Below are 429,263 nucleotides of genomic sequence, written 5' to 3'. Positions count from 1 at the left end.
GTCTCCGACGTGAAACGATCCCCGGTGAGCTGCATACCGTCACCGGAATCCCCGGCAAACCTGATGATCACCCGGTCCAGCCGGCGGACGTCCTTCGCCCCGACCGGTTTGCGCTGCGCTCCCACGACGGTCTCGTCGGTTCCGTCGGCCTGCTCCGCTGGGCTGCTGACCTGGCTGGTCACTGAACTGGACCTCCCTCGAGGCGGCTGTCCGGGGACTGGTCTCCCATGACCGTCCCGGGATCAACCCTACGTCCGCGGGTGTTGACTTCCGGTAGACATTCGCATGATGGACACGACCTCAAGAGGGCCCGGCACCCTGGCGGACCACGCTCCCCCGCCCCCCTGCACTGCTGAGGACGCCCCCGTCCGTGCCGTGGTTTCTCCCTCGTCCGGACGAGTCCCGGCTCAGGAATTCAGGTACGTGAGCACGGCGAGCACGCGCCGGTGGTCGCCGTCGCTGGGGGACAGGCCGAGCTTCAGGAAGATGTTGCTGACATGCTTCTCGACCGCCCCGTCGCTGACCACGAGCTGCCGGGCGATCGCGGAGTTCGTCCTGCCCTCGGCCATGAGCCCGAGGACCTCCCGCTCCCGCGGGGTGAGCCCGGCGAGGACGTCCTGTTTGCGGCTGCGGCCGAGCAGCTGCGCGACCACCTCGGGATCGAGCGCCGTACCGCCCTGGGCGACGCGCACCACCGCGTCCACGAACTCCCGCACCTCGGCCACCCGGTCCTTGAGCAGATAGCCCACGCCCCGGCTGGAACCGGCCAGCAGCTCGGTGGCGTACCGCTCCTCCACGTACTGGGACAGCACCAGCACGCCGAGCCCGGGGTGCGCCTTGCGCAGCTGAACCGACGCCCGTACGCCCTCGTCGGTGTGCGTCGGCGGCATCCGTACGTCCGCCACGACGACGTCCGGCAGCTCCCCCTGCGCGTCCAGCTCCGTGATGGTCTTGATCAACGCCTGCGCGTCCCCGACCCCGGCCACCACGTCGTGCCCGCGGTCGGTCAGCAACCGGGTCAGGCCCTCCCTGAGAAGCACCGAATCCTCGGCGATGACCACCCGCACCCTGTCCTCCACGATCTTCGGCCCCCCACAGCCAGACTCCGTGCACCCCGCGGCCCGCGCGGCCCACGCCGCGTCCACGAACCGTCCGTGCGACAGGTCCAGCATTCCAGCATCGGGGGCCGGATGCGTTCGTACGCCGGGAACGAAGGGGGAGAGCGGGTGGAAGAGGGGGAAGTCGGGGCGGCATTCGGACGTTCGGTGGCCGGATATCGATCATGCCGGCCGGCGCCCGGGGGGTAGGGGGCTCCGGCCGGCGGTGTGTCCGCGGTGTGTCCGCGGTCTGTTCGCGGCGCCGTCCTCGCGGCGGCGGCCGGTCAGCGGCGCACCGGATCCGTCCGCCACGGCAGTTCCGCCGTCACCCGGGTGGGGCCGCCGGCCGGGGAGTCCACGACGAGGATCCCGTCCACCGCGTCGAGCCGCCCGGCCAGTCCCGCCAGCCCGGAACCGGCGGACGCGTCCGCGCCGCCCACCCCGTTGTCGACGACCTGGAGCATCAGCCGGTCCTCGACGCGCCACACCTCCACGCTCGCCGCCGTGGCCCGCGCGTGCTTGCTGATGTTCTGCAGCAGCTCCGAGACGGTGAAGTAGGCGATGCCCTCGATCGCCGACGCCGGCCGCTCCGCCAGGTCCACCTCCACCCGCACGGGCACCGCGCACCGCGAGGCGACCGCCGACAGGGCCGCGTCCAGGCCGCGGTCGGTCAGCACGGCCGGGTGGATGCCGCGCGCCAGGTCCCGCAGCTCCTGCAGAGCCGTCTTCACCTCGCCGTGCGCCTCGCCCACCATGCGCGCCGCCTCCTGCGGGTCCTCCCGCAGCTTCTCCTTGGCCAGGCCGAGGTCCATGGCCAGGTTGACCAGGCGGGCCTGCGCCCCGTCGTGCAGGTCGCGCTCGATGCGGCGCAGGTCGGCGGCGGCCGTGTCGACCACGACGCCCCGGTCCGACTCCAGCTCCACCACCCGCGTCGCCAGCCGCGACGGCCCGAGCAGCCCGTGCACCAGCAGCCGGTCCACCGTGGTCAGGGCCCGGACGATCCACGGCGTCGCCAGGGTGACCAGCAGCCCGAGCAGCGCGGTCACGGTGACCTCGAAGGCGTTGTCCACATAGACGTGGTGCGTCTCGTCGCCGTAGAGCTGGATCCCGTCCTGGCTGGCGTACGCCGGGAAGACCCAGAACCACAGCGGATACGTGAGCATGGTCCAGCCGACCGCCCAGAAGGTGACGGCGACGCAGAAGGAGAACACCGCCCACGGGAACTGGAGCAGCGCGTACAGCAGGCTCCGCCAGGACGCGCCGCTCTTGAGGACGGCCCCCATCCAGGCCATCGCGCCCGGCTTGCGCATCCGCAGCGGCTCCGGCGCGGCCACGTCCAGGTCCAGCAGACCGCGCGCCCGGGCCCGCTCCAGCGCGCCGATCCCCCGGCAGCCGACGAGCCCGGCGGCCAGCACCGGGACGCCCAGGAAGGTCACCAGCAGCCCGGCGCCGAGCGCCATCATGGTGACGGCGTACGTGAAGAACGTGACCCCGATCGGCAGGCTCAGCAGCACGAAGCCGAACTCCCGCCAGCTGCGGCCCTCGAACGGTGCCCGCAGCCCCGCCGGCAGCCGGTGCCGCCGCGGACCGGCGTCCGAGGAAAGACCGGACCCGCTCCCGAGCCCGTAACCCTGTCCGTACTCCGTGGCCATCGGTGCCGTCCTTCTCCTCGACCTGTGGGTGTGCTTGTTCCGACTCCACCCTCCTCGACCGCACGCCCCCGGGCCATGCAGCCCGTCGGCGTCCTGGAAGGGGGGTTTTCCCCACCCCCGGCCGGTCGTCACGAGGGCGGGCACGCGAAACGCCCCGGCGCGGGAACGCCGGGGCGTGGGACCGGGGGCCGGCGCGCTACCGCGCGCGGGAGGCACCGTCCGAGCCGTCGGCGTCCGAACGGTCGCGCCACGGCAGCTCGGCCGTGATCGTCGTCGGGCCGCCCTCCGGCGAGTCGATCGCGAACAGGCCGTCGACCGCGCTCAACCGCTCGGCGAGCCCCTTCATCCCCGTGCCGCCGTCCAGCCGCGCGCCCCCGCGCCCGTCGTCGCCGACCTGCATGAGCAGCCGGTCGGCCGTCCGCCAGACCTCCACGGAGGCGGACCTCGCCCCGCTGTGCTTGCTCACGTTCTGCAGCAGCTCCGAGACGGTGAAGTAGGCGATGCCCTCGATCGCCGCCGCCGGCCGCTCCGTCAGGTCGACGGTCACCTTCACCGGCACCGTGCAGCGCGAGGCCACCGAGGACAGGGCCGCGTCCAGGCCGCGGTCGGTCAGGACGGCCGGGTGGATGCCGCGCGCCAGGTCCCGCAGCTCCTGGAGCGCCAGCTTCACCTCGCCGTGCGCCTCGTCGACCATCGCCGCCGCCGCGTCGGGATCCTCCAGCAGCTTCTCCTTGGCCAGGCCCAGCCCCATGGCCAGGTTGACCAGGCGGGCCTGCGCCCCGTCGTGCAGGTCGCGCTCGATGCGGCGCAGGTCCGCCGCCGCCGTGTCGACCACGACGCCCCGGTCCGACTCCAGCTCGGCGATCCGCCGCTCCAGCTCGTCGGAGGGCGACAGCAGCCCGCGCACCATCGCACGGTCCACGTTGGACATGCCGCGCGCGATGAACGGCAGCACCGGCCACAGCACGAACAGCGACGTCAGCGTGACGGTGAAGGTGACGACGCCCCACGGCAGCCGTATCAGCTCGTACAGGACCGTCCGCCAGCCCACCGGGTCCTTCAGCGCCAGCCACAGCCGGGCGAAGAACCCGCCCCGGCCCCGCCACGGCATCGGGCTCGGCTCCTCCACCCGCACCCCGAGCAGCGCCCGGGCCCGCGCCCGCTCCATCCTGCCCAGCACCCGCGCGCCCGACAGCCCGGCCGCGAGCAACGGCAGCCCGATCACCGTGACCGTCAGCCCGAAACCGGTGAACAGCATCGTCACGGTGTAGGTGAAACCGAGCAGTGCCACCGGAAGGTTCGCCAGCAGATGCGCGATCTCCTTCCAGGTGTGCCGGTCGAAGGCGAAACGGGCCGGTGGCAGGCGGTCGCCGTCCACTGCGCCGGAGTATCCGGCGTGCGTCGGGGACGAGAGGCGTTCGGTCATACGGGCCAGCGTGCCGTGCGGCGGGGCCCCACGCCATGAGGCGGACCGCCGGGCGTCCCCTGAGGAAAACCCCACCCCGGCGTCTCAAGGGGCGACGGGCTGCTTACCGTGTCTTTATCAGGCCCTAGACTCCCGTGCGTACAGATCGTCGGACAGCAGCGTTCAGGGTGCTCAGGGTTCGGACAGGGAGTGAGGGACGGACGTGCCGGAACCGACTGTCGGCATCGCGGCAGACTACTTCCAGTCCTACTCGGTCGTCGGACTGCTCGCCGTCGTCGGCGTACTCTTCGTGGCAGTGGCCTTCGGCGCGGGGCGCCTGCTGCGGCCCGTGGTCCCGACGCCCGAGAAGCTCCTGACCTACGAGTGCGGAGTCGACCCCGTCGGCGAGGGCTGGGCCCACACCCAGGTCCGCTACTACGTCTACGCCTTCCTGTACGTGATCTTCGCGGTGGACTCGATCTTCCTCTTCCCGTGGGCGACGGTCTTCGCCGCCCCCGGGTACGGCGCCACGACGCTCGTGGAGATGTTCGTCTTCCTCGGCTTCCTCGCCGTGGGCCTGCTCTACGCATACAAGAAGGGCGTCCTGTCATGGACGTGAACCCCTCCGCTCCCGGTCCCGCCGCCGAGCCGGTGCCGCTTCCGGAACCCAAGCGGCTCGGCGCGCTCGCGCGGCTCGCCCCCGAACCCATGAAGGTCGTCCTCAACTGGGGCCGCCGCTACTCGCTCTGGGTCTTCAACTTCGGCCTCGCCTGCTGCGCCATCGAGTTCATCGCCGCGTCGATGGCCCGCCACGACTTCATCCGCCTCGGCGTCATCCCGTTCGCGCCGGGCCCCCGCCAAGCCGACCTGATGGTCGTGTCGGGCACGGTCACCGACAAGATGGCGCCCGCCGTCAAGCGCCTCTACGAGCAGATGCCCGAGCCGAAGTACGTCATCTCCTTCGGCGCCTGCTCCAACTGCGGCGGCCCGTACTGGGACTCCTACTCCGTGACGAAGGGCGTCGACCAGATCATCCCGGTCGACGTCTACGTCCCCGGCTGCCCGCCGCGCCCCGAGGCGCTGCTCCAGGGGATCCTCAAGCTCCAGGAGAAGATCGCCCGGGAGTCGCTGGGGGAGCGCTACGGCACCTCGCCGCGCCCGTCGGCGGCAGCGCTGCAGAGCGACCTGGTGCAGCCGCCCGTCCCCGGCCCGGGGGAGGAGGCACGATGAGCGCGGTCGGCTGGCTGCCCGCCGGCGCCGAGGAACTCTTCGGTACGGACGCCACGGCCGAGGAGTCGTACGACGTCCTGACCGTGGACGTGCCGCCGGCGGCCTGGATCTCCGCCCTGGAGACGGCCCGCGACCGGCTGGGCTGCACGTACTTCGACTGGCTGAGCGCGGTCGACGAACCGGGCACGGGTTTCCGCGTCGCGGCGCACGTGGCCGCCCTCGCACCGGTCCGCCGGCTGCTGGTGCGCACGACCGTGCCACACGAGTCCCCGGCCCTGCCCACCGCCGTCGCGGTCTACGCGGGCGCGGCCTGGCACGAACGCGAGACGCACGAGATGTTCGGCGTCGTCTTCGAGGACCATCCCGCGCTGGACCACCTGCTGCTGCCCGAGGGCTTCGAGGGCCACCCCCTGCGCAAGGACTTCGTCCTCGCCGCCCGCGTCGCCAAGGCCTGGCCCGGCGCGAAGGAACCCGGCGAGTCCGACCACGGCGGCCCCCGACGCCGTCAGATGCTGCCCCCCGGCGTCCCCGATCCCAACGAATGGGGCCCGCTGAAGGGCCAGCTCCCCCCTGCCCCGGCCCGCCCGGCCCGCGGTGCCGCCCGAGCAGCGGGCGACCGCCCGGCCCGCGCGGCAGGCGAACGCCCGGCCCGCCGCATGCGCACGGCAGCCCAGGGCTCCGCCGGCCAGACAACCCCGGCCGCGGAAGCGCCGGGCCCGGGGACCTCGGGCACGCAAACGCCGGGCACCGGGACGCCGGCCGCGGAGGCGCCGGGCACCGGGACGCCGGCGACCGGAGCCCAGCCGACCGGAACGCCGGGCACCGGAGCCCCCGGTACCGGAACCCCTGACACCGGAGCCCCGGGTACCGCAACCTCTGTGCCTGAGACCCCGTCGGCAGCGCCGGCCCGCCCCGCGCGCCGCGCCCGGAGCGCGAGCGAGGGGTCCGCGTCGCAGCGGCCGGAACCGGCACCGGCACCGGAGAGCCCGGCGGGCGCGCCCGCCGGACAGGGCGAGGAGGCCGTCGGGCCGAGTACACCGTCCGCCCGCCCCGCCCGCCCCCCACGCCGCGCCCGGAGCGCGAGCCAGGGCTCGGCCTCCCAGCGGACCGGCTCCACCGAGGGCCGTCCCGCCGAGCCCGGCCCGGCCGACGAGGCCGACCAGCCCGGCGCCGCCGGGGAGCCCGCCGCGCCGAAGTCCGCCGCGCCGAAGTCCGCCGCGCCACCGCGCAGCCCCGACGCACCCTGGCACCACGCCCGCCCCGCCTTCGACGAGCCCGCGAAGCCCGAGACGCCCGCGGAAGCCGCGACGCCCGCGAAACCGGAGACGCCCGCAGACCCGGAGACGCCCTCGAAGCCGGAGACGCCCGCAGACCCGGGGACGTCCGAGGGGCTCGAAACGCCCGCAGACCCGGGGACGTCCGCGAAGCCCGAGACGCCCGCGGAAGCCGCGACGCCCGCGAAACCGGAGACGCCCGCAGACTCGGAGACGCCCGCGGAGCCCACGGACGGGCCCGACGGCAGGCGGAGCGCGGACGACGGCGCGAGCCCGGACACCGACGAACAGCCGCCCCCCGCCCGCCCCGAAACCCCCGACGACCGCCCAGGAGGCCCGCAGTGAACGACGCGCTCGACGTCACCCTGCGCCTCCTGGTCGTCTTCGTCGTCTTCCTCACCTTCCCCCTGATCGTCGGTCAGACCGAGCACAAGGTGATGGCCCACATGCAGGGCCGCCTCGGCCCGATGTACGCCGGTGGCTTCCACGGCTGGGCGCAGCTCGTCGCGGACGGCGTGAAGTTCGCGCAGAAGGAGGACGTCGTACCGGCGGACGCCGACCGCCGTGTCTTCCAGCTCGCCCCCGCCGTGGCCCTGCTGCCCTATCTCCTCGTCCTCCTGGCCATCCCCATCGGCCCCGGCGAGGGCGCGGTGGGTCAGGTCCTCGACGCGGGGATCTTCTTCGTGCTCGCCGTCATGGGTGTCGGCGTCCTCGGCTCCCTCATGGCCGGCTGGGCCTCCGCCAACAAGTTCTCCCTCCTCGGCGGCCTGCGTACCGCCGCCCAGCTCCTCGCCTACGAACTCCCGATGCTGCTCACCGCCGCATCCGTCGCGATGGCGGCCGGCACCGTCTCGCTCGTCGGGATCCTCGACGCCTTCGCGTGGTGGTGGCTGCCCTGGCAGATCGTCGGCGCGATCGTCTTCTTCGTCGCAGGCCTGGCCGAACTGCAGCGTCCCCCCTTCGACATGCCGGTCGCCGACTCCGAGATCATCTTCGGCGCCTACACCGAGTACACCGGCCTGCGCTTCGCCCTGTTCCTCCTCGCCGAGTACGCCGGGATCGTGGTGCTGTGCGGCCTGACCACCGTCCTCTTCCTGGGCGGCTGGCACGGCCCCTGGGGCGCCGACGGCCTCGGCTGGGTCTGGACCCTGCTGAAGACCGCCGTCCTCGCCTTCGTCGTGATCTGGCTGCGCGTCACCTACCCCCGTCTGCGCGAGGACCAGCTCCAGAAACTCTCCTGGACCCTCCTCGTCCCCCTCTCCCTCGCCCAGATCGCCCTCACCGGCATCGTCAAGGTGGTGATCCAGTAACCATGTCCCCCGTCCCCGGCTCCGGCCTGGCCAAGGGCCTGGCCGTCACCCTCCGCACGATGACGAGGAAGACCGTCACCGAGCAGTACCCGGACACCCAGCCCGACCTCCCGCCCCGCACCCGCGGCGTGATCGGCCTGTTCGAGGAGAACTGCACGGTCTGCATGCTGTGCGCCCGCGAGTGCCCCGACTGGTGCATCTACATCGACTCCCACAAGGAGACGGTGCCGGCCGCGACGCCGGGCGGCCGCGAGCGCAGCCGCAACGTCCTCGACCGCTTCGCCATCGACTTCTCCCTGTGCATGTACTGCGGTATCTGCATCGAGGTCTGTCCTTTCGACGCGCTGTTCTGGTCCCCCGAGTTCGAGTACTCCGAGACGGACATCCGCGACCTCACCCACGAGCGCGACAAGCTCCGCGAGTGGATGTGGACGGTCCCGGCCCCGCCCGCCCTCGACCCCGGCGCGGAGGAGCCGAAGGAACTCGCCGCCGCCCGCAAGACCGCCGACAAACTGGCCGCCCAGCAGGAGGCCGAACAGGCGGCACAGGCCGAGCAGTCCGGGCAGTCCGCGCAGGCCGAGCAGTCCGGTCCCGTCGAGCCGAAGGAAGGAGAGTCGTGACCCTCGCCGCCGCGCACCCCGGCTTCCTGTCGCCGACCGGCGTCGAGATCGCCTTCCTCCTCGTCGGCCTCGTCACCTTCGGCGCCGCCGTCGTCACCGTCACGACCCGGCAGCTCGTCCACGCCGCCCTGTGGCTGGTGGTGGCCCTCGGCGGCCTCGCCGTCGAGTACCTCCTGCTCACCGCGGAGTTCATCGCCTGGGTGCAGGTCCTCATCTACGTCGGTTCCGTCGTCGTCCTCCTCCTGTTCGGTCTGATGCTCACCAGAGCCCCGATCGGCCGTTCCCCGGACGCCGACTCCGGCAACCGCTGGGCCGCCCTCACCGTGGCCGTCGCCGCCGGGGCGGCCCTCGTGTGGGTCGTCGCCGACGCCTTCCGGACCACCTGGATAGACCTGGACGGCCCGGCCGCCGGCTCCACCGCCGTGACGGGCGCGAGCCTCTTCCAGAACTGGGTCCTCCCCTTCGAGGCCCTCTCCGTCCTCCTCCTCGCCGCCCTGGTCGGCGCGATCGTCCTGTCCCGCAGGACCAAGGCGGAGCGAGCGGCCGGCCCCGGCGCCCCGGCAGCCACCGGGAACGGTGCCGCCGACAAGGACGGTGTCCGCTGATGCACCTCGCCTATCCCGCCGTTCTCTCCGCCCTCCTGTTCTGCACGGGTCTGTACGGAGTCCTCGCCCGCCGCAACGCGATCCTGGTCCTGATGTCGGTCGAGCTGATGCTCAACGCCGTCAACCTCAACCTGGTCGCCTTCGACGTCTGGCTCAGCAGGACCGCCGAGGAGACCCTGCACTCCGGGCAGGCCCTGACCCTGTTCACCATCGCCATCGCCGCCGCCGAGATCGGCATCGGCCTGGCGATCGTGCTCGCCGTCCACCGCAACCGCGGCACCGCGGACATCGACCGGCTCCGCGGCACCGCCGAGGGCCACGACCCGGGCGAACCCGACGGCTCCGACACCGACGCCCCGGCGACCGGGACGGAGAAGGCTGAGGCCACCGCGTGACCACGACCACCCTCGCCGTACTCGTCCCCCTCCTGCCCTTCCTGGGCGCGGTCGCCGGCCTGCTCCTCGGCCGCACCGCACCCGGATTCGTCCGCCCGCTCGCCGTCCTGCCCACGCTGGCGGCCGTCGTCCTCGCCGTCCTGGTCGCCGCGCGCCAGGGCGGTGGCCGGGCCGTCGACGCCGTCACGGAACTGACGCCCACCGGCTCCGTTCCCGTCGAGCTCGCCCTGCACATCGACGGCTTCGCCGCCCTCGTTGCCGTCCTGGTCGGCTGCGTCGCCACCTGCGTCCAGCTCTACTCGACGGCCTACCTGCGCGACGACCCGCGCTACCCCTCGTACGCCGCCCTGGTGTCCCTGTTCACCTCCGCCATGTTCCTCGTCGTCTACTCCGGCGACCTGATGGTGCTGCTGGTCGGCTGGGAGATCATGGGCATCTGCTCGTACTTCCTGGTCGGCCACTACTGGGAGACCCCCGAGGCGCGCGCCGCCTCCCTCAAGGCCTTCCTGGTGACCAAGCTCGGTGACGTCCCCTTCCTCATCGGTCTGCTCGCACTGGCCACCGAGGCCGGCTCCTTCCGCATCACCAAGATCCTCGGCGCGGTGGCGAGCGGCTCGATCGACCACCCGACCCTGATCGCCCTGCTGCTCCTGGCCGGCGTGGCGGGCAAGTCGGCGCAGTTCCCGCTGCACACCTGGCTCCCCGACGCGATGGCGGGCCCGACCCCCGTGTCCGCGCTCATCCACGCCGCGACGATGGTCGCCGCCGGTGTCTATTTCATCGCCCGGCTCCTTCCGCTCTTCGAGGCCTCACGGGCCGCGATGGTCGTCCTCGCCGTCATGGCCGCCGTCACGATGGTCGGCTCGGCGCTCGCCGCGCTCGCCCAGGACGACATCAAGCGTGTCCTCGCCTACTCGACCATCGGCCAGCTCGGCTACATGACCGGCGCGCTCGCCGCCGGCGACCGCGGTGCCGCCGTCTTCCACCTCCTCACGCACGGAGCCTTCAAGGCCCTGCTGTTCCTCGCCGCCGGCGTGATCATCCACGCCGCCGGCACCAACTCGCTGGCCGCCATGTCCCGCATGCGCGACCTGCGCAGCCGCGTCCCCGACGCCTACTGGACGATGACCGTGGCGCTGCTCGCACTCGCGGCGATCCCCCCGTTCAGCGGCTTCTTCTCCAAGGAGTCCGTCCTCGTCGCCGCCGAACACGTCGCCACCGGCCACACCGAGCACGCGCCCGGCGCCGCCGGCTGGACCGTCCTGATCGCCGGTCTGATCACGGCGGTGCTCACCGCCGCCTACGCGACCCGCCTGTGGCTGCTGGCCTTCCGCGGCCGCGGCGCCGAGGCCCCCGACCACGGCAGGCAGCCGCTGGTCATGAACGCCGTGCTCTGGATCCTCGCCCTCCCCTCCCTCGCCCTCGGCGGACTGGCCTTCCGGCTACTGCCCGACTGGTTCGACGGCACCGACCTGACCCCGACCCTCACCACGTCCGTGCTCGGCACCGGCGTGGCCCTGGTCGGCGGCATCGTCACCTACGCGGCCTGGCGGCACACCACCGCCCTCGCCCCCGGCGTCCCGCTGGGCGCGGTCGCGGCCCACCCCGACGCCGACGCCGGCCAGGTCGAGGCCGAGGCCATCGCCAGCCACACGCCCGCCTACGGCGACGTGGCCTCCGCGCCGGACCCGGCCGACCCCGGGCGGCTGCTGCTCGGTCCGCTGCACCGCCACGCGGCCGCCGGCTTCCACCTGGACGCCGTGTACTCGGCCCTCTTCGTCCGCCCGGTCCAGGCCGGAGCGAGCCTCGTCCGGTTCCTCGACCGCGAGGTCGTCGACACCTACGTCCGCGGGGCGGGCGCCCTGCCCCGCTGGCTCGGGGCCGCCGTACGCCGTGCCCAGACCGGCAATGTGCAGACCTATGTGAGCGCGCTGCTCGCCGGCACCGTCGTCCTCGCGGTCGCCGCCGTCCTCGTCGCCACGGGAGCGTGAGCAGGCGTGATCGATATCAACGAGTCCGTGATGCAGTTCCTTCTGGCGTTCGTCGTCGTCGGCCCGCTCCTCGGCGCCGCCGCGGCACTCCTGCCGGCCCCGCCCGGGCTGAAGGGGAAGTCACCCGAGCAAGCGGTGCTCCGGCACGGTGTGACCGTGACCGGCGCCGTCCTGCTCGCCGCGATCGTCCTCGTGCTCGGCTTCGACCACGACCATCCGTCGAAGATGCAGGCCGGCACGGACATCAGCTGGATCCCCGCACTCGACGTGCGCCTCCACCTCGGCATCGACGGCATCTCCCTCCCCCTGCTGGTCCTCACCGCGCTGCTGACCTTCCTGTGCGCGCTCTACTCGTACTTCAAGCTGCCCGCGGGCCCCAGCCCGAAGGCCTTCGTCGCGCTGGTGCTCGTCCTCGAGTCCGGCACCCTCGCGACCTTCGCCGTCCTCGACCTGATCCTGTTCTTCCTCGCCTTCGAGACGGTCCTCGTCCCGATGTACTTCCTCATCGCCCGCTGGGGCGGCGAGGGACGGGCCCAGGCCGCCTGGAAATTCATCCTCTACACGCTGCTCGGCTCCGTCGTCATGCTGCTCGGCCTGCTCCTGATCGGAATCAGGGCGGGCACATTCGACATGGTGGCACTCGCCACTGACAACGGCCGGTCGCTGACCACGTCCGTGCAGGTCATCGCCGTTCTGGCGATCGGGATCGGGCTCGCGGTGAAGACCCCGATGTGGCCGCTGCACAGCTGGCTGCCCGACGCCCACACCGCCGCCCCGACCGTCGGCTCGGTACTGCTGGCCGGCGTCCTGCTGAAGATGGGCACGTACGGGTTCGTCCGCATCCTCCTCCCGGTAGCCCCGGACGGCTTCCGCACCTTCGCGCCCTACCTCGCCGCCTTCGCCGTCGTCGGGATCATCTACGGCTCCCTGGCCTGCCTGGCCCTCGCCAGACGGGGCGCGAAGGGCGACCTCAAGCGCCTCATCGCCTACTCCTCCGTCGGCCACATGGGCTTCGTGCTGCTCGGCATCGCGAGCATGACCCCGACGGGCGTCAACGGCGCCCTGTTCGCCAACATCGCCCACGGCCTCATCACCGGCCTGCTCTTCTTCGTGGTCGGCGCCCTGAAGGACCGCACCGGCACCACCGACCTCGACACCCTCGCCGAGGAGACGGGCGCCGCCCTGTACGGCAAGGCGCCCCGCCTGGGCGGCCTGCTCGCCTTCGCCGCGGTCGCCTCGCTCGGCCTGCCGGGCCTGGCCGGCTTCTGGGGCGAGATGCTGGCCCTGTTCGGCGCCTTCGACCCCGCCGCCGGCCTCAGCCGCCCGGCCTTCCTCACATTCATGTCACTCGCCGCCTTCGGCACCCTGCTGACCGCCGCGTACATGCTGATCGTGGTCCGCCGCGTCTGCATGGGCGCCGCCCCGCAGGAATCCCCGAAGCTCACCGATGTACGCACCTACGAGTTCGCCGCCTGGACCCCGCTCGTCGTCCTCACCGTCGTCGCCGGACTGTGGCCCAAGACCCTGCTCGGGCTGACCGACCCGGCCGTGCAGCAGCTCCTCTCAGGAGGCACCCGATGAGCTCCCTGGCCCAGCCACTGGCCGAGCCCCTGGCCCAGAACCTCGTCCAGTCCGTGGACTGGCTCGCCATCGCACCGCCCACCCTCACGGCGGTCGTCGGACTCGTCGTCCTGGTCGCCGACCTGTTCGTCCCGGACGCCCGCAAGCCGCTGCTCGGCTGGATCTCGGTCGCCGGACTCGCCGCCGCCGCGCTCCTGCTGCTGCCCCTGGTGAACGACGACCGCTCGACGTTCTGCCTCACCGGCGACGCGGGCACGTGCAGCTACACCGCCGACACCTTCACCCTCGCCATCCAGTTCCTGGTCCTCGGCGGCGCACTCCTGGCCGCCCTGCTCTCGGTCACCGCCGTGAAGGACGCCGACCGGGGACTGCCCGAGGGCGAGTTCTGGTTCCTGCTGCTCTCCTCCGCGGCCGGCGCCGCCCTCCTGCCCGCCTCCCGCGACCTCGCGACCCTCGTCGTCGCCCTGGAGGTCGCCTCCCTGCCCGCCTTCGCCCTGGTCGGCCTCCGCCACGGAGACCGGCGCTCCTCCGAGGCCGCGCTGAAGTTCTTCCTGTCCTCGGTCACCGCGACCGCGGTCAGCCTCATGGGCATCAGCTTCGTGTACGCCTCCACCGGCACCCTGTACCTCACCCGGGTGGCCGACCGCGTCCAGCACGTCGACGGGCAGCTCACCACGCTCACGCAGACCGGCGTCGTCCTCACCCTCGTCGGCTTCGCCTTCAAGACGGCCGCCGTGCCCTTCCACTTCTGGGTGCCCGACACCTACGTCGGCGCCCCGCTGCCCATCGCGGCCTACCTCTCCGTCGTCGGCAAGGCCGTCGGCTTCTCCGGCCTGATCCTCGTCACGGTCGTCGCCCTCCCGTCCTACGCCGACGCGTGGGGGCCCGCCCTCGCGGCACTGGCGGCGCTCACCATGACCGTCGGCAACGTCGGGGCCCTGCGGCAGCAGGCCACGCGCGCGTACAGCGCGGTACGCCTGCTCGCCTGGTCGTCCGTAGGCCAGGCCGGCTACCTCCTGGTGCCGATCGCCGCCGCCGGATACTCCGACGACCCCGAACGGTCGATCGGCTCCACCGTCGCCTACGCCCTCATGTACGCCGCCGTGAACCTCGGCGCCTTCGCCGTGGCCGCACTGGTCGGCCGTACCAGGGCCCTCAACCGCGTCGCCGACTACCGCGGCCTGTACGCGACCAACCCGCTGACCGCCCTGCTCCTCGCGTTCTTCCTGCTCTGCCTCGCCGGCCTGCCGCCAGGCGTCATCGGCCTCTTCGCCAAGGTCACCGTCTTCTCGGCGGCCGTCGACGCGGGCCTCGGCTGGCTGGCCGTCGTCATGGCCGCCAACGTCGTCATCGCCCTGTTCTACTACCTCCAGTGGACGGCCCTGCTGTTCCGCGCACCCGAGGGCGAGGCCGCCCGGCACCGCCTGCCCGCCCCGCTCACGGCCGCGATCACCGCGACCGCGGTCCTCGCCGTCGCCCTGTCCGGAGCGCCCCAGCTCGTCCTGCGCTTCGCCGACACCGGGCTCTTCTGAGCGACAGCCGCGCATCGGCACGCGCGCGTGGGGCACCCGGCCCCACGCGCGCGTGCCGTAGACCAGGGCATCACCCGGGCGGCCCACGCGCCCGGCCGTGCCCGCCGGGGAACTGGCGGCCGTCGCCTGGCGTTGACCAGTACGGAAGGGTCCACTGGACGTGACATCACGACCAGTGGCAGCGGAGACCAGGAAGCAACCACAGCGAGCGAGACAGCAAGCAAAGGGTTCCCCTGCTGCACGACTTGGAGGGCGTACCGTGCACCGCCGGCACAACGGGCTCAGAACCGCAGTACTCCTCGGGGGACTGTCCGCGCTCATCATCCTCATCGGCAGCTTCTTCGGCCGAGCGGGCCTCGTCGTCGCCGTCCTCGTAGCCCTGGGAACCAACGCGTACGCCTACTGGAACAGCGACAAACTCGCCCTGCGTGCCATGCGCGCCCGCCCGGTGAGCGAGTTCGAGGCCCCTGCGCTGTACCGCATGGTCCGGGACCTCTCCACCCAGGCCCGCCAGCCCATGCCCCGCCTCTACATCTCCCCGACGGAGGCCCCCAACGCCTTCGCGACCGGCCGCAACCCGCGCAACGCCGCGGTGTGCTGCACGGAGGGCATCCTGCGCCTGCTCGACGAGCGCGAGCTGCGCGGTGTCATCGGGCACGAGCTGAGCCACGTCTACAACCGCGACATCCTGATCTCGTCGGTCGCCGGCGCCCTGGCCTCCGTGATCATGTTCCTGGTCAACTTCGCCTGGCTGATTCCGATCGGCCGGTCGAACGACGACGACGGGCCCGGCCTCCTGGGCATGCTGCTCATCATGCTCCTCGGTCCCATCGCCGCCAGCCTCATCCAACTGGCGATCAGCCGTTCCCGGGAGTACGAGGCCGACGCGTCAGGGGCCCAGCTCACCGGCGACCCGCTGGCCCTCGCGGGTGCGCTGCGCAAGCTCGACGCGGGCACCAAGCAGCTCCCGCTGCCGCCGGAGCCCCGGATCGAGACGGCCAGCCACATGATGATCGCCAACCCGTTCCGACCGGGACAGGGGCTGTCGAAGATGTTCTCCACCCACCCGCCGATGGCGGAGAGAATCGCCCGGCTCGAAAAGATGGCAGGTCGTCAGCGATGAAGACCATCCTCAACATCATCTGGCTCGTCCTCAGCGGATTCTGGCTGTTCCTCGGCTACCTGGCCGCGGGTCTGCTGCTCTGCATCACCATCATCGGCATCCCGTTCGGCATCGCGGCCTTCCGCATCGGCGTCTACGCCCTGTGGCCCTTCGGGTACGCGGCGGTCGAGCGACGCGACGCGGGAGCGGCCTCCTGCATCGGCAATGTGCTGTGGCTGCTCCTCGCCGGCTGGTGGCTGGCCATCGGCCACATCGTCACCGGCATCGCCCTGTGCGTCACGATCATCGGCATCCCGCTCGGCATCGCCAACTTCAAGCTGATCCCCGTCTCGTTGCTCCCGCTGGGCCGCGAGATCGTGCGCACGGACCAGCCGTTCACCGCCACCGCCGGGGCCCGCCGGACCGACTGGTAGACCGGGGGAGGGGCGGGACGGACCGCCGTTTCTCCACAGCCGCGAGGTTGTCCACAGGCTCCGGCGGCATCCGGCCGCGGGCCGCATCATGAAGCCATGACCGCGAGCGAGCAGTTGACGGCGCGAACGACGCCGAAGGCCCCCGACACCCACCCACGGCACCGGACTCCCCTCCTCGGCCCCCTCGCCGGGGCGAAGCCCCGCCCCGCCCTCTGCGTCCGCCCGCCCGGCACGACGTCAGGCACCGGCGCCAAGAGGCAAGGCAGGGACGGGAGACGACCCCGTGGACCCACAGCCGCGGAGTCCTACCGCGGAGCGCCCGGCCACCCCCGCACGACATACGCCACCACCCCCACGGCCAGCACCCCCACACCCACGATCACCGAAACCACCGGCAGGGAGAACGCCAGCAGGGCACACCCGGCCAGCCCCAGCACCGGTACGACCCGCGCCATCGGCACCGGCTCCAGCGTCCAGGCCGACGCGTTGGCCACCGCGTAGTACGCCAGTACACCGAAGGAGGAGAACCCGATCGCGCCCCGCACGTCCACCGTGGCGGCCAGGACGGCGACCACCGCGCCCACGGCCAGCTCCGCCCGGTGCGGCACCTGGTACCGCGGGTGCACAGCGGCCAGCGCGCCGGGCAGGTGATGGTCCCTGGCCATGGCCAGAGCCGTCCGCGAGACGCCCAGGATCAGCGCGAGCAGCGAGCCGAGCGCCGCGACGGCGGCACCCGCCCGCACGACCGGCACCAGTCCCGGCACGCCGGCCACCCGGACCGCGTCGGCCAGCGGCGCGGTCGCCTGCCCAAGACCCGTCGGCCCCAGCACGGAAAGGACGGCCAGCGCGACACACCCGTACACGGCCAGCGTGATGCCCAGAGCCAGCGGAATCGCCCGGGGGACGGTGCGCGCCGGATCCCGTACCTCCTCGCCGAGGGTGGCGATCCGGGCGTACCCCGCGAAGGCGAAGAACAGCAGCCCGGCCGCCTGGAGCACCCCGCCGACGCCGCCCGACAGACCGATGCCGAGCCGTCCGGCGTCGGACCGCCCCGAACCCAGGCACGCCACCACCACGGAAGCGAGGACAGCCAGCACCACCGCCACGATCACCCGCGTCAGCCAGGCGGACTTCCGGATCCCGCCGTAGTTCACCGCGGTCAGCGCCACCACGGCCGCGACCGCCACCGCGTGCGCCTGCCCGGGCCAGACGTACGCACCCACGGTGAGCGCCATGGCGGCACAGGACGCCGTCTTGCCGACGACGAACGACCAGCCGGCCAGGTACCCCCAGAAGTCCCCCAGCCGCTCGCGTCCGTAGACGTACGTGCCGCCGGAGGCCGGATACCGGGCCGCCAGCCGCGCCGACGAGGTGGCGTTGCAGTAGGCCACCACCGCGGCCACGGCGAGGGCGGGCAGCAGCCCCGACCCGGCCGCGTGCGCCGCGGGCGCCAGAGCGGCGAAGATCCCGGCACCGAGCATGGAACCAAGCCCCACGATCACCGCGTCGCGCACGCCCAGCGTGCGCCGCAGTTCCGGTCCCGCAGCTGTCATGGGCCGCACCCTACTGATCGACGCAACCACCGGGAGCGGCCGTGACGTCCTCCTCACCAAGAAGACATGAACACACGCGGAGGTACGAGCCCACGGCGCTCGGACAGCGCGGGCACAGCGAGAAGGGGCAGGGTCACGGCATGACCGTCATCAGCTGGATCATCCTGGGACTGTTGGCCGGAGCCATAGCCAAGTTCCTGTTGCCGGGCCGCGACCCGGGCGGCTTCATCGGCACGACCGTCATCGGTATCGCGGGCGCGTTCATCGGCGGCTGGATATCGGCCCGCTGGCTGGACCACCCGATCAGCAAGGACTTCTACGACGGCGCCACCTGGGCGGCGGCCATCGGCGGCTCGCTGGTCCTGCTGATCGCCTACCGCATCCTGTTCGGCAACTCGCGCGACTGACCCGCCCCGACGGCACCGGACGACGACGAAGGGCGGGCACCCCCACAGGGGCGCCCACCCTTCGTCTACCGGACGGGTCCGTCACCTCACCGGTAGTTGACGAACTGCAGGGCGAAGTCGAAGTCCTTGCCCTTGAGCAGCGCGATCACGGTCTGCAGGTCGTCCCGGCTCTTCGAGGAGACCCGCAGCTCGTCGCCCTGCACCTGGGCCTTCACGCCCTTGGGGCCCTCGTCGCGGATGATCTTCGCCACCTTCTTCGCGTTGTCCTGGGAGATGCCCTCCTCGATCGACGCGAAGATCTTGTACTCCTTGCCGGAGAGCTGGGGCTCACCCGCGTCCAGAGCCTTCAGCGAGATGCCGCGCTTGATCAGCTTGGACTGGAAGACGTCGAGGATGGCCTTGACCCGGTCCTCGGAGTTGGCCTCCATGAGGATCTTGTCCCCGGACCACGAGATCGAGGCACCCACGCCCTTGAAGTCGTAGCGCTGGGAGATTTCCTTGGCGGCCTGGTTGAGGGCGTTGTCGACCTCCTGCCGCTCGACCTTCGAGACGATGTCGAAACTGGAGTCGGCCATGTCCTGTGGCTCCTTGTATCTGGGTGCGTGTCGGGCCGCGTATCGGGTCCGTACCGGCATACGTGGGCGGCCGCCGAGCCCGGCGGGGGTCCTCGGCCGCATCCGGACAAGCCTAGCCACCCCCCGCGCCCGGGGCGGAGATCAATCGGGTGGCGAAGCACCCCTCCCTATCGGGTATTGTTTACGTCGTTGCCACGGAGCACCGCCGCAAGACGGTGCGAAGGGCGGCAAACCTTGGCGGTGTGCCCGAGCGGCCAAAGGGAGCAGACTGTAAATCTGCCGGCTCAGCCTTCCCAGGTTCGAATCCTGGCGCCGCCACAAGACCGAAAGGGTCTGTGATCAGCAGCAATGCTGATCACAGACCCTTTCGGCGTTGACGAGCATGATCTGATCGCTATGGGTGCTTTTTCCCGGTGTGTCTCACCCTGTTTCGGGTGCTGACCAGTCCGTGTGGGGCAGACGTGGGGCAGCTTCCGGGCGTCCTAGCTGTCATTCTTCAATGCCCGCTCGATGCGAGCGTTCGCCGTGGCGGCCCCGCCGTCCAGGCACTTCGCGTACACCCGGAACAGCACAGCCACGCTGTGGCCGGCGCGAGCGGCCACTTCCTGCGGCTCCACGCCTGAACTGAGCCACGTGGACACGGCCGCGTGGCGAAGATCATATGGACGCTTCGCCAGCAGCGACGCGCACTGAGCGGGCGTGAGTGCACGTGCGCGCGCTTCCGCCCACACCTCGCCGTATCCGGTGTCCTGGATGAGCCCGCCGCGTTGGGTACGGAACAGTCGCCCATCGGGGGCGACTCCGTAGGCCGTGACGTGCCACCGCAACAGGTTCACGAGATCAGGCGGGATCGGCACGGTGCGGACCGCCTTCCGAGGCCGGTGTTTGAGGCCCCGCCGGTCGTGTGCTTCGCCGCTGTCCGTCCAGGCCGACCCCGACCGCGGACGGGTCTCCCGGAGCCGCAGGGTCCCCCACCCTCGGCGGGGCAGGTCGCAGTCTTGCAGGCGCAGGCCGATGACTTCCGCCGGCCGTGCCGCCGCGTAGTACATGCACCCGAAGAATGCGACCAGGCGGCGCCCACGGGCGCTCTGTGTCCGCACGGCGTCGAGCAGTGCGAGCGCCTGCCGGGGATCGGGCACTGAAGCGGGATCCAGTTCCTCGGCCACCTGCTCCGGAGCCTTCCACTGAACCTGTGGCAAGGGGTTGTCCGTCAGACGGCCGGCGTCGACGGCGTAGCCGAGCGCGTTGTGGAAGATGGCCCGCTTCCGACGGATGGTCGACGCGGACGCCGTGGTGCCGTCCAGTTTCATGGTCAGGGCGTCCAGAGCGGCGCGCACGCGCATCCGGTCGGCCAACGAGGACGTGGGCAAGGACTTCCGCTCGAACCAGGCCAGCACGGCGGTCACCTCGTCCGGCGGTTCCAGGTCGCGGCGGCTCACGTTGAATGCCCAGCTGTAGAGAGCCGTCCGTACCGTCTTGGCGTCGGCCATGCCCTTGGTGTCCTTGACGAGAGCGGGCGTGACGGTGGCCATTGCTTCTGCGAGCGTCCGGCGTGTCGAGCCGGGGGAGTGCTGCCACTTCATCTCGATGTACTCGCGGGCGTGCTGGTACCAACTCACGTCGTTGCGCTGCCGAAGCTCGGAGAGCGGCACCCCGGTGGCCTCGTCGAACGGCTCGCCGTCGTGCGCCGCCCGCAGCAACTGAGCACGCCGGCCCTCCGCCAGTGTCTTGGTGCGGAACGTCTGGGAGTGCGGGGTGTCGCCCGTCTTCCAGCGCAATTCCGCAGAGGACTGTCCACGGTCCTTCCGCTGCCGGACGGACCAGATTCGAACGTCGTACGTCTTCCCCATCGGGGGACCTTCCTGCGAAAGGGGCCCGGCATGAGCCGGGCCCCTTGGGTCGTGTCGGTGAATTGATGCGGTCAGTAGGCGGGGGAGTCCAGACGGCTGAGCCAGTCGTCCAGGTCGTTGCGGCGCACCCGCAGGTGACCGTTGGGCAGCTTCACGAGTCGCGGTGCCTGCCCACGGGCGCGCATGCGGTAGAAGGCGGCGCGGCTCATGCCGATCTCGTTGAGGACTTCGGGGAGCTTGAGCATCTTGGTGCCGGCCAAGGTGGTGACTCCTTCGCGGGGTGAAGACTCTCGGGGGCCGTCTCAGAAGTCCGCTACAGCCGCTACACCGCTACATCGCAGGTCAGTGGGTGGTTTCCTGTAGCGGAGGGGTGGCGTGTAGCGGCTACGCACGCGCTACGGCGGTGTCTGCGTAGCCGCTACACGCTGCGGTGCCGCTACAGATTCGGGGGCTCTGAGCTGGGCTGTAGCGGCGTAGCGGCTGTAGCGGTGTTCTGGGGGGCGGGGCAGTAGCGGGCCCACGCGTCTTCCAGGTCCGAGGCGTGGAAGCCCTTGAGGACTCCGCCAGCGGTGCGGATGTTGCGGGAGCGGATCGGCTCGTTGTCGGCCGTCATGTACTCCCCGAGCATCCGCGAGAGGCGCCGGTTGTCGAGCGGTTTGCCGTCCAGGTCGGCCCAGGGGGCGTCGTCCAGGGCGTTGAGCCGGTCGAGGATGGCGATGGTGGGCAGGCGGTCGATGCCGATGAGGACGTGGTCGCGCAGGTCGGTGAGCAGCCGGATTCCGAGACTGTGCTTGTCGGTGTACTGCGAGGCGGTCACCAGCGTCACGCACGATTCCCGGGCCCGTCGGGGCCAGTCGCCGCCGACGGCGTCCGCGACGGCGAGCAGCGGCTCCCACACGTCGGCGGGCCGATCAGTGACGCCGTCGGGCATCTCGGGCCAGGCCCCGACGACGGAAGCGCGAGCTTGCTCCGCCCACTGCGCGAGCCGGTCACGCAGCTTGTGCCCCTCTGCCTCGTGGACGCGGGCCCGGAACGGTTCCACTCGTTCGTTGCGGGCCCGGCGGCGCATCCGGATGACGACCGAGCGGGTCATGATCGTGTCGGGGAGGTTGCCTAGTCCGGCGACCGCGACCGCGCAGTACGACGGGAAGGCTTGCACGGTCTGGTTACCGCCGTCGCCGATGCACCGGTAGGTCACCCCGGAGCGACGATGTCCGGCGTTGAGGAAACCGCGCAATTCCTCGTTGTCCCCGGCCTTGGGGCCAAAGATCGTGTCGATCTCATCGAACAGGATCGTCGGCCGACCATCGGCCCCCGAAACCGCCCGGAACAGGGCGGCGGCGGACGCGTTGACGGCGACCATGGGGTGTGGCACGAGGGTTTCCACAATCTCCAGCGCCCGCGACTTGCCCGATCCCGGCTCGGGGGAGAGGAAGGCGAGCCGGGGGGTGGAGTCGAAGCAGTCGAGCAGGTGGGCGTGTGCGTCCCACAACGCGACGGCGACGTAGGCGGCCTCGTGCGGGAAGACGTTGAACCGGCGATGGAAGGCTTCCACCTCGTTGAGCAGTGCGGCCCCGTCGATGCTGGGGGTCATGCGGCGGCCCTCCCTTCATGGGGTGCGGCGGGTGTGCCGGTGCAGAAGTGCTTGTGGGCGGCGTACTCGGTGATCAGCGCGGCCACGGCGTCCTGTCCGCGGGCGGTGCGGGTTTGGCCGCAGGAGCAGGCGTATGCGGCGGTGGGGGTGGCGCTGTACCGCTTGGACCAGCGGGCGCCGTCCCAGTGGTCGCGGTAGACCGGCGGAGCGTAGACGCGGATGCCGGGCCGCTCCGGCGTCGGATCTGCGTCGGGGCGCACGTCGTGGGCCGGGAACCGGTCAGAGCGAAAGGCAGTGACGACGCCCTGACGGGCGGCGCCTTTCGGCTCGCCCACGGCCGCCGGCGCCGGGCCCGGTCGGGCGGCGTGCGGGTCGGTGGGTGCGGCCGGTTGGCCTTCCAAGTGGGGGCGGCCGGGGGTGCTCATGCCGCCTCCCGGGGTCGGGCGGTGCGCAGGGAGCTGTCCAGGGCGCTGCGGATGGTGGTGCGGCACTCGGCCGGGGTGAGTCCCACGGTCTCTCCTGCCGCTTGGAAGGCCTCCTCTGCCACGTTCCGGGGGAGGTCGCCCCACGCGACGAATCGGCCCACCTTGAACGCGCTGCGGTTCAGCGTGACGTTCCGCAGCCCCTCCGGCGCTGCGGTCACGTTCGCGCATTCGGCTTCCAGCGCGGCGACGGCCGCCCGGCTTCCATCCACCGCAGGAAGCCGCAACGGGCCCATCGGGCGGGCGGGGGCGGGTTGCAGGCTGCTCAGTAGCCATCCGGGCAGTGCGGCCGTCTCCGGGGCGTTCAGAGCCTCGTAGGTTCCAGTGGGCAGGGTGCTGCCGGCGGCGACGACGTAGCCACCCCACGCGCGGGTGTCGACCGAAGCGGCCACGGTGCCCGCGGTGTTGGCCAGCCGCACCCCGGACGGGGCGGTGAAGTACAGGTGCTGTCCGCCGCTCGCGGTCCGGGTGCGGAAGGTGATGGGGACGGTGTGCCCGGCGCGCTCGCAGAGCGCTCGAAAGGTTGTCGCGCCGTCAGGCGCGTCCGGACTGCCTTTGTGCTCTGGCGTGTCCAGGTCGATGACGATCAGCCCGGACGGGCCGGTGGCAATCCCGACGTTGAACGGCGCCCGCTCCCACGCAGCACGGATGCGGTCCGGGTCGGTGGTGGCCCGGTCCTCCCACTTGCGATGCCCGTCGGCGCATGGCCCGGTACGGGGGCAGGCGGTCTCTCCGTGCAGGGCCGGGCGCTTGGTGCCGGGACGGAGCGGGAAGACGTGCCAGCCGCGTTCGGCGGCGTCCAGCGCTGCGGACAGCAGCACGGACGGGGGGTTATGGGTCATGCTGGTTGTCTCCAGTCCTGTCGAAGGGTGCTGGGTGACAAGGGCGGCCCCGCGGCTTTGGCGAGACGAGGGGGCCGCCCTTGGCGTAGCTAGGGGTGCGCCCGGTGTGAGGGCGTGTCGGGGGTGAAGGTGAGGGAGGTGGCGCCGTCGGTGGGGTGCCAGCCGTGGACGTGGATGCGCTGTTCGTGGTGGGACTGGTCGGTGCGGTCGCAGATCAGGCGGCCGTCGGCGGTGAGGGTCCAAGCGGGGGCGTCGCCGTAAGCGATGGTCAGGTCCGCGAGGGCGCCGTCCTCGGTGTCGGTGTTACGCCGTCCGCACAGGTCGCAGATGGCGACGATGCACGTGATCGTGGTGAGCGCCATGGGGGTCCTCTCCGGTCAGCCGTGGAAGTGGTTGCGCTTGAAGACGGCCCGCCGGATGTTCACCGTGGTCCCGCCCTTGTGGCCGCTCACGCTGAGCACCTGTACGGCGACCCAGCCGCCGAAGATGACGGCGGCGAGGGTGATGAGCTGGGTGATGAACGCGGTGAGCGCGGCGATGAACGAGGTGAGCAGGATGAGTCCGCCGCACACCGCGAGGACCCCGGCGCCCCCGAGGGCGACGTTCACCGCCGTCCGCGAGACGGCCGGCTTGACGGCGACCGGCTCGGGCTGGGTGGGGTTGATGGCGTAGCCGGTGACGACGCGACCGTCCGGCAAGACGATGCTCGCCACAGCCGGGACGGCCCCGGGCTGCACGGCCACGACCTGCGCCGGCACGACGGCGGCGGGCTGCAGCGGGGCCGGGTGGTGCACCTCGATCGCCCGCTGTGCGGGCACGTGCGGAGTGTTCTCGGGGTACATGCGGAATCCCTTCCGAACGTTGGTCAGGGAGGCGGAGACACCCCCTGCCGGGGGGTGCTGTGGAGGGGTGTTTCGGGGGTCTGACCTGCGGGCCTCCCTGACTCCCTGAACGATCATTCGTGCAGGTCAGAGCCAGGGAGGCAGGGCAGGGAGGCGGTCAGGGAGTTCTCCCTGCCTCCCTGCCCCACCGAGGGTCAACTCCCTGCCGTCATTCGACGGAAGCGGAACCGTCTCCGTCGCGGTTGGCGAGGGCGCGGGTGACCCGGTCGCGGGCGACGCACATGACGCCGTCGGACTTGTACGGGCTGGCACCGGCGGCGTCGAGGACGCGCTTGAGATCGAGGAACGACCAGTCGCCGTAGGCGTCCGTGTTCCGCGCGGCGAGCCGGGCGAGCACGTCCTTGGTGCGGACGCGGGGCGCGTCGCCGATGACGGCGGCGATGTCGGCGAGCGGGTCGTGCTTCGGGCCGCGGTCGATGGCGTGCAGGGTGGTGACGCCGTCGCGTAGGGCCTTGGCCCGGTCGGTGATCGCCACGGCCGCTTCGTCATCGATGTAGTGCGTGCGCACCGTGATGGACGACTGTCCGGCCGGGATGGTGATGCCGTCCGAGGCGACGACCAGAGTTCCCCGGTCCAGGCCCGGACGCAGCAGGTTCGGGGCCGCGCCGCCGTCGACGGCCTTGTCCCCGAGTGCCATGCGGGCCTGCGACTCGGTGCCGAGGGCGAGGGAGGCGCGGGTGTGGGCGCCCTCGCGAACGAGCTTGGGCAGGTTCTCGTTGGTCGGGTCCTGCGTGCCCTGCCACATCAGCACGTTGACCGCGCGACCCTGGTTGTGGATCTTCCGGACGGCCATGAAGTACCGGGAGTTGGCCTTGGACCCGCCATACGGGCGCTTGTCCTCGTCCTTGGCCGGGCACATGAACGCGACCTGCGCCTCATCGACCAGCACGATCAGGGGCGGGAACGTCGTGCCGGGCGGGGCCTGGATACGGCGGTTCATCTCGTCCACTGCACCCTCGACCATCTCGGTCACCTGGATGACGTGCTCATCGGTCGGCCCCTGGATCAGGGTGGTGGCGAGGCCGTCGAACATGGCCCAGTCGCCGACGCCCTTGAGGTCGCCCATGAGGAACTGCACCGACTTGTCCAGGGCGAGCCACAGGGCCAGGGAGCGCAGGGCCACGGTCTTGCCCTGGTTGGACAGACCCGTGATCAGCAAGTGGCGCTGGTACAGGGACAGGGCGGCGGCATCCCCGCGCAGGTCCTGTCCCCAGGGAGCCCGGCCCTTGGCGTAGTCGGCGGTCATCGTCTCGTCGGTGACGAGCGGGGACGGGCCGATCGGCTCGTCCAGTGCACCCGAGTCGGCGATCCACAGCCGCACCGTCCGCGCCGCCTGCGGGATGGTGATGAACACCTCGTGTTCGTGCCGGGTCAGGTTTTCGGCGAGCTTGCGCCGCCGGTTCTGCACCTCGATCGTGGACACCCCGGAGGGGAGGGTCACGTCGACTTCCACGCCGCATCCGGCGATCCGGATCGGGCCCAGCATGGAGGCGCCGGCGTCGCCCATCTCCTTGATGGCGTTGCGCAGGGCCGGGACTCCGAGGTCGCGCAGGGCCTTGACCACGATGGACGGCGTGATTGGCTCACCTTCGCCCGACCGGACGTTCGCGGGAAGTGCCCACTGGGGGGCGGCCTGCTGGTGCCGGCCGACGCCCCACAGGGCGAGCAGTGCGAGGAACGGGCCGATCGTGATCGCCGGGCCCCAGACGATCTGCACGATCCGGATGAGCAGGGCGATGAAGTCGATCGTCGCCGACAGCGGGGTGATGACGTCACCGACCTGGCCCGTGTTGATGGCCAGCACGACCCCGAGGGCGATCAGCACGCCGACGCTCATACCGGCCCCGACGGCGACGCCCTTGGCAGCGTCCAGCGGGGAGTGGAGCAGATCCATGCGACGCCGGTGGCGGGCCTCCCGGAAGCGCTGCCCGCGCTCCTCCCATTCGGCTGCGGCCTCGTAGTTCCCGGCGGCCTCGGCGGCACGGAGCAGACGCTCGTAGCGGGCGGCGGTGCGGCCGTCCCACGTGCGACGGGCCACGATCCGGGCGCCACCGGCCACGTAGAGGCTGTGCCGGGCCACCGCACGCGCGGCCGTCGTGGTCCGCTCGTCGGTGGCCAGACGCTTGACGGCCCGTCCGGAGCGCACCCACAACGGCACCGGCGAGGGGGCCGGCGGGTCGGGGACCACGGTCAGCGTGGTCACGTTGTCGGCGGGCGGGTCGGTGTGCTTGTGCAGGTGAACGACGTTCTCAGACATGCTGGAAGTTCTCCTGACTGCCCCTGCGGGGCGGGAGGTAGGGAGAGCCGGGGTGGCCGGGTCCGTCGCAGGGGACGGCCACCCCGGGCGTGAGACATGCGGGCGGTCACACGGCGGGGCTGGTCACCACCAGCGGGACGGCTTCTTGGGCACGAGGTAGGGGTGGCCGTTGACCATGTGGTCAACGCACTGCGGGCAGTCCTCGCGCGGCTTCAGCGTGCGGTGGATGCGCCGGTCGTGGGCGTGCTGCCAGCACTGCGGGCACTCACCCGGCGGCGTTTCCCGGGCGGGCACGGTCACCACCACCCCGACGACTTCTTGGCCGCCTTCGCCTTCGCGGCCTCGGTCACGATCCGCTGTCGCTCCGTCGTGAGCGCGGCGATCTCCGCGATGAGCCGGGTCTCCGCCGAACCCCACGCGGTCTCCAGCTTGCGTTCCGCACGGGCGGGGCTCTTCCCTCGCACGACCTTGTAGCCGCCGCTGGCCAGACCGGCGAGCACGGCACGGCGCTCGCGTCCGTCCAGCGGCCACATCTCGCGGTTCTGCACGGCCGCCAGCTTCCGGTTCGCGAGCTGAATGGCGCGGTCCAGGCGGCGGGTGTCGGGCTTACCCATCAAGCACTCCTCAGGGAGTCGGAAGGTTCGGCAAAAGCGCAGGTCACGCATGCGCCGAGTGCGGCGGGGATGATGTAGCCGGCGTCCGTGCGGCATTCGGGGCAGGTGCGGCGGGCCCGGTTCGCGGCGTCCAGTGCCGCCCACCGGGCCGGAGTCATCGGCCGGACAGGCTTGGCCAGGTCGACGCGGTAGAGGTAGGCGACCAGCGGCCCGCGCCGACGGCGCGGCCGTTCGAGTTGCGCGGCCACGTCCTGACCGCCGGGCCGCAGCCCGCGGGCACGGAGTTGGCGGCGGGTGGCGTAGCCGTCCGGGGCCAGGCGCCACCGGAACACCGGCAGCGCCCCCATCACGCCACCGCCTCAGCCGTGGCGCGTTCGGCGAGGATCGTGTCCCGCAACGTCCGGGCGTTCGCCGGCGAGGTGCGCACCTCCCGGCGGATGCCCTCCGCGGTCACCTTCGCGTCCGGCCAATCGGCCGTCACCGCGCGCGCCTCGGCGAGCAGCTCGTCACGGGTGCGCTTGGGCCGGGTCGGCTTCGCCGCCTCGGGCACGCGGCCGGTGGCGCGGCGCGGTCGGGTCGACTCCGCGGCCACCGTCGCACGTCGCTCGATCCGCTTCACCGGTGCGACAGGGGCCGAGACGAGCGAGGGGAGCGGCTTGGCGGGGAGAGTCGACTTCAGGAAGCCCACGGCCACCGGACGGGGCAGCGCGGTGACGTTCGGGGAGATCGGCGCCTGGGTCGATACCGCGAGGTCAGCCGTAGACCGTTTCATATCGGTCTCGGTCGATTCCTCCGCATTCGTGATCGGTGTCGGGATCGGCGTGGGCCGGTGATGCAGCACCTTCGCCACGAGATCGGAACCGAAGTAGATCGACCCGACCGGGAGCGACGTGGCGAGCAGTACCAGCGCCCAGTTCGCCGGGTCCCACTCCGCGAGCCGTGACCAGTCGACCGATCGGCCGTGCAGTTCCGGGACCAGACCGTGCACGTAGTTCAGGACGAGCGAGGCGACCGTGTAGGCGCCCAGCACCCGCAGCGCGAAGCGGCGGGCGTCGTCGGTGAGGACGAGGGTGGCGACCAGGGCGAGCGCCATCAGACCGTCGACCACGAACGGATACAGCGTCGCCGCCGTGGCGTCCGCACCGACCGCACCGGCGATGTCCCGCAGCGCGTTCCACGACACCCGGAACGCCATGGCGACCACGGCGACCAGCGCGAGCACCAGGGCAGCACGGCCCCTGCGGTGAAGGCTCATGCCGCACCCCCGACAGTGAGCAGGGCGGCGACGATGAGCAGCGCGCCGCCGGCCATGGTCAGGTCGACCGCGCGGCGCAGGCACGTGAACTTGGCGACCGCGAGCCGGGACAGTCCGGCAATGTCAGCGGCCAGATCGGAGGTGACAGCGTCGCTGATCTGTTCGGCGGTGAGGGTGGCCCACAGGGGGAAGCCATGCCGGCCGCTCAAGTTCGGGCGCACCGACCGCAGCAGCATGCCAGCCGCGCCAACGAGCAGGGCCAGCCCGACGCCGCCCGCCACGATCACGGGGACAGTCAGGGGAAGGTCGCGGGCGACGGTCCAGGTTCCAGCGAGCACCGCGCCGACGAACGCCAGCAGCAGCGCCGTCTTCGTGTCCGTCCGCGCGATCTCCGCCTTCACCTCGGCGTGGGCGGCGGTCAGGTTCCGATCGGTGGCACTCACGCGGCACCCCCGGGAAGGCTCGCACCGGCCGCGGAGTTGACCAGCGCGACGCGGGCGGCGAGCGCACGGCGGCGGGCCCGACGGATACGGCGGGCGTCCAGCTCGGTCGGCGTGCGATACAGGGTGACGATGTGCGCGTCCAGCAGGTCGACGTCCGCCAGGATGACGGGCATTTCCCGCTCGATCGCGTCCAGCTCCGCGTCCGTCGGCTCCATGAAGTCGGCGAACGCGGTAACAGCGTCCTGAACAGTGACGATGTGGTCCATGGGTCGTGGTCTCCCTAGCAGGTGAAACGGCCCGAACAGCGCCCCCGGTGTTCCAGCACCGGGGGCGCGCGCCGTTGAGAGTGGAGCCCGCGAGGCGCGGGCCGGGGGTTAGCGGCGGCGGTTGACGTCGCTGATCTTGACGTTCTCGCCGTAGCCGTCACGGAGACGGACGAGCTTGAAGTAGCTCCCGCCGACGTCCGTGATCCGGTGCGTCTCACCCCTGTGCTGCACGTCCGTGCCGACCTGGTCGACGTGCGGATGCTTGGGGTTGGTGATCCTGCGCATAGCCCTGTCTCCTCGGATCGTGGGAGTGAGTGGGCGGCGCCCGTACGCACGGCGGCGAACGGGCTTCCGGCTCCCCGCACTCCCGCCCGTACGTCCCCACGCGGTGCGCGCGCCGGACGGGCGGGAGAGGCAGCCGGCCGCAGCGTCAGCGCTGCGAACCAGAACGGACCGAACTACCGAAGGCACCGCCGGCCGGTCCGAACGGGCGGCGCCTGGATATGTCGTCGGTACACACCGACCTCCCGCGTTCGCAGGGACATCAAGGGGCGCGACTACCTGCCGCGCGGTCCGTCTTTTCGACTCGGGGAGACGGGGCCCACCTATGCAGTTCTCAAAGAGCCGGCACTTCCTTCGAGCCCGTTTCACGGAGCCCTCCGGGCGTTGCCATGCGCCTGATTTCAGGAGCACCCCTGGCAATCTGGTGCGCACCAGTAGAGTGCATCTGGTGCGCACCAGTGTCAAGGTGGTTCGCTGAATCGGGTGGCGTCTGACCGCTGTGTTGCATCTCCAGAAGACCTCTGGAGGCAGGGGTGTCGGTAGCCAACAAGGCTTAACTGGCGTCCTGTTAACCCCTGTTGACCTGCGGCGACATGCGTCATGCTGGCAAGGTGGCGCGAGGAACCAACGCCGGGAGGTGGCCCGTGAGTACGGGACTTCGTAGCGCGCGGACGGCGCGCGGGTGGTCTCAAGAACGCCTGGTTCGCGAGATCGAGCAGTTCGCCCGACGGAACCTCGGAGATGTTGCGTCGACCGCCAGTTTGCGGGTCTACGTGTCCGAGTGGGAGAACGGCAAGCGCACCATCTCCGACCGGTACGCGCGTATCCTGCGACAGCTCCTTGGCGTCACGGACGGGGAGCTGCGGGATAACGCCCCGGCGCCTGCGGCACCGATCGCAGACGGCTACGACGATCTTCTGAGCCGGATCGACTCGGCTAGCAGCGTCGGCGAGTCCATGGTGAAGGCATTCAGCGACCAGACTGAGCTACTGCGCACCATGGACCGCCAGAGGGGGGCTGCGGCACTGGTCGATCAAATGACCGGCCACCTTTCCGCCCTTGAGGACGCGCTTAACTTCGCCGTACTGCCTGCCGCGCGTCGGCCGGTGGCACTCGCGCTCGCCGGCGCAGCGACCCTGGCAGCCTGGCAGGCGATTGACTCGGGGGCGATTGAAAGGGCGTGGCGGCACTATGAACTCGCGAAGCGCGCGGCGCGCGACGCTGAGGCGCCCATGTACCTGGCTCACGCCATGGGTGAGCAGTCCTACGTCCTCTGTGAGGCAGGTCGGCCAGCGCTCGCAGTGGACCTCGTGCGGGACGCGCAGCGCATCGCCGGGCAAGCCGGTTCCGTTCGGCTACGTGCGTGGCTGTATGCCGCGGAAGCAGAGATCTGCGCGCACGCCGGAATGCCAGACGACTGCCGACGGGCATTGGAAGCAGCCTTTGCCGCCATTCCACCGGGCCCTGAGGACCGGGACCCAGACATGCTGAGCATCTTCCTGAACGATGCCCACCTCGCCCGGTGGCAGGGCAACGTGCTCGCCTTACTCGGGGAGGAGTCGGCGGTAACCAGCCTTTACGGTGCGCTTGAGGTCATGGACCCGACCTTCGTGCGCGCCCGGGCCGGTCTGCACGCCGACCTGGCCCAGGCGCATCTCATCCGAGCCGAGTACGACGACGCCGGCACGCACCTGCGGCAAGCTCGCCTGTTGGCGGGCCGGACCGGTTCGGTCCGGCAGCGCCGCCGCGTCGACATGCTCAGCGCGCGACTGTGACCCCTTGCGCGCGCCGACTGGCCAGGATGTGCAGTAGGGCAACGAGGGTGCCAGACCCCATCAGCTCACCGCGGGCCATGAGCCCGGGGATGTCTGCGAGGGGGACCCACTCGATGTGGCTGGCTTCCTCCAGGTCGGTCGGTTCACCAACCCTCTCCGCTCCGTGACCGACGAAGATTTCGTGGGGTGAGTCGACCATGCCGACCATGGGCTGATAGCTCACGATGTGTTCGAGAGCCTTTGGGCGCCAGCCGGTCTCTTCGACTACTTCCCGCAGCGCCGTGTCCGCAGGTTCCTCACCGGGGTCAACGATGCCACCGGGAAGTTCCCAGCCGAATTGTTGAGGCACGAAGCGGTACCGCCACATCATGAGTACGCGGTCCTGGTCGTCCAGAACGGCGGTCACCGCTACATGATGCAGTTTCACCACGTGATGCTCGAACGACTTCATGCCGGGGGGCTCCACGTCCCAGAGCTGAAGCTTCACCCACCGGTTGTCGTACAGGTCGCGCTCGCCATGGATACGCCATGGCTCCACACCCTCCGGTCGCTCGACACTCACGGCGCCTGGTACTCGGTACGAACTGCGCCCCCGCACCTCCAGGGCCCCCTCGGCAACCAGGCGGGCGAGGACCTGCCGTAGTGCCGTCCGGCCGATTCCGAGTTCTGCGACCAACGTACGTTCGGAAGGGAGTTTGTCCCCCGGGGCATACTCGCGGGCCGTGAGACGCTCCCGCAACGTCTCGTAGACCTGAGTTGTTTTCGGTCCCATCCGCGAAACACCCTCCGTTCTGAAGTGGTGCGTACCAGCGTACCCGAAGCGATTACGTGGTCAGCAAGAGAGACGCGAGGCACGCTGGTATCGTCACTGAACCGCGATTCTGAAGATGCATGTAATCCGCTACCGCTCACGGCTTCTCTCTGCGAGGGATAGGACCAACCCGGCGCAGCTTACAAACAGCCCCAGCAAGCTCGACACGACGGAAGATGTGATGACGCTTGTTAGCGTAAAAGATCCGTCCTTTTGATCGTCGATCCCGATTGCGACCGTAGCCGTGACCAGAATTGTCATAAGGAAAAGGCTGGTCGCAAGAAGAATCTTACTGATTCCAACTCGTGCATCAGCGAGTTGATTCTCTCGCTGCCTCTCATCTTGCGTGCTTGCGCTTCGCCTGCCGAACGCTGCCATGATGGCGACTGCGGCCAGAGCGAAACCTAGAAGTCCACTGGAAGAGCCAGTGAGTGAGGAGTATATTTCTTTGCGATTCTCTGCTTTTATTTTCGCCAGCAGTAAAGGGTCACCCTCGGTGTAATGGAGGATGGTGAGGACGAGTTCTGTGAGTAGGAATGAGAGAAACGGAAGGATCCAAAGATTTCGGTCAATCCACTGCCCGACTCGTCGCAACACGCAGGCCCCCCACTGCTAGCTATCCGTTACCTCGCATCTGCTGTCCTTGTACGGCAGAGGCAATCTTTCCGTCGCGCTGGAATGTCTGGTAGGTCTGTTCGAGAGCTCGAAAGACCTCATTTGGGTTTGGCATCGACGGCACGGTGGAGCTCCTGGCAAACTCAGTCTCAGTCTGCAGTCGCTCCTGCAAGAGATTAACGGTCTCGACTCTCCCCGTCGCACTGCTTCGTCCACGGATTACCATGTTGCTTACAAAATCGTCGGCCTGCTCAGCTAGAGCAAAAATCTGCTCTTCGGTCTCGCCATCTAGATACCGATCGCGTGGGCCGTAGCGCCCCATGCCAAGAGTGAAGCGAATGGAAGGCGCTCGATGTCCAAAAGTTTCTGGGATCAGAGTTCCAAATACACCTCCTGAGTTGTCGGGGTGTCGCTTGGTCATGGCGACCTCTACTGACCTGATTTGTCCTTGAAGTGCTTTTAGCTTGGTGAGCATGTCCTCCCGGTAGAGCGCATCGAACTTGACGTGCGCGTTCATCTTTCGGCGCAAGAAGAGTGAGAGTCGGGAGAGCCGGGGAACCTCCTTCGCGTAGTCTTGTGCGCACGTTCCGTCAGGCCAAAGGGAAACGTGGCTAACGTCGGCCGGATATTCGTGAGCTCGAAGGGATATCGGGCTCACGCTTCCCGCGCTATCCCACTTGAAAGGCCTATTGTCTGCGTTGCGCAGCGCAAAAAGCCTGAAATTAGTCGGCTCTCCGTCCGAGCCAACCTGTACCACTTCCACAGCCGTTACAGCGTCACCGCTGTCGAAGATGGCGAAGTCTCCGTTGTCGGCGATCTTGGAGTGCAGTCGAGCTGCGACGTCGCGCGGATCAAAGTCAGGCTTCCCGCCCACCGAGCCCCAACTGTGGAATACCAGCTTGCGCTTCAACATGACGCCATGTTAGCTCCCTCAACTCCGATCAAGCTACGGACAGTTACCTGCCGTAACCGATTGTACGTTCGATTTACTATAGGTTCAAGGCCTCCTAGCTGCAGAGATGAGGGCTTTCGATCTTCGTCCGGGCGGTACAGCGCGAGGGCTGCCTGCGTGCTGAGGAAGGTCGGCGGCCTAGGCCCACTTGCTGAAGGCTATGGGGGGCCACTGACAACGAGGCCTGCCCTGGTGGGAGTGGGGAGGTCGTTGAGTCGTGGGGCATGAGGGGGTGCTGCGTGACGGCGCGGCTTGAACGCGCAGGTGAGGTGGCTCTGGCCGCGCAGACTGTAAATCTGCCGGCTCAGCCTTCCCAGGTTCGAATCCTGGCGCCGCCACAAGACCGAAAGGGTCTGTGACCAGCAGTAATGCTGTTCACAGACCCTTTCGGCGTTCACGCGTCCTACGCTGGGGCCATGTCGTCGCGTCGCAGGACCTGCCCCGAGTGCCGCCGGGAGATCGCCGTCGTCGCCGGGCGTTTCGCGCGGCACGACCCGCCCGGAGCGCGGGCCGCCGGGGAGCTCGTGTCCTGCCCCGGCTCCCGGCGGTACGCGGCGTCGGACGCCGCGCAGCCCGCGCTGGACGGTTACGCCGTCCCGGAGTTCCCCGGACAACTGCCCCTGTTCTGAGGGGCGTTCCGCAGGGAGTTCAGTTCCCCGCCACCGACTTCACCGCGACCGACACCGGCGCCGGGCCGCTGATCAGCTCAAGGGTCAGACCGGCCGTCGCCGGGGTGTCGACAAGTTCCGCCAGCACGGCGGCCACGTCGTCCCGCGGGACCGGGCCGCGGCCGGTGTGGGCCTCCAGACGCACCAGGCCGGTGCCGGCGTCGTCCGTGAGCCGGCCGGGCCGCAGGATCGTCCAGTCCAGCGCCTCCTGCGCGCGCACGTACGCGTCCGCCTCGCCCTTGGCCCGCAGATACGCGTCGAAGATCTCGTCCCCCGTGTGCGCCGGGTCGGCGCCCATGGACGACACGATCACATAGCGCCGTACGCCCGCCCGGACGGCCGCGTCCGCGAAGAGCACCGCCGCCGCCTTGTCCACCGTGTCCTTGCGGGCCGCCCCGCTGCCCGGGCCCGCGCCCGCGGCGAAGACCGCCGCGTCCGCGCCCCGCAGCCGCTCCGCGACCTCCTCGACCGAGGCCGACTCGAGGTCGAGCACGACCGGTTCGGCACCGGCCGCGCGCAGATCATCGGCCTGCTCGGCCTTGCGGATGATGCCCGCCACCTCGTCTCCGCGCGCGGCGAGCAAGCGCTCCAGCCGCAGCGCGATCTGACCATGACCACCAGCGATGACAATGCGCATGTCTTCGACCGTACGCCCCGACGGCCGCCCACGCCGCACGACTTCGGCCGCTTCCGGCGCGCCCCACGGCCACCTCTCGTCGCCCTCAGTCCGCGCTCCGCCCCTCAGTCCGCGCTCCGCCCCTCAGTCCGGCCCCCGCCCCTCACTCCGGCCCCCTCACTCCGGCCGCTCCCCGCGCCCCTGCCGCGGCAGCCCCAGCTCCGCGGAGGCCGTCGAGTCGCCGTACTCCCGTACCGCGCTGGTCCGTGCCACCACCCGGCCCCGGTGCACCACGATCCGGCCGTACGCCAGCGACAGCGCACCCGAGAGCCGGTCCCCGCGCACCGCGAGGAGTTCGGCCGGGAAGCCCGCCTCCACCCGCACCTCGGGCAGGCCCAGCGTCGCCCGTGCCGCGCCGCTCACCGCGTCGTAGGCCTCCTCGGGCCGCAGCCCGTGGCGCGAGGCCAGCAGATACGCCGCCTCCAGCGGGTCGCCCCGCCCGACCGGGTTGGACACGTCCCGCAGCGCCCCGCTCCCGGCGGCGACCCGCACCCCCGCAGCCCGCAGCAGCCGTACCGGAGCGATGCCTTCGCGCCGGTCGGCACCCCCGCCATCGCCCTGGGCGCAGGACCCCTGCGGCAGACACAGCACGGCGACCCCGGCCGCCGCCAGCTGGTCCGCTGCCCGGCCGGCCACGTCGGCGGGCAGCCGCCCCAGGCCGTCGCAGGGACCGAGGGTCACCCCGGGACGCAGTCCGCCCGCCATCGCCGCCAGCCGGGCCAGCCGCGCCGGGTCGGCGGCGTCGGTGTGCAGGTCGACGGGGCAGCCGTGCTCGGCGGCGACCTCCAGGACCGCCTCCACGTACCCCGCCGGATCAGGATCCAGGTCCGGACACCCGCCCACCACGTCCGCGCCCATCTTGACCGCGTCCCGCAGCATCGCCAGCCCGTCCGCCCCGGCCACCCCGGTCAGCACCCTCGGCATGGCCACCGCCGTCAGCTCGGCCAGCCCGCGCAGCGTGCGCCGCGCCCGCAGCACGGCGATCAGGGCGCCCAGCCCCGAGACGTCACCCACCCGCACATGGGCCCGCAGCGCGGTCGCCCCGTGCCCCAGCTGGAGCAGGACGGCCTCGGTGACCCGGCGCTGGACGTCCTCGGGCTGGTGAGACACCGGGCCGGGCGCGTCGGCCGTGAGCGCCGTGTCGCCGTGGGCGTGGGGTTCCGCGGGGGCGGGCAGCAGGAGGTACCCGGTGAGGTCGACCCGGGTGCCGGGCCCGGAGGGGCGGGCCGCCGTCAGGCTGCCGGCCGTGCCGACCGCCTCGATGCGCCCGCCGCACAGCCGTACGTCCACGACGCGGCCGTCGGCGAGCCGTGCCCCCGACAGCAGCAGGGAGCCGTGTCCGGCCGGGCCCGAGGGGAAGGGCGAGTGGGGCGGCTGCGGCTGGCTGTCGGGCATCGCACTCCTCTGGGCTCGGGACTGCGCAGTGGCGAACGCAAGATCACGCAGAGTGCGGTCGAGCCTAGGGCGGTGACCTGCCCGCGGCGCGGAGGAGCGCAATAGTCGTACCGGTCCGGGCCGCGCCGCACAGGGCAGCCCCCACCGGGCCCGTCAGGGCTGCGGGGACGGGACGGGGCAGGGTCCGCGAAACGGATTTGGGCGAACGGCGGGCGACCGTGTAATGTCTTCATCGCTCGCCCCAATAGCTCAGTCGGCAGAGCGTCTCCATGGTAAGGAGAAGGTCAACGGTTCGATTCCGTTTTGGGGCTCTGGTGTGAGAGGTTCCCGCCGCAAGGCGGGACCCGATCGCATCACAGCGGTGTAGCTCAGTCGGTAGAGCAAGCGGCTCATAATCGCTGTGTCACCGGTTCAAGTCCGGTCACCGCTACTTCTGGTAGCCGATTGCGGGGTCGGTCCTTCAATCGGCTACTCTTTCCTGCGTTAATACCATCAATCCGTTCGTCAAGGAGCACTCACGTGGCTGCCACCGACGTCCGCCCGAAGATCACGCTGGCCTGCGTGGAGTGCAAGGAGCGGAACTACATCACCAAGAAGAACCGGCGTAACAACCCGGACCGTCTTGAGATGAAGAAGCACTGCCCGCGTTGCAACGCGCACACCGCGCACCGCGAAACGCGATAAATCAGGCTCGTACGCGAGGCCGTCCCCGTAGTTTGGGGACGGCCTCGCGTCGTTGTGTCCGGCGGCGGCAAGCCGTAGAACGGCAGCAGTAGTCGCAGCAGCAGTAGTCGCAGACAGCAGGAGGTTGCGAGCCCATGGCGCTCGACCAGTCGTTCGTGGGGCGGACCTATCCGCCCACCGCGCCCTACGAGGTGGGACGGGAGAAGATCCGCGAGTTCGCGGAGGCGGTGGGGGACGCCAATCCGGCGTACACGGACGCGGAGGCGGCGAAGGCGCTCGGCCACCCGGATGTGATCGCTCCGCCGACCTTCGTGTTCTCGATCACGTTCAAGGCGGCCGGCCAGGTCATAGAGGACCCGCAGCTCGGCCTGGACTACAGCCGGGTGGTGCACGGGGACCAGAAGTTCACCTACGTCCGCCCCGTCCGCGCCGGTGACCGGCTGACGGTCACCTCCACCATCGAGGCGATCAAGTCGATGGCCGGCAACGACATACTGGACATCCGCGGCGAGGTCCACGACGAGGCCGGTGAGCACGTCGTGACCGCCTGGACCAAGCTCGTGGCCCGCGCGGCCGAGGAGGCGTGAGCATGATCGCGTACAGCGACGTCGAGGTCGGCACCGAGCTGCCCGCGCAGAGCTTCCCCGTGACCCGCGCCACGCTCGTGCGCTACGCGGGTGCCTCCGGCGACTTCAACCCGATCCACTGGAACGAGAAGTTCGCCAAGGAGGTCGGTCTGCCGGACGTCATCGCGCACGGCATGTTCACCATGGCCGAAGCCGTCCGCGTCGTGACCGACTGGACCGGAGACCCGGGCTCGGTTGTTGAGTACGGCGTCCGCTTCACCCGGCCCGTCGTCGTCCCGAACGACGACGAGGGCGCCGTGATCGAGGTCAGCGGCAAGGTTGCGGCCAAGCTCGACGACAACACCGTCCGCGTCGACCTCACGGCCACCAGCGCCGGTCAGAAGGTCCTCGGCATGTCCCGCGCGGTCGTCCGGCTGACCTGAGCCGGAGCCGGTACGCACGAGGGGCGTCCCTGACCGGGGGCGCCCCTCGCATGTGCCGGGCCCCGACACGACCGCTTGACGGAGTTAGTGATTGAGTACTAACTTAATTCTCATGGCCCGGATGAGTGCAGAGGAGAGGCGCGAGAGCGTCGTCCGCGCGGCGATGGCCGAGTTCGCGCGAGGTGGCTACTACGGCACCTCCACCGAGGCGATCGCCAAGCGCGTCGGTGTCTCCCAGCCGTATCTCTTCCGGCTCTTCCCGGGCAAGAAGGCGATCTTCCTCGCGGCGGCGGACCGCTGTGTGGACGAGACCGTCCGGATGTTCGAGAAGGCCTCCGAAGGGCTGCACGGCGAGGACGCGCTGCATGCCATGGCCGAGGCGTACCGGGTGGCCATCACCGAACACCCCGAGCGCCTGATGATGCAGATGCAGATGTATCTCGCCGTGGCGGCCGCCGAGCAGGAGGGCGACCGCGAGTTCGGCGAGTCGGTGCGCACCGGCTGGATGCGGCTGTGGGACACGGTCCACCTGCCGCTGGGGGCCGACGTGGACGAGACGACGCACTTCCTGGCCTACGGCATGCTCATCAACTGCCTGTCGGCCATGGGCTTCCCGCCCGAGCACCGGGTGTGGGAGGGGCTCTACCTGTCCGCACGACCGGCGGGTGGACCGAAGGAGTAGGGGAATCGGGGCGCAGGCTCGCCCCGTGCTCGCATGGGCACAGAAGTTAGTGATCAATAACTACTCAAGTATCCGACGTTCGAGCATCGAGCATCACTCTGGGGGAGAGATGTCACAGCAGAACGCACGCCGCGGGGGCGCCGCCTGGACCCTCGTCATCACCAGCGTCGCCGGTTTCATGGCGGCCCTGGACAACCTCGTCGTCACCACCGCCCTGCCCTCCATCCGCAAGGACCTGGGCGGTGCGCTGCACGACCTGGAATGGACCGTGAGCGCCTACACGCTCACCTTCGCCGTCCTGCTGATGTTCGGCGCGGCCCTCGGTGACCGCTTCGGCCGCCGCAGGCTCTTCCTCGTCGGCCTCACCGTTTTCACCGGGGCGTCCGCGGCGGCGGCCATGGCACCCGGCATCGACTCGCTCATCGCCGCCCGGGCGGTCCAGGGCGCCGGCGCGGCGATCATGATGCCGCTGACGCTGACCCTGCTGACGGCCGCCGTGCCCGCCGAACGGCGCGGGATGGCGTACGGCGTCTGGGGTGCCGGCAACGGCCTGGCCGTAGCCTCCGGACCGCTGGTCGGCGGCAGCCTCACCGAGCACATCTCATGGCAGTGGATCTTCTGGCTCAACGTTCCTCTCGGCCTGGGCCTGCTGCCGCTCGCCCGCCTCCGCCTCGCCGAGTCGCGCGGCACAGGTGCACCGCTGGACATCCCCGGCACGCTGCTCGCCAGCGGCGGACTGTTCGGCATCGTCTACGGCCTGGTCCGCGGCCCGCTCGACGGCTGGACCGGCGCCGTCGTGCTCACCGCCCTGTTCGCCGGTGCGGCGCTGCTGACCGGCTTCGTGCTCTACAGCACCCGCGCCAAGAACCCCATGCTGCCCATGCGGCTGTTCCGCTCCCGGGCCTTCTCCGGCATCAACGCGGCGAGCCTGCTGATGTTCCTGGGGATGTTCGGCTCGATCTTCCTGCTCAGCCAGTACATGCAGGGCGTGCTCGGCTACTCGCCCACCGAGGCCGGCCTGCGCATGCTGCCCTGGACCGGCATGCCCATGCTGGTCGCGCCGATCGCCGGCATCCTCTCGGACCGGATCGGCGGACGCCCGGTCGTCGCCACCGGGCTCTTCCTCCAGGCGGCCGGCCTCGGCTACCTCGCCTCCGTGGTCACGGCCGACGCCGGCTACGCCGCCCAGCTGCCCGGCCTGATCACCAGCGGCATCGGCATGGCCCTGTTCTTCGCCCCCGCCTCCGCCCTGGTGATGTCCAGCGTCCTGCCGAAGGAGCAGGGCATCGCCTCCGGCGCCAACAACGCCCTGCGCGAGGTGGGCGGCGCGCTCGGCATCGCGGTCATGTCATCGATCTTCGCGGCGCAGGGCGGCTACGAGTCCGCGCAGACCTTCGTCGACGGGCTGCGGCCCGCGGTCGCGGTGGGCGCCGGCGTCGTCGCCCTCGGCGGCGTCACGGCCCTGCTGATCCCGGCCCGCCGCACGGACCGTACGGCGGGACCGCTCGCGGCGGCGTCCGAGCCGGTCAAGGCCACGGCATCCCACTGAGACAGCGGAACCCGGAAGGAGCCCGTCGTGCCGACCCTCCCCTGGATCACCCCGAACCGCCCGCCCCACTCCACCGAGGTGCACGTCTTCGCCTCCCGCTTCGAGACCCGCACCCTGTGGGGAGCGCTGAAGTTCCTCGTCCGCACGCCGGCCGTGTGGCGGCAGGTGCGCGGCGCGCCCGGCGTGTACGGCGCCTCCCTGAAGGCCGAGCCCCTGAAGCGGACCTTCTGGACCCTGTCCGCATGGGAGTCGCCCGAGGCCCTCAAGACCTTCGCCCGCTCCGGTACCCACGCCCCGACGTCCCGGGGACTCGCCCCGCAGATGCGGGACGCGAAGTTCGCCGCCTGGTCCGCGTCGAGCGACGACCTGCCGGTGAGCTGGACCGACGTCAGGCGCCGCCTGAGGTGAGACACCCGGACGACGACGCCCCGGCCCGACGGCCGGGGCGTTCTCGTAGGCTGGGGCCCGTGCAGGAACTCCACGACGCCCCCCTCGCCCCGCTGACCACCTTCCGGCTGGGCGGCCCCGCGACCCGCCTGATCACGGCCACCACCGACGACGAGGTGATCGCCGCCGTCCGCGAGGCCGACGACACCGGTACCCCCCTGCTGCTCATCGGCGGCGGATCCAACCTGGTCATCGGCGACAAGGGCTTCGACGGCACGGCCCTGCACATCGCCACGCGCGGCCTCTCGCTCGACGGCACGACGCTCGAGCTCGCGGCCGGCGAGGTGTGGACCGACGCCGTCGCCCGCACCGTGGAGGCCGGGCTCGCCGGCGTCGAGTGCCTGGCCGGCATCCCCGGCTCGGCGGGCGCCACCCCCATCCAGAACGTGGGTGCGTACGGCCAGGAGGTCTCCTCCACCATCACCGAAGTGATCGCCTACGACCGCAGGAACCGCGAGACGGTCACCCTCGCCAACGCCGACTGCGCCTTCGCGTACCGCCACAGCCGCTTCAAGGCCGAGCCCGACCGCTACGTCGTCCTGCGCGTCCGCTTCGCACTGGAGGACGCCGGCGGGCTCTCGGCCCCCCTGCGCTACGCGGAGACGGCCCGCGCCCTCGGTGTCGAGACCGGCGGCCGGGTGCCGCTCGGCACCGCCCGCGAGACCGTGCTGAAGCTGCGCGCCGGGAAGGGCATGGTGCTGGACCCCGAGGACCACGACACGTGGTCGGCCGGGTCGTTCTTCACCAATCCGATCCTCACGGAGGAGGAGTTCGCGGCGTTCCGCGCCCGGGTGGCGGAACGGCTCGGGGGCGAGGTGGAGCCGCCTGCGTTCCCTGCGGGGGAGGGGCGTATCAAGACATCCGCCGCCTGGCTGATCGACAAGGCGGGCTTCACCAAGGGATACGGCGCGGGGCCGGCGCGTATCTCCACCAAGCACACGCTCGCCCTCACCAACCGGGGTGAGGCGACGACGGAGGATCTGCTGGCCCTGGCGCGGGAGGTCGTGGCCGGCGTGCGTGCGGCGTTCGGCGTCACGCTGGTCAACGAGCCGGTGACGGTGGGCGTCAGCCTGTAGCGGAGGGCGTCGGGCCGGCATGGTGGTCTGGTCGTGCCCCTGGGGGTTCAGGCACTGGGGGAGGCACGACTGCCCGCAGCTAGGGCGGCGGCGCGGCTGCCCGCAGCCGGGTGCGGTGGGGGACGACGGAAAGCCGCGTACGGCGAGAAGGGGTCGTGTCGGGGGGTGTCCGCCCGCAGCGGTTGGCGCGTCAACGCCCCGCCTGCTGCCAGGAGACCGATTTCGCGCCGTTCCGAGGACGGACACCCCCCGGCGCGGCCCCGACCCACCACCGGACCGAACGCGCTACACGCACCCCCACCGAACCCGCACAGGCCGCCGCAGGCATGGCACGGCACGGAACCCCGAACCACCACCACCACCATCAAGCCGCCAGCCAGTCGTCCACCCCCGCCAGCAGCTTCGTCTTCACGTCCTCCGGTGCCGCCGACCCCCGTACGGACTGCCGGGCCAGTTCCGCCAGCTCCGCGTCCGTGAACCCGTGGTGCTCGCGCGCGATCTCGTACTGCGCCGCCAGCCGCGACCCGAACAACAACGGGTCGTCCGCGCCGAGCGCCATCGGCACCCCCGCGTCGAACAGGGTCCGCAGCGGCACGTCCTTCGGCTTCTCGTACACCCCCAGGGCCACATTCGACGCCGGGCACACCTCGCACGTCACCTGCCGGTCCGCGAGCCGCTTCAGCAGCCGCGGGTCCTCCGCCGCCCGCACCCCGTGCCCGATCCGGTCCGCCTCCAGATCGTCCAGGCAGTCCCGCACCGACGCCGGCCCCGTCAGCTCACCACCGTGCGGCGCCGACAGCAGCCCGCCCTCCCGGGCGATCGCGAACGCCCGGTCGAAGTCCCGGGCCATACCCCGCCGTTCGTCATTGGACAGCCCGAACCCCACCACCCCCCGGTCCGCGTACCGCACCGCCAGCCGCGCCAGCGTCCGCGCGTCCAGCGGATGCTTCATCCGGTTCGCCGCGACCAGCAGCCGCATCCCGATCCCGGTGTCCCGAACGGTCGTCTCCACCGCGTCCAGGATGATCTCCAGCGCCGGGATCAGCCCGCCCAGCCGCGGGGCGTACGACGTCGGGTCCACCTGGAGCTCCAGCCACCCCGAGCCGTCCCGCAGATCCTCCTCCGCGGCCTCCCGCACCAGCCGCTGGATGTCCTCCGGCGTCTGCAGGCACGACCGCGCCGCGTCGTACAGCCGCTGGAAGCGGAACCAGCCCCGCTCGTCCGTGGCCCGCAGTCTCGGCGACTCCCCGTGGCTCAGCGCCTCGGTCAGCGTCTCGGGCAGCCGCACGCCGTGCTTGTCGGCCAGTTCCAGCAGGGTGGTGGGCCGCATGGACCCGGTGAAGTGCAGATGCAGATGGGCCTTCGGCAGTTCAGAGACATCACGTACACGCTCCATCCGCTGATCCTGCCGCACGACACGCCCGGCCCGACAGCACTTTCCCCGTACGGGCTCTTGCCCGCACAAACGAACGGAGCACCCCGCGACGTCACCGACGTCACGAGGTGCTCCGTACGAAGCGGAGGGACAGGTCAGTCCCGTGCCTCCGCCAGCAGCTTCTGGATCCGGCTGACGCCCTCGACCAGGTCCTCGTCGCCGAGCGCGTACGACAGCCGCAGATAGCCGGGCGTGCCGAAGGCCTCGCCGGGCACCACCGCGACCTCGGCCTCCTCCAGGATCAGCGCCGCCAGCTCCACGGAGTCCTGCGGGCGCTTGCCGCGGATCTCCTTGCCGAGCAGCGCCTTCACCGACGGGTAGGCGTAGAACGCGCCCTCTGGCTCCGGGCAGACGACGCCGTCGATCTCGTTGAGCATCCGCACGATGGTCTTGCGACGCCGGTCGAAGGCCTCGCGCATCTTCGCCACCGCATCCAGGTCACCGGAGACCGCGGCCAGCGCCGCCGCCTGCGCGACGTTGGACACGTTGGACGTGGCGTGCGACTGGAGGTTCGTGGCGGCCTTGACGACGTCCTTCGGGCCGATGACCCACCCGACCCGCCAGCCGGTCATCGCGTACGTCTTGGCGACACCGTTGACCACGATGCACTTGTCGCGCAGCTCGGGCAGCAGCGCCGGCAGGGACACGGAGACGGCGTCGCCGTACACCAGGTGCTCGTAGATCTCGTCGGTCAGCACCCACAGCCCGTGCTCGACGGCCCAGCGGCCGATCGCCTCGGTCTCGGCCTCGCTGTACACCGCGCCCGTCGGGTTCGACGGCGAGACGAAGAGGACGACCTTGGTCTTCTCGGTGCGCGCGGCCTCCAGCTGCTCCACGCTCACCCGGTATCCGGTCGTCTCGTCGGCGACGACCTCGACCGGCACACCGCCGGCCAGCCGGATCGACTCCGGGTACGTCGTCCAGTACGGCGCCGGGACGATGACCTCGTCGCCCGGGTCGAGGATCGCGGCGAACGCCTCGTAGATGGCCTGCTTGCCGCCGTTGGTGACCAGGATCTGCGACGGGTCGACCTCGTAGCCCGAGTCGCGCAGCGTCTTCGCGGCGATCGCGGCCTTCAGCTCGGGCAGTCCGCCGGCCGGCGTGTAGCGGTGGAACTTCGGGTTCTTGCAGGCCTCGATCGCGGCCTCGACGATGTAGTCGGGCGTCGGGAAGTCGGGCTCACCGGCGCCGAAGCCGATCACCGGTCGCCCGGCGGCCTTGAGGGCCTTGGCCTTGGCGTCCACGGCGAGGGTGGCGGACTCGGAGATCGCGCCGACTCGGGCGGAGACCCGGCGCTCGGTGGGAGGGGTTGCAGCGCTCATGGCCCCATCGTTCCAGACCGGAAACTTCCCCGGCACACGGGTTTCACGGACTGAACAGCACCGGACCAAGGCCTGAACACCAGTCCGGATGTGCTTTCTGTTCGACGCCCGGCCCGTGAGCACGTACACTCTCACCTCGTTGGCCTTCAGCGGCCCGTGATCACTCGGTGCACACCAAGCATCCGGGCGGATGCGGTACGTTGGGGGACGAACAAAGGGTCGTAGCTCAATTGGTAGAGCACTGGTCTCCAAAACCAGCGGTTGGGGGTTCAAGTCCCTCCGGCCCTGCTACACACACCTTCGCCAGGATGTGTGCGCATGTACGTACAGCATTGCAACGCCGTGCGGCTCAGACCGGGCGCGGCACGGCCACGACCCGGAATCAGGTGAGGACGAGTGACGGACGCCGTGGGCTCCATCGACATGCCTGATGCCCAGGACGAGGCGCCGGACTCCAAGAAGAAGCCGCGCAAGGGCGGCAAGCGCGCCAAGAAGGGCCCGCTGAAGCGCCTCGCGCTCTTCTACCGCCAGATCGTCGCGGAGCTCCGCAAGGTCGTCTGGCCCAGCCGAAACCAGCTGACGACGTACACCACGGTCGTGATCATCTTCGTGGTCATCATGATCGGCCTGGTGACTCTGATTGACTATGGCTTCAGCCACGCCGCCAAGTACGTCTTCGGCTGAGCCGAGAGCGAAGGGCGCCGAGGTACCCGGCGCCCCTTTCGCGTGTTCCACCCCTATGTATCCAGGAAGAAGCAGCCACCGTGTCTGACCCGAACGTGAACGACGCCGTTGAGCCTCGCGGGGAGGCTGTCGAGTCCGTCGAGGACGAGCTCGGCCTTGTCGAGGGCGCGGACAACGAGGACACCGAGACCTCCACCGAGGTCGAGGCTGCCGACGCCGTCGTCGAGGACGAGGACGAGACCGCAGAGGCCGAGGCGGAGGTCGTGGAGGCCGAGGACGCCGACGCGGAGGTCGCCGAGGCCGAGGACGCGGAGACCGCGGAGCCCGAGCCCGAGCTCGACCCGATCGAGAAGCTCCGCCAGGAGCTGCGCGTCCTGCCCGGCGAGTGGTACGTGATCCACACCTACGCCGGTTACGAGAACCGCGTGAAGACCAACCTCGAGCAGCGCGCCGTCTCGCTCAACGTCGAGGACTACATCTTCCAGGCCGAGGTGCCGCAGGAAGAGGTCGTCCAGATCAAGAACGGCGACCGCAAGACGATCCGCCAGAACAAGCTGCCGGGTTACGTCCTGGTCCGCATGGACCTGACCAACGAGTCCTGGGGCGTCGTCCGCAACACCCCCGGCGTCACCGGCTTCGTCGGCAACGCCTACGACCCGTACCCGCTGACGCTGGACGAGATCGTCAAGATGCTCGCCCCGGAGGCCGAGGAGAAGGCCGCCCGCGAGGCCGCCGAGGCCGAGGGCAAGCCGGCCCCGCAGCGCAAGGTCGAGGTCCAGGTCCTGGACTTCGAGGTCGGCGACTCGGTCACCGTCACCGACGGCCCGTTCGCCACGCTCCAGGCCACGATCAACGAGATCAACGCCGACTCGAAGAAGGTCAAGGGCCTCGTCGAGATCTTCGGCCGCGAGACCCCGGTCGAGCTGAGCTTCGACCAGATCCAGAAGAACTAGTTCTTCTCGGACGTACGCTTCCGCGCAGGTCAGGTGGGACCCTCGGGGACCGCCTGACCTGCTCGGTTTTTGGCCGCGCATCCATACCCGTTATCGTTGTGCGGTATGCCTGTGTCCGGGTGGTTCCCCGGATGGGGGCAGGACCCGAATCGAAAGGACCCGGAGAGCTATGCCTCCCAAGAAGAAGAAGGTCACGGGGCTCATCAAGCTCCAGATCCAGGCCGGTGCCGCCAACCCGGCTCCGCCGGTCGGCCCCGCGCTGGGTCAGCACGGCGTCAACATCATGGAGTTCTGCAAGGCCTACAACGCCGCGACCGAGTCGCAGCGTGGCTGGGTCATCCCGGTGGAGATCACGGTCTACGAGGACCGCTCCTTCACCTTCATCACCAAGACCCCGCCGGCCGCGAAGATGATCCTCAAGGCCGCGGGCGTGGAGAAGGGCTCCGGCGAGCCGCACAAGACCAAGGTCGCGAAGATCACGCGTGACCAGGTCCGTGAGATCGCCACCACGAAGATGCCCGACCTCAACGCCAACGACCTGGACGCCGCCGAGAAGATCATCGCCGGCACCGCGCGTTCCATGGGCGTCACGGTCGAGGGCTGACCTCCACCCCCGTAAGCAAGCAGAAGTGGCAGGGCCTGCTCGGCCCGGACCACGACTCCTAAGAAGCCAACAGGAGCAGTAGTGAGCAAGCGCAGCAAGTCTCTCCGCGCTGCGGACGCCAAGGTCGACCGGGACAAGCTCTACGCCCCGCTCGAGGCCGTCCGTCTCGCCAAGGAGACCTCCACGACCAAGTTCGACGGCACCGTCGAGGTCGCCTTCCGCCTGGGTGTCGACCCGCGCAAGGCCGACCAGATGGTCCGTGGCACCGTGAACCTCCCGCACGGCACCGGTAAGACCGCCCGGGTCCTGGTCTTCGCGACCGGCGACCGTGCCGAGGCCGCGCGTGCCGCGGGCGCCGACATCGTCGGCGCCGACGAACTGATCGACGAGGTGTCGAAGGGCCGTCTGGACTTCGACGCCGTCGTCGCCACCCCGGACCTCATGGGCAAGGTCGGCCGCCTCGGCCGCGTGCTCGGTCCCCGTGGTCTCATGCCGAACCCCAAGACCGGCACCGTGACCCCGGACGTCGCCAAGGCTGTCAACGACATCAAGGGCGGCAAGATCGAGTTCCGCGTCGACAAGCACTCGAACCTGCACTTCATCATCGGCAAGACGTCGTTCGACGACACCAAGCTGGTGGAGAACTACGGCGCGGCGCTGGAGGAGATCCTCCGTCTGAAGCCGTCCGCCGCCAAGGGTCGCTACATCAAGAAGGCCGCCATCAGCACCACGATGGGCCCCGGCATTCCGGTCGACTCCAACCGCACCCGCAACCTCCTCGTCGAGGAGGACCCGGCCGCGGTCTGAGCCGACGGCTCGCCCCACCGGTTCACGGGCCCCGCACCTTCCGAGGTGCGGGGCCCGTCCCTTTTCCGGTGGCCCCGCCCCGCAAGCCTCCCCTCCCCGCAGGCTCCCCCCTCCCGGAGGTCTTCCCGGGCGCCGGTTTCCCGGTACGGAGCCCCGGGCCTGGGCTAGCGTGCGGGCAGGTGACGCGCACAGGGGTGGGGACGACATGACGAGCATGACGGGACGCCGTACGGCCTTCGCGGTCGCGGTGACGGCGGTGCTGGCCTGTCTCACCGCCTGCATGTCCGCCGGCCCCACCGAGGACGACCCCGTCCCGTGGGCGGAGCCGCTGCGTGCCGTGGAGCGCGCCACCGGCCGGGCCGGTTCGGCCTGGGTCACCTCCACGACCGTCATCGGCGACGAGCTGTCCCTCAAGGCCGACGGCGCCCTGAGCTGGGGTGACGGCGTCACCGGCTCCCTCACGCTCACCTACACCGGCGGGACGACGGCCGACGCGATGCGCGCACTCGGCGTCACCTCCATGGAGGCCCGCTATCTGCCCGACGCCTACTACGCGAAGATGGGCGACGCCTTCGCCGCCCGCGCGGACGGCAGGCACTGGATCAAGTACGCGTACGACGACCTGGAGGACCCCGGCGACGGCGCGGGCGCCGGCTTCGCGGACCGCATGCGCGACACCGCCCCGGACGAGGCGGTGAAACTGCTCCTCGCCTCCGACGACGTCCACGAGGTCGGCCGGGAGACGGCGCGCGGCCGGTACACCACGCACTGGTCCGGCACGGTGGACGGCTACCCCGGGCGGACCGTCGACATCTGGGTGGACGGTCAGGACCTGCTGGTGAAGAAGACCGAGCGGGGCCGGACGGAGCAGGGGGAGCTGTCCCAGACCGCCTACTACAGCGACTACGGCGTCCCCGTCCCCGTCGACCGCCCCCCGGCCGCCGACACGGCGGACTTCACGGAGCTGATGGGCGGGACGACGGATTAATCGGGGAGGCCGATGGGAGCGTTGGGCTAAGCTCACGGGACTCTCATCTTTGAACTTCCTTTGACCTTTCCTGTGGCCGGCGTGCGCGCGCGGGCCACGTTCCTTGGGGGGAACGATGCGGAACTTCCTGCGTGCTCGGGGCGGGGCGGCACTGGCCGGGGCGACGGTGCTCGTCCTGGCCGGCGGGGCCGTCGGGTGCAGCGGCGGCAAGGACAGCAAGGGCGACGACGCGGCGGCCGGCGGCAAGCGGACCGTCCAGCAGGTGCTGACGGCGGCGTACGAGAAGACGTCCGACGCGAAGTCGGCCAAGGTCGAGATGACCATGTCGATGCCGGCCGCCCTCGACGGCGGCGGCGACATGCGGATGAGCGGCGTGATGGGCTGGGACCCGACGGTCATGGACGTGACCATGACGGGCTCCATGCTGACCGCCGAGCCCGACGCCCCGGAGCAGGTCCGGATGGTCTGGCGGGACAACGTGATGTACATGGACATGGGCGAGGCCGCCGCCAAGGACATGGACGGCAAGCACTGGGTGAAGCTGGACCTCAAGGCCGCCGCCGACTCCGCGGGCGAGGACGCCGGCGAGGCGCTGCCCGGCCTGGACAGCATGAACCAGAGCCCGGTCGAACAGCTCGCCCTGCTCCTGGAATCGCCCAACCTCAAGCACGTGGGCGAGGAGAAGGTCGGCGGCGTCACGGCACAGCACTACAAGGGCACGCTCACCGTCAAGGAGATGATGGAGAGCAACGACAGCCTGGACATGCTGAAGCCCGCGGAGCGCAAGGAACTGCTGGCCAACATCGAGAAGTCCGGCATCAAGGGCTACGACACCGAGGTCTGGGTCGACGAGGACGACCTGCCCGTCCGCATGGACGTCGGGATGGACACCCCGCAGGGCAACGTCGACATGAGCATGAAGCTCTCGGAGTACGGTGCCAAGGCCGAGGTCCAGGTGCCGCCGGCCGCCGACACCTTCGACATGATGGAGATGCTCAAGGGCCTCGAGGACCTCACCGGCGAGGAGGGCCTGTCCGGCGAGGAGGGCCTCGACGGGGAGCTGACCGGGGCCTGAGCCCGGGCCCCGGAAGCGGATTTGCCCGCCGGTGGCCCGGTCGGGTACTTTTCTCCAGAAGCCAAAGACCGCTGGTCGTTGCCGTGTGCTCGCAAGAGTCACGGTGGCCGAAGGATCCGCTGAACTGCGGACGACCCGCGCAGGTGACAGTGGATGAGCTCCCGGAGTCCGCGCCCCGAGCGCGTATGACCGGTCGAGTCACGCCCCGTGCGCCTGCGCCGGGGCGTTTCGTTTTCCCCAGACCTCCTTCGGGTCCGCGCGGTCCGAATCACCCGGAAGGAGGCCGAGGCTCTATGGCGACGCCCGAAAAGGCTGCCGCGGTTGCCGAGCTGACGGACAAGTTCCGCAGCTCCAACGCCGCCGTGCTGACCGAGTACCGCGGTCTCACCGTGGCGCAGCTCAAGACGCTGCGCCGGTCGCTCGGTGAGAACGCCCAGTACGCCGTGGTGAAGAACACGCTGACCAAGATTGCGGCCAACGAGGCCGGGATCACGCTCGACGACCAGCTCTTCGCTGGTCCGACGGCCGTCGCCTTCGTCACCGGTGACCCGGTGGAGTCGGCGAAGGGTCTGCGCGACTTCGCCAAGGACAACCCGAATCTCGTCATCAAGGGCGGTGTCCTTGATGGCAAGGCGATGTCCGCCGACGAGATCAAGAAGCTTGCGGACCTCGAGTCCCGCGAGGTTCTGCTCTCCAAGCTGGCGGGTGCCTTCAAGGGCAAGCAGTCCCAGACTGCTCAGCTCTTCCAGGCGCTTCCCTCGAAGCTCGTCCGCACCGTGGACGCGCTCCGTGCCAAGCAGGACGAGCAGGGCGGTGCCGAGTAATTCGGCTCGCTTTCTGACCCACGCCGCCTAGCGGCACGGGTCGCAGCGGGCCCGACGTACGCCCGCCTCACCCCGTACATCCGGCACCTGCCGAATTAGTGGAAGGACCGCCATCATGGCGAAGCTCAGCCAGGAAGACCTGCTCGCCCAGTTCGAGGAGATGACCCTCATCGAGCTCTCCGAATTCGTGAAGGCCTTCGAGGAGAAGTTCGACGTCACCGCCGCCGCCGCGGTCGCCGTGGCCGGCCCCGCCGCCCCGGGCGCCCCGACCGAGGCCGCTGAGGAGAAGGACGAGTTCGACGTCATCCTCACCGGCGCCGGCGACAAGAAGATCCAGGTCATCAAGGTCGTGCGTGAGCTGACCTCCCTGGGTCTGAAGGAGGCCAAGGACCTCGTCGACGGCACCCCGAAGCCGGTCCTCGAGAAGGTCAACAAGGAGCAGGCCGAGAAGGCCGCCGAGTCCCTCAAGGGCGCCGGCGCCTCGGTCGAGGTCAAGTAAGACCTCACAGGTCCTCCAGGGCCTGTAACGCTCAAGCGCTGAAGAGCGATCATCCATCCGGGTGGTCGCTCTTCGGCGTTCCGGGGGCCGGGCGGCAGCCGCCTTGCACGGGTGGCGGCGAAGAGTATGGTGATCTTCGTCGTGCCGTCTCCGGGACCCTGAGATGCCTGGACGGCAGCCGGTTTGGACAAGGGGGGCCTTGACGAACCGCACGCAGCGCGCAATTCTCAGGACGCGTCGTCACAAGGATCCGAATCCGAGGCATGGATCCACGACGAAGAGGGCAGTATCACGGTGCGTTGAGGGCGAGGCCTTGCCGCAGGTGGTGAGGACTATGAGGAGCGGACACGGTTCAGGAAAAGGGCATTGGACATCAGTGTGCCAAGTGGCTACACTGTCCCTTTGCGCTGCCTGTTAGCTGCCCCCTGCCCGTCACCAGGGGTCTGCCCTCGCCCGAGCACTGACGACCAGAGCATGTCTGACCTGGCTCTTCGGCCACATCAGACACCCCCTGTCTCCGTGTGAGGAAGAGGGGCCGGTACGCGCGTAGTGAGTCCGAGCCCTCGGAAGGACCCCCTCTTGGCCGCCTCGCGCAATGCCTCGACCGCGAATACGAACAACGCTGCCAGCACCGCCCCGCTGCGCATCTCCTTTGCAAAGATCAAGGAGCCCCTCGAGGTTCCGAACCTTCTCGCGCTGCAAACCGAGAGCTTCGACTGGCTGCTCGGCAACGACGCGTGGAAGGCTCGCGTCGAGTCGGCTCTGGAGTCCGGTCACGACGTCCCCACCAAGTCCGGTCTGGAAGAGATCTTCGAGGAGATCTCGCCGATCGAGGACTTCTCCGGGTCGATGTCGCTGACGTTCCGCGACCACCGTTTCGAGCCTCCGAAGAACAGCATCGACGAGTGCAAGGAGCGCGACTTCACGTACGCGGCCCCGCTCTTCGTCACCGCCGAGTTCACCAACAACGAGACCGGCGAGATCAAGTCCCAGACGGTCTTCATGGGCGACTTCCCGCTCATGACCAACAAGGGCACCTTCGTCATCAACGGCACCGAGCGTGTCGTGGTGTCCCAGCTCGTCCGCTCGCCGGGCGTCTACTTCGACTCCTCCATCGACAAGACGTCCGACAAGGACATCTTCTCCGCCAAGATCATCCCGTCCCGGGGTGCCTGGCTGGAGATGGAGATCGACAAGCGCGACATGGTCGGTGTGCGCATCGACCGCAAGCGCAAGCAGTCCGTGACCGTCCTCCTCAAGGCCCTCGGCTGGACCACCGAGCAGATCCTCGAGGAGTTCGGCGAGTACGAGTCCATGCGCGCCACCCTGGAGAAGGACCACACCCAGGGCCAGGACGACGCGCTGCTCGACATCTACCGCAAGCTGCGTCCGGGCGAGCCGCCCACCCGTGAGGCCGCGCAGACGCTGCTCGAGAACCTCTACTTCAACCCCAAGCGCTACGACCTCGCGAAGGTCGGCCGCTACAAGGTGAACAAGAAGCTCGGCGCGGACGAGCCGCTGGACGCCGGCGTGCTCACCACCGACGACATCATCGCCACCATCAAGTACCTGGTGAAGCTGCACGCCGGTGAGACCGAGACGGTCGGCGAGTCGGGCCGGTCGATCATCGTCGAGACCGACGACATCGACCACTTCGGCAACCGCCGCATCCGCAACGTCGGCGAGCTGATCCAGAACCAGGTCCGTACGGGTCTCGCCCGTATGGAGCGCGTCGTGCGCGAGCGCATGACCACCCAGGACGTCGAGGCGATCACGCCGCAGACCCTGATCAACATCCGGCCGGTCGTCGCCTCCATCAAGGAGTTCTTCGGCACCAGCCAGCTGTCCCAGTTCATGGACCAGAACAACCCGCTGTCGGGTCTGACGCACAAGCGTCGTCTCAACGCGCTCGGCCCGGGTGGTCTCTCCCGTGAGCGGGCCGGCTTCGAGGTCCGCGACGTGCACCCGTCGCACTACGGCCGCATGTGCCCGATCGAGACGCCGGAAGGCCCGAACATCGGTCTGATCGGCTCGCTCGCCTCGTACGGCCGGATCAACCCCTTCGGCTTCATCGAGACGCCGTACCGCAAGGTCGTCGACGGCCAGGTCACCGACGAGGTGGACTACCTGACCGCCGACGAGGAGGACCGCTTCGTCATCGCGCAGGCCAACGCGCCGCTGACCGACGACTTCCGCTTCGCCGAGAACCGCGTGCTGGTCCGCCGCCGTGGCGGCGAGGTCGACTACGTCCCCGGTGACGACGTCGACTACATGGACGTCTCGCCGCGCCAGATGGTGTCGGTCGCGACCGCCATGATCCCGTTCCTCGAGCACGACGACGCCAACCGTGCCCTCATGGGCGCGAACATGATGCGTCAGGCCGTCCCGCTCATCAAGAGCGAGTCACCGCTCGTCGGCACCGGCATGGAGTACCGCTCCGCGGTCGACGCCGGCGACGTGGTCAAGGCCGAGAAGGCGGGCGTGGTCCAGGAGGTCTCCGCGGACTACATCACCACCACCAACGACGACGGCACGTACATCACGTACCGCCTGGCCAAGTTCTCCCGGTCCAACCAGGGAACCTCGGTCAACCAGAAGGTCATCGTCTCCGAGGGCGACCGGGTCATCGAGGGCCAGGTCCTGGCCGACGGCCCGGCCACCGAGAACGGCGAGATGGCGCTCGGCAAGAACCTGCTGGTCGCCTTCATGCCGTGGGAGGGTCACAACTACGAGGACGCGATCATCCTGTCGCAGCGCCTCGTGCAGGACGACGTCCTCTCCTCGATCCACATCGAGGAGCACGAGGTCGACGCCCGTGACACCAAGCTCGGCCCCGAGGAGATCACCCGGGACATCCCGAACGTCTCCGAGGAGGTCCTCGCCGACCTCGACGAGCGCGGCATCATCCGCATCGGTGCCGACGTCGTCGCCGGCGACATCCTCGTCGGCAAGGTCACGCCCAAGGGCGAGACCGAGCTGACGCCCGAGGAGCGCCTGCTGCGCGCGATCTTCGGTGAGAAGGCCCGTGAGGTCCGTGACACCTCGCTGAAGGTCCCGCACGGCGAGATCGGCAAGGTCATCGGCGTCCGCGTCTTCGACCGCGAGGAGGGCGACGAGCTTCCCCCCGGTGTCAACCAGCTGGTGCGCGTCTACGTCGCGCAGAAGCGCAAGATCACCGACGGTGACAAGCTCGCCGGCCGTCACGGCAACAAGGGCGTCATCTCGAAGATCCTGCCGATCGAGGACATGCCGTTCCTGGAGGACGGCACCCCGGTCGACATCATCCTCAACCCGCTCGGTGTCCCGTCCCGAATGAACCCGGGACAGGTCCTGGAGATCCACCTCGGCTGGCTCGCCAGCCGCGGCTGGGACGTCTCCGGCCTCGCGGAGGAGTGGGCCCAGCGCCTGCAGGCCATCGGCGCCGACCAGGTCGAGCCCGGCACCAACGTCGCCACCCCGGTGTTCGACGGTGCGCGCGAGGACGAGCTGGCGGGTCTGCTGCAGCACACCATCCCGAACCGCGACGGCGAGCGCATGGTGCTCCCGTCCGGCAAGGCGCGGCTGTTCGACGGCCGCAGCGGTGAGCCGTTCCCGGACCCGATCTCGGTCGGCTACATGTACATCCTCAAGCTGCACCACCTGGTCGACGACAAGCTGCACGCCCGCTCGACCGGTCCGTACTCGATGATCACCCAGCAGCCGCTGGGTGGTAAGGCCCAGTTCGGTGGCCAGCGCTTCGGTGAGATGGAGGTGTGGGCGCTGGAGGCTTACGGCGCCGCGTACGCCCTCCAGGAGCTGCTGACCATCAAGTCCGACGACGTGACCGGCCGCGTGAAGGTCTACGAGGCCATCGTCAAGGGCGAGAACATTCCTGAGCCCGGCATCCCCGAGTCCTTCAAGGTGCTCATCAAGGAGATGCAGTCCCTGTGCCTCAACGTGGAGGTGCTGTCCTCGGACGGCATGTCCATCGAGATGCGCGACACCGACGAGGACGTCTTCCGCGCTGCGGAGGAGCTCGGCATCGACCTGTCCCGGCGCGAGCCGAGCAGCGTCGAAGAGGTCTGACGGGAGTTTCGGCGGGCCTTGAGCGATCAAGGCCCGCCGGCCCCAGGACCCCCGATTCAGACCCCAAGACTTACAACCCTGAGAGGGATTGACGCATAGTGCTCGACGTCAACTTCTTCGACGAGCTCCGGATCGGTCTGGCCACCGCTGACGACATCCGTCAGTGGAGCCACGGCGAGGTCAAGAAGCCCGAGACCATCAACTACCGCACCCTCAAGCCCGAGAAGGACGGACTCTTCTGCGAGAAGATCTTCGGTCCGACCCGGGACTGGGAGTGCTACTGCGGCAAGTACAAGCGCGTCCGCTTCAAGGGCATCATCTGTGAGCGCTGTGGCGTCGAGGTCACGCGCGCCAAGGTGCGCCGTGAGCGGATGGGCCACATCGAGCTGGCCGCTCCCGTCACCCACATCTGGTACTTCAAGGGTGTCCCGTCGCGCCTGGGCTACCTGCTGGACCTGGCGCCGAAGGACCTCGAGAAGGTCATCTACTTCGCCGCGTACATGATCACGTACGTGGACGAGGAGCGCCGTACGCGCGACCTGCCGTCGCTGGAGGCCCACGTCTCCGTCGAGCGTCAGCAGATCGAGAACCGCCGCGACGCCGACCTCGAGGCCCGCGCCAAGAAGCTCGAGACCGACCTGGCCGAGCTGGAGGCCGAGGGCGCCAAGGCCGACGTGCGCCGCAAGGTGCGCGAGGGTGCCGAGCGCGAGATGAAGCAGCTGCGCGACCGTGCGCAGCGCGAGATCGACCGCCTCGACGAGGTGTGGAACCGGTTCAAGAACCTCAAGGTCCAGGACCTCGAGGGCGACGAGCTGCTCTACCGCGAGCTGCGCGACCGCTTCGGCACCTACTTCGACGGCTCGATGGGCGCCGCCGCGCTGCAGAAGCGCCTGGAGTCCTTCGACCTCGACGAGGAGGCCGAGCGCCTCCGCGAGATCATCCGCACCGGCAAGGGCCAGAAGAAGACCCGTGCGCTCAAGCGCCTCAAGGTCGTCTCCGCGTTCCTGCAGACCAGCAACAGCCCCAAGGGCATGGTGCTGGACTGCGTGCCGGTCATCCCGCCGGACCTGCGTCCGATGGTGCAGCTGGACGGTGGCCGCTTCGCGACCTCCGACCTGAACGACCTGTACCGCCGTGTCATCAACCGCAACAACCGCCTGAAGCGGCTTCTCGACCTCGGTGCGCCCGAGATCATCGTGAACAACGAGAAGCGCATGCTCCAGGAGGCCGTCGACGCGCTCTTCGACAACGGCCGTCGTGGCCGCCCGGTCACGGGCCCCGGCAACCGTCCGCTGAAGTCGCTGTCCGACATGCTCAAGGGCAAGCAGGGCCGCTTCCGTCAGAACCTGCTCGGCAAGCGAGTCGACTACTCGGCGCGTTCCGTCATCGTCGTCGGCCCGCAGCTGAAGCTGCACCAGTGCGGCCTGCCCAAGGCCATGGCGCTGGAGCTCTTCAAGCCGTTCGTGATGAAGCGCCTGGTCGACCTGAACCACGCGCAGAACATCAAGAGCGCCAAGCGCATGGTCGAGCGCGGCCGCACGGTCGTGTACGACGTGCTGGAAGAGGTCATCGCGGAGCACCCGGTTCTGCTGAACCGTGCGCCCACCCTGCACCGCCTCGGCATCCAGGCCTTCGAGCCGCAGCTGGTCGAGGGCAAGGCCATCCAGATCCACCCGCTCGTCTGCACCGCGTTCAACGCGGACTTCGACGGTGACCAGATGGCCGTCCACCTGCCGCTCTCCGCGGAGGCGCAGGCCGAGGCCCGCATCCTGATGCTGTCCTCGAACAACATCCTCAAGCCGGCCGACGGCCGTCCGGTGACGATGCCGACCCAGGACATGGTCCTCGGTCTGTTCTTCCTCACCACCGACGGCGAGGGCCGCGACCTCAAGGGCGAGGGCCGGGCCTTCGGTTCCGCCGCCGAGGCGATCATGGCGTTCGACGCGGGCGACCTGTCGCTCCAGTCGAAGGTCGACATCCGCTTCCCGGTGGGCACCATCCCGCCCCGCGGCTGGGAGCCCCCGGCGCGCGAGGAGGGTGAGCCGGAGTGGCAGCAGGGTGACACCTTCACCCTGCGGACCACGCTGGGCCGCGCGCTCTTCAACGAGCTGCTGCCCGAGGACTACCCCTTCGTCGACTACGAGGTCGGCAAGAAGCAGCTCTCCGAGATCGTCAACGACCTCGCCGAGCGCTACCCCAAGGTCATCGTGGCGGCGACGCTCGACAACCTGAAGGCGGCCGGCTTCTACTGGGCGACCCGTTCCGGTGTCACCGTGGCCATCTCCGACGTCGTCGTTCCCGAGGCGAAGAAGGAGATCGTCAAGGGCTACGAGGCGCAGGACGAGAAGGTCCAGAAGCAGTACGAGCGCGGTCTGATCACCAAGGACGAGCGCACGCAGGAGCTCATCGCGATCTGGACCAAGGCGACCAACGAGGTCGCCGAGGCGATGAACGACAACTTCCCGAAGACCAACCCGATCTTCATGATGGTGAACTCGGGTGCACGAGGCAACATGATGCAGATGCGTCAGATCGCCGGTATGCGTGGTCTGGTGTCGAACGCGAAGAACGAGACGATCCCGCGTCCGATCAAGGCGTCGTTCCGTGAGGGCCTGTCCGTGCTGGAGTACTTCATCTCCACACACGGTGCCCGTAAGGGTCTGGCGGACACCGCTCTGCGTACCGCCGACTCCGGTTACCTCACGCGTCGTCTGGTCGACGTCTCCCAGGACGTCATCATCCGCGAGGAGGACTGCGGCACCGAGCGCGGTCTGAAGCTGCGGATCGCCGAGCGCGGCGAGGACGGCGTGCTGCGCAAGGCCGACGACGTCGAGACCAGCGTCTACGCCCGCATGCTCGCCGAGGACGTCGTCATCGACGGCAAGGTGATCGCGCCGGCCAACGTCGACCTCGGTGACGTGCTCATCGACCAGCTGGTGCACCACGGTGTCGAGGAGGTCAAGACCCGCTCGATCCTGACCTGCGAATCCCAGGTCGGCACCTGCGCCATGTGCTACGGCCGCTCCCTGGCCACCGGCAAGCTGGTCGACATCGGTGAGGCGGTCGGCATCATCGCCGCCCAGTCCATCGGTGAGCCCGGTACCCAGCTGACGATGCGTACCTTCCACACCGGTGGTGTGGCCGGTGACGACATCACCCAGGGTCTGCCCCGTGTCGTCGAGCTCTTCGAGGCCCGTACCCCGAAGGGTGTCGCCCCGATCTCCGAGGCCTCCGGCCGCGTGCGGATCGAGGAGACCGAGAAGACCAAGAAGATCGTCGTCACCCCGGACGACGGCAGCGACGAGACGGCCTACCCGATCTCGAAGCGTGCCCGTCTGCTCGTGGGCGAGGGCGACCACGTCGAGGTGGGCCAGAAGCTCACCGTGGGTGCCACCAACCCGCACGACGTGCTGCGCATCCTGGGTCAGCGTGCCGTCCAGGTCCACCTGGTCGGCGAGGTCCAGAAGGTCTACAACTCGCAGGGCGTGTCGATCCACGACAAGCACATCGAGATCATCATCCGGCAGATGCTGCGCCGCGTGACGATCATCGAGTCCGGCGACGCCGAGCTGCTGCCCGGCGAGCTGGTCGAGCGGTCGAAGTTCGAGACCGAGAACCGTCGTGTGGTCCAGGAGGGCGGTCACCCGGCCTCCGGTCGTCCGCAGCTGATGGGTATCACCAAGGCCTCGCTGGCGACGGAATCCTGGCTGTCGGCCGCCTCCTTCCAGGAGACGACCCGAGTCCTGACGGACGCGGCGATCAACGCCAAGTCCGACAGCCTCATCGGCCTCAAGGAGAACGTCATCATCGGTAAGCTCATCCCGGCCGGTACGGGCCTGTCCCGCTACCGCAACATCCGGGTCGAGCCGACCGAGGAGGCCAAGGCCGCGATGTACTCGGCCGTCGGCTACGACGACATCGACTACTCGCCGTTCGGCACGGGCTCCGGCCAGGCCGTTCCGCTGGAGGACTACGACTACGGTCCGTACAACCAGTAAGCGGGCAGCTTGATACGCCCGAAGGGCGGTCACCCCTCGCAGGGTGGCCGCCCTTCGGCGTGCCGCGCTGGCCCTGGAAGGGTGCTGACGCGGGGCCTGGCGGCCTCACGGGCAGGGTTCTGGTGCGGATTCCGTCCGCCGGGCGGCCGGGCCCGTACACGGTCGCCAGGACGCGCGGGTGCGGCTGCGTGAGGATCGGGTGAAAACGGGGCGAGGCGGGCGCCGGTGTCGGTGTCGCCCATTTGTTTTGACCGCAGCGAATGCGATAGGTACGCTCAGACCTTGTGCCTGGGGTGTGCCCTGGCCTTCGTGCGTGCCTTCAACCGCACCGGGGGCCGTGAGCGGCCACCGCAAATCGCGCCTCTTTCCGTCCTCGCGGCGAGGGTCCGCGGCTTCGACACACCCGACCGCGTGGGTCGGTGACGTTCCAGGTTAGCTTCACCATTCGGCACACAGAAACCGGAGAAGTAGTGCCTACGATCCAGCAGCTGGTCCGTAAGGGCCGGCAGGACAAGGTCGAGAAGAACAAGACGCCCGCACTCGAGGGATCCCCTCAGCGTCGTGGCGTCTGCACGCGTGTGTTCACGACCACCCCGAAGAAGCCGAACTCGGCCCTGCGTAAGGTCGCGCGTGTGCGTCTGACCAGCGGTATCGAGGTCACTGCTTACATTCCGGGTGAGGGACACAACCTGCAGGAGCACTCCATCGTGCTCGTGCGCGGCGGCCGTGTGAAGGACCTGCCGGGTGTTCGCTACAAGATCATCCGCGGCTCGCTCGACACCCAGGGTGTCAAGAACCGCAAGCAGGCCCGCAGCCGCTACGGCGCCAAGAAGGAGAAGTAAGAATGCCTCGTAAGGGCCCCGCCCCGAAGCGCCCGGTCATCATCGACCCGGTCTACGGTTCTCCTCTGGTGACCTCCCTGATCAACAAGGTGCTGCTGAACGGCAAGCGCTCCACCGCCGAGCGCATCGTCTACGGCGCCATGGAGGGTCTGCGTGAGAAGACGGGCAACGACCCGATCATCACGCTGAAGCGCGCGCTCGAGAACATCAAGCCGACCCTCGAGGTCAAGTCCCGCCGTGTCGGTGGCGCCACCTACCAGGTGCCGATCGAGGTCAAGCCCGGTCGCGCCAACACCCTCGCGCTGCGCTGGCTCGTCGGTTACTCCCGCGCCCGTCGCGAGAAGACCATGACCGAGCGTCTGCTCAACGAGCTCCTCGACGCCTCCAACGGCCTGGGTGCCGCTGTGAAGAAGCGCGAGGACACGCACAAGATGGCCGAGTCCAACAAGGCCTTCGCGCACTACCGCTGGTAGTCGCTACCCACATCGAGACCGAGAGAAGACTGAAGCCTTATGGCTACCACTTCACTTGACCTGGCCAAGGTCCGCAACATCGGGATCATGGCCCACATCGACGCGGGCAAGACGACCACCACCGAGCGGATTCTGTTCTACACCGGTGTGTCGTACAAGATCGGTGAGGTCCACGACGGCGCTGCCACCATGGACTGGATGGAGCAGGAGCAGGAGCGTGGCATCACGATCACGTCTGCTGCGACCACCTGCCACTGGCCGCTCGAGGACAACGACTACACGATCAACATCATCGACACCCCGGGGCACGTCGACTTCACCGTCGAGGTGGAGCGTTCCCTGCGTGTGCTCGACGGTGCCGTGACCGTGTTCGACGGTGTCGCCGGTGTCGAGCCGCAGTCCGAGACGGTGTGGCGTCAGGCCGACCGTTACGGCGTCCCGCGCATCTGCTTCGTCAACAAGCTGGACCGTACCGGCGCCGAGTTCCACCGCTGCGTGGACATGATCTCGGACCGCCTGGGCGCCCAGCCGCTCGTCATGCAGCTCCCGATCGGCGCCGAGGCCGACTTCAAGGGCGTCGTGGACCTGGTCCGCATGAAGGCGCTCGTGTGGTCCGCCGAGGCCGCCAAGGGCGAGATGTACGACGTCGTCGACATCCCCGACACGCACACCGAGGCCGCCGAGGAGTGGCGCGGCAAGCTGGTCGAGGCCGTCGCCGAGAACGACGAAGAGATCATGGAGCTGTTCCTGGAGGGCCAGGAGCCCACCGAGGAGCAGCTGTACGCCGCGATCCGTCGCATCACGATCGCCTCCGGCAAGTCCAGCGACACCACGGTCACCCCGGTGTTCTGCGGCACCGCGTTCAAGAACAAGGGCGTCCAGCCCCTGCTCGACGCGGTCGTGCGCTACCTGCCGACCCCGCTCGACGTCGAGGCCATCGAGGGTCACGACGTCAAGGACCCCGAGGTCGTCGTCAAGCGGAAGCCGTCCGAGGACGAGCCGCTGGCCGCGCTCGCGTTCAAGATCATGAGCGACCCGCACCTCGGCAAGCTCACCTTCGTCCGGGTCTACTCGGGCCGCCTGGAGTCCGGCACCGCGGTGCTGAACTCCGTCAAGGGCAAGAAGGAGCGCATCGGCAAGATCTACCGCATGCACGCGAACAAGCGTGAGGAGATCGACTCGGTGGGCGCCGGCGACATCGTCGCCGTCATGGGCCTGAAGCAGACCACCACCGGTGAGACGCTGTCCGACGACAAGAGCCCGGTCATCCTGGAGTCCATGGACTTCCCGGCGCCGGTCATCCAGGTCGCCATCGAGCCCAAGTCGAAGGGCGACCAGGAGAAGCTCGGCGTCGCGATCCAGCGCCTGGCCGAGGAGGACCCGTCCTTCCAGGTCCACACCAACGAGGAGACCGGCCAGACCATCATCGGTGGTATGGGCGAGCTGCACCTCGAGGTGCTGGTCGACCGTATGCGCCGTGAGTTCAAGGTCGAGGCCAACGTCGGCAAGCCTCAGGTCGCGTACCGTGAGACGATCCGCAAGGCCGTCGAGCGCGTGGACTACACCCACAAGAAGCAGACCGGTGGTACCGGTCAGTTCGCCAAGGTGCAGATCGCGATCGAGCCGATCGAGGGCGGCGACGCCTCGTACGAGTTCGTGAACAAGGTCACCGGTGGCCGCATCCCGAAGGAGTACATCCCTTCGGTGGACGCCGGTGCGCAGGAGGCCATGCAGTTCGGCATCCTGGCCGGCTACGAGATGACGGGCGTCCGCGTCACGCTCATCGACGGTGGCTACCACGAGGTCGACTCCTCCGAGCTCGCCTTCAAGATCGCCGGTTCGCAGGCCTTCAAGGAGGCCGCGCGCAAGGCTTCGCCCGTGCTCCTCGAGCCGATGATGGCCGTCGAGGTCACCACGCCCGAGGACTACATGGGTGAGGTCATCGGCGACATCAACTCCCGCCGTGGCCAGATCCAGGCCATGGAGGAGCGTGCGGGCGCCCGCGTCGTCAAGGGCCTCGTGCCCCTGTCGGAGATGTTCGGCTACGTCGGCGACCTCCGCAGCAAGACGTCGGGTCGCGCAAGCTACTCGATGCAGTTCGACTCCTACGCCGAGGTTCCCCGGAACGTCGCCGAGGAGATCATCGCGAAGGCCAAGGGCGAGTAACCCAGTCCGCGTTTAACGGACCGCGTTCACACGCTTTAGGCTTGACCCCGGAGCCTGCAAGGGGCATTCCACCGCCAACCCGGCGGAATGCCCCCTGGCCCGGGTTTCCCAGCAAAGATCACCTGGCGCCGATGAGTAAGGCGTACAGAACCACTCCACAGGAGGACCCCAGTGGCGAAGGCGAAGTTCGAGCGGACTAAGCCGCACGTCAACATCGGCACCATCGGTCACATCGACCACGGTAAGACGACCCTCACGGCCGCCATTACCAAGGTGCTGCACGACGCGTACCCGGACCTGAACGAGGCCTCGGCCTTCGACCAGATCGACAAGGCTCCCGAAGAGCGCCAGCGCGGTATCACCATCTCCATCGCGCACGTCGAGTACCAGACCGAGACGCGTCACTACGCCCACGTCGACTGCCCCGGTCACGCGGACTACATCAAGAACATGATCACGGGTGCGGCGCAGATGGACGGCGCCATCCTCGTGGTCGCCGCCACCGACGGCCCGATGCCGCAGACCAAGGAGCACGTGCTCCTGGCCCGCCAGGTCGGCGTTCCGTACATCGTCGTCGCGCTGAACAAGGCCGACATGGTGGACGACGAGGAGATCCTGGAGCTCGTCGAGCTCGAGGTGCGTGAGCTCCTCTCCGAGTACGAGTTCCCGGGCGACGACGTTCCCGTCGTCAAGGTCTCCGCTCTGAAGGCCCTCGAGGGCGACAAGGAGTGGGGCAACTCGGTCCTCGAGCTCATGAAGGCCGTGGACGAGGCCATCCCGGAGCCCGAGCGTGACGTCGACAAGCCGTTCCTGATGCCGATCGAGGACGTCTTCACCATCACCGGTCGCGGTACGGTCGTCACCGGCCGCATCGAGCGTGGTGTCCTCAAGGTCAACGAGACCGTCGACATCATCGGCATCAAGCCGGAGAAGACCACCACCACGGTCACCGGCATCGAGATGTTCCGCAAGCTGCTCGACGAGGGCCAGGCCGGTGAGAACGTCGGTCTGCTGCTCCGCGGCATCAAGCGCGAGGACGTCGAGCGCGGCCAGGTCATCATCAAGCCGGGCTCGGTCACCCCGCACACCGAGTTCGAGGCGCAGGCCTACATCCTGTCCAAGGACGAGGGTGGCCGCCACACGCCGTTCTTCAACAACTACCGTCCGCAGTTCTACTTCCGTACGACGGACGTGACCGGCGTCGTGACCCTCCCCGAGGGCACCGAGATGGTCATGCCGGGTGACAACACCGAGATGAAGGTGGAGCTCATCCAGCCCGTCGCCATGGAAGAGGGCCTGAAGTTCGCCATCCGTGAGGGTGGCCGGACCGTGGGCGCCGGCCAGGTCACCAAGATCAACAAGTAAGTTCCGCTTGCTTGTCGGTCACTGACCTGACCTGGGCTTGATGCCTGAGAGGACCCGTACGACTTCGGTCGTGCGGGTCCTTTCGCATGGTGTGGTGCCGACTGCGTCAACCGCCCGGCGCGGATCACTCGTTCGTAGGGAGTCCGGGCATATGCCGCCTGGCGTTGCCTGGAGGTTCCTACCTTGGGCGCATGGTCAGTTCATCCCATGAGGCACTGCACAGGATCTTCCAAGAAGATCCGGGCCTTTTCGCGCGAGCTGTCAGAGGCCTCGGTGTCACCTTCGCCGATCCCGTCTCGGCCGCCCCTTTCCCCACCGATCTCACGGAGAACCGTCCGGTGGAGCGGCGCGTGGACACACTGCTGCGCATGGACACGGAGGGCGGCGAGAGGTTCCTGCTCGCCGTGGAGTCGCAGGGGAAGCCGGACTCCGACAAGCCTGCGAGCTGGGCGTACTACCTGTCGCACCTGCACGCCAAGTACCGTCTGCCGCCGGTACTCCTGGTCGTCTGCGCCGACCGTCGCACGGCCGCTTGGGCTGCCCGGCAGATCGACATCGGCCCCCCGCAGTGGCCGTCGCTCACCGTGCGCCCCCTGGTTCTGGGGCCGGACAACCTGCCCGTCATCGACAGTCCGGACGAGGCGGCCCGTGACATCCCGCTGACCGTCCTCTCCGCGTCTCTGCACCGTCAGGATCCGGACTCCGATGCCATACTGAAAGCTCTGGCCACGGCGCTGAAGGGCTTGTCGGCCGACGACGAGTCCACCGCAAGCATCTTCATCGAGCTCACGGAACAAGGCCTCGGCAAGACGCCGGCCGCAGACCTCTGGAGGCAGATCATGGCCGCCGACCTCTCCTTCTTCCAGTCGGAGACCGCTCAGAACCTCAGGGCTGAGGGCCGGGCTGAGGGCCGGGCCGAGGGCCGCGCCGAGGGCCGCGCCGAGGACATTCTGTTGTTGCTGGAGCGGCGTGGTGTCGACGTGTCCGAACAGGACAGGGAGCGTATCCGCGGGTGTGGCGACCTGGATGTGCTGGGTGTCTGGTTCTCGCGGGCGATCACAGCACAGTCGGTCGCGGAGGTGTTCGCGTCGGGTGGGGGCGAGTCGCTGGGCTGAGCCGGGGACATCGGGCGGGCCCTGCCCTCGTGTCCCTGGTGGGGCGTTCAGGGGGTCACATGCGCTGCTACAGGGCTGGCATGTTCGACGGTTCTCAGCCCGGCTGGCAAGACGCCGGCCGCAGACCTCTGGAGGCAGATCATGGCCGCCGACCTCTCCTTCTTCCAGTCGGAGACCGCTCAGAACCTCAGGGCTGAGGGCCGGGCTGAGGGCCGGGCCGAGGACATCCTGCTGTTGCTGGAGCGGCGTGGTGTCGACGTGTCCGAACAGGACAGGGAGCGTATTCGCGGGTGTGGCGACCTGGATGTGCTGGGTGTCTGGTTCTCGCGGGCGATCACAGCACAGTCGGTCGCGGAGGTGTTCGCGTCGGGTGGGGGCGAGTCGCTGGGCTGAGCTGGGACACCGGGCGGGCGCACGGACGGGCCCGGGCGCTCTCCCGCTGCGCGCCCGGGCCCTGCCCCGTGTCCCCCGTGGGGCGTTCAGGGGGTCACACGCGCTGCCACAGGGCCGGCACGTTCGAGGGCTCCCAGCCCGGCTGGGCCTGGTGGCCCTGGAGGCAGCGGTACGTGGCGCCGCCGTACGTCACCGTGTCGCCCGCCTGGTAGACGGTGCCGGCCGCCCAGGTGCCGCCCGGCGGGGGCTCCTCGGGGCCGCCGCCGTCACCGGTCGTCTTCAGGGTGAGGCCGTAGTTCGTCAGCAGCGCGTTGATCGGCTGGAAGAAGGTCTCGCCGCCGCTGCGGCAGTCGCCGGAGCCGCCCGAGGTGACGCCCTGCGCCTGGCTGCCGGAGATGTACGAGCCGCCGGAGTCGCCGGGCTCGGCGCACACCGTGGTCTTGGTGACCGGGGAGATGGTGCCTTCCTGGTAGGTCACGCTGGTGTTGAGCTGTGTGATGGTGCCGCAGTGCCAGCCGGTGGTCGAACCGGAACGGCAGACGGACGCGCCGACCGGGGCCTCCGTGGAGCCGGTGACCTGGACGTTCTGCCCGCCCGCGCCGAGGACGTACGGGGTCGCCGTCCAGTTGGAGTTGGTGGCCACCCACGCCATGTCGCGGCCGGGGAAGATCGAGCCCTGGAAGGTGCCCTGGGCAACCTGGTTGGAGCCGGTCGTGCTCGCCCCGGCCCGGCCGCAGTGGCCCGCGGTGGCGAAGCCCTGCTGGCTGCCCTTGGTGACGGGGAAGCCGATCGAGCAGCGGCTGCTGTTGTTGATGTAGTACGCCTCGCCGCCGCGCAGGTCGTAGAAGGTGCGGGGCCGCTCGGTGCGGGTCTCGACACGGGCCAGGGACTTGTCGACGCCGGCCGCCGCGAGCAGCGAACGGGCGGCGGCGGGACGGATCGCCTCGACGACGACGGTGTTGGTGCGCGTGTCGACGTACCAGACGGGTGCGTCGGCGGTGTCCCGGCCGGCCGCCGCGCGGTCCAGGCGGGCCTTGGCCGCGTCCAGGCCGGCCAGCGAGTGGCGTACGACCTTCGCCTCGGCGCCCTGTGCCTCGATCGTGCGGACGTCGCGCGCGTCCGTCGTCGCCACGGTCAGGGTGCCGGACTCCGCGCCCCGCACCCAGGCGCCCGCGTAGTCGGTGCCGAGCGCCGCCCGCAGCCGGCCCGCGACGGCGCCCGCCTCGGCCTCGTTCGCCAGGCGCCGTTCGGCCTGGCCGCGGTCGAGGCCGAGGTCGCGCTGGAGGGCGTTCAGCAGGGCGGGCGGGGCCGCGTCGGTGCGGAGGGTCTGCGCGGCGGAGGGCGCCGCCGGCTCCGCGGCCTCGGCCGCCCGGGCGCTCGCGGAGCCGCTGAGCCCGGCCACGAGCAGGGCGGCCGCCGCCGCTAGGGCGGCGCCCGCGGCTCTGGCTCTGGTGTGCCGCTGGGACGACACGGAGGGCAGGGAGGACATGGGGAACTCCTCGGTCTCGGTGGGGAGGTGCCGAAACCGTAGGGAGGGCCGGCCGGTGCCGAGTAGACACCGGCCGGCCCTCTCCCCGGCGTTATGGAAGGCGTGTGGCGTGGAAGCGCGAGGCATGGAACGCGCCACGGCGTGGAGGCGCAGCGCGGCCACCGCCGTCGCTCCGGCGCTCAGCCCACGGCCGCCGCGTCCCCGTGCGCCGCGAGCCACGCGGTGTAGCTGTCGCTGCCCGCGGCCACGCCCGCGTGGGCGATGCGGGCCTGCGCGAGGACGGTGGCGGCGGTGTCCTGCCGCTGGGTCCCCGCGTGCCAGCCGAGCAGGTGCCGCCAGGCCAGCGGCGTGCCGGTGAGCGGCCGGGTGACGACGCCGGGCGTGGTCGGGAACGTGGCGCGGCACAGGCCGACCGCCCGGCCCACCTGCACGAGGTGCACCACGGAGGCGGTGTCCGTCTCGTACATGCGGTGCGGGGTGAACCCGGCGCGGGCGCAGGACGCGGTGAAACAGTCCCCGAAACAGCCGTCGCCGGGCACGCAGGCCCACTCCTCGCCCGCCAGGTCGGTCAGGTCCACCTCGGGACGGCGGGCGAGCGGGTGGCCCTCGGGCACCATGACGAACACCGGGTCGACGGCGACCTCCCGCCAGACCAGGCCCTCCCCGCCGGGCGGGGACGCCGACCCGCAGGTTCCGGCGAGGGCGAAGTCCAGCCGGCCTTCGACGAGCTGCTCGGCCAGCTCACGCTCCGACCAGGTCGTGCACGTCGACATCCGGGCGTCCGGCGCCTCGTCGGCCAGCCGGTCGACCAGGGCACCCAGTAACGGCCCGTGGGTGCCGCCCAGCCGGAGCCGCTCCACGCTGCGCGGGGCGCAGCGGGCGAACCTGGCCGCTTCCCGCTGGAGTTCGGTGACCGCGGGCAGCACGATACGGCTGCGCTCCAGCACCAGCTCCCCCAGCGCGGTGGCCCGCACACCGTGCCGGCCGCGCTCGAACAGGGCACCGCCCAGGGCGCGTTCGATCCGCTTGAGCTGTGCGCTCAACGCGGGCTGCGCGAGCCCGAGCGCCGTCGCCGCCCTGGTGAGGCTCCCGGCTTCGGCGATGGCCCGGACCGTCTTGAGATGCCGCAACTCCAGCTCCATGAGGGGAGCTTGCGACGCGGGCGGGGCGGGGGCAAGGGGTTGGTTCGGACCATTGTTGAGAGCTGTCCTTCCGGCGGGGCGGCCGGGCACCGCCCCGGCTGTCCGGGCACCCCGCCCGTCCGGGCGTGGTCAGGGCTCCGCGTCCGCGTTGTCCTCGAAGAGCTGCCGGGCGCGCCGTGCCAGCGCCTCGCGTACGGAGTCCGGTGCGAGGACGCGCAGGGGGGTGCCGAGGCCGAGCAGGTACCCGGCCAGCCGCTCGGCGTCGGGGCCGCCGAGCTCGACGACCGTGGCGTCGGGCCCGTCGGCGCGGTGGGTGCCGACGCCGGCCGGGACGATCCGCAGTGCCCGGTCGAGCGGCACCGGGAGGCGAACCGTCGCCCGCAGCGGGTAGGGACCGGTGGCGGTGTTGCGGGAGACGAGCAGCGCAGGGTCGGGCGGGTCGGCGATCTCCACCGGCCGCCCGGTGAGCTGGAGCCGCTGGACGCGGTCGGCCCGGAAGGTGCGCCAGCGGTCCCGTTCCACGTCGCGGGCCACGAAGTACCAGCGACGCCCGGTGTGGACCAGGCGGTACGGGTCGACGTCCCGGACGGTGGTCCGCCCCTCCCAGTCGCCGTACGAGAGCCTGGCCCGCTCGGCCCGGCGGCAGGCGACGGCCAGCTCGAGCAGCATGCCGGGCGGCACCTGCGGCTCGGTGGTCCTCGGGGTGTGGACGAAGGCGGCGTCCATGTCGCCCAGCCGGTCCGCGACCCGCCGGGGCAGCACCTGGCGCAGCTTCAGCAGCGCCGACAGGGCCGCCTGGTCACCGCCGAGCGCCCCGCTCAGCGCGGCCTCCCGCAGCCCGACGGCGACGGCGAGCGCCTCCTCGTCGTCCAGGATCAGCGGCGGCGTACGCGTCCCGGGACGCAGCCGGTAACCGCCCCAGGGGCCCGGGTCGGAGTCGACGGTGTACCCGAGCTCGCGCAGCCGGGCGATGTCCCGGCGCACCGTCCGCTCGGTGACCTCGATACGCGCGGCCAGCTCGCCGCATGTCCAGGCGGGACGGACGGCCAGCAGGGAGACCAGCCGCAGCAGGCGGGCGGAGGTGCTCAGCATGTCGCAGAAGTTTTCCACATGCCGGCGCACGACCAGGACCGAACCTGTCCTGGTCACGTCCTACGGTCTCTCCCATGACGACAACGCAGAACACCTCGGCACCGGCCTTCCGCTACTCGGCCGTCACCTTCGACTGCGCCGACCCCGCGGCGATGGCGCGCTTCTGGGGCGAGGTCCTCGGCCTCCCCGTCGCCTTCAGCACCGACGACTTCTGTCTCCTCGGCGGCAAGGACGGCGCGGCCGGCCTCGGCTTCAACCGCCTCCCCGACTACCGCCCGCCGACCTGGCCGGGCACCGGCCAGGAGAAGCAGGCCCACATCGACGTCGGCGTCGACGACCTGGACACGGGGGAGGCCCGCCTGCTCGCCCTGGGCGCCACGAAGCCGGAGTTCCAGCCGTCGCCGGACCGCTGGCGGGTGCTGCTGGACCCGGCGGGGCACCCGTTCTGCGTGTCCACGGTGGCGTGAGCCGGGCCGCCGCTGCCGGGCGGGGGGCTTACCGCGTCACCCGCTCTCGAAGATCGCCTCGGCGGTCGGCGCGGTGACGGCGCGGACGAGTCATGCCGCCGCCGTGACGACGTGGGCGGCGGGCAGGATCGGCGGCGGGAGCTGACTGGGCGCGCGGGGGCGCGCTAGGGTTTTGCGTATCCATCGGGAAGATGCTCTCTCTTCCTTGGTGGTCAGGCCCTCGCCATGGGATGGCAGTCCCCGCGGGGGCCGACCTTTTGGTGCTCAGGTGCGCTGAGCGCAAGGGAGTTGAGGGCCCGGAAATCCAGCTCAGCCGGTGATGTTCACCCGCCTGAGTGATGGCCCGCCTCGGGAGGAAGGGTGGGGCTTGGTCGGGTGCTTTCTCCCCGAGTTCTTTCCTTGGTAGGGCACCGGCGCCACCGGAGCCTCAGAACCCGGGTTCCGGTGGTGTGCAGCGCAGTTCGGCCCACACGGTCTTGCGCGGGAAGCGGCCCTCCGTCACGCCCCAGCGGTGCGCGAGCGCCTCGACGAGCAGCAGGCCACGGCCCGACTCCGCGTCGGGGTCCGGTGTCTGCGGGTGGGGCAGCCGCTCGGCGCGCGTGTCCGTCACCTCGATGCGCAGGGTGTCGCCGACGACGTACAGCGTGAGCCGGAAATCGCGGCCCGGGACGCGTCCGTGCCCCGCCGCGTTGCTCGCCAGCTCGGCGACGAGTTGGCGAGCCGGGTCGAGGGGGAGGCCCCAGCTCCGCAGCTGCTCCGTCGCGAGCAGCCGGGCGAGGCGGGCGCCGCGTGGCGTGGGGGAGAGCTGCACGCTGAAGTTGCGGACGGTCGTCGGGAGTTCGGCGGATTTCTGATTCACGTCACTCAGCGTGGCGATGCCTGCGTACCGTGAGAAGTGACTCGGCGGGTACGTACGGTGACTGTCCGGAGCTTGTCCGGTGTGTCCGGGGCTGTCGGGGCGGTCCGTGGGGGTAGGCCGCTGGTGCAATCGAGCGGGTACTACCGAGGGGCGCGGAATGACGGTCGAGGCGGAGGCGGGCCGGCTCAAGGGCGAGGCGGACGAACCGGGTTGGGAGGTCGACCCGGACGACGAGTGGGGCATCGCGGTCATCGCCACGGTGGGGCGGCAACTGAAGCTGCGCCGGGAGTCCGTAGGGATGCGGGCCGCCGAGTTCGGGGCGGCGATCGGGTACGGGGAGGACCTCGTCTACAAGGTCGAGGGCGGCAAGCGGATTCCCCGGCAGGAGTATCTGGACAGGGCCGACGAGGTGCTGGACGCGGGCGGACTCATCGCGGCCGCTTGGGAGGACGTGAAGAAGGTCCGGTATCCGAAGAAGGTGCGTGAGCTGGGCAAGCTGGAGGGCAAGGCGGTGGAGATCGGGGTGTACGAGTGCAACATCATCCCGGGCTTGTTGCAGACGCCGGATCACGTGGAGATCCTGATCCGTGCGGCACAACCCCCGTACTCACCGGACGACGTGCAGCGCATGGTGGCCGCTCGGCTGGCCCGGCAGTCGGTCTTCGAGCGCGACCCGGCGCCGTCCATCCACTTCGTGGTGGAAGAGGCCCCGCTCCGGCGGCAGGTTGGGGGCACAATGGTGTGGCAGCAGCAGCTCGAACACCTGCTGGAGGTGGGACGATTGAACTGCGTCACCCTCCAGGTCATGCCGACCAACACGGAAGCTCATCCGGGCCTGGACGGCCGGATCGAGCTGCTGAAGTTCCCGGACGGGACGGCGGTGGGCCGCGCCGACGGCCTCTTCAGCGGGAGGCCTGTTTCGGACCCGAAACAACTGCGCATCCTAGAGCTGCAATATGGCACGATCCGGGCGCAGGCCCTCCCGCCGAGGGAGTCACTGGCCTTCATCGAGAGACTGCTGGGAGAGACATGATGCGCAAGGCCCTCGCCGGGGACGCCTCCGAACTGGCGTGGTTCAAGAGCAGCTACAGCGGTGGTACTAACGGCGAGTCCTGCGTTGAGATCGCCACGACCCCCGGCACCATCCACGTCCGTGACTCCAAGCACCAGCCGAGTGCAGGCCCGCGTCTCGCTCTCGCGCCGACGGCCTGGGCATCGTTCGTCTCGTACGTCCGATAGGAGAGCCATGAACCGCAAGGCCCCCGCCGAGCTGGCGTGGTTCAAGAGCAGCTACAGCAGCGGCAACAACGGTGAGTCCTGCGTCGAGGTCGCGAAGACCCCCGGCACCATCCACATCCGCGACTCCAAGTACACCGACGACGGCCCCCGCCTCGCCCTCACCCCTGACGCCTGGGCGAGCTTCCTGCCGTACGCGTCGCGGCGTCGCTGACGACCTCCTGCGTGCCGACGACCGCCAGCAGGTCCAGTAGCCCCGCGCTCTCCGTACCCACCGCCGGGGTGAACCAGAGCAGCCGCTGGCGGCCGTCCTCGCTGAACAGGTTGAGGCAGTTGACCTCGATCACGCCCAGCGTGGCGTGGACGATGCGTTTGCGGTCGTCGCGTCGGAAGGCCACGTCGTGGTCGGCCCACAGCGCGGCGAACTCGGGGGAGACGTCGAGCAGCGTGCGGATCATCGTGCCGGCCTCCGCGTCCTTCGCGTCCCGGCGTGCCGCCGCGGCCCGCAGGTCGGCGACGAAGGCCCGGGACTGGCTCGCGTGGTCGCCCTCGGGATGCAGGCGCCGGGCCTCGGGCTCGGTGAACCACCGGTACACGAAGCTGGCCCTGGGGCCCCGGAAACCGCTCTGGTCCCCGACCAGCGCCACGGCCAGCGGATTCTGTACGAGGGTGACGTGCAGGTCGGTGATCACCTGTGCCGGGGTCGAGGCCAGGCGGCCGAGCAGGTCGAGCATGCCGGGGTGGACGTGCGAGGCGGCCCCGCCCTGCACGGGCACCGGCCGGTCGGCGAGGCGGTACAGATAGTCCCGCTCGTCGGCGGACAGCCGCAGCGCCCGGGCCAGCGCGGCGATCATCTGCTCGGACGGCTGCGAACCGGCCCCCCGCTCCAGCTCGTTGTAGTAGTCCACCGACGCCCCGGCGAGCTGTGCGACCTCCTCGCGGCGCAGCCCCGGCACCCGGCGCCGCGGACCCGCCGGGAGGCCCACGTCGGCCGGGCGGATGCGCTCCCGCCGCGACCGCAGGAACGCTCCCAGCTCGGCGTACTTCACGGCGCTCATGCCGTCCATTCTGCGCCGGGCCGGGCCGGTGACCCAGGGGATGGCGTCCCCTGGTTGCGCGAGCCGCCACCCCGCATCGTGGAGTCATGACCACGAACACGAGCACGAACACGAACGAGAACCCCGCAGGCCCTGCCGCCGTACGGGTCGCCGTCGTCACCGGCGGATCCCGCGGCATCGGCCGCGCGGTGTCCGAGAAGCTCGCGCGGGACGGCCTGGCCGTCGTCGTGAACTACGCCCGCGACGCGGCCTCCGCGGAGGAGACCGTCGCGGCGATCACCGCGGCCGGGGGTCGGGCGATCGCCGTACCGGCCGACGTGGCGGAGGAGAAGGAGGTCGCCGCGCTGTTCGACCGGGCGGAGGAGGAGTTCGGCGGCGTCGACGTGGTGGTGAACTCGGCCGGCCGGATGACCCTGTCGACCATCGCCGACCTGGACCTGGCGGCGCTGGACGCCATGCACCGCACCAACATCCGCGGCACCTTCGTCGTCGCCCGGCAGGCGGCGCGGCGACTGCGGGCGGGGGGCTCCTTCGTGGGGTTCTCGACGTCCGTGGTCGGCACACAGTTCCCGACCTACGGGGCGTACGCGGCGAGCAAGGGCGCCGTGGAGGCGATGACCCTGATCATGGCGCGTGAGCTGCGCGGCCGGGACATCACGGTGAACGCCGTGGCACCCGGGCCCACGGCCACGGACATGTTCCTGGAGGGCAAGACCACCGAGCAGATCGACCAGCTCGCCAAGACCCCGCCGCTGGAGCGCCTCGGCACCCCGCAGGACATCGCCGCCGTGGTCGCCTTCCTCAGCAGCCCCGCAGGCCACTGGGTCAACGGCCAGGTCCTGCGCGCCAACGGAGGGATGATCTGATGCCGTTCGCCCACTTCAAGGTCCCCGCGGGCACCCTCACCGCCGAGGACAAGCGGAAGCTCGTCGCACGCACCACCGACCTGTACGCGGAGATCTACGGCGAGCGGGCCCGCCCCACGACCGTCGTCCTGGTGGACGAGGTCGCCGACGGGGGCTGGGGCGTCGCTGGGAACGTCCTCACGGCGGCCATGCTCAACGGGGAGACGTGACGCGTGCGGCCGTGGGCCGCCTCGGTCCCGTACATCCACCGCGAACCGGTATGCGGCGTTTCGGTCTCACATAGTGGTCGGGGCACAGACCGGACACTGGTCGGGGTGTTTACATGCGCGTAACACTTAGGTGTCCCCGCGCGCGGCAACGGCGCCGAGCGCCCTTCACCGGACCGGGCCGGAGTAACGTCGGCCGCCCCTCCCGGCGCCTCCCGGGTCCCGGTGTCAGCCGTGCCAGAAAGGGCTTCCGTGACGACGCGATCCGAATCGAAGACTACGCTCGACCACCTGCTCGCCGAGATCGAGCACCGCAACCCGGCCCAGCCGGAGTTCCACCAGGCCGTCCACGAGGTGCTGGAGACACTGGCGCCCGTCGTCGCGGCCCGGCCGGAGTACGCGGAGCCCGGTCTCATCGAGCGGCTGTGCGAGCCGGAGCGGCAGGTCATCTTCCGTGTGCCGTGGCAGGACGACCAGGGGCGCGTCCAGGTCAACCGCGGCTTCCGGGTGGAGTTCAACAGCGCGCTCGGCCCGTACAAGGGCGGTCTGCGCTTCCACCCCTCCGTGAACCTGGGCGTCATCAAGTTCCTGGGCTTCGAGCAGATCTTCAAGAACGCCCTGACCGGCCTCGGTATCGGCGGCGGCAAGGGCGGCAGCGACTTCGACCCGCACGGGCGCAGCGACGCCGAGGTCATGCGGTTCTGCCAGTCCTTCATGACGGAGCTGTACCGGCACATCGGCGAGCACACGGACGTCCCCGCGGGCGACATCGGCGTCGGCGGCCGGGAGATCGGCTACCTCTTCGGCCAGTACCGCCGGATCACCAACCGCTGGGAGGCCGGCGTCCTCACCGGCAAGGGCGCGAACTGGGGCGGCTCGCTGATCCGCCCGGAGGCGACGGGCTACGGCAACGTGCTCTTCGCGGCGGCGATGCTGCGCGAGCGCGGTGAGGACCTGGAGGGCCAGACGGCGGTCGTGTCGGGCTCGGGCAACGTGGCGATCTACACGATCGAGAAGCTGGCCGCGCTGGGCGCCAACGCGGTGACCTGCTCGGACTCCTCCGGCTACGTGGTCGACGAGAAGGGCATCGACCTCGACCTGCTCAAGCAGGTCAAGGAGGTCGAGCGCGGCCGCGTCGACACGTACGCCGAGCGGCGGGGCTCCTCGGCGCGCTTCGTGCCCGGCGGGCGGGTCTGGGAGGTCCCGGCCGACATCGCGCTGCCGTCGGCCACGCAGAACGAGCTGGACGAGAACGACGCCGCCGCGCTGATCCGCAACGGCGTCAAGGCGGTCTCCGAGGGCGCCAACATGCCGACCACGCCCGAGGCCGTCCACCTCCTCCAGCGCGCCGGCGTCGCCTTCGGCCCCGGCAAGGCGGCCAACGCGGGCGGCGTCGCGGTCAGCGCGCTGGAGATGGCCCAGAACCACGCCCGTACGTCGTGGTCGGCGAAGCGCGTCGAGGACGAGCTGACGCACATCATGAACGACATCCACACCACCTGCCACGAGACCGCCGAGCGCTACGGCGCCCCGGGTGACTACGTGACCGGTGCCAACATCGCCGGCTTCGAGCGCGTCGCCGACGCGATGCTCGCCCAGGGCGTCATCTGACGTACGGGTGAACACGCCGCCAACGCCGGACGGGGCGTTGGCGGCGAGTCGTCGAAAGCACTTCCGCACGTGGGACGGCTGTTCTTTTCTGGGCGGATGGTGCATGCGGCGGACAAGGGAACACCGATGGTCGAGCGGGCGGCGAGACGCGTCGCGGGGCGGACGAGGCAACCGCTCCCGCCGCTCACCGTGACGGTGCCGGGCCCTGCCGCCGCGCAGCCGACACCGGCCGCTCGCCCCGGCGGCCGCCTGTACGTCGTCGACGGCATCCGGCTGCTCGCCGCGCTGATGGTGGCCGCGCACCACTACGCCGGGACCTGGCGGGCCGACCGCCCCGGCAACCCGATCTGGGGGCGGCCGGTCTCCGAGATCATGCCGACGGTGTTCCGCTTCGCCTCGTACGGGTGGATCGGCGTCGAGATCTTCTTCGTGATCAGCGGCTTCGTGATCTGCATGTCGTGCTGGGGGCGCACGCCGCGCCAGTTCTTCGTCTCCCGCGTGATCCGGCTCTACCCGGCGTACTGGTTCGCGGTCCTCTTCACCACGGCCGTCCTGATCGCCGTACCGGGGGTGTGGGAACGCCTGCGCCTGCGCGAGATCCTCCTGAACCTGACGATGCTCCAGTCCGGCTCGGGCGTGCCCAACGTCGACGGCGTCTACTGGACCCTCTGGTCCGAACTGCGCTTCTACCTCCTCTTCCTCGTCGTGGTCGCGATGGGGCTGACGTACCGCAGGGTGGTCCTGTTCTGCTGCCTGTGGGGCGCGGCGGCGATGCTCGCGCCCATCGCCCGCCTGCCGCTGCTGGAGCTGATCGCCAACCCGGACGGTGCCTGGTACTTCATCGCGGGCCTCGCCCTCTACCTCATGCACCGCTTCGGCCAGGACCTCCTGCTGTGGGGCATCCTCGCGATGGCGTGGCTCATGGGACAGCTGGAGCTCGGCAACCGCATCGCGGAGATCGAGCACGTGTCGGGCTGGCGGGGGAGCGTGCTGATCTTCACGGCCTTCCTGCTCTTCATGGTCGCCGTGGCGCTCGGGTACACGGACCGCGTCCGCTGGAAGTGGCTGGTCACGGCGGGCGCGATGACATACCCCCTGTACCTGGTCCACTACGCCGCCGGCACGGCCCTCATCAACCGCCTCCACGACACCATGGACCCCCGCCTCCTCGTGGCCACGGTCATCACGGCCTTCCTCCTCCTGAGCTACGCCGTCCACCGCTGCGTGGAACGCCCGCTGTCCCGCCTCCTGAAGCAGGGCCTGAACACGTCCTTCGCCCGCATGCGCAACGCGGGGGCCGGGGCGCACTAGTGCTCCTCGCCAGTGCCTCGGGGTGATCCCGACGGGACGTGGCCCGGTCGGCCCTGCCGTCGCACGGCGTCGGCGGCCAGACTGGCGGGCATGCGGAAACTCTCCCTCGACGCGCTTGCCCGTGAGCACCTCGAACGTGCCGCCACCGCGACCAGTGGCCGCAGCGCCACCACGATCCACGGCGGCCACGAACACGTCCTGCGCCAGACCCTGCTCGCCCTCACCGCCGGCACCTCCCTCGCCGAGCACGAGAACCCCGGCGAGGCGACCCTCCAGGTACTGCACGGCCGGGTGCGCCTCACCAGCGGCGACACGTCCTGGGAGGGCAGGGACGGCGACCTCATCCTCATCCCACCGGCCCGCCACAGCCTGGAGGCCCTGGAGAACGCGGCGGTGCTGCTGACGGTGGCAAGGGCGGAGTGACCGGGTTGTCACCCTCGGTGATCGTGAGCTATCGTCACCCTCTGTGACGACAGGTGTGCGAGCGCCTGTCCTCTGGGGGAGGTGGATCGTCGTGAGTGGTGGGCCCGGTGGTGCGGGGCCGGTGGGCGGAGGACGGCCGGACCTGGCCTCCACGCCCGCCGAGAAGGCGGCTGCCGTGAAGGCGATCGAGGAGCACATCCAGCCCGACACCGCCAAGGCCGGCGCGTGGGCGGACGAGGACACCGGGAGCGCGGTCAAGGCGTTCGCCGCCAAGGACGGGGACGGCTGGGCCACCTCCGGGGCGCTGAAGAAGGCCCACGAGACCTGGGGCGGGCAGGTGAAGAACCTGATGGACCGGCTCGACGCGGAGAAGGGCGCGCTGCGTGGCGTCGGCACGATCCTGCAGAGCACGGACTACGGGGTAGGAGCGCAGACCGCGAAGATCCGGCCGCCGTCCGCGCTGGACCGGCTCTGAGGCGCGAGGCAGGGGAACGGACGGATGCCGACGTACCACGAGATCATGACCACCGACCTGGGCACGCTCACCACGGCCGCCGACCGGTGGGACGGCATGGCGGGCGAGTTCGCCAAGCAGGAGAAGGCCTACAGCCGGGATGTGCACGGCATCTCCATGGGCACCAGCTGGGTGGGACTGAGCGCCGACGCGGCCAACCGGCGATTCGACGTCACCCTCAAGGAGTTCCAGTACGCGCAGACGGAGGCCAAAGCGGTGGCCGGACTGCTGCGCGACGCGCACACACAGTTGGTCGAACTGCGCGGTCGGCTCAAGACGGCCCGGCAGGAAGCCGTCGACGCAGGCATGACGGTTTCCGAGCAGGGGCACGTGAGCCTGGACATCGAGCGGCTGACGGACGCCGAACGCAGAACGCTGCGCCACGATCCGGGGTGGCAGGAGGCCGTCCAGTCGTGGCAGGACCGCGTCGACAAGGCGGTGCGGGATGTCACGGACGCGGACACCGGCGTGCAGATCGCTCTTCAGGCCGTCGTGATCGACTCCAGCGTCATCGCCGGGGGCAAGGGTTTCAACGGCGAGGCGAAGAGCGACATCGAGACGTACGAGGGCGAAGCGGCGGAGAAGGCGCTGGAGAGGCTCCGAGCGGGCGGCCGCCTTTCCGACAAGGAGATCGCTGAACTGGAGCGGACCTTCCGCGACAACAGCGACGACCCGGCGTTCTCGCGGACCCTCCTGGACGGCCTGGGCGCCGAGGGCACCCTCAAGCTGACGAACGAGCTGAACGACCTCATCCACGCACGGGACGGCGACCGCGCGGCCCGCTACGCGACGATCGAGACGGGCTTGGCCAACGCACTGGCCTCGGCGACGAAGGACACGTCGTCTGCGTGGTACCAGGGCTGGCGCGACGACATGCGCGAGGCGGGCGTGGAGCGGTACGGCACGGACGCGCAGGGAGCCCGCCTGGACAAGGCCATCGGCTACCAGTCATTGGTCACGCTGATGCAGAAAGGGCACGGATACTCGGCGGACATGCTCGGTGACCTCACCGACGACATGATCGCGGCGGAGATGAGGGAGCCGGGTATCTGGCGGCTGAAGGGGGAGTACGCCGGTGCGCACGACGGCTGGTTCGCCAACGACCCGGTGGACGGCATGCTCGGGATCATGAGCCGTGACCCCGACGCGGCAGCGGCGTATCTCGGTTCCGACGAGAAGATGCAGTACCTGGTGAAGGACCGGGACTGGAACGTCACACTGCACGAGCGCGAGGGCGCGAAGGTCGGCACGTACACGCCCGGCGTGGACGGCGACAACAGGGCCGGCTTCGGCGCGGCGCTCCAGGCAGCGGCGACGGGAATCGACCCGTCGGACGAGAACGCACGGTACGTGGAGCACACGAAGCAGAACGACAAGGTCTTCAGGTCGGCCCTTACGTCCCTGGCCGCCCAGGGAGACGACTTCCCTCCGTCCTTGCGGGAGCCGATGGCGAACGTCCTGGTCAATCATGGGGCAACGGTGCACAGGGCGATGAGTGAAATCGAGGTCGCGGGGTCACCCTTGGATCAGGCCGACCTTTTCCAGGTCACCAAGCAGATCTCCAAAGATCAGGACGCCTACAACACGCTGAACGGCGGACTGAACCAGGCCATGGTGGCCAACATCCACGAAACCGGCCAGCCAAGCTCTACGGAGTCACTCACCCGGGCCGGACGAACGGTGGGCTTCTTGGAGGAGGCCCGCTCCCAGGCGCAAGGCGAGCCCGAGGTCGCGGAATTCACGGCGAAACCGCTTATCGACGAAGCGATCAGCTACATTCCGGTTGTCAGTGACAAGGTGCAGCAAGGGGTGGACTATGTCACGGACAGGTGGCTGGAGGACGAGCAAAAGAGACTCGACGACCACAGAATCGAGAGCAACATCGAGACCGCTGAAGTGCGAAACAGGCAGCTCATGGCACTTGCGGACGAATGGCAGGCGGTGCACGGAGGCGAAGTCGAGACCACATACGACGCGCAGGACGCCATCGACACCGCAGCGGGTCGTGGTGGCGCGAAGGGCATGGACGTGTCAGGTGGTGGTCCGAGATGACGGGAAGAATGCCGTCGAGAAGACGCAAGGCGGCTCTGGTTCTGGGGCTTGCCCTTCTGGCGGTGTCCTGTGGGAGCAGGGAGAAGCCCGAGCGGCCTGAGCAGATCTGTGGCACTCCGGTTGACTGGAAGCTCGTTGATCCTCTGGCCGATTTCCCTGAAGGCGTTCACGAGTACAGTCGGGTGGATCGCTCCGAACTCGTCTCCGCCCCCTGCGTACTTTCCTCCGGAGATGAGCGAATGATGGAATTCCATTTCTACTGGACATCGGACACGCCCGGATTCGCTCAACGGTCCAAATTTGATCCGGTCTTCACGGATGTAGTGGAGTGGCGTAAAGCGAATATCGGAGATGAAGCCATCGTGGGCAGGAACGGCGCTATCGCCAGCACCTCATGCAAAACTGCCCGCGGTAATCACTTCACGCTCAAGTTGCACTTGCCGCAGGCGAGTATCCTCGACGAGGGAAATCGTGCGGAAGTAGATGCTTTCATGCGCGCCTACTTCCCAGCCACGGTCAAGACTCTGAAGTGCGGGTGACCTGCGCACGTCATCGACTGGGGAGCGATTCTCGTCTCCCTGTGTGTGGGTGTTCTCGCCCGCATGGGCTGGAGGGCGTGGAGAGCGAAGACGGCCAAAGAGCGGCAGGGCCATCATGAGCGAGCTCGCCGGTGACGTGACTTCGCGGTGACACCCAGTGATGGATGAGGCTCTGTCGGCGCCGAGAGTGTCCGATCAGGTGGTGTCCTCCCCTGTTCCGGCGATCGGCTTCGGGGGACCGGACATCCTCTCCAGGCGCGACAGGAGCTTTGCGTAGACCGTGGTGGCCGCCGCCACGACTGTGGTGATCGGCGACAGGGCGAGGACGCCGAGCAGGGTCGGCTACTCGCGGAGTTCACTCGCGCAGGTGCCGTCCCGGTTCTCGTACGGGGTGATCACGGGGCCCTCGCAGGGGCGGGATGCCGTCGTAGGTCTCCGGGCCGTAGGAGGAGAGCAGCAGGATCCACGCGATGGACCACTTGTCCGCGCGGCCCGCGGCCCGCGCCGTCTACGTCGTGGTCCCCGTCGCCGTCGCTGCCGTCTTGCCCCTGTGCCCGAATGTCCGGTCATGTCCCGCACCGCGCCCTCGCCCGGCGGGCCGTAGTTTGACCGAAGTCGCCTTCGGGGTATTCTCTCCGGCTCGATTGGCCAGGCCCCTGCCCCGTATGGCAGACTAGCCGAGTTGCTCGGTCGAGTGCCGATGCTGCGCGCCTCCCGCCGGGAGGACCGGAAGCGAGTCCCACAGTACTCGTCGTCCCTGATCAGGGGCGGACGTACGGGAATCTTCCGGGAAGTGTCAGCGGGGTGCAGACCAGGCACCCGGTGGGCCTCTCGCCCCCGCCCGCGGTTCCGGAAGGGCCCGCACTCCCCCAGCAGGGAAGTCTCCGAAAAGGGACATCTGTGTCAGCGGGAGCGCGACACGCCCGACCGCGTGGGTCGGAGGTGAGGGTAGGAACACCGGGTTCCAGAGCGTTTTCGAGAGACAGGACTACGAAGTAGCCATGGCGGGACAGAAGATCCGCATCCGGCTCAAGGCCTACGACCACGAGGTCATCGACTCCTCGGCGAAGAAGATCGTCGAGACGGTGACGCGTACTGGTGCGTCGGTCGCGGGCCCGGTGCCGCTGCCCACTGAGAAGAACGTGTACTGCGTCATCAAGTCGCCGCACAAGTACAAGGACTCGCGCGAGCACTTCGAGATGCGCACGCACAAGCGCCTGATCGACATCCTCGACCCGACCCCCAAGACCGTTGACTCTCTGATGCGACTCGACCTCCCGGCCGGTGTCGACATCGAGATCAAGCTCTGAGGCCGGTGATCTGAAGAGATGGCAAAGCAGATCAAGGGCATCCTGGGCGAGAAGCTCGGCATGACGCAGGTGTGGGACGAGAACAACCGTGTTGTTCCCGTCACCGTCGTCAAGGCCGGGCCCAACGTCGTCACCCAGGTCCGTACGAACGACGTCGACGGCTACGAGTCCGTCCAGATCGCCTTCGGCGAGATCGACCCGCGCAAGGTGAACAAGCCCCTCAAGGGCCACTTCGCCAAGGCCGACGTCACCCCCCGCCGCCACCTTGTCGAGATCCGCACCGCGGACGCCGCCGAGTACACCCTGGGCCAGGAGATCACCGCTGAGGTGTTCGAGTCCGGTGTCAAGGTCGACGTGACCGGCAAGAGCAAGGGCAAGGGCTTCGCCGGTGTCATGAAGCGTCACAACTTCAAGGGCCTCGGCGCCGGTCACGGCACCCAGCGCAAGCACCGCTCTCCCGGTTCCATCGGTGGCTGCGCCACCCCGGGCCGCGTGTTCAAGGGCCTCCGCATGGCCGGCCGCATGGGCAACGAGCGGGTCACCACCCAGAACCTGACCGTCCACGCCGTTGACGCGGAGAAGGGTCTGCTGCTCATCAAGGGCGCGGTTCCCGGTCCGAACGGCGGCCTCGTCCTGGTCCGCACCGCGGCCAAGGGGGCCTGAGGTAACCGATGAGCACTGTTGACATCCTTTCGCCGGCGGGCGACAAGGCCGGTACCGTCGAGCTCCCCGCGGAGATCTTCGGCGTTGAGAAGGTCAGCGTCCCGCTGATCCACCAGGTCGTCGTCGCGCAGCTGGCCGCTGCCCGCCAGGGCACGCACAAGACCAAGACGCGTGGCGAGGTCCGCGGTGGCGGCAAGAAGCCGTACCGCCAGAAGGGCACCGGCCGCGCCCGTCAGGGTTCGACCCGCGCCCCGCAGTTCGCCGGTGGTGGCGTCGTGCACGGTCCCGTGCCGCGCGACTACTCGCAGCGGACCCCGAAGAAGATGAAGGCCGCGGCCCTGCGCCACGCCCTCACCGACCGGGCCCGCCACAACCGCATCCACGTCGTCACCGGCGTGATCGAGGGCGAGAACCCGTCCACGAAGGCCGCCCGCACGCTGTTCGGCAAGATCTCGGAGCGCAAGAACCTGCTCCTGGTCGCCGACCGCTCCGACGAGGCCGCGTGGCTGTCCGCCCGCAACCTGCCCCAGATCCACATTCTGGAGCCGGGCCAGCTGAACACGTACGACGTTCTCGTCTCGGACGACGTGGTCTTCACCCAGGCCGCTTTCGAGTCCTTCGTGTCTGGCCCCAAGGCCGCTGACACCGAAGGGAGCGAGGCCTGATGGCTACGCGTCACCCGAGCATCGCCTCGAAGGCCGCCAAGGCGGCCAAGGCCGCGCGCGTCGCCAAGGCGCGTCGCCACGAGGCCGAGGGCAAGAACACCGTCGTCACCCCGGCGAGCAAGGCGTTCACGGACCCCCGTGACGTGCTGCTCAAGCCGGTCGTGTCCGAGAAGAGCTACGCGCTCCTCGACGAGAACAAGTACACGTTCATCGTCGCGCCGGGCTCCAACAAGACCCAGATCAAGGAGGCCGTCCAGGCGGTCTTCTCGGTCAAGGTCACCGGGGTCAACACGATCAACCGCCAGGGCAAGCGGAAGCGGACCCGCACGGGCTTCGGCAAGCGTGCCGACAGCAAGCGCGCGATCGTGACCCTCGCCGAGGGCGACCGTATCGACATCTTCGGCGGTCCGACCGCGTAAGCGGGTCGGATCGTCCGATATCGGACGAGGACTGAGAAATGGGAATCCGCAAGTACAAGCCGACTACGCCGGGCCGCCGTGGCTCCAGCGTCGCCGACTTCGTCGAGGTCACGCGGTCCACGCCGGAGAAGTCGCTGGTCCGCCCGCTGCACAGCAAGGGCGGCCGTAACAACGCCGGTCGTGTGACCGTTCGCCACCAGGGTGGCGGACACAAGCGCGCCTACCGCGTGATCGACTTCCGTCGTCACGACAAGGACGGCGTGCCGGCGAAGGTCGCGCACATCGAGTACGACCCCAACCGCACCGCGCGCATCGCGCTGCTGCACTACGCCGACGGCGAGAAGCGCTACATCCTCGCCCCGCGCAACCTGCAGCAGGGTGACCGCGTCGAGAACGGTCCCGGGGCCGACATCAAGCCGGGCAACAACCTGGCCCTCCGCAACATCCCGGTCGGTACCACGATCCACGCGATCGAGCTCCGTCCCGGTGGCGGTGCCAAGTTCGCCCGCTCCGCCGGTGCCTCCGTGCAGCTGCTCGCGAAGGAGGGCACGATGGCCCACCTCCGCATGCCCTCCGGTGAGATCCGCCTGGTCGACCAGCGCTGCCGCGCCACGGTCGGCGAGGTCGGCAACGCCGAGCAGAGCAACATCAACTGGGGCAAGGCCGGCCGTAAGCGGTGGCTGGGCGTTCGCCCGACCGTCCGTGGTGTGGTCATGAACCCGGTGGACCACCCGCACGGTGGTGGTGAGGGCCGGACCTCCGGTGGTCGTCACCCCGTGTCCCCCTGGGGCAAGAAGGAAGGCCGTACTCGTTCGCCCAAGAAGGCGTCGAACAAGTACATCGTCCGCCGCCGCAAGACGAACAAGAAGCGCTAAGGACGGGTTGAGATGCCTCGTAGCTTGAAGAAGGGACCCTTCGTCGACGACCACCTCATCAAGAAGGTGGACGCCCAGAACGAAGCCGGTACCAAGAACGTCATCAAGACCTGGTCCCGTCGCTCGATGATCGTCCCGGCGATGCTCGGCCACACGATCGCGGTGCACAACGGCAAGACCCACATCCCGGTGTTTGTCACCGAGTCCATGGTCGGCCACAAGCTCGGCGAGTTCTCGCCGACGCGCACCTTCCGGGGTCACGTCAAGGACGACCGGAAGTCGAAGCGCCGCTAGTCAGCGGGGTGTGAAAGACCATGACAAACACTGAAGGGACAACCATGGAAGCCAGGGCCCAGGCGCGGTACATCCGCGTCACGCCCATGAAGGCCCGCCGCGTGGTGGACCTCATCCGTGGCATGGACGCCACGGAGGCTCAGGCGGTCCTGCGTTTCGCCCCGCAGGCCGCGAGCGTGCCGGTGGGCAAGGTGCTGGACAGCGCCATTGCCAACGCCGCGCACAACTACGACCACACCGACGCCGACAGCCTCTACATCTCCGAGGCCTACGTCGACGAGGGCCCGACCCTGAAGCGGTTCCGTCCGCGCGCCCAGGGCCGCGCCTACCGGATCCGCAAGCGGACCAGCCACATCACCGTGGTCGTCAGCAGCAAGGAAGGAACCCGGTAATGGGCCAGAAGGTTAACCCGCATGGGTTCCGGCTCGGTGTCACGACCGACTTCAAGTCGCGTTGGTACGCCGACAAGCTGTACAAGGACTACGTCAAGGAAGACGTCGCCATCCGTCGGATGATGACGTCCGGCATGGAGCGCGCCGGCATCTCGAAGGTGGAGATCGAGCGCACCCGTGACCGCGTGCGTGTGGACATCCACACCGCTCGTCCGGGCATCGTCATCGGCCGCCGCGGCGCCGAGGCCGACCGCATCCGCGGTGACCTCGAGAAGCTGACGGGCAAGCAGGTCCAGCTGAACATCCTCGAGGTCAAGAACCCCGAGACGGACGCTCAGCTCGTGGCCCAGGCCGTCGCCGAGCAGCTCTCCTCCCGCGTCTCCTTCCGCCGTGCCATGCGCAAGAGCATGCAGTCGGCGATGAAGGCCGGCGCCAAGGGCATCAAGATCCAGTGCGGTGGCCGCCTCGGTGGCGCCGAGATGTCCCGCTCGGAGTTCTACCGCGAGGGCCGCGTGCCCCTGCACACGCTCCGCGCGAACGTGGACTACGGCTTCTTCGAGGCCAAGACGACCTTCGGCCGCATCGGTGTGAAGGTCTGGATCTACAAGGGCGACGTCAAGAACATCGCCGAGGTCCGCGCCGAGAACGCTGCCGCCCGTGCGGGTAACCGCCCGGCCCGCGGTGGCGCCGACCGCCCGGCCCGTGGTGGCCGCGGTGGCGAGCGGCGCGGTCGCAAGCCGCAGCAGCAGTCGGCTCCGGCCGCCGAGGCCCCCAAGGCCGACGCGCCCGCCGCTGCCGCTCCGGCTGAGAGCACCGGAACGGAGGCCTGACCGAAATGCTGATCCCCCGTAGGGTCAAGCACCGCAAGCAGCACCACCCGAAGCGCAACGGTATGTCCAAGGGTGGAACGCAGGTTGCGTTCGGCGAGTACGGCATCCAGGCGCTGACCCCGGCCTACGTCACGAACCGCCAGATCGAGGCGGCTCGTATCGCGATGACCCGTCACATCAAGCGTGGCGGCAAGGTCTGGATCAACATCTACCCGGACCGTCCGCTCACCAAGAAGCCGGCCGAGACCCGCATGGGTTCCGGTAAGGGTTCTCCGGAGTGGTGGATCGCCAACGTCAAGCCCGGACGTGTGATGTTCGAGCTGTCGTACCCCAACGAGAAGATCGCCCGTGAGGCGCTGACCCGTGCGGCCCACAAGCTGCCGATGAAGTGCCGGATCGTCAAGCGCGAGGCAGGTGAAGCGTGATGTCGGCCGGTACCAAGGCGTCCGAGCTGCGCGAACTGGGTGACGAGGAGCTGCTGAACAAGCTCCGCGAAGCCAAGGAAGAGCTGTTCAACCTCCGCTTCCAGGCGGCGACGGGTCAGCTCGAGAACCACGGCCGGCTCAAGGCCGTCCGTAAGGACATCGCGCGGATCTACACCCTGATGCGTGAGCGCGAGCTGGGCATCGAGACGGTGGAGAGCGCCTGATGAGCGAGAGCAACGTGACTGAGAACACCGAGGCACGCGGATTCCGCAAGACCCGTGAGGGTCTGGTCGTCAGCGACAAGATGGACAAGACCGTCGTCGTCGCCGTCGAGGACCGCGTCAAGCACGCGCTGTACGGCAAGGTCATCCGCCGTACCAACAAGCTCAAGGCTCACGACGAGCAGAACGCCGCGGGTGTCGGCGACCGCGTCCTCCTCATGGAGACCCGGCCGCTGTCCGCGACGAAGCGCTGGCGCGTCGTCGAGGTCCTCGAGAAGGCCAAGTAATTCCCTGCGGGGTCACCCCCGCAGGCCGGCGCCGCCCCCGGCGTGGGGTCCGTGGAACGACTCACGGACCCCCGCCGGGACCACTCGGCCGAGGAGCGCAGGACATGCACGCTGCCGCGTGCGCGACGTGCGCGGGTCTCGGCCGGGGGCGGCCACGTAATTCCTGCGGGGACCATCCGCAGGGGAGTTCCGCCAGGCTCTCCGGGCTCACCCCCGGAGGGAACCGGCAGACAAACAGGAGATAGACGTGATCCAGCAGGAGTCGCGACTGCGTGTCGCCGACAACACGGGTGCGAAGGAGATCCTCTGCATCCGTGTGCTCGGTGGCTCCGGTCGCCGCTACGCGGGTATCGGTGACGTCATCGTCGCCACCGTCAAGGACGCGATCCCCGGTGGCAACGTGAAGAAGGGTGACGTCGTCAAGGCGGTCATCGTTCGCACCGTCAAGGAGCGCCGCCGTCCGGACGGCTCGTACATCCGCTTCGACGAGAACGCCGCCGTCATTCTGAAGAACGACGGCGACCCTCGTGGCACCCGTATCTTCGGCCCGGTGGGCCGTGAGCTGCGCGAGAAGAAGTTCATGAAGATCATCTCCCTCGCGCCGGAGGTGCTGTGAGCATGAAGATCAAGAAGGGCGACCTGGTCCAGGTCATCACCGGTAAGGACAAGGGCAAGCAGGGCAAGGTCATCGCGGCCTTCCCCCGCGAGGACCGTGTCCTGGTCGAGGGTGTCAACCGGGTCAAGAAGCACACCAAGGCCGGGCCGACCGCTCGCGGTTCGCAGGCCGGCGGCATCGTGACCACCGAGGCCCCGATCCACGTCTCCAACGTCCAGCTGGTCGTGGAGAAGGACGGCAACAAGGTCGTCACGCGCGTCGGTTACCGCTTCGACGACGAGGGCAACAAGATCCGCGTTGCCAAGCGGACGGGTGAGGACATCTGATGGCTACCACCACGACTCCGCGTCTGAAGACGAAGTACCGCGAGGAGATCGCGGGCAAGCTGCGTGAGGAGTTCTCCTACGAGAACGTCATGCAGGTTCCCGGCCTCGTCAAGATCGTGGTCAACATGGGTGTGGGCGACGCCGCCCGCGACTCCAAGCTGATCGAGGGCGCCATCCGCGACCTCACCACGATCACCGGTCAGAAGCCGGCCGTCACCAAGGCCCGCAAGTCCATCGCGCAGTTCAAGCTGCGTGAGGGCCAGCCGATCGGTGCCCACGTCACGCTCCGTGGCGACCGCATGTGGGAGTTCCTGGACCGCACCCTGTCGCTCGCGCTGCCGCGCATCCGCGACTTCCGCGGCCTGTCCCCCAAGCAGTTCGACGGCCGTGGCAACTACACCTTCGGTCTCACGGAGCAGGTCATGTTCCACGAGATCGACCAGGACAAGATCGACCGTGTCCGGGGTATGGACATCACCGTGGTCACCACGGCGACCAACGACGCTGAGGGCCGCGCGCTCCTTCGTCACCTCGGCTTCCCGTTCAAGGAGGCGTGAGCGAGATGGCGAAGAAGGCTCTGATCGCTAAGGCTGCTCGCAAGCCCAAGTTCGGTGTGCGTGGCTACACCCGCTGCCAGCGCTGTGGCCGCCCGCACTCCGTCTACCGCAAGTTCGGCCTGTGCCGCGTGTGCCTTCGTGAGATGGCTCACCGTGGCGAGCTGCCGGGCGTGACCAAGAGCTCCTGGTAATCCGGTAATTCCGGGTTATTCAGACTCTCGGTAAGCATCTGGGTCGGCAGGGGCCCACCTCCGCATGCCTTAGGCTTGTGGGGTTGGGCGTCTGCCGCCCGTACGACTTACTACGCCGTAGGTCCACCGCGCCGCACCCGTCCCGTCTCGGATCGGGGAGAGGGATGGCGCACCAGGAAACCCCGGCGAGAGAGGCCGAAGGCCAATTCATGACCATGACTGATCCGATCGCAGACATGCTTACGCGTCTGCGGAACGCGAACTCGGCGTACCACGACTCCGTGACGATGCCGGCGTCCAAGATCAAGTCTCACATCGCGGAGATCCTCCAGCAGGAGGGCTTCATCACGGGCTGGAAGGTCGAGGACGCCGAGGTCGGCAAGAACCTCGTCCTCGAGCTGAAGTTCGGCCCGAACCGTGAGCGCTCCATCGCGGGCATCAAGCGGATCTCCAAGCCCGGTCTCCGGGTGTACGCGAAGTCCACCAACCTGCCCAAGGTGCTGGGCGGCCTCGGCGTGGCGATCATCTCCACGTCGCACGGGCTCCTCACCGACAAGCAGGCCGGCAAGAAGGGCGTGGGTGGGGAAGTCCTCGCCTACGTCTGGTAGCGGAAGGGAACGGAGGAAACAGCTATGTCGCGCATCGGCAAGCTCCCCATCGCGGTTCCCGCCGGCGTGGACGTCACCATCGACGGCCGTACGGTCGCGGTCAAGGGCCCCAAGGGCACGCTGACCCACACCATCGTCGCGCCGATCGACATCGCCAAGGGTGAGGACGGCGTTCTGAACGTCACCCGCCCCAACGACGAGCGTCAGAGCAAGGCCCTGCACGGCCTGTCCCGCACGCTGGTGGCGAACATGATCACCGGCGTGACCCAGGGTTACGTGAAGAAGCTCGAGATCAGCGGTGTCGGTTACCGCGTGGTCGCCAAGGGTTCGAACCTGGAGTTCTCCCTCGGTTACAGCCACCCGATCACGGTCGAGGCCCCCGAGGGCATCACCTTCAAGGTGGAGTCCCCGACCCGTTTCTCGGTCGAGGGCATCGACAAGCAGAAGGTCGGCGAGGTTGCGGCCAACATCCGCAAGCTGCGCAAGCCCGACCCGTACAAGGCCAAGGGCGTCAAGTACGAGGGCGAAGTCATCCGCCGCAAGGTCGGAAAGGCGGGTAAGTAAGCCATGGCATACGGGCAGAAGATCCTCAAGGGCGACGCCTACAAGCGCGCCGCGATCAAGCGCCGCCACATCCGGATTCGCAAGAATCTCTCGGGTACGGCGGAGCGTCCCCGTCTGGTCGTTACTCGCTCGAACCGCCACATCGTGGCCCAGGTGATCGACGACATCAAGGGTCACACCCTTGCGTCGGCGTCCACCCTGGACACCTCGATCCGCGGCGGCGAGGCCGACAAGTCGGCGCAGGCCAAGCAGGTCGGCGCCCTGGTCGCCGAGCGCGCCAAGGCCGCCGGTGTCGAGGCCGTCGTGTTCGACCGTGGTGGCAACCAGTACGCCGGGCGCATCGCCGCTCTGGCGGACGCCGCCCGCGAAGCCGGACTGAAGTTCTGAGCCGGTTCCGTAGCTAGCGGAAAAAGAGAGAGGTAATTCCAATGGCTGGACCCCAGCGCCGCGGAAGCGGTGCCGGTGGCGGCGAGCGGCGGGACCGGAAGGGCCGTGACGGCGGCGCAGCTGCCGCCGAGAAGACCGCTTACGTTGAGCGCGTCGTCGCGATCAACCGCGTCGCCAAGGTTGTGAAGGGTGGTCGTCGCTTCAGCTTCACCGCGCTGGTCGTGGTGGGCGACGGTGACGGCACCGTGGGCGTCGGATACGGCAAGGCCAAGGAGGTGCCGGCCGCCATCGCCAAGGGCGTTGAGGAGGCCAAGAAGCACTTCTTCAAGGTCCCCCGCATCCAGGGCACCATCCCGCACCCCATCCAGGGTGAGAAGGCTGCCGGCGTCGTGCTGCTCAAGCCCGCGTCCCCGGGTACCGGTGTTATCGCCGGTGGTCCGGTGCGTGCCGTGCTCGAGTGCGCCGGTATCCACGACGTGCTGTCGAAGTCGCTCGGCTCCGACAACGCCATCAACATCGTGCACGCGACCGTGGAGGCCCTCAAGGGCCTGCAGCGTCCCGAGGAGATCGCGGCTCGCCGTGGTCTGCCCCTCGAGGACGTCGCTCCCGCGGCTCTTCTCCGTGCGCGTGCCGGGGCGGGTGCGTAATCATGGCGCAGCTCAAGATTACGCAGGTCAAGTCCTACATCGGCAGCAAGCAGAACCACCGTGACACCCTGCGCTCCCTTGGTCTCAAGGGCATCAACACGCAGGTCGTCAAGGAGGACCGCCCCGAGTTCCGCGGCATGGTGCACACCGTCCGCCACCTCGTGACGGTCGAGGAGGTCGACTGATCATGGCGGAGCAGAACCCGCTCAAGATCCACAACCTCCGTCCCGCCCCGGGCGCCAAGACCGCGAAGACCCGTGTCGGTCGTGGTGAGGCGTCGAAGGGTAAGACGGCCGGTCGTGGTACCAAGGGTACGAAGGCCCGTTACCAGGTTCCGGAGCGCTTCGAGGGTGGCCAGATGCCCCTCCACATGCGTCTTCCGAAGCTGAAGGGCTTCAAGAACCCGTTCAAGACCGAGTTCCAGGTCGTGAACCTCGACAAGCTGGCCGCGCTGTACCCCGAGGGTGGCGAGGTCACCGTCGAGGGCCTCGTGGCCAAGGGTGCCGTTCGCAAGAACAGCCTCGTCAAGGTCCTCGGCCAGGGCGAGATCTCCGTGGCGCTGCAGGTGACGGTCGACGCCGTCTCCGGCTCCGCCAAGGAGAAGATCACCGCCGCCGGCGGTACCGTCACCGAGCTCGTCTGAGTCATTCAGGCGTCCCGATGACCTGAACGATCCCGACCGGGGATACTCCACAAAAGGGGTATCCCCGGTTGGTCGTTCCAAGGGCAGTGGTCCCGCCGGTAAGGTGGCCTGCGCTGCCCTCTTTCACGGGTGCCACACATGGGGCACCCTGAGCGGCAGTTGACCGTTATCCCCTAAGTCGTCAGTCGAACCTCAAGACCGTCACCCTTGACGCAGTAGCGCGGGGGTCGCAGGAGGCACCGTGCTCACCGCGTTCGCCCGGGCGTTCAAGACGCCCGACCTGCGCAAGAAGCTGCTCTTCACGCTCGGCATCATCGTGGTGTACCGGCTCGGTACCCACATCCCGATTCCCGGCGTCGACTACAAGAGCGTCCAGGAGTGTGTGGACCAGGCGTCCGGCAACCAGGGCCTCTTCGGTCTCGTCAACATGTTCAGCGGTGGCGCCCTGCTGCAGATCACGGTCTTCGCGCTCGGCATCATGCCGTACATCACGGCGAGCATCATCCTTCAGCTGCTGACCGTGGTGATCCCGCGCCTGGAAGCCCTCAAGAAGGAGGGCCAGGCGGGTACGGCGAAGATCACGCAGTACACGCGTTACCTGACCATCGCGCTCGCCATCCTGCAGGGCACCGGCCTGGTGGCCACCGCCCGCAGCGGCGCCCTGTTCTCGGGCTGCACCGTGGCCGGCCAGATCGTTCCGGACCGCTCGATCTTCACCACCGTCGTCATGGTCATCTGCATGACCGCCGGTACGGCCGTCGTGATGTGGCTCGGTGAGCTCGTCACCGACCGCGGCATCGGCAACGGCATGTCGATCCTGATGTTCATCTCGATCGCCGCGACCTTCCCGTCCGCGCTGTGGGCCATCAAGACGTCGGGCGACCTGGCGGGCGGCTGGATCGAGTTCGGCACCGTCATCCTGGTCGGCCTGGTCATGGTCGGCCTCGTGGTCTTCGTCGAGCAGGCCCAGCGCCGCATTCCGGTCCAGTACGCGAAGCGCATGATCGGTCGCCGTTCCTACGGCGGCACGTCGACGTACATCCCGCTCAAGGTGAACCAGGCGGGTGTGATTCCCGTCATCTTCGCCTCGTCGCTGCTCTACATCCCGGCGCTGATCGTCCAGTTCTCCAACTCGACGGCGGGCTGGGCCACCTGGATCACGAAGAACCTCGCGGACACGGCGGCCACGCCGCACATCGTCCTGTACTTCTTCCTGATCGTGTTCTTCGCCTTCTTCTACGTGGCTATCTCGTTCAACCCCGAGGAAGTCGCCGACAACATGAAGAAGTATGGTGGCTTCATCCCGGGCATCCGGGCTGGCCGACCGACCGCTGAGTATCTGAGCTACGTACTCAACCGGATCACCTGGCCGGGTTCGCTGTACCTGGGTCTGATCGCTCTCGTCCCGACAATGGCGTTGGCTGGTTTCGGGGCAAACCAGAACTTCCCGTTCGGCGGTACCAGCATCCTCATCATCGTGGGTGTCGGTCTCGAGACGGTGAAGCAGATCGAGAGCCAGCTCCAGCAGCGCAATTACGAAGGGTTCCTCCGCTGATGCGAATCGTCCTCGTCGGGCCGCCGGGTGCCGGAAAGGGAACGCAGGCCACCCGCCTTGCCGAGACGCTGCACATTCCGCACATCTCCACGGGCGACCTGTTCCGCGCGAACATCAGCCGGCAGACCGAGCTGGGCAAGCTCGCCAAGTCCTACATGGACGCCGGCAACCTCGTACCGGACGAGGTCACCATCGCCATGGCGAAGGACCGGATGGAGCAGCCCGACGCCGAGGGCGGCTTCCTGCTCGACGGTTTCCCGCGCAACGTCTCGCAGGCCGAGGCGCTGGACGAGCTCCTCGAGACCGAGAACATGAAGCTCGACGCGGTGCTGGACCTCGAGGCCCCCGAGGACGAGGTCGTGAAGCGGATCGCCGGCCGGCGCGTCTGCCGCAACGACTCGGCGCACGTCTTCCACGTGACGTACACGCCGCCGAAGAAGGAAGGCGTCTGCGACGTCTGCGGCGGCGAGCTGTACCAGCGGGACGACGACTCCGAGGAGACGGTCCGCAAGCGGCTCGAGGTCTACCACACGCAGACCGAGCCGATCATCGACTACTACAAGTCGCAGGGCCTGGTCGTGACGATCTCCGCGATGGGTCCGGTGAGTGAGGTCACCGGGCGTGCGCTGGAGGCGTTGAAGCGCGACAAGTAGTTCTTCGCATGGCTGCAGCCGCGGTTCCCCTTGAGGAGCCGCGGCTGTGGTGTGGGTGGGGTGGGTCGCGCAGCCCGGCGCGAGCGGCGTGCCTCCCCCCGGAGGGGGGACCCCCGTCGCCCCGGCGGCACGACCGCCCGCGACGGAGCGGGGTCGTATCGTTGAGTCCGTCCGTCTTCCTCAGGTCCAGAAAGGCCGCAGCCCCCATGGTGCAGATCAAGAGCCCCGAGCAGATCGCCAAGATGCGTGAGGCGGGGCTGGTCGTCGCCGCCATTCACGCGGCCACGCGCGAGGCCGCCGTGCCCGGCGCCACGACCAAGGACCTGGACCAGGTCGCCCGCAAGGTGCTCGCCGAGCACGACGCCAAGCCGAACTTCCTCGGGTACGGCGGCTTCCCCGCGACGATCTGCACGTCCGTGAACGAGGTCGTCGTCCACGGCATCCCGTCCGACGACGTGGTCCTCAAGGACGGGGACGTCATCTCCATCGACTGCGGCGCGATCATCGACGGCTGGCACGGTGACGCCGCCTACACGGCCTTCGTGGGCTCCGGTCACGCCCCGGAGCTGGTCGAGCTCTCCCGCGTGACCGAGGAGTCGATGTGGGCCGGCATCGCGGCGATGAAGCAGGGCAACCGGCTCGTCGACATCTCGCGGGCCGTCGAGACGTACATCCGCCGCCAGCCCAAGCCCGGCGGCGGCAAGTACGGGATCATCGAGGACTACGGCGGCCACGGCATCGGCACCGAGATGCACATGGACCCGCACCTGCTGAACTACGTCGACCGGCGCCGCGGCAAGGGCCCGAAGCTGGTGCCCGGCTTCTGCCTGGCCATCGAGCCGATGGTGTCCCTCGGCACCCCGAAGACCGAGGTCCTCGAGGACGAGTGGACCGTCATCACGACGGACGGCACCTGGTCCTCCCACTGGGAGCACTCCGTCGCCCTGACGGAACAGGGCCCCCTGGTCCTGACGGCCCCCGACGGCGGCAAGGCGAAGCTGGCCGAGCTCGGGGTCACGGCGGCTCCGGACCCGCTGGCCTGACGCGGGCCCCCTTGCATGACGATCTCCCTCTTGGGGCAGACTTCCTCGTTTCGCCTTTTCGGGGGCGCTGACGTAGACTGACTCGTCGGCTCCAGTGCACCCGTATGCCTGCATCTGCTCGCAGGGTGTAGCGGAGTCGATCAAGGTAGTCGATTCGAAGGGCGAAGCGTGGCCAAGAAGCAAGGTGCCATCGAGATCGAGGGCACTGTCGTCGAGTCTCTTCCGAACGCCATGTTCAAGGTCGAGCTCCAGAACGGCCACCAGGTCCTGGCACACATCAGCGGCAAGATGCGCATGCACTACATCCGCATCCTCCCTGACGACCGGGTCGTGGTGGAGCTGTCTCCGTACGACCTGACGCGTGGCCGGATCGTCTACCGGTACAAGTAGATCTTGCCCACGTCCCGCGGCACTGTGCCGCGGGACCGCCGGCAACTGACCCGGAGAACCTCACCCCATGAAGGTCAAGCCGAGCGTCAAGAAGATCTGCGACAAGTGCAGGGTGATCCGCCGTCACGGTCGGGTCATGGTCATCTGCGACAACCCGCGCCACAAGCAGCGCCAGGGCTGACGCACGACCGTTCCCTCCGCGATTCGCATGACTTCGCGCGACGCGAGCTGAACATGTTCATACGCAGGACCCGGGCACCCAGGTGCCCGACACCCCCGGTTCGGAGGCCGGGGACCCGGTTCGTACCTGATACGGCGGCCGGGGACCGGTTCTGTGGAAGACCTCCGACAATCAACTGGAGCCATTGAATGGCACGCGTTTCCGGTGTTGACATCCCGCGCGAAAAGCGCGTGGAGATCGCCCTCACCTACGTGTTCGGCATCGGCCGGACCCTCTCGCAGCAGACGCTCGCTGCCACCGGCGTGGACCCGAACACCCGTGTTCGCGACCTCTCCGAGGAGCAGCTCGTCGCGATCCGCGAGTACGTCGACAACAACATCAAGACCGAGGGTGACCTCCGTCGCGAGATCCAGGCCGACATCCGCCGCAAGGTCGAGATCGGTACCTACCAGGGTCTCCGTCACCGTCGCGGTCTGCCCGTCCGCGGTCAGCGCACCAGCACCAACGCCCGCACCCGCAAGGGCCCGCGTCGCGCCATCGCCGGTAAGAAGAAGCCGGGCAAGAAGTAGTCCGCAGCGGACTCGCCGTCCAGCGGTCTTCGCTGTAGGACCGACCACCTCCCGTAGGAGAACGACATGCCCCCCAAGGGACGTCAGGGCGCTGCCAAGAAGGTGCGCCGCAAGGAAAAGAAGAACGTCGCTCACGGCCACGCGCACATCAAGAGCACGTTCAACAACACCATCGTGTCGATCACGGACCCGTCCGGCAACGTGATCTCCTGGGCCTCCGCCGGCCACGTCGGCTTCAAGGGCTCCCGGAAGTCCACGCCGTTCGCCGCGCAGATGGCCGCCGAGTCGGCTGCCCGCCGCGCTCAGGAGCACGGCATGCGCAAGGTCGACGTGTTCGTCAAGGGCCCGGGTTCCGGTCGTGAGACCGCCATCCGCTCCCTGCAGGCGACCGGCCTCGAGGTCGGCTCCATCCAGGACGTCACGCCCACCCCGCACAACGGCTGCCGTCCGCCGAAGCGTCGTCGCGTCTGACGCTCGGCTCGGCGGACCGGCCTCCGGCTGGGGGTGTGGGGGTCGCCCCCCCACATGTCGCAGTACGGCTGCCGTCCGCCGAAGCGTCGTCGCGTCTGACCTCGCTTCACAGGGATTTCCGGGCGGTACGGCTCTTTCGGGTCGTGCCGCCCGTACCCTTGCAGTACTAGTCGGGCGTCAAATAGCGGGCGCCCCTGACTGAAGGATCACCACATGCTGATCGCTCAGCGTCCCTCGTTGACCGAAGAGGTCGTCGACGAGTTCCGCTCCCGGTTCGTCATCGAGCCGCTGGAGCCGGGCTTCGGCTACACCCTCGGCAACTCCCTCCGCCGCACCCTCCTCTCGTCGATCCCCGGCGCTGCTGTCACCAGCATCCGCATCGACGGTGTCCTGCACGAGTTCACCACCGTGCCGGGCGTCAAGGAGGACGTCACCGACCTCATCCTCAACATCAAGCAGCTGGTCGTCTCCTCGGAGCACGACGAGCCGGTCGTGATGTACCTGCGCAAGCAGGGCCCGGGTCTGGTCACCGCCGCCGACATCGCGCCGCCGGCCGGTGTCGAGGTGCACAACCCCGACCTCGTCCTCGCCACGCTCAACGGCAAGGGCAAGCTGGAGATGGAGCTGACCGTCGAGCGCGGTCGCGGCTACGTCTCCGCCGTGCAGAACAAGCAGGTGGGCCAGGAGATCGGCCGTATCCCGGTCGACTCGATCTACTCGCCGGTGCTCAAGGTCACGTACAAGGTCGAGGCCACGCGTGTCGAGCAGCGCACCGACTTCGACAAGCTGATCGTCGACGTCGAGACGAAGCAGGCCATGCGGCCGCGTGACGCCATGGCGTCCGCCGGCAAGACCCTCGTCGAGCTGTTCGGTCTCGCCCGCGAGCTGAACATCGACGCCGAGGGCATCGACATGGGTCCGTCCCCGACGGACGCCGCGCTCGCCGCCGACCTGGCGCTGCCGATCGAGGAGCTGGAGCTCACCGTTCGGTCGTACAACTGCCTCAAGCGTGAGGGCATCCACTCCGTGGGTGAGCTGGTCGCTCGCTCCGAGGCCGACCTGCTCGACATTCGTAACTTCGGTGCGAAGTCGATCGACGAGGTCAAGGCGAAGCTCGCGGGTATGGGGCTTGCGCTGAAGGACTCGCCTCCCGGGTTCGACCCGACCGCTGCCGCCGACGCCTTCGGTGCCGACGACGACGCGGACGCGGGCTTCGTCGAGACCGAGCAGTACTGAGAGCTCGGGCCATTCGGTCCGTACTCGGGTGCGGGTGTGCTGTGGCTGGTCGCGCCCACGCGGCGGAGCCGCACATGAGTACAGTCCCGCGCCCCTTCCGGGGCGCCCCTTCGGGGCTGCCCCGGATCTCCGACGGGCGACCGCCCGCTCGGATACTGACCCCGGTACCTGATACGGCCGGGGCAGACACCTAGGAGAAACACCATGCCGAAGCCCACCAAGGGTGCCCGTCTGGGCGGCAGCGCCGCGCACGAGAAGCTGCTCCTCGCGAACCTCGCGAAGAGCCTCTTCGAGCACGGCCGCATCACCACGACCGAGGCGAAGGCGCGCAAGCTGCGTCCGTACGCCGAGCGTCTGGTCACCAAGGCGAAGAAGGGCGACCTTCACAACCGCCGTCAGGTGCTCCAGGTCATCACGGACAAGAGCGTCGTCCACACGCTCTTCACCGAGATCGGCCCCCGGTACGAGAACCGTCCCGGTGGCTACACCCGGATCACCAAGATCGGCAACCGCCGTGGCGACAACGCGCCCATGGCCGTCATCGAGCTGGTCGAGGCGCTGACCGTGGCGCAGCAGGCCACCGGTGAGGCCGAGGCCGCGACGAAGCGTGCCGCCAAGGACGCCGAGGCGACCGAGGCTGTCGCTGAGGAGTCGAAGGACGCGTAAGCGTTCTGGGCGTCGGGCGGGTCCGCTCCCTTCGGGGGGCGGGCCCGCTTTCGTGTGGGTGAGAGGATTTCTGGGTGAGTGACGAAGTGGAGCCCGGGTTCGTGCGGGTGCGGCTGGATCTGTCGTACGACGGGTCCGAGTTCTCCGGCTGGGCCAAGCAGGCCGGTGGGCGGCGGACCGTGCAGGGGGAGATCGAGGACGCGCTGCGGACCGTCACGCGGTCGCCGCGGACGTACGAGCTGACCGTGGCGGGGCGGACCGACGCGGGCGTGCACGCCCGGGGGCAGGTCGCCCATGTGGATCTGCCGCGTGAGGTGTGGGCCGAGCACCACGGGAAGCTGCTCAAGCGGCTCGCCGGGCGGCTGTCGCGGGATGTGCGGGTGTGGGCCCTCAGGGAGGCGCCCAGCGGCTTCAACGCGCGCTTCTCCGCGGTCTGGCGGCGCTATGCCTACCGGGTCACCGACAACCCCGGCGGCGTCGATCCGCTGCTGCGCGGACACGTGCTGTGGCACGACTGGCCCCTCGACGTCGACGCCATGAACGAGGCCGCCCGCGGGCTGCTCGGGGAGCACGACTTCGCCGCCTACTGCAAGAAGCGGGAGGGGGCCACCACCATCCGCACGCTCCAGGAGCTGAGCCTGGTGCGCGGGGACGACGGAATCATCACCGCCACCGTGCGGGCGGACGCCTTCTGCCACAACATGGTGCGCTCGCTCATCGGCGCGCTGCTGTTCGTCGGCGACGGGCACCGCACGCCCGACTGGCCGGCGAACGTGCTGGCCGCGGGCGTACGGGACTCGGCCGTGCACGTCGTACGGCCGCACGGGCTGACCCTGGAAGAGGTCGGCTATCCGGCGGACGAGCTGCTCGCGGCGCGGAACAAGGAGGCGCGCAACCGGCGGACCCTGCCGGGGGCCGGCTGCTGCTGAGCCGCTACCCGGCCGTCGCCGCCGCCGACGCCTGGGCCTCGCCGCGCCGGCGGATCTGCCGGACGGCGAACTCGGCGAGGTCGTCACCGGTGCGGAAGACGGCCGTGTCCTTCTCCGTCACGTTCTTGCCGTTCGTGAAACCGGCGATCGTGAAGTAGGCGTAGCGGCCGAAGGAGTTGGTGGTGGAGCGGCAGACCGCGCCCGTGCAGAACGACTTGACGCCGCCGCCCGACAGCGAGCGCACGATGCTCTTCTTGTCGGTCTGGCCCTTTGCCTTCAGCGCCTGCGCCTCGTTGTCGAAGACGGCCACGCCGACCGTCACCGCGATGCCGTCCTTGGTGTAGGTGACGCGGATCAGCCGTGTGCAGCCGTTGGCGGTGAGGGCCTTCGGCAGGGTGCCCTGGGCGGCGGAGGCACAGGTGCGGGTGTCCGCCGTCGGACCCTTCTTGTACACGATGTCGCCCATGGTCAGCTGCGTGCCCGGGAAGAGGATGTCCGGGCTCAGCGGGGCCGTGTCCTTCTTGCTGCTGGACACGAAGTCCTTGGGGTCCAGCGGCGGCGGGGCGCTGGTCGGCGCGAACGAGGGGGGCGCGGCCGACTGGCCGGGGATGTCCGCGGTCGACGGGAGCTGGGAGGAGGGCGGGTCCGACGCCTGGTCCGAGCCGTTCGCCGAGACCACGGCCACGGCGACGGCACTGGCGACCGCCACGGTGGCCAGCGCGCCGCCGCCGATGAACAGCAGCCGGCGCCGCTTGTTACGGGCCTCCGAGGCCTCCGCGAGCGCGGCCCAGTCCGGGGAGTCGCCGCCGCCGCTGTTCCAGGGCTGCTGCTGCGATTGCGGTTTCCAGGGATCCCACTGTGACTGAGGTCCCCCCTGCCCAAAGCTCATGGGCGGCATCTTAGACGGGTGGAGAGGCGTGCTGGTGCGGCTGTGGAGGGGCCGCAGCGCCTAGCGTTCCCCTCATGCGGACGGGCAAAGACGACATCTCCGGGTGGTTGGTGCGTCCCGCGGGCGGGCATGCGTGGGCGGCCCTCGTGGCGGTGCTGGGGGCGGCGGCGCTGAGTGCGGCCCGGGCGGCTCCGGACGGGGGGATGGACAACGCGATCGTCGTGCGGGCCGCCCGGACCTGGCTGGCCGGCGGCTCCCCGTACGACGATCCGCACTTCCTCTATCTGCCGAGCGCCGTCCTGGCCGCCGTCCCGCAGGCGCTGCTGCCCGGGGCCGTGCTGCGGGTGCTGGTGCCGCTGGCGGTGACGGGGCTGCTGGCGCTGGCCTGGGGCTGTGCGCTGCGGCTGCACCGGGTGCCGTACGGCAGCCGCCTCGGCGTCCTCGGGCTGACCGGGCTCGCGGCGGGCTTCGCGCCGTTCGGGCACCTGGTGCGGCTCGGCAACTGGACGGTGACGGCGGCGGTGGGCCTGCCGCTGTGCCTGCTGCTGGCGAGCCGGGGCCGGTGGACGGCGGCGGGCGCCGTCATCGGGGTGGCCGTGGCGCTCAAGCCGCTGCTCGCACCCGTGGTCCTGCTCTTCGTGTTCGCCGGACGGTGGCGGGCCCTCGCGGTGGCCGTCCTGGTGCCAGCGCTGGCCTCCGGCGCGGCGGCGCTGGTGATGCCGGACCCGGCCGGCTTCGTCACCCGCACCCTGCCGTTCCTGTTCCACGGCGACGACGGGTTCCTGCGGCTCTACGAGGCCTCCCCGGCGGCCGTCCTGCCCCGGCTCGGGGTGGCGGAACCGCTCGCACAGGGGGTCGCGACGGCGGCGGCGGGGGCCGGGGTGCTGTGCGCGTGTCTGCGCTGGCGCCGCGCGGACGCCGGACCCCTGCGGTACGCGGAGACCGGCGCGGGACTGATGCTGTCGGCCTTCCTGGTCTCCCGGCCGTCCTACGACCACTACCTCCTGGTCGCGGTGCCGCTGCTGCTCGCCGGGCTGCCGTACGCCGGGGCGGTGGCCCGGGGGCCCTGGTTCTGGCTCGCCCTGGTGCCCCAGGCGCCGGGGCTGACGTGGCCCTGGCTGGAGACGGCGCGGGAGCGGGCCTTCAAGGACGCGTTCACGCTGTGCCTGCTGGTGTGGGCGGTGGCGCGGCGGGCCCGGGGCGGTGCGGATCCCGCCGGTGATCAGGGCGGTGCCGGGCGCGGGGGTCAGCCCGTACGGGTGCCGGCTGCTCCGTTTTGACCCGGCTATGGCACCCCGGGTACTCTGCACAGTCGTATGTGTATTGGCTTGCTCATTCTCACGTGAGGGGCCCTTACACCGGTCCACCGGGACCGATGACCAGCGACCAGCACGCGGTTTGCGTCACCGCTGTGCGGTCAAGGCTGTCGTGATCGTCTTCGGTGACCTTGTCAGGACCATTCACTGAAGAAGCGAAGGCTACGAACCGTGCGTACGTACAGCCCCAAGCCCGGCGATGTGACGCGCCAGTGGCACGTCATCGACGCTCAGGACGTCGTCCTGGGTCGTCTGGCCTCCACCGCCGCCTCCATCCTGCGTGGCAAGCACAAGCCGATCTACGCGCCCCACGTCGACACCGGTGACTTCGTCATCATCATCAACGCCGACAAGGTGCACCTCTCCGGCAACAAGCGGACCCAGAAGATGGCGTACCGCCACTCCGGCTACCCGGGCGGTCTGCGCTCCGTGCGCTACGACGAGCTGCTGGAGAAGAACCCGGAGAAGGCCATCGAGAAGGCCGTCAAGGGCATGCTCCCGAAGAACTCCCTGGGCCGTCAGATGCTCTCGAAGCTGAAGGTCTACAAGGGTGACCAGCACCCGCACGGCGCGCAGCAGCCGCAGCCGTTCGAGATCACCCAGGTCGCGCAGTAAGTCCGGCCACCCCCTAAGACGAAGAGAATCTGAGGAGCATCGTGGCCGAGACCACTGCCGAGCAGCCGATCGAAGAGATCGACATCGAGAGCTACACCACCGAGTCCGAGGTCCCCGTCGAGGGTGAGTACACCTCGGAGTCCATGGCGTCCCGCTTCGGCGAGCCCCAGCCGGCCGCCGGCCTGGGCCGTCGCAAGAACGCCATCGCCCGTGTCCGGATCGTCCCGGGCACCGGCAAGTGGAAGATCAACGGTCGCACCCTCGAGGACTACTTCCCGAACAAGGTGCACCAGCAGGAAGTCAACGAGCCCTTCAAGGTGCTCGAGCTCGAGGGCCGTTACGACGTCATCGCCCGCATCGCGGGTGGCGGTGTCTCCGGTCAGGCCGGTGCGCTCCGTCTCGGTGTCGCCCGTGCGCTGAACGAGGCGGACGTCGACAACAACCGCGGCCCGCTGAAGAAGGCCGGCTTCCTCAAGCGCGACGACCGTGCGGTCGAGCGCAAGAAGGCCGGTCTCAAGAAGGCCCGCAAGGCTCCGCAGTACAGCAAGCGCTAAGCCTCGCTGCCTGTACTCCGAACGCCCCGGCGGCACGCCACTGTGCTGCCGGGGCGTTCGTTTATCTCCGTCGTTGGGCGTATAACGGCACAAGACGTTGAAACGTTCGGACGTTGAGACGCTCTGAGGCTGAGACGCTCAGACGTTCAAAGGCTTGTGTGATCGGATGGCCGGGCCGCGCGGTGTGACGCGTGACCGGCACCCCGGGAGCCGACTGCGTGGGCCGCACCAGCAGCCGCTCCCGGAATTGACGTTTCCTCAGGAGGACAAGTGGGACGACTCTTCGGCACGGACGGCGTGCGCGGTGTCGCCAACGCGGATCTGACGGCCGAGCTGGCGCTCGGTCTCTCCGTCGCCGCGGCGCACGTACTGGCCGAGGCGGGCACCTTCGCCGGGCACCGCCCGACCGCGGTGGTCGGACGGGACCCGCGCGCCTCCGGGGAGTTCCTGGAGGCCGCCGTGGTCGCGGGCCTGGCCAGTGCCGGCGTGGACGTGCTGCGGGTCGGCGTGCTGCCGACGCCCGCGGTGGCCCACCTCACCGGCGCGCTCGGCGCCGACCTCGGCGTGATGCTCTCCGCGAGCCACAACGCCATGCCCGACAACGGCATCAAGTTCTTCGCCCGCGGCGGCCACAAGCTCGCCGACGAGCTGGAGGACCGCATCGAGTCCGTCTACGCCGAGCACCGCACCGGCGCCCCCTGGGACCGCCCGACCGGCGCCGGCGTCGGCCGCGTCCGCGACTACGACGAAGGGCTCGACCAGTACGTCGCCCACCTCGTCGGGGTCCTCCCGAACCGTCTCGACGGGCTGAAGATCGTCCTGGACGAGGCGCACGGCGCGGCCTCCCGGGTCTCTCCGGAGGCGTTCGCGCGGGCCGGTGCCGAGCTCGTCACCATCGGCGCGGTGCCGGACGGCCTCAACATCAACGACGGCTGCGGCTCCACCCACCTCGACCTGCTCAAGGCGGCCGTCGTCGAGCACGGCGCCGACCTGGGCATCGCCCACGACGGTGACGCCGACCGCTGCCTGGCCGTGGACCACACCGGCGCGGAGGTCGACGGCGACCAGATCCTCGCCGTGCTCGCGCTCGCGATGCGGGAGCGGGACGCGCTGCGCTCCGACACCGTCGTCGCCACCGTGATGTCCAACCTGGGCTTCAAGCTGGCCATGGAGCGCGAGGGCATCCAGTTCGTGCAGACCGGCGTCGGCGACCGGTACGTGCTGGAGGAGATGAAGCAGCACGGCTACGCCCTCGGCGGTGAGCAGTCCGGCCACGTCATCATCCTCGACCACGCCACGACCGGCGACGGCACGCTGACCGGGCTGATGCTGGCCGCGCGGGTCGCGCAGACCGGCCGTACGCTGCGGGACCTCGCGTCCGTGATGGAGCGGCTGCCGCAGGTGCTGATCAACGTGCCGGACGTGGACAAGGCGCGGGTCAAGACGTCCGCCGAGCTCGCGACCGCCGTCGCGGAGGCGGAGCGGGAGCTGGGCAGCACCGGGCGGGTGCTGCTGCGGCCGTCGGGGACCGAGCCGTTGGTGCGGGTGATGGTCGAGGCGGCGGACATCGAGCAGGCGCAGTCCGTGGCGGGGCGGCTGGCCGATGCGGTGAAGTCGGCGCTCGGGTGAGTCGGCGGCGCCGGGTGGACATCACGTCACCCGGCGTCGTCCGTTCTCGTCAGCCGGTGGCGCTGGGTTGCCCACAGGGCTTTCTGGGTCAGCAGGGTCAGGGTGCCGGCCAGGACGATGCCCGCAAGGTTGAGCAGGAGCTGCTCGCTGGATCCCACCGTCTGTTTCGTGTCGCCGAAGCTCAGCGCCACCGCCGCGTTCGCCGCTGCCGGGACCGTGGTGACCGAGATGGCCACGCCCACCAGGGCGCCGGACTTGGCGCTGGTCAGGGAGAGGGTGCCCGCGATGCCCGCCAGGACCGCCACCACGAAGGAGAAGGCGTCCGGGGCGTAGACGAAGCCCGTGTTGGGGCGGTCGCCCTCCAGCTTGGCCTCGCTGAACAGGCCTAGGCCGGACATGATCCAGCTGAAGCCCACCGTCACCGCCATCGCCACCGCGAAGCCCGCCAGCAGGGCGACCAGCGAGCGCAGCGCCAGGCGTGGGGCGCGCTGGACGATCGCGGTGCAGATGCCGGCGAGGGGGCCGAACTCCGGGCCGACCGCCATCGCGCCCACGATCAGGACGGCGTTGTCGAGCACCACACCACAGGCCGCGATCATCGTGGCGATGGTGATGAAGGCGACGTAGGTGACGGAGAGGGTCGACTCCTCGCTCGTCGCCTCCTCCAACTGCTCCCACAGCACCGCGTCCGCGGGCTCGCCGGGCGCGTCCCGCTCCGCCTCGTCGGCGCGCCGGGACAGCGACAGGTCGATGCCCTCGGCGGTGATGGCGCCGTGGTCGTCGATGCCCAGACCGCGGAGCCGGCTGATCATCTCGTCGGCGGCCTCGCGGGCCACGTCGCACATGACGACGTCGCCCTCCGGGTCGCGGGCGGCGCCGGGCAGGACGACGAGGTGGGTGGTGCCGACCGTCCGGCCGATCAGACGGACCACCTCGTCGGTCCGGTCGGCCGGGGTGATCAGGCGAAGATGCAGCATCCGGTATTTCTACCGGCAGCGGACGCCTTCGTCACAGCTTGCGCAGCCGCAGGCGCTGCACCTTGTGGTCAGGACCCTTGCGCAGGATGAGGGTGGCCCGGCCCCGGGTGGGGGCCACGTTCTCCACCAGGTTCGGCTTGTTGATGGTGCGCCAGGTCGTGCGGGCGTAGCCGAGGGCCTCCTCCTCCGAGACCTGGGTGTACTTGCGGAAGTACGAGGAGGGGTTCTGGAAGGCGGTCGCGCGCAGCTTCTTGAAGCGGTTGAGGTACCAGCGCTCGATGTCCTCGGTGCGGGCGTCGACGTACACGCTGAAGTCGAAGTAGTCGGCGAGGCCGACCCTGGTGCGGCCGTCCTTGCCGGGCAGCGCGGGCTGGAGCACGTTCAGGCCCTCGACGATCAGGATGTCGGGGCGGCGCACGACGAGCTTCTCGTCCGGGACGATGTCGTAGATGAGGTGGGAGTAGACGGGGGCGGTCACCTCGGCCTTGCCCGCCTTGATGTCGGCGACGAAGCGGGTCAGCGCCCGGCGGTCGTACGACTCGGGGAAACCTTTCCGCGACATCAGGCCGCGGGCCTCCAGCTCCTTCGTGGGCAGCAGGAAGCCGTCGGTCGTGACCAGTTCGACGCGCGGATGCTCGGGCCAGCGGGACAGCAGCGCCTGGAGGAGGCGGGCGACGGTGGACTTGCCGACCGCGACCGAGCCGGCGACCCCTATGACGAAGGGCGTGCCCGACTGGGAGCCCTGCTCGCCGAGGAAGGTGTTCAGCGCGCCGCGCAGTCCGTCGGTGGCGCCGACGTAGAGATTGAGCAGCCGGGACAGCGGGAGGTAGATGTCCCGCACCTCGTCGAGGTCGATGACGTCGCCGAGGCCGCGCAGCTTCTCCACCTCCTCGGCGGTCAGCGGCAGCGGCGTCTTGTCGCGCAGCGCGCTCCACTCGGGACGGGTGAGGTCGACGTAGGGAGTCGCCTCCGGCCGGGACCGGTGGGCGCTCCGGGGCATCGCGGGGACCGGAGAGATCACAGTCCATTGTTAACGGAGTTTGAACGGGGCTGCGGGTGGGGTGCGTCACGCCGGGGCGTACCCCGCCCGGCGAGATCACGCCGGCGTCACGGTCGCGTACCGGGTGATCATGCAGTGGCCTTCGCGTGATCACCTGTGACCGTGCTGTGAGTACAGTGCGCGCGAAGCATGCGGAGCTCCTCCGCTGTCCTGGCAGAAAGAGTCATCCCACGTGAGATCGACCGCTGTGCGCCGTACCGCCCTGGCGACCTCGGCCGCCGCCCTGGCCCTTCTCGTCACCGCCTGCGGCGGGTCCTCCGACGAGGGCGCCAAGACCGGTGCCGGCAAGGCCGACGGTGACAAGAACGCCTCGTCGGCCCCGGCCGCCGCCAAGGCGCTGACCGCCGCCGAGCTGGAGAAGGCCGCCCTGGCCCAGGCCGACGTCAAGAACGGCAAGGTCACCGAGGCCGCCGCGACGGACGACATCCCGCAGGACCAGGTGAAGGCGGACAAGGCCGAGTGCCAGCCGCTCGTCTTCGCGCAGACCGGCGTGGCCGCGGGCAAGCCGGCGGCCACGGTGAAGCGGTCCTGGACGGAGGAGGGCAAGAAGCCGTCCGGGGACGACCTGTCCGAGGAGGCCCTCACCGACGCCTTCGACCTGGACAAGCTCCTGGTCACCCTGGCCTCCTACGAGGACGGCGGCGCCGAGACGGTCCTCAAGGACGTGAACTCCGCCGTGAGCGCCTGCGCGGGCGGCTTCAGCTACACCGTGGCCGGCGTCAAGACGCAGGTCGTCAAGGTGGTCGCCGACAAGGCGCCCGCCGGTGCCGACGAGGCCGTCGGGGTGACGCTGACGGTGGCCGGCGACGAGGGCGACAAGTTCCCGCTCAAGGTCGCCGTCACCCGCAAGGGCTCCACCGTGGCGTCCTTCACCGTGATGAACCTGGCCTCAGCCGCCTCCGGCAAGGACTTCCCCTTCCCGACCGAGATCAGCGACGCACAGCTCGCCAAGCTGGGCTGACCGGACGGACCGGACCGGCCGTAGATTCCCACCGGGGGGTTCGTACCCCGGTGGGAATTTCCGATTTCGGGCACGTGACGACAGGTTGGTGACCGAACCTGACCGTAGGCTGCCGGTCATGTGCGGAATCGTGGGATATGTGGGGTCGCAGTCGGCGCTCGATGTCGTGGTCGCCGGACTGAAGCGGCTGGAGTACCGGGGCTACGACTCGGCGGGCGTCGCCGTGCTCGCCGACGGCGGGCTCGCCACCGCCAAGCGGGCCGGCAAGCTCGTCAACCTGGACAAGGAACTGGCCGAACACCCACTGCCGTCCGCCACGGCCGGCATCGGCCACACCCGCTGGGCCACGCACGGCGGACCCACCGACGCCAACGCGCACCCGCACCTCGACAACGCCGGGCGGGTCGCCGTGGTCCACAACGGCATCATCGAGAACTTCGCCGATCTCCGGGCCGAGCTGGAGGAGCGCGGCCACGAACTGGCCTCCGAGACCGACACGGAGGTCGTCGCCCACCTGCTCGCCGAGGAGTACTCGGCCTGCGCCGACCTGGCCGAGTCGATGCGGCTGGTGTGCCGCCGCCTCCAGGGCGCGTTCACGCTGGTGGCGGTGCACGCGGACGAACCGGACGTGGTCGTCGGCGCGCGGCGCAACTCACCGCTCGTGGTCGGCGTGGGGGAGGGCGAGCACTTCCTCGCCTCCGACGTCGCCGCGTTCATCGCCCACACCCGGGAGGCCCTCGAACTGGGCCAGGACCAGGTGGTGGAGCTGCGCCGGGACGGCGTGACCGTCACCGGCTTCGACGGCGACCCCGCCGAGGTGCGCGCCTACCACGTCGACTGGGACGCCTCCGCCGCCGAGAAGGGCGGCCACGACTACTTCATGCTCAAGGAGATCGCCGAGCAGCCCAAGGCCGTCGCCGACACCCTCCTCGGCCGCATCGACGGCTCCGGCTCCCTCACCCTGGACGAGCTGCGCATCCCCGCCGGCGTGCTCCGCGAGGTCGACAAGGTCGTCATCGTCGCCTGCGGCACCGCCTTCCACGCCGGGCTGATCGCCAAGTACGCCATCGAGCACTGGACGCGCATCCCCTGCGAGGTGGAGCTCGCCAGCGAGTTCCGCTACCGCGATCCCATCCTGGACCAGCAGACCCTGGTCATCGCCATCTCCCAGTCCGGCGAGACCATGGACACCCTCATGGCGCTGCGCCACGCCCGCGAGCAGGGCTCGAAGGTGCTCGCCATCTGCAACACCAACGGATCCACCATCCCGCGCGAGTCCGACGCCGTGCTCTACACGCACGCCGGGCCCGAGGTCGCCGTCGCCTCGACGAAGGCCTTCCTGACCCAGCTGGTGGCCTGCTACCTCGTCGCCCTCTACCTCGGCCAGGTCCGCGGCACCAAGTACGCCGACGAGATCCGTGACGTCGTCCGCGACCTCTCCCGCATCTCCGGCGCCGTCGAACGGGTCCTGGAGACCATGCAGCCCGTGCGGGAACTGGCGCGCTCGCTCGCCCACAAGGACACGGTGCTGTTCCTGGGCCGGCACGTGGGGTACCCGGTCGCCCTGGAAGGCGCCCTGAAACTCAAGGAGTTGGCGTACATGCACGCCGAGGGCTTCGCGGCGGGCGAGCTGAAGCACGGGCCGATCGCGCTGATCGAGGAGGACCTGCCGGTCGTCGTGGTCGTGCCGTCCCCGCGCGGCCGTTCCGTGCTCCACGACAAGATCGTGTCCAACATCCAGGAGATCCGGGCCCGGGGTGCGCGGACCGTCGTCATCGCCGAGGAGGGCGACGAGGCGGTCGTCCCCTACGCCGACCATCTCGTCCGGATCCCCGCCACCCCGACGCTGCTCCAGCCGCTGGTGGCGACGGTGCCCTTGCAGGTCTTCGCCTGCGAGCTGGCCACGGCCCGGGGCAACGAGGTGGACCAGCCGAGGAACCTGGCCAAGTCGGTGACGGTGGAGTAGGGGTGCGGGCTCGCCGCGGTTCCCGCACCGGATGGGACGTAGGTCACGGACACCCCCTCTGTGCGGGCGCGGCGCTGATCGCTAAGGTACGGGGGTTTGCGGTTGGTGCTGCAGTGACTACCCATGCCCACCGACCGGGACCGCACGCGGATACGACTGGTGGACCGTCATGACCACAGCCCCCCCGGCGCCCACGACTCCGGCCACGGAGCGGCCAGGGCTCGCTGATCGGGCCGGCACCCTGCCCACGCGACTGGCGTCGCTGACCAGCCTGCGCTTCTTCGCGGCCTTCGCGGTCTTCGTGCATCACTTCAACGGAGTGAGCGCGGGCGGCGGAGTGTGGCGGGTGCCCGACCTCTTCCCGTACTCGAAGATCGGCGCGCACGGCGTGACGTTCTTCTTCGTCCTCTCCGGCTTCCTGCTCACCTGGAGCCACAAGCCGACCAACGGCAAGGGGACCTTCTACTGGCGGCGCTTCGGCCGCATCTACCCCGCGCACCTGGTCGCCGCCGTCGCCGCGATCGCCGTCTTCTACGGCATGGGCGACGACCACACCGACGCGATCAGCCTGATCTCGTCCCTGCTGCTGGTGCAGGCCTGGCTGCCGAACGCGATGCCCACCCTGCCGGGCAACCCCGTCACCTGGACGCTCAGCGTCGAGCTGCTCTTCTACGCGCTCTTCCCGCTGCTCATCGGCCGCCTGCGCGCCTGGCGGACCAGGACCCTCGCGGTGGTCACCGTGGCCGGCCTGGTCGCGATGTGGGCCGTGCACGTGGCGGCCGACCACTACCTGAACGCGCACGACGCCTCCTGGGTGATGCGGCACCCGGTCGTCTACCTGCCGCAGTTCCTCGTCGGCGTCACCTTCGCCATCGCCCTGCGCCGCGGCCACCGCGTCCCCCTGCGCCCCACCGCCGTGGTCGTGCTGCTCTTCGTGTACGCCGTCGTCTTCACCCGCGCGGACGACTGGGGCAACCGCTTCACCGCCCACCAGATGGAGTGCACCGTGCGCCCCGTCATCGCGGTGCTGTCCGTGCTGCTGATCGCCGCCTGTGTGCAGAACGAGGCCGCCGGCCGCGCCCGGCTGCTGACCAACCGCTCGCTGATCATGCTCGGGGCCAGCTCGTACGCCTTCTACCTGGTCCACCAGACCGTCAACCAGTTCATCCGCGAGTACTGGCCCCACCGGATGGCGCCCAGCAACGAGGCGATCGTCTTCCTCCTGGGCACCTTCCTGGTCTCCCAGGCCCTCGCCTGGCTGCTGTACCGCTGGGTCGAGGAGCCGGCCCAGCTGTGGTGGTCCAAGCGGGCGCCGGGGTCCCGCGCCTCCCGCCGCGCCGCCGGCGCCGAGAAGGCGTCGGCACCGGTCGCCCCCTAGGGCGCGCGGGGCGGCCTCGTAAGGTGCTCGGCATGAGCATCATCGGGGTCGGGATCGACGTGGCCGAGATCGACCGTTTCGGGGCGTCGCTGGAGCGCACGCCGGCCTTGGCGGAGCGGCTCTTCCTGAAGCGCGAACTGCTGCTGCCCAGCGGGGAGCGCCGCGGCGTCGCCTCGCTCGCCGCCCGGTTCGCGGCGAAGGAGGCGCTGGCCAAGGCGCTCGGCGCGCCGGCGGGGCTGCACTGGACGGACGCCGAGGTGTACGTCGAGGACAGCGGACGCCCACGGCTGCGGGTCACCGGGACGGTGGCGGCGCGGGCGGCGGAGCTGGGGGTGACCTCGTGGCACGTGTCGCTCAGCCACGACGCGGGGGTGGCGTCGGCGGTGGTGGTCGCGGAGGGGTAGGTCCCCCGGGAGGCGGGGCTCCGGAGGCGTTCGGCCGGGGTGAACCGGGCCGGCGGGGTCCGTGAGCCTCGCGGTGGACCGGGAAGACTCCACGGCATGCGGACTGCGTACAGCGTGGAGACGGTCAGGACGGCCGAACGGGAACTGATGGCGAGGCTGCCGGACGGCGCCCTGATGCAACGGGCGGCTGCCGGGCTCGCGGCCGCCTGCGCGGAGGTGCTCGGCCGGGTCGCCGGGCGGGTCTACGGCAGCCGGGTCGTGCTGCTGGCCGGCAGCGGGGACAACGGCGGCGACGCCCTGTACGCCGGGGCCCGGCTCGCCCGGCGCGGAGCCGGGGTGACGGCCGTCCTGCTCACACCCGAGCGCGCGCACGCCGGAGGGCTGGCGGCCTTGCGGCGGGCCGGCGGACGCGTGGCCGCCGACGGTGCCGGGGAGCGGCTGGTCGAGCGGGCCGACCTGGTCGTGGACGGCATCGTCGGGATCGGCGGCCGGGGCGGGCTGCGGGCGGACGCGGTGCCGCTGGCCGCCGCGGCCGGGCGGTCCCGGGCCGCCGTCGTCGCGGTGGACCTGCCGAGCGGGGTCGACCCCGACACGGGGGAGGTGCACGGGGAGGCGGTACGGGCCGACCTGACGGTGACCTTCGGGACCCACAAGCCGGGGCTGCTGGTCGACCCGGCGCGGGAGTACGCCGGGTCGGTGCGGCTCGTCGACATCGGGCTGCTGCTGCCGCACGACGCGGCCGAGCTGGAGGCGTTGCAGCACGCGGACGTGGCGCGGCTGCTGCCGGTGCCGGGGGCGGAGAGCGACAAGTACCGGCGCGGGGTGGTCGGCATCGCCGCCGGGTCGGCGCGCTATCCGGGGGCCGCCGTGCTCGCCGTCTCCGGGGCGCTGCGGGGCGGGGCCGGGGCGGTGCGGTACGTGGGGCCGGCGGGGGACGCGGTGATCGCGCGGTTCCCGGAGACGCTCGTGTCGGACCAGGGGCCGAAGCGGGCGGGGCGGGTGCAGGCTTGGGTCGTCGGACCCGGGGCGGGGGACGACGCCGGGACGGTGGCGGAGGTGCTGGACACGGAGGTGCCGGTGCTGATCGACGCGGACGGGCTGCGGCTGGCCGACGCGGGGGCGGTGCGGGGGCGTACGGCGCCGACGCTGATGACGCCGCATGCCGGGGAGGCGGCGGCACTGCTCGGGGTGAGCCGCGAGGAGGTCGAGGGGGCGCGGCTGGCGTCGGTACGGGAGCTGGCGGCGCGGTACGGGGCGGCGGTGCTGCTGAAGGGGTCGACGACGGTCGTGGCCGCGGCGGGCGGGAAGGGGCCGGTGCGGGTGAACGCGACGGGGACGTCCTGGCTGGCCACGGCGGGGAGCGGGGACGTGCTGTCGGGGCTGGCGGGGTCGTTGCTGGCGGCGGGGTTGTCGGCGGTGGATGCGGGGAGTGCGGGGGCGTATCTGCACGGGCTCGCGGGGCGGCTGGCTTCCGTGGGTGCGCCGGTGGGGGCGCATGACGTGGCGGAGGCGGTGCCGGTTGCCTGGCGGGACGTACGGGGGGTTGTCGGCGGACGGGGGTGACGCGTCGGCTTCGGCTTGGCGTCCGGCGTCGGTGCGGGGCGCGTTGTCGTGGCGTCGGGCGTCGGTGCGGGTGCGTTGTCGCGGCGTCCGGCGTCGATGCGGGTGCGGCGTCCGGCGTCCGGCGTCGGTGCGGAGCAGCAGTGGGTGTGCAGCCCGGCGTTGCGGGGTGCCTCCCAGGCCGTTCAGGCACTGGGGGAGGCACGATTGCCCGCAGCTGCGCCTGCCTGTGAGCGGCGGCTGCGGTGGGGCTGAGCGGGGGCTCTGAGAGACTGTGGGGACGATGAGTGAGACTTCTGTCCGGTGGGACGCGGCTCTGCGGGGGCGGGCCGAGATCGATCTGGCCGCGCTGCGGGCCAATGTGCGCGCGCTGCGTGAGCGGGCGCCCGGCGCGGCGCTCATGGCTGTGGTCAAGGCCGATGCCTACGGCCACGGCGCGATCCCCTGCGCTCGCGCTGCCGTCGCCGCCGGGGCGACCTGGCTCGGTACCGCCACGCCCCAGGAGGCGCTCGCGCTGCGCGAGCAGGCCGGACTGCCGGACGACCTGCGGATCATGTGCTGGCTGTGGACGCCGGGCGGCCCCTGGCGCGAGGCCGTCGAGGCCCGCCTCGACGTGTCCGTCAGCGGCATGTGGGCCCTGAAGGAGGTCACCGCCGCGGCCCGCCGGGCCGGTCGCCCCGCACGCGTGCAGCTCAAGGCCGACACCGGGCTCGGCCGGGCCGGCTGCCAGCCCGGCGGCGACTGGGAGGAACTCGTCCGCGAGGCCCTGCGCGCCGAGGCCGAGGGGCTGATCCGCGTCACCGGGCTCTGGTCGCACTTCGCCTGCGCCGACGAGCCCGGCCACCCCTCCATCGCCGCCCAGCTCACCCGCTTCCGGGAGATGACGGCCTACGCCGAGCGGCAGGGCGTGACCCCCGAGGTGCGGCACATCGCCAACTCGCCGGCCACCCTCACCCTCCCCGAGGCCCACTTCGACCTCGTGCGCCCCGGCATCGCGATGTACGGCATCTCGCCCAGCCCCGAGATCGGCACCCCCGCCGACTTCGGACTGCGCCCCGTGATGACGCTGTCCGCCGCCCTGGCCCTGGTCAAGCAGGTCCCCGGCGGCCACGGCGTCAGCTACGGCCACCACTACACCACCGCCGGCGAGACCACCCTCGGCCTCGTCCCCCTCGGCTACGCCGACGGCGTCCCGCGCCACGCCTCCTCCACCGGACCCGTCCTGGTCGACGGCAAGTGGCGCACGATCGCGGGACGGGTCGCGATGGACCAGTTCGTCGTCGACCTGGGCGGGGACCGGCCCGAGTCCGGCGCCGAGGCGGTGCTGTTCGGACCCGGCGACCGCGGCGAGCCCACCGCCGAGGACTGGGCGCAGGCCGCCGGCACCATCGCGTACGAGATCGTCACCCGGATCGGCGCGCGCGTCCCCCGCGTCCATGTGAACGAACACGAGTGACGGCCGCGGGCCCCGTGTGACCAGTGACACGTGACGCGGGCCCGGCCCGGCGTGTATGACGTGCATGCCGCACGCGTTCGGGTGAACGAGGAACAAGAGGGGGATCCGCCCCGCGGCCAGGTGAAGAGGAGCGGTACGTGAGCGAGAGCAGCGCGGAGGGTGTCGCGGACGTCGCCGCGGCGGCCGTCGCCTCCGCCGCGGAGGCCGCCACCGGCGTGGCCTCGGGGGGCTGGCGCCGGGCGACCGGGATCGCCGGGGTCGCGATAGGCGTCGTCGCCGCGGGCGCGGCGGCCGGCGTGGCGATGGAGCGGCTGACCGTCGGCCGCGGCATACGCCAGAAGGCGCGGCTCGCCCTCGACTCGGCCGGCCCCTACGGCGCGCTGCGCGGCACCCCCGGCAAGGCGTACGCCGACGACGGCACCGAGCTGTACTACGAGGTCGACGACGTCGAACCGGACCCCGAGTCCGCGCTCACCCGGCGCCGCCGGCGGCTCTTCGGCCGCAAGGCGCCCGCCCCCGTCACCGTCGTCTTCTGCCACGGCTACTGCCTCAACCAGGACTCCTGGCACTTCCAGCGGTCGGCGCTGCGGGGCGTCGTGCGCACCGTGCACTGGGACCAGCGCAGCCACGGACGGTCCGGGCGGGGCGTGGCCCAGGTGCGCGACGGCGAGCCGGTCACCATCGACGAGCTGGGCCGGGACCTCAAGGCCGTCATCGACGCGGCCGCGCCCGAGGGCCCCCTCGTGCTGGTCGGGCACTCCATGGGCGGCATGACGGTGATGGCCCTGGCCGACGGCTTCCCCGCCCTGATACGCGAGCGCGTCGCCGGCGTCGCCCTCGTCGGCACGTCGTCCGGGCGGCTCGGCGAGGTCAACTTCGGACTGCCCGTGGCCGGCGTCAACGCGGTGCGGCGGGTGCTGCCCGGGGTGCTGAAGGCGCTGGGCCGGCGGGCCGAGCTGGTGGAGAAGGGGCGGCGGGCGACGGCGGACCTGTTCGCCGGGATCATCAAGCGGTACTCGTTCGCCTCCCGGGACGTCGACCCGGGCGTTGCCCGGTTCGCCGAGCGGATGATCGAGTCGACGCCCATCGACGTGGTCGCCGAGTACTACCCGGCCTTCAACGAGCACGACAAGACCGAGGCCCTCGCCCACTTCCGCGAACTCCCGGTGCTGGTGCTGGCCGGGGTGCGGGACCTGGTGACGCCCAGCGAGCACAGCGAGGCGATCGCCGGCCTGCTGCCCGACGCCGAGCTGGTGCTGGTCCCCGACGCGGGGCACCTGGTGATGCTGGAGCACCCGGAGCTGGTCACCGACCGCCTCGCCGACCTGCTGGCCCGCGCCCACGAGAAGGCGCGCGGCGCGGCCGTGTGAGCGCGGCGGGGGAGCCGGGCCGGTGCGCCGTCGGCGGCTGCCGCTGAGGGCCGTCGCCAGCGGCTACCGTTGAGGGCTATGGAAGCACCCGCCACGCCGCAGGGCCCGGCCGAGCCCGCCCCCACCGTCGAGATCACCGTCACCTCCCCGGAACAGATGCGGGAACTGGGCCGCAGGCTCGCCAAGCTCCTGCGCGCCGGTGACCTCGTCATGCTGAGCGGTGAGCTGGGCGCGGGCAAGACGACGCTGACCCGGGGGCTCGGCGAGGGTCTCGGCGTGCGCGGCGCCGTCACCTCCCCGACCTTCGTGATCGCCCGTGTACACCCCTCGCTGGGCGACGGCCCGCCGCTCGTCCACGTCGACGCCTACCGGCTGTCCGGCGGCCTCGACGAGATGGAGGACCTCGACCTCGACGTCTCCCTGTCCGACTCGGTGATCGTGGTCGAGTGGGGCGAGGGCAAGGTGGAGGAGCTCACCGAGGACCGGCTCCAGCTCCTGATCCACCGGGCCGTGGGCGACACCACCGACGAGGTGCGGCACGTGACACTGACGGGCGTCGGTGCGCGCTGGTCGGCGGTCGACCTGAGCGTCCTCGCCGCCTGAGCCCGCTCGGGCGCGGCCGGGTTCCGACAACACGTCGGCAAGATGTTGCCAACGGGGTGCCGCCCGTGGTCACATGGTATCCAGCTCGTAGTTAGGCATGCCTAACTACGCCCGCCCCCGAACCTCAGGAGGCGTCCGTGCCGAAGCCCGTGACCCAGCCGCCCGCGCTCGCCGGGGTGTCCGTGCAGGACCTGCTCGCGGCCTGTGCCGCGGCGGCCGCCGTCTCCACGCCGCCGCGCGCCCCGGAACCGGCGGCGGAGGAGCACCGCCGCCCCGTCCGGGAGCACCGCGAGGCCGCCTGACCCCGCGCCCCGGGGAACGGCACCTCAGGGAATGACGACGACCGGCTGGCCGATCGTCGCGAAGCGCCACATCTTGTCACCGTCCGCCCGGGACTCACGGATGCCGCCGGTCCGCAGTCCCGGATCGGGCTTCGGCGCCGCTTCGTCCACGGCCGCGCTGAAGCCGACGACCACGCCCTCGACGCTGGTGAAGCGCACGACGTGCTCGACGGGGATGCCGTCCGAGCCGGTGATCAGTTTCGAGCGCGACGTGACCGCGTAGGTGCCCGGCACCGGATCGACCTTGCTCGGGCTGACCCTGAAGGTGGCCTGCACCCGGTTGTCCGGGCCCACCAGCCACACCCGGTCGCCGTCCAGCGAGTACACGACCCGTTCGGCCCGGCCGGAGCCGAGCGGCAGCGCCTCCGGATGGCGGGCGTCGCGGGTCGCCCGGGCGCCCGGGGCGGGGGAACTGGTCGCGTGCACCCGGCTCAGCTCGGCCGGCAGGCGGGACGACGCCTGGTGGGCGAGGAAACCGACCGTACCGAGGGCCGCCGCGGTGAGCGCGGCCACCCAACCGGCGCTGCTGCTTGCCACTGGGACCACCTAGGCGTCGTGCGTCGTACTCCTGGGCGCGGCGTCACGGAACGTGCGTGTCTCGTCACGCGGCGCGCTCCCGGCGACGGTAGCAGCAGCCGGCCGTCCGACCCGGTCGTCCGACACGGGCCCGCGGGCGCCGTAGGCTGTTTGCGTGCTCTTGCTCGCTCTGGATACCGCCACGCCCGCCGTGACCGTCGCGCTGCACGACGGTACGGACGTCATCGCCTCGTCCAGCCAGGTGGACGCACGCCGGCACGGTGAGCTGCTGCTCCCCGCCGTCGACCGGGTGCTCGCCGAGGCCGGACTGCGGCTCGACGCCGTCACGGGCGTCGTCGCCGGGATCGGCCCCGGCCCGTACACGGGACTGCGGGTCGGCCTGATGACCGCGGACACCTTCGGGCTGGCGCTCGGGGTGCCGGTGCACGGCGTGTGCACGCTGGACGGACTGGCGTACGCCGCCGACCTGGAGGGCTCCTTCGTGGTGGCGACCGACGCCCGCCGCAAGGAGGTCTACTGGGCGCGGTACGCCGACTCCCGCACCCGCCTCACCGACCCGGCGGTCGACCGGCCCGCCGACATCGCGGACCAGGTGGCCGGGTTGCCGGCCGTCGGCGCGGGCGCGCTGCTGTACCCGGACACCTTCCCCAAGGCGCACGAACCCGAGCACGTGTCCGCCGCAGCCCTGGCGTGCCTGGCCGCCGAGAAGCTCGCGGCGGGCGAGGAACTGCCCGCGCCCCGGCCGCTGTACCTGCGCCGGCCCGACGCGCAGGTCCCCAAGAACTACAAGGTGGTCACCCCCAAGTGACCGAAGCGACCGAGCCCGTGACCTCGCCCGCGCCCGCCGTGCTGCGCGAGATGCGCTGGTGGGACATCGACGCCGTGCTCCGCATGGAGCGGGAGCTGTTCCCTGAGGACGCCTGGTCGCGGGGGATGTTCTGGTCCGAGCTGGCGCATGCCCGCGGCCCCGGCGCCACCCGGCGGTATCTGGTCGCCGAGCAGGACGGACAGGTCGTCGGCTACGCGGGCCTGGTCACCTCCGGGGAGCAGGCCGACGTGCAGACCATCGCCGTCGCCCGCGACCACTGGGGCACCGGCCTCGGCGCCCGGCTGCTGACCGAACTGCTGCGGGCGGCGACCGCCTTCGAGTGCACCGAGGTGCTCCTGGAGTGCCGGGTCGACAACACCCGCGCCCAGCGGCTGTACGAGCGCTTCGGCTTCGAGCCCATCGGCTTCAGACGCGGCTACTACCAGCCGGGCAACGTGGACGCCCTGGTGATGCGCCTGACCGACCCCGCCAACTCCGTACAAGGAACCGAGACCCATGGCTGACGAACCCCTGGTGCTGGGGATCGAGACCTCCTGCGACGAGACCGGCGTCGGAATCGTGCGCGGTACCACCCTGCTCGCCGACGCCGTCGCCTCCAGCGTCGACGAGCACGCCCGCTTCGGCGGCGTCGTCCCGGAGGTGGCGAGCCGTGCCCACCTGGAGGCGATGGTCCCCACCATCGACCGCGCGCTGAAGGAGGCGGGCGTCAGCGCCCGCGACCTCGACGGCATCGCCGTGACCGCGGGACCCGGCCTGGCCGGTGCCCTGCTGGTCGGCGTCTCGGCGGCCAAGGCGTACGCCTACGCGCTCGGCAAGCCCCTGTACGGCGTCAACCACCTCGCCTCGCACATCTGCGTCGACCAGCTCGAGCACGGCCCGCTGCCCGAGCCGACCATGGCGCTGCTGGTCTCCGGCGGGCACTCCTCGCTGCTGCTGTCGTCGGACATCACCTCCGACGTCCGCCCGATGGGCGCCACCATCGACGACGCGGCCGGCGAGGCCTTCGACAAGATCGCCCGCGTGCTGAACCTGGGCTTTCCCGGCGGCCCCGTCATCGACCGGTACGCGCGCGAGGGCGACCCGAACGCCATCGCGTTCCCGCGCGGACTGACCGGGCCTCGCGACCCGGAGTACGACTTCTCCTTCTCCGGACTGAAGACGGCCGTGGCCCGCTGGATCGAGGCCAAGCGGGCGGCGGGCGAGGAGGTGCCGGTGCGGGACGTGGCGGCCTCCTTCCAGGAGGCGGTCGTGGACGTGCTGACCCGCAAGGCCGTACGCGCCTGCAAGGACCAGGGCGTCGACCACCTGATGATCGGCGGCGGCGTGGCCGCCAACTCCCGGCTGCGGGTCCTGGCCCAGGAACGCTGCGAGGCGGCCGGCATCCGGCTGCGCGTGCCGCGGCCCAAGCTGTGCACGGACAACGGCGCGATGGTCGCCGCGCTCGGCGCCGAGATGGTCGCCCGCAACCGGGCCGCCTCCGACTGGGACCTGTCGGCGGACTCCTCGCTGCCGGTCACGGACCCGCACGTCCCCGGGCAGGGCCACACGCACGACCACGTCCACGAGGCCGGCGGGGAGAACCTCTACCCGTGACCGTCGCGCTGATGTGGGAGGCCAGGGCCGTGCCCGGGCGGGGCGAGGAGCTGCTGGCCTGGGCACGGGCGCAGCCGCTCGGCCGCGAGCCGCTGCGCCGGGAGACGCTGCGCGCCCCGCAGGACCGGGTCCTCGTCATCACCTGGTGGGACGCCGCCTACGACGCCGACCTCCCCGAACTGCCGGAGCCGGACGGGGAACTGGTCACGCGGGCGGTGCACCGGTGGCGGTTCGAGTCGGTCGCCGCGGAGTGAGCGGACCGACTGGGGAGGCTCCGGGAGTCACGCCGGCGACACCTCCGTCCCGCAGCGCAGCAGCCGGTCCCCGCCGAGCACCCGCGCCGGTCCCGTGAGGGTCAGCCGCGCCGTGTGGCGGACGTCCGCGCTGGACGCCGCCAGCCGCAGCTCCAGGACGCCCGGCTCGACCGTCCGGCGGCCCGAGCGGTCGGTGAACGCCGAGAGGTCGGCGTGGAACCGGAACGTCACCCGGCGGGCCTCGCCGGGCGCCAGCTCGAGCCGCCGGTAGCCGATCAGGCGGACGTCCGGCCGGGTCACCGACGCCACCGGGTCGTGCAGGTACAGCTGCACCACCTCCGCACCGGCCCGGTCCCCGGTGTTGCGGACGGTCACCGCCACGTCGTATGAGCCGTCCGTGCCGATCTCCACGCCCTCCTCGGGGCCGCCGGTGCCGTCCTCCCAGGCGAACGTCGTGTACGAGAGGCCGTGGCCGAAGGCGTAGAGCGGGGTCGGGTCGAGGTTGCTGACCTCGCCGGCCAGGCCCAGCGGCGGCTGGAGATAGGTCCACGGCTGGCCGCCGGGCAGGTGCGGGACGCTCACCGGGAGACGGCCGGAGGGCGAGACGCGGCCCGAGAGCACGCCGGCCACCGCGGGGCCGCCCTCCTCGCCGGGGAAGAAGGCCTGCACGGCCGCGCCGAGCCGCCCGTGCCAGCGGCCGAGCGCGTACGGGCGGCCCGTCAGCAGCACCAGGACCACCGGCACGCCCGTCGCGACCAGCGCGTCCAGCAGCTCCCCCTGGACGCCGGGCAGCGTCAGGTCGCTCACGTCGCAGCCCTCGCCGGACGTGCCCCGCCCGAACAGCCCGGCCCGGTCGCCCAGGACCGCGACGCACACGTCGGCCTCGGCGGCCCGCGCCACCGCCTCCGCGAAGCCCGAGGCGTCCGGGCCGGAGGTGTCGCAGCCCTCGGCGAACGTCACCTTGGCGTCGGGCAGTTCGGCGCGCAGCGCGTCCAGCACCGTCGGGATCTCGATGCCCGCCGGCACCCCGGGGTGGTGGGGCAGGACGTGGGACGGGAAGGAGTAGCAGCCCAGCATCGCCAGGGCGTCGGCCGCCCGGGGGCCGACCACCGCGACGCGGGTGCCGGGGGCGAGCGGCAGGACGCCGTCGGGATTGTCCAGGAGCACCACGGACTCCTCGGCCAGCCGACGGGCCAGGGCGCGGTTGGCGGGCGAGTCCAGGTCGACGGCGGCCCGGTCGCCGGGCGGCTCCGGGGTCCAGTCCTCGTCCAGCAGGCCCAGCTCGCACTTCTGGAGCAGCACGCGGCGGGCCGCCCGCTCGATCAGCTCCTCGGGCACCTCGCCCGCGCGCACCGCATCCAGCAGGGGCCTGCCGTAGCAGCGCACCGTCGGCAGCTCCACGTCGATGCCGGCGCCGAGGGCCAGGTGCGCCGCCTCGGCGGGGGTGCCGGCGACCCGGTGCAGGGTCTCCAGGAAACCGACGCCGAAGTAGTCGGCGACCACGGTGCCGGTGAAGCCCCACTCGTCGCGCAGCAGCGCGGTCAGCAGCGCCGGGTCGGCCGAGGCGGGGACGCCGTCCGTCTCCGTGTACGCCGCCATCACCGACCGGGCGCCGCCCTCGCGCAGCGCCAGCTCGAACGGCGGGAGCGTCACGTCGGCGAACTCGCGCACGCCGGCCCGCACGGGCGCGAGGTTGCGGGCACCGGCCGAGGAGGCGTACCCGGCGAAGTGCTTGAGCGTGGCGATCACCCCGGCCGACTCCAGGCCCCGCACATACGCGGCGCCGATCGTGCCGACCAGGTACGGGTCCTCGCCGATCGTCTCCTCCACCCGTCCCCAACGCGGGTCCCGGACGACGTCCAGGACGGGGGCGAGGCCCTGGTGGACGCCGACCGAGCGCAGGTCGTGGCCGATGCGCCGGGCCATCTCCTCGACCAGGTCCGGGTCGAAGGCGGCGCCCCAGGCCAGCGGCACCGGGTAGGCGGTGGCCCGCCAGGCGGTGAAGCCGGCCAGGCACTCCTCATGGGCGAGCGCCGGGATGCCGAAGCGGCCGGCCTCGCGGATGCGGCGCTGGGCGCGGGCCAGGGACTGCGCGCCGAGGGCCGGATCGACGGGGGCGGTGCCGAAGGGGCGGGTGAGCTGGCCGAGGCCGTGGGTGATCAGCTCGTCCCAGTCGTGGTCGGCGGTCATCTGGTTCTGGAGCGGGGCGACACCGTCGCCGTCCGTGGCGGCGCCCACCCACACGCCGTACAGCTGTGCGGTCTTCTCCTCCAGCGTCATCCTGGCCAGGAGGTCCTCGACGCGGGCGGCGGCGGGCAGGGCGGGGTCACGCCAGGGGGCGGTGGTCATGGAACTCCTGTCGGGGTGGACGGGACGGCTGCCCTCTCACGAACGCTTCTTCACGCTCTTTCGCGCTCTCGCGCTTGCTCTCGAGCTTCTTTCACGGACGGTTCCGGTGATGCGGCGTCGCGAATGTTTCGAAGTATCAAGCGAATGTTCCGGAAACCTATGGCCAGCCGGAGTCTTCGTCAAGAGGGGCAGCGGGGATACGATCGCCGCCATGACATCCCCGCAGCCCGCTGAAACCCGGTCGCGAAGGCGGTCCGCGCAGACCGCGACCCTCGCCGAGATCGCCCGCGAGGCCGGTGTGTCGGCACCGACTGTTTCGAAGGTCCTCAACGGCCGCGCCGACGTCGCCCCCGCCACCCGGGCCCGGGTGGAGGAGCTGCTGCGCGCCCACGGCTACCGGCGCCGGCGGGCCGAGGCGACCCGATCGCCCCTGATCGACCTGGTCTTCCACGAGTTGGAGAGCGCCTGGGCGATGGAGGTCATCCGGGGTGTGGAGAACGTGGCGCGGGACGCGGGGCTCAGCGTCGTCCTCTCCGAGAGCGCGGGCCGCCTCACGCCCGGCAGGACCTGGGCCGACCAGGTCGCCGCCCGCCGCCCGCACGGGGTGATCCTCGTGCTGTCCGGCCTCGACGACTCCCAGCGGGCCCTGCTGACCAGCCGTTCCATCCCGTTCGTCGTCATGGACCCGGCCGGCGACCCGGGCGCAGACGTGCCGTCCATCGGCGCCACCAACTGGCAGGGCGGACTCGCCGCCACCCGTCACCTGATCGACCTGGGGCACATCCGGATCGGCGCGATCAGCGGACCCACCCGGATGATGTGCAGCCGCGCCCGCGTCGACGGCTACCGGGCCGCCCTGGAGACGGCCGGGCTGCCGGTCGACCCCGAGCTGATCGTGACCGGCGACTTCCACCACGAGGCCGGCTACCGGCAGGGGCTGGAGCTGCTGCGCCGGCCCGACCGGCCGACCGCGGTGTTCGCCGGCAACGACCTCCAGGCGCTCGGGCTGTACGAGGCCGCGCGCGAACTGGGGCTGCGGATCCCGCAGGACCTCAGCGTGGTCGGGTTCGACGACCTGCCGGTGGCGCGCTGGGTGGGGCCGCCGCTGACGACCGTACGGCAGCCGCTGACGGAGATGGCCGAGGCCGCGGCCCGCCTGGTGCTGGACCTCGGCCGCGACGACGGCCCGGCCGCGGCCACCCGGGTGGAGCTTGCCACCAGCCTGGAGGTGCGCAGCAGCACGGCGGCGCCGCCGGTGTCCGACTGAGAGCGTGGGGCGGGCTCGCCGACGGCGGTGCGAAAGTTTCGAGGGCGCTTTCGACATGGCGTTCCCACCCCATGGCGAGAAGTCTGAGAATTTCCGCAGAATGCCGCCCGCGCCTACCCGCTCCCCGTAATTCGGACTTATGTTCCTCCCGGTGGGGCACTCGGGTGGGGACGCGAGCGGGACGGGCGGGGGCGGGCGCATGGCTGCGCGGGCGGAGCGGAACGGGCGTACGGCGGTGCTGAGGACCGCCGGTCTGGTCCTGGCGGCGGCGCTGCTGCTGGGCCTCGGTGCGGCCGGCTGGGCGTACTGGCATCTGAGCGGCAACATCGACAGCGTCGACATCGACGGCGCGCTCGGCGACGACCGCCCCGCCCGGCCCCTCACCGCACCCTCCGCCTCCCCCTCCGGAGCGCCCTTGCCCAGCGGCGCGCTGAACCTCCTGGTCCTCGGTTCGGACTCGCGCGGCGGCGAGGAGAACCAGGGGCTGGGCGGCGGCGACAGCGAGGGCGCCCGCTCCGACACGGCGATGGTCGTCCATCTCGACGCCGGCCGGACCTCCGCCACCGTCGTCAGCATCCCGCGCGACACGCTCGTCACCCGCCCGTCCTGCCCGCTGCCGTCCGGCGGCACGACCCGGGAGGCCGAGGGCGCGATGTTCAACACCGCGTACGCCCTGGGCGGGCCGGTCTGCGCGGTCAAGACCGTCGAGTCGATGACCGGCGTCCGCATGGACCACTACCTCGAGATCGACTTCTCGGGCTTCGCCGGGCTGGTCGACGCGCTCGGCGGCGTCACCGTCACCACCGACGTGGACATCGACGACGACAAGAGCCACCTCCACCTGGACGCCGGCACCCACCACCTCGACGGCACCCAGGCCCTCGGGCTGGCCCGCACCCGCTACGGACTGGCCGGCGGCAGCGACCTCGCCCGGATAGGACTCCAGCAGAAGCTGGTGAAGGCTCTCCTGACGCAGATCTCCGACGCCGGTCTGCTCACCGACCCGGCCCGGCTGTACCGGGTCGCCGACGCGGTCACCGGCAGCCTCACCACCGACACCGGGCTGGACTCGCTGGGGGAGCTGACGAACCTGGGCCGCAGCCTCCAGGGCCTGTCGGCGGACGCCGTACGGACGGTGACGATGCCCGTCGTACCGGCCCCGTGGGACACCAACCGGGTGGTGGCCCGGGAACCGGACGCCCGGAACCTGTGGGAATCACTGCGCTGACCGGCCCTGACGGGAATCCTGGAAAAAAAGTCCGGTGACGTGTCGATCCGCCGCCGGCCCGTTCGACGTACGGGTGAGAGGCCGGGAGCGACCCCGGTCCCCGTCACCGATCCGAGGAGTCACCATGCCCCGCTACCTGTCGCTCGTCCGCATCGACGAGAACAACGCCCCCGCCGAGGGCCCCAGCCCCGAACTGATGCAGCGCATGGGGGAGCTGATGGAGGAGATGACGAAGGCCGGCGTCCTGCTGGACACCGCGGGGCTGACCCCCACCGCCCAGGGCACCCGCGTCCACTACGAGGGCGGACAGCTCTCCGTCACCGACGGCCCCTTCACCGAGACCAAGGAGGTCATCGGCGGCTACGCGCTGATGCAGGCCAAGGACATGGCCGAGGCGATCGAGTGGACCAAGCGCTTCCTGAAGGTCCACGAGGAGCACTGGACGGTCACCTGCGAGGTGCGGGAGATCATGGAGGGCTGACTTCCGCTTTGTCCCGCGTACGCGAGGGTGTTGCATGGGGGCTGTGACGTCACAGCCCCCCGCCGCCCCGTACGACGCCGCCGCCCGTGACCGGGCCACGGAGGCGATCGAGACCGTCTTCCGGCTGGAGTACCCCCGCGTGATCGCCGGCGTCACCCGTGTCGTCCGGGACGTCGGCATCGCCGAGGAGATCGCACAGGACGCGCTGGTCGCGGCCCTGGAGCAGTGGCCCCGCGACGGGGTGCCCGACAAGCCGGGCGCCTGGCTGACGACCACCGCCCGGCGCCGCGCCGTCGACCTGGTCCGGCGCCGGGAGACCTACGCCCGCAAGCTGGCCGAGATCGGCCGGGACCTGCCCGTCACCGCACCGCCCGAGGAGCCCGCCGACCCGGACGGCATCGACGACGACCTGCTGCGGCTCGTCTTCACGGCCTGCCACCCGGTGCTGTCCGCCGAGGCCCGCATCGCCCTGACCCTGCGCCTGCTGGGCGGCCTGACCACCGCCGAGATCGCCCGCGCCGTCCTGGCGCCGGAGCCGACGGTCGCACAGCGCATCGTGCGCGCCAAACGGACGCTGGCGACCCGGAACATCGCCTTCGAGGTGCCGTACGGGCCTGACCGGGCGGCCCGGCTCGGCTCGGTCCTGGAGGTCATCTACCTGATCTTCAACGAGGGCTACGCGGCCACCGCCGGCGACGACTGGCTGCGGCCCGGCCTGTGCGAGGACGCGCTGCGCCTGGCCCGCGTGCTGTCCGCCCTGATGCCGAAGGAGCCCGAGGTGCACGGGCTGACCGCGCTGCTCGAGTTCCAGGCGTCCCGCACGGCCGCCCGCACGGGTCCCGACGGTGCCCCCGTCCTGCTCAAGGACCAGGACCGGCGCCGCTGGAACCGCATGCTCATCGCCCGCGGCATCACCGCCCTCGACCGGGCGAACGCCCACACCGCCGGTGCCCCGGGCCCGTACGCGCTCCAGGCCGCCATCGCCGCGTGCCACGCCCTCGCCTACACCTACGAGGAGACGGACTGGCCGCGCATCGCCACGCTGTACGGCCTGCTCGCGGCCCGCGCCCCGTCGCCGGTGGTCGAACTCAACCGCGCGGTCGCCGTGTCGATGGCCGAGGGCCCGGCCCCGGCGCTCGCCCTCGTCGACGCCCTCGCCGCCGAACCGGCCCTGCGCGGCTACCACCTGCTGCCCAGCGTCCGCGGCGACCTCCTGCTGCGCCTGGGCCGCACGGCCGAGGCCCGCGCGGAGTTCGAACGGGCCGCGTCCCTGGCCCGCAACGAACGGGAACGCGAACTGCTCGCGCGCCGCGCGGAGGAGTGCGGCTGAGACCGCCGTGGCCCGGCGGCCCCGCCCAGGACGCGGGGCGCACGAGGTCCCGACGACGCCGCACGGGGACACCCCGCCCCCGCACACCCGCGCCGGTCAGACGCCGTTCACGTCGCGCGGCCCGATCCGCCGGAGGCCGCACGCACCGGATGCCCGATCAGCATCGTCGGCGCCCCCGCGACCCGGGTCATGAACACCGTGGCGGCGTTCGGACCCTCGGGCTTGACCTTCTTGCGCAGCTCCTCCGGCTCGACCGCCGAGCCGCGCTTCTTCACCGTCAGATTGCCGACCCGGCGCTCCCGCAGCAGCGCCTTGAGCTTCTTGACGTTGAAGGGCATCCGGTCGGTGATCTCGTACGCCGTGGCGTACGGCGTCGGCAGCAGCTCGTCCGCGGTGACGTAGGCGATGGTCGCGTCGAGCAGCCCGCCGCCGACCTGTTCGGCGACCTCGGCGACCAGATGGGCCCGGATGACGGCACCGTCCGGCTCGTACAGGTACCGGCCGGGCGTGCGGACCTCCGGGTCGGGCAGGCCGGTCCCGAGCAGCGTGCGGGGGCCCGGCAGCAGCGTCGCCCGGACCGCCCCCGGCGCGGTGCCGAACCACAGCACCGCCTCCTTCACGTCCCCGCCGTCGGAGATCCACTCGGCCTCGGCGTCCTGTGGCACCGCCTCGTGCGGGATGCCGGGCGCCACCTTCAGTGCGGCGGCACGGGACGCCGTACGGGCGGCCTGAACCGCCCAGGACAGTGGCGGCGAGTACGCCTCGGGATCGAAGATCCGGCCCCGTCCGCCACGCCGCGCCGGGTCCACGAACACGGCGTCGTACCCGGCCGTGTCCACCTCCGTGACGTCGGCCTCGCGGACCTCGATCAGCTCGCCGAGCCCCAGCGCCTCGGCGTTCGCCCGGGCCGCGGCCGCCGTGGCCGGGTCGCGGTCGACGGCCAGGACCCGGATGCCCGCGCGGGCCAGCGCGACCGCGTCGCCGCCGATCCCGCAGCACAGGTCGGCGACGCAGGTGACGCCCAGCTCCTGGAAGCGTCCTGCCCGGTACGCCGCCACGCTCGCCCGGGTCGACTGCTCGACCCCGTTCGGCGTGAAGAACATCCGCCCGGCGTCCCCGGCCCCGAACTTCGCCACCGCCCGCTGCCGCAGCCGCGCCTGCCCGAGCGCCGCCGACACCAGCCCGGCCGGGTGGTCGCGGCGCAGCCGGGTCGCCACGGCCAACTCCCGCGCGGGGTCGGTGTCGCGGACCTCGTCGAGCAGGGCGCGGCCTTCGGGGGTGAGCAGGGACTGGAGGGCGTCGAGGTCGTTCACCGGCCCATTGTGGGCCAGTCGGTGGATGGTGTGCCTCCGGCGCGGTGTCGGAGCCGGGCGGGAGGCCCGGGGCTGCGAGGATCCGGCACCATGCGAGTAGTCGTACAAAATGATAAAAGCCGGGCATGCGGGGTGTCCCGGGTGGCTTCCGGTGCCTCTCCGGGGACCCGGGTGCGCGGCGGCCTCGCCGTGCTCCTCGTCGCCGCCCTCGCCTCCGCCTGCGCACAGGGCCCGTCCGGCGTGCGGGGCGCCCCCGGCCAGCAGCCCGCGAAGGCGCCCCCGGCCCACGCGCTCGACAGCCACGCGTCCAAGCTGCGCGCGGCACAGGCCGCCCGGGTCGCCGCCGCCCGGCGCTGGAACCTCGAGGAGGTCCCGCTGGCCGCCCCGCCGCCCCCGGAGAAGAAGCCGGAGATCACGGCGCGGGAGGGCTTCGAGGTGGACGGACAGGAGGACCTCCCGCCGGTCTTCACCACGGTCCCCACCGAGGAGAAGATCGTCTTCCTCACCATCGACGACGGCGCCGAGAAGGACCCGGCGTTCCTGCGGATGATGAGCGAGCTGAGCATCCCGTACACGGTGTTCCTCACCGACGACGAGATCAAGGACGACTACGGGTACTTCGAGAAGATGCAGGCCCGCGGCGTCACCCTCAACAACCACACCCTGACCCACCCCTACCTCCCGGGCCTGACCTACGAGCAGCAGAAGCACGAGATCTGCGGCATGCAGGACGTCATGGAGAAGCGCTACGGAAAGCGCCCCACCCTCTTCCGCCCGCCCTTCGGCAACTACAACCAGGACACCCTGCGCGCCGCCAAGTCCTGCGGCATCGAGTACGCGCCGATCTGGAACGAGGAGGTCTACGTCGACCACTGGGAGTACCGCGAGTGGGACCGGGACATCCACCCGGGCGACATCGTCCTCACCCACTTCCGGGGCCGGAACGACTGGGACGGCACGATGACGGACATGGTCCGCCGCTTCCTGAACCGGATCACCGCCCAGGGGTACGCGGTGGCCCGGCTGGAGGACTACCTGTGACGCGGGGGCGGTTCCGGCCGGCCGGGGCCGCCCTGGCCGCCGTACTGCTCACCGGCTGCGCCCAGTTCGCCGGCCCGTCCGGCCACCCCACGACGGGGAAACCGGCCCGCGCGGGCGGACAGGAGCACGCACCGCCACCCGTCCTGGACCACGTCCGTACCACGGACCGGGTCGTCTTCCTCACCTACGACGACGGCGCCGGCCGGGACCCCCGCCTCACCGCCCTGCTCGGCGAACGACGGCTCCCGGTCACCCTGTTCCTCACCGACACCGTGGCCGGACCGGCGTACGGCCACTTCGCCCGGCTGCGCTCGGTCGGCGCGAGCCTGCAGAACCACACCCTCGACCACCGCTCCCTGCGCGGCCTGCCCTACGCCGGCCAGCGCGCCGAGATCTGCGGCCAGCAGACCAAGCTCCACGCCCGCTTCGGTGTCCGCCCACGCCTGTTCCGCCCGCCCTTCGGCCGCTACGACCCGACGACCCTGCGCGCCGCCGCCGACTGCGGCGTCACGGCCGTCGTCCTGTGGCGCGCCGAACTGACCGCCGACGGCACCCTGACCTGTACCCGCGGCGCGCCCGAGCTGCGCCCCGGCGACATCATCTCGGTCACGGCCCCGGACCACACGGAGGAACTGCTGCGGCAACTGGAGAAGCGGAACCTGCGGGTGGGCCGCTTGGAGGACCACGTGGGGTGAGCTGTTTCAGCCCGTCCGGCTGGGTGAGGCTTTTCAGCCCGTCCGGCGTTCGAGGACGAGGCCGTCCAGGCCGAAGCGGGGGCCTGGGGGGCGGCAGCTCCCAGCACGGCCCACACCCACCCGGGTGCGCCGAAAACCCGGCGCTCACCCAAGAAAGTCCCCCGACGCGCCGCAGGCATTGGCACTCCGCTTGACCGAGTGCTAATCGCGGTCATAGTCTCGGCTCTGGCACTCCCCCCTGGAGAGTGCCAACAAAGCGACGGGCAGGTCCGGCACCCGCGACGACGGATCGACCTGGTCGCCACCTCAGACAGTTAACCCCGTGAGATCTCCGAAGGGGGAGGTCGGATCGTGACGACCGCCAGCTCCAAGGTTGCCATCAAGCCGCTCGAGGACCGCATCGTGGTCCAGCCGCTCGACGCCGAGCAGACCACGGCTTCGGGCCTGGTCATTCCGGACACCGCCAAGGAGAAGCCCCAGGAGGGCGTCGTCCTGGCCGTGGGCCCGGGCCGCTTCGAGGACGGCAACCGTCTTCCGCTCGACGTCACCGTCGGCGACGTCGTGCTCTACAGCAAGTACGGCGGCACCGAGGTGAAGTACAACGGCGAGGAGTACCTCGTCCTCTCGGCTCGCGACGTCCTCGCGATCGTCGAGAAGTAGTTCACCCGAAGCACCTTGCTTCACAGCTGCGCCCCTGGCTCCCGCGACCATAAAAAGCCGGGCGTCGGGGGCGCAGTGCCGTATAACCCCAAGATTTCCGGAAGAGGGCTCACGCTCCCATGGCGAAGATCCTGAAGTTCGACGAGGACGCCCGTCGCGCCCTCGAGCGCGGCGTCAACAAGCTCGCCGACACGGTGAAGGTGACGATCGGCCCCAAGGGCCGCAACGTCGTCATCGACAAGAAGTTCGGCGCCCCCACCATCACCAACGACGGTGTCACGATCGCCCGCGAGGTCGAGATCGAGGACCCGTACGAGAACCTCGGTGCCCAGCTGGTGAAGGAGGTGGCGACCAAGACCAACGACATCGCGGGTGACGGCACCACCACCGCCACCGTCCTGGCCCAGGCCCTGGTCCGCGAGGGCCTGAAGAACGTCGCCGCCGGTGCCTCCCCGGCGCTGCTGAAGAAGGGCATCGACGCGGCCGTCAAGGCCGTCTCCGACGACCTCCTCGCCACGGCCCGCCCGATCGACGAGAAGTCCGACATCGCCGCCGTGGCCGCGCTGTCCGCCCAGGACCAGCAGGTCGGCGAGCTCATCGCCGAGGCCATGGACAAGGTCGGCAAGGACGGTGTCATCACCGTCGAGGAGTCCAACACCTTCGGTCTGGAGCTGGACTTCACCGAGGGCATGGCCTTCGACAAGGGCTACCTGTCGCCGTACTTCGTGACGGACCAGGAGCGCATGGAGGCCGTCCTCGAGGACCCCTACATCCTCATCAACCAGGGCAAGATCTCCTCCATCGCGGACCTGCTGCCGCTGCTGGAGAAGGTCATCCAGGCCGGTGCCTCCAAGCCGCTGCTGATCATCGCCGAGGACCTCGAGGGCGAGGCGCTCTCCACCCTCGTCGTCAACAAGATCCGCGGCACCTTCAACGCGGTGGCCGTCAAGGCCCCCGGCTTCGGTGACCGCCGCAAGGCGATGCTGCAGGACATGGCCGTCCTCACCGGCGCCACCGTCATCTCCGAGGAGGTCGGCCTCAAGCTCGACCAGGTCGGCCTGGACGTGCTCGGCACCGCCCGCCGCGTCACCGTCACCAAGGACGACACCACGATCGTCGACGGTGCCGGCAAGCGCGACGAGGTCGAGGGCCGCATCGCCCAGATCAAGGCCGAGATCGAGAACACGGACTCCGACTGGGACCGCGAGAAGCTCCAGGAGCGCCTCGCGAAGCTGGCCGGCGGCGTGTGCGTGATCAAGGTCGGCGCCGCCACCGAGGTGGAGCTGAAGGAGCGCAAGCACCGTCTGGAGGACGCCATCTCCGCGACCCGCGCCGCGGTCGAGGAGGGCATCGTCTCCGGTGGTGGCTCCGCCCTGGTCCACGCCGTCAAGGTCCTCGAGGGCAACCTCGACAAGACCGGCGACGAGGCCACCGGTGTGTCGGTCGTCCGCAAGGCCGCCGTCGAGCCGCTGCGCTGGATCGCCGAGAACGCCGGCCTCGAGGGCTACGTCATCGTCTCCAAGGTGGCGGAGCTCGAGAAGGGCAACGGCTACAACGCCGCGACCGGCGAGTACGGCGACCTGGTCAAGGCCGGCGTCATCGACCCGGTCAAGGTCACCCGCTCCGCCCTGGAGAACGCCGCGTCCATCGCCTCCCTCCTGCTGACGACCGAGACCCTGGTCGTCGAGAAGAAGGAAGAGGAAGAGCCGGCCGCCGCGGGCCACAGCCACGGCCACGCCCACTGAGCTGAGCTGAGCTGAACGGTGCCCGGTCCCCTGCGGGGGGCCGGGCACCGCTGCTTCTCCGGCGGGGGCGGCGCCCGTCCCGTCGGGTCTCGTGCCGGGTGCGGTGCCGTCGTGGTTGGTCGCGCAGTTCCCCGCACCCCTCTTACGGGGCGCTTCCCTGTCGGGCTGTCACAGCAGTCCGCTCAGCGGCAGTGCGCGCTCGGCGAGGTGGCCCCGCAGCCTTCCGCCGGAGGTGTCGGCCTCCGCGAGCCAGTCGGCCGTGACGAGCAACTCGGCGTGCCCGCACACGTCCTCGGACCGCAGGCCGCAGAACGAGGCGACCGCGTCCAGCCCGAGACCGTCCTCCTCGCCGTCCCCGAGTCGCCCGTCGGGACGGCTGTGGGCGGCGGTGTACACGGCGAGGAGCCGTGTGGCGGCCCCGGCCTTCTTCTTCCGCAGCTTCCGGTCGCCCGTCACCTTCTGCGCCCACCCCGACAGCCTCGCCCGGGTGACCTTGCCGAAGAAGAACGAACGCGGCGCCGTGGGCAGCAGCGTGGGGACCGTGACCCGGGTGGGATCCTCGGGCCGGGACGTCAGCGCGTCTTCGGCGGTGACGTCCTGCGGCAGCCGCAGCCAGCCGTCGTCGGCCAGCTCCTGGAGCACCCGCTCGGCATCGCCCCCCAGCCAGCCGGCGAGATCCTGCCCGGTGATGTTCCCGGTGCCGGCGCGCGCGGCCCGCAGGGTGAGCATGAGCACCGCGAGCCGTGCCTCGGCCCCGGGGAGCGGGGCGTGGGTACGGACGTGCTCCAGCACGCGACGGGCATGCGCGCCCTGACCGCGCGTCAGCAACCGCGCCACCACGGGCCCGGCCTCGCCCACCGCGATGCCACGGCGGTTCCGCTCCATCTCGCGGGTGGTCCGCGCGGCCGTCTCCGCCCGTTCCGCCTCCTCGCGCAGGGAGGCGTCGCCGGTGACGGCGGCCCACACGGCGAAGGCGCGGGCCTTGCGGTCGTGGAGTCCCGCGAGGACGGCGAGGTCCGGCTCGGGGCGCCGCTGGTACGCACGGAACGCGTCCCCGAGCTCGGTCAGCTCCGTCCGCAGCGCCTCCGGCTGAAGATCGTCCGGCACGATCCGCTGCCCGACCTTCACCCGCCGCTCCTTCACACGCCGCTCCTTCACACGCCGGGACGACGCGCGCGGGGACGACGCGCGCGGGGGCGCGGCGCTCCGGGGGCCGGGCAGCGGGGCGGGCCGAGCAGCCGCGGAGGGGGCGGCGGAGGGCGCGGGAACGGGGGAGGAGGCCCGGTCGGAGAACAGTACGGCCGCGCTCCCGCCCACCGGTCCCGGCTGCACCCCGGCAGCGGCCGACCGCCGCACACCGCTCCCCGTCGCCCCGCCCGCCCGCGTCCCGCCGGCGTCGTCGACGAACAGATCCCCCTGGTCACCCGTGCCCGCACTCACCCGATGCCACCCTTCCCCTGGCCGACCCGCGACCACCCGCACGCCGCGGGCGTAGCCCTCCGACGCTATGTCGTACCGGCACACCGCCGGGAAACGGACCGGGATGGACCACACGTTCGGGTGATGGCCCCCTACTGCGGCCCGTACTTCCTGCCCGTCCGGGACGAGATCCCGCCCAGCACCCCCCGCGGCACCAGCTTCGCCGCGCCCATCAGGGCCTTGTAGCGCGGGTCGGGGATCGACACGGACTTGCCGCGGGACAGGTCGGCGAGGGCCGCCGCGACGAGTTTGTCGGCGTCCAGCCACATCCAGTTCGGGATGTTGTCGGTGCCCATGCCGGCCCGTTCGTGGAACTCGGTCCGCACGAAACCGGGGCACAGCGCCATCAGGCGTACGCCGCTGCCGGCCAGGTCCTTCGCCACGCCCTGCGTGAACTGCACGACCCAGGCCTTCGACGCGCCGTAGGTGCCGCGCGGGACGAAGGCCGCGACCGAGGCCACGTTGACGACGCCGCCCCGGCCCCGCGCCCGCATCGCCTGCGTCGCCGCCGCGGTCAGCCGCAGCACCGCCTCGCAGTGCACCTTGAGCATCGTCAGCTCGTCGGCCATGGAGACTTCCAGGAAACGGCCCTTGTTGCCGAAACCGGCGTTGTTGATCAGCAGGTCGACGGGGTTCCTGCGGTCCTCCAGCCGGGCTGCCACCGCCTCGATGCCCGTGTCCGTCGCCAGGTCGGCCGTCAGCACCTCGGCCTCGATGCCGTGCCGGTCGTGCAGTTCGGTCGCCTGGTCGCGCAGCCGGTCGGTGTCGCGGGCCACCAGCACCAGGTCGTGCCCGTCGGCGGCCAGCCGCCGCGCGAAAGCGGCGCCGATGCCCGCCGTCGATCCCGTAATCAATGCCGTTGTCATGCCGCAAGGTTATGGGTCCGGACCGGGCACGTCCGCTTCGCTCACCAGGACTGCGGCTCGTGAAGGACCGGTGAAGGCAGGCCTGGTGAGGCCGGGTCAGGCTCCCTGGTCCGCCAGGTACTTCCGCGCCGCTGCCGCGGCCCTGGGATGCAGGGCGTCGCCGGCGGCGAGGAGCCGGGGCAACAGCGCGCGCTCCGTCGTCACCGCCCGGAACTGGAGCGCCACCGTCACCCCGTGGCCGGGCCGGTGCACGATCTCCACCGGGTCGCCGGCCCGGATCTCGCCCGGCTCGAGCACCCGCAGATAGGCGCCCGGCGCACCCTTGGCCGTGAAGCGCTTCATCCACCGCTCCTCACCCAGATGGCCCTGGAAGGTCCGGCAGGGGATCCGGCCGCTGGTGACCTCCAGGAGCAGGTCCGGGCCCACCCGCCAGCGCTCGCCGATCAGCGCGCCGGAGACGTCCACGCCCGTCGTCGTCAGGTTCTCGCCGAACACCCCGTGGCGCAGCGGGCGGCCCAGCTCGCGCTCCCAGTCGTCCATGTCCTCGCGCGCCATGGCGTACACGGCCTGGTCGGGGCCGCCGTGGTGGCGGGTCTCGCACACCGCGTCCCCGGCCAGTCCGCTCCCGCCGGTCCCCTCCGGCCCGGGCGCCGTCACCCGGACGGGCCCGTCGGCCGGCCGCTTGTCGATGCCGGTGACCCCGTCGGGCTGGCTGGTGTACGGCACGGCCGTCGCGCGGCCCAGGTTGACTGACAGTAGCTTCATGGTCGAACGGTATGACAGGCCGGTTCAAAGCCGCGGCGCGATATTCGGCGTTCGGCCAAAGGGTCGCTTATCCTCGGCGGTGTGATCGAGGCCCGTCATCTCCGCGTCCTGCGCGCCGTGGCATCCACCGGTTCCTTCTCCGCCGCGGGGCGGGAGCTGGGCTGCACCCAGCCCGCCGTCAGCCAGCAGATGAAGGCCCTGGAGGCCTCCGTCGGCACCCCCCTGCTCGTGCGCACCGGCCGCGAGATGCGCCTGACCCAGGCCGGGGAGGCACTGGTGCGGCACGCCGCCGGGATCCTGGCCGGGCTGACCGCGGCCGAGGAGGAGGTCGCCGCCATCGCCGGGCTGCGGGCCGGGCGGGTCCGGCTCGTCTCCTTCCCGAGCGGCAGCTCCACCCTCGTCCCCACCGCGCTGGCCGCCCTGCGCGCCGCCCACCCCGGTACCCGGGTCTTCCTGGAGGAGGCCGAGCCCCCGAAGTCCGTGGAGCTGCTGCGCGAGGGCGACTGCGACGTGGCGCTCGCCTTCCGCTACGAGGGCGCGGCGGGCGTCGGGGAGTGGGACGACCTGGTCGTACGGCCGCTGCTGACCGACCGCCTCGTGGCCCTCGTGCCCGAGCGGCACCGGCTCGCGCGGACCGGGGGCGACGGCAGCGTGGCCATCGGGGAGCTGGCCCGTGAGCCGTGGATCGCGGGCTGCCCGCGCTGCCGCGGGCAGCTGGTGGAGGTCTGCGAGGGCGCCGGCTTCACCCCCCGCATCGACTTCGCGACCGACGACTATCCCGCGGTGGTCGGCCTGGTCGGGGCCGGGCTCGGGGTGGCCGTCCTGCCCCAGCTCGCCGTCGAGTCCGTACGGCCCCGGGGCGCGCGCGTGGTGGCGCTGGAGCCGGAGGTGCGGCGGGAGATCGTCGCGCTCACGCTGCCCGACCTCGCCCAGGTGCCCGCGGTGAGGGCGACGCTGGACGAGCTGGCCCGCGCCGCCGCCGGGCAGTCCGCCGGTCACTGAGCGGTCCGCCGCCGGACGTCGCGGCACCAGCCGAAAGAGCCGAAAAGATAGGGCACGCGCGTGCGTGCCCGTGCCCCGTCGGTTGTCGGCGTCTTAGTGGGAAAAACGTTCCTTCAGTGATGTGCGGCGGCGTCCTCGCCCACCGGCGCCGACGCCGGTGCGGATGCCGTCACCAGGCGGTTGCGCGCCCGGCCCATCAGTTCCTCGCGCTCGTCCTCGGTCAGTCCGCCCCACACGCCGTACGGCTCGCGCACCGCCAGTGCGTGCGCCGCGCACTCCGCGCGGACCGGGCACCTCATGCAGACCTCCTTGGCCGAGTTCTCACGAGCGCTCCGGGCCGCACCGCGCTCGCCCTCCGGATGGAAGAAGAGCGAGCTGTCCACCCCGCGGCACGCAGCCAGGAGCTGCCAGTCCCACAGGTCCGCGTTCGGTCCGGGAAGGCGGGAGAAATCTGCCATTGCGTGACCCCTTGTAGCCGATCTGGGTGGATCCGGTGTCCACGACCGTACAACTACGATCTAAGGAGATGAAAATATGACCCATTGCGAATCTAGCCGCAGACACCAGCGAAGTGGAAGAAAAGCGTCTAAATGGGGCACCGCTTGTGATGAAAGGGGGTGGGTCGGTCGCGCATGTCTGCACCGTGAACGCCCCCTCACGTAGAGTGCCGAAGACGACACACAGCCCCGTAACTCTTTCGAGTGACCGTCGTTGAGAGTGCGGAGGCGGTTGAAGGAACAGGTGCTCGGGCGGGCGTCCGGGACGGTCGACCGCACAGGTGACATTTCGTACCAGCCTGGAGGCTCAACGTGACGCGCATCAGCTGCGGAGGACGGCCATGACTTCCGTCCTCGTCTGCGACGACTCCCCGCTTGCCCGAGAGGCGCTCCGCCGCGCGGTCGCGACCGTGCCCGGCGTCGAGCGCGTGACGACGGCCGCCAACGGCGAGGAAGTCCTCCGCCGCTGGGGCGCCGACCGCTCGGACCTGATCCTGATGGACGTGCGCATGCCCGGCCTGGGCGGCGTCGAGACCGTCCGCCGGCTGCTGTCCGCCGACCCCGGTGCGCGCATCATCATGCTCACCGTCGCCGAGGACCTGGACGGCGTCGCCCTCGCGGTCGCTGCCGGTGCCCGCGGGTATCTGCACAAGGACGCCTCGCGCGCCGAACTGCGCGCCACCGTGACGCAGGCCCTCGCCGACCCGACCTGGCGGCTGGCGCCGCGCCGGCTGCGGTCGGCCGAGATGGGCGCCGCGCCCACGCTCACCGCGCGCGAGATCCAGGTCCTGGAGGGCATGAGCCACGGCCGCTCCAACGCGGAGATCGGACGCGAGCTGTTCCTCTCCGAGGACACCGTCAAGACGCACGCCCGGCGGCTCTTCAAGAAGCTCGGCGCCTCGGACCGGGCACACGCGGTGGCGCTCGGCTTCCGGTGGGGCCTCGTCCGATAGGAAACCCCCGTGTGGTGCAGGCCCACAGGGCCCGACGGGGGTGCCCGGTTCCCCGCTTACCGCGAGGTGGGCGGGGGTGACAAGCCGACCCGCCGGGTGCCCGCTGCTCGTTTCGCCGCGGATGACGCATCCTTGAGGTGTGGAGTTCCTCGGGGACGAGTCGGTCGAGCGGAAGGGGAGGGCGCAGGGGATGAGTTCCGGCGCACCTGCTCATAACGCTTCGGTGCACAACCATGGGCACGGAGCCACGGAGCCAACGGCCGCAAGGCACCATGGACCGATGCGTGACGACGAGGCGGCCCCCGACCAAGGGACGGTCGGTGGGCTCGTACACCGCGCCGTCGACGGGGACGAGCAGGCCACGCACGACCTGCTCGCCCATGTCCACCCCCTGGCGCTGCGCTACTGCCGGACCCGGCTCTCCCGGCTGCCCGGCGACGCCCGGCACTTCGTCGAGGACCTCGCCCAGGAGGTCTGCGTCGCGGTGCTCCTCGCACTGCCGCGCTACAAGGACACCGGCCGCCCCTTCGAGGCCTTCGTGTTCGCCATCGCCGCCCACAAGGTCGCCGACCTCCAGCGCGCCGCGATGCGGCACCCCGGCTCGACGGCGGTCCCGTCCGACGAGATGCCCGAGCGGCCGGACGACTCGCTCGGCCCGGAGGAGCGGGCGCTGCTCAGCAGCGACGCCGCCTGGGCCAAGAAACTGCTGGCCAACCTGCCCGAGAACCAGCGGGAGCTGCTCCTGCTGCGCATCGCCGTGGGGCTCACGGCCGAGGAGACCGGGCAGATGTTGGGAATGTCACCCGGGGCCGTCCGCGTCGCCCAGCACCGGGCGCTGAGCCGCCTGCGGGCGCTGGCGGAGCAGTAGTTCACCGCGTGAACGGACGAAGCGGCTGCTTCGTACAAAAGCACGAACGTCGCAGGCTCCCTTGATCGTGGAATGAGCCACGTCCACTTCCCGTTAGCATGGACATCCGCACCGATCAAGGCCATTTGGGGAAGGTGTCATGACTGCCAACGTCGACGGAGTGCCCGAGAAATTCGCGACACTCGGGCTGACCTACGACGACGTGCTGCTGCTGCCGGGCCCGTCGGACATGGCACCCGACGAGATCGACACCGCCTCGTACGTCTCCAAGAACGTGCGGGTCAACATCCCGCTGCTGTCCGCGGCCATGGACAAGGTCACCGAGTCGCGCATGGCGATCGCGATGGCCCGCCAGGGCGGCGTCGGCGTGCTGCACCGCAACCTGTCCATCGAGGACCAGGCCAACCAGGTCGACCTGGTCAAGCGCTCCGAGTCGGGCATGGTGGCCAACCCGATCACCATCCACCCGGACGCCACCCTCGCCGAGGCCGACGCGCTGTGCGCCAAGTTCCGCATCAGCGGCGTCCCGGTCACCGACGGCGCCGGCAGGCTGCTCGGCATCGTCACCAACCGTGACATGGCCTTCGAGACCGACCGCTCCCGCGGCGTGCGCGAGGTCATGACGCCGATGCCGCTGGTCACCGGCAAGGTCGGCATCTCCGGCGTGGACGCCATGGAGCTGCTGCGCCGCCACAAGATCGAGAAGCTGCCGCTGGTCGACGACAACGGCGTGCTCAAGGGCCTGATCACGGTCAAGGACTTCGTCAAGGCCGAGCAGTACCCGAACGCGGCCAAGGACGGCAAGGGCCGCCTGCTGGTCGGCGCCGCCGTCGGCGTCGCCGGGGACGCCTTCGAGCGCGCCCAGGCGCTGATCGAGGCGGGTGTCGACTTCATCGTCGTCGACACCGCGCACGGCCACTCCCGCCTGGTCGGCGACATGGTCGCCAAGATCAAGTCGAACTCGACCGGCGTGGACGTCATCGGCGGCAACATCGCCACCCGCGACGGGGCCAAGGCGCTCATCGACGCCGGCGTGGACGGCATCAAGGTCGGCGTCGGACCCGGCTCCATCTGCACCACCCGCGTCGTCGCCGGCATCGGCGTCCCGCAGGTCACGGCCATCTACGAGGCGTCGCTCGCCGCCAAGGAGGCCGGCGTCCCGGTCATCGGCGACGGCGGCCTCCAGTACTCCGGCGACATCGCCAAGGCCCTGGTCGCGGGCGCCGACACGGTGATGCTGGGCTCGCTGCTCGCGGGCTGCGAGGAGTCGCCGGGCGAGCTGCTGTTCATCAACGGCAAGCAGTTCAAGTCGTACCGCGGCATGGGCTCACTGGGTGCCATGCAGTCCCGCGGCGACCGCAAGTCGTTCTCCAAGGACCGCTACTTCCAGGAGGGCGTCGCCTCCGACGAGCAGCTCGTCCCCGAGGGTATCGAGGGCCAGGTGGCCTACCGCGGCCCGCTCTCCTCGGTCGTCCACCAGCTGGTCGGCGGACTGCGCCAGTCGATGTTCTACGTCGGCGGCCGCACCGTGCCCGAGCTCCAGGACAACGGCCGGTTCGTGCGGATCACCTCCGCCGGCCTCAAGGAGAGCCACCCCCACGACATCCAGATGACGGTCGAGGCGCCGAACTACAGCCGCAAGTAGGCACCACGCCTTCCGAGGGCGGTCCCGGACGCGTTCCGGGACCGCCCTCGCGCCGTGTCCGCAGAGGACATCGGGGATACTGGAAGGCGCTGCAACGCATCAGGGAAAGGCCACAGACGTGACTGAGATCGAGATCGGGCGCGGCAAGCGCGGCCGCCGGGCGTACGCCTTCGACGACATCGCCGTCGTCCCCAGCCGCCGTACGCGGGACCCGAAGGAGGTCTCGATCGCCTGGCAGATCGACGCCTACCGCTTCGAGCTGCCGTTCCTGGCCGCTCCCATGGACTCGGTCGTCTCCCCGGCCACCGCCATCCGCATCGGCGAGCTGGGCGGCCTCGGCGTGCTGAACCTCGAGGGCCTGTGGACGCGGTACGAGGACCCGCAGCCGCTCCTCGACGAGATCGCCGAGCTGGACGCGGACACCGCGACCCGGCGTCTCCAGGAGATCTACGCCGCCCCCATCAAGGAGGAGCTGATCGGGCAGCGGATCAAGGAGGTGCGCGACTCCGGTGTGGTCACCGCCGCCGCGCTCTCCCCGCAGCGCACCGCGCAGTTCTCCAAGGCGGTCGTGGACGCGGGCGTCGACATCTTCGTCATCCGCGGCACCACGGTCTCGGCCGAGCACGTCTCCGGCTCGCACGAGCCGCTGAACCTGAAGCAGTTCATCTACGAGCTGGACGTCCCGGTGATCGTCGGCGGCTGCGCCACGTACACCGCGGCCCTGCACCTGATGCGCACCGGCGCCGCGGGTGTCCTCGTCGGCTTCGGCGGCGGCGCCGCGCACACCACGCGCAACGTACTGGGCATCCAGGTCCCGATGGCCACGGCCGTCGCCGACGTGGCCGCGGCCCGCCGCGACTACATGGACGAGTCCGGCGGCCGGTACGTGCACGTCATCGCCGACGGCGGTGTCGGCTGGTCCGGCGACCTGCCCAAGGCCATCGCCTGCGGCGCCGACTCCGTGATGATGGGCTCGCCGCTGGCCCGCGCGACCGACGCGCCGGGCAAGGGCAACCACTGGGGCATGGAGGCCGTCAACGAGGAGCTGCCGCGGGGCAAGAAGGTCGACCTCGGCACCGTCGGCACCATCGAGGAGGTCCTCACCGGCCCGTCCCACACCCCGGACGGCTCGATGAACTTCTTCGGCGCCCTGCGCCGCGCCATGGCCACGACGGGCTACAGCGAGCTGAAGGAGTTCCAGCGCGTCGAGGTCACCGTCGCGGACTCGCAGCACCGGCGGTAATCACCCGTACGACGTACCGAAGGGGCCCGGAGCGACAGCTCCGGGCCCCTTCGCGTGCCCGGGCCGGTCACAGCCGGTGCGCCGCCCCCGTGGGGGTCGCCCCCCGGGTGTCCAGGAGGAGCTGGGCCTTCACCGACAGGCCCTGCAGGTCGTACGTGCGGTGCTGCTGGAGGAGGATCGTCAGGTCGGCGTCGGCGGCGGCCTCGTAGAGCGAGTCGGCGCGGGGGACCGGGCGGTCCAGGACGTTCCAGGACGGGACGTGCGGGTCGTGGTAGCTGACGGCGGCGCCCATCGACATCAGACGGGTCGCGATCTCCTCGGCCGGGGCGCCCTGCTGGTCGGCGAGGTCGGCCTTGTAGGTGACGCCGAGGAGCAGGACGCGGGCGCCGCGCGCCGACTTGCCGTGCTCGTTCAGGAGGGCGGCGGCGCGCTGGACCACGTAGCGGGGCATCTGCTCGTTGACCTGCTGGGCCAGTTCCACCATGCGCAGGCTGCGGGGGGCCCGGCCGGTCAGGTCCTGGGGGACGGAGTGGCCGCCGACGCCCGGACCGGGGCGGAAGGCCTGGAAGCCGAACGGCTTGGTCTCCGCGCAGCGCAGGACGTCCCACAGGTCGACGCCCAGGTCGTTGCAGAGGACGGCCATCTCGTTGACGAGGGCGATGTTGACGTGCCGGAAGTTGGTCTCCAGGAGCTGGACCGTCTCCGCCTCGCGGGGGCCGCGCGCGCGGACCACCTTGTCGGTGAGCCGGCCGTAGAAGGCGGCGGCCGACTCGGTGCAGGCGGGGGTGAGGCCGCCGATGACCTTCGGGGTGTTGGCGGGCGTGAAGTCGCGGTTGCCCGGGTCGACGCGGCTGGGGGAGTAGGCGAGGTGGAAATCGCGGCCGGCGCGCAGTCCGGAGACCCCCTCGAGCAGGGGGCGCAGGAACTCCTCCGTCGTGCCCGGCTGCACGGGCGACTCCAGGATCACCGTGGTGTGGGGGCGCATATGGGCGGCCAGGGTGCGGGCCGCGGCCTCCACCTGCGCGAGGTCCGGGCCGCCGTCCGGAGCGGGCGGGGTGGGCGCGCAGATCACGGCCGTGCGCACCCGGCCCAGCTCGGCGGGGCCGGCGGGCGTCCGGAAGCCCCCCGAGAGCATCCGGCGCAGTTCGGCGGGGGTGAGGGGGCCGGGCTCGGGGCCGGTCCGGTAGCCGAGCGTGGGGATGCCGGCGGCGACGGCGGCCTGGGCCAGGGGCAGGCCGTACGGTCCGAGTCCGATGACGGCGAGATCTGCGGGCATGGCGTGGGCCGTCCTTCCCAGTAGCCGAAGCGGGACAGGCGCGCAAGCCCGGTGGACAGGATGGGCGAGCACAACGTCAGACTAGGAGTAAATATGACCGATTTGTGGGATTGGTCGGCCGAGTCTCCCTGAGTGTCGGTGGGTGACCGGGAGTGCCGACGGTGACCGTGGGGAAGTTGTCCACAAGCTGGGGTGCGTGGTGGCTGAAGTCGGGCAACCCGGTCAGAATCTGGTCAGGGGGTACACGGAACCGGGCTTCGCCCGACGGGTGCGGCCGACGCGACCGACAGCGGGAGGCAGCAGTGAGGACAGCGACCCTGGGGCCGGCGCAGCGCGCCGAGGCACTCGCGGCGATGGCCGAGCGGGAACTGGACGTGCTGGTGGTCGGCGCGGGCGTGGTCGGCGCGGGCACCGCCCTGGACGCCGTGACGCGCGGCCTGTCCACCGGCCTCGTCGAGGCGCGCGACTGGGCCTCGGGCACCTCCAGCAGGTCCAGCAAGCTGATCCACGGCGGGCTGCGCTATCTCGAGATGCTCGACTTCGCGCTCGTGCGCGAGGCGCTGAAGGAGCGCGGCCTGCTGCTGGAGCGGCTCGCGCCCCACCTGGTGAAGCCGGTGCCCTTCCTCTACCCGCTGCAGCACAAGGGCTGGGAGCGGCTGTACGCCGGCTCCGGCGTGGCGCTGTACGACGCGATGTCGATGGCCCGCGGCCACGGCCGGGGACTGCCGATGCACCGGCACCTGAGCCGGCGTCACGCACTGCGCGTCGCGCCCGCCTTGAAGAAGGACGCGCTGGTCGGCGCGCTCCAGTACTACGACGCCCAGATGGACGACGCCCGCTATGTGGCCACCCTGGTCCGCACGGCCGCCGCGTACGGCGCCCAGGTCGCCAACCGGGCGAGGGTGACCGGCTTCCTGCGCGAGGGCGAGCGCGTGGTGGGCGCGCGCGTGCAGGACGTCGAGGGGGGCGGCGAATACGAGATCCGCGCCAAGCAGGTGGTGAACGCGACCGGTGTGTGGACCGACGACACCCAGTCGCTGGTCGGCGAGCGCGGCCAGTTCCACGTGCGCGCGTCCAAGGGCATCCACCTCGTCGTGCCCAAGGACCGCATCCACTCCACCACCGGGCTGATCCTGCGCACCGAGAAGTCCGTGCTGTTCGTCATCCCCTGGGGACGGCACTGGATCATCGGGACCACGGACACCGACTGGGACCTCGACAAGGCGCACCCGGCCGCCTCCAGCGCGGACATCGACTACCTGCTGGAGCACGTCAACTCGGTGCTGTCGGTGCCGCTGACCCGCGACGACGTGGAGGGCGTGTACGCGGGCCTGCGCCCGCTGCTGGCCGGTGAGTCGGACGCCACCAGCAAGCTGTCGCGCGAGCACACCGTCGCCCACCCCGTGCCGGGGCTGGTCGTGGTGGCGGGCGGCAAGTACACGACGTACCGGGTGATGGCCAAGGACGCCGTGGACGAGGCGGTGCACGGACTCGACATGCGCGTCGCCGACTGCGTCACCGAGGAGACGCCGCTGCTCGGCGCCGAGGGCTACCACGCCCTGTGGAACGCGCGGGCGCGGATCGCCGCGCGCACCGGTTTGCACGTGGTCCGCGTGGAACACCTGCTCAACCGGTACGGCGCCCTCACGGAGGAGCTGCTGGAGCTCATCGCCGCCGACCCCTCGCTCGGCGAGCCGCTGCACGCCGCCGACGACTATCTGCGCGCCGAGATCGTCTACGCCGCCTCGCACGAGGGCGCGCGGCACCTGGACGACGCGCTGACCCGGCGCACCCGCATCTCCATCGAGACCTTCGACCGGGGCACCCGCAGCGCCCGCGAGGCCGCCGAGCTGATGGCGCCGGTCCTCGGCTGGGACAAGAACCAGATCGAACGCGAGGTCCAGCACTACGAGAAGCGCGTGGAGGCCGAGCGGGAGTCGCAGCGCCAGCCGGACGACCTGACGGCCGACGCGGCCCGCCTCGGGGCACCCGACATCGTGTCGCGCTAGGCGGTCGCCACGGGTGCGGTGACGCGGGGTCAGCACGTCGGCGGGCGTGTTCCCGGGCCCCTCGCGCGGGCCCGCGGAACGCGTCGTTCCCCGGGCCCCGCACCCCGCCGGGCCGGGGCGCGGCGCGAGAGGCACCCTGGGCGTCGAGCACTTGTCGGGTGAGGGACAATGAAGGCTCTGTCAGGGCGGGTTGCATGAGGGGACGCATGTCGGAGGCGGAGCGGGCGGGGACATCCCGTACGGACAAGAGCGCACGTCTCCTCGCCGGGCGGTACCGGCTGGGAGACGTGCTCGGCCGCGGCGGCATGGGGACGGTGTGGCGCGCCGAGGACGAGACCCTCGGACGCACGGTCGCCGTCAAGGAGCTGCGGTTCCCGGGGAACATCGACGAGGACGAGAAGCGCCGCCTGATCACACGCACGCTGCGCGAGGCCAAGGCGATCGCGCGGATCCGCAACAACAGCGCCGTGACGGTCTACGACGTCGTCGAGGAGGACGACCGGCCGTGGATCGTGATGGAACTCGTCGAGGGCAAGTCGCTCGCCGAGGCCATCCGCGAGGACGGCCTGCTGGAGCCGAAGCGGGCCGCGGAGGTCGGCCTCGCCATCCTCGACGTGCTGCGCTCCGCGCACCGCGAGGGCATCCTGCACCGCGACGTGAAGCCGTCCAACGTCCTCATCGCCGAGGACGGCCGGGTCGTGCTCACCGACTTCGGCATCGCCCAGGTCGAGGGCGACCCGTCCATCACCTCCACCGGCATGCTCGTCGGCGCCCCCTCCTACATCTCCCCGGAGCGCGCCCGCGGCCACAAGCCCGGCCCCGCCGCCGACCTGTGGTCCCTCGGCGGCCTGCTGTACGCGGCGGTCGAGGGCACTCCGCCCTACGACAAGGGCTCCGCGATCGCCACGCTCACCGCGGTGATGACGGAGAACCTGGAGGAGCCGAAGAACGCCGGACCGCTGCGGGACGTCATCTGCGGGCTGCTCACCAAGGACCCCGCCCAGCGCCTCGACGACGCGGGCGCCCGCGCGATGCTCAACAAGGTCATCCACGCCCCCGCGAGCGGCGCGGACCAGGCGGAGCCGCTGGACGCCACCAAGGTCGTACCGCTGCCGGCGCAGCCCGGCAAGCGCGAGGAGGCCGGGGAGCGGCTGCGCGGGGCACTGCGCGCCGTGCGGAAGGCCGCCGCGGGCACCGGCGCGGCGGGTGCCGCGGCCGGCTCCCGCACCGAGCCGGCCGCCGCCGACCGGACCCGGCCCGGCACCGCCGGTGCCACCGCCGCGTCGGCGTCCGCACCGGCCCGCGCGACGGCCCCCGGCGCCGGCACGCCGAACAGCGGTGCGGGCGGCCGCAGTTCCGGCTGGCCCGTCATGCCGCCGCCGGACCTGCCGCCCCGGCCCGCGCCTCGCGCCCCCCTCACCGACGTGGTGCCCAGGCGCACCCTGGTGATCATCGCCGTGATCGTCGCCCTCGCCGTCCTCGGTACCGTGCTCGCCCTCACCCTCGGCGGGGACGACGACACGGCCAAGGGCGCGGCGGGCGGCGGCACGACCGCCACCGCCCCGGCGGACGGCGACACCAAGCAGGACGGGTCGGAGGGCGCCCGCACCGACGGCTCCGCCTCCGAACCTGCGACGGGCACCTCCGCCGACACCGAGGGCAAGCCGTCGGCGGGCGCCTCCGGCGACGCCGGGACCGGCACGGACGGCGCGGGCAAGGACGACGGCGCGGCCACCACCCACCGGGGCGGCCAGGGCTACTCCATCGGGCTCCCCAAGGGCTGGAAGTTCCAGTCCTCTGGCGCCGCCGGCGACCGGTTCACCGGCCCCGACGGACAGAAGCTGCTGGTCGCCTGGACGTCCACGCCCAAGGACGACCCGGTCGCGGACTGGCGCAACCAGGAGCGCTACATGGTGCGCTCCCAGTACAAGAAGATCCGCATCGAGAAGGTGGGCTACCGCGGCTGGAACGCCGCCGACTGGGAGTTCACCTACAAGGCCGACGGCACCGCGTACCGGACCGTCGACCGGGGCTTCGTCGTCGACGACCACCAGGGGTACGCGCTCATGTACACCGCGAAGGCCGCCGACTGGGACAGCGACCGGCGCCGGGACGCCTGGCGGACGCTGACGAAGACGTTCACGCCCAAGGACTGAGCCCGGCGGGGCCGGGTTTGGGCGGCCCGAGATCTGGCATCCCCTCATTGCGGGTTGCCTCCGGCACGTATCGTGAGTGCTTGCGGACCGTACGCAGCCGGAACGGCCCGCGAGGCGAACGGAATTGACCGACCGGTACCACCGACCGGGCTGCCGGGGGAGGCAACGTGGACGACTACGCGGGACGGGTACTCGCCGACCGCTACCGCCTGCCGCTGCCGCCCTCCGACGAGTACGAACTGACCGAGAGCCGGGCCTTCGACACCTACAGCGGACAGGAAGTCCTGGTCCGGCAGGTGCCGTTGCCCGAGGTCGTCGAGGCGGAAGTGCTCGACGCGGACGGTCTGCCGGACGGCTTCACGGCCCGTGACCGCGGCGCCCGGCGCACCGGCCCGCGGGGCCAGACCCCCCGGGGCGGCCCGAGGCGGCCCGCCGACCCGTTGGTGCGACGCGCCGTCGAGGCCGCGCAGGCCGCGGCCGCCGTCCCCGACCATCCGCGTCTCGACCAGGTCTTCGACGTCTTCGCCGAGGGCGGCTCGCTGTGGATCGTCAGCGAGCTCGTCGCCGCCCGGCCGCTGGCCGCCCTGCTCGCCGAGCAGCCGCTGACCCCGTACCGGGCGGCCGAGGTCGCCTCCGACGTCCTCATGGCGCTGCGCGTGCTGCACGGGTACGGCTGGGTCCACCGGAACATCACCGCCCGCACGGTGCTGGTCTGCGACGACGGGCGCGTGATGCTGACCGGCCTGGCGGCCGGGGCGGCGGAGGAAGCGCTGTGCGGCTACGACCTGGTGCCGGCCCCGGAGGGCGAGGCGGACGACGCCGGGGACGGGCCGTCCGGCGCGGCGGGAGCCCCGGGGCCGGGCGGCGCGGAGACGCGGGCCGACGCCGGTGACCACCGTTCCGGCCGGCCCGCCGGTTCACCGACCGGGACGTACGGCGCCGGTGGCGACGGTCCCGCGACGGGCGTGCTCGGTGGCGGCGCCGGTGGTCCCGAGGCCGCGCGGCGGGCGGCCATCGAGGCGCGCAGCGAGCGCGGGCTGCCGGCGACCGGCCCGGAGAGCCCTCGAGGGCTGCCCGCCGGGTTCACCCCCGCCTCGCTCGACACCGGCGGCGACATCCGCGCCGCCCGCGCCGGAGCCATCGCCGCCTACCGCGCCGGCGCCCGTGCGGCGGCCCGCGTCCAGGAGGCGCAGAACGGCCGCGCGGCCCTGCCCGGCGCCCGCACCGCCCCCGACGACGGCACCGGCACGGGCGGCGGCGCACCGGTACCGCCCGGACAGATCGCCGACCCCTACGGCGTCCGCACCACCTCCTGGCACGGCGCCACGCCCCGCACCGGCGGCGGCCCCGCGGACTCCAGCGCCCCCGCGCCGGCCGACGACCGCGCCGCCCTGCCCCCCGCCCCGCGGCAGGAGTCCGCCCCGGCGCCCGGGGGCTGGGACGGCCCGGCCGCCCCCGCCCCCGCCCGGCGCGGACCGGGCACCGCCCTCGCCGCCGAACGGGCCCGACAGGCCAGGATGGCCGTGGTCGGCCCCGTGACCGAACGCTGGGCCCCGGAGCAGGCCGGGCCGGTGCACGAGAACTGGCAGCTCGCCGCGCCCATCGGCCCCGCCACCGACCTCTGGGCGCTGGGCGCCCTGCTCTTCCGCGCCGTCCAGGGCCACGCGCCCTACCCGGAGGAGTCGACGGCCGAGCTGGTGCAGATCGTGTGCGCGGAGCCGCCCGCGTTCGCCGAGGAGTGCGGACCGCTGCGCCCGGTCGTGGAGTCGCTGCTGCGTCAGGACCCCACCGAACGCATCGACTTCGAGGAGCTGAGCGGCTGGCTGCGCTCCCTGGTGCGCTCGGCGCCCGAGCCCGAGGCCGGGCTGCACGTCGTCTCCGCCCCGCCCGCCGACACCAGCCGGCTGCCCATCGTGCGCCGCCGGGGCGAGCTGGTGCGCAGGCGGCGCGCCGGGCTGCCCGCCCACCACGGCCGGCACAAGCGGTCCCGGCAGGAGGCGGACCGTTCTCCGCGCAGCCTCGGCCGGACCCTGCTCCTGCTGATCCTGCTCGCCCTTGCCGGAGCGGTCGCGTACGCCATGTTCTTCATGCCGAAGAACGACACCGACGGGGCCGCCGCCCCCGGCCGGACGGACGCCGCGGCCGAGAGCAGCCGGGCCCCGTCACAGCCGTCGGCCGGGGCCGGCGGGGAGCCGCGGCCCGAGCCGTCGTCCGCGAAGCCCGACTCCTCGGAGTCGGCCGGTTCGGCCGAGACGCAGACCACCGGACCCGAGGTCGCCGACGGGTTCACGCTGCGCAAGGACCCCGAGGGCTTCCAGGTCGCCGTCGCCGAGGGCTGGAGCCGCACCCCGCGCAACGGCAGCGGCCAGGTCGTCTACGCCAAGGGCGGCTTCGAGCTCGTCGTCGTGCCCGGCAGGGACGGCTCGGGCGAGTTCGGCAGCGATCCGATGGCCTACCAGCGCGACCGGGAACGCGAGTTGGAGCCGTACCGCGCCTCCAGCTGGGCCACCTCCAGCGGGCTGAAGACCATCGAGGTGGGCGGACGGTCCATGGCCGAGGGCCAGTTCACCTGGACCGGCACCGACGGCGGCGAGCTCTTCGTGCGCAACCTGGCGATGCTGATCGACGGCCGCTACCACGTGCTCCAGGTGCGCGGACCCGAGGCGGAGCGCGACGAGGTGACCCGGCTGTACGAACAGGCGTCGGCCACCTACCGGTACACGGGCTGACCGCAGTTGGGACGGACGAGACGTCCCGATGGTTGCCTCGCGGCACAGGAAGCGACAACCGTCACAGAGCGGTCTCCGTACCACCCCACCCGTTCCCCGAAGGGGGCCCGGTCCCTAGTCTGACCCTGACAAGACCATTGCGGGGCAACGTGAATCAGATGCAGGGCCGGCTCGTCGCGGGCCGTTACCGGCTCGGCGAGTCCATCGGCAGCGGCGGCATGGGCCGGGTGTGGCGGGCGCACGACGAGGTACTCCACCGGGTCGTCGCCATCAAGGAGTTGACCGCCGCCCACTACGTCTCAGAGAGCGACCAGGCCATCCTGCTGGCGCGCACCCGGGGCGAGGCGCGGGCCGCGGCGCGGATCAACCACTCGGCCGTCGTCACCGTGCACGACGTCCTCGAACACGACGGCCGGCCGTGGATCGTGATGGAGCTGGTCGAGGGCCGCTCGCTGGCCGACGCGGTCAAGGAGGACGAGCGCGTCGCACCGCGCGAGGCGGCACGCATCGGCCTGTGGGTGCTGCGGGCCCTGCGCGCCGCGCACGCCGCCGGCGTCCTGCACCGCGACGTCAAGCCCGGCAACGTCCTGCTCGCCGACGACGGGCGGGTGCTGCTCACCGACTTCGGCATCGCGCAGATCGAGGGCGACTCCACCATCACCCGCACCGGCGAGGTCGTCGGCTCCGTCGACTACCTGGCGCCGGAGCGGGTGCGCGGCCACGATCCCGGCCCCGCCTCCGACCTGTGGGCGCTGGGCGCGACGCTGTACACGGCGGTGGAGGGCAGGTCGCCGTTCCGCCGCACCTCGCCGCTGACCACGATGCAGGCGGTCGTCGAGGAGGACGCCTCCGAGCCGCTGCACGCCGGTCCGCTCGCGCCCGTCATCAGCGCCCTGCTGCGCAAGGACCCGGCCGCCCGGCCCGACGCGACCGAGGCGGAGCACCTGCTCGCCGAGGCGGCCGAGGGGCGTCGCCCGAACGCGGCCCAGGCGTATGTGCCGACGCAGTACTCCGGCGCCGGGCAGCCGTCGGCCCCCGTGTACCCGGGGCCGCCGGGTGCCGCGGCCGGACAGACGCCGTACCCGCCGGTGACCGGCCCGACGCTGATGGGGCACCCGACGGCCGGCGGCACGGCGACCCTGGGGCATCCGCCCGCCCGGCCCCGGCGCCGCCTGTGGACGATCGCCCTCGTCGTCGCCGTCGCCGCCCTGGTCGGCGGCGCCACGGCCGTGCTGCTCCAGGCGACGGACAAGGGAGAGGACACGAACAGGGGCGGCGCCGTCACCGGCCCGCCCACCCCGTCCCCCTCCGCGTCCGGCTCCCCTTCCCCTTCCGCCTCCACGGACGGCCGCCCGACGGGGTCCGTCCCGTCCGACTGGGAACGCCACGACGACCCACTCGGTTTCAGCCTCTCCCTGCCACCGGGCTGGGAGCGCGAGGAACTCCCGGCCCACGGTGCTCTGCGCCAGGTCGACTACAGCCCCGACGGCGGCAAGCACTTCGTCCGCATCGCCGTCGACACCGAGCCCGACTTCAACGACCCCTACGCCCACCAGCTCGACCTGGAGCAGCAGCTCCAACGCCTCGTCGACTACCGGCGCGTGACGCTGGAGCACTCCACGTACCGCGACCGCGACAGCGCTCGGTGGGAGTACACCTGGACGGCGCTGGCCAAGGACATACCCTTCCCCGGCCCGCGGCGCGCCGTCGAGGAGATGTACATGTCCCGGGACGGCGTCGAGTACGCCCTCTACATCAGCTCGCCCGCCGACGACTGGGCGGAGACGAGCGGCCAGTTCGCGTATCTGCTGCGGAGCTGGCAGGAGAAGCCGGCCTGACCGCCGCCCCGTAGCGGCCCGGGTACCCGTCGGATGTCGGCCACGCGGTGTCCGGGGGGCCGGAGCGGGGGCGTCCGGTGGGGCATGATGGGGCGCATGGTGACCCAGGGGTCGGGCGGGCGTGTCATCGCCGGCCGTTACCGTCTCCATGAGCGGCTCGGCCACGGCGGCATGGGCATCGTCTGGCGGGCGACCGACCAACTGCTCGGCCGTCAGGTGGCCGTCAAGGCGCTCCCGCGCGACGAGAGCCTCTCCGCGGCCGAGGCCCGGCGGCGCCGCGAACGCACCCTGCGGGAGGCCCGCGCGGTCGCCCGGCTGCGGCATCCGCACGTCATCGTCGTCCACGACGTCGTCGAGGACGACGAGCGGGCGTACATGGTCATGGAGTTCGTCGACGGGGGCTCGCTCGCCGACCGGGTACTCTCCCGCGGCCCGGTCGACGCGCCCGAGGCGGCGCGGATCGGCGTCGCCCTGCTCGAGGCGCTGCGCACCGCCCACACCGCCGGCATCCTGCACCGGGACGTGAAGCCGTCCAACGTGCTGGTCGCCGAGGACGGCCGCGTCGTGCTCACCGACTTCGGCGTCGCCCAGGTAGCCGGCGCCACGACGCTCACCGAGACCGGCTCCTTCGTTGGCTCGCCCGAGTACACCGCCCCCGAGCGGATGTCCGGCCTCGGCACCGGACCGGAGTCCGACCTGTGGTCGCTGGGCGTGCTGCTGTGCGCGGTGCTCAGCGGCGAGTCGCCCTTCCACCGCGACTCGCTGGGCGGCGTCCTGCACGCCGTGGTCTCCGAGGAGATCCGCCCGCCCGCGCAGGCCGAGCCGATCCTGCCCGTCGTACGGGGCCTGCTGGAGCGCGACCCGGGCCGCCGCCTGGACGTCGCCGAGGCGGAACGGATGCTGCGCGCCTACCTGGACACCGGTCGCATCCCCCCGCCGCCCGGCACCGGCGGGCCCCGGTACTCCACCCGCGGCGTGCTCCTCGGCGCCCTGCTGGTCGCGGCGGCGGCCGGAGCGGGCCTGACCGCGGCGGCCCTGCTCGCGGACGGCGGTGACGGCGGCGGAGGAGGGGCGCCGACGACGTCCGTGCCCGGGACCCCGCCGGCGGCGCCCCCGCACGCCTCGTCGCCCGGAACGGGGTCCGCGCCCTCCGCCGGCGGCCCCCGCGGACCCTCCGGGGTGCCGACCGCCACGGTCACCGTGACCCGCGAGGCGTCCGCGAACACGCCTAAATAGGAGATAAGTGCCGGGGCGGGTCACGGGTCTGTGACCGCCGCCCGTCCGCGGTGGATATCGCCGCGTCCGGCGCGATATGGATGGTCCATGAGCAACAACGGGGGAGCCGCGAGCGGGCGGCCCGACGAGCCGACGAGTTTTGCCCTGCGACCGCCGGACGCGCCCGCCGCCGTACCGCATCCCGGCAACCCGTACGCGACACCGGCCCAGGTCGTGCCGCCGCAGGTGCCGGCCGCCGGTCCCGAGCCGGTGCGGGCGCCCGCCCAGGACCCGGGCGCGGGCCGGCTGATCGCGGGCCGCTACCGGCTGATCGCCAAGCTCGGCCACGGCGGCATGGGCACCGTGTGGCGGGCGCAGGACGAGACCGTCGACCGCGAGGTCGCCGTCAAGGAGCCGCGCGTCCCCGACCACCTTCCCGAACGCGAACGGGCCAACGTCTACGAGCGGATGCGCCGCGAGGCGCGCGCCGCGGCCCGGCTCGACCACCCGGCCGTGGTCGACGTGCACGACGTCGCGGTGGTCGACGGCCGGCCGTGGATCGTGATGGAGCTGGTGCGGGGCCGCTCGCTGGGCGACGCGTTGCAGGAGGGCACGCTGGGCGCCCGGGAGGCGGCCAGGATCGGCCTGGAGGTCCTCGGCGCCCTGGAGGCCGCGCACGCGGCGGGCATCCTGCACCGGGACGTCAAGCCCGACAACGTCCTGCTCGGCCGCCACGACCGGGTCGTCCTCACCGACTTCGGCATCGCCCGGATCGAGGGCGAGACCAATCTGACCGACACCGGCGGCTTCGTCGGCTCGCCCGAGTACATCGCCCCCGAGCGGGTGCTGGGCCAGCGCCCCGGCCCGGCGAGCGACCTGTGGTCGCTGGGCGTGGTGCTGTACGCGGCGACGGAGGGCGTCTCGCCGTTCCGCCGCAGCAACACCCCCGCCACGCTCCAGTCGGTGCTGAACGCCGTGCCCGCGCCGCCCGCCTCCGCGCAGGGCCCGCTCGCCGAGGTGATCACCGGCCTGCTGGACAAGGACCCGGCCCGCCGCCCGGACGCCGCCCGGGTGCGCGCCCTGCTGGAGGCCGCAGCGAACCCGCCCGCGCCGGCGCCCACCCAGATCGTGCGGGTGCCCACGCCCGGCGGCCGTGGCATCCGGCTCGGCCGCAAGGCGTGGGCCGGTCTCGCCGCGGTCGTCGTCGCCGCGGCGGTCGCGGGCTACCTGGTGGTGGCGGACCCGTTCGCGGGGCCGCTGCCCGACGGCTGGCAGACCCCGCACGAGAAGCAGCTCGCCGCGACCCTCGCGGTGCCCGACGGCTATCAGCGGACCGTGTCCGACGACGCCGGCGAGCACTGGGTCACCTACACCGACTGGAGCGGCGGCATCTGGATCGGCCTGACCCTGGACAAGAAGGCCGAGGACACCGGCGGCAACATCGCCGGGTCCGCCGCGGCCGAGATGTACGACGACGACGGGAAGTTCAAGGAGAGCGGCGAGTACGACCTCTCCATGCCCGAGAACCCCAGGACCGACCCCCGGGAGACCACGTACCAGGGCGAGAAGTCCGCCGAGAACACGGTCGTCTACACCACCACCGACAGCCAGAACCCCCGCCCGCGCGAACTGCGGATCTTCTACTACCGGACCTCCGCCGGCGACATGTACAAGCTCACCGTCAGCTATCCGGGCAAGGGCGACTTCACCGAGCGGGGCCGTGAGGTGGCCAAGACGGCCGTCGCCAATCTGAAAATCGACGGCACCTGAGCGTTCGGCCGCACAACGCCCTGATCAGCACGTTTGTTGCCAGTGATCGCTGGCGGTGTGTGAGCACTCGGTGAATCCCCGTTACCGACGGGTACACAAAGGCGTCCCGGCGTCATACTCTGCGGCTCATGACGGACGCGCAGGCCCCGGAAATCACCGGCACCAACCCCCTCGCCCCCGCCCCGGCGGGGGCCCGCACCGCAGCCGACGTGGTGACCCCCGAGCTGGTCGCCCAGCTCACCAAGGGCGTCGCCGGCTCCGGCCGCACCGCCAACCACTCGCCGTTCACCGGCGAGAAGCTGGCCGACCTGCCCGAGTCGACCCCCGAGGACGTGGCCGGGGCCTTCGCCCAGGCCCGTGCCGCCCAGGCCGTGTGGGCGCGGGTGCCGGTGCGGCAGCGCGCCGCCGTCCTGCTGCGCTTCCACGACCTGGTCCTGGAACGGCAGGCCGAGGTCCTCGACCTCATCCAGCTGGAGACCGGCAAGGCCCGCCTGCACGCCCACGAGGAGGTCCAGGCCGTCGCCGTCGCGGCCCGGCACTACGGCCGCCGGGCCGCCGCCTATCTGAAGGCCAAGCGGCACACCGGCGCCATGCCGACCCTGACCAAGGTCACCGAACTGCGCCACCCGCGCGGGGTCGTCGGCCAGATCGCCCCCTGGAACTACCCCCTGGAGCTGTCCGTCGGCGACGCGCTCCCCGCCTTCGTCGCGGGCAACGCGGTCGTCATGAAGCCCGACACCGAGACCTGCCTGACCGCCCTGTGGGCCCGTGACCTCCTCGTCGAGGCCGGCCTGCCCGCGGACGTCTTCCAGGTCGTCCTCGGCGACGGTCCGGTCGTCGGCCCCGAGGTGGTCAGGCACGCCGACTACGTCTCCTTCACCGGCTCCACCCGCACCGGCCGCGAGGTCGCCCAGGGCGCCGCCGCCCGCCTGGTCGGCGTCTCCCTCGAACTCGGCGGCAAGAACGCCATGCTGGTCCTCGAGGACGCCGACGTCGAGAAGGCCGCGGCGGGCGCCGTCCGCGCCTGCTTCTCCTCCGCCGGCCAGCTCTGCATCTCCATCGAGCGGCTCTACGTCCACGAGTCGGTCGCCGACGCCTTCCTCGACCGCTTCGCCGCCCGCACCCGTGCCATGCGACTGGGCAACTCCCTCGCCTACGGCGCCGACATGGGCTCGCTGGTGGGGGAGCGGCAGCTGGAGACCGTCGAGCGGCATGTGAAGGACGCGCTCGCGCACGGTGCGAAGCTGGTCGCCGGCGGCGTCGCACGCCCCGACATCGGCCCGTACTTCTACGAGCCGACCATCCTCGACGGCGTCACCGCCCCCATGACCGTGTGCACCGAGGAGACCTTCGGCCCGGTCGTCTCCGTGTACCGCTTCACCGACGAGGACGAGGTGATCGACCGCGCCAACTCCACGGCGTACGGCCTGAACTCCTCGGTCTGGACGAAGGACGCCCGGCGCGGCCGCGAGGTCGCCGCCCGGCTGCGCACCGGCACCGTCAACATCAACGACGGTTACGCGCCCGCCTACGGAAGCGTCCAGTCGCCGATGGGCGGCATGAAGGACTCCGGCCTCGGCCGCCGGCACGGCTCCGAGGGCATCCTCAAGTACACCGAGGCCCAGACCGTCGCCCACCAGCGGCTGCTGCCGATGGCGCCCTCGCTCGGCATGGACGACGAGAAGTACGCGGCGTTCATGAGCCGCAGCCTCCGCCTCATGAAGGCGTTCCGGTTCCGCTAGGCCCGCTCCGGCCGCCGAAGAGTTGGTCCACCCGTTCTCAACGAGGAGAGCACGTGTCGCAGGAGAAGTCCGTCCAGACCCGGGACGAGAACGGGTACGACTACGACGTCCTCGTCGTGGGTTCCGGCTTCGGCGGGTCCGTGTCCGCCCTCCGCCTGACGGAGAAGGGCTACCGGGTGGGCGTCCTGGAAGCCGGCCGCCGCTTCACCCGGGAGTCGCTGCCGAAGAACTCCTGGGACCTGAAGAACTACCTCTGGGCCCCCCGGCTCGGCATGTTCGGCATCCAGCGCATCCACCTGCTCGGCAACGTCATGGTGCTGGCGGGCGCCGGTGTCGGCGGCGGCTCCCTCAACTACGCCAACACCCTCTACGTGCCGCCGAAGCCCTTCTTCGACGACCCCCAGTGGCGGGACATCACCGACTGGCACGAGGAGCTGACGCCGTACTACGACCAGGCCCGCCGCATGCTCGGCGTCCGCCTCAACCCGACGATGACCCCCTCCGACGTGCACCTGAAGGCCGCGGCCGAACGGATGGGCGTCGGCGACACCTTCCACATGGCCCCGGTCGGCGTCTTCTTCGGCGACGGCGAGGACGCCGACGGGACGGCCAAGGCCAAGCCGGGCGAGCGGGCGCCCGACCCCTACTTCGGCGGGGCCGGCCCGGAGCGCAAGGCCTGCCACGAGTGCGGCGAGTGCATGACCGGCTGCCGGCACGGCGCGAAGAACACCCTCAACGAGAACTACCTGTACCTCGCCGAGAAGGCGGGCGCGGTCGTCCACCCGATGACCACGGTCGTGTCCGTCACCGACGACTCGCGCGGAGGCTTCGCCGTCGCCACGCTCCCCACCGACCGGAAGCTGAGGAAGAAGAGGGGCGCCGGCCGCACCTTCACGGCCCGCCGTGTCGTCCTCGCCGCCGGCACCTACGGCACCCAGACGCTGCTGCACCGCATGAAGGCCAACCGTCAGCTGCCCTACCTGTCCGACAAGCTCGGCGAGCTGACCCGCACCAACTCGGAGGCCCTGGTCGGCGCCCAGACCGACGACCGGCGCTACCGGAAGGCCACCGGAGAGCCCCGGGCCGACTTCACGCGCGGCGTCGCCATCACGTCGTCCATCCACCCGGACGCCGACACCCACATCGAGCCCGTCCGCTACGGCAAGGGCTCCAACTCGATGGGCAGCCTGTCCATCCTCCAGGTCCCCTACGCCGGCGCCACCGCCTCCGGCGCCTCGCGGATCCTGGGCTTCCTGGGCCATGCGGCGCGGCACCCGGGCCTCGTCCTGCGGTCCCTGTCCAACCGCAAGTGGTCGGAGCGGACCATCATCGGCCTGGTGATGCAGTCGCTGGACAACTCCCTGACGACGTTCCTGAAACCGGACGGCGTCGGCAAGGGCCTGCTCACCGCCCGCCAGGGCCACGGCTCGCCCAACCCCAAGCAGATCAAGGCCGCGACGGACGGCGCCACCGCCATCGCCGCGGAGATCAACGGCTTCGCCGGTTCCAACGTCGGCGAGCTGATGGGCACCCCGCTCACCGCCCACTTCCTCGGCGGCTGCCCGATCGGCGCCTCCCGCGAGACCGGCGTCATCGACCCCTACCACCGGCTGTACGGCCATCCCGGCATCTCCGTCGTCGACGGCGCCGCGGTCTCCGCCAACCTGGGCGTCAACCCGTCCCTGACCATCACGGCCCAGGCCGAGCGGGCGATGTCCTACTGGCCCAACAAGGGCGAGGAGGACCCGCGCCCGGCGCAGGGCGCGGTGTACGAACGCCTGGCGCCCGTCGAGCCCAAGTCGCCGGTGGTCCCGGCCGAGGCCTTCGGCGCGCTGCGGCTGCCGTTCCTCGGGGTGCCGGCGGTGCCGCCGAAGAAGTAGCGGCCGCCCACGAGAACGAGAAAGGACCTGCGCCCCCCTCCGAGCGCAGGTCCTTTCTCGTGTGCGTCGAGCCGAGCGGCTCAGAGGCTTACGCCTCGGCACCGGCCTTGCGACGGCGGACCAGGAACACCGCGCCGCCACCGGCGACCACGGCAAGCCCACCGGCGAGCCCGATCATCGGCAGAGCGGAGCTGGAACCGGTCTCGGCGAGGCTGCCGGTCGGCAGTTCGGAGACGTCGCCCTGCGGCTTCTTCACCGAGATGCTGCCGCCCTTGCCGCCCTTGTCGTTCGGCTTGGCGGTGCCCGGGGCGGGGTTGTCGGAACCGGGCTTCAGGACCTGGAAGTCGTACTCGCCCCAGCCCGCGGCGAAGCACTCCTGGCCCTCGACCTCGTCGAGGTAGGCGCCGAAGGCGAAGGCGTAGGCGTCGCCCGCCGGAGCCTTGGCGTCGACGCGGAGCCGCATGTCGACGGTCCGGCTCGCGCCGGCCTTCAGCTTCTCCTCGAAGTAGAAGTAGTCACCGGCCCACTCGTCGTTGCCGATGCGCTTCCAGGCACCCGTCTCGGGGTTCTTGAACTCCAGGTCGACGTAGGAGCTGAGGAACTTCGACTCGTCCTCGAACTCGTAGTTCTCCACCTCGGCGTAGAAGGTGACCTCCTTGACGGAGACCTTCGACTCGTTGGTCACGACGAGCTCGAACGGGTGGTAGCCGTCGCCCGCGACGATCTTGCCGGGCAGGCCCTTGATGTTCGAGGAGACCTTGGCGTCGCCGTAGTTCGCGTCGATGTCCTCGCAGAAGGGGACGTCGGGCTCCGGGCTCTCCGACTCCTCCGGGGTGGAGGCGGTCGGGGCCGGGGACGTGGGCGTGGTGCTGCCCGTCGCCGACGCGGTGGGCGAGGCGGGGGCGGACTCCGTCGCCGAAGCGCTCGGCTCGGTGGTCGGGGAGTCGCTCGGCGCGGGCGAGGTCTCCGTCTCGGACGCCGTGGCGCTCGGGGAGGCGCTCTCGGTCTGCTCGGGCGCGGACTCCGTGGCCGAGGTGGACGGGGACGCCGGCTCGCCGTCGGCGTAGGCGGCGGGAGCCGCGAGCAGCGCCAAGGGGGCAATCACTGCCGTGGCAGCCGCTGCTGCCATGGCGCGACGAAGCTTCATGAAGACCTCGGAAAGTCCGGCGTGCCGCGTGGGCGCGGCACGGGGGCGAGTCAGGGAAGGCCTCCGCGCAGGGGGCGCGGGTCGGCCCTTGGTTCATCTGTTCGACGTGTTTGATCAGTGAACCCTGTGAATGGTTGTCCCTGGACTCACAGAATTTTTATGTGTCCTGTGCCACACGTGCGACAGCGGCGCCGGGGGAGGAGTCGGCGCCGCTGAGCCGGTGGATGTGCACGGATACACACAGGTACGAGGGAAGACCCCGGGCCCGGGCCGTTCCCGTCCGGCCGGCCCCGGGCGTCCCCGGAGCCGGCCGTTCTCTTGGGTGACCGGGCTGCTGTCCCCTGCCGTCCGGTCACTTCCTGGAGCGAGGTCCCACGACGTACGGCACGATCCGTTCGTCTCATCGCCCCAGCGAGCCACGCGTGGTTCTTTCGGGCCCGCCCCTGGCTGGCACGGACACCGGGACCAACGAAGCGTCCCGCGCGGCGGTCACGCTCCGTACGGGTGAGAGCGCGCCCGAACTCAGATACGACCCCGGCACAGCTCCAGCAGCGTCATCGCCAGCGCCGTGCCCGGCTTGCCCAGCGCCTCCCTGTAGTGGCCGAGCACGTCCATCTCGCGGGAGAGGTTCACGCGCCGGCCGCCGGAGGTGATCCTCGCCTCCTGGATCACGGCGGAGACGGCCATCCGTTCCTGGATCAGCCCGATGATCCGGTCGTCGAGCGCGTCGATGCGCTCACGGGCGCCGGTGATCACATCGGCGGCCTCGGTCGTGCGGGCGCCGGTCTTGTCTGCGGTGGTGACGGTCATCTCGGGGGCTCCTCGCCGGGGTGGTGGCGGTGCCCGGGGCCGGTCGGGCCCGGAAACGACAGGCGCCCCGGACCTTGTCGGCCCGGGGCGCCTGGGAAGTCGCTCGTCAGTTGCTCAAGCAGCACGACCATGGCAGCCGGTGGGCCGGTTGCCATAGGTAAAGACGAAGGTCTGGTGCGTGAGCATGCGCCCAGTATGCACCGGGGACGGACCGTGTCCAAGCAGGTTCGCATGGTGAGACGCGGAGCCGGGCGGGGGCCGGGGAGCAGGGCGGGACGCTCCCTTCGCCCACCTCGGTAGAATCGGGAGCACAAGACCCCCGCCCGACCGCCGGAAGGCACCCCGTGTCATCAGCGACTCCCGCTGCCGCCGCCCCCGACACCGTCCTGGTCGTCGACTTCGGTGCGCAGTACGCCCAGCTCATCGCCCGTCGTGTCCGCGAGGCGCGGGTCTACAGCGAGATCGTGCCGAGCTCCATGCCGGTCGAGGAGATGCTCGCCAAGAACCCGGCGGCCGTCATCCTCTCCGGAGGCCCCTCCTCGGTGTACGAGCCGGGCGCCCCGACCGTCGACCGCGCCCTGTTCGAGGCCGGCGTCCCCGTCTTCGGCATGTGCTACGGCTTCCAGCTGATGGCGCAGACCCTCGGCGGCACCGTCGACAACTCCGGCGCCCGTGAGTACGGCCGCACCGAGCTGTCGGTCTCCCGCCCGTCCTCCACCCTCTTCGAGGGCACCCCGGCCGAGCAGGCCGTGTGGATGTCCCACGGAGACGCCTGCTCCGCCGCCCCCGAGGGCTTCACCGTCACCGGCTCCACGGACGTCGTCCCGGTCGCCGCCTTCGAGAACGACGAGAAGAAGCTCTACGGCGTCCAGTACCACCCCGAGGTCATGCACTCCACGCACGGCCAGCAGGTGCTGGAGCACTTCCTGTACCGGGGCGCGGGCCTGACCCCGTCCTGGACCACGGGCAACGTGATCGAGGAGCAGGTCGCGGCCATCCGCGCGCAGGTCGGCGACAAGCGCGCCATCTGCGGCCTGTCCGGCGGCGTGGACTCCGCCGTCGCCGCGGCCCTCGTCCAGAAGGCCATCGGCTCCCAGCTCACCTGCGTCTACGTCGACCACGGCCTGATGCGCAAGGGCGAGACCGAGCAGGTCGAGAAGGACTTCGTCGCCGCGACGGGCGTGCAGCTCAAGGTCGTGGACGCGGAGGAGCGCTTCCTGAAGGCGCTGGCCGGGGTCTCCGACCCCGAGGAGAAGCGGAAGATCATCGGCCGCGAGTTCATCCGGGTCTTCGAGCAGGCGCAGCTGGAGATCATGCAGGAGGACGGCCCCGAGGTCGCCTTCCTCGTGCAGGGCACCCTCTACCCGGACGTCGTCGAATCCGGCGGCGGCACCGGCACCGCCAACATCAAGTCCCACCACAACGTGGGCGGCCTCCCCGACGACATCGAGTTCCAGCTCGTCGAGCCGCTGCGCCAGCTGTTCAAGGACGAGGTCCGCATGGTCGGCCAGGAGCTCGGCCTGCCCGAGGAGATCGTCCAGCGCCAGCCCTTCCCCGGCCCGGGCCTCGGCATCCGCATCGTCGGCGAGGTCACCAAGGAGCGGCTCGACCTGCTCCGCGAGGCCGACGCCATCGCCCGCGAGGAACTGACGGCGGCCGGCCTCGACCGCGACATCTGGCAGTGCCCGGTGGTGCTGCTCGCCGACGTCCGCTCGGTCGGCGTCCAGGGCGACGGCCGCACCTACGGCCACCCGATCGTGCTGCGGCCGGTCTCCTCCGAGGACGCGATGACCGCCGACTGGTCGCGCCTGCCGTACGACGTCCTCGGCAAGATCTCCACCCGCATCACCAACGAGGTCAAGGACGTCAACCGCGTCGTCCTCGACATCACCTCCAAGCCGCCGGGCACCATCGAGTGGGAGTAGTCCCGCGGGTCAGGTCCGTCTGAGGGTGCGCACCGGCTCTCCGGGCCTCCAGACCTGGACGACGAGGTATCTGTCGTCCTCGACGTAGGTCCGCACGACCTCCGTCAGCTCGGTGCGGAAGAGGTGGAACGGCTCCGGCGGTTCCACCTCTTCCACGTATCCGCCCTTCGTCTCCGGGTCGTCGACCTCGAAGGCCCGTCCGCAGATCCGTACGTCGCCGCCGCCCATGCCGGTGCCCTCCCCGGGGTTCGTCTGGAGCGCGAAGCGCGGGTCGCGGAGCAGGTCGAGGGCCTTCAGCGAGCCCCGCATCATGCCGAGCCACAGCAGGCCGCCGACGAAGCGCACCTCGAGGCCGGAGGTGCGGGGCGAGCCGTCCCGGCGCAGGGTCGCCAGCGTGTGATGCCGGTACGCGCCGAAACGCGCCTCGACGAGGGCGGCGAGGCCGGGTTCGGCGGCGGTGAACGAGGCCCAGTCGGGGCCCTCGGTGCTGGGTGTCATACCGGGAGTGTGGCGCCTGAAGCCGACATCCTCTGTCGTGATTCACGAGGCCGGGCGGCCGGGCCGGTCAGGCGGTTCCGTCGTCGTGTGCCGCGAAGCCGCGGAGCACGGCCGCCTTGGTCATGGCGAACTCCTCGTCCGTCAGGACGCCGCCGCGGTGCAGTTCACCCAGTTCGCGCAGCCGGCGCAGCAGAACGTCGTGATGCGGAGCCGGGGGCCCCGGCTCCGCAGTGGTCTCCGCGCGGGGGCGCACCACCGTCGCCGGGCCGGTGGCCGACGGGTGCGGGAGGCGGGCCGTGACCGCGGTGGCGATCAGCCCGGTGAGCAGGTCGCGGCGGGCGTTGCCCCACAGGTCCAGGGCGCAGGGGTCCCTCTCCGGCGGCAGCCCGGACGCCACCGTCTCCCGGGTCACGAAGCGCAGGAAGCCGTTCTCGTACCCGGAGTTCGGCAGCCACTCGACCCGCACCAGATCGGCGACGCCGATGAGCCGCGGGCCGGTGGCGCGCTTGAGGCGGGCCGAGGTGTCGGCCCAGTCGATGCGGACCTGGGCGCCGTCGAAGGAGACGGTGCCGTCCGAGCAGCGGACCGAGACCGGCACCGGCGGCCCGGACAGCAGGTAGGCGCGGACGGGCGCCCCGGGGATCCGGTCGAGCAGCAGCGCCCGGCGGACCTCCTCGACGACGTACTCGGCCACCCCGCAGCGGTCGACGTCCACCACCAGCCGGTACGGGTCCGCCTCCTCGGGCAGCCGCCCGCCGGTCGCCTGCAGCAGGGGATCGGCGCCCTCGCGCAGCCGCAGGCGCAGGCGTCCACGCCGGCGCCCGGGCTCGAGGACGATGCCCGAGACCGCCTCCAGCGGCACGGAGATCTCCCCGTACGTCTGCCGGAACGGCGACACCGAGCGGTTCCGGCCCGGCGTGATCCGGACCGTGCTGCCGTCGAACGTCCAGGTCCCGTCGCGCTGGATGATCTCGGCCATGAGGAAATTCTGGCAGCCGGGTCAACACGGCGGCCCGCGCTTCACCCGCGCTGAGCAGAGCGGACCCGGGGCACCGGGCGTCCAGGGCGCGGCGTACGGCACAATTCGCTGTCGTCCCAAGGGATTTGCAAGGGATCCACGGGTGTCGGCACAGACACGTGCCGCAGGGTTTCGGCGGGCTTCGGAAGGCGGCGTGGGGCGTGGCGGTGCAGGAGGCGAGACGCGGGAGCGGCTCGGGCAAGGACGCGTACGAGGCGCCGCACCGCGGCGGCTGCACCTGCGGGGACTGCCCGCACGGTGCCCGTGAGGGACACCGCCGGGCGGTCGCCGCGTTCCTGCTGAAGCGGGACGAGTTCGCCGCCGGGCAGGGGCTGCCGGCCGCGGTGGCCCACTCGGCCTCGGCCTCCCGGCAGTGGGTCTCCGAGGAACTGACCCAGTCCGCGGACGTCGTCGCCGAACGCGGCCGGGCCGAGGGCGAGGCGTGGCTCGCCGGCCTGGGGCGTCGCACGGCCGGCGCCGTGTGGGCGGCGGTCGTGGCGCTGCTCCTCGCCCAGTCGCTCACCGCGGTCGGCGCCGGCTGGTCGGCGGCGCGCACCGCAGGGATCGCGGCGGCCGTGGTCGTGGCCGGGGCGCTGACGGCGGCGTCCTGGTTCCACCGGGCGCGGGGCGGGGCGCTGGCCCCGGTCATCGGGGAGGACAACCGCCTCTCCACGTCCCGGGCCGTGGCGGCGGTCTGGGTGCTCTTCGTCGCCTACGCGGTGCTCGTCCTGGCCGGACAGCTCGCGGTGGCCTCGGGGCACGGGCGGCGGGACGCGCTGATCTCCGGGCTCGAACTCGCCCGGGGCGCCGGAGTGGTGACCGTGCTCGCGGTGGTGTGCGGGATCGCGGTGCTGGTGCGCCGGGTGGTCGGGCTGCGGGTGCTGGGGCAACGGCTCCAGAAGGTGCGCGCCGACCGACCGCGGGCGGCCGACCTGCTGACGGACGACGCGGGCCGCGGCACCTTCGCCGACATCCAGTACGTCGTGATCAGTGCGGTGGCCCTCGTCTTCGCGGCGGTCCGGCTGGCCCGGCGGCCGGAGCAGCTGCCCGACCTGCCGTGGGGGCTCGCCGTGGTGGTGCTGGTGTCGGCGGCGACCTATGTGGCCGGCAAGTACGCGGAGGGCGGCCGGCCCGTGATCCTCTCCGTGGTCCGGGCGCGCGAGGCCGGTGACCTGGACGCCCCGATCCGCACCGGCGACGACATCGAGATCCGCGGCGCCGGCTTCGTGCCGCCGGGCGCCCAGCGCGCGGACCGGCTGTCGCGCATGGTCGTCCGCATCGGCGCCGTCAACGTCCATGTGCCCCTCGTCCCCGTGCCGGGCGGTTTCAGCAACCCGACGGACACGCTGCTGACCGTGCCGGTGCCTGCGGACGTGGAACCGGGCCGGGTGGAGGTCCAGGTGGTCACGGGCGCGGGCGTGGAAACCGGTCGGTACACGATCGACGTGACGGACTGACGGACTGGCGGACTGGCGGACTGGCGGGCCGGCGGGGCGGTGCCCAGGCCGACGGGCTGCCGGGGCTGCGGATGCCCGACTGCCCGACTGCCGAACCGACGGAATGCCGGGAAGAAATCACGTGGGCAAGGATTGAGCGCGGCCCGGGCCTCGCACGTATCGTCTGTCGAGGGGGTTCTGCACGCATGGGCGAGAGGCGGCTGGCAGTGATGACTCACGGCATGCGGACGGACTCGCACACGTCCGGCCACGGCCCGGGCCGGCGCGACGCCGCCGCTCGGTACGCCCTTCTGCCCCTGCGGATCTTCCTGGGCGTCACCTTCATCTACGCGGGCCTGGACAAGCTGACCGACAGCGCCTTCCTGAAGGACTCGGGGGCCGGGTCCATCGGCGACATGATGCGCGCCGTCCGCGACTCCTCGGCCGTCCCCGCCCTGGTCGACCTGGCCCTGAAGAGCCCGACCGGCTTCGGCTACGCCATCGCCCTGGGCGAGCTGGCCGTCGGCATCGGCACACTGCTGGGGCTGCTGGCCCGCCTCGCCGCGCTCGGCGGCGCGCTGATCTCGCTCAGCCTCTGGCTGACCGTCAGCTGGGCCTCCGACCCGTACTACTACGGCAACGACCTCGCCTACCTCATGGCCTGGCTCCCCCTCGTCCTCGCGGGCGCCCCGCTGCTCTCGCTGGACGCGGCACTGCACACCCGGCGCCGCCTGCGGAACGGCGGCTCCCTGTAGGGGGCCGCCGTCAGTCCGGGCGCCCGTCCGTGCGCAGCGCCCGCCGGCGTCTGCGTGCCGACTGGGCCGCCATCCCGACCACGCCGGCCACGCACAGGCCGCCGTTGACCACCGGGACGATCACGAACCACGGCGTCTCCCACAGGCCTCCCGCGTCCCCGGCGTAGAGCACCCCCGCCAGGGTCAGGAAGGTGCCGGCGATCAGCCTGCCGGGCTGGAAGTCATGACGCAGCACGGGACACCTCCGCCTGTCCGAGGCCGACCTGAAGGTCGAGGTCGAGCGTGCCGGCCTTCGCGACGCCCTTGTCGGGGGCCAGGGTGACCTCCGTGTGCTTGCCCGGTGCCACGTCCACGTCCTTCGAGTCGTCGCCCGGGAGCTGGATGTCGCCCACGCCCACCTCGGCGCTCAGCCGCACGGTCACGTCCGGCGGCACGATCACGCGTATCCGCCCCACGCCGACGTCGGCCCGGGTGGTCAGCGTCTGCCCCTGCGCCAGCTCCAGGCCGGACAGGTCGAGGGTGCCGGTGCCGGTGCCCACGTCGTACTGCTCGCGGACGTCGGCGACGGCCGTGGGCGCCCAGGTGCTCCGCGTCCACTCCGTGCCGGCGTCCTTCGGCAGGGCGGCCGACCCGGCCAGCAGGCCCGCCGTGATGATCGCTAGGAAGATCGAACCGGCTCCCGTACGGCCCAGGAAGGCACTGATCGCGATCCCCACGCCGTAGACCGCCAGCGCGCAGGCCAGACCGGTCTGCAGGCTGGTGCCGAGCGGCTGGTCGTCCCAGGTCAGGCGGGTGCCGAGGAAGCCCGCGAGGAGCGCGAGCAGGAAGATCAAGCCGCCGATGCCGTGGACGCCGCGCTGCCGGGTGCGCCGGGAGGACAGGTCGGCCGGGGTCTCCCGGTCGCGGTACGCGCCGCGTCCGATGTTGACGGCCGCCGCGACGTCCCGGTCGCGGGAGTCCCGGGGGCCCCACAGATATCCGGTGCCGCCGACGTGGGTGCCGTCCTTGACGATGGGGTCGCGCCACCAGGACGGGTAGGCGGCGGCGGTCGGCGGTGCCTTGGCCTCGGGCGGGGCGTCGGCGACGGCCTGGGCGGCGAGCGGGTCGGGGCCGGGCGCGCCGCGCTGCCGCGACCAGTAGCCCGCCCCCGCGAGGAGGAGGGACAGTATGACGGCGAAGGAGAGAACCCCGCCGTTCTTCAGCATGCTCAGGAACACCCCGCAGCCGACCAGGGCGAACAGCACGGCCGTCAGGGCCTGGCCGTCGACCCGGCCGGTCAGCAGCTTGCGGACCTCGTTCTCCTCCTCGTCGTCATAGGGGACGAAGAGCCAGGCGAAGCCGTAGAAGAGGAGGCCCAGGCCCCCGGTCGCGGCCAGCACCGCGAGCGTGATGCGGAAGATCACCGGATCCATGTCGCACTGCCGCCCGAGCCCGGCGCACACCCCGGCGAGCGTCTTGTGCCGCCGGTCGCGGCGGAACCCGCGGGGAGGCTCCGCCGCGTCCGGGCCGGCCGCGCCGCCGCCAGCGGACCCCGGGGCGTCACCGGCGTCCGCGGCGGACGCCGCGGACGCGGCGTCCCGCGGCCCGGAGCCGGGTCCCCGGCCCCTCGCGGCGTGCTCGTGATCTGTCATGAGTCCATGGTGACGGGCGCGACGCCGTGACGGCAGCCGGTGCGACCCTGGTCGGACCCTGATATCGGCCCTGAGACGGCGGCCGGGGAGCGTTCGAGGCGCGCCCGGCCCGAAGATCAGGGGAGTCTCCGGGGCCGACCCTGATGCTCCCCTCCGCCCCGCCGTGTGACCATCGTTGGCATGCCGGACGCCGCAGCACCTCCCGTTGTCGAACCGCGGCCGCCGCGCAAGCTCTACCGCAGCAGCGACGGACGCTGGCTCGGTGGCGTGGCGCGGGGGCTCGCCGGGCACCTCGGGCTGCCCGTCATCTGGGTGCGGCTCGTCTTCGTCGGCCTGTTCATGGCCGACGGCCTCGGTGCGCTGCTCTACGCGGCCTTCTGGTTCTTCGTCCCCCTCGGTGTCGGCGGCGTCGACGCACAGAAGCCGCCGTCCCTGGTCACGGCGGAGACCTCGCCGGACGGCCGGCGCAGACTCGTCGCCCGCAAGCCGGACAAGGGCCAGATCGTCGCCCTGCTCCTCATGGTCGTCGTGGCCATGGTCTTCGTGGGCAACGTCAATCTCGGCAACGGCGCCAAGGCATACCTGTGGCCCGTCGTGCTGGTCGGCGCGGGCGTCGCCCTCGTCTGGCGCCAGGCGGACAACGCCCGCCGGGCCCGCTGGGCCGAGGTCGGCCGCGACCGGCGCACCGTCACGCTGCTGCGCTCCGTGGCCGGCGTCCTGCTGGTGACGGCCGGTGTCTCCGCGATCTTCGTCCTGCAGGGCTCGGCCGCCCACCTCGGCTCGGTGCTCCAGGCCGCGCTCGCCGTCCTCGTCGGCATCACGCTCCTCGCCGGCCCCTACCTGGTGCGCATGACGCAGGACCTGTCCGAGGAGCGGCTGATGCGCATCCGCGCCCAGGAGCGCGCGGAGGTCGCCGCCCATGTGCACGACTCGGTCCTGCACACCCTCACCCTGATCCAGCGCAACGCGGAGAACGCGGGCGAGGTGCGCCGCCTGGCCCGCGCCCAGGAGCGCGACCTGCGCGCCTGGCTCTACAAGCCCGAGGGCAACGGCAAGGACGAGGACGACGAGCCCACCACCCTCGCCGACGCGGTCAGGCGCAACGCCGCGGAGGTCGAGGACAAGCACGGTGTGCCCATAGAGGTCGTGGTCGTCGGCGACTGCCCGCTCGACGAGAGGATCGGCGCACAGATGCAGGCGGCACGCGAAGCTATGGTGAACGCCGCCAAGTACGGTGGCGAGGGCGGCGCGGTTCAGGTCTACGCCGAGGTCGAGGGCAGGACGGTCTTCGTGTCCGTGAGGGACCGGGGCCCCGGCTTCGACCTCGACTCCATACCCGCCGACCGCATGGGCGTCAGAGAATCGATCATCGGCCGCATGGAGCGCAACGGCGGCACGGCGCGGCTGCGCGCGGTGCCGGACGGCGGCACGGAGGTCGAGCTGGAGATGGAGAGGGCGGAGAAGACGTCATGAGCGACCCGACCGAGGGCAACGGAACGGCGGGACCGGCGGACGCGGGTGCCGGGGAGCGCCGCGTGCGCGTGGTCCTCGTCGACGACCACCGCATGTTCCGCACCGGTGTGCAGGCCGAGATCGGCCAGACCACCGAGACCGGCGTCGAGGTCGTCGGAGAGGCCGCCGACGTGGACCAGGCCGTCACCGTCATCACCGCGACCCGCCCCGAGGTGGTCCTCCTCGACGTCCATCTGCCGGGCGGCGGCGGCGTCGAGGTCCTGCGTCGCTGCGCCCCCCTGATGGCCGACGCCGAGCGGCCCGTCCGCTTCCTCGCCCTGTCCGTGTCGGACGCGGCGGAGGACGTGATCGGCGTGATCCGCGGCGGTGCCCGTGGCTATGTCACCAAGACGATCACCGGCTCGGACCTCATCGACTCCGTCTTCCGCGTCCAGGAGGGCGACGCGGTCTTCTCCCCGCGCCTGGCCGGCTTCGTGCTGGACGCCTTCGCCTCCACCGACGCCCCGCCGGTCGACGAGGACCTCGACCGCCTCACCCAGCGCGAGCGCGAGGTGCTGCGCCTGATCGCCCGGGGCTACGCGTACAAGGAGATCGCCAAGCAGCTGTACATCTCCGTCAAGACGGTCGAGTCCCACGTCTCCGCGGTGCTCCGCAAGCTCCAGCTGTCCAACCGCCATGAGCTGACCCGCTGGGCGACGGCCCGCCGGCTGGTGTGACGGCCGGCGGGCGTCCCGGGGGCGGGCCGGTTATCCGGCGTAGGTCTCGAACTCGGCGACCTTCGGGGTGCCCGACGCGCCGGTGATCGTGAAGGTGACCTTCTTCAGCGAGGTCGCGGGGAAGGTGATGACCCCCGCGCCGGTGCCCGAGGCCAGGGTGGCGCCGGTGTCGCCGTTGACGACCTGCCAGGAGCCGATGGTGCCCGCGCTGCCCGCCGCCTCCCGGATGTCGATCTTCGAGACGGTGGTCGCGGTGCCCCACTTCACGGAGACGGAGCCGGTCGAGCCGGCCGGTGACCAGTAGGTGCCGAGGTCGCCGTCGCGCACGTTGCCGTAGCTCGTGCCGCTGGCCTTGGAGGAGCCGTCGGCGCCGGCCCCGAGGCTGAGGTTGGTGCCGGCGGGCGTGGTCGGGTCGGTGGGGCCGGGGGTGGGGTCCGTCGGGTCCGGCGTCGGGTCGGTCGGGTCCGGAGACTGGGCCGAGCAGCTGCCGTCGGACACCAGAAGCCCCTTGTTCGCCCCCGCCGTCCGGCTCACGATGCCCGGCACGCAGGACGCCTCGTCCAGGCTGTAGGAGTACGGGATGCCGACGCTGGTGTTGGACTTCGGGTCCGGGCCGGCCGGGTTGTTGTCCTCGCCGGGCTCGGACCAGGTCACGTTGTCGAAGATGTTGCCGTTGACCTGCCAGTAGCCGGCCGCGTCGGTGTAGAAGGTGCCGAGAACGTCCTTGGAGTCCTCGAAGTAGTTGTTGTCGACCCTGGCCTTCGCCCCGGCCCGGGAGTTGATGCCGGACTCGTTCAGGTGCACGTAGTGGTTGTTGTAGATGTGGGCGATGCCGCCGCGCAGCAGGGGCGCGCGGGAGTCCAGGTTCTCGTAGAGGTTGTGGTGGAAGGTGACGTAGCCGTTGGAGACGTCGCTCTCGCTGGAGCCGATGAGGCCGCCGCGGCCGGAGTTGCGCAGGATGCTGTAGGACAGCGTCACGTACTGGGTGTTGTCCTTCATGTCGAAGAGGCCGTCGTAGCCCTCCGACTCCCCGCCGGACGCCTCCAGGGTGGCGTGGTCGACCCACACGTTGCGGACGTCGCTCTCCATGCCGATGGCGTCGCCGCCGTTGGAGGTCGGGGAGCCGGACTTCTTGACGTTCCGGACGGTCACGTTCTGGATGACGATGTTGCTGGACTCCCGGATGTGGATGCCCAGTTGGTCGAAGACGGCACCGCTGCCGACGCCGACGATCGTGATGTTGCTGACCTGCTTGAGCTCGATCTTGTCGGCCGCGGTGTTGCAGCTGTCGCCCGAGACCTTGCTGGTGTTGCCGTGATTGATCGTGCCCTCGACCTGGATGACGATCGGGGTGCTGCTGGAGGCCCGGTTGCACAGGGCCTCGTGGATGGCGGTGCCCGTGGTGGCGCGGACGGTCTGCCCGCCCGCGCCGCCGGTCGTGCCGCCGTTCTGCGTCGCGTAGCCGGTGGCGCCGCCGGCCGCGGCCGACGCCTCGGGCGCCGACAGGACCGCGGTGGTCGCGGCCGCCAGGGCCAGCGTGCCCACTGCGGCCGAGAGCCGTATGGCGACTGGTCGTCTCATCTCGCCTCACCTTTCGTCTCGCGCGGCGGCGCTCGCCGCACGCAGGTGTTGTGGTCCGCCGTGCCTGGAAGGTTGCCGCCCGCGGTGCATTAAGCGGTTTCTTCACAGACCGGCCGGCTGGTTCCGTGGTGCGGTGACGTGCGGGGTGGCAGCGGCTTGCTGTACGTGCTCAGCTCGGCAAAGGGGCTACGAAGTGCCGGGCTGATCTGAGCATGACAAACAAAGAGAAGAGGAAAGCGCTTTCGCGTCTCCGCCAACCGCGAGGGTAAGCACGGACCCTTGGGCTGGCAAGGGTCCGCGCACGCGTCGTTCCGGCGGGAAGCCGGCCTCACGCCACCCGCGCTGCCCCCGCGAAGGGCATCGAGTCGACGGGGGCCACGCGGACCGGCGCCGAGGGGTTCGGGGCGTGGATCATCTGCCCGTTGCCGACGTAGAGGCCGACGTGACTGATGCCGGAGTAGAAGAAGACCAGGTCCCCGGGGACGAGTTCGGCACGGGAGACGCGGCGGCCCGCACCGATCTGGGCGTACGTCGTCCGGGGGAGGGAGACGCCCGCGGCGCGGTAGGCGGCCTGGGTCAGGCCCGAGCAGTCGAAGGCGTCGGGGCCGGTCGCGCCCCACACATAGGGGCTGCCGAGCTTCTGGTAGGCGTACGCGACGGCCGCCGCGGCGCGGGGGTTCGGCGCCTGGGCGGAGGCCGCGAGGCCCTCGCGGGCGCCCGCCGAGCGGTCGGCGCGGTCCGGGGCGGGGACGAGGCGGGCGCGTTCCGCGGCCGTCAGCCGGGACAGCAGACGGCGTGCCGTCTCCAGCTTGCCGGTGATGGTGGCGCGGTGCCGCCTCAGCTCGGCCTGCCGCGACTTCAGCGAGGCCAGCTCGGTCCGGGCGGCCCCGCGCAACTGCTGCACGTCCCGGAGTTCCTTGCGTGCCCGGCCGACGGCGGCCGCCTGCCGGCTGCCCACCCGCTCGACGAACTCGGCGCCCTCCAGATACCGGTCCGGGCCGGCGGAGAGCACGAGCTGCAGGGCCGGGTCGAGTCCGCCGCTGCGGTACTGCGCCGCCGCGACCGCGCCCAGCGTCTCCCGCGTCGCGTTCAGCCGGTCCTCCTTGCGGGCCACCTCGTCGCGCAGTTCCTCCAGGCGCCGCTCGGCCGCGTCGGCCTTCTCCTTGGCGCCGTTGTACTTCTCGGTGGCGACCTCCGCCTCCCGGTACAGCTTGTCGACCTGGGCCCTGACCTGCGCCGGCGTCGGTTCCGGATCGGCGTGCCCGGTCCCGCCCAGCCCGGCCGCGCCGACCGCGCCGGCGAGGGTGACCGTGACGGCGGTGCGGGCGCCCGTCCCGGTGCCGGTCAGCCGCCTCCGTGGCCTGCGATGCGCTGCCACCAGGGATCCACGTCCTTCCGTGCCGTGCGCCGCCCGCTGCCCGGGCCGGTCATCTGCGGAAGGACGCTAGGCCGGTCGGTAACGAGCCGGTGACGGATTGCGCGGAACTGGCGGTACCGGACCGGCGGGCGACCGTACGTGACCGCCGACCGGGCCGGAGGCCGCCGTCTTCACGCAGGGTGATGACCGAAACGCCGGATCGGGGACATGTGAGGACGGTGAGCTGCTATGGGGTGCATATATGCGCCCACGCCTTCCCCGGCGGACCGGGCCGGTGTCGGAGCGTGCCCGGCCGCTGATTAGGCTCCGGCCTCATGGACGTACTCATCCACCTCTTCGTCGGTCTGCACATCGTCGGCATCGCGGCGCTCCTCGGCGGCTTCCTGACCCAGATGAAGGCGATGGGCCAGGGCACCGCCCGTTTCACCCCGGCCATGCTGCACGGCGCCCTGACGATGCTGGTCACCGGAGCGGTCCTGGTCGGCCTCAACCAGGCCCAGGACTACTCCGTCGACAACGTCAAGATCGGCGTCAAGCTGGCCGTGCTGATCGTGATCCTCGGCCTGGTCTACGTGAAGCGCGACGACGAGAAGGTGGACAAGCCGCTGTTCGGCCTCGTCGGCCTGCTGACCCTGGTGAACATCTTCATCGCCGTGTTGTGGACCTGACGTCCTCGGCCGCCGCGGCGGAGCGCAGCCCGGCCCGGGCCGAGGCGACCGCCCCCACCGCGACCGCCAGCCACCCGGCCACCGAGATCCACACCAGGACCTGACCCGGCACATCCAGCCACGGAACGTCCACGGCGGCGGCGACGGACAGCGTCGCCGCCGCCGTCATGCCGAGGGGGAAGACGGTCGACCAGCGGCGCACGTCGTAACGGGGACGGGGCCACACGGCCTCGCAGACGAAGAGGACGACGTACCAGGCGAGGTCGAGCACCAGCAGGGCGACGGTCGCGTCGTGCAGCACACCCTCGACGTCGTCGTTCCACAGGTACATCCCCGTGTCCGCCGCGGCGAGCAGCTTGGACCCCGCGAGCGCCGAGATGGCGAGCGCGCCGCCCGCGACCCAGTGGTCCCCAAAGCCGCGGGCCAGCTGCCGCAGGTCGAAGCGGAACAGCGCGACGACGTAGAGCACGAGCCCCAGCCAGAACGGCACCAGCGCCGCGTGCGCGAGCCAGGCCGTCGAGGTCGACGCGGCCAGCGTCGCCCCCAGCACGGTGAGGCCCTCCGTCGCCACGCAGCCCAGGAACACCGCCCCCGGCATCCGCCGCTCCCAGTGCCGCACGACCACCAGCAGCAGCCCCGGCCACAGCAGCGCGGACAGCGCCAGCAGCGCCGCCGCCAGGGCCGTCCAGCCGAGCAGCGAGAAACGGGTGCCGACCACGCACGTCGCCGCGACGGCGGTGAGCGCACCCGGTGTGCCGGCCTGCGTCACCCACTTCGTCCGGTCGGTCAGGAGCAGCGAGGCGAAGTTCGCCGCGAGCGCCAGCCACGCGGCGCAGGCCAGGACCAGCATGATGCGGGACAGCAGCTCGTGGTGCGTCAGGTGGAGGCCGATCGACACGATGCCGGTCGCCATCACCGCGGCCCCGGCCGCCGGCGGACGCCGCGCCCACCAGGCGCGCAGAGGGTGACTAGTGCCCGATGACATGGGTCGATGCTAGAGAGCACCGCCCGTCAGGCCGGACGCACCACGCTGTGGATCGACGACTCGCCGTCGTAGTAGACCGACTCCTCGCGGACGTACGCGCCCGGCTTCGGGGCGTGGATCATCATGCCGTTGCCGATGTAGACACCGACGTGGCTGATGTCGTCGTAGAAGAAGACCAGGTCACCGGGTTGCGCCTGGGAGATGGAGACCGTCGTGCCGGCGTCGACCTGGTCGTAGGTGGTACGCGGCAGCGTCACGCCCGCCGCCTTCCAGGCGGCCTGGGTGAGACCGGAGCAGTCGTACGAACCGGGGCCGGTGGCGCCCCAGACGTACGGCTTGCCGATCTGCGCGCGGGCGAAGGCGAGCGCCTTCTCGGCCTTGGTGCCGTACGACGGGTCCGGCGTGGACGAGCCGGTGCCCGTGCCGCCGGTGTCCGTACCGGACGAGCCGGTGGAGCCGGAGGAACCCGTCGAGGTGCCGGTCTCCTGCTGGGCGGCCTGCTCCTGCCGCTCCCGCTCCTCGGCCTGCTGCCGGGCCAGCTCCGCGGCCTTGCGGGCGGCCTCCTCCTGCTTCTTCTTCTCGATCGCCGCGAGCCGGGCCTTCTCCTCGGCGGTCAGCGTCGACAGCAGCTCGCGCGCGTCGGCGAGCTTCGTCTGGACGGTGGCCTTGGCCTTCTTCAGGTCGTTCTGCGAGTCGGTGAGCGTCTCGAGGCTCTCGGTGGCCTCCCGGCGCTTCTTCATCGTCTCGGACTGCTGGGTGACGTAGTCGTCGACCGCGTCCTTCTGGCGGCCTGTGAGCCGGCTCATCAGCTGGGACTGGTCGACGTAGTCCTGCGGCGAGTCCGCCAGCAGGAAGGTCGCGGCCGACGGGACCATGCCGCCCGTGCGGTACTGCGCGGAGGCGTAGGAGCCCAGCTGCTCGCGGGCGTCGTTGAGCTTCTGCGTGCGCTGGGCGACGTCGTCGAGGAGGGTGTCGACGCGCTCGCGCTGCTTCGCGGTCCGTTCCTTCGCCGCGTTGTACTTCTCGGTGGCGGACCCGGCCTGGCGGTAGAGGTCGTCGACCTTCTTCTCCACCTCCTCGAGGGTGGGCCGGTCGTCCGACGGTGTGGCGTCGGCCGTCTGGGACAGCAGGGCGACGGAGGTCAGGGCCGCCGTGGCGAGGGCGGGGGTCCGTATGCCTGCGACGCGCGAACCGGTGGGGCGCGACTTGCGGTGCGACGCCAAGGGAGGCGACTCCTTCCGTGCTCCGCCTACCGGGTCAGCGATGGGGGTGCCTCCCAGGCCGTCCAGGCACCGGGGGAGGGTTCGGGCGGTGTGTTCGGAAGGTGTGCCCTACGGCGCCGCCCGGCGAGGACGGTGGGCCGATTCACCCCAGGAATTCGGTTGGGTCCCCGGCTCCGTGCGCCGTGCGGCACACCGGACTCGGCGGAGGCCGCGCGTCCCGGCGACGTTCGCCGGAGGGGGCGTGCGACCTGCCCCGCACCGTAGCCAACTCGTGTGGCCCCTGGGAAGGTTGCCGGGCGATATGCCCGATACATTTTCGTGACCTTCAGTGTGAGGGTCACTGCGTGTGATAGAGCCTGATCCGAGAGTCCCGATCTCCGGAATCCCGGCCGATTTCCGGGGTGGCGGCCGGATGTCGGTGGGGCGCCCTAGACTCGGAGAGCGATGAGCAGCCTCTTTGACGAAAGCTTCCTGGCGAGCCTCCAGACCCCGCGCGGTCACGAGGAGGAACCCCCGCCGCCGCCCGAGGACGATCACGGAACGGAGCCCGTTCCGCACGATCTGTTCGGCGGGAAGTTCGACACGCCGCCGGACCGGGACTCCTACTACCGGGACGGCGCCCCGCGCCCCGTCCTGGACCCGGCCGCGCTGCTCGAGGGGCTGAACGACAACCAGCGCGCCGCCGTCGTGCACTCCGGCTCCCCGCTGCTCATCGTGGCCGGCGCCGGCTCCGGCAAGACCCGGGTGCTCACCCACCGCATCGCCCACCTGCTGGCCGAGCGGGGCGTCCACCCCGGGCAGATCCTCGCGATCACCTTCACCAACAAGGCCGCGGGCGAGATGAAGGAGCGCGTCGAGCAGCTCGTCGGCCCGCGCGCCAACGCGATGTGGGTGATGACCTTCCACAGCGCGTGCGTCCGCATCCTGCGCCGCGAGTCCAAGAGGCTCGGCTTCACGTCGTCGTTCTCGATCTACGACGCCGCCGACTCCAAGCGCCTGATGGCCCTGGTCTGCCGTGACCTGGACCTCGACCCCAAGCGCTTCCCGCCCAAGTCCTTCAGCGCCAAGATCAGCAACCTGAAGAACGAGCTGATCGACGAGGAGGACTTCGCCGCCCAGGCGGCCGACGGTTTCGAGAAGACCCTCGCCCAGGCCTACGCGCTCTACCAGTCGCGGCTGCGCGAGGCGAACGCCCTCGACTTCGACGACCTGATCATGACGACGGTCAATCTGCTCCGCGCCTTCCCGGACGTCGCCGAGCACTACCGCCGCCGTTTCCGGCACGTCCTGGTCGACGAGTACCAGGACACCAACCACGCCCAGTACGCCCTGGTGCGCGAGCTGGTCGGCACCCCCGCCGAACACCCCGTCGACGTGCCGCCCGAGGCCGAGGTCCCGCCCGCCGAGCTGTGCGTCGTGGGCGACGCCGACCAGTCGATCTACGCCTTCCGCGGCGCCACCATCCGCAACATCCTCCAGTTCGAGGAGGACTACCCGGACGCGACGACGATCCTCCTGGAGCAGAACTACCGCTCCACCCAGACGATCCTCAGCGCCGCCAACGCGGTCATCGAGCGCAACGAGTCCCGCCGCCCCAAGAACCTGTGGACCAACGCCGGCGCCGGCGCCCGGATCACCGGGTACGTCGCCGACACCGAGCACGACGAGGCCCAGTTCGTCGCCGACGAGATAGACCGCCTCACGGACGCGGGCGAGGCGAAGGCCGGCGACGTCGCCGTGTTCTACCGCACCAACGCCCAGTCCCGTGTCTTCGAGGAAGTGTTCATCCGCGTCGGCCTGCCCTACAAGGTCGTCGGCGGCGTCCGCTTCTACGAGCGCAAGGAGGTCCGGGACGTCCTGGCCTACCTGCGCGTCCTGGCCAACCCCGAGGACTCGGTGCCGCTGCGCCGCATCCTCAACGTCCCCAAGCGCGGCATCGGCGACCGCGCCGAGGCGATGATCGACGCGCTCGCCCAGCGAGAGAAGATCAGCTTCCCGCAGGCCCTGCGCCGCGTGGACGAGGCGTACGGCATGGCCGCGCGCTCCGCGAACGCCGTCAAGCGGTTCAACGCGCTCATGGAGGACCTCCGCACGATCGTCGAGTCCGGTGCCGGACCGGCCACCGTGCTCGAGGCCATTCTCGAACGCACCGGCTATCTCGCCGAGTTGCAGTCCTCCACCGACCCGCAGGACGAGACCCGCATCGAGAACCTCCAGGAACTCGCCGCCGTAGCCCTCGAGTTCGAGCAGGAACGGGCCGAGGCCGAGGGGGAGAGCGCCGGCACGCCGGCCGACTTCCTGGAGCGGGTCGCCCTGGTCGCCGACTCCGACCAGATCCCCGACGAGCAGGACGGCGACGGCGTCGTCACCCTGATGACCCTGCACACCGCCAAGGGCCTGGAATTCCCGGTCGTCTTCCTCACCGGCATGGAGGACGGCGTCTTCCCGCACATGCGCGCCCTCGGCCAGACCAAGGAACTCGAGGAGGAACGCCGCCTCGCCTACGTCGGCATCACGCGGGCGCGGGAGCGGCTCTACCTGACGCGGTCCACACTGCGCAGCGCCTGGGGACAGCCCTCGTACAACCCGCCCTCGCGCTTCCTCGAGGAGATTCCGGCGCCCCACCTGGAGTGGAAGCGTACGGGTGCGAACGGGCCCGCGCCCTCCGCACCGGTCTCCGGAGTGGCGGCCTCGCTCTCCTCGTCCCGCTCCCGCTCCTCGGCCTCGGGCGCGTCCGGCTTCGCCACGCGCCGCTCCGCCTCCGAGAAGCCGGCGGTCTCGCTCGCCGTCGGCGACCGCGTCACGCACGACCAGTTCGGGCTCGGCACGGTGGTCGGGGTCAAGGGCACGGGGGCGAACGCCGAGGCGACGATCGACTTCGGGGACACCAAGCCGAAGCGGCTGCTGCTGCGGTACGCGCCGGTGGAGAAGCTCTGAGGACGCGGTGGGAGCGGCGGACCTCCGCGGAGGTCCGCCGAACCGCCGGGATCCGCTGAGAAGTTACTCCGTCACTGCGGGTCGAGGCCGTGGCTGCGCAGCCAAGGGAGCGGGTCGATCGCCCCACCGCCGGAGGGCCGCACCTCGAAGTGCAGATGCGGTCCCGTCGAGTTCCCCGTGTCACCGGAGAGCGCGATCGGATCGCCGGCCTTGACCGTGGCGCCGTAGGGGACCTGGTAGCTGGAGAGGTGGCAGTACCAGGTCTCCGTGCCGTCCTTCGCGGTGAGGATCAGCATGTTCCCGTACGCGACGTTGTACTGCGTGCGCACCGTGCCGTCGGTCGCCGCCATCACCTTCGTGCCGTACGACACGGGGAAGTCGATGCCGGTGTGCGCGGACATCCAGTTGATGCCGGCCTGGCCGTAGTAGGCGCTGAGGCCGTGCTGCTCGACCGGGAGCGCGAACTTGGGGCGCAGCCGCTCCTTACGGGCCGCCTCCTCCGCCGCCCGCCTCTTCTCCGCCGCCTGCTGGGCCTTGAGGTCGATGCGCTCCTGCGTCCGGCTGGCCCGGTCGGCGAAGTCGTCGGCGCCGGCGGAGAGACTCGCGAGCTGGGTGTCCAGCTTGTTGTTGGCGGCGGACGGCTTCACCGGCGCGGCGTCGCTGCCGGCTCCGTCCGCGGCCGACGCCGTCGTCTCCTGGCCGTCCTCGCCGCCCAGGCCGCCGACGGAGGCCGCGGCGATGCCGGCGACGCTCATCACGCAGGCCGAGGGAACGGCGATGGTCAGCAGCGCCGAGCGCTTGGCCGGCTGACGCCGACGCGAACGCGCCCCGCTGCGGGAGGCGGTGCGGGCGGCCGGGACCCGGGGGACCGGGACGACCTCTTCCTGCTCCTCGAGCAGCGTGGTCACGGCGGGCAGTTCGCCGGTCGCGGTCAAGCCGTCGTCACGCGGGGCGGGTTCCTCGGCGGCGGCCGGGGCGGTGTCCGTCGCGGTGTGCGCCGTGGGGTCCGTCGTGACGTCCTGCACCGCGCCGTCGGAGTTCCACTGCGTGGCGTCATAGGCGCCGGTGTCGAACGTGCCGGTGCCGAAGGCGACGCCTTGGAAGGCGCTTGTGTCGAGGGAACCGGTGTCGAGGGAACCGGTGTCGAGGGCCCCTGTGTCGAGGGAACCGGTGTCGTAGGACCCGGTCCCGAATGCGTCCGTCGCGAAGGTCCCCGTGGCGAAGGTCTGGGTGCCCCAGTCCCACTGCTGGGTCCCGTCGGCGGGCTGACCCGACTGGTCGGGCTGGGTCCAGGCGGCCGTGTCCCACTGGCCCGTCGACTCGACGCTCGTCGCCTGCGAGGGCACCATGACCGGCTGCTGACCACCGGCCGTCCACGCCGTCGTGTCGTAGGCGCCGGTGTCGTAGGCGGCGTGGTGCTGGGCCGCGTACGCGTCGTGATGCGGCGTCTGGTGGCTGCCGGTGGCCCACTGGGTGGAGTCGTACGAGCCGGTGGTGTCGTAACCGCCCGTGTTCTGGTCCGGGAGGCTGCCGAAGAGCGGGTCCGCGGCGAAGGTCGCGGTGGCGTGGGGTCCGGTGGCAAAACCGGTGGCGTCGTAGCCGCCGTACGTGGTGAGGTCGCCGTACTGGGCTTCACCGGTGCCGTACGGCGCGTAGTGCGCCGGGTCGGCGTCGGAAGCCGAGGCCGGGGCGGTCATGCCCCCCGACGGGTGACGGTCGTTCACCAACTTCTCTTTCGCCTCGACAACAGGGCTGCCAGAGCAGTGCGGCGACTGTACCCGGCGGTATGCGGGCGCGACAATCTTCTGCAGGTTTCGCCCACGCAGGAAACGGGCAATCGGCCGTGTTTTGGGGGACGGCGGGCGCGACTTTGGCTTTGTGTTCGACGTTTGTTCGAGGTGGGGGCGGGTGTGTCGCGGTGAGCGCCGCCGGGGCGGCCTCCACGGTGATCTCCGTGGTGATCACCGTGATGACCGCTTCGGCGGGTGTTTCGGCAGGTGCCTCGGAGGGGCCGCTCTGGGGGCCGATCGGGTGAAAGTTCCCTTCTCGGGCCGCCGTCAGGCGACGGTCAGTCCGCCGGAGCGACGGCCGGCCCCCGCGTCCGCCCCGGAGCCGGGCGTGTCGAGCGCCTGCCGGATGCCGGTGGCCACGGCCGGGTGCACGGGCAGGGCCAGGTGGCCGATGCCGCTCACCCGGACGTTCTGCACGGTCAGGTCGGGGTGGTCGAGGCAGGCGGTCTCCAGCGGGTCCATCACCCGGTCCAGGTCGCTCCAGAAGCTGACGAACTGGGTACGGCAGCCCGGCGCGGGCAGGGCCAGCTCCTCCAGCACCGCTGAGCCGGGACGCATCTGGCGCACGATGGGGTGGGCGTTCGCCAGCGGCACCACCCGGGTGCCGGCGTGCGGCGTACCGAGCGTCACGAGCGTCCGGATCCGCAGGTCACCGCCGAGGCGCTGCACGTAGTACCGGGCGATCAGTCCGCCGAGGCTGTGTCCCACGACGTCGACGCGGTCATGGCCCGTGCGCTCGCAGATCTCCTCGATGTGCCGGCCGAGCAGCTCGGCGGCACAACGGATGTCGCAGGTCAGGGGCGAGTAGTTGAGCGATTCGACCTGCTGCCTGCCGTTCTGGGCCAGGCTGCGGCGCAGCAGGAGGAAGACCGAGCGGTTGTCGATGAAGCCGTGCAGCAGGACGACCGGCGGGCTTGCGGGCGCCGGCAGCTGCGCGGTGGGCGCCGTGGAGGACTCCGGGTCCCGGGAGACCGCGCGGGACGCCTCGGGGGCGCGCCGGCGCTCCTGGACGATGCCGGAGGGATAGAGGAGCAGATGCCCGGCGAGGATCGCGGCCTCCAGCGCCGTAGCCTTCAGGAGGGTCATGGAGAGCCCCGTCACCCTGCCCGGGAGTCCGGCCAGACCGGAGAGATCCGACACGCCGGTGAGCGTCGACAGGCCCGGGAGCCCTCGCAGCCCTGGCAGGGCCGTGAACGCCGGGATCGCCGGGAGTGCGGGCAGGAATCGCTGACAGAGCGGGAGAAGGGGCAGTGCTGCCGTCGTGACCTTCATGGGCCGACCTCCTGTCGGCACGCGGAGGAACGCCTCTGTCCCCGTGTGCCCTCGTGGAGAGCCGTGACACCAGTGATGGGTGGTGTTTGCGAGGTTTACGTGGAACCAGTGTGCCAGTGCGGTGGGCTCTGTGCCCTCCGGTGCCGTCGGATACGGCGACGGGGTCCGCGGCTGCCCTGGTCCGTCGTGCTCTCGCTGCGGCTCTCCGTGCGCGTGTTCACCGCGCGACCCTGTGACGGTGCGCGGCGAACATGTCCCACCGTGTGATTTCCCCCTCTGTCTCCACCGCGAAACTGCCGGTTGCGGGATGCTGGCGATAACGTTCGTTCACTTCCCCCGGACGGCGTGGTCCGGGGTGTCTGTATCGCGAAGCTGTGCACTTCGCGCACTTGGTGCGGAATGTGCGGCCCATGCGCACCGTGCGGCTGTGTACGGGCATGGGTGATGTGTGCGGTACTTGTCGGTACGGATGGATGTAGTCGCTTCATGGAGGCAGTGATGGGTGTGGCAGCCGGTCCGATCCGCGTGGTGGTGGCCAAGCCGGGGCTCGACGGCCACGATCGCGGGGCCAAGGTGATCGCGCGGGCCCTGCGCGACGCCGGTATGGAGGTCATCTACACGGGCCTCCACCAGACACCCGAGCAGATCGTGGACACCGCGATCCAGGAGGACGCCGACGCGATCGGGCTGTCCATCCTCTCCGGGGCGCACAACACGCTCTTCGCCGCCGTGATCGACCTGCTCCGGGAGCGGGACGCGGCGGACATCCTGGTCTTCGGCGGCGGGATCATCCCCGAGGCGGACATCGCCCCGCTGAAGGAGAAGGGCGTCGCGGAGATCTTCACCCCCGGAGCGACGACGGCGTCGATCGTGGACTGGGTGCGCACGAACGTGCGGGAACCCGCCGAGGCGTAGCGCCCCGGGCACCCGGAAGACCCGGCGGTGTGCGGCGTGCCGTCCTCGCCCGCTCGGCGGGCCCGAGCCCGGGAAGCGGCCGGGGCGACGGGGCCGGCCGCACCCGCCTCCGCCGCGGGGAGGGCCGGACCGCGCGGGTCCCGGCGGCCCGCCCGCGGCGCCGTCGGGTGCGTCGGGTGCGTCGGACCGCGGGTCCGTGCGGCCGTCCGGTAGGGCGCCGGCGCCGCGCAGCATCCGCCGCGCCCTCCCTACACCGCCCCCAGCTCCTCGGTCATCGCCGCGCGCAGCCGCAGCGTCGTGACCAGGCGCTGGAACGCTTCCGCCCAGTAGCCGCCCGCCCCCGGAGACGCGTCCTCCGGTTCGTCCGGTATCGCCAGCAGCCCGTCCAGGCGGCTCGCCTCGGAGGGGTCGAGGCAGCGCTCCGCCAGGCCCATGACGCCGCTGAAGCTCCAGGGGTAGCTCCCGGCGTCCCGGGCGATGTTGAGCGCGTCGACCACCGCACGTCCGAGCGGCGGAGCCCACGGCACCCCGCACATGCCGAGCAGCTGGAACGCCTCGGACAGACCGTGTGTCGCGATGAACCCGGCGACCCACTCGGCCCGTTCACCGGCACCGAGCGTGCCGAGCAGCTTGGCCCGCTCGGCCAGCGACACCGCGCCGGGCCCGCCCGCCTCCGGTGCGGTGGGCGCCCCCAGCAGCGCCCTCGCCCACGCGGCGTTCCGCTGCCGTACCGCCGCACGGCACCACGCCGCGTGCAGTTCGCCCTGCCAGTCGTCCGTCACGGGGAGCGCGACGATCTCCTCCGGGGTGCGCCCGCCCAGCCGGGCCGGCCAGGTCCCGAGCGGTGCCGCCTCCACCAGCTGCCCGAACCACCAGGACCGCTCGCCCCGCCCCGCGGGAGGCTTGGCCACGACCCCGTCCCGCTCCATGCCCGCGTCGCACTCGTGCGGCGCCTCCACGGTGATCGCCGGCCGGTCCGTGGCCCGGTCCAGCGACACGCACGTCAGGGCGCGCGCCGCCATCCGCGCGGCCAGGGCCGAGTCCGGCAGTGCCGACAGCAGCTCCGCCGCCGTCGCCCGTACGTTGCGGCTGCGGTCGGCCAGCGCCTGTTCCAGGAACGGCTCGTCCGCGGGTTCCAGTCCCGTCCGCAGCGAGTCGAGGAACATCAGCCGGTCCTCGGCGCGCTCCGTCGCCCAGGTCGAGGCGAGCAGCGCGCGGGCGGCGGCCGGGTCGCGGGAGCGCAGGGACGCCAGCAGGGCGACGCGCTCGGCGAACAGGCCCTCCTGCCACAACCGCTCCACCCGCTCGGTCGCCCCGGGGCCGGGCAGCGCGGTGCCGCCGCCCGCCGTGGCGCGCAGGGCGAACCGCCAGTCCGGGTTCAGCCGGGCCAGCCACAGGGCGCGCGGTCCCGCGAAGGCCAGCGCCGCCGGGCGCAGGTCGGTGCGCCCCCGGGCCGCGTCCAGCAGGGCCGGGAGCGTCTCGGGCGGTGCCGCGAAGCCGCGGGCGTTCGCCGCCGCCAGCCACTGGGGCAGCAGCTCCATCAGGTCGGGTGCCGTGCCTCTGCGCCCGCCGCCCGCCGTGCCGGGACGGTCGGCGAGGAGCATCGTGAGCCGGCGGGCGGCCGCGGCCGGCAGCGGCGGACGGCCGTCGTCGGGCGCCGGATCCGGACGCCGGGCCGCGCGGGCCGGGATCAGTCCGGCACGTCTGCGGACGGTCTCCACGGCCGCGGCGTCCAGCAGCGCCACCGGGGCGTCCCGACCGGGCTCGCAGCCCCGGGGGGCGCGCCGCTGGGTGCCGAGCAGGGCCGAGGTGACGAGTTCCTCCCAGGCGTCCCCTCCGACGCCCTCCCCAGCCTCCTCCCCGGCGTCCGGCGGGGGTGCCCCCGGAGCGGGTGTCCTGGTCATGCCGTTTCTCCCTTCCGTGGGGTGCGTCAGCACAGCGTCACCGCCGGGCCCGGACCGCCGGGCCAGGCCGTCAGCGGCGTGAAGCCCCGGTGGCCGCACTCGCCGAAGACCGTGACCGGTCTGCCGCCCGCCAGAGCGACCAGGCGCCACAGGCCGGGCCGGTTGCGGGACGCCGGGCTCAGCGGCAGCGCCGAGTCCTCGTCGGCGTCCGCCAGCTGCCACGAGTCGCCGTCCGGCACGGGCACGACCCGGCCCAGCGTCACCGGGACCGACTCCAGCCACGGATCCTCGCCGAGGGCCTCGCCGTAACGGGCGACCGCGCGGGAGGTCGGCACCCCCGGTGGGCGGGTCTCCGTCGGGGCGGGCGGCGCGAACTGTCTGCCGAGCGCGGCTCGTTGTCCGCCCGCCCCGGGATACGCGGACAGCTCCGCATCCAGCGTCAGTCCCACCGGCAGCGCCAGCTCCGGGGCCCGGCCGGCCGCCCCGTAGGAGAGGAGCAACGCGGTGCGCCCCGAATCGGTGCCGTACAGCCAGACGCGACGGGTCGTCAGTCGCGTGTCCGCCGTGTCGTACTGGGCGAGGACCAGCCAGCGGTCCCGCACCGGCGGCCCGTCCGCCGACGCCGGCAGGCCGACGCGTGAACGGACCGTCGCCGCCAGCGCCTCCGGGAGCCGCTCGCGGCGCAGCCAGCCCTGGTCCAGGAGGTGGAGCAGGGCGCACTCCTCCAGCAGCCGGACCGGCCAGCCGGGGCCCGACGCCGGCAGGGCCCCCAACTCGCGTGCCCGGGCCGCGAGGCCGGGCGCCTGGGCGTCGACCATGCGGGCCGCGGTCTCCTCCCACAGCGCGTACCCGGCCTGTTCCGCACCGGCCAGGCCGTCGCGCAGCAGGTCCGCCAGACGCTGCTCCAGCTCCGTCGCACCCGCGGTGATCCGCTCGGCCCGGCGCTCCGCCCGGCGCCGCGCCGCCTCGGGATCACCGGTCCCGCCCGCGGAGGCGGCATCGGAGGAGTCGTCCGTCCCCTTCTTCCCCGCCCGCTCGCGTCTGCCCGCGATCCACTCTTCCGCCCAGTCCGGCGCATCCGACCGCGGCACCGCGCTGTCGTCGCCCGCCCACAGGAGCAGCAGCCCGAGCGCGTGCTTGCACGGGAACTTCCGGCTGGGACAACTGCACCTGTACGCGGGCCCGGACACGTCCGCCACATCGACGACCGTCCGATACGGCTTGCTGCCGCTGCCCTTGCACAGCCCCCACATCGTCCCTTCGCCGGAACTCCCCGTCTCGGACCACGGCCCGGCCGCGCCGAGTTTGCTGCCCGCTTTGCGCGACGCGGCGTCAGGTGCCAGTGCCAGCACCTGGTCCGCGCTCCAGCGCACCCCCTGCTGAGTCATGTCTCCGAAGGTAGATCGTGCCACTGACAATCGGCTCCGCGAGAGCGCCGGCCACGGTATTTGTGCAGGTCAGAGTGATTGTCAGTGGTGTGGTGCACGGTTGTTGTCAGACCGAACCGGCCGAGCTGGAGGGGGACTCCGCCATGTCTGTGCCCACAGAACCGACGTCCGTCGATCCGACCTCGAACGAGCCGGCCGCGCAGTCGTTGCGGCCGCACGCCGAGCACGCTTTCGCCGACGAACTCGCCGCGCTGGCCGCGCAGGACGACCGCCCGCGTCCGGCGCGCTGGAAGCTGTCGCCGTGGGCCGTCGCCACGTATCTGCTCGGCGGCACGCTGCCGGACGGCACCGTGATCACCCCGAAGTACGTGGGACCGCGCCGCATCGTCGAGGTCGCCGTCACCACCCTGGCCACCGACCGCGCGCTCCTCCTGCTCGGCGTGCCCGGGACCGCGAAGACCTGGGTGTCCGAGCACCTCGCCGCCGCCGTCAGCGGCGACTCGACGCTGCTGGTGCAGGGCACGGCCGGCACCCCCGAGGAGGCCATCCGCTACGGCTGGAACTACGCGCAGCTGCTCGCCCACGGACCCAGCCGCGACGCCCTGGTGCCCAGCCCCGTCATGCGGGCCATGGCCGAGGGGATGACCGCCCGCGTCGAGGAGCTGACCCGTATCCCGGCAGATGTGCAGGACACGCTCATCACCATCCTGTCGGAGAAGACCCTGCCGATACCGGAGCTGGGCCAGGAGGTGCAGGCGGTCCGCGGCTTCAATCTGATCGCCACCGCCAACGACCGCGACCGGGGGGTGAACGACCTGTCCAGCGCGCTGCGCCGCCGCTTCAACACGGTGGTGCTGCCACTGCCGGAGAGCGCCGAGGCGGAGGTCGACATCGTCACGCGCCGGGTCGACCAGATCGGCCGCTCCCTCGACCTGCCGGCCACGCCCGACGGCGTCGACGAGATCCGGCGGGTCGTCACCGTCTTCCGCGAGCTGCGCGACGGGGTGACGGCCGACGGCCGCACGAAGCTGAAGTCGCCCAGCGGCACCCTGTCGACGGCCGAGGCCATCTCCGTCGTCACCGGCGGCCTCGCGCTGGCCGCCCACTTCGGGGACGGCGTGCTGCGCTCGGGTGACGTCGCCGCCGGCATCCTCGGGGCCGTCGTCCGCGACCCGGCGGCCGACCGCGTCATCTGGCAGGAGTACCTGGAGACCGTCGTCCGCGAGCGCGACGACTGGAAGGACTTCTACCGGGCCTGCCGGGAGGTGAGCGCGTGAACCGCGTACGGACAGGGCAGCCGGCCGCCCTCGCGGTCACCGGCCGGGCGGTTGACGACGGGGACTCGTCCTGGTCCCGGCGGCGAGGGGGACGGCGTGACGGGCACTGAGCGGACAGCCGGGTGGGAGCCCGGGGACGGGCCGCTGCTGCTCGGCGTGCGCCATCACGGACCGGGGTCGGCGCGGGCGGTCCGGGCGGCGCTCGAGGCGGCCCGGCCGGGGGTCGTGCTGATCGAGGGCCCGCCCGAGGCCGACGTCCTCGTTCCGCTGGCCGCCGACGAGGACATGCGGCCGCCGGTCGCCCTGCTCGCCCACGCCGTGGACGAACCCGGCCGCTCGGCGTTCTGGCCGCTCGCCGAGTTCTCCCCGGAGTGGGTGGCCGTCCGCTGGGCCCTCGAGCACGACGTACCGGCCCGTTTCATCGACCTCCCGGCCGCCCACACGCTCGCCTGGGACGCTCCCGGGAGCATGCCGCCCGACACGAGCGAGGAGGGGGAACCGAGCCCGCAAGGGGGGACCACGGAGGAGACCGGTCCGGGGCAGGGGCCCGAGCCGGACGCCGGGGCCGGTGTCCGTACCGATCCGCTGGCCGTCCTCGCACAGACCGCCGGCCACGACGACCCGGAGCGCTGGTGGGAGGACGTCGTCGAGCACCGGGGCACCGGGGAGGGGGACCCGTTCGCGCCGTTCACCGCTCTGGAGGAGGCCATGGCGGCGCTGCGGGAGACGGAGGAGTCCGACGCGCACGACCGGGACCTCGTCCGTGAGGCTCATATGCGGCTCCAGGTGCGGGCCGCGCAGCGGGAGTACGAGGCGGGCGTGGCCGTGGTGTGCGGGGCCTGGCACGTGCCCGCGCTGCGCCGCAGGGTCACCGTCGCCGCCGACCGGGCCCTGCTGAAGGGACTGCCCAAGGTCAGGACGGACATGACGTGGGTGCCCTGGACCCACCGCAGGCTGTCCCGGGCAGGCGGGTACGGGGCGGGCATCGACTCGCCCGGCTGGTACGGGCATCTGTTCAGCGCCCCGGACCGGCCCGTCGAACGCTGGCTGACCAAAGTGGCCGGACTGCTGCGGGAGGAGGGCCGGACCGTCTCCTCGGCGCACGTCATCGAGGCGGTGCGGCTCGCCGAGACACTCGCGGCCATGCGCGGCCGCCCGCTGCCCGGCCTGGGCGAGACGACGGATGCCGTACGGGCGGTGATGTGCGAGGGCTCGGACGTGCCACTGGCCCTGGTGCACGACCGCCTGGTCGTCGGGGACGCGCTGGGACAGGTGCCGGCGGGGGCGCCCGCGGTGCCCTTGCAGCGGGACCTCGCGCGGATCCAGCGGCGGCTGCGACTCAAGCCGGAGGCACGGGAGCGGGAACTGGAGCTCGACCTGCGCAAGGAGACCGACGCCGGCCGCAGCAGACTGCTGCACCGGCTGCGGCTGCTGGGCGTCGGATGGGGTGAGCCGACCGGATCGCGGGCCGGCACGGGCACGTTCCGGGAGACCTGGCGGCTGCGCTGGGAGCCCGAGCTGTCGGTGCGGGTGGCCGAGGCCGGGGTGTGGGGCACGACCGTGCTCGCCGCCGCCACCGCCAAGGCCGAGGCCGACGCGGTGGCCGCCGGAGGGCTCACCGAGGTCACCTCGCTCGCCGAACGCTGCCTGCCGGCCGCACTGCCGGACGCACTGCCCACGGTCATGCGGGTCCTCACCGACCGGGCGGCGCTCGACACGGACGTCGGCCACCTCGCCCAGGCCCTGCCCGCCCTCGTCCGCGCGCTGCGCTACGGCGACGTGCGCGGCACCGACACCGGAGCGCTCGCCCAGGTCGCCGCCGGGCTCGCCGAGCGCGTCTTCGTCGGCCTGCCCACGGCGTGTGTCGCGCTGGACGCCGACGCCGCCGAGGAGATGCGGCGTCACGTGGACGCCGTGCACGCGGCGGTCGGCCTGCTCGGCGACGACCCCGCGCCCGGCCACCGAGAGCTACGGCCCCGCTGGCAGGCGGTGCTGCGGGGGCTTTGCGCCCGGGACACCGTGGCCGGCGTCGTACGGGGCCGCGCCGTGCGGCTCCTGCTGGACGACGGAGCGCTGGCGGCGGACGAGACGGCACGGCACATGGCGCTCGTGCTCTCCCCGGGGACGCCACCGGCGGACGCGGCCGCGTGGATCGAGGGATTCGTCGGAGGCGGTGCCGGGGGAGGGCTGCTCCTGGTCCACGACGAGCGGCTGCTCGCCCTGGTCGACGCCTGGCTGACCGGCGTGCCGGCGGACGCGTTCACGGACGTGCTGCCGCTGCTGCGCCGCACCTTCTCGGCGTACGAACCGGGGGTGCGCCGCACCCTCGGTGAGCTGGTCCGGCGCGGGCCGCGGGGGCGGGGCGCCGTGACGACGGCCGGCTCGTCCGTGCCCGGCTTCGCCGCCGTGCCCGACGCCGCACGCGCGGACGCCGTGCTGCCGGTGGTCCGCCTCCTGCTGGGCCTGGACACGGACGACGGCCTCGCGGACCCGGACGGCGACGTCGTCGCGGACGCGGACGACAACGACCTAGTGGGGGTGGACACATGACGGCCGAGCAGGTGGAGACGGACCCGGCGGGGGAGCGGCTGCGGCGGTGGCGGCTCGTGCTCGGCGGCGACACGGCCGACGGCACCGGATGCGCGCTGTCCGGACGGGACGCCGCGATGGACGGGGCGCTCACCGCGCTCTACGACAAGAGCGGCAGAGCGGGGTCGCGGCGGGACCGTTCTGCGGGGCTCGGCGCCTCCGCCCCGTCCGTGGCGCGCTGGCTGGGGGACATCCGGACCTACTTCCCGTCCTCCGTGGTGCAGGTCATGCAGCGGGACGCCATCGGCCGCCTCGGCCTCGCCTCCCTGCTGCTGGAGCCGGAGATGCTCGAGGCCGTGGAGGCCGACGTCCACCTCGTCGGCACGCTGCTGTCCCTCAGCAAGGCGATGCCGGAGACGACGAAGGAGACGGCGCGGGCCGTCGTCCGCAAGGTCGTCGAGGACCTGGAGAAGCGGCTCGCCACCCGCACCCGGGCCACCCTCACCGGCGCCCTCGACCGCAGTACCCGCACCGGCCGGCCCCGTCACCACGACATCGACTGGAACCGCACGATCGCGGCCAACCTCAAGCACTACCTGCCCGAGCACCGGACCGTGGTGCCGGAACGGCTCGTCGGCTACGGGAGGGCTTCCCGGTCGGTGAAGAAGGAGGTCATCCTCTGCATCGACCAGTCGGGGTCGATGGCGGCGTCCGTCGTGCACGCCTCCGTGTTCGGGGCGGTGCTGGCGTCCATGCGGTCGATCGACACCCGGCTGGTCGTCTTCGACACGTCGGTCGTCGACCTCACCGACCAGCTCGACGACCCGGTGGACGTGCTCTTCGGCGTGCAACTGGGCGGCGGGACGGACATCAACCGGGCCCTGGCCTACTGCCAGTCGCAGATCACCCGGCCCTCGGAGACGGTGGTCGTGCTGATCAGCGACCTCTACGAGGGGGGCATACGGAACGAGATGCTCAAGCGGGTCGCCGCGATGAAGGCGGCGGGGGTGCAGTTCGTGACGCTGCTGGCCCTGTCCGACGAGGGAGCGCCCGCGTACGACCGGGAGCATGCGGCGGCGCTCGCAGCGCTGGACACGCCGGCCTTCGCCTGCACGCCGGATCTCTTCCCGGAGGTGATGGCGGCGGCGATCGAGCGGCGGCCGCTGCCGGTGCCGGACGCCGGATGACGATTTGTCGATGTCCGGTGGCCCGTTTCCGTGCAGCAAAACGGACATGACTACCCATCGGTAACGGGGAGCTTGCGCGACCTCGGGAGTGCCATGCGAGGATCTCGCGTCCGTTCGGTGCACGTTCGCTGTACGAAGGAAGCGCCCCCTTGATGTCGTCAGCAGCCCTGCCCGGTGCCGCTCTGCGCGTGATGCGCACCGCGGCCGGGTGGCGTGCGCTGCGGCTGGCGCTGCTGTTGGGCGGGTTGTTCCTGCTCGGCGTGGTCTGCGGGGAGCGGGCGCAGGCGGCCGAGGGAGTGCCGTCGGTGCCGGATGCGGTGGGCACGGTGCTGGACGTCGTTCCGGCGGAACGAGTGCCGGCGTCCTCCGTCCCCCCGGTGCCGCCCGCCTCCGAGGCGCCCTCCGCGGTACCGGACACCCGGCCCGGCCGTGCCGCCGGTCCGTCGGTGCCGGACGGCCTGCGCCCCGTCACCGACCATGTCGTCCGCCCGGTCACCGGCCATGTCGTCCGCCCCGTCACTGACCATGTCGTCCGCACCGTGACGGACCAGGTCGTACGGCCGGCCGGTGAAGTGGTGGGCACGGTGACCGAGGAGCTCGGCGAGGCCGTGCGGGCGGAGGTGCCGCTGCTGGAGGCGTTGACGCAGCTGCCGACGGCCCCCTCCCTGCCCGCGGTCCCCTCGACGCCCCCGCTGTCGACGCTGCCGGACGCCTCCGAACCGCCCGGCGGCTCCGGCCTTCCGGGACCGCCCGTCCGGCCGGTTCCGGGTGATCGGGAGCCGGGTTCCGCGACCGCGCCGGTGACGGCTCCGGACGCCGACGAGCTGGTGACCGCCGGCCGCCGGGCCGTCTCCGCCGTCCCCGCGGCCGACAGCCGCGCAGACGCGGCGACCGTCGCGTACGGGCCGGCGCTGGACGGGCACGGCGGGACGCGCCTCACGGCGGCGCACGACGACGCCCACGGAGTGGCGTCCGGGCCGCCCGCCCCCGCACCGGCCCACCACGCGCCCAGCGGCGGCGCCGACGGTGCGCTGGGGAGCGGCACGGGTGCCGACGGCGGCCCGCCGCGCCACGGCGACGCCCAGGCGATCGCCCCGCACCACCGGGTACCGGTCCGGCTCGTGCCCGGCGCCGTGGTGCACGCCGACGCGCCCGAGCCCCGGGAGCGGTACCGGGACATCCCCGTCTCGCCGGCCTAGCGCAGGCGGCGTCGCACGTCGCACGTCACACGTCCGGGCGGGCTCACCCGCCGGGCGGACGGAAGCAGCCGGGACCGTATCCAGGCCCCCGACCCCCGGTCGTGGGCCGGCCGTCTCCGGCGGCGGCCCGTCCGTGGCGTCGCCGGGGCACCCGGTCGGCCCGGTCGGTCGGGCTCCGGCCGAACCCGGGACGCGCGACGAACAGCCGCGCACCGCACCGTTCCCGCCCCCTCCGCCCCGACCCCGCCCGCAAGCCGGTGCGCCGTGACGGGGAGCGGCGTCGGGACGGACGAAGACTCCGCGAGGCCCCAGGACCCGGACGCACGGCCGAAAGCCGTCGGCGGTCCGTCCGGGCCGTCACCTCGCGGATGGTGCCGGAGGTCCCCATTGGGGTGGGGACCAGCCGGCCCGCGACGGACCTCACCGGGCCAACCCCAACCCGGTGAGGTCCCTCCCTCCCCCGTTCCCGCCCCGCCCGCACCCCTCACGCCCGGCACCCCGTGCCAGTGAGCGCGGCATCATGTGACAGGTATCACCGCTCAGGTGTGACCCGCGATTTAGAGACCCCCCGCATGCGGCGATAACCTGCGAGACGGACATGCCGCGCGCTCGGTCACCGTGTGCGCCCCCCTTGTGACACAGCGGACGTCACGTTGCCCTTCGCGGCACGCCCACGCATCCAACGAACCGCGAGATCACTGATAGGGACGGAAGCGCGTGGACCTGTTCGAGTACCAGGCGAGGGACCTCTTCGCCAAGCACGATGTACCGGTGCTGGCCGGTGAAGTCATCGACACGCCTGAGGCGGCGCGCGAGATCACCGAGCGTCTGGGCGGCAAGTCCGTCGTCAAGGCTCAGGTGAAGGTCGGTGGCCGCGGCAAGGCCGGCGGCGTGAAGCTCGCCGCCACCCCGGACGAGGCCGTCGCCCGTTCGACGGACATCCTCGGCATGGACATCAAGGGCCACACGGTCCACAAGGTGATGATCGCCGAGACCGCCCCGGAGATCGTCGAGGAGTACTACGTCTCCTTCCTCCTCGACCGTGCCAACCGCACGTTCCTCTCCATCGCCTCCGTCGAGGGCGGCATGGAGATCGAGGAGGTGGCCGCCACCCGTCCGGAGGCCGTCGCCAAGACCCCGATCGACGCCATCGACGGTGTGACGCCGGAGAAGGCGCGCGAGATCGTCGAGGCCGCCAAGTTCCCGGCCGAGGTCGCCGACAAGGTCGTCAACGTCCTGGTCAAGCTGTGGGACACCTTCATCAAGGAGGACGCCCTCCTGGTCGAGGTCAACCCGCTGGCCAAGGTCGCCTCCGGCGAGGTCATCGCCCTGGACGGCAAGGTGTCGCTCGACGACAACGCCGAGTTCCGTCACCCCGACTTCGAGGAACTCCACGACAAGGCCGCGGCCAACCCGCTCGAGGCCGCCGCCAAGGAGAAGAACCTCAACTACGTCAAGCTCGACGGCGAGGTCGGCATCATCGGCAACGGCGCGGGTCTCGTCATGAGCACCCTGGACGTCGTCGCTTACGCCGGTGAGAAGCACGGCAACGTCAAGCCCGCCAACTTCCTGGACATCGGTGGCGGTGCCTCCGCCCAGGTCATGGCGAACGGCCTCGAGATCATCCTCGGCGACCCGGACGTCAAGTCCGTCTTCGTCAACGTCTTCGGCGGCATCACCGCCTGCGACGAGGTCGCCAACGGCATCGTCCAGGCGCTGAAGCTCCTGGAGGACCGCGGCGAGAAGGTCGAGAAGCCGCTCGTCGTCCGCCTCGACGGCAACAACGCCGAGCTGGGCCGCAGCATCCTCACCGACGCCGACCACCCGCTGGTCCAGCGCGTCGACACCATGGACGGCGCGGCCGACAAGGCCGCCGAGCTGGCCCACGCCGCCAAGTAAGCACTCAGGACGAGGACACCAACACACCATGGCTATCTGGCTCAACAAGGACAGCAAGGTCATCGTCCAGGGCATGACCGGCGCCACCGGCATGAAGCACACCAAGCTCATGCTCGGCGACGGCACCAACGTCGTGGGCGGCGTGAACCCGCGCAAGGCGGGTCAGTCCGTGGACTTCGACGGCACCGAGGTACCGGTCTTCGGCACCGTCAAGGAGGCCATCGAGAAGACCGGCGCGAACGTCTCCGTCATCTTCGTGCCGGAGAAGTTCACCAAGGACGCCGTCGTCGAGGCCATCGACGCCGAGATCCCGCTGGCCGTCGTGATCACCGAGGGCATCGCCGTGCACGACTCGGCCGCCTTCTGGGCGTACGCCGGCAAGAAGGGCAACAAGACCCGGATCATCGGCCCCAACTGCCCCGGCATCATCACCCCGGGCCAGTCCAACGTCGGCATCATCCCGGGCGACATCACGAAGCCGGGCCGCATCGGCCTGGTCTCGAAGTCCGGCACGCTGACGTACCAGATGATGTACGAGCTGCGTGACATCGGCTTCTCGACCGCCGTCGGCATCGGTGGCGACCCGATCATCGGCACCACGCACATCGACGCGCTCGCCGCGTTCGAGGCCGACCCCGAGACCGACCTGATCGTCATGATCGGCGAAATCGGTGGCGACGCCGAGGAGCGGGCCGCGGACTTCATCGCGAAGAACGTGACCAAGCCGGTCGTCGGCTACGTCGCGGGCTTCACCGCGCCCGAGGGCAAGACCATGGGCCACGCCGGCGCCATCGTCTCCGGTTCCTCCGGCACCGCCCAGGCGAAGAAGGAGGCCCTCGAGGCCGCCGGCGTCAAGGTCGGCAAGACGCCGACCGAGACGGCCAAGCTCGCCCGCGAGATCCTCGCCGGCTGAGTCGGCCGGATCAGCTGGGCCGGCTTCGCGCCGGCTGAGCACGCCGCACCACACGAGTGGGCCCGCTCCCCGTCCCGGGGCGGGCCCACTCGGCGTTTCCGGCGGGGCCGGTGCCCCGTGCTCCTCACCCGGTCCCGGGTGACAGCCTCTCCGGTCCGTCGTGCAGTTCGTCGCGGAGCTTCTTCCGCAGCTTCAGCTCCTCGTCCGACAGCGCGCCCGGCGCCACCCGGGGCGGTACGCCGCGCACCGTCTCGCCCGGCGGTACGGGCGGCTCGTAGTGGGTCGGAGCCGTGCGCAGCGTCAACGCCGTGGTCCCGATCAGGGCGGCCGTGAAGGCGATCGCGGCCCGGGTCCAGAAACGGGCCCGGCGTTCGCTGCCCGTCCGCACCGTCGGCGGCCGGGACGCCCGCAGCCGCTCGGCGGACGCCAGCTCGGCCAGCCGCCGGTGCAGCACCTCGGGATCGCTCAGCTCGGGCAGCCGGCCGGCGACGGCCTCACGGGCGCGCATCAGCCGCCCGGCCGCCGCCGGCGTGCTCGCCTCGGTCTCCGCGGCCGTCTCGGGCAGGTCGAGGCCGACACCGTCGTAGAGCACGAGGGTGCGGCGGTGGTGCGGAGGGAGTTTCAGCAGCGCGTCGAGCAGGGTGCGGCCGGCGGGGTCGGCGGGCGGCGGCTCCGGTTGGCGGTGACGCCGCCGGAACCGGTGCCAGGGGGAGAGGGCGTACTCGTACGCCGTCGCGCGCACCCAGCCCACCGGGTCACGGTCGCGCGCCACCTCGGGCCAGTGCTCCCAGGCGAGCTGGAAGGCCCGCTCCACCGACTCGCGCGCCAGTTCGCGGCGGCCCGTGAGGAGGTACGTCTGGCGTACGAGGGCTGGGGCGCCGAACTCGTACAGCGCGTCGAAGGCCTGAGCGGGCGTCAACGCGGCCGGCGGTGCGGCCGGTGACGCCGTGAGCGGTGCCCGCTTCACCTGTCCGGAACCGCCGCCGACGGCCACGACCACGGGCACGGAGGCCGGTGCCGACGGCGGCCGGGTCTCCGACGCCGTCCGCGGCTTGCCGGTCGCGGGTTCGTCGGCCAGGGCGGCCAGCAGCTTCGCGTACGCGTCCCGTCTGCGGCCGCGCGGAGTCCCGCGGCCGCTCTCCCACGCGCCGACCCTCTCGCGAGGGACACCCACCCGCTCGGCGAGCTGATCCTGAGTCAGTCCGGCGGCCTCGCGCAGGCGTCGGCGCACCTCGGGAGGAGGGAGCGGCGGTGCGGGGCTCCGCTTCACAGGACACCCCTCCGTACGAAAAGGTACATAAACGTATATTGAGCGACACAGCGGTGCTTCGCTTGTTACGCCGCGAAAGCGCGTGTCGTTGGGAGCATGGCGGGCGTGATCCAGACGACCGCTCGCCGATCCCCGTTGTCCCTGCTCCGCACCTGGTGGCACGAGCGGGCGCCCGGGATGGCCGTGGGCCTCCTGGGCGGCGCGTTCGCCGCGGGCCTGGGGCTGGCCGCGGTCGCCGTGCTCGTGACGGTGCTGTGGATCAGCTCGCCGTACCCCGTCCGCGGGCCCGACGACGCCCTGCACGTCGCCGCCGCGCTGTGGGTGCTGGCGCACGGCGCCGAGCTGGTCCGCACCGACACGCTCTCCGGCGTGCCCGCGCCCATGGGAGTCACCCCGCTGCTGCTGCTCGCGCCGCCGGTGTGGCTGGTGCACCGGGCGGCCCGCGACGCCACCGCCCCCGGGGACGGCGTGGGGGTGGCCGTGGGGGCCGGTGCGAAGGCGGGTGTCGGCGTGCGGGTGGGCGGCGCCGGGGGACGGGGCGAAGCGCCGCACCCCCTCTCCGCGCGCCTCGCCTGGGCCGGTGTCGTCGTCGGCTACCTCGCCGTCGCCACGCCCGTCGTGCTGTACGCGGCCGGCGGCGAGCTGCGGCCCTCCCCGGTCGGGACCGCGGTCTGTCTGCCGCTGGTCGTCATGGCGGCGGCGGGCGCGGGTGCGTGGACGGCGTTCGGACGCCCCGGCGGGCCGGTGGGGCGCGCGCTGCGCGTGCTGCCCCGGAGCCTGCGGGAGCTGCTCGTGCTGCCGGACGCCCGCCTGGGCCCGGCCACGCGGGCCGCGGCCGCGGGGGTGACGGTGCTCGTCGGGGGCGGGGCGCTGCTGCTCCTGACGTCGCTGGTGTGGCACGGGGGTGCCGCCCACGGGGCGCTCCTGCGGCTGAGCGAGGGATGGTCGGGGCGGTTCGTGGTGCTGCTGCTGTGTCTGACGCTGGTGCCGAACGCGGCCGTATGGGCGGCGGCGTACGGGCTCGGGCCGGGCTTCGTGCTCGGCGCGGGGTATGTGGTGGGACCCCTGTCCTCGTCCTCCGCGGCTGCGCCGTTGCCGCCGTTTCCGCTGCTGGCGGCGGTGCCGGAGGCGGGGGCGGGGGCGCCCGCTTCGCCGTTGCACTGGGCGGCCGGGGTGGTGCCGTTGGCGGCGGGGGTGGCGGTGGGGTGGTTCACGGCACGGGTCGCCGCGGTCGGGGGCGGTGCGGTGGGGTTCGCCACGACGCAGTTCGTCACGGTGCGGTCCGTCATGGCGGGGGTGCGGCGGGAGACGGACGGAGAGGGGGACGGGCCGGCCGGGGAGGCGTGGGACGTGCGGCGGACCGTCGGGGCGGTGTGGGTGGCCGCGGTGGTGTGCGGGGGGCTGGTCGCGCTGTTGGCCGCGTGGGCGGGTGGGCCGCTGGGGAGTGCGGGGCTGGCGCGGTTCGGGCCGGTGTGGTGGGAGGCTGGTGGGGCGATGGCCGTGTGGGTGGCGGGGGTGGGGGCGCCGGTGGCCGTGGTGGGGCGGTGGTGGTTGCGGCGGGAGGTGGACGGGGGCGGGGAGCGGGCGACTGGGGCTGCGGCTGGGGTGTCCGGTGGGGGTGGGGCGGCGTACGACCTGCTGCCGGTCGATGGCGCGGGGGAGGCGGGGCGGTGACGGCGGGGTGGTGTCCGTCCGCCTGGTTCCTTCGCCCCCGCCGCCCCTTCCCGGTCCCGTCCCTGGGGGCTGCGCCCCCGGACCCCCCTGCGGCCCGGACGGCCTCGTCCTCAAACGCCGGACGGGCTGGAAACCAGGGGGAGCCGCGCTCAGTCCTCCGTGCCCAGGACTCCTCGTAGCTGCTCGGGGAGGAGCTTGCTGCAGGTCTGCTCCGCCTGGTTGGTCAGGGCGTCGTTGCGGCACGTGTAGTAGTCGCTGTAGACCAGCTGTGCGGTGAAGGACGCGGCGACGAAGAGGACCGCCAGGGAGGACGTGACCAGGCCGCTGATCGCGGCGGTGCGCTGGGGGCGGGTGTCCTGGGGGGCGGCAGGGGCCGGGTTGTCCGGGTCGGTGGCCGTGCGGGGCTTGGCGCGCAGGGAGCTGATGCCCCAGTACAGGGCGAGCGCGCCGAGCAGCAGGGCCAGGTACGACCAGCTGAAGAGCGCGAAGAACAGGGCCCACATGCCGCACAGCAGGGCATAGCGGGCGCGTCGCTGGGCCGGGTCCGTCGGGTCCCAGCGCGGACCGCCGCCACCGCCCTGCCCCTCGGGGCCGTTGCCGCCGGGGCGCTCGCCGAAGCCGCCGGAGGACCGTCCGGGCTGACGGTCGCTCCACTGGCGCCCCCACGGGGAGCGCCCGTCGCCCTGCGAACCACCCTGCGATCCGTCGCCGCCCGACGGGTGCCGCGGCTGCCAGGGGCGGTCCGGCGAGCCCTCGGGGGGCGGCGCGAAGGGGTTGTCGTCCTGGGAGGTGCCGCCGCCCTGCTCGTCGCCGTTCTTCCGGTCCGAGGAGGCGTCGGGCGGCGTGGAGGGACGTTCCCGCAGCAACACGGCGCTGCGCTGGTCTGGCTGCGCCGACTGCTGGGGGAGCGTGAGCAGTCGCAGGCTGCGGTCCGGCATCAAGTGAGCGTCTTCCCCTTGGCGATAACGAACTGGTCGATAGCGAACTGGTCGATAACGAACTGGCGACAACGGAGCGGAGGGCGCGAACGGTGCGGCACTACTGGTGAACGCGTGGCACACAGGTCCCGTTCCCGGTCCGGCTCCACGCAGACGCTACCTGCCGGCCGCGCCCCCGTCCCGAGGGGGCCGTCCGGTGTGCCGGTATCGTTGCTGACGGTCGGCCGCTTCGTAGACTTCCCCGTATCCCGGGGCGCGAAGCATTCGTAGGACCGTACAAACCGGCGAATGCGCGGGCCGACCGCAGAACCGCTCCCCCGAGAAAGGCCCCCACCGTGGCCGCCAAGCCCGTGGCCCAGCGAGCCAAGCGCCTCGTCGTGCTGGTCTCCGGATCCGGCACCAATCTGCAGGCGCTCCTCGACGAGATCGCCGCCACCGGCGTCGAGGCCTACGGAGCCGAGATCGTCGCCGTCGGCGCCGACCGCGACGGCATCGAGGGCCTCGCCCGCGCCGAGCGCGCCGGGCTGCCGACCTTCGTGCGGAAGGTCAAGGACTACGGGACGCGGGCGGAGTGGGACGCGGCGCTCGCCGCGGCCGTCGCCGCCCACGAGCCGGACCTCGTCGTCTCGGCCGGGTTCATGAAGATCGTGGGGAAGGAGTTCCTGGCGCGGTTCGGTGGGCGGTTCGTCAACACCCACCCCGCCCTCCTCCCCAGCTTCCCGGGGGCCCACGGGGTGCGGGACGCGCTCGCGTACGGCGCCAGGGTCACCGGCTGCACCGTCCACTTCGTCGACGACGGCGTCGACACCGGGCCGATCATCGCGCAGGGCGTGGTGGAGATCCGGGACGAGGACGACGAGAGCGCTCTGCACGAGCGCATCAAGGAAGTCGAGCGAAGGCTGCTCGTCGATGTCGTGGGGCGGCTCGCCCGCAACGGCTATCGCATTGAGGGACGAAAGGTAGTTATCCAGTGACCGCCACCGCCACCGCCGGGAGCAACAAGCGGGCCATCCGTCGGGCGCTCGTCAGCGTCTACGACAAGACCGGGCTCGAGGACCTCGCCCGCGGGCTGCACGAGGCCGGCGTCGAACTCGTCTCCACCGGGTCCACCGCCGGGCGGATCGCCGCCGCCGGCGTCCCCGTCACCAAGGTCGAGGAGCTGACCGGCTTCCCCGAGTGCCTGGACGGCCGCGTCAAGACCCTGCACCCCAAGGTGCACGCCGGCATCCTCGCCGACCTGCGCCTGGACAGCCACCGGCAGCAGCTCGGCGAGCTGGGCGTGGAGCCGTTCGACCTGGTCGTGGTGAACCTCTACCCGTTCCGCGAGACCGTCGCCTCGGGCGCCACCCCCGACGAGTGCGTCGAGCAGATCGACATCGGCGGCCCGTCGATGGTGCGCGCCGCCGCCAAGAACCACCCGTCCGTCGCGGTCGTCACCAGCCCCGCCCGGTACGACGACGTGCTCTCCGCGGTCAAGGACGGCGGCTTCGACCTCGCCGCCCGCAAGCGGCTGGCCGCCGAGGCGTTCCAGCACACCGCCGCGTACGACGTGGCCGTCGCCTCCTGGTTCGCCTCCGAGTACGCGCCGGTCGACGAGTCCGGGTTCCCCGACTTCCTCGGCGCCACCTACGAGCGCTCGCACACCCTGCGCTACGGCGAGAACCCGCACCAGCCCGCCGCGCTCTACACCTCCCCCGACGGCGGCGGCCTCGCCCAGGCCGAGCAGCTGCACGGCAAGGAGATGTCGTACAACAACTACACGGACACGGACGCCGCCCGCCGTGCCGCGTACGACCACGACGAGCCCTGCGTCGCGATCATCAAGCACGCCAACCCGTGCGGCATCGCGGTCGGCGCGGACGTCGCCGAGGCCCACCGCAAGGCGCACGCCTGCGACCCGCTGTCCGCGTTCGGCGGCGTGATCGCCGTCAACCGCCCGGTCAGCAAGGAGATGGCCGAGCAGGTCGCCGAGATCTTCACCGAGGTCATCGTGGCCCCGGACTACGAGGACGGCGCCATCGAGGCCCTCACCAAGAAGAAGAACATCCGCGTGCTGCGCGCCCCCGAGGCCCCCGCCTCCCCGGTCGAGGTCAAGCCCATCGACGGCGGCGCCCTCCTCCAGGTCACCGACCGCCTCCAGGCCGAGGGCGACGACCCGGCCACCTGGACCCTCGCGACCGGCGAGGCGCTGACCGAGGCGGAGCTGGCCGAGCTGGCCTTCGCCTGGAAGGCGTGCCGGGCGGTCAAGTCCAACGCCATCCTCCTCGCCAAGGACGGCGCCTCCGTCGGCGTCGGCATGGGCCAGGTCAACCGCGTCGACTCCGCGAAGCTCGCGGTCGAGCGCGCCGGCGCCGAGCGCGCGCAGGGGGCGTACGCCGCCTCCGACGCCTTCTTCCCCTTCCCGGACGGCCTGGAGATCCTCACCGCGGCCGGCGTGAAGGCCGTGGTCCAGCCCGGCGGCTCGGTCCGCGACGAACTGGTCGTGGAGGCCGCGCAGAAGGCGGGCGTGACGATGTACTTCACCGGGACGCGGCACTTCTTCCACTGATCCCGGCGGTACCGCGGATGTGCGGCGGGCCTCCGGCTCTCCCCCGAGGGAGCCGGAGGCCCGCCGCGTGTGTTCACGGTGCCGGGCACCGGGCGACCGGGCCACCTCGGACCTCACAGGGTCATCCGGCGCCGGACGGCGCGTACTCCTTGAGGTAGTGGGCGACGCGGTCGGCGTAGTCGCGGTACTGCGGGGGGATCCCGTCCGCGTCGTTCACCTTGCGGTACGACGTCCGGTACGCGACGGCGACCAGTACCCGGCGGTCGCCCGGCAGACCGGCGTCCAGGCGGGGCGAGATCCAGCACAGGTACCTGCCCATGGCGGGGATCGACTCGGCGGGCGGGAAGGGCGGTTCGGGCACGGCCTCGCCGGGTGTGCCGTCGGCGTTCATCCACCAGCGCAGCACCTGCGGGGTCCAGCGGGCGATGCCGTACTCGTTCTTCGCGGGGTCGGAGAGGGAGGGGTCGAAGTCGCTCTCCACCTTGAGCATCGCCGCGACGAGGACCGGGGTGACCTCCTCGCGGTCGCAGTCGTGGGCCGTCTCGACGATCAGCAGGCGGTAGGCGGGCGGCACGTCCCGGTCGGTGCGCAGTTCGCCGGCGCCGTAGGAGGCGGCGGCCACGGTCGCGGTGCTGCCGCCCGCCGGGACGCGGGGCTCCCGGCCGTCGCCGGTCAGGGCGCCGACGACGCCGTACCCGAGCGCGGCGAGCGCGACGGTCCCCGCGGCCGACGCGGCGACCACCGCCCGCCGGGACCGCGCACGGAGCACCCGGCGCACGGCCCTCGCCGCACCCCCCGTACGACCGGCCTCGCCGGCGTCGCCCGCACCACCCGCGGCCGCCTCCACGCGGCGCAGCAGCGTGTCCGTGCCGACGCGTCCGGCGTGCGTCCGGGTCAGGCAGTCCCGCACGATGTCCCGCCAGGCGTCCGGCAGCCCGGGCGCCAGGCGCAGCTCGTCCGTGCCGCGGGCGTAGGCGACCGCGGCGTCGCGGCGCGCGCTCGGGGTGCCGCCGGGCAGCGGGAAGGACCCGGTGAGCACCAGATGGGCCAGGACGCCGAAGGCCCACACGTCGGCGGACGGGCGGATCCGGCGGCCCCGTTCGCCGATCTCGGACCACAGCAGCTCGGGCGGCGTGTAGTCGGGCGTGGAGAAGGCCGGCGTGTAGGCGTGGGTGCCCTCCAGCTCGGCGGCCATGTTGAAGTCGGCGAGCCGGACCGAACCGTCGGCCATCAGCAGCACGTTGGCCGGTTTCAGGTCGCCGTGCACCCAGCCCGCCCGGTGCAGCTGGGCCAGCCCCGCGCACACCTGGGCCAGCAGCCCGGGCCCGTCCGGTGGGCGGGGCGTCGCGGCCAGCCGGGCCGACAGGGACCCCTCGGCCCGCTCCAGCACCAGGACGGTGGCGCCGTCGAGCCGCGGGTGGGCCGGGTCGTCGACGGTGAGGGTCTCGTACATGCGGATCAGCCGGGGCCGGCGCAGTCGCCGCAGCAACTCCACCTCACGCTCGATCAGTTCGCGCAGGTGGGCGAGCTGGCGCGGGGTGCCCGTGCCGGTCGGCAGGAACTTGAGGGCGGCGGTACGGGGCAGGCCTGCGCCCGCGTCGCCGGTGCGGCGGGCGGCGTACACGCTGCCGAAGGCGCCCGTCGCGATCGGCTCGCGCACCTCCCAGACGCCCACGCGGTACCCCTTGGGGACGGGCACGGCGTACGGCTCGGTCATCGCAGCGGCCGTTCGGACGGCGCCGCGAGGACCACCAGGTCGTCCTCGCGGACCAGGTCGAAGCGGAGCGCCAGCGAGACCAGCGACTCCTTCTTGCCGTTCAGCCGGGGACCCGGCTCGGCCGTCTCCGGCCCCGGCTTCAGCCGCAGCTTCACGGCCAGGTAGTCGATGTTCCACTGGACCGAGGTACGGGAGGCGGCCGGCCACGCGGGACGCAGCCGCTCGACGACCTGGTCCATGGTGGGCAGCGGCGCGTGCGGCGTGCCCCGCAGCCGGGGCTCGCACAGGGCGGCCAGCACCGCGAAGTACCGCTTGGTGCGGTCCACGGAGAAGGCCGGGGCGGTCGGCTCGCCGTCGGCTCCGGCCTCGTCGCGCAGATAGTCGTGGCGCGGCGCCCACACCTCGACCGGCAGCAGATCGCCCGCGGCGGGCAGCACGATCCGCGAGAACTCGAACGGCACCGGCGCGTCGAGACGCCCCGGCGCCACCTTGATGTGCTCGCCCGCGCCCTCCGGGTTCTCCACCACGTACGTCTGCCGCGACGACAGGTTGCTGAGCGTCCAGAAGGTGCCGTGCGCGGTGATCTCACCGGCCCGGCGCGACACCCCGTCGTGCCCGATCAGCAGGCCGCCCTCGGGCACGGACCGCCCGAAGACGAGCCGTTCGCCGGGGGCGAGCCGGAACTGGGTGCGGGTGCGGTCGCGTTCGTCCTCCGTGGTCGGCGGAGGTACCACGATGATGCTGTACAAGGTGCGTCTCCCCGTGCCTGACGGCTACCCAGGCCAGACTAGGGCGACGCACCAGGGCCGTGTCCCCCTCGTACGGGTGAGACACGGCCCTGGGAAGTGATTGGCGCGAACTGTTCAGTCGCCGCGCGGCCTTCAGTAGCGCGGGCGGGCGAACCAGGCCGTGCCGCTGGAGACCACCGGCGCGGCGGTGATGATGGCGCCGAAGGCCACCCAGATGAGCGGGAAGATGATCGCGCTGGCGAGTCCGGAGTCCAGGCCGACGAAGAGCAGGATCAGGCCGACGATGGTGCCGAGGGCGCCGTAGACGACGGTGGTGATCCGCACGCCCTGGCCGCCGCGGCCGAACTTGACGCCGAGCGTGATGGACAGGGCGGCCAGACCGAGGGCGATCAGGGCCAGGATCACGAGGGCACCGGTCGCTATGTCCCCGCCGTCGCTGATCGCGCTGAACGGGTCGTCGGAGGACGAGCTCAGGTCGTCGGCGGCGTCCGAGACGTCGTTGGCGATCGCCGCGAGGTACAGGTAGAAGAGGCCGACGAGGATCTGGACGGCCGAGATGATGAAGAGGAAGACCCGGGCCGTCACCAGCAGGCCCGGCATCGACTGCGGCAGCATCGGGTTCCCGCCCGGGTAGCCCGGGTACATCGGCTGCTGCGGGAAGCCGTAGCCCTGCTGGGGAGCGGCGGGCGGCTGCTGGGGGAAGCCGTAGCCCGGCTGGGGCGGGGCGGGCGGCTGAGCGGGTGGGGGCCCGTAGGGATTGTTCGGGTCGCCGAAACTCATGGCGGTCCTTCCTCCGATGTGCTCCGTGTGCGGGGACGCGCGGCACGGCTGGGAGGAATTTCTCCAGATGTTTGCGGTCCGTCCCCCCGGTACTGCCCGCGGCACTGTGCTGCCCCATCGTTCTCGACCGTCACGGGCTTGTCCAGCCGGATTCGCCAGGTGTTGTGCAAGTGCAACATCGCTGATCAAGGCCGGACACGGCGGGACCCGTCCCGCTGTGCCCGGAACCCGGCGGCCGTTGCCCGCAGGCCGGCCGGATTGGAACCGGGGGCCGGTCATCCGCGAGGATGGGGGCATGACCGCCCAGATTCTCGATGGCAAGGCCACCGCAGCCGCGATCAAGTCCGAACTGGCCGCCCGCGTGGCGGCGCTGAAGGAGAAGGGCGTCACGCCCGGCCTCGGCACCGTCCTGGTCGGTGACGACCCCGGCAGCCAGAAGTACGTCGCGGGCAAGCACCGCGACTGCGCGCAGGTCGGCATCGCCTCCATCCAGCGTGAACTGCCCGGCACGGCGACGCAGGAGGAGATCGAGGCGGTCGTCCGCGAACTGAACGAGGACCCGGCCTGCACCGGCTACATCGTCCAGCTGCCGCTGCCCCGGGGCATCGACGAGAACCGCATCCTCGAACTGATGGACCCGGACAAGGACGCCGACGGCCTCCACCCGATGAACCTCGGCCGCCTCGTGCTGAACGAGCCGGCGCCGCTGCCCTGCACCCCCAACGGCATCCTCACCCTGCTGCGCCGCTACGGCGTGGAGATCAAGGGCGCCGAGGTCGTCGTCGTCGGCCGCGGCGTCACCATCGGCCGCCCGATGCCGCTGCTGCTCACCCGGCGCAGCGAGAACGCCACCGTGACCCAGTGCCACACCGGCACCCGTGACCTGGCCGCCCACCTCAGGCGCGCGGACATCATCGTCGCCGCGGCCGGCTCCCCGCACCTGGTCCGCGCCGAGGACGTCAAGCCCGGCGCGGCCGTCCTGGACGTCGGCGTCTCGCGCAACGCCGAGGGCAAGATCCTCGGCGACGTCCACCCGGACGTGGCCGAGGTGGCCGCCTGGATCTCGCCGAACCCCGGCGGCGTCGGCCCGATGACCCGGGCCCAGCTGCTCGTCAACGTGGTCGAGGCGGCGGAGCGCAGTGCCGGCTGAGCGGAAGCAGGGGACGGGGCACGACGACGGGCGCGCGGACGACGAACGGCCCGACGGTCCGGGCGCGCAGGATCCGGGCACCGAGGACGAGCTCACCGTCCGGGACCCCGTCAGCGCACCCGACGCCGAGGGCAGGCCACGGCGCACCACCCGGCGGTTCCCGCTCTTCACACGGGACACCGCGCGCCCCGAGGGCGGCGGCCGGGCGGCGTCCCGTGACGCCCCGGCGCCCGCCCGGCAGTGGCCCGTGCTCACGGTCGTGGCCCTCGTCGGGATCGGCCTGCTGGTGACCGCGCTGGACGTCTTCCGCTGGGGCACGGTGCTGATCGGCGTCGCGCTGCTGCTCGGTGCCGCGCTGCGCTGGGTGGTGCCCGACGTCGGCATGCTCGCGGTGCGTTCACGCTTCACGGACATCGCCACGTACGGCGTCCTCGGGCTCTGCATCTGCCTGCTGTCGCTGATGGCGCAGCCGAACCCGGTGCTCCAGATCCCGTTCCTCAAGGACACCCTGCACTTCACGGTCAGCCAGTAACCGGCCCGCGTACGGCGGCCCGTCCTCCACCCCCGTGGGAGAACGGGCCGCCGCCGCGACCAACCCTCCTGCACGCGGAACGCCCTGTTCAACGCCTGACGGGGCGCTGTGGCACGGAAGTGACCGTTCCGCTACGGAGTCCGTGAATGACGTGATCCCTGTGCCGGGCGTGACCGGACATGTGCACTCCGTGTGCCGAAGTGTCGACAAGTTCGCGGATGTGCCCCCAAGTCGCCCGACGACGGGGCTAGCGTGGTCGATCGGGACGGTACGGGACGTCCCGTACGGCGGTCGGGGGGTCGTTGAGTACGACGGTGGGGGGATTCCGTACGACGGCACGGGTTCCGTTCGACGGCGGGGGTTCCGTTGGATGCACGGGAACGCCGGTGGGACACTGGGCCACGGTCATCGGGCGTGCGACGGTGCGCACCCGTGGCCTCTGTGCACCTGTGCGCCCCCACCCCGGGAACTGAGATCCTGACCGGGCGCATCCCTGTGGGTAGCCAGAACGGGGAACGAAAGAGCACGTCACCGGGGGGAAGAGGGGGGAAGCAATGCCTCGTTGGAAGGCCTTGCCGGAGGAACTCGATCCGCAGATCAGAGAGTTCGCCGGCCAGTTGCGCCGGCTCGTGGACCGCAGCGAGCTGAGCATCGCGTCGCTGGCCGACGCCACGGGCTACAGCAAGACGTCCTGGGAGCGTTATCTCAACGGCCGGCTGCTCGCGCCCAAGGGCGCGGTCGTGGCCCTGGCCGAGGTGACGGGGACCAACCCCGTCCACCTGACCACCATGTGGGAGCTGGCCGAGCGCGCCTGGAGCCGCTCGGAGATGCGCCACGACATGACCATGGAGGCCATCCGGATCTCGCAGGCGCGTGCCGCGCTCGGCGAGCTGGGCACGCCCGCGGCCGGCTCGCGCGGCGGGCGGGGCTCCAAGCAGGGCCGGCACGGCGGCGACGCGGCGAAGCCGGGGGTCGCCGGTCCGGCGGGGGTGGCGCCCACGCTGCCGCCGACGACGGTGCCCGCACAGCCGACGGCCGCCGACAGCCCCGACTCGGCCGCCGGCCCGGCCCGGGGCGGCGGTGCGCCCGGCGGGCTCGCGGACCCGTTCTCCGGCGGGCCCTCCGACGGCAACTCGTGGGGCCTCGCGGGATACCGGGGGCCGTCGCCGACCGGCGAGCGCGCACCGCGCAACGGGGTCCGGGGAGGAGCCGGTCCGGCTTCCGTGCCCGGTTCCGCTTCAGGTTCCGGTTCGGGGCCCTACGCGGGCGGTCCGGGCGTCGCCACGCCGGTGCCGGGCGGTGACGCGGCGCGCGACGGCGGTTCGGGGGGCGGCAAGCGGATCGGGACGTTCGTCGCGGGCGTCGTCGGCGTGCTCGTCGTGGCCGCCGGGGCCTTCTTCCTCCTGAACGGCGGCGACGACGAGAAGACCGAGGGCACCAAGCCGTCCCCGTCGCCCACCGCGAGCGCCAGCCGGCAGCTGCCGCCCGGGGTGAAGTGCAGCGGCGACCAGTGCACCGGCAAGGACCCGGAGACCATGGGCTGCGGCGGCGAGCTGGTCACCACCGCCGCGGCGGCCACCGTCGGCACGACGTCCGTCGAGGTCCGCTACAGCAAGACCTGCGGCGCCGCCTGGGCCCGCGTCACCCAGGCCGGGCAGGGCGACGAGGTCCGGGTGAGCGCGGGCGGGAAGAACGAGCAGACGGGCCGGGTCACCGCCCCCGGCAGCACGGCCGCGTACACCCCGATGGTGGCGGTGGCGAACGCGGCGGACGCCGAGGCCTGCGTGACCCTGGCCGCGGGCGGCCAGGGCTGCACGGACTGACGCGCGCGGCCGAGGCCGCACGTACGGAAGCGGACCGAGGCTCCCTCCAGCCGGTCCCGGGCCACCTCGCCCGGGGCCGGCTGGGCCGTTCGGGGGAACGTGTGGGGGTGCGAAAGAAAATCTTCCTGTAGTAGGCATGTCCGGCGACCGCGCGGGCACGCGAAAGACATCCCCCCACGGGAGTCCGGCAACGGTTCCCCGGACGGCGGTCGCCAGTCCCTCCCTCTCCCGGACCAGGCGGCCGCCTCTTCCTGTCCGCGCCCCCGGCCGGACCGGTGCTCCGCATGCCCCCTCCGGGTGACCCGGGACGGTGCTGTGGGACGGGCCACACCGACCCCGACGTCCCGGACAGCGCGGGCGCGATAGCCTGACCGCTGGATCTCTCTTGACGCCAAGAGATCGATCATCCGTCGGTGATCCATCCGCACCGGTGATCGATCATCACGGCGGGCCGGTCACGAGCCGGAGCGGGATCCCGCACCCCGGGGCAGGGACCGCCCCACCGCCAGCTGTCATACGGAGAACGCCATGACCCGCACTCCCGTGAACGTCACCGTCACCGGCGCGGCCGGCCAGATCGGTTACGCCCTGCTCTTCCGCATCGCCTCCGGCCAGCTGCTCGGCGCGGACGTGCCGGTCAAGCTGCGCCTCCTGGAGATCACCCCGGCGCTCAAGGCCGCCGAGGGCACCGCGATGGAGCTGGACGACTGCGCGTTCCCGCTGCTCCAGGGCATCGAGATCACCGACGACCCGAACGTGGCCTTCGACGGCGCCAACGTCGCCCTCCTCGTCGGCGCCCGCCCCCGCACCAAGGGCATGGAGCGCGGCGACCTCCTCGAGGCCAACGGCGGCATCTTCAAGCCCCAGGGCAAGGCCATCAACGACCACGCCGCGGACGACATCAAGGTCCTCGTGGTCGGCAACCCGGCCAACACCAACGCCCTGATCGCCCAGGCCGCCGCCCCGGACGTACCGGCCGAGCGCTTCACCGCGATGACCCGCCTGGACCACAACCGCGCGCTGACCCAGCTCGCGAAGAAGACGGGCTCGACGGTCGCCGACATCAAGCGCCTGACCATCTGGGGCAACCACTCCGCGACCCAGTACCCGGACATCTTCCACGCCACGATCGCCGGCAAGAACGCCGCCGAGGTCGTGAACGACGAGAAGTGGCTGGCCGACGACTTCATCCCGACCGTCGCCAAGCGCGGCGCGGCCATCATCGAGGCCCGCGGCGCCTCTTCGGCCGCCTCCGCCGCCAACGCCGCCATCGACCACGTGTACACGTGGGTCAACGGCACCGCCGAGGGCGACTGGACCTCCATGGGCATCCCGTCCGACGGCTCCTACGGCGTCCCGGAGGGCCTGATCTCCTCCTTCCCGGTCACCACCAAGGACGGCGCGTACGAGATCGTCCAGGGCCTGGACATCAACGAGTTCTCCCGCACCCGCATCGACGCCTCCGTCAAGGAGCTGTCGGACGAGCGCGAGGCGGTCCGCGGTCTCGGCCTCCTCTGAGTCCGTCCGCTCCCCGGGCCGTACGTCACGACCCCGCACGGGCCCCGTTCCGGTTTTCGCCGGAACGGGGCCCGTTCCCGTTTTCGCCGCTACCTTCGGAACACCGGGTTCGACGTGTTCGGGGGGTACGGATGAACGGCTGGCAGGAATCGGAAGAGGGTTCGGGCCGCGGGCCCGGCGAGGAGAGAGGCCGGGCGGTCTGGGCTCCGGACGGCGACGGCGACGGCGGGCAGGGCGCGAACGGTCCGGCCGAACCGCCCCCCTGGGCCACGGCCCAGACCCGTACGAGCCTCACACCCCCGCCCGCGCCCCCGTCCGCGCTCCCGTCCGCGTGGACGCCCGCCGCCGCGCCGCCGCCCTCCGCCGCGCCCGACGCCCCGTGGGCGTACGGACCCCCGGCCGGCCCCGGCGCACCCCCGTACCGGCCGGCACCACCCGGACCGCCCCCGGGCCCAGTCCCCGGCCCGGCCGGCTCCGGCCCAGGCCTGCGCCGGGTGCTGATCGCCCTGACCGCGACGGCCGTCCTCGGCGCCGGCGTCGGTGCCGGGGTCTGGGCGCTCACCCGTGACGACGGCAGCGGCCGGGCGGGCGGCACCCCGGCCACCGGCGTCACCGTCACGGACGCCGCCCCGACGACCCCGGCCACGGACGACGTGCCGGAAGCACCCGCGACCTCGCCGGAGGCCACCGCCGCCCCCTCCCCGTCCGTCGCCCCCGGCTACCGCCTCGCCCAGGACCCCGTCGGCTACGCGATCACCGTCCCGGAGGGCTGGCAGCGCCACGAGAAGCGGGGCGAGTCCGCGCCCGTCGTGACCTACGACTCCCCGGACGGCGACCGCCAGCTCCAGATCTTCGCGCTGGTGGAGGAGAGCCCGGCCGCCTCCCTGGACCTGGCCGAGAACGCCGCCGGCTACGGATTCGCCCGCCGGCCCGGCTACCGCGCCCTCACCCGCGGCTCGGACGGCGACGCCTACTCCGAGCTGGTCTACCGCTACGACGACGAGGACCGCGGCGCCCGCCAGGTGATCGACCACCGTTTCCGGGCCGCCGACGGCACCCTGTACGCCATCCGCTCCAGCGCCCCCGAGTCGCTCGACGGCGCCCTGCTGCGCGAGCCGCTCACCGCGGCGGTGGACTCCTTCTGCCCGACCGGCGGGGCCTGCGGCTGACGGCGTCGAGGACGCGTCCCGGTTTCTCCGCTTTCGCCGTTATTCCTCGTGATGCACGGCACTTTCGGCCCCCGAACCCGCATGCAACCGAGGCGAGGGGGCAGGGGCTCCCGGTCCCGAGAGTGACATGCGTGTGACGCAGGGGCACGGAACAGGAACGGAAGGCAGTACCGGATCATGGCGAACAGAACGGACACCCGGGCCGAGCGGGCGCACCGGACCATTCACGCGGACGGTGAGTGGCGGGAGGCATCCTCGGGCGCGACGCGCGAGATCCTCGACCCCGCGGACGCCCAGCCCTTCGCCGTGGTCGCGGAGGGCGACGAGAAGGACGCCGACCTCGCGGTGGCCGCCGCCCGGCGGGCCTTCGACAGCGGCGACTGGCCGGGCACCCCGGTCGCCGAACGCGCCGCCCTGCTGCGCCGTGTCGCCGATCTGCTCGTGCGCGACCGCGAGGAACTCGGCCTGCTGGAGAGCCGCGACGCGGGCAAGACCGTCGAGGAGGGCCGGGTCGACATCGACTGCGTCGCCGACGCCTTCCGCTACTTCGCGGACCTCGTCGCCGGCGAGGCGCCCGGCCGGGTCGTCGACGCGGGCTCGCCCGAGATCCACAGCGTCGTCGTGCACGAGCCGGTCGGCGTCTGCGCGATGATCACCCCCTGGAACTACCCGCTCCTCCAGGCCAGTTGGAAGATCGCGCCCGCGCTCGCCGCCGGCAACACCTTCGTGGTCAAGCCCAGCGAGATCACCCCGCTCACCACCGTCGCCCTGATCGACCTGCTGACCGAGGCCGGCCTCCCCACCGGCGTCGCGAACATCGTCACCGGCCCCGGGCACACCGTCGGCGCCCGGCTCGCCGAGCACCCCGACGTCGACCTGGTCTCCTTCACCGGCGGCCTGGTCAGCGGCACCAAGGTCGCCCGGGCCGCCGCCGTCACCGTCAAGAAGGTCGCCCTCGAACTCGGCGGCAAGAACCCCAACGTCGTCTTCGCCGACGCCTGCGACACCGAGGAGGGCTTCGACACCGCCGTCGACCAGGCCCTCAACGCCGCCTTCATCCACAGCGGCCAGGTCTGCTCCGCGGGCGGCCGGCTCATCGTCGAGGAGTCGGTCCGCGAACGCTTCGTCGCCGAACTCGCCCGCCGCGCACAGAAGATCCGCCTCGGCCGCGGCACCGAGGACGGCGTCGAGTGCGGCCCGCTCGTCTCCGAGCAGCAGCGCGCCAGGACCGAGGACTTCGTCGCCTCCGCCCTCGCCGAGGGTGCGGTGCTGCGCTGCGGCGGCAAGCGCCCCGAGCCGTCCCCCGAGCGGCCCGCCTCCGGCTACTTCTACGAGCCGACCGTCCTCGACCAGTGCCACCGCGCGATGCGGGTCGTCCGCGAGGAGGTCTTCGGACCCGTCCTCACCGTGGAGACCTTCCGCACCGAGGACGAGGCCGTCGCCCTGGCCAACGACACCGAGTACGGCCTCGCCGGCGCCGTCTGGACCTCCGACGCAGGCCGCGCCCGCCGGGTCGCCGGGCGGCTGCGCCACGGCACCGTCTGGATCAACGACTTCCACCCCTACCTGCCGCAGGCGGAGTGGGGCGGCTTCGGCAGGAGCGGCGTCGGCCGCGAGCTGGGCCCCGCGGGCCTGGCCGAGTACCGCGAGACCAAGCACGTCTACCAGAACCTCGCACCGCGCCCCGTCCGCTGGTTCGCCGGCTGACCTCCCCGCCCACCCCACCCCGTCCCCACGCCCCTCTGGAGTACTCCCATGCCCGAGACCCCCCAGGTCTACGACTACGTGGTCATCGGCGGCGGCACCGCAGGCTCCGTCATAGCCGCCCGCCTCACCGAGAACCCGGACGTCACCGTCGCCGTCATCGAGGGCGGCCCCAGCGACGTCGGCCGCGACGACGTGCTGACCCTGCGCCGCTGGATGGGCCTGCTCGGCGGCGAGCTGGACTACGACTACCCCACCACCGAGCAGCCCCGCGGCAACTCCCACATCCGGCACAGCCGCGCCCGCGTGCTCGGCGGCTGCTCCTCCCACAACACCCTCATCGCCTTCAAGCCGCTGCCGTCCGACTGGGACGAGTGGGAGGCCGCGGGCGCCAAGGGCTGGGGCGCGGTGCAGATGGAGGCGTACTTCGCCCGGCTGGAGAACAACATCGTCCCGGTCGACGAGAAGGACCGGAACGCCATCGCCCGCGACTTCGTCGACGCCGCGCAGAAGGCCCTCGAGGTCCCCCGGATCGAGGGCTTCAACAAGAAGCCGTTCACCGAGGGCGTCGGCTTCTTCGACCTGGCCTACCACCCGGAGAACAACAAGCGCTCGTCGGCCTCGGTGGCCTACCTGCACCCGGTGATGGACGAGCGCCCCAACCTCACGATCATGCTGGAGACCTGGGCGTACAGGCTCCAGCTCGACGGCACCCGCGCCGAGGGCGTCCACGTCCGCACCAAGGACGGCGAGGAGATCCTGGTCAAGGCGCGGCGCGAGGTCGTGCTGTGCGCCGGCGCCGTCGACTCCCCGCGGCTGCTGCTGCACTCCGGCATCGGCCCGCGCGAAGACCTCGAAGCGCTCGGCATACCCGTGGCGCACGACCTGCCCGGCGTCGGCGAGAACCTGCTCGACCACCCCGAGTCGGTGATCGTGTGGGAGACGAACGGACCCATCCCGGAGAACTCCGCGATGGACTCCGACGCCGGTCTGTTCGTGCGCCGCGACCCCGGACACGCGGGCCCCGACCTGATGTTCCACTTCTACCAGATCCCGTTCACGGACAACCCGGAGCGACTGGGCTACGAGCGACCGGAGTTCGGCGTCTCCATGACCCCGAACATTCCCAAGCCGAAGAGCCGCGGCCGCCTGTACCTCACCAGCGCCGACCCGTCCGTGAAGCCCGCCCTCGACTTCCGCTACTTCACCGACGAGGACGACCACGACGGCCGCACCCTCGTCGACGGCATCCGCATCGCCCGGGAGATCGCCGAGTCCGAGCCGCTCGCCCACTGGCTCAAGCGCGAGGTCTGCCCCGGCCCGGACATCACCGGCGACGAGGAGCTCAGCGAGTACGCCCGCAAGGTCGCCCACACCGTCTACCACCCGGCGGGCACCTGCAAGATGGGCGCCGCCACCGACGAGACGGCCGTCGTCGACCCCGAGCTGCGCATCCGCGGCCTGGAGGGCATCCGCATCGCCGACGCCTCCGTCTTCCCGACCATGCCCGCCGTGAACCCGATGATCGGCGTCCTCATGGTCGGGGAGCGCGCCGTCGAGCTGATCGGCGGTGACGCCCGATGACCGGCACCGTCAACGGCACCGCGGCCGAACGTCCTCCGGTGTTCTCGGTGGACGGCCTGTGGAAGGTCTTCGGCCCGAAGGCCGCCCGCGTCCCCGCCGACCCCGAGCTGACCGCCCTCACCCCGGCCGAGCTGCGCTCACGCACCGGCTGCACGGCCGCCGTCCGCGACGTCTCCTTCGACGTCCGCAAGGGTGAGGTCTTCGTCGTCATGGGCCTGTCCGGCTCCGGCAAGTCCACGCTGGTGCGCTGTCTGACCCGCCTCGTCGAACCGACGGCCGGGTCCATCGCCATCGACGGCGAGGACGTCCGCGCCATGGACAGGTCCCGGCTGCGCGAACTGCGCCGCCACCGCGCAGCGATGGTCTTCCAGCACTTCGGCCTGCTCCCGCACCGCACGGTCCTCGACAACGTGGCGTACGGCCTGGAGATCCAGGGCATGGGCCGCGCCGAGCGCCGCGAGCGCGCCGCCGCGATCGTCGCCAAGGTCGGCCTGGAGGGCCTCGAGCACCGCCGCCCCGGCCAGCTCTCCGGCGGCCAGCGCCAGCGCGTCGGCCTCGCCCGCGCCCTCGCCGTCGACCCCGAGGTCCTGCTGTTCGACGAGCCGTTCAGCGCGCTCGACCCGCTGATCCGCCGGGACATGCAGGAGGAGGTCGTCCGGCTGCACCGCGAGGAGGGCCGCACGATGGTCTTCATCACCCACGACCTCCAGGAGGCCCTGAAGCTGGGCGACCGCATCGCCCTGATGCGCGACGGCCGCGTGGTCCAGCTCGGCACCCCGGAGGAGATCGTCGGCTCGCCGGCCGACGACTACGTCCGGGAGTTCGTCCGCGACGTCCCGCGCGAGCAGGTCCTCACGGCCCGCACGGCCATGCGCCCCGCCACCTCGGCCGACGAGGCGGGCACCGGCCCGGCGATCCGCCCCGACGCCACGGTCTCGGAGGCCATCGAGGCCGTAGCCCGAGCCGGCTCCCCGGCCCGCGTCATGTCCGACGGCCGCTGCCTTGGTGTGGTGGACGCGGAGAGCCTCCTGTCGGTGGTAGCAGGCACAACCGCCCCGTCAGCCGCCCCAGCGCCCGCAGCCGACACAGCAGCCGACGCAACTGCGGGCAGTCGTGCCGCTGGGGAGGCACCGGCAGAGCGCCGTGAGCCGACTCGCCCCGCCCCCAGCGACAGCGCCCCCGCACCGGCCCAGCGCCGTAAGCCGACCGACCCGGACCCCGCCCCCACCGAGGAGCCGGTCTGATGGCAACGATCACCGCAACGCCCCAGAAGGCATCGCCGCCGGGCATCCTGACCAGCCGAGCGGCACGCAAACTCCTCGCCCTCGCCGTAGCCGCCGCCGTCCTCGTCCCCCTCGCCGCCACTCAGTGGCCCGGCACCACCTGGCCCACCGCCCTCACCGTCGACGTATCCGCCCCCCTCGGCACCGCCAGCGACTGGATCATCGACAACCGGGACAGCCACCCCCTGTTCCTCTACTTCTTCGGCCACATCAGCAACGCCGTCGTCATCGCCGTCCGCGCCGTCTACCTCGCCCTCCTCGCCGTCGGCTGGGCCGGGGTCACCGCGATCGGAGCCCTGGTCGCCTGGCGCACGGCCGGCGTGAAGCTCGCGCTCGGCACCGCCGCCGCGTTCCTCGCCTGCGGCCTGCTCGGCATGTGGGTGCCGACGATGCAGACCCTCGCCCTGATGGTCGTGGCGGTCCTCGCCTCCGTGGCCGCCGGCGCCGTCCTCGGCCTCGCCGCCGGCCTCTCCGACCGCATGGACCGCGCCCTTCGCCCGGTGCTCGACACGATGCAGGTGCTGCCCGCCTTCGCCTACCTCCTCCCCGTCGTCCTGGTCTTCGGCATCGGCGTCCCCGCCGCCGTCCTGGCCACGGTCGTCTACGCCGCCCCGCCCATGGCCCGGCTCACCGCCCTCGGCCTGCGCGGCGCCGACAAGGAGGTCCTGGAGGCCGTCGAGTCGCTCGGCACCACCGCCCGCCAGCGGCTGCTGACCGCCCGCATCCCGCTGGCCCGCAGGGAACTCCTCCTCGGCGTCAACCAGACGATCATGATGGCGCTGTCCATGGCCGTCATCGCCTCCGTCATCGGCGCCGGCGGCCTCGGCGACCGCGTCTACCAGGCGCTCGCCTCCGTCGACGTCGGCGCGGCCCTCGCCGCCGGCATCCCGATCGTGCTGCTCGCCGTCGTCCTGGACCGCGTCACCGGCGCGGCGGGGGAGCGGCTCGGCGAGTCCGGCAGGTCCCCCGTGAGCTGGCTGTACGCCCTGGCCGCCGCCGCGGCCGTCGCGCTCGCCGGACGATTCGCCGGCCGCCTCGACTGGCCCGAGGCGTGGCAGGTGGACATCGCCGAGCCCGTGAACCGGGCCGTCGACTGGATGACCGCCCACCTCTACTCCGGCGTCCCCGTCGTCGGCGGCACCGCGGACTGGGCCGCCCGCTTCACCAGCTGGGTCCTCAACCCGCTGCGGGACGGCCTCCAGTGGCTGCCCTGGTGGTCCGTGCTGCTGATCGTCGCGGCCCTGGCCTGGCTGATCGGCACCTGGCGCACCGCGCTGACCGCCGTCCTCGCCATGGCCGCGATCGGTGTGCTCGGTGTGTGGAACCCCTCCCTGGACACCCTCTCCCAGGTGCTGGCCGCCGTCGCCGTCACCCTGGTCATCGGCTTCGCGACCGGCATCGCCGCCGCCCGCAGCGACCGCTTCGAGCGTCTGCTGCGACCCGTCCTCGACGTCTTCCAGACGATGCCGCAGTTCGTGTACCTGATCCCGGTGGTCGCCCTGTTCGGCGTGGGCCGTGCCCCGGCCGTCGCCGCCGCGGTCGTCTACGCCCTCCCCGCCGTCGTCCGCATCACGACCCAGGGGCTGCGCCAGGTCGACCCGGCCGCGCTGGAGTCGGCCCGCTCGCTCGGCGCGACCAGTGGCCAGCAGCTCCGCCAGGTCCAGCTGCCGCTGGCCCGCCGGTCCCTGCTGCTCGCCGTCAACCAGGGCGTCGTCCTCGTCCTCGCCGTCGTCATCATCGGCGGTCTGGTCGGCGGTGGCGCCCTCGGCTACCAGGTCGTCTTCGGCCTGGCCCAGGGCGACCTGGCGACCGGCCTGGTCGCCGGAGCGGCGATCGTCTGCCTCGGCCTGATGCTCGACCGGGTCACCCAGCCGACCGAACGCCGTACGAAGAAGGGGGCCTGAGATGTCCCGCAAGCGGATCACGGCGGCCGTCGCCGTGCTGGTGCTGGCCACCGGCTGCGGCGCCGCCGACATGACCAAGCAGGCGTCCCCGTTCGCGAACGCCCAGGGCGCGAAGACCGTCACCCTGTCCGTGCAGTCCTGGGTCGGCGCCCAGGCCAACGTGGCCGTCGCCCAGTACCTGCTGGAGCACGAGCTCGGCTACCGCGTCGACACCGTCCAGGTCGACGAGGTCCCCGCCTGGGACGCGCTCAGCCAGGGCCGGGTCGACGCCATCCTGGAGGACTGGGGCCACCCCGAGCAGGAACAGCGCTACGTCGCCGACAAGAAGACCATCGCGCGTGGCGGCGACCTCGGCGTCACCGGACACATCGGCTGGTTCGTCCCGACGTACTTCGCGAAGAAGCACCCGGACGTCACGAACTGGAAGAACCTGAACAAGTACGCCGAGTTGTTCCGCACCGCCGAGAGCGGCGGCAAGGGCCAGCTCATGGACGGCTCCCCGTCCTACGTCACCAACGACAAGGCGCTGGTGAAGAACCTGGGCCTGGACTACCAGGTCGTCTTCGCGGGCTCCGAGGCCGCCCAGATCACGCAGATGCAGCAGTTCGCCAAGGAGAAGAAGCCCTTCCTGACCTACTGGTACACACCCCAGTGGCTGTTCGAGAAGGTCCCGATGACCGAGGTGAAGCTGCCGGCGTACGAGGAGGGCTGCGACGCCGACCCGGAGAAGGTCGACTGCGCCTACCCGGTCACCCCGCTGCAGAAGTACCTCAACGCGGGCTTCGCGAAGAACGGCGGCGAGGCGGCGGAGTTCCTGAAGAACTTCCGCTGGACGACCGAGGACCAGAACCAGGTCTCCCTGATGATCGCCGAGCAGAAGATGCGGCCCGAGGAGGCGGCGAAGAAGTGGGTGGACAGCCACGAGTCCGTGTGGAAGAAGTGGCTGCCCTGACCCTCACTTCGTCAGTTCCGCCGCGATCTCCCGCAGCGCGCTCTCCGCGCGCCGCTGGAGGCCCGGCCCGAACGTGACCCGGGTGGCCCCGAGTTCGCCGAGCGCGGCGGGCGAGGGGCCCGCCCCGGGCCGGGCGACGACGTTCAACGGCCCCTGGATCCCGGCCCGCAGCAGCGGCACCACCTCCGCGGGGGCACCGATCGGGTACACGCAGTCGGCGCCCGCGGCGACGTACAGCGCGGCCCGCTCCAGAGCCCGGTCCGGGTCGGCGACGCCCCTGACGAACGTGTCGATCCTGGCGTTGAGGAACAGCCGGTCCCCGGCCGCCGCCCGTACCTCGGCCAGCCACGCGGCGTGCTCGTGCGGGTCCTTGAGCACCCCGCCCGTGGAGTCCTCCAGGTTGCAGCCCACGGCACCCGCCGCGAGCAGCCGCTCCACCAGCTCCCCGGGCGCCAGCCCGTACCCGTCCTCGACGTCCGCCGACACCGGTACGCCGACGGCCCGGGTGATCCGCGCGATCGCCGCGAACATCTCGTCGGCCGGGGTCCGCCCGTCCTCGTACCCCAGACTGGCGGCGACCCCGGCGCTGGGCGTCGCCAGCGCCGGGAACCCGGCCTCCGCGAACACGCGGGCGCTCGCCGCGTCCCAGGGACCGGGCAGGACGAGGGGGTCGTCCGGAGCCCGGCCGTGGTGCAGGGCGCGGAAGGCGGCGGCCTCGCTCATGGTGTGTGACCCCCCGGTGGGATGCGGCGGCTGACCATCAGCCGGTTCCAGCCGTTGATGACGCTGATCAGCCCCACCAGGTGGGCCAGTTCGCCGTCCGAGAAGAGTGCGGCGGCCCGCTCGTACACGGCGTCGGGCACGAAGCCCTCCGTCAGGACCGTCACCGCCTCGGTCAGCGCCAGCGCGGCCCGCTCCCGCTCGCTGAACAGCTCCTCGGCCTCCTCCCAGGCGTCGAGCAGACCGAGCCGCTGCTCGCTCTCCCCGTTCTCCCGGGCGAGGGTGAGGTGCATGTCCAGGCAGAACGCGCAGTGGTTGAGCTGCGAGGCCCGGATCATCACCAGCTCGGCGAGGACGGGATCGCCGAGCCCCTTCTTCGCCGCCGCGCTGAGCGCGGACATCGCCCGCTGGACCTCCCCGTCCAGGAGCCGCGTACGGGCCGTCATCCGTGCTGCCCCGGCCGGTAGTGCCCCGGGGTCATACGGCAGGTGACGCCGAAGCGGTTCCAGGCGTTGATCACCGTGATGACGGCGATGAGCTGCGCCAGCTCGGGCTCGTCGAAGTGCCGGGCGACCCGCTCGTAGACCTCGTCGGGCACGAAGCCGTCCGTCAGCACCGTCACCGCCTCCGTCAGCTCCAGCGCCGCCAGCTCCTTCTCGGTGTAGAAGTGCCGCGACTCCTCCCAGGCGCTGAGCTGGATGATCCGCTCCACGCTCTCCCCGGCCGCGAGGGCGTCCTTGCTGTGCATGTCGACGCACAGGGCGCAGCGGTTGATCTGGGAGGCGCGGATCTTCACCAGCTCGTACAGCGTGGGGTCCACCCCCCGCCGGGCGGCCGTGTCCAGGCGGATCATGGCCTTGTACACCTCGGGCGCGTGCTTGCCCCACTCCAGTCGTACGGGCAGTTCGGGGGCGTACCCCGCGGTCGTCGGGTCATCGGTGCGCGTCGTCATGTCCTCGACCCTAGGAACGAAGCAGCCCAGGAGTATGGTCCATTTCCATGGCGAAACCCTGGGCCACTTTCGGCGTCGACCTGCACCTGGAACCGGCCGGGCCGGGCCTGCGGCGCGGGCTGACCGACGCCCTGCGCGAGGCCGTCCGCACCGGCCGCCTGGCCGCCGGCACCCGCCTGCCCTCCTCCCGTGCCCTCGCCGCCGACCTCGGCATCGCCCGCAACACCGTCGCCGACGCCTACGCCGACCTCGTCGCCGAGGGCTGGCTCACCGCCCGCCAGGGCTCCGGCACCCGTGTCGCGGACCGTGCCGTCGTCCCGCCCGCCGGCTCGCCCCCGCGGCCCCGCGCCCGCACCAGCCCCGCCTACGACCTCCGCCCCGGCTCGCCCGACCTGGCCTCCTTCCCGCGCGCCGAGTGGCTCAAGGCGGCCCGCCGCGCCCTCACCGCCGCCCCGCACGACGCCCTCGGCTACGGCGACCCCCGCGGGCGCCCGGAACTGCGCACCGCGCTGGCCGACTACCTCGCCCGGGCCCGCGGCGTGCGCGCCGACCCCGAACGCCTGCTCGTCCTCGGCGGGTTCGCGCACGGCCTGACCCTGCTCGCCGGCGTCCTGAAGGCACGCGGCGTGCACACCGTCGCCGTAGAGTCCTACGGCCTCCACGTCCACCGCGACCTGCTGACCGCCGCCGGCCTGCGCACCGTCCCGCTGCCCTTCGACGCGCACGGCACCGACCCCGTCGGACCGGCCGACGCGGGCGCCGTGCTGCTCACCCCCGCCCACCAGTTCCCGATGGGCGTCCCCCTGCACCCCGACCGGCGTGCCGCCGTCGTGGACTGGGCGCGGCGCACCGGCGGCCTCGTCCTGGAGGACGACTACGACGGCGAGTTCCGCTACGACCGCCAGCCCGTCGGCGCCCTCCAGGGCCTGGACCCCGACCGCGTCGTCTATCTCGGCACCGCCAGCAAGTCCCTCGCCCCCGGACTGCGGCTGGCCTGGGCCGTGCTCCCGCCGGGCCTCTCCGACGACCTCACGGCCTCCCGCGGGGGCCTCGACACCAGCGGCGCGCTCGACCAGCTCACCCTGGCCGAGTTCCTCGCCTCCGGCGCCTACGACCGGCACGTCCGCTCCGCCCGCCTGCGCTACCGGCGCCGCCGGGACGCCCTGGTCGCCGCGCTCGCCGACCGCGCGCCCGAGGTGCGGGTCACCGGGATCGCGGCCGGCCTGCACGCCGTCCTCGGGCTGCCGCCCGGCAGCGAGCAGCAGATCGTCCGGGCGGCTGCCTGGCAGGGCCTCGCCGTGTACGGCCTGTCCCTCTTCCGCCACCCCGAGGCCGTCGCCGAGCCGCGCGACGCCCTGGTCGTCGGCTACGGCACCCCGCCCGACCACGCCTGGGCGGGGGCGCTGGACGCGCTGTGCCGGGCGCTGCCGTAGAGTCCACCCGCGGCACGGGCCGTACACTCGACCGGCCCAACTGTCGTACCGGTACATGGACAACGGGGGAGAGACGAGATGGCGCAGACCCGGCGGCGGCTGCGGTCGAGCACGGTGGTGCTCGGCGGCATGGGAGTGCTCGCGGCAGCCCTCAGCGCATGCGGTTCGGACCCCGACCGCCGCTGCGTGGACCGCGACAGCTACGACTACCTCAACGGCTACAAGGTCGTCGCCGACAAGAACTGCAAGTCGGGCTCGTCCGGCAGCTCTTCGAGCAAGGGCCGCAAGACCTCCCGCGTCAAGGACGCCGACTGGTACTACGACGCCGACGTCAGCAAGGGCTGGGCCGACTCCGGCACCTTCAGCCGCGACGAGGCCGTCGACCGCGGCGGCTTCGGCTGCTCGGGCTCCGGCAGCGGCGGCGGCTGAGCCCCGTGGAACGCCGCACCATCGACCCCCGCCCCGGCTGGCAGCAGACCGTCGAGGAACAGGGCCTCATCTACCCGCTCACCCGCTACCCCGACGACTCCCTGCGCCCCTACTGGGACGAGAGCGCCCATTACGTCTTCTCGCTGCCCGAGGTGGAGGCGCTGGAGGAGACCGTCGAGGAACTGCACCGCATGTGTCTGGCGGCGGCCGAGCACATCGTCTCCGCCGGCCGCTTCGGTGACCTCGGCATCACCGACCCGCGGGTCGTCCGGGCGGTCACCGAGGCCTGGCACCGCCGCGCCGAACTCCCCTCCGTCTACGCCCGCTTCGACCTCCGCTACGACGGCACGGGCCCGGCCAAGCTCCTGGAGTACAACGCGGACACCCCGACCTCGCTGGTCGAGGCGGCGTCCCCGCAGTGGTTCTGGATGGAGGAGCGCTTCCCCGGCGCCGACCAGTGGAACAGCCTCCACGAACGCCTCGTCGACGCCTGGAGGAAGCAGGCCGCGCTCCTCCCGCCCGGCAGCCCCCTGTACTTCGCGCACTCCGCCGAGGACGAACTCGGCGAGGACCTCATGACGGTCGCCTACCTCAAGGAGACCGCCGAGCAGGCCGGCCTGGCGACCGACTGGCTGGCGATGGAGGAGATCGGCTGGGACCGCCTGTCCGGCCGCTTCGTCGACACGAGACTCCGCTTCATCCGCAGCATCTTCAAGCTCTACCCCTGGGAGTGGCTCACCACCGACCGCTTCGCCGGCCACGTCCTGGACACCCTGGACAACGGCGGCGGCACCGGCACCACCCTGTGGATCGAGCCCGCCTGGAAGATGCTCCTCAGCAACAAGGCCCTGCTGGCGATCCTCTGGGAGCTCTACCCCGGCCACCCCAACCTCCTCCCGTCCTACCTGGACGGCCCGAGGGACCTGGCCGGCACGACGGGCTGGGTGGCGAAGCCCCTCCTGGGCCGCGAGGGCGCAGGCGTCACGATCCACCTCCCGGGCACGGACCCGACCCCCCGCGACGAACCCTGCTGCTACCAAGAGCTGGCCCCTTTGCCCACCTTCGACGACAACCACGTCGTCCTCGGCGCCTGGGTCGTGGAGAACGAGGCGGCGGGCCTGGGCATCAGAGAGTCGTCAGGCTTGGTGACGGACGAGTACGCCCGCTTCCTGCCCCACGTGATCTTGTAGATGGCCCCGCGGGGGCCTGTCAGGGGCGCGGGGCTGTGACATGTGCGGCTCCGCCGCGGGGGCGCGACCGGCCACAACGCACCCGCAGTCCGCGACGGACAGCAACCCGGCAAACGCCGTCCGGTACGCTGGCCCCGGGGCCGTGACTGGCGCGCAAGGATGGAAAAACCATCGGGGAGCGGCCCAAGAAGAACCCGTGCCGTGCGCCTGGGCCGACCGAACGCCGACCACAACGTCCGGAGACCCCCATGCCCGCAGACCTGACCCCCGAGTCCGTCGCCTACCGCGCCGCGCTGCAAGCGATCCGCACGGTCGAGCCCCGCGTCGCGGACGCCATCGGCCAGGAACTCGCCGACCAGCGCGAGATGCTCAAGCTGATCGCCTCCGAGAACTACGCCTCCCCGGCCACGCTGCTGACCATGGGCAACTGGTTCAGCGACAAGTACGCCGAGGGCACCGTCGGCCGTCGCTTCTACGCCGGCTGCCGCAACGTCGACACGGTCGAGTCCCTCGCCGCCGAGCACGCCCGCGAACTCTTCGGCGCCCGCCACGCCTACGTCCAGCCGCACTCCGGCATCGACGCCAACCTGGTCGCCTTCTGGGCCGTGCTCGCCGACCGCGTGGAGGCGCCGTTCCTCCAGAAGACCGGCGTCCGCCAGATCAACGACCTCTCCGAGGCCGACTGGGCCGAGCTGCGCCAGGCCTTCGGCAACCAGCGCATGCTCGGCATGTCCCTCGACGCCGGCGGCCACCTCACCCACGGCTTCCGGCCGAACATCTCCGGCAAGATGTTCGACCAGCGCTCCTACGGCACCGACCCGGCCACCGGCCTCATCGACTACGAGGCCCTGCGTGCCCAGGCCCGCGAGTTCAAGCCGCTGATCATCGTCGCCGGCTACTCCGCGTACCCCCGGCTGGTGAACTTCCGGATCATGCGCGAGATCGCCGACGAGGTGGGCGCGACCCTCATGGTCGACATGGCGCACTTCGCCGGCCTCGTCGCGGGCAAGGTCCTCACCGGCGACTTCGACCCGGTCCCGCACGCCCAGATCGTCACGACGACCACCCACAAGTCGCTGCGCGGCCCGCGCGGCGGCATGGTGCTCTGCGACGACTCCCTCAAGGACCAGGTCGACCGCGGCTGCCCGATGGTCCTCGGCGGCCCGCTCCCGCACGTCATGGCCGCCAAGGCCGTCGCCCTCGCCGAGGCCCGGCAGCCCGCGTTCCGGGACTACGCCCAGCGCATCGTCGACAACGCCCGCGCCCTCGCCGAGGGCCTGATGCGCCGCGGCGCCACCCTGGTGACCGGCGGCACGGACAACCACCTCAACCTGATCGACGTCGCCTCCTCCTACGGCCTCACCGGCCGCCAGGCCGAGCAGGCCCTGCTGGACTCCGGCATCGTCACCAACCGCAACGCCATCCCGGCCGACCCGAACGGCGCCTGGTACACCTCCGGCATCCGCATCGGCACCCCGGCGCTGACCACGCGCGGCCTCGGCGCCGCCGAGATGGACGAGGTCGCGGGCCTCATCGACCGCGTCCTGACGGCCGCCGAGCCGGGCACCACCAAGTCGGGCGCCCCCTCGAAGGCGTCCCACGTCCTGGACGAGAAGATCTCCGACGAGATCTCCCGCCGGGCGACTGACCTGGTCGCGGGCTTCCCGCTGTACCCGGAGATCGACCTGGGCTGAAGCGCCCCGCCAGGGGCGCGGGGAACTGCGCGATCAGCCACCACGATCCGCAGTTCCCCACGCACAGAACCCCTCGGGCGCTCTGAGACAATGAAGAACATGGCCTCTGAACGTCCCCGCGTGCTCTCCGGTATCCAGCCGACCTCCGGCTCGTTCCACCTCGGCAACTACCTCGGCGCCGTCCGCCAGTGGGTCGACATGCAGAACACCCACGACGCGTTCTACATGGTCGTCGACCTGCACGCGATCACGGTCCCGCAGGACCCGAAGGTGCTCCGCGAGAACACCCGGGTCGCCGTCGCCCAGCTCCTCGCGGCCGGTCTCGACCCCGAGCACTGCACCCTGTTCGTGCAGAGCCACGTGCCCGAGCACGCCCAGCTCGGCTGGCTGATGAACTGCATCACCGGCTTCGGCGAGGCCTCCCGGATGACCCAGTTCAAGGACAAGTCCGCCAAGCAGGGCAGCGACCGCACCACCGTCGGCCTGTTCACGTACCCGATGCTGATGGTCGCCGACATCCTGCTCTACCAGGCCGACCAGGTCCCCGTCGGCGAGGACCAGCGCCAGCACCTCGAGCTGACCCGCGACCTCGCCGACCGGTTCAACCAGACCTACGGCGACACCTTCACCATGCCGAGCGCCTACATCCTCAAGGAGACGGCGAAGATCTACGACCTTCAGGACCCGACCGCCAAGATGAGCAAGTCGGCGGCCACCCCGAAGGGCCTGATCAACCTGCTCGACGAGCCGAAGGCCACCGCGAAGAAGGTCAAGAGCGCCGTCACCGACACCGACACGGTGATCCGCTTCGACCGCGAGCACAAGCCCGGCGTCAGCAACCTGCTGACGATCTACTCCACGCTCACCGGCACGACCATCCCCGAGTTGGAGCAGCAGTACGAGGGCAAGGGCTACGGCGCCCTGAAGACGGACCTCGCCGAGATCATGGTCGAGTTCGTGTCGCCGTTCCGGGAGCGCACCCAGCAGTACCTGGACGACCCCGAGACCCTCGACTCGGTGCTGGCCAAGGGCGCGGAGAAGGCCCGCGCCGTCGCCGCCGAGACCCTCGCCCGGGCCTACGACGGCATGGGGTTCCTGCCCGCCAAGCACTGACCGGCACCACCGCGGCGCGCGCCCGGTACGCCGCCGTAGCGCTGCACATCACTCCGGTTGCGCCTGCCCGGGACGGGGTCGTGGCCGTACAGTCGATAACCGGGTGGCCGCATCGGCGGCCACCGCCGCACGCCGGTGGGCGGGCGGCACCGACAGAACGACAGGGAGACGACGTGGGGACCGTAACGATCGGCGTGTCGATCGCGGTCCCGGAGCCTCACGGCAGCCGGCTTCAGCAGCTGCGCGCGGGCTTCGGCGACGCCGCGGCGCACGGCATCCCCACGCACGTCACGCTGCTGCCGCCGACCGAGATCGACGGCGCGGCGCTGCCCGCCGTCGAGTCGCACCTGGCGGAGGTCGCGGCCCGCGGCCGGCCCTTCCCGATGCGGCTCTGCGGCACCGGCACCTTCCGCCCGCTGTCGCCGGTGGTCTTCGTGCAGGTCGTCGAGGGCGCGGCGGCCTGCTCCTGGCTCCAGAAGCGGGTCCGCGACTCCTCCGGACCGGTCCCGCGCGAACTGCAGTTCCCGTACCACCCGCACGTCACCGTCGCGCACGGCATCGACGAGGCCGCGATGGACCGTGCCTACGAGGAGCTGGCCGACTACGAGGCCCAGTGGCCGTGCACCGGCTTCGCGCTCTACGAGCAGGGCGCCGACGCGGTGTGGCGCAAGCTGCGCGAGTTCCCCTTCGGCAGCGCGGTCGTGCCGCCGCAGGCCGGACGCCTGGAGAGCGGCACCCTGCCGACGCGCTAGATCGGCAGCCGCCGGAACACCCCCCGCGGCAGGTGCCGCAGCGCCGACATCACCACCCGCAGCGCGCCCGGTACCCACACCGTCTCCGAGCGGCGCCGCAGCCCCAGCTCGATGGCCGCGGCGACCGCCTCCGGCGTCGTGGCGAGCGGTCCCTCCTCCATCCCGGCGGTCATCCGCGACCGAACGAACCCGGGGCGTACGACCATGACGTGCACGCCCGTGCCGTGCAGCGCGTCGCCCAGGCCCTGCGCGAAGGCGTCCAGGCCGGCCTTGCTGGAGCCGTAGATGAAGTTGGCGCGGCGGGCCCGCTCCCCGGCCACGGACGACAGCACCACCAGCGAGCCGTGCCCCTGTGCCTGGAGGGAACGGGCGGCGACCAGCCCTGCCGAGACCGCTCCGGTGTAGTTGGTCTGCGCGACCCGCACGGCGTTCAGCGGCTCGCGCTCGTCGTGCGCCTGGTCGCCGAGGACACCGAACGCGAGCAGTACCAGGTCGACGTCGCCCTCGGCGAACACCTTGCCGAGCGCCTCCTCGTGGGACCCGGGGTCCAGCGCGTCGAAGGCGACGGTGTGCACCTCGGCGCCGAGACCGCGCACCTGCTCGGCGGCGGCGTCCAGCGCGGGGGAGGGGCGGCCGGCCAGCCACACGGTGCGGGTGCGGCGGGCGACCAGCCGGCGCACGGTGGCCAGCGCGATCTCGGACGTACCGCCGAGCACGAGGAGGGACTGGGGGAGGCCGAAGGCGTCCTTCACGACAGCTCCAGAAGGGGTCACAGGGCGAGGCGCCGGGACAGGTCGGACATGAACACCCCGCGTGGGTCCAGCTCCGCGCGCAGCGCGCGGAAGTCGTCCAGGCGCGGGTACATCGCGGCGAGCAGCTCGGGCCGCAGCCGGGAGTCCTTGGCGAGGTAGACCCGGCCGCCGGCCCCGGCGACCACCTCGTCGAGCTCGTCGAGGAAGGCACCGAGCCCCGGCAGCCCGGCCGGGACGTCCAGCGCCAGCGTCCAGCCGGGCACCGGGAACGACAGCCAGCCCGGATCGGCCCGCCCGAAGCGCTTGAGGACGGCCAGGAAGGACGGGCAGCGCTGCGCGGAGATGCGCCGCACGATCCGGCGCAGCGCCTCCTCCCGGCCGTGGCCGACGACGAACTGGTACTGCACGAAGCCGCCGCGGCCGTAGATCCGGTTCCAGTGGGGCACCCCGTCCAGGGGGTGGAAGAAGGTGGAGATCCGCTGGAGCTGCCCGCGCCGCGCACGGGGGGCCTTGCGGTACCAGAGCTCGTTGAACAGGCCCACGCTCGTCCGGCCGAGCAGCCCCTGCGGCAGGCAGGAGGGCGCGGCCGGCAGCCGCGAGGTGCGGAAGGCCAGCGGCTCGCGCCGGGCGTGGGCGTCCAGCGCGTCCAGCGGGGCGTGGTCGCCGCGGGTGAGCACCGCACGGCCGGTCGCCGCACCGCGCGCGAGGAGGTCGATCCAGGCGACCGAGTAGCGGTAGCGGTGGTCGGTGGACGTCAGTCGGGCCATGAGGTCGTCGAGGTCGGTGGCGCGCTCGGTGTCGACCGACATCAGCGCGGTCTCCACCCGCTGGAGCCGCACCGTCGCCGTGAGGATCACCCCCGTCAGGCCCATGCCGCCGGTGGTGGCGTCGAACAGCGGCGTGCCCCGGTCCACGGTGCGGACCCGGCCGTCGGCGGTGAGCAGCTCCAGGGACAGCACATGCCGGGCGAAGGAGCCCGACACATGGTGGTTCTTGCCGTGGATGTCGGCGCCGATCGCCCCGCCGACCGTCACGTAGCGGGTGCCGGGCGTCACCGGCACGAACCAGCCGAGCGGCAGCAGCACCTCCATCAGCCGGTGCAGGGAGACACCGGCGTCGCACAGCACCGTGCCCCCGTCCACGTCGATGGCGTGGATCCGGTCCAGGCCCGTCATGTCGAGCACGGCACCGCCCGCGTTCTGCGCCGCGTCGCCGTACGCCCGGCCCAGGCCCCGCGGGATGCCGCCACGGGCCCCGCACTCCCGGACGGCCGCCGCGGCCTCCTCGTACGTCCGCGGACGGACCAGACGGGCCACGGTGGGCGCGGTGCGGCCCCAGCCGGTGACGGGGCCCCACTCGTCGACGGGAACGGTGTCGGCAGACATGCCGGTGACCGTATCCCCCTTGGACGAACCATCAGTTACGGAACATCCCGGCCCTCCCCGAAACGGGTGATTAATGGTATGTCGCCCGACAATGCCGTACGTACCGCTCCGTAGGAGTGAACAGTGAGTCCCCATGGACGACCTCGACGACATGGACCACCGGATCGTCACGGCGCTCAGAGCCTGCGGAACGGACCCCCGCGTGGCCGGTGCCGCGCGCGCACTGTCCTGGGCCGGGGAACACGGGGCGCTGTGGCTCGCGGCGGGCCTCACCGCGGCCGCAGTGGACGGCACCCGGCGGGCGGCCTGGCTGCGGGGCACCGCCCTCACCGCGGGCGCGCACCTGGCCAGCATGGGGGTGAAACGGGTCGTGCGCCGCCCCCGCCCCGCACACGTCCAGCCCCTGGTGCGCACCGCCGGCCGGCACTCCTTCCCCAGCTCCCACGCCACCTCCGCCGCGGCCGCCGCCGTCGTCTTCGGCGCGCTCGGCGTACGCGCGGCCTGGCCGCTGGCCGCCGCCGTGTGCGTGTCCCGGCTGGTCGCCGGCGTCCACTACCCGTCCGACGTCGCCGCGGGCGCCGCCCTGGGCGCGCTCACCGCCCGGCTCGGCGCCGGCTGGATGCGCGGAGGGACCCGGTGACCGACACGGCCGTCCTGCGGCAGCGCGCCCCCGAACAGCCCCCGCAGCCCGTCCCGCCCCGCCGCGGCGGCCTCGCCGGCGGCCTGCTCAGGACCGCACGCCCCCGCCAGTGGATCAAGAACGTGCTGGTCGTCGCCGCCCCGGCCGCCGCCGGCGAGCTCTTCTCCCGGCACGCCCTGGCCCAGCTCGCCCTGGTCTTCGTCCTGTTCACCGCCTGCGCCGCCGCCGTCTACCTCGTCAACGACGCCCGCGACGCCGAGGCCGACCGCGCCCACCCGGTCAAACGCCACCGCCCGGTCGCCGCCGGACAGGTCCCGGTGCCCGTCGCCTACGCCGTCGGGGGCGCCCTCGGCGTCCTCGCGCCCGTCGCCGCCGCCTGGCTGTGCCCGCCGCCCGTCCTGGCGCTGCTGATCGCCTACCTCACGATGCAACTTGCGTACTGCGTCAGCCTCAAGCACGTCCTGGTCGTCGACCTCGCCGTCGTCACCACCGGCTTCCTGATGCGCGCCATGGTCGGCGGGCTCGCCCTCGGCATCCCGCTGTCGCGCTGGTTCCTCATCACCACCGGCTTCGGCGCCCTGTTCATGGTCGCCGCCAAGCGCTACAGCGAAGCCGTGCAGATGGCCGGCACGGCGGGCGCCACCCGCGCGCTGCTCACCGAGTACACCACCGGATACCTCCGCTTCGTCTGGCAGCTCGCGGCCGGAGTCGCCGTCCTCGGCTACTGCCTGTGGGCCATGGAGGAGGGCGGCGTCCCGCACACCAGCGTGCTGCCCTGGCGCCAGCTGTCCATGGTCGCCTTCGTCCTCGCCGTCCTGCGCTACGCCGTCTTCGCCGACCGCGGCACCGCCGGCGAACCGGAGGACGTGATCCTGCGCGACCGGGCCCTCGCGCTGATCGGCGCGGTGTGGGTGGCCATGTACGGCCTGGCGGTGGCCAATTGGTAGCCGGCCGGCGCGAACTGCTGGGCTTCGCCTCGGCCGGCCTGCTCGCCTACGCCGTCGACCTCGGCCTCTTCACCCTGCTGCGCGGCCCCGCCGGACTCGGCCCGCTCACCGCCAAGGCCCTGTCCTTCGTCGCCGGCTGCTCGGTCGCCTACGCCGGCAACGCGCTGGGCACCTACCGGCACACCCGCCCGCGCGGCCTGCGCCCGTACGCCGTCTTCTGCGCGGTCAACGCCGCCGGTGCCGCCGTGCAGCTGCTCTGCCTGGCCGTCAGCCACTACGGCCTCGGCCTCACCTCCCAGCGCGCCGACACCGTCTCGGGGGCGGGAATCGGCATGGCGCTGGCCACCCTCCTGCGTTTCTGGGGCACACGGACACTGGTCTTCCCGGCCGGGGACTCACCCCGCGGCCGTACGGGATCATGGACCGGGACGAGCGGGGGCAGGGTCGGAACATGGACTGGCTGAAGAAGCTTCCCCTGGTGGGGCCGTGGATCGCACGGCTGATGACCACACACGCATGGCGGTCGTACGAGCGGCTGGACCGGGTCGAGTGGACGCGGCTGGCCGCCGCGATGACGTTCACCAGCTTCGTCGCGCTCTTCCCGCTGCTCAGCCTCGCCGCCGCGGTCGCCGCCGCCCTGCTCAGCAAGGACCAGCAGGGCGAACTCCAGGACAAGATCGCCGAGCAGGTCCCGGGCATCTCCGACCAGCTGAACATCCAGGGACTGATCGACAACGCCGGCACCGTCGGCCTCATCTCCGGCTTCCTGCTGCTGTTCACCGGCATGGGCTGGGTCGACGCCACCCGGGGCTGTCTGCGGGCCGTGTGGGAGCTGCCGGACGAGGAGGAGAACCCGGTCCTGCGCCGGGGCAAGGACGGCGGCATCCTCGTCGGCCTCGGCGGCGCCCTCCTGGTCACCGTCGGCATCTCCACCGTCGCCTCGGCGCTCGTCGGCTGGATCATCCGCCAGCTCGGCATCGCCGAGGGCGGCTTCGGCAGCGTCCTGCTGCACATCGCCGCCTTCGCCGTCGCCGTCCTCGCCGACTTCCTCCTGCTGCTCTACGTGCTGACCCTGCTGCCCGGCGTCCAGCCGCACCGCCGCCGCCTCCTGGTGGCCGCGCTGATCGGCGCGGTCGGCTTCGAACTGCTCAAGCTGCTGCTGAGCGGCTACATGCAGGGCGTCGCCGCGAAGAGCATGTACGGCGCCTTCGGAGTCCCCGTCGCCCTGCTGCTGTGGATCAACTTCACCTCGAAGCTGGTCCTGTTCTGCGCGGCCTGGACGGCCACGGGCAGCAAGGCCGAGGAACTCACGGACGGGACCGGCGACGCATCAGCTCCGGCAGCGGCCAGCGACGGTTGACCAGGAACGCGCCGCCCGCGAGCAGCACCAGCACCCCGGCGGTGATGCCGGCCGCGACGCCGACTCCGGTGGAGCCGTCCGCGGCCGGGGCGCCCGCCACCGGCTTCGTCCCCACGGCACCCTTCCCGCTGACGCCCCCGGCCTCGCCCGAGGCCTCCGTCCCCGGGCTCGCCTGCGCCGCACTCCTCGGCGGCACGAGCTCACCCACCGGCTTCACCTTGCCGGCCGCCTGGAAACCCCAGTCCAGCAGGCGGGCGGCCTCCTTGTAGACCTCGTTGTGCTCGCTCTTCGCCGGGTTCATCACGGTGACGAGCAGCACCCGGCCGTCGCGCTCGGCGACCCCGGTGAAGGTGGCGCCCGCGTTGGTGGTGTTGCCGTTCTTCACCCCGGCGATGCCGGGATAGACGTCTATGTCCGAGTCGCCGGCCAGCAGCCGGTTGGTGTTCTGGATCTCGAAGGACTTGCGGTACGTCTTGCCCTTCTTGTCCTTGGCCGTCTCGCCCGGGAACTTGGCCCGGACCGTCGAGGCGTACTCGCGGAAGTCCTTCTTCTGCAGCCCCGAGCGGGCGAACAGCGTCAGGTCGTACGCGGACGACACCTGGCGGGGCGCGTCGTAGCCGTCGGGGCTGACCACGGTGGTGTCGAGGGCCTGCAACTCCTCGGCGTGCGCGTTCATCTCGGCCACGGTCCTGTCGACGCCGCCGTTCATCGCCGACAGCACGTGCACCGCGTCGTTCCCGGAGCGCAGGAAGACACCGAGCCACAGGTCGTGGACGGTGTACGTCTCCTCCTCCTTGATGCCGACCAGGCTGGACCCGGCGCCGACGCCCGCGAGGTCGGACACCGCCACCTTGTGCTGCGTGGTCTTCGGCCACTTCGGCAGCAGCGTGTCGGCGAACAGCATCTTCAGGGTGCTCGCCGGAGCCAGGCGCCAGTGCGCGTTGTGCGCGGCGAGCACGTCACCGGACTCGGCGTCGGCCACGATCCAGGAGCGCGCGGTGACGTCCTTGGGCAGGACGGGCGCCCCGCCCGCGAGATCGACCTGGTTCCCGGGCTCCCCGAGCCGCGCGCCGCCCACGGACGACATCGTCGCCGGAGGCGTGGCGGACGGACCGGCCGACGGACTCGTCGACGGCCCGGGCGCCGCGTGCGCGGCCGGCGTGAGAGCGAGGGCGGTCAGGGCGGCGGAGGTGACCAGCAGGAACCGCCGGCCGGTCTTCTTGGGTGCGGGCACGACCGAGAACGTACCGCCCGGCCCCGGCACCGGCCCAGCCCCCTCCCCACCCCGCGCACGGAACCGGACAGGCGGCGGAGATACTGAGGGCATGAAGCTCAGCCGCCCCGTCTCCTGGTTCCTGCTCGCCTTCGGGGTGTGGAGCTGGATCATCTGGATCACTTTCGTCAAAAACCTGGTCAAGGACGGCAGCGGGCTGGCCTTCGACGACGGCGACCCCACGGCGTACTTCTGGGTGCACCTGCTGCTCGCGATCGTCTCCTTCGTATTGGGGACGGTCGTCGGGGTCATCGGGTTGCGTGGAGTGCGCGCACTGCGCCGAACGTCATAGCCTCACCGGCGGCACAACTGAGGGGATCCGACGGCATGGTGGTCGTCTTCGCGCTCGTCGCACCGGCCGTGGTGGGCGTCCTGGTGACGGCCAACTGGTACCTGTGGCGGCGCCTGTTCCGCGACACGACCCGGGCGCCCGGCACGGCACGCCGGACCGGCGCCGTGGTGATCGGCGGGGGCTGGGCGCTGGCCGTCGGCGCGCTGGTCGCCGAGCGCACCGGCGCGCCCTTCTGGCTCCAGCGCACCCTGGCCTGGCCGGGCTTCCTGTGGCTGGCCCTGTCGATCTACCTGCTGCTGGCGGTGCTCGCGGGCGAGGTCGTACGGCCGCTGCTGCGCAGGTTCCTGGAGCGGCGGGCGGCGCATGCGGGTGAGGTTCCGGCTCCCGTCGAGGACCCGGAGCGCGTGACGGCCGGCAGTGCCCTGCCCGGGACGCCCTCCGCCGAACCCGAACCCTCCGGAGAGCCCGAGCCCCCGTCCGGGTCCGCCGCCACGCCCCCGAGCCCCCTCGCCGTCCCCACCCGCCGCCTGTTCGTCTCCCGCGTCGTCGCCGGTGCCGCCGCCGCGGCGGCCGTCGGGACGGTCGGCTACGGCACGTACGGCGTGCTGCGCGGCCCGAAGGTGAAGCGGGTCACCGTTCCGCTGGCCAAGCTGCCGCGCGCGGCCCACGGTTTCCGCATCGCCGTGGTCAGCGACATCCACCTCGGCCCGGTGCTCGGCCGGGGCTTCGCGCAGACCGTCGTCGACACCGTCAACTCGACGCAGCCCGACCTCATCGCCGTCGTCGGCGACCTGGTGGACGGCAGTGTGAAGGACCTCGGCCCGGCGGCGGCGCCGCTGTCCCTGCTCAAGGCCCGGCACGGCGCGTACTTCGTCACCGGCAACCACGAGTACTTCTCCGGCGCCGAGCAGTGGGTCGCCGAGGTGCGCCGGCTCGGCCTGATCCCGCTGGAGAACGCCCGCACCGAGCTGCCCCACTTCGACCTGGCCGGCGTCAACGACGTGGCCGGCGAGGACGAGGGCCAGGGCCCCGACTACGCCAAGGCCCTCGGCGACCGGGACCGGGCCCGCGCCTGCGTGCTCCTCGCCCACCAGCCGGTGCAGATCCACGACGCCGTCGACCACGGCGTCGACCTCCAGCTCTCCGGCCACACCCACGGCGGCCAGCTCTGGCCCGGCAATCTCGTCGCGGGCGCCGCCAACCCGACCCTCGCGGGTCTGGAACGCTACGGCGACACCCAGCTGTACGTCAGCCGGGGCGCAGGCGCCTGGGGACCGCCCACCCGGGTGGGGGCGCCGTCGGACATCACGGTGATCGAGCTGGCGTCCCGTCAGGCCTGACGGGAGGACTTCTGGGCCGAGGGGTCGGGAAGCGCCTTGGTCATGCCGGGCAGGAAGTCCGTGAACAGCTCGTGCACCTCGCGCACCAGCGGGCGCAGCACCCGGAACCGGGCCAGCGCGACACCCCGCGCGGTGAGCCGGGCTCCGCGCTCGGCGAGCCGGTAGCTGCGCTCACGCCCCGGGGTGCGGTCGAAGACCCAGTAGAGGACCAACCCCATCTGGGAGAGCCACATCAGCTCGGGCAGGATGTCCCGCAGCTCCTCGGGCACCTTGGTCTTCGTGCCGGCCAGCACCGCGCGGTGGACGCTGATGGCCTCCACGCGCGCGTGCTCCGACTCCGGGGAGAAGGGGCTGAGCGGGCTGTCCGGGTCGGCGGCGTTCTTGAAGAACTGCACCGCGAACTCGTGGTACGGCGTCGCGATGTCCAGCCACACCTTCAGCACGCCGGCGAGCCGCGCCTCCAGGTCGGTCTCCCGCGCCAGCACCTCCCGGACCGCCGCCTGGTGCTCGGCGGCGATCCGGTCGTAGAAGCCCTGGATCAGGTGCTCCTTGCCGGCGAAGTAGTAGTACGCGTTGCCGACGGAGACACCGGCCTCCTGGGCGATGGCCCGCATGGTCGTCCGGTCGTAGCCGCGTTCCTGGAACAGCCGCATGGCCGTCTCCAGGATCAGCGCGCGGGTCTGCTCGGACTTGCTGAGGGGGGCACCGTCGTCGGGGCCGTCGTTCTTCGCAGGCACAGGACGAGAGCCTAACGAGTGACGCAGGTGCCGTCGTCACAGCCCGGCCCGGTGTACAGCCACCCCAGCCGCGGCTCGTACACCCACCCGTCGGCCCGGCGGTATCCGTCGCCGCCCCACCGCCGCTGCCCCTCCCGCCACTTGGCGGCGGCCAGGACGGCGCCCCGGGCCAGCCGGGCCCCGGCGGGCGTGGCGAGCCGGTGGGCGAGCCTGCGGTACTTGCGCAGCGCCCACAGGACGACGATCCAGGCGGCGGCGCCCCGGTAGACCTGCCCGGCGTCGCCGACGGCGGTGACCTCGTCGAGGGAGGTGCCGTGGTCGAGGCCGGGGAACCGCCGGCGGGCCTCGTCCGACCCCGCGGGGACCAGGTCCAGCGGGACCAGCCGGGGCTGGCGCAGCAGCCAGTCCCGTACGTGGGTGCACAGGGAGCACTCGGCGTCGTAGAGGACGGTGAGCCGGCGCACGGGGGCGCCGGTCGTCGTCCCGGGAGCGGGGGCCATCGGATCAGGCCCCGGCCGTCGGGGCCACCCAGCCCTGCGGCGGGACCGGCGGGACCTGCTCGCGCTCCATCATGCCGCGCCGCCGGATCCTGTTGAGCACGTACACGTTGGCCAGGTGCATCACGCCGAGCACCAGAAGCACCACGCCCAGCTTGGTCGACAGCGCCTCGAAGATGCCGCGGGTGTCGGTTATCGTCTCGTCGTCGCTCAGGTAGAGGGCGACGAAGCCGAGGTTGACGAGGTAGAAGCCGACCACCAGGAGGTGGTTGACGGCGTCGGCGAGCTTCTCGTTGCCGTGCAGGACGTCGCCGAGGAAGACCCGGCCGTTGCGGCTGAGCGTGCGGGCCACCCAGACGGTCAGACCGATGCTGACGACCAGGTAGATGACGTAGGCGATGACGGTGCGGTCCATGCCCCACCCCTTCTTGAACGCGTTCAAAACGCTGACAGGGATGACTGTAGACCTGCTTTTGAACGTGTTCAACTCGGGGGTGGAGTGGCCCCCGTCACGCGATCGGTGGCCGCGAGGGGGCCTACGGCCGGCGGCCCAGCTCCGGGCGCTTGGTGTAGTCCGTGAGACCGATGACGTTGCCCCACGGGTCGGCGAACTCGACGGTCCAGCCGGTGGCTACGGGGAAGGGCTCGTCCAGCGGCGCGATGTCCGACGCTCGCAGCGCCGTCGCCGCCCTGCGGGCGTCGGGGACCTCCAGCCACACCCGAGCGGAGGGCCACAGCGGCGGGCGCCGCCCGAACTCCTCCTCGGCCCGCAGCAGGACGCCGGGCGTCTCCCCGCCGACCTTCAGCAGCGCGATCCCGGCCTCGTCGAGCCGGAAGGCGACCGGGAACCCGGCCCGCTCGTAGAATCCGACGGCCTCACCGAGGTCCCCGACGGGCAGCAGCACGTTGTCGAACCCGAGCAGTTCGTACGACTCGTCATCTGACATGGCGTCAGGCTAGGACGCTCATCGCCCGGAACGGCTGATTGTCATCCCTCGTCGGGCGCGCTCTTCGTCCGTCCGGCGGCAAGAATCTCCGCGACGTCCAGCGTGACCTCGGCACCGAGGGAGCCGGGGAGGGTGACGTGCTCACCGGGGGAGTGGACGCGGTGGGTGTAGTAGTCGGCGCAGTCGGGGTCGGTGAGGACGTGGAGCCGCTCGTGCTTGCGGTCGACGATCACGTAGACGGGGACCATGGCGGCGGCGTAGGCGGTGACCTTGGCCCTCAGGTCGTTCTTCCAGTTGCTGGAGGTGACCTCCAGGACGAGACGGAAGCAGACCGGGTCGTAGCAGTTGTTCTCGACGAGGTGGTCGTCGATGTCGGCGTCCACGATCGCCAGGTCCGGAATGGCGTAGTCCTCGGCGTCGGTGGGCAGCCAGAGACCGATGCCCTGGTGTACTTCGGTTTCGCCGTCGTCAAGGCCCGCAGCGATGAACGGGCGCATGAGTTTGGTGAGGGCCCGCGAGTGCGGAACGTCGGGGGGCGGGCTCACGAGGAGCTGGCCTCCGATGATCTCGACGCGGTAGCCCGGGTTGCGGTCCATGAGGCGGTTCGCCTCCGCGATCAGCGGAAGGTCGCCGCGGGGCAGCTCTACGGATGCTGCGGACATCGCGTGCCTCCTGGGGGCTGGTGTCGAGAGCATCATCGTAGGCCGGACCGGGCCCGCGGGGCCCTTCATCGGCCCTTCACCCGAACGTGTGGCATATGCCAGAGGGCCCCGCTTCCAGGGGAAACGGGGCCCTCACCGGCCTACGGCGGCGAACCGACGGACGTCAGAAGCGGCGCGTGATCAGCGCCCGCTTCACCTCCGCGATCGCCTTGGTGACCTCGATACCGCGCGGGCAGGCGTCCGTGCAGTTGAAGGTCGTGCGGCAGCGCCAGACGCCGTCGCGGTCGTTCAGGATCTCCAGCCGCTGCTCGCCGGCCTCGTCACGCGAGTCGAAGATGAAGCGGTGGGCGTTCACGATCGCGGCCGGGCCGAAGTACTGGCCGTCGTTCCAGAACACCGGGCACGAGGACGTGCACGCCGCGCACAGGATGCACTTGGTCGTGTCGTCGAAGCGCTCGCGGTCCTCGGCGGACTGCAGGCGCTCGCGCGTCGGCTCGTTGGTGTCCTTCGTGATCAGGAAGGGCATCACGTCCCGGTACGCCTGGAAGAACGGCTCCATGTCGACGACCAGGTCCTTGAGGACCGTCAGGCCCTTGATGGGCTCGACCGTGATCGGCTTCTCGGGGCTGATGTCCTTGATCAGCGTCTTGCAGGCCAGCCGGTTCTTGCCGTTGATCCGCATCGCGTCGGACCCGCAGATGCCGTGGGCGCAGGAACGGCGGAAGGTCAGCGTGCCGTCCAGGTCCCACTTGATCTTGTGAAGGGCGTCGAGGACACGCTCCTTCGGGTCGATCTCCAGCTGGAAGTCCTGCCAGGTCGCCTCGGCCGAGACCTCCGGGTTGAACCGGCGGACGCGGACCGTGACGGTGATGTAGGGGGAGTCGGCGAAACCGGGCTCGGGGGCCTTGTCGCTCTTCTCCATGACAGGGGTAGCCATCAGTACTTACGCTCCATCGGCTGGTAGCGGGTCTGGACGACCGGCTTGTAGTCCAGACGGATGGACTCGGTGCCGTCGTCGCCCACCTCGCGGTACGCCATGGTGTGGCGCATGAAGTTGACGTCGTCGCGGTTGGGGTAGTCCTCGCGGTAGTGACCGCCGCGGGACTCCTTGCGGGCGAGCGCGGAGACCGCCATCACCTCGGCCAGGTCGAGCAGGTTGCCCAGCTCGACGGCCTCCAGCAGGTCGGTGTTGAAGCGGCGGCCCTTGTCCTGGATCGCCACGTTCTTGTAGCGGGCGCGCAGCTCGGCGATCTTCTCGACAGCCGTCTTGATCGTCTGCTCGGTGCGGAACACCATGACGTTGGCGTCCATGGTCTCCTGCAGCTCGCGGCGCAGCTCGGCCACCCGCTCGTTGCCGGTGGAGGTGCGCAGCCGCTCGATCTGCTCGACGACCAGGGACTCCGGGTTCTCCGGCAGCTCGACGAAGTCCGCCTTCTGCGCGTACTCCGCGGCGGCGATGCCGGCCCGCTTGCCGAACACGTTGATGTCCAGCAGCGAGTTGGTGCCCAGGCGGTTGGCGCCGTGCACGGAGACGCAGGCGACCTCGCCGGCCGCGTACAGGCCGGGGACGACGGTGGTGTTGTCCGCGAGGACCTCACCCTCGACGTTGGTCGGGATGCCGCCCATGGCGTAGTGCGCGGTGGGCTGGATCGGGATCGGGTCCGTGTAGGGCTCGATGCCGAGGTAGGTCCGCGCGAACTCCGTGATGTCGGGCAGCTTGGCGTCCAGCTGCTCCGGCGGGAGGTGGGTGAGGTCCAGGTAGACGTGGTCGCCCTCGGGGCCGCAGCCGCGTCCCTCGCGGATCTCCGTGTAGATGGAGCGCGAGACGACGTCACGCGAGGCGAGGTCCTTCATGACCGGCGCGTACTTCTCCATGAAGCGCTCGCCGTCCTTGTTGCGGAGGATGCCGCCCTCACCGCGGGCGCCCTCCGTCAGCAGGATGCCCATGCGCCAGATGCCGGTCGGGTGGAACTGGAAGAACTCCATGTCCTCCAGCGGCAGCCCGCGCCGGTACACGGCCGCCTGGCCGTCACCGGTGAGCGTGTGCGCGTTCGACGTCACCTTGAAGAACTTGCCGGTGCCGCCGGAGGCGTAGATCACGGACTTCGCCTGGAAGACGTGGATCTCGCCGGTCGCCAGCTCGTAGGCCACCGCACCGGCGGACTTCTTGACGCCGTCGACCTCGGTGATCAGCTGGTCCAGGACGTAGAACTCGTTGAAGAACTCCACGCCCTCCTTGACGCAGTTCTGGTACAGCGTCTGGAGGATCATGTGGCCGGTGCGGTCGGCCGCGTAGCAGGAGCGGCGGACCGGGGCCTCGCCGTGGTTGCGGGAGTGACCGCCGAAGCGGCGCTGGTCGATCGTCCCGTCGGGCGTCCGGTTGAAGGGCAGGCCCATCTTCTCCAGGTCGAGGACCGAGTCGATGGCCTCCTTCGCCAGGATCTCGGCGGCGTCCTGGTCGACCAGGTAGTCACCGCCCTTGACCGTGTCGAAGGTGTGCCACTCCCAGTTGTCCTCCTCCACGTTGGCCAGCGCGGCGGCCATGCCGCCCTGCGCGGCGCCCGTGTGGGAGCGGGTGGGGTAGAGCTTCGTCAGGACGGCGGTGCGGCTGCGCTTGGTCGACTCGATGGCCGCGCGCATGCCGGCGCCACCGGCGCCGACGATGACGGTGTCGTACTTGTGGATCTTCATGATTCTCGCAGCCCCGTGCCTAGCGGATGTTCGGGTCGAAGGTGAAGATCACCAGCGTGCCCAGCAGGATGGTGAACACCGTGGCGGTGTAGAGCAGGCCCTTGAGCCACAGCCGGGTGTTCGCGCGCTCCGCGTAGTCGTTGATGACCGTACGCAGACCGTTGGTCCCGTGCAGCATCGCGAGCCAGAGCATCAGCAGGTCCCAGACCTGCCAGAACGGCGAGGCCCAGCGGCCGGCCACGAAGGCGAAGCCGATCTTGGAGACGCCGCCGTCCAGCACCAGCTGGATGAGCAGGTGGCCGATGACCAGGACGACCAGCACCACGCCGGACAGGCGCATGAACAGCCAGCCGTACAGCTCGAAGTTGCCGCGCGTGGACTTCGGGGTCTTCTTGGTGCGCTGGCGAGGGGCCTCGATCAGCGGCGCCGGGTTGTCGACCGTGTAGAGGGAGGCGCCCTCGACGGGGCCGATACCGGAAGCGGTCTTCTCAGTGGTGACTGTGTTTTTCGACATGCTGCGCGTCAGCTCCCGAACAGTTCACGAGCGGCGTGGCCGAGGACGGGGTAGATCGCCCCGAGCATCAGCACGACCCAGAGGGCGACGACGGTCCACAGCATCTGCTTCTGGTAGCGGGCGCCCTTGGCCCAGAAGTCGACGGCGATGACACGCAGACCGTTGAGCGCGTGGAAGAGGATGGCGGCGACGAGGCCGTATTCCAGCAGCGCGACGATCGGGTTCTTGTACGTGGCCACGACGTTGTCGTAGGCCTCGGGGGACACACGGACGAGCGCGGTGTCCAGCACGTGAACGAACAGGAAGAAGAAAATGAGGACGCCGGTGACTCGGTGAGCCACCCAGGACCACATTCCTTCCCGGCCGCGGTACAGCGTTCCAGCCGGCACGGAAATTTCCTCCGGGAGCGGGGATTGGGGCCGCGCCGGCTTTCCTTGTCGGTCGGGCCCGGCCGGGTACGGTCCACCGGCCCCCAGCATGGTAGCGACGGTTGCCTGCGGCGCTTACGGGGGGCCTGGCTATGTGATCAAAGTTGCACTCAAAGGAGCAGTGGGGCGAGTGCCGACGGGTCAGGGGGTGGGGGTTTGTCTCGTATGCCGGGTGGGAGCCGCCCGGGGCCGGTCGCGCGGTTCCCCGCCCCCCTGGAGGCCGTCGGCCAGTCTGCCTTTTGCCAGGCGCCGGAGTTCTTCGGCTGCCATGAGGCGCTCCTCGTCCGGATCGTTTGCCAAACGTGACCGGATGGCCGCCAGGACGTGGTCCAGGGCCTCGTCGGCATTCAGGCCGTCCAGGCAGATGACGAACGCGTGTCCGAAGCGGCTCTCGTACGCCGTCGTCGCCGCGGTCAGCGCCGTGTGGGCCGCCGCGTACGTGTCCTCCGGGAGGGCGGGGAGGGCCTCGGACCGGAGGGCTTCCGCCAGGTCCTCCGGGCTCAGGTCGTACGCCGCCTCGTCGGCTGCCGCGAGGAGGGACGGGAGGTCCGGATAGGGGCGGTGGGCGGCCAGGCGGTGGGCCCAGTCGTGGCTGTTCAAGCAGGTCAGGAGGGTCTGGACGGCCTCGTCGGCGGGGGCCGTGTTGAAGCGCTCCAGGGGTGAGGGCGCCGTCGGCGTGGCGCGGGTTTGCACCGGTACCGGTATGGCGACTCGGCCGGTGAGGTCGGGGAGACGGTGCACAGGCAGCGTGGGTCCTTGTGGGCGTCACGTGTGTGTCGGCAGGGGATTGTGCGAAATATGTGGCGACACGTTATCGAGAGAGGGCATCGCATGTCCGTACGCTGCCCGAATTTCACCCGAACGGGAGAGTTTCGGAACATGTGGTGGACGCATGACGGAGTCGGCGGCCTTAGGTTGGCGCTGTGAGCCAGCACGGACGCCGGACACCGGCGCGCAAGGTGAGGCAGCGGGCGGTGATCGCCGGTACGGCGGTCGCGGCGCTCGGCGTGGGAGTCGGCCTGTGGGCCACCGACGGCGACGGTGACGGCGGGCCGGCGGGCTCCGCGTCGCGGTCCTCCGAAGGGGCGGCCGCCCCTTCCACCTCGCCCAGCCCGAGTCGCTCCTACGCCCTGTCCGAGGAGCCGCAGACCGTGCCGGCCGTACGGCGGCACACCCCCGCCCGCGGCCCCGGCTGGCAGCCAGGCCCCGGGCACCGGGTCGTCGTGGCCGACCCCTCCCTCGCCGACGAGGGCAAGCTGGTCGCCGGCGAGCTGGGGATGACGTACGCCGGTGAGCAGGACGACGCGCGCGCCGGGGACCTGCGGCTGGAGGTCGGGGGCGACAAGAGCGCGAACCCGGAGTCGTACACCATGACCGTGCGCGACGGCCGCGTCACCGTGAGCGGGCCCGCCGAGGCGGGCGTCTTCTACGGCACCCGCACCCTCAAGCAGGAGGTGGACGGCGGCGGCACGGCGCCGGAGGGGGTGGTGAAGGACGAGCCGGCCAAGCCCAAGCGGGGCTTCATGCTCGACATCGCCCGCAAGCACTACGACGCCGACTGGATCAAGGACCGGGTCCGCGAACTGGGCGACCTCAAGTACAACGAGCTGGGCCTGCACTTCTCCGACGACCAGGCCTTCCGCATCGAGTCCGACTCGCACCCGGAGATCGTCTCCCAGGACCACCTGACCAAGGCCGAGGTCAAGGAGATCACCGACCTCGCCGCCTCCCGGCACATCACCGTCGTCCCCGAGATCGACTCGCCGGGTCACCTCGGCGCGGTGATCGCCGCCCACCCCGACCTCCAGCTGCGCAACGCCCGGGGCACGGCCACGCGCGGCGCGATCGACATCTCCAAGCCCGAGGCCGCCGAGATCGTCGACGACCTGCTGGACGAGTACGCCGACCTCTTCCCCGGCTCCCAGTTCCACCTGGGCGCCGACGAGTACCAGGCGCTCGTGGTGCCGGACCCCGAGGCGTCCTACCCGACCCTGGCCGCCGCCGCCCGCAAGGCCTACGGCTCCGGCGGTACCGTCGCCGACCTCACCACCGGCTGGCTCAACGGCCGCGCCAAGACCGTCATCGCCCACGACCGCACCCCGCGGGCCTGGAACGACGGCTTCTTCAAGGACACGTCCGTCGAGCCCCTGAAGGACCTCAAGGTCGCCTACTGGACCGGCAAGGAGATCGGCGCCCGCCCGCCCGCGGAGTATCTGAGCGCGGGCCGCCAGGTCCTCAACTACAACGACGAGTTCCTCTACTACGTGCTCGGCCAGCCGCAGACCTTCGTCTACCCGACCGGCCAGCGCATCTACGAGCAGTGGACCCCGCGCGTCCTGCGGGGCACCGCGCCCGTCGACGCGAAGTACGACGACCAGATCCTCGGCGGCAGCTTCGCGGTCTGGGGCGACATCCCGAACGCCCAGACCCAGGCCCAGGTCGCCGCCGGCATCCGGCTGCCGCTGGCGGCGACGGTCCAGAAGCTGTGGGACCCGGACAAGCCCGAGCTGTCCTGGGCGGAGTTCAAGGCGCTGGCCGGCCGGCTCGACTGACCCGGGGTCCGGGCCGGATTGCCCCATACGGCTGCGAACTCCCGTACGGCTGTGGTGATGTTTGGGCGAGCCGAACCGACACGCCGGGGGGAGCCGGGACATGGGCTACTGGGGCTATTTCGTCGTGGGCCGCGCCGAGCGGCCGCTCGCCGAGCTGGACGCGCTCGCGGGTGCCGCGGACATGACCCTGCGGGTGACCGCGCCGGACGGCTGGCAGGTGTGGGAGCACCCGGGCGGCGACGGGGACGTCGGGAACATGAACGACCTGGCCGCGCAGACCGGCGCGCCCGCGCTGTTCGGGTACGTCATGGACAGCGACTGCGTGGTCGTGGAGGCGGCGGCGCCCGCCGGCGGGGCGTGGACGACCTGTCTGGTGCGGGCCGCGATGGCCGGATACCTGGGCGCCGAGAACGAGGGGCTCACGCTGGAGGACTACTTCCTCGAGCCCCGCGACGCCGCCGAACGCGCCGTCGCCTGGGCCGCCGAGGCCGGGCGCACGGCGGACGCCGGGGAGCTGGCCGACGTCCTGGCGGCGGATCCGGCGGACGACGCGGCTCCCGGTGCCGGCCCCGGGACGGCCCCCACCGCCGAGGACCTCTTCTTCCGCTTCCTCGACCGGCTCGGCGTGGTGCCGCTGTGACACTCGCGGGCCGTCGCACGCAGTAAGGGGAAGTGCGGGCTCCGTGGTGGAGCGCGGGCCGGGGCGGTAGGACGAGGAGGCGCCGGATGAGTCTGGTGGAACTGATCGCGCAGGCCGACACACGCGGGCTCGCCGCGAGCGGACTGGCCTGTCTGGACCGCTGCCTGCCCCTGCTGGACGGCGACGACGACGTGCTGCGCCCGGTGTGGGCGACCCTCGCCGAGCCCGACGCGGACATGGGCGGGGAGGGGTCCGTCTGGGCGCAGGCGTGGGAGCAGGTCCGCGGCAAACTCGCCGGGCCCGACGCGGCTGACGAGGACGAGGCCGTCCTGCTGGCCCGGCGGATGCTGGCCGCCGCCCCGGCCAAGTGCTCGGCCGCGGAGATACGGGCCTGGGCCGACGCCTGCTCGGTGGCGTCGCTGCGGATCCACCGGCTCCTCGACCCCGCGACCGAGGGCACGGGCGGCGACGACGTCGGCCGCGAGGAGCCGGCGCAGGGCGCCTCGCCGCTCGTCGCCGCCGAACTGCGCCGCCAGGTCACCGTCCTGGAGCTGCTCGCGGGCCACGGTCCGGCCGGGCTGCGCGGCGCCCTGGACGCGTCCACGGAGGGGCGCCGGGTGCTGCGGGCGGTGGTGTCCCGCAGGGCACGCGGGCGGGGCTGACGGCGGCCGGACTGTGACCGTCCTGCGGGGACGGCGCGGCGGTGCTGCGGCGGACGTGGGGAAGGTGGGGCGGTCCTGCGCCGGTTGCGGAACCGCGGGCGGAAACCTGTGACGAAACACCGCCGCACGACGCTCTTGCGGATGTGACGACTGTGACCAGCGAAGCGACGGTGACCAGCCAGACCACTTCCCCGGCCCCGGGCACCGACCCGGCGGCGAACCGGCCCTGGGCCGCCACCCGCCCGGTGCGGTGGGCCGCCGACACGGTGGCCGTGCTGCGCGAGGGCGCGCGGCTGCGGCTGGACTACACGCCCCGGAGTCTGTGGCGCGTCGACCGCATGATCGAGGGCATCCGCGGCGAGGGCGCCCCGTACGCCGCGGTCGAGACCGTGCTGCGCGGGCTCGGCGCCTACGCCGGTGAGGTGATCGCGCGCGAGAGCGGCGCCGAGTGGTGGGCGAGCGGCGGCGACCACTGGATCCGCACCCACGACGGCCGCCTGTGGGACCCGATCGACGAGGCCCGCCGCTGCTTCGCGGGCGACGGATCGCTGCGGCTGCTGTGCCGGGAGGCGACGAAGGGCCGCTGACCCCTGCCCCGGGCGGCCAAGGCAACGGCCGGGGCCGCCACCCCCCACAGGAGAGGCCCCGGCCGTCGCGCGGCACGGGCCGCGCGGCGACCCGTACTCCTTACAGCGCCGCCGATGCGTTTTCTGTCACACCTCACCGCGTCACGGGTTAGTTGCGTCTTGTACGGCAATGCGATGAGGACATGGACGAGCGGCGGTTTCAAGACGTAACGTGCCTTTCGCGCCGACCAGCGGTGGACCACCGCGACCACCCATGGAGGAACACGACGGCGAGTATCCGGTCCGCGAGAGCGGCGCCGGCCCAAGGCGCAAAGAGAGGCGCGTTCGGTGCTGGGGGACGACGCGGAGCTGACCGCCGCGGTGCGTGCGGCACAGGACGGGGACGAGACCGCGTTCCGGACTGTGTACCGCGCAGTGCACCCGCGGTTGCTCACATACGTGCGGACGCTGGTCGGTGATCCGGACGCCGAGGACGTGGCGTCCGAGGCGTGGCTGCAGATCGCCCGTGACCTGGACCGCTTCGAGGGCGACGCGGACCGCTTCCGGGGCTGGGCCGCGCGTATCGCCCGCAACCGGGCCCTCGACCTCATCCGGATGCGCGGACGCCGGCCGGCGATCGGCGGCGACGAGACGGAGCTGACCGGCAAGCCGGCCGACTCCGACACCGCCGGCGAGGCCCTCGAGGCGCTGGCCACGGACAGCACCCTGTCCCTCATCGCGCGGCTCCCCCAGGACCAGGCCGAGGCGGTCGTCCTGCGGGTGGTCGTCGGCCTCGACGCCAAGAGCGCGGCCGAGACGCTGGGCAAGCGGCCCGGCGCCGTCCGCACCGCGGCCCACCGCGGTCTGAAGCGCCTGGCCGAACTGCTCGGCGGCGAAGCGGAATCCACCGGGGTGCTCGACGCCCTGCCGCCCCAGCGAGAACCAGGCCGCCGTGCGGCGACGTCCGCGACTGTGACGCATACGCGCGCGCGGACGCAGAAGGACATGTGATGGCCGACGAGCAGGACGGGTGGCTGGACCGCGAGACGGCGGAGACCTTGCTGCGCGGAGAGTCACTGGAAACTGTCGACCCCGCGGTCCGCGACCGGGCCGAACGGCTCGCCGGGACGCTGGACGCGCTGGCGGCGTACGCCGCGCCGGCCGCCGGAGAACTGCCGGGCGAGACCGGTGCGCTGGCCGCCTTCCGCAAGGCGCGCGCCGACGACGCGGCGCGGTGGGCCGACGTGCCGGCCGCCCGCGGCCACGGCACCGCGGCGGCGTCCTCCGACGCCGGGCTGATCCGCATCGGTCCGCGGCGCGACGAGGCCCGGCGCTCCCGCTGGGGCCGTCCCCTGCGCCTCGGACTGGCCGCCGCGCTGACCGCCGGCATGGTCGGCGGGGTCGCGGTCGCGGCCGGAACCGGAGTCCTGCCGACCCCGTTCGGCGGCACCGGTCCCGACCCCGCCGCCACCGCGTCGTCGGCGGCGACCCCCGACCGCCCGCTCGGCTCGGCCTCCCCGCTGGACGGCCTGCGGGACGGGTCCACGCCCGAGGGTGCCGCGCCCGGCCCCTCCGCCGGCGGTACCCCGCGCGCGGAGACGGGCGCCGCCGGCGGCGTCCCCGACCGGGGCCAGGAGGCCCGCGACCGGAAGCCGGACGCCGCGGACGGCCGACGGCGGGAACTCACGTCCTGCCGCGACCTCGGCGCAGGCAAGGCGCTCGACGGCGCCCGCAGACGCGCGCTGACGGAGGCGGCCGGCGGTTCCGCACGGGTGGACGCGTACTGCCGGCGCGTCCTCGCCGGCACGGGCGCCACGACCCGGGACCGGACCGGGGGTCGCGTCGGGGACGCCGTGGAGGGGATCCTGGGCGGGACGGCGGGCTTCGGCGAGACCCGGAAGGGCACCGGAGGCAAGAGCGACAGCGGCGACAGCGGCGGCCGGGACGACGACCGGGGCGACCGGGACGGCGGTGGCCGGCAGAGCGGTGACGACCGGGGCGACGACCGCGGGGACGAGGACGACCGCGGCTCCCGCACGGCCCACCGCGCCGACGGGGCCGGGACGCCACGGCCGGCCCACGCCACGGGCGCGCCCACGGCCCTCCTGCCCCTGCCGGGCCGGCTGCCCAAGTACGCCGCGCAGCAGTTCCCGGGACTTGGCAATACCGCCTGACCTGCGTTTTCCCGAGCCGACGGAACTTTTCCCGCCGTAGGTGTGACACTTTCGGCCGGCCGGGCGCAGTACTGAGTGAGCCGACTGGTCATCGGCTTCCCGCACTGAGCCGGGGTTCCCCCCGTACCTACGGCTCGTGCACCTCGGCGCGGGCGGGACACGTTCCCCCGGTCCCGCCCGCGCCCCCCACCACCACCACCACGCGCCGGCTCACCGGTACACGACGACCTTGTCGCCGTTGCGCACCCGCGCGTACAGGTCCGCGACCGCCCCCTCGTCCCGCACGTTGACGCACCCGTGCGAGGCCCCCGCGTAACCACGGGCGGCGAAGTCGTACGAGTAGTGCACGGCCTGGCCCCCGCTGAAGAACATCGCGTAGGGCATCGGCGCGTGGTAGAGCGTCGACCAGTGGTGACGGGACTTCCAGTAGACGTGGAAGACGCCCTCCCGGGTCGGCGTGTACTGGGAGCCGAAGCGCACCGCCATCGTCGACAGCGTCCGCCCGTCGACCATCCAGCGCAGCGTCCGGCTCGACTTGCTGATGCACAGCACCCGCCCGGTCAGACAGCGCGGGTCGGGTGCGGCGGCCGGCTGCCCGCCCATCGCGTACAGCTGCCACTTGCCCGGCTCGCGCGTCATCGCCACCAGCCGCTGCCAGGTGACGGTGTCCGTGCGGCCCGTGCCGGGCAGTCCGCGCTTGCGCTGGAAACCGCCCACCGCGCGCTCGGTCACCTCGTCGTACGTCCCCGTCGGACCCCCGGCCAGCCAGCCGATCTGGCGCAGCCGCGCCTGGAGTTCGCGGACGTCCCGGCCCGTGGCGCCCCGCGACCACAGCACCCGCGGCGCGGGGCGGGCGGGCGGAGCGGCGGTCGTCCGGCCGGCGGACGGGGCGCGCTCGGACGGCGCGCCGCGGGTGGTGCCGGGTGCCGCAGAGCGCCCCGCGCCACCCGTCCCGGCCGCCGGTGCGCCGCCCGCGCCCTCGACGCCGGGTGCCGGGCGGCCGGTGCTCCCGCTGCCCGGCGCCGTGCCCGGGCCGTCGATGCCGGGGCCCGTCACCGTGCAGCCGCCCGCCGCCAGCACGGCGCCGAGGACGCAGGCGACCGCGCCCGACCCGTACCGCTTACTCCTCATGCCCCTCATACGCATCACAGTCCCCGCCGCCTCACGGTTCCGCACGGATGTCCCGCAGAGATGCTCCCCGCGGATGACGCGCCGCGAACGGCGCGGCATCGTGGGGACCGGGACCGCGACGCGGCTGTGAGCAAGGTCCCAGCGTGTGCCCCTCCTCGGGGCGTGCACCCATCGATACCCTCCGTCGGAGGGCCGGTCCGTACTGGCGAGTGACTGACGAGTGGTTCGAGAGACTCGAACACATGCCCAGCGGGAGGCGACGCACCATGACGCGAGAGTCGGAGTCCGGGCTGCCCATCGAACCGGTCTACGGGCCCGACACCCAGGCGGACTGGGACCCGACCGGGAAGCTGGGCGAACCGGGGCGGTACCCCTTCACCCGCGGCGTGTACCCGACGATGTACACCGGCCGCCCCTGGACGATGCGCCAGTACGCCGGCTTCGGCACGGCGACCGAGTCCAACGCCCGGTACAAGCAGCTCATCGCCAACGGCACGACGGGTCTGTCCGTCGCCTTCGACCTGCCCACCCAGATGGGCCACGACTCCGACGCCCCGCTCGCCGGCGGCGAGGTCGGCAAGGTCGGCGTCGCCATCGACTCCATCGACGACATGCGCGTGCTGTTCGACGGGATCCCGCTGGACAAGGTCTCCACGTCCATGACGATCAACGCGCCCGCCGCGCTGCTGCTCCTGCTCTACCAACTCGTCGCCGAGGAGCAGGGGGTGAGCGCCGACCAGCTCACCGGCACGATCCAGAACGACGTGCTGAAGGAGTACATCGCGCGCGGGACGTACATCTTCCCGCCCAAGCCCTCGCTGCGGCTGATCGCGGACATCTTCAAGTACTGCCGGGCCGAGATCCCGAAGTGGAACACCATCTCCATCTCCGGCTACCACATGGCCGAGGCCGGTGCCTCGCCCGCGCAGGAGATCGCGTTCACCCTCGCGGACGGCATCGAGTACGTGCGCACGGCCGTCGCCGCCGGGATGGACGTGGACGACTTCGCGCCCCGCCTCTCCTTCTTCTTCGTGGCCCGCACGACGATCCTGGAGGAGGTCGCCAAGTTCCGCGCGGCCCGCCGGATCTGGGCGCGGGTGATGAAGGAGGAGTTCGGCGCCGAGAACCCCAAGTCGCTGATGCTGCGCTTCCACACCCAGACGGCCGGCGTGCAGCTGACGGCCCAGCAGCCCGAGGTCAACCTGGTCCGCGTCGCCGTGCAGGGCCTCGCCGCGGTGCTCGGCGGCACCCAGTCGCTGCACACCAACTCCTTCGACGAGGCCATCGCGCTGCCCACCGACAAGTCCGCCCGCCTCGCGCTGCGCACCCAGCAGGTCCTCGCCCACGAGACGGACGTTACGGCGACGGTCGACCCCTTCGCCGGGTCCTACGTCATCGAGAAGATGACCGACGACGTCGAGGCCGCCGCCCTGGAGCTGATGCGGAAGGTCGAGGACCTCGGCGGCGCCGTCAACGCCATCGAGCACGGCTTCCAGAAGAGCGAGATCGAGCGCAACGCCTACCGCATCGCCCAGGAGACCGACTCCGGCGAGCGGGTCGTCGTCGGCGTCAACCGCTTCCAGCTCGACGAGGAGGAGCCCTACGAGCCCCTGCGCGTCGACCCGGCCATCGAGGCCCAGCAGGCCGAACGCCTCGCCAGGCTGCGCGCCGAGCGCGACCGGCAGGCGGTGGACACCGCCCTGGCCGCCCTCAGGAAGGCCGCCGAGGGCGAGGACAACGTCCTCCACCCGATGAAGGACGCGCTGCGTGCCCGGGCGACGGTGGGCGAGGTGTGCGACGCGCTGCGCGAGGTGTGGGGGACGTACGTGCCCTCGGACGCCTTCTGACCGCGTTTCTGATCACCGTCGGCGCGCTGCGTGCACGCCCGTACCGCCGGCTGGAACACCGGAGCGGAGTGCCGCACCCCCGTGCGACACTCCCTCCATGTTCGGCGTCATAGACCTCCCCACCTACCTGGCGGGCCTCGTCCTCATCGTCCTGCTGCCCGGCCCCAACTCCCTCTACGTCCTCTCCGTGGCCGCCCGCCGGGGCGTGCGCGCCGGGTACACGGCCGCCGCCGGGGTCTGGTGCGGGGACACGGTGCTGATGACGCTGTCGGCCGCCGGAGTGGCCTCGCTGCTCCAGGCCAACGCCGTGCTGTTCGGGATCGTGAAGTACGCCGGCGCCGGATACCTCACGTGGCTCGCGGTCGGCATGATGCGGGCCGCGTGGGCGATGTGGCGGACACGGCGGGAGCAGGACGCGCCGGACACCGCCGCCCCCGTGGACGGGGACGAGCGGCCCTTCCGCCGGGCGCTGGTCGTCAGCCTCTTCAACCCGAAGGCGATCCTCTTCTTCGTCGCCTTCTTCGTGCAGTTCGTCGACCCGGGCTACGCCTACCCGGCGCTGTCCTTCGTCGTCCTCGGCGCCTTCGCCCAGTTCTTCAGTTTCCTCTACCTCAGTGCGCTGATCTTCAGCGGCACCAAGCTGGCCGCCGCCTTCCGCCGCCGCAAGCGGCTGTCGGCCGGGGCCACCTCGGCGGCCGGCGCCCTGTTCCTGGGCTTCGCGGTGAAGCTGTCGGTGGCCAGCGCGTAGGCCGTGCCCCGAGCCCCGCCCGTCAGACCAGGCCGAAGCGGGCCAGGTAGCCGCCGAGCCCGGCCGCGTCCTCGCCCGCCCAGCCGACGTAGCCGTCCGGCCGGACCAGGAACAGGCCCGTCCCGTACGCCCCGTGACCGGGCCCCCGGACGACGGGCACCGAGTCCGGCACCGGCGGCGCCTTGGTGCCCAGCGCCAGCAGCGTCCAGTGCGGGCCGCGGAAGGCGTCGAAGAGCCGGACACCGTCCACCGTGCCGTCGGGCGCGCGGTCGCCGGCCCGCAGGGCACCGTCCGGGACGGTGCGCGTCTCCGCCGTGAGGGACGACTCCCGGTAGCCGATCCCCAGCTGCCGGGTCGCCTCTCCGCGCCGCACCTCGCCGCGGTGGACGCCGGTCGACAGGCCGAGCACCCCGGCGGCGACCGGGCGCCGCTCCTCCTCGTAGCTGTCCAGCAGCGCGTCCGGGGCCTCGCCCGCGAGCACCGCGCCCAGCTTCCAGCCCAGGTTGTAGGCGTCCTGCACGCTGGTGTTCAGGCCCTGCCCGCCGGCCGGCGAGTGCACGTGGGCGGCGTCCCCGGCGAGCAGGACGCGGCCGTCGCGGAAGCGGTCGGCCAGCGCCGCGCGGGGCCGGAAGTCGGAGGCCCAGCGCACCTCGGTGACGTCCTCGGCGGCCAGGTGGGTGCGGTCGGCGACGACCTTGCGCACGCCGTCCGCGGTGACGTCCACGGAGGTGCCCTCCGGGAACTGCGCGGTCACCTGGAAGTCCTCGGTTCCGGCCAGCGGGCACAGGGCGAGGAAGCCGGCGTCCCCGCGGGGCGGGAAGACGTGCCAGTTGTCCCGGTCGAGGCCGCTGATCCGGACGTCCGCCACCAGCATCGGGCTCGGGTCGACCGTCTCGCCCGTCATGCCGACGCCGAGCGCGCGCCGTACGGCCGACCGGCCGCCGTCGGCCGCGACGAGGTACCGGGCGCGCACGGGCTCTCCGGCGGCGAAGCGCGCGGTCACGCCGTCCGCGTCCTGCGTGAGACCGGTGACCTCCCGGCCGAAGGCCACCGTGCCGCCCAGCTCCTCCAGGCGGGCCAGCAGGATCTCCTGGGTCCGCCACTGCGGCACCATCCACGGCGCGTTGTACGGCGCGTCCTCGCTCGGTTCGGCCGGCTCGAACATGGAGTGCTCGCCGAGCCGCTTCCCGTCCTGCCAGACCATGCCGACCGGGTAGCCGCCGCCGGCCGCGTGGATCGCGTCGAGGACGCCGAGGTCGTCGAAGACCTCCATGGTGCGGGGCTGGATGCCCTTGCCGCGCGAGCCGGGGAACAGCGCCGCCGCCCGCTCCACCACCAGCGCGTCCACGCCGCGCCGGGCCAGGTCGATGCCGAGCGCGAGCCCGGTGGGGCCGGCGCCGACGATCAGAACGTCCGTGTTCATCCCGCTTCTCCTTAACGCTGTTAAGTGGGGCTGCGCCCCGAGCGTGCCCTTAACACCGTTAAGGTGTCAAGCTGTGCGCGTGGGAACGGAACGGCGCGCCCCCCTCGACCGCCGACGGGTCGCGGACACGGCGCTGAAGCTGCTGAACGAGGTCGGCCTCGACGGCCTGACCCTGCGCACCATCGCCCGGGAGCTGGACGTCAAGGCGCCCGCCCTGTACTGGCACTTCAAGGACAAGCAGGCCCTGCTCGACGAGATGGCCACCGAGATGTACCGCCGGATGGTCGCCGAGGGCTCGCTCGAGGCGGGCGACACCTGGCGCGAACGGCTGCTCAAGTCCAACCGGGGCCTGCGCACGTCGCTGCTCCGCTACCGCGACGGCGCCAAGGTCTTCAGCGGCTCACGCTTCACCGGCATGGTGCACGCCGAGCAGATGGAGGACAGCCTGCGCCTGTTCACCGCCGCCGGCCTCACCCTTCCCCAGGCGGTGCGGGCGACCTCGACGACGTACCTCTACACGCTCGGCTTCGTCACCGAGGAGCAGGGCGTCGCCCCCCTGCCCGACGAGCGGCGCGAGGGCTACGACCTCGACGAGCGCGCCCGCCTGCTGGCCGACTTCCCGCTGTCGGCCGCGGCGGGCGCGGAGATCTTCGCGGACTACGACCGGCACTTCGAGGAAGGGCTGGCCCTGGTGATCGACGGGATCGCGGCCCGCTACGGCCTCGACTGAGCCGCGGCCCGCCGCCGGGCCAGCTCGCGGCGCACCGCCCGGGTCACCACCGGCGGCAGCAGGTCCAGGGCGAGGCGCCGGGCCCGGGCGCGCGAGGACGGGGCGGGGGACCGCCGCGGGGGCGGCGCCGTCGCCGGCTGCCCGTCCGCCGGGGCGGTCGCGGGCGTCCGGTGCCGGGAGACCGGCAGCGACGGCGGCCGCATCGTCTTCCCCTTGGCGCGGGCCCGGATCAGCCGGTGCCCGGCGGCCCACTCCACCGTCACCGCGCAGTCGTCGCGCTCCCGCAGCGCGGCGAGCAGCTCCTCCTGGACGGGCCCCGGGTCGCCCCAGGTGCCGTACAGCTTCTGGCTGCTCAGGCAGACCGGGTGCAGCCCCCGGTTGAGCACGGCCTCCCAGACGGCGACGGCCACGCCCGGGGTGTGCTCGGTGCGGTAGTCGTCGAGCGCGACGACGCCCTCGGGCCCCAGCAGCTCGCGGACCGCGCCGATGTCCCCGTGGACGTGCTCGTACAGGTGCGAGGCGTCGATGTGGGCGAAGCGGCAGGTGCCGGGCTCGACCTCACCCGCGATCACGGAGCTCGGGCCCTGCACGATCACCGGCAGGTCGTCGTGGAAGGAGAGGTAGTTCCGCTCGAAGGCCTGCCGGGTGAGCGTGGCGTACGACTTGGCCGCCTCGGCCCGGTTCGCCTCGTCCGGGGCGTCCGCCTCGAAGAGGTCGCAGACGGTGAGCTTCTCCCCGTCCTGGAGGCGGTGGCCCAGCAGGATCGCGCTCTTGCCGAGGTAGGTGCCGAGCTCGAGCAGGTCGCCGCGGGTTCCCACGGCCTCCTGCCGTTCCAGGAACCAGGAGAACAGCACCTGGTCGAGCGGCCAGAACCAGCCGGGGACGTCGTTCAGCCCGGCGGGGTGCGGGTGCGTTGCTTGCGCGGTCGCCATGAAGCGAGGATGCCCCCTCGGTAGTGGAAAGGCAGCGGTTGTGCGCGGCCCGGCGGTCGGAACATCGCACCTGTCGCTCAGTGTGTTCGGCCGAGTGCCGCGCGCAGCCGGGGTGTCAGCGGCTTCTCGACGAACCGGTGCAGCAGCCAGGCCAGCCCCAGCATCCCGGCCACCGTCAGCGCGAAGGCCGCCGCCGACGGCACGTGCAGCCCGCGGTGCAGGAAGCGGATCGCCACCCAGCCCAGGTGCTCGTGGACCAGGTAGAACGGGTACGTGAGCGCGCCGGCCACCGTCAGCCAGCGCCAGTCGGCCCGGTTCAGCCAGCCCAGCGCGACCGCGGCGACCGCCACGAAGCCGAAGGCGACGACCAGCACGATCCCGAAGGTGGTGCGGTGCGCGAAGGCGTTCGGGTCGGTTGCGTTCCACAGGTCGCGCACCGCGTAGTGCTGGCCGATCAGGAAGCCGGCGGCCACCAGGCCCCACGCGTGCGCGTCCCGCCGGTCGCGGTGCAGAAGGTACAGGCCCACACCGCCGACGAAGAACGGGGCGTACTCCGGCATCAGCACCAGCTCCAGCAGCGGCTCGTGCGCGGCGTCGGCGAGCGCCGCGGCCAGCAGCCAGCCGCCGCAGAACATCAGGACGCGCCGGCGGTTCGCGCCGGGCAGGACGACGCACAGCGCGAACAGCGCGTAGAAGCGGACCTCCACCCACAGCGTCCAGCACACGCCCAGCACCCGCTCCGCGCCCAGCGGCTGCTGGAGCATCGTCAGATTGACCAGCGCGTCGCTGGGCGACACCGCGTCGTAGACGACCACGGGCAGCGCGAACACCGCCGTCACGAGGATCACCGCCGCCCAGTAGGCCGGCAGCAGCCGGGAGGCGCGGGAGGCGACGAACGCGTTCAGGGACCGGCCCCAGCCGCTCATGCAGATCACGAAGCCGCTGATCACGAAGAAGACCTGGACGCCGAGACACCCGTAGGCGAAGAAGGTGTGCAGCGTCGGAAACTGGAGCTGGGCCGAACTGCCCCACGCGTCGGTGACGGCACCGCCCCGCCCGCCGTAGTGGTACGCCGCCACCATCAGCGCGGCCACCAGCCGCAGCCCGTCCAGGGCCCGCAGCCGGGCCGGCGCCGCCTTCGCCCGCGGCGCCGGCGGTATCGGCGCGCCGGGCGCCGCCGCCGTCGTGCTCACGACCGTCTCGGTCACTGCTGGTCTCCTTCGGCCGTTCCCCCACGCGTCGCCGGTCGGGACGCGCGCGGACGGGCCGAGGGCGAACGAACGGCCGTGCGGGGAACGCGTGTGTGGTGGGTGGGGAAAGGCTAAACACGCCCCCGGCCGGGAACGGCGCCGCCGAGCGGAGCACGGAAAGAACTTCCGGAGAACACCGGATGACGCGACGGCGACACCGGCCGCTCCGCCCGCCCGGTTCGCCGTCCCGTCACCCCGCATTCCCTCAGCGTTTCATCGAGCGCCGAATGGCCCGCGCCCGCCGCACCACCTTCCGCGCCGCCGAATTGTGCGGCAGAAAGGCCAGCCGTTCCGGAATTCCGCCGGGCAGCCCGAGCGAGGTGAGCCGCCGCTTCTTGAAATACCGCCAGGTGCGGGTGTTCAGGCTCCCGCGCAGGAATTCCTCCGCGTCCGCCCGCAGCTCGGGCAGGATCTTCGGCTGCATCGCGAAACCCACGGCCCGCACCAGCGCGCCGAGGGCGTCCGCGTCCGGGCCCCGGCGCCCCTCCGTGACGGCCGCCGCGTCGTCCGGGCCGGGCAGCAGCGCGTCGACGATCGTCACGGGCACCCGGTTGCTGTTCTCGTACGGCGTCAGCCGGTCCAGCAGCGTCTCCGTGCCGACCCGCGCGACCGGCAGGCCGTACAGCGCGGACGCGGTGAGCAGCGCCGTGGAGAAGCAGCCGATCACCAGCGCCGGGCGCATCCGCTGGTACAGCACCTCGGCGAGCACCGGCGTGTCCACCACGGTGAGGGCGACGCCGAGCCGCTCCGCCTCCTCCTCCAGGGTGCGCGTGAAGCGGGCCGGGGCCGTGGGGTGCGGCTTGAACACCACCCGGGTGTGCCCGAGGCCGACGGCGCCGGTGAGCATCCGCACGTGCAGGGCCTCCTCCTCATCGGCGGTGAGGATGCCCAGCGCGGACAGGTACTGGCCGAGCAGCAGCGCCGGGGCCTCGACGTCGGGCAGACCGGCGCCGGTGTCCGCCAGCTCGGCCAGCACCTTGGTGAACGCCGGCGTCGGCACCAGCTCGGGGCCCACCTCGAACTCGGTCAGCAGCAGCGGCGTCAGCCCCGGCACCAGGTCCAGGTGGAGCAGCCGCTCCACGCGGGTGCCGACCAGCGGGTCGAGCTTGTTGCGGGTCGGGCCGTAGCTCATCAGGCCGTCCGCGTACACGGTCAGCGGCGCGTCCGGGAAGAGCTGCGCCACCCCCAGCGCCGGCTGCACCTGGATCGACTCCACGACCAGCGCCACGTCGTCGTCCCCGAGCCCCCAGGCCAGCCGCAGATACCGCTCCCACATCGGGGCGTCGTCCCCGCGCGGCGCCCAGCCGCCCGGATGGAACGGGAAGATCGTCTCGTTCCACGACACCACGTCGTCGAACCGGTCCCGCAGCCGCTCGAACCCCGGCATCGCGTCCAGGGCCGGCGTCGTCTCCGGCGTCGCCGCGTTGTTGGAGACCAGCAGGATCCGCCGGTCGGCCGCCTCGAAGCAGCCGGCGTCCAGGGCGGCGGCGAGCGTCGCCGTGCCGTACAGCGTCGACGCCAGGAAGATCTGCGTGCTCACGCCGCCACCTCCGCGGCCGGCACCGGACGGCGGCGCAGCCGGCGCAGCCGCGTCGCCCGCTCGGCGTCCATCGAGGAGAGCACCTCGTCGAGCGCGTCCTGCGGCATCCGCCGCAGCGCGGCGGCGCTCATCGCCTTCAGTTTCCGTGCCACGGCAGGCTCGAACCTCTCGATGGAACCCAGATGGTGGGAGATGATCGCGCAGTACGTGCGCACCGCCTTCGGCAGCAGCCGCGCGGCGTCCGCGTCCGCGGCCGTCTCCGCGACGACCTGGTCGAAGGCGCGGATGAAGTCCAGCTGGCGGACGTCCCCGATCTGCGTGAGCGAGGAGGCCACCCCCCGCCGGTAGAAGACGCCGAGCAGCCCGGTCACCGCGAAGGACTCCGCCTCCCGGTGCAGCCGCCAGATCCACGGCCGGTCCTCGGCCGTGCGCAGCCCGTCGGTGAAGTGCAGCAGGCCCCGGTCGGCCAGCCGGCGGTGATAGACCCCGGCCCAGGCGTACGCGTAGTCGACCGAGGTGGAGCGGTGGGCGGGCAGGATCGCGTCGCGCGGCCGCAGGGAGACGTTCCGGCGCCCGTGCGGCACCCGGAACACGGCCCGGGACCTGGCCGTGCACTGCACATGGTCGGTGCGCACGAAGTCGCAGCCCAGCTCCTCGATCACGGCGACCAGCCGCTCGTAGTAGCCCGGGGCCAGCCAGTCGTCGCCGTCCAGGAAGGTCAGGTACTCGCCGCGCGCCCGGTCGATGCCGGTGTTGCGGGCCGTCGCCAGACCGCCGTTCCGCTCGTGGCGGACCAGCACCGCCCCCGGCAGCTCGTCCTCCGCGCGCGCGAGGAGGTCCACGGTGCCGTCGGACGAACAGTCGTCGACGAGAATGAATTCGAAGTCGTCCCGCGCGTTCGCGCGCAGACTCCGCAGGGTGTCGGGTGCGTATTGCCGCACGTTGTAGAACGGCACGATGACGGAGAGCTTGGGCACGTCCACGACATTAGGTGCGGGCCCGGCATGCGGCTTTACCTGCGCCTTGATGCGAGGTGAACGAGGCGTGGCGAAGCCGTGAAGTGGACGGGATTTCCGGCTCACGGCGGCCCGATTCGCCGTTCGGCGATGTGCTGTTCACCGTTTGTTGCATTCCGGTTGGGCGGTTCCTCGAAATGACTTCCTAGCGTCTTCGGCGTGCCAGTAAGTGCAACGAAGGCCCGGCGAATCGCCGTTCTCGCGGATTCCGACACCCGGTGGAAATGGGGCGCGCTCACCGCGTCCCGCATCTCCCCCGACGGTGCCGACCTCCGCCTGGACGGCTACCTCCTGCGGGGCCGAGCCACCCCCACACCCCGCCAGCTGGCGGAGGTCGGCGCCGACGCGGACTCCCTGCGCGAGGTGACCGCCGCCGAGTTCCTGCGCGCCATGGCGAAGGAGCCGTACGACGTGCTCGTCCTCGCCCTGGTCGGCGGCGGCGTCCAGGCCGTGCTGCACGGCCTGCGGCACGTGTGGGAGGGCCGCGCAGACCGGCCCGTCGTCGTCACCGGCTACGTCGGCGTCGTCTACGAGAAGCTCGCCGACGGCCTGCTGCTGCGCCACGGCGCCGACCTCGTCCTCGCCAACTCCCGCCAGGACGCGGACCGGTTCCGAGCCGTGTACGAGGGGGTCGGCGCCGACTCCTCGGCGGTGACCGAGGTCGCGCTGCCCTTCCTGGGCGGCGCGCAGTACACCGGCGGCCACGGCCACCCGTACACGGTGGTCTTCGCCGCCCAGCCCTCCGTCCCGGACGGCCGCCGGGACCGTACGTACCTGCTCGACCGGCTCGTGCGGCACGCCCGCCGGCACCCCGAGCGGGAGGTGCTGCTCAAGCTGCGCTCCAAGCCCGGCGAACACACCACGCACATCGAGGAACTGCCCTACCAGAAGCTGGTGCAGAAGGCCGACCCGCCGCCCAACTTCCGCCTGGTCTACGGGCACATGGGGGAGGTCCTCGACCGCACCGACCTGCTGGTCACCGTCAGCTCCACGGCCGCCCTCGAGGCCCTGCACCGCCGCATCCCGACGGCCGTGCTGACCGACCTCGGCGTGCGCGAATCGCTCGGCAACCACCACTTCACCGGCTCCGGATGCCTCGCCTCCTGGGACCAGCTCGACGACGGCCGGCTGCCCGAGCCCGACCCGGCGTGGACCGCCCGCCAGGGCGTCGCCGCCGACGGCGACTACGCCACCGCCTTCGACACCGCCCGCGCCCGCATCACCGCGCTGCTCGACCGGCCCGGAGGTCTGCCCCCGCTGAACCCCTACTACACACCCGTCACCGCCCCCGGCTACCTGCCCGGCATCCTCGCCCGCCACCACCTCGCCCCGGACGGCAGCCCGCTGCCCGGCGCCCCGGCGGCCGACCGCGAGCCGGGCCCCGTCCGCCAGATCGTGCGCCGCGCCGCACGCGGCGCCTACCGGCACGGCGTCCAGCGCGTCGCCCCGGTGATCCGCCGGATGGGGGAGCTGTGACCGCCCCGACCCAGCCCCGCACCACCGCCCGAGGAGACCGAGGAGCCCCATCCATGACCCAGCCGGACGACCCGGAAGCGGGCCGAGGCGCCTCGGTGCGCCGCGTGCTCGCCGTCATCCCCGCCCGCGGCGGGTCCAAGGGCGTGCCCGCCAAGAACCTCGCCCCCGTCGGCGGCGTCCCCCTCGTCGCCCGCGCCGTCCGCGAATGCCGGGCCACCCGCCTGGTGACCGACGTCGTGGTCTCCACCGACGACCGCGCCATCGCCGCCGCGGCCCGCGAGGCCGGAGCCGAGGTCGTGCTGCGCCCCGCCGCCATCGCCGGGGACACGGCCACCTCCGAGGCCGCCGTGCTGCACGCCCTGGACACCCACGAGGCGCTGCACGGCGCCCCCGTCGACGTGGTGCTGCTCGTGCAGTGCACCAGCCCCTTCCTGGTCCGCGAGGACGTCGACGCGGTGGCCGCCGCCGTCGCCGAGGACGGCGCCGACACCGCGGTCACCGTCGCCCCCTTCCACGGCTTCGTCTGGCGGGACGGCACCGCCGAGGGCGACGGCGGCCACGGCGTCAACCACGACAAGGCCCACCGCCCCCGCCGCCAGGACCGCCCCCAGGACCTCCTCGAGACCGGCGCCGCCTACGCCATGGACGCCGCGGGCTTCCGCGCCCACGGCCACCGCTTCTTCGGCCGCACCGAACTGGTCCGCACCGACCCGGCCCGCGTCCTGGAGATCGACGACCCGCACGACCTGGCCCGCGCCCGAGCGCTCGCGCCCCTCTTCGACGCCGCCCGGCCCGGCGCCCTCCCGACCGCGGCGGACATCGACGCGGTCGTCCTCGACTTCGACGGCACCCAGACCGACGACCGGGTCCTGATCGACTCCGACGGACGGGAGTTCGTCTCCGTGCACCGCGGCGACGGACTCGGCATCGCCGCCCTGCGCCGCAGCGGCCTGACGATGCTCATCCTGTCCACGGAGGTGAACCCGGTCGTCGCCGCCCGCGCCCGCAAGCTCAAGCTGCCCGTGCTGCACGGCATCGACCGCAAGGACCTCGCCCTCAAGCAGTGGTGCGAGGAGCAGGGCATCGCCCCCGAGCGCGTGCTCTACGTCGGCAACGACGTCAACGACCTGCCCTGCTTCGCCCTCGTCGGCTGGCCCGTCGCCGTCGCCTCCGCCCACGACGTGGTGCGCGGCGCCGCCCGCGCGGTCACCGCCCTCCCCGGCGGCGACGGCGCGATCCGCGAGATCGCCGGCTGGCTCCTCGGACCCTCCCTCGACTCACCCACGACCCCCACCCCGCTCACCCAGCACACGTAAGGAAACCCCACGTCATGAGCAGCGACTCCCGCATCCGCACCTTCGGCACCCGCGAGGCCGGTCCCGGCCGCCCCGTCTACGTCACCGGCGAGATCGGCATCAACCACAACGGCGACATCGAGAACGCCTTCAAGCTGATCGACGCCGCCGCCGAGGCCGGCTGCGACGCCGTCAAGTTCCAGAAGCGCACCCCCGAGATCTGCACCCCGCGCGACCAGTGGGACATCGAGCGCGACACGCCCTGGGGCCGGATGACGTACATCGACTACCGCCACCGCGTCGAGTTCGGCGAGGACGAGTACCGCCAGATCGACGAGTACTGCAAGAGCAAGAACATCGACTGGTTCGCCTCCCCGTGGGACACCGAGGCCGTCGCATTCCTGGAGAAGTTCGACGTCCCCGCCCACAAGGTCGCCTCCGCCTCCCTGACCGACGACGAGCTGCTGCGCGCCCTGCGCGCCACCGGCCGCACGGTCATCCTCTCCACCGGCATGTCCACCCCCAAGCAGATCCGCCACGCGGTCGAGGTCCTGGGCAGCGACAACATCCTGCTCTGCCACGCGACGTCCACCTACCCGGCCAAGGCCGAGGAGCTGAACCTCCGCGTGATCAACACCCTCCAGCAGGAGTACCCGAACGTCCCGATCGGCTACTCCGGCCACGAGACGGGCCTGCAGACCACGCTCGCCGCCGTCGCCCTCGGCGCCACCTTCGTCGAGCGCCACATCACCCTCGACCGCGCCATGTGGGGCTCCGACCAGGCCGCCTCCGTCGAGCCGCAGGGCCTGACCCGCCTGGTGCGCGACATCCGCACCATCGAGGCCTCCCTCGGCGACGGCGTGAAGAAGGTCTACGACTCCGAGCTCGGCCCCATGAAGAAGCTGCGCCGCGTCACCGGCGTCGTCGCCGAGGCGGAGATCGCCGCGGCGGCCGGCGAGCCGGTCACGGTCTGACCCACTCCCACCCCCACACGCCCTACGACGGGACGGTCGTACGCCGATGAGCCCCCGCGCCGGGAACGCCGGCCCCCGCACTCTCGCCTTCGTCGAGAGCCCGGTGCAACTGCTGAACGTGCTGGAGTGGGCGCACACCCGTGCGCCCGGCGCGGAGCTCACCCTCGTCGTCCTGTCCCCGCTGGACCCGATGACCCGCGGCCAGCTGCGCCGCATGGCGGAGCTGGCCCGGCGGGAGGGCCACGAGGTCCGCTGGGAGGAGGCCCGCGGCGGCGCCACGGCCCCCTTCCACACGGTGGGGAGCCTCACTGGCCCCCTGCGCCGCGCGGACCGGGTCGTCATGGGCGACCCCTTCTCCCGCTACGTCCAACTGCTGCTGACCATCACCCGGGCCCGGGACCTGGTCGTCGTCGACGACGGCACGGCCACCATGGAGTTCGTCACCCAGCTGGCCCGCGGCGAACGCCTGGTCCGCTGGCACCGCAAGGGCAGCCGCCCCGGCCCCCGCGACCTGCTGTTCGCCCCCGTATCCAGGGCCGCCCGGCACCGTCTGACCCCGGCCGGGGGCCGCGACGTGGAGGTCTTCTCCGCGATGCCCGTGGAGGAGACCCCCGAGGGCGTCACCGTCACCGCCAACGCCTTCGCCTGGACCCGCGCCCGCTTCGGCCCGCCCCGCGTCACCAAGGGCGCCGACATGGTCGGCACCTCCCTGGTGGAGACGGGCGTCGTGGACGCCGACCGCTACCTGGACGCCGTCCGCTCCCTGGCGAAGACCCACGGAGCGGCCCGCTACTTCGCCCACCGCCGCGAGAGCACCGAGAAGCTCCACCGCCTGGCCGTGGAGACGGGCCTGGAGATCGTCCGCCCCGACCTGCCCCTGGAACTGATCGCCCGCCGTGGCCCGATCGGCCGTACCGTCCTCAGCTTCCCGTCCACGGTCGTCCACACCCTCCCGCTCGCCCTCGCCGGCACGGACGTCCGCGTCGCCGTCTGCGACATCGACCCCACCTGGCTCACCCGCACCGCCTCCCCCCGGGCCGGCGGCTTCCTGTCCGGCGTCACGGGCTCGGCCCGAGCCGCGCACCGGCTGTCCGCGTAAGGGACGCGTGGGGTGCACGGAGCGTGGTATCCGTGAAGGGAGCAAGGAAACGGAGACGGGCGCGGCTGCCGGAAGCGGGCGAGTTTACCCACCTCCGTCGGTACCCATGCGCCGGATGGCCAACTTTTCTTCCCCTAACGGGCTGAACTTTTGTTGATCGCAGGACAGTTGACCGCCTCGGCGTCCTACCCTTCAGAGGGTGAAGCAATTGATGTCCCGAGAGTCCGAGGCCGACCCGTCAGGGGAAGCGCTGCTTCCCGGCACCCTGCCCGAGGCGCTGCGCGCTGAGCTCGTGGCCTTCCGTCGCGACCTGCACATGCACCCCGAGCTCGGCAACCAGGAGTTCCGCACCACCGCCGCGATCAAGGAGCGGCTCGAGCGGGCCGGCCTCAAGCCGCGTGTGCTTCCCGTCGGCACGGGACTCGTCTGCGACATCGGCACCGACTCGGGCCAGTGGACCGGCGGCCCGCGCATGCTCGCGCTGCGGGCCGACATCGACGCGCTGCCCATCCCGGACACGAAGAGCGAGTGCCCGTACCGCTCGATCGTCCCGGACCGCGCCCACGCCTGCGGGCACGACGTGCACACCACCGTCGTCCTCGGCACCGGCCTGGTGCTCGCCGCCCTGCACGAGCAGGGACTGCTGCCCCGGCCCGTGCGGCTGATCTTCCAGCCCGCCGAGGAGGTGCTGCCCGGCGGCGCCGCCGACGCCATCGAGGGCGGCGCGCTCGACGGGGTGCGCCGCATCCTCGCCGTGCACTGCGACCCCCGGGTGGACGCCGGGAAGGTCGGGCTGCGGGTCGGCCCCATCACCTCCGCCTGCGACCGGCTGGAGATCTCGCTGAACGGCCCCGGCGGGCACACCGCCCGGCCGCACCTGACGACCGACCTGGTCACCGCCGCCGCCCGCGTCGTCGTGGACGTGCCCGCGGTCGTCGCCCGCCGGGTGGACAGCCGCAGCGGCCTCGCCATGACCTGGGGCCGGATCGACTGCGGCCACGCCCCGAACGTCATCCCGCAGCACGCCGAGCTGGCCGGCACCGTGCGCTGCCTCGACCTCGACGCCTGGCGGCAGGCGCCCGACCTCGTGGTCGGCGCCATCGACGAGGTCGCCAACCTGCACCGGGCCAAGTCCGAGATCACCTACGTCCGGGGCGTCCCCCCCGTCGTCAACGAGGTGACCAGCACCGAACTGCTCCAGGCCGCCATGGCCGCCCGGCGCGGCACGGACTCCGTCGAGCCCACCGAGCAGAGCCTCGGCGGCGAGGACTTCTCCTGGTACCTGGAGCACGTGCCCGGCGCGATGGCCCGGCTCGGCGTCCGCCCGCCCGGCGAACGCACGGTCCGGGACCTGCACCAGGGCGACTTCGACGTGGACGAGCACGCCATCACCGTAGGCGTCGAGATGTTCACGGCGGCGGCCCTCATCGACGCCGTCCAGTAGCCCGCTTCGCACCTCTTCGGCCGCGTTCGGTCCGGTGGTTCACCGGGCCGTAACCGGCCAGCGGCACGAATGGGTAACGGCACTGCGGAACCCCGTTCCCAGGAGTTTCTACGCGCGTTAATGTGCGCCGAACCGAGCGCCCGCTGCGGGGCTTTGGAGAATGGGGAGCTTCAAGATGCGTCGGATTTCGAGACTGACCCGCGTCGCGGTGGGGGTCGCGTCGCTCGCACTCGCCGCCACGGCCTGCGGAGGCACCAGCAGCGAGAGCGACAGCGGCGACGACGGCACCAAGGGCGACAAGGGCCTCGCCATCGCGTACGACATCGGCGGCAAGGGCGACCAGTCCTTCAACGACGCCGCGTACGCCGGTCTGCAGAGGGCCCAGAAGGAGTTCGGCTACAAGACGGCCGACATCGAGCCCACCGAGGGCGAGACCGACGCCGACAAGGAGCAGCGCCTCGCCTCCCTGGCCAAGCAGGGCTACAACCCGGTCATCGGTGTCGGCTTCGCCTACGGCCCGGCGATGAAGGCCGTCGCCGAGAAGTACCCGGACACCACCTTCGGCATCGTGGACTCCGTCGTCGAGGGCAAGAACGTCGCCTCCCTCGTCTTCGCCGAGAACGAGGCCTCCTACCTCGCCGGCGTCGCCGCGGCCAAGGCCACCAAGACCAACACGGTCGGCTTCGTGGGCGGCGTGGACGTGCCGCTGATCCACAAGTTCGAGGCGGGCTACAAGCAGGGCGTCCAGGACACCAACCCCAAGGTCAAGGTCATCTCGCAGTACCTGACGCAGACCGCCGAGGAGGGCGGCTTCTCCAGCCCCGACAAGGGCCGGGCCGCCGCCGAGGGCCAGATCGAGAAGAAGGCCGACGTCGTCTACCAGGCGGCCGGTCTCTCCGGTCAGGGCGTGATCGAGGCCGCCGCGAAGGCGAAGGTCTGGGCGATCGGCGTCGACTCCGACCAGTACCAGCAGGAAGCGCTCGCCGCGTACAAGGACTACATCCTCACCTCCGCCCTCAAGGACATCGACGGCGCGGTCTTCGCGCTGGCCAAGTCGGTCAAGGACGGCAAGCCGCTCACCGGCACCCAGACCTTCGACCTGAAGTCCGACGGTGTGGGCCTGTCCGACAGCAACCCGAAGTTCGCCGAGGTCCCGGGCGCCAAGGACGCCGTGGCCAAGGCCAAGGAGGGCATCGTCAGCGGTTCGATCAAGGTCAAGACCGAATAGCCGGCGGTACGGAGTCCGACGGAGCGGGCGGGCGCCCCCGGTGCCCGCCCGCTCCGTCGCTCCCGCACCCTGGCCCACGGCGTGTCTCGCGGCCGACGGGCCCGCGTCGCACCCCGGCGAACCACCGGGGCCCGGCCGTCGCCCCGCCCACGGCCTGCGGGCCCGTCTGTCCACCACCCCGGCGCCCCGCCGAGCCACCGAAGTCCGGCCGCCGCCCGCTCGCCGCCTGGTGCCGGCTCGTTCACCGGCGCTGTCGTGTGTCGGCCGGATCTTCGGGCGTACTGCCGAAGTCCGGTCGTAGCCCTGGGCCGCCGCCCGCTAGCCGCCTGGTGCCGGCCGGTTCACCAGCGCTGTCGTGCGCCGGCCCGCCCTCTCGGCGTACCGCCGAAGCCCTGCGGCCACCCCGGCGCGCCCGTGCGCCGTCCGTCGACACGCCCCGCCCCGGCCGACGGGCGTACCGCCGAAGCCTGACGGCGGGCCCCGTCACCACTCCGCCCGCCCTCCCCCTGGCCCCGGACCCACCGCCTGGCCCCGGACCCACCGCGAACTCGGGCCCACCCGCCCCCACAGCGGCGCCCCCGGCCCCCACCCCACGCCCCCGGACCACCCGCCCCCCACAGCGGCGCCCCCCGGCCCCCACCCCGAGCCCCCGGACCACCCGCACCCAGAGCCCCGCCGATCCCCGACCGGAGGGGCACCGCCCGGACGGCCCCCGCGTCACCCTCCGCCACCCTCCGTTTGCGCCCGGCAAGCCTCACACCGCCCATCGCGTCACCTTGCTCACGGGCGGATAACAAGGTGGACAGAAGGGGTTTTCAGGCAGGTCTACGCGCGTTAATCTGCGGCGAAGCCAGCGCCGAAGCCGAACCGTACGGCGCTTGTACGACAGGAGCTCCACAATGCGCCGGATTTCCCGGATCACGGTCGCAGGCGCAGCGACCGCCTCCCTGGCCCTCGCCCTCGCCGCCTGCGGTGGTACCTCGACCTCCTCCGGGTCGTCGGACTCGAAGGGCGACAAGGGTCTCGCCATCGCGTACGACGTCGGTGGCAAGGGCGACCAGTCCTTCAACGACGCCGCCTTCTCGGGTCTGGAGCAGGCGAAGAAGGAGTTCGGCTACCAGACGGCCGACATCGAGCCCACCGAGGGCGAGACCGACGCCGACAAGGAGCAGCGCCTCGCGTCGCTGGCGAAGCAGGGCTACAACCCGGTCATCGGCGTCGGCTACGCGTACGCGTCGGCCATGAAGAACGCCGCCGAGAAGTACCCGGACACCACCTTCGGCATCGTGGACGACGCCACGATCGACGCGAAGAACGTGGCGGACCTGGTCTTCAACGAGGAGGAGGCTTCCTACCTCGCCGGCGTCGCCGCCGCCAAGAGCACCAAGACCAACACGGTCGGCTTCGTGGGCGGCGTGGACGTGCCGCTGATCCACAAGTTCCAGGCCGGCTTCGAGCAGGGTGTCACGGACACCAACCCGAAGGTCAAGGTCATCTCGCAGTACCTGACGCAGACCGCGGAGGAGGGCGGCTTCTCCAGCCCCGACAAGGGCAAGACCGCCGCCGAGGGCCAGATCGAGAAGAAGGCCGACGTCGTCTACGCCGCCGCCGGTCTCTCCGGCCAGGGCGTCATCGAGGCCGCCGCGGCCCACAAGATCTGGGCGATCGGCGTCGACTCCGACCAGTACAAGCAGGAAGCCCTCGCCAAGTACAAGGACTACATCCTGACTTCGGCCACCAAGGACGTCGCCAAGGCCGTGTACAACCTTGCGAAGTCGGTCAAGGACGGCAAGCCGGCGACCGGTATCGTCAAGGGCGATCTGAAGTCCGGCGAGGTCGGCCTCTCGGTCTCCAACCCGAAGTTCGCGGACAACGCCGAGCTCCAGGCAGCCATCAAGACGGCCAAGGAGAAGATCGTCAGCGGCGAGATCAAGGTCAAGAGCAGCTGAACTGAGCTGAGCACCACCTCGAACAGCGTGTAACCGCGGGGTTGCGCCGCTCGGCGGGGTACGAGGAGGGCACCTCCAGGTCCTCCTCGTACCCCGTCGTGTCGATGTGCCGACGCCGCTTCAGATGCCGTAGGGGCGCTACGCGCGTAGACGACCCCCGTCCCCAGGAGAGTGCGCCATCAACGCGTCCAGCAGCCCTCCGGCCGGAGCGGCGGTCAACGAATCGGTGACCGCCGTCGAACTCGCCGGGATCACCAAGCGTTTCCCCGGTGTCGTGGCCAACCACGACATCCACCTCACCGTCCGCAAGGGCACCGTCCACGCCCTCGTCGGCGAGAACGGCGCCGGCAAGTCGACGCTGATGAAGATCCTCTACGGCATGCAGAAGCCGGACGAGGGCACCATCGCGATCGACGGCGAGCAGGTCTCCTTCTCGTCGCCCGCCGACGCCATCGTCCGCGGCATCGGCATGGTGCACCAGCACTTCATGCTCGCCGACAACCTCACGGTCCTCGAGAACGTGGTCCTCGGCAGCGAGAAGCTCCACGGCATCGGCGGCAGGGCCCGCCGCAAGATCAAGGAGATCTCCGAGCGCTACGGCCTCGGCGTGCGCCCCGACGTCCTCGTCGAGGAGCTCGGCGTCGCCGCCCGCCAGCGCGTGGAGATCCTCAAGGTCCTCTACCGCGGCGCCCGCACGCTGATCCTGGACGAGCCGACGGCCGTCCTGGTGCCGCAGGAGGTGGACGCCCTCTTCGACAACCTGCGCGAGCTGAAGGCCGAGGGCCTCTCGGTCATCTTCATCTCCCACAAGCTGGGCGAGGTCCTCTCCGTCGCGGACGACATCACCGTCATCCGCCGCGGCACCACCGTCGGCACGGCCGTGCCCGCCGAGACCACCCCGCGCCAGCTCGCCGAGCTGATGGTCGGCAGCGAGCTGCCGACGCCGGAGACGGCGGAGTCGACGGTCACCGACCAGGCGGTCATCACCGTCGACACGCTGCGTCTGGAGGCGCCCGGCGGCAAGGCCCTGCTGGACGACATCTCCTTCACCATCCACGCCGGCGAGGTCCTCGGCATCGCCGGCGTCGAGGGCAACGGGCAGACCGAACTCGTCGACGCGCTGATCGGCCTCAAGCACGCCGACTCCGGCGCCATCCGCTTCCTCGGCGAGGACATCACCTCGCTGCCCACCCGCAAGCGCCGCGAGCAGGGCGTCGGCTACATCCCCGAGGACCGCCACCGGCACGGCCTGCTCCTGGAGGCCCCCCTCTGGGAGAACCGCATCCTCGGCCACGTCACCGAGAAACCCAACGCCAAGGGCGTCTGGCTCGACCCGAAGGCGGCGCAGGAGGACACCCGCCGCATCGTCGAGACGTACGACGTCCGCACCCCCGGCATCGACGTCACCGCGGCCTCCCTGTCCGGCGGCAACCAGCAGAAGCTGATCGTCGGCCGCGAGATGAGCCACAAGCCGCGCTTCCTGATCGCCGCCCACCCCACCCGCGGCGTGGACGTCGGCGCGCAGGCCGCGATCTGGGACCACATCCGCGAGGCCCGCCGCGAGGGCCTGGCCGTGCTGCTGATCTCCGCCGACCTGGACGAGCTGATCGGTCTGTCCGACACCCTGCGGGTGATCTACGACGGCAGGCTGGTCGCGGACGCCGACCCGGCCACCATCACCCCCGAGGAGCTCGGCTCGGCGATGACCGGTGCCGCCTCCGGCCACCTGGAACACGAAGAGACCCCCGAGATCCGCAAGTCTCCCGAGTCTCCGGAAGACGAGGCCCGCTGATGAAGAAGTTCGACAGGGAGCGCGTGCTCCTCGCGGTGGCCGGGCCGGTCATCGCGCTCGCCGTGGCCTTCGTGCTCAGCGCGATCGTCCTGATCGCCTCGGGCAAGAACCCGATCGAGCCGTTCGCCCTGATGTTCGAGCAGGCCGGGTTCTCCGACATCCAGGTCCTGATCGTCAACCAGGCGTCGATGTACTACATCGCGGCCCTCGCGGTGGCCATCGGCTTCCGGATGAACCTGTTCAACATCGGCGTCGACGGCCAGTACCAGCTGGCCGCCATGATGGCCGCGATCGTCGGCGCCCACGCGAACCTGCCGGCCGCCCTCCAGATCCCGCTGCTGCTCCTGACCGCCGTGTGCACCGGCGCCTTCTGGTCCGGCATCGCCGGTGTCCTCAAGATCACCCGCGGCGTCAGCGAGGTCGTCGCGACGATCATGCTCAACGCCATCGCCACCGCCGTCATCGGCTACCTCTGGCTGCCGGACGTCTTCGGCGTCAAGATCGGCAACAACAACACCACCGGCGAGATGCACGAGTCCGGCTGGATCCCCGGCCTCGACATGGGCGCGGCGGGCGAGATCTACGGCCTGGTGATCCTCGCCGTCCTGCTCGGCATCGGCTACTGGGTCGTCCTCAACCGCACCCGCTTCGGCTTCGACCTGCGCGCCTCGGGCGCCTCCGAGTCCGCCGCCGCGGCCAGCGGCGTGGACCCCAAGCGCATGGTGCTCACCGCGATGCTCATCTCCGGCGGTCTCGCCGGTCTCGCGGGCCTGCCGATCCTGCTCGGCGACACCCACACCTACAGCCTCAACTTCCCCACCGGCATCGGCTTCCTCGGCATCGGCATCGCCCTGCTCGGCCGCAACAGCCCGGTCGGCATCGCCTTCGCCGCGCTGCTGTGGGCCTGGCTCGACAAGGCCTCGCCCGAGCTGGACTTCCACGGCTACGACAAGGAGATCGCGGTCATCATGCAGGGCCTGATCGTCCTCTCCGTCGTCGTCTCCTACGAGGCCGTCCGTGAGTGGGGCCTGCGCCGCCAGCAGCGCCGGGTCGGCGCGGAGCTGGCCGCCGGTCACGTCCTCGGCGCCACCGACAACACCAAGAAGGAGGTGGCTGGCCGATGACCACCGCGACCGACCTCAACCAGCCCACGCTGCAGCCCGCGGCGCCGACCGGCCGCCGCATGTCGTGGCCGGTGCTGCTCCTGGTCATCGCCGGAGCCCTGGCACTGACCTCGCTCGTGCGCATCATCACCGGCGCCGACGGCATCACCAACGTCAGCCAGATGTCCACCGCGCTCCAGCTCGCCGTGCCCATCGGGCTCGCCGGCCTCGGCGGTCTGTGGGCCGAGCGCGCGGGCGTCGTCAACATCGGCCTCGAGGGCATGATGATCCTCGGCACCTGGTTCGGCGCCTGGGCCGGCTTCCAGTGGGGTCCGTGGACCGGCGTCCTCGTCGGCATCGTCGGCGGCGCGATCGGCGGCCTGCTGCACGCCATCGTCACCGTCACCTTCAACGTCAACCACATCGTCTCCGGTGTGGCCATCAACATCCTCGCCCTCGGCGCCACCCGCTACCTGGCCCCGCTCGCCTTCGAGGGCCACCAGGGCGGCTCGGCCAAGCAGTCCCCGCCGGTCGACTCCCTCGGCCACTTCACGGTGCCCGGCCTGTCCGACGGACTCCAGACCCTCAACGACAAGGGCTGGTTCCTGATCTCGGACCTCGCCGGCCTGCTCGGCGGCCTGGTCACGAACGTCTCCTGGCTGACCCTGATCGCCGTCGCCCTGATCCCCGCCACCTGGTGGATCCTGTGGCGCACCCCGTTCGGCCTGCGCCTGCGCTCCTGCGGCGAGAACCCGGTCGCCGCCGAGTCCCTCGGCGTCAACGTCTACAAGTACAAGTACCTCGCCGTGATCATCTCCGGCGGACTGGCCGGCCTCGGCGGTGTCTTCCTCTCCATCGTGGCCAACCCCTTCTACCTGGAGGGCCAGACCAGCGGCCGCGGCTACATCGGCCTCGCCGCGATGATCTTCGGCAACTGGATGCCGGGCGGCCTCGCCATCGGCGCCGGCCTCTTCGGCTACACCGACAGCCTCAACCTGCGCGGCGGCTCCGCCAACGTGCACGCCCTGCTGCTCCTCGGCGCGCTCCTGCTGGTCGCCGGCGCCATCTGGCTGGTGGTCCGCAAGAAGTACGTCAAGGCCGCGATCACCCTCGTCGTCGGCGCGCTGGTCTTCGCCTGGTACGCGGGCACCAACGAGGTCCCGAACCAGGTCGTCTCCGCCACCCCGTACGTCGTCACCCTCGTCGTCCTCGCCCTGTCCGCGCAGCGGCTGCGGATGCCGAAGGCGGACGGCATGCAGTACCGCAAGGGGCAGGGCAAGTGACCGGCGCCGACTGGGAGGGCCTGCGCACGGCGGCCCGGGACGCGATGTCCCGGGCGTACGCCCCCTACTCGGGGTACGCCGTGGGCGCCGCCGCCCTGGCCGACGACGGCCGCACCGTCACCGGCTGCAACGTGGAGAACGCCAGCTACGGCATCGGGCTGTGCGCCGAGTGCGGCCTGGTCTCCCAGCTCCAGCTGACCGGCGGCGGCCGGCTGACGCACTTCGTCTGCGTCGACGGCGAGGGCGAGGTACTCGTCCCCTGCGGCCGCTGCCGCCAGCTGCTGTACGAGTTCGGCGGCCCGGAGCTGCTGCTGGAGACGCCGGAGGGGATCCTCCCCCTGTCCCGGATGCTCCCGCAGGCCTTCGGCCCCGACCACCTCACGAAGTAAGGACTGCCAGACATGGCCATGGACGTCATCTCCGTCATCCGCACCAAGCGGGACCGCGGAGAGCTCAGCGACGAGCAGATCGACTGGGTCATCGACGCGTACACCCGCGGCGAGGTGGCCGACGAGCAGATGTCGGCCCTCGCGATGGCGATCCTGCTCAACGGCATGAACCGCGGCGAGATCGCCCGCTGGACCGCCGCGATGATCGCCTCGGGCGAGCGCATGGACTTCTCGTCCCTGTCCCGCCCGACCGCCGACAAGCACTCCACGGGCGGCGTCGGCGACAAGATCACCCTGCCGCTGGCGCCCCTGGTGGCGGCCTGCGGCGCGGCCGTCCCGCAGCTGTCGGGCCGCGGCCTCGGCCACACCGGCGGCACGCTCGACAAGCTGGAGTCCATCCCGGGCTGGCGCGCCCTCCTCTCCAACGAGGAGATGCTGGACGTCCTGGACACCACCGGCGCGGTGATCTGCGCGGCGGGCGACGGCCTGGCCCCGGCCGACAAGAAGCTGTACGCGCTGCGCGACGTCACCGGCACGGTCGAGGCGATCCCGCTGATCGCGTCCTCCATCATGTCGAAGAAGATCGCCGAGGGCACCGGCTCCCTGGTCCTCGACGTGAAGGTGGGCTCGGGCGCCTTCATGAAGACGATCGAGGACGCCCGCGAGCTGGCCTCCACGATGGTCGGCCTCGGCACCGACCACGGCGTGAAGACGGTCGCGCTCCTCACCGACATGGCGACCCCGCTCGGCCTCACCGCGGGCAACGCCCTGGAGGTCCGCGAGTCGGTCGAGGTCCTGGCCGGCGGTGGCCCCTCCGACGTGGTCGAGCTGACCCTCGCCCTGGCCCGCGAGATGCTCGACGCGGCCGGCCTGAAGGACGCCGACCCGGCGAAGGCGCTGGCCGACGGCTCCGCGATGGACGTCTGGCGCCGCATGATCGCGGCCCAGGGCGGCGACCCGGACGCGGCCCTGCCGACATCGAAGGAACAGCACGTGGTGAAGGCGTCCTCCTCGGGTGTCCTGACCCGCCTCGACGCCTACGACGTGGGCGTCGCCGCCTGGCGTCTCGGCGCGGGCCGCGCCCGCAAGGAGGACCCGGTGCAGGCCGCCGCGGGCGTCGAGCTCCACGCCAAGCCCGGCGACACGGTGACCGAGGGCCAGCCCCTCCTGACCCTCCACACGGACACCCCGGACCGCTTCGCGTACGCGCTCGCGGCACTGGAGGGCTCGCACGACATCGCCCCGGCCGGCACGGCCTTCACGGCCTCGCCGGTGGTGCGGGAACGTATTGCCTGACCAGGCATTTCCCCATTCGGGTGAACGGGATCGGTAGACCACTGCCGGTCCCGTTCGGCATGCTGGGATCGGTGACGCACCGATAGGAGAACCGCCATGAGCGCACTCACCGTGAGCCAGGAGCCCGACCAGAACTGGGACGACCTCGTCCGGTTCTGGGAGGAGATGGAATGGCCCGAGGGCAGCAAGGTGGAGATCATCGAGGGGATCATCACCGTGTCACCAGCTCCGGGACTGCCTCACAATGTGATCGCTGCACGCATCCAGCGACGTCTGTATCCCGTGATCCCGGAGGACTGGGAGATCTTCCAGACACTGGCGATCGCCGTTCCGTCCCGCCTCGGGATGCTGATCCCAGACCTCGTGGTGACACAGTTGCCGGAGCACACCGAGTCCGACACCCACATCCCCGCCGCCCTCGCGGAACTCGTCGTCGAGGTCACCTCCAAGTCCAACGCCCGGCACGACCGCATCAGCAAGCCCGCCGCCTACGCCACCGCGGGAATCCCGCTCTACCTTCTCGTCGACCGATGGGCCCCCGGCGGCCCCACGGCGACGCTCTACGGCGAACCGAAGGGAGACGTCTACCGGGTACTGAGCGCCGCCAAGTTCGGCGATCCCCTCACGCTCCCCGCCCCCTTCGACCTGACCATCGACACCAGCGAGTTCCCCGAGGCCTGACTCACCCCAGCACCGCTGCCACCCCCACCAGTACCGGCACGGACACCACCGTCGACACCAGGATCGCGTCCCGCGCCAGGCGTTCGCCGACGCCGTAGGTCGATGCGTACGTGTACAGGTTCTGCGCGGCCGGCAGTGCCGACGTCACCACCACGTCCAGCAGTTGCGCGCCCCGCAGCCCGAAGACCGCCGACGCCAGCGCCCAGGCCACCGCGGGCTGGCCCACCGCCTTCAGCGCGACCGCGAGCAGCACGGGCCGCCGCTCCGCGCCCCGCAGCGGCATCGTGGAGCCGCACAGGCCGATGCCGAAGGCCAGCAGCACCGCCGGGACCGACATGTTGCCGATCAGGGTGACCGGGTCCATGACCGCGTCCGGCACCCGCAGCCCGCTCGCGGCGACCGCGACGCCGGCGAGCGAACCCAGCGCGATCGGATTGCGCAGCGGCGTCAGCAGCCTGCGCCACAGCGAGCCCTTGCCGCCCCCGCCCGACAGGTCCAGGATCGTCACCGCCACCGGCGTCACCAGCACCAGCTGGAACAGCAGCACCGGCGCCACCAGTGAGGCGTCGCCCAGGACGTACACGGCGATCGGGATGCCGAGATTGCCGGAGTTCACGTAGCCGGAGCAGAGCGCGCCGATCGTCGTACGGCCCACGCCCCAGCCGCGTACGACACCCACCGCGACGAAGGCCCCGGCCACCGCGACCGTGGACAACGCGGTCACCAGCAGACGGCTGGAGAAGACCACCGACAGGTCGGCCCCCGCCAGCGTCGTGAACAGCAGCGCCGGGGACGCCACATGGAAGGCGAGCTTGGTCAGCACCTCGCGCCCCTGCGGCCCGAGGTGCCCGCGCAGACCCAGCACATAGCCGACGCCGATCACCACCGCGATCACCGCGAAGCCGGTCAGCACCCCTTGCACGGCGACGCCTCCCCGGGGACGAGGAGGCGGACGGCGGCGGGCGGCGCGACGGGCGGCGGTATGAGGGGCACATGCCAAGCCTCCGGCGCGGGCCGTACCGAGGTCAACGTGATCTTCGACGTGCCGCACCGATGAGTTCCGCCGGGCCGCCCGGTCTACCGCACGTGGACGCTGTGACACCCGCCGTGCTCGTGCTGCCGGGGCCCGTCTCCCGAGGGGAGACGCCCCGGCTCTGCGACGAGGTGCGCGCGCTGCTGGAGACCACCCGGGCCGGCGTGGTCGTCTGCGACGTCGGCGGCCTGGGACCGCCCGGACTCGCCGTCGTCGACCTGCTGGCCCGGCTGGAGCTCACCGCCCGGCGGGCCGGGGGCCGGATACGGCTGCGCGACCCCGACCCCGCCCTGGGCGCCCTACTCGACCTCGTCGGTCTCCGCTTCGAGACGGAGCGGCAGGTCGAACAGCGGGAACCACCGCTTGGTGTCCAGGAAGCAGTGGAACCCGGTGATGCGGCCGTCTGAGATCTCCAGCACCTGCACCGCCCACGGCGCGAAGCCACCCGCCTCCGGGTCCGGCTTGTAGTGCGCGAAGGCCGGCAGACCGTTGGCCTCGACCGGCAGCAGCCGCGAGCCCGCGCACGCGGCGCCGAGTGTCGACATGAAACCGGTGATGTCCGACGGGCCGGCCAGCCACAGGTCGAACGGCGGCATGGTCATGACCGCGTCCTCGTGCAACAGCGAGGTCAGCGCCGTCATGTCATAGCCCTCGAAGGCCGCGACATAGCGATCGAGGAGCTTCTGCTGCTCCTCGTCCAGCGGGTCGGACACCGCCGCGCCCGCCCCCCGGTCCTCCCGCTCGGCGAGCGTCGCCCGGGCCCGCTGGAGGGCGCTGTTGACGGAGGCGACCGTCGTGCCGAGCAGTTCGGCGACCTCGCTCGCCCGCCACGCCAGCACCTCGCGCAGGATCAGCACCGCCCGCTGCTTCGGCGGCAGTTGCTGGAGGGCCGCCATGAAGGCGAGCCGCACGGACTCCTTGGCGATCGCGGCCTCCGCGGGATCGGTCGTCGTCGGCAGCACGCGGGCGTCCGGCATCGGCTCCAGCCAGGTGTTGTCCGGGCGGGGCGACAGCGCGGCCTGGGCGAGCGGCGTCGACTCCGTCAGATCCATCGGCCGGGCCCGCTTGTTGCCCGCGGTCAGCATGTCCAGACAGACATTGGTCGCGATGCGGTACAGCCAGGAACGGAGACTGGAGCGGCCCTCGAACTTGTCATAGCTCCGCCAGGCACGGACCAGGGTGTCCTGCACCGCGTCCTCGGCCTCGAAGGAGGAGCCGAGCATCCGGTAGCAGTACCCCGTCAGCTCGACCCGGTGCTTCTCCAGCGCGGAGTCCAGCTCCGGCGTCACGGTGCCGTTGGTCATTCCACCCACCCACCCCTGGGCCGTCCCGTCGTGCGCGTTGTCGCGCCTCGCACTTCGGAAGCTACCGCAGCGGACTGACAATGGCCCCCGGAGTCGGGAAAGGCCCACGTCAGCGCGTGGCGGCCAGACCCCGCACCGATGCTCCGGCGCCCTGCCGGCGCGCCGCCAGCGACCCGAGGGCCGTGATCGCCCCGACGCCCAGCACCGCCAGCAGCCCGACGCCGACCGTCCCGGCCCAGCCACCGGAGTGGAAGGCCACCGCGCCCACCGTGCTGCCCGCGCTGGAGCCGATGTAGTAGGCGGACTGGTACAGCGCCGACGCCTGCGCGCGGCCGTGCGTGGCCGTCTTGCCGACCGCCGACGAGGCCACCGCGTGCCCGGCGAAGAAGCCCGCCGTGATCAGCACCAGCCCCAGCAGGACCAGCGGCAGCCAGGGAGCCAGCGACAGCAGCAGACCCGCCGCCGTCGTGCCGCCGCCCAGGTACAGCGCCCCGCGCCGCCCGAGCCGGCCCACCAGCCGGCCCGCCGCCGAGGCCGAGACCGTACCGACCAGATACACCAGGAAGATCGACCCGATCAGGCCCTGCGGCAGGGAGAACGGCGCCTCCGTCAGGCGGTAGCCGATCACCGTGTAGACGCCGCCGAACACCGTCATGAACAGCGCGCCGATCGCGTACAGGCGGCGCAGCAACGGGTTGGACAGATGGTCGCGGACCGTGCCGGCCAGGACCCGCGGGCGCAGCGAGCCCGCCGTGAAGTGCCGCGGCGCCGGCAGCAGCAGCCGGAAGGCCACCGCGCACGCCACCGCGACCAGGCCGATCACCCCGACGGCGACCCGCCAGCCCCACTCCTGCGCGACCCAGCCGGTGATGACCCGGCCGCTCATGCCGCCGACGCTGTTGCCCGCCACGAACAGGCCGATCGCCGTGACCAGCGCCCGCGGCCGCACCTCCTCCGCGAGGTAGGCCGTCGCCGAGGCCGGCAGCCCGGCCAGCGCCGCGCCCTGCACCGCGCGCAGCGCCACCAGCGCCGGCAGCGACGGGGCGAAGGGCACCAGCAGCCCGACGGTCACCGCGACCGCCAGCGACGCCGTCATGACCGTGCGCCGACCGAAGCGTTCCGACAGGGCGCTCATCGGCAGGACGAACACCGCCAGGCCGCCCGTCGCGGCGGCCACCGTCCAGCTCGCGTCGCTCGCCGTCACCCCGAGGTCTCCGGAGATCAGCGGCAGCAGCGCCTGGGTGGAGTAGAGGAGCGCAAAGGTCGCGACACCCGCCAGGAAGAGGGCGAAGCTCATCCGGCGGTAACCGGGGCCGCCCGGGGCCATGCGCGAGTCGCGCGCCTCGGAGGCCTCAGGGACGGAGGTGGCGGAGGGGACGGAGACGGCGGACGCGGCGCCCACTGCGGTGGGCGCCCCGGTATCGGCGGGAGTCATGCTGCGAAGGTACGGAGACCCGCACTCATCCGTCCAATGCACGGAATCGTCATAATCGTTCCTATGGTGCATCAGCAGAGCTCAGAGGCCCGCCTGTCACGGACCGGTGACACAGAAGACATCGTGACGCTGCTCGTGCCGCGCCTCGCGCATTTCGCCGGCGTGGCCCGCACCGAGCACGTCACCCGGGCCGCGCAGGAGATGAACGTCCCGCAGTCGACCCTCTCCCGCGCCCTCGTCCGCCTCGAGGCCGACCTCGGTGTGGACCTGTTCGTCCGCCGGGGCCGCACCCTGGCCCTGACCCCCGCCGGGCACAGCTTCCTCGGCTCCGTCGAACGCGCCCTCGCCGAGATCGAGCGCGCCGCCGAGGAGGTGCGTGCCGACGTCGACCCGGCCACCGGCAAGGTCGCCTTCGGCTTCCTGCACACCATGGGCGCCGAGACCGTCCCCGGCCTGCTGCACGCCTTCCGCGCCGACCACCCCCGCGTCCGCTTCAGCCTCGTCCAGAACTACGGCGAGGCCATGCTGGAGCGGCTGCGCGCCGGCGAGCTCGACCTGTGCCTGACCTCCCCGGTCCCGGACGCTCCCGACCTGGTCGCCCGCCGTCTCGACGAGCAGAAGCTGCGCCTCGTCGTCCCGGCCGACCATCCGCTGGCCGCCCGCCGGCGGATCCGCCTCGCCGAGGCGGCCGACGAGAACTTCGTGACCCTCGAGCCCGGCTACGGACTGCGCCGCATCACCGACGACCTGTGCGGCGAGGCAGGCTTCCGGCCCCGGGTGGCCTTCGAGGGCGAGGAGGCGGAGACGCTGCGCGGCCTGGTCGCCGCGGGCCTCGGCGTCGCCCTCCTGCCGCCGCCCGCCGTGCCCCGCCCCGGCGTGGTCGAACTGACGGTCACCGCACCGCGCGCGGCCCGCGAGATCGGCGTGGCCTGGCTGGCGGGCCGCACGGACACGCCCCCGGTGGCGGCCTTCAAGAAGTTCCTGCTGTCGAGGAGGGGGCACCTGCTCCCCGACTGACCCGAGCCTCGGCCCGGCCGGTTCGGCTACCGGCGCAGCGACTTGCCGAACCCCGCCGCCAACGGCATCCGCAGCCCCAGCGGCGGTGGCGCGGCCAGCGCGTCCTCCACCGGCCGCGAGAAGGACTGCCCGAACAGCACACCCATCACGAAGTCCTCGGCCAGCGCGGCGACTTCGTCCCGGTACTGCCGCAACCCGTGCCCGTCCGCGTGCACTTCGAACCGGCACACGTCCCGGTTGGCCTTCTTCGCCCGGGACGCCAGCCTGAACGACAGCTCGGGGTCGCTGCGTCCGTCGTTCGTGCCGTGCACGATCAGCACCTGGCGCCCGGCGAGCTGCTTGACCGGCTCAGGGGCCGCCGCCACGTCCTCGTCCGGCAGCCACGGGGCGATCGCCAGCACGGAGTTGACGGCCTCGTGCCCGCCCGCCCGCAGCGCGGCCCGGCCGCCCATGCCGACGCCGACGAGACAGACCGGGACGTCACCGTAGCGCCGTACGGCCTCGTCGGCGGCCCAGTCGGCGTCGCGCGCGAGATGCGCCTCGGTGCCGTTCCAGCCCCGGTAGCGGTAGTGCACGACATGCGTGGCCAGGCCCTCGTCCCGGCCCGCCCGTGCCAGCCGGCGCCCCAGCACGCGCACCGACGCGCTCGCCAGCAACGGAGACGGTCTGCGGTCGGAGACCTCGTCACCGCTCGGGAGCAGCAGCACCACGCCGCTGACCGCCGTCCCCTCCGGACCGAGCGTCCGCCCCAGCCGGGCCCGACGGACCGGCGTCGCTTGCTGTGCCATGACAGAACATTCTCAGAAGACAAGGTGTACGCGACCCGTCCTCGCAGTCACCGTTACATATCGGCGCTCGCGTACACCGATTCGCCGGGAAGTTCCCGTACTCGCGGGTATTCCCGTTCCCGTCCGCCGTAGTCCCTGCCCTCTACGCGCGTAGGAGCTAGAGTGCGGAAATGACGAGCCAGCACACCGCGAAGGCCGGCGCGAAGACCGCCGGGAGGACTCCGACGCCGGACCAGATCCGCCGGGCGCCGAAGGTACTGCTGCACGACCATCTCGACGGCGGGCTGCGCCCCGGCACCGTCGTCGACCTCGCCCGCGCCGCCGGTTACGGGCATCTCCCCGAGACCGATCCCGACCTGCTCGGCACCTGGTTCCGGGAGGCCGCCGACTCCGGATCCCTGGAGCGGTACCTGGAGACCTTCTCCCACACCGTCGGCGTCATGCAGACCCGCGACGCCCTCGTCCGGGTCGCCGCCGAGTGCGCCGAGGACCTCGCCGAGGACGGGGTCGTCTACGCCGAGGTGCGCTACGCCCCCGAGCAGCACCTGGAGGGCGGACTCACCCTGGAGGAGGTCGTCGAGGCCGTCAACGCGGGCTTCCGCGAAGGCGAGCGGCGGGCCCGGGAGAACGGCCACCGTATCCGCGTCGGCGCCCTGCTCACCGCCATGCGGCACGCCGCCCGCTCCCTGGAGATCGCCGAACTCGCCAACCGCTACCGCGATCTCGGCGTCGTCGGCTTCGACATCGCGGGCGCCGAGGCCGGCCACCCGCCCACCCGGCACCTCGACGCCTTCGAGTACCTGAAGCGGGAGAACAACCACTTCACCATCCACGCCGGCGAGGCCTTCGGGCTGCCGTCCATCTGGCAGGCCCTCCAGTGGTGCGGCGCCGACCGCCTCGGGCACGGGGTGCGGATCATCGACGACATCAAGGTCCACGAGGACGGCACGGTCGAGCTGGGCCGGCTCGCCTCCTACGTACGGGACAAGCGGGTCCCCCTGGAGCTGTGCCCCAGCTCCAACCTCCAGACCGGGGCGGCGGACTCCTACGCCGAGCACCCCATCGGCCTGCTGCGCCGGCTGCACTTCCGCGTCACCGTCAACACGGACAACCGGCTCATGTCCCACACGAGCATGAGCCGGGAATTCGAGCGCCTGGTCGAGGCATTCGGTTACACGCTCGACGACATGCAGTGGTTCTCCGTCAATGCGATGAAATCAGCGTTCATTCCTTTCGATGAACGACTGGCCATGATCAATGACGTGATCAAGCCCGGATATGCGGAGCTGAAGTCCGAATGGCTGTTCCAGCAGACGGCCTCCACCAGCGGTTCTCCGGAAGAATAGGGGCGGGGTGGCGGCGCGGGGAATGCGGAATGTGGACGGGTGTTCACAAGCCGTCCGCATTTCGATGTTTGCGGCGGGCGGTGCCGCGTGTTTACGGTCGAGAACCGCTCACATCCCCCGTCATCACATTTCGAGGACGCCTTTCATGAAGCAGTCTGCTGTCAAGACCCTCGGTGTCGCCGCCCTCGGCGCCGCCTTCGCCGCCGTCGGCGCCGGCGCGGCCTCCGCGGCCCCGCAGCTCCCGGACGCCACCGGGACGGTGGGCTCCGTCGCCCGGACGCTCCCGACCGAGGCCGTCTCCCACGTGGCGCCGGGCGCCGGCACCGTGCTGGAGCAGGGGCGCCAGGTGGCCGGCACGGGTCTGACCGCCGCTCAGCCGGTCGTCGGGCAGGCGCTCGGCGGCCAGCTCGCCGACGACCCTGCCGCGGGCCTCGTCGGCGGGCTGCCGGCGCACACCCTCCCGGCCCCGGCGCTGCCGCCCCAGACCCTGCCCGCCCCGGCCCTGCCCGCGGACGGCCTGCCCGTCAACGGGCTGACGCTGGGCGGCTGATCGCACCCCCGCACGCGCCGACGGGGCGCACCCGGACCCCGGGTGCGCCCCGTCGGCATACCGGGGGAGAGGTACGTCCGGGCGGGCGGCACAACCGCCCGCCCGGACTCGTCACCAGGCCGTCCGGGCCGCCTTCTCCTCCGACGGCAGGAGGATCCACAGGGCGAGGTAGAGCAGGAACTGCGGGCCGGGCAGCAGGCAGGAGACCACGAAGATCACCCGCATCGTGGTGGCGGAGGTGCCGAAGCGCCGGGCCAGCGCGGCGCACACTCCGCCGATCATGCGGCCATGGGTGGGGCGGGCGAGGCGGGACATCGCGGCTCCTTCGTGAGCGTGGGACGGGGGCCGCCGGTCGGCTTCCCCCTCATCTGCCTTCCACGCTACGGAGACGAAAGGAGCAAAGCGTCGCTCTACGGTGCGATCCCGACCCTGGGAATCGTCGGGGTCCGACCCTGAGCCGGCTCCTCCTGGGGAACGTCCCGCCCGTCCTCCTGCTCGAACCTGCGGCGGAGCCGCGCCCGGCCCGCCGGGACGACGGCGAGGTGGGCGAGGGCCACGCCCAGGGTGTTCAGCAGCAGCGAGTCGACGTCCACGACCTGACCGGGCACCCCGGTCTGCAGCAGCTCGATGCCCAGCGACAGCAGGGCGCCCGCGGCCACGGTCCGCAGCAGGGACGCCGTCGGCGACACGGCGAGCCGCCCGTTCACCATCGGCAGCAGCACCCCCAGCGGCGCCAGCAGGGCGAGCGACCCGCCCAGGGAGCGGGCCGCCGCCGGCCAGCCCAGCGCCAGATCGGCGCGGATGCCGTCCAGCGGATGCACGTTGGGCGGCAGGACCCAGGGCACGTCCAGCGGACGCAGGGTGTACCAGGCGACGAACGCGAGATGTGCGACGAGGAGGACCCCTCCTGTCACACGGATGCGGTGCGCGGCGCTGCCGCCGGTGAACCCATGACGCTGCACGCCCCCCTAGACGCGGCCTCCGGCTCCGGCGGTTCCGGCCCCTCACACGCAAGGGTGAGGCTTGCGCCACATGGGCCCCGGGCCCGGCCTCACCCGCCGGTGACCGCCCGCGACGGCGGCTCGTTGCTGCCGGGCCGGGCGCGCACCTCGTCCGTGCAGGTGTAGCGGCGCGGGGCCCGGTCGTCGGGCCCGGCCAGGATCACGGAGCCGTCGCCGTCGGCCGCGGCCGAGTCGGAGAAGGTGCAGACCACCTGGGCGAGCGCGTACGAGGTGAGGTCACCGGGCGACGTGCCGAGCCGGAGGGTGTCCTCCGGGTCGCCGGGGCGGGGCCCCTTCACCGTGATGCCGACCCGCACGTCCGTGGTGTACCCGGCCTCCTTCTCCACGGCCGACGGCGACGCGACGAGCTGGTCCAGCAGCCCCTGGGCGACCAGCGCCCGGCGCGCGGAGTCCGCGGCGCCGTCCGGGACCCGCACCGTCCGGTCCACGCCCACCAGCGACGAGCCGCACAGCAGGAACACCCGCACCGCCAGACCCGGCTCGGCCCGCTCCGACGCGTCCGGCTCGGCGAGCGAGCAGCGCACCCGCGAGGGCGCGGGGCCGTAGTCCGTGGGCACCTGGGTGGAACGGATCCCGCACCCGGCGAGCAGCCCGGCCAGCACGGGGAGCACGGCGAGTGCCGGCAGGCGGCGTACGGTCATCAGGCCTGTCCCTTCGCGTCCTTGCCCTTGCCCTGGCCCGCGTCCCCGGCGTCCTCGCCCGGCACCGCGTCGCCGGCTTTCCCGGCCTCCTCCTCCGCGGGCACCGACGCGTCCTGCGGCAGCCGCAGCGTGAACACCGCACCGCCCTCGGGAGAGTTCTCGGCGGTGATCTCGCCGCCGTGGATGTGGGCGTTCTCCAGGGCGATGGACAGGCCGAGCCCGCTGCCCTCGGAGCGGGGCCGGGAGGCGCTCGCCTTGTAGAAACGGTCGAAGACGTGCGGCAGGACGTCCTCGGGGATGCCGGGGCCGTGGTCCCGCACCCGGATGACGACCTCGTCGTCCGCCCGCGTCACCGACACCCGCACCGGCGACCCGCCGTGCTTGAGCGCGTTGCCGATCAGATTGGCCAGGATGACGTCCAGGCGGCGCGGGTCGAGACGGGCGTGGATGCCGCGCTCGGCGTCCAGGTCCACGGCGTCCAGCCAGGCGCGGGCGTCGATGCAGGCGGTGATCTGGTCGGCGACGTCGACGTCGTCCAGGACCAGCCGGGCGGTGCCCGCGTCGAAGCGGGTGACCTCCATCAGGTTCTCCACGAGGTCGTTCAGCCGCCGTGTCTCGCTCACCACCAGCCGGACGGCCGGCTCGATCATCGGGTCGATGCCGCCGCCCTCGAACTCCAGCTCGTCCTCCAGCACCTCCGTCACGGCGGTGATGGCCGTCAGCGGCGTCCGCAGCTCATGGCTCATGTCCGCCACGAAGCGCCGCGAGGCCTGCTCCCGGTCGGCCATGTCCGCGACCCGCTTCTCCAGCGCCTCCGCGGCGCTGTTGAACGTGCGTGACAGGTCCGCCAGTTCGTCGGTGCCGGACACGCGCAGCCGGGTGTCCAGCTTGCCCTCGCCGAGCCGTCGCGCGGCGACCCCGAGCCGGTGCACCGGCTTCAGCACGGTCGTCGCCAGAGCCTGGGCGAGCAGCGCCGAGCCGAGCAGCGCGAGTGCGGTCGCGATCCCCAGCGACCAGGCCAGCGAGTTCAGGTCCTTCGCCTCCGGCTCCAGGGACTTGAACATGTAACCGGTCGGCCCGCCGCCGATCACCTTCGAACCGGCCACGAGATAGGGCGTGCCGTCCTCGACGACCCGCTGCCAGTACAGGTGGTACGGGTACTTGTTGGCCGAGGTGACCTTCTGCTCCTTGTTCACCGCGGTACGCAGCGACTCGGGCACGTCGGCCAGCGAGAAACCGCCGAGCCCGCCCGAACTGCCGTACACGGCCTCGCCGTCGGCGTTCTCGGCGACGAGCAGCACGCCGAAGCGCTGGCTGCTGCCGGCCATCTGCCCCGCGGTGTGCTGCAACTCGTCCTGCGTGGGCCGCGCGGGCAGTGCACCCGCCCGGTTCTCCATCTCCTGCTCGAAGTCGCGCAGCACGGCGTCCTGGGTGCGGGTGAGCACCGCCTCGCGGTTCAGCCAGTACGCGATGCCGGACGCCGACACGGCGGCGGTCAGCGCCACGAGACCGAAGACGACGACCAGCCGAAGACGCAGACTGGTCAGGCGCAGCCGCGACCTGACTCCCTTGCGCGTCGCGGCCCAGCCGCGTGAACCCCCCTGGTGTTCCTGTGTCACTGAGGCGGATCCAGCCGGTAGCCCACGCCCCGCACGGTACGGATCAGGGTCGGCGACGACGGCACGTCCTCGACCTTGGCGCGCAGCCGCTGCACACAGGCGTCCACGAGCCGCGAGTCGCCCAGGTAGTCGTGCTCCCACACCAGGCGCAGCAACTGCTGGCGCGACAGGGCCTGCCCCGGCCGCCGGCTCAGTTCGAGGAGCAGTCGCAGCTCGGTCGGCGTGAGCTGGAGGTCCTCGCCGTTCTTGGTCACGGTCATCGCGGAGCGGTCGATGACCAGGCTGCCGAAGCTCGCCGAGTCGCTCGACTCCCGCTCCCCGCGCCGCAGCACCGCCCGGATCCGGGCGTCCAGCACCCGGCCCTGCACGGGCTTGACGACATAGTCGTCGGCGCCCGACTCCAGGCCGACGACCACGTCGATGTCGTCGTTGCGCGCGGTCAGCAGGATGATCGGCAGCTGGTCGGTGCGCCGGATGCGCCGGCACACCTCGAAACCGTCGATGCCGGGCAGCATCACGTCCAGCACGATCAGATCCGGCCGCTGCTCGCGCAGCAGCTTCAGACCGTCCTCACCACTGGCAGCGGTCGCCACGCGATGACCCTGGCGCGTCAGAGAGAGCTCCAGGGCCGTCCGGATGGCGTCGTCGTCCTCGATCAGCAACAGGGAAGGCACGGGCTCATTCTGGCCCATGGAGGGGCTGGGGTTCGACCCGCGGGCCCGGATGCGGCCCCGACCTGCCGACAGGCCCTGTGAAGGATCAGTGACGCAACCGTGGCCGACCCCTGTGACAGGTCTGTGACAGTCGACGGACACGGCCATGAAGTCACCGCGGCAAGCTTTTCGGCACAGGCAACACAGCAGACCGAAACCGGAAGTCCACGACGGGGGGCGCGAGATGAACACGCTGAAGGGCACCAGCACCAGCGCAGTGGTCACGCGTCTGCACGACGTGCACGCACACCGGTCCGGTGAGAAGTCCGGCGTTGTGAGCGGGCGGGGGTGCGCTCGCGGCGCCGGGCGGCAGCACATCACCTACATGACGGTGGTGGACGCCGCCAAGGGGGGGACGCACGGGGGAACCGCGTACGGGGAGGCCGAGGGGGAGCGGAGCTCGCTGTCGGAGGCGGAGTTCACCGCCTACGTCCAGGAGCGCCGCGCCTCCCTGTACGCCACCGCCTACCACCTGACCGGTGACCGCTTCGAGGCCGAGGACCTGCTGCAGAGCGCACTGTTCTCGACCTACCGGGCCTGGGACCGGATCAGCGACAAGGCGGCCGTCGGCGGATACCTCCGGCGCACCATGACCAACCTGCACATCAGCGCCTGGCGGCGCCGCAAGCTCAACGAGTACCCGACCGAGGAACTGCCGGAGACGCCCGGCGACACGGACGCCATGCGCGGCACCGAACTGCGCACCGTCCTGTGGCAGGCGCTCGCCCGGCTCCCCGAACTCCAGCGCACCATGCTGGTCCTGCGCTACTACGAGGGCCGCACGGACCCGGAGATCGCGGACATCCTCGACATCAGTGTCGGCACGGTGAAGTCCAGCATCTGGCGCTCGCTGCGCCGGCTGCGCGAGGACGAGGTCCTCAGCTTCGGCCGTGACCGGGAGGACGCCTTCGGCGAACTGGTCGCCTGAAGGCCGGGGCCCTGAGGCCCGGGGGGATTTGGGCCCTGGGGGACCTGGGGGGGACCCCGCGAAAAAAAAGTCGGAGTCCGGGTGTATCACGGGGGGAATCCCGGGCTCTTACTCACGGGGAAGCACCACGGGGGAACAACGGGGGGACGGGGGATCACGGGGGAACGGGGAAACACGGGGGAGCACAAGGAAGCGGGACTGGAGGGCCGGGGGGTCCGTCCAGTCCCGTTCTCTTTGTGCCCTGTCCTTTGCGTCCCGCGTGCGTCCGTCACGCCGCCGTACGGGCCGTGGGGCGCCGGCCCGCGGCCGCGGCGGCCAGGCGGCCCATCGCCTCGTCCCGGTCGCAGGCGTGGGCGCCCAGGGCCGTCTGCCGGGAGATGATCGACCGTTCCTGACGCATCAGCCGCCAGCCGCGGCGCAGCAGGAACGGCACCGACTTGCGGCCCTCCCGCAGATCCCGCAGAAAGCGCCGGCGGAAGGTCGTCAGCGGCCCCCGGCTCAGACACAGCGCGTCGGCCAGGACGCCCAGTTCACGGCAGCGCGCGACGATCTCGGCGGCGAAGATGCCCTCCGCGAGGAACAGCGGGGTGCGTCCGATGTCGACCGCGTCCTCGCCGGTGCGCGCGCTGAGCGAGATGTCGTAGACGGGCACGTTCGTACGGCCGGTGCGGCACAGCTCGGTGATCGCGGCGATCGCCGCGTCCGCGTCCCACGAGCCGGGGTGGTCCCAGTCGATGTCCGCACTCCCCGCCACCAGCGGCAGCGTCGGGTCGGTGCCCTCCTTGTAGAAGTCGTCGAGCCGCAGCACCGGGAGACCGGAGCGGGCCGCGAGAAGGGACTTGCCGGAGCCGGAAGGGCCGCAGAGCAGCACGACTCGCGTGGGTATGGGCGGATGGGAGGTCACGGGACACCAGTGTGCGGCATCGAGCGGGCCTCGTACGAGTCCGCGGGCCGGCTTTGCAGCGTGCGTCACACTGCGGGTGCGGACAGTGGTGACCTGATCGCCCTCCGCGGTGTTGTCACGGTGGTCCGAAGCGCCCGAAAGGCGTCCCGCGAGCAAGAGGTGGCATGAGTGATGGCCCGACACGTCTCCCCCCGTACCCAGCACGTCCGGCGCGTCCTGGTCGCCCTCGCGACCGCCGGAGCAGCCCTGGCGGCGGGCGCCGCGACCGCATCCGCGGGCACTCGGGCCGCCACGCCGGCCCCCGTCGATCCGCAGGCCGGCGTGCGCGCGGTGACCGGCAACCTCGGTCTTGTCACCGGTCCGTTCGCCGGCCTCGAGCGCGGCCTGCCGGGCGGCGCCGGGGCGCTGCGCTGACGTTCGCTCCCCGCATGCGCGAAGCCGCGCCCTCCCCGGACGGGGGGAGGGCGCGGCTCGCTCGTGGCGGCTTCGGCGCCGTGGGTGCCCTGGGGGCGTGGCTCAGTACGCGGAACCGGACGCGCCCAGCGACCCCGTGGGGTGCCAGACCGTCTTGGTCTCCAGGAACGCCGTCAGGCGGTCCGTGCCGGGCATCGCCGACCAGTCGTCCACAGGCTGTGGACGAAGGACGCGCTTGAGGTTGTCCGCCGCCGCGATCTCCAGCTCCTTCGCCAGCGCCTCGTCGGCGCCCGCGAGGTCGATCGCGTTGACGTCCTGGTGGGCGGCGAGCGGGGCGGCGATCTCCGCCGTACGGCCCGAGAGGATGTTGACCACGCCGCCGGGCAGGTCGGAGGTGGCCAGGACCTCGCCGAGGGAGAGGGCCGGGAGCGGGGACTTCTCGCTCGCGATCACGACCGCCGTGTTGCCCGTGGCGATCACCGGGGCGATCACCGAGACCAGGCCCAGGAAGGAGGACTCCTGCGGGGCGAGGACCGCGACCACGCCGGTGGGCTCCGGAGAGGACAGGTTGAAGAACGGGCCCGCGACCGGGTTGCCGCCGCCGACCACCTGGGCGATCTTGTCGGTCCAGCCCGCGTACCAGACCCAGCGGTCGATCGTCGCGTCCACGACCGCGGCCGCCTTCGGCTTCGACAGGCCCTCTGCGTCGGCGACCTCCGCGACGTACTGGTCGCGGCGGCCCTCCAGCATCTCGGCGATGCGGTAGAGGATCTGGCCGCGGTTGTACGCCGTCGCGCCGGACCAGCCGCCGAACGCCTTGCGCGCGGCGACCACCGCGTCACGGGCGTCCTTGCGGGAGGAGAGCGGGGCGTTCGCCAGCCAGTTGCTCTTGGAGTCGCTCACCTCGTACACCCGGCCGCTCTCGGAACGCGGGAACTTCCCGCCGACGTACAGCTTGTAGGTCTTCAGTACGGAGAGTCGGTCAGACATCGAGGTACGCCTCCAGGCCGTGGCGGCCGCCCTCGCGGCCGAAGCCCGACTCCTTGTAACCGCCGAACGGCGACGTCGGGTCGAACTTGTTGAACGTGTTGGACCAGATCACGCCCGCGCGGAGCTTGTTCGCGACCGCGAGGATGCGCGAGCCCTTCTCCGTCCAGATGCCCGCCGACAGGCCGTACGGGGTGTTGTTGGCCTTGGCCACGGCCTCGTCCGGGGTGCGGAAGGTGAGGACCGACAGCACCGGGCCGAAGATCTCGTCGCGGGCGACGGTGTGCGCCTGGGTGACGTTGGTGAAGAGCGTCGGGGCGAACCAGTAGCCGGAGGAGGGGAGTTCGCAGGCCGGGGACCAGCGCTCCGCGCCCTCCGCCTCGCCCTGGTCGGCGAGCGCGGTGATCCGCGCCAGCTGCTCGGCCGAGTTGATCGCGCCGATGTCGGTGTTCTTGTCCAGGGGGTCGCCCAGGCGGAGCGTGGTGAGCCTCCGCTTGAGGGAGTCGAGGAGCTCGTCGTGGATCGACTCCTGGACCAGCAGGCGCGAGCCCGCGCAGCAGACCTGGCCCTGGTTGAAGAAGATGCCGTTGACGATGCCCTCGACGGCCTGGTCGATCGGGGCGTCGTCGAAGACGATGTTGGCGCCCTTGCCGCCCAGCTCGAGCGTGAGCTTCTTGCGGGTGCCCGCGACCGTCCGCGCGATCTCCTTGCCGACGGCCGTCGAGCCGGTGAAGGCGACCTTGTTCACGTCGGGGTGGGCGATCAGCGCGGCGCCGGCGCGGCCGTCACCGGTGATGATGTTCACGACGCCCTTGGGCAGGCCCGCCTGGCGGCAGATGTCCGCGAAGAACAGGGCGGAGAGCGGGGTCGTCTCGGCGGGCTTCAGGACCACCGTGTTGCCGGTGGCGAGCGCCGGGGCGATCTTCCACGCCAGCATCAGGAGCGGGAAGTTCCAGGGGATGACCTGGCCCGCGACGCCGAGCGGGCGCGGGTTCGCGCCGTAGCCGGCGTGGTCGAGCTTGTCGGCCCAGCCGGCGTAGTAGAAGAAGTGCGCGGCGACCAGGGGGAGGTCCGCGTCGCGGGTCTCCTTGATCGGCTTGCCGTTGTCCAGGGTCTCCAGGACGGCCAGCTCGCGGCTGCGCTCCTGGATGATCCGGGCGATGCGGAACAGGTACTTCGCGCGCTCGGAGCCGGGGAGCGCCGACCACTTCTCGAAGGCCTTGCGGGCGGCCTTCACCGCGCGGTCGACGTCCGCCTCGCCGGCCTCGGCGACCTCGGAGAGGACCTCCTCGGTGGACGGCGAGACGGTCTTGAAGACCTTGCCGTCGGCCGCCTCGGTGAACTCACCGTCGATGAACAGACCGTAGGAGGGGGCGATGTCGACGACCGCGCGGGACTCGGGCGCCGGTGCGTACTCGAACGCGGATGCAGATGCGGATGCGGATGCCATGGGGATCAGTCCACCGTCACGTAGTCGGGGCCGGAGTAACGGCCTGTGGCCAGCTTCTGGCGCTGCATCAGCAGGTCGTTCAGCAGCGAGGAGGCGCCGAAGCGGAACCAGTGGTTGTCCAGCCAGTCCGCGCCCGCGGTCTCGTTGACCAGGACCAGGAACTTGATCGCGTCCTTCGCGGTGCGGATGCCGCCGGCCGGCTTCACGCCGACCTGGACGCCCGTCTGCGCGCGGAAGTCGCGGACCGCCTCCAGCATGAGGAGCGTGTTGGCGGGCGTGGCGTTGACCGCGACCTTGCCGGTCGAGGTCTTGATGAAGTCGGCCCCGGCCAGCATGCCGAGCCAGCTCGCGCGGCGGATGTTGTCGTACGTCGACAGCTCGCCGGTCTCGAAGATGACCTTCAGGCGGGCGGACGTTCCGCAGGCCTCGCGGACGGCGACGATCTCGTCGTACACCTTCATGTAGTGCCCCGCGAGGAACGCGCCGCGGTCGATGACCATGTCGACCTCGTCCGCGCCGGCCGTCACGGCTTCGCGGACGTCGGCCAGCTTGACGGCCAGCGAGGCGCGGCCCGCCGGGAACGCGGTCGCGACCGAGGCGACCTTCACGCCGGAGCCGGCGACGGCCGCCTTCGCGGTCTCCACCATGTCGGGGTAGACGCACACGGCCGCCGTGGCGGGGGCGGTGCGGTCGGTCGGGTCGGGACGGACCGCCTTGGCGCCGAGCGCCCGGACCTTGCCCGGGGTGTCCGCGCCTTCCAGCGTCGTCAGGTCGACCATCGAGATGGCGAGGTCGAGTGCGTACGCCTTCGCGGTGGTCTTGATGGAACGGGTGCCGAGCGAGGCGGCGCGCGCCTCCAGGCCGACCGCGTCGACGCCGGGCAGCCCGTGGAGGAAGCGGCGCAGCGTGCTGTCGGACGCGGTGACGTCCGTGAGTCCGTGGGGGGACGCAGCGGATGCAGCGGATGCAGCGGGTGCAGCGGGTGCAGCGGGTGCAGTGGTGGGCATGGTCACCAGACGAGCATATCTACGCGCGTAGCGGCTGTACAGCCCCCGGGAGGGGTCCTGGGCGGGGCGGTGGGGTCCGCGGGGCGGTGCGGTCCGTGGTCTGGTGCGTGCGTGCGTGCGGTGCGTGCGGTGTCCGGGTGGGGTGCTCGGGGCGTTGAGCGGCACCGCGGGCGAGGGGTGGGACGGGCGTCGGGCACAATCGGCAGCATGACGACCCCGGAGCCCCAGTCACCCGCGCCCCAGCCCTCGGTACCCGAGTACAAGGACCGGGTCTACCGCTCGCTCGCGGGCATCGTCGGCGGCGTTCTGCTGCTCGCCCTCGTCGCCTGGCTCGGCATCGACGCGGTCGTGTCGGGCGAGGGGAGCACCCCGTGGAAGGCGCTCGCCGCGATGCTGCTCATCGTGCCGCTCGCCGCCGCCTACACCGTGCGGCCCGCCGTCTTCGCCAACGAGGAGCGGCTGCGCATCCGCAATCCCCTGCGCGTCATCGTGCTCCCCTGGGACCGGGTCGCCTCGCTGCGGTCCGGTTACTCCAACGAGGTCTTCGACGAGGCCGGCACCAAGTACCAGCTCTGGGCCATCCCCGTCTCGCTGCGGGCCCGCAAGAAGGCCGCTCAGCGGGAGGAGCGGCGGCTCGCCGGGGATACGCGTGGGCGCGGAGGCCGTGGTGGCCGCGGTGGGGATCTCGGTGGGGGGCTCGGTGGGGGGCTCGCGGACGAGCCGGTGCGGGCCGAGGGTGACCGGGTCATGGACGAGTTGCGCGAGCTGCTGGAGGGGTGGGAGCAGCGGGCTCCGAAGGCGGGGGCCGACGCTGTGCAGGGCGACGTCGTGCAGGGCGAGATCGTGGTGCGGTGGGCCTACGAGATCGCTGCGCCGGCAGTGGCCGGGGCCGTGTTGCTGGCGGTGCTGTTGGGTGTGGGGTGACCTCCGGGGCCGTCGGGAGAGAGAACGTTCGATGGGGTGCCGCCAGGTGCGGCACCCCATCGGTGTTCTGGGCCGGGCTGGGTCCTGTCAGATGCCCGCCGCTGTCGCCAGGTCCCGCTTCAGGGCCGTCAGCAGCTCCGTCGCCCTCGCGTGGGCCTCGGGGAGGGCGGCGTGGCCGGCGACCGGGACGACGACCTCCAGGTAGCACTTCAGCTTCGGCTCCGTGCCGCTCGGGCGGACGATGACCCGGGCGCCGTCGAGCGAGTAGCGCAGGCCGTCCGTGGGCGGGAGCGTGTCCGTGCCCCGGGTGAGGTCCTCCGCCCTCGTCACGGGCAGGCCGGCGAGGCGGTCCGGGGACTGCTCGCGCAGGCGCCGCATCGCGGCGGCGATCAGGGAGAGGTCCTCGACGCGGACCGAGAGCTGGTCGGTGGCGTGCAGGCCGTGCTCCACGGCGAGGTCGTCGAGGAGGTCGAGGAGGGTGCGGCCCTCTTCCTTGAGGACCGAGGCCAGTTCCGTGATCAGCAGCGCCGCGGTGATGCCGTCCTTGTCGCGGACGCCCTCCGGGTCGACGCAGTAGCCGAGGGCCTCCTCGTAGCCGTAGCGGATGTTCTCCACGCGGGCGATCCACTTGAAGCCGGTGAGGGTCTCCTCGTAGGGCAGGCCCGCCTTCTCGGCGATGCGGCCGAGGAGGGAGGAGGAGACGATCGACTCGGCGAACGTGCCGTGCGCTCCGCGGGTGACCAGGTGGGCGGCGAGGAGCGCGCCGACCTCGTCGCCGCGGAGCATGCGCCAGTCGGTGCCGTCGTGGACGGCGACGGCACAGCGGTCGGCGTCCGGGTCGTTGGCGATGACCAGGTCGGGGTTCGTCTCACGGGCCTTCGCGAAGGCGAGATCCATCGCGCCGGGCTCTTCCGGGTTGGGGAAGGCGACGGTGGGGAAGTCCGGGTCGGGCTCGGCCTGCTCGGCGACGAGGGCGGGCTCCGGGAAGCCGGCGCGTGCGAAGGCGGCGAGCAGGGTGTCCTTGCCGACGCCGTGCATCGCGGTGTAGACGGTGCGGGCGGTGCGGGGGGAGCCTTCGGCGAGGACGGCGTCCGTGCGGGCCAGGTAGGCGTCCAGGACGTCGTCGGTGAGGGTCTGCCAGCCGGTGGTGGGGCGGGGGACGTCGTGCAGGGAGCGGACGGCGTCGATCTCCGCGGCGATCTCGGCGTCGGCGGGGGGCACGATCTGGGAGCCGTCGCCGAGGTAGACCTTGTAGCCGTTGTCGCGGGGAGGATTGTGGCTGGCGGTGACCTCGACTCCGGCGACCGCGCCGAGGTGGCGGATGGCGAAGGCGAGGACGGGGGTGGGGAGGGGGCGGGGGAGGACGGCGGCCCTGAGGCCGGCGCCGGTCATGACGGCGGCGGTGTCGCGGGCGAAGTCGGCGGACTTGTGGCGGGCATCGTAGCCGATGACGACGAGGCCGGCCGTGTCGTCCCCGTGGGGGGTCCCCTGCTTCTTGAGGTACGCGGCGAGGCCGGCGGCGGCGCGGATGACGACGGAGCGGTTCATGCGCATCGGGCCGGCGCCCAGTTCGCCGCGCAGACCCGCGGTGCCGAACTGGAGGGTGCCGGCGAAGCGCGCGGTGAGCTCCGCGTGGTCCTCGGTGTCGATGAGCCGGGCGAGCTCCGCGCGGGTGTCCGCGTCGGGGTCCTCGGCCAGCCATGCCTTGGCCCGTGCGAGGAGGTCGTCGTGCACGTCGGTCAGCCTCTCGTGTGGATCGGTGGGGGTGGGTGGTGCGGGTGCCCGCGGTGGCCTCCGGCGGTTGGGCGGGATGCCTGCGGCGGCCTGTGCGGGTTCGGTGGGGGTGCGTGTAGCGCGTTCGGTCCGGTGGTGGGTCGGGGCCGCGCCGGGGGGTGTCCGTCCTCGGAACGGCGCGAAATCGGTCTCCTGGCAGCAGGCGGGGCGTTGACGCGCCAACCGCTGCGGGCGGACACCCCCCGACACGGCCCCTTCTCGCCGTACGCGGCTGACGGCCGCAATCCCACCGCCTCGGCTGCGGGCAGCCGCGCCGCCGTCCTAGCTGCGGGCAGCCGCCGTGCCGTCGTAGCTGCGGGCAGTCGTGCCTCCCCCCGCGCGAGCGAAGCCGAGCGTGGGGGAGGGTGGGCGCTGGGGTCCCCCTCTGGGGGAGGCAACCCGCTACGCCGGGCCGCGTCACCCACCCGCCCGGTCCGTACCCGCGCCGGGCACCTTGGCAACGCCGGGCCGAGACCCGTACCCCGGGCCGCGTGGCCCACCCAGCCCGTTACAGACGCCCCAGCACCTGCGTCAGCAGCGCGCCCATCCGCGTCGCCGAGTCGCGGCCCGCCTGGAGGACCTCCTCGTGGTTGAGGGGCTCGCCCGTCATGCCCGCCGCGAGGTTGGTCACCAGCGAGATGCCCAGCACCTCCGCGCCGGCCTCGCGGGCGGCGATCGCCTCGAGGACCGTCGACATGCCCACCAGGTCGGCGCCGATGACGCGCGCCATGCGGATCTCGGCCGGCGTCTCGTAGTGCGGGCCGGGGAACTGGGCGTAGACGCCCTCCTCCAGCGACGGGTCGATCTCCTTGCACAGGGCGCGTAGACGCGGCGAGTACAGGTCGGTGAGGTCGACGAAGTTCGCACCGACGATCGGGGAGGTCGCGGTGAGGTTGATGTGGTCGCTGATCAGGACGGGCTGGCCGGGGCGCATGCCCTCGCGCAGGCCGCCGCAGCCGTTGGTCAGGACGATCGTCTTGGCGCCGGCGGCGACGGCCGTGCGGACGCCGTGGGAGACGGCGGCGACGCCGTGGCCCTCGTAGTAGTGGGTGCGGCCCAGGAAGACCAGCGCGCGCTTGTCACCGATGGCGTACGAGCGGATCCTGCCGCCGTGCCCCTCCACCGCGGGCTTGGGGAAGCCCGGCAGGTCGGTGACCTGGAGATCGGCCTCGGGGTCGCCCAGGGCGTCCACGGCCGGTGCCCAGCCGGAGCCCATCACGAGGGCCACGTCGTGGGTCTCGGCGCCGGTGAGTTCGCGCAGGCGGGCCGCGGCGGCGTCGGCGGCGGCGTACGGGTCGCCCTGGATGTCGTCCGGAAGAAGAGATGCGTTCACGCCGAAGAGGGTAGCCGGTTTACGCCTACGCGCGTAGATGACGGAGCTCACGGGATTGAGTTCGGCGATTTGTGGTTTCTGACGAGGTGCGGCTCAGCAGGGGCGCTTGCGGAGTTCCATCACGTAGTCGTGGGGTGCGCCCGCCGACTCGGCCGCGTCGGCCACCTCGCCCAGGTACCGGGCGGAGGGCAGACCGCCCTCGTAGGCGTTCAGGACGTACGTCCAGGCGCCCTCCTCGCCGTCCAGCGTGTGGACCCGCACGCGTGTCCGGCGGTATATGTCCATGCCCACGCCCTCCCAGCGGTCCAGCGAGTCCTCGTCCATCGGGGCGACGTCGTAGAGCGCCACGAAGACCTGGGAGAGCGGGTCCTCGACCAGGGTCGCCAGCGCGCCCTCCCAGCCCATGTGCTCGCCCCCGAAGGTCAGCCGCCATCCGTTCAGCCAGCCCGTGGCGCGCAGCGGCGAGTGCGGGGCGCGGCGGGTCATCAGCCGGGCGTCGAGATTGCCGGCGTATGCGGCGTAGAGCGACATGGGGAGAGCGTACGGCAGGCGTCCCGGGCGTCGCTGTCGTCACAGACGTGCCCCCGGGCGGCCTCACCCGGAGCGGTGCGGGACAATGGAGGACGTGACTCGGATCGTGATCATCGGTGGCGGACCCGGCGGATATGAAGCGGCCCTGGTGGCCGCGCAGCTCGGCGCGGAGGTGACCGTCGTCGACTGCGACGGTCTGGGCGGGGCGTCGGTGCTGACCGACTGCGTGCCGTCCAAGACCCTCATCGCCACGGCCGAGGTGATGACCACCTTTGATTCCTCGTACGAGGAATTGGGGATCATCGTCGCCGATGACACTCCGCCCATGGAGCAGGCCGCCCGGGTGGTGGGCGTCGATCTGGGCAAGGTCAACCGGCGTGTGAAGCGGCTCGCGCTGGCGCAGTCCCACGACATCACCGCCTCCGTCACGCGCGCGGGCGCGCGGGTCATGCGCGGGCGCGGACGGCTGGAGGGCATGCAGGCCCTCGACGGGTCGCGCAAGGTCGTGGTGCGTGCCGCCGACGGCAGCGAGGAGACGCTCACCGCGGACGCGGTGCTGATCGCGACCGGCGGGCACCCGAGGGAGCTTCCGGATGCGCGTCCCGACGGCGAGCGGATTCTGAACTGGACCCAGGTGTACGACCTGGACGAGCTGCCCGAAGAGCTGATCGTGGTCGGATCCGGTGTGACCGGTGCCGAGTTCGCCGGTGCCTACCAGGCGCTGGGGTCCAAGGTGACGCTCGTGTCGTCGCGCGACCGGGTGCTGCCCGGCGAGGACCCGGATGCGGCGGCTGTGCTGGAGGACGTGTTCCGGCGGCGCGGGATGAACGTCATGGCGCGCTCGCGCGCCCAGTCCGCCAAGCGCGTCGGGGACCGGGTCGAGGTGACGCTCGCCGACGGGCGGGTCATCACCGGGTCGCACTGCCTGATGGCCGTCGGCGCCATCCCCAACACCGAGGGGATGGGCCTCGAGGAGGCCGGGGTCAAGCTCAAGGACTCCGGGCACATCCGCACCGACCGGGTGTCCCGGACCTCGGCTCCCGGCGTGTACGCCGCCGGTGACGTCACCGGCGTCTTCGCGCTGGCCTCGGTCGCGGCGATGCAGGGGCGGATCGCCATGTACCACTTCCTCGGCGACGCGGTCACGCCGCTGAACCTGAAGACCGTCTCGGCGAACGTCTTCACCGACCCCGAGATCGCCACCGTCGGGTACTCGCAGGCCGACGTCGACAGCGGCAAGATCGACGCCCGGGTGGTGAAGCTGCCGCTGCTGCGCAATCCGCGCGCCAAGATGCAGGGCATCCGGGACGGCTTCGTCAAGATCTTCTGCCGGCCCGGTACCGAGATCGTCGTGGGTGGTGTGGTCGTGGCGCCGCGTGCCTCCGAGCTCATCCATCCGATCTCGATCGCCGTCGACAACAATCTGACGGTCGAGCAGATCGCCAACGCCTTCACCGTGTACCCCTCGCTCTCGGGCTCGATCGCCGAGGTGGCGCGGCAGTTGCACACCCGGAAGGCCAACGGGGAGGGCTGACCGGCGCTCGGTCACGGGGAGTTGCGGGTGGCATAGGCCCGTATACCACTTCCGTCCCTGGTGTGCGAACAACTTCTGTTATTCGGCGCATACTGCTGAAAGCAGACGGTCGTTGGGGTTACTGTCAGTTTCGTGTTCGCTGCAGAACGTCGTCAATTGATCCTCGAAATGGTGCGAGCGAACGGGGCCGTGTCGCTCCGTGAACTCGCCCGCGTCGTCCAGACCTCCGAAGTGACCGTGCGGCGGGACGTGCGCGCACTGGAGGCAGAAGGACTCCTCGACCGCCGGCACGGCGGTGCGGTACTGCCGGGCGGATTCACGCGAGAATCCGGCTTTCCGCAGAAGTCCCATCTCGCGACCGCCGAGAAAACGGCCATCGCCGATCTCGCCGCGGGTCTCGTCGAGGAGGGCGAGGCCATCGTGGTGGGGGCGGGGACCACGACGCAGGAGCTGGCGCGCCGGCTCGCGCGGGTGCCCGGGCTGACCGTCGTCACCAACTCGCTGCTGGTGGCCCAGGCCCTCGCACACGCCAACCGGGTCGAGGTCGTGATGACCGGCGGCACCCTGCGGGGGTCCAACTACGCCCTGGTCGGCAGCGGCGCCGAGCAGTCCCTCCAGGGGCTGCGGGTGTCCAAGGCGTTCCTGTCCGGGAGCGGTCTGACGGCGGAGCGGGGCCTGTCCACGTCCAACATGCTGTCGGCCTCCGTCGACCGCGCGCTGGTGCAGGCCGCCGCCGAGGTCGTCGTCCTCGCCGACCACTCCAAGCTGGGCACGGACACCATGTTCCAGACGGTGCCGACGGAGCTCATCACCCGGCTCGTGACCGACGACCCTCCCGGCCACGACGACCGTGCGGCCACCGAGCTCCAGGCCCTGGCCGACCAGGGCGTGCAGATCGCCGTGGCCGGGGCGTCGGGGGGTGCGGCCGGCGCGGGAAACCCTCCGGCCGGGGCTGACGCGACCGCGGCACGTCAGCAGCGCCGGGACGTGCCGCTGCCCGGCCCGCGCCGTCAGGTCCCCGGCACGGGGACGGCGCTGCGGACGGCCACGGCCCTCGGTGAGCCGGGCGCCGGGAGCGAGCGGGCCCGCGTCGCGGATCTGCGCCGGCGCTGAGAGGACCGCAGGGTCCGCGGCGTCCCCGTGAACGACGGGGCGCCCGGCGGACCGTGAGAGGTGGTCCGCCGGGCGCCCCGGTGGTGCTGTGGTGCGGGTGTCAGTCCTTGATCTCGCAGATCGCGGCGCCCGAGGTGATGGACGCGCCGACCTCGGCGCCCAGGCCCTTGACGGTGCCGGACTTGTGGGCGTTGATGGGCTGCTCCATCTTCATCGCCTCGAGGACGACGATGAGGTCACCCTCCTGGACCTCCTGGCCCTCCTCCACCGCGAGCTTCACGATCGTGCCCTGCATCGGCGAGGCGAGGGTGTCGCCGGAGGCCGCCGGGCCCGACTTCTTCGCCGCGCGGCGCTTCGGCTTGGCGCCGGCCGCCAGGCCGGTGCGGGCCAGGGACATGCCCAGCGACGAGGGGAGGGACACCTCCAGGCGCTTGCCGCCGACCTCGACGACGACCGTCTCGCGGCCCGCGTCCTCGTCCGCCTCGGTGTCGGCGGGGGCCGCGAAGGGCTTGATCTCGTTCACGAACTCCGTCTCGATCCAGCGGGTGTGGACCGTGAAGGGGTCGGTCGAGCCGGTCAGCTCCGGCGCGAACGCCGGGTCGCGGACGACCGCGCGGTGGAACGGGATCGCGGTGGCCATGCCCTCGACCTGGAACTCCTCCAGCGCGCGGGCGGCACGCTGCAAGGCCTCCTTGCGGGTGCGGCCGGTGACGATCAGCTTGGCCAGCAGCGAGTCCCAGGCCGGGCCGATGACGCTGCCCGACTCCACGCCCGCGTCCAGGCGGACGCCGGGGCCGGTGGGCGGGGCGAAGGTGGTGACGGTGCCCGGTGCGGGCAGGAAGCCCCGGCCCGGGTCCTCACCGTTGATGCGGAACTCGAACGAGTGGCCGCGCAGCTCCGGGTCGCCGTAGCCGAGCTCCTCGCCGTCGGCGATACGGAACATCTCGCGGACCAGGTCGATGCCGGCGACCTCCTCGGTGACCGGGTGCTCCACCTGGAGGCGGGTGTTGACCTCCAGGAAGGAGATCGTGCCGTCCGCGCCGACGAGGAACTCGACGGTGCCGGCGCCGACGTACCCGGCCTCCTTCAGGATCGCCTTGGAGGACGAGTACAGCTCCTCCATCTGGGCGTCCGACAGGAAGGGGGCGGGGGCCTCCTCCACCAGCTTCTGGTGGCGGCGCTGCAGCGAGCAGTCACGGGTGGAGACGACGACCACGTTGCCGTGCTGGTCGGCCAGGCACTGGGTCTCCACGTGGCGGGGCTTGTCGAGGTAGCGCTCGACGAAGCACTCGCCGCGGCCGAACGCGGCCACCGCCTCACGGACCGCCGAGTCGTACAGCTCCGGCACCTCTTCGAGGGTGCGGGCGACCTTCAGACCGCGTCCGCCGCCGCCGAAGGCCGCCTTGATGGCGATCGGCAGGCCGTGCTCCTTCGCGAAGGCCACGACCTCCTCCGCACCCGAGACCGGGTCCGGGGTGCCGGCGACCAGCGGGGCACCGGCGCGCTGCGCGATGTGCCGGGCGGCGACCTTGTCACCCAGGTCGCGGATGGCCTGCGGCGGCGGGCCGATCCAGATCAGACCCGCGTCCAGGACCGCCTGCGCGAACTCGGCGTTCTCCGAGAGGAAGCCGTAGCCGGGATGGATGGCGTCCGCGCCCGACTCGCTCGCCGCCTTCAGTACCTTGGCGATGTCCAGGTAGCTGGTGGCAGGGGTGTCACCACCCAGGGCGAACGCCTCATCAGCGGCGCGGACATGCAGAGCGTCCCGGTCCGGGTCCGCGTAGACGGCCACGCTCGCGATCCCGGCGTCCCGGCAGGCCCGGGCCACGCGGACAGCGATTTCGCCACGGTTGGCGATGAGCACCTTGCGCACGATTGAGGCTCCCTCCTTGAAACAAGCCGAGTTTAGGGACTGCCGACACGGCACTTCGACCCGTCCCCAATGGTGAGCTTGCCCACACGGAGCGTGATTCGAGGCTCGCTCGACCCGCGAAATCCCTTGCAGTACCGCGATACGCAGGACTCCTCGGGCAAACCCTAGCTCCCCGATGTGGCCAAGGTCTCTGTGAGAGCGTGCTGCGGGCCACTCCGTTTCTTTGTGGAGTCCCTACGAATGGCCCAATGATTCTTTGCCCGCGCCGGACCCCTTGTCGCGAGGTTTACCCGTTAGTAGCGTTCGGGTCGTCTCGAACGTACTTGGGGTAACAGCCGTACTGGAGCAACAGCTGTCCTGGGCGGCAGCGGTCGGAAGTGGGTGGGGACCGGTGACGGTGCGCAGGCCGGTGGCGTGGATCGTGGCGATCGTGCTGTTCGCGGAGGCGCTCGGCGTCGTCGCGCTGAACTGGTTCCTGGGGATCGTCGTGGACCGGCAGGACATGTCCCTGGCCGGTCTCGACCCGGACATGATGTCCGTGTCCTCCAAGATCGGCGGCGTCGTCTTCGGTCTCTACTTCGCGCTCTGCGGGCTGGTCGCCCTGCTCGTGGCGCTGCGCGACCGCCGCCCCGCCGGCCTGGGGCGTGTCCTGCTGATCAGCGCGGCCGTTGTGCACGGGCTGCTCGGTGCCTTCAGCTGGGGCCTGGTGGGCTGGAGCGCCTTCCTGTTCATGCTGCTCGTCCTCGGGCTCATCGTGCTGCTGCTGATGACCTACGACGGCGGGGAGACGCCCGCTGCCGGGCCCGCCGGGCCGGTCGAGGACGGCAAGGGTGGTGACGGTTCGCCGGTCAGTCCTCCGCCGGCGCCCACAGCTCCGTGATGCCGACCCCGAGCTCGGCCAGCAGGCGCCGGACGAGGGGCAGGCTGATGCCGATCACGTTGCCGTGGTCGCCGTCGATGCCGTCGATGAACGGAGCCGAGCGGCCGTCCAGGGTGAAGGCCCCGGCGACGTACAGCGGCTCGCCGGAGGCGACGTAGGCGGCGATCTCCTCGTCGGTCGGCTCGCCGAAGCGGACGACGGTCGACGCGGTGGCCGAGACGTGGCGGTTGGCGGCGGTGTCCCAGACGCAGTGGCCGGTCTGCAGCGTGCCCGACCGGCCGCGCATCGCCTTCCAGCGGGCGGTGGCCTCCTCGGCGTCCGCCGGCTTGCCGAGGGCCTGGCCGTCCAGGTCGAGCACCGAGTCGCAGCCGATCACCAGGGCGCCGTACACGTCGGGCCTGGCGGCCACCACGGACGCCTTGGCCTCGGCGAGCGCGAGGGCCAGCTCTGCGGGGGTGGGGGCGGTCACGGCGTCCTCGTCGACGCCGCTCACGAGCACCTCGGGGGCCAGGCCGGCCTGGCGCAGCAGCCCCAGCCGGGCGGGGGACTGGGAGGCGAGGACAAGACGCCTGCGGCGCTGAGCAGTCATGGGGCCAGGTTAGCCACCCGGGCGGGGCCGGCTCACCTCAGGCCGATCACGATCATCGACAGCACCATGGCCATGGCCAGGAGAACGCTCAGCCTCCGCAGCATGTGCTGCATGTCGCGCAGCTCTTCGGGCGGCTCGTTCTCGGGGTCGGACCACAGCATGCCACCAGCGTGCGGCTTGGCGGCGCGGGGCGCCTGAGTAGGCGTACTCAGATGGGCGCCCCGCGCTGTGTGTGATGCGTTGCGTTGTGTCGTGCCTGTCCTGCGGTGCGCGTCCTGCGGTGCGTGTCCTGCGGTGCGTGTCCTGCGGTGCGTTCTTCTCAGCTGGGCCAGTACGTGCGGCCCCACGACGCCGGGCCCGGCTGGGGCAGCGTGCGGATCGCGATGCGGGACGGGTCGGCCCACGCGTCGCGCGGGAGCTCCGCGCCGGACGGCTCGGCCTGGGCCGTCACGGCGCGCGCCCTGACCACCGCCAGGGCGGCGGCGAGCTCCTCGGGGGTCGGGTTGCCCCGTACGACCTTGATCGTCACAGCGGCTCCTTACAGGCTCAGAGGGCTCGATGGGCTCAGAGGGGGATGTTGCCGTGCTTCTTCGGGGGCAGGGATTCCCGCTTGGTGCGCAGTTGACGCAGGCCGCGGACGATGTGGCGGCGGGTGTCGGACGGCATGATCACCGCGTCTACGTAGCCGCGCTCGGCCGCCGTGTAGGGGTTGAGGAGGGTGTCCTCGTACTCCTGGATCAGGCGGGCGCGGACGGCTTCGACGTCCTCGCCGCTCGCCTCGGCCTCGGCGAGGGTGCGGCGGTGCAGGATGTTGACGGCTCCCTGGGCGCCCATGACGGCGATCTGGGCGGTGGGCCAGGCCAGGTTGAGGTCGGCGCCCAGGTGCTTGGAGCCCATGACGTCGTAGGCGCCGCCGAAGGCCTTGCGGGTGATGACCGTGATGAGCGGGACCGTCGCCTCGGCGTAGGCGTAGATCAGCTTGGCGCCGCGGCGGATGATGCCGTCGTGCTCCTGGTCGACACCCGGCAGGAAGCCCGGGACGTCCACGAAGGTGATCACGGGCACGTTGAAGGCGTCGCAGGTGCGCACGAAGCGGGCGGCCTTCTCGGACGCGGTGATGTCCAGGCAGCCGGCGAACTGCATCGGCTGGTTGGCGACGATGCCGACCGGGCGGCCCTCGACGCGGCCGAAGCCGGTGACGATGTTCGGCGCGAACAGCGGCTGCGTCTCGAAGAACTCGGCGTCGTCGAGGACGTGCTCGATGACGGTGTGCATGTCGTACGGCTGGTTCGCCGAGTCCGGGACGATCACGTCCAGCTCGCGGTCCTCGTCCGTGACCTCGAGGTCCGCCTCCTCGGGGAAGGCGGGGGGCTCGGAGAGGTTGTTGGACGGCAGGTAGGACAGGAGCTGCTTGACGTACTCGATCGCGTCCTTCTCGTCGCCGGCCATGTGGTGCGCGACGCCGGAGGTGGAGTTGTGGGTGCGGGCGCCGCCCAGCTCCTCGAAGCCGACGTCCTCGCCGGTGACGGTCTTGATGACGTCGGGGCCGGTGATGAACATGTGCGAGGTCTGGTCGACCATGACCGTGAAGTCGGTGATGGCGGGGGAGTAGACCGCGCCGCCCGCGCACGGACCGACGACCAGGCTGATCTGCGGGATCACGCCTGAGGCGTGGGTGTTGCGGCGGAAGATCTCGCCGTAGGCGCCGAGGGAGGCCACGCCCTCCTGGATGCGGGCGCCGCCGGAGTCGTTGATGCCGATGACCGGGCAGCCGGTCTTCAGCGCGAAGTCCATGACCTTGACGATCTTCTGGCCGTAGACCTCGCCGAGGGCACCGCCGAAGACGGTGAAATCCTGGGAGAACACGGCGACGGGGCGGCCGTCGACGGTGCCGTAGCCGGTGACGACGCCGTCGCCGTACGGGCGGTTCTTGTCCAGGCCGAAGTTGGTGGACCGGTGCTGGGCGAACTCGTCCAGCTCGACGAAGGAACCCTCGTCGAGGAGGAGTTCGATGCGCTCACGGGCCGTCAGCTTGCCCTTGGCGTGCTGCTTCTCGACGGCGCGTTCCGAACCGGCGTGCGTAGCCTCCTGGATACGGCGCTGTAGATCCGCGAGCTTGCCCGCGGTCGTGTGGATGTCAGGCTGCTGCTCTTCCGGCTCGGACATCGGGATGCGGCTCCCTGCCTGCTCAAAAGGGGGGACGGTTACTCATCCGTAGAGTAGTGGGGGGGCCTCCGTTCGGCAGTGCGGTGTTTCCCACACCTAGTGTGGGTTGCATGACACCCCGAGATGCCTCTGACCCGTCCGGCAGCCGCTGGTCCGATCTGGACCGGCCGCCCCTCAACGTCACGGCCCTGCGCCGGGGACTGGTGCGTGAGGGAGGGCTGTGGCGCCGGGTGGACGTGGTGCAACGCACCGGGTCCACCAACACCGACCTCGTGGCGCGCGCCGCCGAGGGCCAGGCGGAGGAGGGGGCCGTGCTCGTCGCCGAGGAGCAGACGGCCGCGCGGGGGCGGCTCGACCGGCAGTGGACGGCGCCGGCCCGGTCCGGTCTCTTCTTCTCCGTGCTGCTGCGGCCGGTGGAGGTGCCCGTGGCCCGGTGGGGCTGGCTGCCGCTGCTCACCGGCGTGGCGGTTGCGACGGGGCTGTCCCGGGCGGCGGGGGTGGACACGGCCCTGAAGTGGCCCAACGACCTGCTGGTGACCGTCGGCGACGAGGAGCGAAAGGCCGGCGGGATCCTGGCGGAGCGGGCGGGGGACGGTGTCGTCATCGGCGTCGGCATCAACGTGACGCTGCGTGCGGAGGAGCTGCCGGTGCCGCGTGCGGGGTCGCTGGCGCTGGCCGGGGCGGTGAGCACGGACCGGGATCCGCTGTTGCGGGGGATGCTGCGGTCGCTGGAGGAGTGGTACGGGCGGTGGCGGTCGGCCGGGGGTGACCCGGCGGTGAGCGGGCTCCAGGAGGCGTACGCGGCGGGGTGCGCGACGCTGGGGCGGGTGGTGCGGGCGGAACTACCGGGAGACCGGTCGCTGGTGGGGGAGGCGGTGGCCGTGGACGGGGACGGACGGCTGGTGCTGGCCACGGAGGCGGGGGTGCAGGAGCCCGTGGGGGCGGGGGACATCGTGCATCTGCGGGCTGTCTGACAGGGGGTGCCGCAGGCGGTTGTGCGGGGCGGTGCCTGCGGTGGCCTCCGGTGGTTGTGCGGCGCCGTGCGCGGTGCCTGCGGTGGCCTCCGGTGGTTGGGCGGGATGCCTGCGGCGGCCTGTGCGGGTTCGGTGGGGGTGCGTGTAGCGCGTTCGGTCCGGTGGTGGGTCGGGGCCGCGCCGGGGGGTGTCCGTCCTCGGAACGGCGCGAAATCGGTCTCCTGGCAGCAGGCGGGGCGTTGACGCGCCAACCGCTGCGGGCGGACACCCCCCGACACGGCCCCTTCGCGCCGTACGCGACTGACGGCAGACCCCCCAGCTGCGGGCGGTCGGCCGCCGTGCCGTCCCAGCTGCGGGCAGTCGTGCCGCTGGGGCGGCACGGGTGGGCGCAGCGGCACCCCGTAGCGCCGGGCCGCGTCATCCACCCGCCCAGCGACCGCGCCGGGCACCCCGGCGGCACCGGGTCACACGAACCCACCCCGGTCCACGACAGCGCGGGGCCCCGGCACCACACGGCCACGCATCCCGCCTCCCCCCGCTCCGCCCTCCGCCAGGAGTGAGCTGGGGCACACCTGACGTAAAGTTGGGGCCGGTCGAACCTGACCGCGGCAGATCGGAAGGGCAGCAGGCGTGACCGTCGACGACACGGGCTCCGGCGCGGACGGGGACGGCCGGGTGGACCCCGAGCCCGGCCCGGACTCCGCCGACTCCGGCGAGGACCCGCTCGCGCTGCGCCTCGAGGGACTGATCCTGGGCGCCGAGCGTCGCTACACCCCCTTTCAGGCCGCCCGCAGCGCGGGTGTCTCCATGGAGCTGGCCTCCCGTTTCTGGCGGGCCATGGGCTTCGCCGACATCGGCCAGGCCAAGGCGCTCACCGAGGCCGACGTCCTGGCCCTGCGGCGCCTGGCCGGTCTCGTGGAGGCGGGGCTGCTCAGCGAGGCCATGGCCGTGCAGGTGGCCCGGTCCACCGGGCAGACCACCGCCCGGTTGGCCGAGTGGCAGATCGACTCCTTCCTGGAAGGGCTGACCGAGCCGCCGGAGCCGGGGATGACCCGCACCGAGGTGACGTATCCGCTGGTCGAGCTGCTGCTGCCGGAGCTGGAGGAGTTCCTCGTCTATGTCTGGCGCCGTCAGCTCGCCGCCGCGACCGGCCGGGTCGTGCAGGCCGGTGACGACGAGGAGATGGTGGACCGGCGTCTCGCGGTCGGCTTCGCCGATCTGGTCGGCTTCACCCGGCTGACCCGGCGGATGGAGGAGGAGGAGCTCGGCGAGCTCGTCGAGGCCTTCGAGACCACCGCCGCCGACCTGGTGGCCGCCCGGGGCGGTCGCCTGATCAAGACCCTCGGCGACGAGGTGCTGTACGCCGCCGACGACGCCGGCACCGCCGCCGAGATCGCGCTGCGCCTCATCGAGACGATGGCGAACGACGAGACCATGCCGGAGCTGCGCGTCGGCCTCGCCTTCGGCACCGTGACCACTCGTATGGGCGATGTCTTCGGGACGACCGTGAACCTCGCCTCCCGGCTCACCTCGATAGCCCCGAAGGACGCCGTCCTCATCGACTCCGCCTTCGCCGAGGAGCTGATCCGCACCCGGGACGCCCCCTCGTCCGAGGCCGAGGCCGCCGAGGAGGCCGCCGCGGCGGAGAAGGAGGGCGAGGAGCCCCCGGCGTACCGCTTCGCGCTCCAGCCGATGTGGCAGCGGCCGGTGCGCGGTCTCGGCGTGGTCGAGCCGTGGCTGCTCACCCGGCGGGGTGACGGCGGGGAGTAGACGGGGGGTGCCGCTCGGGTCAGTCGTCGGTGTTCAGCACGTCCACGCACAGGCCCAGCAGCGGCACGCACAGTCCTCCCGGCGGTTCCGTGCGGGTCGGGGAGGGGGTCGGCGTGGCGGGTTCGTCCCGCTGCGGCGGGTGTGGCGTGGGAGGCCTCTCCGCCTCGTCGGCGGCGGGTGGGGTGTCCGGGCGGTCCGGGACGGTCGTCGAGGCCGCTGCCGACGGGGCCGGTGCGGTGGCCGAAGGGGGCGTGGCCGGGGGGTGTGCCGGCGTCGCCGAGCTGCTCTCGGGGCGGGTCGGTACGGGGGTGCTGGTGCGTGCGCTCAGGTCGGCCATCGCGGACGGTGTCGACGGGCTCGTCACGGGTGGGGTCCCGCCGGTGCCGGGGGTCCGGGGCGTTCCCGTTCTGCTCGCCTCCACGCGTGGTGCCGCCTCGGCGTCGTAGCCGCCCGGGCCCGGTTCCGGGACCAGGCGTACGAGGCTCAGGGCGCCGGCCGCCAGGGCCAGGCCGCCCGCCGCGAGGACCGCCTTGCGGGGGCGTGGGCGGCGGTGCCGGCCCCGGAGCCGGGGTAGCCGCGGTCGCTGTGTGGTCGGCGTGTCCGTCGTCATGGTCCCTCCCCGGTGCGCAGGTGCCCCCCGCCGCTGCGCTTGGCGAGCGACCATAGGCGTCGGTGGGGGCGTGGGTGGTGGTATCGGTCGGATGTCACTCGAACGGGTGGGCGGGGTGCTGGTGCGTGCCCGGCCTTTCGCCCGGACCGTGCGCCTGCGATGATCGGACCGTCGTTGTTAACCCGCGTTAACCGGAGGGTGTCATGAGCGAGGAGCGGTTCGGAGAGTTCGTCCTGGTGCGGCGGCACGGGGACGGGCATGTCGCGGAGCTCGCCCTCGACCGGCCCAAGGCCATGAACGCCGTCTCGACCGCGATGGCCCGGTCCATCGGCGCGGCCTGCGCGGCGCTGGGCGAGGACCGCGGCGTGAGGGTCGTCGTGCTGACCTCCACACATGAGCGGGCGTTCTGCGTCGGGGCCGATCTCAAGGAGCGCAATTCGTTCTCCGACGCCGATCTGCTGCGCCAGCGGCCGGTGACGCGGGGCGCCTACACCGCGGTGCTGGAGCTGCCGGTGCCGACGGTCGCGGCCGTGCACGGGTTCGCGCTGGGCGGCGGCTTCGAGCTGGCGCTGTCCTGCGACGTGATCGTGGCCGACCCCACGGCGGTGGTCGGGCTGCCCGAGGTGTCGGTCGGGGTGATCCCGGGCGGCGGCGGTACGCAGCTGCTGCCGCGCCGGGTGGGCGCGGCGCGCGCGGCGGAGCTGGTGTTCACGGCGCGGCGCGTGGAGGCCGCGGAGGCGCGCGAGCTGGGGCTCGTCGACCAGCTGGTGGGCGAGGGGCAGGACCGCGAGGAGGCGCTCGGGCTGGCGTCCCGGATGGCCGCGAACTCGCCCGTGGGCCTGCGTGCGGCCAAGCGGGCGCTGCGGCTCGGGCACGGGCTGGATCTGCGGGCCGGCCTGGAGGTTGAGGACGCGGCATGGCGGTCGGTGGCCTTCTCCGGGGACCGGGCCGAGGGTGTCGCGGCGTTCAACGAGAAGCGGGCGCCGCGCTGGCCCGGGGAGTGACGGCGCAGGGTCCCCGTTCGCGTCGTCCATGTCCACTTTTGGGTAAAACGTCCCTAGCCTGGAGTGATGGGTGAGGACAGACGGCTCGAGGCCGTCGTGGCGTTGGCACAGGGCATGGCGGCCGCGCACAGTTCCCCGGAGGCGTGGCGGGCGGCGGCCGTCGGCGCCTGCCGGGCGTTGGGCGGCAGCTTCGCGGCCCTGTCGGTGTGGGAGCGCGAGCTCGGTCGGCTCCGGGTCCTGGTGAACGTGGGCGAGCGGGCCGAGGACGAGGAGGAGTTCCCCGAGGACGAGTCCTACCCCGTGCACCAGTTCGCCGAGATCACCGAGTTCCTGCACGAGCGCTGGGCGGGCGGGGGCGAGCCCGACGCCTGGGTGGAGACGGCCGAGGGGCCCGCCGCGGGGAGCCCCGGATACGTCCATCAGCGCGTCGCCGCCCTGCGCCGCCGTGGGCGCGGCTGCTGCGTGGTCGCGCCGATCGTGCTGCACGGCCGCGCCTGGGGCGAGCTGTACGTGGCCCGTCCGGTGGGCGAGCCCGTCTTCGCGCGGGGCGACGCCGACTTCGCCACCGTCCTGGCCGCGGTGGTGGCCGCCGGGATCGCGCAGACCGAGCGGCTGGAGGAGGTCCGGCGCCTCGCGTACACCGACGCGCTCACCGGGCTCGCCAACCGCAGGGCGGTCGACGCCCGCCTGGACGAGGCGGTGGAGCGGCACCGTACGGAGGGGGTCGTCGTCAGCCTCGTCGTGTGCGACCTCAACGGGCTCAAGCGGGTGAACGACACCCACGGGCACGCCGTCGGCGACCGGCTCCTGGAGCGCTTCGGGTCGGTGCTGTCGCTGTGCGGGGCGATGCTGCCGGGGGCACTCGCGGCCCGGCTCGGCGGGGACGAGTTCTGTCTGCTCGCGGTCGGTCCGCCCGCCGACGCGGTGGTGAAGGCGGCCGAGGAGCTGTGCCGCCGGGCGGCCGAGCTGGAGCTCGGCGACGGCGTGGCCTGCGGGGTCGCGTCCACGGAGGACGCCGTGGGGCCCGTGCGTTCGGCTCGCCGGCTGTTCCGGCTGGCGGACGCCGCGCAGTACCGGGCCAAGGCCGAGCAGTCCGACCGGCCGGTCGTCGCCGGGCGCGAGGGGCCCGACGATCCCGTCGTACGGCTGGCGGACCAGCCGCCCAGGGACGGGGACGGGGAACGCCGGCGGTTCCGGGGGCGGCATTCGCCCTAGCGTTCCTCCGCCGGTGGTGCGGGTAAGGGGTGAGCCCCGGAGGAGGGGGTGACATTGCGGAATTCAGTGCGTACGCTCCTGAATATGAATATGCACACTGTGGTGGTGGGGACGTCCGGGGTCACCGCGTCCGACGTCCTCGCCGTGGCGCGCGCAGGCGCCCGGGTCGAGCTCTCCGAGGAAGCGGTGGCGGCGCTGGCGGCGGCCCGCGGCATCGTGGACGCGCTGGCCGCCAAGCCGGACCCCGTCTACGGCGTGAGCACCGGCTTCGGCGCCCTGGCGACCCGGCACATCAGCCCCGACCTGCGCGCCCAGCTGCAGCGCAACATCGTCCGTTCGCACGCCGCCGGCATGGGGCCGCGCGTCGAGCGCGAGGTCGTGCGCGCCCTGATGTTCCTCCGGCTGAAGACCGTCTGCTCCGGGCACACCGGCGTCCGCCCCGAGGTCGCGCAGACCATGGCCGACGTCCTCAACGCCGGCATCGCGCCGGTCGTGCACGAGTACGGCTCCCTCGGCTGCTCCGGCGACCTCGCGCCGCTCTCCCACTGCGCCCTGACGCTGATGGGCGAGGGGGACGCCGAGGGCCCCGACGGCACCGTGCGGCCGGCCGCTGAGCTGCTCGCCGAGCACGGGATCGCCCCCGTCGAGCTGCGCGAGAAGGAGGGCCTCGCCCTGCTCAACGGCACCGACGGCATGCTCGGCATGCTGGTCATGGCCCTGGCCGACCTCGACACCCTCTACAAGTCCGCCGACGTCACCGCCGCGCTGACCCTGGAGGCCCTGCTCGGCACCGACAAGGTGCTCGCCCCCGAGCTGCACGCCATCCGCCCGCACCCGGGGCAGGCCGCCAGCGCCGCCAACATGGCCGCCGTGCTCAAGGGCTCCGGCCTCACCGGCCACCACCAGGACGACGCCCCCCGCGTCCAGGACGCCTACTCGGTGCGCTGCGCCCCACAGGTCGCCGGCGCCGGGCGCGACACGATGGCCCACGCCTCCCTCGTCGCCGAGCGGGAACTCGCGGCGGCCGTGGACAATCCGGTGGTGCTGCCCGACGGGCGCGTGGAGTCCAACGGCAACTTCCACGGCGCCCCGGTCGCCTACGTCCTCGACTTCCTCGCCGTCGCCGTCGCCGACCTGGGCTCCATCGCCGAGCGGCGCACCGACCGGCTGCTCGACAAGAACCGCAGCCACGGTCTGCCGCCGTTCCTCGCGGACGACGCGGGTGTCGACTCCGGGCTGATGATCGCCCAGTACACGCAGGCCGCGCTGGTCAGCGAGCTGAAGCGGCTCGCCGTACCGGCCTCGGCGGACTCCATCCCGTCCTCCGCGATGCAGGAGGACCACGTGTCCATGGGCTGGTCGGCGGCGCGCAAGCTGCGTACGGCCGTCGACAACCTCACCCGGGTGATCGCCGTCGAGCTGTACGCCGCCACACGCGCGATCCAGCTCCGCGAGGGACTCACCCCGGCCCCGGCCTCGCAGGCGGTCATCGACGCCGCGCGGGCCGCGGGTGTCGAGGGCCCCGGGCCGGACCGGTTCCTGGCCCCCGACCTGGCCGCGGCGGACGCCTTCGTGCGCACCGGCGGCGTGGTCGCGGCGGCGGAGACGGTCACCGGGCCGCTGCGCTAGCCGGGTCGGACCCACGGGTCCCGTCACGCGGGGCGTGACGGGACCCGTAGGTCAAAACTGTCAAAAGAACGTCAAGTGATCTCAAAAATCAAGGCGTTCCCGGCGCACCGAGTAGACGACGAACCCGGCGCCGAGGCCGAGGCAGGCGGTGCCGCCGATGACGTACGGGGTGCTGTCGAAGCTGCCGGTGTCGGCCAGCCGGGCGCTCTCCGCGCCCGCCGCCGTGTCCGTCGACACGGCTCTGGCCTGCGCGGTGACCTGCGGGGACGGGCTCGTGGCGGCGGTGTCCTCGGCCGGGGCCCCGGGTGTCGCGTTCGCGGACGGGACGAACCACAGGGCGCACAGCAGGCCCCCCGCGGCGGCGGCGGTCAGCAACGGACGGCGAGCGGATGACACGGAATATCGATCCCCTTGTGGCGCTGGCGAATTGGCCGTGTGGGCAGATGTTAGTGAAAGGCGCGGGTCACAGGAAAGTCACGGGAGGGGTCCGCCGTACTCTCCGGGCATGAGCACTCCGGAGACATCACGTTTTGTACGGCTTCGTGTGGACCTCGTCCTGGCGATCGACGACGAGGAGGCCGTCACCGGCGCCGCGCTGCAGGCCCTCGCCGACGACCCCGAGCTGCCCGACGCGGAACGGGCGCACGCCGAGCGCGCTGTGACCGAGGACACCGCCGAGGCCCTGGCCTACCTCGTGGACCCGTTCGACCTGGTCAGCGAGGTGCCCGGGATCGAACTCCAGCAGGCCTCGTGGAGCAGTGAGCAGATCGACTACGACCCCGACTCGCCCGACTGGGACCTGGACGAGGATGATGGCGGCCAGGATGATCCGGAAGACGGGAAATCGGCGGCCGGCTGACGCGCCGTGGGGAAAACGTGGCCCCCGGTCGGCAACCGCCACCGGGGGTTTCACCGTCTCAAGGGACGCACCGACCGACCCCCGCACCACCACCGCCCCGCGGCGGAGTGGTATGTCCCACACCGACTGACGATATGGAACGGGACGAACCGGTCGTAGCGTTGAACGTCTTGACGGGGGAGCTCGGGGTTTCGGGAATCGGCAACGATGGAGAAGCGTGTGATGACGGACGGTAAGCGGCGCAAGGGCCTGGCGGCCGCGTCCGCACTGCTCGGCGGTGTGCTGGTGCTCTCGGCATGTTCCAGCAACGACGCCGACGCCTCCGGAGGTGGGGACGACGGCACCTCGCAGGCACAGGTCGACGAGGCCGCGGCCAAGAAGACCTCCGAGGCCCAGATCAAGATCACGCCCGAGAACGGCTCGGACAACGCCTCCATCAACAACTCGGCCACCGTCACCGTGAGCAAGGGCACGCTCACCGAGGTCAAGATGACCACGACGGACGGCACCGAGGTCAGCGGCGAGATATCCGCCGACAAGACCAGCTGGAAGCCCAGCTCCCAGCTCGAGCGGGCCACCACCTACAAGCTGACGGCCACCGCCAAGGACTCCGAGGGCCGCGCCGCCCACGAGAACTCCTCGTTCACCACGGTCTCCAAGAGCAACAGCTTCATCGGCACCTTCACCCCGGACGACGGCAAGACCGTGGGCGTCGGCATGCCCGTGTCGATCAACTTCGACAAGGAGATCACCAACAAGGCCGCCGTCCAGAAGGCGATCACCGTCAACACGACCAGCGGCCAGGAAGTCGCCTGCCACTGGTTCAGCACCCAGCGCATGGACTGCCGCCCCGAGACGTACTGGCAGGAGGGTTCCACCGTCACCCTCAAGCTGGCGCTCGACGGCGTCGAGGGTACCGAGGGCGTCTACGGCGTCCAGCAGAAGACCGTCACCTTCAAGATCGGCCGCAACCAGGTCTCGTACGTCGACGCGAAGACCAAGCAGATGAAGGTCACGCAGGACGGCAAGACCGTCCGCACCATCCCGATCTCCGCGGGCTCCCCCGAGAACAAGACCTACGAGGGCCAGATGGTGATCTCCGAGAAGTACAAGGAGACCCGGATGGACGGCTCGACCGTCGGCTTCACCGACGACGACGGCAAGGGCGAGTACGACATCAAGGACGTGCCGCACGCCATGCGGCTGAGCACCTCCGGTACCTTCATCCACGGCAACTACTGGGGCAAGGGCATCTTCGGCAGCGCCAACACCAGCCACGGCTGCGTGGGCCTGGAGGACGTCAAGGGCGCCGGCGACCCGAACACCCCGGCCGCCTGGTTCTACAACAACTCGATCATCGGTGACGTGGTCGTCGTCCAGAACACCGGCGACAAGACCATCTCCCCGGACAACGGCCTCAACGGCTGGAACATGGACTGGGCCCAGTGGAAGGCGGGTTCGGCGGTCTGACGCCGAACACCCCGCGCCGCAGAGCCACTTCACGACGGACGCCCGTCGCCCCGCACCGGGGGCGGCGGGCGTCCGCCGTTCCCGCCGCTTCTCATCCTCCTCTTACGCGGCCCTTATCCCTTCATCACGGGCCGTCCCTACTTTGCGGCCATGTTCTTCACCTACCTGAGGCGCGAGCTGCGCCGCCGCAGAAAGGCGGCCCTCGTCGTCGCCTCCGGCCTGGCGCTGGGCATCGCGCTGGTCATCGTCGTCGACTCCGTCTCCTCCGGCATGGGCAAGGCCCAGGACAAGGTCCTGCAGTCCCTGTACGGCCTGGGCACGGACATGACGGTCACCAAGGCCGCGTCGCCGGCCCCCAGCACCTCCGAACGGCCGCGTTTCCGCTTCGACGCACAGGACGACGGCTCCGAGGAGGAGCAGAGCACCGACCGCGTCATGGTGCAGGGCTTCCAGACACTGGCGAGCTCGACCGTCGGCAAGGTCGCGGGACAGAGCGGTGTCGCGGACGCGGTGGGCGGGCTGAGCCTCCAAGTCATGAAGGTCAGCGGGCAGTTCACGCGCGGTCAGTTCCAGCAGGAGGGCGGCACCGGCGGCCAGGGACAGGGACAGGGCGGCCCGGGCGGCGGGCAGGCCCCCGAGGGCCGTGTCCAGGGCGGCGGCGCCGACTTCGACGTCAACAGCTACTCCGTCTACGGCACCGACGTCACCGAACCCGCGCTCGGCCCGCTGACCTCCTCCTCCATCACCAGCGGCCGTACCTTCAAGACGTCGGAGACGGATGCGAAGGTGGCCGTCGCCGACGCGGCGTACGCCAAGGAGAAGAAGCTCACGACCGGCTCCACGGTCACCATCAAGGGCACGAAGTTCCAGATCGTCGGCATCGCCACGGCCGACAGCGGCGACGCGGCGGCCAACCTCTACGTGCCGCTCGAGCAGGCCCAGACGCTGGGCGACGCCAAGGACAAGGTCACCACGATCTACGTCAAGGCGACCGACTCGCAGAAGATCGACGGCGTCAAGGCCGCGATCCAGAAGAACATCCCGGGCACCACGGTCACCACCTCCGCCGACCTCGCCGACACCGTCTCCGGCTCCCTGTCCACCGCCTCCTCGCTCGCCGCCGGCGTCGGCAAGTGGCTCTCCCTCGTGGTGCTGGCCGCCGCGTTCCTCGTCGCCGGACTGCTCACCTCCTCGGCCGTCTCCCGCCGGGTGCGCGAGTTCGGCACGCTCAAGGCGCTGGGCTGGCGCTCGGGCCGGGTGACCCGGCAGGTGGTCGGCGAGGCCGTCGTCAACGGCCTGGTCGGCGGCGTCCTCGGCATCGCGCTCGGCCTGGCGGGCGCGTACGCCGTCACCGCCGTCAGCCCGACGCTCCAGGCCCAGCTGGGCGGCGGCACGAGCGGCGGCGGAGGAATGGGCGGCGGCTTCGGGGGCGGCGGCATGGGCGGCCCCGGCCGGCAGACCGCGGCGAAGACGCTGGACATCGCCCTCACCGCGCCCGTCAGTCTCACCACCATCGTCCTCGCGGTCGCCCTCGCCGTGGCCGGCGGGCTCGTCGCCGGCGGCTTCGGCGGCTGGCGCGCCTCCCGGCTGCGCCCCGCGGACGCCCTGCGCCGCGTCGAGTAGCGCCCGCCACCCACCTCTCCCAGGAGTTGCACCATGTACGAACTCAGCGGCGTCACCAAGCGCTACACCCGCGGCAAGGACACCGTGCACGCCCTCGACGGCGTCGACCTGACCATCGCCGACGGCGACCGGCTCGTCATCCAGGGCCCCACCGGCGGCGGCAAGTCCACGCTGCTGCAGATGCTGGGCGCCCTGGACCGGCCCAGCGCCGGCCGGGTCGTCCTCGACGGCACCGACCTGGCCGCGCTGCCCGAGGCCCGGCTGACCCGGGTGCGCAGCGAGAGCATCGGCTTCGTCTTCCAGTCCTTCAACCTCATACCGACCCTGACCGCCCAGGAGAACGTCGAGACCGCCCTGGTCCCGCTCGGCGTCAAGGCGAAGGACCGGCGAGAGAAGGCCGCCGAGGCGCTGGCCTCCGTCGGCCTCGGCGAACGCCTCGGTCACCTCCCCGGCGAGATGTCCGGCGGCCAGCAGCAGCGCGTCGCCATCGCCCGCGCGCTGGTCAAGCAGCCGAAGGTGCTCCTCGCCGACGAACCCACCGGCAACCTCGACGAGTCGACCCGCGACGAGATCATGGACGTACTCGACCGCATGTGGAAGGAGCTGGGTCTCACCTTCGTGATGGTCACCCACGACTCGGCGATCGCGAAGAAGGCCCCGCGTCTGGCGACGATCCGCAAGGGGCGGATCAGCATCAGGGAGAACGCATCCGCGTGAGCCCGGCTGTCAGGGACGGGCGACGGCCTCCGCCGCGTCCGTCCCCCAGCTCGCCAGCAGGCGCAGTGCCTCCGCCGACGGGGAGCCGGGCTCGGCGTGGTACGTGATGAAGGCCTGTTCGTCGTCGTCGACCAGGCGGAACGTCTCGAAGGACAGGGTCAGGTCACCGACCAGCGGGTGCCGCATCCGCTTGACGCCGTAGCTCTTCTCCTTGACGTCGTGCGTGGCCCACAGGCGGCGGAACTCCTCGCTCTTCACCGACAGCTCGCCCACCAGTGCCGACAGGCGCGGGTCGTCCGGGTGCCGGCCCGCGTCCATGCGCAGGAAGCTGACCATGTCGTACGCCTTCTGGTCCCAGTCGACGAACAGCTCGCGGTAGTCCGGGTTCAGGAAGACCAGCCGCGCCCAGTTCCGCTCCGCCGCCGGCAGCTTGCCCCAGTCGCCGAAGAGCGCCGCGGCCATCCGGTTCCAGGCGAGGATGTCCGACCGTCGGCCCGTGACATAGGCGGGCACCGTGTCGATCGAGTCCAGCAGCTGGAGCAGTGCCACTCGCACCGGTCGCTGCTGGGGCCGGCCCGCCGACGCCCGCCGGCGCTGCTGCTTCGGCTTCGCCAGGTGCGTCAGGTGGGCGTGCTCGGCGTCGGTCAGCCGCAGCGCCCGGGCGATGGCGTCCAGGACCTCCGCCGACACGTTCTGCCCGTTGCCCTGTTCCAGCCGCGTGTAGTACGCCACGGACACACCGGCGAGCTGCGCCAGCTCCTCGCGGCGCAGTCCGGGGACCCTGCGGTGCCGCCCGAACTCCGGCAGCCCCACGTCCTCCGGCTTCAGCCGGGCCCGCCGGGTCCGCAGGAACTCGCTCAGTTCGGCACGCCGGTCCAGCTGTCCATCCATGTCCTCCAGTATTCCCGGTCGTACGCACAGGAGCCTGTCCCCGCTGGTGGTAGGCACGCTGGACGTAGGCAGAAGGGTGGTCTGGGTGGAGTGGGGGCGCGCAGGCAGGGTGGAGGGCGAACACACCTCCCCGAGAATTCCGGAGACCCCGGCATGACCACTGTCGCCGCATACGCCGCCCCCGCCGCCAAGGCTCCGCTGGAGCGCACCACCATCGAGCGGCGCGAGGTGGGCGAGCACGACGTCCTGATCGACATCAAGTTCGCCGGCATCTGTCACTCCGACATCCACCAGGCCCGCGAGGGCTGGGGCGAGGCCATCTTCCCGATGGTTCCCGGCCACGAGATCGCGGGTGTCGTCGAGGCGGTCGGCCCCGGCGTGACCAAGTTCAAGGCCGGCGACCACGTCGGCGTCGGCTGCATGGTCGACTCCTGCGGCGAGTGCGAGAACTGCGTGGCGGGCGTCGAGCAGCACTGCGTCCGCGGCAACGTCGCGACGTACAACGGCGTCGGCAAGGACGGCGAGCCCACCTACGGCGGGTACTCGCAGAAGGTCGTCGTCGACGAGGCCTTCACCCTGCGCATCCCGGACGGGCTGCCGCTGGACGTGGCCGCGCCGCTGCTGTGCGCCGGCATCACCACGTACTCCCCGCTCAAGCACTGGGGCGCGGGCCCCGGCAAGAAGGTCGCCGTCGTCGGCCTGGGCGGCCTCGGCCACATGGGCGTCAAGATCGCGCACGCCCTCGGCGCCGAGGTGACGGTGCTCTCCCAGTCCCTGCGCAAGAAGGACGACGGCCTGAAGCTGGGCGCCGACCACTACTACGCGACCAGCGACCCGAAGACCTTCGAGGAACTGGCGGGCTCCTTCGACCTGATCCTCTCCACGGTCTCCGCTCCCCTGGACTTCGGCGCGTACCTGGGCCTGCTCAGGACGGGCGGCGCCCTGGTCAACGTCGGCGCCCCCGAGGAGCCGGTCTCGCTCAACCTCTTCTCCCTCATCGGCGGCAACAAGACCCTGGCCGGCTCGATGATCGGCGGCATCGCCGAGACCCAGGAGATGCTGGACTTCTGCGCGGAGCACGGCATCGGCGCCGAGATCGAGCTGATCGAGGCGTCCCAGATCAACGAGGCGTACGAGCGCGTCCTGAACAGCGACGTCCGCTACCGCTTCGTGATCGACACCGCGACGATCTGACCCCGCCCGCGGACCAGGCGTCCGCAGGGGAAGCCCTCCCCGGACAAGAGCGACACCCCCGCATGCCGGCGGGTGTCGCTCCGTCCCCCGGCCCGACGGCGCACCGCCGGATCATGCGCTGACGAGTGGACGTGCGAAGCGGCAGTTGCTGGACAGAGTCGTTTCCCAGTTGCGGAAGTCTGCTGCCAGATCCGGCTGCCGCTGGATGTAGACGTACGCGGCCCACTGGGCGATGAACCGTTGCAGGGGGGCCAGATCCGATCCCTGCCGGGCCTGATCGGCCGCCAGGTCCAGCTCACGGGTGAACGCCGGCAGCGCGGCCGGTGCGGTCTGTGTGATCGCGTGACGCAGCGCGGTGACCGTGGCCGGAGGCTGGGGAACGAGCGGTTGCCCGGCAGCGGACAAGGTCATCGGCGCTCCCATGGGCGTGATCCCGGTCCCAGGCCTCAGAGTATCGGGCGGGACTCCTGCCGCACCGCTCGAACGGGTGAGGCAGAACCGATACGCCCGACGGCTCCCGGCCACCGCGATCGAAGTCACGTGGCAGGGACGTCCTTCGACGGCGCGGTGGTGGCAAGGTCGGTCATGTGTCTGCGGCGGGGCAGCAGGAGGGGGGTCGTGAGGAGGAGGGTGCCGGAGGCGGTGATCGCGGGGAGGGGGCCGGTGAGGGTCGCCAGGACGCCCCAGGTGAGCAGCAGGGCGGCCTGGACGAGTCTGCTGCCGACGCTCCAGGTGCTGAGGACCCGGGCGGCGCTGTCCCCGGGGGTGCGTCGCAGGCGTTCCGTGGCATGGATCGGGTTGAAGACGCCCATGCAGGTGATCAGCAGGCCCTCGACGACGATCAGGGTGACGAGCCCCGGGACGCCTGGCCGGAGGAACGCGAGGCCGATCGGGAACAGGGAGCGCAGCCAGCCCGAGGCGGCCAGTACCCGGTGGCGGCCGTACCGGCGCACCAGGCGGGCGGAGAGGCGGGCGCCCGCGAAGCCGCCGAGGGCCGGGACTCCGAAGGCGAGGCCGTACTGCCAGGCCGGGAGGTGGTACTCGCCCAGCAGGAGGACCGCCAGCAGGGGAGTGGTGGCCGTGATCAGGCCGCTCACCAGGACCTGGTTGAGGAACAGGCGCCGCAGTACGGGGTCGTGGACGATGACCCGCCCGCCGTGCAGCAGGCCGGCTGCTCCCGGCCGGGCCGCCGGGTCGCGCGGTGTCGCCACGTCGCTGCCGCGGATGCGGCGGACGGCCATCGCGGACGGCAGGTGGCTCAGGGAGTCGGTCAGGACCGTGACGACCGGGCCGAGGAGTTCGACGAGCGCGCCGCCGACGGGCGGGCCCGCCGCGGTCGCCACCCACAGGGTGCCCTCGAACCTCCCGTTGGCGGCGAGGAGGCGGTCGCCGCGGACCAGGTGCTTCAGATACGCGCCGGACGCGGCGGTGAAGGCGAGGCCCGCGGTCCCGGAGACGACCGAGACGAGCAGCAACTGGACGTAGGAGAGCAGGCCGAGGACGTACGCGACCGGGACGCTCGCCAGCGCGGCGAACCGCACCAGGTCCGTCGCGATCATCACCGGTCGTTTGGGCCGGTGCTCGATCCACGGCCCCAGCGGGAACGCCACGAGCGCCGAGACGGCGATCCCCGCCGCCTCCAGCAGTGAGACCGCGAACGCCGACGCGTCCAGCACACGCACCGCGATCAACGGGAACGCGCCGAACGCCGTCCAGGTGCCGTATGTGCTGACGGCGTAGGCCCACCAGAGCCGGCCCAGGTCCGACCCCTTTTCCACGTGTGCGCTCCCCTCTCAGGAACAACCGATGCTCGGGTCCGGTCATCAGAGCGGATCCGGGAGGCGCAGATCAAACAACCGGCTTCCGATGGGACACAACCGGTGGTTGTGCGCGCGTAGGCTGTCGTCCGTGGACACCGAGGCAGTGCGATCGTTCGTCCGGGCCGCCGAGCTCGGTCAGCTCCGGCACGCGGCCGACGAACTGGGCGTGACACAACAGGCGGTCTCGAAGCGGATCGCCGCCCTGGAACGCGAACTGGGCGCCCGCCTGTTCACCCGCACCCCCCGGGGTGTCGAGCTGACGCTGGACGGCCAGGCGCTCCTCCCGCACGCCCGCAGCATCGTCGCGGGCGCCGACCGTGCCCTCGCCGCCGTCAGGCCGGCCTCCCGGGCCCTGCGGATCGACGTGCTCGGCCTGCGGAGCGCACAGGCCGTCGTCCTGCACGAATACTGGCGCGCGCACCCCGGGACCGACCTCGACGTGGTGACCCTCAGGGCCGACGACCCCCACGTGGCGGCCGCCGCCGTCCAGGCGGGGGAGATCGACGCCTCCTTCCGCAGCGTCACCGATCCCGCCACGCTGCCGCCCGACGTGCGGATGATCCACGCCTTCGACTCCCCGCTGGAACTCCTCATCGGCCCCAGGCACCCGCTCGCGTCCGCCCGCACGCTGACGCCGTCCCGGCTGCGCGGACTGCGGATCTGGGTGCCCGGCATCGCGCCCCGCAGCGAGTGGGCGGACTTCTACGACCAGCTCGCCGAGGCCTTCGACCTGCGCATCGACGCGGCCGGCCCGAACTTCGGCAACGAGGTGCTGCTCGACACCCTCGCGGACTCCGCCGACGTCGCCACCCTCGTCGGCGCGCGCGACCGGTACCTCTGGCCGGCCCGGCACGACCTGCGGCGCATCCCGATCGTGAACCCGACGCTCGCCTACCCGCTCTCCCTCATGCTCCGCGCGACCCATCCGCACCCGGGCCTGCGGGCGGTCGTCGACCACCTCGCCGCCCTGCCGGCGCTCCCCGGGCCGTCCTGGCGGCCGTCCTGGGCGACAGCGCGGTGAACGGCCGGGCAGGCAGCGGGACGGGGCACGGAATCGCACGTCGTCCTCGCGTGTTGAGGGAAGCGGGCACCGAATGCCGGTCGATGTGCGAACCGAGCAGCCCGAGCGACCGGACCGAACGATTTTGGAGGGGCCGTAATGGCTGCGCAGACGCAGAGGGCCGTGCTGGCGGGCGGATGCTTCTGGGGGATGGAGGAGCTGATCCGCCACCTCCCGGGAGTGACCGCGACCCGGGTCGGATACACCGGAGGTGACGTGCCGAACGCGACCTACCGCAACCACGGCACGCACGCGGAGGCCATCGAGATCCTCTTCGACCCGGAGCAGACCGACTACCGCGCGATCCTGGAGTTCTTCTTCCAGATCCACGACCCGAGCACCGTGAACCGTCAGGGCAACGACATCGGCCTCAGCTACCGCTCGGCGATCTACTACGTCGACGACGAGCAGAAGCGGATCGCCGAGGACACCATCGCCGACGTGGACGCCTCCGGGCTCTGGCCCGGCAAGGTCGTCACCGAGGTGGAGCCGGTCGGCCCCTTCTGGGAGGCCGAGCCCGAGCACCAGGACTACCTCCAGCGCTACCCCGAGGGCTACACCTGCCACTTCCCGCGCCCGGGGTGGCGGCTGCCCGCCCGTAACAAGGGCTGAGCCGCGGGCGGTCAGGCCGGCCGGAGCACCGGCCCGCCGGACCGCCGCCGCCCGGCGCGCTCGAGGCGCGCCCGGCGCACCCAGTGCGCCCGGCGCGCTCAGTGCGGCAGCGTCGCCGGGCTGCCGCCGTTCGCCTCGTAGCCCGCCACCGCCAGGGCGCGGTAGACCGCGAACTCCGCGGCCGGATCCGGCGACAGCGTCCAGGGCAGGGCGCCGACATGGCCGTCGATGACTATCAGCTGGTTCATCGCCTCGGCCCAGCGCTCGCCGCGGACCAGGAAGAAGACCAGCAGATGGCGCACGTGCGCCTGCGTCGGGTCGTCGGGGCGCGCCGAGTGGACCGCGTGCAGGGCGCCGTGGACCGCCCTGGTGACGACCTCGCTCTGGTAGAAACCGCTGACCAGATTGACCTCGGGCAGGTGCTCGAAGACGGCGAAGAGCGGCATCGCGGCCAGCATCGACCCGTGCGGTGCCCGGGCCGCCGCGGCCTCCGCGAACGAGTACGCCAGCTCGCGCGAGCCGTGCCACTTCTCGCACCAGTACGGCAGCGCGGCCAGATGCGCGCCCATGTGCGCCGGCGCGCGGTCGAGGATCTTCAGCCACAGCTGCTCGAACTCCTCGCGGGAGTACCCGAGGCCGCGCGCCACCGACAGCTCGACGATGTACGGAACCGGGTCGCCCGGGGCCAGCAGCGCCGCCTCACCGCACGCCGCCTTCGCCTCCTCCATGATGATCCGGAACTCGTCGGTGCCCGGCGTCGCCGTCCGCCACGCCTGCTGCACCAGGAACTCGGCGTGCACGGCCGCGCCGCCCGCGTCCTTGGGCGCCTCCGCCCGCCACACCCGCAGCCACTGCCCGCCCGGCATCTCGCCGACCCCGCCGGGCCGCTGCTGAAGCTCCAGCGACGCGGCGCCCGCGAACGCCTGCACCCGCTGCCAGCGGCGCTCGCCTTCGGCCTCCGTACCCGCGAGCAACTGCTGCGCCCCGCGGTAGTCCTGTGTGCGCTGGACCAGGTCCAGGACGTCCAGCAGGTCCTGGTCGGGGCCGGGCATGCGGACGTCCAGCTCCTCCTCGCGGGCGAAACCGTAGTTCGCGGGGTCCGCGGCGTCCGGGTGGCCGGGCGGGACCAGCCCGACCGCGCTCCGCCGGCGCCGCAGCACGGGGAGCAGCACGAAGCCCAGCATGACCAGGGCGATCAGGACCCAGAGAATCTCCATGTCCCCAGCGAACCAGACGCCGCCGACAATTGGCGAACCTGTGCCGGGAGCCTGTGGAAAACGCGCGGAGCCGTCCGCGGCACTACGCTCGGCTCTCATGAGCGACAGGCACATCAGTCAGCACTTCGAGACGCTCGCGATTCACGCGGGCAACACCGCCGATCCCCTGACGGGAGCGGTGGTTCCGCCGATCTACCAGGTGTCGACCTACAAGCAGGACGGCGTCGGCGGCCTGCGCGGCGGCTACGAGTACAGCCGCAGCGCCAACCCGACCCGGACCGCGCTGGAGGAGAACCTGGCGGCCCTGGAAGGCGGCCGTCGCGGCCTCGCCTTCGCGTCCGGACTGGCGGCCGAGGACTGCCTGTTGCGTACGCTGCTGCGCCCCGGCGACCACGTGGTCATCCCCAACGACGCCTACGGCGGCACCTTCCGGCTCTTCGCCAAGGTCGCCACCCGGTGGGGCGTGGAGTGGTCGGTGGCCGACACCAGCGACCCCGCCGCCGTGCGGGCCGCCCTGACGCCGAAGACCAAGGCCGTCTGGGTGGAGACGCCGTCCAACCCGCTGCTCGGCATCACCGACGTCGCGGCGGTCGCCCAGGTCGCCCGGGAGGCCGGGGCCCGGCTCGTCGTCGACAACACCTTCGCCACGCCCTACCTCCAGCAGCCGCTGGCGCTCGGCGCGGACGTCGTCGTGCACTCCCTGACCAAGTACATGGGCGGCCACTCGGACGTCGTCGGCGGCGCGCTGATCGTGAACGACCAGGAGCTCGGCGAGGAGCTCGCGTTCCACCAGAACGCGATGGGCGCCGTCGCGGGCCCCTTCGACTCCTGGCTGGTGCTGCGCGGCACCAAGACCCTCGCGGTGCGCATGGACCGGCACAGCGAGAACGCCGGCAAGGTCGCCGACATGCTCACCCGGCACGCGCGCGTGACGAGCGTGCTCTACCCGGGACTGCCGGACCACCCCGGGCACGAGACCGCCGCCAAGCAGATGAGGGCGTTCGGCGGCATGGTCTCCTTCCGCGTCGCGGGCGGCGAGGAGGCGGCGGTCGAGGTCTGCAACCGCGCGAAGGTGTTCACGCTCGGCGAGTCCCTGGGCGGCGTCGAGTCGCTGATCGAGCACCCCGGCCGGATGACGCACGCCTCCGCGGCCGGTTCGGCCCTGGAGGTCCCCGCCGACCTGGTGCGCCTCTCGGTCGGCATCGAGAACGCCGACGACCTGCTGGAGGATCTCCAGCAGGCGCTCGGCTAGCCCTCCGGGCTCACCAGCCCTCCCAGCCGGTCAGCGGTGGGGTCGTCTCCGACGGCGGCTCCACCCAGGGCCGTACGGTCAGGGCCCAGACCGTGAACGCCACGGCCGCGGCGCACAGCACCAGCCACATCAGACGGCGGGCGGCCGTCCTGCGCCGCAGCATCCGGCCGCCCCGGCGCAGGACGTCCGCGTACAGACCGGGCGGTACCACGGGCGGCGACTGCTCCATGATCCGCCGCGCGACGGCCTCCCGTTCGGCCCGGTTCACCGTCGCCCCCCGGGGTCGCCCGCGCGCGTGCCGGTCACGACGGCACCGCCCTCGCCACCCGGCGGGCCGGCTCCGGCCGCGGGTGCAGCAGGGCGGCCACCGCCCGGTCGTGGACCGTCCGTACCCGTTCCACGGGCAGGGCCAGCAGGGCGGCCACCTGCTCCTCGGCGACCCCCTCGTACAGCCTGAGCACCAGGACGAGACGCTCCTGCGGGGTGAGCGCGCCCAGTGCGCCGGCGGGACGCCGCCGGGTCAGGCCGGGGAGGCCGCCGTGCCGGTGCCAGGCCTCGCGGGCGAACCGGGTGACCAGGTACTGGCGGGCACGGTCGTAGGGGTCCTCGCCGCGCAGGCCGTCCCAGCACGCGTACGTGTGGGCCAGGGACAGCGCCAGCAGGCGCCGTGCGCCGGGGTTGTCGTCCGGGGGCTCGGCCGTGAGGAGAGTGGCGGCATGCAGCAGCCGGCCCGCCGCGCCCGCGACGAACGCCTTGCACTCCCGGTTCCGCAGGGCGTCCCGGACCGCATGCCGTTCCCGCACCGCGCCTCCCGCCTGATGGGCGACCCCCTTGGCCTCCGGCCGACTGCCCCGGGGCCCGGTCTGGTCTCATATCAGGCCAGGGTCGGCCCGCCGGTCAAGAGTGCGGGGCCGACGGACTCAGGAGGCCGGCGACGACTCCGGGCCCGTGGCGCTCTGCGGGGCGGTACGGGCGGACAGGGCGCTGTTGAAGCGCGACAGGAGGGTGCAGAACGCGGCGCGTTCCTCCGGCTTCCAGTCGTGCGTCAGCTCGGCCATCAGCTGACGCCGCGAGGTGCGCACCTCGTCCAGCCGCGACACCCCGCGCGGGGACAGCTGGAGCACCACCGCGCGTCCGTCCTCCGGGTGGGAGGTCCGCTTGACCAGGCCGGTGTCGACGAGCGGGGCCACCTGCCGGGTGACCGTCGAGGAGTCGATCCCCATGCTCGCGGCGAGGGCCTTCACCCCCATCGGGCCCTCTTTGTCGAGGCGGTTGAGAAGCAGGTAGGCGGCGCGGTCCATGGAGTTGCGGACCTGCCCGACCCCGCCGAGCCGCGTCTGTTCCGCGCGGCGGGCGAAGAGCGCCACCTCGTGCTGGAGCGTCTCGAGAAGACCGGTGTCACCGGCGGTCGTCATGTCCATCGACATTTCAGGCGTTGTGGGCATGGCCGGGGGCTCACTTCGTGGAGGGCTGCTAATTGGGGGACAGGGTACGCGGCCGGGCGGCGAGACGTACCGGCGCTGCGCAAAGCGGGTCTCGGAGGTTGGTCACAACCCTCGCCGGAGCCTGTGAACTGCGATGCTGGAGGCATGAGCTACCGCACGGCCGCCGCTGTCCGACCCGTCACCCTCGACGATGTGCGCGGAGCCCAGAAGATGCTCTCGGGTGTGGCGCGGGTGACGGCGATGGAGGGCAGCCGGTACCTGTCCCAGCTGGTCGGCGCGCCGGTGCACCTCAAGTGCGAGAACCTCCAGCGGACGGGGTCGTTCAAGCTGCGCGGGGCGTACGTCAGGATCGCCGGGCTGCTGCCCGAGGAACGGGCCGCCGGGGTCGTCGCGGCCAGCGCGGGCAACCACGCGCAGGGCGTCGCCCTGGCGTCGACCCTGCTCGGGGTCCACTCGACGGTGTTCATGCCCAAGGGCGCCCCGCTGCCGAAGATCAGCGCCACCCGGGACTACGGCGCCGAGGTGCGCCTGCACGGCCAGGTCGTCGACGAGACGCTGGCCGCCGCGCAGGAGTACGCGGAGCGCACGGGCGCGGTCTTCATCCACCCCTTCGACCACCCCGACGTCATCGCCGGCCAGGGCACGGTCGGGCTGGAGATCCTGGAGCAGTGCCCCGAGGTGCGGACCGTGGTGGTCGGCATCGGCGGGGGCGGGCTGGTGGCCGGTACGGCCGTCGCGATCAAGGGGATCCGGCCGGACGTGCGGATCGTGGGCGTGCAGGCGGAGGGTGCGGCGGCGTATCCGCCGTCGCTGGCGGCGGGCCGTCCGGTGGCCGTCGAGAACCCGGTGACGATGGCCGACGGCATCAAGGTGGGGCGGCCCGGTGACGTGCCGTTCGGGATCGTCGGCGAGCTGGTGGACGAGGTCCGCACGGTCTCCGAGGACGCGCTGTCCACCGCGCTGCTGCTGTGCCTGGAGCGGGCCAAGCTGGTCGTGGAGCCGGCCGGGGCGAGTCCGGTGGCGGCCCTGATGAGCGACCCCGGCGCCTTCGAGGGCCCGGTGGTGGCGGTGCTGTCCGGGGGCAATGTGGACCCGGTGCTGATGCAGGGCGTGCTGCGGCACGGCATGGCCGCGCAGGGCCGCTACCTGGCCGTCCGGCTGCGGCTGACGGACCGGCCGGGGGCGCTGGCCACGCTGCTGGGAGTGCTGTCGGTGGTGGACGCGAACGTGCTGGACGTGAGCCACGTCCGGACCGACCCGCGGCTCGGGCTCACGGAGGCGGAGGTCGAGCTGCACCTGGAGACGAAGGGCCCGGAGCACTGCGCCGAGGTCGGCCGGGCGCTGCGGGACGCGGGATACCCCGTCATCGGCTGAGCCGAACCGACCCGAATCCGAGCCTGAACCGGGTCCCGCAACCCTTCGGGGTGAAACGGGTGGAACCCCATTGTGAGACGCGATACATCGCGTTACTGTGTGTCGTGTGCCACCCGGCCGCCACGGCCGTCCCACCTCCGTCGTTCCGCCCGCGTCCGGCGGAACCGGTAAAAGAACAAGCGGAAAAAATCGCACGATCCTAGGCTTTCCGAAGAATCCCCGACGACGTGGAGACTCATATGCCAGGCGCCATCTACGCCGAAGGCCTGGTGAAGACCTTCGGTGACGTGAAAGCTCTGGACGGCGTCGACCTCGAGGTCCCCGAGGGCACGGTCCTGGGACTCCTCGGGCCGAACGGCGCGGGCAAGACCACCACCGTCCGCTGCCTCACCACCCTGCTGCGCCCCGACAGCGGCAAGGCGGTCGTCGCCGGCCTCGACGTGCTCAGGCAGCCCGACGAGGTACGCCGCTCGATCGGCCTGTCCGGCCAGTTCGCCGCGGTCGACGAATACCTGACCGGCCGGGAGAACCTGCAGATGGTCGGCCAGCTCTACCAGATGCGCGGCAAGGACGCGAAGCGCCGGGCGACCGAGCTGCTGGAGCAGTTCCACCTCGCGGACGCCGCCGACCGCCCCACGAAGACCTACTCCGGAGGCATGCGCCGCCGGCTCGACCTCGCGGCGGCCCTCGTCGTCTCGCCGCCCGTGATGTTCATGGACGAGCCGACGACGGGTCTGGACCCGCGCAACCGCCAGCAGCTGTGGGACGTCATCAAGCAACTGGTCTCCGGCGGCACGACCCTGCTGCTGACCACCCAGTATCTGGAGGAGGCCGACCACCTCGCGCACGAGATCGCGGTGGTCGACCGCGGCAAGGTCATCGCCAAGGGCACCTCCGACCAGCTCAAGGCCCGCACCGGCGGCGAGCGCGTCGAACTGGTCGTGCACGAGCGCGAGCACATCGCGACCGCCTCGGAGGTGCTGCGCGGCTTCGGCAAGGGCGACACGACCGTCGAGGAGCACATGCGCAAGCTCACGGTGCCCGTGACCGGCGGCGCCAAGCTGCTCGCCGAGGTCATCCGCGAACTCGACTCCCGGGGCATCGAGATCGACGACATCGGCCTGCGCCGCCCCACCCTCGACGACGTCTTCCTCTCCCTCACCGGCCACACGGCGGAGACCGGGGAAGAGACGAACGGCCCGGCGGAGGGGGCCGGTCGCCGGCCCGGGGACGCCGGTCACCCGCAGGAGAAGGAGGTCACCAAGTGAGCATGATGGCCGACTCCCTGGTCATTGCCCGCAGAAACCTGATCCGGATGACCCGGATCCCCGAGATGGTCCTGTTCGGGGTCATCCAGCCGGTGATGTTCGTGATCCTCTTCACGTACGTCTTCGGCGGCTCGATGCAGATCGGGAACACCACCGACCCGGACGTCTACAAGGACTTCCTGATGGCCGGCATCTTCGCGCAGACCGTCACCTTCGCCACCGCGGGATCGGCGGCCGGCATCGCCGACGACATGCAGAAGGGGCTCGTCGACCGCTTCCGCTCCCTGCCGATGGCCCGCGGCGCGGTGCTGACCGGCCGCACGGTCGCCGACCTGGTGCAGACGGCGATCACACTGCTCGTCCTCGCGATCGTCGCGCTGATCGTGGGCTGGCGCACCGGCACCGCGGAGCCGACCACCGCAGGAGAGATCCTGGCCGGCTTCGGCCTGCTGCTTCTGCTGGGATACGCCTTCACCTGGATCGGCGCACTGATCGGCCTGTCCGTGCGGACGCCGGAGGCGGCGACCTCGGGAGGGATCATCTGGCTGTTCCCGGTGACCTTCGTGTCGAACGCCTTCGTGGACTCCAGCCAGATGACGCCCTGGCTGCGGCACATCGCCGAGTGGAACCCGTTCAGCGCGACCGTGCAGGCGTGCCGCGAGCTGTTCGGCAACCCGGGCGTCGTCCAGTCCGACGCCTGGCCCATGCAGCACCCCGTCTGGGCATCGGTGATCTGGTCCGTCCTGATCATCGCCGTCTTCCGGACGCTGGCGGTGCGCAAGTACCGCTCCGCCGACGGCTGAAGCCGCAGGCGGCCGAGGCCAAGGCCCGGAGTGCCCGCGCTCCGGGCCTGCGCCGTAGAACCGATGTGATCACCCCGTCGTCACCATGATTATCTGAAGGGGCGACACCGAACGGGGGATCACACATGAGCGAAGGCAAGAACGCGGGCGGCGACGGCAAGACCACGGGGGACGACCGGCTCCCGGAGCCGGACGGGGCGAAGCTCCCGCTGTCCCCGGACGAGATCGAGCGGCACAAGGTCCTCCCCGGCTGGGAGGGCCACTACACCGCACCGCCCGCGAGCAGCACCGCCGACCCGCTGGACCGGCCGCCGCTGCAACCGGCCACTCCCGGTCTCCTGCCGCCGCCGCCCGCCGGCGGCAGGCCCGTCGACCTGAAGATCGCACCGGGCGTGCTCAAGAAGGTCGCCGGCCGGATCGACGACATCTACGACCACTTCTACAAGCCCGCAGCCTCCCTGGAGGAGCCCGCCCTGAAGGCGGTGGGCGCCCTGGACGGGCTGGAGTCGGCGCGGGCCGTCCGGCTCGCCCACCGGCAGTGGGAGCGGCAGGCCGGCACCGTCACCGGATGGCTCGCGCACATCGCAGAGAGCCTGCGTCTGAGCGACGGCACCTACACCAAGACGGACATGGCCGTGGGCGAGAGAGCCGGCCAGGTGCGGCTCCGCTCGGCGCTGGAGGACTACTGATGGCGGAGACCTTCTACCTCACGCTGCTGTCCGTGGACCTGACGACGCTGGACGACCTGGCGGACCGCTGGGAGAGTATCCACCGGGACATCAAGGGCCTCGGCAAGCGCATGCACGACGAAGCGCTCACCCCCCTGCGCGACAAGGGTTACTGGGAAGGCGCCGCCGCCCCGTACGCCTGGAAGATGATCGACGACATCGAGCGTCAGCTGGAGAACGCCACGAAGGTGGCGGACGCGGCACGACGCGTCGTCGAGGACGGCGTGGGCGAGCTGAAGTCCGCCCAGAAGGACCTCAAGGACGCCGCCCGGCGGGCCAAGGAGAAGGGCCTGTACATCAACAAGGACGGCACGCTGTCCCCGGACGTCATCGGCAACGCCTGCAAGGTCGAGCTGACCGACGAGGAGAAGAAGACCATCGAGGCGGCGGACCGGGAGATCGCGCAGATCCTCAGGCGGGGCGTCACGGCCGACCGCAACCTCTCCTTCAGCCTCATGGCCGACATCGGCCTGAGTCAGTGGTTCAACCAGGCCCCGGGACTCACCGACATCGACTCCACGAAGAAGATCAGCGAGGACGCGTACAACGCGCTGGACCTCGCCCTGAAGGGCAAGGACCCCTACCCGGGGCTCAGTTCGGACGACCCTTACTCGCTGGGCTGGGACTGGGTGACCGGCGACGGCGCCCGGCACCGCGACTACTACTACGGCGACGAGATGACCGAGCTGATCAGGTCCAGCGAGAGCATGGAGCAGCTGCGGCTGGACACGCTGCAGCAGTGGCGGTCCACCGGTCAGCCGGAGGGCAGCGTGGCGTACTCGATCTCGGAGAGCGGCAAACTGGGCGCGTTCAAGAAGCTCATCACCACGGACATCCCGGCGATCGTCACCGGCGACGAGGACCACCTGGGCGAGGCGTTCACCGGCTCGTACAACCTGAACTACACGGTCAAGGGGCAGGACCCCGACGGCTCCCTGGTGGTCGAGTACACCCTGAAGAACAACACCAGCAACGAGTCGTTCCTGCACTACGTCGGCTACTACGACTGGCTGGAGAAGTTCAACCGCGAGGAGGGCGCCTTCTCGTCCGTGGACCAGAAGATCGTCTGGACCGAGCGCATTCCGGCGAAGGAGAAGTGAGTCGGTGTCCCGAGTACGAGTGCCGGCGGCCGTCGCCGCGCTGGCCCTGCTGACCTGTGCGGCGGGCTGTTCGTCGGAGCCCACCAGCGTCGAGGCGTGCATGGGCGAGCAGGCGGTCGGCGCGACCTCCGGGCAGCTCGCCGGCACCTACCGGGGCGAGGGCGACGCGGAGGGCGTGACGCTCACCCTGAAGGCCTCGCCGGACAAGCCGGGCAGCGGCACGGTCACCGTGCACGACTGGCCGACCGGCGACTGGTACCGGAGCGAACTCGGCGAGACCTTCGACGGTTCCGGCACCTGGGCCGTCGTGCAGGGCGGCACCTCCGCCACCGAGTTCGCGCGCCTGTCCCTCTCCTTCACCACGCCGCAGCGCTTCCTGAAGGGGGACACCCTCGACGCCCTGTCGATCGCCGAGGGCGACGGGCACACGCACCTCTACGCCGACGACGACCCGGACGTCTGCCCCGCCTTCCGCCTGGAGCGGCAGGCCGGCTGAGCGCTCCCGGGACGACGGAGCCCCCGGCGCCGCGAGGACGCCGGGGGCTCGTGAAGAGCAGGTCAGCCGTTGTAGGGCTCGGCCTTGAGGATCTTCACGGAGGCCGACTTGCCGTTCGGCAGCTCGTACTCCGCGTCGTCGCCGACCTTGTGGCCGTTGACGCCGGAGCCCAGCGGGGACTGCGGCGAATAGGTCTCGATGTCCGAGCTCGCGTACTCGCGCGAGGCGAGCAGGAAGGTCAGCGTGTCGTCCTCGTCGCCGTCGAAGGCGATCGTGACGACCATGCCGGGCGCCACCACGCCGTCCGCGGCGGGGGCCTCGCCCACCTTGGCGCTCTCGAGGAGCTGGGTCAGCTGGCGCACGCGGAGCTCCTGCTTGCCCTGCTCCTCCTTGGCAGCGTGGTACCCGCCGTTCTCGCGCAGGTCCCCCTCCTCGCGCGCCGCCGCGATCTTGGCAGAGATCTCGGTGCGCGCGGGACCAGTAAGGTACGCAAGCTCCTCCTTGAGCTTGTTGTACGCCTCCTGGGTCAGCCAGGTGACGTTCTCGCTGGTCTGGGTCACAGGTGCTCCTCGTCGGTACTGGGAATACAAAGCAACGCCCTACCCAGAAGGATGTTCCTTCACGGAAGGGCGAAACCACGAGCCTAACAATTCAGTGGCCAAAGGGGGAGGACATAAGCCACCAGATTCCCGTCGGCGCAGGTCAGCGCGGACAGATTCCCGGGGGTGTCACTCCGGGTGACAGCCGAGCAGCTCGGCCGAGGTGCCGCGGGCCTTGGTGCGCAGCGTGACGACCTCGTCGATGCGCGTGGCGTTCCCGTCGAAGCGGAAGTCGGCCCGGCCCACCTCGTCGCCGTTCTCGGCCTGGGAGCGCAGCGTGCAGTAGCCGGCGGCCCCGGCGTCCTTGCGGACCTCCAGATGCACCTGGACCGCCTTGTCGGTGATCTCGAAGCTGATCACCTCGCCGCTGATCTTGTTCTGGCCGACGTAGTGGTAGCCGAACCAGCCGATCACCACGAGCAGCACGCCGCCGAGGACGGCGCCGACGATCTTGAGGGTGCGGTCGGAGCGGTCGTCCGAGGAGCGGCCGTAACGGCCCTCGGGCGCTCTCGTGGTCGCCGTGCTCATGATCGTCCTCTCGGCAGGAGCGGGAGAAGTGTCCCGAATGGGGCGCCGAAGCGTGTTGTTCCCGGGCCCCGGAATTATTCGCCCCCCGATTCGGTCACTATAGAAGCCTCCCGCCCGCCCCCCGCACACAGGGCGCCGACCGACCGAGGAATGAGTCTTGACTGACCAGCTGCGACTGATGGCCGTTCACGCGCACCCCGACGACGAGTCGAGCAAGGGCGCGGCCACCATGGCGAAGTACGTGTCCGAAGGGGTGGACGTGCTGGTGGTGACCTGCACGGGCGGAGAGCGCGGCTCCATCCTCAACCCCAAGCTGCAGGGCGACGCGTACATCGAGGAGAACATCCACGAGGTGCGCAGGAAGGAGATGGACGAGGCCCGCGAGATCCTGGGCGTCAAGCAGGACTGGCTCGGCTTCGTCGACTCCGGCCTGCCCGAGGGCGACCCGCTGCCGCCGCTGCCGGAGGGCTGCTTCGCCCTCGAGGACGTCGACAAGGCGGCCGGTGAGCTGGTGCGCCGCATCCGCTCCTTCCGCCCCCAGGTGATCACCACCTACGACGAGAACGGCGGCTATCCGCACCCCGACCACATCATGACCCACAAGATCACGATGGTGGCCTTCGAGGGCGCGGCTGACATCGAGAAGTACCCGGAGAGCGAGTACGGCCCGGCGTACCAGCCGCTGAAGGTGTACTACAACCAGGGCTTCAACCGGCCCCGCACCGAGGCGCTGCACAACGCGCTGCTGGAGCGCGGCCTGGAGTCGCCGTACGGGGACTGGCTCAAGCGCTGGTCGGAGTTCGAGCGCAAGGAGCGCACGCTCACCACGCACGTGCCCTGCGCCGACTTCTTCGAGATCCGCGACCGGGCGCTGATCGCGCACGCCACGCAGATCGACCCGGACGGCGGCTGGTTCAGGGTGCCCATGGAGCTCCAGAAGGAGGTCTGGCCCACCGAGGAGTACGAGCTCGCGAAGTCCCTCGTGGACACCTCCCTCCCCGAGGACGACCTCTTCGCGGGCATCCGGGACAATGCCTGACATGAGCGCAAGCGCAAGCCTGGCAATGACGCACCTCGTCACCCTCGCCGAGATCGACGAGGACAAGGTCACCCCCGGCGTCCTCGGCTTCATCGTCTTCGCGGTGATGGCCCTGGCGGTGTGGGGTCTGATGAAGTCCATGAACCGGCACATGGGCAAGGTCGACTTCAAGGAGTCCCCGGACCCGGAGGCGGGTGCCTCCGGCGGCGGGAAGGGCAAGGCCTCCGGCCGGGCCGAGCCGCAGCGGGGCTGACCCGCGCGCCGGGCGTCCGCACGTCGGCCGGGGCGTCCGCACGCGCGCCGGGCGCGGCAGCGGTGCCGTGCCCGGCGGGGCAGCGGTGCCGTGCCCGGCGGGGCCTGCTGCCCGCTCGGGCCGCGGCCCGGCCCGGTGAGCCGACGGGCTGGTCGCCCCCAGGGGCGGCCGGTGCCCTGCCGAGTGCCTGCGAGCTGGTCGTCCCCCCGGCCGGTGCCCTGCGCGGTACCCGGCCGGGCCTGCCCCTCCCCGGGACGGTGCCGGCCTGGCCGTCACCGGGACGGTGCCGGCCTGGCCGTCCGCAATCTGGTCATCCCCGGCCCGGCCGTCCGCGGGCTTGCCGCCCCGCAGGTCAGTGCCCGTCCGGCACCGGCACGCCCATCACCTCGCGCGCGTGCCGGTTCGGGATCATGCCGAGGCGCCAGGCCTGCCAGCCCGCCTCCAGCTGCACACCCCGCTCCAGCAGCAGCTGGTACGCCTCCACGTAGTCGTCCAGCTTCGTGTCCCGTGCCGGATGCCGGGCGCGGGACAGCTGGGCCAGCTCCTCCTGCGCCACCGCCGTACCGACCTCCACCCCGCCGGGAGCGGCGTAGGGCAGCAGCGTGCAGCGCAGGAAGCGGGCCCAGTCCTCGCCGCGCCGGTCGCCGTACGCCGCGAACAGCGCCGCCGCCTCGTCGCACAACGCCAGTGCCTGCGGCGTACGGGCGTTGCCCGCGTCCACGACGGCCAGCTCCAGGCACGTCCACGCCTCCCCGTGGCCGACCCCGATGCGCTGGAAGTCGGCGCGCGCGTCGACGAGGAGCTGGCGGGCGAAGCCCGAGTTCCTGAGCGAGCCCGTCTGCGCCGCCCGCTGGTCACGGGTCACCCGCGCCGAATGGTGCCGGGCGCAGGCCAGGCCGTACACGTCCCGCATCCGCGAGAACATCGTCCGGGAGCGCTCCAGCTCCCGGACCGCCCGGTCGAGGGCGCCCGTCTCCTCCAGCGCCTGCCCCAGGTAGTAGACGCTCCACGCCTCCCCGCGCGCGTCCTCGTTCTCCCGGTGCCGGTCCGCCGCCCGCCGCAACTCCTCGGCCGCCTCGGAGGCGTCGCCGTCCACCAGCCGGGCCCGCGCCAGCTGGGTCAGCGCCCACGCCTCGCCGCGGGCGTCCTGGGTACGGCCGTACAGCTCCAGGGCGGCCCGCAGCTCCGACTCCGCCCGCGGCACGTCGCCCATCCGCAGCCGCAGCTGGCCGAGCTGGAAGTGGGCCCACGCCTGGCCGTGCACCGACTCGCCCGCGCGGTGCAGCACCAGCGACTCGGTGAGCAGGTCCATCGCCTCCGCCAGCCGGGCCCGGTCCCGCTGCACGGCCGCCAGCGCGTGCAGCGTCCACGCCCGGTCCGTCGCCAGTTCCGGCGGGGCCTGAAGATCCAGCGCCTCCCGCAGCTTCGCCGCCGCCTCGGTCAGATTGCCCTGGTGGTGCAGCGTGATCCCCAGCGAGCACAGCGCCCGCGCCGCCCCCGCGTCGTGGTGCGCCTCCAGATACAGGTCGACCACGGACGCGAGCGTCGTGCGTGCCTTGTCCAGCTCGCCGAGCTGCCGGGCCGCGATGCCGGTACGCCACTGCACCGAGCGCACCAGCAGCCCCTGGTCCACGGACTGCGCCAGTTCGCTGATCTCACCCAGCCGGTACAGGTCGCCCCGCAGCAGGCAGTAGTCGCACAGCGCGCCCAGCAGGTTCAGCACCGTGCCCTGGTCGACGCCCTCCACGTGCCGCAGCGCCGCCGTGATGAAACTGGACTCGTCGTCCAGCCAGCGCAGCGCCTCGTCCAGGGACGTGAAGCCGTGCTGCCCGAACCGGTCCGAGCGGGTCGACATGTTGCCGTCCACCAGGCGCAGCACCGAGTCGGCCAGCTCCGCGTAGTTCGCGATCAGCCGTTCCTGCGCCGCCGCGATCTCCGCCTGTTCCTCCTCGTCGAGCAGCCGGGCCCCGGCGAAGGCCCGCACCACGTCGTGCAGCCGGTACCGGCTGCCCCGGACGTGGTCGAGCAGCCCCGCGTCCGACAGCGCCGCCAGCTGCCGCGCCGCCTCCGTCTCGTCGGTGGCCAGCAGCGCGGCCGCGGCGGCGGCACCCAGCGAGGTGCGCCCGGCCAGCGCCAGCCGCCGCAGCAGCCGCCGGGCCTGCTCCGACTGGTCGGTGTAGCGCAGCCACAGCGCGCGCTCGACCGGCTCCACCGGACCGTACGCGCCCAGGTCACCGGCCAGCCGGCGCGGCGAGCGCGGGCCCAGCGACGAGCCCGCTACGCGCAGCGCCAGCGGCAGCCCGCCGCACAGCTGCCGGATCCGGTCGGCGGACTCGGCGTCGTACGGCCCCGACGCCTCCTGGGCGGCGGCGCCGAGCAGTTCCTCCGCGCCGGCCGCGTCCAGCGGCTCCACCGGCAGCCGGAAGACCCGCGCGGGCAGGTCGGACGGCAGCTCCAGCGGCGTGCGCGCGGTGACCAGCACCAGGCTGTCGGACCGCTCCGGCACCAGCGCGCGCACCTGCTCGGGATCCGCGGCGTCGTCCAGTACGACCGTGACCGGCACGCCCGTCAGATGCTGGTGGTACAGCTCGCTGAGCCGCTTGACCTGCTGGTCGGCCGAGGAGCGTTCCCGGAAGAGCAGCTGCTCGCGGGGCGCCCCGAGCCGGTTCAGCAGATGCAGCAGCGCGTCCCGGGTGGACAGCGGCGCCTCGCCGCCCGACGCGGCGCCGTCCCCGCGCAGATCCACGACGCACGCCCCGCGGAAGTGGTCCCGCAGCTCGTGCGCGGCCCGCACCGCGAGCGTCGTGCGGCCGCTGCCGGGAGCACCGTGCAGCACCACGACCGTCGGCATCGTCTCCGTGCTCGCGCGGGCCGCCTGCACCCACTGGCGCAGCCGCGCCATCTCCTGGCGCCGCCCGGCGAACACGCCCTCCGGCCGCGGCAGCTGCGCGAACGACTGCTCCAGGACGCTGCGCCCCCGGGCCGCCGCGCTCTTGTCGGCGCCCCGCAGCTTCGGCCCCGCCTTCTTCGGCCCCGTGGACGCGGCGAGGACCCGCTGCTGGTCCAGGAAGGGCCGGATGCCGCGCACCTCCAGCGCGGTCAGCCACTGGAGCCGCAGCTGCTCTGGCCCGCCCGGCTGGCTCACCGCACCGGCGCGGTGATGGGCGGCCGGCACATGGGAGCCGGCCACCTTGACCACGGTCGCCGCCGCGCCGACGACGCCCACGGCCACGCCCGCGCCGACCGCCGTGCCCGTGCCGGTGCCGAGCGCCATGTCGGCGACGACCGCCGAGAGCGCCGCCACACCGGCAACCAGCAGGGGCGTGCCGCCGCCCTCCCGGGCGTAGCGCTGCCGGAAGGTGAGCTGCCCGGCCGACGCCTCGTCCAGGGCGCGGGTGTACGCCTCGTACTCCTCGGCGGCCGTCTCCGCCATCGCGTCCAGCGCCGCGCGGGCCCGCGACAGCAGGACGTTCCCGTCGGTGCGACCGCCCGTGCGGCGCACCTCCTCCTCCACGGCCCGCGTCAGCAGCCGTTCGGCCTCCACCCGATGACCGTCCCGCATGTCGCGTCCCCCTCCGGCGGCAATGGCATCCCCCTGGCGTCCCAGGCGTCGCGGGCCCCTCCCGGCCCGCCCATCCTCGGGTCCTTACCCGGTTGTCCGCCGGTCAAGTGCGCCGCGGTGAGGAGACCCTGGGGAGAGGGCCGGTGCGGCACGGCGGTGTGCTGTCCGGCCGGGCGCGGGTACTGGGGCAGGATGGACACCATGCCGAACCGACTGGCGCACGAGACGTCCCCGTACCTTCTCCAGCACGCCACCAACCCCGTCGACTGGTGGCCCTGGTCGGACGAGGCCTTCGCCGAGGCACGACGGCGGGACGTGCCGGTGCTGCTGAGCGTCGGGTACAGCAGCTGCCACTGGTGCCACGTCATGGCCCACGAGTCGTTCGAGGACGCCCCCACCGCCGAGTTCCTCAACTCGCACTTCGTCAGCGTCAAGGTCGACCGCGAGGAGCGGCCCGACGTCGACGCCGTGTACATGGAGGCCGTGCAGGCGGCGACCGGGCAGGGCGGGTGGCCCATGACCGTGTTCCTCACGCCGGACGCCGAGCCCTTCTACTTCGGTACGTACTTCCCGCCCGAGCCCCGGCACGGCATGCCGTCCTTCCGGCAGGTGCTCCAGGGCGTGCAGCAGGCGTGGACCGAGCGGCGGGGGGAGGTCACCGAGGTCGCGGGCAAGATCGTGCACGATCTCGCCGGGCGGGAGATCTCCTACGGTGACGCGCAGCCGCCCGGCGACGCGGAGCTCGGGCAGGCGCTGCTCGGGCTGACCCGGGAGTACGACGCGCAGCGCGGCGGGTTCGGCGGGGCGCCGAAGTTCCCGCCGTCCATGGTGATCGAGTTCCTGCTCAGGCACCACGCCCGCACCGGTGCCGAGGGCGCGCTCCAGATGGCGCGGGACACCTGTGAGCGCATGGCGCGCGGCGGGATCTACGACCAGCTCGGCGGCGGCTTCGCCCGGTACTCCGTGGACCGCGAGTGGGTCGTGCCGCACTTCGAGAAGATGCTCTACGACAACGCGCTGCTGTGCCGGGTCTACGCCCACCTGTGGCGGGCCACCGGCTCCGAGCTCGCCCGCCGGGTCGCGCTGGAGACCGCCGACTTCATGGTGCGCGAACTGCGCACCGCCGAGGGCGGGTTCGCCTCCGCGCTGGACGCGGACAGCGACGACGGGATGGGCCGGCACGTCGAGGGCGCGTACTACGTGTGGACGCCCGCGCAGCTCGCCGAGGTGCTCGGGGCCGACGACGCCGCGCTCGCCGCGCAGTACTTCGGCGTGACCGAGGAGGGCACCTTCGAGCACGGCGCCTCCGTACTGCAACTCCCGCAGGAAGAAGGCGTGTTCGACGCGGAGCGGATCGCGTCCGTGCGGGAGCGGCTGCTGGCCGCCCGGGCCGAGCGCCCCGCGCCCGGACGCGACGACAAGGTGGTCGCCGCCTGGAACGGCCTGGCGATCGCCGCGCTCGCGGAGACCGGTGCCTATTTCGAACGCCCGGACCTGGTCGAGGCCGCCGTGGCCGCCGCCGACCTGCTGGTGCGGCTGCACCTCGACGAGCACGCCCGGCTCTTCCGCACCAGCAAGGACGGCCGCGCGGGCGTCCACGCCGGGGTGCTGGAGGACTACGCCGACGTGGCCGAGGGTCTCCTCGCCCTGGGGTCCGTCACCGGCGAGGGCGTCTGGCTGGACTTCGCCGGGCTGCTGCTCGACCACGTCCTCACCCGCTTCACCGACGACTCCGGCTCGCTCTACGACACCGCGGCCGACGCCGAGCAGTTGATCCGCCGTCCGCAGGACCCGACCGACAACGCCACCCCGTCCGGCTGGACCGCCGCCGCGGGCGCCCTGCTGTCCTACGCCGCCCACACCGGCTCCGAGCCCCACCGCACCGCCGCCGAGAAGGCCCTCGGAGTGGTCAAGGCCCTCGGCCCGCGCGTGCCGCGCTTCGTCGGCTGGGGCCTCGCCGCCGCCGAGGCGCTGCTCGACGGACCCCGTGAGGTCGCCGTCGTCGGGCCCGACCCGCGCGACGGTGCCACCCGGGGTCTGCACCGCACGGCTCTGCTGGGCACGGCGCCGGGCGCCGTGGTCGCCGTCGGAGCGGAGGGCAGCGACGAGTTCCCGCTGCTCGCCGGCCGTCCGCTGGTGGGCGGCGCACCGGCCGCGTACGTGTGCCGCAACTTCACCTGCGACGCGCCGACGACGGATCCGGAGCGACTGCGTGCCGCGCTGAACAGCTAGAAGGACCAAGGACGAAAGCAAGCGCAACGGGCCCGGTGGGCGAAGTGTTCAGAACCGGTTCCTGTTGTGAGGAAACACGCTCTTCACCGAAAGAGCAGATGTGTTTCACAGAAGACCCCTAACCTCTTCACGGTGACGCGGCGGACCCCTGAGTCGGGTGGTCCGTCGTGTCAGGGGGACTTTCGAAGATCTGGGGGGATCTTTTCTTGCTGACGTCTGTCTTCGTCGCCGCCGTCTCACTGGCGCTCTTCTGGATGGCGGCCTTCACTCTGTGGTGGCAGATGCACGCCTGGCGCACGCCGGAAGTGCTCGCGTCCACCCGGTTCAGCAGACCCGACGGCGACGAGCACGTGTCGTTCTCGCTGCTGCTGCCCGCACGGCATGAACAGGCCGTGCTCGACCACACCGTCCAGCGTCTGCTGACCTCGACGCACACCGACTTCGAGATCATCGTGATCGTCGGCCACGACGACCCCGAGACCACCGAGGTCGCCGAGCGGGCCGCCGGCCGCGACCCGCGGGTGCGGGTCGTCGTCGACACCCACGAGAAGAAGAACAAACCGAAGGCCATGAACACGGCGCTGCCGCACTGCCGCGGCGACGTCGTCGGGGTCTTCGACGCCGAGGACCAGGTCCATCCCGAGCTGCTCGCCCACGTCGACCACGCCTTCCGCACCACCGGCGCCGACGTGGTCCAGGGCGGCGTCCAGCTGATCAACTTCCACTCCAGCTGGTACAGCCTGCGCAACTGCCTGGAGTACTTCTTCTGGTTCCGCTCCCGGCTGCACCTGCACGCGCAGAAAGGGTTCATCCCGCTGGGCGGCAACACCGTCTTCGTCCGCACCGACGTGCTCCGCGAGGCGGACGGCTGGGACCCGGAGTGCCTGGCCGAGGACTGCGACCTGGGCGTCCGGCTCTCCAGCACCGGCAAGAAGGTCGTCGTCGCCTACGACTCCGACATGGTCACCCGGGAGGAGACCCCGGGCACGCTGATGTCGCTGCTCAAGCAGCGCACCCGCTGGAACCAGGGGTTCCTCCAGGTGTACCGGAAGAAGGACTGGAAGCAGCTGCCCACCTTCACCCAGCGGCTGCTGGCCCGCTACACCCTGATGACGCCGTTCCTCCAGGCCTTCACCGGCGTGATCATCCCGCTGAACGCGGCGATCGCGCTCTTCCTGGACGTGCCCGTCGGCATCGCCTTCATCACCTTCCTGCCGGCCGTCACGGCCCTGGTCACCTTCGTCTTCGAGGTCGTCGGCCTGCACGACTTCGGCAGGCAGTACGGGCTGCGCGTGCGCCTCGGTCACTATCTGAAGCTGATCGTCGGCGGACCCTTCTACCAGGTCCTCCTCGCCGGGGCCGCCGTCCGCGCCGTGTGGCGCGAGCAGCGCGGCCGCAACGACTGGGAGCTGACCAGCCATGTCGGTGCCCATCTCGCGCCCGTGGACCGAGAGGACGTTCCCGCGTGACCTCCACCCTTCCCGCGGCGACCGGCACCGCGGTTCCCGCGCAGCGCCGGCCTGCCCGCGACACCGGCACGGCCCCCGGCGGGGCCACGCCGCCGGGCCGGCTCCGCTCCCACCGCCCCGACCTGCTGCTGTGCGGCGCGCTGCTCCTGGCGATCATGGTCGTGCAGGGCTGGAACATCTCCGACTACCCGGCCCTCAGCGACGACGAGGGCACCTACCTCGCCCAGGCCTGGGCCGTCCAGCAGGGCGAGGGCCTCGCCCACTACACCTACTGGTACGACCACCCGCCGCTCGGCTGGATCCAGCTCGCCGTGCTGACCTGGATCCCCACGCTGATCAGCCCCGAGTCGATGACCGTCGGCACCATGCGCGTGGTGATGCTGCTGGTCAGCGCCGTCTCCGCGGTCCTCGTCTACGTCATCGCCCGCCGGCTCTCCCTGCCCCGCTGGGCCGCCGGCCTCGCCATGACCCTGTTCGGGCTCTCCCCGCTGTCGGTCGTGCTCCAGCGGGAGATCTTCCTCGACAACCTCGCGGTGATGTGGACCCTGCTGGCCTTCGCGCTGGCCGCCTCCCCGAGCCGCCACCTCTGGCACCACTTCGGCGCGGGCGTCGCCGCCGCCACGGCCGTGCTCACCAAGGAGACGATGCTCGTCGTCCTGCCCGCCCTGCTGGTCACCATGTGGCGCCACAGCCACCGCGACACCCGCAAGTTCGCGCTGACCGGCGCCGTCACGGCCTGCGCGCTCATCGGCTTCTCCTACCCCCTGTTCGCCCTGCTGAAGGGCGAGTTGCTGCCGGGCGGCGGCCATGTCTCCCTGTGGGACGGCGTCGCGTACCAGATGACCAGGCCGGGGTCGGGCTTCATCCTCGACCAGGGCTCGGGCTCCTGGGGCGTCCTGCAGTCCTGGCTCTACTACGACCGGGTGCTGCCGCTGGGCGGCCTCGCCGGGGCGCTGCTCCTGCTGGCCACCTGGCGCTGGTCGGTCACCGCACGGTCCCTGGCCGGACCGGCGCTGACGGTGGCGATCCTCGCCGCCCTCGCCCTGCGCCCGAACGGCTACCTGCCCGCCATGTACGTCATCCAGGCGCTGCCCTTCCTCGCCCTGGTCCTGGCCGGCGGCGCGGCGAGCACCGCCCACGCCGTGCTGCGCAGGTGGCGCACCGAGGCCGAGCGGCGGGGCGTCACCGCGGGCCGGTACGCGCTCGCCGGCGTCCTGGTGCTCGCCGCCGGCGCCTACGTCGTGCCCCGCTGGTACGACGGCGACCGCACCGCCGTCACCGCCGACGCCAACGCCCCCTACGAGGCCGCCGCCGACTGGCTGGCCGAGGAGGTGGCCGACCCCGCCGGCACCCGGGTGCTCGTGGACGACGCGCTCTGGCTGGACCTGGTGCACGCCGGGTACCGGCCCGGACTCGGGGTCATCTGGTTCTACAAGGCCGACCTCGACCCGGCGGTCACGAAGACCATGCCGGGCGGCTGGCGCGACCTCGACTACGTCGTCGCCTCCCCGACGGTACGGCGCGACGCGGCCGATCTGCCCAACGTCCGGGCCGCGATGAACCACTCCACCCCGGTCGCCGTCTTCGGCACCGGTGCGGACCGCATCGAGATCCGCCGTATCCAGTCCTCCGGAGCCGCCCGATGAGCCACGAGTCCACCGTCCCCGGCGAGCTGGGCCGTCCGGCCGTGCGCCCCGAGGCCTCCGAGGTGCCCGAGCCGGGCGCCGTCACCATCGTCGTACCGACCTTCAACGAGTCCGCCAACGTACGGCAGTTGCTGCACCGGATCACCGAGTCGGTGCCGGGCCGGCTGCCCTGCGAGGTCGTCTTCGTGGACGACTCCACCGACGACACCCCGGACGTCATCCGGGAGGCGGCCCTGGACTGCCCGTTCCCGGTCACCGTCCTGCACCGGGACGAGCCGGCCGGGGGACTGGGCGGCGCGGTCGTCGAGGGACTCAAAGCGGCCGCGTCGGACTGGATCGTCGTCATGGACGGCGACTGCCAGCACCCGCCGTCCCTGGTGCCCGAGCTGGTCGCCACCGGCGAGCGGACGGGCGCCGGGCTCGTCGTCGCCTCGCGGTACATCAAGGGAGGCAGCCGCGCCGGACTCGCGGGCAGCTACCGGGTGGCCGTGTCGCGGGGGGCGACCTGGCTGACCAAGGCCCTCTTCCCGCGCCGGCTGCGCGGCATCAGCGACCCGATGAGCGGCTTCTTCGCCATCCGGCGCAGCGAGGTCACCGCGGACGTCCTCAAGCCGCTCGGCTACAAGATCCTCCTCGAACTCGCCGTCCGCAGCCGCCCCCAAGCGGTCGCCGAGGTGCCGTTCGTCTTCGCGGAGCGGTTCGCGGGCGAGTCCAAGTCGACCGCACAGGAGGGACTCCGTTTCCTGCGCCACCTGGCCGGGCTGCGCACCGCCTCGGCGCCGGCCCGCATGATCGCCTTCGGGCTGATCGGGCTGAGCGGCTTCGTGCCCAACCTGGCCGCGCTGTGGGCGCTGACCGCGGCGGGGCTGCACTATCTGCCCGCCGAGATCGTCGCCAACCAGTTCGGGGTGGCCTGGAACTTCCTCCTCCTGGAGCGGCTGCTCTTCCGCGACCGGCGCCGGCACCGGCACTGGGCCGACCGCACCCTGCGGTTCGCGCTGATCGCCAACGCCGACCTGGTGCTGCGCATCCCGCTGATCGCCCTGCTCGTCGGGGAGTTCGGGCTGGCCGTGCTGCCCGCCACCGCACTGGCCCTGGTCATCACCTTCGTACTGCGCTTCGTGGGGACCGAGGCCCTGGTGTACCTCCCGCGCAGGGTCCGTGCCGGTCGCACGGGAGGCACGGAAGGCACGAGCCGCAAGAGCCGCACAGCAAGGAGTGCCGCATGAGACACAGCCGCAGAAGCACGGCGGTGCTGGCGGTGGGCGCCCTCACCACCGGGCTGCTCCTCACCGCCCCCCAGCCCGCCTCCGCCGCCAACCTGATCAGGAACCCGGGCTTCGAGACCGCCGGCACCGACGGCATGCCGTACTGCTGGGAGAAGTCCGGCTGGGGCGACAACGACTTCACCTTCACCACCACCGCCGACGCACACACCGGCTCGAAGGCCATGAAGGTCGAGCTGACCCGCCGGGTGGACGGCGACCGCAAGGCCCTGATCACCGAGTCCGCCACGTGCGCGCCCGTGGTGACGGCGGGCAGGCAGTACGACCTGTCCCTCTGGTACAAGACCACCACCCCGGACGCCGCCCTCACCCTCTTCCGGCACGACACCACCGCGGGCTGGCAGTACTGGACCGACCTCAAGACCCTCGGCATGGCCGCCGACTGGACCGAGGCGGGCGTCCGCACACCCGAGGTCCCGGCCGGCACCGACCGCATCAGCTGGGGCGTCTCCGTCTACGGCACCGGCTCCGCGACCACCGACGACTACACGATGGAGCAGGTCGCCGAGCCCGTCCCGGACCCGGAGTGCACGGGCACCGCGGCCGAGTGCGCCGACGGCCGCTGGGACGTGCTGCCCACCGAGAACCCGGTCCGCTCCATGCACTCCGTCGTCCTCCACAACGGCAAGGTGCTGTTGATCGCGGGCTCCGGCAACGACCCGGAGATGTTCGAGGCGGGCACCTTCACCTCGGCGGTGTACGACCCGGCGACCGGCGAGTACCGGACGGTCCCGACGCCCAAGGACATGTTCTGCGCCGGACACGTCCAGCTCCAGGACGGCCGCGTCCTCGTCATGAGCGGCAACGCCGGCTACCCGTCGGCGGACGGCACCGTCGGCTACCAGGGGTACAAGGACTCGTACGTCTTCGACCCGGAGACCGAGACGTACACCAAGACCAACGACATGAACGACGGCCACTGGTACCCGTCGGCGACGATCCTCGGCAACGGCGACGTCGTCTCCTTCGGCGGCCTGCGCGAGGACTCCACCGGCTCGGTGACCGCCGAGCGCTGGTCCGACGCCGAGCAGAAGTGGCTGCCGGCCTGGCAGGTCAACCAGACCTGGTCGTACTGGGGCCTGTACCCGTCGATGATCCTCATGCAGGACGGCCGCCTCTTCTACTCCGGCAGCCATGTCTTCGGCAACAACATCCCCGGCACCGGCGCCGCGATCTACGACTACGACGCCAACACCGTCACCCAGGTGCCGGGCCTCCAGGACAAGGACGTCCGGGACCAGTCGGCCAGCGTGCTGCTGCCGCCGGCGCAGGACCAGAGGGTGCTGACCATCGGCGGCGGCAACATCGACGCGAACCCGGACGCGAACCGGCTGACCGACATCATCGACCTCAAGCAGCCGAACCCCGTCTACGTCGCCGGGCCCCCGCTCCCGCAGGGCACGGTGGACCTCGGCGCCGGGCCGGTGCCCGAGACCGGTAACCAGGGCAAGATGTACGTCTCCGCGGTGCTGCTGCCCGACGGCAAGGTGCTGGAGACCGGCGGCGCCCTGCACAACCGGGCGAACCCGGTCTTCGAGTCCTCGCTCTTCGATCCGGCGACGGAGACCTTCGACCCGGTGGCCGCCGACCCGGAGCCCCGCGGCTACCACTCGTCGTCCTTCCTGCTGCCCGACGGCCGGGTGATGTCCACCGGCGACAACCCGGGCAACGGCTCCTGGAACCACGACGTGTCCGTCTACACGCCCCCGTACCTCTTCAAGGGTGAGCGGCCCGCGATCACCTCGGTGATCGACACCGAGTGGACCTACGGCGACACCCAGCGCATCACCGTGGACCGGCCGATCGCCAAGGCCGAGCTGATCCGCCCGGCCGCCGTCACCCACTCCTCCGACCCGAACCAGCGGTTCGTGGACCTGCCGCTGTCCGTGGACGGGAACAACGTCGACCTGAACGTGACGAGCAACCCCGACCTGGCCCCGCCGGGCTGGTACATGCTCTTCGCGGTCGACGCGAACGGCGTGCCCTCGGTGGCGAGGTGGGTGCACCTCCAGGGCCCCGCGGCACTCGCCGCGAAGGACGCCTCGGCGCACGTCCACTCCTTCGCCGACGCCCCGCGCGGCAAGACAGCCGGCCCCGGAAAGAAGCGCACCTCGCAGCCGGTCAGCCCCACCGTCTCCGGCTGCGACCGGCACTACGGCTCCGCCAACGTCTGTGTGCCGACCGCCTTCCCGGCCGAGGTGAGGAGGACGACCGCCGCCCGCTGCGACTGGCTGGCCCGCAACGACTACGGCCGCCTGGAGGTCAACGGCAAGGACGACCCGCTGCGCCTGGACCCGGACCGCGATGGCGTGGCCTGCGGCAAGGGGGACCTGCGGGCGAAGCGCTAGCGCTCCCGCCCGGAGAGGGCGCGCTCCACGATGGCCTCCAGCTGCTCGTGGTGCGCGCCCTTCCAGTAGGCCCTGCCGCAGGCCGTGCACTGGGCGAACACGTCGTACGAGCGCTGGGTGCCGCCCTTGAGCTGGTCGGCGACCTCTTCCTTGGCGGCCCTTCTCAGCAGGCCGTTGCAGGCGGTGCAGCGGGTCCAGGGCCGCAGCTCGGGCCGGAAGCGGTCCAGGACGTCCTGGAGCTGCTCGTCGGGCCGGGTGCTGTACACGTACGCGCCGGACCACAGCTCGCGGCGGCGCAGCAGGCCCCGGTCGCGGCTGAGCATGACCCGCTTCTCGGCCGCCGACAGCGCGGCGAGCGCCGGGTCGCCGGGGTCCGTCGACTCGTACGCCGTGTCCACGCCGAGCAGTCGCAGCCGGCGGGCGAGGGTGCCGAGGTGCACGTCGAGCAGGAAGCGCAGGGGCGCGCCGGGGACCCGCTGGGGGTGCTCGACGGCCCGCACGGTCACCGACTCGCCGCCGGCCGGCACGTGTCCGGGCGGCACCTCGCGGCCGTCCACGAGGAGCGCGCCGACCTCGGTGAGCGGGACGCCGAGGGACTCGACGACGTGGCCGAGGGTGGAGACGCCGTCGATGGCGGCGCGGGCGGCGCCGGTGGGGCGGGCGCGGGGCACGAAGAGGTGCAGTTCGGGGGCGAACTCGACGTGGATCTCGGGACCGTTCACCTCGTCAGGATGCCACGGGGCGGCGGCCCGGCCGCAGTCGTTCCGGCGCCTCGCCGAGGCCTAGTAGGCCACCAGCGAGATCCCCACGTAGTGCGCGATGAACGCCGCGAGCGTGAAGGAGTGGAAGACCTCGTGGAAGCCGAACCAGCGCGGGGACGGGTTCGGGCGCTTGAGGCCGTAGATGACGCCGCCCGCGCTGTAGAGGACGCCGCCGACGATCACCAGGACGAGGACGGCGATGCCGCCGGCGTGCATGAAGTCGGGCAGGTAGAAGACGGCCGCCCAGCCCATGGCGAGATAGCAGGGCGTGTAGAGCCAGCGCGGGGCGCCGACCCAGAAGACGCGGAAGAGGATGCCGGCCGCGGCGGCGGCCCAGATGCCCCACAGCAGCCACTGGCCCTGCGCGTCCGGCAGGAGCAGCAGGGTCAGCGGGGTGTAGGTGCCCGCGATGATCAGGAAGATGTTGGCGTGGTCGAGGCGGCGCAGCACGCCGTCCATGCGCGGGCTCCAGTTGCCCCGGTGGTAGAGCGCGCTGACGCCGAAGAGCAGGCAGGCCGTGAGGACGTAGACCCCGCAGGCGATGCGGGCCTCGGTCGACTCGGCGAGGGCGGTGAGCACCAGTCCGGCGACGAGGACGGCCGGGAACATACCGAGGTGCAGCCAGCCCCGCAGCTTGGGCTTGACCGGATGCGGCAGGGAGAGCGCCACGGGACCGCGGCCGGCGGCCGGCATGTCCCTGGGCGCGTCGGAGGCGGACGCAGTCATGTCCGCATCGTACCTACGGGACCGTAAGTTACGCATCAGTAGAGACGTCGGAGATGTGGCAAGTGGCCATCGTCTCACGGGAGTCCCCGCAGCGTCACCTCACCCGTGCCGGCCGGCGCCGGACCGTCGTCGAGGTAAAAGAAGTTCCAGGCGAACTCCAGGCGTACGCAAAAAAACCCGGAGACAACCACTGGTACGTGGCGATCCTCACCCCGCTCAGGTGTGAGGCCCTCTGGACATATGGGCGCTCTCGTCGGATGATCAAATGAGTGCGGTCGGCACCGGATGAGCAGCGTGAGCTCCTCGCGTGACGCATCCGGGTCGCAGCCCCCACGGGGCCTCCAAACAAAAACCCCTCATCTAGGAGCAATCGTGGCGCGCGACATCGCGGCTCCCTCCGTCCCCACCCGCCATCAGGAACTGATCTCGTGGGTCAACGAGATCGCCGAACTGACCCAGCCGGACGACGTGGTCTGGTGCGACGGCTCCGAGGCCGAGTACGAGCGCCTGTGCGAGACGCTCGTGGCGAAGGGCACCTTCCGCAAGCTCGACCCGATCAAGCGCCCCAACTCCTACTACGCGGCCTCCGACCCCTCCGACGTCGCCCGCGTCGAGGACCGGACCTTCATCTGCTCCGAGAAGGAGGAGGACGCCGGCCCCACCAACCACTGGAAGGCGCCCGCCGAGATGCGGGAGATCTTCAGCGGGGAGAAGGGCCTGTTCCGCGGCTCCATGCGCGGCCGGACCATGTACGTCGTGCCCTTCTGCATGGGCCCCCTCGGCTCCCCGCTCTCCGCGCTCGGCGTCGAGATCACCGACTCCGCGTACGTCGCCGCCTCGATGCGCACCATGACCCGCATGGGACAGCCGGTCCTGGACGAGCTGGGCGAGGACGGCTTCTTCGTCAAGGCCGTGCACTCCGTCGGCGCCCCGCTGGAGGAGGGTCAGGACGACGTTCCGTGGCCGTGCAACTCCACCAAGTACATCTCGCACTTCCCCGAGGACCGCGAGATCTGGTCCTACGGCTCCGGCTACGGCGGCAACGCCCTGCTCGGCAAGAAGTGCTACGCCCTGCGCATCGCCTCCGTCATGGCTCGCGACGAGGGCTGGCTCGCCGAGCACATGCTCGTGCTGAAGCTGACCCCGCCCACCGGCGAGCCCAAGTACGTCGCCGCCGCCTTCCCGTCGGCCTGCGGCAAGACCAACCTCGCCATGCTGGAGCCCACGATCTCCGGCTGGACCGTGGAGACCATCGGCGACGACATCGCCTGGATGCGCTTCGGCGAGGACGGCCGCCTGTACGCGATCAACCCCGAGGCCGGCTTCTTCGGCGTCGCGCCCGGCACCGGTGAGCACACCAACGCCAACGCGATGAAGACCCTGTGGGGCAACTCCGTCTTCACCAACGTCGCCCTCACCGACGACGGCGACGTGTGGTGGGAGGGCATGACCGAGGAGACGCCCGCCCACCTGACGGACTGGAAGGGCAACGACTGGACGCCCGAGTCGGCCCGCGAAGCAAATGGATACCGCCCGGCCGCGCACCCCAACGCCCGCTTCACCACGCCCGCGTCCCAGTGCCCGATCATCGCGCCCGAGTGGGAGGACCCCAAGGGCGTGCCGATCTCGGCGATCCTCTTCGGCGGACGCCGCGCCACCGCCGTACCGCTGGTCACCGAGTCCTTCGACTGGAACCACGGCGTCTTCCTCGGCGCCAACGTGGCCTCCGAGAAGACCGCCGCCGCCGAGGGCAAGGTCGGCGAGCTGCGCCGCGACCCGTTCGCCATGCTGCCGTTCTGCGGCTACAACATGGGCGACTACATGGGGCACTGGATCGACGTGGCCAAGGACAAGGACCAGTCCAAGCTGCCGAAGATCTACTACGTCAACTGGTTCCGCAAGGACGACGAGGGCAAGTTCGTCTGGCCCGGCTTCGGCGAGAACAGCCGCGTCCTGAAGTGGATCGTGGAGCGCCTCGAGGGCAGGGCGGACGGCGTGGAGACCCCGATCGGCGTGCTGCCGACCAAGGAGTCCCTGGACACCGACGGCCTCGACCTGCCCGAGTCCGACCTGGACTTCCTGCTCAGCGTCGACAAGGAGGTGTGGCGCGAGGAGGCGGCGCTCGTCCCCGACCACCTGAACACCTTCGGCGACCACACGCCCGTCGAGCTGTGGGACCAGTACCGCGCGCTGGTGCAGCGCCTGGGCTGATCCCCCCTGGTTCCGCGGCCGGTCCGACTAGCCCTGACCTGCATAGTCGTCACGAAGGCCGGCCGCGAGGGGTCTCCTCACGCTCCTGTAGCTCGATGTCCCGGAGCAAGGGAGGCCCCACTCGGGCCGGGTCCCCGCACAACGGCGTGCGACGGACCCGGCCCTTTGACGTTCTGCGCGCCGACGCGCTGGTCAGCGGGACGCCAGTTCGCGCGGCTCGAGGGCCGCGGCGTGTGCGTCCATGCGTTCGGCGGTGAGGATCGCCACCGCCGTGTCGGCGCGGGACGCGGCCACCACGAGGGCGCGGCTCGCCAGGGTGTGGGCCCGGCGGTGCAGTGCCGCCGGGTGCGGCGCGGGCGGCGCGGCGGGCGCCGGCAGGCGGGCCGGCGCACGGCCTCCCCGCAACCGGGCGACCTGCTCGGCGAGCCTTTCGGCCGCCGTGTCCAGCTCCTCGGAGGGCGCCTGGGCGCGCAGCTCGTCCGTGGCGGCGAGCAGCGTCGCGAGATGACCCGCGAGCTGGATGTCCAGCTCCTCCTCACGGGACCGGTGGGGGAAGTCCGAGGTGCCGCCGGCCACCGTGCTGTGGACCGACTTGCTGCGGATCGGTTCGTACATGGGACGGCCTCCTGAACGCTTTCAGGAAACCATCCTACATTGGAATCAATCTAAAGTTGAGGCGACCACAAGGCCGGACCGCATGCATGCGGAGGGTGAGGGTCAGGGCTGGCCGTAACCGTCCAGGAAGTTGCCGATCCGGCCCACCGCCTCGCGCAGATCCCCGGCCGTCGGCAGGGTCACCACGCGGAAGTGGTCGGGCTCGGGCCAGTTGAAGCCGGTGCCCTGGACGACCATGATCTTCTCCTGGCGCAGCAGGTCCAGGACCATCTGCCGGTCGTCCTTGATCTTGAAGACCTTGGGGTCGAGGCGCGGGAAGAGGTACAGCGCCCCCTTCGGCTTCACGCAGGTCACACCCGGGATGCCGGTCAGCGCCTCGTGCGCGGCGTCCCGCTGCTCGCGCAGCCGTCCGCCCGGCAGCACCAGGTCGTTGATCGTCTGCCGCCCGCTGAGCGCGGCGACCACCCCGTGCTGGCCCGGCATGTTGGCGCACAGCCGCATGTTCGCCAGGATCGTCAGGCCCTCGATGTACGACTGGGCGTGCGCGCGCGGCCCGGAGACGGACATCCAGCCGACCCGGTAGCCGGCCACCCGGTACGCCTTCGACATGCCGTTGAAGGTGAGGGTGAGCAGGTCCGGGGCGATCGCGGCGGTCGGGGTGTGCACCGCGTCGTCGTAGAGGATCTTGTCGTAGATCTCGTCGGAGCAGACCAGCAGGTTGTGCCGGCGCGCGATGTCGGTGAGCCCGCGCAGCACCTCCTCGTCGTACACCGCGCCCGTCGGGTTGTTCGGGTTGATGATGACGATGGCCTTGGTGCGGTCGGTGACCTTGCGCTCGACGTCCGCGAGGTCCGGCATCCAGTCGGACTGCTCGTCGCAGCGGTAGTGCACCGCCGTGCCGCCGGACAGGGAGACGGCGGCCGTCCACAGCGGGTAGTCCGGCGCCGGGACGAGGACCTCGTCGCCGTCGTCCAGCAGGCCCTGCATCGCCATCACGATCAGCTCGGAGACGCCGTTTCCGATGAAGACGTGCTCGACGTCCGTCTCGATGCCGAGGGTCTGGTTGTGCATGACGACCGCCCGGCGCGCGGCCAGCAGGCCCTTCGCGTCGCCGTAGCCGTGGGCCGACGAGACGTTGCGGAGGATGTCCTCGAGGATCTCGGGCGGGCACTCGAAGCCGAAGGCCGCCGGGTTGCCCGTGTTCAGCTTCAGGATGCGGTGACCGGCCGCCTCCAGCCGCATCGCCTCCTCGAGCACCGGGCCCCGGATCTCGTAACAGACGTTGGCGAGCTTGGTCGACTGGATCACCTGCATGTCCGCGAGCTTACGACCCGGTTACGGCCCATGGGCCGTGTTTTCCACCACGTGGGACGCCCGCTCCGGGGGGCCGCCGGCGTCCTCACCCGTGCCCGACGGGCGCTATCGCGCCAACTGGCGGCCGGATAGCGGTCCTTGTCCGCACCCCTCTCCGTCATGAAAATGCTCATGACAATCCGGGTGCCGTCCGGAAGACCTCCGGCCGGTGCCCTCCATAGAGGGGACCCCCACATGAACAAGCCTCTCCTTGCCGCGCTCGCCACCCTGGCCGTCACCGGGGTCGGCGTGGCACCGGCGGTCGCGTCACCCGCGGCTCCCGCGTCCCGCACGGCCCCCGCGTCACCCGCGGCTCCCGCCGCCAAGGCCGTGTCCTTCGCCGGCACCGTCTCGCTCAGCAACTGCTCCGGCTCCGTCGTCCGCCTGCCCGCGTCCGAGGACGACGACCCGGCGCTGGTCATGTCCAACGGCCACTGTCTGGAGACCGGCTTCCCGGCGGCCGGCGAGGTCGTCGTGGACCAGCCCTCCAGCCGGAGCTTCGGCCTGCTCAACTCCTCCGGCACGCGCGTCGGCACCCTGCGCGCCAGCAAGATCGCCTACGCGACGATGACCGACACGGACGTCTCGCTGTACCAGCTCACCAGCACGTACGCCCAGATCCGCGGCACCTACGGGATCAGCGCGCTCACCCTCGACGACGCCCACCCCACGGCCGGCACCGCGATCACCGTCGTCTCCGGCTACTGGAAGCGGACCTACGCCTGCAACGTCGACGGGTTCGCGTACCGGCTCAAGGAGGGGGAGTGGACCTGGAAGGACTCGGTCCGCTACACCTCCGCCTGCCGGACCATCGGCGGCACCTCCGGATCGCCCGTCGTCGACAACGCCACCGGCAAGGTCGTCGCCGTCAACAACACCGGCAACGAGGACGGCGGACGCTGCACCGACAACAACCCGTGCGAGGTCGCCGAGGACGGGACCGTGACGGTCCGCGAGGGCATCAACTACGCCCAGCAGACCTACCGGATCCCCGCCTGCTTCGGCGCCGACAACAAGCTCGACCTCTCCCGCAGCGGCTGCGTCCTGCCCAAGCCGTAGCCCCGGGCCGTGATCAGCGCGGACTCCGGCGCACCGACCGCCCGGCCAGCACGTCGGTGCGCCGCCCGTCCTCGATCACGAACCGCCCGTCGACCAGCACGTACGGGATGCCCGTCGGCAGCCGGCGCGGCTCCTCGTACGTGCTGCCGGCCGCGACCGTCGCCGGGTCGAAGAGGACCAGGTCGGCCCGGTACCCCTCGCGGATCCTGCCCCGGTCCGGCAGCCGCAGCCGGGCCGCCGGGCGCCCGGTGAGATGGGCGACGCACTCCTCCAGCGACAGCACGCCCAGCTCGCGGACGTAGTGGCCGAGGTAGTGCGGGAAGGTGCCGTAGGCGCGCGGGTGCGGCTTGCTGCCCTGGAGGATGCCGTCCGAGCCGCCGGTGTGGACGCGGTGGCGCATGATCGCCCGCACGTTCTCCTCGTGGCCGACGTGCTGGAGGATCGTCGGGGCCAGCCGGTCGGCCAGCAGCAGGCGCCGGGCGAGCGTCCACGGGCTCTCGCCGCGCAGCCCGGCCGACTCCAGGACCGTGCGGCCGACGTACTCGGCCAGGGCCGGGTCGCCGACGCCGGAGATCTCGACGGTCTCCCACTCCACGGGCACCCCGTGGCAGCCGTCGGAGCCGGTCACCTCCAGGTGGTGGCGGATCCGCTCGGCGGTGTCGTCGTCCGCCAGCCGCTTCAGCACCTGCTCCGGACCGCCCTCGCCGGCCCAGCTCGGCAGCAGCGCCACGAGGGTGGTGCAGCCCGGGGTGTACGGATAGGTGTCGAGCGTGATGTCGGCGCCTGCGGCCAGCGCGTCGTCCAGCAGCGTCAGCAGCTCGGGCGCCCGGCCCCTGTTCACGCCGAAGTTCATGGTGGCGTGCGCCAGGTGCAGCGGGCAGCCCGCCTCCCGGGTCAGCGCCACCATTTCCTCGTACGCCTGAAGGGCCCCGGCCCCGTACGAGCGGTGGTGCGGGCAGTAGTAGCCGCCGTACGACGCGACCACCCGGCACAGCTCGGTCAGCTCGGCGTCCTTCGCGTACATGCCCGGCGTGTAGGTGAGCCCGGACGACAGGCCGACCGCGCCCTGCTCCATGCCCTCGGCGACCAGCCGGCGCATCCGCTCCAGCTCGGCCGGGGTCGCCTCGCGGTCCTCCCAGCCGACCGCGAGGGCGCGGACCGTGCCCTGCGGGATCAGATAGGCGGCGTTGACGGCGACGCCCCGGTCGAGCCGGTCCAGGTACTCGCCGACCGAGCGCCAGTCGAAGTCGACGTCGTCGCCGGGGCCGTTCCACCCGGCGATGGCGCGGCGCACCTCGCCGAGGGTGCGGTCGTCGACCGGCGCGTACGACAGGCCGTCCTGTCCGAGGACCTCCAGGGTGACGCCCTGGGCCGCCTTCGCGCTGTGGTCGGGGTCGCGCAGCAGGGCCAGGTCGCTGTGGGCGTGCATGTCGATGAAGCCCGGGGCCAGGGCCAGGCCCTCGGCGTCCAGCTCTCGGCGCGCCCTGGGGCGCTGGCAGCCCGCGGCGGCCGCCTCCTTGACGATCGACACGATGCGCCCGCCGTCGACGACCACGTCGGCGCGGTACGAGGGCTCGCCGGTGCCGTCGACGACGTCGGCGTCCCGGATGACCAGCTCTTCCACCAGGGCCTCCTCTAGAAGAACGTGCGGACGTAGTCGACGACCGTCCCGTCCGCCTGCGCGACCGGGATCAGCTGCCACTTGTCGAAGGACGTGCACGGGTGGGACAGGCCCATCCCGACCCAGTCGCCGACCTCGAGCTCCACCCCGGGGGCGGTGCGCAGCCAGGCGTGCTGGTCGGACAGTCCGGTCACCGTGACCCCGTCGGCGGGGCGCTCCGGGCCGCCGTCCGCGGGGCGCACCGCCTGTGCGAAGGGCAGGTGGAGGTCGTGGGCCGCGTCCCGCTTGCCCGCGTTGGTGAAGGCCTGCTCCGGGGAGGGGCGCGAGACGACCTGGGACCAGAGCCGGAAGGCGGGCTCCAGGGCGCCCTCGGCGGGGACGCGGTTGAAGGGGGTCAGCTCCCGGTAGTGCCCGTCGTCGTGCGACACGTACGCGCCCGAGCGCAGCAGCTTCAGCACCGGCACGGAGAGGTCCGGGACCTCGGCGAACACGTCGGCCACCGCGTCGAACCAGGCACTGCCGCCCGCGCTCAGCACGATCTCGTCCAGCCCCGTGAACCGGCCCGCCTTGTCGAAGTCCACGGCCAGCGCGACCAGCCGCCGCAGCCACGCGTGCACCTTCTCCGGATCGGCGTCCGGCACCTCGCCCTCGTACCCGGCGACCCCGGCCAGCCGCAGCGTCGGTGCGGCGGCGACCGCGTCGGCGACCGCCGCGCACTCGGCCTCCGTGCGCACCCCGGTCCGGGCGCCCTCGCCGGCGGCCAGCTCGACCACGACGTCCACCGGGCGGCCCGCCCCCGCCTCGGCCAGCGCGGCGTCCATCAGCTCCACCCCGCGCACGGAGTCGACGTAGCAGACGAAGCGGAAGTCCGGGTCGGCGTCCAGCTCGGCGGCGAGGCGGCGCAGGGCGGCGGCGTCGACCAGCTCGTTGGCCAGGAAGATCCGCCCGATGCCGTGGGCACGGGCCACCCACACCTGGTGAGGCACCGCGAGCGTGATGCCCCAGGCGCCGTGCGCGAGCTGCCGGTGGAAGAGCTGGGGGGCCATCGAGGTCTTGCCGTGCGGCGCGAAGGCGAGGCCGTGCCGGGCGGCGTACGTCTCCATCAGCCGCAGGTTGTGCTCCAGGCGCTCGGCGGACAGGGCCAGCACGGGCGTGGTGAAGCCGCCGGTGAAGAGATTGCGGCGCTGCGCGGCCAGCTCGGCGACGGTCAGGCCCGCGGCGTCCGGCGGGAGGCCCTTGAAGCGGTGGTCGACGTGCTCCTCGGCCAGGCGGGCGAGGGCTTCGGTGCCGGTGTCGAGGGCCATGGAGCCTCCTGAGGTGGGTCGTTGCATTGTCTGCAACGACCGTTGCGTATATCGCTCACTGCTGTCTAACATCTCGGCCAACGCGGGGTCAACGGAGCCTCCGTCCGAGACAGTCCGCCCGCGACAGGATGAGGAGCCCCACCATCGTGACCGCCGACGGCCCCCGCAGCACCACCCCCGACGTCGTGGACGTCGTCGCGCTCGGCGAGTCCATGGTCACCTTCCTGCCCTCCCGCCCCGGACGCCTCGCCGACGTGCCCTCCTTCGACCGCGCCATCGGCGGCGCCGAGTCCAACGTCGCCTGCGTGCTGGCCGCCGCCGGACACGCCGCCCGCTGGGTCAGCGCCGTCGGCGCCGACGGCTTCGGCGACCACCTGGTCGAGGCGATCGGCGCCTACGGCGTCGACGTCCGCGCCGTGCGCCGCGACCCCGGCCGGCCGACCGGCATCTACTTCCGCACCGCGGGCGACCGTGCCACCGACGCGCACGAGGTGGCGTACTACCGCAGCGGCTCTGCGGCCTCCGCCATGTCGGCCGCGACCCTGGATCTCGGCGCGATCCGCTCCGGCCGGATCCTCCACCTGTCCGGCATCACCGCCGCGCTCTCCGCCGACTGCCGCGACCTGATGCGCGAACTGACCGCCCGCCGCCCCGGCCGGCCCCTGGTCTCCTTCGACGTCAACCACCGCCCCGGGCTGTGGCGGGACGCCGACGGACCGGCCGTGCTCCGGGAGCTGGCGCGCGGCGCCGACCTCGTCTTCGTCGGCGAGGACGAGGCCTGGGGACTCGGCGGCCCCGAGGCGGTGCGCGCGGCGCTGCCCGAGCCGGAGCTGCTCGTCGTCAAGCAGGGCGCGACCGGCGCCACAGCCTTCCACGGGGAGCACGCCACCTTCGTCCCCGCCCTGCACGTCGACGTCGTCGCCGCCGTCGGCGCGGGCGACGCCTTCGCCGCCGGGTTCCTCTCCGCCACCCTGCGCGGACTGCCCGTGCGCGAGCGACTGCGCCACGGCCACCTGACGGCCGCCGCCGCCCTCACCGTCCCCGGCGACCTCGCCGCGCCCCCGGCCCGGCACCACGCCGACCGGCTGGCCGCCCTCGACGACGACGCGTGGGGGAGACTGCGACTCGGCCCCGGCTGGACACAGGCCGGCCGAGGGGCCGACGAGGAGGTACGCACACCATGAGCCAGACCGTCGACCGCGCGCTCAGCATCCTGCCGCTGCTCGCCGAGGGCCCCGCCGACCTGGGCCGGGTCGCCGAGCGGCTCGGCGTGCACAAGTCCACCGCCCTGCGGCTGCTGCGCACCCTGCACGAGCACGGCTTCGTCTACCGCCAGTCCGACCAGCGCTACCGCCTCGGCGCCCGGCTCATCGCCCTCGCCCAGGAGGCGATGGAGAACCTGGACGTCCGCGAGATCGCCCACCCCCACCTCGTACGCCTCAACGAGCAGTGCGGCCACACCGTCCACCTCGCCGTCTACGAGGAGAACGAGGTCCTCTACATCGACAAGGTCGAGAGCCGCTACCCGGTCCGCATGTACTCCCGGATCGGCAAGCCCGTCGCCATCACCGTCGCGGCCGTCGCCAAGCTGCTGCTCGCCGACCTCCCCGGGAACGAGCGCCGCGCCGTCGTGGAGAAGCTCGAATACCCCCTGTACACGGCCCGTTCGACACCGAACGCCGACGCCTTCCTCACGGAGCTGGCCACGGTGCGCGAACAGGGCTGGGCCACCGACCTCGGCGGCCACGAGGAGTCCATCAACTGCATCGCCGCCCCCATCCGGGGCGCCGACGGCAGGGTGGCCGCCGCGATGTCGGTCTCCGCGCCGAACGTCGTCGTCACCGCCGACGAACTCCTCACCCTGCTCCCGCTGGTGCGCCGTACGGCGGACGCCATCAGCGGCGAGTACTCCGGCAGGACCCCAGTCAAGGAAGTCACCGCATGACCGACAAGATCGCTCTCACCCCCGCGACCCACACCGTCCCCCCGGCCAAGTTCAGCCACGGCGTGAAGAAGGGCAACATCCTCCAGGTCGCCGGCCAGGTCGGCTTCCTCCCCCACGAGGACGGCAAGGCCCCCACCCCGGCCGGCCCGACCCTGCGCGAGCAGACCCTCCAGACCCTCGCCAACGTCAAGGCGATCCTGGAGGAGGGCGGCGCCTCCTGGGACGACGTGATGATGATCCGCGTCTACCTCACGGACGTCGACCACTTCGCCGAGATGAACGAGATCTACAACCGGTACTTCGAGGAGCAGGGCCTCACCCAGCCGCCCGCCGCGCGCACGACCGTCTACGTCGGACTGCCCGCCGGACTCCTCATCGAGATCGACGCGCTGGCCGTCCTCGGCTGACCGTCTCTCCCCCGTCTGCCCGACCGTCTGTGAACGGCACGGCGCCCCCCACCCCTGGGGCGCCGTGCCGCGCTCCGCCCTGCCCGAAAGCCCCATGTTCTTAGCCAGAGGACCCCCGGATGTCCCATATGCCCCTTCAGTTCGCCGCTGCCGAGACCCCACCCCACACCGGCGGTCTGCTCACCCTGATCGACGGCACGGCGGGTCTGCTGACCGTCGCCGCGATCGGCATCGCGCTCCTGCTCTTCCTGATCATCAAGGTGCGGCTGCAGCCCTTCGTCGCGCTGCTCGCCGTCTCCATAGCCGTCGGCCTGCTCGCCGGCCTGTCGGTCACCGAACTCTTCGGCACCGTCCAGAAGTCCGACGCCGTCTCCACCATCGAGTCCGGCATGGGCGGCATCCTCGGGCACGTCGCCATCATCATCGGCCTGGGCACCATGCTCGGCGCGATCCTCGAGGTCAGCGGCGGCGCGGAGGTGCTGGCCTCCCGCCTGCTCGGCCTGTTCGGCGAGAAGCGCGCCCCGCTCGCCATGGGCCTGACCGGCCTGATCTTCGGCATCCCCGTCTTCTTCGACGTCGGCATCTTCGTCCTCGCGCCCATCGTCTACGCCGCCGCGAAACGCCCCCAAGACTCCGACAAGCTCCGTCCCGGGGGGACCCCCATCGGCAAGTCGATCCTGCTCTACTGCCTGCCCCTGCTCGCCGGCCTGTCGATGACCCACGCCTTCCTGCCGCCGCACCCCGGCCCGGTGGCCGCCGCGGGGCTGCTGAAGGTGGACCTCGGCTGGGTGATCCTCATGGGCGTCGTGTGCGGCATCCCGGCCGTCCTCGCCGCCTGGGCCTACTCCGCCTGGGTCGGCCGCCGCATCTTCGTCCCCGTGCCGCAGGACATGGTCGAGGCCGCCGACGAGGCCCGGCAGGCCGTCATCGACGAGCAGCGCAAGGCCGGTGTCGCCCCCCGCGAGACGCCGGTGCCGCTCGGCACGGTCCTCGGCATCATCGGCACCCCGCTGGTCCTCATCCTCGCCGCGACCTTCTCCTCGATCGCCCTGGACCCCTCCACCACCCGCTCGGTGATCGAGTTCTTCGGCAACCCCTTCGTCGCCCTCACCATCGCCCTGTTCCTCGCCTACTACCTCCTCGGCATCCGGCGCGGCTGGTCCCGCAAGTCCCTGGAGACCGTCTCGACGTCCTCGCTGAAGCCGGTCGGCAACATCCTGCTCGTGGTCGGCGCGGGCGGTGTCTTCGGCGCCGTCCTCAAGGCCAGCGGCGTCGCCCAGGCCCTCTCCGACACCTTCCACGACGTCGGCCTGCCGGTGATCGTCCTGTCCTACCTGATCTCCCTCGTGCTCAGGGTCGCCCAGGGTTCGGCGACGGTCGCCATCGTGACGACGGCGGGTATCGTGGCGCCCCTGCTCGCCGAGGGCGACCACTCCCAGGCGTTCGTCGCGCTGGTCATCATGGCCATCTCGGCGGGTTCCATCTTCGCCTCGCACGTCAACGACGGAGGCTTCTGGATGGTCGCCAAGTACTTCGGCATCAGCGAACGGGACACCCTGAAGACGTGGACCGTGCTGGAGAGCGTGCTGTCGCTCGGCGGCTTCGCGACGGCGGCGGTGCTCAGCCTGTTCGTTTAGCGCGAACTCCCTCGCTCCCGCCCCGTATCCGCCCCGAAAGAGCCCGAGCCGCGACCGGGCCGTGCGGTGCAATGGAAGTACGGGGGGAGCACCGGACCGGGCTTGTGAGGGCGGAGGCGACGATGGGATTCTTGATGCCATGCCGCACCCCCCTCACAGGCCCGATCACGCCGCGGTGCTCGCCGAGGTGAGAGCGGTGCGGCGGGCCGGAGTCGTCAGGCTCCGCGGGCTGGACATCCCGGAGCTCTCCCGCATCGCCCGCGAACGGCTGGGGACACCGGGGGAGTTACCCGGCCTCGCGGTCGAGCGGCTGCTCCGGGACGCCGTCGCCGGCATCGGCGGCGGCAGCCTCCAGACCGCCGCCGAGTACACCCTCGGCCTCGCCCAGGGCACCCGCGACTGGCCCCCCGCCGACCGGCGCCGCCGGGCCGCCGAGGTGTACGGCGTCAGCGTCGAACGGTTCCGCAAGCACCACGAGGTGATGGTGCTGGAGCAGATCACCGAGCAGGTCCTCGGCCTCACCGCCGCCGACGGCGACTCCGAGGAGGACGGCTCGGCGGCCCGCGAGGCGACCGACGGCCCGGATGCACCGGCCCCGGATCCGCACCACCTCGCCCCCGCCCACCGCGTGATCAAACCGCGCGTCCACGACCGCGTCGTCCCCGTCACCCTGCACGTCCACTCCGTGGACCTCCTGCGCGACGTCGACGTCGTCGTCTCCCCGTCCAACACCTACTTCGCGCTCCCCGCGCCCTACAAGGCGTCGGTCGCCGCGACGCTTCGCCGGGCCGGGGCCCGCACCGACGCCACCGGGGGAGTCGTCGAGGACCGCGTCCACGACGAACTGCGCGACTGGGCCGCACGCCACGGCATCCCCGGCCGCGCCGCCCTGCCCGGCACCGTCGCCGTCACCTCCGCCGGGGCCATGGCCGCCCAGGGGGTGCGCCGCATCTACCACCTCGCCGTGGCCGTTCCCCGCCCCGGCACCAACGACTACGACGTCCAGCCCGCCGACATCACCCGCGCCGTCGACCGGGCCTTCACCCTGCTCGCCGACGAGTCCGGCCGCCACGACCCGCCGCTCACCTCCGTCTGCCTGCCGCTGCTCGGCGCCGGCCGCGGCGGACTGCCCGCCCTGGAGAGCTTCGGCGCGCTGTGGACGGCCGTGGAGGCCGCACTGGCCCGCGGCGCCCCGTGGGACGTCCACCTGGTGATGCGCCGCCAGGCCCGCGCCGACCTGGTGGAACGGCTCCTGACCGGGCGCCGCCCCTAGGCCCTGTCGTCACATTCCCGCCTGCCCGGCGGTGTCTGGCACGCACGCTCGCCGCGTTGCCGGACCGCCCACGTGGCTCCGCCACGAGGGCGCTCCGGCGCCTTGCGATCGCACGCACCGGACGCCTCCGGGCCCGCCCTCCGGGCGGACGACGGGAATGTGACGACTGGGCCCAGGCCGCCGGCCGGGCGGGGAGCGGCGCCCGGCCCGACGCCCGGCAGACGACGACAAGGGGGACCCGTGAATCCGTACGCCGTGCTGGCCGCGGCGGCAGCCCAATGGCACCGGCTGGCCGACCGTGTCACCGGCCCCACCCGCGAGCGCCTCGCCGCCCTGCTGACCGTCGTACGCCATCGCGAGGCCGGCGAAGGCGCCCGCCGCGGTGCCGCGGAGGAGGCCGCCGGACTGCTCCGCCGGGCCCTGCCCGACGAGTTCGGCACCGCCCAGGTGGCCCGGCTCGCCACCGCCGCCGACACCGCCACCGGCGACCCGTCCTACCTGGGCTTCCGCGCCGACGACCTCGCCGTGCTGCTCCTCGACGGGCACCGCATGGTCGGCCCCGTCCTCGGCCCGGTGCGCGACCGTCTGCTCGCCGAACCCGCCCTGGACCCGGCCACCGTGCTGCGCGGCGGCGGCGACCCCTACGCCCGCGATCTGATCCGGCTGCCCGGCCCCGGCGGACTGGCACGGCTGCCCCGGTTCCAGTTCTCCGAGGGCAGCCTGCCCCGACTGGTCGTCCTGGAGGTCAACGCGCTCCTCGACGCCGCCCGTGACCCCTGGGGCGCAGCCGACTGGTGGCTGGCGGGCAACGCCTGGCTCGGCACCGCGCCCGCCGCCCTCCTCGGCACCGGAGGGGAGCACCGGCTCGCCGACACCGCGCGCCTGCTGCTGGAGGACGTGTGACCGTACCGACCGCGCCGTACGAGGAGGCGGACCCGCCGTGCCCAACTACCGGCCGCCCGAGAACCTGACGGGCACCCCGGCCGAGGTGACGCCCGCCCAGGGCACCCTGCCGCACCGCGTCCACGCCCTGCACCGCGGCGCCACCGCCTTCACCCCGCGCCCGCGCACTGCCTCCGGGGCGGCGGACGCTTCGACGCCACACCCTGCGACCGCTACGGCCACCTGTACGCCGGCACCACGCCCGGCGCCGCCGTGTGCGAGACCCTGCTGCGTTCCCTGCCCCTCGACCCGGCCGGCGGCCCGCGCCCGGTGCCCGGCGTCGCCGTCGCCCGGCGCGGCCCGAGCACCCTGCGGCCGGCCGCCGACCTCACCGTGGTCTCCCTGATGACCGATCAGGACCTGCCCGGCGTGAGCCAGGACAGCCGGCTGGTGCGGACCGCGGCGCAGGACCCCGCCTACCGGCCGCCCGCACCGTGTCCGACGCGCCCTCGCCCCGCCCGTCCCGCCCGAGGAACTCGCCGCCGAACGCGAGTAGACCCTCGACACGCTCGTCCGGCTCTGCGCCGACGACTCCGACGTGCCCGGCCTGTGCGCGTACGCCGGCGAACGTCCTCATGCCGGAGAGTCCGTCGGTGCCCGGGACGCTCCGACGCGGGAACGCGACGACCGAACCGGGTCCATTCGGGGCGTGTTCCGGTCACCAGCAGGTCGTTTGGTGATAGCAGTCGCGCTCTTGACGGTTCGTCATTACGCTTCGTCTCCCGTGCATCACGCAACCGGTCCTCCGGTACGCGCCACCCATGACTCTCGGGGGACACCATGGGGTACGCAGAACACCCACGTCGCGTCGTCCGGCCCGGGCAGCAGGGGCCGCAGGTCCCGTCCGCCCGGCCCCTGTCCTCGCCGGGCGCCGGCCGCCGCCTGGTCGGCGACCTCGGTACGCCCGGGAGCCGGACGTCCGGCGCACCGGGCCCGGGCGTGACCCGCCGCGAGCTGTACCGGTCGCGCCCGCAGGCCCTGCGCGACGCCCTGCACCGGCTGGACGCGGGGATCGACGAGCAGGCCTGCCGGTCCCTCGCCGAGTGGATCCGTGAGGAGTACACGACCACGTACGGCGCGGTCCCGCTCGGCTTCGTCGCCCGCTGCTACCTCGGCCCGCCCTACGTGGACCACCAGCTCAACCTCTTCGGCGTCATCGTGCGGCACTTCGCCCCCGCCGAGCCCATGCCCGACCCGTACTCCTCGGCCCGGATGCTGGCCCGCTCCGGCGGCTACGCGTACATCGAGGTGTACAGCGACGGACTGATCCTGCCGGTCCTCGAGGACGGCACGGTCGTACGGCCCTGAGAGCGCCGCCCCGAGCCGTCCCCGGCCCGCGGGCAGCGCCGCCGAGAAACACGCCGGCCCCCGAAACCCCCGCACGTGAACGGAGTTCGCGCATGTCCGAGGTCGACTACGCACTGCACCGCAAGGTGCAGGAGGTCAGCAACCTCGTCGTCAGACTCACCGAACAGGTCGGCTCGGTCTCCGGCCAGGTCTCCACCGTCGAGGCCAACCAGCAGCAGACCCGCACCGAACTGCAGGAACTGCGCGACGAGTTCCTCGCCTTCGTGCGGCAGGCCGAGACCACCGCCAACGTGCAGCGCGCCGAGACCCGCATCGGCGTCATCGAGGACAAGATCGACCACGAGTTCGGCCACCACAAGACGGTCCGCCGCACCGCCGTCGGCATGCTCCAGGCCTTCGACGTCGGTCTCGTCTCCGAGGACAACGTCCGGATGGTCAGCGACCAGCTGATGATCCAGACGCCCCGCTACTGGCTGGCGCCCGCCCTCGTCGCCCTCGCCTCCTGGTCGGCCGACGACCGGGGACTGTGCGAGCGCGCCGTCGACGAGGCGTTCCGCCGCTCACCCGACCGCACCGCGCTGTTCTTCGCCCTCGTCCTGCGCCGCCAGGGCCGCCGCGAGGGCGCCGTGCGCTGGCTGCGGCACTACCTGCTGGCCCAGGACCCGGCCTCGCTCGGCCGCGAGTTCGCCGTCATCCTCGAGGCCATCGCCCAGGGCGCCTTCGGCGTCGTCGGCCGCGACCTGCTGGACCGCACCCTCGCCGAATGGCGCGCCCAGCTCGCGGACAGCGCCGAGGCGCAGGCCAGGCAGACCAAGCGCTGGCGCGACGAGATCGAGACCCTGCGCGGCCCCTCCGCCCAGCAGGAGTTCCCGCGGCTCGCGGCCGTCTCCCCGCAGTGGGGCCGGCTCGACGCGGTGCTCTCCGGCGCCCGCGGCCAGCAGCTCCTGCTGGACAAGTACCGCGCCGTCCTCGACCGTGAGTTCACTCCCTCGGACCGCATCGAGGACGCCGTCGACGACATCCTCGACCGCCTCGTCTCCGAGTACGACAACGAGGAACTGCCGCTCCGCCGCGACCTCGCCTTCAACCAGGCCGTCATCGACCACGACGGCGACCTGGACACCGCCCGCCGGGTCGCCGACGCGGACGCCGCCTCGTACGAGGAGACCCTCGACTACCTGACCGTGCAGACCACGGCCGCCCTCAACCCGGAGGCCATCGGCACCTCGCCGGCCACGCAGCGGCTGGCCGTCGTCGCCTGCCACGAGTGGTTCCAGCACGCCCACGCCGGACACACCCGGGACTACCGCGCGGCCATGCCGCAGGACGTCCAGGCCCACTTCGGCACCGCCTGCACGGTGGCCGCCCGGTCCTTCCGGCTGCCGCCCTGGACCGGCTCGTTCACCCAGCCGCTGGCCACCCTGGAGAAGTCCCTCGCCGACCACTGGGACCAGCACATGAATCCGTTCATCGAGGCGCTGGCCTACCCGTGGCTGAAGAAGGCCGCGCCCCTGATCGCGGTGGTCGTCGGCATCCTGCTCTTCATCACCCAGGTGAACGTCGGCTTCGCACTGGGCGCCGCCGCCGTCGTCGGCGTCGCCTGGGGCCTCGTCCTGCGGGGTGGCGCCCAGGCCGCCCAGCGCGACCAGAACACCGCCCGCCAGGCCCTGGAGGCGGCCAAGACCGAGTCCCTGCACGCCCTGCGCGGCGCCTCCGCCGAACTCACCGACTGGTACGAAAAGTTCCGCGCCGCCGACCGGGTGGATGCGAAGGTCCGCGAGCTGATCGCGTCCCTGAAGACCGAGGGCGGTCCGGCCTCGCCGTTCGAGGGCCGCACCGTACGCCAGGAGGACGACAACCGATGACCACGCCCAGCACCCCGCCCCACCCCCGCCCGGCGCCGGACGCGTCCCCGTGGGCGGGCTCCGCCGACGCCGGACGGGCCCAGACCTCGCCGTGGGGCGCCGTGCGCCGGACGCAGCAGGAACGCGTCACCAGCAGGCTGCGCAAGCTCGTCGAGGGCCTGCCCGACTGGGAGCCGCTGCCGCCCGGCGAGACCCTCGTACGCCGCCCCGGGAGCACCGCCCCGTGAGCGGGCTGTGGGGCGACGGCGGCGCCTACCAGGCCTGGGTGGACTTCCTGCGCCGCTGGGCGGCCCGCGAGCCCGTCGACCCGGCCGCCCTGCCCTCCCTCACCGACGAGCACTTCGACGCCGACACCTGGGTACGCCTCGGCTCCCACCTCACCGGCGCCTTCAACACCCGCCTCGGCTCCTGGGCGGACGCGCTGGTGCGGGCCCTGGACCAGGCGCGCGACGAGTTCAGCTACGGCCGCGAACTCACCCAGGCCCGCGCCGGACTCCGCGAGGTGCGCGCCCTGGCCGGCCACCCCGGGCTGCCCGAGTCCCTGCGCACCGAGCTGCTGCGCCTCGTGGACCAGCAGATCCCCCAGGTACAGGAGCAGCTCGAGCAGCAGCTGGCCGAGGAGGAGCGCCGCGGCGCCGACCGGCGCCTGCTGGAACGCCGCCGCCGCACCCTGCGGGACAACGCCCTCACCGGCGTCCTCACCCCACCCCCGCCGACGGAGCCGGCCACGCCGGGCGTGCCGGACCCGTGGGCGGCCGACGTACCCGGCAGCCCGCCCCGCCGGCGGATCGTGCCGGGCTGAACCTCCCGGCCGCCGCACGCTCCCCTCACGCCCGCCCCGCAGGCCCGACCGCACCGGCTCGCGTCTCCCGCCCACCCTCGCCCCGAAGGCCGAACCCCGTATGTCGAACTACGCCGAGAGCCTCACCCACCTCGACAGCTACATCTCCGCCCGCGTCCCGGTCATCGCCATGCGGACCATCGAGCAGCAGCGCGCCCTGCGGCTGCTGCGGGAGGCGGCCACCCAGCCCCGGCGCAGCAACATGCCGTTCTGGATCTACACCCGCGCCACCGGCCTGCGCGACCTGCGGACCAACGCATCCGTCCAGGACGACCGTTCGCTCACCGGCGCCATGGACTTCGCCGCCGCCCAGTTCGGCAGCCGCGCGGGCGCCACCGTCGTCTTCGTCGACCCCGACGACCTCGAGTCCGACACCCCGGTCACCCGGCACTTCGCCGAACTGGCGCGGCTCGCCGACAGCAACATGGGCAGCATCGTGATCATCACGGACACGCCCGTGTGGAGCGGCCTCCAGCGGCTCGGCATGAGCCTCAAGCTCGACCTGCCGGACTCCGAGGAGATGTACGGCATCCTCAGCGGCTTCCTCGGCGACCACCACGGCCACATCCCGATCGAGTGGACCGAGGAGGACGCACGCCGCGCCGCCGAGTTCCTCAGCGGCGTCACCGAGGCGGAGTGCATCAACCTGATGGCGACCATCGCCGCCAAGGGCTCCATCCTCAAGGAGGACGTCCTCGGCCTCGCCCAGGCCAAGGACCGCATCTTCAGCGACCTCACCGGTCTCGAGCGCGTCCAGCTCCGCGACAGCGACTACGCCGTCGGCGGCCTCGTCGGCCTGCGCACCTGGCTGCGCCGCAAGAACGACATGATCTCCCGCGACCTGCGCCGGACCGCCCTGCGCCCGCCCCGGGGCGTCCTCCTCGTCGGCGTCCCCGGCTGCGGAAAGTCCCTGTCCGCCAAGGCCATCGCCCACGAGTGGCGGCTGCCGCTGTACCGGCTGGACATGGCCAGCATCCACGGCAAGTACCTCGGCGAGTCCGAGGGCCGCTTCCGCGAGGCGCTCGCCATGGCCGACCGGGTCGCGCCCTGCATCCTGTGGATCGACGAGATCGAGAAGGGCCTCGCCGGCCGCGACGACATGTCCGGCGTGCCGCAGCGCATCATCGGCCAGTTCCTGTACTGGCTCCAGGAGTCCCAGTCCCGCGCCTTCGTCGTCGCCACCGCCAACGACGTCCGCAGCCTGCCGCCCGAACTCCTGCGCAAGGGCCGCTTCGACGAGCTGTTCTTCGTCGACCTGCCCGACGCCGAGGACCGCCGGGAGATCCTCGGCATCTACTACCGCCGCTACCTGGAGACCGAGCCGGAGCCCGAGCTGATCAACCGGCTCGTCGACCTCTCGGAGGGCTTCGCGGGCTCCGACATCGAGGCCGCGCTGCACGACGTGGGGGAGGAGGCGCTGATCCGCGGCGGGGTCGGAGCGCTCAAGGACTCCTTCGTCCTCGACACCTTCGCCGACGTACGGCCGCTGAGCGTGAGCAACCCCGAGCAGATCGAGGAGATCCGGGCCTGGGGCCGCGAACGCGCGGTACCGGCCGGCCGCGGCGCGGTGACACCGGTGCCCGGCGACGGGGGCCGGACGCGGCGGATCGTCTTCATGGACGAGTGAGATCGTCTTCATGGACGAGTGCGGGGGCACACCCGCGCCGACGCACAACTGTGACGTGCGGGAACGGTGGTGACCCGTGGCCCGGCTGTTCCCGGCACAGGAAAGTCGTCCATACTTCCGCCGTGGAGCAGCGCATAGGTTCGAGCAGCAAGCCCCTGGAAGGCGCCGGTTTCGACCCGGCCTTCATCCCCGGGCTCACCTCGCCCGTGTCCGGCGAGCCGGAGAAGGCCGAGCCGGAGGAGGTGGAGGAGGAGAAGCCGCCGACGGCCACGGAGCCCACGGACGACACGGCCGGTGAGGACACGGCCGCGGCCGAGGACCCCGGCACCGAGGAGGCCCCCGACGTCGACGGCCCGGTCTTCGAGGCGTCCGACCGCCGCGCCCGCATCGTCGCCGACCACCAGGGCGTACGCCTGGCCCTCGACGACCAGGCGTGCGAGTTCCGCTGGGACGAGATCGGCGCCGTGGAGACGGAGACGGGACGCTTCGGCAAGCGGTTCACCATCACGGTGCACACGCCGGACCGGCGGTGGTACCCGATCGAGATCGAGGCCACGTCCCGCAGCCGCTTCAAGGAGTGGGAGACGGCACTCGACGAGGTCCTGGACGCGTACTTCGAGGACGGCGAGACCGGTGAGGACGGCGAGACGGGCGAAGCGGGCGGGGACGGGGACGGCGAGGAGCAGAAGGCCGCAACCGCCGCCGAGTAAGCGCATCGCGTGAAGATCCCCGCACGCCCTCTTGCCCCACCGGCCGCTTTCCGCTTCCTTGGCTCGCATGGCGGACACCACGGGCAACACCAGGGACACCGGTGCACCACTCGGGGCCGGGGCCGACCCGGCTCCCCGTAAGTCCAGTTGGCGCCACATCGGCCCCGGCATCGTCGTCGCCGCGACCGGTGTGGGCGCCGGCGACCTCGTGGCCACCCTCATCGCGGGCAGCAACTTCGGCTACACGCTGCTGTGGGCCGCGATCATCGGCTGCCTGGTGAAGATCTCCCTCGCGGAGGCGTGCGGCCGGTGGCACCTGGCCACCGGCCGCACCCTCTTCGACGGCTGGGCGAGCCTCGGCCGCTGGACGACCTGGTTCTTCGCGGTCTACGCCGTGATCTGGGGCTTCGTCTACGGCGCGGCGGCGATGTCGTCCAGCGCCCTGCCCCTCCAGGCCCTGTTCCCGGACGTGATGGACCTGAAGTGGTGGGGGGTGGCCTGCGGCCTGGTCGGCCTGGTCTTCGTCTGGTTCAACAAGTACGACGTCTTCGAGAAGGTCATGACGGTCCTGGTGGGCGTCATGTTCGTCGTCACCGTCTACCTGGCGATCCGGGTCACCCCCAACCTCGGCGACGCCTTCGCCGGCCTCCTGCCGGTGCTCCCGGACGAGAAGGACTCCGTCCTCAACACGCTCGGCCTGATCGGCGGCGTCGGCGGCACGATCACGCTGGCCGCGTACGGCTACTGGGTCAACGCCAAGGGCTGGACCGACACCGGCTGGATGAAGGTCATGCGCCTCGACAACCGGGTCGCCTACGCCACCACCGGCATCTTCGTCGTCGCCATGCTGTTCGTCGGCGCCGAACTCCTCCACTCGGCGAACATCGCCATCGCGAGCGGCGACAAGGGCCTGATCCAGCTCGGCGACGTCCTGGAGCAGGAGTACGGCACGGCGACCGGCAAGCTCTTCCTGATCGGCTTCTTCGCCACCTCCTTCACCTCGCTGATCGGCGTCTGGCACGGCGTCAGCCTGATGTTCGCCGACTTCCTGGCCCGGCAGCGGGGCGAGCGGGAGGCACGCGGCGACGAACTGGCCTCGGGCCGCCGGGAACGCTCCTGGGCCTTCCGCGCCTACCTCCTCTGGCTCACCTTCCCGCCCATCGTCCTGCTCTTCCAGGGCCAGCCGTTCCGCCTGATCATCATCTACGGCGTCCTGGGCGCCGCCTTCATGCCCTTCCTCGCCCTCACCCTGATCTGGCTCCTCAACTCCACCCGCACTCCCCGCGCCTGGCGCAACGGCGCCCTGAGCAACGGCATGCTCGCCGTCGCCGGCCTGCTGTTCCTGGTCCTGTGCGTGAAGCAGGTCTGGGACCAGCCGTGGTCGGAGTTCTTCTGACCCGGCACCGGCGCTCAGCGCAGCCGGTCCCATTCCGGGCTGAGGGCGATCTTCTCGAGCTGCTCCATGGTCAGCGCGGGGGCGTCACGGGTGGCGTCCTCGTGCTGGGCGCCGGTGTTGAAGGCGCTGACGACGACACGGAGCCCGCCGGGCCGCATGGTGTCGGCGGTCCACATCACGACCCCGGCGCCGCCCTTCTCACCGGGTCCCTGCGAGGTGGTGACCAGGGTGCCGTCGGGGCGGGTCTCGGCGGAGCCGTAGAGCTGGTCGGCGACGTCCCGCATGTCGGGCTGCACGTTGATCTGGACGAGGCTGCGGCCCTTGCCGTCGTCGAGGACGACATAGGCGTACCCGGTCTCCTGCTCGCCCCGCGAGACGACGTCGACCCCGTCGGGCAGCAGCGACACCAGCGTCTTGCCGATCGCCGCACCCGACGCCTCGGGCCCCCCGCCGACCGCCGCGCCGGGTGCCTCGGAGGCCGCCGCCTTCTCCCTGGCGGCCTTCTTCGGGTCCTCCGGGATCGCGTCCACGACCCGCCGCCACACCTCGGCCGTGACGACCTTCTTCAACTGGGCGGGCGACAGCGGCGGCTGTGCCCGCGTGATCGCGGCGTCCTTCTCCGCCGGCGCGTTCCACTCGCTCAGCGACACGTGCTGGCCCCGCGCCGTGACCAGCTCCGCCGACCACCACTTGGTGTCCACACGCCGGTCGGGATACTCGTAGCCCTGGTAGATCATGAGCATGGAGCCGTCGCTCAGCCGGCTCGTGCTGCAGGCGTCGTACGCCACCAGGTCCTTGTCCGGGCAGGTCGTCATGTCCCTGACGCTCTGGCTGCCCGGCTCCACCCGGTCGAAGCTGATGCCGACCGCCGCCGCACCCCGGCCGTCGTCGAACACGAGGTGGGCGTTCGGCGGCATCCCCGGGACGGTGCCCGACGCCTCCCCGCCGCTCACCTTGCCCTTGGGCAACAGCTTCCCGAGCTCCTCGAGGAGGTCGTCGCCGGAGTAGGACGCGGTGGGCGCGGGGCTGGCGGCGGTGCCGCTCGGCGGGGCCGCGACGGACGTCTGCTGCGGCTCGGCCGAGTCACCGCCGTGCGGCAACAGCAGTGCCCCGCCCACCCCGACGAGGGCGATCCCGGCCGCCCCGCCGAGCACCCCGGCCCGCCGCCGCAGCCGCGCCCGGCGCCCCCGTTCCCGCCCCCCGGCGGTCAGTGCGGCCCGGTCGGCGTCGAAACCGTCGCCGGCATCGCGCAGAGCGGCGCTGAGCCGCCCCTCGAAGGGATCCCGGTACTGGCCTTCGGACATGACGAACCACCCTTTCGACAAGGTGAGAGAAGAAGTGTGAGACGTGAGGCGTGGGACGTGAGGCCCTTCGCGTGCCGTCAGGGTCTGGCGTACTCCGCGAGATCCTCGCCCAGCAGCTCCCGCAGCCGGCCGAGCGCCCGCGAGCACCGCGTCCGCACGGCCGCCGAGCTGACGTGGAGCACGTCGGCGGTCTGTTCGACGGACCGGTCCTCCCAGTACCGCAGGACGATGACGGCCCGGTCTTTGGCGGGCAGCCGGGCGAGCGCGGCCAGCAGCGTCAGCCGCAGGGGCGCGTCCCCGTCGCCGGTGCCCGGCAGATCGGGGAACACGTCGGTGGCCCGCTCCCCGCTGCTGCGCCGCCGCTGGTGGGCGAGGAAGGTCCGGGTGAGCACGGTCTGCGCGTACGCGGCGGGGTTGTCGGCCCGGGACACGCGTCCCCAGCGGACGTACAGCCGTCCGAGGGTCTCCTGCACGAGATCCTCGGCGAGATGCGTGTCCCCGGCGGTGAGCAGACACGCGGACCGGTACAGATGCCCGGCCCGCGCCCCCGCGAACTCGGCGTAGTCGTCCGCCCGCCCCTGCCTCATACGCTGCGTCCCCCTGCGCTCGCCCCGTACTGCCTACACCTCATCGATGCGGTGGGGCGGCGGAAATGTTTCACAGAAGGTGATCGGCCTTGCCCGCCTTGATGTCGAGGATCATCCGCCGCAGGGCCTCCCGGCTGTCGGTGAGGTACGCCTCCTCGTCCCCGGCTATGGCGATATAGGCGTTGCCGTCGTCGTCGGTGCCGAGGCGGAAGCATGAGTTTCCCTCGCCGCAGAACGGCTCTTCCCACATGATCTCGCTCATCGAGCGTCTCCTCACAGGTCGTTGGCGATGTCCCGGATGAAGTCGCGTGACGCCGATGCCGACAGGGCGATGCGCTCCATCCAGTCCAGGTGCGCACGGTACTTCGCCAACTGGGCCTCGGCGTGGAGGAAGTCGGGTCCGTGTGAGCTGTCGATCTGCACCGTGTCGAGCTGGGGTACCGCCCCCTCCGCGTACAGCACGGTCTGACCGGCCCCGGGGAAGGCACCGGCTGCGAAGGGGATGACCACGACCGTGACGTTGTCCTGCTCCGACCTTTTCAGCATGTGCTCGAGCTGTGCCCTTGCCACCTCTCGGCCGCCGAACTGCATGCGAAGCGCCGCTTCGTGCACGATGGCGACGAACCGAGTCCCGTCGGGCCCGTCGAGCACCTGCTGACGCTCCACACGGTGGGCCATGCGCAGGGCGACTTCGTGTTCGGGCAACTGCGGGATGACGACCCGGAAGACAGCCAAGGCATGGTCGGACGTCTGCAACAGCCCCGGGATGTGCATGGAATAGGCGGCACGCATACGCACGGCATGCGCCTCCAACTCCGCGATGTCCAGCATTCCTTGGGGGAGAGATCCGCGATACCTCTCCCACCAGCCCCGGCGGCCGGCCGCCGCCATGTCGACCAGCGCCTCCACATACCGTTCGTCCTGGCAGTCGCAGTTGCAGGCGAGCGTGCGGACCCGCTCCGGACTGATCGCCCGCACGCCGGACTCGATGTGCGAGATCTTGCCCCGGTCCACCCCGAGGAGTCCGGCGGCGAACTCGGCGGACATGCCCGCAGATGTGCGCATGCGGCGAACCTCGACCCCCAGCCGCTTCTGCCGTGCCGTGGCGGACGTCCTCGCTCCCATGCCGCTCCCCTTCCCCTGTCGTCTGAGCAGTCTGCCGCGTGGGCACAGCGCTACCCACGATCGAGCGCATTTTTCACCATCGGGTGCCAAATTAGCCCCCGGCGCCGATACCTTCTGTAACGCACACGCTACACACGGCGGTCGGCAGTGCATCGCGCGACGTTGCTGCGCGCGACGGAGCCACCGACGGCCGGTCCGACACCCGCTCACCTCCGGAGGAACCATGCCGGCGACGCGTTGCCCGCTCGCTCCCACCTACCCGGCGGACCCCACGCCGCCCACCCCTGAAACCCTGGTCTACAGCTTCACGCTCCCCGCGGCCCTGGCCAGCCCCGCGCTGGCGCGGGCGGCGTCGCGGGAGGCGCTGGCGGTACACGGCCTGTCGGACATGCTGGACCCGGCGCTCCAGGCGGTGGGCGAACTGACGGCGGTGGCCTGCCAGTTCACGGAGTCAGAGGACTTCTACCTGACCCTGCGCTACCGCTTCTCGGCCCTCCGGGTGATCGCGTACGACAGCCACCCGCGCCACACGAGCCCGCACCTGGCCACGGCCTGCGACACGCGCCGCCGTGCGGCCCTCCGCGTCCTGGCGTGCGTGAGCCGGGCCTGCGACGGGACGTGGGGTTTCGGCGAGGCGCGGGAGCCGGGAGGAGGCACGCGTATGTGGGTGACGCTGCCGAGGGCCGGTGCGGCGGCGTACGGGGCGCCTTGACGGCGGAGACGACGCCGCCCCCGCCCACGGCATCGTGGGCAGGGGCGGTTCGCGGAACCGTGCGTTACGGCAGGGCGTGCACGTGGGCGCCCACCGCGTTGGACCAGGCGTTGCCGGCCGTGGCGTCCCAGTTGGTGGACCAGGTCATGGCGCCCCGCAGGGTCGGGTACGTCTTGGACGGCTTGAAGGTGCCGCAGTTGGTGCCCTTGGTCAGGCAGTCGAGGGCGTTGTTCACGATGCTCGGCGACACGTAGCCGCCGCCGGCGGCGCGGGTGGAGGCGGGCAGGCCCAGGCCCACCTGGGACGGGTCGAGACCGCCCTCCAGCTGGATGCAGGCCAGGGCGGTGAGGAAGTCGACGGTGCCCTGGGAGTACACCTTGCCGTCGCAGCCCAGCATGGAACCGCTGTTGTAGTACTGCATGTTGACGACGGTGAGGATGTCCTTCACGTTCAGTGCCGTCTTGAAGTACCCGCCGGACGTGGACTGCATGTCGATGGTCTGCGGCGCCATGGTGAGGACCATGTCGGGACCGGCCTTGGCGGACAGGGCGCGCAGTGCCTGCGTCATGTACGTCGGGTTGAGCCCGTTCTCCAGGTCGATGTCGACGCCGTCGAAGCCGTACGTCTGCATCAGGGAGTAGACGGAGTTGGCGAAGTTGGTCGCGGAGGCGGAGTCGTTCACCGAGACGGTGCCCTTCTCGCCGCCGATGGAGATGATGACCTTCTTGCCGGCCGCCTGCTTGGCGCGGACGTCGGCCTTGAACTGGTCGACGGTGTAGCCGTTCAGCCCGGCGGTGTCCAGGTTGAAGGTGACGGCGCCGGGCGTGGCCGTGGCGTCGGCGAAGGACACGGCGATGATGTCGTACTGTGCGGAGACGTCGGAGATCTTCTGGACGGTGGCGCCGTTGTTGAAGTTCTGCCAGTAACCGGTGACGGCGTGCTTCGGCACGTCACCGCCACCGCCTCCGCCGCCGGTCTCCGCCGTACGGGCGTTCACGGCCGCCGACTTGGCGGACTCACCGGCCGCATTGGTGGCGGTGACCTGGAAGGAGTACGACGTCGAGGCCGCGAGACCGGTCACGGTCGCCGAGGTGCCGGTCACGGCCGTCACCTTCGTGCCGTCGCGGTAGATGCTGTAGCCGGTGGCGCCGGAGACGGCGTTCCAGGCGAGGGAGGCGGAGGAGGAGGTCGTCCCGGTGACGCTCAGCCCGGCCGGGGTGGCCGGAACGGTCGGCTCGGGCTCCTGACCGCCGCCCCCGTCGGGGCCGTACACGGACACGTCGTCGACGTAGTACGCGGACTGCCCGTACCAGCCGTGCGTGTACACGGAGACGGAGGTCGTCGAGGCGCCGGTCGTGAAGCTCGTCGACAGCTGCTTCCAGGAGGGCGCGTCCGCGGTCCAGGTCGACACGTCGGTCGTCCCGGTGCCGGTGACGCCCAGGTAGGAGTACCCGCCCTGGACCCACGCGCTGAGCGTGTACGTCGAGTTGGGCTGCACCTTGACCGTCTGCGCGCACCGGGCGTTGTCCTGCCCGGCGGGCGTCGCCTTGAGGGCGGCGGTACCGGAGTGCGCGGGGGAGGCGACGGCCGTCCCGCTGTTCGCGGAGCAGGTCCAGTTGCTCAGACCGGCCTCGAAACCGGCGTTCTTCGCGTTGTTGACGTCCGCGGCGGACGCCTGGCCGACGGCACTGACGGTGAGCGCCAGAGCGGCGGCCACGGTACCGGCCGCGGACACGGCCCGCATCCGTCGTTGTCCGCGCCGTCTGTGTACGGGCTCCACTGGGGCCTCCGGTGGGGAGTGGGGAGGAAGGGGGAACTCACGAACGAACTGACTACGGTGGCCACCGCGTTGACGTACAAGGTGGTCCAGACCAATTGAGGGTGTCAAGAGGTAGGTACGGACCAAGTCGACGTCTGGGCGCGGGCGATGGCCGAAGACCGCCCTTCCCGGCCTCGCCGCGATGTGTCCACGTTGCAGTCAGCAAAGTGGCAATGTGATGCTCTCGGACATGGCCAATGACGGGGGAGCCAACGGGACGACCGGCAGTGGACAGCGGTCCCGCCTGGCCGACTACGCGGAGGCGGCACGCACCGGGACGCCACCGGCCACGGAGACGGTGAACACGACGGCGCCGGACGACGTATCGCCTGCTGAGGGCCCTCCGGAAGACAGTGCGAGCGTGACCGCGGCACGCCGTGAGTTCGCCGCCCTGGTCGGGGAGTTCCGGCGGACGGCGGTTCTCGTCCCGCTCGACGAGGACGACGTACCGCTGACGGGCGACCACGGCGGGGTGCGCTGGATCTACACCTTCACCGACGAGGAGGCCCTCGCCCGATTCGCGATGGCGAGGGGACAACAGAGCCGCGAGTGGGCCTATCGGCGGGTCCTGGGCGCACGGTTGCTGGACGTCGGCGTACCCGCGGTCGGGGTCCCGTGCGGGGTGGCCGTGGACGTCGGGAGCGACGAGGCGGTACTGCTGCCCCCGGTCCTGGGGGTCGTTCCGGAGGACGTGGCGGTGGACGCCGACGGGGGCGGGGAGGAGCTGCGATGACCGGCACCGACGGCAAGGACCTGCAGGCCGAGGGCCTGGACCTGATCACCCAGGGGATCACCCTCACGCTCGAGGAACTCCGCGAGCTCGGCATGGTGGGGCAGGCCGGAGCGGGACGGGGCTTTTCCGACATCGCCCTCTCCGGCCTGGTGGTCGGACACGAGGGCCTGACGTCCGCGTTCACGTCGTTCTGCGAGCGCTGGGAGTGGGGCGTGCGCGCTCTGGTGGCCGAGGGCAACGACTTCGCGGCCGGAGTGGGGCTCGCGGCCGGGACGCTGTACGAGACCGACCAGTACGTGGAGGGCACGCTCAAGATCGCGACAAACTCCCTGGTGGGCAATCCGTACGCGACCGAGGAGGAGATAACCGGGAAGAGCTGGTCCCAGCTGGGCGACGACACCGTCGACGCCTACCTCCATCCGGACTACAGCAAGGAGTCGTTCGAGCAGGCCTGGGCGAACAGCAAGCAAGGGTGGATGGATGCCGGGCGGGACGTCATGACCTCGAACGCGCCGATGCTGCCCGGGTTGAGCCCTGAAGAGCTGCGCCACCGGGCCGGGATCAGCGACGAGCAGTACGAGAAGGCGTTGGACGACACCTTCGGACCGTCACCGGAGGAGCGCGCCCAGGCGGCGGCCCCGCCACCGCAGCCGGAGCAGACCCAGCGGCACTGGCAGGAGCGTCAGGGCGGGAGCGCCGGCTGATGGGAGTGGGAGACCTCGTCAACTCCGGCCTCGGAGCGCTGGAAGACGGCTTCGACGCCGGTAAGAAGATCGTCGGGGAGGGCATCGACAAGGGCTCCGACCTGCTCGGCGCTGGTCTGGAGAAGGTCGGTGCCGAGGGCTGGGCGGACAAGGTCGAGGACCTCGGCGACGAGTGGGCCTCCGACCTCGGCGCGACCCCGGGCGAGCAGCAGCTCGGACAGACCGATCAGGCCGATGAACTGATCCACGGCAACCCGGAGACGATCCGGTCCAGCGCGAAGCACCTCAAGGACTTCCACACGGCCTTCGACAAGGTCGGCGACGGGATGCGCAAGCTGGACTCCTCGCAGTGGAAGGGTGAGGCGGCGGACACCTTCCGCAAGAACTTCGCCATGCATCCCACCAAGTGGCTGCACGCGGCGGACGCCTGCGACAAGGCGGCCAAGGCCCTGGAGTCCTACGCCGACACGGTCAAGTGGGCCCAGGGACAGGCGAAGGAAGCCGTCGAGCTGTACGAGAAGGGGCAGAAGGCCTCCAAAGAGGCCGTGGAGGCGTACAACAAGCGCGTCGACGCCTACAACTCCGCCATCAAGGCGAATGAGGACCCGGGCCCGCGCCCGGAGCCCTTCAAGGACCCCGGTGCCGCTGACATCAAACGCGCCCACGAGATCCTGTCCGAGGCCCGTCGGCAGCGCAACGAGGCGGGCGGTACGGCAGCCTCCTCCGTCCACGCCGCCCTGGCACACGCCCCGGCCGAGCCACCGCCGCTGGACCGGCTCGAGGCGAACGTCGTCGACGGAGCCCAGTCGGCCGCCACGGAACTCACCCACGTCGTCGGCGGCGTGGTCAAGGGCGGAGCCGGCCTGCTCAACTTCGTCCGCGGACTGAACCCGCTCGACCTGTACAACATCACCCACCCCGCCCAGTACCTGCAGAACGTCAGCATGACCCTGTCCGGCCTGGTCTCCACCGTCGCGCAGCCGGAACGGACGCTGAAGTCGGCGTGGGAGGGGTTCAAACAGGACCCCTCCGAGGGCGTCGGACGCCTGATACCGGAACTGGTCGGCACCAAGGGCCTGGGCCTGGCTCGCGGGGGACTGCGGGCGGCGGCGAAGGAGGGGGCGGAGCAGGCCGGGCGAGGATCTGCCCGTGGGCTTACCGAAAGCAAGGCCGACGACGTCTCGCGGCGGCCGAGCGAGAAGGTGTGCGAACGCGACCCGGTGGACGTCGCGACCGGGCGGATGGTCCTGCCTCAGACGGACGTCTCACTGCCGGGACAACTGCCGTTGATCCTGCGACGCACCTTCGAGTCCTCCTACCGTCTCGGAGGCTGGTTCGGCCCCTCCTGGTCCTCGACGCTCGACCAGCGGCTGGAGGTCGACGCACAGGGCGTCGTCTTCGTCGGCGAGGACGGCATGGTCCTCAGCTATCCGCATCCGGCACCCGGTCTGCCCACTCTGCCCAGCCATGGCGCGCGCTGGCCGCTCGAACGGCAGGAAGACGGCTATACGCTCACGGATCCGGAGTCGGCCCGGACTCTGCATTTCACCGATCGCGACGACGGCGTGTGCCCGCTGGAACAGATCGACGATCGTCAAGGCAACTGGATCACCATCGAGTACTCGGTGGACGGCGCTCCGCGGGCCATGGTCCACAGTGGCGGGTTCCGTCTGTCGCTCACGACGGAGAGTGATCGGATCACCGCACTGCTCATGTCTGGCGCTGCACCGGACGGGAGCGCCGGGGAGCTGCTCCGATACGGATACACCGACGGTCACCTCACCGAGGTGACCAATTCCTCAGGTCGGCCCATGCAGTTCGGCTATGACGAGCGTGGGCGCATCACCTCGTGGACGGATACGAACGAGAGTCGGTTCACCTACGTCTACGACGACGAGGATCGCTGCATCCACCAAACGGGCGCTGCCGGGCACCAGCGGTCGACCTTCGAGTACGGACTTGCCGACGAGGCGACCGGCCTGCGCGCGACCACCGTCACCGACTCGCTCGGATCCAGTACCCGGTACCTCGTCAATGAGCGGCACCAGGTGGTGGCCGAGACAGACCCGCTGGGCGCGATCACCCGCTACGAACGTGACCGCTACAACCGCCTGCTGTCGCAGACCGACCCGTTGGGCCACACCACGTCGTTCCGCTACGACGACGCCGGCAACCTGACCGGGGTCACCCGCCCCGACGGCCGGGAGACGAGAGCCGAGTACAACGAGCTGCGCCTGCCGGTGAAGGTGGTGAACCCGGACGGCACGGCCTGGCGTCAGACGTACGACGACCGAGGCAACCGCACATCGGTCACCGACCCCGCCGGCAACACCAGCACCTTCACGTACGACGAGGCCGGTCACCTGACGTCGGCGACCGATCCGCAAGGCAACGTCACCACGGTCCGCTGCGACCGCGGGGGCCTGCCGATATCGGTCACGGACCCGCTGGGCGCGGTCACGACCTACGAACGCGACGCACTGGGCCGCCCGGTCGCCGTGACGGACCCGACGGGCGCGGTGACCCGGCTGGACTGGTCCCTGGAAGGCCACCTGGTGCGCCGCACCGCCCCAGACGGCACAACGGAGTCCTGGACCTACGACGGCGAGGGCAACAACACCAGCCACACCGACCCGCTGGGCGGCGTGACCCGCTACGAGTACACGCACTTCGACCTGCTCACGGCCCGAACGGGCCCGGACGGCGTCCGCTACGAGTTCGAGCACGACACGGAACTGCGCCTCACGAAGGTCACCAACCCGCAGGGTCTGACGTGGACGTACGAATACGACCCGGCCGGACGCCTCGTCAGGGAGACGGACTTCGACGCTCGCACCCTCGCCTACATCCACGACCCGGCGGGCCGGCTGACCTCGCGCACGGACGCCTTGGGCCAGACGATCCGCTTCGAGCACAACGACCTGGGCCAGGTGACCCGCAAGGATGCCGAGGGACGGGTCACGGCCTACGCGTACGACTTCACCGACAGCCTCGCCCACGCCACGGGCCCGGACGGTTCGACTCTGACGATCCTGCGGGACCGCTACGGCAGGGTGCGTGAGGAGACGGTCGACGGCCGCACGCTGACCTACGCGTACGACGAACTGGGCCGTCGCACCGGCCGTACGACTCCGACCGGCGCGACGACGACCTGGTCGTTCGACGCGGCGGGCCGCAGGACGGACCTGGTGGCCTCGGGCCGCCCGATCGACGTCACGTACGACGAGGCGGGCCGCGAGCTGTCCCGCCGCATCGGCGAGACGGTCACGCTGGACCACACCTTCGACGCCCTGGGCCGCCTGACGACGCAGTCGGTCACGGGTGCGGGTGGCCGCAGGGTCCAGCACCGCACGTACACCTACCGTGCAGACGGCAACCTGATCGGCATCGACGACCAGCTCACGGGGCACCGACGTTTCGACCTGGACGCGACGGGCCGGGTCACAGCGGTCCACGCGGCCGGCTGGACGGAGACGTACGCCTACGACGCGGCCGGCAACCAGACGCACGCCGAGTGGCCGCCGTCCCACCCGGGCACCGAGGCCACCGGTGAACGTGCGTACACGGGTACCCGCATCACCCGCGCCGGCCGGGTCCGCTACGAACACGACGCCGTGGGCCGCATCACCCTGCGGCAGAAGACGAACCTCTCCCGGAAGCCCGACACCTGGCGCTACGAATGGGACGTGGAGGACCGCCTGACAGCGGTCACCACCCCGGACGGCACCCGCTGGCGCTACGCCTACGATCCGCTCGGCCGCCGCACGGCGAAACTCCGCCTCGCAGAGGACGGCGAGACGGTCGTGGAACGGGTGGGCTTCACCTGGGACGGCACAACCCTGTGCGAACAGACCACGACCTCACCGGACCTGCCCCACCCGGTCGCCGTGACCTGGGACCACCAGGGACTGCGCCCCCTCGCCCAATCGGAACGCATCCTCACCGGCGAAGCCACGCAGACGGAGATCGACAGCCGCTTTTTCGCCATCGTCACCGACCTGGTCGGCACCCCGAGTGAACTGATCGACGAGCGGGGCGAGATCGCCTGGCGAACCCGGAGCACCTTGTGGGGCACGACAGCCTGGGCGACGAACAGCACGACGTATACACCCCTGCGCTTCCCGGGCCAGTACTACGACCCGGAAACGGGCCTGCACTACAACTACTTCCGCCACTATGACCCGGAAACCGCCCGATATATCACCAGCGATCCCCTCGGACTTAAACCTGCGCTCAACCCGGCAACTTACGTTCGTAATCCGCATGGGTGGACCGACTCCCTGGGGCTTGCTCCAGATGCCTGCCCCAACCAGGTAGCTTTGGGCATCCGCGACCCCCACGGTAACGGCGGAGACGCGTTGCGTAATTTTGCGAACGAAAACGGCTATACGCACTACCTCGATAACTGGACAGATTTCGAGAGCCAAGTGAGAGCCGCGGCCCACAATCCGGATATTCATCTACACATCGTCATGGATGGATTTTCTGGAGGTACATCTGCGGAGAGATATATGAACGCGTATCGTGCCGGTATGGGTGACAACTGGTATGCGACAGAGCGTGAAATGTACCACGTAGGGAAGGCGGTGCGTGTTGGTGACCGAACGTGGGATAGCATCACTTTCTATGAAGACGGGAAGGTCGTGCAAATACCAGAGCCGACCACTTGGCCAATGCCTGGGAGTTGAAAATGCGAAATGTCGCTGAATGGGGCCGAAACTTTCAGGTTTGGCAGTATTCCGTAACGCACTCGGTTCTTCTTCTGAGGAGTTACCGTCCGCAGTTGTACGAGACTCGCGTCGATATCGTTTTTCCTGCTGTGACTTTGATGCACCTTCAACCTTCCTATGCAGGTCTGCATGTCGCCGCGCTCGAGAGTGACGAGGCCGCTGAATTTTTGCAGCAACGCTTGGCTGCACCTTCTCGGGGGACCCTCTTCCTTTTGAATGACGGCGAGGGTTACGTTCAGGCCGCGGACTGCCAGTGGCATGAAGACGAAGGAGACCATCACACGCCATCGAGATTCGGTCCTCTGAGAGGCACCATCTAGCACTCATCGGGCAGGTCCCTGACGCGTGCTCGCTTACCTGGGGTTGGAGAAGAAGAGGCCTGGCGGGTTTCTATTGCATCGGGCGCATCAGCCGTTACTGTGCCCGCATGCGGGCCGACGGGGTGCTCGACGAGAACCGGTACGTGACGTCCGTCGACGCCTGGGACCTGGGGCGCGCGTCGAAGATGGCGCGATGGGGGCTCGGGGCCCGGTTCGGCACCCTGCAGGAAGCCGAGGCCGCCGTCGTCCAGGCGGGGCGGGCCGCGGCCCTCGCCTACCGGTCCTGGCAGGACTTCTCCGCCGGCTACATCCTCGGCCGCTGTCTGCACTTCGACGAGGAGGACTTCGGCAGCTGGTACACCGACATGGTCGACGCCCACCGCATCCTGATGACCGACCCCGGCAGTCCCTGGCTCAACATCCCCTTCCGGTGAGAGGGAGGCGCGGATTGTTCAACCTGCCCCGTTTTGCCGCCTCTTGTGCCCCGTAAGTTCCTCTTGAGGTACAGAAACGCTGTTCTCCGGTCACATCCGCGTGGTTACAGTGCTCACGTAGTCACGCAGTGAAGTCGTCCGGGTGGGTCGGAGTGATGCCGGCCGGTCCAGGGGCATGGGGAGACGGGGAGCCGCGCGTGCCAACTGCGATTGCCGTGACCGGTGCCGGCATGGCGCTGCCGCCGCAGGACGAACGGACCATGCCCGCGGTCGTGCTCCAGGACGTCGACCAGCGCCCCCTGGAGCAGGCGGTGGGCGAGATGCAGGCGTTGGTCGAGCAGCACGGGCATGTGATCGTGGTGTCCCCGCGAGGCGTCTCCCCCGGCGTGGAGCGACGGCTGCACACCGTGCGGGCCCTGCTGGAGACCGACCGGATCGCCCTGTTCCGGCCCGCCCTGCCGCCCCTCGGACTCGCCGTACTCGCCCGCCAGTTACGGCAGCTCGCCTCCTGCGACCTCAGCCCCGGCGTCCTCGCCTCCGCCGGACGGCTGCTCACCCACTACATCCACGCCGGCGCGCTCCTCGGCTCCGTCGCCCGGCTCGACCGCGTCCCCGTGGGGCTCAAGTCGCACGCCAAGTCATGGGTCCCCGGCAGTCAGTTCGGTGTCGTCGCCCACCCTGAGCCGCAGTTGGTGCGGATCGGGCCCGGTGCGGACCTCGCCGGGCCCGAGTTCGGGACCTGGATGGTGCACGCCAAGGGGCAGCTCGCCTCCGACTGGGTCACCGGCACCCTCGCCCCCTCCTGGAAGGTCCAGGGGCTGCACGAGGCGCCGCTGCCCCAGGAGTCCCCCGGCTGGTGGGGGACCGGCAAGCTCACCGAGTTCTGCGCGTACCTGCCCGACCTGTCGGTCCTCTACCAGCTCGTCACCTCCGTACGGCAGAGCACCTGCCACTGGTGCGGCATCGACGTCATCGGCGACCGCTGCGTCTTCTGCGACGCCACACCACCCGTCGACGACGGCCACCCACCGGCCCGCCTCGGCCCCGGTACCGGTCCCCGCCGCGAACTCGCACGGCACAGACGCGCGCTCACCGGGTAGTCCGCCCCGTACGCGCGCCGCCTTCCCGCCCCTCCCGATCCGGCTCAACCGATTCCCCCAATGAGGTTGCACGGTCCATGAACTCCCGTCAGCGCCGCGGCATCATCCTGCTGATCCTGTCGGTCCTCTGCGCCCTCGGCGCCTTCGCCGGCGTGCTCTCCGTCATCAACGACGCGAAGTCCAAGGTCGGCCCCGAGGTCACCGCGTACCAGGTCAAGACGACCGTGGCGCCCTACACGCCGCTCAGCGCGGACCAGTTCGAGAAGATCGAGATGCCCGAGCGCTGGCTGTCGGAGAACGCCGTCACCGACCTCTCCCGGATCCGCGGCAAGATCGCCGTGACGACGCTGAAGGAGGGCTCGCTGCTCCAGAGCGACATGATCGTAGACCAGCCCGCCCTCCAGCCGGGACAGCAGGAGGTGGCCATCATGATCGACGCGGCCACCGGCGTCGCCGGCAAGATCACCCCGGGCGCCACCGTGAACGTGTACGCCACCTTCGAGGGGGAGCGCGAGGGCGCCCCCGACCTCTCCAAGATCATCGTCACGAACGCCAAGGTCATCGACGTCGGTGAACTCACCCCGCTCCAGCCCGGGGAGAAGAGCAGCGACCGTCGGACCACCGAAGCGGTCCCCATCACCTTCGCCCTGTCCACCCTCGACGCCCAGCGCATCACCTACGCCGAGTCGTTCGCCCAGCGGGTCCGGCTCGCGCTCGTGGCGCCGGGCGGCGACACCACGGTCCCGGACAAGGACCGTACGTACGAACTCGCGAAGGACAAGTGAGAGGCCCGCATGCCCACGAGGATCCTCCCGGCAGTCGGCGACGCGGACGCCGTACGGTCCATCACGACCCTGCTCAGCCAGCTCCCCGACGCCGAACCCGTCGCCCCGGTCACCGACTCCACCCAGCTGGTCGACACCCTCGCCCGGCTGGCCGCCGAGTCGGTCGACGAGCTGCCCGAGGTCGTCGTGGTGCACGAGCGGATCGGCCCCGTACCGGCGCTGGAGCTGATCCGCGAGGTCGCCCTGCGCTTCCCGGCCGTCGGCGTCATCCTCGTCACCTCCGACGCGAGCCCCGGCCTCTTCCAGGCCGCCATGGACTACGGCGCCCGCGGCCTGGTCGCCCTGCCGCTCGGCTACGAGGAACTCGCCAGCCGCGTCCAGGCGGTGGCCCAGTGGTCGGTGGGCGTACGCCGGCACCTCGGCAGCGGCGGCGACGTGTTCACCGGCGCCGGCGGCACCGTCGTCACGGTCAGCGGCGCCAAGGGCGGCGTCGGCGCGACCCTGACCGCCGTCCAACTCGCCCTCGCCGCTCAGGCGTCGGGCCGCGCGACCGCCCTGGTCGACCTGGACCTCCAGGCCGGGGACGTCGCCTCGTACCTGGACGTCCAGTTCCGCCGGTCCGTGGCCGACCTGGCCGCCATCAACGACATCTCGCCGCGCGTCCTGGCCGACGCCGTCTTCCGGCACGACACCGGCCTCGCCCTGCTGCTCGCCCCCGCCGAGGGCGAACGCGGCGAGGAGGTCACCGACCGCGCCGCACGCCAGGTCGTCAGCGCCCTGCGCTCCCGCTACGAGGTCGTCGTCATCGACTGCGGCGCCCAGCTCGGCGGGGCCGGCGCGGCGGCCGTGGAGATGGCCGACACGGCGCTGCTGGTCACCACGCCGGACGTGATCGCCGTGCGGGGCGCCAAGCGGGCGGTGCGGATGTGGGACCGGCTGCAGATCCGCAAGGCCGAGGAGACGACCGTCGTCGTCAACCGGCACACGCGCTCCGCGGAGATCCAGCCCGCGCTGGTCCGCAAGATCACCGGCACGGCCGTCGCGGCCACCACCGTCCCCGCGGGCTTCAAGGAGCTCCAGGGCGCCCTGGACTCCGGCCGCATCCACGAACTCGACAGCCGCAGCACCGTCAAACAGGCCCTGTGGGGCCTCGCCGGCGAACTGGGGCTGGCCAAGGCGGCCGGGGGCGACCGCAAGGGCGGCCGGTTCCGCAGCGACCGCGGCTCGGTGAGCCTCCGGCGCCGGAAGGACGGTGGGGGATGAGGACGTACGGCTTACCCCGCCGGCGCTCCGTGGCCCCGGGCGGCCGGTACGGCGACCGCGGTCAGGTCACCGTCGAGTTCCTCGGCATGACGCCGACCATCATCGTCACGCTGGTGGTGCTGTGGCAGCTCGTGCTCGTGGGATACACGTTCACCCTCGCGGGTAATGCTGCCGACGAGGCGGTACGCGCGGCGACGGCGGCCGGTCCGGGGGCGCGGCAGGGGGCCTGCCAGGACGCCGGCCGCGACAAGCTGCCGGGGGCCTGGGAAGGAGGCGCCGGTGTGGACTGCTCCACCGCGAACGGGTACGTCACGGCCGACGTACGGCTCGAGGTCCCCATCCTCTTCCCGGGCACCGTCGGCTTCCCCTTCACCGTGCACGGCCACGCGGGGGCCGTCGAGGAAGAGGAGGACGACGACTGACATGCCGTACTCCCACCGCAACGGACGGGGCCGTGACCGCGGCCAGGTCGCCATCGAGTACCTCGGCTTCCTGCCGATCCTGATCATCGTGGCCCTGGCCGCCGTACAACTGGGCCTCATCGCGTACGCGGCCCAGCAGGCCGGCACCGCGGCCCGCGCCGGGGCCCGGGGCGCCTCGCTCCAGGAGAGCGCCCAGGAGGCCTGCGCCACGGCGGTCAGCGACTGGCTGGCCGACGGCACCGACTGCCCGCCCTCGTACGCCGGGGACGAGGTGACGGTCACCGCCTCCGTCGACATCCCCTCCGTCGTCCCCGGCTGGGACTTCGGGGACGCCACCAGGACGGCGACCATGCCGCTCGACCACGCAGCGGACGAGTGACGGCATGGCCAGTGACGGCATGACCGGCGACGTGATGACCGGTGACGGCGTGACCACTGACGTGATGACCGGTGAGGGCGTGACCAGTGACGTGATGACCGGCGACCGCGTGAACGAGGAGCAAGGAGCACCGGACGCATGAGCCTGCGCGCACGCATCCACTCGCCCGACGAGCCCGGCAGCCGGGGCGAGGACGGACACCTCGTCGCCTCCTACCGGGCCAAGCTCCTGGAGGAGATCGACCTCGCCGAGATGAGCACGCTCGCGGCGGCCGAGCGCCGGGCCCGGCTGGAGCGCGTCCTCGGGCACATCATCAGCCGCGAGGGCCCGGTCCTGTCGACGGTCGAACGCTCCCAGCTGATCCGCCGCGTCGTGGACGAGGCCCTCGGCCTCGGCATCCTCGAACCCCTGCTGGAGGACGCCTCGATCACGGAGATCATGGTCAACGGACCGGACGCGATCTTCGTCGAGCGCGGCGGCCGGGTGGAACGGCTCCCGCTCCGCTTCGCCTCCGAGGACCAGCTGATGCAGACCATCGAGCGGATCGTCTCCACCGTCAACCGTCGCGTGGACGAGTCGAACCCGATGGTCGACGCCCGCCTGCCCTCCGGCGAGCGCGTCAACGTCATCATCCCGCCGTTGTCCCTGACCGGCGCCACCCTCACCATCCGCCGCTTCCCGCGCTCCTTCACCCTCCAGGAGCTGATCGGCCTCGGCTCGCTCGACGAGCACATGCTGTACCTGCTGGCCGGACTGGTGCAGGCCCGGTTCAACATCATCGTCTCCGGCGCCACGGGCACCGGCAAGACGACCCTCCTCAACGCCCTGTCCGGCCTGATCCCCGAGACCGAACGCATCATCACCATCGAGGACTCCGCCGAACTCCAGCTCCAGCAGGCCCACGTGATCCGCCTCGAGTCCCGCCCGCCCAACGTCGAGGGCAAGGGCCGGATCACCATCCGCGACCTGGTCCGCAACTCGCTGCGCATGCGCCCCGACCGCATCGTCGTCGGCGAGGTACGCGGCGGCGAGTCCCTGGACATGCTCCAGGCCATGTCCACCGGCCACGACGGCTCCCTCGCCACCGTCCACGCCAACAGCGCCGAGGACGCCCTGATGCGGCTCCAGACCCTCGCCTCCATGTCGGACGTCGAGATCCCCTTCGCGGCGCTGCACGACCAGATCAACAGCTCCGTCGACGTCATCGTCCAGCTCACCCGCTTCGCCGACGGCGCCCGCCGCATCACCGAGATCGCCCTGCTGGCCAGCCACGGCGGCGAGCCCTACCGCCTGGCCACGGTCGCCCGCTTCAACGCCCAGCCGATGTCGGCCGACGGCCGCATCTACGGCGCCTTCGAGTACCACCCCCTCCCGCGCCGCACCGCCGAACGCCTGTACATGGCGAGCCAGCCCATCCCGCAGGCCTTCGGCGTGGCCCACTCCGCAGCACAGCTCGCCACCCGAGAAGCCAGGTAGGACCGCCCGATGGAACTGCACACGCTCGTCACGCTCACCACCGGCACCACCCTGCTGACCTGCGTCCTGGCGGTCATCGGGCTGCACTCCTACGCCGCCGGACGGGCCCAGCGCGAGGCCCTGGTCGACCGCCTCACCGCGACCGGACAGCTCCCGGCCGCCGGACGCAGACGCCGCTTCCGCACCCTGGACCGCCGCCTGCGCCGCACGCGGCTCGGCAGGAGACTCGAACTGCGCCTGGCCGCGACCGGCCTGGACGTCACCCCCGGCGAGTTCTTCGCCTGCATGCTCGGCGCCGTCGCCGGCCTGTGGCTGGTCGGCCAGGCCGCCCTGGCACCGTTCTTCGGCCCGCTCGCCGGCCTGTTGGGCATCTGGGCGGCGATGCAGTTCCTCACCTGGCAACGCCAGAAGCGCATCGAGAAGTTCATCAACCAGCTCCCCGAACTCGCCCGCATCCTCGCCAACGCCACCCAGGCCGGCCTCGCCCTGCGCACCGCCATCGGCATGGCGGCGGAGGAGCTCGAGGCCCCGGCCGGCGAGGAACTCGGCAAAGTGGCCGACCAACTGGCCCTCGGCTCCTCCATGGACGACGCCCTCGGCGAACTCGCCGAACGCCTCCCCTCCCGCGAGCTGGTCGTCCTCGTCACCACCCTCGTCCTGTCCAACCGGGCGGGCGGCCAGGTGGTCGGCGCGCTGCGCAACCTCACGGAGACCCTGGAGGAACGCAAGGAGACCCGGCGCGAGGTCCGCACCCAGCTGTCCCAGGTCAGCATGACGTCGTACGCCGTGCCGGTGCTCGGGGTCGGCTCGTTGTTCCTGATGAACGGGGTCAAGGACGGAGCCCTGGAACGCATGACCGGCTCCCCGGCCGGCCAGATAGCGGTGATCACCGCCTTCGGCCTCTACGCCGTCGGCTTCGTCCTCATCCGCCGCCTGTCCCGCATCGACGTCTGAGGAACCGAGGAAGGAGGAGGCATCCCCATGGGACTGCTGCTCGCACTGGTCACGGGCCTGAGCGTCTGGGGCGTGTTCGCCGGCATCCGCATGTACCGGGCCGACGCCAGACTCCCCGGCGACCTCGCCCTCGCCCTGGAGGTCGGCTCCACCCGCACCGGCGCAGTCGACTCCCTGGTCGACCGCATGGGCATGCGCTACGCCCCCGCCGTACTGCGGCTCATGGGCCCGACGCTGGTCGCCAGGTACCGCCGCCGCATCGACCTCGCCGGCAACCCCGGCGGCCTGACCATCGACCGCTACGCGGCCCGCCGGGCGGTCTACGGCTTCCTGGGCGCGGTCGGCTTCCTGGTCTTCCTCATGCGCGGCCAGTACATCGTGGCGCTCCTGCTCCTGGCGTTCGGCGCGTTCTGGACGGAGGTGGGCATCTGGTCGGCGATCCGCATCCGCAAGGACGTCATCGAACGCACGCTGCCGGACTTCCTGGACGTCCTCGCGGTCGTCGTCAGCGCCGGCCTCGGCTTCCGCCAGGCCCTGGACCGCGTCGCGATGCGCTACGAGGGTCCCTGGGCCGACGAACTGCGCATCACCCTGCGTCAGATGGACCTCGGCATGAGCCGCCGCCAGGCCTTCGCGGAGCTGCGCCGGCGCAATGACTCCGAGCAGGTGGCGATGTTCGTGACGGCACTCCAGCAGGGCGAGGAACTGGGCGCGCCCATCGTGGACACGCTGGTCTCCCTGGCCAAGGACATGCGCCGCACGGACGCCCAGAACGCCCGCCGCAAGGCCGCGCGGGCGGTCCCCAAGGCCACGATGATGATCACCACCTTCATGGTCCCGGCCACGATGATCCTCCTCGGCGCGGGCCTGATCCTCGGGTCGGGGACGGACTTCGGAACGATCACGGGTGAGTAGGGGGGTACACAGCTGGAGTGCGAATGCACACGAAGCAAGGACATCAACAACCGTCGATCTACAACTAAATTGGGCAACTACCATGCAAAGCCTTTCGCACTTGCAATCACCTGTGGGAGAGTCGTTGCGTGGTGTACCCGACAGGTCGAGGTTCCAACTGGGCGCAGGGGAGGAGGACATCGTGGACGACGTGACGTCCGGCCCGACCAGCCGGCAGACCGCCGCCAGGGTGACCTCGACGGACCGACTCACGACAACGCACGACGACCACGGCATCGTCCGCACTGGAGGGGAACACCATGACCAACTGGCTGCACACCATCGCCGCCCACCTGCAGACCCGCACCACCACGACTCGGGACGACAAGGGCCAGACGGCCGTGGAGTACCTGGGCATCATCGCGGTGGTGGTGGCGATCGTCCTGGCGATCACGGGGACGGACATCGGGCAGACCATCTTCGATGCGATCACGGCGAAGATCGGCGAAGTCACCGGTGGCTGACCCGTCACGTCGACAGCAGGGATGCGGGGCAGGCCTTCCCCATATACCTCACGGTGGTGGGGGGCCTGCTCTTTCTGGCGCTCGCGTACTTTGCGGTCGGCCAGGCCGCGGCGACTCGTAGCGATGCGCAGACGGCCGCAGACGCCGCGGCGCTCGCGGCCGCTCTCGAGACCCGCGATCAGCTTGCGGACCAGTGGGTCGCGAACATTCTGAAGCCCGACTCGTGGCAGGACATATTCGACGGCGAGGTAGCGGTGCCCAGCGCCTGTTGGCGCGCTGAGGAACTGGCGGCGAGCAATGACGCGAGCGTGAGGTGCCAAGCGGACGGGCCCCTGGGCTACTCCGTCGTCGCGCAGACCGACGGGACCGTGGGAGACACCATCGTTCCGGGCACGGAGGATCAGAAGGCCACGGAGTCGGCTAGCGCCGTCATCGAACCTCGCTGCACGTTCGCCATGCCTGGTGATGAAGCGGACGAGGAAGTGCTGCCCGTTCTCTCCTGTAAGGGAGAGGAGTGGGAACTGGAGGCTGATGATCTTCTGGACCTGCCGAAGCCCGAGGATCTGTTCGACGTCCACCTGGCCGACTGACAAAGGCATCGACGAGTGATGAGGGAATCAAAGTCATGAGCATTCGGATCGCGACGGCGGCCCGTCGGGGGACGCTCACACTGGCCGTTGTGGTCAGTCTGGCCTTCGGTGCTGTCGGGTGTGGTGGCGGCGATGACGACGAGAAGCCGAAGGCTTCGGCTTCGGCTTCGGAAGAGGAGGGCTCAGGACCGCGTGCTCAGGAGGGCGATGCGGAAGAGCCCTTGGCCGAGCTGAAGGGGAGTAATGGGCTGCTTTTGCAGATCACCTCTGCCGAGCGGGACTCCGGTGGCTTCGTGACAGTGAACGGCGACCTGAAGAACGACGGTGACAAGAGTGTCGCGATCCCGTCCGCGCTGAGTGGGAACGAGACGGAGATCATCCGGAACGGCAGGTCGCTCGGAGGTGCCACCCTCGTCGACGGCAAAGGCAAAAAGCGGTACTACGTGCTGCGTGACACCGAGGGCCGTCCGTTGACGACCACGGGCTTCTCGAACATCAAGGCTGGTGACCGTCTGGCGGTCTTCATGCAGTTCCCCGCCCCGCCCGCCGGCACCACGGAGGTCACCTTCCAACTGCCCACCTTCGCCAGCGCGACCATCTCCATCTCCGGGTGAGGCCCCCCATGACCCCACCCCCCCGCCGCACCCTGGCCCTCACCACCGTGACCCTCCTGCTCGCCACGAACCTCTACGGCGCCGCCTCCGCTCGCGCCGACGACGACCCCGTCGACCCCCCGGGCACCGAGGCCTCCGCAGCCGCCCCCGTCGAGGTCGATCCCAACGACCCCGACCTCAAACTCCCCGACGGGGCCACGCTCGCGCAGGCCAAGGTGTTGGACATCAAGTCGGTCGTCGAAGACCAGAGCGGTGACGAGCGGCGCGAGGACACCAACACCGACGTGACCTTCGCGCTCCAGGCCGAAGTGCTGTTCGGCAAGGACAGTGCCGAGCTCGGCGGCGAGGCGAAGTCCCGTGTCGCCGGGATCGCCGAGGAGATCAGGAAGCAGAACGCCGGCAAGATCCGCGTCTTCGGCTTCACCGACAACCTCGGTTCCTCCGCCCACGGCGACGTCCTGTCCAAGCAGCGCGCCAACGCCGTACAGGAACTCCTCTCCCAGACCCTGAACGACGCCGGCATCACCTACGAGGTCCGCGGCTACGGCGAGGACTACCCCATCGCCGACAACTCGACGGAGGAGGGCCGCAAGAAGAACCGCCGGGTCGAGGTGTCCTTCCCCCGCACCTCCTGAGGTCCGGCCCCTATCCCTCCGTCACCTCGGCCTCCAACCGCACCTCCACCCGCACCCCGGCCCGTACTCCCCACTCCGCCATCGCCCCCGCCCCGGCCTCCAGCACGTGCCGTGCGCGCAGCCGGGGCAGGCCCAGACGGCCGGGGCGCATCGTGCGCACGGCGATGACCCTGAGCCGCCGGTCCAGATAGGCCACGTCGATCGGGAACCGCATCCGGAACGTGTGTACGCTGCCCGCCGGTGTCAGCAGCAGCGCCCCGTCGATCGACGAACGGCCCAACAGCCCCTTGGTGCGGGCCCGGTAGGACGCGGCGATCTCCAGCGGCACGGCGACCGCAGGCCCGCCCGGTCCGCCGCCCACGACCAGGCGCCCCCGCCCGTCCCGCCACCTCATGCCGGCTCCCTCCCCGCGCCACGCCCCGGCGCCCCGGCGGACCGCGAAATGTCGTTGTCCGGTCCCCGGAGACAAGTGTAGGAAGGGCCCATGGCCCCCGATCCCGACTCCGCCCCTGCCCCCTCCCGCTCCTTCGACGACCTCGTGGCCGAGGGCGCCGCCGTGCCCACCGAGGGATGGGACTTCTCCTGGTTCGAGGGGCGTGCCACCGAGCAGCGGCCCTCCTGGGGATACGCGCGGTCCCTGGCCGGCCGGCTCGCCGGGGCCGCCGCCGTGCTGGACGTGCAGACCGGCGGCGGCGAGGTCCTGGACTTCGCCCTGGGTGCCGCCGCCCCGCACCGGCCCCCGCTCGTCGTCGCCACCGAGGGATGGGCGCCGAACGTCGACAAGGCCACCGAACTGCTGCGCCCGCGCGGCGTCGCCGTGGTCGCCTCGCCCGACGACGCGCCGTTGCCCTTCGCGGACGGGGCCTTCGACCTCGTCGTCAGCCGGCATCCCGTCCGGCCGCACTGGGCCGAGATCGCCCGCGTGCTGCTGCCCGGCGGTACGTACTTCGCCCAGCACGTCGGACCCGCCAGCGTCTTCGAGCTGGTCGAGTTCTTCCTCGGCCCGCTGCCCGAGGAGACCCGCCGCCACCGCCACCCCGACCGCGAGCGTGCCGACGCGGAGGCCGCCGGTCTGGAGGTCGTGGACGTGCGGGCGGAGCGGCTGCGGATGGAGTTCCGCGACATCGGCGCCGTCGTCCACTTCCTCCGCAAGGTCGTCTGGATGGTCCCCGGCTTCACCGTCGAGGAGTACCGGCCCCGCCTCCGCGAGCTGCACGACCGCATCGAGGCCGAGGGGCCCTTCGTGGCCCACAGCGCGCGCCACCTCTTCGAGGCCCGCAAGCCGGAACCGTAGGCCCAAGGTCGGAATGGCCGGGAACGGTCGCTCAGGGCACCCGGAGCACAGAGATGGCGCGTTCCGGGGCGTAGCTGACATACCTTCGCAAATATCCGCGCTCCGGAGGGAGCGTGCGGAATCGCCCCGCGATCCTCACAGGGTTTCCACATCGTTATCCACCGGTGCCCCGCGGGGGTCGAAACCGCCTGCCGAGATCACGTAAATTCGAAGCAGGTAATTCGCGTGAGCAAAGCTGCGCGTGTGGCACCGCGCAGTGGAGGGGGCTGCGCGGTGCCTGGTCAAGCGGGCGTTCGCCGGCGGCGTCACCCGCTCGGGGGATGCCTGCCCCCGGTCCTCGCGGGTCCTGCCGCACTCCTCGTGCCGGGGTCGGCGTGCACCGGAACCTCCATGTCGCCCCTCCTGTCACCCGTTTCCCTGTGAATGGCCTGAGAATGGCCCCGTTCTGGCCATGATTCAGGGCGGAATGGGTGATTCCGTGACCACCCGGGCGTCGCCGGACGATTCCGGAGAGTAGTTGTGGCACGCCGATGCACGCAGCATCACTTACGAAGGGTTATGGTGGAAACCCCCCCTCGGGCCGGTCCGTCTCCCCCCCACGGACCGGCCCGTTTTTCTGCCCTCCCTTCGCCTTCCCCTGACCGCCCTCACTCCGCCGCCCTCCGCGCCGGCTCCATGGGGCGTCCGTCATGAGGAGTTCACCGGCGCGTCGTCCTGCGGCGTTGCATGGCGGAGCTCGTTCGAGGGCATAAGGCAAGCAGGTCGACGCCCGATCCACGGGCATCGGATCTCAGCGGACGGCTCCGAAGCCGTACGCCCGGGAGGCCCTTTGCACCAGCCCTACCGTGCGGTCACGGCGCGGAAGAAGCGGCGGAGGGCCGGTTCGCGGCCCGCGCCCGTGCAGGGCGGCCGACGACCGGCCGGCTCGCTCCCGCCCTCCCGGCCCAGCGTCCACTCCGTCGCTCCCCGACCTCTTCCGAGGGGGTACGTCCTTCCGTGGTGACCAGCACAAAGCGCCACAAGCCCGATCGGCGCACCTACGTTCTCGACACCAGCGTCCTGCTGGCCGACCCAGGCGCCCTGAACCGCTTCGACGAGCACGAGGTCGTGCTCCCGATCGTCGTGGTGACGGAGCTGGAGGCCAAGCGGCACCATCCCGAACTCGGCTACTTCGCCCGGCAGGCCCTGCGGCTGCTCGACGAGTTCCGGGTGCGGCACGGTCGCCTCGACGCCCCCATCCCGACCGGGGACCTCGGCGGGACCGTGCGTGTCGAGCTCAACCACTCGGACCCCAGCGTGCTGCCCACCGGCTACCGCCTGGGGGACAACGACTCCCGCATCCTCGCGGTCGCCCGCAATCTGCAGGCGGAGGGGTACGACGTCACCGTCGTGTCGAAGGACCTCCCACTGCGGATCAAGGCGTCCTCCGTCGGCCTGCTCGCCGAGGAGTACCGCGCGGAGCTCGCCATCACGGACGCCACCGGCTGGACCGGAATGTCCGAACTCACCCTGCCGGGTGAACAGGTGGACGTGCTCTTCGAGGAGGGCCGGGTCCACGTCCCCGAGGCCGCCGGACTGCCCGTGCACACGGGGCTGACCATCCAGTCGGAGCGCGGCAAGGCGCTCGGCCGCGTCACGGCCGACGGCGACGTCCGGCTGGTGCGCGGCGACCGGGAGGCGTTCGGCATCAAGGGCCGCAGCGCCGAGCAGCGCATCGCGCTCGACCTGCTGCTCGACCCGGACGTCGGCATCGTGTCGATGGGTGGCCGGGCCGGCACCGGCAAGTCGGCGCTGGCGCTGTGCGCGGGTCTGGAGGCCGTGCTGGAGCGGCGGCAGCATCAGAAGGTGATGGTCTTCCGTCCGTTGTACGCGGTCGGCGGGCAGGAGCTGGGCTATCTGCCGGGCTCCGAGGCGGAGAAGATGAGCCCGTGGGCCCAGGCCGTCTTCGACACGCTGTCGGCGGTCACCAGCCGTGAGGTCATCGAGGAGGTCACCGCCCGCGGCATGCTGGAGGTCCTGCCGCTCACCCACATCCGCGGCCGCTCGCTGCACGACGCGTTCGTCATCGTGGACGAGGCCCAGTCGCTGGAGCGGAACGTCCTGCTGACCGTCCTGTCCCGGATCGGCGCCAACTCGCGGGTCGTCCTGACCCACGACGTGGCGCAGCGGGACAACCTGCGGGTGGGGCGGTACGACGGAGTGGTCGCCGTCGTCGAGAAGCTGAAGGGGCATCCGCTCTTCGCCCACGTCACGCTGACACGCTCCGAGAGGTCCCAGATCGCGGCGCTTGTGACCGAAATGCTGGAGGACGGGCACATCTGAGAACTGCGACCCGACAGGGGTCGGTTGCCCGAGTCGACGCCGTCCGGAAAGGCCAAGAGCCTAGCCGGGCGGCGTCTTCGCGCGCGGAGCTTTCTCGAAAATCCCAGGGCCAAACGGGATGTGAGCTTTCACACGCAACTCTGGATTGCCTCATCCCGTCGGGTTACGGCAGAGTCTCATTCCTGTCAGGCCCCGCATACGACACATCTGTACCGCCAGCGGTACGGCACCACAGAAGCACCGTTCCAACTCCATAGCAGCGTCGTATGCCGCCCGAGCACCACGCGGCGCTCCCGTCGAGGGAGTTGTCCACCGGGCCCGTGCCTCCCGTGACCCGTAGTTGGGGAGGCCAGTGCCAGGGGCACGATTGCGTCCGCGAGGGTCACCGAAGCGGGCGATGCTGGAAGGAAACCGTGTGAGCCGGATCTCGGTCCGGGGATTCGCAGTGGCCTCGGCCACGGCGGTCACCGCAGTCGGAAGCGTCGTCGGCGTTGCCTCGGGCAGCACCGCGCAGAACAACGACGCGGAGGCGATGGCAGCGGGCACGACGCTGCTCGCGGACATCCCCATGGGCGAGCAGGCGCAGGTGCAGACCGCGTCCCTGACGCAGCAGGCCGACGTACAGGCCATCGCCGCGGACGCGAGCGCCAAGAAGGACGCCGAGGAGGCGGCCCGCAAGGCTGCCGCCGAGACCGCCGTCGCCAAGCAGGAGAAGGCGAAGAAGGCGGCCGAAGAGGCCAAGAAGCGTGAGGCGGAGCGCGAGGCCGCCAGCCGCGACGCAGAGCGCGACGCCACGACCTTCGCCGTCCAGAGCTCCTACACCGTCAGCCAGATCCAGGCGATGGCGCGTCAGATGGTGCCGAGCGGCCAGTTCCAGTGCTTCAGCAACATCGTGGACCACGAGTCCAGCTGGAACTACCGTGCGGTCAACGCCTCCTCGGGCGCCTACGGCCTCTTCCAGGCCCTTCCGGCGGGCAAGTACGCCTCGGCGGGCGCCGACTGGCAGACCAACCCGGCCACCCAGATCAAGTGGGGCCTCAACTACATGGACAGCCGCTACGGCAGCCCGTGCGACGCCTGGGCGTTCTGGCAGAACAACCACTGGTACTGAGCGGACCCGGCTCCGGCCGCCGCTCAACCCCGCACAGCCCCTCACCGTCCTACGGTGAGGGGCTTTCGTGCTCCCGCCATGTACGGTCGGACCGGAACGACTCCAGGGGGGAGTGGTGGGGACAGACGGGGGAAGAGGACGGATCATGTCGCGAGTGCCAGGGTGGCTCGGCCGGCTGGGTGCCGGACTGACCCGGATGAGCAGGCAGTTGGACCAGCGTCGCGCCGAGGCGCAGCGCGAGGACCTCGAGGACGACGGCGTCGCTCCGGGACAGGCCCCGGGCCCGGTGTCCTCGCCGGACACCGACCACGTACTCGCCGGGCACGGACCCGTGGAGTACCAGGCCCTCGTCAGGGAACGCCCCGACCCCGCGCAGGCGGTGCCCTGGGGCGTGCGGGTCGCGGCGGAGGCCGGCTGGCGGCTGCTGGTCCTCGCGGGCACACTCTGGGTGCTGATGAAGGTCATCAGCGCCGTGCAGCTGGTGGTGCTGGCGTTCGTGGCCGCCCTGCTGATCACGGCCCTGCTCCAGCCCTCGGTGGCCTGGCTGCGGCGGCACGGGGTGCCCCGCGGACCGGCCACCGCGCTGACCGCCATCCTCGGCTTCGTGGTGATGGGCCTGATCGGCTGGTTCGTCACCTGGCAGGTCATGGAGAACATCGACAACCTCTCCGACCAGGTCCAGGACGGCATCGACGAACTGCGGAACTGGCTGCTGAACAGCCCCTTCCACGTCACCGACAAGCAGATCAACGAGATCGCGAAGAGCCTGCGCGACGCGGTCGGCGCCAACACCGACCAGATAACCTCCGCGGGACTCGAGGGCGTCACGGTCGTCGTCGAGGCGCTCACCGGCATCCTGCTGGCCGCCTTCTCCACGCTGTTCCTGCTCTACGACGGCAAGCGCATCTGGCAGTGGACGCTGAAGCTGGTGCCGGCCGCGGCCCGGCCGGGTGTCGCGGGAGCGGGCCCCCGCGCGTGGCGGACGCTGACCGCGTACGTACGCGGCACGGTCGTGGTCGCGCTGATCGACGCCATCTTCATCGGCCTCGGCATCTACTTCCTCGACGTGCCGATGGCCGTGCCGCTGGCCGTGTTCATCTTCCTGTTCGCCTTCATCCCGCTCGTCGGCGCCGTGGTCTCGGGCGCCCTCGCGGTGGTCGTGGCGCTCGTGACGCAGGGCATGTTCGCGGCGGTCATGACGCTCGCCGTGGTGCTGGTCGTGCAGCAGATCGAGGGCCACATCCTGCAGCCGTTCATCCTGGGGCGCGCGGTGCGGGTCCACCCGCTCGCGGTGGTGCTCTCGGTGGCCGCCGGCGGCATGATCGCCGGCATCGGCGGCGCGGTGGTCGCCGTACCGCTGGTCGCGGTGACGAACACCGTCGTGGGCTATCTGCGGGCCTACTCCCGCGAGGCCTCCGTACGGCAGGCGCCGAGGCCGCGCGGCGCGACGTCGCTGGACGCGTCCCCGGCGGCCGGACCGCGCCCGGACCCCGTGGAGACCGAGCCGCCGGCGGACACGCCCCCGGCGTAGCGACGCAGAAGGGCCCCGCCCACCGGGGACGGTGAGCGGGGCCCTTCGTGCCGGGCGCGGCGGGACTACTGGGCGAGAACCGCCTCGGCGTCCAGCGTGGCGCCGACGGCCTCGATCACCGCGGCGATCTTGAAGGCCTCCTGGATGACCTCGCGGTCGATCCCGGCCTTGCGCAGCACCTGCTCGTGCGAGTCCAGGCACATGCCGCAGCCGTTGATCGCGGACACCGCGAAGGACCACAGCTCGAAGTCGACCTTGTCGACGCCCGGGTTGCCGATGACGTTCATCCGCAGACCGGCGCGCAGGGTGCCGTACTCGTGGTCCGACAGCAGGTGCCGGGTGCGGTAGAAGACGTTGTTCATCGCCATGATGGCGGCGGCCGACTTGGCGGCCGTGTACGCCTCCGGCGAGAGGTTCGCCTTCGCCTCCGGCTCCAGCTCGCGCAGCACGATCGGGGAGCGCGAGGCGATCGCGGTCGCCAGCACGGTGCCCCACAGCTGCTGCGCCGGGAGGTCGGAGTTGCCGATGACCGAGCCCAGGTTGAGCTTCAGGTCCTTGGCGTAGTCCGGTATGGCGGACTTCAGGGAGTCGAGGGACATGTCAGCTCACTCCCCGGCCAGCAGCGCGACCGGGTCCAGGGTCTCGTCGCCCTTGCTCCAGTTGCACGGGCAGAGCTCGTCGGTCTGCAGGGCGTCGAGGACCCGCAGGACCTCCTTGGGGTTACGGCCGACCGAGCCGGCGGTCACCATGGAGAACTGGATCTCGTTGTTCTGGTCCACGATGAACACGGCGCGCTTGGCGAAGCCGTCCTCGCCCTCGATGCCGAGGTCGCGCATCAGCTCGTGCTTGGAGTCCGCCATCATCGGGAACGGCAGGTCGGTCAGGTCCGGGTGGTCCTTGCGCCAGGCGTGGTGGACGAACTCGGAGTCGCCGGAGAAGCCGAGGACCTGGGCGTCACGGTCGGCGAACTCGTCGTTCAGCTTGCCGAAGGCGGCGATCTCGGTCGGGCACACGAAGGTGAAGTCCTTGGGCCACGCGAAGACGACCTTCCACTGACCCTCGTAGGTCTTGTGGTTGATCTGCTGGAACTCCTTGCCCTTCTCCAGCGAGACGCAGGCGGTCAGATCGAACTCGGGGAACTTGTCACCGACAGTGAGCACGCGCTCTCCTTGCAGCGAAGAAACACCCGCTTTGCGAGTGTTTCCCATGGGTTGGACGTTATTGATGTTGGCACACAGTGCATTGATTAGTGAAATAGCTACACTCGGTCGAGTTGATCGGAGGTGGCTATTAGTGACCGGTAAGAAGAGGCAGCCCAGCCTCGCCCAGCTGCGGGCTTTCGCCGCGGTCGCCGAGCACCTGCATTTCCGCGACGCCGCCGCCGCGATCGGCATGAGCCAGCCCGCGCTCTCCGGCGCCGTCTCGGCCCTGGAGGAGACACTCGGTGTCACCCTCCTGGAGCGTACGACGCGCAAGGTGCTGCTCTCGCCCGCGGGGGAGCGGCTCGCGGTGCGCGCGAAGGCGGTCCTCGCGGAGGTCGGGGCGCTGCTGGAGGAGGCGGAGGCGGTACGGGCGCCGTTCACCGGTGCGCTGCGGCTCGGCGTCATCCCGACCGTGGCGCCGTACCTGCTGCCGACGGTGCTGCGACTGGTCCACGACCGCTACCCCGACCTCGACCTCCAGGTCCACGAGGAGCAGACGGCCAGCCTGCTGGACGGCCTCGGTTCCGGACGCCTCGACCTGCTGCTGCTCGCGGTGCCGCTCGGAGTGCCCGGCGTCACCGAACTCCCGCTCTTCGACGAGGACTTCGTGCTCGTCACCCCGCTCGACCACCGGCTCGGCGGCCGGGAGGGCATCGAGCGCGGTGTGCTGCGCGAGCTGCATCTGCTGCTGCTCGACGAGGGGCACTGCCTGCGCGACCAGGCGCTCGACATCTGCCGCGAGGCCGGCCGTGCGGACGTCCCGGCGACCACCACGGCGGCCGGCCTGGCGACGCTGGTGCAGCTGGTGGCGGGCGGGCTCGGCGTGACGCTGCTGCCGCGCACGGCGGTCCGCGTGGAGACCTCGCGTTCCAGCCAGCTCCTCACCGGCTCCTTCGCCGAACCGGCTCCCACCCGCCGCGTCGCCCTCGCCATGCGCACGGGCGCGGCCCGCTCCGCCGAGTACGAGGAGCTGGCGGGGGCGCTGCGGGAGGCGATGGAGGACCTGCCGGTGCGCACCGTCCGCGGCTGAAGCTGCCCGCGACGCGGCCCCGGACGCACGGGAGCCCGGACGGGCACGATGTGCGTGCCGCGTCCGGGCCCGGGGCGGGGCGGATCACTCCGTGCGCAGACCCTCCGGCCGCATCAGCCGCAGCAGCGGCGGCAGGCTGGCCAGGGTCACCACCAGGACGACCCCGGCGCCGATGCCGGTCATCGCGAGGACGCCGGCCCAGTCGACGCTGACCGGGGTGTCCGTCATCTTCAGCAGCACCGTGCCCAGCGTCAGGCCGACCACCGAGGCCAGCACCAGGCCCAGCGCGATCGGTATCGCGGTCTGCCACAGCACCGACAGGCTCAGCGTGCGGCGCCGGGTTCCGAAGGCGACCAGGGACGACAGCAGCTTCCTGCGCTCGCGCAGCTGCTCCAGCTGCGAGACCAGCAGGCTCGCGCCGATGAGCGCCAGCACACACGCGGCGCCGACGAACAGCCCGGTGCGGATGGCCTCGAACCGGTCGGTGCGCTCGGTGGCCGTCCAGACCATCGGGTACGCCAGCGGGTCGACGGCGGCGGCGGTGTTCCGCACCCGATCGTGCACGTCCGGCACCGACTCGTCGAGCCGGAGATAGGCGTGGCCGTCCAGCGCCGGGGCGAGGGAGCCCGGCAGCGCCTTCGGCGTGATCAGGAAGCCGCCCCGGTCGATCCCCGCGAGCAGCCCCCTGCGCGGCGCCGCCTCCTTGACGCCCGACGGCACCTTCCAGGGGATCTCCAGGCTCCTCGGGCTCCCCTCGTACGACGGGTCGAGGTACAGCGTCCGCCCGGCCTTCGCCAGCGTCATCACGTCGACCCCGGTGTCCCACTCGGCGTCGCGCACCGCGAACACGTCGCCGTCGGCGCACGAGGTCAGCGTCGCCATCTCGCGCAGCGAGGCGCAGTCGCCCACGGTCACCGTCGTGGAGTTCTCCGCGTCCGTGCGGCGGTCGCCCACGTAGCCCTCGGAGTAGGAGAAGACGGCCCGGACACCAGGGGTGTCCCGGAACTTCCGGGCGGCGTCCGACACCCCGGCCGCACCGGGCAGGGACACCTCCATCTGCGCCTGCGCGATGTCCTTGCCGGTGCTCTTGGTGTAGTCGTCGTCCACGCCCGAGAAGAGCATCTGCAGGGCGATCGCGCCGGCGACTGCCACCGCGATGCCGTTGACCATGCGGGCCGCCGTGCCGCTGCTCAGCTGGAGCCGGCGCACCGCGAGCTGCCAGGCGACGCCGCCGGAGCCCAGCCGGGCGACGACCGTCTCCACGATCCACGGCAGCAGCGCGGTGACGCCGACCAGCAGCAGGACGACGCCGCCGGTCACCAGGTACTGGTTGAAGTCGCCGTTGCCGCGGCCCTGGCCGACCATCGGGTACAGCATCGCCAGACCGGCCACCGGCAGCAGCAGCCGCCACCACAGGCGCCGGCGCGCGGGCCTGGCCGTGCGCACCACGCCGAGCGGCTCGATGACCACCCCGCGCAGCGCGAACAGCGTCACCAGGACGGCCGCGGCCGGCACCGCCACCGCCACCAGCAGCGCCAGCACGGGCGAGGGGTCGAGGTAGCTCGGGAAGACGCTGATGTCGTAGACCTCGGCCGTACCGGCCAGCTGACGCCCGATCAGGAAGAACCCGGCGCCGAACAGGAGTCCGAGCACCGCGCCCGCCATCGCCTCGCCGGCGGCGATCCGCCGGGTCATGCGGCTGTCGGAACCCACCAGCCGCAGCGCCGCGAGCCGCCGGTCACGCCGCTCGCCGCCGAACCGCACGGCCGCGGCGATGAAGACCGCCACCGGCATCAGCAGCACCACGAAGACGACGAGGACGAGCAGGAAGAGCACCGGGTCGGCGTCCTCGGGCACCGGATCGGGGTCGCCGAAGTGGTCGATGCGGACGATCCGGCCGCTGTCGATGTGCGGGGCGAGGTCGTCGGCGCCCCGGAAGAAGGCGAGCTCCTGCGAGCCGATCAGCCCGCTCTCCCCGATCGTGCCGGTGATCCGCTCCGGCAGCCGGTCCCGCAGCAGCTTGCCGGAGTCCGACTCCAGCAGCTCCTTCAGCGCGGGGGAGACCACCATCTCGCCCGGCGCAGGGAACCTGTCGACGCCCGGCGGCAGCGGGGCGCGGGGCCCCTCGACGTCCAGGGCGCGGCCCCGGACGGTCTCCTCGCGGAAGTCCGTGTCGACATTGGCGACGATCAGGGTGTCGTCGCCCTTGGCGGGCCGGTCGTCGGTGAACGTGATGTCGGTGCGCGCGGCCTCCCGCTCGTGCCGGACGGCGAGCGCGTTCGGGATCGCCGTCGTCAGCAGCAGCAGGGCCACCCCGAGGCCGACGCCGACGGCCGTCAGCAGGGCCCGGGTCCAGCCCTCGCGCCCGCCGGTGAAGGCGAACCGGAAGCCCATCCCCAGGTCCGCGGCCCAGCGGCGCGCGTTCATACGGCCCGCTCCATGTCCCGGGACTTCCCGTCCCGTACGACGACCTCGCGGTCGGAGTAGGCGGCCACCCGCGCCTCGTGGGTGACGAGGACGACGGCGGCGTTGGTCGAGCGGGCGGCGTCCGTGAGCAGTTCCATCACGCGTTCGCCGTTGAGGGAGTCCAGCGCGCCGGTCGGCTCGTCGGCGAAGAGCACGCGCGGGCTCGTGACCAGCGACCGCGCGACCGCGACCCGCTGTCCCTGGCCGCCGGAGACCTCACCGGGCCGCTTCTTGCGCAGGCCGTCGACCTCCAGCCGCTCCATCCAGCTCAGCGCGGTCCGCTCGGCCTCCTTGCGGGAGGTGCCGTTCAGGCGCAGCGGCAGGGCGACGTTCTCGACGCAGGTCAGCTCCGGCACGAGCTGGCCGAACTGGAAGACGAAACCGAACTCCGAGCGGCGCAGCGCACTGCGCTGGGCGTCGGTCATGGCGGACAGCTCGCGCCCGTCGTACGTGATCGTGCCCGAGTCGGGCGGCACGATGCCGGCGAGGCAGTGCAGCAGCGTCGACTTGCCGGAGCCGGACGGGCCCATCACGGCGACGACCTCGCCGGGGTGGATGGAGAACTCGGCGCCGTCGAGGGCCAGGGTCGGGCCGTAGGCCTTGGTCAGCTTCTCGGCCGAGAGCAGGGAACCTGCGGGATGGGTCATCGGGCCACCGCCTCACGGAGCTTGTCGAGGCGCGCGGCGGTGAGCTCCAGCCAGCGCAGGTCGGCCTCGAGGTGGAACAGGGCGTGGTCGCAGATCAGCTGGTCGGCGAGGTCGCCCTTGCGCTTGCGGTCGGTCAGGATGCGCATGCTGCGCAGGTGCTCCGAGCGCTGGGTGTCGAGGAGGTCGGCGGCGTCGCGGTGGGTGAGCAGCGCGAGGACGACCTTGGTGTACAGCGTGGACTGCAGATACGGCTCGGGCTTCTCCGGCGTGGCGAGCCACTGCTGCACGTCGGTGATCCCGGCGTCGGTGATCGCGTACCGCTTGCGCTCGGGACCGCCGCCCGCCTCGATGCCGTCGACCACGACGAGGCCGTTCTTCAGCAGGCGGGACATCGTCGAGTAGACCTGGCCGTAGTGCAGCGGCCGGTCGTGACCGAACTTCTCGTCGAAGGCGCGCTTCAGGTCGTAACCGTGGCGCGGCCCGGACTCCAGGAGCCCCAGGAGGGTGTGACCGATGGACATGTCCCGCACTCTACACATGGTGTATACGCCCTATGTATACGCGGTGTGCAGAGAGGGTGGCGCAGGGCACGGGATCGCAGGTCGGAGCCGTTTGTCACGGTTCCGCTACGGCGGAGGCCGCGCCTCCGCGGGGTGCGGCGGCGCGGCCGGTCACGGTGGCGGCGCGGCGTCCGGCCCGCCCCTCGGGGGGCGTCCCCGGCGGGGCAGCGGCCCGGTGTCCCCGGGCAGGCGGCCCGCCTCGGCGAGCGCCCTGCGCAGCAGGAACTCGATCTGCGCGTTGGCCGAGCGCAGCTCGTCGCCCGCCCACCGCGCCAGCGCCTCGTACACCTGCGGGTCCAGCCGCAGCAGCACCTGCTTGCGCTGCTGCGGCCGGCGCTTGGGGGCCTCGCCCTCGGACGGAGCCGTCACTGGTAGAGCGTCCCCGTGTTCAGGACCGGCTGGGCTGCGCGGTCACCGCACAGCACGACCATCAGATTGGACACCATCGCCGCCTTCCGCTCGTCGTCCAGCTCCACGATGCCCTGCTCGCTGATCCGCACGAGCGCCGCCTCCACCATGCCGACCGCGCCGTCCACGATCTGCCGCCGTGCCGCGACCACCGCGCCGGCCTGCTGTCGCTGGAGCATCGCCGAGGCGATCTCCGGCGCGTACGCGAGGTGCGTGAAGCGGGACTCGATGATCTGCACGCCGGCCGCCTCCACGCGCGCGTGCAGCTCGACGGCGAGCTTCTCGGTGATCTCCTCGGCGTTGCCGCGCAGCGAGAGGCCGTCCTCCTCGTGGGCGTCGTAGGGGTACTCGATGGCGATGTGCCGCACGGCCGCCTCGGTCTGGGTGGAGACGAACTCGATGTAGTCGTCCACCTCGAAGGTGGCCTGCGCGGTGTCCTCCACCCGCCACACCACGACCGCCGCCAGCTCGATCGGGTTGCCGTAGGCGTCGTTGACCTTGAGGACGGCCGTCTCGTGGTTGCGCACCCGCGTCGAGATCTTGGTGCGGGAGGTGAAGGGGTTGACCCAGCGCAGTCCGTCCTGCCGGATCGTGCCCCGGTACCGGCCGAAGAGCTGCACCACGCGGGCCTCACCGGGCGCCACCATGTTCAGCCCGCACATCGCCAGGAACGCCGCCAGGGCGATCACGATGCCCCCGACGATCAGTGCGGCCTTCGCCCCGGTCGCCGAGACCGCCGTGGCGGTCGCGATCAGCCCGGCGCCGACGAGCAGCCCCAGCAGCCCCAGCAGCAGCGCGAGCCCGCCGCCGATGCTGGGTGCCTGGGTCTCCCGCACCCGCGGTGCCGGCATCTGCGGCACATCGGCTCCGGCCTGCGGTGTCTCGTGTGCGGACATGGGTGGTCCCCCGTTTCTCGCGAGGTGCGCTCGCACGCACCGGTGATGTCTGAACCCTATCTAAGTGATATCACTTTTCCCAGTCATGACAACCCTGAACCCCGTTCGTACGTCGGTTCCCATGGAACGGGTGCTGATTCTCACGTCCGCACAAGGGCGGATCCGCGGCCGTTTGCCATATCTCCCGGTGTTAGCTTTCTGAGCTGACCTGAGCGGTGCGACGGGTGAGCGCACACGACCGAATCGGAGCGGATCGGACCCATGGGACGAGCGGAAGAGAGAAGAGCGCGCCAGCGCGGTGGCCGCCGCGCGGCGCCGAGCCGTCGCCGCTCGTCGCCGACGGCCGACCGGAGCCTCATACGCCGGCTCTTCACCTGGAAGAAGATCCTCGGCACCTTCTTCGGCCTGATCCTGCTCGGCATGGGCGCCTTCATCGTGCTCTACATGGTGATCGACATCCCCGAGGGCAACGCCGACGCCCAGCGGCAGGGCAACGTCTACAAGTACAGCGACGGCTCGATCATGGCCCGCAAGGGCTACAACCGCGAGATCGTCGACCTGTCTAAGGTCCCCAAGGACGTGCAGCACACCTTCGTCGCCGCCGAGAACAAGACCTTCTACAAGGACTCCGGCGTCGACCTGAAGGGCACCGCGCGCGGTGTGCTCAACACACTCTCCGGCAAGGGCGCGCAGGGCGGTTCGACGATCACCCAGCAGTACGTCAAGAACTACTACCTGACGCAGGACCAGACCGTCTCCCGCAAGCTCAAGGAGCTGGTCATCTCCCTGAAACTGGACCGGGAGAAGCCCAAGGACTACATCCTCGCCGGGTACATCAACACCAGCTTCTACGGCCGCGGCGCCTACGGCATCCAGGCCGCCGCCCAGGCCTACTACCGCGTCGACGCCGAGGACCTCACGGTCGAGCAGGGCGCCTACCTCGCCGCGCTGCTCCAGGCGCCCAACCAGTACGACTGGGCGATCGCCAGCGACACCGGCAAGAAGCTCGTCCAGGAGCGCTGGAACTACGTCCTGGACAACATGGTCGAGCAGAAGTGGCTCAGCCCGAGCGACCGCCGGGCCATGAAGTTCCCGGTCCCGCTGGAGCCCAAGCCCGCACCCGGCATGGAGGGCCAGACCGGATACCTGGTCGAGGCCGCCAACACCGCCCTCAAGAAGCAGCTCGTCGCCGGCGGCACCGCCGAGGACATGAAGCAGGCCGAGGCGATGGTCGAGGCCGGCGGCTGGACCGTCACGCTCAACGTCGACAAGAAGAAGCAGGCGGCGCTCGAGAAGGCCGTCAAGGAGCAGCTCACCAGCAAGCTGGACCCCGAGAAGCGCGACGTCGACGCCGACATCCAGGCCGGCGCCGTCTCCGTGGACCCGAAGACGGGCGCGGTCGTGGCGATGTACGGCGGCGTGGACTACGTCAAGCACTTCCGCAACAACGCCACCCGCGACGACTACCAGCCCGCCTCCACCTTCAAGCCGGTCATCCTCGCCGCCGCCGTGGACGAGGACGCCGAGACGCAGGACGGCGTGCCGATCACGGCGAACACCATGTACGACGGCACCAGCGAGCGCCCCGTGGTGGACGACGGCAAGGAAGTCGGCTTCGCCCCGGAGAACGAGGACCACCACGACTACGGCGACATCGACGTCCAGGAGGCGATGAACCAGTCGGTCAACTCGGTCTTCGCGCAGATGGGCGTCGACGTCGGCATGTCCGAGGTCGTGAAGGTCGCCGGCAAGCTCGGCATGGAGACCGAGGGCATGGACCCCGTCCCCGCGCAGACCCTGGGCAGCATGGGCGCGAGCCCGCTGGAGATGGCCGGCGTCTACGCCACCCTCGACAACCACGGCAAGAAGGTCACCCCGGCCGTCGTGAAGTCGGTGGAGCACAACACCCGCGAGGTCGAGTTCCCCGACCCGATCGGCGACCAGGTCATCAGCCGCGAGGCCGCCGACACGGTGACGTCCGTGCTGACCGGGGTGGTCGACGACGGCACGGCCCGGAAGTCCGTGCGCGAGAACCCGATGCGCGAGGGCCAGGAGGTGGCCGGCAAGACGGGTACGTCCGACTACAACCGGTCGGCCTGGTTCACCGGCTTCACCCCCGGGCTGGTCACCTCCGTCGGCATGTTCGGCGAGGACTCCAAGACCTCCGCCCAGGTGCCGATGTACAAGGCGCTCGGCGAGCCCCGCATCAACGGCGGCGCCTACCCGGCGCAGATCTGGGCCGCGTACACCTTCGGGGTGATGGACGAGGTCACGGAGTTCGACCTGGAGGCCAAGGAGGGCGTCGAGGTCGAGCCCAGCACCTCGCCCACGGTCAGCGAGTCGCCGTCCGAGTCGCCCTCGGAGGAGGAGACCGCCGAGGAGACGCCGAGCGAGGAGCCCACCTCGCAGGAGCCGACCGAGGAGGAGACGGAGGAGGAGCCGGAGGAGTCTCCGTCGACGTCCCCGTCCGACAGCCCGTCCACCCAGCCGTCGACGGGCGGACCGTCCACGGAGCCGGACGACCCGCTGTTCCCGGACAGCGACCGGCGCGAGCAGTAGCCCGCCGGACGTTCGGCCTTCGGCCTTCGGCGGGGACGTGAAAGGGCGCCCGGTGTACGTCACCGGGCGCCCTTTCCCCGTGCCGCTCAGCCCCGGTTCAGCTCGAACCAGACCACCTTGCCGGTGCTCAGCCGGGTCGCGCCCCAGCGCCGGGCCAGCCGGTTCACCAGGTACAGCCCGCGCCCGCCCTCGTCCGTGGCCCGCGCCTGCCGCAGCCGCGGCAGCTGCGGCACGTCGTCGCCGACCTCGCAGCGCAGTACGTCGGTGCGCAGCAGCCGCAGCGAGACCGGCTTGGTCGCGTACCGCACGGCGTTGGTCACGACCTCGCTGACCAGCAGCTCCACCGAGTCCGTCAGCTCCTCCAGGCCCCAGCGGGACAGGGCGCGCCGGGCCAGCCGCCGGGCCTTGCCAGGGGCCGCGTCCTCCGGCTCCAGGCACCAGTACGCCACGTCACTGGGCGCGATGCCGTCGAAGCGGGCGGCGAGCAGCGCGATGTCGTCGTCCCGGTCGCCCGGGCCGAGCATGTCCAGCACCTCGTCGCACAGCGCCTCCAGCGGCGGTGGATGGTCCGGCCCGGTGAGCTGCGCGGTCGCCGCGAGGCGCTCCCGCAGCTGCTCTATGCCGGTCCACACGTCCCGCAGCCGGGACTCGACCAGGCCGTCCGTGTAGAGCAGCAGGGTGGCACCGGCCGGGGCGTCCAGCTCCACGGCCTCGAAGTCCACCCCGCCGACGCCGATCGGGGCGCCCGCCGGGACCCGCAGCACCTCGGCCCGGCCGCCCAGGTGCAGCAGCACGGGCGGCGGATGGCCGGCGTTGGCGACGGTGATCCGGTGTGTGACCGGGTCGTACACCGCGTACAGGCAGGTCGCCATGCGGTCGGTGCCCAGGCGCTGGGCCTGCTCGTCCAGGTGGTGCAGCACCTCCTGCGGCGGCAGGTCGAGCCCGGCCAGGGTCTGCGCGGTGGTCCGCAGCTGGCCCATGATGGCCGCCGACGTCATCGAGTGGCCCATGACGTCCCCGACGACCAGCGCGACCCGGCTGCCGGGCAGCGGGATCGCGTCGTACCAGTCGCCGCCGACCCGCGCCGTCTCGGCGGCCGGGAGATAGCGGGAGGCCAGCCGTACGCCGGTGCAGCGCGGCAGGTTCTCCGGGAGCATCGTGCGCTGGAGCTCGTCGGCGATGTACGCCTCGCGCCCGTACAGCACCGCCTTGTCGATGCCCAGCGCGCTGTGCGTGGCGAGCTGGGCGGCGACCAGCAGGTCGTCGCCCTCGAAGGGGATGCGCTCCGGGCCGCGCAGGAACAGGGCCGCCCCGATCACCCGGCGGCGGCCGCGCAGTGGTGCGAGGATCGCGCGCCGGCCGCCGGGCACGGCGAACTCGCCGCCGTCACCGAGCAGGTCGGGCAGGGCGGCACGGGCCGCCGCGGTGTCCGTGAAGACCGGGCGCACCCCGCGCAGCACCTCGGCCAGCGCGCTGCCGGGCCGCACCTCGCACAGCTCGGAGCCGACCGCTTCCAGCTCGGACGGCTCGGGCTGCGCGGCCGGCAGGAAACCGCCCTCGGTGTCCCGCTCGGCCGGTATCCGGTCGGTGCGGCGCAGCCGCAGCACCAGCGGGCCGGTGGGCCGCTCGTCGCCGACCGGCAGCGGCTCGCGGAGATAGACGAGGATGGCGTCCGCGAAGGTCGGCACGGTGGCCCTGCACAGCCCCATGACGATCTCGTCCAGGTCCATGCCCCGGGCGATCCGCCGGGTCGCGGCGCCGACGAACCGCAGCCGGTCCCCGTCCCGCCGCATCGGCGTGGGCCGTCCGGGCGCGGTGGGCTGCCCGGTACGCCGGTCCGGCTCGGGGACCGTGCCCCGGCCGCCCTGCCCCGCCGGTGCCTCCGCCCCCGTCTGGGCACCGCCCGGCTGGACCGGGACGCCCTCGGCGGCGGGCCGCGGGCGATGGGTGCCGGGCTCGGCGGAGTGCTCCGCGCCCGGCTGGGAGTGCTCGAAGGCGGCCGCGCCGGCGACGGGCGGCGTCTGTCCGGCGCGCCCCTGTGCCGGTAAGGCGGCCTCGGGGGGCCGTGGCGCCACGGGCGCACGCGGGAACGCCCCGCGGGAGTCCGCGGGGTCGGCGCCCGTCGGTGGGCGTTCGAAGGAGGTCGGGTGCTCCGTCACGCGTGTCGAATCCATCCGTCCGGGACTGCGCGCGGCGCGTGCAGTTCGTCCCGCAGGAATCCCGATACCCCGAAGAGGCGCCCGAGGAACGGAATTCCCGCGTGGTCAGAGGCTGTTTCTGTGCCACCGGAGGGCCGTCGGCGACCCGTACCGGTATTGCCCTCGTACCCCTCGCTCACGTCCTGCCGCCCCTCGGTGACGATCGGTCAAGCACAGTGCACGCTCCGCCGGTTGCCGCTGCGCGTCCTTGCGGAGGACGATCCTACGTTTCTTGCCCGGGGGCGCATCAAGGGTCTCATGGGGACACGTGCGCGGGGGTGCGATCCCAGTCGCCGGGCAGCGACGGCACCGGCCAGGACGGATCGGGCCGCCACTGCTCCCAGCCGTCCGAGAACGGCGGCCCCCAGGCCCGGATCACCTCTACGGCCGCGCGGCCCGCCCGGCGCACCTGCTCGGCGAGAGCGGAGTCCACCAGCCGGTCCCGCTGGGCCTGCGCGAACTCGTCCTCGTCCCGCCAGTGCCAGCTGCGGTCCGGCTGCACGGTGATGTCCAGGAAATGGTCCTCGGAGTCGACGCCGCCCTCCCAACGGGTCAGCGGCTCCTCCAGGTTCACGTACCAGTTCTTGAACTGCCAGCCCGGGTCCCAGAACAGCCACACCGACCAGGGGTCGCCGGGCCGGGCCAGCTTCAGTACGCCGGTGCCGAACCAGCGGCCGCGCTGCACGGTGCGCGGCTTGGTGTAGCGCGAGGCCAGCGGCTCCAGGTGCACGGGGGTGCCGTCGGCGAGGACCGGCTTCACGCACTCGGTGCCGGGCGCCATCCACACGGCGAGCAGATCGGCGTCGTCGCGGACGACGGTGACGGGGCGTGCGATGTGGAAGTGCCGGCCGGCGTTCTCCCGGTAGCGCCACAGGATCTGACTGCCGGGCGCCCAGAATCCCGCCGGGGCGGCCGGACCGCCCGCCCGTGCCGCCTCGCTCACCGCTTCACCGTCTGCCATGGACAGATATTAGGTGCCCTGGCCACCCGATGCGGGGGCGATCTCGAGGAGCGCCCGCGTGCACGGCGCGCGCCCGGTCAGGGGCGGGTCATCCGCAGCACGTCCAGGGCCTCGTCCAGCTGCTCCTCGGTGAGGTCGCCGCGCTCGACGTACCCGTTCTCCAGCACCACCTGACGGATCGTCCTGCGTTCCGCGAGCGCCTTCTTGGCGACCTTGGCGGCCTCCTCGTACCCGATGTACTTGTTGAGCGGCGTGACCACGGACGGCGAGGACTCGGCGTACTCGCGGGCCCGGTCGCGGTGGGCGACGATGCCGTCGACGGTCCGGTCGGCCAGCAGCCGCGAGACGTTGGCGAGCAGCCGCACCGACTCCAGCACGTTCTTGGCGATGACCGGAAGCATCACGTTGAGCTCGAAGTTGCCGGCCGCACCGGCCGCGGCGACGGTCGCGTCGTTGCCGGTGACCTGGGCGGCGACCATGAGCACCGCCTCCGGGATCACCGGGTTCACCTTGCCCGGCATGATCGACGACCCCGGCTGGAGGTCGGGCAGCGAGATCTCCGCGAGCCCGGTGCGCGGCCCGGACGCCATCCACCGCAGATCGTTGGCGATCTTCGTCAGCCCGACCGCGATGGTCCGCAGCTGCCCGCTGGTCTCCACGACGCCGTCCCGCGCGCCCTGCGCCTCGAAGTGGTCGCGCGCCTCGGTCAGCGGCAGCCCGGTCGCGCGGGCCACCTCCTCGATGACGGCGGCGGAGAACCCGGGCGGGGTGTTGATCCCGGTGCCGACGGCGGTGCCGCCCAGCGGCAGCTCGGCGAGCCGGGGCAGCGACGCCCGGAGCCGTTCGACGCCGTACCGCACCTGGGCCGCGTACCCGCCGAACTCCTGGCCCAGGGTGACGGGCGTGGCGTCCATGAGATGCGTACGCCCGGACTTCACCACGTCGGCGAACTCGGCGGCCTTGCGCTCCAGGGCGGCGGCGAGGTGGTCCAGCGCGGGGATCAGGTCCCGGCTCACGGCGGCGGTGGCGGCGATGTGGATCGACGACGGGAAGACGTCGTTGGACGACTGGGAGGCGTTGACATGGTCGTTGGGGTGCACGTCCCGGCCGAGCCGCTCGGTCGCCAGGGTGGCGATGACCTCGTTGGTGTTCATGTTGGACGAGGTCCCCGACCCCGTCTGGAACACGTCCACGGGGAAGTGCTCGTCCCACTTCCCCTCGGCCACCTCACCGGCCGCCGCCCGGATCGCCGCGGCGACGTCCTCGTCGAGCACCCCCAGCTCGGCGTTGACCTTGGCCGCGGCGCCCTTGATCCGCGCGAGCGCCTCGATGTGGGCGCGCTCGATCCGCTGCCCGGAGACGGGGAAGTTCTCGACGGCACGCTGCGTCTGCGCCCGCCACTTGGCGTGGGCGGGAACGCGGACCTCGCCCATGGAGTCGTGCTCGATGCGGTAGTCGCTCATGACGGGTACAGCGTGCGGGGCGGGACGGATGTTCCTGGACCCGGCCGAACGGGTGCAGGGTCCGCGGCGTGGCCGGGAGACGGTTCGGCGGCCGGCCCACGGACGGGCCGGCCGCCGCGGGTCAGCCTTCCCGCAGGCTCACGTCGTCCAGGACGAAGCTGGTCTGCAGACTGCCGTCCTCGCTGCCGGTGAAGCTCAGCACCACCTGCCGGCCGGCGTACGCGCCGAGGTCGACCGCGCGCTGCACATAGCCGCTCTGGGCGTCGGCGTTGGACAGGGTGGCGAGCGTGGTGCCGTCGGCCTTCACCCTGAAGGTGTCGTACGCCGTCGACCCCGACTCGTCGGTGTCGATGTGCAGCCAGAACGTCAGCCGGGTGCACCCGGCCGGCACGGTCACCGTCTGGCCGACCGACTCGGCGTGCGTGGAACCGTAACCGGCGAGCCACGAGAAGCGGGTCCCGGAGTGCGCCGACTGGCCCGAGTGGGCGCCGATCGTGCCGGTGTCCCCGGTCCACGGCGCGCTGCCGTTCTCGAAACCGCCGTTGGCGACGGGGTCGGTGTCGCAGCCGCCGTCCCCGCCGCCGGTGTCCACGGCGCGCTGCCAGATGGTGTGCGCGATCCCGTCCGACGCACGGTCCAGGCCGGTGGTGTTGATGTTGTCGAGGTTGTCGCACGACCGGTGGTAGCACGGGTCGTACGAGGACCCGGCGGTGCCGCCCCACTTGGCGGCCTGCGCGGACGTCTTGCGGGCACTGGCGCCCATCGCGTAGCCGGAGGTCGGGATGCCGTACTGCTCGAACGAGTAGTCGTCGCTGCGCCCGGCGCCCTCGGTGTTCTCCTCGGGCTGCAGGCCCAGCGAGTCCCAGTACGCCTTCATCGGCGCGGCGGCGGCCGAGGTGACGTGGTTGATGAAGTAGCCGCCGTTGGTGGAGGCGACCATGTCGAAGTTGTAGTACGCCGTGATCGCGGACCGCTGCGCCGAGGAGAGCGAGCGGACGTAGAAGTCGGAGCCGTTGAGTCCCTGTTCCTCGTCGGTCCACCAGGCGAAGCGGACCCGGCCCTTCATCGTCGGGTTCTGCTGTGCCAGGGTCAGGGCGTTCTCCAGGAGGGCGGCCGAGCCCGAGCCGTTGTCGTTCATGCCGGGGCCCGCCGAGACGCTGTCGAGGTGGGCGCCGAACATGGACACGTCGCCCGCGTCGCCGTGCGGCCACTCGGCGATCAGGTTGGGCCCGGCGCCGCTGCTGCAACCGGAGGTGCACGGCTGCTCGGTGACGGTGTAACCGGCCGCCTGCAGCTTGCCCTTCACGTAGGCGACGGAGTCGCGGTATCCCTGGCCGGTCGAGCGGCGGGTGCCGCCGTTGCGTCCGGCTATGGAGTTCAGCTCGGTCAGGTGCGCCTTCACCTTCGTCACGTCGATGTCGGGCGGCTGGACGGCGGCGGGCGCGGAGCCGGCGGCGACGGCGGGGAGTGTGCCGAGGCCGAGCACGACGGCGAGGGACAGGCTCGCCACGGCGAATCTTCGTTTCACCTTCGGTCCTCCAGAAGTGGCTGAGGGGTGGCCACGCAGGTCATGTACGCATGGCGTGTACATGTCGGAGCGGCGAAAGACTCACAGCGGGAGCCGGGGCAGTCAATGGAACGGACGCCCGGGACGGAAGGTTGTCCGAAAGAAGAACCGTGTGTTCGTTATCCGGACAAGTGAGGAGAGGGGAAAGGCCGGCCCGGACGCGTCCGGACCGGCCTTTCGCCGGCCGAGGAGCGGTGCGGGCTACGCCAGCCCCGGCCCCCGCACCGGAATCGTCGTGAACGTCGGCGCGGGCGCCGGGTCCTGGAAGAAGTCGTTGCCCTTGTCGTCCACCACGATGAACGCCGGGAAGTCCTCGACCTCGATCTTCCAGACCGCCTCCATGCCGAGCTCCTCGTACTCGACGACCTCGACCTTCTTGATGCAGTCCTGCGCGAGCCGGGCCGCCGGGCCGCCGATCGAGCCGAGGTAGAAGCCGCCGTGCGCGTCGCACGCGTCCGTGACCTGCTTGCTGCGGTTGCCCTTCGCCAGCATCACCTTGGAGCCGCCCGCCGCCTGGAACTGCTCCACGTAGGAGTCCATGCGCCCGGCGGTGGTCGGTCCGAAGGACCCGGACGCGTACCCCTCCGGCGTCTTCGCGGGACCCGCGTAGTACACCGGGTGGTCCTTCAGGTACTGCGGCATCTCCTCGCCCGCGTCCAGCCGCTCCTTGATCTTGGCGTGCGCGATGTCGCGCGCCACGACCAGCGGGCCGGTCAGCGACAGCCGGGTCTTGACCGGGTGCTTCGTCAGCTCGGCCAGGATGTCGTCCATGGGCTGGTTGAGGTCGACCTTGACGACGTCACCGTCGGCGTCGAGGTGCTCGTCCGTCGTCTCCGGCAGGAAGCGCGCCGGGTCGGTCTCCAGCTGCTCCAGGAAGACGCCCTCGGCGGTGATCTTCGCGACCGCCTGCCGGTCGGCGGAGCAGGACACGGCGATCGCGACCGGGCAGGACGCGCCGTGCCGGGGCAGCCGCACCACGCGCACGTCGTGGCAGAAGTACTTGCCGCCGAACTGCGCGCCGATGCCGATCTTCTGCGTCAGCTCGAAGACCTTCTCCTCCAGCTCCTTGTCCCGGAAGCCGTGCCCGAGCGCCGAACCCTCGGCCGGGATCTCGTCCAGGTAGTGCGCGGAGGCGTACTTCGCGGTCTTCAGCGCGTACTCGGCCGAGGTGCCGCCGACGACGATCGCCAGGTGGTACGGCGGGCAGGCGGCCGTGCCCAGCGAGCGGATCTTCTCCTCCAGGAACTTCATCATGGAGGACTCGTTCAGGACGGCCTTGGTCTCCTGGTACAGGAACGACTTGTTGGCCGAGCCGCCGCCCTTCGCCATGAACAGGAACTTGTAGGCGCCGCCGTCGGTCGCGTACAGCTCGATCTGGGCCGGGAGGTTGGAGCCGGTGTTCTTCTCCTCCCACATGGTGAGCGGGGCCATCTGCGAGTAGCGCAGGTTCAGGTTCTTGTAGGCGTCGTAGATGCCCCGGCTCAGGGCCTCCTCGTCGCCGCCCGCCGTCAGCACGTTCTGGCCGCGCTTGCCCATCACGATCGCCGTGCCGGTGTCCTGGCACATCGGCAGCACGCCCGCCGCCGCGATGTTCGCGTTCTTCAGCAGGTCCAGGGCGACGAACTTGTCGTTGCCCGACGCCTCGGGGTCGTCGATGATGCGGCGCAGCTGCGCCAGGTGGGCCGGGCGCAGGTAGTGCTGGATGTCGTGGATGGCCTCCTCGGCCAGCTTGCGCAGCGCCTCCGGCTCCACCTTGAGGAACGTCCGCCCGTCGGCCTCGAAGGTGGAGACGCCCTCCGCGGTCACCAGCCGGTACGGAGTGGTGTCCTCGCCCTGGGGGAGCAGATCGGTGTACGCGAACTCAGGCATCTCGCCCATTCCTCACTCGACATCACGCGCGGCTGGATTCCTCAGCAACGACGGCTGGCCTCCGTTGGCAGCGTCCACCAGCGTAAAACCTGTCGTCCGCGGCGAGCTTGTGAGGTAAGGCTCAGTAGAGGCGGGGCACGTGAGCAGACGGCGGAGCGCGACAAGGTCGTCCCCACCCCTGGTCGCGATCTATCGCGTTTCGGTACGCTGCCTGACGTGGACCTTCAGAAGCACGACCGACAGCCGCCCGCGGACCCGGCGCCGCACGTCACCGAGTTGCGCGCCTCGGACGCCGACCGCGACCGCATCGCCGACATGCTGCGCGAGGCGCTCGCCGAGGGACGGCTGACCGCCGAGGAGCACGCCGAGCGCGTGGAAGGCGTGCTGGCCGCCAAGACGGTCGGCGAGCTGGACGTGTTCGTGCGCGACCTGCCCGCCGCGCACGGGGGCCGGAGCGGCACCGCCGCCCCGGCACCCGACCGCCCCACCCTCGGCGCGATCCCGGCCGACCCCGAGGAGAACGTGGTGGCGGTGTTCAGCAGCGCCGTCCGCAGGGGCCGTCGGCGCGCGAGCCGCCGTATCCACGCGTACGCGGTCTTCGGGAGCGTCGAGATCGACCTCAGCGAGGCGCTCTTCGAGCACCAGCAGGTCGTGATCAAGGCGTTCGCGGTCTTCGGCAGCGTCGAGGTCAGGGTCCCGGAGAACGTGTCGCTGCGCGGCGCGGGCGGCGGCGTGCTCGGCAGCTTCGAGGTGGACACCCTCGACTCCGCCGAGGCCGACGCCCCCGTCATCTATGTGGACGGCTGGGCCGTGCTGGGCAGCGTCGAGGCGCGCCCGAAGAGGGGCAAGCTCGTCGCGGACATCCTCGACCGGGTGCAGCGCAAGGTCGAGAAGGGTTTGCGCAAGCACGTGTAGCGCGGCGCCCGTGGCGGTACGGAACCCAGTGCATAGGCGCGCGCACAGCGGGTAAGCCTGACGCATCGTCTCTCGCTCGCGAAGCCGTCGTCAGGAGTAGACCGTGCTGCAACCGCCGCATTCGTCCCTGCAGGTAGCTGCCGTTCCGGCCCAGCGGGTGCCCGTGCGGGACAGGGACCAAGACGCTCCGTGGCACACCGAGGCGGTGTGCCGGCGCGACGAGGCCGGACTGTTCTTCGCACCCTCCAAGGAACCCACCGCCGCCCGGCTCTCCCGCGAGGAGGCGGCCAAGCGCGTGTGCGCCCGCTGCCCGGTCATGGTCGAATGCCGCGAGCACGCGCTCCTGCAGCCCGAGCCGTACGGCGTCTGGGGCGGCCTCACCGCCGCCGAGCGCCGAGTGGTCCTGGCCCGGCGCCGGCGCCGCGACCTGGAGCTGAAGAAGACGGCCCGCCCCGCAGCGGGCCGCATAGCCGCGGCCGGCTGACCCCCGACGCGACGAAGGGGCACCCTCTCCGCACAGAGGGTGCCCCTACTCATGCCGGGACGGGTCACGCCGCCAGCGGTGCGCGGAACTGCGCGACAAGCCACGACGCGCCCGCACCCGCCACGCGACAGCACCCCCCGCTCCGGAAGGCGCCCCGCGAACCCGACGGCGTCACTTCGCCCGGTCGAAGTCGATCGCGCTGTAGGCACGCAGCTTGCTCAGCCGGTGCTCCGAGTCGATCCGCCGCACCGTGCCCGACTTGGAGCGCATCACGATCGAGTCGGTCGTGGCCGTCTCGGAGCGGTAGCGCACGCCGCGCAGCAGCTCGCCGTCGGTGATGCCGGTCGCGACGAAGAAGACGTTGTCCCCGGAGACCAGGTCGTCGGTGGTCAGCACCCGGTCCAGGTCGTGCCCGGCGTCGATCGCGCGCTGCCGCTCCTCGTCGTCCTTCGGCCACAGCTTGCCCTGGATGGTGCCGCCCAGGCACTTCACGGCGCAGGCCGAGATGATGCCCTCGGGCGTGCCGCCGATGCCGAGCAGCAGGTCGATGCCGGTGCCCTCGCGCAGCGCCAGGATGGAGCCGGCCACGTCGCCGTCGGAGATCAGCTTGATCCGGGCGCCGGTCTCCCGGACCTCCTTGATCAGGTCCTGGTGCCGGGGCCGGTCGAGGATGACGACCGTGACGTCCTCGGGGGTGCGCCGCTTGGCCTTGGCCACCCGGCGGATGTTCACGGACACGGGCGCGTTGATGTCGACGAAGTCGGCGGCCTCCGGGCCGGTGACCAGCTTGTCCATGTAGAACACGGCCGACGGGTCGAACATGGAGCCGCGCTCGGCGGCGGCCAGCACGGCGATCGCGTTGGTCATGCCCTTCGCGGTCAGCGTGGTGCCGTCGATCGGGTCGACGGCGATGTCGACCTCGGCGCCGGTCCCGTCCCCGACCTGCTCTCCGTTGAAGAGCATCGGGGCCTCGTCCTTCTCGCCCTCGCCGATGACGACGACGCCGTTCATCGAGACGGTGGAGACGAGGGTGCGCATGGCGCGCACCGCGGCACCGTCGGCGCCGTTCTTGTCACCGCGCCCGACCCAGCGGCCGGCGGCCATCGCCGCGGCCTCGGTGACCCGGACGAGCTCCAGGGCGAGGTTGCGGTCGGGGGCCTCTGAGGGGACGTCCAACTCGGACGGCAGATGATGATGCTCGGTCATCGGAGCGCACCTTTCTGATACGACGACGGCCGGATGAGGGTATGGGCGCACTCTATCGTCAGTCCGACAAAATGAGCAGGGGACCCCACGGATGAGCGGATCGGGGACCTGCGACGATAGGGGCGTGGCAGGTACGAAAAAGCAGAAGACGGCCCGAGACATGATCCTCTCCCTGGGGGTCATCGTGCTCGTGGGCATGGTGATCTGGCTCTTCATCCCGCACGACGACGACGGTGAGCCCGACCTCAGGCGGGTCGACTACCGGGTCGAGCTGCTCACCGCGCGCCGCGCGGCGTCGTACCCCGTCGCGGCGCCCGAGGGGCTGTCCCAGGACTGGAAGCCGACCTCCGTCCGGTTCCGCGGCGACGACCACGACGCCTGGCACCTGGGCTTCCGCGCCCCCGACGGCGAGTACGTGGCGGTCGAGCAGTCCATGGGCAAGCCGGCCGCCTTCATAGAGGAGGCCACCCAGGGCGGGCGGAAGACCGACGCCACCGAGCAGATCGGCGGCCGTACGTGGACCCGCTACGAGGGTGGCCGGTACGACGCCCTGGTGGTCCAGGACACGGACGGCACCAAGGGCGCGACGACCGTCGTGGCGGGCACCGGCTCGTTCGAGCAGCTCGCCGACATGGCGGCGGCGCTGAAGACGGGCTGAGCGCCGCTCCCCACCGCCTGTGACGAAGGCCCCCGGCGCAGCGCCGGGGGCCTTCGTGTCGCGGGTGACCGCGCAGGAGCGCGGACGGCCGCCTCAGACGGTGGTGACGACCTGCTCGTACGACAGGCGCGGGGAGCGCGGGAACCAGGCGTCCGGGCCCGGGCGGCCGATGTTGACGACCATCAGCGGGGTGTGGTCGTCGTCCAGGAACTCCTTGCGCACGCCCTCGAAGTCGAGGCCGGTCATCGGGCCGGCGGCGAGGCCGGCGGCACGGACGCCGACGATGAAGTACGCGGCCTGGAGGGCGGCGTTCAGCGAGGCGGCACCCTCACGCACGGGGCGCTCGCTGAAGAAGGCGTCCTTGGCCTGCGGGAAGTGCGGGAAGAGCTGCGGCAGCTCCTCGTGGAACTCGTTGTCGGCGGACAGGATCGCGACCAGCGGGGCGGCGGCGGTCTTGGGCCGGTTGCCCTCGGCCATGTGCTGGACCAGACGCTCACGGGCCTCGGGGGAGCGGACCAGCGTGATGCGCAGCGGGGACTGGTTGAAGGCGGTGGGGCCGTACTTGACCAGCTCGTAGATCGCCTGGACCTGCTCGTCGGTCACCGGCTCGTCGGTGAAGGTGTTGGCGGTGCGGGCCTCGCGGAACAGCAGGTCCTGGGCGGCGGGGTCAAGAACGAGAGACATGCGTGGACTTCCTCGGTGTGTACGTCGCCCCCGCGCGGTGCGGCACGGAAGCCGTTGACGCGGACGACGCTACGCGAAAGAAGTTCAAGCTTCAACAAATAAGGAGGCGGAGTGATCCGCTTCACCCGATCAAGGGTCGCGAAAGTGGCGCAGGTCACGCCCGACGGGCGATCACTTCGCCCGTCGGGCGCTGTCCTACAGGGCACAGACCGCAGCTCGCGCGCACCGAGGGGATCGCACCGACATGACCAGCACCGTCAAGGGCCCCGCGTCCTACTTCCCGTCGATCGAGAAGAAGTACGGCCGGCCCGTCGCGGAGTGGAAGGAACTGATCCGCTCCTCGCCGCTGACCAAGCACATGGAACTCGTCGCCTGGCTCAAGACCGAGCACGGACTGGGCCACGGGCACGCCAACGCGCTCGTCGCCCACACGCTCGCCGAGGCCGGCGAGAAGTAGGGGACGGGAATCAGCGGGAGCCGGGGAGCGAGGGATCAGGCCTCCGCGTCCCCGTCCTCCGCCCCGGTCTCCTCGGCCAGCGCCGCGTCCAGGCGGGCGCGGGCGCCCTCCAGCCACCGCCGGCACACCTTCGCCAGCTCCTCGCCCCGCTCCCACAGGGCGAGGGACTCCTCCAGTGACGTACCACCGGCCTCCAGCCGCCGTACGACCTCGATCAGCTCGTCCCGCGCCTGCTCGTACCCGAGCGCCTCGGACACGGCCTCCGGCTGCTCCACCTCGCTGGTCATCCACCCACCCTATGCGTCGACTCGTACGGAGAAATCGCCTTCGGAGACGCGGGCGCGCAGCGTCTCGCCCGGCTCCACCTCGCCCGGGTCCCGCACCGCGTGGCCGTCGGCCCGCTGCAGCACCGCGTACCCCCGCTCGAGGGTCGCGGCCGGGGAGAGGGCCACCACGCGCGCGTGCGTGTGCGTCAGCTCGGAGTCCGCCCGGTCCAGCTGGTGCCGCAGGGAGCGACGGCCCCGCTCCAGCAGCGCCGCCACCTGCTCGGCCCGCTCGTCGATCATCCGGTGCGGGTCCTGTATCGACGGCCGGGCCAGCGCATGGGCCAGCCCCCGCTCCTCGCGGTCGACGAACGCCGCCACGCACCGCCGCGCGCGGTCCCGCAGCTGCCGAACCCGCTCGTACTCCTCTCCGACGTCCGGCACGACCTTCTTCGCGGCGTCGGTCGGCGTGGAGGCCCGCAGGTCGGCGACGAGGTCCAGCAGCGGACTGTCCGGCTCGTGCCCGATCGCCGAGACGACCGGCGTACGGCAGGCGGCGACGGCCCGGACCAGCTGCTCGTCGGAGAACGGCAGCAGGTCCTCCACGCTGCCCCCGCCGCGCGCGACGACGATGACGTCCACGTCGTCCCTCGCGTCCAGCTCCTTCACCGCCTGCACCACCTGCGGCACGGCGTGCACGCCCTGCACGGGCACGTTGCGCACCTCGAAGCGGACGGCGGGCCAGCGGTGCCGGGCGTTCTCCAGCACGTCCCGCTCGGCCGCGGAGGCCCGCCCGCAGACCAGGCCGATCAGCTGCGGCAGAAAGGGCAGCGGCTTCTTGCGCTCCGGCGCGAACAGCCCCTCGCGCGCGAGGGACTTCTTCAGCTGCTCCAGCCGCGCCAGCAGCTCGCCGACCCCCACCGGCTTGATCTCGGCCGCCCGCAACGACAACTGCCCACGCGGCGCGTACCACTCCGGCTTCGCGTGCACGACCACGCGGGCACCCTCGCCGACCACGTCCGCCACCGCGTCGAACACCTGGCGGTAGCAGGTCACGCTCACGGAGATGTCGTACGACGGGTCGCGCAGCGTCAGGAACACCACCCCCGCGCCCGGCCGCCGCGACAGCTGCGTGATCTGCCCCTCGACCCACACCGCGCCGAGCCGGTCGATCCAGCCCCCGATCAGCCGTGACACCTCGCCGACGGGCAGGGGAGCTTCGGGTGACGTGTTCGCAGCCATGCGCCCGAGCGTAACGGCCGGGTACGACAACGCTCCCCGCCCTGACACACCCCCGCGCCCACCGGGCGGGCGGTGCCCCGCAGGGCCTCACATCCCCGCGCCCGCCGGGAAGGCCACGCTCCGGAGGGCCTCACGCCCCGACCGGACCCCGCCGCGGCCCCTGCACGGCAAGGACCACCAGCCCGATCACCAGCCAGACCGCCCCCACCACCTGCGCCGTCCCCGAGGCCTCCACGATCACCGCCACCGTGATGGCCGCGCCGAGCACCGGCACCAGCACATGGCGCCACCAGCTCACCGGACCCCCGCGGCGCCGGACGGCGAACCAGCCCACCACGCTCGCGTGCAGCAGCGTGAACGCGGTCAGCGCGCCGACGTCGACCACCGACACCAGATGGTCGAGACCGTCGTCCCGCCGTGCCGCCCACACCGCCGCCACCATCGTGATCACGGCCGCGACCAGCAGCGCCACCCGCGGCACCCCGGCGTCCGTGCGCGACAGCGCCCCCGGCAGCCGCCGGTCGCGGCCCATCGCGAACAGCAGCCGCCCCGCCGCCGCCTGCCCGGCCAGCGCCGCGAACGCCGCGCCGATCGCCTTGCTCACCGCCACCAGATCGTGCAGCCACGTCCCCACGGACGCGTCCACCGCGTCGTAGAACGCCGACCCCTGCCGCCCCGGATCCGCCGCCAGCCGCGCCGACGTCACCGGCTCGAGCAGCGCCACCAGATACGTCTGCGCCACGAACAGCACACCCGCCAGCGCCAGACAGAACAACAGCGCCCGGGCCACCTTCTCCGAACCGCCCGTGACCTCCTCCGCGAACGTCGCGATCGCGTCGAAGCCCAGATACGACAGCACCGCCACCGACACCGCGCCGACCACCGCCGACAGCGCGAACGCCCCCTGCGTCCCGTCCCCGGACAACGGCGACAGCCAGTCCCGCTCCGTCCCGTCCTGCGCGAGGACCACGATCGCCGCCGCCACGAACACCAGCAGCACCACGATCTCCATCGCCAGCACCAGGAAGCCCACCCGGGCCGCCGCCCGCACGCCCCACAGGTTCAGCGCCGTCGTGACGACCACCGCGAGCGCCGTCCACACCCACCGCGACACCTCCGGGACCAGCGCCTCCATGGCGATGCCGGAGAACAGGTACGCCACCGCCGGGATGAGGACGTAGTCCAGCATCGCCATCCACCCGGCGATGAAACCGGCCCCGTCTCCGAGCCCCACGCGCGCGTACGCGAACACCGACCCCGCCTGGGGGACCACCCGCACCATCTGGGCGTAGCTGAAGGCGGTGAACGCCATCGCCACCGTGGCGACGACGTAGACGAGCGCCACCGCACCGTGCGACTTGGCGTCCAGCGTGCCGAAGACGCCGACCGGCGCCATGGGCGCGATGAACAGCAGCCCGTAGACCACCAGGTCCCTGAAGCCCAGGCTGCGCCTCAGCTCGTGTTCCCCACCGGCCGCGGGGGCCGTCGTACCGGACTCCGACATCGTGCCTCCGCCAGTGCATCGGACTGTGCCTCGGGACGTCCCCGTCAGTGTCTCCGGCGATGCCGCGCCCACGCGATCTCTGACCCGCCGAACGCGGCCTTACGATGGGTGCCATGACCGCTTCGCCTGGCCGCCGTGTCCTGCTCGCCGCCCCCCGTGGTTACTGCGCGGGTGTGGACCGTGCCGTGATCGCCGTCGAGAAGGCCCTGGAGCAGTACGGGGCCCCCGTCTACGTCCGGCACGAGATCGTCCACAACAAGTACGTCGTCCAGACCCTCGAGAAGAAGGGCGCCGTCTTCGTCGAGCAGACGGACGAGGTCCCGCCCGGGAACATCGTCATGTTCTCCGCGCACGGCGTGGCCCCCGTCGTCCACGAGGAGGCCGAGCGCGGGCAGCTCGCCACCATCGACGCCACCTGCCCCCTCGTCACCAAGGTGCACAAGGAAGCCGTCCGCTTCGCCAACGACGACTACGACATCCTCCTGATCGGCCACGAGGGCCACGAGGAGGTCATCGGCACCTCCGGCGAGGCCCCCGACCACATCCAGCTCGTCGACGGCCCCGAGGACGTCGCCAAGGTGGAGGTCCGCGACCCGTCGAAGGTGGTCTGGCTCTCCCAGACCACGCTGTCCGTCGACGAGACGATGGAGACCGTCGACGCGCTGAAGGAGAAGTTCCCGCAGCTCGTCTCCCCGCCGAGCGACGACATCTGCTACGCCACGCAGAACCGCCAGCTGGCGGTGAAGCAGATGGGCGCCCAGGCCGACCTGGTGATCGTCGTCGGCTCCACCAAGTCCTCCAACTCCAAGCGCCTGGTCGAGGTCGCCAAGCAGGCCGGCGCGCGCGCCTCCTACCTGGTGGACTTCGCCGACGAGATCGACGAGGCCTGGCTGGAGGGCGTGACCACCGTCGGCGTCACCTCCGGCGCCTCCGTCCCCGACATCCTGGTCGAGCAGGTCCTGGAGTGGCTGGCGTCGCGCGGCTTCGAGGACGTCGAGATCGTCAAGGCCGCCGAGGAGTCGATCACCTTCTCGCTGCCCAAGGAGCTCCGCCGCGACCTGCGCGAGGAGGCCGCCGCACTGGTGGCCGAGCGGGGCGGCTCCGGTACGACGCAGGCGTGACCGGCAGGGTACGGCGGGGACGCGACCGGCGGGATCACCGTTCCCGTGTCCACGTGACTGTCGGTGGCCCGTCGTAACGTGGAGCCATGCAGATCTTCGGCGTGGACATCGGCGGATCCGGGATCAAGGGCGCCCCTGTGGACCTCGACAGGGGTGACCTGGCCCAGGAGCGCCGCAAGGTGCTCACCCCGCACCCGGCGACCCCGGACGGGGTGGCCGACGGGGTGAAGCAGGTCGTCGACCACTTCGGCTGGACCGGCCCGGTCGGGCTCACCTTCCCCGGCGTCGTCACCGGCGGCGCCACGGTCCGCACGGCGGCCAACGTCGACAAGAGCTGGGTGGACACGGACGCCCGCGCCCTGTTCGGCGAGCGGCTCGGCGGACTGGACGTCACGGTCGTCAACGACGCGGACGCGGCCGGCGTGGCCGAGATGCACTTCGGCGCCGGGCGCGGCCGGCGGGGCACGGTCGTCCTGCTCACCTTCGGCACGGGCATCGGCAGCGCCGTCTTCACCGAAGGCGTCCTGGTCCCCAACAGCGAGCTGGGCCACCTGGAGCTGGACGGCCACGACGCGGAGAAGCGGGCCTCCAGCAAGGTCAAGGACGACCACGACCTGTCGTGGGAGCAGTGGGCCCACCGGGTGCGGAAGTACCTCGCCCATGTGGAGATGCTGTTCTCGCCCGAGCTGTTCATCATCGGCGGCGGGGTCAGCCGCAAGTCCCACAAGTTCCTGCCCTACCTCGAGGGCATCCGGGCGGAGATCGTCCCGGCGCAGCTGCAGAACAACGCGGGCATCGTGGGGGCGGCGATGCGGGCGGCGGGCTGAGCGGACGAGTGCGGGGGCGCCGGCCCGGCGGATGCCGGGTGCCCTGCTCGTCGCCCGTCAGGGCGCGACGGTGGGCCCCGCGCTCACGCCCACGCCCACGCTCATGCCCGTCACGTCCGTCACGTCCGTCACGGGGTGGGCCGGCTGCGGGCGGCGGCGGCCCGGCGGCGGACCAGCCGGACACGACGGACGAGCACGATGACCCCGGCGGCGAGCGTCCCGCCGTACAGCCAGCCGGCCTCGGTGGCCAGGGCGGTCACCAGCCCCATCAGCCGCCCGCCGGCGCCGTCCCCGCGCTCGGCGACGGTCAGCAGGCCCGCGGCGAAGGAGATCGGCGCGACGACGGGCGCGATCACCAGGTCGCCCCTGCGCACCCAGCACGCCGTGAGCACGCACACCGGCAGGAACAGCACGCCGTACACCGTCAGGGACCCGCCGGCCAGCAGCTCGTCGAGGAACCCGAGCGCGACCATCACCGCCGCGCAGAACAGACCGCTGCCCAGCCCGGTCAGCCGGGGATTGGGCGTCGCGCGCACCCGCCGCAGGACCCGCAGCGGCAGCGGCGCCGGTGCCCTGACCCCGGGCCGGGACCCGGCCGCCGGCGGCCGGCGCGGCGCGCCGCCCGCACCCGCCCCGGGCCGGACCGGCGGTCTCGCCGTCCCGCCGCCGGCACCCCGCCCCTGCGGGGGCAACGGCGTCCGGCCTCGTCGCGGTCCGTACTGCGCAGGTCGCGTCCCGTGTTGCTCCACTGGACCAACTTAGGTCGGTTAATGTGCCGAATAGCCCGACAGACACGCCGTGGGGCGATGGGTGGCCAAGCGTTCGACGCCCGGCACGGCCGTTACCGGACACCCCGTAGACTGGTGGATCGGCCCAGTCTGGCCTGCCCCGCCCTCCGCATCCTCACGTACGGGAAGTCGCAACGTGTCGCTCACGATCGGAATCGTCGGTCTGCCGAATGTCGGCAAGTCGACCCTGTTCAACGCCCTGACCAAGAACGACGTGCTCGCGGCCAACTACCCGTTCGCCACGATCGAGCCCAACGTCGGCGTCGTGGGCGTCCCGGACCCGCGCCTGACGAAGCTGGCCGAGATCTTCTCCTCCGAGAAGATCCTCCCGGCGACGGTCGACTTCGTGGACATCGCGGGCATCGTGCGCGGCGCGAGCGAGGGCGAGGGCCTGGGCAACAAGTTCCTGGCGAACATCCGTGAGTCCGACGCGATCTGCCAGGTCATCCGCGCCTTCAAGGACGAGAACGTCGTCCACGTCGACGGCAAGGTCTCGCCCAAGGACGACATCGAGACGATCAACACCGAGCTGATCCTCGCCGACCTCCAGACCATCGAGAAGGTCCTCCCGCGCCTCCAGAAGGAGTCGCGCATCAAGAAGGACGTCGCCCCGAAGGTCAAGGCCGTCGAGGAGGCCAAGGAGATCCTGGAGAAGGGCGACACGCTGTTCTCCGCGGGCATCGTCCAGGGCTCCGGCAACGAGGAGCTGCTGCACGACCTGCACCTGCTCACCACCAAGCCCTTCCTCTACGTCTTCAACGTCGACGAGGAGGAGCTGACCGACGAGGACTTCAAGAACGAGCAGCGCGCGCTGGTCGCCCCGGCCGAGGCCATCTTCCTCAACGCCAAGCTCGAGGCGGACCTCGCCGAGCTGGAGGAGGACGAGGCCCTGGAGCTCCTCCAGTCCGTCGGCCAGGACGAGCCCGGCCTCGCCACCCTCGCCCACGTCGGCTTCCGCACCCTGGGCCTCCAGACCTACCTGACGGCCGGCCCGAAGGAATCCCGCGCCTGGACCATCAAGAAGGGCGCCACGGCCCCCGAGGCCGCGGGAGTCATCCACACCGACTTCCAGAAGGGCTTCATCAAGGCCGAGGTCATCTCCTTCGAGGACCTGGTCGCCACGGGCTCGGTGGCGGAGGCCCGCGCGAAGGGCAAGGCGCGCATGGAGGGCAAGGAGTATGTGATGCAGGACGGGGACGTGGTGGAGTTCCGTTTCAACGTGTAAGGGCTGACGTCCAGGCAAGCGAGGGTCCGGCTCTTCGGAGCCGGGCCCTTCGTCCCTTCTGCGCGCGGTGCGAGGGGTGAGCCGGGGCCGCTTTTCCTACTCGTTTGACACACTGAGGGAGTGGGTGAGGCGACGTACGGCATCAGGGCCGAACCGGTCACCCGCTGGGTCACCAGGTCGGCCGTGGTGACCAGCAGGGCGCCCCATCCAGGCGGCCGGCAGCAGGTTGGGGCCGGGGGTCCGGGTCGGGCGGCGCGCCAACTGCGGTGCGGCCAGCGACAGGAACGGGATCGGGCCGCCGCGGCCACCGCCATGGCGGCGAGGCCGGTGCCCGCGCTCAGCAGCACCAGACGGCTGCGCTCCGGCGGCACCCCGAGGGCGCTCGCGGTGTCGTCGCCCATCTCCAGCATCGTCAGCCGGCGTGCGCGTCCTGGCCGACATCAAGGCGGCACTGGCCGGGTGACACCGCGCGGGCCCGCGTGAACCCCGTCAGGCCGCCTCCGCCAGCGCGGCCTCGGCCGCCGCCACGACGGTGCGGGCCTGGTGCTCCACCTGGCGCCGTACGGGCACCGGACGCAGCCGCAGGGCCCGTTCGAACTCCGCGCACCACGTGGTGAAGAGCCCCGCCAGCTCGCGGTGCAGGTCCGGGGCGGCGGGGTCGGCCGCCTCGTCCAGCAGGCGCAGCAGCAGCCCCGCCGCGCGCAGCGGCTGGCGGCGGGCCACGACGTCCAGGGCGGCGACCCGGGCCGCCGTCAGCTGCCGCGGATCCCCGGGGCCGGTCGCCTCGGCCGCCTGCCGGGCGAGTGGCCCCCAGGAGTCGGCGACCAGGTCGTAGAGGTCGTCGGCCATCCACTCCAGCACGCGCAGGGGCGCGCTGTCCCCGGCCGGCGGCAGGAACCCCCGCGCCTTGCCGAGGAGGGCGGTCACCCGCCGTCCGTCCTCCCGCACCAGCGCGGACAGGCCGCGCAGCACGTCGGCGGCCCCCTGGTGCGGGGTGAGGTCGTCGGCCAGGTCGGTCGCCCACATCGGCACCTCCACGATCGCCGTGACACCGCCGTACCGCTGAGGGGCGCACCAGGTCGACCGGCCGATGTTCTCGGACCCCGCCGCCAGCCGGGCGGTGCTGTCCGGCGGGGGCAGGACGTACACGCCGGGGCAGGGGTTCTCCCAGTACAGGGCGTCGTACGTGCCGTGCTGGACCGGGATCCCGGCCTCGTGGGCGGAGGTTTGGAAGGGGGCGGCGAGGCCGGGCAGGCCGCGGGTCAGCTGGACCCAGCTGCCTCCGGCGTCGACGTTGTGCAGAGAGCACTGCAGGAAGGGGCGGTGCTCGTCGATCACGTCGAACAGCGCCTGGCTCTCCGGGAGTTGCCGCGAGGCGATCGGTGCCCATTCCGGCTGCTCCTCGGCGACCGGGCGGAACGCGGCGCGGTAGTAGCGCGCCAGGGTGGGGGCGGGACCGCCCGTCGCCTCTTCGATCCCCTCGCTCAGCGCGGCGCCGTCCGGGTCCAGGCACAGCACGACGTCCCAGGTGACCACGGCCGGGTCGGTCGCCGGGGACGGTACGTCCCCGCGCGCCACCCGCTCCGCGAGCGCGAGCGCCGTCGCGCCGCCGACCGGCTCGTCCGGGTGCGGCCGGGCGACCACCAGCACGTGGCGCGGTCCGTGGCCGACGGACAGCATCTCGAGCGGGCGGCCCTGACGGGACGTCCCGATCCGGCGCAGACGGGCGGTTCTGGGGAACCGGGAGACCAGCCGGCGCGTGGCGTCGGCGGCCTCCGCGACGGTGGGGCAGCGGTCCGGCGGGTGTCCCATCAGGCGGCTCCCTCGGCAGTGGTCTCGGTAGGGGTGCGGGCGAGGGTGCCGCGCTTCCGTCCGGCCACCTGACGGCACGCCTCCGCATACCCCCGCACCAGCGGGCGCCCCGCGTCCTGACGGCGCCAGGCGAGCGCGTAGCGGCTGGGACTCAGCCCGCGCACCGGGCGGGTGGTGACGCCGCCCAGGGTGATCAGCGGGGCGTTGCCGGTGGCGACGAGACAGACGCCGAGGCCGGCGACGAGCGCCTCGTAGGTCTCCTCCGTGCCGGCGATCTCCGCGCCGATGCGCGGCGCCCGGCCGGCGCCCGCCGGTCCGCGCCGTTCGTCCAGGGCGCGCCGCTCGTCCAGCGCCAGCCAGAAGTCCCGCAGGACGCCCGCCTCCGGCGGCAGGGCGAGGAACGGCTCGTCGGCCAGGTCCGCGAAGTCGACCTCGGCGCGGGCCGCGAGCGGATGGGTGTCGGGGAGGGCGACCAGACGGGGCTCCTCGGCGACCACGGTCCAGGCGTACCGCTCGGCCTCGGGCAGCGGCAGCCACACGAAGGCGACGTCGGCGGTGCCGTCGGCCAGGCCCGCCGTCGGGTCGTGCCAGCCCAGCTGCCGCAGCCGGGGCGACGCCTCGGGGTGGGCCGCGGTGAAGCGGGAGCGGATCGCCGGCAGCAGGCCGCCGCGTCCGGGGCTGGTGCTCATGCCGACCACCAGGGTGCCGCGCCGGGCCGCCTGCGCCGCCCGCACCGCCTCCGCGCCCTCGGTCCAGTCCGCCAGCATCCGCCGGGCGTACGGCAGCAGCGCGGTGCCCGCGTCGGTCAGCGTCACGCCGCGCGGCTCGCGCCGGAACAGTTCGGCGCCCAACCGCCTCTCCAGCGCCCGGATCTGCTTGCTCAGCGCCGGCTGGGAGACGTACAGCCGCTCGGCCGCCCGGGTGAAGTGCAGTTCCTCGGCCACCGCCGCGAAGTACCGCAGCTCCCGCACATGCACGTCCGTCGTCATGCCCGTTGGTTATCACCGTGGGTCTTGGACCGGCAACCGCCTTTCCCGGCAGGGTGGTTGACGGCCGATGAAGAAGCGGGAAGACGAGGGAGCGAGCCGGAATGAACAAGGTGTGGCTGATCACGGGCGCGAGCAGCGGCTTCGGGCGGGCGATCGCCGAGGCGGCCCTCGCCGAGGGTGACGTGGTCGTCGGTGCGGCACGGCGGCCCGAGGGGCTCGACGACCTGGTGGCCGCGCACCCCGACCAGATGGAGGCCCTGCGCCTGGACGTCGCCGACACGGCCGCCGCGGAGGCCGCCGTGGGGG

Annotated in this window: 412 protein-coding genes, 5 tRNA genes, 1 pseudogene and 1 riboswitch (1 of these 419 only partly in view); of the genes and pseudogenes, 268 read left to right on the top strand and 150 right to left on the bottom strand. The window is 71.7% G+C overall.

Annotation, left to right across the window (positions count from 1 at the left end; genetic code table 11):
- From AB0E77_RS02585 to AB0E77_RS02570, 4 genes are all read right to left on the bottom strand, one after another.
- Positions 1-182 (bottom strand): hypothetical protein (locus AB0E77_RS02585; protein WP_361564384.1); only part of this gene is annotated, 182 nt, incomplete at its 3' end.
- Positions 183-407: 225 nt separating this feature from the next.
- Positions 408-1,067: a response regulator transcription factor gene (locus AB0E77_RS02580; protein ID WP_290439797.1), complete on the bottom strand. Its 660-nt coding sequence runs from the start codon at positions 1,065-1,067 to the stop codon at positions 408-410.
- A 314-nt stretch (positions 1,068-1,381) separates the two neighbouring features.
- Positions 1,382-2,749: a sensor domain-containing protein gene (locus AB0E77_RS02575; protein ID WP_361564381.1), complete on the bottom strand. Its 1,368-nt coding sequence runs from the start codon at positions 2,747-2,749 to the stop codon at positions 1,382-1,384.
- A 196-nt stretch (positions 2,750-2,945) separates the two neighbouring features.
- Positions 2,946-4,175 carry a sensor domain-containing protein gene (locus AB0E77_RS02570; RefSeq protein ID WP_361564379.1) on the bottom strand — a complete coding sequence of 410 codons (1,230 nt, stop codon included), beginning with the start codon at positions 4,173-4,175 and terminating at the stop codon, positions 2,946-2,948.
- A gap of 202 nt (positions 4,176-4,377) precedes the next feature.
- Between AB0E77_RS02570 and AB0E77_RS02565 the strand changes: the two genes are divergently transcribed.
- The 12 genes from AB0E77_RS02565 to AB0E77_RS02510 all read left to right on the top strand — a co-directional run bounded on the left by AB0E77_RS02565 (position 4,378) and on the right by AB0E77_RS02510 (position 16,228).
- Positions 4,378-4,773: an NADH-quinone oxidoreductase subunit A gene (locus AB0E77_RS02565; RefSeq protein ID WP_361564376.1), complete on the top strand. Its 396-nt coding sequence runs from the start codon at positions 4,378-4,380 to the stop codon at positions 4,771-4,773.
- Positions 4,764-5,384 carry an NADH-quinone oxidoreductase subunit B family protein gene (locus AB0E77_RS02560; protein WP_361564373.1) on the top strand — a complete coding sequence of 207 codons (621 nt, stop codon included), beginning with the start codon at positions 4,764-4,766 and terminating at the stop codon, positions 5,382-5,384. Before AB0E77_RS02565 ends, AB0E77_RS02560 begins: the two co-directional genes overlap by 10 nt.
- On the top strand, positions 5,381-7,003 hold the full coding sequence (locus AB0E77_RS02555) for an NADH-quinone oxidoreductase subunit C (protein WP_361564370.1): 1,623 nt from the start codon (positions 5,381-5,383) through the stop codon (positions 7,001-7,003). Before AB0E77_RS02560 ends, AB0E77_RS02555 begins: the two co-directional genes overlap by 4 nt.
- Positions 7,000-7,968, top strand: coding sequence for a complex I subunit 1 family protein (locus AB0E77_RS02550; protein ID WP_361564367.1), 969 nt, complete (start codon positions 7,000-7,002; stop codon positions 7,966-7,968). The genes AB0E77_RS02555 and AB0E77_RS02550 overlap by 4 nt, the downstream gene beginning before the upstream one ends.
- Positions 7,969-7,970: 2 nt before the next feature.
- The gene (locus AB0E77_RS02545) at positions 7,971-8,588 is read left to right on the top strand and encodes an NADH-quinone oxidoreductase subunit I (RefSeq protein ID WP_361564364.1); all 618 of its coding nucleotides are present in this window, start codon (positions 7,971-7,973) and stop codon (positions 8,586-8,588) included.
- Positions 8,585-9,193, top strand: coding sequence for an NADH-quinone oxidoreductase subunit J (locus tag AB0E77_RS02540; RefSeq protein ID WP_361564361.1), 609 nt, complete (start codon positions 8,585-8,587; stop codon positions 9,191-9,193). The genes AB0E77_RS02545 and AB0E77_RS02540 overlap by 4 nt, the downstream gene beginning before the upstream one ends.
- Complete coding sequence (gene nuoK, locus AB0E77_RS02535) at positions 9,193-9,588, top strand: NADH-quinone oxidoreductase subunit NuoK (protein WP_361564358.1); 396 nt, start codon at positions 9,193-9,195, stop codon at positions 9,586-9,588. Before AB0E77_RS02540 ends, nuoK begins: the two co-directional genes overlap by 1 nt.
- Positions 9,585-11,579, top strand: coding sequence for an NADH-quinone oxidoreductase subunit L (locus tag AB0E77_RS02530; RefSeq protein WP_361564355.1), 1,995 nt, complete (start codon positions 9,585-9,587; stop codon positions 11,577-11,579). The genes nuoK and AB0E77_RS02530 overlap by 4 nt, the downstream gene beginning before the upstream one ends.
- Before the next feature lie 6 nt (positions 11,580-11,585).
- Entirely contained in the window at positions 11,586-13,160 is a 1,575-nt protein-coding gene (locus AB0E77_RS02525; RefSeq protein WP_361564352.1) for an NADH-quinone oxidoreductase subunit M, read from the top strand.
- On the top strand, positions 13,157-14,692 hold the full coding sequence (locus AB0E77_RS02520) for an NADH-quinone oxidoreductase subunit N (protein WP_361564349.1): 1,536 nt from the start codon (positions 13,157-13,159) through the stop codon (positions 14,690-14,692). The genes AB0E77_RS02525 and AB0E77_RS02520 overlap by 4 nt, the downstream gene beginning before the upstream one ends.
- A gap of 259 nt (positions 14,693-14,951) precedes the next feature.
- Entirely contained in the window at positions 14,952-15,815 is an 864-nt protein-coding gene (htpX, locus tag AB0E77_RS02515; protein WP_361564346.1) for a zinc metalloprotease HtpX, read from the top strand.
- Complete coding sequence (locus tag AB0E77_RS02510; RefSeq protein WP_361564343.1) at positions 15,812-16,228, top strand: YccF domain-containing protein; 417 nt, start codon at positions 15,812-15,814, stop codon at positions 16,226-16,228. The genes htpX and AB0E77_RS02510 overlap by 4 nt, the downstream gene beginning before the upstream one ends.
- 305 nt (positions 16,229-16,533) lie before the next feature.
- On the opposite strand, the gene AB0E77_RS02505 is transcribed toward AB0E77_RS02510, so the two are convergent.
- Positions 16,534-17,781 (bottom strand): APC family permease, encoded by a 1,248-nt coding sequence (locus tag AB0E77_RS02505; protein WP_361564340.1) that lies wholly within the window; start codon positions 17,779-17,781, stop codon positions 16,534-16,536.
- Positions 17,782-17,921: 140 nt separating this feature from the next.
- Between AB0E77_RS02505 and AB0E77_RS02500 the strand changes: the two genes are divergently transcribed.
- On the top strand, positions 17,922-18,188 hold the full coding sequence (locus AB0E77_RS02500) for a GlsB/YeaQ/YmgE family stress response membrane protein (RefSeq protein ID WP_225636269.1): 267 nt from the start codon (positions 17,922-17,924) through the stop codon (positions 18,186-18,188).
- Between the two features lie 86 nt (positions 18,189-18,274).
- Here AB0E77_RS02500 and AB0E77_RS02495 read toward each other — a convergent pair whose 3' ends face one another.
- A complete protein-coding gene (locus AB0E77_RS02495; RefSeq protein WP_361564337.1) occupies positions 18,275-18,763 on the bottom strand; it encodes a YajQ family cyclic di-GMP-binding protein in 489 nt (162 codons plus the stop codon).
- A 236-nt stretch (positions 18,764-18,999) separates the two neighbouring features.
- Between AB0E77_RS02495 and AB0E77_RS02490 the strand changes: the two genes are divergently transcribed.
- Positions 19,000-19,081 (top strand) — tRNA-Tyr (locus tag AB0E77_RS02490).
- 164 nt (positions 19,082-19,245) lie between these two features.
- Here the strand turns inward: AB0E77_RS02490 and AB0E77_RS02485 are convergent.
- From AB0E77_RS02485 to AB0E77_RS02415, 15 genes are all read right to left on the bottom strand, one after another.
- Positions 19,246-20,613: a tyrosine-type recombinase/integrase gene (locus tag AB0E77_RS02485; RefSeq protein ID WP_361564334.1), complete on the bottom strand. Its 1,368-nt coding sequence runs from the start codon at positions 20,611-20,613 to the stop codon at positions 19,246-19,248.
- A gap of 71 nt (positions 20,614-20,684) precedes the next feature.
- Positions 20,685-20,873, bottom strand: coding sequence for a helix-turn-helix domain-containing protein (locus tag AB0E77_RS02480; protein WP_359251584.1), 189 nt, complete (start codon positions 20,871-20,873; stop codon positions 20,685-20,687).
- Positions 20,874-21,049: 176 nt separating this feature from the next.
- Positions 21,050-22,207, bottom strand: a complete 1,158-nt coding sequence (locus tag AB0E77_RS02475) for a DUF3631 domain-containing protein (RefSeq protein ID WP_361564331.1) — start codon at positions 22,205-22,207, stop codon at positions 21,050-21,052.
- Positions 22,204-22,467, bottom strand: coding sequence for a hypothetical protein (locus AB0E77_RS02470; RefSeq protein ID WP_361564328.1), 264 nt, complete (start codon positions 22,465-22,467; stop codon positions 22,204-22,206). Before AB0E77_RS02470 ends, AB0E77_RS02475 begins: the two co-directional genes overlap by 4 nt.
- Positions 22,468-22,628: 161 nt before the next feature.
- Entirely contained in the window at positions 22,629-23,531 is a 903-nt protein-coding gene (locus tag AB0E77_RS02465) for a bifunctional DNA primase/polymerase (protein ID WP_361564325.1), read from the bottom strand.
- 89 nt (positions 23,532-23,620) lie between these two features.
- Complete coding sequence (locus AB0E77_RS02460; protein WP_361564322.1) at positions 23,621-23,893, bottom strand: hypothetical protein; 273 nt, start codon at positions 23,891-23,893, stop codon at positions 23,621-23,623.
- 15 nt (positions 23,894-23,908) lie between these two features.
- Complete coding sequence (locus AB0E77_RS02455; protein ID WP_361564319.1) at positions 23,909-24,373, bottom strand: hypothetical protein; 465 nt, start codon at positions 24,371-24,373, stop codon at positions 23,909-23,911.
- Between the two features lie 208 nt (positions 24,374-24,581).
- Complete coding sequence (locus AB0E77_RS02450; RefSeq protein WP_361564317.1) at positions 24,582-26,690, bottom strand: FtsK/SpoIIIE domain-containing protein; 2,109 nt, start codon at positions 26,688-26,690, stop codon at positions 24,582-24,584.
- Positions 26,691-26,813: 123 nt separating this feature from the next.
- Positions 26,814-26,990: a pRL2-8 gene (locus tag AB0E77_RS02445; protein WP_361564436.1), complete on the bottom strand. Its 177-nt coding sequence runs from the start codon at positions 26,988-26,990 to the stop codon at positions 26,814-26,816.
- Positions 26,987-27,304 (bottom strand): hypothetical protein, encoded by a 318-nt coding sequence (locus AB0E77_RS02440; RefSeq protein ID WP_361564314.1) that lies wholly within the window; start codon positions 27,302-27,304, stop codon positions 26,987-26,989. Before AB0E77_RS02440 ends, AB0E77_RS02445 begins: the two co-directional genes overlap by 4 nt.
- Positions 27,304-27,651: an RRQRL motif-containing zinc-binding protein gene (locus AB0E77_RS02435; protein WP_361564312.1), complete on the bottom strand. Its 348-nt coding sequence runs from the start codon at positions 27,649-27,651 to the stop codon at positions 27,304-27,306. The genes AB0E77_RS02440 and AB0E77_RS02435 overlap by 1 nt, the downstream gene beginning before the upstream one ends.
- Positions 27,651-28,559 (bottom strand): DUF2637 domain-containing protein, encoded by a 909-nt coding sequence (locus AB0E77_RS02430; protein WP_361564309.1) that lies wholly within the window; start codon positions 28,557-28,559, stop codon positions 27,651-27,653. Before AB0E77_RS02430 ends, AB0E77_RS02435 begins: the two co-directional genes overlap by 1 nt.
- On the bottom strand, positions 28,556-29,002 hold the full coding sequence (locus tag AB0E77_RS02425; RefSeq protein WP_361564306.1) for a Pycsar system effector family protein: 447 nt from the start codon (positions 29,000-29,002) through the stop codon (positions 28,556-28,558). The genes AB0E77_RS02430 and AB0E77_RS02425 overlap by 4 nt, the downstream gene beginning before the upstream one ends.
- The gene (locus tag AB0E77_RS02420; protein WP_361564303.1) at positions 28,999-29,268 is read right to left on the bottom strand and encodes a DUF6284 family protein; all 270 of its coding nucleotides are present in this window, start codon (positions 29,266-29,268) and stop codon (positions 28,999-29,001) included. Before AB0E77_RS02420 ends, AB0E77_RS02425 begins: the two co-directional genes overlap by 4 nt.
- Positions 29,269-29,376: 108 nt before the next feature.
- Positions 29,377-29,553 (bottom strand): hypothetical protein, encoded by a 177-nt coding sequence (locus AB0E77_RS02415; RefSeq protein ID WP_361564301.1) that lies wholly within the window; start codon positions 29,551-29,553, stop codon positions 29,377-29,379.
- A gap of 641 nt (positions 29,554-30,194) precedes the next feature.
- Here AB0E77_RS02415 and AB0E77_RS02410 point away from each other — a divergent pair.
- Positions 30,195-31,325, top strand: a complete 1,131-nt coding sequence (locus tag AB0E77_RS02410) for a helix-turn-helix transcriptional regulator (RefSeq protein WP_361564298.1) — start codon at positions 30,195-30,197, stop codon at positions 31,323-31,325.
- Here AB0E77_RS02410 and AB0E77_RS02405 read toward each other — a convergent pair.
- Both AB0E77_RS02405 and AB0E77_RS02400 read right to left on the bottom strand, forming a co-directional pair.
- Positions 31,309-32,097 (bottom strand): NUDIX domain-containing protein, encoded by a 789-nt coding sequence (locus AB0E77_RS02405; protein ID WP_361564296.1) that lies wholly within the window; start codon positions 32,095-32,097, stop codon positions 31,309-31,311. The two genes, AB0E77_RS02410 and AB0E77_RS02405, sit on opposite strands and share 17 nt — an antisense overlap.
- A gap of 655 nt (positions 32,098-32,752) precedes the next feature.
- Positions 32,753-33,664, bottom strand: a complete 912-nt coding sequence (locus AB0E77_RS02400; RefSeq protein WP_361564293.1) for a hypothetical protein — start codon at positions 33,662-33,664, stop codon at positions 32,753-32,755.
- Positions 33,665-33,947: 283 nt separating this feature from the next.
- On the opposite strand from AB0E77_RS02400, the gene AB0E77_RS02395 reads away from it, so the two are divergent.
- Positions 33,948-34,041 (top strand) — tRNA-Tyr (locus AB0E77_RS02395).
- A gap of 78 nt (positions 34,042-34,119) precedes the next feature.
- Positions 34,120-34,332: a hypothetical protein gene (locus AB0E77_RS02390; protein ID WP_361564291.1), complete on the top strand. Its 213-nt coding sequence runs from the start codon at positions 34,120-34,122 to the stop codon at positions 34,330-34,332.
- 19 nt (positions 34,333-34,351) lie between these two features.
- On the opposite strand, the gene AB0E77_RS02385 is transcribed toward AB0E77_RS02390, so the two are convergent.
- Positions 34,352-35,008: an NAD(P)H-binding protein gene (locus AB0E77_RS02385; RefSeq protein WP_361564288.1), complete on the bottom strand. Its 657-nt coding sequence runs from the start codon at positions 35,006-35,008 to the stop codon at positions 34,352-34,354.
- 156 nt (positions 35,009-35,164) lie between these two features.
- Entirely contained in the window at positions 35,165-36,442 is a 1,278-nt protein-coding gene (locus AB0E77_RS02380; protein WP_361564285.1) for an amidohydrolase family protein, read from the bottom strand.
- A 238-nt stretch (positions 36,443-36,680) separates the two neighbouring features.
- Here AB0E77_RS02380 and AB0E77_RS02375 point away from each other — a divergent pair.
- The 9 genes from AB0E77_RS02375 (at position 36,681) to AB0E77_RS02335 (ending at position 41,889) form a co-directional block, all read left to right on the top strand.
- Positions 36,681-36,753, top strand: a tRNA-Thr gene (locus tag AB0E77_RS02375).
- Positions 36,754-36,799: 46 nt separating this feature from the next.
- A tRNA-Met gene (locus AB0E77_RS02370) sits at positions 36,800-36,872 on the top strand.
- An 89-nt stretch (positions 36,873-36,961) separates the two neighbouring features.
- Entirely contained in the window at positions 36,962-37,126 is a 165-nt protein-coding gene (gene rpmG, locus AB0E77_RS02365) for a 50S ribosomal protein L33 (protein WP_003948671.1), read from the top strand.
- A 134-nt stretch (positions 37,127-37,260) separates the two neighbouring features.
- Positions 37,261-37,713, top strand: coding sequence for a MaoC family dehydratase N-terminal domain-containing protein (locus AB0E77_RS02360; RefSeq protein ID WP_361564283.1), 453 nt, complete (start codon positions 37,261-37,263; stop codon positions 37,711-37,713).
- A 2-nt stretch (positions 37,714-37,715) separates the two neighbouring features.
- On the top strand, positions 37,716-38,135 hold the full coding sequence (locus AB0E77_RS02355) for a MaoC family dehydratase (RefSeq protein WP_361564280.1): 420 nt from the start codon (positions 37,716-37,718) through the stop codon (positions 38,133-38,135).
- A 112-nt stretch (positions 38,136-38,247) separates the two neighbouring features.
- The gene (locus AB0E77_RS02350; protein ID WP_361564278.1) at positions 38,248-38,817 is read left to right on the top strand and encodes a TetR/AcrR family transcriptional regulator; all 570 of its coding nucleotides are present in this window, start codon (positions 38,248-38,250) and stop codon (positions 38,815-38,817) included.
- Positions 38,818-38,926: 109 nt separating this feature from the next.
- Positions 38,927-40,366 carry a DHA2 family efflux MFS transporter permease subunit gene (locus AB0E77_RS02345; RefSeq protein ID WP_361564276.1) on the top strand — a complete coding sequence of 480 codons (1,440 nt, stop codon included), beginning with the start codon at positions 38,927-38,929 and terminating at the stop codon, positions 40,364-40,366.
- Positions 40,367-40,393: 27 nt separating this feature from the next.
- A complete protein-coding gene (locus tag AB0E77_RS02340) occupies positions 40,394-40,774 on the top strand; it encodes a DUF3291 domain-containing protein (RefSeq protein WP_361564274.1) in 381 nt (126 codons plus the stop codon).
- Positions 40,775-40,833: 59 nt separating this feature from the next.
- Positions 40,834-41,889, top strand: a complete 1,056-nt coding sequence (locus AB0E77_RS02335) for a UDP-N-acetylmuramate dehydrogenase (RefSeq protein WP_361564271.1) — start codon at positions 40,834-40,836, stop codon at positions 41,887-41,889.
- 364 nt (positions 41,890-42,253) lie between these two features.
- Here the strand turns inward: AB0E77_RS02335 and AB0E77_RS02330 are convergent, their stop codons facing one another.
- Both AB0E77_RS02330 and AB0E77_RS02325 read right to left on the bottom strand, forming a co-directional pair.
- On the bottom strand, positions 42,254-43,285 hold the full coding sequence (locus AB0E77_RS02330; protein ID WP_361564268.1) for an adenosine deaminase: 1,032 nt from the start codon (positions 43,283-43,285) through the stop codon (positions 42,254-42,256).
- Positions 43,286-43,419: 134 nt separating this feature from the next.
- Positions 43,420-44,646, bottom strand: coding sequence for a pyridoxal phosphate-dependent aminotransferase (locus AB0E77_RS02325; RefSeq protein WP_361564265.1), 1,227 nt, complete (start codon positions 44,644-44,646; stop codon positions 43,420-43,422).
- A 215-nt stretch (positions 44,647-44,861) separates the two neighbouring features.
- On the opposite strand from AB0E77_RS02325, the gene AB0E77_RS02320 reads away from it, so the two are divergent.
- The 17 genes from AB0E77_RS02320 to AB0E77_RS02240 all read left to right on the top strand — a co-directional run bounded on the left by AB0E77_RS02320 (position 44,862) and on the right by AB0E77_RS02240 (position 65,497).
- Positions 44,862-44,934: transfer RNA gene (locus AB0E77_RS02320), tRNA-Trp, on the top strand.
- A gap of 108 nt (positions 44,935-45,042) precedes the next feature.
- On the top strand, positions 45,043-45,330 hold the full coding sequence (gene secE, locus AB0E77_RS02315) for a preprotein translocase subunit SecE (RefSeq protein ID WP_189229172.1): 288 nt from the start codon (positions 45,043-45,045) through the stop codon (positions 45,328-45,330).
- Between the two features lie 80 nt (positions 45,331-45,410).
- Positions 45,411-46,283 (top strand): transcription termination/antitermination protein NusG, encoded by an 873-nt coding sequence (nusG, locus tag AB0E77_RS02310; protein ID WP_361564263.1) that lies wholly within the window; start codon positions 45,411-45,413, stop codon positions 46,281-46,283.
- Between the two features lie 169 nt (positions 46,284-46,452).
- Positions 46,453-46,887, top strand: a complete 435-nt coding sequence (gene rplK, locus AB0E77_RS02305; RefSeq protein WP_006130605.1) for a 50S ribosomal protein L11 — start codon at positions 46,453-46,455, stop codon at positions 46,885-46,887.
- Between the two features lie 81 nt (positions 46,888-46,968).
- Complete coding sequence (rplA, locus tag AB0E77_RS02300; protein WP_077796786.1) at positions 46,969-47,694, top strand: 50S ribosomal protein L1; 726 nt, start codon at positions 46,969-46,971, stop codon at positions 47,692-47,694.
- 205 nt (positions 47,695-47,899) lie between these two features.
- Complete coding sequence (locus tag AB0E77_RS02295) at positions 47,900-48,682, top strand: hypothetical protein (RefSeq protein ID WP_361564260.1); 783 nt, start codon at positions 47,900-47,902, stop codon at positions 48,680-48,682.
- Between the two features lie 115 nt (positions 48,683-48,797).
- Positions 48,798-49,757 (top strand): hypothetical protein, encoded by a 960-nt coding sequence (locus AB0E77_RS02290; RefSeq protein WP_361564258.1) that lies wholly within the window; start codon positions 48,798-48,800, stop codon positions 49,755-49,757.
- A 293-nt stretch (positions 49,758-50,050) separates the two neighbouring features.
- Complete coding sequence (rplJ, locus tag AB0E77_RS02285) at positions 50,051-50,581, top strand: 50S ribosomal protein L10 (protein WP_003974311.1); 531 nt, start codon at positions 50,051-50,053, stop codon at positions 50,579-50,581.
- Positions 50,582-50,696: 115 nt separating this feature from the next.
- The gene (gene rplL / locus AB0E77_RS02280; protein ID WP_361564255.1) at positions 50,697-51,080 is read left to right on the top strand and encodes a 50S ribosomal protein L7/L12; all 384 of its coding nucleotides are present in this window, start codon (positions 50,697-50,699) and stop codon (positions 51,078-51,080) included.
- Between the two features lie 579 nt (positions 51,081-51,659).
- Positions 51,660-55,145, top strand: a complete 3,486-nt coding sequence (gene rpoB, locus AB0E77_RS02275) for a DNA-directed RNA polymerase subunit beta (protein WP_361564252.1) — start codon at positions 51,660-51,662, stop codon at positions 55,143-55,145.
- Between the two features lie 98 nt (positions 55,146-55,243).
- Positions 55,244-59,143 carry a DNA-directed RNA polymerase subunit beta' gene (locus AB0E77_RS02270; RefSeq protein ID WP_361564249.1) on the top strand — a complete coding sequence of 1,300 codons (3,900 nt, stop codon included), beginning with the start codon at positions 55,244-55,246 and terminating at the stop codon, positions 59,141-59,143.
- Positions 59,144-59,613: 470 nt separating this feature from the next.
- Complete coding sequence (rpsL, locus tag AB0E77_RS02265; protein WP_003948652.1) at positions 59,614-59,985, top strand: 30S ribosomal protein S12; 372 nt, start codon at positions 59,614-59,616, stop codon at positions 59,983-59,985.
- A gap of 2 nt (positions 59,986-59,987) precedes the next feature.
- Complete coding sequence (gene rpsG, locus AB0E77_RS02260; protein ID WP_003992340.1) at positions 59,988-60,458, top strand: 30S ribosomal protein S7; 471 nt, start codon at positions 59,988-59,990, stop codon at positions 60,456-60,458.
- Between the two features lie 39 nt (positions 60,459-60,497).
- Complete coding sequence (gene fusA / locus AB0E77_RS02255; RefSeq protein ID WP_189229159.1) at positions 60,498-62,624, top strand: elongation factor G; 2,127 nt, start codon at positions 60,498-60,500, stop codon at positions 62,622-62,624.
- Between the two features lie 171 nt (positions 62,625-62,795).
- A complete protein-coding gene (tuf, locus tag AB0E77_RS02250; protein ID WP_077796778.1) occupies positions 62,796-63,989 on the top strand; it encodes an elongation factor Tu in 1,194 nt (397 codons plus the stop codon).
- Between the two features lie 191 nt (positions 63,990-64,180).
- The gene (locus AB0E77_RS02245; RefSeq protein WP_361564246.1) at positions 64,181-65,104 is read left to right on the top strand and encodes a hypothetical protein; all 924 of its coding nucleotides are present in this window, start codon (positions 64,181-64,183) and stop codon (positions 65,102-65,104) included.
- Between the two features lie 141 nt (positions 65,105-65,245).
- A complete protein-coding gene (locus tag AB0E77_RS02240) occupies positions 65,246-65,497 on the top strand; it encodes a hypothetical protein (RefSeq protein ID WP_361564244.1) in 252 nt (83 codons plus the stop codon).
- A 94-nt stretch (positions 65,498-65,591) separates the two neighbouring features.
- Here AB0E77_RS02240 and AB0E77_RS02235 read toward each other — a convergent pair whose 3' ends face one another.
- The 3 genes from AB0E77_RS02235 to AB0E77_RS02225 all read right to left on the bottom strand — a co-directional run bounded on the left by AB0E77_RS02235 (position 65,592) and on the right by AB0E77_RS02225 (position 69,220).
- A complete protein-coding gene (locus tag AB0E77_RS02235; RefSeq protein ID WP_361564241.1) occupies positions 65,592-66,986 on the bottom strand; it encodes an alpha-lytic protease prodomain-containing protein in 1,395 nt (464 codons plus the stop codon).
- 179 nt (positions 66,987-67,165) lie between these two features.
- Positions 67,166-68,128, bottom strand: coding sequence for a LysR family transcriptional regulator (locus AB0E77_RS02230; RefSeq protein ID WP_361564238.1), 963 nt, complete (start codon positions 68,126-68,128; stop codon positions 67,166-67,168).
- A gap of 129 nt (positions 68,129-68,257) precedes the next feature.
- Positions 68,258-69,220, bottom strand: coding sequence for a YafY family protein (locus AB0E77_RS02225; protein ID WP_361564236.1), 963 nt, complete (start codon positions 69,218-69,220; stop codon positions 68,258-68,260).
- 74 nt (positions 69,221-69,294) lie between these two features.
- Between AB0E77_RS02225 and AB0E77_RS02220 the strand changes: the two genes are divergently transcribed.
- On the top strand, positions 69,295-69,687 hold the full coding sequence (locus AB0E77_RS02220) for a VOC family protein (RefSeq protein ID WP_361564234.1): 393 nt from the start codon (positions 69,295-69,297) through the stop codon (positions 69,685-69,687).
- 427 nt (positions 69,688-70,114) lie between these two features.
- Here the strand turns inward: AB0E77_RS02220 and AB0E77_RS02215 are convergent, their stop codons facing one another.
- A complete protein-coding gene (locus tag AB0E77_RS02215; protein WP_361564231.1) occupies positions 70,115-70,546 on the bottom strand; it encodes an ATP-binding protein in 432 nt (143 codons plus the stop codon).
- Positions 70,547-70,703: 157 nt separating this feature from the next.
- On the opposite strand from AB0E77_RS02215, the gene AB0E77_RS02210 reads away from it, so the two are divergent.
- The 3 genes from AB0E77_RS02210 to AB0E77_RS02200 are packed head-to-tail and all read left to right on the top strand — an operon-like array spanning position 70,704 to position 71,996.
- Positions 70,704-71,579, top strand: a complete 876-nt coding sequence (locus AB0E77_RS02210; protein ID WP_361564228.1) for a helix-turn-helix transcriptional regulator — start codon at positions 70,704-70,706, stop codon at positions 71,577-71,579.
- Entirely contained in the window at positions 71,576-71,785 is a 210-nt protein-coding gene (locus tag AB0E77_RS02205; protein ID WP_361564226.1) for a DUF397 domain-containing protein, read from the top strand. The genes AB0E77_RS02210 and AB0E77_RS02205 overlap by 4 nt, the downstream gene beginning before the upstream one ends.
- Before the next feature lie 7 nt (positions 71,786-71,792).
- The gene (locus AB0E77_RS02200; protein WP_361564223.1) at positions 71,793-71,996 is read left to right on the top strand and encodes a DUF397 domain-containing protein; all 204 of its coding nucleotides are present in this window, start codon (positions 71,793-71,795) and stop codon (positions 71,994-71,996) included.
- On the opposite strand, the gene AB0E77_RS02195 is transcribed toward AB0E77_RS02200, so the two are convergent.
- Positions 71,944-72,849, bottom strand: a complete 906-nt coding sequence (locus AB0E77_RS02195) for a helix-turn-helix transcriptional regulator (protein WP_361564220.1) — start codon at positions 72,847-72,849, stop codon at positions 71,944-71,946. The genes AB0E77_RS02200 and AB0E77_RS02195 overlap by 53 nt on opposite strands.
- Before the next feature lie 77 nt (positions 72,850-72,926).
- Here AB0E77_RS02195 and AB0E77_RS02190 point away from each other — a divergent pair, with 77 nt between their 5' ends.
- The 39 genes from AB0E77_RS02190 (at position 72,927) to truA (ending at position 98,975) form a co-directional block, all read left to right on the top strand.
- Positions 72,927-73,706, top strand: coding sequence for an SDR family oxidoreductase (locus AB0E77_RS02190; protein WP_361564217.1), 780 nt, complete (start codon positions 72,927-72,929; stop codon positions 73,704-73,706).
- The gene (locus AB0E77_RS02185) at positions 73,706-73,915 is read left to right on the top strand and encodes a 4-oxalocrotonate tautomerase family protein (RefSeq protein WP_361564214.1); all 210 of its coding nucleotides are present in this window, start codon (positions 73,706-73,708) and stop codon (positions 73,913-73,915) included. The genes AB0E77_RS02190 and AB0E77_RS02185 overlap by 1 nt, the downstream gene beginning before the upstream one ends.
- 249 nt (positions 73,916-74,164) lie before the next feature.
- Entirely contained in the window at positions 74,165-75,523 is a 1,359-nt protein-coding gene (gene gdhA / locus AB0E77_RS02180) for an NADP-specific glutamate dehydrogenase (RefSeq protein ID WP_361564211.1), read from the top strand.
- A 96-nt stretch (positions 75,524-75,619) separates the two neighbouring features.
- The gene (locus AB0E77_RS02175) at positions 75,620-76,834 is read left to right on the top strand and encodes an acyltransferase (protein WP_361564208.1); all 1,215 of its coding nucleotides are present in this window, start codon (positions 75,620-75,622) and stop codon (positions 76,832-76,834) included.
- A 90-nt stretch (positions 76,835-76,924) separates the two neighbouring features.
- A complete protein-coding gene (locus AB0E77_RS02170) occupies positions 76,925-77,257 on the top strand; it encodes a cupin domain-containing protein (RefSeq protein WP_361564204.1) in 333 nt (110 codons plus the stop codon).
- 121 nt (positions 77,258-77,378) lie between these two features.
- Positions 77,379-77,732 carry a hypothetical protein gene (locus AB0E77_RS02165; protein WP_361564201.1) on the top strand — a complete coding sequence of 118 codons (354 nt, stop codon included), beginning with the start codon at positions 77,379-77,381 and terminating at the stop codon, positions 77,730-77,732.
- Between the two features lie 45 nt (positions 77,733-77,777).
- Positions 77,778-79,823: a hypothetical protein gene (locus AB0E77_RS02160; protein ID WP_361564198.1), complete on the top strand. Its 2,046-nt coding sequence runs from the start codon at positions 77,778-77,780 to the stop codon at positions 79,821-79,823.
- Positions 79,820-80,362, top strand: a complete 543-nt coding sequence (locus AB0E77_RS02155; RefSeq protein ID WP_361564196.1) for a hypothetical protein — start codon at positions 79,820-79,822, stop codon at positions 80,360-80,362. The genes AB0E77_RS02160 and AB0E77_RS02155 overlap by 4 nt, the downstream gene beginning before the upstream one ends.
- A 1,001-nt stretch (positions 80,363-81,363) precedes the next feature.
- Positions 81,364-81,672, top strand: coding sequence for a 30S ribosomal protein S10 (gene rpsJ / locus AB0E77_RS02150; protein ID WP_003948644.1), 309 nt, complete (start codon positions 81,364-81,366; stop codon positions 81,670-81,672).
- An 18-nt stretch (positions 81,673-81,690) separates the two neighbouring features.
- Positions 81,691-82,335, top strand: a complete 645-nt coding sequence (gene rplC, locus AB0E77_RS02145) for a 50S ribosomal protein L3 (protein ID WP_360972005.1) — start codon at positions 81,691-81,693, stop codon at positions 82,333-82,335.
- A gap of 8 nt (positions 82,336-82,343) precedes the next feature.
- On the top strand, positions 82,344-83,000 hold the full coding sequence (rplD, locus tag AB0E77_RS02140; protein WP_361564193.1) for a 50S ribosomal protein L4: 657 nt from the start codon (positions 82,344-82,346) through the stop codon (positions 82,998-83,000).
- On the top strand, positions 83,000-83,419 hold the full coding sequence (gene rplW / locus AB0E77_RS02135) for a 50S ribosomal protein L23 (RefSeq protein WP_161163020.1): 420 nt from the start codon (positions 83,000-83,002) through the stop codon (positions 83,417-83,419). The genes rplD and rplW overlap by 1 nt, the downstream gene beginning before the upstream one ends.
- Positions 83,420-83,457: 38 nt before the next feature.
- A complete protein-coding gene (rplB, locus tag AB0E77_RS02130) occupies positions 83,458-84,294 on the top strand; it encodes a 50S ribosomal protein L2 (RefSeq protein WP_003974264.1) in 837 nt (278 codons plus the stop codon).
- Positions 84,295-84,306: 12 nt separating this feature from the next.
- The gene (gene rpsS, locus AB0E77_RS02125; RefSeq protein WP_010036728.1) at positions 84,307-84,588 is read left to right on the top strand and encodes a 30S ribosomal protein S19; all 282 of its coding nucleotides are present in this window, start codon (positions 84,307-84,309) and stop codon (positions 84,586-84,588) included.
- Between the two features lie 44 nt (positions 84,589-84,632).
- Entirely contained in the window at positions 84,633-84,980 is a 348-nt protein-coding gene (gene rplV, locus AB0E77_RS02120) for a 50S ribosomal protein L22 (RefSeq protein WP_019329637.1), read from the top strand.
- The gene (rpsC, locus tag AB0E77_RS02115; protein ID WP_100569745.1) at positions 84,980-85,810 is read left to right on the top strand and encodes a 30S ribosomal protein S3; all 831 of its coding nucleotides are present in this window, start codon (positions 84,980-84,982) and stop codon (positions 85,808-85,810) included. The genes rplV and rpsC overlap by 1 nt, the downstream gene beginning before the upstream one ends.
- A gap of 5 nt (positions 85,811-85,815) precedes the next feature.
- Entirely contained in the window at positions 85,816-86,235 is a 420-nt protein-coding gene (gene rplP / locus AB0E77_RS02110) for a 50S ribosomal protein L16 (RefSeq protein ID WP_009190136.1), read from the top strand.
- Positions 86,235-86,459, top strand: a complete 225-nt coding sequence (rpmC, locus tag AB0E77_RS02105) for a 50S ribosomal protein L29 (protein ID WP_005481220.1) — start codon at positions 86,235-86,237, stop codon at positions 86,457-86,459. The genes rplP and rpmC overlap by 1 nt, the downstream gene beginning before the upstream one ends.
- Positions 86,459-86,743 carry a 30S ribosomal protein S17 gene (rpsQ, locus tag AB0E77_RS02100; protein ID WP_161163021.1) on the top strand — a complete coding sequence of 95 codons (285 nt, stop codon included), beginning with the start codon at positions 86,459-86,461 and terminating at the stop codon, positions 86,741-86,743. Before rpmC ends, rpsQ begins: the two co-directional genes overlap by 1 nt.
- 247 nt (positions 86,744-86,990) lie before the next feature.
- Positions 86,991-87,359: a 50S ribosomal protein L14 gene (gene rplN, locus AB0E77_RS02095; RefSeq protein ID WP_003998823.1), complete on the top strand. Its 369-nt coding sequence runs from the start codon at positions 86,991-86,993 to the stop codon at positions 87,357-87,359.
- Positions 87,360-87,361: 2 nt separating this feature from the next.
- Positions 87,362-87,685 (top strand): 50S ribosomal protein L24, encoded by a 324-nt coding sequence (gene rplX, locus AB0E77_RS02090; protein ID WP_003992365.1) that lies wholly within the window; start codon positions 87,362-87,364, stop codon positions 87,683-87,685.
- The gene (rplE, locus tag AB0E77_RS02085) at positions 87,685-88,242 is read left to right on the top strand and encodes a 50S ribosomal protein L5 (protein ID WP_019329632.1); all 558 of its coding nucleotides are present in this window, start codon (positions 87,685-87,687) and stop codon (positions 88,240-88,242) included. The genes rplX and rplE overlap by 1 nt, the downstream gene beginning before the upstream one ends.
- Before the next feature lie 5 nt (positions 88,243-88,247).
- Positions 88,248-88,433: a type Z 30S ribosomal protein S14 gene (locus AB0E77_RS02080; RefSeq protein ID WP_003948630.1), complete on the top strand. Its 186-nt coding sequence runs from the start codon at positions 88,248-88,250 to the stop codon at positions 88,431-88,433.
- A gap of 209 nt (positions 88,434-88,642) precedes the next feature.
- Positions 88,643-89,041 carry a 30S ribosomal protein S8 gene (gene rpsH, locus AB0E77_RS02075; RefSeq protein WP_007384075.1) on the top strand — a complete coding sequence of 133 codons (399 nt, stop codon included), beginning with the start codon at positions 88,643-88,645 and terminating at the stop codon, positions 89,039-89,041.
- 24 nt (positions 89,042-89,065) lie between these two features.
- On the top strand, positions 89,066-89,605 hold the full coding sequence (gene rplF, locus AB0E77_RS02070) for a 50S ribosomal protein L6 (RefSeq protein WP_077796751.1): 540 nt from the start codon (positions 89,066-89,068) through the stop codon (positions 89,603-89,605).
- A 3-nt stretch (positions 89,606-89,608) separates the two neighbouring features.
- Positions 89,609-89,992 (top strand): 50S ribosomal protein L18, encoded by a 384-nt coding sequence (gene rplR / locus AB0E77_RS02065; protein ID WP_003974252.1) that lies wholly within the window; start codon positions 89,609-89,611, stop codon positions 89,990-89,992.
- A gap of 41 nt (positions 89,993-90,033) precedes the next feature.
- Positions 90,034-90,639 carry a 30S ribosomal protein S5 gene (rpsE, locus tag AB0E77_RS02060; RefSeq protein ID WP_019753099.1) on the top strand — a complete coding sequence of 202 codons (606 nt, stop codon included), beginning with the start codon at positions 90,034-90,036 and terminating at the stop codon, positions 90,637-90,639.
- Between the two features lie 2 nt (positions 90,640-90,641).
- Complete coding sequence (rpmD, locus tag AB0E77_RS02055) at positions 90,642-90,824, top strand: 50S ribosomal protein L30 (protein WP_003974250.1); 183 nt, start codon at positions 90,642-90,644, stop codon at positions 90,822-90,824.
- Positions 90,825-90,826: 2 nt separating this feature from the next.
- Positions 90,827-91,282: a 50S ribosomal protein L15 gene (gene rplO, locus AB0E77_RS02050; RefSeq protein WP_023547373.1), complete on the top strand. Its 456-nt coding sequence runs from the start codon at positions 90,827-90,829 to the stop codon at positions 91,280-91,282.
- A 241-nt stretch (positions 91,283-91,523) separates the two neighbouring features.
- Positions 91,524-92,837 carry a preprotein translocase subunit SecY gene (gene secY / locus AB0E77_RS02045; RefSeq protein ID WP_361564190.1) on the top strand — a complete coding sequence of 438 codons (1,314 nt, stop codon included), beginning with the start codon at positions 91,524-91,526 and terminating at the stop codon, positions 92,835-92,837.
- Complete coding sequence (locus AB0E77_RS02040; protein WP_361564187.1) at positions 92,837-93,490, top strand: adenylate kinase; 654 nt, start codon at positions 92,837-92,839, stop codon at positions 93,488-93,490. The genes secY and AB0E77_RS02040 overlap by 1 nt, the downstream gene beginning before the upstream one ends.
- A 206-nt stretch (positions 93,491-93,696) precedes the next feature.
- On the top strand, positions 93,697-94,533 hold the full coding sequence (map, locus tag AB0E77_RS02035; protein WP_361564185.1) for a type I methionyl aminopeptidase: 837 nt from the start codon (positions 93,697-93,699) through the stop codon (positions 94,531-94,533).
- 168 nt (positions 94,534-94,701) lie between these two features.
- Complete coding sequence (gene infA, locus AB0E77_RS02030) at positions 94,702-94,923, top strand: translation initiation factor IF-1 (protein WP_003948620.1); 222 nt, start codon at positions 94,702-94,704, stop codon at positions 94,921-94,923.
- Between the two features lie 67 nt (positions 94,924-94,990).
- On the top strand, positions 94,991-95,104 hold the full coding sequence (rpmJ, locus tag AB0E77_RS02025; RefSeq protein ID WP_003974245.1) for a 50S ribosomal protein L36: 114 nt from the start codon (positions 94,991-94,993) through the stop codon (positions 95,102-95,104).
- A 188-nt stretch (positions 95,105-95,292) separates the two neighbouring features.
- Positions 95,293-95,673, top strand: coding sequence for a 30S ribosomal protein S13 (gene rpsM, locus AB0E77_RS02020; RefSeq protein ID WP_004984507.1), 381 nt, complete (start codon positions 95,293-95,295; stop codon positions 95,671-95,673).
- A 66-nt stretch (positions 95,674-95,739) separates the two neighbouring features.
- Positions 95,740-96,144, top strand: coding sequence for a 30S ribosomal protein S11 (gene rpsK / locus AB0E77_RS02015; protein ID WP_003956432.1), 405 nt, complete (start codon positions 95,740-95,742; stop codon positions 96,142-96,144).
- A gap of 213 nt (positions 96,145-96,357) precedes the next feature.
- Positions 96,358-97,380, top strand: a complete 1,023-nt coding sequence (locus tag AB0E77_RS02010; protein WP_003966937.1) for a DNA-directed RNA polymerase subunit alpha — start codon at positions 96,358-96,360, stop codon at positions 97,378-97,380.
- Between the two features lie 204 nt (positions 97,381-97,584).
- On the top strand, positions 97,585-98,046 hold the full coding sequence (gene rplQ, locus AB0E77_RS02005; protein WP_361564182.1) for a 50S ribosomal protein L17: 462 nt from the start codon (positions 97,585-97,587) through the stop codon (positions 98,044-98,046).
- A 74-nt stretch (positions 98,047-98,120) separates the two neighbouring features.
- Positions 98,121-98,975, top strand: a complete 855-nt coding sequence (truA, locus tag AB0E77_RS02000; RefSeq protein ID WP_361564179.1) for a tRNA pseudouridine(38-40) synthase TruA — start codon at positions 98,121-98,123, stop codon at positions 98,973-98,975.
- Positions 98,976-98,979: 4 nt separating this feature from the next.
- Here truA and AB0E77_RS01995 read toward each other — a convergent pair whose 3' ends face one another.
- A complete protein-coding gene (locus tag AB0E77_RS01995; RefSeq protein WP_361564176.1) occupies positions 98,980-99,864 on the bottom strand; it encodes a hypothetical protein in 885 nt (294 codons plus the stop codon).
- A gap of 74 nt (positions 99,865-99,938) precedes the next feature.
- Here AB0E77_RS01995 and AB0E77_RS01990 point away from each other — a divergent pair, with 74 nt between their 5' ends.
- The 4 genes from AB0E77_RS01990 (at position 99,939) to glmM (ending at position 103,978) form a co-directional block, all read left to right on the top strand.
- Positions 99,939-101,144 (top strand): glycosyltransferase family 87 protein, encoded by a 1,206-nt coding sequence (locus tag AB0E77_RS01990; RefSeq protein WP_361564173.1) that lies wholly within the window; start codon positions 99,939-99,941, stop codon positions 101,142-101,144.
- A gap of 207 nt (positions 101,145-101,351) precedes the next feature.
- Entirely contained in the window at positions 101,352-101,795 is a 444-nt protein-coding gene (rplM, locus tag AB0E77_RS01985) for a 50S ribosomal protein L13 (RefSeq protein WP_361564170.1), read from the top strand.
- 41 nt (positions 101,796-101,836) lie between these two features.
- Positions 101,837-102,349, top strand: coding sequence for a 30S ribosomal protein S9 (gene rpsI, locus AB0E77_RS01980; RefSeq protein WP_161162943.1), 513 nt, complete (start codon positions 101,837-101,839; stop codon positions 102,347-102,349).
- Between the two features lie 270 nt (positions 102,350-102,619).
- Positions 102,620-103,978 (top strand): phosphoglucosamine mutase, encoded by a 1,359-nt coding sequence (gene glmM, locus AB0E77_RS01975; protein WP_361564167.1) that lies wholly within the window; start codon positions 102,620-102,622, stop codon positions 103,976-103,978.
- A 26-nt stretch (positions 103,979-104,004) separates the two neighbouring features.
- Here the strand turns inward: glmM and AB0E77_RS01970 are convergent, their stop codons facing one another.
- The gene (locus AB0E77_RS01970; RefSeq protein ID WP_361564164.1) at positions 104,005-104,955 is read right to left on the bottom strand and encodes a DUF389 domain-containing protein; all 951 of its coding nucleotides are present in this window, start codon (positions 104,953-104,955) and stop codon (positions 104,005-104,007) included.
- A gap of 31 nt (positions 104,956-104,986) precedes the next feature.
- Positions 104,987-105,955, bottom strand: coding sequence for a type I pantothenate kinase (gene coaA / locus AB0E77_RS01965; RefSeq protein ID WP_361564434.1), 969 nt, complete (start codon positions 105,953-105,955; stop codon positions 104,987-104,989).
- 232 nt (positions 105,956-106,187) lie between these two features.
- Here coaA and AB0E77_RS01960 point away from each other — a divergent pair, with 232 nt between their 5' ends.
- From AB0E77_RS01960 to AB0E77_RS01920, 9 genes are all read left to right on the top strand, one after another.
- Positions 106,188-106,976, top strand: a complete 789-nt coding sequence (locus tag AB0E77_RS01960; protein ID WP_361564161.1) for a hypothetical protein — start codon at positions 106,188-106,190, stop codon at positions 106,974-106,976.
- 118 nt (positions 106,977-107,094) lie between these two features.
- Positions 107,095-108,942 carry a glutamine--fructose-6-phosphate transaminase (isomerizing) gene (gene glmS, locus AB0E77_RS01955; protein WP_361564158.1) on the top strand — a complete coding sequence of 616 codons (1,848 nt, stop codon included), beginning with the start codon at positions 107,095-107,097 and terminating at the stop codon, positions 108,940-108,942.
- A gap of 169 nt (positions 108,943-109,111) precedes the next feature.
- Entirely contained in the window at positions 109,112-110,320 is a 1,209-nt protein-coding gene (locus AB0E77_RS01950; RefSeq protein WP_361564155.1) for an acyltransferase, read from the top strand.
- 32 nt (positions 110,321-110,352) lie between these two features.
- Positions 110,353-110,724: a holo-ACP synthase gene (locus AB0E77_RS01945; protein ID WP_361564152.1), complete on the top strand. Its 372-nt coding sequence runs from the start codon at positions 110,353-110,355 to the stop codon at positions 110,722-110,724.
- Positions 110,725-110,820: 96 nt separating this feature from the next.
- Entirely contained in the window at positions 110,821-112,287 is a 1,467-nt protein-coding gene (locus AB0E77_RS01940; RefSeq protein ID WP_361564149.1) for an NAD(P)H-hydrate dehydratase, read from the top strand.
- A gap of 280 nt (positions 112,288-112,567) precedes the next feature.
- Positions 112,568-113,740 carry an alanine racemase gene (gene alr / locus AB0E77_RS01935; RefSeq protein ID WP_361564147.1) on the top strand — a complete coding sequence of 391 codons (1,173 nt, stop codon included), beginning with the start codon at positions 112,568-112,570 and terminating at the stop codon, positions 113,738-113,740.
- 137 nt (positions 113,741-113,877) lie between these two features.
- Positions 113,878-115,110: an alpha/beta hydrolase gene (locus AB0E77_RS01930; RefSeq protein ID WP_361564144.1), complete on the top strand. Its 1,233-nt coding sequence runs from the start codon at positions 113,878-113,880 to the stop codon at positions 115,108-115,110.
- 78 nt (positions 115,111-115,188) lie between these two features.
- Positions 115,189-115,713, top strand: a complete 525-nt coding sequence (gene tsaE, locus AB0E77_RS01925) for a tRNA (adenosine(37)-N6)-threonylcarbamoyltransferase complex ATPase subunit type 1 TsaE (protein WP_361564140.1) — start codon at positions 115,189-115,191, stop codon at positions 115,711-115,713.
- A 137-nt stretch (positions 115,714-115,850) separates the two neighbouring features.
- Entirely contained in the window at positions 115,851-116,015 is a 165-nt protein-coding gene (locus tag AB0E77_RS01920) for a hypothetical protein (RefSeq protein ID WP_361564137.1), read from the top strand.
- Positions 116,016-116,039: 24 nt separating this feature from the next.
- Here AB0E77_RS01920 and AB0E77_RS01915 read toward each other — a convergent pair whose 3' ends face one another.
- On the bottom strand, positions 116,040-116,591 hold the full coding sequence (locus AB0E77_RS01915) for a hypothetical protein (protein ID WP_361564134.1): 552 nt from the start codon (positions 116,589-116,591) through the stop codon (positions 116,040-116,042).
- Positions 116,592-116,745: 154 nt separating this feature from the next.
- Between AB0E77_RS01915 and tsaB the strand changes: the two genes are divergently transcribed.
- Genes tsaB through AB0E77_RS01895 form a run of 4 tightly spaced genes read left to right on the top strand, consistent with a single transcriptional unit; the run spans position 116,746 to position 119,267 of the window.
- A complete protein-coding gene (tsaB, locus tag AB0E77_RS01910) occupies positions 116,746-117,399 on the top strand; it encodes a tRNA (adenosine(37)-N6)-threonylcarbamoyltransferase complex dimerization subunit type 1 TsaB (RefSeq protein ID WP_361564131.1) in 654 nt (217 codons plus the stop codon).
- Positions 117,400-117,449: 50 nt separating this feature from the next.
- A complete protein-coding gene (rimI, locus tag AB0E77_RS01905; protein WP_361564431.1) occupies positions 117,450-117,923 on the top strand; it encodes a ribosomal protein S18-alanine N-acetyltransferase in 474 nt (157 codons plus the stop codon).
- Complete coding sequence (gene tsaD / locus AB0E77_RS01900; RefSeq protein WP_361564128.1) at positions 117,916-119,013, top strand: tRNA (adenosine(37)-N6)-threonylcarbamoyltransferase complex transferase subunit TsaD; 1,098 nt, start codon at positions 117,916-117,918, stop codon at positions 119,011-119,013. Before rimI ends, tsaD begins: the two co-directional genes overlap by 8 nt.
- Positions 119,010-119,267, top strand: coding sequence for a hypothetical protein (locus AB0E77_RS01895; RefSeq protein ID WP_361564126.1), 258 nt, complete (start codon positions 119,010-119,012; stop codon positions 119,265-119,267). Before tsaD ends, AB0E77_RS01895 begins: the two co-directional genes overlap by 4 nt.
- Before the next feature lie 27 nt (positions 119,268-119,294).
- Here AB0E77_RS01895 and AB0E77_RS01890 read toward each other — a convergent pair whose 3' ends face one another.
- Positions 119,295-121,616 (bottom strand): glycoside hydrolase family 3 N-terminal domain-containing protein, encoded by a 2,322-nt coding sequence (locus AB0E77_RS01890; RefSeq protein WP_361564123.1) that lies wholly within the window; start codon positions 121,614-121,616, stop codon positions 119,295-119,297.
- Positions 121,617-121,827: 211 nt separating this feature from the next.
- Between AB0E77_RS01890 and AB0E77_RS01885 the strand changes: the two genes are divergently transcribed.
- The 4 genes from AB0E77_RS01885 (at position 121,828) to AB0E77_RS01870 (ending at position 125,922) form a co-directional block, all read left to right on the top strand.
- Positions 121,828-122,883, top strand: coding sequence for a LacI family DNA-binding transcriptional regulator (locus tag AB0E77_RS01885; protein WP_361564121.1), 1,056 nt, complete (start codon positions 121,828-121,830; stop codon positions 122,881-122,883).
- A 199-nt stretch (positions 122,884-123,082) separates the two neighbouring features.
- Positions 123,083-124,111: an LCP family protein gene (locus AB0E77_RS01880; RefSeq protein WP_361564118.1), complete on the top strand. Its 1,029-nt coding sequence runs from the start codon at positions 123,083-123,085 to the stop codon at positions 124,109-124,111.
- Positions 124,112-124,235: 124 nt separating this feature from the next.
- Positions 124,236-124,592 (top strand): YciI family protein, encoded by a 357-nt coding sequence (locus AB0E77_RS01875; protein ID WP_361564115.1) that lies wholly within the window; start codon positions 124,236-124,238, stop codon positions 124,590-124,592.
- A 34-nt stretch (positions 124,593-124,626) separates the two neighbouring features.
- On the top strand, positions 124,627-125,922 hold the full coding sequence (locus AB0E77_RS01870) for an RNA polymerase sigma factor (protein WP_361564112.1): 1,296 nt from the start codon (positions 124,627-124,629) through the stop codon (positions 125,920-125,922).
- A 107-nt stretch (positions 125,923-126,029) separates the two neighbouring features.
- Here the strand turns inward: AB0E77_RS01870 and AB0E77_RS01865 are convergent, their stop codons facing one another.
- On the bottom strand, positions 126,030-127,235 hold the full coding sequence (locus tag AB0E77_RS01865; protein WP_361564110.1) for a class I SAM-dependent methyltransferase: 1,206 nt from the start codon (positions 127,233-127,235) through the stop codon (positions 126,030-126,032).
- 90 nt (positions 127,236-127,325) lie between these two features.
- Between AB0E77_RS01865 and AB0E77_RS01860 the strand changes: the two genes are divergently transcribed.
- From AB0E77_RS01860 to groL, 4 genes are all read left to right on the top strand, one after another.
- A complete protein-coding gene (locus AB0E77_RS01860) occupies positions 127,326-128,276 on the top strand; it encodes a polysaccharide deacetylase family protein (RefSeq protein ID WP_361564109.1) in 951 nt (316 codons plus the stop codon).
- Complete coding sequence (locus tag AB0E77_RS01855; RefSeq protein ID WP_361564107.1) at positions 128,273-128,971, top strand: polysaccharide deacetylase family protein; 699 nt, start codon at positions 128,273-128,275, stop codon at positions 128,969-128,971. Before AB0E77_RS01860 ends, AB0E77_RS01855 begins: the two co-directional genes overlap by 4 nt.
- A gap of 351 nt (positions 128,972-129,322) precedes the next feature.
- Entirely contained in the window at positions 129,323-129,631 is a 309-nt protein-coding gene (gene groES / locus AB0E77_RS01850) for a co-chaperone GroES (protein ID WP_010986397.1), read from the top strand.
- Positions 129,632-129,750: 119 nt separating this feature from the next.
- Positions 129,751-131,376 carry a chaperonin GroEL gene (gene groL / locus AB0E77_RS01845; RefSeq protein ID WP_361564104.1) on the top strand — a complete coding sequence of 542 codons (1,626 nt, stop codon included), beginning with the start codon at positions 129,751-129,753 and terminating at the stop codon, positions 131,374-131,376.
- A 168-nt stretch (positions 131,377-131,544) separates the two neighbouring features.
- Here groL and AB0E77_RS01840 read toward each other — a convergent pair whose 3' ends face one another.
- The 3 genes from AB0E77_RS01840 to AB0E77_RS01830 form a co-directional block, all read right to left on the bottom strand.
- Positions 131,545-132,519: a hypothetical protein gene (locus AB0E77_RS01840; protein WP_361564103.1), complete on the bottom strand. Its 975-nt coding sequence runs from the start codon at positions 132,517-132,519 to the stop codon at positions 131,545-131,547.
- Positions 132,520-132,947: 428 nt separating this feature from the next.
- Positions 132,948-133,721, bottom strand: coding sequence for an SDR family oxidoreductase (locus tag AB0E77_RS01835; RefSeq protein ID WP_361564100.1), 774 nt, complete (start codon positions 133,719-133,721; stop codon positions 132,948-132,950).
- A 96-nt stretch (positions 133,722-133,817) separates the two neighbouring features.
- Positions 133,818-134,486: an MOSC domain-containing protein gene (locus tag AB0E77_RS01830; RefSeq protein WP_361564098.1), complete on the bottom strand. Its 669-nt coding sequence runs from the start codon at positions 134,484-134,486 to the stop codon at positions 133,818-133,820.
- Between the two features lie 81 nt (positions 134,487-134,567).
- Here AB0E77_RS01830 and AB0E77_RS01825 point away from each other — a divergent pair, with 81 nt between their 5' ends.
- Positions 134,568-135,488 (top strand): LysR family transcriptional regulator, encoded by a 921-nt coding sequence (locus tag AB0E77_RS01825; protein ID WP_361564096.1) that lies wholly within the window; start codon positions 134,568-134,570, stop codon positions 135,486-135,488.
- Positions 135,489-135,601: 113 nt separating this feature from the next.
- On the opposite strand, the gene AB0E77_RS01820 is transcribed toward AB0E77_RS01825, so the two are convergent.
- The gene (locus tag AB0E77_RS01820; RefSeq protein ID WP_361564093.1) at positions 135,602-135,946 is read right to left on the bottom strand and encodes a WhiB family transcriptional regulator; all 345 of its coding nucleotides are present in this window, start codon (positions 135,944-135,946) and stop codon (positions 135,602-135,604) included.
- Between the two features lie 380 nt (positions 135,947-136,326).
- Between AB0E77_RS01820 and AB0E77_RS01815 the strand changes: the two genes are divergently transcribed.
- From AB0E77_RS01815 to AB0E77_RS01800, 4 genes are all read left to right on the top strand, one after another.
- A complete protein-coding gene (locus AB0E77_RS01815; RefSeq protein WP_003948568.1) occupies positions 136,327-136,938 on the top strand; it encodes a response regulator transcription factor in 612 nt (203 codons plus the stop codon).
- A 280-nt stretch (positions 136,939-137,218) separates the two neighbouring features.
- Positions 137,219-137,806, top strand: a complete 588-nt coding sequence (locus AB0E77_RS01810) for a sigma-70 family RNA polymerase sigma factor (RefSeq protein WP_225638701.1) — start codon at positions 137,219-137,221, stop codon at positions 137,804-137,806.
- 139 nt (positions 137,807-137,945) lie between these two features.
- Positions 137,946-139,451 carry an IMP dehydrogenase gene (gene guaB, locus AB0E77_RS01805; RefSeq protein ID WP_361564090.1) on the top strand — a complete coding sequence of 502 codons (1,506 nt, stop codon included), beginning with the start codon at positions 137,946-137,948 and terminating at the stop codon, positions 139,449-139,451.
- A 118-nt stretch (positions 139,452-139,569) separates the two neighbouring features.
- Positions 139,570-140,694, top strand: a complete 1,125-nt coding sequence (locus tag AB0E77_RS01800; RefSeq protein WP_318214081.1) for a GuaB3 family IMP dehydrogenase-related protein — start codon at positions 139,570-139,572, stop codon at positions 140,692-140,694.
- 67 nt (positions 140,695-140,761) lie between these two features.
- Here AB0E77_RS01800 and AB0E77_RS01795 read toward each other — a convergent pair whose 3' ends face one another.
- Complete coding sequence (locus tag AB0E77_RS01795) at positions 140,762-141,970, bottom strand: nucleotide sugar dehydrogenase (protein WP_361564087.1); 1,209 nt, start codon at positions 141,968-141,970, stop codon at positions 140,762-140,764.
- A 302-nt stretch (positions 141,971-142,272) separates the two neighbouring features.
- On the opposite strand from AB0E77_RS01795, the gene AB0E77_RS01790 reads away from it, so the two are divergent.
- From AB0E77_RS01790 to AB0E77_RS01755, 8 genes are all read left to right on the top strand, one after another.
- Complete coding sequence (locus tag AB0E77_RS01790) at positions 142,273-143,979, top strand: glycerol-3-phosphate dehydrogenase/oxidase (protein ID WP_361564084.1); 1,707 nt, start codon at positions 142,273-142,275, stop codon at positions 143,977-143,979.
- Positions 143,980-144,185: 206 nt separating this feature from the next.
- Complete coding sequence (locus AB0E77_RS01785) at positions 144,186-146,135, top strand: serine/threonine-protein kinase (RefSeq protein WP_361564428.1); 1,950 nt, start codon at positions 144,186-144,188, stop codon at positions 146,133-146,135.
- Positions 146,136-146,302: 167 nt separating this feature from the next.
- Positions 146,303-148,864: a protein kinase gene (locus AB0E77_RS01780; RefSeq protein ID WP_361564081.1), complete on the top strand. Its 2,562-nt coding sequence runs from the start codon at positions 146,303-146,305 to the stop codon at positions 148,862-148,864.
- Between the two features lie 158 nt (positions 148,865-149,022).
- Complete coding sequence (locus tag AB0E77_RS01775) at positions 149,023-150,702, top strand: serine/threonine-protein kinase (protein WP_361564425.1); 1,680 nt, start codon at positions 149,023-149,025, stop codon at positions 150,700-150,702.
- A gap of 87 nt (positions 150,703-150,789) precedes the next feature.
- The gene (locus AB0E77_RS01770) at positions 150,790-151,938 is read left to right on the top strand and encodes a serine/threonine-protein kinase (protein ID WP_361564422.1); all 1,149 of its coding nucleotides are present in this window, start codon (positions 150,790-150,792) and stop codon (positions 151,936-151,938) included.
- An 87-nt stretch (positions 151,939-152,025) separates the two neighbouring features.
- Entirely contained in the window at positions 152,026-153,687 is a 1,662-nt protein-coding gene (locus AB0E77_RS01765) for a protein kinase (RefSeq protein ID WP_361564079.1), read from the top strand.
- Positions 153,688-153,815: 128 nt separating this feature from the next.
- Positions 153,816-155,429 carry a succinic semialdehyde dehydrogenase gene (locus tag AB0E77_RS01760; protein ID WP_361564076.1) on the top strand — a complete coding sequence of 538 codons (1,614 nt, stop codon included), beginning with the start codon at positions 153,816-153,818 and terminating at the stop codon, positions 155,427-155,429.
- Between the two features lie 53 nt (positions 155,430-155,482).
- Positions 155,483-157,309, top strand: a complete 1,827-nt coding sequence (locus AB0E77_RS01755; protein ID WP_361564073.1) for a GMC family oxidoreductase — start codon at positions 155,483-155,485, stop codon at positions 157,307-157,309.
- A gap of 88 nt (positions 157,310-157,397) precedes the next feature.
- Here AB0E77_RS01755 and AB0E77_RS01750 read toward each other — a convergent pair whose 3' ends face one another.
- The gene (locus AB0E77_RS01750) at positions 157,398-158,438 is read right to left on the bottom strand and encodes an LAETG motif-containing sortase-dependent surface protein (RefSeq protein WP_361564070.1); all 1,041 of its coding nucleotides are present in this window, start codon (positions 158,436-158,438) and stop codon (positions 157,398-157,400) included.
- A 540-nt stretch (positions 158,439-158,978) separates the two neighbouring features.
- On the bottom strand, positions 158,979-159,266 hold the full coding sequence (locus AB0E77_RS01745) for a chorismate mutase (protein ID WP_361564067.1): 288 nt from the start codon (positions 159,264-159,266) through the stop codon (positions 158,979-158,981).
- A 344-nt stretch (positions 159,267-159,610) separates the two neighbouring features.
- Here AB0E77_RS01745 and guaA point away from each other — a divergent pair, with 344 nt between their 5' ends.
- Positions 159,611-161,191 (top strand): glutamine-hydrolyzing GMP synthase, encoded by a 1,581-nt coding sequence (gene guaA / locus AB0E77_RS01740; RefSeq protein ID WP_361564064.1) that lies wholly within the window; start codon positions 159,611-159,613, stop codon positions 161,189-161,191.
- Positions 161,192-161,200: 9 nt separating this feature from the next.
- Here guaA and AB0E77_RS01735 read toward each other — a convergent pair whose 3' ends face one another.
- Together AB0E77_RS01735 and AB0E77_RS01730 are read right to left on the bottom strand one after the other, a co-directional pair.
- Positions 161,201-161,689: a pyridoxamine 5'-phosphate oxidase family protein gene (locus tag AB0E77_RS01735; RefSeq protein ID WP_361564061.1), complete on the bottom strand. Its 489-nt coding sequence runs from the start codon at positions 161,687-161,689 to the stop codon at positions 161,201-161,203.
- Between the two features lie 67 nt (positions 161,690-161,756).
- Entirely contained in the window at positions 161,757-162,668 is a 912-nt protein-coding gene (locus tag AB0E77_RS01730; RefSeq protein WP_361564058.1) for a DUF4429 domain-containing protein, read from the bottom strand.
- 200 nt (positions 162,669-162,868) lie between these two features.
- Between AB0E77_RS01730 and AB0E77_RS01725 the strand changes: the two genes are divergently transcribed.
- Positions 162,869-164,164, top strand: coding sequence for a hypothetical protein (locus AB0E77_RS01725; protein WP_361564055.1), 1,296 nt, complete (start codon positions 162,869-162,871; stop codon positions 164,162-164,164).
- A gap of 209 nt (positions 164,165-164,373) precedes the next feature.
- Complete coding sequence (locus AB0E77_RS01720; RefSeq protein ID WP_361564053.1) at positions 164,374-164,898, top strand: DoxX family membrane protein; 525 nt, start codon at positions 164,374-164,376, stop codon at positions 164,896-164,898.
- Between the two features lie 10 nt (positions 164,899-164,908).
- Here the strand turns inward: AB0E77_RS01720 and AB0E77_RS01715 are convergent, their stop codons facing one another.
- A complete protein-coding gene (locus AB0E77_RS01715) occupies positions 164,909-165,133 on the bottom strand; it encodes a hypothetical protein (protein WP_361564051.1) in 225 nt (74 codons plus the stop codon).
- A complete protein-coding gene (locus tag AB0E77_RS01710) occupies positions 165,120-166,529 on the bottom strand; it encodes a PspC domain-containing protein (RefSeq protein WP_361564048.1) in 1,410 nt (469 codons plus the stop codon). Before AB0E77_RS01710 ends, AB0E77_RS01715 begins: the two co-directional genes overlap by 14 nt.
- Before the next feature lie 180 nt (positions 166,530-166,709).
- Between AB0E77_RS01710 and AB0E77_RS01705 the strand changes: the two genes are divergently transcribed.
- Positions 166,710-168,002 (top strand): PspC domain-containing protein, encoded by a 1,293-nt coding sequence (locus tag AB0E77_RS01705; protein ID WP_361564045.1) that lies wholly within the window; start codon positions 166,710-166,712, stop codon positions 168,000-168,002.
- Positions 167,999-168,718, top strand: a complete 720-nt coding sequence (locus tag AB0E77_RS01700; protein ID WP_361564043.1) for a response regulator transcription factor — start codon at positions 167,999-168,001, stop codon at positions 168,716-168,718. Before AB0E77_RS01705 ends, AB0E77_RS01700 begins: the two co-directional genes overlap by 4 nt.
- A gap of 30 nt (positions 168,719-168,748) precedes the next feature.
- Here AB0E77_RS01700 and AB0E77_RS01695 read toward each other — a convergent pair whose 3' ends face one another.
- Together AB0E77_RS01695 and AB0E77_RS01690 are read right to left on the bottom strand one after the other, a co-directional pair.
- Complete coding sequence (locus tag AB0E77_RS01695) at positions 168,749-170,299, bottom strand: polysaccharide lyase family 1 protein (protein WP_361564041.1); 1,551 nt, start codon at positions 170,297-170,299, stop codon at positions 168,749-168,751.
- A 328-nt stretch (positions 170,300-170,627) separates the two neighbouring features.
- Positions 170,628-171,677 carry an NlpC/P60 family protein gene (locus AB0E77_RS01690; protein WP_361564038.1) on the bottom strand — a complete coding sequence of 350 codons (1,050 nt, stop codon included), beginning with the start codon at positions 171,675-171,677 and terminating at the stop codon, positions 170,628-170,630.
- Between the two features lie 314 nt (positions 171,678-171,991).
- Between AB0E77_RS01690 and AB0E77_RS01685 the strand changes: the two genes are divergently transcribed.
- Positions 171,992-172,345 (top strand): hypothetical protein, encoded by a 354-nt coding sequence (locus tag AB0E77_RS01685; protein WP_161164878.1) that lies wholly within the window; start codon positions 171,992-171,994, stop codon positions 172,343-172,345.
- Here AB0E77_RS01685 and AB0E77_RS01680 read toward each other — a convergent pair.
- Both AB0E77_RS01680 and AB0E77_RS01675 read right to left on the bottom strand, forming a co-directional pair.
- The gene (locus tag AB0E77_RS01680) at positions 172,323-173,330 is read right to left on the bottom strand and encodes a tellurite resistance/C4-dicarboxylate transporter family protein (protein ID WP_361564035.1); all 1,008 of its coding nucleotides are present in this window, start codon (positions 173,328-173,330) and stop codon (positions 172,323-172,325) included. The two genes, AB0E77_RS01685 and AB0E77_RS01680, sit on opposite strands and share 23 nt — an antisense overlap.
- Before the next feature lie 26 nt (positions 173,331-173,356).
- Positions 173,357-174,553, bottom strand: a complete 1,197-nt coding sequence (locus AB0E77_RS01675) for an NlpC/P60 family protein (RefSeq protein ID WP_361564033.1) — start codon at positions 174,551-174,553, stop codon at positions 173,357-173,359.
- Between the two features lie 444 nt (positions 174,554-174,997).
- On the opposite strand from AB0E77_RS01675, the gene pcrA reads away from it, so the two are divergent.
- Complete coding sequence (gene pcrA, locus AB0E77_RS01670) at positions 174,998-177,490, top strand: DNA helicase PcrA (RefSeq protein WP_361564030.1); 2,493 nt, start codon at positions 174,998-175,000, stop codon at positions 177,488-177,490.
- Between the two features lie 71 nt (positions 177,491-177,561).
- On the opposite strand, the gene AB0E77_RS01665 is transcribed toward pcrA, so the two are convergent.
- Complete coding sequence (locus AB0E77_RS01665; protein ID WP_361564028.1) at positions 177,562-179,214, bottom strand: M23 family metallopeptidase; 1,653 nt, start codon at positions 179,212-179,214, stop codon at positions 177,562-177,564.
- Between the two features lie 333 nt (positions 179,215-179,547).
- A complete protein-coding gene (locus tag AB0E77_RS01660) occupies positions 179,548-180,552 on the bottom strand; it encodes an alpha/beta fold hydrolase (RefSeq protein WP_361564026.1) in 1,005 nt (334 codons plus the stop codon).
- 498 nt (positions 180,553-181,050) lie between these two features.
- Here AB0E77_RS01660 and AB0E77_RS01655 point away from each other — a divergent pair, with 498 nt between their 5' ends.
- Positions 181,051-181,467 carry a cobalamin B12-binding domain-containing protein gene (locus AB0E77_RS01655; protein ID WP_361564023.1) on the top strand — a complete coding sequence of 139 codons (417 nt, stop codon included), beginning with the start codon at positions 181,051-181,053 and terminating at the stop codon, positions 181,465-181,467.
- Between the two features lie 248 nt (positions 181,468-181,715).
- On the opposite strand, the gene AB0E77_RS01650 is transcribed toward AB0E77_RS01655, so the two are convergent.
- Together AB0E77_RS01650 and AB0E77_RS01645 are read right to left on the bottom strand one after the other, a co-directional pair.
- Positions 181,716-183,371, bottom strand: coding sequence for a DUF5691 domain-containing protein (locus tag AB0E77_RS01650; protein WP_361564021.1), 1,656 nt, complete (start codon positions 183,369-183,371; stop codon positions 181,716-181,718).
- Between the two features lie 26 nt (positions 183,372-183,397).
- Entirely contained in the window at positions 183,398-184,759 is a 1,362-nt protein-coding gene (locus AB0E77_RS01645) for an SWIM zinc finger family protein (RefSeq protein WP_361564019.1), read from the bottom strand.
- Between the two features lie 143 nt (positions 184,760-184,902).
- On the opposite strand from AB0E77_RS01645, the gene AB0E77_RS01640 reads away from it, so the two are divergent.
- The 6 genes from AB0E77_RS01640 (at position 184,903) to sucD (ending at position 193,763) form a co-directional block, all read left to right on the top strand.
- The gene (locus AB0E77_RS01640; protein ID WP_361564016.1) at positions 184,903-186,036 is read left to right on the top strand and encodes an AAA family ATPase; all 1,134 of its coding nucleotides are present in this window, start codon (positions 184,903-184,905) and stop codon (positions 186,034-186,036) included.
- Positions 186,037-186,132: 96 nt separating this feature from the next.
- Complete coding sequence (locus AB0E77_RS01635; protein WP_361564014.1) at positions 186,133-188,586, top strand: DUF5682 family protein; 2,454 nt, start codon at positions 186,133-186,135, stop codon at positions 188,584-188,586.
- Positions 188,583-189,752, top strand: a complete 1,170-nt coding sequence (locus tag AB0E77_RS01630; protein ID WP_361564012.1) for a VWA domain-containing protein — start codon at positions 188,583-188,585, stop codon at positions 189,750-189,752. Before AB0E77_RS01635 ends, AB0E77_RS01630 begins: the two co-directional genes overlap by 4 nt.
- A 152-nt stretch (positions 189,753-189,904) precedes the next feature.
- Positions 189,905-190,951 (top strand): hypothetical protein, encoded by a 1,047-nt coding sequence (locus AB0E77_RS01625; protein ID WP_361564010.1) that lies wholly within the window; start codon positions 189,905-189,907, stop codon positions 190,949-190,951.
- Positions 190,952-191,668: 717 nt separating this feature from the next.
- A complete protein-coding gene (sucC, locus tag AB0E77_RS01620) occupies positions 191,669-192,850 on the top strand; it encodes an ADP-forming succinate--CoA ligase subunit beta (protein ID WP_361564007.1) in 1,182 nt (393 codons plus the stop codon).
- Positions 192,851-192,878: 28 nt separating this feature from the next.
- Positions 192,879-193,763 carry a succinate--CoA ligase subunit alpha gene (sucD, locus tag AB0E77_RS01615; protein WP_361564004.1) on the top strand — a complete coding sequence of 295 codons (885 nt, stop codon included), beginning with the start codon at positions 192,879-192,881 and terminating at the stop codon, positions 193,761-193,763.
- 124 nt (positions 193,764-193,887) lie between these two features.
- On the opposite strand, the gene AB0E77_RS01610 is transcribed toward sucD, so the two are convergent.
- A complete protein-coding gene (locus tag AB0E77_RS01610; RefSeq protein WP_361564001.1) occupies positions 193,888-195,033 on the bottom strand; it encodes a helix-turn-helix domain-containing protein in 1,146 nt (381 codons plus the stop codon).
- Between the two features lie 96 nt (positions 195,034-195,129).
- Here AB0E77_RS01610 and AB0E77_RS01605 point away from each other — a divergent pair, with 96 nt between their 5' ends.
- Positions 195,130-196,707, top strand: coding sequence for a DUF6350 family protein (locus AB0E77_RS01605; protein WP_361563999.1), 1,578 nt, complete (start codon positions 195,130-195,132; stop codon positions 196,705-196,707).
- 149 nt (positions 196,708-196,856) lie between these two features.
- Here AB0E77_RS01605 and AB0E77_RS01600 read toward each other — a convergent pair whose 3' ends face one another.
- Positions 196,857-197,645, bottom strand: a complete 789-nt coding sequence (locus AB0E77_RS01600) for a hypothetical protein (RefSeq protein ID WP_361563997.1) — start codon at positions 197,643-197,645, stop codon at positions 196,857-196,859.
- Between the two features lie 335 nt (positions 197,646-197,980).
- On the opposite strand from AB0E77_RS01600, the gene purN reads away from it, so the two are divergent.
- On the top strand, positions 197,981-198,619 hold the full coding sequence (gene purN, locus AB0E77_RS01595) for a phosphoribosylglycinamide formyltransferase (protein WP_361563995.1): 639 nt from the start codon (positions 197,981-197,983) through the stop codon (positions 198,617-198,619).
- Entirely contained in the window at positions 198,616-200,193 is a 1,578-nt protein-coding gene (purH, locus tag AB0E77_RS01590) for a bifunctional phosphoribosylaminoimidazolecarboxamide formyltransferase/IMP cyclohydrolase (protein WP_361563992.1), read from the top strand. Before purN ends, purH begins: the two co-directional genes overlap by 4 nt.
- 121 nt (positions 200,194-200,314) lie before the next feature.
- On the opposite strand, the gene AB0E77_RS01585 is transcribed toward purH, so the two are convergent.
- The 3 genes from AB0E77_RS01585 to AB0E77_RS01575 all read right to left on the bottom strand — a co-directional run bounded on the left by AB0E77_RS01585 (position 200,315) and on the right by AB0E77_RS01575 (position 203,439).
- The gene (locus tag AB0E77_RS01585; RefSeq protein WP_361563990.1) at positions 200,315-201,910 is read right to left on the bottom strand and encodes a protein kinase; all 1,596 of its coding nucleotides are present in this window, start codon (positions 201,908-201,910) and stop codon (positions 200,315-200,317) included.
- Positions 201,907-202,659 (bottom strand): FHA domain-containing protein, encoded by a 753-nt coding sequence (locus tag AB0E77_RS01580; protein ID WP_361563987.1) that lies wholly within the window; start codon positions 202,657-202,659, stop codon positions 201,907-201,909. Before AB0E77_RS01580 ends, AB0E77_RS01585 begins: the two co-directional genes overlap by 4 nt.
- 132 nt (positions 202,660-202,791) lie before the next feature.
- Positions 202,792-203,439 carry a hypothetical protein gene (locus AB0E77_RS01575; protein ID WP_361563985.1) on the bottom strand — a complete coding sequence of 216 codons (648 nt, stop codon included), beginning with the start codon at positions 203,437-203,439 and terminating at the stop codon, positions 202,792-202,794.
- A gap of 295 nt (positions 203,440-203,734) precedes the next feature.
- On the opposite strand from AB0E77_RS01575, the gene AB0E77_RS01570 reads away from it, so the two are divergent.
- The 10 genes from AB0E77_RS01570 to AB0E77_RS01525 all read left to right on the top strand — a co-directional run bounded on the left by AB0E77_RS01570 (position 203,735) and on the right by AB0E77_RS01525 (position 217,058).
- Positions 203,735-204,589 (top strand): bifunctional methylenetetrahydrofolate dehydrogenase/methenyltetrahydrofolate cyclohydrolase, encoded by an 855-nt coding sequence (locus tag AB0E77_RS01570; RefSeq protein WP_361563982.1) that lies wholly within the window; start codon positions 203,735-203,737, stop codon positions 204,587-204,589.
- Complete coding sequence (locus tag AB0E77_RS01565; protein ID WP_361563980.1) at positions 204,579-205,121, top strand: DUF3017 domain-containing protein; 543 nt, start codon at positions 204,579-204,581, stop codon at positions 205,119-205,121. The genes AB0E77_RS01570 and AB0E77_RS01565 overlap by 11 nt, the downstream gene beginning before the upstream one ends.
- Positions 205,122-205,675: 554 nt before the next feature.
- On the top strand, positions 205,676-206,944 hold the full coding sequence (locus AB0E77_RS01560; protein ID WP_361563978.1) for a DUF2690 domain-containing protein: 1,269 nt from the start codon (positions 205,676-205,678) through the stop codon (positions 206,942-206,944).
- A 528-nt stretch (positions 206,945-207,472) separates the two neighbouring features.
- Positions 207,473-208,462 (top strand): malate dehydrogenase, encoded by a 990-nt coding sequence (locus AB0E77_RS01555; protein WP_361563975.1) that lies wholly within the window; start codon positions 207,473-207,475, stop codon positions 208,460-208,462.
- A 494-nt stretch (positions 208,463-208,956) separates the two neighbouring features.
- Complete coding sequence (locus AB0E77_RS01550) at positions 208,957-209,631, top strand: hypothetical protein (RefSeq protein WP_361563972.1); 675 nt, start codon at positions 208,957-208,959, stop codon at positions 209,629-209,631.
- A gap of 177 nt (positions 209,632-209,808) precedes the next feature.
- Positions 209,809-211,338, top strand: a complete 1,530-nt coding sequence (locus tag AB0E77_RS01545; protein ID WP_361563970.1) for an aldehyde dehydrogenase family protein — start codon at positions 209,809-209,811, stop codon at positions 211,336-211,338.
- A gap of 48 nt (positions 211,339-211,386) precedes the next feature.
- A complete protein-coding gene (locus tag AB0E77_RS01540; protein WP_361563967.1) occupies positions 211,387-212,919 on the top strand; it encodes a GMC oxidoreductase in 1,533 nt (510 codons plus the stop codon).
- Positions 212,916-214,163 (top strand): glycine betaine/L-proline ABC transporter ATP-binding protein, encoded by a 1,248-nt coding sequence (locus tag AB0E77_RS01535; protein ID WP_361563964.1) that lies wholly within the window; start codon positions 212,916-212,918, stop codon positions 214,161-214,163. Before AB0E77_RS01540 ends, AB0E77_RS01535 begins: the two co-directional genes overlap by 4 nt.
- Entirely contained in the window at positions 214,163-216,106 is a 1,944-nt protein-coding gene (locus AB0E77_RS01530; RefSeq protein WP_361563962.1) for an ABC transporter permease subunit, read from the top strand. Before AB0E77_RS01535 ends, AB0E77_RS01530 begins: the two co-directional genes overlap by 1 nt.
- Position 216,107: 1 nt before the next feature.
- A complete protein-coding gene (locus AB0E77_RS01525) occupies positions 216,108-217,058 on the top strand; it encodes an ABC transporter substrate-binding protein (RefSeq protein ID WP_361563959.1) in 951 nt (316 codons plus the stop codon).
- A 3-nt stretch (positions 217,059-217,061) separates the two neighbouring features.
- Here AB0E77_RS01525 and AB0E77_RS01520 read toward each other — a convergent pair whose 3' ends face one another.
- Genes AB0E77_RS01520 through AB0E77_RS01510 form a run of 3 tightly spaced genes read right to left on the bottom strand, consistent with a single transcriptional unit; the run spans position 217,062 to position 218,730 of the window.
- Entirely contained in the window at positions 217,062-217,781 is a 720-nt protein-coding gene (locus tag AB0E77_RS01520) for an isocitrate lyase/phosphoenolpyruvate mutase family protein (RefSeq protein ID WP_361563957.1), read from the bottom strand.
- Positions 217,778-218,224 carry a carboxymuconolactone decarboxylase family protein gene (locus AB0E77_RS01515; protein WP_361563955.1) on the bottom strand — a complete coding sequence of 149 codons (447 nt, stop codon included), beginning with the start codon at positions 218,222-218,224 and terminating at the stop codon, positions 217,778-217,780. The genes AB0E77_RS01520 and AB0E77_RS01515 overlap by 4 nt, the downstream gene beginning before the upstream one ends.
- Complete coding sequence (locus AB0E77_RS01510; RefSeq protein WP_361563952.1) at positions 218,221-218,730, bottom strand: carboxymuconolactone decarboxylase family protein; 510 nt, start codon at positions 218,728-218,730, stop codon at positions 218,221-218,223. Before AB0E77_RS01510 ends, AB0E77_RS01515 begins: the two co-directional genes overlap by 4 nt.
- A gap of 47 nt (positions 218,731-218,777) precedes the next feature.
- On the opposite strand from AB0E77_RS01510, the gene AB0E77_RS01505 reads away from it, so the two are divergent.
- The 6 genes from AB0E77_RS01505 to AB0E77_RS01480 all read left to right on the top strand — a co-directional run bounded on the left by AB0E77_RS01505 (position 218,778) and on the right by AB0E77_RS01480 (position 225,341).
- Positions 218,778-220,163, top strand: coding sequence for a PLP-dependent aminotransferase family protein (locus AB0E77_RS01505; RefSeq protein WP_361563950.1), 1,386 nt, complete (start codon positions 218,778-218,780; stop codon positions 220,161-220,163).
- A gap of 78 nt (positions 220,164-220,241) precedes the next feature.
- Positions 220,242-220,592 (top strand): hypothetical protein, encoded by a 351-nt coding sequence (locus tag AB0E77_RS01500; RefSeq protein WP_361563947.1) that lies wholly within the window; start codon positions 220,242-220,244, stop codon positions 220,590-220,592.
- A 5-nt stretch (positions 220,593-220,597) separates the two neighbouring features.
- On the top strand, positions 220,598-221,782 hold the full coding sequence (locus AB0E77_RS01495; RefSeq protein WP_361563944.1) for a glutathionylspermidine synthase family protein: 1,185 nt from the start codon (positions 220,598-220,600) through the stop codon (positions 221,780-221,782).
- Positions 221,783-221,914: 132 nt separating this feature from the next.
- Positions 221,915-222,002: riboswitch (ZMP/ZTP riboswitch) on the top strand.
- Between the two features lie 28 nt (positions 222,003-222,030).
- Positions 222,031-223,476 (top strand): glycine hydroxymethyltransferase, encoded by a 1,446-nt coding sequence (locus AB0E77_RS01490; protein WP_361563942.1) that lies wholly within the window; start codon positions 222,031-222,033, stop codon positions 223,474-223,476.
- 99 nt (positions 223,477-223,575) lie between these two features.
- Positions 223,576-224,589 carry a tryptophan--tRNA ligase gene (gene trpS / locus AB0E77_RS01485; protein WP_361563940.1) on the top strand — a complete coding sequence of 338 codons (1,014 nt, stop codon included), beginning with the start codon at positions 223,576-223,578 and terminating at the stop codon, positions 224,587-224,589.
- 173 nt (positions 224,590-224,762) lie between these two features.
- Positions 224,763-225,341: a 2'-5' RNA ligase family protein gene (locus AB0E77_RS01480; RefSeq protein WP_361563938.1), complete on the top strand. Its 579-nt coding sequence runs from the start codon at positions 224,763-224,765 to the stop codon at positions 225,339-225,341.
- On the opposite strand, the gene AB0E77_RS01475 is transcribed toward AB0E77_RS01480, so the two are convergent.
- Both AB0E77_RS01475 and AB0E77_RS01470 read right to left on the bottom strand, forming a co-directional pair.
- Complete coding sequence (locus AB0E77_RS01475) at positions 225,338-226,093, bottom strand: decaprenylphospho-beta-D-erythro-pentofuranosid-2-ulose 2-reductase (RefSeq protein ID WP_361563936.1); 756 nt, start codon at positions 226,091-226,093, stop codon at positions 225,338-225,340. The two genes, AB0E77_RS01480 and AB0E77_RS01475, sit on opposite strands and share 4 nt — an antisense overlap.
- A 17-nt stretch (positions 226,094-226,110) precedes the next feature.
- Entirely contained in the window at positions 226,111-227,478 is a 1,368-nt protein-coding gene (locus tag AB0E77_RS01470; RefSeq protein ID WP_361563934.1) for an FAD-binding oxidoreductase, read from the bottom strand.
- A gap of 133 nt (positions 227,479-227,611) precedes the next feature.
- Between AB0E77_RS01470 and AB0E77_RS01465 the strand changes: the two genes are divergently transcribed.
- Genes AB0E77_RS01465 through AB0E77_RS01450 form a run of 4 tightly spaced genes read left to right on the top strand, consistent with a single transcriptional unit; the run spans position 227,612 to position 230,425 of the window.
- Positions 227,612-228,118, top strand: a complete 507-nt coding sequence (locus AB0E77_RS01465) for a phosphatase PAP2 family protein (protein ID WP_361563931.1) — start codon at positions 227,612-227,614, stop codon at positions 228,116-228,118.
- Positions 228,115-229,065: a decaprenyl-phosphate phosphoribosyltransferase gene (locus AB0E77_RS01460; protein ID WP_361563928.1), complete on the top strand. Its 951-nt coding sequence runs from the start codon at positions 228,115-228,117 to the stop codon at positions 229,063-229,065. Before AB0E77_RS01465 ends, AB0E77_RS01460 begins: the two co-directional genes overlap by 4 nt.
- On the top strand, positions 229,059-229,529 hold the full coding sequence (locus AB0E77_RS01455; RefSeq protein WP_361563925.1) for a GtrA family protein: 471 nt from the start codon (positions 229,059-229,061) through the stop codon (positions 229,527-229,529). The genes AB0E77_RS01460 and AB0E77_RS01455 overlap by 7 nt, the downstream gene beginning before the upstream one ends.
- Complete coding sequence (locus AB0E77_RS01450) at positions 229,517-230,425, top strand: YihY/virulence factor BrkB family protein (RefSeq protein WP_361563922.1); 909 nt, start codon at positions 229,517-229,519, stop codon at positions 230,423-230,425. The genes AB0E77_RS01455 and AB0E77_RS01450 overlap by 13 nt, the downstream gene beginning before the upstream one ends.
- Here AB0E77_RS01450 and AB0E77_RS01445 read toward each other — a convergent pair.
- Complete coding sequence (locus AB0E77_RS01445; RefSeq protein ID WP_361563919.1) at positions 230,373-231,659, bottom strand: D-alanyl-D-alanine carboxypeptidase; 1,287 nt, start codon at positions 231,657-231,659, stop codon at positions 230,373-230,375. The genes AB0E77_RS01450 and AB0E77_RS01445 overlap by 53 nt on opposite strands.
- Before the next feature lie 91 nt (positions 231,660-231,750).
- Here AB0E77_RS01445 and AB0E77_RS01440 point away from each other — a divergent pair, with 91 nt between their 5' ends.
- Together AB0E77_RS01440 and AB0E77_RS01435 are read left to right on the top strand one after the other, a co-directional pair.
- The gene (locus tag AB0E77_RS01440) at positions 231,751-231,990 is read left to right on the top strand and encodes a hypothetical protein (RefSeq protein ID WP_361563916.1); all 240 of its coding nucleotides are present in this window, start codon (positions 231,751-231,753) and stop codon (positions 231,988-231,990) included.
- Positions 231,991-232,025: 35 nt separating this feature from the next.
- Positions 232,026-233,330 (top strand): metallophosphoesterase, encoded by a 1,305-nt coding sequence (locus AB0E77_RS01435; RefSeq protein ID WP_361563913.1) that lies wholly within the window; start codon positions 232,026-232,028, stop codon positions 233,328-233,330.
- Here AB0E77_RS01435 and AB0E77_RS01430 read toward each other — a convergent pair.
- The 10 genes from AB0E77_RS01430 to AB0E77_RS01385 all read right to left on the bottom strand — a co-directional run bounded on the left by AB0E77_RS01430 (position 233,321) and on the right by AB0E77_RS01385 (position 240,499).
- Positions 233,321-234,067, bottom strand: a complete 747-nt coding sequence (locus AB0E77_RS01430; protein WP_361563910.1) for a TetR family transcriptional regulator — start codon at positions 234,065-234,067, stop codon at positions 233,321-233,323. The two genes, AB0E77_RS01435 and AB0E77_RS01430, sit on opposite strands and share 10 nt — an antisense overlap.
- Before the next feature lie 11 nt (positions 234,068-234,078).
- Positions 234,079-234,567 carry a DUF393 domain-containing protein gene (locus tag AB0E77_RS01425; RefSeq protein ID WP_361563907.1) on the bottom strand — a complete coding sequence of 163 codons (489 nt, stop codon included), beginning with the start codon at positions 234,565-234,567 and terminating at the stop codon, positions 234,079-234,081.
- 4 nt (positions 234,568-234,571) lie between these two features.
- Positions 234,572-234,979: a hypothetical protein gene (locus AB0E77_RS01420; RefSeq protein WP_361563904.1), complete on the bottom strand. Its 408-nt coding sequence runs from the start codon at positions 234,977-234,979 to the stop codon at positions 234,572-234,574.
- A gap of 121 nt (positions 234,980-235,100) precedes the next feature.
- Entirely contained in the window at positions 235,101-235,511 is a 411-nt protein-coding gene (locus AB0E77_RS01415) for a VOC family protein (protein WP_361563901.1), read from the bottom strand.
- A 41-nt stretch (positions 235,512-235,552) separates the two neighbouring features.
- Positions 235,553-236,173, bottom strand: a complete 621-nt coding sequence (locus AB0E77_RS01410) for a Uma2 family endonuclease (protein WP_361563899.1) — start codon at positions 236,171-236,173, stop codon at positions 235,553-235,555.
- A gap of 163 nt (positions 236,174-236,336) precedes the next feature.
- On the bottom strand, positions 236,337-237,110 hold the full coding sequence (locus tag AB0E77_RS01405; protein WP_356198049.1) for a succinate dehydrogenase iron-sulfur subunit: 774 nt from the start codon (positions 237,108-237,110) through the stop codon (positions 236,337-236,339).
- Positions 237,110-238,864, bottom strand: coding sequence for a succinate dehydrogenase flavoprotein subunit (gene sdhA / locus AB0E77_RS01400; RefSeq protein WP_361563896.1), 1,755 nt, complete (start codon positions 238,862-238,864; stop codon positions 237,110-237,112). Before sdhA ends, AB0E77_RS01405 begins: the two co-directional genes overlap by 1 nt.
- Before the next feature lie 19 nt (positions 238,865-238,883).
- Positions 238,884-239,378 (bottom strand): succinate dehydrogenase hydrophobic membrane anchor subunit, encoded by a 495-nt coding sequence (locus AB0E77_RS01395; RefSeq protein WP_361563893.1) that lies wholly within the window; start codon positions 239,376-239,378, stop codon positions 238,884-238,886.
- A gap of 8 nt (positions 239,379-239,386) precedes the next feature.
- Positions 239,387-239,767, bottom strand: a complete 381-nt coding sequence (gene sdhC / locus AB0E77_RS01390; protein WP_361563890.1) for a succinate dehydrogenase, cytochrome b556 subunit — start codon at positions 239,765-239,767, stop codon at positions 239,387-239,389.
- Positions 239,768-239,947: 180 nt separating this feature from the next.
- A complete protein-coding gene (locus tag AB0E77_RS01385) occupies positions 239,948-240,499 on the bottom strand; it encodes a 2-oxo-4-hydroxy-4-carboxy-5-ureidoimidazoline decarboxylase (RefSeq protein ID WP_361563887.1) in 552 nt (183 codons plus the stop codon).
- A gap of 230 nt (positions 240,500-240,729) precedes the next feature.
- On the opposite strand from AB0E77_RS01385, the gene AB0E77_RS01380 reads away from it, so the two are divergent.
- From AB0E77_RS01380 to AB0E77_RS01355, 6 genes are all read left to right on the top strand, one after another.
- A complete protein-coding gene (locus AB0E77_RS01380) occupies positions 240,730-242,358 on the top strand; it encodes a glycoside hydrolase family 20 protein (protein ID WP_361563885.1) in 1,629 nt (542 codons plus the stop codon).
- A gap of 100 nt (positions 242,359-242,458) precedes the next feature.
- Entirely contained in the window at positions 242,459-242,998 is a 540-nt protein-coding gene (locus tag AB0E77_RS01375) for a hypothetical protein (RefSeq protein ID WP_361563883.1), read from the top strand.
- 86 nt (positions 242,999-243,084) lie between these two features.
- Positions 243,085-243,660 carry a hypothetical protein gene (locus AB0E77_RS01370; RefSeq protein ID WP_361563881.1) on the top strand — a complete coding sequence of 192 codons (576 nt, stop codon included), beginning with the start codon at positions 243,085-243,087 and terminating at the stop codon, positions 243,658-243,660.
- A 170-nt stretch (positions 243,661-243,830) separates the two neighbouring features.
- Positions 243,831-244,247: a hypothetical protein gene (locus AB0E77_RS01365; protein ID WP_361564419.1), complete on the top strand. Its 417-nt coding sequence runs from the start codon at positions 243,831-243,833 to the stop codon at positions 244,245-244,247.
- 327 nt (positions 244,248-244,574) lie between these two features.
- The gene (locus AB0E77_RS01360; RefSeq protein ID WP_361563878.1) at positions 244,575-245,237 is read left to right on the top strand and encodes an RNA polymerase sigma factor; all 663 of its coding nucleotides are present in this window, start codon (positions 244,575-244,577) and stop codon (positions 245,235-245,237) included.
- Positions 245,237-246,400, top strand: a complete 1,164-nt coding sequence (locus AB0E77_RS01355; RefSeq protein ID WP_361563875.1) for a hypothetical protein — start codon at positions 245,237-245,239, stop codon at positions 246,398-246,400. Before AB0E77_RS01360 ends, AB0E77_RS01355 begins: the two co-directional genes overlap by 1 nt.
- A 210-nt stretch (positions 246,401-246,610) precedes the next feature.
- Here AB0E77_RS01355 and AB0E77_RS01350 read toward each other — a convergent pair whose 3' ends face one another.
- On the bottom strand, positions 246,611-247,531 hold the full coding sequence (locus tag AB0E77_RS01350; RefSeq protein ID WP_361563872.1) for a L,D-transpeptidase family protein: 921 nt from the start codon (positions 247,529-247,531) through the stop codon (positions 246,611-246,613).
- 266 nt (positions 247,532-247,797) lie between these two features.
- On the opposite strand from AB0E77_RS01350, the gene AB0E77_RS01345 reads away from it, so the two are divergent.
- Entirely contained in the window at positions 247,798-249,378 is a 1,581-nt protein-coding gene (locus tag AB0E77_RS01345) for a methylmalonyl-CoA mutase family protein (RefSeq protein ID WP_361563870.1), read from the top strand.
- Between the two features lie 97 nt (positions 249,379-249,475).
- Positions 249,476-250,126 carry a leucine efflux protein LeuE gene (gene leuE, locus AB0E77_RS01340; RefSeq protein ID WP_361563867.1) on the top strand — a complete coding sequence of 217 codons (651 nt, stop codon included), beginning with the start codon at positions 249,476-249,478 and terminating at the stop codon, positions 250,124-250,126.
- A 22-nt stretch (positions 250,127-250,148) separates the two neighbouring features.
- Here leuE and AB0E77_RS01335 read toward each other — a convergent pair whose 3' ends face one another.
- Entirely contained in the window at positions 250,149-251,549 is a 1,401-nt protein-coding gene (locus AB0E77_RS01335; protein WP_361563864.1) for an FAD-dependent oxidoreductase, read from the bottom strand.
- A gap of 79 nt (positions 251,550-251,628) precedes the next feature.
- Between AB0E77_RS01335 and AB0E77_RS01330 the strand changes: the two genes are divergently transcribed.
- Positions 251,629-252,279, top strand: coding sequence for a TetR/AcrR family transcriptional regulator (locus tag AB0E77_RS01330; RefSeq protein WP_361563861.1), 651 nt, complete (start codon positions 251,629-251,631; stop codon positions 252,277-252,279).
- On the opposite strand, the gene AB0E77_RS01325 is transcribed toward AB0E77_RS01330, so the two are convergent.
- The 4 genes from AB0E77_RS01325 to AB0E77_RS01310 all read right to left on the bottom strand — a co-directional run bounded on the left by AB0E77_RS01325 (position 252,264) and on the right by AB0E77_RS01310 (position 256,978).
- Positions 252,264-253,211 carry a class I SAM-dependent methyltransferase gene (locus AB0E77_RS01325; RefSeq protein ID WP_361563859.1) on the bottom strand — a complete coding sequence of 316 codons (948 nt, stop codon included), beginning with the start codon at positions 253,209-253,211 and terminating at the stop codon, positions 252,264-252,266. The two genes, AB0E77_RS01330 and AB0E77_RS01325, sit on opposite strands and share 16 nt — an antisense overlap.
- Before the next feature lie 77 nt (positions 253,212-253,288).
- Positions 253,289-254,371, bottom strand: a complete 1,083-nt coding sequence (locus AB0E77_RS01320) for an acyltransferase (protein WP_361564416.1) — start codon at positions 254,369-254,371, stop codon at positions 253,289-253,291.
- Positions 254,372-254,666: 295 nt separating this feature from the next.
- The gene (locus tag AB0E77_RS01315; RefSeq protein WP_361563856.1) at positions 254,667-256,001 is read right to left on the bottom strand and encodes a polysialyltransferase family glycosyltransferase; all 1,335 of its coding nucleotides are present in this window, start codon (positions 255,999-256,001) and stop codon (positions 254,667-254,669) included.
- Positions 255,998-256,978 carry a glycosyltransferase family 2 protein gene (locus tag AB0E77_RS01310; RefSeq protein WP_361563853.1) on the bottom strand — a complete coding sequence of 327 codons (981 nt, stop codon included), beginning with the start codon at positions 256,976-256,978 and terminating at the stop codon, positions 255,998-256,000. The genes AB0E77_RS01315 and AB0E77_RS01310 overlap by 4 nt, the downstream gene beginning before the upstream one ends.
- Positions 256,979-257,176: 198 nt before the next feature.
- Here AB0E77_RS01310 and AB0E77_RS01305 point away from each other — a divergent pair, with 198 nt between their 5' ends.
- From AB0E77_RS01305 to AB0E77_RS01245, 13 genes are all read left to right on the top strand, one after another.
- A complete protein-coding gene (locus tag AB0E77_RS01305) occupies positions 257,177-258,493 on the top strand; it encodes a DUF6716 putative glycosyltransferase (RefSeq protein WP_361563850.1) in 1,317 nt (438 codons plus the stop codon).
- 53 nt (positions 258,494-258,546) lie between these two features.
- On the top strand, positions 258,547-259,809 hold the full coding sequence (locus AB0E77_RS01300) for an N-acylneuraminate cytidylyltransferase (protein ID WP_361563848.1): 1,263 nt from the start codon (positions 258,547-258,549) through the stop codon (positions 259,807-259,809).
- Positions 259,810-259,823: 14 nt separating this feature from the next.
- Positions 259,824-260,762 (top strand): N-acetylneuraminate synthase family protein, encoded by a 939-nt coding sequence (locus AB0E77_RS01295; protein WP_361563846.1) that lies wholly within the window; start codon positions 259,824-259,826, stop codon positions 260,760-260,762.
- A 46-nt stretch (positions 260,763-260,808) separates the two neighbouring features.
- Positions 260,809-261,861 (top strand): hypothetical protein, encoded by a 1,053-nt coding sequence (locus AB0E77_RS01290; RefSeq protein ID WP_361563844.1) that lies wholly within the window; start codon positions 260,809-260,811, stop codon positions 261,859-261,861.
- 211 nt (positions 261,862-262,072) lie between these two features.
- Positions 262,073-263,305 (top strand): M20 family metallopeptidase, encoded by a 1,233-nt coding sequence (locus AB0E77_RS01285; protein WP_361563841.1) that lies wholly within the window; start codon positions 262,073-262,075, stop codon positions 263,303-263,305.
- Between the two features lie 175 nt (positions 263,306-263,480).
- Positions 263,481-264,533 carry a BMP family ABC transporter substrate-binding protein gene (locus AB0E77_RS01280; protein ID WP_361563839.1) on the top strand — a complete coding sequence of 351 codons (1,053 nt, stop codon included), beginning with the start codon at positions 263,481-263,483 and terminating at the stop codon, positions 264,531-264,533.
- 899 nt (positions 264,534-265,432) lie between these two features.
- A complete protein-coding gene (locus AB0E77_RS01275; RefSeq protein WP_361563836.1) occupies positions 265,433-266,482 on the top strand; it encodes a BMP family ABC transporter substrate-binding protein in 1,050 nt (349 codons plus the stop codon).
- Positions 266,483-266,708: 226 nt separating this feature from the next.
- Entirely contained in the window at positions 266,709-268,274 is a 1,566-nt protein-coding gene (locus AB0E77_RS01270; RefSeq protein WP_361563833.1) for an ABC transporter ATP-binding protein, read from the top strand.
- Entirely contained in the window at positions 268,274-269,398 is a 1,125-nt protein-coding gene (locus AB0E77_RS01265) for an ABC transporter permease (RefSeq protein ID WP_361563830.1), read from the top strand. The genes AB0E77_RS01270 and AB0E77_RS01265 overlap by 1 nt, the downstream gene beginning before the upstream one ends.
- Positions 269,395-270,660 carry an ABC transporter permease gene (locus AB0E77_RS01260; RefSeq protein WP_361563828.1) on the top strand — a complete coding sequence of 422 codons (1,266 nt, stop codon included), beginning with the start codon at positions 269,395-269,397 and terminating at the stop codon, positions 270,658-270,660. Before AB0E77_RS01265 ends, AB0E77_RS01260 begins: the two co-directional genes overlap by 4 nt.
- Positions 270,657-271,049: a cytidine deaminase gene (locus AB0E77_RS01255; RefSeq protein ID WP_361563826.1), complete on the top strand. Its 393-nt coding sequence runs from the start codon at positions 270,657-270,659 to the stop codon at positions 271,047-271,049. The genes AB0E77_RS01260 and AB0E77_RS01255 overlap by 4 nt, the downstream gene beginning before the upstream one ends.
- A gap of 18 nt (positions 271,050-271,067) precedes the next feature.
- The gene (locus tag AB0E77_RS01250) at positions 271,068-272,345 is read left to right on the top strand and encodes a thymidine phosphorylase (RefSeq protein WP_361564413.1); all 1,278 of its coding nucleotides are present in this window, start codon (positions 271,068-271,070) and stop codon (positions 272,343-272,345) included.
- 96 nt (positions 272,346-272,441) lie between these two features.
- Positions 272,442-273,026, top strand: coding sequence for a Uma2 family endonuclease (locus AB0E77_RS01245; RefSeq protein WP_361563823.1), 585 nt, complete (start codon positions 272,442-272,444; stop codon positions 273,024-273,026).
- A gap of 1 nt (position 273,027) precedes the next feature.
- Here the strand turns inward: AB0E77_RS01245 and AB0E77_RS01240 are convergent, their stop codons facing one another.
- Positions 273,028-273,948, bottom strand: a complete 921-nt coding sequence (locus AB0E77_RS01240) for an AEC family transporter (protein WP_361563821.1) — start codon at positions 273,946-273,948, stop codon at positions 273,028-273,030.
- 131 nt (positions 273,949-274,079) lie between these two features.
- On the opposite strand from AB0E77_RS01240, the gene AB0E77_RS01235 reads away from it, so the two are divergent.
- The gene (locus AB0E77_RS01235; RefSeq protein ID WP_361563819.1) at positions 274,080-274,466 is read left to right on the top strand and encodes an STAS domain-containing protein; all 387 of its coding nucleotides are present in this window, start codon (positions 274,080-274,082) and stop codon (positions 274,464-274,466) included.
- On the opposite strand, the gene AB0E77_RS01230 is transcribed toward AB0E77_RS01235, so the two are convergent.
- A complete protein-coding gene (locus tag AB0E77_RS01230; RefSeq protein ID WP_361563816.1) occupies positions 274,359-275,363 on the bottom strand; it encodes a sigma-70 family RNA polymerase sigma factor in 1,005 nt (334 codons plus the stop codon). The genes AB0E77_RS01235 and AB0E77_RS01230 overlap by 108 nt on opposite strands.
- A 109-nt stretch (positions 275,364-275,472) precedes the next feature.
- Positions 275,473-276,798 carry an MFS transporter gene (locus tag AB0E77_RS01225; protein WP_361563813.1) on the bottom strand — a complete coding sequence of 442 codons (1,326 nt, stop codon included), beginning with the start codon at positions 276,796-276,798 and terminating at the stop codon, positions 275,473-275,475.
- A 63-nt stretch (positions 276,799-276,861) separates the two neighbouring features.
- Here AB0E77_RS01225 and AB0E77_RS01220 point away from each other — a divergent pair, with 63 nt between their 5' ends.
- On the top strand, positions 276,862-277,815 hold the full coding sequence (locus AB0E77_RS01220; RefSeq protein ID WP_361563811.1) for a LysR substrate-binding domain-containing protein: 954 nt from the start codon (positions 276,862-276,864) through the stop codon (positions 277,813-277,815).
- Positions 277,816-277,841: 26 nt separating this feature from the next.
- On the opposite strand, the gene AB0E77_RS01215 is transcribed toward AB0E77_RS01220, so the two are convergent.
- Positions 277,842-278,603 carry an alpha/beta hydrolase gene (locus tag AB0E77_RS01215; RefSeq protein WP_361563808.1) on the bottom strand — a complete coding sequence of 254 codons (762 nt, stop codon included), beginning with the start codon at positions 278,601-278,603 and terminating at the stop codon, positions 277,842-277,844.
- 170 nt (positions 278,604-278,773) lie between these two features.
- Here AB0E77_RS01215 and AB0E77_RS01210 point away from each other — a divergent pair, with 170 nt between their 5' ends.
- Both AB0E77_RS01210 and AB0E77_RS01205 read left to right on the top strand, forming a co-directional pair.
- Positions 278,774-279,949, top strand: coding sequence for an adenosine deaminase (locus AB0E77_RS01210; RefSeq protein WP_361563805.1), 1,176 nt, complete (start codon positions 278,774-278,776; stop codon positions 279,947-279,949).
- Between the two features lie 145 nt (positions 279,950-280,094).
- A complete protein-coding gene (locus AB0E77_RS01205; RefSeq protein ID WP_361563802.1) occupies positions 280,095-280,499 on the top strand; it encodes an ATP-binding protein in 405 nt (134 codons plus the stop codon).
- Positions 280,500-280,610: 111 nt separating this feature from the next.
- Here the strand turns inward: AB0E77_RS01205 and AB0E77_RS01200 are convergent, their stop codons facing one another.
- The 5 genes from AB0E77_RS01200 to afsQ1 all read right to left on the bottom strand — a co-directional run bounded on the left by AB0E77_RS01200 (position 280,611) and on the right by afsQ1 (position 284,455).
- Entirely contained in the window at positions 280,611-280,814 is a 204-nt protein-coding gene (locus AB0E77_RS01200) for a PspC domain-containing protein (protein ID WP_361563799.1), read from the bottom strand.
- Between the two features lie 95 nt (positions 280,815-280,909).
- The gene (locus AB0E77_RS01195; RefSeq protein WP_361563796.1) at positions 280,910-281,461 is read right to left on the bottom strand and encodes a VanZ family protein; all 552 of its coding nucleotides are present in this window, start codon (positions 281,459-281,461) and stop codon (positions 280,910-280,912) included.
- Positions 281,462-281,550: 89 nt separating this feature from the next.
- Positions 281,551-282,162: a hypothetical protein gene (locus AB0E77_RS01190; protein WP_361563793.1), complete on the bottom strand. Its 612-nt coding sequence runs from the start codon at positions 282,160-282,162 to the stop codon at positions 281,551-281,553.
- Complete coding sequence (locus AB0E77_RS01185) at positions 282,162-283,781, bottom strand: HAMP domain-containing sensor histidine kinase (RefSeq protein WP_361563791.1); 1,620 nt, start codon at positions 283,779-283,781, stop codon at positions 282,162-282,164. Before AB0E77_RS01185 ends, AB0E77_RS01190 begins: the two co-directional genes overlap by 1 nt.
- Positions 283,778-284,455, bottom strand: a complete 678-nt coding sequence (gene afsQ1, locus AB0E77_RS01180) for a two-component system response regulator AfsQ1 (RefSeq protein ID WP_029394402.1) — start codon at positions 284,453-284,455, stop codon at positions 283,778-283,780. The genes AB0E77_RS01185 and afsQ1 overlap by 4 nt, the downstream gene beginning before the upstream one ends.
- Before the next feature lie 223 nt (positions 284,456-284,678).
- On the opposite strand from afsQ1, the gene AB0E77_RS01175 reads away from it, so the two are divergent.
- The gene (locus AB0E77_RS01175; RefSeq protein WP_361563788.1) at positions 284,679-285,422 is read left to right on the top strand and encodes a SigE family RNA polymerase sigma factor; all 744 of its coding nucleotides are present in this window, start codon (positions 284,679-284,681) and stop codon (positions 285,420-285,422) included.
- 268 nt (positions 285,423-285,690) lie between these two features.
- Here the strand turns inward: AB0E77_RS01175 and AB0E77_RS01170 are convergent, their stop codons facing one another.
- Positions 285,691-286,395: a uridine kinase gene (locus AB0E77_RS01170; protein ID WP_361563785.1), complete on the bottom strand. Its 705-nt coding sequence runs from the start codon at positions 286,393-286,395 to the stop codon at positions 285,691-285,693.
- A 102-nt stretch (positions 286,396-286,497) separates the two neighbouring features.
- On the opposite strand from AB0E77_RS01170, the gene AB0E77_RS01165 reads away from it, so the two are divergent.
- Entirely contained in the window at positions 286,498-286,740 is a 243-nt protein-coding gene (locus AB0E77_RS01165) for a hypothetical protein (RefSeq protein WP_361563783.1), read from the top strand.
- A 102-nt stretch (positions 286,741-286,842) separates the two neighbouring features.
- Here AB0E77_RS01165 and AB0E77_RS01160 read toward each other — a convergent pair whose 3' ends face one another.
- The 3 genes from AB0E77_RS01160 to deoC are packed head-to-tail and all read right to left on the bottom strand — an operon-like array spanning position 286,843 to position 290,184.
- Positions 286,843-287,730: an aldehyde dehydrogenase family protein gene (locus AB0E77_RS01160; RefSeq protein ID WP_361563780.1), complete on the bottom strand. Its 888-nt coding sequence runs from the start codon at positions 287,728-287,730 to the stop codon at positions 286,843-286,845.
- Entirely contained in the window at positions 287,723-289,177 is a 1,455-nt protein-coding gene (locus AB0E77_RS01155; RefSeq protein ID WP_361563778.1) for an aldehyde dehydrogenase family protein, read from the bottom strand. Before AB0E77_RS01155 ends, AB0E77_RS01160 begins: the two co-directional genes overlap by 8 nt.
- Before the next feature lie 5 nt (positions 289,178-289,182).
- Positions 289,183-290,184: a deoxyribose-phosphate aldolase gene (deoC, locus tag AB0E77_RS01150; protein ID WP_361563776.1), complete on the bottom strand. Its 1,002-nt coding sequence runs from the start codon at positions 290,182-290,184 to the stop codon at positions 289,183-289,185.
- A gap of 207 nt (positions 290,185-290,391) precedes the next feature.
- On the opposite strand from deoC, the gene AB0E77_RS01145 reads away from it, so the two are divergent.
- Positions 290,392-291,108 carry a PH domain-containing protein gene (locus AB0E77_RS01145; RefSeq protein ID WP_361563774.1) on the top strand — a complete coding sequence of 239 codons (717 nt, stop codon included), beginning with the start codon at positions 290,392-290,394 and terminating at the stop codon, positions 291,106-291,108.
- Between the two features lie 87 nt (positions 291,109-291,195).
- On the opposite strand, the gene AB0E77_RS01140 is transcribed toward AB0E77_RS01145, so the two are convergent.
- The 3 genes from AB0E77_RS01140 to AB0E77_RS01130 all read right to left on the bottom strand — a co-directional run bounded on the left by AB0E77_RS01140 (position 291,196) and on the right by AB0E77_RS01130 (position 294,745).
- The gene (locus AB0E77_RS01140; protein WP_361563771.1) at positions 291,196-292,842 is read right to left on the bottom strand and encodes a phospho-sugar mutase; all 1,647 of its coding nucleotides are present in this window, start codon (positions 292,840-292,842) and stop codon (positions 291,196-291,198) included.
- A 547-nt stretch (positions 292,843-293,389) separates the two neighbouring features.
- The gene (locus AB0E77_RS01135) at positions 293,390-294,214 is read right to left on the bottom strand and encodes a purine-nucleoside phosphorylase (protein WP_361563768.1); all 825 of its coding nucleotides are present in this window, start codon (positions 294,212-294,214) and stop codon (positions 293,390-293,392) included.
- A 93-nt stretch (positions 294,215-294,307) separates the two neighbouring features.
- Positions 294,308-294,745, bottom strand: coding sequence for a gamma-glutamylcyclotransferase (locus AB0E77_RS01130; protein WP_361563765.1), 438 nt, complete (start codon positions 294,743-294,745; stop codon positions 294,308-294,310).
- Between the two features lie 85 nt (positions 294,746-294,830).
- Between AB0E77_RS01130 and AB0E77_RS01125 the strand changes: the two genes are divergently transcribed.
- Positions 294,831-296,279: an NAD(P)H-quinone dehydrogenase gene (locus AB0E77_RS01125; protein ID WP_361563762.1), complete on the top strand. Its 1,449-nt coding sequence runs from the start codon at positions 294,831-294,833 to the stop codon at positions 296,277-296,279.
- A 132-nt stretch (positions 296,280-296,411) separates the two neighbouring features.
- Positions 296,412-297,392, top strand: a complete 981-nt coding sequence (locus AB0E77_RS01120; protein WP_361563759.1) for a DeoR/GlpR family DNA-binding transcription regulator — start codon at positions 296,412-296,414, stop codon at positions 297,390-297,392.
- A gap of 100 nt (positions 297,393-297,492) precedes the next feature.
- On the opposite strand, the gene AB0E77_RS01115 is transcribed toward AB0E77_RS01120, so the two are convergent.
- Complete coding sequence (locus AB0E77_RS01115) at positions 297,493-299,265, bottom strand: biotin carboxylase N-terminal domain-containing protein (protein WP_361563757.1); 1,773 nt, start codon at positions 299,263-299,265, stop codon at positions 297,493-297,495.
- A gap of 391 nt (positions 299,266-299,656) precedes the next feature.
- Between AB0E77_RS01115 and AB0E77_RS01110 the strand changes: the two genes are divergently transcribed.
- A complete protein-coding gene (locus AB0E77_RS01110) occupies positions 299,657-300,145 on the top strand; it encodes a hypothetical protein (RefSeq protein ID WP_361563754.1) in 489 nt (162 codons plus the stop codon).
- Here the strand turns inward: AB0E77_RS01110 and AB0E77_RS01105 are convergent.
- From AB0E77_RS01105 to AB0E77_RS01090, 4 genes are all read right to left on the bottom strand, one after another.
- Positions 300,114-300,734, bottom strand: a complete 621-nt coding sequence (locus tag AB0E77_RS01105; RefSeq protein WP_361563751.1) for a nucleoside triphosphate pyrophosphatase — start codon at positions 300,732-300,734, stop codon at positions 300,114-300,116. The two genes, AB0E77_RS01110 and AB0E77_RS01105, sit on opposite strands and share 32 nt — an antisense overlap.
- 32 nt (positions 300,735-300,766) lie before the next feature.
- Entirely contained in the window at positions 300,767-300,895 is a 129-nt protein-coding gene (locus AB0E77_RS01100; RefSeq protein ID WP_361563748.1) for a hypothetical protein, read from the bottom strand.
- A 158-nt stretch (positions 300,896-301,053) separates the two neighbouring features.
- Entirely contained in the window at positions 301,054-301,263 is a 210-nt protein-coding gene (locus AB0E77_RS01095; protein WP_361563745.1) for an acyl-CoA carboxylase subunit epsilon, read from the bottom strand.
- Positions 301,264-301,298: 35 nt separating this feature from the next.
- Complete coding sequence (locus AB0E77_RS01090) at positions 301,299-302,900, bottom strand: acyl-CoA carboxylase subunit beta (protein ID WP_361563742.1); 1,602 nt, start codon at positions 302,898-302,900, stop codon at positions 301,299-301,301.
- A 110-nt stretch (positions 302,901-303,010) separates the two neighbouring features.
- On the opposite strand from AB0E77_RS01090, the gene AB0E77_RS01085 reads away from it, so the two are divergent.
- Positions 303,011-303,874, top strand: coding sequence for a biotin--[acetyl-CoA-carboxylase] ligase (locus AB0E77_RS01085; RefSeq protein WP_361563739.1), 864 nt, complete (start codon positions 303,011-303,013; stop codon positions 303,872-303,874).
- Positions 303,875-304,504: 630 nt separating this feature from the next.
- Positions 304,505-305,644: an adenylate/guanylate cyclase domain-containing protein gene (locus AB0E77_RS01080; protein ID WP_361563736.1), complete on the top strand. Its 1,140-nt coding sequence runs from the start codon at positions 304,505-304,507 to the stop codon at positions 305,642-305,644.
- Between the two features lie 19 nt (positions 305,645-305,663).
- Here AB0E77_RS01080 and AB0E77_RS01075 read toward each other — a convergent pair whose 3' ends face one another.
- A complete protein-coding gene (locus AB0E77_RS01075) occupies positions 305,664-306,254 on the bottom strand; it encodes a hypothetical protein (protein ID WP_361563733.1) in 591 nt (196 codons plus the stop codon).
- Between the two features lie 203 nt (positions 306,255-306,457).
- Here AB0E77_RS01075 and AB0E77_RS01070 point away from each other — a divergent pair, with 203 nt between their 5' ends.
- The 3 genes from AB0E77_RS01070 (at position 306,458) to hutH (ending at position 310,102) form a co-directional block, all read left to right on the top strand.
- Positions 306,458-307,258, top strand: coding sequence for an enoyl-CoA hydratase-related protein (locus AB0E77_RS01070; protein ID WP_361563730.1), 801 nt, complete (start codon positions 306,458-306,460; stop codon positions 307,256-307,258).
- 66 nt (positions 307,259-307,324) lie between these two features.
- On the top strand, positions 307,325-308,473 hold the full coding sequence (locus AB0E77_RS01065) for a GGDEF domain-containing protein (RefSeq protein ID WP_361563727.1): 1,149 nt from the start codon (positions 307,325-307,327) through the stop codon (positions 308,471-308,473).
- A 90-nt stretch (positions 308,474-308,563) separates the two neighbouring features.
- Complete coding sequence (gene hutH / locus AB0E77_RS01060; RefSeq protein WP_361564410.1) at positions 308,564-310,102, top strand: histidine ammonia-lyase; 1,539 nt, start codon at positions 308,564-308,566, stop codon at positions 310,100-310,102.
- A gap of 81 nt (positions 310,103-310,183) precedes the next feature.
- Here the strand turns inward: hutH and AB0E77_RS01055 are convergent, their stop codons facing one another.
- The gene (locus tag AB0E77_RS01055; RefSeq protein ID WP_361563724.1) at positions 310,184-310,498 is read right to left on the bottom strand and encodes a hypothetical protein; all 315 of its coding nucleotides are present in this window, start codon (positions 310,496-310,498) and stop codon (positions 310,184-310,186) included.
- Between the two features lie 109 nt (positions 310,499-310,607).
- Between AB0E77_RS01055 and AB0E77_RS01050 the strand changes: the two genes are divergently transcribed.
- From AB0E77_RS01050 to AB0E77_RS01035, 4 genes are all read left to right on the top strand, one after another.
- Positions 310,608-310,961: a hypothetical protein gene (locus AB0E77_RS01050; RefSeq protein WP_361563721.1), complete on the top strand. Its 354-nt coding sequence runs from the start codon at positions 310,608-310,610 to the stop codon at positions 310,959-310,961.
- Positions 310,962-311,183: 222 nt separating this feature from the next.
- Positions 311,184-312,431, top strand: a complete 1,248-nt coding sequence (locus AB0E77_RS01045; RefSeq protein WP_361563718.1) for an Ig-like domain-containing protein — start codon at positions 311,184-311,186, stop codon at positions 312,429-312,431.
- A gap of 150 nt (positions 312,432-312,581) precedes the next feature.
- Entirely contained in the window at positions 312,582-314,054 is a 1,473-nt protein-coding gene (locus AB0E77_RS01040; protein ID WP_361563716.1) for an ABC transporter permease, read from the top strand.
- Positions 314,055-314,087: 33 nt separating this feature from the next.
- A complete protein-coding gene (locus AB0E77_RS01035; RefSeq protein ID WP_361563713.1) occupies positions 314,088-314,771 on the top strand; it encodes an ABC transporter ATP-binding protein in 684 nt (227 codons plus the stop codon).
- Positions 314,772-314,780: 9 nt separating this feature from the next.
- Here AB0E77_RS01035 and AB0E77_RS01030 read toward each other — a convergent pair whose 3' ends face one another.
- Positions 314,781-315,662 carry a helix-turn-helix transcriptional regulator gene (locus AB0E77_RS01030; protein ID WP_361563711.1) on the bottom strand — a complete coding sequence of 294 codons (882 nt, stop codon included), beginning with the start codon at positions 315,660-315,662 and terminating at the stop codon, positions 314,781-314,783.
- Between the two features lie 153 nt (positions 315,663-315,815).
- On the opposite strand from AB0E77_RS01030, the gene AB0E77_RS01025 reads away from it, so the two are divergent.
- Complete coding sequence (locus tag AB0E77_RS01025; RefSeq protein WP_361563708.1) at positions 315,816-316,856, top strand: NAD(P)-dependent alcohol dehydrogenase; 1,041 nt, start codon at positions 315,816-315,818, stop codon at positions 316,854-316,856.
- Between the two features lie 111 nt (positions 316,857-316,967).
- Here the strand turns inward: AB0E77_RS01025 and AB0E77_RS01020 are convergent, their stop codons facing one another.
- Together AB0E77_RS01020 and AB0E77_RS01015 are read right to left on the bottom strand one after the other, a co-directional pair.
- A complete protein-coding gene (locus AB0E77_RS01020) occupies positions 316,968-317,267 on the bottom strand; it encodes a DUF6247 family protein (RefSeq protein WP_361563705.1) in 300 nt (99 codons plus the stop codon).
- A 125-nt stretch (positions 317,268-317,392) separates the two neighbouring features.
- Positions 317,393-318,634, bottom strand: coding sequence for an MFS transporter (locus AB0E77_RS01015; RefSeq protein WP_361563702.1), 1,242 nt, complete (start codon positions 318,632-318,634; stop codon positions 317,393-317,395).
- A 130-nt stretch (positions 318,635-318,764) separates the two neighbouring features.
- Between AB0E77_RS01015 and AB0E77_RS01010 the strand changes: the two genes are divergently transcribed.
- Both AB0E77_RS01010 and msrA read left to right on the top strand, forming a co-directional pair.
- Complete coding sequence (locus tag AB0E77_RS01010; protein WP_361563699.1) at positions 318,765-319,697, top strand: LysR family transcriptional regulator; 933 nt, start codon at positions 318,765-318,767, stop codon at positions 319,695-319,697.
- 138 nt (positions 319,698-319,835) lie between these two features.
- Positions 319,836-320,348: a peptide-methionine (S)-S-oxide reductase MsrA gene (gene msrA, locus AB0E77_RS01005; RefSeq protein ID WP_361563696.1), complete on the top strand. Its 513-nt coding sequence runs from the start codon at positions 319,836-319,838 to the stop codon at positions 320,346-320,348.
- Between the two features lie 98 nt (positions 320,349-320,446).
- Here msrA and AB0E77_RS01000 read toward each other — a convergent pair whose 3' ends face one another.
- Positions 320,447-321,565: a hypothetical protein gene (locus AB0E77_RS01000; RefSeq protein ID WP_361563693.1), complete on the bottom strand. Its 1,119-nt coding sequence runs from the start codon at positions 321,563-321,565 to the stop codon at positions 320,447-320,449.
- A 97-nt stretch (positions 321,566-321,662) separates the two neighbouring features.
- Here AB0E77_RS01000 and AB0E77_RS00995 point away from each other — a divergent pair, with 97 nt between their 5' ends.
- On the top strand, positions 321,663-322,817 hold the full coding sequence (locus AB0E77_RS00995; protein ID WP_361563690.1) for a cystathionine gamma-synthase: 1,155 nt from the start codon (positions 321,663-321,665) through the stop codon (positions 322,815-322,817).
- Positions 322,818-322,827: 10 nt separating this feature from the next.
- Here the strand turns inward: AB0E77_RS00995 and AB0E77_RS00990 are convergent, their stop codons facing one another.
- The 3 genes from AB0E77_RS00990 to AB0E77_RS00980 form a co-directional block, all read right to left on the bottom strand.
- Positions 322,828-323,085 (bottom strand): hypothetical protein, encoded by a 258-nt coding sequence (locus AB0E77_RS00990; protein ID WP_361563687.1) that lies wholly within the window; start codon positions 323,083-323,085, stop codon positions 322,828-322,830.
- Positions 323,086-323,119: 34 nt separating this feature from the next.
- On the bottom strand, positions 323,120-323,620 hold the full coding sequence (locus AB0E77_RS00985) for a sigma factor-like helix-turn-helix DNA-binding protein (protein WP_361563684.1): 501 nt from the start codon (positions 323,618-323,620) through the stop codon (positions 323,120-323,122).
- A 117-nt stretch (positions 323,621-323,737) separates the two neighbouring features.
- Positions 323,738-324,238, bottom strand: coding sequence for a MarR family transcriptional regulator (locus AB0E77_RS00980; RefSeq protein WP_361564407.1), 501 nt, complete (start codon positions 324,236-324,238; stop codon positions 323,738-323,740).
- A gap of 168 nt (positions 324,239-324,406) precedes the next feature.
- Here AB0E77_RS00980 and ilvA point away from each other — a divergent pair, with 168 nt between their 5' ends.
- The 6 genes from ilvA (at position 324,407) to AB0E77_RS00950 (ending at position 330,031) form a co-directional block, all read left to right on the top strand.
- Positions 324,407-325,636, top strand: coding sequence for a threonine ammonia-lyase (gene ilvA / locus AB0E77_RS00975; RefSeq protein WP_361563682.1), 1,230 nt, complete (start codon positions 324,407-324,409; stop codon positions 325,634-325,636).
- 239 nt (positions 325,637-325,875) lie between these two features.
- Positions 325,876-326,904 (top strand): ATP-binding cassette domain-containing protein, encoded by a 1,029-nt coding sequence (locus AB0E77_RS00970; RefSeq protein WP_361563679.1) that lies wholly within the window; start codon positions 325,876-325,878, stop codon positions 326,902-326,904.
- A gap of 5 nt (positions 326,905-326,909) precedes the next feature.
- Positions 326,910-327,707, top strand: coding sequence for an ABC transporter permease (locus AB0E77_RS00965; protein WP_361564404.1), 798 nt, complete (start codon positions 326,910-326,912; stop codon positions 327,705-327,707).
- 125 nt (positions 327,708-327,832) lie between these two features.
- On the top strand, positions 327,833-328,396 hold the full coding sequence (locus AB0E77_RS00960) for a hypothetical protein (protein ID WP_361563677.1): 564 nt from the start codon (positions 327,833-327,835) through the stop codon (positions 328,394-328,396).
- Positions 328,396-329,535 carry a hypothetical protein gene (locus AB0E77_RS00955; protein ID WP_361563675.1) on the top strand — a complete coding sequence of 380 codons (1,140 nt, stop codon included), beginning with the start codon at positions 328,396-328,398 and terminating at the stop codon, positions 329,533-329,535. The genes AB0E77_RS00960 and AB0E77_RS00955 overlap by 1 nt, the downstream gene beginning before the upstream one ends.
- 4 nt (positions 329,536-329,539) lie before the next feature.
- Complete coding sequence (locus tag AB0E77_RS00950; RefSeq protein ID WP_361563672.1) at positions 329,540-330,031, top strand: hypothetical protein; 492 nt, start codon at positions 329,540-329,542, stop codon at positions 330,029-330,031.
- Between the two features lie 62 nt (positions 330,032-330,093).
- Here the strand turns inward: AB0E77_RS00950 and greA are convergent, their stop codons facing one another.
- Positions 330,094-330,591 (bottom strand): transcription elongation factor GreA, encoded by a 498-nt coding sequence (greA, locus tag AB0E77_RS00945; RefSeq protein ID WP_361563669.1) that lies wholly within the window; start codon positions 330,589-330,591, stop codon positions 330,094-330,096.
- 168 nt (positions 330,592-330,759) lie between these two features.
- Entirely contained in the window at positions 330,760-331,158 is a 399-nt protein-coding gene (locus AB0E77_RS00940) for a DUF4307 domain-containing protein (RefSeq protein WP_361563666.1), read from the bottom strand.
- A gap of 157 nt (positions 331,159-331,315) precedes the next feature.
- On the opposite strand from AB0E77_RS00940, the gene mca reads away from it, so the two are divergent.
- Together mca and AB0E77_RS00930 are read left to right on the top strand one after the other, a co-directional pair.
- Positions 331,316-332,197 (top strand): mycothiol conjugate amidase Mca, encoded by an 882-nt coding sequence (mca, locus tag AB0E77_RS00935; protein WP_361563664.1) that lies wholly within the window; start codon positions 331,316-331,318, stop codon positions 332,195-332,197.
- Positions 332,190-332,450 (top strand): hypothetical protein, encoded by a 261-nt coding sequence (locus tag AB0E77_RS00930; RefSeq protein ID WP_361563661.1) that lies wholly within the window; start codon positions 332,190-332,192, stop codon positions 332,448-332,450. Before mca ends, AB0E77_RS00930 begins: the two co-directional genes overlap by 8 nt.
- 352 nt (positions 332,451-332,802) lie before the next feature.
- Here AB0E77_RS00930 and AB0E77_RS00925 read toward each other — a convergent pair whose 3' ends face one another.
- Positions 332,803-336,012, bottom strand: coding sequence for a tetratricopeptide repeat protein (locus tag AB0E77_RS00925; RefSeq protein ID WP_361563659.1), 3,210 nt, complete (start codon positions 336,010-336,012; stop codon positions 332,803-332,805).
- A 201-nt stretch (positions 336,013-336,213) separates the two neighbouring features.
- Between AB0E77_RS00925 and AB0E77_RS00920 the strand changes: the two genes are divergently transcribed.
- From AB0E77_RS00920 to AB0E77_RS00900, 5 genes are all read left to right on the top strand, one after another.
- On the top strand, positions 336,214-338,244 hold the full coding sequence (locus tag AB0E77_RS00920) for a thioredoxin domain-containing protein (RefSeq protein ID WP_361563656.1): 2,031 nt from the start codon (positions 336,214-336,216) through the stop codon (positions 338,242-338,244).
- 206 nt (positions 338,245-338,450) lie between these two features.
- Entirely contained in the window at positions 338,451-339,713 is a 1,263-nt protein-coding gene (locus AB0E77_RS00915; protein WP_361563654.1) for a glycosyltransferase, read from the top strand.
- Positions 339,710-341,359 (top strand): phospholipid carrier-dependent glycosyltransferase, encoded by a 1,650-nt coding sequence (locus AB0E77_RS00910; RefSeq protein ID WP_361563651.1) that lies wholly within the window; start codon positions 339,710-339,712, stop codon positions 341,357-341,359. The genes AB0E77_RS00915 and AB0E77_RS00910 overlap by 4 nt, the downstream gene beginning before the upstream one ends.
- A complete protein-coding gene (locus tag AB0E77_RS00905) occupies positions 341,356-342,588 on the top strand; it encodes a polyprenol monophosphomannose synthase (RefSeq protein WP_361563648.1) in 1,233 nt (410 codons plus the stop codon). Before AB0E77_RS00910 ends, AB0E77_RS00905 begins: the two co-directional genes overlap by 4 nt.
- Positions 342,585-344,993 carry a galactose oxidase-like domain-containing protein gene (locus AB0E77_RS00900; protein ID WP_361563645.1) on the top strand — a complete coding sequence of 803 codons (2,409 nt, stop codon included), beginning with the start codon at positions 342,585-342,587 and terminating at the stop codon, positions 344,991-344,993. The genes AB0E77_RS00905 and AB0E77_RS00900 overlap by 4 nt, the downstream gene beginning before the upstream one ends.
- Here the strand turns inward: AB0E77_RS00900 and AB0E77_RS00895 are convergent.
- Together AB0E77_RS00895 and AB0E77_RS00890 are read right to left on the bottom strand one after the other, a co-directional pair.
- On the bottom strand, positions 344,990-345,715 hold the full coding sequence (locus AB0E77_RS00895) for a Mut7-C RNAse domain-containing protein (protein WP_361563642.1): 726 nt from the start codon (positions 345,713-345,715) through the stop codon (positions 344,990-344,992). The two genes, AB0E77_RS00900 and AB0E77_RS00895, sit on opposite strands and share 4 nt — an antisense overlap.
- 60 nt (positions 345,716-345,775) lie before the next feature.
- Positions 345,776-346,480 carry a hemolysin III family protein gene (locus AB0E77_RS00890; RefSeq protein WP_361563639.1) on the bottom strand — a complete coding sequence of 235 codons (705 nt, stop codon included), beginning with the start codon at positions 346,478-346,480 and terminating at the stop codon, positions 345,776-345,778.
- A gap of 372 nt (positions 346,481-346,852) precedes the next feature.
- Between AB0E77_RS00890 and AB0E77_RS00885 the strand changes: the two genes are divergently transcribed.
- A complete protein-coding gene (locus tag AB0E77_RS00885; protein ID WP_361563637.1) occupies positions 346,853-348,691 on the top strand; it encodes a phosphoenolpyruvate carboxykinase (GTP) in 1,839 nt (612 codons plus the stop codon).
- A gap of 192 nt (positions 348,692-348,883) precedes the next feature.
- On the opposite strand, the gene AB0E77_RS00880 is transcribed toward AB0E77_RS00885, so the two are convergent.
- A complete protein-coding gene (locus AB0E77_RS00880; RefSeq protein WP_361563635.1) occupies positions 348,884-349,306 on the bottom strand; it encodes a hypothetical protein in 423 nt (140 codons plus the stop codon).
- Between the two features lie 102 nt (positions 349,307-349,408).
- A complete protein-coding gene (locus AB0E77_RS00875) occupies positions 349,409-350,620 on the bottom strand; it encodes a pyridoxal phosphate-dependent aminotransferase (protein ID WP_361563633.1) in 1,212 nt (403 codons plus the stop codon).
- 234 nt (positions 350,621-350,854) lie between these two features.
- Here AB0E77_RS00875 and AB0E77_RS00870 point away from each other — a divergent pair, with 234 nt between their 5' ends.
- Positions 350,855-351,718, top strand: a complete 864-nt coding sequence (locus AB0E77_RS00870) for a serine protease (protein ID WP_361563630.1) — start codon at positions 350,855-350,857, stop codon at positions 351,716-351,718.
- 13 nt (positions 351,719-351,731) lie between these two features.
- Here AB0E77_RS00870 and AB0E77_RS00865 read toward each other — a convergent pair whose 3' ends face one another.
- Positions 351,732-353,342, bottom strand: coding sequence for a D-aminoacylase (locus AB0E77_RS00865; RefSeq protein ID WP_361563627.1), 1,611 nt, complete (start codon positions 353,340-353,342; stop codon positions 351,732-351,734).
- An 11-nt stretch (positions 353,343-353,353) separates the two neighbouring features.
- A complete protein-coding gene (locus AB0E77_RS00860; protein WP_361563624.1) occupies positions 353,354-354,643 on the bottom strand; it encodes an alanine racemase in 1,290 nt (429 codons plus the stop codon).
- A 146-nt stretch (positions 354,644-354,789) separates the two neighbouring features.
- On the opposite strand from AB0E77_RS00860, the gene AB0E77_RS00855 reads away from it, so the two are divergent.
- The 13 genes from AB0E77_RS00855 to AB0E77_RS00795 all read left to right on the top strand — a co-directional run bounded on the left by AB0E77_RS00855 (position 354,790) and on the right by AB0E77_RS00795 (position 368,594).
- Positions 354,790-355,827: a sugar kinase gene (locus AB0E77_RS00855; RefSeq protein ID WP_361563622.1), complete on the top strand. Its 1,038-nt coding sequence runs from the start codon at positions 354,790-354,792 to the stop codon at positions 355,825-355,827.
- On the top strand, positions 355,824-356,588 hold the full coding sequence (locus tag AB0E77_RS00850) for an IclR family transcriptional regulator (RefSeq protein ID WP_361563619.1): 765 nt from the start codon (positions 355,824-355,826) through the stop codon (positions 356,586-356,588). The genes AB0E77_RS00855 and AB0E77_RS00850 overlap by 4 nt, the downstream gene beginning before the upstream one ends.
- Positions 356,585-356,995 (top strand): RidA family protein, encoded by a 411-nt coding sequence (locus AB0E77_RS00845; RefSeq protein WP_361563616.1) that lies wholly within the window; start codon positions 356,585-356,587, stop codon positions 356,993-356,995. The genes AB0E77_RS00850 and AB0E77_RS00845 overlap by 4 nt, the downstream gene beginning before the upstream one ends.
- 119 nt (positions 356,996-357,114) lie before the next feature.
- Positions 357,115-358,632, top strand: a complete 1,518-nt coding sequence (locus AB0E77_RS00840) for a gluconate:H+ symporter (RefSeq protein ID WP_361563613.1) — start codon at positions 357,115-357,117, stop codon at positions 358,630-358,632.
- A 139-nt stretch (positions 358,633-358,771) separates the two neighbouring features.
- Positions 358,772-359,905, top strand: a complete 1,134-nt coding sequence (locus AB0E77_RS00835; protein ID WP_361563611.1) for a hypothetical protein — start codon at positions 358,772-358,774, stop codon at positions 359,903-359,905.
- A gap of 240 nt (positions 359,906-360,145) precedes the next feature.
- Entirely contained in the window at positions 360,146-360,808 is a 663-nt protein-coding gene (locus tag AB0E77_RS00830; RefSeq protein ID WP_361563608.1) for a hypothetical protein, read from the top strand.
- A gap of 819 nt (positions 360,809-361,627) precedes the next feature.
- Positions 361,628-362,155, top strand: a complete 528-nt coding sequence (locus tag AB0E77_RS00825; RefSeq protein WP_361563605.1) for a hypothetical protein — start codon at positions 361,628-361,630, stop codon at positions 362,153-362,155.
- A 92-nt stretch (positions 362,156-362,247) separates the two neighbouring features.
- Positions 362,248-364,020 carry a hypothetical protein gene (locus AB0E77_RS00820; protein WP_361563603.1) on the top strand — a complete coding sequence of 591 codons (1,773 nt, stop codon included), beginning with the start codon at positions 362,248-362,250 and terminating at the stop codon, positions 364,018-364,020.
- The gene (locus tag AB0E77_RS00815; protein ID WP_361563601.1) at positions 364,017-364,247 is read left to right on the top strand and encodes a hypothetical protein; all 231 of its coding nucleotides are present in this window, start codon (positions 364,017-364,019) and stop codon (positions 364,245-364,247) included. The genes AB0E77_RS00820 and AB0E77_RS00815 overlap by 4 nt, the downstream gene beginning before the upstream one ends.
- On the top strand, positions 364,244-364,822 hold the full coding sequence (locus tag AB0E77_RS00810) for a hypothetical protein (RefSeq protein ID WP_361563599.1): 579 nt from the start codon (positions 364,244-364,246) through the stop codon (positions 364,820-364,822). Before AB0E77_RS00815 ends, AB0E77_RS00810 begins: the two co-directional genes overlap by 4 nt.
- Before the next feature lie 100 nt (positions 364,823-364,922).
- Entirely contained in the window at positions 364,923-366,488 is a 1,566-nt protein-coding gene (locus tag AB0E77_RS00805; protein ID WP_361563596.1) for an AAA family ATPase, read from the top strand.
- A 122-nt stretch (positions 366,489-366,610) separates the two neighbouring features.
- Entirely contained in the window at positions 366,611-367,198 is a 588-nt protein-coding gene (locus tag AB0E77_RS00800) for a hypothetical protein (RefSeq protein ID WP_361563593.1), read from the top strand.
- A gap of 67 nt (positions 367,199-367,265) precedes the next feature.
- A complete protein-coding gene (locus AB0E77_RS00795; RefSeq protein ID WP_361563590.1) occupies positions 367,266-368,594 on the top strand; it encodes an Nramp family divalent metal transporter in 1,329 nt (442 codons plus the stop codon).
- Between the two features lie 14 nt (positions 368,595-368,608).
- Here AB0E77_RS00795 and AB0E77_RS00790 read toward each other — a convergent pair whose 3' ends face one another.
- The 4 genes from AB0E77_RS00790 to AB0E77_RS00775 all read right to left on the bottom strand — a co-directional run bounded on the left by AB0E77_RS00790 (position 368,609) and on the right by AB0E77_RS00775 (position 371,610).
- On the bottom strand, positions 368,609-369,898 hold the full coding sequence (locus AB0E77_RS00790) for a hypothetical protein (protein ID WP_361563588.1): 1,290 nt from the start codon (positions 369,896-369,898) through the stop codon (positions 368,609-368,611).
- Positions 369,899-369,975: 77 nt separating this feature from the next.
- On the bottom strand, positions 369,976-370,485 hold the full coding sequence (locus tag AB0E77_RS00785; RefSeq protein WP_361563585.1) for a SigE family RNA polymerase sigma factor: 510 nt from the start codon (positions 370,483-370,485) through the stop codon (positions 369,976-369,978).
- A gap of 70 nt (positions 370,486-370,555) precedes the next feature.
- On the bottom strand, positions 370,556-370,747 hold the full coding sequence (locus AB0E77_RS00780) for a hypothetical protein (RefSeq protein ID WP_361563583.1): 192 nt from the start codon (positions 370,745-370,747) through the stop codon (positions 370,556-370,558).
- 11 nt (positions 370,748-370,758) lie between these two features.
- Entirely contained in the window at positions 370,759-371,610 is an 852-nt protein-coding gene (locus AB0E77_RS00775; RefSeq protein ID WP_361563580.1) for a helix-turn-helix transcriptional regulator, read from the bottom strand.
- Positions 371,611-371,833: 223 nt separating this feature from the next.
- Between AB0E77_RS00775 and AB0E77_RS00770 the strand changes: the two genes are divergently transcribed.
- Complete coding sequence (locus AB0E77_RS00770; RefSeq protein ID WP_361563577.1) at positions 371,834-372,322, top strand: ATP-binding protein; 489 nt, start codon at positions 371,834-371,836, stop codon at positions 372,320-372,322.
- Positions 372,323-372,386: 64 nt separating this feature from the next.
- Here the strand turns inward: AB0E77_RS00770 and AB0E77_RS00765 are convergent, their stop codons facing one another.
- A complete protein-coding gene (locus AB0E77_RS00765; RefSeq protein WP_361563574.1) occupies positions 372,387-374,066 on the bottom strand; it encodes a glycoside hydrolase family 18 protein in 1,680 nt (559 codons plus the stop codon).
- A 265-nt stretch (positions 374,067-374,331) separates the two neighbouring features.
- Here AB0E77_RS00765 and AB0E77_RS00760 point away from each other — a divergent pair, with 265 nt between their 5' ends.
- From AB0E77_RS00760 to AB0E77_RS00680, 17 genes are all read left to right on the top strand, one after another.
- On the top strand, positions 374,332-374,874 hold the full coding sequence (locus AB0E77_RS00760; protein WP_361563571.1) for a hypothetical protein: 543 nt from the start codon (positions 374,332-374,334) through the stop codon (positions 374,872-374,874).
- Positions 374,871-375,578, top strand: a complete 708-nt coding sequence (locus AB0E77_RS00755; protein ID WP_361563568.1) for a hypothetical protein — start codon at positions 374,871-374,873, stop codon at positions 375,576-375,578. Before AB0E77_RS00760 ends, AB0E77_RS00755 begins: the two co-directional genes overlap by 4 nt.
- The gene (locus AB0E77_RS00750) at positions 375,578-380,266 is read left to right on the top strand and encodes a putative T7SS-secreted protein (protein WP_361563565.1); all 4,689 of its coding nucleotides are present in this window, start codon (positions 375,578-375,580) and stop codon (positions 380,264-380,266) included. The genes AB0E77_RS00755 and AB0E77_RS00750 overlap by 1 nt, the downstream gene beginning before the upstream one ends.
- A 328-nt stretch (positions 380,267-380,594) precedes the next feature.
- Entirely contained in the window at positions 380,595-381,062 is a 468-nt protein-coding gene (locus tag AB0E77_RS00745) for a DUF1266 domain-containing protein (protein ID WP_361564401.1), read from the top strand.
- Between the two features lie 155 nt (positions 381,063-381,217).
- Complete coding sequence (locus AB0E77_RS00740) at positions 381,218-382,162, top strand: hypothetical protein (protein ID WP_361563562.1); 945 nt, start codon at positions 381,218-381,220, stop codon at positions 382,160-382,162.
- A 77-nt stretch (positions 382,163-382,239) separates the two neighbouring features.
- The gene (gene cpaB, locus AB0E77_RS00735; protein WP_361563560.1) at positions 382,240-382,947 is read left to right on the top strand and encodes a Flp pilus assembly protein CpaB; all 708 of its coding nucleotides are present in this window, start codon (positions 382,240-382,242) and stop codon (positions 382,945-382,947) included.
- A gap of 9 nt (positions 382,948-382,956) precedes the next feature.
- Positions 382,957-384,210, top strand: a complete 1,254-nt coding sequence (locus AB0E77_RS00730) for an AAA family ATPase (RefSeq protein WP_361563557.1) — start codon at positions 382,957-382,959, stop codon at positions 384,208-384,210.
- Between the two features lie 86 nt (positions 384,211-384,296).
- A complete protein-coding gene (locus AB0E77_RS00725; RefSeq protein ID WP_361564399.1) occupies positions 384,297-384,632 on the top strand; it encodes a pilus assembly protein in 336 nt (111 codons plus the stop codon).
- A 1-nt stretch (position 384,633) separates the two neighbouring features.
- Entirely contained in the window at positions 384,634-385,011 is a 378-nt protein-coding gene (locus tag AB0E77_RS00720; protein ID WP_361563554.1) for a TadE/TadG family type IV pilus assembly protein, read from the top strand.
- 19 nt (positions 385,012-385,030) lie between these two features.
- Positions 385,031-385,153 carry a hypothetical protein gene (locus AB0E77_RS00715; protein WP_361563552.1) on the top strand — a complete coding sequence of 41 codons (123 nt, stop codon included), beginning with the start codon at positions 385,031-385,033 and terminating at the stop codon, positions 385,151-385,153.
- Positions 385,150-386,487 (top strand): CpaF family protein, encoded by a 1,338-nt coding sequence (locus AB0E77_RS00710; protein WP_361563549.1) that lies wholly within the window; start codon positions 385,150-385,152, stop codon positions 386,485-386,487. Before AB0E77_RS00715 ends, AB0E77_RS00710 begins: the two co-directional genes overlap by 4 nt.
- Positions 386,488-386,496: 9 nt before the next feature.
- Entirely contained in the window at positions 386,497-387,441 is a 945-nt protein-coding gene (locus AB0E77_RS00705; RefSeq protein ID WP_361563546.1) for a type II secretion system F family protein, read from the top strand.
- Between the two features lie 27 nt (positions 387,442-387,468).
- The gene (locus tag AB0E77_RS00700; RefSeq protein WP_361563543.1) at positions 387,469-388,356 is read left to right on the top strand and encodes a DUF5936 domain-containing protein; all 888 of its coding nucleotides are present in this window, start codon (positions 387,469-387,471) and stop codon (positions 388,354-388,356) included.
- Positions 388,357-388,655: 299 nt separating this feature from the next.
- Complete coding sequence (locus AB0E77_RS00695) at positions 388,656-388,859, top strand: hypothetical protein (RefSeq protein ID WP_361563540.1); 204 nt, start codon at positions 388,656-388,658, stop codon at positions 388,857-388,859.
- 56 nt (positions 388,860-388,915) lie between these two features.
- The gene (locus tag AB0E77_RS00690; RefSeq protein WP_361563538.1) at positions 388,916-389,449 is read left to right on the top strand and encodes a pilus assembly protein TadG-related protein; all 534 of its coding nucleotides are present in this window, start codon (positions 388,916-388,918) and stop codon (positions 389,447-389,449) included.
- Positions 389,450-389,484: 35 nt separating this feature from the next.
- Positions 389,485-390,063 (top strand): hypothetical protein, encoded by a 579-nt coding sequence (locus AB0E77_RS00685; protein WP_361563536.1) that lies wholly within the window; start codon positions 389,485-389,487, stop codon positions 390,061-390,063.
- A gap of 8 nt (positions 390,064-390,071) precedes the next feature.
- The gene (locus AB0E77_RS00680; protein ID WP_361563534.1) at positions 390,072-390,698 is read left to right on the top strand and encodes an OmpA family protein; all 627 of its coding nucleotides are present in this window, start codon (positions 390,072-390,074) and stop codon (positions 390,696-390,698) included.
- A gap of 10 nt (positions 390,699-390,708) precedes the next feature.
- Here the strand turns inward: AB0E77_RS00680 and AB0E77_RS00675 are convergent, their stop codons facing one another.
- Positions 390,709-391,092: a DUF192 domain-containing protein gene (locus tag AB0E77_RS00675; protein ID WP_361563531.1), complete on the bottom strand. Its 384-nt coding sequence runs from the start codon at positions 391,090-391,092 to the stop codon at positions 390,709-390,711.
- A 90-nt stretch (positions 391,093-391,182) separates the two neighbouring features.
- Between AB0E77_RS00675 and AB0E77_RS00670 the strand changes: the two genes are divergently transcribed.
- From AB0E77_RS00670 to AB0E77_RS00655, 4 genes are all read left to right on the top strand, one after another.
- On the top strand, positions 391,183-391,992 hold the full coding sequence (locus AB0E77_RS00670; protein WP_361563528.1) for a class I SAM-dependent methyltransferase: 810 nt from the start codon (positions 391,183-391,185) through the stop codon (positions 391,990-391,992).
- A 996-nt stretch (positions 391,993-392,988) separates the two neighbouring features.
- On the top strand, positions 392,989-394,314 hold the full coding sequence (locus AB0E77_RS00665; protein WP_361563526.1) for a PhoH family protein: 1,326 nt from the start codon (positions 392,989-392,991) through the stop codon (positions 394,312-394,314).
- A 415-nt stretch (positions 394,315-394,729) separates the two neighbouring features.
- A complete protein-coding gene (locus tag AB0E77_RS00660) occupies positions 394,730-395,425 on the top strand; it encodes a transglycosylase SLT domain-containing protein (protein ID WP_361563523.1) in 696 nt (231 codons plus the stop codon).
- 145 nt (positions 395,426-395,570) lie between these two features.
- Positions 395,571-396,956 carry an AI-2E family transporter gene (locus AB0E77_RS00655; protein WP_361563520.1) on the top strand — a complete coding sequence of 462 codons (1,386 nt, stop codon included), beginning with the start codon at positions 395,571-395,573 and terminating at the stop codon, positions 396,954-396,956.
- 65 nt (positions 396,957-397,021) lie between these two features.
- On the opposite strand, the gene AB0E77_RS00650 is transcribed toward AB0E77_RS00655, so the two are convergent.
- Positions 397,022-397,555: an alkyl hydroperoxide reductase gene (locus AB0E77_RS00650; RefSeq protein ID WP_361563518.1), complete on the bottom strand. Its 534-nt coding sequence runs from the start codon at positions 397,553-397,555 to the stop codon at positions 397,022-397,024.
- A 6-nt stretch (positions 397,556-397,561) separates the two neighbouring features.
- Positions 397,562-398,116 (bottom strand): peroxiredoxin, encoded by a 555-nt coding sequence (locus AB0E77_RS00645; RefSeq protein WP_361563515.1) that lies wholly within the window; start codon positions 398,114-398,116, stop codon positions 397,562-397,564.
- A gap of 133 nt (positions 398,117-398,249) precedes the next feature.
- Here AB0E77_RS00645 and AB0E77_RS00640 point away from each other — a divergent pair, with 133 nt between their 5' ends.
- Complete coding sequence (locus AB0E77_RS00640; protein WP_361563512.1) at positions 398,250-399,188, top strand: LysR substrate-binding domain-containing protein; 939 nt, start codon at positions 398,250-398,252, stop codon at positions 399,186-399,188.
- A gap of 84 nt (positions 399,189-399,272) precedes the next feature.
- Here the strand turns inward: AB0E77_RS00640 and AB0E77_RS00635 are convergent, their stop codons facing one another.
- The 5 genes from AB0E77_RS00635 to AB0E77_RS00615 form a co-directional block, all read right to left on the bottom strand.
- Positions 399,273-401,615 (bottom strand): ABC transporter permease, encoded by a 2,343-nt coding sequence (locus AB0E77_RS00635; RefSeq protein ID WP_361563510.1) that lies wholly within the window; start codon positions 401,613-401,615, stop codon positions 399,273-399,275.
- Positions 401,612-402,301, bottom strand: coding sequence for an ABC transporter ATP-binding protein (locus AB0E77_RS00630; protein WP_361563507.1), 690 nt, complete (start codon positions 402,299-402,301; stop codon positions 401,612-401,614). Before AB0E77_RS00630 ends, AB0E77_RS00635 begins: the two co-directional genes overlap by 4 nt.
- On the bottom strand, positions 402,298-402,822 hold the full coding sequence (locus tag AB0E77_RS00625) for a PadR family transcriptional regulator (RefSeq protein ID WP_217141267.1): 525 nt from the start codon (positions 402,820-402,822) through the stop codon (positions 402,298-402,300). Before AB0E77_RS00625 ends, AB0E77_RS00630 begins: the two co-directional genes overlap by 4 nt.
- Before the next feature lie 150 nt (positions 402,823-402,972).
- Positions 402,973-403,230 carry a hypothetical protein gene (locus tag AB0E77_RS00620; RefSeq protein WP_361563505.1) on the bottom strand — a complete coding sequence of 86 codons (258 nt, stop codon included), beginning with the start codon at positions 403,228-403,230 and terminating at the stop codon, positions 402,973-402,975.
- Positions 403,227-404,165 (bottom strand): SPFH domain-containing protein, encoded by a 939-nt coding sequence (locus AB0E77_RS00615; RefSeq protein WP_361563502.1) that lies wholly within the window; start codon positions 404,163-404,165, stop codon positions 403,227-403,229. Before AB0E77_RS00615 ends, AB0E77_RS00620 begins: the two co-directional genes overlap by 4 nt.
- Positions 404,166-404,426: 261 nt before the next feature.
- Between AB0E77_RS00615 and AB0E77_RS00610 the strand changes: the two genes are divergently transcribed.
- On the top strand, positions 404,427-406,724 hold the full coding sequence (locus AB0E77_RS00610; protein WP_361563500.1) for a transglycosylase domain-containing protein: 2,298 nt from the start codon (positions 404,427-404,429) through the stop codon (positions 406,722-406,724).
- Positions 406,725-406,810: 86 nt separating this feature from the next.
- Here AB0E77_RS00610 and AB0E77_RS00605 read toward each other — a convergent pair whose 3' ends face one another.
- From AB0E77_RS00605 to AB0E77_RS00585, 5 genes are all read right to left on the bottom strand, one after another.
- A complete protein-coding gene (locus tag AB0E77_RS00605) occupies positions 406,811-408,898 on the bottom strand; it encodes a SpoIIE family protein phosphatase (RefSeq protein WP_361563497.1) in 2,088 nt (695 codons plus the stop codon).
- Between the two features lie 280 nt (positions 408,899-409,178).
- The gene (locus tag AB0E77_RS00600; protein ID WP_361563495.1) at positions 409,179-409,883 is read right to left on the bottom strand and encodes a DUF402 domain-containing protein; all 705 of its coding nucleotides are present in this window, start codon (positions 409,881-409,883) and stop codon (positions 409,179-409,181) included.
- 77 nt (positions 409,884-409,960) lie between these two features.
- Positions 409,961-411,346: a class II fumarate hydratase gene (locus AB0E77_RS00595; protein WP_361563492.1), complete on the bottom strand. Its 1,386-nt coding sequence runs from the start codon at positions 411,344-411,346 to the stop codon at positions 409,961-409,963.
- Between the two features lie 121 nt (positions 411,347-411,467).
- Entirely contained in the window at positions 411,468-412,874 is a 1,407-nt protein-coding gene (locus AB0E77_RS00590; protein ID WP_361563489.1) for a M28 family peptidase, read from the bottom strand.
- A 240-nt stretch (positions 412,875-413,114) separates the two neighbouring features.
- Positions 413,115-414,782, bottom strand: a complete 1,668-nt coding sequence (locus AB0E77_RS00585) for a fumarate hydratase (protein ID WP_361563486.1) — start codon at positions 414,780-414,782, stop codon at positions 413,115-413,117.
- Between the two features lie 216 nt (positions 414,783-414,998).
- Here AB0E77_RS00585 and AB0E77_RS00580 point away from each other — a divergent pair, with 216 nt between their 5' ends.
- Both AB0E77_RS00580 and AB0E77_RS00575 read left to right on the top strand, forming a co-directional pair.
- Positions 414,999-415,697 carry a DUF1707 domain-containing protein gene (locus AB0E77_RS00580; protein WP_361563483.1) on the top strand — a complete coding sequence of 233 codons (699 nt, stop codon included), beginning with the start codon at positions 414,999-415,001 and terminating at the stop codon, positions 415,695-415,697.
- Positions 415,698-415,800: 103 nt separating this feature from the next.
- On the top strand, positions 415,801-416,181 hold the full coding sequence (locus AB0E77_RS00575) for a WhiB family transcriptional regulator (RefSeq protein ID WP_361563480.1): 381 nt from the start codon (positions 415,801-415,803) through the stop codon (positions 416,179-416,181).
- Between the two features lie 171 nt (positions 416,182-416,352).
- Here AB0E77_RS00575 and glpX read toward each other — a convergent pair whose 3' ends face one another.
- Positions 416,353-417,387 (bottom strand): class II fructose-bisphosphatase, encoded by a 1,035-nt coding sequence (glpX, locus tag AB0E77_RS00570; RefSeq protein WP_189228867.1) that lies wholly within the window; start codon positions 417,385-417,387, stop codon positions 416,353-416,355.
- Positions 417,388-417,511: 124 nt separating this feature from the next.
- Here glpX and AB0E77_RS00565 point away from each other — a divergent pair, with 124 nt between their 5' ends.
- Positions 417,512-418,045 carry a DUF4245 domain-containing protein gene (locus tag AB0E77_RS00565; protein WP_361563477.1) on the top strand — a complete coding sequence of 178 codons (534 nt, stop codon included), beginning with the start codon at positions 417,512-417,514 and terminating at the stop codon, positions 418,043-418,045.
- A 93-nt stretch (positions 418,046-418,138) separates the two neighbouring features.
- Here AB0E77_RS00565 and AB0E77_RS00560 read toward each other — a convergent pair whose 3' ends face one another.
- Complete coding sequence (locus tag AB0E77_RS00560; protein ID WP_361563474.1) at positions 418,139-418,729, bottom strand: malonic semialdehyde reductase; 591 nt, start codon at positions 418,727-418,729, stop codon at positions 418,139-418,141.
- 244 nt (positions 418,730-418,973) lie between these two features.
- Here AB0E77_RS00560 and AB0E77_RS00555 point away from each other — a divergent pair, with 244 nt between their 5' ends.
- A complete protein-coding gene (locus tag AB0E77_RS00555) occupies positions 418,974-419,186 on the top strand; it encodes a DUF4287 domain-containing protein (RefSeq protein ID WP_361563472.1) in 213 nt (70 codons plus the stop codon).
- Between the two features lie 35 nt (positions 419,187-419,221).
- Here the strand turns inward: AB0E77_RS00555 and AB0E77_RS00550 are convergent, their stop codons facing one another.
- From AB0E77_RS00550 to AB0E77_RS00540, 3 genes are all read right to left on the bottom strand, one after another.
- On the bottom strand, positions 419,222-419,473 hold the full coding sequence (locus AB0E77_RS00550; protein WP_361563469.1) for an exodeoxyribonuclease VII small subunit: 252 nt from the start codon (positions 419,471-419,473) through the stop codon (positions 419,222-419,224).
- Positions 419,474-419,482: 9 nt separating this feature from the next.
- Positions 419,483-420,691, bottom strand: a complete 1,209-nt coding sequence (gene xseA / locus AB0E77_RS00545; protein ID WP_361563466.1) for an exodeoxyribonuclease VII large subunit — start codon at positions 420,689-420,691, stop codon at positions 419,483-419,485.
- 130 nt (positions 420,692-420,821) lie between these two features.
- Positions 420,822-422,195 (bottom strand): APC family permease, encoded by a 1,374-nt coding sequence (locus AB0E77_RS00540; RefSeq protein WP_361563464.1) that lies wholly within the window; start codon positions 422,193-422,195, stop codon positions 420,822-420,824.
- Between the two features lie 104 nt (positions 422,196-422,299).
- On the opposite strand from AB0E77_RS00540, the gene AB0E77_RS00535 reads away from it, so the two are divergent.
- Together AB0E77_RS00535 and ppgK are read left to right on the top strand one after the other, a co-directional pair.
- Positions 422,300-423,316 carry a 4-hydroxy-3-methylbut-2-enyl diphosphate reductase gene (locus AB0E77_RS00535; RefSeq protein ID WP_361563462.1) on the top strand — a complete coding sequence of 339 codons (1,017 nt, stop codon included), beginning with the start codon at positions 422,300-422,302 and terminating at the stop codon, positions 423,314-423,316.
- An 86-nt stretch (positions 423,317-423,402) separates the two neighbouring features.
- Entirely contained in the window at positions 423,403-424,143 is a 741-nt protein-coding gene (gene ppgK / locus AB0E77_RS00530) for a polyphosphate--glucose phosphotransferase (RefSeq protein ID WP_361563459.1), read from the top strand.
- Between the two features lie 128 nt (positions 424,144-424,271).
- Here the strand turns inward: ppgK and AB0E77_RS00525 are convergent, their stop codons facing one another.
- Positions 424,272-424,892 carry a DUF6542 domain-containing protein gene (locus AB0E77_RS00525; RefSeq protein ID WP_361563456.1) on the bottom strand — a complete coding sequence of 207 codons (621 nt, stop codon included), beginning with the start codon at positions 424,890-424,892 and terminating at the stop codon, positions 424,272-424,274.
- A 175-nt stretch (positions 424,893-425,067) separates the two neighbouring features.
- Here AB0E77_RS00525 and ychF point away from each other — a divergent pair, with 175 nt between their 5' ends.
- A complete protein-coding gene (gene ychF / locus AB0E77_RS00520) occupies positions 425,068-426,156 on the top strand; it encodes a redox-regulated ATPase YchF (RefSeq protein ID WP_361563453.1) in 1,089 nt (362 codons plus the stop codon).
- A 137-nt stretch (positions 426,157-426,293) separates the two neighbouring features.
- Here ychF and AB0E77_RS00515 read toward each other — a convergent pair.
- From AB0E77_RS00515 to AB0E77_RS00505, 3 genes and pseudogenes are all read right to left on the bottom strand, one after another.
- Positions 426,294-426,581: pseudogene (locus AB0E77_RS00515) on the bottom strand (iron chelate uptake ABC transporter family permease subunit); the annotation flags it as partial.
- Between the two features lie 64 nt (positions 426,582-426,645).
- Positions 426,646-427,968, bottom strand: coding sequence for a M14 family zinc carboxypeptidase (locus AB0E77_RS00510; protein WP_361563450.1), 1,323 nt, complete (start codon positions 427,966-427,968; stop codon positions 426,646-426,648).
- Entirely contained in the window at positions 427,968-428,957 is a 990-nt protein-coding gene (locus tag AB0E77_RS00505; RefSeq protein ID WP_361563447.1) for a LysR family transcriptional regulator, read from the bottom strand. Before AB0E77_RS00505 ends, AB0E77_RS00510 begins: the two co-directional genes overlap by 1 nt.
- 101 nt (positions 428,958-429,058) lie before the next feature.
- On the opposite strand from AB0E77_RS00505, the gene AB0E77_RS00500 reads away from it, so the two are divergent.
- Positions 429,059-429,263, top strand: partial view of an oxidoreductase gene (locus AB0E77_RS00500; protein WP_361563444.1) — the 5' end (the start) only. Its footprint extends 626 nt past the window's final position; the window shows 205 of its 831 coding nt (coding positions 1-205); it begins with the start codon at positions 429,059-429,061; the stop codon falls past the right edge of the window.

Origin of the sequence: Streptomyces sp. NPDC032940 (assembly GCF_040636935.1) — a bacterium.
Lineage (GTDB): Bacteria > Actinomycetota > Actinomycetes > Streptomycetales > Streptomycetaceae > Streptomyces.
Note: the sequence above shows the minus strand (reverse complement) of the source record. Positions and strands in the feature narration are given on the sequence as shown.

What these genes read in the sequence shown, in the direction of transcription:
- AB0E77_RS02570 (WP_361564379.1), bottom strand. Translation starts at nt 4,175, where the DNA reads ATGACCGAACGCCTCTCGTCCCCGACGCACGCCGGATACTCCGGCGCA.
- groL (WP_361564104.1), top strand. Translation starts at nt 129,751, where the DNA reads ATGGCGAAGATCCTGAAGTTCGACGAGGACGCCCGTCGCGCCCTCGAG.
- AB0E77_RS01575 (WP_361563985.1), bottom strand. Translation starts at nt 203,439, where the DNA reads ATGAGTTTCGGCGACCCGAACAATCCCTACGGGCCCCCACCCGCTCAG.
- rpsC (WP_100569745.1), top strand. Translation starts at nt 84,980, where the DNA reads ATGGGCCAGAAGGTTAACCCGCATGGGTTCCGGCTCGGTGTCACGACC.
- AB0E77_RS01570 (WP_361563982.1), top strand. Translation starts at nt 203,735, where the DNA reads ATGACCGCCCAGATTCTCGATGGCAAGGCCACCGCAGCCGCGATCAAG.
- AB0E77_RS02230 (WP_361564238.1), bottom strand. Translation starts at nt 68,128, where the DNA reads ATGGAGCTGGAGTTGCGGCATCTCAAGACGGTCCGGGCCATCGCCGAA.
- AB0E77_RS01175 (WP_361563788.1), top strand. Translation starts at nt 284,679, where the DNA reads ATGAACACGCTGAAGGGCACCAGCACCAGCGCAGTGGTCACGCGTCTG.
- AB0E77_RS01345 (WP_361563870.1), top strand. Translation starts at nt 247,798, where the DNA reads ATGACGCGAGAGTCGGAGTCCGGGCTGCCCATCGAACCGGTCTACGGG.
- rplC (WP_360972005.1), top strand. Translation starts at nt 81,691, where the DNA reads ATGGCAAAGCAGATCAAGGGCATCCTGGGCGAGAAGCTCGGCATGACG.
- AB0E77_RS01990 (WP_361564173.1), top strand. Translation starts at nt 99,939, where the DNA reads ATGCGGACGGGCAAAGACGACATCTCCGGGTGGTTGGTGCGTCCCGCG.
- AB0E77_RS02185 (WP_361564214.1), top strand. Translation starts at nt 73,706, where the DNA reads ATGCCGTTCGCCCACTTCAAGGTCCCCGCGGGCACCCTCACCGCCGAG.
- rpsG (WP_003992340.1), top strand. Translation starts at nt 59,988, where the DNA reads ATGCCTCGTAAGGGCCCCGCCCCGAAGCGCCCGGTCATCATCGACCCG.
- AB0E77_RS01950 (WP_361564155.1), top strand. Translation starts at nt 109,112, where the DNA reads ATGACCACAGCCCCCCCGGCGCCCACGACTCCGGCCACGGAGCGGCCA.
- AB0E77_RS01630 (WP_361564012.1), top strand. Translation starts at nt 188,583, where the DNA reads ATGACGGCCGAGCAGGTGGAGACGGACCCGGCGGGGGAGCGGCTGCGG.
- leuE (WP_361563867.1), top strand. Translation starts at nt 249,476, where the DNA reads ATGTTCGGCGTCATAGACCTCCCCACCTACCTGGCGGGCCTCGTCCTC.
- AB0E77_RS01450 (WP_361563922.1), top strand. Translation starts at nt 229,517, where the DNA reads ATGGACTGGCTGAAGAAGCTTCCCCTGGTGGGGCCGTGGATCGCACGG.
- AB0E77_RS02510 (WP_361564343.1), top strand. Translation starts at nt 15,812, where the DNA reads ATGAAGACCATCCTCAACATCATCTGGCTCGTCCTCAGCGGATTCTGG.
- alr (WP_361564147.1), top strand. Translation starts at nt 112,568, where the DNA reads ATGAGTGAGACTTCTGTCCGGTGGGACGCGGCTCTGCGGGGGCGGGCC.
- AB0E77_RS01395 (WP_361563893.1), bottom strand. Translation starts at nt 239,378, where the DNA reads ATGTCGAAAAACACAGTCACCACTGAGAAGACCGCTTCCGGTATCGGC.
- AB0E77_RS00775 (WP_361563580.1), bottom strand. Translation starts at nt 371,610, where the DNA reads ATGGGAGCGAGGACGTCCGCCACGGCACGGCAGAAGCGGCTGGGGGTC.
- AB0E77_RS00965 (WP_361564404.1), top strand. Translation starts at nt 326,910, where the DNA reads ATGGCCGACTCCCTGGTCATTGCCCGCAGAAACCTGATCCGGATGACC.
- rplR (WP_003974252.1), top strand. Translation starts at nt 89,609, where the DNA reads ATGGCATACGGGCAGAAGATCCTCAAGGGCGACGCCTACAAGCGCGCC.
- AB0E77_RS02440 (WP_361564314.1), bottom strand. Translation starts at nt 27,304, where the DNA reads ATGGGTAAGCCCGACACCCGCCGCCTGGACCGCGCCATTCAGCTCGCG.
- AB0E77_RS01560 (WP_361563978.1), top strand. Translation starts at nt 205,676, where the DNA reads ATGCCTCGTTGGAAGGCCTTGCCGGAGGAACTCGATCCGCAGATCAGA.
- AB0E77_RS00850 (WP_361563619.1), top strand. Translation starts at nt 355,824, where the DNA reads ATGAGCCAGACCGTCGACCGCGCGCTCAGCATCCTGCCGCTGCTCGCC.
- AB0E77_RS02430 (WP_361564309.1), bottom strand. Translation starts at nt 28,559, where the DNA reads ATGAGCCTTCACCGCAGGGGCCGTGCTGCCCTGGTGCTCGCGCTGGTC.
- AB0E77_RS01680 (WP_361564035.1), bottom strand. Translation starts at nt 173,330, where the DNA reads ATGTCATCGGGCACTAGTCACCCTCTGCGCGCCTGGTGGGCGCGGCGT.
- AB0E77_RS02205 (WP_361564226.1), top strand. Translation starts at nt 71,576, where the DNA reads ATGATGCGCAAGGCCCTCGCCGGGGACGCCTCCGAACTGGCGTGGTTC.
- AB0E77_RS02460 (WP_361564322.1), bottom strand. Translation starts at nt 23,893, where the DNA reads ATGGCGCTCACCACGATCACGTGCATCGTCGCCATCTGCGACCTGTGC.
- fusA (WP_189229159.1), top strand. Translation starts at nt 60,498, where the DNA reads ATGGCTACCACTTCACTTGACCTGGCCAAGGTCCGCAACATCGGGATC.
- AB0E77_RS01535 (WP_361563964.1), top strand. Translation starts at nt 212,916, where the DNA reads ATGACCGGCACCGTCAACGGCACCGCGGCCGAACGTCCTCCGGTGTTC.
- AB0E77_RS00905 (WP_361563648.1), top strand. Translation starts at nt 341,356, where the DNA reads ATGAGCCACGAGTCCACCGTCCCCGGCGAGCTGGGCCGTCCGGCCGTG.
- rplE (WP_019329632.1), top strand. Translation starts at nt 87,685, where the DNA reads ATGGCTACCACCACGACTCCGCGTCTGAAGACGAAGTACCGCGAGGAG.
- AB0E77_RS00860 (WP_361563624.1), bottom strand. Translation starts at nt 354,643, where the DNA reads ATGGCCCTCGACACCGGCACCGAAGCCCTCGCCCGCCTGGCCGAGGAG.
- AB0E77_RS01880 (WP_361564118.1), top strand. Translation starts at nt 123,083, where the DNA reads ATGGCTGCGCGGGCGGAGCGGAACGGGCGTACGGCGGTGCTGAGGACC.
- AB0E77_RS01785 (WP_361564428.1), top strand. Translation starts at nt 144,186, where the DNA reads ATGTCGGAGGCGGAGCGGGCGGGGACATCCCGTACGGACAAGAGCGCA.
- AB0E77_RS00720 (WP_361563554.1), top strand. Translation starts at nt 384,634, where the DNA reads ATGCCGTACTCCCACCGCAACGGACGGGGCCGTGACCGCGGCCAGGTC.
- AB0E77_RS01820 (WP_361564093.1), bottom strand. Translation starts at nt 135,946, where the DNA reads ATGGCAGATTTCTCCCGCCTTCCCGGACCGAACGCGGACCTGTGGGAC.
- AB0E77_RS01105 (WP_361563751.1), bottom strand. Translation starts at nt 300,734, where the DNA reads ATGACTGCTCAGCGCCGCAGGCGTCTTGTCCTCGCCTCCCAGTCCCCC.
- rplP (WP_009190136.1), top strand. Translation starts at nt 85,816, where the DNA reads ATGCTGATCCCCCGTAGGGTCAAGCACCGCAAGCAGCACCACCCGAAG.
- AB0E77_RS00675 (WP_361563531.1), bottom strand. Translation starts at nt 391,092, where the DNA reads ATGAGGTGGCGGGACGGGCGGGGGCGCCTGGTCGTGGGCGGCGGACCG.
- AB0E77_RS01770 (WP_361564422.1), top strand. Translation starts at nt 150,790, where the DNA reads ATGGGGCGCATGGTGACCCAGGGGTCGGGCGGGCGTGTCATCGCCGGC.
- AB0E77_RS00695 (WP_361563540.1), top strand. Translation starts at nt 388,656, where the DNA reads ATGACCAACTGGCTGCACACCATCGCCGCCCACCTGCAGACCCGCACC.
- AB0E77_RS01130 (WP_361563765.1), bottom strand. Translation starts at nt 294,745, where the DNA reads ATGTCGCTCTACGCCGCATACGCCGGCAATCTCGACGCCCGGCTGATG.
- AB0E77_RS02415 (WP_361564301.1), bottom strand. Translation starts at nt 29,553, where the DNA reads ATGCGCAGGATCACCAACCCCAAGCATCCGCACGTCGACCAGGTCGGC.
- rpmC (WP_005481220.1), top strand. Translation starts at nt 86,235, where the DNA reads ATGTCGGCCGGTACCAAGGCGTCCGAGCTGCGCGAACTGGGTGACGAG.
- rimI (WP_361564431.1), top strand. Translation starts at nt 117,450, where the DNA reads ATGCGCTGGTGGGACATCGACGCCGTGCTCCGCATGGAGCGGGAGCTG.
- AB0E77_RS02175 (WP_361564208.1), top strand. Translation starts at nt 75,620, where the DNA reads ATGGTGCATGCGGCGGACAAGGGAACACCGATGGTCGAGCGGGCGGCG.
- AB0E77_RS01760 (WP_361564076.1), top strand. Translation starts at nt 153,816, where the DNA reads ATGACGGACGCGCAGGCCCCGGAAATCACCGGCACCAACCCCCTCGCC.
- AB0E77_RS01940 (WP_361564149.1), top strand. Translation starts at nt 110,821, where the DNA reads ATGCGGACTGCGTACAGCGTGGAGACGGTCAGGACGGCCGAACGGGAA.
- AB0E77_RS01890 (WP_361564123.1), bottom strand. Translation starts at nt 121,616, where the DNA reads ATGACCACCGCCCCCTGGCGTGACCCCGCCCTGCCCGCCGCCGCCCGC.
- rplF (WP_077796751.1), top strand. Translation starts at nt 89,066, where the DNA reads ATGTCGCGCATCGGCAAGCTCCCCATCGCGGTTCCCGCCGGCGTGGAC.
- AB0E77_RS01000 (WP_361563693.1), bottom strand. Translation starts at nt 321,565, where the DNA reads ATGGAGATTCTCTGGGTCCTGATCGCCCTGGTCATGCTGGGCTTCGTG.
- AB0E77_RS01230 (WP_361563816.1), bottom strand. Translation starts at nt 275,363, where the DNA reads ATGACCAACGGCACCGTGACGCCGGAGCTGGACTCCGCGCTGGAGAAG.
- nuoK (WP_361564358.1), top strand. Translation starts at nt 9,193, where the DNA reads ATGCACCTCGCCTATCCCGCCGTTCTCTCCGCCCTCCTGTTCTGCACG.
- hutH (WP_361564410.1), top strand. Translation starts at nt 308,564, where the DNA reads ATGCACACTGTGGTGGTGGGGACGTCCGGGGTCACCGCGTCCGACGTC.
- AB0E77_RS01735 (WP_361564061.1), bottom strand. Translation starts at nt 161,689, where the DNA reads ATGACACCCAGCACCGAGGGCCCCGACTGGGCCTCGTTCACCGCCGCC.
- AB0E77_RS01280 (WP_361563839.1), top strand. Translation starts at nt 263,481, where the DNA reads ATGCGTCGGATTTCGAGACTGACCCGCGTCGCGGTGGGGGTCGCGTCG.
- AB0E77_RS02325 (WP_361564265.1), bottom strand. Translation starts at nt 44,646, where the DNA reads ATGAGCGCTGCAACCCCTCCCACCGAGCGCCGGGTCTCCGCCCGAGTC.
- AB0E77_RS02405 (WP_361564296.1), bottom strand. Translation starts at nt 32,097, where the DNA reads ATGGGACCGAAAACAACTCAGGTCTACGAGACGTTGCGGGAGCGTCTC.
- AB0E77_RS01775 (WP_361564425.1), top strand. Translation starts at nt 149,023, where the DNA reads ATGCAGGGCCGGCTCGTCGCGGGCCGTTACCGGCTCGGCGAGTCCATC.
- AB0E77_RS00730 (WP_361563557.1), top strand. Translation starts at nt 382,957, where the DNA reads ATGCCCACGAGGATCCTCCCGGCAGTCGGCGACGCGGACGCCGTACGG.
- AB0E77_RS01420 (WP_361563904.1), bottom strand. Translation starts at nt 234,979, where the DNA reads ATGGACCGCACCGTCATCGCCTACGTCATCTACCTGGTCGTCAGCATC.
- AB0E77_RS00740 (WP_361563562.1), top strand. Translation starts at nt 381,218, where the DNA reads ATGCCGGCCGGTCCAGGGGCATGGGGAGACGGGGAGCCGCGCGTGCCA.
- AB0E77_RS01235 (WP_361563819.1), top strand. Translation starts at nt 274,080, where the DNA reads ATGAGTTCCGCCGGGCCGCCCGGTCTACCGCACGTGGACGCTGTGACA.
- AB0E77_RS01290 (WP_361563844.1), top strand. Translation starts at nt 260,809, where the DNA reads ATGAGCCCCCGCGCCGGGAACGCCGGCCCCCGCACTCTCGCCTTCGTC.
- AB0E77_RS01645 (WP_361564019.1), bottom strand. Translation starts at nt 184,759, where the DNA reads ATGACTCAGCAGGGGGTGCGCTGGAGCGCGGACCAGGTGCTGGCACTG.
- AB0E77_RS00795 (WP_361563590.1), top strand. Translation starts at nt 367,266, where the DNA reads ATGGCGGACACCACGGGCAACACCAGGGACACCGGTGCACCACTCGGG.
- AB0E77_RS01605 (WP_361563999.1), top strand. Translation starts at nt 195,130, where the DNA reads ATGGCGGGCGTGATCCAGACGACCGCTCGCCGATCCCCGTTGTCCCTG.
- AB0E77_RS01660 (WP_361564026.1), bottom strand. Translation starts at nt 180,552, where the DNA reads ATGAAGGTCACGACGGCAGCACTGCCCCTTCTCCCGCTCTGTCAGCGA.
- AB0E77_RS01020 (WP_361563705.1), bottom strand. Translation starts at nt 317,267, where the DNA reads ATGACCTTGTCCGCTGCCGGGCAACCGCTCGTTCCCCAGCCTCCGGCC.
- AB0E77_RS02190 (WP_361564217.1), top strand. Translation starts at nt 72,927, where the DNA reads ATGACCACGAACACGAGCACGAACACGAACGAGAACCCCGCAGGCCCT.
- rplQ (WP_361564182.1), top strand. Translation starts at nt 97,585, where the DNA reads ATGCCGAAGCCCACCAAGGGTGCCCGTCTGGGCGGCAGCGCCGCGCAC.
- AB0E77_RS01190 (WP_361563793.1), bottom strand. Translation starts at nt 282,162, where the DNA reads ATGACCGTACGCCGCCTGCCGGCACTCGCCGTGCTCCCCGTGCTGGCC.
- AB0E77_RS02500 (WP_225636269.1), top strand. Translation starts at nt 17,922, where the DNA reads ATGACCGTCATCAGCTGGATCATCCTGGGACTGTTGGCCGGAGCCATA.
- AB0E77_RS01585 (WP_361563990.1), bottom strand. Translation starts at nt 201,910, where the DNA reads ATGACCGAGCCGTACGCCGTGCCCGTCCCCAAGGGGTACCGCGTGGGC.
- AB0E77_RS01885 (WP_361564121.1), top strand. Translation starts at nt 121,828, where the DNA reads ATGACATCCCCGCAGCCCGCTGAAACCCGGTCGCGAAGGCGGTCCGCG.
- AB0E77_RS01265 (WP_361563830.1), top strand. Translation starts at nt 268,274, where the DNA reads ATGAAGAAGTTCGACAGGGAGCGCGTGCTCCTCGCGGTGGCCGGGCCG.
- AB0E77_RS00560 (WP_361563474.1), bottom strand. Translation starts at nt 418,729, where the DNA reads ATGTCTCTCGTTCTTGACCCCGCCGCCCAGGACCTGCTGTTCCGCGAG.
- AB0E77_RS00655 (WP_361563520.1), top strand. Translation starts at nt 395,571, where the DNA reads ATGTCGCGAGTGCCAGGGTGGCTCGGCCGGCTGGGTGCCGGACTGACC.
- ilvA (WP_361563682.1), top strand. Translation starts at nt 324,407, where the DNA reads ATGAGCTACCGCACGGCCGCCGCTGTCCGACCCGTCACCCTCGACGAT.
- rplK (WP_006130605.1), top strand. Translation starts at nt 46,453, where the DNA reads ATGCCTCCCAAGAAGAAGAAGGTCACGGGGCTCATCAAGCTCCAGATC.
- rplW (WP_161163020.1), top strand. Translation starts at nt 83,000, where the DNA reads ATGGCTACGCGTCACCCGAGCATCGCCTCGAAGGCCGCCAAGGCGGCC.
- AB0E77_RS01295 (WP_361563846.1), top strand. Translation starts at nt 259,824, where the DNA reads ATGAGCAGCGACTCCCGCATCCGCACCTTCGGCACCCGCGAGGCCGGT.
- AB0E77_RS02350 (WP_361564278.1), top strand. Translation starts at nt 38,248, where the DNA reads ATGGCCCGGATGAGTGCAGAGGAGAGGCGCGAGAGCGTCGTCCGCGCG.
- AB0E77_RS00995 (WP_361563690.1), top strand. Translation starts at nt 321,663, where the DNA reads ATGAGCGACAGGCACATCAGTCAGCACTTCGAGACGCTCGCGATTCAC.
- AB0E77_RS01215 (WP_361563808.1), bottom strand. Translation starts at nt 278,603, where the DNA reads ATGGCACAGCAAGCGACGCCGGTCCGTCGGGCCCGGCTGGGGCGGACG.
- AB0E77_RS01510 (WP_361563952.1), bottom strand. Translation starts at nt 218,730, where the DNA reads ATGACGACGCGCACCGATGACCCGACGACCGCGGGGTACGCCCCCGAA.
- AB0E77_RS01075 (WP_361563733.1), bottom strand. Translation starts at nt 306,254, where the DNA reads ATGACGACGGACACGCCGACCACACAGCGACCGCGGCTACCCCGGCTC.
- AB0E77_RS00840 (WP_361563613.1), top strand. Translation starts at nt 357,115, where the DNA reads ATGTCCCATATGCCCCTTCAGTTCGCCGCTGCCGAGACCCCACCCCAC.
- AB0E77_RS01440 (WP_361563916.1), top strand. Translation starts at nt 231,751, where the DNA reads ATGAAGCTCAGCCGCCCCGTCTCCTGGTTCCTGCTCGCCTTCGGGGTG.
- AB0E77_RS01030 (WP_361563711.1), bottom strand. Translation starts at nt 315,662, where the DNA reads ATGGATGGACAGCTGGACCGGCGTGCCGAACTGAGCGAGTTCCTGCGG.
- AB0E77_RS01040 (WP_361563716.1), top strand. Translation starts at nt 312,582, where the DNA reads ATGTTCTTCACCTACCTGAGGCGCGAGCTGCGCCGCCGCAGAAAGGCG.
- cpaB (WP_361563560.1), top strand. Translation starts at nt 382,240, where the DNA reads ATGAACTCCCGTCAGCGCCGCGGCATCATCCTGCTGATCCTGTCGGTC.
- AB0E77_RS00585 (WP_361563486.1), bottom strand. Translation starts at nt 414,782, where the DNA reads ATGCCTGAGTTCGCGTACACCGATCTGCTCCCCCAGGGCGAGGACACC.
- map (WP_361564185.1), top strand. Translation starts at nt 93,697, where the DNA reads ATGGTGCAGATCAAGAGCCCCGAGCAGATCGCCAAGATGCGTGAGGCG.
- rpmD (WP_003974250.1), top strand. Translation starts at nt 90,642, where the DNA reads ATGGCGCAGCTCAAGATTACGCAGGTCAAGTCCTACATCGGCAGCAAG.
- AB0E77_RS00820 (WP_361563603.1), top strand. Translation starts at nt 362,248, where the DNA reads ATGTCCGAGGTCGACTACGCACTGCACCGCAAGGTGCAGGAGGTCAGC.
- AB0E77_RS00715 (WP_361563552.1), top strand. Translation starts at nt 385,031, where the DNA reads ATGACCGGCGACGTGATGACCGGTGACGGCGTGACCACTGACGTGATG.
- AB0E77_RS02040 (WP_361564187.1), top strand. Translation starts at nt 92,837, where the DNA reads ATGCGAATCGTCCTCGTCGGGCCGCCGGGTGCCGGAAAGGGAACGCAG.
- AB0E77_RS02355 (WP_361564280.1), top strand. Translation starts at nt 37,716, where the DNA reads ATGATCGCGTACAGCGACGTCGAGGTCGGCACCGAGCTGCCCGCGCAG.
- AB0E77_RS02235 (WP_361564241.1), bottom strand. Translation starts at nt 66,986, where the DNA reads ATGTCCTCCCTGCCCTCCGTGTCGTCCCAGCGGCACACCAGAGCCAGA.
- AB0E77_RS00670 (WP_361563528.1), top strand. Translation starts at nt 391,183, where the DNA reads ATGGCCCCCGATCCCGACTCCGCCCCTGCCCCCTCCCGCTCCTTCGAC.
- AB0E77_RS01465 (WP_361563931.1), top strand. Translation starts at nt 227,612, where the DNA reads ATGGACGACCTCGACGACATGGACCACCGGATCGTCACGGCGCTCAGA.
- AB0E77_RS01285 (WP_361563841.1), top strand. Translation starts at nt 262,073, where the DNA reads ATGTCCCGAGAGTCCGAGGCCGACCCGTCAGGGGAAGCGCTGCTTCCC.
- xseA (WP_361563466.1), bottom strand. Translation starts at nt 420,691, where the DNA reads ATGGCTGCGAACACGTCACCCGAAGCTCCCCTGCCCGTCGGCGAGGTG.
- AB0E77_RS01085 (WP_361563739.1), top strand. Translation starts at nt 303,011, where the DNA reads ATGACACCCCGAGATGCCTCTGACCCGTCCGGCAGCCGCTGGTCCGAT.
- AB0E77_RS01555 (WP_361563975.1), top strand. Translation starts at nt 207,473, where the DNA reads ATGACCCGCACTCCCGTGAACGTCACCGTCACCGGCGCGGCCGGCCAG.
- AB0E77_RS02345 (WP_361564276.1), top strand. Translation starts at nt 38,927, where the DNA reads ATGTCACAGCAGAACGCACGCCGCGGGGGCGCCGCCTGGACCCTCGTC.
- AB0E77_RS00540 (WP_361563464.1), bottom strand. Translation starts at nt 422,195, where the DNA reads ATGTCGGAGTCCGGTACGACGGCCCCCGCGGCCGGTGGGGAACACGAG.
- AB0E77_RS00770 (WP_361563577.1), top strand. Translation starts at nt 371,834, where the DNA reads ATGCCGGCGACGCGTTGCCCGCTCGCTCCCACCTACCCGGCGGACCCC.
- AB0E77_RS02420 (WP_361564303.1), bottom strand. Translation starts at nt 29,268, where the DNA reads ATGGACCACATCGTCACTGTTCAGGACGCTGTTACCGCGTTCGCCGAC.
- AB0E77_RS02560 (WP_361564373.1), top strand. Translation starts at nt 4,764, where the DNA reads ATGGACGTGAACCCCTCCGCTCCCGGTCCCGCCGCCGAGCCGGTGCCG.
- AB0E77_RS01720 (WP_361564053.1), top strand. Translation starts at nt 164,374, where the DNA reads ATGACTCACGGCATGCGGACGGACTCGCACACGTCCGGCCACGGCCCG.
- AB0E77_RS00725 (WP_361564399.1), top strand. Translation starts at nt 384,297, where the DNA reads ATGACGCCGACCATCATCGTCACGCTGGTGGTGCTGTGGCAGCTCGTG.
- rpsQ (WP_161163021.1), top strand. Translation starts at nt 86,459, where the DNA reads ATGAGCGAGAGCAACGTGACTGAGAACACCGAGGCACGCGGATTCCGC.
- AB0E77_RS01435 (WP_361563913.1), top strand. Translation starts at nt 232,026, where the DNA reads ATGGTGGTCGTCTTCGCGCTCGTCGCACCGGCCGTGGTGGGCGTCCTG.
- AB0E77_RS00505 (WP_361563447.1), bottom strand. Translation starts at nt 428,957, where the DNA reads ATGACGACGGACGTGCATGTGCGGGAGCTGCGGTACTTCGCGGCGGTG.
- AB0E77_RS01325 (WP_361563859.1), bottom strand. Translation starts at nt 253,211, where the DNA reads ATGGCGACCGCGCAAGCAACGCACCCGCACCCCGCCGGGCTGAACGAC.
- AB0E77_RS00605 (WP_361563497.1), bottom strand. Translation starts at nt 408,898, where the DNA reads ATGGATTCGACACGCGTGACGGAGCACCCGACCTCCTTCGAACGCCCA.
- AB0E77_RS02195 (WP_361564220.1), bottom strand. Translation starts at nt 72,849, where the DNA reads ATGGACGGCATGAGCGCCGTGAAGTACGCCGAGCTGGGAGCGTTCCTG.
- rpsH (WP_007384075.1), top strand. Translation starts at nt 88,643, where the DNA reads ATGACCATGACTGATCCGATCGCAGACATGCTTACGCGTCTGCGGAAC.
- AB0E77_RS00680 (WP_361563534.1), top strand. Translation starts at nt 390,072, where the DNA reads ATGACCCCACCCCCCCGCCGCACCCTGGCCCTCACCACCGTGACCCTC.
- rplV (WP_019329637.1), top strand. Translation starts at nt 84,633, where the DNA reads ATGGAAGCCAGGGCCCAGGCGCGGTACATCCGCGTCACGCCCATGAAG.
- AB0E77_RS01355 (WP_361563875.1), top strand. Translation starts at nt 245,237, where the DNA reads ATGGCCGACGAGCAGGACGGGTGGCTGGACCGCGAGACGGCGGAGACC.
- AB0E77_RS02495 (WP_361564337.1), bottom strand. Translation starts at nt 18,763, where the DNA reads ATGGCCGACTCCAGTTTCGACATCGTCTCGAAGGTCGAGCGGCAGGAG.
- AB0E77_RS01210 (WP_361563805.1), top strand. Translation starts at nt 278,774, where the DNA reads ATGACGAGCCAGCACACCGCGAAGGCCGGCGCGAAGACCGCCGGGAGG.
- AB0E77_RS02380 (WP_361564285.1), bottom strand. Translation starts at nt 36,442, where the DNA reads ATGCCCGACAGCCAGCCGCAGCCGCCCCACTCGCCCTTCCCCTCGGGC.
- AB0E77_RS00595 (WP_361563492.1), bottom strand. Translation starts at nt 411,346, where the DNA reads ATGAGCGACTACCGCATCGAGCACGACTCCATGGGCGAGGTCCGCGTT.
- pcrA (WP_361564030.1), top strand. Translation starts at nt 174,998, where the DNA reads ATGAGCAGCCTCTTTGACGAAAGCTTCCTGGCGAGCCTCCAGACCCCG.
- AB0E77_RS01035 (WP_361563713.1), top strand. Translation starts at nt 314,088, where the DNA reads ATGTACGAACTCAGCGGCGTCACCAAGCGCTACACCCGCGGCAAGGAC.
- AB0E77_RS01525 (WP_361563959.1), top strand. Translation starts at nt 216,108, where the DNA reads ATGTCCCGCAAGCGGATCACGGCGGCCGTCGCCGTGCTGGTGCTGGCC.
- AB0E77_RS00760 (WP_361563571.1), top strand. Translation starts at nt 374,332, where the DNA reads ATGGCCAATGACGGGGGAGCCAACGGGACGACCGGCAGTGGACAGCGG.
- AB0E77_RS00940 (WP_361563666.1), bottom strand. Translation starts at nt 331,158, where the DNA reads ATGAGCACGGCGACCACGAGAGCGCCCGAGGGCCGTTACGGCCGCTCC.
- AB0E77_RS01640 (WP_361564016.1), top strand. Translation starts at nt 184,903, where the DNA reads ATGTCTGTGCCCACAGAACCGACGTCCGTCGATCCGACCTCGAACGAG.
- AB0E77_RS01300 (WP_361563848.1), top strand. Translation starts at nt 258,547, where the DNA reads ATGACCCAGCCGGACGACCCGGAAGCGGGCCGAGGCGCCTCGGTGCGC.
- glpX (WP_189228867.1), bottom strand. Translation starts at nt 417,387, where the DNA reads ATGACCGAGCATCATCATCTGCCGTCCGAGTTGGACGTCCCCTCAGAG.
- AB0E77_RS00615 (WP_361563502.1), bottom strand. Translation starts at nt 404,165, where the DNA reads ATGTCCGCACACGAGACACCGCAGGCCGGAGCCGATGTGCCGCAGATG.
- AB0E77_RS00960 (WP_361563677.1), top strand. Translation starts at nt 327,833, where the DNA reads ATGAGCGAAGGCAAGAACGCGGGCGGCGACGGCAAGACCACGGGGGAC.
- AB0E77_RS01100 (WP_361563748.1), bottom strand. Translation starts at nt 300,895, where the DNA reads ATGCTGTGGTCCGACCCCGAGAACGAGCCGCCCGAAGAGCTGCGCGAC.
- AB0E77_RS00765 (WP_361563574.1), bottom strand. Translation starts at nt 374,066, where the DNA reads ATGCGGGCCGTGTCCGCGGCCGGTACCGTGGCCGCCGCTCTGGCGCTC.
- AB0E77_RS00710 (WP_361563549.1), top strand. Translation starts at nt 385,150, where the DNA reads ATGAGCCTGCGCGCACGCATCCACTCGCCCGACGAGCCCGGCAGCCGG.
- AB0E77_RS00790 (WP_361563588.1), bottom strand. Translation starts at nt 369,898, where the DNA reads ATGTCCGAAGGCCAGTACCGGGATCCCTTCGAGGGGCGGCTCAGCGCC.
- AB0E77_RS01600 (WP_361563997.1), bottom strand. Translation starts at nt 197,645, where the DNA reads ATGCCGGACCGCAGCCTGCGACTGCTCACGCTCCCCCAGCAGTCGGCG.
- msrA (WP_361563696.1), top strand. Translation starts at nt 319,836, where the DNA reads ATGGCTGCGCAGACGCAGAGGGCCGTGCTGGCGGGCGGATGCTTCTGG.
- AB0E77_RS02295 (WP_361564260.1), top strand. Translation starts at nt 47,900, where the DNA reads ATGACGAGCATGACGGGACGCCGTACGGCCTTCGCGGTCGCGGTGACG.
- AB0E77_RS02210 (WP_361564228.1), top strand. Translation starts at nt 70,704, where the DNA reads ATGACGGTCGAGGCGGAGGCGGGCCGGCTCAAGGGCGAGGCGGACGAA.
- AB0E77_RS02450 (WP_361564317.1), bottom strand. Translation starts at nt 26,690, where the DNA reads ATGTCTGAGAACGTCGTTCACCTGCACAAGCACACCGACCCGCCCGCC.
- coaA (WP_361564434.1), bottom strand. Translation starts at nt 105,955, where the DNA reads ATGCCCCGGAGCGCCCACCGGTCCCGGCCGGAGGCGACTCCCTACGTC.
- sucD (WP_361564004.1), top strand. Translation starts at nt 192,879, where the DNA reads ATGGCTATCTGGCTCAACAAGGACAGCAAGGTCATCGTCCAGGGCATG.
- rplX (WP_003992365.1), top strand. Translation starts at nt 87,362, where the DNA reads ATGAAGATCAAGAAGGGCGACCTGGTCCAGGTCATCACCGGTAAGGAC.
- rplL (WP_361564255.1), top strand. Translation starts at nt 50,697, where the DNA reads ATGGCGAAGCTCAGCCAGGAAGACCTGCTCGCCCAGTTCGAGGAGATG.
- AB0E77_RS02155 (WP_361564196.1), top strand. Translation starts at nt 79,820, where the DNA reads ATGACGGGAAGAATGCCGTCGAGAAGACGCAAGGCGGCTCTGGTTCTG.
- AB0E77_RS02505 (WP_361564340.1), bottom strand. Translation starts at nt 17,781, where the DNA reads ATGACAGCTGCGGGACCGGAACTGCGGCGCACGCTGGGCGTGCGCGAC.
- AB0E77_RS02465 (WP_361564325.1), bottom strand. Translation starts at nt 23,531, where the DNA reads ATGACCCATAACCCCCCGTCCGTGCTGCTGTCCGCAGCGCTGGACGCC.
- AB0E77_RS00635 (WP_361563510.1), bottom strand. Translation starts at nt 401,615, where the DNA reads ATGAACGCGCGCCGCTGGGCCGCGGACCTGGGGATGGGCTTCCGGTTC.
- AB0E77_RS01860 (WP_361564109.1), top strand. Translation starts at nt 127,326, where the DNA reads ATGCGAGTAGTCGTACAAAATGATAAAAGCCGGGCATGCGGGGTGTCC.
- AB0E77_RS00970 (WP_361563679.1), top strand. Translation starts at nt 325,876, where the DNA reads ATGCCAGGCGCCATCTACGCCGAAGGCCTGGTGAAGACCTTCGGTGAC.
- rplD (WP_361564193.1), top strand. Translation starts at nt 82,344, where the DNA reads ATGAGCACTGTTGACATCCTTTCGCCGGCGGGCGACAAGGCCGGTACC.
- AB0E77_RS02240 (WP_361564244.1), top strand. Translation starts at nt 65,246, where the DNA reads ATGGCCGCCGACCTCTCCTTCTTCCAGTCGGAGACCGCTCAGAACCTC.
- AB0E77_RS02475 (WP_361564331.1), bottom strand. Translation starts at nt 22,207, where the DNA reads ATGACCCCCAGCATCGACGGGGCCGCACTGCTCAACGAGGTGGAAGCC.
- AB0E77_RS00955 (WP_361563675.1), top strand. Translation starts at nt 328,396, where the DNA reads ATGGCGGAGACCTTCTACCTCACGCTGCTGTCCGTGGACCTGACGACG.
- AB0E77_RS00890 (WP_361563639.1), bottom strand. Translation starts at nt 346,480, where the DNA reads ATGACTGCGTCCGCCTCCGACGCGCCCAGGGACATGCCGGCCGCCGGC.
- glmS (WP_361564158.1), top strand. Translation starts at nt 107,095, where the DNA reads ATGTGCGGAATCGTGGGATATGTGGGGTCGCAGTCGGCGCTCGATGTC.
- AB0E77_RS01260 (WP_361563828.1), top strand. Translation starts at nt 269,395, where the DNA reads ATGACCACCGCGACCGACCTCAACCAGCCCACGCTGCAGCCCGCGGCG.
- AB0E77_RS01490 (WP_361563942.1), top strand. Translation starts at nt 222,031, where the DNA reads ATGCCCGCAGACCTGACCCCCGAGTCCGTCGCCTACCGCGCCGCGCTG.
- trpS (WP_361563940.1), top strand. Translation starts at nt 223,576, where the DNA reads ATGGCCTCTGAACGTCCCCGCGTGCTCTCCGGTATCCAGCCGACCTCC.
- AB0E77_RS00925 (WP_361563659.1), bottom strand. Translation starts at nt 336,012, where the DNA reads ATGCGGGACGGTCATCGGGTGGAGGCCGAACGGCTGCTGACGCGGGCC.
- AB0E77_RS01205 (WP_361563802.1), top strand. Translation starts at nt 280,095, where the DNA reads ATGAAGCAGTCTGCTGTCAAGACCCTCGGTGTCGCCGCCCTCGGCGCC.
- AB0E77_RS02385 (WP_361564288.1), bottom strand. Translation starts at nt 35,008, where the DNA reads ATGCGCATTGTCATCGCTGGTGGTCATGGTCAGATCGCGCTGCGGCTG.
- AB0E77_RS00700 (WP_361563543.1), top strand. Translation starts at nt 387,469, where the DNA reads ATGGGACTGCTGCTCGCACTGGTCACGGGCCTGAGCGTCTGGGGCGTG.
- AB0E77_RS00825 (WP_361563605.1), top strand. Translation starts at nt 361,628, where the DNA reads ATGGGGTACGCAGAACACCCACGTCGCGTCGTCCGGCCCGGGCAGCAG.
- tsaD (WP_361564128.1), top strand. Translation starts at nt 117,916, where the DNA reads ATGGCTGACGAACCCCTGGTGCTGGGGATCGAGACCTCCTGCGACGAG.
- sdhA (WP_361563896.1), bottom strand. Translation starts at nt 238,864, where the DNA reads ATGAAGATCCACAAGTACGACACCGTCATCGTCGGCGCCGGTGGCGCC.
- AB0E77_RS01470 (WP_361563934.1), bottom strand. Translation starts at nt 227,478, where the DNA reads ATGTCTGCCGACACCGTTCCCGTCGACGAGTGGGGCCCCGTCACCGGC.
- AB0E77_RS00900 (WP_361563645.1), top strand. Translation starts at nt 342,585, where the DNA reads ATGAGACACAGCCGCAGAAGCACGGCGGTGCTGGCGGTGGGCGCCCTC.
- AB0E77_RS01405 (WP_356198049.1), bottom strand. Translation starts at nt 237,110, where the DNA reads ATGGCTACCCCTGTCATGGAGAAGAGCGACAAGGCCCCCGAGCCCGGT.
- AB0E77_RS02220 (WP_361564234.1), top strand. Translation starts at nt 69,295, where the DNA reads ATGACGACAACGCAGAACACCTCGGCACCGGCCTTCCGCTACTCGGCC.
- AB0E77_RS01415 (WP_361563901.1), bottom strand. Translation starts at nt 235,511, where the DNA reads ATGTCAGATGACGAGTCGTACGAACTGCTCGGGTTCGACAACGTGCTG.
- AB0E77_RS00785 (WP_361563585.1), bottom strand. Translation starts at nt 370,485, where the DNA reads ATGAGGCAGGGGCGGGCGGACGACTACGCCGAGTTCGCGGGGGCGCGG.
- AB0E77_RS01835 (WP_361564100.1), bottom strand. Translation starts at nt 133,721, where the DNA reads ATGACAACGGCATTGATTACGGGATCGACGGCGGGCATCGGCGCCGCT.
- AB0E77_RS01025 (WP_361563708.1), top strand. Translation starts at nt 315,816, where the DNA reads ATGACCACTGTCGCCGCATACGCCGCCCCCGCCGCCAAGGCTCCGCTG.
- rplB (WP_003974264.1), top strand. Translation starts at nt 83,458, where the DNA reads ATGGGAATCCGCAAGTACAAGCCGACTACGCCGGGCCGCCGTGGCTCC.
- AB0E77_RS01815 (WP_003948568.1), top strand. Translation starts at nt 136,327, where the DNA reads ATGACTTCCGTCCTCGTCTGCGACGACTCCCCGCTTGCCCGAGAGGCG.
- AB0E77_RS01220 (WP_361563811.1), top strand. Translation starts at nt 276,862, where the DNA reads ATGGTGCATCAGCAGAGCTCAGAGGCCCGCCTGTCACGGACCGGTGAC.
- AB0E77_RS01165 (WP_361563783.1), top strand. Translation starts at nt 286,498, where the DNA reads ATGGCCCGACACGTCTCCCCCCGTACCCAGCACGTCCGGCGCGTCCTG.
- AB0E77_RS01245 (WP_361563823.1), top strand. Translation starts at nt 272,442, where the DNA reads ATGAGCGCACTCACCGTGAGCCAGGAGCCCGACCAGAACTGGGACGAC.
- AB0E77_RS00980 (WP_361564407.1), bottom strand. Translation starts at nt 324,238, where the DNA reads ATGGACATGACGACCGCCGGTGACACCGGTCTTCTCGAGACGCTCCAG.
- AB0E77_RS02390 (WP_361564291.1), top strand. Translation starts at nt 34,120, where the DNA reads ATGTCGTCGCGTCGCAGGACCTGCCCCGAGTGCCGCCGGGAGATCGCC.
- AB0E77_RS00845 (WP_361563616.1), top strand. Translation starts at nt 356,585, where the DNA reads ATGACCGACAAGATCGCTCTCACCCCCGCGACCCACACCGTCCCCCCG.
- AB0E77_RS02435 (WP_361564312.1), bottom strand. Translation starts at nt 27,651, where the DNA reads ATGGGGGCGCTGCCGGTGTTCCGGTGGCGCCTGGCCCCGGACGGCTAC.
- AB0E77_RS00625 (WP_217141267.1), bottom strand. Translation starts at nt 402,822, where the DNA reads ATGTCCATCGGTCACACCCTCCTGGGGCTCCTGGAGTCCGGGCCGCGC.
- AB0E77_RS01375 (WP_361563883.1), top strand. Translation starts at nt 242,459, where the DNA reads ATGGGCTACTGGGGCTATTTCGTCGTGGGCCGCGCCGAGCGGCCGCTC.
- AB0E77_RS00510 (WP_361563450.1), bottom strand. Translation starts at nt 427,968, where the DNA reads ATGGGACACCCGCCGGACCGCTGCCCCACCGTCGCGGAGGCCGCCGAC.
- AB0E77_RS01710 (WP_361564048.1), bottom strand. Translation starts at nt 166,529, where the DNA reads ATGACAGATCACGAGCACGCCGCGAGGGGCCGGGGACCCGGCTCCGGG.
- rpsS (WP_010036728.1), top strand. Translation starts at nt 84,307, where the DNA reads ATGCCTCGTAGCTTGAAGAAGGGACCCTTCGTCGACGACCACCTCATC.
- AB0E77_RS01500 (WP_361563947.1), top strand. Translation starts at nt 220,242, where the DNA reads ATGGCGCAGACCCGGCGGCGGCTGCGGTCGAGCACGGTGGTGCTCGGC.
- AB0E77_RS02545 (WP_361564364.1), top strand. Translation starts at nt 7,971, where the DNA reads ATGTCCCCCGTCCCCGGCTCCGGCCTGGCCAAGGGCCTGGCCGTCACC.
- AB0E77_RS02245 (WP_361564246.1), top strand. Translation starts at nt 64,181, where the DNA reads ATGGTCAGTTCATCCCATGAGGCACTGCACAGGATCTTCCAAGAAGAT.
- AB0E77_RS02575 (WP_361564381.1), bottom strand. Translation starts at nt 2,749, where the DNA reads ATGGCCACGGAGTACGGACAGGGTTACGGGCTCGGGAGCGGGTCCGGT.
- AB0E77_RS01515 (WP_361563955.1), bottom strand. Translation starts at nt 218,224, where the DNA reads ATGACGGCCCGTACGCGGCTCCTGGACGGGGAGGTCCAGCGGGCGATG.
- AB0E77_RS01695 (WP_361564041.1), bottom strand. Translation starts at nt 170,299, where the DNA reads ATGAGACGACCAGTCGCCATACGGCTCTCGGCCGCAGTGGGCACGCTG.
- rpsJ (WP_003948644.1), top strand. Translation starts at nt 81,364, where the DNA reads ATGGCGGGACAGAAGATCCGCATCCGGCTCAAGGCCTACGACCACGAG.
- AB0E77_RS01425 (WP_361563907.1), bottom strand. Translation starts at nt 234,567, where the DNA reads ATGGCCCCCGCTCCCGGGACGACGACCGGCGCCCCCGTGCGCCGGCTC.
- AB0E77_RS01225 (WP_361563813.1), bottom strand. Translation starts at nt 276,798, where the DNA reads ATGACTCCCGCCGATACCGGGGCGCCCACCGCAGTGGGCGCCGCGTCC.
- AB0E77_RS02360 (WP_361564283.1), top strand. Translation starts at nt 37,261, where the DNA reads ATGGCGCTCGACCAGTCGTTCGTGGGGCGGACCTATCCGCCCACCGCG.
- AB0E77_RS01090 (WP_361563742.1), bottom strand. Translation starts at nt 302,900, where the DNA reads ATGTCCGAGCCGGAAGAGCAGCAGCCTGACATCCACACGACCGCGGGC.
- AB0E77_RS01945 (WP_361564152.1), top strand. Translation starts at nt 110,353, where the DNA reads ATGAGCATCATCGGGGTCGGGATCGACGTGGCCGAGATCGACCGTTTC.
- AB0E77_RS01995 (WP_361564176.1), bottom strand. Translation starts at nt 99,864, where the DNA reads ATGAGCTTTGGGCAGGGGGGACCTCAGTCACAGTGGGATCCCTGGAAA.
- AB0E77_RS00880 (WP_361563635.1), bottom strand. Translation starts at nt 349,306, where the DNA reads ATGTACGAACCGATCCGCAGCAAGTCGGTCCACAGCACGGTGGCCGGC.
- AB0E77_RS01540 (WP_361563967.1), top strand. Translation starts at nt 211,387, where the DNA reads ATGCCCGAGACCCCCCAGGTCTACGACTACGTGGTCATCGGCGGCGGC.
- AB0E77_RS01350 (WP_361563872.1), bottom strand. Translation starts at nt 247,531, where the DNA reads ATGAGGAGTAAGCGGTACGGGTCGGGCGCGGTCGCCTGCGTCCTCGGC.
- AB0E77_RS02455 (WP_361564319.1), bottom strand. Translation starts at nt 24,373, where the DNA reads ATGTACCCCGAGAACACTCCGCACGTGCCCGCACAGCGGGCGATCGAG.
- AB0E77_RS01125 (WP_361563762.1), top strand. Translation starts at nt 294,831, where the DNA reads ATGGAGGACGTGACTCGGATCGTGATCATCGGTGGCGGACCCGGCGGA.
- AB0E77_RS01545 (WP_361563970.1), top strand. Translation starts at nt 209,809, where the DNA reads ATGGCGAACAGAACGGACACCCGGGCCGAGCGGGCGCACCGGACCATT.
- AB0E77_RS02225 (WP_361564236.1), bottom strand. Translation starts at nt 69,220, where the DNA reads ATGCTGAGCACCTCCGCCCGCCTGCTGCGGCTGGTCTCCCTGCTGGCC.
- AB0E77_RS01875 (WP_361564115.1), top strand. Translation starts at nt 124,236, where the DNA reads ATGCCCCGCTACCTGTCGCTCGTCCGCATCGACGAGAACAACGCCCCC.
- AB0E77_RS01045 (WP_361563718.1), top strand. Translation starts at nt 311,184, where the DNA reads ATGACGGACGGTAAGCGGCGCAAGGGCCTGGCGGCCGCGTCCGCACTG.
- AB0E77_RS01795 (WP_361564087.1), bottom strand. Translation starts at nt 141,970, where the DNA reads ATGCCCGCAGATCTCGCCGTCATCGGACTCGGACCGTACGGCCTGCCC.
- AB0E77_RS00920 (WP_361563656.1), top strand. Translation starts at nt 336,214, where the DNA reads ATGCCGAACCGACTGGCGCACGAGACGTCCCCGTACCTTCTCCAGCAC.
- AB0E77_RS01685 (WP_161164878.1), top strand. Translation starts at nt 171,992, where the DNA reads ATGGACGTACTCATCCACCTCTTCGTCGGTCTGCACATCGTCGGCATC.
- AB0E77_RS01145 (WP_361563774.1), top strand. Translation starts at nt 290,392, where the DNA reads ATGACGACCCCGGAGCCCCAGTCACCCGCGCCCCAGCCCTCGGTACCC.
- AB0E77_RS01700 (WP_361564043.1), top strand. Translation starts at nt 167,999, where the DNA reads ATGAGCGACCCGACCGAGGGCAACGGAACGGCGGGACCGGCGGACGCG.
- AB0E77_RS00805 (WP_361563596.1), top strand. Translation starts at nt 364,923, where the DNA reads ATGTCGAACTACGCCGAGAGCCTCACCCACCTCGACAGCTACATCTCC.
- AB0E77_RS01625 (WP_361564010.1), top strand. Translation starts at nt 189,905, where the DNA reads ATGTCGTCAGCAGCCCTGCCCGGTGCCGCTCTGCGCGTGATGCGCACC.
- AB0E77_RS00815 (WP_361563601.1), top strand. Translation starts at nt 364,017, where the DNA reads ATGACCACGCCCAGCACCCCGCCCCACCCCCGCCCGGCGCCGGACGCG.
- AB0E77_RS00600 (WP_361563495.1), bottom strand. Translation starts at nt 409,883, where the DNA reads ATGGCAGACGGTGAAGCGGTGAGCGAGGCGGCACGGGCGGGCGGTCCG.
- AB0E77_RS01050 (WP_361563721.1), top strand. Translation starts at nt 310,608, where the DNA reads ATGAGCACTCCGGAGACATCACGTTTTGTACGGCTTCGTGTGGACCTC.
- rpsK (WP_003956432.1), top strand. Translation starts at nt 95,740, where the DNA reads ATGCCCCCCAAGGGACGTCAGGGCGCTGCCAAGAAGGTGCGCCGCAAG.
- AB0E77_RS01705 (WP_361564045.1), top strand. Translation starts at nt 166,710, where the DNA reads ATGCCGGACGCCGCAGCACCTCCCGTTGTCGAACCGCGGCCGCCGCGC.
- AB0E77_RS00685 (WP_361563536.1), top strand. Translation starts at nt 389,485, where the DNA reads ATGAGCATTCGGATCGCGACGGCGGCCCGTCGGGGGACGCTCACACTG.
- AB0E77_RS00705 (WP_361563546.1), top strand. Translation starts at nt 386,497, where the DNA reads ATGGAACTGCACACGCTCGTCACGCTCACCACCGGCACCACCCTGCTG.
- AB0E77_RS00930 (WP_361563661.1), top strand. Translation starts at nt 332,190, where the DNA reads ATGCCTGACATGAGCGCAAGCGCAAGCCTGGCAATGACGCACCTCGTC.
- AB0E77_RS01335 (WP_361563864.1), bottom strand. Translation starts at nt 251,549, where the DNA reads ATGAACACGGACGTTCTGATCGTCGGCGCCGGCCCCACCGGGCTCGCG.
- AB0E77_RS00535 (WP_361563462.1), top strand. Translation starts at nt 422,300, where the DNA reads ATGGGTGCCATGACCGCTTCGCCTGGCCGCCGTGTCCTGCTCGCCGCC.
- tsaE (WP_361564140.1), top strand. Translation starts at nt 115,189, where the DNA reads ATGGAAGCACCCGCCACGCCGCAGGGCCCGGCCGAGCCCGCCCCCACC.
- AB0E77_RS01750 (WP_361564070.1), bottom strand. Translation starts at nt 158,438, where the DNA reads ATGGCAGCAGCGGCTGCCACGGCAGTGATTGCCCCCTTGGCGCTGCTC.
- AB0E77_RS00630 (WP_361563507.1), bottom strand. Translation starts at nt 402,301, where the DNA reads ATGACCCATCCCGCAGGTTCCCTGCTCTCGGCCGAGAAGCTGACCAAG.
- AB0E77_RS01765 (WP_361564079.1), top strand. Translation starts at nt 152,026, where the DNA reads ATGAGCAACAACGGGGGAGCCGCGAGCGGGCGGCCCGACGAGCCGACG.
- AB0E77_RS01830 (WP_361564098.1), bottom strand. Translation starts at nt 134,486, where the DNA reads ATGAAGCTACTGTCAGTCAACCTGGGCCGCGCGACGGCCGTGCCGTAC.
- AB0E77_RS02520 (WP_361564349.1), top strand. Translation starts at nt 13,157, where the DNA reads ATGAGCTCCCTGGCCCAGCCACTGGCCGAGCCCCTGGCCCAGAACCTC.
- AB0E77_RS01730 (WP_361564058.1), bottom strand. Translation starts at nt 162,668, where the DNA reads ATGGCCGAGATCATCCAGCGCGACGGGACCTGGACGTTCGACGGCAGC.
- AB0E77_RS01655 (WP_361564023.1), top strand. Translation starts at nt 181,051, where the DNA reads ATGGGTGTGGCAGCCGGTCCGATCCGCGTGGTGGTGGCCAAGCCGGGG.
- AB0E77_RS00755 (WP_361563568.1), top strand. Translation starts at nt 374,871, where the DNA reads ATGACCGGCACCGACGGCAAGGACCTGCAGGCCGAGGGCCTGGACCTG.
- AB0E77_RS00835 (WP_361563611.1), top strand. Translation starts at nt 358,772, where the DNA reads ATGCCGCACCCCCCTCACAGGCCCGATCACGCCGCGGTGCTCGCCGAG.
- deoC (WP_361563776.1), bottom strand. Translation starts at nt 290,184, where the DNA reads ATGCCCACCACTGCACCCGCTGCACCCGCTGCACCCGCTGCATCCGCT.
- rpsM (WP_004984507.1), top strand. Translation starts at nt 95,293, where the DNA reads ATGGCACGCGTTTCCGGTGTTGACATCCCGCGCGAAAAGCGCGTGGAG.
- AB0E77_RS01650 (WP_361564021.1), bottom strand. Translation starts at nt 183,371, where the DNA reads ATGACCAGGACACCCGCTCCGGGGGCACCCCCGCCGGACGCCGGGGAG.
- ppgK (WP_361563459.1), top strand. Translation starts at nt 423,403, where the DNA reads ATGCAGATCTTCGGCGTGGACATCGGCGGATCCGGGATCAAGGGCGCC.
- AB0E77_RS02330 (WP_361564268.1), bottom strand. Translation starts at nt 43,285, where the DNA reads ATGGAGCGTGTACGTGATGTCTCTGAACTGCCGAAGGCCCATCTGCAT.
- AB0E77_RS01370 (WP_361563881.1), top strand. Translation starts at nt 243,085, where the DNA reads ATGAGTCTGGTGGAACTGATCGCGCAGGCCGACACACGCGGGCTCGCC.
- AB0E77_RS00875 (WP_361563633.1), bottom strand. Translation starts at nt 350,620, where the DNA reads ATGCAGGTGATCCAGTCGACCAAGCTCGCCAACGTCTGTTACGAGATC.
- rpmJ (WP_003974245.1), top strand. Translation starts at nt 94,991, where the DNA reads ATGAAGGTCAAGCCGAGCGTCAAGAAGATCTGCGACAAGTGCAGGGTG.
- AB0E77_RS01970 (WP_361564164.1), bottom strand. Translation starts at nt 104,955, where the DNA reads ATGCTGCATCTTCGCCTGATCACCCCGGCCGACCGGACCGACGAGGTG.
- AB0E77_RS01200 (WP_361563799.1), bottom strand. Translation starts at nt 280,814, where the DNA reads ATGTCCCGCCTCGCCCGCCCCACCCATGGCCGCATGATCGGCGGAGTG.
- AB0E77_RS01530 (WP_361563962.1), top strand. Translation starts at nt 214,163, where the DNA reads ATGGCAACGATCACCGCAACGCCCCAGAAGGCATCGCCGCCGGGCATC.
- AB0E77_RS00610 (WP_361563500.1), top strand. Translation starts at nt 404,427, where the DNA reads ATGGGACGAGCGGAAGAGAGAAGAGCGCGCCAGCGCGGTGGCCGCCGC.
- rplO (WP_023547373.1), top strand. Translation starts at nt 90,827, where the DNA reads ATGGCGGAGCAGAACCCGCTCAAGATCCACAACCTCCGTCCCGCCCCG.
- guaB (WP_361564090.1), top strand. Translation starts at nt 137,946, where the DNA reads ATGACTGCCAACGTCGACGGAGTGCCCGAGAAATTCGCGACACTCGGG.
- AB0E77_RS02010 (WP_003966937.1), top strand. Translation starts at nt 96,358, where the DNA reads ATGCTGATCGCTCAGCGTCCCTCGTTGACCGAAGAGGTCGTCGACGAG.
- rplJ (WP_003974311.1), top strand. Translation starts at nt 50,051, where the DNA reads ATGGCGACGCCCGAAAAGGCTGCCGCGGTTGCCGAGCTGACGGACAAG.
- AB0E77_RS00750 (WP_361563565.1), top strand. Translation starts at nt 375,578, where the DNA reads ATGGGAGTGGGAGACCTCGTCAACTCCGGCCTCGGAGCGCTGGAAGAC.
- AB0E77_RS02555 (WP_361564370.1), top strand. Translation starts at nt 5,381, where the DNA reads ATGAGCGCGGTCGGCTGGCTGCCCGCCGGCGCCGAGGAACTCTTCGGT.
- AB0E77_RS02485 (WP_361564334.1), bottom strand. Translation starts at nt 20,613, where the DNA reads ATGGGGAAGACGTACGACGTTCGAATCTGGTCCGTCCGGCAGCGGAAG.
- AB0E77_RS02200 (WP_361564223.1), top strand. Translation starts at nt 71,793, where the DNA reads ATGAACCGCAAGGCCCCCGCCGAGCTGGCGTGGTTCAAGAGCAGCTAC.
- AB0E77_RS02160 (WP_361564198.1), top strand. Translation starts at nt 77,778, where the DNA reads ATGACCACCGACCTGGGCACGCTCACCACGGCCGCCGACCGGTGGGAC.
- AB0E77_RS02170 (WP_361564204.1), top strand. Translation starts at nt 76,925, where the DNA reads ATGCGGAAACTCTCCCTCGACGCGCTTGCCCGTGAGCACCTCGAACGT.
- AB0E77_RS01810 (WP_225638701.1), top strand. Translation starts at nt 137,219, where the DNA reads ATGCGTGACGACGAGGCGGCCCCCGACCAAGGGACGGTCGGTGGGCTC.
- AB0E77_RS01155 (WP_361563778.1), bottom strand. Translation starts at nt 289,177, where the DNA reads ATGGCATCCGCATCCGCATCTGCATCCGCGTTCGAGTACGCACCGGCG.
- AB0E77_RS00870 (WP_361563630.1), top strand. Translation starts at nt 350,855, where the DNA reads ATGAACAAGCCTCTCCTTGCCGCGCTCGCCACCCTGGCCGTCACCGGG.
- AB0E77_RS01250 (WP_361564413.1), top strand. Translation starts at nt 271,068, where the DNA reads ATGGACGTCATCTCCGTCATCCGCACCAAGCGGGACCGCGGAGAGCTC.
- AB0E77_RS00550 (WP_361563469.1), bottom strand. Translation starts at nt 419,473, where the DNA reads ATGACCAGCGAGGTGGAGCAGCCGGAGGCCGTGTCCGAGGCGCTCGGG.
- AB0E77_RS00650 (WP_361563518.1), bottom strand. Translation starts at nt 397,555, where the DNA reads ATGTCCCTCGACTCCCTGAAGTCCGCCATACCGGACTACGCCAAGGAC.
- AB0E77_RS01745 (WP_361564067.1), bottom strand. Translation starts at nt 159,266, where the DNA reads ATGACCGTCACCACCGCAGACAAGACCGGCGCCCGCACGACCGAGGCC.
- AB0E77_RS01870 (WP_361564112.1), top strand. Translation starts at nt 124,627, where the DNA reads ATGGGGGCTGTGACGTCACAGCCCCCCGCCGCCCCGTACGACGCCGCC.
- AB0E77_RS01275 (WP_361563836.1), top strand. Translation starts at nt 265,433, where the DNA reads ATGCGCCGGATTTCCCGGATCACGGTCGCAGGCGCAGCGACCGCCTCC.
- AB0E77_RS01505 (WP_361563950.1), top strand. Translation starts at nt 218,778, where the DNA reads ATGGCGAAACCCTGGGCCACTTTCGGCGTCGACCTGCACCTGGAACCG.
- AB0E77_RS01520 (WP_361563957.1), bottom strand. Translation starts at nt 217,781, where the DNA reads ATGAGCGAGGCCGCCGCCTTCCGCGCCCTGCACCACGGCCGGGCTCCG.
- AB0E77_RS00780 (WP_361563583.1), bottom strand. Translation starts at nt 370,747, where the DNA reads ATGAGCGAGATCATGTGGGAAGAGCCGTTCTGCGGCGAGGGAAACTCA.
- AB0E77_RS02080 (WP_003948630.1), top strand. Translation starts at nt 88,248, where the DNA reads ATGGCGAAGAAGGCTCTGATCGCTAAGGCTGCTCGCAAGCCCAAGTTC.
- AB0E77_RS01160 (WP_361563780.1), bottom strand. Translation starts at nt 287,730, where the DNA reads ATGTCTGACCGACTCTCCGTACTGAAGACCTACAAGCTGTACGTCGGC.
- AB0E77_RS01070 (WP_361563730.1), top strand. Translation starts at nt 306,458, where the DNA reads ATGAGCGAGGAGCGGTTCGGAGAGTTCGTCCTGGTGCGGCGGCACGGG.
- AB0E77_RS01065 (WP_361563727.1), top strand. Translation starts at nt 307,325, where the DNA reads ATGGGTGAGGACAGACGGCTCGAGGCCGTCGTGGCGTTGGCACAGGGC.
- AB0E77_RS01410 (WP_361563899.1), bottom strand. Translation starts at nt 236,173, where the DNA reads ATGTCCGCAGCATCCGTAGAGCTGCCCCGCGGCGACCTTCCGCTGATC.
- AB0E77_RS02290 (WP_361564258.1), top strand. Translation starts at nt 48,798, where the DNA reads ATGCGGAACTTCCTGCGTGCTCGGGGCGGGGCGGCACTGGCCGGGGCG.
- AB0E77_RS00555 (WP_361563472.1), top strand. Translation starts at nt 418,974, where the DNA reads ATGACCAGCACCGTCAAGGGCCCCGCGTCCTACTTCCCGTCGATCGAG.
- rpsE (WP_019753099.1), top strand. Translation starts at nt 90,034, where the DNA reads ATGGCTGGACCCCAGCGCCGCGGAAGCGGTGCCGGTGGCGGCGAGCGG.
- AB0E77_RS02400 (WP_361564293.1), bottom strand. Translation starts at nt 33,664, where the DNA reads ATGTTGAAGCGCAAGCTGGTATTCCACAGTTGGGGCTCGGTGGGCGGG.